The sequence below is a fragment of the Streptomyces sp. NBC_01261 genome, assembly GCF_036226385.1.
GTDB lineage: Bacteria > Actinomycetota > Actinomycetes > Streptomycetales > Streptomycetaceae > Streptomyces.
The window spans coordinates 1-461,373 of record NZ_CP108463.1; the positions used below are offsets into that span (position 1 = coordinate 1).

Annotated in this window: 348 protein-coding genes and 43 pseudogenes (1 of these 391 only partly in view); 176 read left to right on the forward strand and 215 right to left on the reverse strand. The window is 68.5% G+C overall.

From position 1 onward, the window contains the following. Window positions 1-574 precede the first annotated feature (574 nt). From OG226_RS00005 to OG226_RS00015, 3 genes are all read left to right on the forward strand, one after another. A complete protein-coding gene (locus tag OG226_RS00005) occupies window positions 575-3,877 on the forward strand; it encodes a hypothetical protein (protein WP_329347154.1) in 3,303 nt (1,100 codons plus the stop codon). 67 nt (window positions 3,878-3,944) lie between these two features. Then, window positions 3,945-4,199 carry a hypothetical protein gene (locus OG226_RS00010; protein ID WP_329347155.1) on the forward strand — a complete coding sequence of 85 codons (255 nt, stop codon included), beginning with the start codon at window positions 3,945-3,947 and terminating at the stop codon, window positions 4,197-4,199. 125 nt (window positions 4,200-4,324) lie between these two features. After that, window positions 4,325-7,027 carry a hypothetical protein gene (locus OG226_RS00015; RefSeq protein ID WP_329347156.1) on the forward strand — a complete coding sequence of 901 codons (2,703 nt, stop codon included), beginning with the start codon at window positions 4,325-4,327 and terminating at the stop codon, window positions 7,025-7,027. Window positions 7,028-7,432: 405 nt separating this feature from the next. Here the strand turns inward: OG226_RS00015 and OG226_RS00020 are convergent, their stop codons facing one another. Then, a complete protein-coding gene (locus OG226_RS00020) occupies window positions 7,433-8,824 on the reverse strand; it encodes a sporulation protein (protein WP_329347157.1) in 1,392 nt (463 codons plus the stop codon). 299 nt (window positions 8,825-9,123) lie between these two features. On the opposite strand from OG226_RS00020, the gene OG226_RS00025 reads away from it, so the two are divergent. The 7 genes from OG226_RS00025 to OG226_RS00055 all read left to right on the forward strand — a co-directional run bounded on the left by OG226_RS00025 (window position 9,124) and on the right by OG226_RS00055 (window position 21,972). Further along, window positions 9,124-10,245 carry an asparagine synthetase B family protein gene (locus OG226_RS00025; RefSeq protein ID WP_329347158.1) on the forward strand — a complete coding sequence of 374 codons (1,122 nt, stop codon included), beginning with the start codon at window positions 9,124-9,126 and terminating at the stop codon, window positions 10,243-10,245. 1,900 nt (window positions 10,246-12,145) lie between these two features. Continuing rightward, on the forward strand, window positions 12,146-12,910 hold the full coding sequence (locus tag OG226_RS00030; RefSeq protein WP_329347159.1) for a WD40 repeat domain-containing protein: 765 nt from the start codon (window positions 12,146-12,148) through the stop codon (window positions 12,908-12,910). Window positions 12,911-12,959: 49 nt separating this feature from the next. Beyond that, a complete protein-coding gene (locus OG226_RS00035; protein ID WP_329347160.1) occupies window positions 12,960-13,928 on the forward strand; it encodes an AAA family ATPase in 969 nt (322 codons plus the stop codon). Further along, window positions 13,925-15,109, forward strand: a complete 1,185-nt coding sequence (locus OG226_RS00040; protein ID WP_329347161.1) for a DUF58 domain-containing protein — start codon at window positions 13,925-13,927, stop codon at window positions 15,107-15,109. The genes OG226_RS00035 and OG226_RS00040 overlap by 4 nt, the downstream gene beginning before the upstream one ends. Beyond that, window positions 15,088-17,307 (forward strand): DUF3488 and transglutaminase-like domain-containing protein, encoded by a 2,220-nt coding sequence (locus OG226_RS00045; protein ID WP_329347162.1) that lies wholly within the window; start codon window positions 15,088-15,090, stop codon window positions 17,305-17,307. Before OG226_RS00040 ends, OG226_RS00045 begins: the two co-directional genes overlap by 22 nt. Beyond that, window positions 17,304-21,545 (forward strand): nSTAND1 domain-containing NTPase, encoded by a 4,242-nt coding sequence (locus tag OG226_RS00050; protein ID WP_329347163.1) that lies wholly within the window; start codon window positions 17,304-17,306, stop codon window positions 21,543-21,545. The genes OG226_RS00045 and OG226_RS00050 overlap by 4 nt, the downstream gene beginning before the upstream one ends. A 34-nt stretch (window positions 21,546-21,579) precedes the next feature. Further along, window positions 21,580-21,972 carry an effector-associated constant component EACC1 gene (locus OG226_RS00055; protein WP_329347164.1) on the forward strand — a complete coding sequence of 131 codons (393 nt, stop codon included), beginning with the start codon at window positions 21,580-21,582 and terminating at the stop codon, window positions 21,970-21,972. Between the two features lie 102 nt (window positions 21,973-22,074). Here OG226_RS00055 and OG226_RS00060 read toward each other — a convergent pair whose 3' ends face one another. The 10 genes from OG226_RS00060 to OG226_RS00105 form a co-directional block, all read right to left on the reverse strand. After that, on the reverse strand, window positions 22,075-23,325 hold the full coding sequence (locus OG226_RS00060; protein WP_329347165.1) for a DUF2399 domain-containing protein: 1,251 nt from the start codon (window positions 23,323-23,325) through the stop codon (window positions 22,075-22,077). Beyond that, complete coding sequence (locus OG226_RS00065; RefSeq protein ID WP_329347166.1) at window positions 23,322-28,322, reverse strand: SbcC/MukB-like Walker B domain-containing protein; 5,001 nt, start codon at window positions 28,320-28,322, stop codon at window positions 23,322-23,324. Before OG226_RS00065 ends, OG226_RS00060 begins: the two co-directional genes overlap by 4 nt. Then, window positions 28,319-29,653: a DUF2398 family protein gene (locus OG226_RS00070; protein ID WP_329347167.1), complete on the reverse strand. Its 1,335-nt coding sequence runs from the start codon at window positions 29,651-29,653 to the stop codon at window positions 28,319-28,321. The genes OG226_RS00065 and OG226_RS00070 overlap by 4 nt, the downstream gene beginning before the upstream one ends. After that, complete coding sequence (locus OG226_RS00075; RefSeq protein WP_329347168.1) at window positions 29,650-31,212, reverse strand: DUF2397 family protein; 1,563 nt, start codon at window positions 31,210-31,212, stop codon at window positions 29,650-29,652. The genes OG226_RS00070 and OG226_RS00075 overlap by 4 nt, the downstream gene beginning before the upstream one ends. 518 nt (window positions 31,213-31,730) lie before the next feature. Beyond that, a complete protein-coding gene (locus OG226_RS00080; RefSeq protein WP_329347169.1) occupies window positions 31,731-32,519 on the reverse strand; it encodes a carbon-nitrogen hydrolase family protein in 789 nt (262 codons plus the stop codon). A 187-nt stretch (window positions 32,520-32,706) separates the two neighbouring features. Then, on the reverse strand, window positions 32,707-34,956 hold the full coding sequence (locus OG226_RS00085; RefSeq protein ID WP_329347170.1) for a DEAD/DEAH box helicase: 2,250 nt from the start codon (window positions 34,954-34,956) through the stop codon (window positions 32,707-32,709). Between the two features lie 30 nt (window positions 34,957-34,986). Continuing rightward, window positions 34,987-36,318, reverse strand: a complete 1,332-nt coding sequence (locus OG226_RS00090; RefSeq protein ID WP_329347171.1) for an AAA domain-containing protein — start codon at window positions 36,316-36,318, stop codon at window positions 34,987-34,989. Further along, complete coding sequence (locus OG226_RS00095) at window positions 36,315-37,829, reverse strand: hypothetical protein (RefSeq protein ID WP_329347172.1); 1,515 nt, start codon at window positions 37,827-37,829, stop codon at window positions 36,315-36,317. Before OG226_RS00095 ends, OG226_RS00090 begins: the two co-directional genes overlap by 4 nt. After that, window positions 37,826-38,959, reverse strand: coding sequence for a hypothetical protein (locus OG226_RS00100; RefSeq protein ID WP_329347173.1), 1,134 nt, complete (start codon window positions 38,957-38,959; stop codon window positions 37,826-37,828). Before OG226_RS00100 ends, OG226_RS00095 begins: the two co-directional genes overlap by 4 nt. A 32-nt stretch (window positions 38,960-38,991) precedes the next feature. Further along, window positions 38,992-39,852 (reverse strand): hypothetical protein, encoded by an 861-nt coding sequence (locus OG226_RS00105; protein ID WP_329347174.1) that lies wholly within the window; start codon window positions 39,850-39,852, stop codon window positions 38,992-38,994. A 134-nt stretch (window positions 39,853-39,986) separates the two neighbouring features. Here OG226_RS00105 and OG226_RS00110 point away from each other — a divergent pair, with 134 nt between their 5' ends. Continuing rightward, window positions 39,987-41,273 carry an exonuclease SbcCD subunit D gene (locus OG226_RS00110; protein WP_329347175.1) on the forward strand — a complete coding sequence of 429 codons (1,287 nt, stop codon included), beginning with the start codon at window positions 39,987-39,989 and terminating at the stop codon, window positions 41,271-41,273. Further along, on the forward strand, window positions 41,270-44,452 hold the full coding sequence (locus OG226_RS00115; protein ID WP_329347176.1) for an SMC family ATPase: 3,183 nt from the start codon (window positions 41,270-41,272) through the stop codon (window positions 44,450-44,452). Before OG226_RS00110 ends, OG226_RS00115 begins: the two co-directional genes overlap by 4 nt. Window positions 44,453-44,751: 299 nt before the next feature. On the opposite strand, the gene OG226_RS00120 is transcribed toward OG226_RS00115, so the two are convergent. Further along, window positions 44,752-44,967 (reverse strand): hypothetical protein, encoded by a 216-nt coding sequence (locus tag OG226_RS00120; protein WP_329347177.1) that lies wholly within the window; start codon window positions 44,965-44,967, stop codon window positions 44,752-44,754. Window positions 44,968-46,183: 1,216 nt separating this feature from the next. Here OG226_RS00120 and OG226_RS00125 point away from each other — a divergent pair. Beyond that, entirely contained in the window at window positions 46,184-47,974 is a 1,791-nt protein-coding gene (locus OG226_RS00125) for a helix-turn-helix domain-containing protein (protein WP_329347178.1), read from the forward strand. On the opposite strand, the gene OG226_RS00130 is transcribed toward OG226_RS00125, so the two are convergent. Together OG226_RS00130 and OG226_RS00135 are read right to left on the reverse strand one after the other, a co-directional pair. Then, window positions 47,953-50,142 carry a tetratricopeptide repeat protein gene (locus OG226_RS00130; protein WP_329347179.1) on the reverse strand — a complete coding sequence of 730 codons (2,190 nt, stop codon included), beginning with the start codon at window positions 50,140-50,142 and terminating at the stop codon, window positions 47,953-47,955. The genes OG226_RS00125 and OG226_RS00130 overlap by 22 nt on opposite strands. A gap of 41 nt (window positions 50,143-50,183) precedes the next feature. Continuing rightward, entirely contained in the window at window positions 50,184-50,648 is a 465-nt protein-coding gene (locus OG226_RS00135) for a hypothetical protein (protein WP_329347180.1), read from the reverse strand. A 299-nt stretch (window positions 50,649-50,947) separates the two neighbouring features. Between OG226_RS00135 and OG226_RS00140 the strand changes: the two genes are divergently transcribed. Next, window positions 50,948-51,499, forward strand: coding sequence for a hypothetical protein (locus tag OG226_RS00140; RefSeq protein WP_329347181.1), 552 nt, complete (start codon window positions 50,948-50,950; stop codon window positions 51,497-51,499). A gap of 29 nt (window positions 51,500-51,528) precedes the next feature. Beyond that, window positions 51,529-51,921 (forward strand): hypothetical protein, encoded by a 393-nt coding sequence (locus tag OG226_RS00145; protein WP_329347182.1) that lies wholly within the window; start codon window positions 51,529-51,531, stop codon window positions 51,919-51,921. 299 nt (window positions 51,922-52,220) lie between these two features. Here OG226_RS00145 and OG226_RS51420 read toward each other — a convergent pair. The 5 genes and pseudogenes from OG226_RS51420 to OG226_RS00165 form a co-directional block, all read right to left on the reverse strand. Further along, window positions 52,221-52,331 (reverse strand): annotated as a pseudogene (locus tag OG226_RS51420) (sporulation protein); the annotation flags it as partial. A gap of 197 nt (window positions 52,332-52,528) precedes the next feature. After that, a complete protein-coding gene (locus tag OG226_RS00150; RefSeq protein WP_329347183.1) occupies window positions 52,529-53,989 on the reverse strand; it encodes a UvrD-helicase domain-containing protein in 1,461 nt (486 codons plus the stop codon). After that, the gene (locus OG226_RS00155) at window positions 53,986-54,468 is read right to left on the reverse strand and encodes a hypothetical protein (RefSeq protein ID WP_329347184.1); all 483 of its coding nucleotides are present in this window, start codon (window positions 54,466-54,468) and stop codon (window positions 53,986-53,988) included. Before OG226_RS00155 ends, OG226_RS00150 begins: the two co-directional genes overlap by 4 nt. Then, a complete protein-coding gene (locus OG226_RS00160) occupies window positions 54,465-55,337 on the reverse strand; it encodes a DUF6083 domain-containing protein (RefSeq protein WP_329347185.1) in 873 nt (290 codons plus the stop codon). The genes OG226_RS00155 and OG226_RS00160 overlap by 4 nt, the downstream gene beginning before the upstream one ends. Window positions 55,338-55,507: 170 nt before the next feature. Then, the gene (locus OG226_RS00165; RefSeq protein ID WP_328674909.1) at window positions 55,508-55,771 is read right to left on the reverse strand and encodes a helix-turn-helix transcriptional regulator; all 264 of its coding nucleotides are present in this window, start codon (window positions 55,769-55,771) and stop codon (window positions 55,508-55,510) included. A gap of 641 nt (window positions 55,772-56,412) precedes the next feature. On the opposite strand from OG226_RS00165, the gene OG226_RS00170 reads away from it, so the two are divergent. Both OG226_RS00170 and OG226_RS00175 read left to right on the forward strand, forming a co-directional pair. Continuing rightward, a complete protein-coding gene (locus OG226_RS00170; protein WP_329347186.1) occupies window positions 56,413-56,985 on the forward strand; it encodes a hypothetical protein in 573 nt (190 codons plus the stop codon). A 215-nt stretch (window positions 56,986-57,200) separates the two neighbouring features. Further along, window positions 57,201-57,809: a hypothetical protein gene (locus tag OG226_RS00175; RefSeq protein ID WP_329347187.1), complete on the forward strand. Its 609-nt coding sequence runs from the start codon at window positions 57,201-57,203 to the stop codon at window positions 57,807-57,809. Window positions 57,810-58,046: 237 nt separating this feature from the next. Here the strand turns inward: OG226_RS00175 and OG226_RS00180 are convergent, their stop codons facing one another. From OG226_RS00180 to OG226_RS00195, 4 genes are all read right to left on the reverse strand, one after another. Next, on the reverse strand, window positions 58,047-58,769 hold the full coding sequence (locus OG226_RS00180; protein ID WP_329347188.1) for a helix-turn-helix domain containing protein: 723 nt from the start codon (window positions 58,767-58,769) through the stop codon (window positions 58,047-58,049). Beyond that, window positions 58,769-60,886: a hypothetical protein gene (locus OG226_RS00185; protein WP_329347189.1), complete on the reverse strand. Its 2,118-nt coding sequence runs from the start codon at window positions 60,884-60,886 to the stop codon at window positions 58,769-58,771. The genes OG226_RS00180 and OG226_RS00185 overlap by 1 nt, the downstream gene beginning before the upstream one ends. A 25-nt stretch (window positions 60,887-60,911) precedes the next feature. Next, entirely contained in the window at window positions 60,912-61,511 is a 600-nt protein-coding gene (locus tag OG226_RS00190; protein ID WP_329347190.1) for a helix-turn-helix domain-containing protein, read from the reverse strand. Window positions 61,512-61,826: 315 nt separating this feature from the next. Beyond that, window positions 61,827-63,266: a hypothetical protein gene (locus OG226_RS00195; protein WP_329347191.1), complete on the reverse strand. Its 1,440-nt coding sequence runs from the start codon at window positions 63,264-63,266 to the stop codon at window positions 61,827-61,829. A 948-nt stretch (window positions 63,267-64,214) separates the two neighbouring features. On the opposite strand from OG226_RS00195, the gene OG226_RS00200 reads away from it, so the two are divergent. Next, window positions 64,215-64,679, forward strand: a complete 465-nt coding sequence (locus tag OG226_RS00200; RefSeq protein ID WP_329347192.1) for a hypothetical protein — start codon at window positions 64,215-64,217, stop codon at window positions 64,677-64,679. Window positions 64,680-64,730: 51 nt separating this feature from the next. Here OG226_RS00200 and OG226_RS00205 read toward each other — a convergent pair whose 3' ends face one another. Then, the gene (locus OG226_RS00205; protein WP_329347193.1) at window positions 64,731-65,498 is read right to left on the reverse strand and encodes a transposase; all 768 of its coding nucleotides are present in this window, start codon (window positions 65,496-65,498) and stop codon (window positions 64,731-64,733) included. A gap of 55 nt (window positions 65,499-65,553) precedes the next feature. On the opposite strand from OG226_RS00205, the pseudogene OG226_RS00210 reads away from it, so the two are divergent. The 6 genes and pseudogenes from OG226_RS00210 to OG226_RS00235 form a co-directional block, all read left to right on the forward strand. Then, window positions 65,554-65,937, forward strand: a pseudogene (locus OG226_RS00210) (TnsA-like heteromeric transposase endonuclease subunit); the annotation flags it as partial. A 56-nt stretch (window positions 65,938-65,993) separates the two neighbouring features. Further along, window positions 65,994-68,096 carry a transposase gene (locus OG226_RS00215; protein ID WP_329347194.1) on the forward strand — a complete coding sequence of 701 codons (2,103 nt, stop codon included), beginning with the start codon at window positions 65,994-65,996 and terminating at the stop codon, window positions 68,094-68,096. Next, window positions 68,084-69,127 carry an ATP-binding protein gene (locus OG226_RS00220; protein WP_329347195.1) on the forward strand — a complete coding sequence of 348 codons (1,044 nt, stop codon included), beginning with the start codon at window positions 68,084-68,086 and terminating at the stop codon, window positions 69,125-69,127. Before OG226_RS00215 ends, OG226_RS00220 begins: the two co-directional genes overlap by 13 nt. 195 nt (window positions 69,128-69,322) lie before the next feature. After that, a complete protein-coding gene (locus OG226_RS00225) occupies window positions 69,323-70,372 on the forward strand; it encodes a hypothetical protein (RefSeq protein ID WP_329347196.1) in 1,050 nt (349 codons plus the stop codon). Window positions 70,373-70,509: 137 nt separating this feature from the next. Next, complete coding sequence (locus tag OG226_RS00230) at window positions 70,510-71,709, forward strand: endonuclease domain-containing protein (protein WP_329347197.1); 1,200 nt, start codon at window positions 70,510-70,512, stop codon at window positions 71,707-71,709. A 265-nt stretch (window positions 71,710-71,974) separates the two neighbouring features. Continuing rightward, entirely contained in the window at window positions 71,975-74,281 is a 2,307-nt protein-coding gene (locus OG226_RS00235; protein ID WP_329347198.1) for a transposase, read from the forward strand. Between the two features lie 158 nt (window positions 74,282-74,439). Here the strand turns inward: OG226_RS00235 and OG226_RS00240 are convergent, their stop codons facing one another. The 4 genes from OG226_RS00240 to OG226_RS00255 all read right to left on the reverse strand — a co-directional run bounded on the left by OG226_RS00240 (window position 74,440) and on the right by OG226_RS00255 (window position 79,104). Further along, complete coding sequence (locus tag OG226_RS00240) at window positions 74,440-75,300, reverse strand: nucleotidyltransferase domain-containing protein (protein WP_329347199.1); 861 nt, start codon at window positions 75,298-75,300, stop codon at window positions 74,440-74,442. A gap of 125 nt (window positions 75,301-75,425) precedes the next feature. Further along, entirely contained in the window at window positions 75,426-75,851 is a 426-nt protein-coding gene (locus tag OG226_RS00245) for a hypothetical protein (RefSeq protein ID WP_329347200.1), read from the reverse strand. A 33-nt stretch (window positions 75,852-75,884) separates the two neighbouring features. Beyond that, on the reverse strand, window positions 75,885-77,072 hold the full coding sequence (locus OG226_RS00250; protein WP_329347201.1) for a helix-turn-helix domain-containing protein: 1,188 nt from the start codon (window positions 77,070-77,072) through the stop codon (window positions 75,885-75,887). An 889-nt stretch (window positions 77,073-77,961) separates the two neighbouring features. Continuing rightward, window positions 77,962-79,104 carry a hypothetical protein gene (locus OG226_RS00255; RefSeq protein WP_329347202.1) on the reverse strand — a complete coding sequence of 381 codons (1,143 nt, stop codon included), beginning with the start codon at window positions 79,102-79,104 and terminating at the stop codon, window positions 77,962-77,964. Between the two features lie 270 nt (window positions 79,105-79,374). Between OG226_RS00255 and OG226_RS00260 the strand changes: the two genes are divergently transcribed. Then, window positions 79,375-80,517, forward strand: coding sequence for a hypothetical protein (locus tag OG226_RS00260; protein WP_329347203.1), 1,143 nt, complete (start codon window positions 79,375-79,377; stop codon window positions 80,515-80,517). 60 nt (window positions 80,518-80,577) lie between these two features. Here OG226_RS00260 and OG226_RS00265 read toward each other — a convergent pair whose 3' ends face one another. Both OG226_RS00265 and OG226_RS00270 read right to left on the reverse strand, forming a co-directional pair. Next, window positions 80,578-81,876 (reverse strand): hypothetical protein, encoded by a 1,299-nt coding sequence (locus OG226_RS00265; RefSeq protein WP_329347204.1) that lies wholly within the window; start codon window positions 81,874-81,876, stop codon window positions 80,578-80,580. Then, the gene (locus OG226_RS00270) at window positions 81,791-82,945 is read right to left on the reverse strand and encodes a DNA-processing protein DprA (protein WP_329347206.1); all 1,155 of its coding nucleotides are present in this window, start codon (window positions 82,943-82,945) and stop codon (window positions 81,791-81,793) included. Before OG226_RS00270 ends, OG226_RS00265 begins: the two co-directional genes overlap by 86 nt. A gap of 329 nt (window positions 82,946-83,274) precedes the next feature. Here OG226_RS00270 and OG226_RS00275 point away from each other — a divergent pair, with 329 nt between their 5' ends. Then, entirely contained in the window at window positions 83,275-84,309 is a 1,035-nt protein-coding gene (locus tag OG226_RS00275) for a hypothetical protein (protein WP_329347207.1), read from the forward strand. Between the two features lie 686 nt (window positions 84,310-84,995). On the opposite strand, the gene OG226_RS00280 is transcribed toward OG226_RS00275, so the two are convergent. From OG226_RS00280 to OG226_RS00305, 6 genes are all read right to left on the reverse strand, one after another. Next, window positions 84,996-85,736 (reverse strand): hypothetical protein, encoded by a 741-nt coding sequence (locus tag OG226_RS00280; protein ID WP_329347208.1) that lies wholly within the window; start codon window positions 85,734-85,736, stop codon window positions 84,996-84,998. Between the two features lie 142 nt (window positions 85,737-85,878). Continuing rightward, a complete protein-coding gene (locus OG226_RS00285) occupies window positions 85,879-86,616 on the reverse strand; it encodes a hypothetical protein (protein ID WP_329347209.1) in 738 nt (245 codons plus the stop codon). Between the two features lie 327 nt (window positions 86,617-86,943). After that, window positions 86,944-87,663, reverse strand: coding sequence for a hypothetical protein (locus OG226_RS00290; RefSeq protein WP_329347210.1), 720 nt, complete (start codon window positions 87,661-87,663; stop codon window positions 86,944-86,946). A 261-nt stretch (window positions 87,664-87,924) separates the two neighbouring features. Next, complete coding sequence (locus tag OG226_RS00295; protein WP_329347213.1) at window positions 87,925-88,203, reverse strand: hypothetical protein; 279 nt, start codon at window positions 88,201-88,203, stop codon at window positions 87,925-87,927. Beyond that, window positions 88,200-88,943 (reverse strand): HD domain-containing protein, encoded by a 744-nt coding sequence (locus OG226_RS00300; RefSeq protein WP_329347214.1) that lies wholly within the window; start codon window positions 88,941-88,943, stop codon window positions 88,200-88,202. The genes OG226_RS00295 and OG226_RS00300 overlap by 4 nt, the downstream gene beginning before the upstream one ends. Window positions 88,944-89,020: 77 nt before the next feature. Beyond that, a complete protein-coding gene (locus OG226_RS00305; protein ID WP_329347215.1) occupies window positions 89,021-89,353 on the reverse strand; it encodes a PadR family transcriptional regulator in 333 nt (110 codons plus the stop codon). A gap of 985 nt (window positions 89,354-90,338) precedes the next feature. On the opposite strand from OG226_RS00305, the gene OG226_RS00310 reads away from it, so the two are divergent. Together OG226_RS00310 and OG226_RS00315 are read left to right on the forward strand one after the other, a co-directional pair. Beyond that, window positions 90,339-91,847: a DUF2637 domain-containing protein gene (locus tag OG226_RS00310; RefSeq protein ID WP_443066976.1), complete on the forward strand. Its 1,509-nt coding sequence runs from the start codon at window positions 90,339-90,341 to the stop codon at window positions 91,845-91,847. Window positions 91,848-91,971: 124 nt separating this feature from the next. Then, window positions 91,972-92,655 (forward strand): hypothetical protein, encoded by a 684-nt coding sequence (locus OG226_RS00315; RefSeq protein ID WP_329347219.1) that lies wholly within the window; start codon window positions 91,972-91,974, stop codon window positions 92,653-92,655. A gap of 383 nt (window positions 92,656-93,038) precedes the next feature. Here OG226_RS00315 and OG226_RS00320 read toward each other — a convergent pair whose 3' ends face one another. Next, window positions 93,039-93,935 (reverse strand): SDR family oxidoreductase, encoded by an 897-nt coding sequence (locus OG226_RS00320; RefSeq protein WP_329347221.1) that lies wholly within the window; start codon window positions 93,933-93,935, stop codon window positions 93,039-93,041. A 122-nt stretch (window positions 93,936-94,057) separates the two neighbouring features. On the opposite strand from OG226_RS00320, the gene OG226_RS00325 reads away from it, so the two are divergent. Further along, on the forward strand, window positions 94,058-94,645 hold the full coding sequence (locus OG226_RS00325; protein WP_329347223.1) for a TetR/AcrR family transcriptional regulator: 588 nt from the start codon (window positions 94,058-94,060) through the stop codon (window positions 94,643-94,645). Here OG226_RS00325 and OG226_RS00330 read toward each other — a convergent pair whose 3' ends face one another. From OG226_RS00330 to OG226_RS00345, 4 genes and pseudogenes are all read right to left on the reverse strand, one after another. After that, the gene (locus tag OG226_RS00330) at window positions 94,646-95,026 is read right to left on the reverse strand and encodes a transposase (protein WP_329347224.1); all 381 of its coding nucleotides are present in this window, start codon (window positions 95,024-95,026) and stop codon (window positions 94,646-94,648) included. A 50-nt stretch (window positions 95,027-95,076) separates the two neighbouring features. After that, window positions 95,077-95,349 (reverse strand): hypothetical protein, encoded by a 273-nt coding sequence (locus tag OG226_RS00335; protein WP_329347225.1) that lies wholly within the window; start codon window positions 95,347-95,349, stop codon window positions 95,077-95,079. Window positions 95,350-95,606: 257 nt separating this feature from the next. Continuing rightward, window positions 95,607-95,848 (reverse strand): annotated as a pseudogene (locus OG226_RS00340) (ISAzo13-like element transposase-related protein); the annotation flags it as partial. 80 nt (window positions 95,849-95,928) lie between these two features. After that, on the reverse strand, window positions 95,929-96,102 hold the full coding sequence (locus OG226_RS00345) for a hypothetical protein (protein WP_329353744.1): 174 nt from the start codon (window positions 96,100-96,102) through the stop codon (window positions 95,929-95,931). A 12-nt stretch (window positions 96,103-96,114) separates the two neighbouring features. On the opposite strand from OG226_RS00345, the pseudogene OG226_RS51425 reads away from it, so the two are divergent. Continuing rightward, window positions 96,115-96,327 (forward strand): annotated as a pseudogene (locus OG226_RS51425) (hypothetical protein); the annotation flags it as partial. Window positions 96,328-96,413: 86 nt separating this feature from the next. On the opposite strand, the gene OG226_RS00355 reads toward OG226_RS51425, so the two are convergent. The 3 genes and pseudogenes from OG226_RS00355 to istA form a co-directional block, all read right to left on the reverse strand. Beyond that, the gene (locus tag OG226_RS00355; RefSeq protein WP_443066841.1) at window positions 96,414-96,599 is read right to left on the reverse strand and encodes an ATP-binding protein; all 186 of its coding nucleotides are present in this window, start codon (window positions 96,597-96,599) and stop codon (window positions 96,414-96,416) included. 109 nt (window positions 96,600-96,708) lie between these two features. Further along, window positions 96,709-97,242, reverse strand: a pseudogene (locus tag OG226_RS00360) (ATP-binding protein); the annotation flags it as partial. Next, complete coding sequence (istA, locus tag OG226_RS00365; protein WP_329347227.1) at window positions 97,243-98,523, reverse strand: IS21 family transposase; 1,281 nt, start codon at window positions 98,521-98,523, stop codon at window positions 97,243-97,245. 139 nt (window positions 98,524-98,662) lie between these two features. Between istA and OG226_RS00370 the strand changes: the two genes are divergently transcribed. The 4 genes from OG226_RS00370 to OG226_RS00385 all read left to right on the forward strand — a co-directional run bounded on the left by OG226_RS00370 (window position 98,663) and on the right by OG226_RS00385 (window position 105,281). Beyond that, the gene (locus OG226_RS00370) at window positions 98,663-99,715 is read left to right on the forward strand and encodes a hypothetical protein (RefSeq protein ID WP_329347228.1); all 1,053 of its coding nucleotides are present in this window, start codon (window positions 98,663-98,665) and stop codon (window positions 99,713-99,715) included. 217 nt (window positions 99,716-99,932) lie between these two features. Further along, the gene (locus tag OG226_RS00375; protein WP_329347229.1) at window positions 99,933-100,511 is read left to right on the forward strand and encodes a hypothetical protein; all 579 of its coding nucleotides are present in this window, start codon (window positions 99,933-99,935) and stop codon (window positions 100,509-100,511) included. Then, complete coding sequence (locus OG226_RS00380; RefSeq protein ID WP_329347230.1) at window positions 100,508-102,568, forward strand: DEAD/DEAH box helicase family protein; 2,061 nt, start codon at window positions 100,508-100,510, stop codon at window positions 102,566-102,568. The genes OG226_RS00375 and OG226_RS00380 overlap by 4 nt, the downstream gene beginning before the upstream one ends. After that, on the forward strand, window positions 102,558-105,281 hold the full coding sequence (locus tag OG226_RS00385) for a TerD family protein (protein WP_329347231.1): 2,724 nt from the start codon (window positions 102,558-102,560) through the stop codon (window positions 105,279-105,281). The genes OG226_RS00380 and OG226_RS00385 overlap by 11 nt, the downstream gene beginning before the upstream one ends. A 10-nt stretch (window positions 105,282-105,291) precedes the next feature. Here the strand turns inward: OG226_RS00385 and OG226_RS00390 are convergent, their stop codons facing one another. From OG226_RS00390 to OG226_RS00400, 3 genes are all read right to left on the reverse strand, one after another. After that, a complete protein-coding gene (locus tag OG226_RS00390) occupies window positions 105,292-107,301 on the reverse strand; it encodes a hypothetical protein (RefSeq protein WP_329347232.1) in 2,010 nt (669 codons plus the stop codon). A gap of 201 nt (window positions 107,302-107,502) precedes the next feature. Further along, window positions 107,503-108,024, reverse strand: a complete 522-nt coding sequence (locus OG226_RS00395; RefSeq protein WP_329347233.1) for a hypothetical protein — start codon at window positions 108,022-108,024, stop codon at window positions 107,503-107,505. 1,326 nt (window positions 108,025-109,350) lie between these two features. Next, entirely contained in the window at window positions 109,351-109,686 is a 336-nt protein-coding gene (locus OG226_RS00400) for a hypothetical protein (protein WP_329347234.1), read from the reverse strand. Between the two features lie 140 nt (window positions 109,687-109,826). Here OG226_RS00400 and OG226_RS00405 point away from each other — a divergent pair, with 140 nt between their 5' ends. Together OG226_RS00405 and OG226_RS00410 are read left to right on the forward strand one after the other, a co-directional pair. Further along, a complete protein-coding gene (locus OG226_RS00405; RefSeq protein WP_329347235.1) occupies window positions 109,827-110,390 on the forward strand; it encodes a hypothetical protein in 564 nt (187 codons plus the stop codon). Between the two features lie 66 nt (window positions 110,391-110,456). After that, window positions 110,457-110,798: a hypothetical protein gene (locus OG226_RS00410; RefSeq protein ID WP_329347236.1), complete on the forward strand. Its 342-nt coding sequence runs from the start codon at window positions 110,457-110,459 to the stop codon at window positions 110,796-110,798. Window positions 110,799-110,833: 35 nt separating this feature from the next. On the opposite strand, the gene OG226_RS00415 is transcribed toward OG226_RS00410, so the two are convergent. After that, the gene (locus OG226_RS00415) at window positions 110,834-111,379 is read right to left on the reverse strand and encodes a hypothetical protein (RefSeq protein ID WP_329347237.1); all 546 of its coding nucleotides are present in this window, start codon (window positions 111,377-111,379) and stop codon (window positions 110,834-110,836) included. 890 nt (window positions 111,380-112,269) lie between these two features. Here OG226_RS00415 and OG226_RS00420 point away from each other — a divergent pair. After that, window positions 112,270-112,575: a hypothetical protein gene (locus OG226_RS00420; protein ID WP_329347238.1), complete on the forward strand. Its 306-nt coding sequence runs from the start codon at window positions 112,270-112,272 to the stop codon at window positions 112,573-112,575. An 11-nt stretch (window positions 112,576-112,586) separates the two neighbouring features. Then, entirely contained in the window at window positions 112,587-113,570 is a 984-nt protein-coding gene (locus tag OG226_RS00425) for a helix-turn-helix domain-containing protein (RefSeq protein WP_329347239.1), read from the forward strand. A 301-nt stretch (window positions 113,571-113,871) separates the two neighbouring features. On the opposite strand, the gene OG226_RS00430 is transcribed toward OG226_RS00425, so the two are convergent. From OG226_RS00430 to OG226_RS00440, 3 genes are all read right to left on the reverse strand, one after another. Next, window positions 113,872-114,081, reverse strand: coding sequence for a helix-turn-helix domain-containing protein (locus tag OG226_RS00430; protein WP_329347240.1), 210 nt, complete (start codon window positions 114,079-114,081; stop codon window positions 113,872-113,874). Between the two features lie 79 nt (window positions 114,082-114,160). Beyond that, on the reverse strand, window positions 114,161-117,910 hold the full coding sequence (locus tag OG226_RS00435; protein ID WP_329347241.1) for a hypothetical protein: 3,750 nt from the start codon (window positions 117,908-117,910) through the stop codon (window positions 114,161-114,163). A 298-nt stretch (window positions 117,911-118,208) separates the two neighbouring features. Continuing rightward, window positions 118,209-120,956: a hypothetical protein gene (locus tag OG226_RS00440; protein ID WP_329347242.1), complete on the reverse strand. Its 2,748-nt coding sequence runs from the start codon at window positions 120,954-120,956 to the stop codon at window positions 118,209-118,211. Between the two features lie 122 nt (window positions 120,957-121,078). On the opposite strand from OG226_RS00440, the gene OG226_RS00445 reads away from it, so the two are divergent. Continuing rightward, complete coding sequence (locus OG226_RS00445) at window positions 121,079-121,276, forward strand: hypothetical protein (protein WP_329347243.1); 198 nt, start codon at window positions 121,079-121,081, stop codon at window positions 121,274-121,276. A 222-nt stretch (window positions 121,277-121,498) separates the two neighbouring features. Here the strand turns inward: OG226_RS00445 and OG226_RS00450 are convergent, their stop codons facing one another. Then, window positions 121,499-124,129 carry a hypothetical protein gene (locus OG226_RS00450; RefSeq protein WP_329347244.1) on the reverse strand — a complete coding sequence of 877 codons (2,631 nt, stop codon included), beginning with the start codon at window positions 124,127-124,129 and terminating at the stop codon, window positions 121,499-121,501. A 124-nt stretch (window positions 124,130-124,253) separates the two neighbouring features. Here OG226_RS00450 and OG226_RS00455 point away from each other — a divergent pair, with 124 nt between their 5' ends. Then, window positions 124,254-124,451 carry a hypothetical protein gene (locus tag OG226_RS00455; RefSeq protein WP_329347245.1) on the forward strand — a complete coding sequence of 66 codons (198 nt, stop codon included), beginning with the start codon at window positions 124,254-124,256 and terminating at the stop codon, window positions 124,449-124,451. Between the two features lie 508 nt (window positions 124,452-124,959). Further along, entirely contained in the window at window positions 124,960-127,062 is a 2,103-nt protein-coding gene (locus tag OG226_RS00460) for an NACHT domain-containing protein (RefSeq protein WP_329347246.1), read from the forward strand. 1,089 nt (window positions 127,063-128,151) lie between these two features. Here OG226_RS00460 and OG226_RS00465 read toward each other — a convergent pair. After that, on the reverse strand, window positions 128,152-129,114 hold the full coding sequence (locus OG226_RS00465; RefSeq protein WP_329353264.1) for an ATP-dependent DNA ligase: 963 nt from the start codon (window positions 129,112-129,114) through the stop codon (window positions 128,152-128,154). A gap of 257 nt (window positions 129,115-129,371) precedes the next feature. On the opposite strand from OG226_RS00465, the gene OG226_RS00470 reads away from it, so the two are divergent. Continuing rightward, window positions 129,372-130,970 carry an ISL3 family transposase gene (locus OG226_RS00470; protein ID WP_329347247.1) on the forward strand — a complete coding sequence of 533 codons (1,599 nt, stop codon included), beginning with the start codon at window positions 129,372-129,374 and terminating at the stop codon, window positions 130,968-130,970. A gap of 46 nt (window positions 130,971-131,016) precedes the next feature. On the opposite strand, the gene OG226_RS00475 is transcribed toward OG226_RS00470, so the two are convergent. Then, entirely contained in the window at window positions 131,017-131,691 is a 675-nt protein-coding gene (locus OG226_RS00475) for a Type 1 glutamine amidotransferase-like domain-containing protein (protein ID WP_329353265.1), read from the reverse strand. A 220-nt stretch (window positions 131,692-131,911) separates the two neighbouring features. Here OG226_RS00475 and OG226_RS00480 point away from each other — a divergent pair, with 220 nt between their 5' ends. Further along, a complete protein-coding gene (locus tag OG226_RS00480) occupies window positions 131,912-132,526 on the forward strand; it encodes a hypothetical protein (protein ID WP_329347248.1) in 615 nt (204 codons plus the stop codon). A gap of 47 nt (window positions 132,527-132,573) precedes the next feature. Beyond that, window positions 132,574-134,109, forward strand: a complete 1,536-nt coding sequence (locus OG226_RS00485) for an ISKra4 family transposase (protein ID WP_443066842.1) — start codon at window positions 132,574-132,576, stop codon at window positions 134,107-134,109. Window positions 134,110-134,122: 13 nt separating this feature from the next. On the opposite strand, the gene OG226_RS00490 is transcribed toward OG226_RS00485, so the two are convergent. After that, window positions 134,123-134,404: a hypothetical protein gene (locus OG226_RS00490; RefSeq protein ID WP_329347250.1), complete on the reverse strand. Its 282-nt coding sequence runs from the start codon at window positions 134,402-134,404 to the stop codon at window positions 134,123-134,125. 192 nt (window positions 134,405-134,596) lie between these two features. Between OG226_RS00490 and OG226_RS00495 the strand changes: the two genes are divergently transcribed. Continuing rightward, window positions 134,597-135,196 (forward strand): DsbA family protein, encoded by a 600-nt coding sequence (locus OG226_RS00495; protein ID WP_329347251.1) that lies wholly within the window; start codon window positions 134,597-134,599, stop codon window positions 135,194-135,196. A gap of 70 nt (window positions 135,197-135,266) precedes the next feature. On the opposite strand, the gene OG226_RS00500 is transcribed toward OG226_RS00495, so the two are convergent. From OG226_RS00500 to OG226_RS00520, 5 genes are all read right to left on the reverse strand, one after another. Continuing rightward, window positions 135,267-135,761 carry an ABC transporter substrate-binding protein gene (locus OG226_RS00500; RefSeq protein ID WP_329347252.1) on the reverse strand — a complete coding sequence of 165 codons (495 nt, stop codon included), beginning with the start codon at window positions 135,759-135,761 and terminating at the stop codon, window positions 135,267-135,269. A gap of 441 nt (window positions 135,762-136,202) precedes the next feature. Continuing rightward, window positions 136,203-138,227 carry a hypothetical protein gene (locus tag OG226_RS00505; RefSeq protein WP_329347253.1) on the reverse strand — a complete coding sequence of 675 codons (2,025 nt, stop codon included), beginning with the start codon at window positions 138,225-138,227 and terminating at the stop codon, window positions 136,203-136,205. Between the two features lie 350 nt (window positions 138,228-138,577). Further along, window positions 138,578-139,435 carry a hypothetical protein gene (locus OG226_RS00510; protein WP_329347254.1) on the reverse strand — a complete coding sequence of 286 codons (858 nt, stop codon included), beginning with the start codon at window positions 139,433-139,435 and terminating at the stop codon, window positions 138,578-138,580. Between the two features lie 74 nt (window positions 139,436-139,509). Then, the gene (locus tag OG226_RS00515) at window positions 139,510-139,860 is read right to left on the reverse strand and encodes a hypothetical protein (protein WP_329347255.1); all 351 of its coding nucleotides are present in this window, start codon (window positions 139,858-139,860) and stop codon (window positions 139,510-139,512) included. 175 nt (window positions 139,861-140,035) lie between these two features. Next, complete coding sequence (locus tag OG226_RS00520; RefSeq protein WP_329347256.1) at window positions 140,036-140,221, reverse strand: hypothetical protein; 186 nt, start codon at window positions 140,219-140,221, stop codon at window positions 140,036-140,038. A 146-nt stretch (window positions 140,222-140,367) separates the two neighbouring features. On the opposite strand from OG226_RS00520, the gene OG226_RS00525 reads away from it, so the two are divergent. Continuing rightward, window positions 140,368-142,056, forward strand: coding sequence for a hypothetical protein (locus tag OG226_RS00525; RefSeq protein ID WP_329347257.1), 1,689 nt, complete (start codon window positions 140,368-140,370; stop codon window positions 142,054-142,056). Beyond that, the gene (locus tag OG226_RS00530; RefSeq protein ID WP_329347258.1) at window positions 142,056-142,931 is read left to right on the forward strand and encodes a hypothetical protein; all 876 of its coding nucleotides are present in this window, start codon (window positions 142,056-142,058) and stop codon (window positions 142,929-142,931) included. Before OG226_RS00525 ends, OG226_RS00530 begins: the two co-directional genes overlap by 1 nt. Before the next feature lie 127 nt (window positions 142,932-143,058). Here OG226_RS00530 and OG226_RS00535 read toward each other — a convergent pair whose 3' ends face one another. The 3 genes from OG226_RS00535 to OG226_RS00545 form a co-directional block, all read right to left on the reverse strand. Further along, window positions 143,059-144,123, reverse strand: a complete 1,065-nt coding sequence (locus tag OG226_RS00535; RefSeq protein WP_329347259.1) for a hypothetical protein — start codon at window positions 144,121-144,123, stop codon at window positions 143,059-143,061. Between the two features lie 789 nt (window positions 144,124-144,912). Further along, the gene (locus tag OG226_RS00540) at window positions 144,913-145,746 is read right to left on the reverse strand and encodes a hypothetical protein (protein ID WP_329347260.1); all 834 of its coding nucleotides are present in this window, start codon (window positions 145,744-145,746) and stop codon (window positions 144,913-144,915) included. 346 nt (window positions 145,747-146,092) lie between these two features. After that, window positions 146,093-147,316: an IS110 family transposase gene (locus tag OG226_RS00545; protein WP_329347261.1), complete on the reverse strand. Its 1,224-nt coding sequence runs from the start codon at window positions 147,314-147,316 to the stop codon at window positions 146,093-146,095. A 391-nt stretch (window positions 147,317-147,707) separates the two neighbouring features. Here OG226_RS00545 and OG226_RS00550 point away from each other — a divergent pair, with 391 nt between their 5' ends. Together OG226_RS00550 and OG226_RS00555 are read left to right on the forward strand one after the other, a co-directional pair. Next, the gene (locus OG226_RS00550; protein WP_329353268.1) at window positions 147,708-148,082 is read left to right on the forward strand and encodes an SDR family NAD(P)-dependent oxidoreductase; all 375 of its coding nucleotides are present in this window, start codon (window positions 147,708-147,710) and stop codon (window positions 148,080-148,082) included. A 63-nt stretch (window positions 148,083-148,145) separates the two neighbouring features. Further along, window positions 148,146-148,945, forward strand: a protein-coding gene (locus OG226_RS00555) for an IS5 family transposase (protein WP_443066977.1) whose coding sequence is annotated in 2 segments (ribosomal slippage) — window positions 148,146-148,448 and window positions 148,451-148,945 — 798 coding nt in all. Because the reading frame shifts where the segments join, the coding sequence is not laid out codon by codon here. Window positions 148,946-149,159: 214 nt separating this feature from the next. Here OG226_RS00555 and OG226_RS00560 read toward each other — a convergent pair. Beyond that, window positions 149,160-150,983: a S53 family peptidase gene (locus OG226_RS00560; RefSeq protein ID WP_329347263.1), complete on the reverse strand. Its 1,824-nt coding sequence runs from the start codon at window positions 150,981-150,983 to the stop codon at window positions 149,160-149,162. Window positions 150,984-151,692: 709 nt separating this feature from the next. On the opposite strand from OG226_RS00560, the gene OG226_RS00565 reads away from it, so the two are divergent. Continuing rightward, window positions 151,693-152,541, forward strand: a complete 849-nt coding sequence (locus tag OG226_RS00565; protein ID WP_329347264.1) for a PhzF family phenazine biosynthesis protein — start codon at window positions 151,693-151,695, stop codon at window positions 152,539-152,541. Window positions 152,542-152,785: 244 nt separating this feature from the next. Here OG226_RS00565 and OG226_RS00570 read toward each other — a convergent pair whose 3' ends face one another. Next, the gene (locus OG226_RS00570; protein ID WP_329347265.1) at window positions 152,786-153,379 is read right to left on the reverse strand and encodes a TetR/AcrR family transcriptional regulator; all 594 of its coding nucleotides are present in this window, start codon (window positions 153,377-153,379) and stop codon (window positions 152,786-152,788) included. Between the two features lie 88 nt (window positions 153,380-153,467). Here OG226_RS00570 and OG226_RS00575 point away from each other — a divergent pair, with 88 nt between their 5' ends. Together OG226_RS00575 and OG226_RS00580 are read left to right on the forward strand one after the other, a co-directional pair. Beyond that, entirely contained in the window at window positions 153,468-154,490 is a 1,023-nt protein-coding gene (locus OG226_RS00575; protein WP_329347266.1) for an amidohydrolase family protein, read from the forward strand. 162 nt (window positions 154,491-154,652) lie between these two features. Next, window positions 154,653-154,814, forward strand: a pseudogene (locus tag OG226_RS00580) (alpha-hydroxy-acid oxidizing protein); the annotation flags it as partial. 481 nt (window positions 154,815-155,295) lie between these two features. Here the strand turns inward: OG226_RS00580 and OG226_RS00585 are convergent. Next, window positions 155,296-156,222 (reverse strand): LysR family transcriptional regulator, encoded by a 927-nt coding sequence (locus OG226_RS00585; RefSeq protein ID WP_329347267.1) that lies wholly within the window; start codon window positions 156,220-156,222, stop codon window positions 155,296-155,298. Between the two features lie 119 nt (window positions 156,223-156,341). Here OG226_RS00585 and OG226_RS00590 point away from each other — a divergent pair, with 119 nt between their 5' ends. Further along, complete coding sequence (locus OG226_RS00590) at window positions 156,342-157,085, forward strand: SDR family oxidoreductase (protein ID WP_329347268.1); 744 nt, start codon at window positions 156,342-156,344, stop codon at window positions 157,083-157,085. Window positions 157,086-157,138: 53 nt separating this feature from the next. Further along, window positions 157,139-157,558 (forward strand): hypothetical protein, encoded by a 420-nt coding sequence (locus OG226_RS00595; RefSeq protein ID WP_329347269.1) that lies wholly within the window; start codon window positions 157,139-157,141, stop codon window positions 157,556-157,558. Between the two features lie 232 nt (window positions 157,559-157,790). On the opposite strand, the gene OG226_RS00600 is transcribed toward OG226_RS00595, so the two are convergent. Further along, entirely contained in the window at window positions 157,791-158,054 is a 264-nt protein-coding gene (locus OG226_RS00600) for a hypothetical protein (protein ID WP_329347270.1), read from the reverse strand. A gap of 299 nt (window positions 158,055-158,353) precedes the next feature. Here OG226_RS00600 and OG226_RS00605 point away from each other — a divergent pair, with 299 nt between their 5' ends. After that, window positions 158,354-158,725, forward strand: a complete 372-nt coding sequence (locus OG226_RS00605) for a VOC family protein (protein ID WP_329347271.1) — start codon at window positions 158,354-158,356, stop codon at window positions 158,723-158,725. A 139-nt stretch (window positions 158,726-158,864) separates the two neighbouring features. Beyond that, window positions 158,865-160,322 (forward strand): annotated as a pseudogene (locus OG226_RS00610) (NF041680 family putative transposase). 261 nt (window positions 160,323-160,583) lie between these two features. On the opposite strand, the gene OG226_RS00615 reads toward OG226_RS00610, so the two are convergent. The 3 genes from OG226_RS00615 to OG226_RS00625 all read right to left on the reverse strand — a co-directional run bounded on the left by OG226_RS00615 (window position 160,584) and on the right by OG226_RS00625 (window position 164,174). Beyond that, window positions 160,584-161,546 (reverse strand): expansin EXLX1 family cellulose-binding protein, encoded by a 963-nt coding sequence (locus tag OG226_RS00615; RefSeq protein ID WP_329347272.1) that lies wholly within the window; start codon window positions 161,544-161,546, stop codon window positions 160,584-160,586. A gap of 700 nt (window positions 161,547-162,246) precedes the next feature. Continuing rightward, window positions 162,247-162,555, reverse strand: a complete 309-nt coding sequence (locus OG226_RS00620) for an EthD family reductase (protein WP_329347273.1) — start codon at window positions 162,553-162,555, stop codon at window positions 162,247-162,249. Beyond that, a complete protein-coding gene (locus OG226_RS00625; RefSeq protein ID WP_329347274.1) occupies window positions 162,552-164,174 on the reverse strand; it encodes a phytoene desaturase family protein in 1,623 nt (540 codons plus the stop codon). The genes OG226_RS00620 and OG226_RS00625 overlap by 4 nt, the downstream gene beginning before the upstream one ends. A gap of 111 nt (window positions 164,175-164,285) precedes the next feature. Here OG226_RS00625 and OG226_RS00630 point away from each other — a divergent pair, with 111 nt between their 5' ends. Beyond that, the gene (locus tag OG226_RS00630; RefSeq protein ID WP_329347275.1) at window positions 164,286-164,864 is read left to right on the forward strand and encodes a winged helix-turn-helix transcriptional regulator; all 579 of its coding nucleotides are present in this window, start codon (window positions 164,286-164,288) and stop codon (window positions 164,862-164,864) included. Between the two features lie 53 nt (window positions 164,865-164,917). Here OG226_RS00630 and OG226_RS00635 read toward each other — a convergent pair. From OG226_RS00635 to OG226_RS00650, 4 genes and pseudogenes are all read right to left on the reverse strand, one after another. Then, window positions 164,918-165,121: pseudogene (locus OG226_RS00635) on the reverse strand (hypothetical protein); the annotation flags it as partial. A gap of 155 nt (window positions 165,122-165,276) precedes the next feature. Next, complete coding sequence (locus OG226_RS00640; RefSeq protein WP_329347276.1) at window positions 165,277-165,840, reverse strand: MmyB family transcriptional regulator; 564 nt, start codon at window positions 165,838-165,840, stop codon at window positions 165,277-165,279. Between the two features lie 12 nt (window positions 165,841-165,852). Continuing rightward, complete coding sequence (locus OG226_RS00645; protein WP_329347277.1) at window positions 165,853-166,155, reverse strand: helix-turn-helix domain-containing protein; 303 nt, start codon at window positions 166,153-166,155, stop codon at window positions 165,853-165,855. An 11-nt stretch (window positions 166,156-166,166) separates the two neighbouring features. Continuing rightward, entirely contained in the window at window positions 166,167-166,748 is a 582-nt protein-coding gene (locus OG226_RS00650; protein WP_329347278.1) for an ester cyclase, read from the reverse strand. A 116-nt stretch (window positions 166,749-166,864) separates the two neighbouring features. On the opposite strand from OG226_RS00650, the gene OG226_RS00655 reads away from it, so the two are divergent. Next, a complete protein-coding gene (locus tag OG226_RS00655) occupies window positions 166,865-167,488 on the forward strand; it encodes a TetR/AcrR family transcriptional regulator (RefSeq protein ID WP_329347279.1) in 624 nt (207 codons plus the stop codon). A 143-nt stretch (window positions 167,489-167,631) separates the two neighbouring features. Here OG226_RS00655 and OG226_RS00660 read toward each other — a convergent pair. From OG226_RS00660 to OG226_RS00665, 3 genes and pseudogenes are all read right to left on the reverse strand, one after another. Then, window positions 167,632-168,215 (reverse strand): annotated as a pseudogene (locus tag OG226_RS00660) (transposase family protein); the annotation flags it as partial. Between the two features lie 29 nt (window positions 168,216-168,244). After that, window positions 168,245-168,339: pseudogene (locus tag OG226_RS51430) on the reverse strand (IS5/IS1182 family transposase); the annotation flags it as partial. A gap of 247 nt (window positions 168,340-168,586) precedes the next feature. Then, window positions 168,587-169,282, reverse strand: a complete 696-nt coding sequence (locus OG226_RS00665) for a DUF4142 domain-containing protein (protein WP_329353269.1) — start codon at window positions 169,280-169,282, stop codon at window positions 168,587-168,589. 343 nt (window positions 169,283-169,625) lie between these two features. Here OG226_RS00665 and OG226_RS00670 point away from each other — a divergent pair. Then, window positions 169,626-169,728: pseudogene (locus OG226_RS00670) on the forward strand (IS21-like element helper ATPase IstB); the annotation flags it as partial. A 250-nt stretch (window positions 169,729-169,978) separates the two neighbouring features. Here OG226_RS00670 and OG226_RS00675 read toward each other — a convergent pair. From OG226_RS00675 to OG226_RS00690, 4 genes are all read right to left on the reverse strand, one after another. After that, the gene (locus OG226_RS00675) at window positions 169,979-171,313 is read right to left on the reverse strand and encodes a ricin-type beta-trefoil lectin domain protein (protein ID WP_443066843.1); all 1,335 of its coding nucleotides are present in this window, start codon (window positions 171,311-171,313) and stop codon (window positions 169,979-169,981) included. 53 nt (window positions 171,314-171,366) lie between these two features. After that, window positions 171,367-173,349 carry an alpha-L-fucosidase gene (locus OG226_RS00680; protein ID WP_329347280.1) on the reverse strand — a complete coding sequence of 661 codons (1,983 nt, stop codon included), beginning with the start codon at window positions 173,347-173,349 and terminating at the stop codon, window positions 171,367-171,369. 101 nt (window positions 173,350-173,450) lie between these two features. Continuing rightward, the gene (locus OG226_RS00685; RefSeq protein WP_329347281.1) at window positions 173,451-175,859 is read right to left on the reverse strand and encodes a ricin-type beta-trefoil lectin domain protein; all 2,409 of its coding nucleotides are present in this window, start codon (window positions 175,857-175,859) and stop codon (window positions 173,451-173,453) included. Between the two features lie 46 nt (window positions 175,860-175,905). Beyond that, on the reverse strand, window positions 175,906-177,738 hold the full coding sequence (locus OG226_RS00690; RefSeq protein WP_329347282.1) for an RICIN domain-containing protein: 1,833 nt from the start codon (window positions 177,736-177,738) through the stop codon (window positions 175,906-175,908). Between the two features lie 160 nt (window positions 177,739-177,898). On the opposite strand from OG226_RS00690, the gene OG226_RS00695 reads away from it, so the two are divergent. Next, window positions 177,899-179,089 (forward strand): RNA-guided endonuclease InsQ/TnpB family protein, encoded by a 1,191-nt coding sequence (locus tag OG226_RS00695; RefSeq protein ID WP_329347283.1) that lies wholly within the window; start codon window positions 177,899-177,901, stop codon window positions 179,087-179,089. 180 nt (window positions 179,090-179,269) lie between these two features. Here OG226_RS00695 and OG226_RS00700 read toward each other — a convergent pair whose 3' ends face one another. The 9 genes and pseudogenes from OG226_RS00700 to OG226_RS00740 form a co-directional block, all read right to left on the reverse strand. Then, window positions 179,270-180,811: an arabinofuranosidase catalytic domain-containing protein gene (locus tag OG226_RS00700; RefSeq protein WP_329347284.1), complete on the reverse strand. Its 1,542-nt coding sequence runs from the start codon at window positions 180,809-180,811 to the stop codon at window positions 179,270-179,272. A gap of 70 nt (window positions 180,812-180,881) precedes the next feature. After that, complete coding sequence (locus OG226_RS00705; RefSeq protein WP_329347285.1) at window positions 180,882-182,561, reverse strand: glycoside hydrolase family 27 protein; 1,680 nt, start codon at window positions 182,559-182,561, stop codon at window positions 180,882-180,884. 37 nt (window positions 182,562-182,598) lie between these two features. Next, complete coding sequence (locus OG226_RS00710; RefSeq protein WP_329347286.1) at window positions 182,599-184,026, reverse strand: arabinofuranosidase catalytic domain-containing protein; 1,428 nt, start codon at window positions 184,024-184,026, stop codon at window positions 182,599-182,601. A gap of 437 nt (window positions 184,027-184,463) precedes the next feature. Further along, window positions 184,464-185,933, reverse strand: a pseudogene (locus tag OG226_RS00715) (endo-1,4-beta-xylanase); the annotation flags it as partial. A gap of 94 nt (window positions 185,934-186,027) precedes the next feature. Further along, window positions 186,028-187,149: a ricin-type beta-trefoil lectin domain protein gene (locus OG226_RS00720; protein WP_329347287.1), complete on the reverse strand. Its 1,122-nt coding sequence runs from the start codon at window positions 187,147-187,149 to the stop codon at window positions 186,028-186,030. 55 nt (window positions 187,150-187,204) lie between these two features. Next, window positions 187,205-189,655 carry an RICIN domain-containing protein gene (locus OG226_RS00725; protein WP_329347288.1) on the reverse strand — a complete coding sequence of 817 codons (2,451 nt, stop codon included), beginning with the start codon at window positions 189,653-189,655 and terminating at the stop codon, window positions 187,205-187,207. A 115-nt stretch (window positions 189,656-189,770) separates the two neighbouring features. Further along, window positions 189,771-191,366 carry an arabinofuranosidase catalytic domain-containing protein gene (locus tag OG226_RS00730; RefSeq protein ID WP_329347289.1) on the reverse strand — a complete coding sequence of 532 codons (1,596 nt, stop codon included), beginning with the start codon at window positions 191,364-191,366 and terminating at the stop codon, window positions 189,771-189,773. Between the two features lie 1,257 nt (window positions 191,367-192,623). Next, on the reverse strand, window positions 192,624-193,139 hold the full coding sequence (locus OG226_RS00735; protein WP_329353272.1) for an Imm21 family immunity protein: 516 nt from the start codon (window positions 193,137-193,139) through the stop codon (window positions 192,624-192,626). Between the two features lie 645 nt (window positions 193,140-193,784). Beyond that, window positions 193,785-195,002, reverse strand: a complete 1,218-nt coding sequence (locus tag OG226_RS00740) for an RNA-guided endonuclease InsQ/TnpB family protein (protein ID WP_329347290.1) — start codon at window positions 195,000-195,002, stop codon at window positions 193,785-193,787. A 161-nt stretch (window positions 195,003-195,163) separates the two neighbouring features. Between OG226_RS00740 and OG226_RS00745 the strand changes: the two genes are divergently transcribed. From OG226_RS00745 to OG226_RS00765, 4 genes and pseudogenes are all read left to right on the forward strand, one after another. Next, complete coding sequence (locus tag OG226_RS00745; protein ID WP_329347291.1) at window positions 195,164-196,207, forward strand: LacI family DNA-binding transcriptional regulator; 1,044 nt, start codon at window positions 195,164-195,166, stop codon at window positions 196,205-196,207. Between the two features lie 508 nt (window positions 196,208-196,715). Next, a pseudogene (locus OG226_RS51435) lies at window positions 196,716-197,684 on the forward strand (aminotransferase class V-fold PLP-dependent enzyme); the annotation flags it as partial. A gap of 153 nt (window positions 197,685-197,837) precedes the next feature. Further along, a complete protein-coding gene (locus tag OG226_RS00760) occupies window positions 197,838-199,907 on the forward strand; it encodes a galactose-binding domain-containing protein (RefSeq protein ID WP_329353273.1) in 2,070 nt (689 codons plus the stop codon). Between the two features lie 21 nt (window positions 199,908-199,928). Beyond that, window positions 199,929-200,426, forward strand: a complete 498-nt coding sequence (locus tag OG226_RS00765; RefSeq protein WP_329347294.1) for a hypothetical protein — start codon at window positions 199,929-199,931, stop codon at window positions 200,424-200,426. A 26-nt stretch (window positions 200,427-200,452) separates the two neighbouring features. Here the strand turns inward: OG226_RS00765 and OG226_RS00770 are convergent, their stop codons facing one another. Next, complete coding sequence (locus tag OG226_RS00770) at window positions 200,453-201,031, reverse strand: suppressor of fused domain protein (RefSeq protein ID WP_329347295.1); 579 nt, start codon at window positions 201,029-201,031, stop codon at window positions 200,453-200,455. A 92-nt stretch (window positions 201,032-201,123) separates the two neighbouring features. On the opposite strand from OG226_RS00770, the gene OG226_RS00775 reads away from it, so the two are divergent. Both OG226_RS00775 and OG226_RS00780 read left to right on the forward strand, forming a co-directional pair. Then, a complete protein-coding gene (locus OG226_RS00775) occupies window positions 201,124-201,285 on the forward strand; it encodes a hypothetical protein (protein WP_329347296.1) in 162 nt (53 codons plus the stop codon). 198 nt (window positions 201,286-201,483) lie between these two features. Beyond that, window positions 201,484-202,575 carry a hypothetical protein gene (locus OG226_RS00780; RefSeq protein ID WP_329347297.1) on the forward strand — a complete coding sequence of 364 codons (1,092 nt, stop codon included), beginning with the start codon at window positions 201,484-201,486 and terminating at the stop codon, window positions 202,573-202,575. Here the strand turns inward: OG226_RS00780 and OG226_RS00785 are convergent. The 5 genes from OG226_RS00785 to OG226_RS00805 form a co-directional block, all read right to left on the reverse strand. Continuing rightward, entirely contained in the window at window positions 202,545-202,829 is a 285-nt protein-coding gene (locus OG226_RS00785) for a hypothetical protein (protein ID WP_329347298.1), read from the reverse strand. The two genes, OG226_RS00780 and OG226_RS00785, sit on opposite strands and share 31 nt — an antisense overlap. Continuing rightward, window positions 202,795-203,664: an IS30 family transposase gene (locus OG226_RS00790; protein ID WP_329347299.1), complete on the reverse strand. Its 870-nt coding sequence runs from the start codon at window positions 203,662-203,664 to the stop codon at window positions 202,795-202,797. Before OG226_RS00790 ends, OG226_RS00785 begins: the two co-directional genes overlap by 35 nt. Before the next feature lie 268 nt (window positions 203,665-203,932). Then, window positions 203,933-205,054 (reverse strand): NADAR family protein, encoded by a 1,122-nt coding sequence (locus tag OG226_RS00795; RefSeq protein WP_329347300.1) that lies wholly within the window; start codon window positions 205,052-205,054, stop codon window positions 203,933-203,935. A gap of 574 nt (window positions 205,055-205,628) precedes the next feature. Continuing rightward, on the reverse strand, window positions 205,629-206,111 hold the full coding sequence (locus tag OG226_RS00800; protein ID WP_329347301.1) for a hypothetical protein: 483 nt from the start codon (window positions 206,109-206,111) through the stop codon (window positions 205,629-205,631). A 592-nt stretch (window positions 206,112-206,703) separates the two neighbouring features. Then, window positions 206,704-207,264 carry a TetR/AcrR family transcriptional regulator gene (locus OG226_RS00805; RefSeq protein WP_329347302.1) on the reverse strand — a complete coding sequence of 187 codons (561 nt, stop codon included), beginning with the start codon at window positions 207,262-207,264 and terminating at the stop codon, window positions 206,704-206,706. A gap of 105 nt (window positions 207,265-207,369) precedes the next feature. Between OG226_RS00805 and OG226_RS00810 the strand changes: the two genes are divergently transcribed. Further along, window positions 207,370-208,293: an NmrA family NAD(P)-binding protein gene (locus OG226_RS00810; RefSeq protein ID WP_329347303.1), complete on the forward strand. Its 924-nt coding sequence runs from the start codon at window positions 207,370-207,372 to the stop codon at window positions 208,291-208,293. A 227-nt stretch (window positions 208,294-208,520) separates the two neighbouring features. Here OG226_RS00810 and OG226_RS00815 read toward each other — a convergent pair whose 3' ends face one another. The 6 genes and pseudogenes from OG226_RS00815 to OG226_RS00840 form a co-directional block, all read right to left on the reverse strand. Next, window positions 208,521-209,663 carry a peptidase C39 family protein gene (locus OG226_RS00815; protein ID WP_329347304.1) on the reverse strand — a complete coding sequence of 381 codons (1,143 nt, stop codon included), beginning with the start codon at window positions 209,661-209,663 and terminating at the stop codon, window positions 208,521-208,523. Window positions 209,664-209,736: 73 nt separating this feature from the next. Then, window positions 209,737-211,839, reverse strand: coding sequence for an iron ABC transporter permease (locus tag OG226_RS00820; protein WP_329347305.1), 2,103 nt, complete (start codon window positions 211,837-211,839; stop codon window positions 209,737-209,739). Further along, window positions 211,836-212,897 carry an iron-siderophore ABC transporter substrate-binding protein gene (locus OG226_RS00825; protein WP_329347306.1) on the reverse strand — a complete coding sequence of 354 codons (1,062 nt, stop codon included), beginning with the start codon at window positions 212,895-212,897 and terminating at the stop codon, window positions 211,836-211,838. The genes OG226_RS00820 and OG226_RS00825 overlap by 4 nt, the downstream gene beginning before the upstream one ends. A 95-nt stretch (window positions 212,898-212,992) precedes the next feature. After that, window positions 212,993-213,895: an ABC transporter ATP-binding protein gene (locus tag OG226_RS00830; RefSeq protein WP_329347307.1), complete on the reverse strand. Its 903-nt coding sequence runs from the start codon at window positions 213,893-213,895 to the stop codon at window positions 212,993-212,995. Window positions 213,896-214,034: 139 nt separating this feature from the next. Then, complete coding sequence (locus OG226_RS00835) at window positions 214,035-214,916, reverse strand: helix-turn-helix domain-containing protein (RefSeq protein ID WP_329347308.1); 882 nt, start codon at window positions 214,914-214,916, stop codon at window positions 214,035-214,037. Between the two features lie 64 nt (window positions 214,917-214,980). Beyond that, window positions 214,981-215,192: pseudogene (locus tag OG226_RS00840) on the reverse strand (transposase); the annotation flags it as partial. 505 nt (window positions 215,193-215,697) lie between these two features. Between OG226_RS00840 and OG226_RS00845 the strand changes: the two are divergent. The 17 genes and pseudogenes from OG226_RS00845 to OG226_RS00925 all read left to right on the forward strand — a co-directional run bounded on the left by OG226_RS00845 (window position 215,698) and on the right by OG226_RS00925 (window position 233,198). Further along, window positions 215,698-216,735: a hypothetical protein gene (locus OG226_RS00845; protein ID WP_329347309.1), complete on the forward strand. Its 1,038-nt coding sequence runs from the start codon at window positions 215,698-215,700 to the stop codon at window positions 216,733-216,735. A 207-nt stretch (window positions 216,736-216,942) separates the two neighbouring features. Then, window positions 216,943-218,419, forward strand: a pseudogene (locus tag OG226_RS00850) (NF041680 family putative transposase). A gap of 23 nt (window positions 218,420-218,442) precedes the next feature. Continuing rightward, complete coding sequence (locus OG226_RS00855) at window positions 218,443-218,790, forward strand: hypothetical protein (protein WP_329347310.1); 348 nt, start codon at window positions 218,443-218,445, stop codon at window positions 218,788-218,790. 16 nt (window positions 218,791-218,806) lie between these two features. Next, window positions 218,807-218,944 carry a hypothetical protein gene (locus tag OG226_RS00860; protein WP_329347311.1) on the forward strand — a complete coding sequence of 46 codons (138 nt, stop codon included), beginning with the start codon at window positions 218,807-218,809 and terminating at the stop codon, window positions 218,942-218,944. Between the two features lie 137 nt (window positions 218,945-219,081). Next, window positions 219,082-219,471 carry a VOC family protein gene (locus tag OG226_RS00865; protein ID WP_329347312.1) on the forward strand — a complete coding sequence of 130 codons (390 nt, stop codon included), beginning with the start codon at window positions 219,082-219,084 and terminating at the stop codon, window positions 219,469-219,471. Between the two features lie 159 nt (window positions 219,472-219,630). After that, complete coding sequence (locus OG226_RS00870; protein ID WP_329353275.1) at window positions 219,631-220,866, forward strand: IS701 family transposase; 1,236 nt, start codon at window positions 219,631-219,633, stop codon at window positions 220,864-220,866. 464 nt (window positions 220,867-221,330) lie between these two features. After that, on the forward strand, window positions 221,331-221,522 hold the full coding sequence (locus OG226_RS00875) for a hypothetical protein (protein WP_329347313.1): 192 nt from the start codon (window positions 221,331-221,333) through the stop codon (window positions 221,520-221,522). A gap of 92 nt (window positions 221,523-221,614) precedes the next feature. After that, a complete protein-coding gene (locus OG226_RS00880) occupies window positions 221,615-222,343 on the forward strand; it encodes a CHAT domain-containing protein (protein WP_329347314.1) in 729 nt (242 codons plus the stop codon). 1,418 nt (window positions 222,344-223,761) lie between these two features. Further along, window positions 223,762-224,664: pseudogene (locus tag OG226_RS00885) on the forward strand (nitrate- and nitrite sensing domain-containing protein); the annotation flags it as partial. A gap of 168 nt (window positions 224,665-224,832) precedes the next feature. Beyond that, window positions 224,833-224,970: pseudogene (locus tag OG226_RS00890) on the forward strand (cell division protein DivIVA); the annotation flags it as partial. Window positions 224,971-225,885: 915 nt separating this feature from the next. Beyond that, window positions 225,886-226,464, forward strand: coding sequence for a CHAT domain-containing protein (locus tag OG226_RS00895; protein WP_329353277.1), 579 nt, complete (start codon window positions 225,886-225,888; stop codon window positions 226,462-226,464). Window positions 226,465-226,598: 134 nt separating this feature from the next. After that, the gene (locus tag OG226_RS00900) at window positions 226,599-227,786 is read left to right on the forward strand and encodes a hypothetical protein (protein ID WP_329347315.1); all 1,188 of its coding nucleotides are present in this window, start codon (window positions 226,599-226,601) and stop codon (window positions 227,784-227,786) included. Window positions 227,787-227,856: 70 nt separating this feature from the next. Beyond that, on the forward strand, window positions 227,857-229,233 hold the full coding sequence (locus OG226_RS00905) for a hypothetical protein (protein WP_329353745.1): 1,377 nt from the start codon (window positions 227,857-227,859) through the stop codon (window positions 229,231-229,233). Between the two features lie 283 nt (window positions 229,234-229,516). Further along, window positions 229,517-230,353, forward strand: coding sequence for an MmyB family transcriptional regulator (locus OG226_RS00910; protein ID WP_329347316.1), 837 nt, complete (start codon window positions 229,517-229,519; stop codon window positions 230,351-230,353). Between the two features lie 309 nt (window positions 230,354-230,662). Further along, window positions 230,663-230,983, forward strand: a complete 321-nt coding sequence (locus tag OG226_RS00915) for a hypothetical protein (protein ID WP_329347317.1) — start codon at window positions 230,663-230,665, stop codon at window positions 230,981-230,983. A 494-nt stretch (window positions 230,984-231,477) separates the two neighbouring features. Next, window positions 231,478-231,944: pseudogene (locus tag OG226_RS00920) on the forward strand (response regulator transcription factor); the annotation flags it as partial. 1 nt (window position 231,945) lies between these two features. Further along, window positions 231,946-233,198, forward strand: a pseudogene (locus OG226_RS00925) (ATP-binding protein). Between the two features lie 171 nt (window positions 233,199-233,369). Here the strand turns inward: OG226_RS00925 and OG226_RS00930 are convergent. Further along, window positions 233,370-233,540, reverse strand: a pseudogene (locus OG226_RS00930) (citrate/2-methylcitrate synthase); the annotation flags it as partial. 549 nt (window positions 233,541-234,089) lie between these two features. On the opposite strand from OG226_RS00930, the gene OG226_RS00935 reads away from it, so the two are divergent. The 11 genes from OG226_RS00935 (at window position 234,090) to OG226_RS00985 (ending at window position 250,679) form a co-directional block, all read left to right on the forward strand. Beyond that, window positions 234,090-235,145 carry a ketoacyl-ACP synthase III family protein gene (locus OG226_RS00935; RefSeq protein ID WP_329347318.1) on the forward strand — a complete coding sequence of 352 codons (1,056 nt, stop codon included), beginning with the start codon at window positions 234,090-234,092 and terminating at the stop codon, window positions 235,143-235,145. Between the two features lie 10 nt (window positions 235,146-235,155). Further along, window positions 235,156-236,295 carry an acyl-CoA dehydrogenase family protein gene (locus OG226_RS00940; RefSeq protein WP_329347319.1) on the forward strand — a complete coding sequence of 380 codons (1,140 nt, stop codon included), beginning with the start codon at window positions 235,156-235,158 and terminating at the stop codon, window positions 236,293-236,295. Next, complete coding sequence (locus OG226_RS00945; RefSeq protein WP_329347320.1) at window positions 236,292-237,725, forward strand: amino acid adenylation domain-containing protein; 1,434 nt, start codon at window positions 236,292-236,294, stop codon at window positions 237,723-237,725. The genes OG226_RS00940 and OG226_RS00945 overlap by 4 nt, the downstream gene beginning before the upstream one ends. After that, window positions 237,722-238,441 (forward strand): class I SAM-dependent methyltransferase, encoded by a 720-nt coding sequence (locus OG226_RS00950; protein WP_329347321.1) that lies wholly within the window; start codon window positions 237,722-237,724, stop codon window positions 238,439-238,441. The genes OG226_RS00945 and OG226_RS00950 overlap by 4 nt, the downstream gene beginning before the upstream one ends. 19 nt (window positions 238,442-238,460) lie before the next feature. Continuing rightward, window positions 238,461-238,739, forward strand: coding sequence for an acyl carrier protein (locus tag OG226_RS00955; RefSeq protein WP_329347322.1), 279 nt, complete (start codon window positions 238,461-238,463; stop codon window positions 238,737-238,739). A 24-nt stretch (window positions 238,740-238,763) separates the two neighbouring features. Next, window positions 238,764-240,113, forward strand: coding sequence for an NAD(P)/FAD-dependent oxidoreductase (locus tag OG226_RS00960; RefSeq protein ID WP_329347324.1), 1,350 nt, complete (start codon window positions 238,764-238,766; stop codon window positions 240,111-240,113). A 14-nt stretch (window positions 240,114-240,127) separates the two neighbouring features. Beyond that, the gene (locus OG226_RS00965; RefSeq protein WP_329347325.1) at window positions 240,128-240,787 is read left to right on the forward strand and encodes an HAD family hydrolase; all 660 of its coding nucleotides are present in this window, start codon (window positions 240,128-240,130) and stop codon (window positions 240,785-240,787) included. Between the two features lie 136 nt (window positions 240,788-240,923). Then, complete coding sequence (locus OG226_RS00970; RefSeq protein WP_329347326.1) at window positions 240,924-242,048, forward strand: ketoacyl-ACP synthase III family protein; 1,125 nt, start codon at window positions 240,924-240,926, stop codon at window positions 242,046-242,048. Between the two features lie 29 nt (window positions 242,049-242,077). Next, window positions 242,078-248,554, forward strand: a complete 6,477-nt coding sequence (locus OG226_RS00975; protein ID WP_329347327.1) for an SDR family NAD(P)-dependent oxidoreductase — start codon at window positions 242,078-242,080, stop codon at window positions 248,552-248,554. A gap of 96 nt (window positions 248,555-248,650) precedes the next feature. Continuing rightward, entirely contained in the window at window positions 248,651-249,982 is a 1,332-nt protein-coding gene (locus tag OG226_RS00980) for a cation:proton antiporter (RefSeq protein ID WP_329347328.1), read from the forward strand. Between the two features lie 301 nt (window positions 249,983-250,283). Next, on the forward strand, window positions 250,284-250,679 hold the full coding sequence (locus tag OG226_RS00985) for a hypothetical protein (protein ID WP_329347329.1): 396 nt from the start codon (window positions 250,284-250,286) through the stop codon (window positions 250,677-250,679). Between the two features lie 235 nt (window positions 250,680-250,914). Here the strand turns inward: OG226_RS00985 and OG226_RS00990 are convergent, their stop codons facing one another. Continuing rightward, on the reverse strand, window positions 250,915-251,304 hold the full coding sequence (locus OG226_RS00990) for a phosphotransferase (protein WP_329347330.1): 390 nt from the start codon (window positions 251,302-251,304) through the stop codon (window positions 250,915-250,917). Between the two features lie 243 nt (window positions 251,305-251,547). On the opposite strand from OG226_RS00990, the gene OG226_RS00995 reads away from it, so the two are divergent. After that, entirely contained in the window at window positions 251,548-252,810 is a 1,263-nt protein-coding gene (locus OG226_RS00995) for an SMI1/KNR4 family protein (RefSeq protein WP_329347331.1), read from the forward strand. A 137-nt stretch (window positions 252,811-252,947) separates the two neighbouring features. Further along, window positions 252,948-253,121: pseudogene (locus tag OG226_RS01000) on the forward strand (IS1380 family transposase); the annotation flags it as partial. A gap of 562 nt (window positions 253,122-253,683) precedes the next feature. On the opposite strand, the gene OG226_RS01005 reads toward OG226_RS01000, so the two are convergent. Further along, window positions 253,684-253,896 (reverse strand): hypothetical protein, encoded by a 213-nt coding sequence (locus OG226_RS01005; RefSeq protein ID WP_329353279.1) that lies wholly within the window; start codon window positions 253,894-253,896, stop codon window positions 253,684-253,686. A gap of 1,024 nt (window positions 253,897-254,920) precedes the next feature. Next, window positions 254,921-255,664 carry an SDR family oxidoreductase gene (locus tag OG226_RS01010; RefSeq protein WP_329347332.1) on the reverse strand — a complete coding sequence of 248 codons (744 nt, stop codon included), beginning with the start codon at window positions 255,662-255,664 and terminating at the stop codon, window positions 254,921-254,923. A gap of 96 nt (window positions 255,665-255,760) precedes the next feature. Here OG226_RS01010 and OG226_RS01015 point away from each other — a divergent pair, with 96 nt between their 5' ends. Continuing rightward, window positions 255,761-256,348 carry a TetR/AcrR family transcriptional regulator gene (locus OG226_RS01015; RefSeq protein ID WP_329347333.1) on the forward strand — a complete coding sequence of 196 codons (588 nt, stop codon included), beginning with the start codon at window positions 255,761-255,763 and terminating at the stop codon, window positions 256,346-256,348. Window positions 256,349-256,501: 153 nt separating this feature from the next. On the opposite strand, the gene OG226_RS01020 is transcribed toward OG226_RS01015, so the two are convergent. From OG226_RS01020 to OG226_RS01035, 3 genes and pseudogenes are all read right to left on the reverse strand, one after another. Continuing rightward, a complete protein-coding gene (locus OG226_RS01020; protein WP_329347334.1) occupies window positions 256,502-257,089 on the reverse strand; it encodes an SMI1/KNR4 family protein in 588 nt (195 codons plus the stop codon). A gap of 43 nt (window positions 257,090-257,132) precedes the next feature. After that, a pseudogene (locus OG226_RS01030) lies at window positions 257,133-258,743 on the reverse strand (ISL3 family transposase). 528 nt (window positions 258,744-259,271) lie between these two features. Continuing rightward, window positions 259,272-259,808: a TetR/AcrR family transcriptional regulator gene (locus OG226_RS01035; RefSeq protein WP_329347337.1), complete on the reverse strand. Its 537-nt coding sequence runs from the start codon at window positions 259,806-259,808 to the stop codon at window positions 259,272-259,274. Between the two features lie 72 nt (window positions 259,809-259,880). Here OG226_RS01035 and OG226_RS01040 point away from each other — a divergent pair, with 72 nt between their 5' ends. Then, window positions 259,881-260,927 carry an aldo/keto reductase gene (locus OG226_RS01040; protein ID WP_329347338.1) on the forward strand — a complete coding sequence of 349 codons (1,047 nt, stop codon included), beginning with the start codon at window positions 259,881-259,883 and terminating at the stop codon, window positions 260,925-260,927. A gap of 437 nt (window positions 260,928-261,364) precedes the next feature. Here OG226_RS01040 and OG226_RS01045 read toward each other — a convergent pair whose 3' ends face one another. Continuing rightward, the gene (locus OG226_RS01045) at window positions 261,365-263,137 is read right to left on the reverse strand and encodes a tetratricopeptide repeat protein (protein WP_329347339.1); all 1,773 of its coding nucleotides are present in this window, start codon (window positions 263,135-263,137) and stop codon (window positions 261,365-261,367) included. 348 nt (window positions 263,138-263,485) lie between these two features. Between OG226_RS01045 and OG226_RS01050 the strand changes: the two are divergent. Next, window positions 263,486-263,992 (forward strand): annotated as a pseudogene (locus OG226_RS01050) (transposase); the annotation flags it as partial. Here the strand turns inward: OG226_RS01050 and OG226_RS01055 are convergent. Continuing rightward, window positions 263,952-264,476 carry a hypothetical protein gene (locus tag OG226_RS01055; RefSeq protein ID WP_329347340.1) on the reverse strand — a complete coding sequence of 175 codons (525 nt, stop codon included), beginning with the start codon at window positions 264,474-264,476 and terminating at the stop codon, window positions 263,952-263,954. The pseudogene OG226_RS01050 and the gene OG226_RS01055 overlap by 41 nt on opposite strands. 175 nt (window positions 264,477-264,651) lie before the next feature. Here OG226_RS01055 and OG226_RS01060 point away from each other — a divergent pair, with 175 nt between their 5' ends. Together OG226_RS01060 and OG226_RS01065 are read left to right on the forward strand one after the other, a co-directional pair. Further along, on the forward strand, window positions 264,652-264,870 hold the full coding sequence (locus OG226_RS01060; RefSeq protein WP_329353281.1) for a hypothetical protein: 219 nt from the start codon (window positions 264,652-264,654) through the stop codon (window positions 264,868-264,870). Then, window positions 264,816-265,319, forward strand: a complete 504-nt coding sequence (locus OG226_RS01065) for an aldo/keto reductase (protein WP_329347341.1) — start codon at window positions 264,816-264,818, stop codon at window positions 265,317-265,319. The genes OG226_RS01060 and OG226_RS01065 overlap by 55 nt, the downstream gene beginning before the upstream one ends. A 165-nt stretch (window positions 265,320-265,484) precedes the next feature. Here OG226_RS01065 and OG226_RS01070 read toward each other — a convergent pair whose 3' ends face one another. Continuing rightward, entirely contained in the window at window positions 265,485-265,766 is a 282-nt protein-coding gene (locus OG226_RS01070) for a zinc-ribbon domain-containing protein (protein WP_329347342.1), read from the reverse strand. 361 nt (window positions 265,767-266,127) lie between these two features. After that, window positions 266,128-266,865 carry an SDR family oxidoreductase gene (locus tag OG226_RS01075; RefSeq protein ID WP_329353283.1) on the reverse strand — a complete coding sequence of 246 codons (738 nt, stop codon included), beginning with the start codon at window positions 266,863-266,865 and terminating at the stop codon, window positions 266,128-266,130. Between the two features lie 91 nt (window positions 266,866-266,956). Between OG226_RS01075 and OG226_RS01080 the strand changes: the two genes are divergently transcribed. Continuing rightward, complete coding sequence (locus tag OG226_RS01080; RefSeq protein ID WP_329347343.1) at window positions 266,957-267,796, forward strand: LysR family transcriptional regulator; 840 nt, start codon at window positions 266,957-266,959, stop codon at window positions 267,794-267,796. 458 nt (window positions 267,797-268,254) lie between these two features. On the opposite strand, the gene OG226_RS51440 is transcribed toward OG226_RS01080, so the two are convergent. The 7 genes from OG226_RS51440 to OG226_RS01110 all read right to left on the reverse strand — a co-directional run bounded on the left by OG226_RS51440 (window position 268,255) and on the right by OG226_RS01110 (window position 274,713). Beyond that, window positions 268,255-268,746, reverse strand: a complete 492-nt coding sequence (locus tag OG226_RS51440) for an anti-sigma factor antagonist (protein ID WP_443066844.1) — start codon at window positions 268,744-268,746, stop codon at window positions 268,255-268,257. Window positions 268,747-269,087: 341 nt separating this feature from the next. Beyond that, window positions 269,088-269,456, reverse strand: a complete 369-nt coding sequence (locus tag OG226_RS01085) for a hypothetical protein (protein WP_329347344.1) — start codon at window positions 269,454-269,456, stop codon at window positions 269,088-269,090. Window positions 269,457-269,900: 444 nt separating this feature from the next. Next, window positions 269,901-270,083, reverse strand: a complete 183-nt coding sequence (locus OG226_RS01090; RefSeq protein WP_329347345.1) for a hypothetical protein — start codon at window positions 270,081-270,083, stop codon at window positions 269,901-269,903. A gap of 29 nt (window positions 270,084-270,112) precedes the next feature. Continuing rightward, entirely contained in the window at window positions 270,113-270,943 is an 831-nt protein-coding gene (locus tag OG226_RS01095; protein WP_329347346.1) for a methyltransferase domain-containing protein, read from the reverse strand. Further along, the gene (locus tag OG226_RS01100) at window positions 270,940-272,187 is read right to left on the reverse strand and encodes an MFS transporter (protein WP_329347347.1); all 1,248 of its coding nucleotides are present in this window, start codon (window positions 272,185-272,187) and stop codon (window positions 270,940-270,942) included. Before OG226_RS01100 ends, OG226_RS01095 begins: the two co-directional genes overlap by 4 nt. Before the next feature lie 236 nt (window positions 272,188-272,423). Then, window positions 272,424-273,977: a helix-turn-helix domain-containing protein gene (locus OG226_RS01105; protein ID WP_329347348.1), complete on the reverse strand. Its 1,554-nt coding sequence runs from the start codon at window positions 273,975-273,977 to the stop codon at window positions 272,424-272,426. A gap of 139 nt (window positions 273,978-274,116) precedes the next feature. After that, window positions 274,117-274,713, reverse strand: coding sequence for an SMI1/KNR4 family protein (locus OG226_RS01110; protein ID WP_329347349.1), 597 nt, complete (start codon window positions 274,711-274,713; stop codon window positions 274,117-274,119). Here OG226_RS01110 and OG226_RS01115 point away from each other — a divergent pair. After that, a pseudogene (locus OG226_RS01115) lies at window positions 274,604-274,867 on the forward strand (transposase); the annotation flags it as partial. The gene OG226_RS01110 and the pseudogene OG226_RS01115 overlap by 110 nt on opposite strands. Before the next feature lie 354 nt (window positions 274,868-275,221). On the opposite strand, the gene OG226_RS01120 reads toward OG226_RS01115, so the two are convergent. From OG226_RS01120 to OG226_RS01135, 4 genes are all read right to left on the reverse strand, one after another. Further along, a complete protein-coding gene (locus OG226_RS01120) occupies window positions 275,222-275,794 on the reverse strand; it encodes a hypothetical protein (RefSeq protein WP_329347350.1) in 573 nt (190 codons plus the stop codon). Beyond that, entirely contained in the window at window positions 275,794-278,298 is a 2,505-nt protein-coding gene (locus tag OG226_RS01125; protein ID WP_443066978.1) for a DnaB-like helicase C-terminal domain-containing protein, read from the reverse strand. The genes OG226_RS01120 and OG226_RS01125 overlap by 1 nt, the downstream gene beginning before the upstream one ends. A gap of 371 nt (window positions 278,299-278,669) precedes the next feature. After that, on the reverse strand, window positions 278,670-278,942 hold the full coding sequence (locus tag OG226_RS01130) for a hypothetical protein (protein WP_329347352.1): 273 nt from the start codon (window positions 278,940-278,942) through the stop codon (window positions 278,670-278,672). A gap of 138 nt (window positions 278,943-279,080) precedes the next feature. Next, window positions 279,081-279,530: a hypothetical protein gene (locus OG226_RS01135; protein ID WP_329347353.1), complete on the reverse strand. Its 450-nt coding sequence runs from the start codon at window positions 279,528-279,530 to the stop codon at window positions 279,081-279,083. Window positions 279,531-279,813: 283 nt separating this feature from the next. Here OG226_RS01135 and OG226_RS01140 point away from each other — a divergent pair, with 283 nt between their 5' ends. Both OG226_RS01140 and OG226_RS01145 read left to right on the forward strand, forming a co-directional pair. Further along, a complete protein-coding gene (locus OG226_RS01140; protein WP_329347354.1) occupies window positions 279,814-280,311 on the forward strand; it encodes a hypothetical protein in 498 nt (165 codons plus the stop codon). A gap of 314 nt (window positions 280,312-280,625) precedes the next feature. Next, a complete protein-coding gene (locus OG226_RS01145; protein ID WP_329347355.1) occupies window positions 280,626-282,566 on the forward strand; it encodes a tetratricopeptide repeat protein in 1,941 nt (646 codons plus the stop codon). 202 nt (window positions 282,567-282,768) lie between these two features. On the opposite strand, the gene OG226_RS01150 is transcribed toward OG226_RS01145, so the two are convergent. Further along, window positions 282,769-283,236, reverse strand: a complete 468-nt coding sequence (locus OG226_RS01150; RefSeq protein ID WP_329347356.1) for a hypothetical protein — start codon at window positions 283,234-283,236, stop codon at window positions 282,769-282,771. A gap of 107 nt (window positions 283,237-283,343) precedes the next feature. Beyond that, the gene (locus OG226_RS01155) at window positions 283,344-283,520 is read right to left on the reverse strand and encodes a hypothetical protein (RefSeq protein ID WP_329347357.1); all 177 of its coding nucleotides are present in this window, start codon (window positions 283,518-283,520) and stop codon (window positions 283,344-283,346) included. A gap of 115 nt (window positions 283,521-283,635) precedes the next feature. Between OG226_RS01155 and OG226_RS01160 the strand changes: the two genes are divergently transcribed. The 3 genes from OG226_RS01160 to OG226_RS01170 all read left to right on the forward strand — a co-directional run bounded on the left by OG226_RS01160 (window position 283,636) and on the right by OG226_RS01170 (window position 288,387). Beyond that, entirely contained in the window at window positions 283,636-284,943 is a 1,308-nt protein-coding gene (locus OG226_RS01160) for a DUF6348 family protein (protein WP_329347358.1), read from the forward strand. A 598-nt stretch (window positions 284,944-285,541) separates the two neighbouring features. Beyond that, window positions 285,542-287,884: an alpha-L-fucosidase gene (locus OG226_RS01165; RefSeq protein WP_329347359.1), complete on the forward strand. Its 2,343-nt coding sequence runs from the start codon at window positions 285,542-285,544 to the stop codon at window positions 287,882-287,884. Window positions 287,885-287,934: 50 nt separating this feature from the next. After that, a complete protein-coding gene (locus OG226_RS01170; protein WP_329347360.1) occupies window positions 287,935-288,387 on the forward strand; it encodes a hypothetical protein in 453 nt (150 codons plus the stop codon). A 27-nt stretch (window positions 288,388-288,414) separates the two neighbouring features. Here OG226_RS01170 and OG226_RS01175 read toward each other — a convergent pair whose 3' ends face one another. The 4 genes from OG226_RS01175 to OG226_RS01190 all read right to left on the reverse strand — a co-directional run bounded on the left by OG226_RS01175 (window position 288,415) and on the right by OG226_RS01190 (window position 290,835). Beyond that, a complete protein-coding gene (locus OG226_RS01175; RefSeq protein WP_329347361.1) occupies window positions 288,415-289,038 on the reverse strand; it encodes an Rv1733c family protein in 624 nt (207 codons plus the stop codon). Window positions 289,039-289,257: 219 nt separating this feature from the next. Beyond that, on the reverse strand, window positions 289,258-290,091 hold the full coding sequence (locus OG226_RS01180) for a rod shape-determining protein (RefSeq protein ID WP_329347362.1): 834 nt from the start codon (window positions 290,089-290,091) through the stop codon (window positions 289,258-289,260). Then, window positions 290,088-290,462, reverse strand: a complete 375-nt coding sequence (locus OG226_RS01185) for a TraR/DksA family transcriptional regulator (protein WP_329347363.1) — start codon at window positions 290,460-290,462, stop codon at window positions 290,088-290,090. Before OG226_RS01185 ends, OG226_RS01180 begins: the two co-directional genes overlap by 4 nt. A gap of 46 nt (window positions 290,463-290,508) precedes the next feature. Further along, entirely contained in the window at window positions 290,509-290,835 is a 327-nt protein-coding gene (locus tag OG226_RS01190; RefSeq protein ID WP_329347364.1) for a TraR/DksA C4-type zinc finger protein, read from the reverse strand. A gap of 331 nt (window positions 290,836-291,166) precedes the next feature. Between OG226_RS01190 and OG226_RS01195 the strand changes: the two genes are divergently transcribed. From OG226_RS01195 to secD, 4 genes are all read left to right on the forward strand, one after another. Beyond that, window positions 291,167-292,120, forward strand: coding sequence for a HAMP domain-containing sensor histidine kinase (locus OG226_RS01195; RefSeq protein WP_329347365.1), 954 nt, complete (start codon window positions 291,167-291,169; stop codon window positions 292,118-292,120). Beyond that, complete coding sequence (locus OG226_RS01200; RefSeq protein WP_329347366.1) at window positions 292,117-292,782, forward strand: response regulator transcription factor; 666 nt, start codon at window positions 292,117-292,119, stop codon at window positions 292,780-292,782. Before OG226_RS01195 ends, OG226_RS01200 begins: the two co-directional genes overlap by 4 nt. A gap of 104 nt (window positions 292,783-292,886) precedes the next feature. After that, on the forward strand, window positions 292,887-293,306 hold the full coding sequence (locus tag OG226_RS01205; RefSeq protein ID WP_329347367.1) for a hypothetical protein: 420 nt from the start codon (window positions 292,887-292,889) through the stop codon (window positions 293,304-293,306). 45 nt (window positions 293,307-293,351) lie between these two features. Beyond that, entirely contained in the window at window positions 293,352-295,586 is a 2,235-nt protein-coding gene (secD, locus tag OG226_RS01210; protein ID WP_329347368.1) for a protein translocase subunit SecD, read from the forward strand. A 42-nt stretch (window positions 295,587-295,628) separates the two neighbouring features. Here the strand turns inward: secD and OG226_RS01215 are convergent, their stop codons facing one another. The 7 genes from OG226_RS01215 to OG226_RS01245 form a co-directional block, all read right to left on the reverse strand. Then, window positions 295,629-297,275 carry a beta-1,3-glucanase family protein gene (locus OG226_RS01215; RefSeq protein WP_329347370.1) on the reverse strand — a complete coding sequence of 549 codons (1,647 nt, stop codon included), beginning with the start codon at window positions 297,273-297,275 and terminating at the stop codon, window positions 295,629-295,631. 415 nt (window positions 297,276-297,690) lie between these two features. Continuing rightward, the gene (locus OG226_RS01220) at window positions 297,691-298,059 is read right to left on the reverse strand and encodes a DUF6415 family natural product biosynthesis protein (protein WP_329347371.1); all 369 of its coding nucleotides are present in this window, start codon (window positions 298,057-298,059) and stop codon (window positions 297,691-297,693) included. Window positions 298,060-298,468: 409 nt separating this feature from the next. Then, window positions 298,469-300,337, reverse strand: a complete 1,869-nt coding sequence (locus OG226_RS01225; RefSeq protein ID WP_329347373.1) for a leucine-rich repeat domain-containing protein — start codon at window positions 300,335-300,337, stop codon at window positions 298,469-298,471. 956 nt (window positions 300,338-301,293) lie between these two features. Further along, entirely contained in the window at window positions 301,294-301,494 is a 201-nt protein-coding gene (locus OG226_RS01230) for a hypothetical protein (protein ID WP_329347375.1), read from the reverse strand. 403 nt (window positions 301,495-301,897) lie between these two features. Beyond that, complete coding sequence (locus OG226_RS01235) at window positions 301,898-302,083, reverse strand: hypothetical protein (protein ID WP_329347376.1); 186 nt, start codon at window positions 302,081-302,083, stop codon at window positions 301,898-301,900. Next, window positions 302,083-302,316 carry a hypothetical protein gene (locus OG226_RS01240; protein WP_329347378.1) on the reverse strand — a complete coding sequence of 78 codons (234 nt, stop codon included), beginning with the start codon at window positions 302,314-302,316 and terminating at the stop codon, window positions 302,083-302,085. The genes OG226_RS01235 and OG226_RS01240 overlap by 1 nt, the downstream gene beginning before the upstream one ends. Then, window positions 302,316-302,519 (reverse strand): hypothetical protein, encoded by a 204-nt coding sequence (locus OG226_RS01245; RefSeq protein WP_329347380.1) that lies wholly within the window; start codon window positions 302,517-302,519, stop codon window positions 302,316-302,318. The genes OG226_RS01240 and OG226_RS01245 overlap by 1 nt, the downstream gene beginning before the upstream one ends. Window positions 302,520-302,692: 173 nt before the next feature. On the opposite strand from OG226_RS01245, the pseudogene OG226_RS01250 reads away from it, so the two are divergent. Together OG226_RS01250 and OG226_RS01255 are read left to right on the forward strand one after the other, a co-directional pair. Further along, a pseudogene (locus tag OG226_RS01250) lies at window positions 302,693-303,448 on the forward strand (DUF6879 family protein). Window positions 303,449-303,462: 14 nt separating this feature from the next. Next, complete coding sequence (locus OG226_RS01255) at window positions 303,463-304,314, forward strand: helix-turn-helix domain-containing protein (RefSeq protein ID WP_329347381.1); 852 nt, start codon at window positions 303,463-303,465, stop codon at window positions 304,312-304,314. Window position 304,315: 1 nt separating this feature from the next. Here OG226_RS01255 and OG226_RS01260 read toward each other — a convergent pair whose 3' ends face one another. The 4 genes and pseudogenes from OG226_RS01260 to OG226_RS01275 all read right to left on the reverse strand — a co-directional run bounded on the left by OG226_RS01260 (window position 304,316) and on the right by OG226_RS01275 (window position 306,302). Further along, window positions 304,316-304,897 carry a hypothetical protein gene (locus OG226_RS01260; RefSeq protein WP_329347383.1) on the reverse strand — a complete coding sequence of 194 codons (582 nt, stop codon included), beginning with the start codon at window positions 304,895-304,897 and terminating at the stop codon, window positions 304,316-304,318. Between the two features lie 84 nt (window positions 304,898-304,981). Further along, the gene (locus tag OG226_RS01265) at window positions 304,982-305,179 is read right to left on the reverse strand and encodes a hypothetical protein (protein WP_329347385.1); all 198 of its coding nucleotides are present in this window, start codon (window positions 305,177-305,179) and stop codon (window positions 304,982-304,984) included. A gap of 362 nt (window positions 305,180-305,541) precedes the next feature. Then, window positions 305,542-305,751 (reverse strand): annotated as a pseudogene (locus OG226_RS01270) (IS701 family transposase); the annotation flags it as partial. 113 nt (window positions 305,752-305,864) lie between these two features. After that, on the reverse strand, window positions 305,865-306,302 hold the full coding sequence (locus OG226_RS01275; protein ID WP_329347387.1) for a hypothetical protein: 438 nt from the start codon (window positions 306,300-306,302) through the stop codon (window positions 305,865-305,867). 224 nt (window positions 306,303-306,526) lie between these two features. On the opposite strand from OG226_RS01275, the gene OG226_RS01280 reads away from it, so the two are divergent. Then, entirely contained in the window at window positions 306,527-307,357 is an 831-nt protein-coding gene (locus OG226_RS01280; protein ID WP_329347388.1) for a hypothetical protein, read from the forward strand. 270 nt (window positions 307,358-307,627) lie between these two features. Here the strand turns inward: OG226_RS01280 and OG226_RS01285 are convergent, their stop codons facing one another. From OG226_RS01285 to OG226_RS01300, 4 genes are all read right to left on the reverse strand, one after another. Continuing rightward, a complete protein-coding gene (locus tag OG226_RS01285) occupies window positions 307,628-307,819 on the reverse strand; it encodes a hypothetical protein (protein ID WP_329347389.1) in 192 nt (63 codons plus the stop codon). 255 nt (window positions 307,820-308,074) lie between these two features. Next, window positions 308,075-309,085: a LacI family DNA-binding transcriptional regulator gene (locus tag OG226_RS01290; RefSeq protein WP_329347390.1), complete on the reverse strand. Its 1,011-nt coding sequence runs from the start codon at window positions 309,083-309,085 to the stop codon at window positions 308,075-308,077. Between the two features lie 53 nt (window positions 309,086-309,138). Then, window positions 309,139-310,074 (reverse strand): ROK family protein, encoded by a 936-nt coding sequence (locus tag OG226_RS01295; protein WP_329347391.1) that lies wholly within the window; start codon window positions 310,072-310,074, stop codon window positions 309,139-309,141. Next, window positions 310,071-311,792, reverse strand: coding sequence for a class I mannose-6-phosphate isomerase (locus OG226_RS01300; RefSeq protein WP_329347392.1), 1,722 nt, complete (start codon window positions 311,790-311,792; stop codon window positions 310,071-310,073). Before OG226_RS01300 ends, OG226_RS01295 begins: the two co-directional genes overlap by 4 nt. 294 nt (window positions 311,793-312,086) lie before the next feature. Here OG226_RS01300 and OG226_RS01305 point away from each other — a divergent pair, with 294 nt between their 5' ends. The 5 genes from OG226_RS01305 to OG226_RS01325 all read left to right on the forward strand — a co-directional run bounded on the left by OG226_RS01305 (window position 312,087) and on the right by OG226_RS01325 (window position 319,679). After that, complete coding sequence (locus tag OG226_RS01305) at window positions 312,087-313,400, forward strand: ABC transporter substrate-binding protein (protein ID WP_329347394.1); 1,314 nt, start codon at window positions 312,087-312,089, stop codon at window positions 313,398-313,400. Next, window positions 313,397-314,359, forward strand: coding sequence for a carbohydrate ABC transporter permease (locus OG226_RS01310; protein ID WP_443066845.1), 963 nt, complete (start codon window positions 313,397-313,399; stop codon window positions 314,357-314,359). Before OG226_RS01305 ends, OG226_RS01310 begins: the two co-directional genes overlap by 4 nt. A 2-nt stretch (window positions 314,360-314,361) precedes the next feature. After that, window positions 314,362-315,177, forward strand: a complete 816-nt coding sequence (locus OG226_RS01315) for a carbohydrate ABC transporter permease (protein WP_329347396.1) — start codon at window positions 314,362-314,364, stop codon at window positions 315,175-315,177. A 66-nt stretch (window positions 315,178-315,243) separates the two neighbouring features. Next, entirely contained in the window at window positions 315,244-316,407 is a 1,164-nt protein-coding gene (locus OG226_RS01320; RefSeq protein WP_329347397.1) for a glycoside hydrolase family 76 protein, read from the forward strand. Between the two features lie 86 nt (window positions 316,408-316,493). After that, entirely contained in the window at window positions 316,494-319,679 is a 3,186-nt protein-coding gene (locus OG226_RS01325) for a glycoside hydrolase family 38 C-terminal domain-containing protein (protein ID WP_329347399.1), read from the forward strand. 102 nt (window positions 319,680-319,781) lie between these two features. Here the strand turns inward: OG226_RS01325 and OG226_RS01330 are convergent. Next, window positions 319,782-319,853 (reverse strand): annotated as a pseudogene (locus OG226_RS01330) (VOC family protein); the annotation flags it as partial. Window positions 319,854-319,890: 37 nt separating this feature from the next. Between OG226_RS01330 and OG226_RS01335 the strand changes: the two are divergent. After that, window positions 319,891-320,220: pseudogene (locus OG226_RS01335) on the forward strand (SDR family NAD(P)-dependent oxidoreductase); the annotation flags it as partial. A 174-nt stretch (window positions 320,221-320,394) separates the two neighbouring features. Here the strand turns inward: OG226_RS01335 and OG226_RS01340 are convergent. Continuing rightward, the gene (locus tag OG226_RS01340; RefSeq protein WP_329353284.1) at window positions 320,395-320,796 is read right to left on the reverse strand and encodes a winged helix-turn-helix transcriptional regulator; all 402 of its coding nucleotides are present in this window, start codon (window positions 320,794-320,796) and stop codon (window positions 320,395-320,397) included. Window positions 320,797-320,923: 127 nt separating this feature from the next. Between OG226_RS01340 and OG226_RS01345 the strand changes: the two genes are divergently transcribed. Further along, window positions 320,924-321,781, forward strand: coding sequence for an NmrA family NAD(P)-binding protein (locus tag OG226_RS01345; RefSeq protein ID WP_329347401.1), 858 nt, complete (start codon window positions 320,924-320,926; stop codon window positions 321,779-321,781). A 77-nt stretch (window positions 321,782-321,858) separates the two neighbouring features. Continuing rightward, window positions 321,859-322,845, forward strand: a complete 987-nt coding sequence (locus tag OG226_RS01350) for an SMP-30/gluconolactonase/LRE family protein (RefSeq protein WP_329347402.1) — start codon at window positions 321,859-321,861, stop codon at window positions 322,843-322,845. A 167-nt stretch (window positions 322,846-323,012) separates the two neighbouring features. Here OG226_RS01350 and OG226_RS01355 read toward each other — a convergent pair whose 3' ends face one another. From OG226_RS01355 to OG226_RS01370, 3 genes are all read right to left on the reverse strand, one after another. Further along, window positions 323,013-323,789, reverse strand: coding sequence for a helix-turn-helix transcriptional regulator (locus OG226_RS01355; RefSeq protein WP_329347403.1), 777 nt, complete (start codon window positions 323,787-323,789; stop codon window positions 323,013-323,015). Window positions 323,790-324,037: 248 nt separating this feature from the next. After that, window positions 324,038-324,487, reverse strand: coding sequence for a hypothetical protein (locus tag OG226_RS01360; protein WP_329347404.1), 450 nt, complete (start codon window positions 324,485-324,487; stop codon window positions 324,038-324,040). An 899-nt stretch (window positions 324,488-325,386) separates the two neighbouring features. Then, window positions 325,387-327,009: a helix-turn-helix domain-containing protein gene (locus OG226_RS01370; RefSeq protein ID WP_329347405.1), complete on the reverse strand. Its 1,623-nt coding sequence runs from the start codon at window positions 327,007-327,009 to the stop codon at window positions 325,387-325,389. A 257-nt stretch (window positions 327,010-327,266) separates the two neighbouring features. On the opposite strand from OG226_RS01370, the gene OG226_RS01375 reads away from it, so the two are divergent. Further along, window positions 327,267-327,578: a hypothetical protein gene (locus OG226_RS01375; RefSeq protein ID WP_329347406.1), complete on the forward strand. Its 312-nt coding sequence runs from the start codon at window positions 327,267-327,269 to the stop codon at window positions 327,576-327,578. A 250-nt stretch (window positions 327,579-327,828) separates the two neighbouring features. Next, complete coding sequence (locus OG226_RS01380; RefSeq protein WP_329347408.1) at window positions 327,829-328,221, forward strand: Pycsar system effector family protein; 393 nt, start codon at window positions 327,829-327,831, stop codon at window positions 328,219-328,221. 581 nt (window positions 328,222-328,802) lie between these two features. Here the strand turns inward: OG226_RS01380 and OG226_RS01385 are convergent. Then, complete coding sequence (locus tag OG226_RS01385; RefSeq protein ID WP_443066846.1) at window positions 328,803-330,695, reverse strand: arabinofuranosidase catalytic domain-containing protein; 1,893 nt, start codon at window positions 330,693-330,695, stop codon at window positions 328,803-328,805. Between the two features lie 231 nt (window positions 330,696-330,926). Then, window positions 330,927-333,314 (reverse strand): RICIN domain-containing protein, encoded by a 2,388-nt coding sequence (locus OG226_RS01390; protein ID WP_329347410.1) that lies wholly within the window; start codon window positions 333,312-333,314, stop codon window positions 330,927-330,929. 698 nt (window positions 333,315-334,012) lie between these two features. Between OG226_RS01390 and OG226_RS01395 the strand changes: the two genes are divergently transcribed. The 3 genes from OG226_RS01395 to OG226_RS01405 all read left to right on the forward strand — a co-directional run bounded on the left by OG226_RS01395 (window position 334,013) and on the right by OG226_RS01405 (window position 334,708). Beyond that, window positions 334,013-334,243, forward strand: a complete 231-nt coding sequence (locus OG226_RS01395; protein WP_329347412.1) for a hypothetical protein — start codon at window positions 334,013-334,015, stop codon at window positions 334,241-334,243. 71 nt (window positions 334,244-334,314) lie between these two features. After that, a complete protein-coding gene (locus OG226_RS01400) occupies window positions 334,315-334,461 on the forward strand; it encodes a nitrilase-related carbon-nitrogen hydrolase (RefSeq protein ID WP_329347413.1) in 147 nt (48 codons plus the stop codon). Between the two features lie 97 nt (window positions 334,462-334,558). Next, entirely contained in the window at window positions 334,559-334,708 is a 150-nt protein-coding gene (locus OG226_RS01405; RefSeq protein ID WP_329347414.1) for a hypothetical protein, read from the forward strand. Between the two features lie 244 nt (window positions 334,709-334,952). Here the strand turns inward: OG226_RS01405 and OG226_RS01410 are convergent, their stop codons facing one another. Further along, a complete protein-coding gene (locus tag OG226_RS01410) occupies window positions 334,953-335,540 on the reverse strand; it encodes an NADPH-dependent FMN reductase (RefSeq protein WP_329347415.1) in 588 nt (195 codons plus the stop codon). Between the two features lie 86 nt (window positions 335,541-335,626). Between OG226_RS01410 and OG226_RS01415 the strand changes: the two genes are divergently transcribed. The 3 genes and pseudogenes from OG226_RS01415 (at window position 335,627) to OG226_RS01425 (ending at window position 337,734) form a co-directional block, all read left to right on the forward strand. Further along, window positions 335,627-336,115 (forward strand): MarR family winged helix-turn-helix transcriptional regulator, encoded by a 489-nt coding sequence (locus OG226_RS01415; RefSeq protein WP_329347416.1) that lies wholly within the window; start codon window positions 335,627-335,629, stop codon window positions 336,113-336,115. Between the two features lie 325 nt (window positions 336,116-336,440). Further along, window positions 336,441-337,082 (forward strand): hypothetical protein, encoded by a 642-nt coding sequence (locus OG226_RS01420; RefSeq protein ID WP_329347417.1) that lies wholly within the window; start codon window positions 336,441-336,443, stop codon window positions 337,080-337,082. A gap of 165 nt (window positions 337,083-337,247) precedes the next feature. Further along, a pseudogene (locus tag OG226_RS01425) lies at window positions 337,248-337,734 on the forward strand (transposase). A gap of 185 nt (window positions 337,735-337,919) precedes the next feature. Here OG226_RS01425 and OG226_RS01430 read toward each other — a convergent pair. Then, window positions 337,920-338,468, reverse strand: coding sequence for a GNAT family N-acetyltransferase (locus OG226_RS01430; RefSeq protein WP_329347421.1), 549 nt, complete (start codon window positions 338,466-338,468; stop codon window positions 337,920-337,922). 269 nt (window positions 338,469-338,737) lie between these two features. After that, window positions 338,738-339,009, reverse strand: a pseudogene (locus OG226_RS01435) (transposase); the annotation flags it as partial. Window positions 339,010-339,718: 709 nt separating this feature from the next. On the opposite strand from OG226_RS01435, the gene OG226_RS01440 reads away from it, so the two are divergent. The 3 genes and pseudogenes from OG226_RS01440 to OG226_RS01450 all read left to right on the forward strand — a co-directional run bounded on the left by OG226_RS01440 (window position 339,719) and on the right by OG226_RS01450 (window position 342,967). After that, window positions 339,719-340,000: a hypothetical protein gene (locus OG226_RS01440; RefSeq protein WP_329353286.1), complete on the forward strand. Its 282-nt coding sequence runs from the start codon at window positions 339,719-339,721 to the stop codon at window positions 339,998-340,000. Between the two features lie 665 nt (window positions 340,001-340,665). Then, window positions 340,666-341,700, forward strand: coding sequence for a Gfo/Idh/MocA family protein (locus OG226_RS01445; protein WP_329347422.1), 1,035 nt, complete (start codon window positions 340,666-340,668; stop codon window positions 341,698-341,700). Window positions 341,701-341,836: 136 nt separating this feature from the next. Beyond that, window positions 341,837-342,967 (forward strand): annotated as a pseudogene (locus OG226_RS01450) (glycoside hydrolase family 19 protein). A 108-nt stretch (window positions 342,968-343,075) separates the two neighbouring features. Here OG226_RS01450 and OG226_RS01455 read toward each other — a convergent pair. From OG226_RS01455 to OG226_RS01475, 5 genes are all read right to left on the reverse strand, one after another. After that, window positions 343,076-343,969 carry a hypothetical protein gene (locus OG226_RS01455; protein ID WP_329347424.1) on the reverse strand — a complete coding sequence of 298 codons (894 nt, stop codon included), beginning with the start codon at window positions 343,967-343,969 and terminating at the stop codon, window positions 343,076-343,078. 298 nt (window positions 343,970-344,267) lie between these two features. Then, entirely contained in the window at window positions 344,268-344,891 is a 624-nt protein-coding gene (locus OG226_RS01460; protein ID WP_329347425.1) for a GTP-binding protein, read from the reverse strand. Further along, window positions 344,872-345,252 carry a DUF742 domain-containing protein gene (locus OG226_RS01465; RefSeq protein ID WP_329347426.1) on the reverse strand — a complete coding sequence of 127 codons (381 nt, stop codon included), beginning with the start codon at window positions 345,250-345,252 and terminating at the stop codon, window positions 344,872-344,874. The genes OG226_RS01460 and OG226_RS01465 overlap by 20 nt, the downstream gene beginning before the upstream one ends. A gap of 14 nt (window positions 345,253-345,266) precedes the next feature. After that, entirely contained in the window at window positions 345,267-345,698 is a 432-nt protein-coding gene (locus OG226_RS01470; RefSeq protein ID WP_329347428.1) for a roadblock/LC7 domain-containing protein, read from the reverse strand. Next, entirely contained in the window at window positions 345,695-348,166 is a 2,472-nt protein-coding gene (locus OG226_RS01475) for a sensor histidine kinase (RefSeq protein WP_329347429.1), read from the reverse strand. The genes OG226_RS01470 and OG226_RS01475 overlap by 4 nt, the downstream gene beginning before the upstream one ends. Before the next feature lie 455 nt (window positions 348,167-348,621). On the opposite strand from OG226_RS01475, the gene OG226_RS01480 reads away from it, so the two are divergent. Further along, on the forward strand, window positions 348,622-349,266 hold the full coding sequence (locus OG226_RS01480) for a transposase (protein WP_329347430.1): 645 nt from the start codon (window positions 348,622-348,624) through the stop codon (window positions 349,264-349,266). On the opposite strand, the gene OG226_RS01485 is transcribed toward OG226_RS01480, so the two are convergent. Beyond that, complete coding sequence (locus OG226_RS01485; RefSeq protein WP_329347432.1) at window positions 349,235-350,557, reverse strand: alpha/beta hydrolase family protein; 1,323 nt, start codon at window positions 350,555-350,557, stop codon at window positions 349,235-349,237. The genes OG226_RS01480 and OG226_RS01485 overlap by 32 nt on opposite strands. 262 nt (window positions 350,558-350,819) lie before the next feature. Between OG226_RS01485 and OG226_RS51445 the strand changes: the two genes are divergently transcribed. The 7 genes and pseudogenes from OG226_RS51445 to OG226_RS51450 form a co-directional block, all read left to right on the forward strand. Continuing rightward, window positions 350,820-351,638: a ricin-type beta-trefoil lectin domain protein gene (locus OG226_RS51445; protein ID WP_443066847.1), complete on the forward strand. Its 819-nt coding sequence runs from the start codon at window positions 350,820-350,822 to the stop codon at window positions 351,636-351,638. A 149-nt stretch (window positions 351,639-351,787) separates the two neighbouring features. Further along, window positions 351,788-352,864 (forward strand): glycoside hydrolase family 19 protein, encoded by a 1,077-nt coding sequence (locus tag OG226_RS01500; protein WP_329353288.1) that lies wholly within the window; start codon window positions 351,788-351,790, stop codon window positions 352,862-352,864. 176 nt (window positions 352,865-353,040) lie between these two features. Continuing rightward, complete coding sequence (locus OG226_RS01505; protein ID WP_329347434.1) at window positions 353,041-353,226, forward strand: hypothetical protein; 186 nt, start codon at window positions 353,041-353,043, stop codon at window positions 353,224-353,226. Then, window positions 353,223-353,447 carry a hypothetical protein gene (locus OG226_RS01510; RefSeq protein ID WP_329347436.1) on the forward strand — a complete coding sequence of 75 codons (225 nt, stop codon included), beginning with the start codon at window positions 353,223-353,225 and terminating at the stop codon, window positions 353,445-353,447. Before OG226_RS01505 ends, OG226_RS01510 begins: the two co-directional genes overlap by 4 nt. Window positions 353,448-353,646: 199 nt before the next feature. Next, window positions 353,647-354,207, forward strand: coding sequence for a PadR family transcriptional regulator (locus OG226_RS01515; protein ID WP_329347438.1), 561 nt, complete (start codon window positions 353,647-353,649; stop codon window positions 354,205-354,207). 18 nt (window positions 354,208-354,225) lie between these two features. After that, window positions 354,226-355,206 carry an NADPH:quinone reductase gene (locus OG226_RS01520; RefSeq protein ID WP_329347440.1) on the forward strand — a complete coding sequence of 327 codons (981 nt, stop codon included), beginning with the start codon at window positions 354,226-354,228 and terminating at the stop codon, window positions 355,204-355,206. Window positions 355,207-355,380: 174 nt separating this feature from the next. Continuing rightward, a pseudogene (locus tag OG226_RS51450) lies at window positions 355,381-355,497 on the forward strand (MmyB family transcriptional regulator); the annotation flags it as partial. A gap of 369 nt (window positions 355,498-355,866) precedes the next feature. Here the strand turns inward: OG226_RS51450 and OG226_RS01525 are convergent. The 4 genes and pseudogenes from OG226_RS01525 to OG226_RS01540 form a co-directional block, all read right to left on the reverse strand. Next, window positions 355,867-357,102: an acyltransferase family protein gene (locus OG226_RS01525; protein ID WP_329347442.1), complete on the reverse strand. Its 1,236-nt coding sequence runs from the start codon at window positions 357,100-357,102 to the stop codon at window positions 355,867-355,869. Next, on the reverse strand, window positions 357,099-359,297 hold the full coding sequence (locus OG226_RS01530) for a glycosyltransferase (protein ID WP_329347444.1): 2,199 nt from the start codon (window positions 359,295-359,297) through the stop codon (window positions 357,099-357,101). Before OG226_RS01530 ends, OG226_RS01525 begins: the two co-directional genes overlap by 4 nt. A 138-nt stretch (window positions 359,298-359,435) precedes the next feature. Continuing rightward, the gene (locus OG226_RS01535) at window positions 359,436-360,368 is read right to left on the reverse strand and encodes a hypothetical protein (protein ID WP_329347446.1); all 933 of its coding nucleotides are present in this window, start codon (window positions 360,366-360,368) and stop codon (window positions 359,436-359,438) included. A 466-nt stretch (window positions 360,369-360,834) separates the two neighbouring features. Continuing rightward, window positions 360,835-361,231: pseudogene (locus OG226_RS01540) on the reverse strand (endo alpha-1,4 polygalactosaminidase); the annotation flags it as partial. Between the two features lie 263 nt (window positions 361,232-361,494). On the opposite strand from OG226_RS01540, the gene OG226_RS01545 reads away from it, so the two are divergent. After that, window positions 361,495-363,393 (forward strand): glycoside hydrolase family 5 protein, encoded by a 1,899-nt coding sequence (locus OG226_RS01545; protein ID WP_329347447.1) that lies wholly within the window; start codon window positions 361,495-361,497, stop codon window positions 363,391-363,393. 130 nt (window positions 363,394-363,523) lie between these two features. Here OG226_RS01545 and OG226_RS01550 read toward each other — a convergent pair whose 3' ends face one another. The 5 genes from OG226_RS01550 to lanL form a co-directional block, all read right to left on the reverse strand. After that, on the reverse strand, window positions 363,524-364,798 hold the full coding sequence (locus tag OG226_RS01550) for a cytochrome P450 (protein WP_329347449.1): 1,275 nt from the start codon (window positions 364,796-364,798) through the stop codon (window positions 363,524-363,526). Between the two features lie 369 nt (window positions 364,799-365,167). Next, complete coding sequence (locus OG226_RS01555) at window positions 365,168-366,058, reverse strand: ABC transporter permease (RefSeq protein ID WP_329347451.1); 891 nt, start codon at window positions 366,056-366,058, stop codon at window positions 365,168-365,170. Further along, entirely contained in the window at window positions 366,055-367,167 is a 1,113-nt protein-coding gene (locus OG226_RS01560; protein WP_329347453.1) for an ATP-binding cassette domain-containing protein, read from the reverse strand. Before OG226_RS01560 ends, OG226_RS01555 begins: the two co-directional genes overlap by 4 nt. A gap of 104 nt (window positions 367,168-367,271) precedes the next feature. Then, a complete protein-coding gene (locus OG226_RS01565) occupies window positions 367,272-367,427 on the reverse strand; it encodes a VenA family class IV lanthipeptide (protein WP_329347455.1) in 156 nt (51 codons plus the stop codon). A gap of 44 nt (window positions 367,428-367,471) precedes the next feature. After that, a complete protein-coding gene (lanL, locus tag OG226_RS01570; protein WP_329347456.1) occupies window positions 367,472-370,156 on the reverse strand; it encodes a class IV lanthionine synthetase LanL in 2,685 nt (894 codons plus the stop codon). Window positions 370,157-371,000: 844 nt separating this feature from the next. Here lanL and OG226_RS01575 point away from each other — a divergent pair. Continuing rightward, window positions 371,001-373,868, forward strand: a complete 2,868-nt coding sequence (locus OG226_RS01575; protein ID WP_329347458.1) for an ABC transporter substrate-binding protein — start codon at window positions 371,001-371,003, stop codon at window positions 373,866-373,868. A 298-nt stretch (window positions 373,869-374,166) separates the two neighbouring features. On the opposite strand, the pseudogene OG226_RS01580 reads toward OG226_RS01575, so the two are convergent. Then, window positions 374,167-374,724, reverse strand: a pseudogene (locus OG226_RS01580) (IS3 family transposase); the annotation flags it as partial. 128 nt (window positions 374,725-374,852) lie between these two features. Here OG226_RS01580 and OG226_RS01585 point away from each other — a divergent pair. Beyond that, window positions 374,853-375,038 (forward strand): helix-turn-helix domain-containing protein, encoded by a 186-nt coding sequence (locus OG226_RS01585; protein ID WP_329347460.1) that lies wholly within the window; start codon window positions 374,853-374,855, stop codon window positions 375,036-375,038. Beyond that, window positions 375,038-376,377 (forward strand): annotated as a pseudogene (locus tag OG226_RS01590) (tyrosine-type recombinase/integrase). The gene OG226_RS01585 and the pseudogene OG226_RS01590 overlap by 1 nt, the downstream one beginning before the upstream one ends. A 96-nt stretch (window positions 376,378-376,473) precedes the next feature. On the opposite strand, the gene OG226_RS01595 reads toward OG226_RS01590, so the two are convergent. The 5 genes from OG226_RS01595 to OG226_RS01620 all read right to left on the reverse strand — a co-directional run bounded on the left by OG226_RS01595 (window position 376,474) and on the right by OG226_RS01620 (window position 379,543). Then, window positions 376,474-376,944, reverse strand: a complete 471-nt coding sequence (locus OG226_RS01595; RefSeq protein WP_329347461.1) for an SUKH-3 domain-containing protein — start codon at window positions 376,942-376,944, stop codon at window positions 376,474-376,476. 135 nt (window positions 376,945-377,079) lie between these two features. Then, a complete protein-coding gene (locus tag OG226_RS01600; protein ID WP_329347463.1) occupies window positions 377,080-377,889 on the reverse strand; it encodes a transposase family protein in 810 nt (269 codons plus the stop codon). A 151-nt stretch (window positions 377,890-378,040) separates the two neighbouring features. Next, window positions 378,041-378,526: a hypothetical protein gene (locus OG226_RS01605; protein ID WP_329347465.1), complete on the reverse strand. Its 486-nt coding sequence runs from the start codon at window positions 378,524-378,526 to the stop codon at window positions 378,041-378,043. A 298-nt stretch (window positions 378,527-378,824) separates the two neighbouring features. Continuing rightward, window positions 378,825-379,094 (reverse strand): hypothetical protein, encoded by a 270-nt coding sequence (locus OG226_RS01610; protein ID WP_329353746.1) that lies wholly within the window; start codon window positions 379,092-379,094, stop codon window positions 378,825-378,827. A gap of 56 nt (window positions 379,095-379,150) precedes the next feature. Next, on the reverse strand, window positions 379,151-379,543 hold the full coding sequence (locus OG226_RS01620; RefSeq protein ID WP_329353747.1) for a hypothetical protein: 393 nt from the start codon (window positions 379,541-379,543) through the stop codon (window positions 379,151-379,153). On the opposite strand from OG226_RS01620, the pseudogene OG226_RS01625 reads away from it, so the two are divergent. Both OG226_RS01625 and OG226_RS01630 read left to right on the forward strand, forming a co-directional pair. Beyond that, window positions 379,530-380,315, forward strand: a pseudogene (locus OG226_RS01625) (mobilization protein); the annotation flags it as partial. The gene OG226_RS01620 and the pseudogene OG226_RS01625 sit on opposite strands and share 14 nt — an antisense overlap. 484 nt (window positions 380,316-380,799) lie before the next feature. Next, entirely contained in the window at window positions 380,800-382,047 is a 1,248-nt protein-coding gene (locus OG226_RS01630; RefSeq protein ID WP_443066848.1) for a hypothetical protein, read from the forward strand. Between the two features lie 618 nt (window positions 382,048-382,665). On the opposite strand, the gene OG226_RS01635 is transcribed toward OG226_RS01630, so the two are convergent. Both OG226_RS01635 and OG226_RS01640 read right to left on the reverse strand, forming a co-directional pair. After that, a complete protein-coding gene (locus OG226_RS01635; RefSeq protein ID WP_329347468.1) occupies window positions 382,666-383,202 on the reverse strand; it encodes a hypothetical protein in 537 nt (178 codons plus the stop codon). 24 nt (window positions 383,203-383,226) lie between these two features. Next, on the reverse strand, window positions 383,227-383,973 hold the full coding sequence (locus OG226_RS01640; protein WP_329347470.1) for a DUF317 domain-containing protein: 747 nt from the start codon (window positions 383,971-383,973) through the stop codon (window positions 383,227-383,229). Between the two features lie 386 nt (window positions 383,974-384,359). Between OG226_RS01640 and OG226_RS01645 the strand changes: the two genes are divergently transcribed. After that, on the forward strand, window positions 384,360-384,872 hold the full coding sequence (locus tag OG226_RS01645; RefSeq protein ID WP_329347471.1) for a DUF6879 family protein: 513 nt from the start codon (window positions 384,360-384,362) through the stop codon (window positions 384,870-384,872). A 29-nt stretch (window positions 384,873-384,901) separates the two neighbouring features. Here OG226_RS01645 and OG226_RS01650 read toward each other — a convergent pair whose 3' ends face one another. Then, on the reverse strand, window positions 384,902-385,456 hold the full coding sequence (locus tag OG226_RS01650; RefSeq protein ID WP_329347472.1) for a flavoprotein: 555 nt from the start codon (window positions 385,454-385,456) through the stop codon (window positions 384,902-384,904). Next, window positions 385,453-386,724 (reverse strand): helix-turn-helix domain-containing protein, encoded by a 1,272-nt coding sequence (locus tag OG226_RS01655; RefSeq protein ID WP_329347473.1) that lies wholly within the window; start codon window positions 386,722-386,724, stop codon window positions 385,453-385,455. Before OG226_RS01655 ends, OG226_RS01650 begins: the two co-directional genes overlap by 4 nt. A gap of 175 nt (window positions 386,725-386,899) precedes the next feature. Here OG226_RS01655 and OG226_RS01660 point away from each other — a divergent pair, with 175 nt between their 5' ends. From OG226_RS01660 to OG226_RS01690, 7 genes are all read left to right on the forward strand, one after another. Beyond that, window positions 386,900-387,337: an ATP-binding protein gene (locus OG226_RS01660; RefSeq protein ID WP_329347475.1), complete on the forward strand. Its 438-nt coding sequence runs from the start codon at window positions 386,900-386,902 to the stop codon at window positions 387,335-387,337. 41 nt (window positions 387,338-387,378) lie between these two features. Then, window positions 387,379-388,662, forward strand: coding sequence for a UDP-N-acetylglucosamine 1-carboxyvinyltransferase (locus OG226_RS01665; RefSeq protein WP_329353289.1), 1,284 nt, complete (start codon window positions 387,379-387,381; stop codon window positions 388,660-388,662). Then, a complete protein-coding gene (locus tag OG226_RS01670) occupies window positions 388,659-389,885 on the forward strand; it encodes a bifunctional metallophosphatase/5'-nucleotidase (protein WP_329347476.1) in 1,227 nt (408 codons plus the stop codon). The genes OG226_RS01665 and OG226_RS01670 overlap by 4 nt, the downstream gene beginning before the upstream one ends. Next, a complete protein-coding gene (gene dcd / locus OG226_RS01675) occupies window positions 389,882-390,421 on the forward strand; it encodes a dCTP deaminase (protein ID WP_329347477.1) in 540 nt (179 codons plus the stop codon). Before OG226_RS01670 ends, dcd begins: the two co-directional genes overlap by 4 nt. Then, window positions 390,418-390,954: a dCTP deaminase gene (locus OG226_RS01680; protein ID WP_329347479.1), complete on the forward strand. Its 537-nt coding sequence runs from the start codon at window positions 390,418-390,420 to the stop codon at window positions 390,952-390,954. The genes dcd and OG226_RS01680 overlap by 4 nt, the downstream gene beginning before the upstream one ends. Continuing rightward, entirely contained in the window at window positions 390,951-392,048 is a 1,098-nt protein-coding gene (locus tag OG226_RS01685; protein WP_329347481.1) for a glycosyltransferase family 4 protein, read from the forward strand. Before OG226_RS01680 ends, OG226_RS01685 begins: the two co-directional genes overlap by 4 nt. An 87-nt stretch (window positions 392,049-392,135) precedes the next feature. Further along, complete coding sequence (locus OG226_RS01690; RefSeq protein WP_329347482.1) at window positions 392,136-393,188, forward strand: serine hydrolase domain-containing protein; 1,053 nt, start codon at window positions 392,136-392,138, stop codon at window positions 393,186-393,188. A gap of 22 nt (window positions 393,189-393,210) precedes the next feature. Here OG226_RS01690 and OG226_RS01695 read toward each other — a convergent pair. Continuing rightward, a protein-coding gene (locus OG226_RS01695) for an IS5 family transposase (RefSeq protein ID WP_329353290.1) occupies window positions 393,211-394,010 on the reverse strand; the annotation gives its coding sequence in 2 pieces (ribosomal slippage) (window positions 393,211-393,672 and window positions 393,675-394,010; 798 coding nt in all). A gap of 44 nt (window positions 394,011-394,054) precedes the next feature. After that, a pseudogene (locus OG226_RS01700) lies at window positions 394,055-394,444 on the reverse strand (RHS repeat-associated core domain-containing protein); the annotation flags it as partial. A gap of 693 nt (window positions 394,445-395,137) precedes the next feature. Between OG226_RS01700 and OG226_RS01705 the strand changes: the two are divergent. Continuing rightward, on the forward strand, window positions 395,138-395,308 hold the full coding sequence (locus tag OG226_RS01705) for a hypothetical protein (protein WP_329347484.1): 171 nt from the start codon (window positions 395,138-395,140) through the stop codon (window positions 395,306-395,308). A 137-nt stretch (window positions 395,309-395,445) separates the two neighbouring features. Here the strand turns inward: OG226_RS01705 and OG226_RS01710 are convergent, their stop codons facing one another. Beyond that, the gene (locus OG226_RS01710; RefSeq protein ID WP_329347485.1) at window positions 395,446-396,138 is read right to left on the reverse strand and encodes a TetR/AcrR family transcriptional regulator; all 693 of its coding nucleotides are present in this window, start codon (window positions 396,136-396,138) and stop codon (window positions 395,446-395,448) included. A gap of 123 nt (window positions 396,139-396,261) precedes the next feature. Between OG226_RS01710 and OG226_RS01715 the strand changes: the two genes are divergently transcribed. Then, window positions 396,262-397,386 (forward strand): FAD-dependent oxidoreductase, encoded by a 1,125-nt coding sequence (locus OG226_RS01715; protein WP_329347486.1) that lies wholly within the window; start codon window positions 396,262-396,264, stop codon window positions 397,384-397,386. A gap of 147 nt (window positions 397,387-397,533) precedes the next feature. Here the strand turns inward: OG226_RS01715 and OG226_RS01720 are convergent, their stop codons facing one another. The 4 genes and pseudogenes from OG226_RS01720 to OG226_RS51460 all read right to left on the reverse strand — a co-directional run bounded on the left by OG226_RS01720 (window position 397,534) and on the right by OG226_RS51460 (window position 398,571). Beyond that, window positions 397,534-397,845 (reverse strand): integrase core domain-containing protein, encoded by a 312-nt coding sequence (locus OG226_RS01720; RefSeq protein ID WP_443066849.1) that lies wholly within the window; start codon window positions 397,843-397,845, stop codon window positions 397,534-397,536. After that, window positions 397,829-397,996 (reverse strand): annotated as a pseudogene (locus tag OG226_RS01725) (IS30 family transposase); the annotation flags it as partial. The gene OG226_RS01720 and the pseudogene OG226_RS01725, both read right to left, overlap by 17 nt. A 126-nt stretch (window positions 397,997-398,122) precedes the next feature. Further along, window positions 398,123-398,305 (reverse strand): annotated as a pseudogene (locus OG226_RS51455) (IS3 family transposase); the annotation flags it as partial. Between the two features lie 62 nt (window positions 398,306-398,367). Next, window positions 398,368-398,571 carry a transposase gene (locus tag OG226_RS51460; RefSeq protein ID WP_443066850.1) on the reverse strand — a complete coding sequence of 68 codons (204 nt, stop codon included), beginning with the start codon at window positions 398,569-398,571 and terminating at the stop codon, window positions 398,368-398,370. A 424-nt stretch (window positions 398,572-398,995) separates the two neighbouring features. Between OG226_RS51460 and OG226_RS01735 the strand changes: the two genes are divergently transcribed. Continuing rightward, entirely contained in the window at window positions 398,996-399,640 is a 645-nt protein-coding gene (locus OG226_RS01735; RefSeq protein WP_329347488.1) for a hypothetical protein, read from the forward strand. Window positions 399,641-399,743: 103 nt separating this feature from the next. Here OG226_RS01735 and OG226_RS01740 read toward each other — a convergent pair whose 3' ends face one another. Further along, the gene (locus OG226_RS01740; protein WP_329347490.1) at window positions 399,744-399,893 is read right to left on the reverse strand and encodes a hypothetical protein; all 150 of its coding nucleotides are present in this window, start codon (window positions 399,891-399,893) and stop codon (window positions 399,744-399,746) included. 134 nt (window positions 399,894-400,027) lie between these two features. Beyond that, window positions 400,028-400,891 carry an acyl-CoA thioester hydrolase/BAAT C-terminal domain-containing protein gene (locus OG226_RS01745; protein WP_329347492.1) on the reverse strand — a complete coding sequence of 288 codons (864 nt, stop codon included), beginning with the start codon at window positions 400,889-400,891 and terminating at the stop codon, window positions 400,028-400,030. 449 nt (window positions 400,892-401,340) lie between these two features. Here OG226_RS01745 and OG226_RS01750 point away from each other — a divergent pair, with 449 nt between their 5' ends. Both OG226_RS01750 and OG226_RS01755 read left to right on the forward strand, forming a co-directional pair. After that, entirely contained in the window at window positions 401,341-402,549 is a 1,209-nt protein-coding gene (locus tag OG226_RS01750; RefSeq protein WP_329347493.1) for a serine hydrolase domain-containing protein, read from the forward strand. 1,184 nt (window positions 402,550-403,733) lie between these two features. Further along, a complete protein-coding gene (locus tag OG226_RS01755) occupies window positions 403,734-404,060 on the forward strand; it encodes a hypothetical protein (protein ID WP_329347494.1) in 327 nt (108 codons plus the stop codon). A 31-nt stretch (window positions 404,061-404,091) separates the two neighbouring features. On the opposite strand, the gene OG226_RS01760 is transcribed toward OG226_RS01755, so the two are convergent. Continuing rightward, window positions 404,092-404,532: a hypothetical protein gene (locus OG226_RS01760; protein ID WP_329347495.1), complete on the reverse strand. Its 441-nt coding sequence runs from the start codon at window positions 404,530-404,532 to the stop codon at window positions 404,092-404,094. 520 nt (window positions 404,533-405,052) lie between these two features. On the opposite strand from OG226_RS01760, the gene OG226_RS01765 reads away from it, so the two are divergent. Together OG226_RS01765 and OG226_RS01770 are read left to right on the forward strand one after the other, a co-directional pair. After that, window positions 405,053-405,790 (forward strand): dienelactone hydrolase family protein, encoded by a 738-nt coding sequence (locus tag OG226_RS01765; RefSeq protein WP_329347497.1) that lies wholly within the window; start codon window positions 405,053-405,055, stop codon window positions 405,788-405,790. An 87-nt stretch (window positions 405,791-405,877) separates the two neighbouring features. Further along, on the forward strand, window positions 405,878-406,009 hold the full coding sequence (locus tag OG226_RS01770; RefSeq protein ID WP_329347498.1) for a hypothetical protein: 132 nt from the start codon (window positions 405,878-405,880) through the stop codon (window positions 406,007-406,009). A gap of 127 nt (window positions 406,010-406,136) precedes the next feature. On the opposite strand, the gene OG226_RS01775 is transcribed toward OG226_RS01770, so the two are convergent. The 3 genes from OG226_RS01775 to OG226_RS01785 are packed head-to-tail and all read right to left on the reverse strand — an operon-like array spanning window position 406,137 to window position 408,268. Next, window positions 406,137-406,430 carry a DUF1330 domain-containing protein gene (locus tag OG226_RS01775; protein ID WP_329347499.1) on the reverse strand — a complete coding sequence of 98 codons (294 nt, stop codon included), beginning with the start codon at window positions 406,428-406,430 and terminating at the stop codon, window positions 406,137-406,139. 33 nt (window positions 406,431-406,463) lie between these two features. Then, window positions 406,464-407,864, reverse strand: a complete 1,401-nt coding sequence (locus OG226_RS01780; protein WP_329347500.1) for an MFS transporter — start codon at window positions 407,862-407,864, stop codon at window positions 406,464-406,466. 11 nt (window positions 407,865-407,875) lie between these two features. Further along, complete coding sequence (locus OG226_RS01785; protein ID WP_329353291.1) at window positions 407,876-408,268, reverse strand: MarR family winged helix-turn-helix transcriptional regulator; 393 nt, start codon at window positions 408,266-408,268, stop codon at window positions 407,876-407,878. Between the two features lie 512 nt (window positions 408,269-408,780). Between OG226_RS01785 and OG226_RS01790 the strand changes: the two are divergent. Next, window positions 408,781-409,100: pseudogene (locus tag OG226_RS01790) on the forward strand (TIM barrel protein); the annotation flags it as partial. Between the two features lie 449 nt (window positions 409,101-409,549). Here OG226_RS01790 and OG226_RS01795 read toward each other — a convergent pair. The 3 genes from OG226_RS01795 to OG226_RS01805 form a co-directional block, all read right to left on the reverse strand. Further along, window positions 409,550-410,404, reverse strand: a complete 855-nt coding sequence (locus tag OG226_RS01795) for a carbohydrate ABC transporter permease (RefSeq protein WP_329347501.1) — start codon at window positions 410,402-410,404, stop codon at window positions 409,550-409,552. Between the two features lie 43 nt (window positions 410,405-410,447). Further along, on the reverse strand, window positions 410,448-411,425 hold the full coding sequence (locus tag OG226_RS01800) for a carbohydrate ABC transporter permease (protein ID WP_329347502.1): 978 nt from the start codon (window positions 411,423-411,425) through the stop codon (window positions 410,448-410,450). Window positions 411,426-411,508: 83 nt separating this feature from the next. Next, window positions 411,509-412,828: an ABC transporter substrate-binding protein gene (locus OG226_RS01805; RefSeq protein WP_329347503.1), complete on the reverse strand. Its 1,320-nt coding sequence runs from the start codon at window positions 412,826-412,828 to the stop codon at window positions 411,509-411,511. Between the two features lie 285 nt (window positions 412,829-413,113). On the opposite strand from OG226_RS01805, the gene OG226_RS01810 reads away from it, so the two are divergent. Further along, window positions 413,114-415,519: a glycoside hydrolase family 2 protein gene (locus tag OG226_RS01810; protein WP_329347505.1), complete on the forward strand. Its 2,406-nt coding sequence runs from the start codon at window positions 413,114-413,116 to the stop codon at window positions 415,517-415,519. Beyond that, window positions 415,516-416,547 carry a LacI family DNA-binding transcriptional regulator gene (locus tag OG226_RS01815; RefSeq protein ID WP_329347506.1) on the forward strand — a complete coding sequence of 344 codons (1,032 nt, stop codon included), beginning with the start codon at window positions 415,516-415,518 and terminating at the stop codon, window positions 416,545-416,547. The genes OG226_RS01810 and OG226_RS01815 overlap by 4 nt, the downstream gene beginning before the upstream one ends. Before the next feature lie 278 nt (window positions 416,548-416,825). On the opposite strand, the gene OG226_RS01820 is transcribed toward OG226_RS01815, so the two are convergent. Further along, window positions 416,826-418,031 (reverse strand): lactonase family protein, encoded by a 1,206-nt coding sequence (locus OG226_RS01820; RefSeq protein WP_329347507.1) that lies wholly within the window; start codon window positions 418,029-418,031, stop codon window positions 416,826-416,828. Window positions 418,032-418,169: 138 nt separating this feature from the next. Then, window positions 418,170-418,361 carry a hypothetical protein gene (locus tag OG226_RS01825; protein ID WP_329353293.1) on the reverse strand — a complete coding sequence of 64 codons (192 nt, stop codon included), beginning with the start codon at window positions 418,359-418,361 and terminating at the stop codon, window positions 418,170-418,172. On the opposite strand from OG226_RS01825, the pseudogene OG226_RS01830 reads away from it, so the two are divergent. Together OG226_RS01830 and OG226_RS01835 are read left to right on the forward strand one after the other, a co-directional pair. After that, window positions 418,357-418,443 (forward strand): annotated as a pseudogene (locus tag OG226_RS01830) (muconolactone delta-isomerase); the annotation flags it as partial. The gene OG226_RS01825 and the pseudogene OG226_RS01830 sit on opposite strands and share 5 nt — an antisense overlap. A 127-nt stretch (window positions 418,444-418,570) precedes the next feature. Then, window positions 418,571-418,921 (forward strand): hypothetical protein, encoded by a 351-nt coding sequence (locus OG226_RS01835; protein ID WP_329353748.1) that lies wholly within the window; start codon window positions 418,571-418,573, stop codon window positions 418,919-418,921. 65 nt (window positions 418,922-418,986) lie between these two features. Here the strand turns inward: OG226_RS01835 and OG226_RS01840 are convergent, their stop codons facing one another. Both OG226_RS01840 and OG226_RS01845 read right to left on the reverse strand, forming a co-directional pair. Further along, on the reverse strand, window positions 418,987-419,187 hold the full coding sequence (locus OG226_RS01840) for a hypothetical protein (RefSeq protein ID WP_329347509.1): 201 nt from the start codon (window positions 419,185-419,187) through the stop codon (window positions 418,987-418,989). After that, complete coding sequence (locus OG226_RS01845) at window positions 419,184-421,163, reverse strand: hypothetical protein (RefSeq protein ID WP_329347510.1); 1,980 nt, start codon at window positions 421,161-421,163, stop codon at window positions 419,184-419,186. The genes OG226_RS01840 and OG226_RS01845 overlap by 4 nt, the downstream gene beginning before the upstream one ends. Window positions 421,164-422,192: 1,029 nt before the next feature. Here OG226_RS01845 and OG226_RS01850 point away from each other — a divergent pair. Further along, entirely contained in the window at window positions 422,193-423,764 is a 1,572-nt protein-coding gene (locus tag OG226_RS01850; protein ID WP_443066851.1) for an SDR family oxidoreductase, read from the forward strand. 267 nt (window positions 423,765-424,031) lie between these two features. On the opposite strand, the pseudogene OG226_RS01855 reads toward OG226_RS01850, so the two are convergent. Further along, window positions 424,032-424,121: pseudogene (locus OG226_RS01855) on the reverse strand (DUF4383 domain-containing protein); the annotation flags it as partial. 127 nt (window positions 424,122-424,248) lie between these two features. Next, window positions 424,249-424,734, reverse strand: a complete 486-nt coding sequence (locus OG226_RS01860) for a MarR family winged helix-turn-helix transcriptional regulator (protein WP_329347512.1) — start codon at window positions 424,732-424,734, stop codon at window positions 424,249-424,251. A gap of 75 nt (window positions 424,735-424,809) precedes the next feature. Between OG226_RS01860 and OG226_RS01865 the strand changes: the two genes are divergently transcribed. Continuing rightward, complete coding sequence (locus OG226_RS01865) at window positions 424,810-426,921, forward strand: MMPL family transporter (protein ID WP_329347514.1); 2,112 nt, start codon at window positions 424,810-424,812, stop codon at window positions 426,919-426,921. 1,775 nt (window positions 426,922-428,696) lie between these two features. On the opposite strand, the gene OG226_RS01870 is transcribed toward OG226_RS01865, so the two are convergent. After that, entirely contained in the window at window positions 428,697-430,076 is a 1,380-nt protein-coding gene (locus OG226_RS01870; protein WP_329347515.1) for an IS1380 family transposase, read from the reverse strand. Window positions 430,077-430,211: 135 nt separating this feature from the next. Between OG226_RS01870 and OG226_RS01875 the strand changes: the two genes are divergently transcribed. From OG226_RS01875 to OG226_RS01895, 5 genes are all read left to right on the forward strand, one after another. Continuing rightward, window positions 430,212-431,750 (forward strand): transcriptional regulator, encoded by a 1,539-nt coding sequence (locus OG226_RS01875; protein WP_329347516.1) that lies wholly within the window; start codon window positions 430,212-430,214, stop codon window positions 431,748-431,750. Further along, on the forward strand, window positions 431,747-432,319 hold the full coding sequence (locus tag OG226_RS01880; protein ID WP_329347517.1) for a helix-turn-helix domain containing protein: 573 nt from the start codon (window positions 431,747-431,749) through the stop codon (window positions 432,317-432,319). Before OG226_RS01875 ends, OG226_RS01880 begins: the two co-directional genes overlap by 4 nt. 185 nt (window positions 432,320-432,504) lie before the next feature. Next, entirely contained in the window at window positions 432,505-433,218 is a 714-nt protein-coding gene (locus tag OG226_RS01885; protein ID WP_329347519.1) for a ParA family protein, read from the forward strand. A 575-nt stretch (window positions 433,219-433,793) separates the two neighbouring features. Beyond that, a complete protein-coding gene (locus OG226_RS01890; protein ID WP_329347521.1) occupies window positions 433,794-434,051 on the forward strand; it encodes a hypothetical protein in 258 nt (85 codons plus the stop codon). Between the two features lie 124 nt (window positions 434,052-434,175). Continuing rightward, entirely contained in the window at window positions 434,176-434,487 is a 312-nt protein-coding gene (locus OG226_RS01895) for a hypothetical protein (protein WP_329347523.1), read from the forward strand. A gap of 213 nt (window positions 434,488-434,700) precedes the next feature. On the opposite strand, the gene OG226_RS01900 is transcribed toward OG226_RS01895, so the two are convergent. From OG226_RS01900 to OG226_RS01950, 12 genes and pseudogenes are all read right to left on the reverse strand, one after another. After that, the gene (locus OG226_RS01900) at window positions 434,701-435,189 is read right to left on the reverse strand and encodes a hypothetical protein (protein WP_329347525.1); all 489 of its coding nucleotides are present in this window, start codon (window positions 435,187-435,189) and stop codon (window positions 434,701-434,703) included. Window positions 435,190-435,560: 371 nt separating this feature from the next. After that, entirely contained in the window at window positions 435,561-435,974 is a 414-nt protein-coding gene (locus OG226_RS01905) for a hypothetical protein (RefSeq protein WP_329347526.1), read from the reverse strand. Continuing rightward, window positions 435,971-442,975: a polymorphic toxin-type HINT domain-containing protein gene (locus tag OG226_RS01910; protein WP_329347527.1), complete on the reverse strand. Its 7,005-nt coding sequence runs from the start codon at window positions 442,973-442,975 to the stop codon at window positions 435,971-435,973. The genes OG226_RS01905 and OG226_RS01910 overlap by 4 nt, the downstream gene beginning before the upstream one ends. 120 nt (window positions 442,976-443,095) lie before the next feature. Then, entirely contained in the window at window positions 443,096-446,776 is a 3,681-nt protein-coding gene (locus OG226_RS01915; RefSeq protein WP_329347528.1) for a LamG domain-containing protein, read from the reverse strand. 341 nt (window positions 446,777-447,117) lie between these two features. Next, window positions 447,118-447,528, reverse strand: coding sequence for a transposase (locus tag OG226_RS01920; protein ID WP_329347529.1), 411 nt, complete (start codon window positions 447,526-447,528; stop codon window positions 447,118-447,120). A gap of 59 nt (window positions 447,529-447,587) precedes the next feature. Continuing rightward, window positions 447,588-447,845, reverse strand: a complete 258-nt coding sequence (locus tag OG226_RS51465; protein WP_443066979.1) for a hypothetical protein — start codon at window positions 447,843-447,845, stop codon at window positions 447,588-447,590. Between the two features lie 251 nt (window positions 447,846-448,096). After that, entirely contained in the window at window positions 448,097-448,909 is an 813-nt protein-coding gene (locus tag OG226_RS01925) for a hypothetical protein (RefSeq protein ID WP_329347530.1), read from the reverse strand. Window positions 448,910-449,873: 964 nt separating this feature from the next. Further along, window positions 449,874-450,164: pseudogene (locus OG226_RS51470) on the reverse strand (RHS repeat-associated core domain-containing protein); the annotation flags it as partial. A 3-nt stretch (window positions 450,165-450,167) separates the two neighbouring features. Continuing rightward, on the reverse strand, window positions 450,168-450,917 hold the full coding sequence (locus OG226_RS01935) for a transposase family protein (protein WP_329347531.1): 750 nt from the start codon (window positions 450,915-450,917) through the stop codon (window positions 450,168-450,170). A 492-nt stretch (window positions 450,918-451,409) separates the two neighbouring features. Next, window positions 451,410-451,694 (reverse strand): hypothetical protein, encoded by a 285-nt coding sequence (locus OG226_RS01940; RefSeq protein ID WP_329347532.1) that lies wholly within the window; start codon window positions 451,692-451,694, stop codon window positions 451,410-451,412. A gap of 83 nt (window positions 451,695-451,777) precedes the next feature. Then, window positions 451,778-458,197, reverse strand: a complete 6,420-nt coding sequence (locus OG226_RS01945) for an RHS repeat-associated core domain-containing protein (RefSeq protein WP_329347533.1) — start codon at window positions 458,195-458,197, stop codon at window positions 451,778-451,780. Window positions 458,198-458,489: 292 nt separating this feature from the next. Next, window positions 458,490-461,373 carry the 3' portion of a LamG domain-containing protein gene (locus OG226_RS01950; protein WP_329347534.1) on the reverse strand. It continues 752 nt past the right edge of the window, so 2,884 of the gene's 3,636 nt are visible here — the last part of the coding sequence; its start codon lies off the right edge, out of view — the gene reads right to left on this strand; the stop codon is at window positions 458,490-458,492.

A 461,373-nucleotide genomic window follows, 5' to 3' on the forward strand; every position in this document is an offset into this window, starting at 1 on the left:
GCGGCTCTTTAGTTGGCCTGGCGGCCAACTACGGGCCTGACGGCCCGTTAGGTGCCGTCGTCGTGCCTGACGGCACGACTGTGTGTCAGGTATCGGGTTGGCCCTGGCGGGCCAACTTGGTTGGTTTCTGAGGGAGTTGAGCGGGCCTGGCGGCCCGCTTGCAGCAAGAGGCTTGTGTCCCGCCTGCCGGCGGAACCGATGTCATAGCTGGGGGTTGCACAGTTATTTGAGTTGGCTCCGCTCCCCTTGGCGGGGAGCTCTGCTTGGCTTTCATGTCACTTCGGCTTGTGCCTCGTTAGGTTGTCTGTCCTGCCTTTGCAGTTGCCTGTCGGGGATCGGGTTGGCCCTGGCGGGCCAACTTGGTTGGTTTCTGAGGGAGTTGAGCGGGCCTGGCGGCCCGCTTGCAGCAAGAGGCTTGTGTCCCGCCTGCCGGCGGGACCGCACCGTGCTGACTCGCTGAGCGTGCGTCGGCAAGTGCCGTGGTATGCCGCCGTTTTGTCGGCCCGTGCGAGTCTTGGCGTTCGCCTCTGGAGGCTGGCCGTTGTCACGGCCATGGGGCCGTTACGGTGGCCGGGTGACTGCCACGAAGGACTCTGCGGGCGGCGATGCCGACCGCGCCGGTTTCACCGTGTCCGCTGAACTGTCGATGGCCTTGGCTGCTCAAGGGCCTCACGGTGAGCGGGCGTTGAACCTCCTGCGGGATGCTTCGGCGGTCTTGTCCGATCCTGGCCGGTGGAGCGCGCCGTACGAGGTGGCTCAGTCGTGCTGCCGAGGGGCGATCGACAGCATCCTCAATCTGGCCCCGAGGGACATCACAGGTATTGAGGCGGTGACGAAGGCCGTCACCGATGTTGCCAAGTCTGCCGTCGATGCCTGGCGTGCGGGCGGCCAGGTTCCCGAGGGGCTGCTGAACGAACTCGCAGCCGCGGTCGATGTGCTGCGTGCGGAGGAAGGCAATCCGGGCGGTCGGCGTATCCGTCAGATCGGGTACTTGGTGCAGGAGTTGACGCGGCAGGAGATGGGGCTGGCCGAGGTGGAGGCCGTCCGCAAGTCCTGGACCCGGTTCTATCGAGACACCTCTGGTGTCCTGCACGGTTCGGGCGCCACGCCCGAGGAGTCCCGCGAGCGGTTCGAGGGCGTGGTGGCGGCCTTCGAGCAGCTGTTTCTGGGGCTGCCGGAGCGTGCCGAACGGCTGCGCCAGCTGGCGCTGAGCGAGCAGCCGTCGCCGCAGGATGCCGCTGAGATCGCGTCGATGTCGGATCCTCGCGCCGGCGACTACTTCTTCCGCGCGGCAGTGAGCCCGCGCTGGCTTGGTCTGTTGCCGCTGGACCGGCTGCTCCCGGAGGCATCTCGGTGGCCAGCTCTTCCTTACCTGCGGGGGCAGTTGGAGGCCGATGCAGCGCAGGTGTGCGCGTGGGTGGAGCAGCATCTTGCCGTGATCGAGGCGCCTGGCCCGGGAGCGGTCGGCATGGCGGTGGGCCTGGTGGCCGAGGGCGGTATGACGGCGTGTGAGGTGATGCTGCAGATCGCCGACGCGCAGCAGGACCGTCATGTGCTGCTGCGCGTCGGTTACTGGGCCAGGGGTGTTGCGGTGTCGGACCGTACTGGGCCGTGGGTGCGGGTCGTCGAAGCCGTGCTGCGTAAGCCGCCTTTCGGCGTCCATGAGTCGTGGGAGGCGGCGCAGCTGGCGCGCAGCCTGGTCGAGACCGCTCACCCGGAGGGCCGACTGCGCGCTGCTGGGGATCGGTTGGGGGTGATTACCCGGTCCGCTCTTGCCTCTGTGCTCGCCGTGCATCTGGCGCAGGCTCAGGAGTGGGAGCTCAGTTTGGTCAACGACCTGCGGGAGATTGCTCTGGCCGATCCGCCGCGCAGCGTGCTGTTCACGCTGATGCGTGCCGTGCTCGATCTGGCCGGGGACGATACCCGGTTGGGCGTCCCGCTATCCGAACGGTTGCGGGTGCTGGACAACAAGCTGTCAGCCGGTGCTGCGGCCGACCGGCTGCGCGCGGTCGTTCTTTTGGAGAGTTACGGCGATGACCGGGCAGACCCGGCGTCGTCCGGCACCTGGTGGGAGCAGGCCCTCCCGCTGGCGGGTCGGCTTGCGGCTTCCGGATCCCCGCGGGCGGATGTCGCGGACTTCCTCGCGCTGATCGAGGAGGCCTGCCCCGACGAGCACCGGGCCGGGTTGCACGATGTGCTGGCCCGCAGTCTCGGACAGGCGCCGTCCGCGCAGGAGATCGCCGCCTGGAAGGACGCCTATGAGACGGCGTCCGAACCGCTGCCGCCTGCCTGGCACACCGTCTGGGAGCTGTCCCCGGTCCTGACCCAGGACGTGCTCGAGGCCTGGCAGCCGCTGTTGGAGACGCTCGCCGCGCTGACGGGGCAGCCTGTGCCCACGCGCCCGGAACCGGTCATGCGGGTCACCTCCTGGATTGAGAGCCATGGCGGTCTGTCAGCTGAGGCGTTCGCTGCCTGTGCCGTGGAAGAGGGGCCGGCGGCCGCGGCCGGCCGGCTGGTCGCCGCGCCCGTGGAGCGCACCGACGTGGACGCCAGTGGCGCTCGTGCCGGTCTGCTGAGCGCTCTGGTGGCCGAGGATCCGCAGCCGTGGGCCCGCGACCCGGACGGCGTGGCAAGGGCCGTGGCCGGTGACCCGACTGCGCTGGCCGCTTACTTCACCTCCCTGCACCGGGCCGCCCGTGAGGGAAAGCTCGCGGACGGCGAGCTTGCTCCGATCGTCCTAGCTGCCTTCGCTGCCCGCCCGGGTGCCGGGCACGATGGGCCGGGCACAGGGCAGTTGCAGCGGGTGATCTGCAATCTGCTGCACCGGGCGTGGGAGAGCGGTCTGCTGCTGGATGCAGCATCAGGCGAGGCAGATGGTGCCGTCGAGTGGCTGGAGAGCCTGGTCACCGGCTGGGCGCAGCCTCGTACCGATACCCCGCAGCCGCTGCTGACGGCCATCGACCAGCCGGGCGGGGCGGCGCTGCTGTCACTGATCGCCTGGGGCCTTAAGCAGGCTCAGCGCACTGGCCAGGCTCTGGTCGACCCGGTCCGCACTGTGCTGACCGGGCTGCTGGAGGAGGAGCCTGACGACCAGGCCCTGGCGGTCATAGGCTTCTGTCTTGGCCAGCTGGCACACGTCGATGCGGCATGGGCCGAGGAACACGCCGACCGGCTCTACGCGCTCGACGCCCCCTGGCGTGCCGCCGCCGCCTGGCTACGGCACGGACACCCATACGCGGGCGTTCTGGCACGGCTGAACCGTGTGGCGCTGTTGCAGGCAGCCGCCGGCCCGGAGGGCATCCCAGTCCTCGACAAGATCATTCTGGTGTTTCTCGACGGCTCCGAGGCCCTGGGCCCGCCCCCGGCACTGCTGGCAGAGCTCGCAGCGCAGGACGGCGGGCCCCCAGCGGTGTCCGAGATGCTGTCCCGCCTCGCCGGAGCCGTGATTGGCTGCGAGGAAGCAAGCCCGTGGCCCGAGCACGCCGCAGCACTGTGGCGCGGCGCGCTCGAAGCTCAGCTGGTACCCGCTGCTCTCACCGGCACAGGGCGGTTCGCCTACGCCGACCCCCTCGACGACGTCACCTGGCTGGAGCTGACCGCCCGTACCGTGGCCCGGCAGCCGGAGGTGGAGGCGCCCTACGCGGTCGCCGAACGTGCAGCGCGCCACCCCGACTCAGCTGACGCCCTGCGCATCGCCGCGGCACTGCTCAACGCCCCCGTGGACCCGTTCGAGCGGCAGGAGATCCAAGGACACGCCGCCCGGCTGTTCGCCCGCAGCAGCGCGGAGGGCACGGCCGAGCATGAACAGCTGCGGATCGCGCTGATCAATGCCGGTGCGATCGAGGCGGCCTACAAAGACTCCCCTACCGGCCCATGACCGCCCCGGCGCAGGGGAGTTGAGCCCGCCTGACGCTGTGTGCACCCGTCCGGGCTACGGTGTCGGGATGAAGTCGCACATTGTGCAGATCGTGCGGTGGAGCACCGCGCGGCCGCAGCGCGATGACACCGTGTGCAGCGCACACGGCACGAAGACGTGCACCCGGGACCTTGTCGCCGATGCCTTCCTCCGCGACGCGGGCAGCCCGCGCATCCACTGGACCGTGTGCCAGCACTGGCTCGATCATGAGCCCGACGTGGCCGCTTACGAAGCTGGCAGAGAAGACCACGGACCGGATCCTGACCGGACCAACCTGCGGTAAGACCGGGCTGAGCGGAGGGTCTGTCTGCGCTGGTGGCGGCGGCCCGCCACACTGTGCTCATGGGTGCCGACATCCCATCTGCCAGCCGTGTGCCCGTTCGGCATGCCCCACCGACCGAAAGCACCGTGAAGGAGCTGTACGCCACCGCGCTGGCCTGCGGGATCCCGGACTGCGGGGAGCCGCTGTACCGGGAGAACCCAACGACCGGCCAGCGCCTGCTCAACAGCCGGATCGCGCACATCCACGCCCGCAGTGAAGGAGGGCCGCGGTGGGATCCGGAGATGAGCAAGCAGGACAACCGCAGCTTCGGCAACCTCATCCTGCTGTGCGAGCGGCACGCTTCCGAGATCGACGCCACACCCGAGGACTATCCGGCAGATCTCCTGCGCGCCTGGAAGAAGACGCAGATCGAGACGCGCTCCCGCGCGGTGGGCCTGCTGCTGAGCGACGACGAGGCGGCCCAGGTCGCTGCCGTCTCCTTCAGCCTGGACGACCTCGTGGAGCACCTGAGCGCCGTGCTGCCGTTCACGCCGCGCCTTCGCTCTCGCCAGGACGCGCTCGACTTGGCCTCACGCAGCTGCCGGGCGCGCAGCCTCGTACGCCTGCGCAGCACCCCTGTCGACCGTGTGAGTGCCGTCCTGGCCTGGAAGGCAGAGCACGCCGGTCCGGTGGTGACAGTGCCCGAGGGCGCCCTCCGGGTCCTGGCCGCGCCCATGGGGGCGGGCAAGAGTGAGGAAACCGAACGCTGGTGGAGTCAGGGGCTGACCCAGGCGTGGGCCGATTCGGAGATCGACATTCCGCTGTGGCTGGAGGCCCGGGAGATCACCTCCACGCTGGCCCAGGCTGTCCAGGAAACCCTGGGAGGCGACCCGGTGCGCACGTGCCGGGTGGTTCTCGACAACCTCGACGCGGTCAGTCCTCGGCAGGCCGACCAACTTCTGTGTGATGCGCGGCAGTTGGTGCTGGTCTGGCCTCACGTGAGTGTGCTGGCGACCACCCGGCCGGGGGCGGGAAGCGTGGAGGACGGCGAACGTCTGCCCGTGCCGCCCTGGCCGGTGCGACGGGGTCTGGACCTTTTGCGCACCGTGCTCGGCGAGGAACCTCCCAGGATTCTGGAACGGCACGAGACGCGGCAGCTGCTGACCAGTCCCCTGCAGGTTCACGCCCTCGCCAGCCGCCTGCGCGTCGGCGGCGACCCGCACGTCACCGCGCGCGAGTTGCTCTCCGAGCTCGCCACCCACATCCTCCAGCGCGAGCACCCGCAGGCCTCACGGGACGTATGGGAAGCGCTGCCCCGCCTCGCCGCGCGGATCCTGGATCAGCAAGGCCCCGTCCAGGCCAGTTCGTTTGCCCAGCAGCATCTGGTCTGGGAGCTGGAGGAAACCGGCCTCGTCGTCCACGACGACGGTCTGCTGCGCTTCGCGCTCCCCCTGTTCGAGCAGCACTTCGCCGCCCAGGCACTGCGGGAAGGACAGACACCGCTCAGGTCCGCCGCCGCACCCACGTCCTTCCCCCACTGGCGATACGCCATCGCCTTCGCCGTGGCGACGGCGGAGGACGGGGACGCCGAGACACACCTGGACACCCTGGCACGAACCAACCCGGCAGCGGCCTCCTGGGTCCTGGACGAGATCGCGGCGGCCCCCAGAGGCAGAAGCCTCTCCCCGGCCGTGTCGGCACACGAAGCGTCCGACGGCGGCCAGGGCCGCGTGCCGAAGGTGGCGCGCCGGCTGCGGCACGCCACCTTGGGCTGGCTTGCCGGCCTTGAGAGCATCGGCCCTCTTCTCGCCCCGCACGAGCGGGGCAGGCTCGTTCCGTGGGCCGTCCAACTCGACCATGACTGGCTGACCGTCGCGCAGGCACGCCCCGGCGTCCTGGACGAAGACCTCGTTGTGTGGGCCGGTCTCGCGGACATGCCCGCGCCCCTGACGAAGTTTCACGACCTGCGGAGCTTCCCCGCCCCGCACGGACGCCTGGCCTGCTGGGACAAGGCACGTTCCCGGCTGCGCCCCGCCCTGGCCAGCCGGATGCAGCAACGCACCCTGCCCGTTGCGCCTACCTCGCCTCTGGCCACCGAACGCACATGGTTCCTCGCGCGGCAGATCATGGCCAAGGGCCGCCCCTCCCGGGTCGGCCGGCACATCTCTCTCAGCGACTTGCAGCCCGAGCTGGACATCCTGATGGATGAGGTCGCCAACACCGTCTGGGCATCGTGGCAATGGGGCGGCTCCAGTTACAAGATCAACTCTGATGATGTCCGCTGGCTCAGTGCACACGTGGAGCACGTGCAGGGGGACGCACTCGCCGACCCCCGCCCGCCGGGCGACCGGGCGCACGGCTCACACCGCTTTTTCTGGCAGGCCTACTCCCCCGAGCTCACCCGGTCCATCAACGCCGACGTGCTGCGCGACGCGCTCATCGGCTACCGCGACCTGGTCGAGCTCAACTTCCCCCGGTTCGGGGCCGCGCTCGGCCTGTACAGCATCTTCCCCGTCCGCGCCGAAGGCATCGTGACCATGCCCCCCGACGCGTCGCAGCCCCAGCCCGCCACAGTCATGTACGCCCTGCGCCCCGATGCGGCACCTACCCCACACGACCAGCCTGTCGTCGACCTCCATCTCACCGATGAGCCTCATGATTTCACCGACTCTCTCTGGGCGAGGCTGCGCGAGGACCGTTCCTCAGCCTTCCGCCTCCCCGGCATCGTCCATCAAGAGACGCTGCTTCCCTACCATGACCGCCAGGCCACGAACCTCGCATACCGCTGGCTCGCCCAGGACCTGCAGGCGGTCGGCTGGCTGGAGCGCGCAGTGACCTTTCCCCACTGACCGGAGCGCGCAAGCCAGCAATCTGTGCCCCCGAACAGCACCGCCTGGTGACGCCCCTTATTCAAGACTGAGTGACTTCTCGTCCCACGACCAGGGCTGCTCTTCGAGAAAGTCCGTTGATTTGTTCAGCGCTTCCTTATTCCGTATCCGGTGCGAGGCCGGTGGGAAAGAGATTGGCGGCGCCACCCGAGGCGCGCAAGAGGAGCCGGGAGAGTCTGAAGTACTCGGCAAATGGTCGGACCGACGGGTCCTCCCAACCGAGCCGAATCATCACGTAGGCCAGCAGCGCGCCTACGGGCGGGGCCTGCCCGCAGCCGCCGACTCAATGGCCTGCCGCGGGGCTCGCAGCACCGCGCAGGCGGCTGGCGGCAGATCGATCGAGTGCGTCACACCGGCTGGCCGCGTTCAGGCGGCGATGCCGAGTTCGGTGTGGGTGCGGTGGATGAACTCGCGGACGGCCGGCTCGCGCCGCCAGGGGGCGAGGGCGGTATTGAACTCGCGGACGTAGTCCTTGGCACGGGTGGACTGGACGCGGGCGAGGATGTCGACGGACCGGTTGCCGAGTTCGAGGCCGTGGTCGAGGTCGCGGGCCTGGAGGTGGGCGGTTGCGACGATGGCGAGCCGCATACCGACGGAGCGGGTGGAGGCCCCGGTCGGCATCGCGGCGGCCTGCTTGTTCCAGCCGAGGGCGGCCTTGGGGTTCTTCAGGTCCCGGAAGACCTCGGCGGCGTCCGCCGACAAGCGGGAGTGCGCATAGAAGTCGATCCATGCGGGCTCGTCGCCGCTGTCGTCCTTCGCCTGGCCCAGGAGGTCCTCGGAGGCTTCCAGGGCCAGGGAGGCGGCCCGGGGGTCGTTTTTGCGGGCGTGGGCGCGGGCCTCGATCAGCTTGGTGAACGCCAGCACCCTGGGAACGGCTTGGCCCTTGGCCCGGTTGAAGGCGCCCTGGGCCATGTCCACGGCCTCCGACGCGAAGCCCCGCATCAGGGTCTGCATGGCCATGGTGGTCAGCACATAGCAGCCCAGCTGTACATCACCGCCCGCGCGGGCGAGACGGAGGGCCTGAATGAAGTGCCGCTGGGCGGCATCGTGCTGGCCGACGTCGAAGGCCGTCCAGCCGGCGAGCCGGGACAACTCGGCTGTCACGGAGAAGAGTTCACGGCCGATCTCGTCGGAGAACGATCCTTGCAGCAGCGGTCCGGCCTTGTGGTCGAGGCAGTCGGTGACGGAGTTGGCCTTCCAGTTCCCGCCGCCGTATTTGGAGTCCCACCGCCTCGCGCCGTCGGCGGCCTCGCGCAGTTCGTCGAGGTCGGCCCGGCCGACCTGCTGGCCGCTGCTGTGGTCGGCGGTCTCGTCCGCAGGGGTGACGAGCCATCGGGTGACGGGGGTGCTGAAGGCGGAGGCGGCGAAGCCGGATCCGGCCAGGAAGTCGCGGCGGTTCACGGAGCTCCAGAACATGGTGGCGACGCGGACGGCGTCGGCGGGGTCTCGCGGGAAATCCAACCCCACCGACGCGTCGATTGTCTCCGCCTCGCCCATACCGATCTCACCCAGGTTGACCGGCCGGCCGAGCCTCTCGCCGATGGCCTGCGACAACAGCTTCGGGACCGGCCATTTCGGCGTCATCCCACGCCTGCACCAGTTCGCCACCGAGGTATGTGAGTAGTCCGTCTCTATCCCGGCGGCATGGGCAAGCTGGTTGACGCGCAGAGCCAGGGATTTGTGGCTCGCGCCGCTGGCTTCGATGAGCCGGGCCAGGTCCGCATTCGGCGGACGGGTCCGGCGGGTGGTCGATGCCACGACCTCTCCCTTGCCGGTCTCCGGGATCACGGCCGACTCGAACAGACAGCTGAGCACGTAAGTCTGTACTCGCCCGGGGCGAAGAGCCGTACGCGTTCTGCGTGTTGGGTCACCGAGGGTATTGCCTTCCGGGCCCGTGTGAACCGCATCTGCAAGTTGTGAGCCCCCCTGCGAGCCCTCCCCGCACATCTGCCGGGCGGCTGTGATGAGAGCCCAGGCCGCCACCGGAACCGGCACGGATCTCCTTCCGGCGGCGGTCGCCGTTAAGGCGCCACCACTGACTCGGGGGTGAACCAGATATGTGCGGAATCGCAGGCCTGGCCGGAGCCGACGCCGTCTGGCACGAGAGCACAGTCGACGCGATGGGCGCCTCGCAGGCCCACCGCGGACCGGACGGCACCCTGCACACCGCCAGCTCGGACGGGCGGGCGGTGCTGGCCATGAACACGCTGCTGATCGTCGACCCGCAGGCGATGCCCGGCCCTTACTTGGAGCGCGAGTCGGGGGTGCTGCTGGCCTTCAACGGCGAGATCTACAACTACCGGCAGCAGGCCGCCGCTTGGGGCATCCCGCTGGCCGCCGGGGAGAGCGACGCGCACTTCGTGGTGCGGGCCTGGGCGAAGATCGGGCCGTCCTGCCTGGACGGGCTGGACGGCATGTTCGCCCTCGCCGTCTATGACCCACGCGTCGGCAAGCTGTTCCTCGCCCGGGACCGGCTCGGGGAGAAGCCCCCCTACTGGCGCCTGGACGGCGGCCGCCTCGCGTTCGCCTCCGAGATCACCACCCTCACCGGCTACGGCACCGCCCCGCTCGTCCTGCGGCCCGAAATGATCGCGATCGAGACACCGGTCGGCGTCGACACCCCGTTCCAGGGCATCCAACTGCTGGCCCCGGCCACTCTGCTGGCCTTCGACATCGCGAGCGGCTCCCTGGACCAGCACACCTACTGGAACCTTCAGGACCAGCAGCCCTTCACCGGCACCTACAGCGAGGCCCTGGCGAAGTTCTCCGTCGTCCTGGCCGAGCAGGTCCCGCTGCGAGCCCCGGCCTGCGACTTCGCGCTCTTACTCTCGGGCGGCCTCGATTCGTCGGTGCTCGCCTATCTGCTGCGGCCGCCGGTCTGCGTCACCGTCCGCTACCCGGGACAAGACCGGCTCGACGAGTCGCAGATCGCGGCCCGGATCGCATCCGACATCGGGGCCGAGATGGTAGTGGTCGAGCCGGACCACGTCGACTTCACGGGCCGCCCAGCGCCCTCCGGAAGACGTACGACTGGAGCGAACCCGGGCAAGCAAGGCCCGAGGGCTTTTCGAATCCCCTGCCGGCCCCTCGCGTGCACCGGTCACGGCCGTTCAGGGCCCGAAGTCCTCCCGCGATTCAACCGCATCATGCCCCCCTGTGGTCTTGGAGGGGGAGAGTAGGCCATCCGCTGTAGGACCGCGGGCGTGAGTTCGGTCCTTCCGCCCGCTCAACTGCCATCGCCGGATTCTTACCTTTTCCGTTCGACTGACACTGCCCCGCAGACCATCAGGGGAGCCCAAGAGGGCGCCACTCTGATTAACCGGTCGCCACTCAGCCATGAATGAGCAATATCGACACTTTTCTGTCATCTGTCGGTGGTCAGCCGGTCACGGCTATACCTTGCCGACGCAGGCCCGGCCCATGGGTGCGTGGACGGTCTGTGTCCTGCCGCGGGGGCATGTCTCCGTCGCGGTCTGACGGTGCAAGAGGGGTGGGGTCGTGACGAGACACACGATGCTTCTGGGACGGTCACGGCGCAACGCCGTCGTCGCGGGATGCCTGGGTCTGGTGTGTGTCGCGGGACCCGTGGTCCTCCACCAGGTATCCGGCGACTCGGGGCCTCAGTTTGAGGCGGGACAGGCGTGGTTGCTGTCACGCCCAGCGGGACTGCTCACCAAAGTGGACGGAGCGACAGGCCGGCCTCAGGCACAGTTACCTTTACCTGACCGCACGACCGTGGGCCCCGTCGCGGTCGTGCAGCAGGGCAGTAACGTCGTACTGCGTTCCGGGGGCACAGTGTGGAGCGTGGACGACGCCCAGGAACGCTTCCGGGCAAACTCCCGACCCGTGGGCGCCGAGTTGCTCGTCGTGTCGGGTTCCACGGTCTACGGCGTTGAACGGCACGGGAGTTCCCGGACGGCGCCCACTGGCGTCGATGTCGTCTCCTCTCCTGTCATTGATGACACTGTCGATAGGGGAGCGAAGGTGCATCTCGACGGCCCCGTGGTGGCGTCCACCGCCGGAGAGAAGGGTTCTCTGTGGGTCGCTCAGGCCTCGTCCGCGACCCTTTTACACATCGACGGCGGCCGCATCATCCAGCGTGTACATCTGAAGAGCGTCGAAGGCCCCCTCCAACTGACAACCGCGGCGCACACCGCCGTGGTCGCGCTCGACGCCCAGTCCCTGCGGTTGACCGTCCTGGATACGACGGGAACCCGGCGGACTGTGTCACTCGCAGACCGCGTCGAGACCGCCTCCGATGTTGGACTCGGCGTACCCTCAGCCTCGTCGCTAGTGCCCCTCGTCCTCCGCCAGGCCCAGGTGCTCGCCGTTGTGGACACCGGGACAGGCAAAACGGCTACGTTCCACCTTCCGGTAGCCCGCTCCGCCCGACTCGGACGGCCTGTCGCCGCCGGGGCGCGCGTCTACGTTCCCGACGATAGCTCCGGCACCGTGCTCGTGGTGGACACGCGCACCGGCCGGACTGTGCGGACCGTCAAGCTGGCGCATCCTGGCGGGCACGCGCGGATCAGTGTATTCGTGCAGAACGGACTCGTGTGGGGCAACGACGAGGCCGGACCACAAGCCATGGTGGAATGCCAGGGCACGATCCGTGTGCTGACGAAGTATCCGCGCACACCCGCCACGGCACCCACGTACTCCGGCGGACCGGCCGTGCACACCAACTCGTCGCGGAGCCCCAGCCCCACGGTCACACCAAGCCCTGCTCCCTCCATCTCCTCACCCACCGCCAGCGCGCGTCCGTCGCCCTCCCTCTCCCCCACCGGAAGCCCCGCTCCCTCTGCCGGAAACAGTGCGTCAGGTCCGGCCCCGACGCCCTCTCCCGGCGGCTCGGGTCCCACGCTGCTCAAAACACTGGCCATCGCCCCGCAGAATGACTACCGCCTCACCAGCTTGGCGTGGGATCCGGCTTCGGCCCGCCTGATGACCGCACACGGCCCAAGCTCGGGTCAGTTGTGGGATGTCTCCGACCCACGACACCCCCGGCGCATGTACCCCGTGTCCGACAGCGACGCAGGCGACACCCGCGGAACCGTTTACGCCGCACGTGGAAGCCTGTTGTTCGTCGCAGGCCGTCGTTCCGACAACCACTATCAGGATTTCAGCATCTACGCGGCTGGGGACTTTGGCCCTCCCCGGCTGCTGTCCGCCACCACGATCGAGGGCAGCCAGGACCGCGGCATCGGCTCTATCGCCGCCGTCCGACCCGACGGGAAGGCCCTCGCGGCGGAGACCGGCGGTGCCGGGGGCGGCGTCGTCACTCTGTGGGACACATCCAACCCGGTCGCCCCCGAGCGTGCCGCCTGGGTGGAGGGCATCACCGGGCATCTGGTCAAGATCCTGGATATCGGCTTCAGCCCTGACAACCGGACTATGGCCGTCCTCAGCTACCACACCACGACGGATGCGAGCTACTTGCACCTCGTCGACGTCACCGACGTCCAGGCTCCGGCCGTCACCTCGACGGTCCGTGTGGGCAGCGGGATCTCCCCTGTGGTGTTCAACCCGGACGGCCGGTACCTGCTGGCTCCGGGCGAAGGTCCGTCAGCGGCGATACGGACGGTGGGAGGTGGAGTTGTCGGAGAGCTGCCCGCTTCCGTCAAGGTCATTGCTGCCGCGTTCAGCCCGTCCGGCGCGGTGCTGGCCACGGGTGAGGGCAACGGCACTGTGAAGCTGTGGGACACCGCCGCTGGACGTGCACCAACCCTCATCCGCACGCTCACCCGTCGGCCGAACGCCATCCACCAGCTCGCCTTCGACCCGCGCACCGGGCTTCTGGGCGTGGCCGACGCCATGACCGTACAGCTGTGGAAGCTCGGGTGACCCGGCGGATCACCGCGCCACGAGGGCGCACCAGCACTCAGGGGGACGCATGACACTGCCGTACGGCCGAGGTTCCGACGACTGCGGACGTTTCGCCGCGGACTTCGGCATGCTGGCCGATCACATCGGCCGGGTGATCCTCGGCAAGCGCAAGGAGATCGAACTCGCCCTCACCGCCCTGTTCGCCGAGGGCCATCTCCTAATCGACGACTATCCAGGACTCGGTAAGACTTCTTTGGCCCAGGCGATGGCCCGCGCAGTCGAGGGCACCTTCCACCGGATCCAGTTCACCCCGGACATCCTTCCCTCGGACATCACCGGCACCCAGATCCTCGACGAGAGCAGAACCGGGTTCACGTTCCGCCGAGGGCCCGTCTTCGCAAACGTAGTGCTGTGCGACGAAGTCAACCGGGCCTCACCGAAGGCCCAGTCGGCTCTGCTCGAGGTCATGGAGGAGCGGCAGGTCACAGTGGCGGGTATCGCCATGGACGTGCCGCGCCCGTTCATGGTCGTGGCCACGCAGAACCCGGTCGACTTCGCCGGCACGTATCCACTGCCCGAGTCTCAGCTGGACCGATTCCTGATCTGTATGCGCATCGGCTACCCGGACGCCGAGGCCGAGCGGGATGTTCTCAGGCAGGAGAGTTCGGGGCGCTCGGCGCCCACGCTGGAGCGCATCCTGCTCGCTGCCCGGCTTGAGGAAATGATCGAGACAGCCCGGCAGGTGCTGGTGAAGGACGAGCTCTACGACTTCGTGGTGCACATGCTCGGCCGCACCCGCGCCGACGACGCGGTGCGCCTGGGAGCCAGCCCAAGAGCCGGCATCGCGCTGATTCGCGCGGCACGGGTTCGTGCGGCAAGCCTCGCGCGGCATTACGTGATTCCGGCGGACATCGAGGCACTCGCCGTCCCCGTGCTGGCGCACCGTCTCGTCCTCGACCATGCTTCGGAGTTCAGCGGGGTGACGGCGGAGCGGGTCGTGCAGCGCGCAGTCGGGGCGGTCAGGCCGAGCCGATGAGCCTCACCCGAACCGGTGCCGGCGTCCTCGCCACCGCCGTGCTCAGCGGGATCGCCGCCGTGCTCCTGGCCGCGCCAGCACTCGGTGTCGTCGCCGGTGTGGCGGCCCTGGCGTCGCTGGCTGCGGCTGTGCTGGTGGCGACGGCGCCCCAGGCTGCCGTGTCCCTGTGCCTGGACGTGACTGTGGTTCGGCGCGGCGACCACCTCACCGCTCTCGTCGAGACCACGGCGCTGGGTCCGTTCCTGGAGGCGGAGTGGGAGTTGGGAGCCGCTCTGGGGCCCGGCATCGAGGTGATGGGACCGCCCGAGCGGCATGACGGGGGCCGGTGGAGTCTGCCGTTGCGCGCAATGCAACACGGCGTGTTCTCTGTCGTACCGCCGCCACTGGTGCGCACCGACCCGTTCGGGCTGTGCCGGAGTCGGGTGGCGGTGACTTCTGCGGGTCGCCTCCTGGTCCGGCCGGCCGAGGTGCCTCTGGCTAGGACGGCTCTGGCCAGCTTTGCACATGCCGTCTCATCGGGGCGGGGGCCCTCGGGCGACGGCGACGAGTTCGACACCGTGCGCCGGTACGAGCCGGGAGACGACATCCGGCGGATCCACTGGCCCAACAGCGCCCGTACCGGTGAAGTCCTGGTCTGTCTCCATAGCGATTCCCCGGTAAGGGAATTGGTCGTGCTTCAGGACACGGCCGTGTCCTCATTCGAGGACGCGGAGTATTTCGAGCGTGCCGTCGACTTCGCCGCCTCGCTCGTCCGCAGCGCCGGAGAACGGGGCATCGGGGTGCACCTGGTGGCCACACAGGGAGAGCGTGTCTGGTCGCTTCCGGCAGGTGACCGCTCCGCACCGTACGACATCAGTCAGGCGTTCGCTCCGATCGCGTTGGAGGATCCGCCGCCTCACCGCGCGCCTGGGCACGTGAGCCCACTCGACCGCGCCGCCCGCGAGACGCTGGGCCGGGGAACTACCGCAGTTCTGGTCACCGGTGCGCCCTCGACGGACCTGCTGGACGCTCTGACGGCGGTGGTACCGCCCATGAGATTGCGCGTGGTCTGTCTTGGGCCTCAGCGGACACGCACGGAGGTCACCGGCTGGGCACGGGGACGCGGGGTTGTTCTCGTGGACGGCGGGGACGCCCGCGCCGTGGCGGCACAGTGGACAGCGTGGGCCGGAGCTCCCCGGTGAAGGCCGCGTTCGTGCAGTTGGTCTGGCTCACCACTGCCACTGCGGCGGCGGGATTCGTCTTCGGTAACGCCTTCGACTACAGAGATCTGGTGGCACCCGTCCTCGTGGCAGTCACCGTATCGGCCACCGCGGTGGCCGCGCTGCGACGCGTCAGGCCGGCCTGGGGGCCGGAGGCCGATGTGCCTGTCCTCGCCGCAATCGGGCTCGTCGTGGGCACGGCTCTGCTGTTCCACCGGACTGTGCTGACCCAGGGACCGTGGGAGGCGCTGCGCACAGCAACGTCGGCCGCCGGGCATGTGTGGTCCCGGCTGGGAGTCACGCTGCCCGCTTCCGGCAGTCCGGAGGCACTGACCGCGCCCTTCGCTTTGACGTGGGCGGCATCCACCACGGCGGCGGAACTGCGGTTGCGGGCCGCTGTCGGGCCGGCGGCACTCCTGCCGGCGACGGGCGCAATGGCCGTGGCAGTCCTGTTGTGCGCGCCCCAAACCGCAGCGGGTGTCCTGCCTGCGTGCCTGTTCACGGTCGCGGCCGCGTGCGATCTCACGGTGCGCGGGCGGGAAACCGTCCGTCTCGGGTCACGGCACCGCGGCGTCTTCGTCCTGTTGGCCCTCGCCTGTGTGGCGGCGGCGGTCGCCTCGGGCACGGGCTGGCTCGGTGGACGGCTGCCGTACGATTTCGACCGCAGCACCGCCATCGCGCGAACCAGTGGTCTCGATCCTTTGGCGCAGGCCTCTTTGTGGGCTTCACAGCCTGGCCGGACGCTGTTCCACACCACCGGTGACGTCCCCTCGGAATGGGTCGTGTCCCGTCTCGACGTCTACGACGGTGTCCGGTGGTGGCCCTCGGCCCGCTATCTGCCGGCCGCGTCCTTGGCCTATCTGTCCTCTGGCCGGCCTGCGGCGGGGGACGTCGCCATGACGCGGGTCCGCGTGGAGTCGCTGACCGGGCCGTATCTGCCTGTCCCTGCGGATGCGGTCTCCGTGGCCGGGCTGCCCGTTCGAGCCAGTCGTCGCGACGGGACAGTCCTGGTACAGCACGCTCTGACTCGGGGTACCGCTTACCGGGCAGGTGCACTGCGGCATCCTTCCGTGGGCGTGAGCCGCGGGGCACAGGTCCCAGATCACGCGGACGTCTTGCCGGAGAGTCTCCCGGACGCCCTCTTCCCATGGCTCACTGCGGCGACGGCCGGCCTGCCCTCCTCGGCTACCCCGTTCCAGAAGGCTTCGGCGCTCGCCCGTCATCTGCGCACCCATTACGCGTACCGGCCTGCGGAGGGCGGTGGTCAGTCGCTCGGCTCCGTCCAGCGATTCCTGACGACCAAGCAGGGCCCGGCTGCGGCGTTCGCAACCTCGTTCGCCCTGGCCGCACGGGAGTTGGGCATGCCGTGTCGGCTGGTCGTCGGTTTCTCCTCCGGCCACCGGCTCAACAACGGATGGCGAGCCGTCGGCGGCGGCGACGTACAGGTGTGGGCCGAGATCCCCTCACCAGACGGCGGCTGGGCGGCTTTCCATTTCCTCCCACGAGCCACCACGGGTCCCGAAGCCGGGCTGGCACCATCCGCCGAGCGTTCCATCCGTCCCACGCCGACGCCCACTGCGACAGCCGCCATCCAGCCGAGCCGCTCTCCCACCGCGCAGTCCGCCGCCCCAGCGCCTACCGCGACCGGCTCCACGCGTGGCATAGGGGCACCGCGCTTTCCCTACCAGGTCTTTCTTGTCCTTCCCCTCCTGGCCCTGCTCGCCGCCGTCTGGGCGCGCCTGGTCGCGCCACGGCTGCGCCGCCGCAAGGCACGCCTGCATCCCACGGCGGCCGGACGGATCACGGGCGCCTGGGAGACAGCCGCGGACCGGCTGGTACGGCACCGGCTGCTGGGCCGGCGCTCGCCCCGCAGCCCCGACCAACTCATCGCGGGCCTGCCCTCCCAGGCTCGGGACGTGCTGGCCCCGCAGCTCCAGGCCCTCGGCTCCCTGGCCACCCAGGCACGCTACGGAGATCCCGACGAGGAACAAGCGGTGCTGCACCCTGCCTGGCCCCGGCTCGCAGATGCCGACGCCCACCGCGCATGGCAGCTGGAGGCCGAGATCGCCCACCGTTGCCGGACCGTAGCGAGGCGCTCTCGCGCAGACCGCCTGCGCCGATGGCGGCGGCCCGCTCTCGTGCGTGAGACGCCGTCCGGGCCACGAGGAGGACCCTCATGACCAGCTCGAAGGGTGTGCTCGGATCGGGGCGCGCGCAGGCGCTGCTCATCGGCTCCGGAACATACGATCCCGACGGCACCTACGGCCCGGGAGTCAGAGGCTGGCCTCCGGTGAAGTCCGCTCGCCGCGCCGTGGAACGCCTACGTGACATCCTCGTCGAACGCTGCGGCCTGCCTGCGGACAGTGTCAGCGAGCTCTATGACCCCAAGGACTCCCGGCAGGTGCTCGACTACGTCGATGCCGCTGCATCACGCGCCGACGGAGGCCTTCTGCTGCTGTACTTCATCGGCCATGGGGCCCCCGACTTCGATCGCCAAGGCCAAGGCCTACGGCTGATGACGCGTCACTCGGCGCCGCCGACCGCACCAGGCGCCTACTCGTCCAACTCTCAGGTCAGCTTTCACGGCATCCTGGACATCGTCCGCAACGGCAAGGAATCCCGCCCTCAGCCGGCTGCCGTGGTGGCCATCCTCGACTGCTGCATGGCCGACCGGGGGGCAGCGGACATGACGAACCTGAAGTCCTACTTCTTTCTCGCCGCCGCGACCCGGGACCGACAAGCCATGGCCCCGCCCGGCGCCGACTTCCCCCTGTTCACCGGCCGCCTCATCGAACTCCTGGAGAAGGGCGCACCCGAGTTCGGGCCGGACATCAGACTCGCAGATCTGGCAGAGCTACTGTGCCAAACCATGCCGGAAGGGGCACCCATACCCAAAGCCTCCGGGTCTGCCGGGCGTCTCGTGCTGGCTCCCAATCCGCACCCCGAGGCGTTCGACCGAGCCAGACCCCAGAGCACCCGCATGCTGTCCACCGGCCGATGCCCCTATCCGGGGTTGGCGGCCTTCACCGAACAGGAACGGCAGTGGTTTCGCGGCCGCGAGTACGACACTGACGTCCTCGCCGTCAGTCTCACCTCGGTGCAGTCACCCCCTCTTCCCGTCGTTCTCTCCGGAGCCAGCGGGGCGGGCAAGACCTCGTTCGTCCAAGCCTCGCTGCGGCCGCGGCTCGCCACCGTAGCCCCCGAAGGCCCCGCAGGCCGCCGCCGCACCACCCTGCTGCGCCCCGGATCACCACGGCTTGTCCACGACCTGGCACGGCATCTTGCCTCGCTCGTGCCCGGCGCGGACCCCCTCGTGTTCGAGTCACGCCTGCGCGAGAGCGAGGACGGCGCACAGGCCGTGGCCCGCGAGATACAGACCGCGCACGCCACGGCCGATGGCGTACCCGCCGAATTCGTCCTAATCGTCGACCAGTTCGAGAAGATCTACGGTCCCGACATCGAAGCCCCCGAGCGGACGGCCTTCGTTTCGGCCGTCTGTGCCCTGGCCGCGGCCGAGGCCCCCGCCCCCTGGCATCTGCTCAACGACGACCGGGCGGAGAACACCGTCCGAGTCCGTGTGCTGCTCGTCGTGCCGTCGGAATCCTCGGGCCGTCTCGAGGAGTCCGACGACCGCCTGCGTCGTGCCCTCACCACGACGCAGCACATCCTGGCCCCGCTCAGCGAGGACGAGGTGCGCCGAGCAATCATCGAACCCGCGCTGCTGGAAGGCATCGTGCCCGACGAGGACTTCGTGGCCGGCGTGTGTGCCGAGTTCGCCTCCGCGACCGCTCCGCAGTACGGCGACGCCCGCACCAACCTGCCTCCCGCACGGCTCCTGCCGTACCTGGCCCAGGCATTGCGGGCCACCTGGGAACACTCACCGCGCGATCGCCTCACGCTACGGGCCTATCAGGACAGCGGCAGACTTCAGGGCGCCATCAAGGAAACCGCCGAGCAGTGCTTCCTGCAGCTCGACGCCACCGACCGTGACATCGCCCAAGTCCTGCTGCTCCATCTCGTCGCCCACAACGACCAGGAGGTGTCCAGCGAGCTGAAGACCATCCCCCGGGAAACCCTCCTGCTGGAAGTCTCCGACAGCGGCGATCCGCACAGCCGCCTCAGAGCGGAGAAGGTACTCGACCGACTGCGCGAGCGCCGTCTGATCGTCGAGACCGTCGGCGGCATCACCCTCGTGCACCGAGCCCTGGTACACGCCTGGCCCCGCATGGGGCGCTGGATCCGCGACGACCGTACCTGGCTGACGATCCGCGAGCGTATCCAGACCGAGGCCCTCCGCTGGGAAAGAGACGGCCGCGTTGACCGCTCCACCCTCCTGAGCCCCTTCCTCGCCGATGACTTCGCCGCAGCGGCCCGCCGAGGAGGCACAAGCGGGCTCACCCAGCGGGATTGGGACTACCTCAACGTCACAATGGCCTCGCGCGACCAGGAGATACAACAACGACGTCAGGGCAGACAGCGGCAACGGATCACCGCCACGATCGCCGTCCTGGGCTGCATGGCAGCTACTGCGGGAATCTGGTTCGGCATCGGCGAGCACCACTCCTCCGCTTCGGCGCGCCACGAGCGGACAGCCTCCCAGCTGGCAGCGGCCGCGCAAGTGACCGCGGCGCGCCAGCCCGATCTGGCGGCCCGACTCGCTGTTGCTGCCTACCGTGCCGCCCGCACCCCCACCGCCTGGACCGCATTGCTGGAGAACGCGGCACGAGTACGCCCCACTCCGCTCTCGAACGCAGTGACCAGCCACCTGAGCGGCACCCGGCTCACCGTAGGAGCGGGAACAGCCGCCACAGTGACGGCTAGGGGCATCGCCCTCGACGCCACGGCCGACGGGCACCGTGTGGCCGTCCTGCCCGCGAGCATCGGTGTCAGCGAGATCACTTTCGGTCACCGCGGAACGATCTTGGCCGGGGTCGACGCCCATGGATCCGTCAGGATCTGGGACACCGACCGGCCCCGGCATCCGCCCCAGGTTTTCTCCACCGGCGTGCCGAGCGGAGAAGCCGGGGCAGTGACCACCAGCCTGACCTTCAGCGCCGACGACACGTTCCTCGCCGTCACTGCCGGTGAGGAAGAAGACGCAGGGGCCACAACCCCCTTCGCCACCGAAATCTGGCGGATCCCTCACGATGCCCGGCCGACACGGAAGAGGATGTTGCCGGACGACTACGCCGTGTTCACTGGATCGGGCACCACTCTCGCGGAGGCGGACCGGGCCGGCAACTGGCACCTTTCCGACGCCGCCCGTCCCCAGGCTCCCGTCGCGCTACCGCTGGCGCGCAGACCGGCGCGCGCCACCTGCTTCAGCCCTGACGGCAGCGCAGCCGCGCAGGTGGGAGGAGCGCCCCGGCTGTGGCGACTGGCCGACGGTGGCGCCCGTCCCGTCGGCGGCTTCACAGCACAGGGTGGTTCCTGCTCCTTCTCCCCGGACGGAAGAATGCTCGCGATCTTCTCGGCCACTACGGAGATCTGGCGTCTGCGTACGGCCCTGCCACCCGTGCGGGTCACCGTCCTTGACCGTCCCCACGACGAGCTCACTGCGGACGTGGGGCAGTTCGGTCCGGACGGTTCGCTGCTGGCCGTCCCGGGCAACCCGCCGCGGCTGTGGAATGTCTCCGGCCTGTTCCAACCGGGCCTGCTGACCGCGATCCGGCCTGCCACTGCCGCCGGTCCCACCGCGGTCGACTCCTCGGGAACGGTTGTCGCCGTCGCCATGGCGGGCGGGACGGTGGCCGTGTGGCGCCTCGACGGCCATGGCGGCCTCCACCGCCTGCCCGAGGCTCCCGCTCCGGGCAAGGAACGAGCCGTGTCACGACTGGACTTCGCCCCCGGCACGACAAGGCTCAGCATCACCTACCGGGACGGCCAACGCCGCACCTGGGATCTCGGTGGGCCAGCGGCCGAAGAGGTGCCCAATCCTCCCACCCCCGTCCTCTCCGGTCCGGCCGAGGCCTCGGCGGTCCATCGCCGCATACAGGCAGAGGCAGACGGCTCCGCCGTGCGACTCGCCGAAGGAGACGAGGTCGGGCAGGACGATCGCGCCGTGATTCCCGCCGCCAACGGTGGGGAGGTGACCGCTCTGGCGTTCAACGGCGACGGCACCCTGCTGGCTGTCGGAGACGACCAGGGCGACATCGCACTCGTGAAAGTAGGCGACCACGCGACCGTCACCGCGGTGGCCAGCCTGCCGGCGCGCTCCGCCGCCATCACCTCCGTGGCGTTCGGAGCGAAAGACCGGCTCCTCGTCGGCTCGGCGGACGGCACGGTCCTGCTGTCCACGGTGGGCCCGTCCGCTCTCATCGGCCAGATCTGCGCCACCCCGTTCACCGCCCAAGACGCCGCCCATTGGCCCGTGGACCTCGCCAGCAAGGCAAAGACCGCCTGCCCCGACGCCCCCTGAACATGACCGAATCCACCACTTGGAAAGAGGCAACATGGAATTCCTCATCGAGCACATGACCGAAGATTCGGACGACCTGCGGAACCTCCGGGCCGAACTGGACGCGGAACCTTCCGTCGATGGACTCAAAGAGGTCAGCTCGGACGTAGCAGAAGGTGCACTGGGCGGCGAACTCACCGGACTGCTGGTCCAGGTCGCCCCCGAGGCGCTCACCGCCCTTGTCAGCGCGGTAGCCACCTGGGTACAAGCACGGCGCAGCCGCCTGCGCCTCAGTCTCACCCAACAGACCGACGGCACGGTGCAGATAATCGTCGACAGCGACAACAACCACCAGGGGGCAGCCGAAGCCATCGAGGCGTTCGTCGACGCAGCACGCAAAGCCACCGGGACGGAGCCGAATTCACCCGCAGGAGGCGACACGGCCTGACGAATTCCCACTCGTCACTCATGCCGGCAACGGGTGAGCACCATACGTCAGCGTCAGCGACAACCGGCAAAATCCCCCAGCACCGCATCGCCTATCCACCCGCTACGAAGGTGAGCGTGGCGTGCCCGATTCCGGGGGCATCAGGTCAAGGAGGTGCGTGAGCACAGTGTCGTGTTCTTGATAGAGGACGCGCCCTGACGCACGCAGTTGGGCGGCCAGCGCGGGGGCACAACTGCTCGGCAGGAGTCCGAGAGGGACGCTGGATGGCAGGTCGCCTGCCTCCCTGACAAGGGTGGCGTCCATGGCGACGAGTTCTGCTCCGTAGATCTGTTGCACCGCCGCGGCAATGTGCAGGCCGGCGCCGTCCAGGTCGCCTGCGTAGCGGAGTTGCAGTCCCTGGTCTGTTGCAAGTTGGAGGAGGGCGTGGTCGACGGCGCGGAGCTGGCCGCTGGTGCAGGCGATCGGCCGAGTGCTGGCGTGTTCCATCGCCGCTTCCAGGACGGAGGGGTTCTCGACGACGGTGAGGGTCTGCGGGGCCAGCCGGGGCGGGGTGTCGGTGAGGTCGAGGAGGTTGAGGGCGACGGGGGTGGTGGCCTCGTTGAGCCGCCGGTCGATGGGTCCGTCGCCGAGAGCTCGGACGTGGTGGAGCAGAACGGTCGCGGAGAGCCTGTCGGCGAGGATGCCGTGGTCGGCGAGCAAGGCGCGGATGTGGTCGGGACGGGTGGGTTCGGGTCGGCCGGTCAGTTCGGCAACGGCGGAGATGAGGCGTTGCCCGGGCAGGGTGACGGGGTCGAAGTAGTGCGGGTCGCCGGCGTGGTCGTGGGCGAGTTTGGCCAGGGCCCGGGGTGGGGTGTGGGGCAGGTGGCGTGTGAGGGAGGCGAGTGCGTCGATGAGTCGGCGTGTCTCGGGCTCGGTGTTCTGGTCTGTTCCGATGAGGAGTCTGGCTCGCAGCCGGGGCAGGTGGGGCAGGTGGGTGGCCGCATAGTGGTCGAGGTCTTGGCGCAGTGTGTCGACGTCACGGCGGCCTTGCTTGCGGTTGACGACGGGGCGGCCGACTGCGTTTTCGACCAGGGCCTGCAGGTCGTCGGTGGGCAGGCCGAGGGCTTGGAGGAGGGGCTGCAGGGGGACTTTGGTGCCGCGGTCGGTGTGGGGTGCGCTGGTGCGTCCGCGGCGGCGCTGTTCGGAGGTGTCGAGCCAGGATCGCAGGGCGGCCACGGCACCGGGGGTGAGGCCGGGCACGGTGACGGCGACGATGTGTGTGGGCTCGGTGCCGGCGCTGAGGCGGTTGTGGATGGCTTGCCACAGCGGGGCGAGTTCGGGGTCGGCGGCGAGGAGTCTGCGGTCGGCGGTCACGGCGCGTCCTCGGGCTGGGCCGGGGTGAGGTCGAGGGTGAGAGGCTGAGGTTCGCCGTGGCCGTGCCACAGCCAGGGCACGGTGATGCGGCGGCGTCCGCTGGTGAGGACCTGGTGGATCATGGCGCGCTCGGTTTCGCGTTTGATCAAGGGGGTCATGTCTGGGGCGGTGGCCAGGACGTCGAAGTTCCAGGAGCGCAGCAGGGCCAGGACCTTGCGCAGGTTGGCTTCGTCGAAGGCGGCGTCGATTTCGTCGATGGAGAGCAGGCGGGGACCTGTGTAGCCGCTGGTGGAGTACATCGACCATGCGGCTGCCAGGAGGGGCAGCATGGTGGCCAGACGCCGCTCGCCGGTGGAGAGGCCTTCCAGGGGGTTGGAGCGCACGGAGATCTCGCGGAATTTTTCTTTGCCGGCGGCCTCGAAGGAGGAGTGGGTGACGGAGATCGTCCACTCGTACCAGGTGCGGTAGTCGAAGGTGTGGGCGACGCGTTCGGCCCAGGGTTCGCCGGTCTTTTCCTTCATGCGTCGGCGCAGTGCTTCGTACATCGCTTCGAAGGTGTCGTCGGCGGGCGGACGGGCGATGAGTTCCACCATGTGCTGGGCTTCGGGGTCGTTGGGCCGGACGTCCCATGCGACCTGGACGCCGACCTGGGCGACGCCGGTGCGGACGTCCTTGAGGGTGTGGCGGATCTTGTTGACGAGTTCGACGGCTGCCTCGCGGCGCGTCTGGATGTCGCGTTGGAGCCGGGTGAACAGGCTGGTCTTGAGAACCTGCTTGACGTCGGCGCGCAGGTCGTTCTCAAGTTGCGCGGCGGTGGCTTTGAGGTCGTGGACGGTGGTGGAGACGTCTTCGCCGCGCACGGCTGCGGGATCGGCGACGACGGCGCGTCGCCATGGGGTGTCGCCGATGCCCACCACGGTGACCTGGCGGTCGAATCCTGCCAGACCGGCGCTGGCCTTGCGGGCGGCGGTTTCCAGTGTGTTCAGGTCGCGGTCGCGCTGCCGTTCCAGGGCTTGGTGTCGGTCGGTGCCGGCGGACGTGTCGGTGAGCAGGTGTCGGGCCCAGGCCAGGCCTGCGGTGAGGTTGGCCGGGCGGCCGTTGTCGGCGGGCAGGTCGTCGGGAAGGACGGCGAGGCGTTCGTCGGCCAGGCGTCCGAGGCGGCCCAGGCACACGTCCCGGTTGTGTTCGGCGGCCGTCCGGCGTGGAGCCACCATTTCCCGGGCGGTCTGGGCGGAGCTGGCCTGCCTGTCTGCTTCCTGTCGGCGGGTGAGGCACCGCTCTGCGTGTTCTTCGGCCTGGTGGAGTTGTTCGGCGGTGGTGTCCCGGCGGGCGCGCAGTTCTTCGTACTGCGCGCCGTACAGGGTGCGCATTTCAGCGACGTGGGCGGCTTCTTCCTCGGCACGTCGCTGGATCCGGGAGGTTTCCTGCTCAGCTTGGGTGTGGCGGGTGTGGCGCTCGTCGAGCGCCTTGCGGTCGCTGTCCGCCCGTTTGAGCAGGTCGCTCACTCGGTGGGAGGCCGGTGCCCAGGCCTGGACGTGGCCGACGAGTCGGGCGACTGCTTCCCTGCGGTCGTCGAGGTATTTCGTTTCGGTGCGCAGCAGGTCGCCTCCGGGCAGCGTTGCGGCGCGGTTGAGTGCGCGTAGGGCCTGGGTGACGGCCTTGCCTGCGTCTTCGTGACGGGTGGTGGCTTTTACGGCGTCGGCGCGGGCCTGGTTGAGGTGTTGTTCGGCTGTGTCCTCGGCGCTGTGGGCTGCGTCGACGGTCTCGATCTCCTGACGGGGAAAGGCTGTCTGTTCGGTGTCGGCTGCCTGCTGTGCGTCGGCGGCGCGGGTGCGGGCATCGGCACTGGATTGGGCGGTGGCGGCCTGTTCAGCCGCTGTCTCTGCGGCGGCTTGGGCGTCTTCGGCGGCTTGCTGCGCGTTGCTGCGGGCGTGGTCGTGGGTGAGTGCGGCAGTGGCGACGGTGGCGGCGCGGGTGGCTGCTGCGGCTCCGAGTTCGGCGAGTACACGCTCCAGGGCCTGGTCGGCTTGGGCCAGGGCCGTCGCGGTGCGCTGCTGGAGTGTTTGCACAGTGGTGAGCTGGTCGGCAGCGTGGGAGCGGGCTTCGTCGACCTGTGTGGCGGGCGGGAGAGTGTCGCGTTCCTCGGCGGCGTCGGTGATGTCCTGGTGGCAGCGTGCCAGGTGTTCCTCGGCCACTTGGAGGGTGAGACGTGCGGCGGCCAGGTCGTCTTCGATGCGTTTGACCCTCTGGCGGCGGATCTTCTCGCGGGTGGTGCGGCCGATGAAGGCGGACTGGTATCCGGTGGGGGCGCTGGCGGTGAGGACGCCGTGGGCCAGCCGGCCGGCGGCAGGGTCGCTGCCGGGGGTGTCGACGGGGATGGCGGCGAGGATCTCCCGGATCCGGGTGGCCTCGATGGCCGGGTGGTCGTCGACGACCAGCAGGTCGGCCAGGGTGCGGCCCGGGGCCGGGGTGGCAGGGGTGAGGGTGAGGTCGCCGTCGCGCACCTGACCGCCGGGGGTGACCAGGGCATCGAGGAGGCCGGCCACCAGGAGTGCTCCTTCGAGGCGGTCTGCGTCGGCGGCGGGGAGGCCGGGGGCGAAGTCGACGAGTTCGCAGAGGGGGACGCCGTCCTCGGGTGTGCGGGTGCGCCATGAGGGTGACGGAGGCAGGGACGCTGCCTGCTGGGCCACGTGCAGTTTGTCAGTCAGCTCGGTGACGGTGGCGGTGGCGGTGTGGACCTGTCGGGCGGCGGTTTCGGCGTGGCCCTGGAGGCGTGTTGCGACGCGGGCGTGGGCGCGCACCGCTGCCAGGGTGAGGTCGGTGGGGCGCAGAGCGTTCAGGTCGGCTGCGGTTGTGGTGGTGTCGGGCAGGGTGATGTCGTCGGGGGCCAGGTGGACCAGGCTGGCACGCCAGGTGTGGAGGAGGCTCAGCCAGTCACGAATCGTCCGGAGGACGGTCGTGTCGGCTTTGGCGAGGGCCTGCTCGGCTGCATCGAGCTCAGTCCGGGCGCGGCTGCGGGTTTCGTGATGGTCGTGGTGGGCCTGGGTCTGGCGCGCTTCGTCGGCCTGTGTCTCGGTCTGTGCCTGGCGGAGGGCGGCCTGGTGTGCGGCGGCCGCCTTGTCGGCGGTGGTCTGGGCTGCGGTGTGCCGATGGCGGGCCTGCTCTGCGGTGGCGGCTGCGGCGCGGGCGAGGGCGGCGTCGGCGGTCGCCCTCGCCTGGTGGCCGGCCAGGTCGATGCGTGCGCGGGCGCTGGCGGCGGTGGCCGAGAGCCAGGTGATGAGCTGGCCGGTGTCGGTGCGCTCGTCGCTGAGGGCCGGATCGGTCAGCTCCTTCGGGAGCGGGCCGAGGTGCAGTGCGCTGTCCTGCCAGGTGTGGAGCTGGGCGAAGAGTTCGTTCTCGGTGTGCCGGCGTCGGCTCGTGGTCTGGTCGGCTTCCTCTCGGCGGGTGTGCTCCGTGTCGGCGGCGGCGCGTTGTTCGTCTGCGGCGGCGCGCTGGTTGTCCTGTGCGCCCTGGTAGGCGCTGAGGGCCCTGTCGATGGTCTGGATCTGGCGTAGATGGTCTTCCGCCCACGCGAGTGGGTGGCCGCGCAGGGATGCGGTGTCCGGCACGGGTGCGGTGCTGTGGTCGGCTGCGGCAAGGGTGTCGGAGGCTGTCAGGAGGCGTTCGCAGGCGATGTGGGCTCCCACGGCGCTGGCACTGGCGCGTAGGTCGTCGCAGATCCGGCGGAGCTGGGCCTGCGACGCCTCGGCGTCCTTGCGGCTGCCGGTAGCTTTTTCGAGTGCCTCCTCGACGTCGGTCTCAGATGTCTGAGCTCGTTCCTGTGCGGCTTCGGCCTGGGAGGCGAGATCGCGGGCGCGTTCCTCGCGGTGGGGTAGTTCGGCGCCGGCGTGTTCTGTCAGCAGGGTGTCGTCTGCGGTCAGTTGTCCCCGGGCGCGGGCGATGTCGCTCTGGGCGCGGGTGTACTCGCCGGCTGCTTCCCGGGATTCTTCGCGGGCGGTGTCGAGTTGGTCGTTGGCCTTCTTGAGGTCGCGGGCAAGATCGTCGAACTCGGTGTTGGCAGCGGTGAGGGCGGCGGCTTCCATCTGGGCGACGGTGCGCAGGTAGCGGCGGTAGCTGCGGTCGGTTCCTTCCAGGAGTTTGGCTTCCTGGTGGGTGCGGTCGAGTTTGGTCTCGAGTTCGGAGATGCGTTCCATCGCCTCGGCGACCTGGATGAGGTTGTCGGTGTCGAGCGCGGGGAGGGCATCGGTGAGGACTTGCCTCATGCGGGCGAGGGTGATGTTCTCCGCGGTGCGGACGCTGCGCAGGGATCGCAGGACGGCGAGCAGCGCCTCGAACTGGACCTCGTTGAGCGGGGCGAACAGTCGGGTGCGGACGGCTTGGCGGTAGGCGCTCTCGTCCTGTGGGGCGAGTTGGGTGAGAGAGCCGCGCAGTGTTCGGGAGTCGGTGAAGATCTCGCCGTGGCAGGCGGCGAGTTGACCGGCGAGGGCGTCCAGGCGGACGGGTTCGCGGTCGTGTTCCAGCATCAGGTCGGTGCCGACCCGGCCGGGGGTGAGGAAGAACGCTCGATGCAGGTTGCCTGCGGTGGCGCGCAGCCACAGACCTGTTGTCATGTGCCGGGTGGTGTCACTGGCGGGATCGTGTAGGCCGTACTCGAGCCACCAGATGCCGGTGCGGTCCTCGCGGTCGTTGAAGTCGGTGTGCCGGCTGGTGAGGGTGCCTGCGGCTTTGCCGGATACCGACAGGGCGGTCTGGGAGGTATCGGCGTCCAGCAGGACGGTGATCAACATGGAGGCGGTGAGGGACTTGCCGGATCCGTTGGGGCCGACGAGGGCGAGCCAGCCGTCGCAGAAGTACAGCTCTTCGCTTGCCCAGGCCCAGGAGTTGACGATTCCGGCGCGTGTGGGCTGCCAGCGGCCTTCGGCGCCGGGGGTGCCGATGTCTGGAATGCCGGCGCCTGTCAGAACTGGGTCCGGGGTGGTCTGCTCGACGGACTTCATCGGTCGTCTCCTTGGCTGGCCTGCTGCACGGTGTCGAGGGCGGGAGTGGTTCCGGTCGTCCGGTGGGCGGCAGCGTCGGATTCCGGTGAGGCGGTGCCGGGCGGCGGGGTGGGCTGGCGGACGCGGACGCGCCACAGGTGCACTCCGGATGTGGGCAGCCATGTGTCGGGGATGTCCGGCTGCGGGATGAGCAGCCCGACATGAGTGAGTTCGGCGGTGGCGGCCCGGGCCAGTGCGGGCATGCGTGCATAGGAAGCGGCCCAGCGGGGCTGGCGGGCGCGTAGCTGGGTGAACAGTTCTGTGATGTCGGTGAGGGTCAGCGGGGCGCTGGGGTCGTCGCGGTCGGGGAGGGCGGCCAGGAGGGCGAGGGCGGCCTGGCGTTCGGTGCGGCGGCCGTTGGGGAAGTCGAGTCCGGTGGCTTGGCCGCTGGGATCGGTGATCTGCCACCAGTCGCGGCGCACGGTCGCGGACAGTCCGAGGGCGGCGACGACGTTGAGGGCACGTTCGCGTCCGGTCAGAGTGTGCAGGTAGGGGGTGGTGTCGCCAGCGTCGCCGAGGGGGTTGGTGGCAGGGTCGTCGACGAGTCGCCGCATGGCGTTGAGGCGCCGCTGTTCCAGGGTGGGGGCGCTGTCCGGGGTGCGGGTGGTGTGGTCGAGAAGGGATTCCGCGGACAGGGCGGCGGCGTGCTGGTTGGCCGGCAGGCTGTCGAGTTCGAGGAGGGTGGGGGGAAGTGAGGAGAACTTGGCGGCGAGGCGGTCGCGGGAGGCGGTGACGACGAGGTCGCCGTTGTCGTCGGCCAGGGCTCGGTCGAGGTCGGCGTCGACAGTGACAGTGCCTTCGGCGACGAGGATTTTGAGGGCGTCGCCCAGGCTGTAACGGTTGTGGTGTGCTTCTTGCTTGCTGACGCTGCCGGCGGCGACAACGGGAAAGGGCGGCAGGTGTCCGTCCGCGCTGTCGGCGGCACAGACCTGGGCGATGGCTTGCAGGAGCTCACGCACGCTCATCCGGGGGCGGCGCCACAGTTGTTCGCAGGCAAGGCAGACGAGGATCATGACCAGGGTGCCGACGAGCGGCTGCCGGTCCCGTGCCAGTAGAGGACCGCGGTCGCAGGGGACGTCGGTTCGCCGCTTGTGCAGGCGGATCAGACCGGCGACTTCGTGGAACTCCACCGTCCAGCCCAGTTCGCTGCGGAAGTACTCAGCCAGGGCGTGGCGGTGCTGCACGGCCGCCCGGTAGTGCTCGGCGTCCTTCTCGATCGCTAGGCGCCCGGTCGACGCGAGCAGACGGGCGCTCTCTCGTAGATCGGGGTCGAGCAGCAGGGGATCGTTCATGCCACGCTCCGATCGGGATCTGCTGCCTGGGCGGGGGCGGCCCTGGGTACTGCGGGCGTGATGCTCTGTGCTGTGACGGTCAGCCGGAGGTCGGGCCCTGAGAGGCGTCCTTCGGCGAGGTGGACGGTGACAGTGGCGTGGGATTCGCCGGGCCTGACGATGACTTCGAGGCCGGCCTCGTCGACGGTGGCGCATCCGCTTCCGTCCTCGGGACGGTACTGGCTGAGCGCGACCTCGATGGCGTTGAGCAGGATGAGCGCCGCGTCGAACGGCAGTCGGGCGAGGTAGTCGAGGCCAACTTCACCGTCGGTGGCGAGCAGGGCGGCGAGGCGGCGGCGGCGCTGGGCGGCGGCCTGTGCATCCGCGTGCGCGGCCGCCCGGTCGGCGGTGGTGTCGGGCACTTTGCGGGGCCGTCCGGTGGAGGCCCCGTGCCGCTCGTGCTCCCTGAGGGTGACCTCGACCTGGTAGCGGCTGGCGCCTGCCCGGGCGGGAGTGCCGTGGGCGACGTCCTCCTCTCCCGTGCCGGTGACGGCGTGCCAGGACGGCCAGTCGCCGAACGCAGCCGCGTACACGCGGCGGGCCTCGGCGCCGTCCGGCTGCCGGTGCAGGCTGTGGGCCAGGCTGCGGAAGTCGACACCCAGGTCGCTGCCGCGGCGACGGGCCATGTAGCGGCGGTCGATGGCGACCAGCAGGGTGTGTACGGCGCCGCTGGCCGAGTCGATCAGCCTGTGGACGGTGCCGTCAGGCTTGAACCAGGCCTCCAGGTCGGCGAGGCGGCGGACCCGCTCGTCGATCCAGTGTTGCTGGTCGGCGGCGTTCAGCAGTCCGGCGTGCTCGGCGGCGGCTTCCACCGTGCGGGCGAGTCCGGCGGTGCGCAGTTCGGCGAGCGCCGCTTCGACCCGCGGCAGGCCGCGCCCGTACTCGCGGGGGAACTGGCGCAGTGCTTCGACGACGCGGTCGCGGTTCTCGCCGAACACGTCGTCGTCGGTCACGTCGGACTGCACCATTTTCGCGAGTGCCGCGTAGAAGTCGGCTGTCACCCGTTGCAGTTCGTCGATGCGCGTACGTACGTCTTCCAGATCGCCGGGCAGGCGCCCGTGATCGTTCTTGAGGTGGTCGAGGATCTCCCGCAGCGTGTCCGTCACCTGGTCCAGAAGGCGGCTGGGCAGTTGCAGGGCGCGCACCATGTCGACGACGGCGCTGCGGACTGCGGCGACGATGCCCCTCCCGCGTCGCGTCAGCGCCCAGGTCTCCTCGCGTGCGGACAGGCCTTGCAGGGTGCGCAGTGGTGCCGCGTAGTCGCGGAACGGCTCGGCGAACCCCCAGTGCTCCAACTGGTCGAGGCGCTCGCGCAGTTCGGCCTCAGGCAGGGGATCGTGGTACCCGACTGTCTTCAGCTGAGTGGTGATGTCCGACAGCGTCGCCATCGGCCCCCGGGTTGACAGCTCCTCCAAGGCCGCCAGCAGCGCCAGGTACCGCTCCTTCACAAGGCCGTCGGACATCCCGAACACGTGCCAGTCGTCCGGTACGACTTCCTTCCACCACAACCGTGAACGCAACACCAACCCCCTTGAAGACAGCAGGACATGCCAGTGCGGCAGCCTGCTGGAAGCCGCACTGCATTGCCTGGAAAAGCTAGACGCAGCCTCTGACAATCCGGCCGAGGGCTGCAGAATTCAGGGAGAAAGCAGCCGGTTCACCTGACTCGAAAACGTCTCTTCCGGAATCGGCGAGACCTTCCCCAGCTCTCGCACAGAAGAAGGCGTCCACTTCTCCGAATGATCATTCAAAGAGGGCTCTGTACTGGGCAAATGAGAGCCGGGCTGGCTGACCAAGCCGCTTCGCGCAGGGCTGTCACCAGGCCACGAAACCGCCTGGCCAGCCGACCGTCACCTGATAAAAACAAGTCACTTTCGCCAGGAGTTCGCCCATTCCCGCCCCTCAGGAAATCCGAACACGCATACCGCGTCTCAAAATTCGAGGATTTGTTCGATATTCCTGACGGGCCCACCTCCTCGGGCCGCTGACTGAGCGCATCCCGGCGCCACGACGGTTCGCCCCGAGGCAACGGACTTCCTCAGAAGGCAGTCTTCGTGGAGCTGCGGGAATCAACGTGGGCCGGTGCGTGCTCAGCAAGGCTCGCTCGTGCTTTGCGGCGCCAGGGGCGGGCGTAGCGCAGTGCGACGTGGATGTCGTGGTCGGTTGCGTCGAGTTCGATGTCCGTGACGGCCAGAGCGGGGCGGTTGTCGTCGGGGCAGCGTGCGAGCCAGCGCCCTCCGGGTGCCACGATCCCCGAGGGGACGGTGGCGCTGTACTGGGCGGGGATGGCGTAGCCGATCCAGTAGTCGTAGAGGGCGGCGTAGGCCTGGGCGATGACGGCGCGCATGGGGTCGTCGACCATCACCGACAGCAGGAGGCAGTCGATGTCGAGGCGTTCGTACTCCGCGAACAGCTCGGGGAAGTGCGCCTCGATGCACAGTGCTGCCCCGAAGCGGATGCTGTCGATCTCGAAAACCGTGGGGTCGGTGCCCGGCGTGTGCATGTAGGTGGCTTCGGTGTGTGACAGCAGCCGCTTGTCGTAGCGGGTTACGAGCTGTCCGGTGTCGGAGACGACGTAGAGGCTGTTGTGCGGGCGGTTAGGCGGCGTGAGCGGATGGATCGAGCCGAACGCGACCCACAGCCCGAGCTCACCGGCGAGAGCGGCGATCTCCTCCGCCTCCTGGCGCAGGATGTTCCAGTCGACTCGGGTCCAGTCCGATTCAGCGACCGTGTCGGGTCCTGCTGAGGACATCACGTATTTGCCGGGGTAGGTGATCGCCCCTTCCGGGAACTGCACCAGGCGGGCACCGGCCCCGGCTCGCCGCACGGATCAGACTGCGGATCTCCGTTCCGCTCACGCGGAGGTTCTGCGGATCGGTCGGGTCCTGTGGAACGGTGCTGTAAGCCACCGCCAGCCGTAGTGTCCTCGCCACATGCGGACAGTAAAGGGGACGGTGCGCCGCACGCTGCCGCGGCACGACACTTTTCTCCGAATTGCAGGCGCGGCGAGGCGGTTACAACAGGCCGAGTTCGGTGAGCATCGCCTGGCGCTGGGGGCTGAGGCGGGAGCGGCGTCGGCGCAGGTTGCTCAGCCACTGCCCCAGCCGCACGGGTTCGTCCCCGAGGTTCTCGACGTGCCGTTGTGGGACATCGAGGTGTCCCTCCCTGTCCTGGAAGGCCCGTGCGGCGGCCAGCCCGAGCTGGAAGGCCCGCTCGCGTGCTGGCAGCCGGCCGTCCCGGGAGCGAGCGGCAGGCACATCCGGCATGTGGAGTCCGAGTTCCTTCAGGAGGCGGCGTTGCTCCGGGTGGAGGTCGTCGCTGCGGGTGCGCTGGACGGTGAGCCACTCCCCCGCTGGGGCGCCCGCGGCGTGGTGCTCCTGGTGGGCGGCGTGGTAGGCGCGTTGCCAGGTGATCGGCCAGGGCGGGTTCCACCACTGGTCCAGGGCGGTGAGGGCGGCCGTGCGCTCGGCGGTGAGACGGTCGGCACGGGTGCGCTGGGTGGCGAGCCACCGGCCGAGGGGAAAGTCGTCATGGAACTCGTCGACCGGGACGGCGAGATGGCCGTGGCGGGAGGCGTACAGGGCTGCGTGGGCCAGGCCCCGCTCGAATGCCTTCTGACGGGGGTCCCAGATAACACCGAGGCGTTCGAGTGCCTGGCCACGTGCGGGATCGAGGGTGCCGAGGGAGTAGAGGTGGCGTTGCCAGCTCAGCCAGCGGCCCAGGGGGTAGCCGGCGGCGTCCTCGTAGGTCTGGGGGACGTCGAGATGGTGGTGGGTGCGGTGGTAGCTGCGGGCGGCTTTCAGCCCGCGGCGCCACTCGGCGCTCTTGGGGGCCAGGACCCTCAGGGACAGAGCGAGGGCAACTTCTTCGGCCTGGGCGGGACGATCGAAGTGCAGCCATGCCTCAGGATCGTCCGCAGGCATGGTGGGGCGGTGCGTGCGGGGGTCGGCCAGGCGGGCCTCCAGGCGGTCGTCGTGGGCGCGCAGGGCCTGGATGGTGTGCCACAGCGGGGTGTAGGCGTCGGCGCCGAGGAGGTCGTCGGGGTCTTCGCCCGGGGTGAGGTAGACGGGGACGACGAGGGTGGCCTTCTTGCCTGCGCCCGGCTGCTGGCGCAGGGCACGGCCGACGGCCTGGACGGTGTCGACCGGGCTGTTCTTGGGGTCGGCGAAGACGACGGCGTCGATGGCGGGCACATCGATGCCCTCGCCCAGCACGCGTGCGTTGGACAGCACGGCCGGGGCGTGGGGGCCGGCGTGGGAGGCGAACTCCAGGAGGAGGCGGCGACGGACCTGGGGGGCGTGGCGTCCACTGATCCAGTCCGCCCACAACCCTTCGGGGCGCAGGTGGCTGGGCAGGGTGGCGGCGGTGTCGTGCAGGGTGGCGGCAAAAGCGCGGGCGTCGGCGACGCGGTGGTGGAAGGTCAGGACGCGGCGCAATCGGTGGTCGTGGATGGCGCGCAGGGCGGCGACCTGGCGGCCGGCCAGGCGCAGTCCGTCGACGCCTGCGCCGGGTCCGGTGGCGAGCCAGTCGCGCAGGTCTTCGTCGGTGACGACGGGGACGAGGATCTGGTAATCGGCGAGCAGGCCGAGGTCGATGGCGTCGGAGAGGGTGAGCCGGTAGGCGACGGGGCCGAAGAGGGTTTCATCGTCCATGGAGGCCACCGCCTCCGTGTTCTCGTCCGGGCTGTCATCCGGGTCCCAGACGCGGGGGGTGGCTGTCAGGTAGAGGCGCCGGGCGGTGGGGACCTGGTCGTCGTGGTGGACGGCGGCCCAGGCCTTGCCCAGGCGGCCGGCGGTGCGGTGGGCCTCGTCGACGACGACGAGGTCCCAGGGGGGCAGGCAGTGGTTGCTGTGGGCGGCGACCACCGCAGGCAGGGAGGCGTAGGTGGCGTAGACAGTGAGAGGCCCGGGGCCGGTTGTGGCGGTGAGGGCGGTCAGGTCCGCGGGGTCGGTGGTCAGCGGGATGTCGGCGCCGAGCGGCTCGTGGTCGAGGGCCTGACGTGCCGAGCACACCGCCACGGCGGTCCCTTTGCGGCCGGCCAGGTGCCAGGAGTGGATCGTCTGCGACAGCAGGTCCAGTGTCGGCAGCAGCACCAGCACACGGCCGCGTGAAGCGACGCGGGCGGCGGTGCGGGCGGCGATCAGGGTCTTGCCGGTGCCGCAGGCGGCGATCACGCTCGCGCGGGGGTGGCGGGTCAGGGTCTGGGTGGCTGCGGCGACCGCGTCTTTTTGGTGAGGGCGCAGCGTCAGCTCGGTGGGTGCCATGGGCAGGATGCGGCTTCCGGTGCGGGGTGGTCAGGCGGCGGGGACGCGGTGCTGGGAGAGGTGGTCGAGGATGTGCTGGTGGGCTTCCCAGCCGTCGGGGAACTTGGCGGGGACGCCGAGGGCGACGGGCTCATTGGAGGGGTGGCGGTCGAGGAGGTCGGCGATGCCGGCGCGGGCGACCATGATGCAGGCGTGACGGTGGCGTGAGGCCAACACGCACAGGCGGCCGGCTTCGAGGTGGAAGGCGGAGGCGTCGCGGCGGCCGGAGAGGGGGTGCAGGACGATGGTGACGGCGAACTCGCGGCCCTGCAGGCGGTTGGCGGTGTCGGCACGCACTCCTCGGGTGTGGGGGCTGCGGTTGAGGAGTTGCTGGATGTGACGGGCCTGTTCCCGGTGAGCGGTGCCGATGGCGATGTCGGCGGGCTGCAGGCGCCGGCCCATGGGGTATTTCTCGCAGACGGCCTCGATTCCGCGCTCCAGGAGGCGGGAGGCCAGGGCGACGGTGGCGTGGGCGGCTTCGGCGTCGATGCGTGCGGTGTGGCGGGGCGGGAGTTCGTGCAGGGCCCAGCCGGTGCGTGCGGCTTCCTCGACAGTTGGGTCGAAGGGGGTGTGCAAGGCGTCGATGGTGAAGGTGAGGGCGCGGGTGGCGGGGGTTGTGGCGGGCTGGAAGGGGGTGAAGGGGTAGAAGGCCCGGGAGACGATGCCGGCTGCTGAGGCGGGAAGCCGCCAGGAGACGGGCAGGGTGTGGGTGCTGGTGTCGTTGTGGTTCGTCAGGACGGTGACGGCGTTGTTGAGGGGGTCGTGGGGCAGTCCGGTCCACCGGGGGGTGCTGACGATGGAGAACGGGTCGAGTTGCCCGGGGTCGCCGACGAGGAGGGCCCGGTCGAAGAGCTTGGCGATCAGCAGGAGGGCGTCGGAGCGCATCTGGTAGGCCTCGTCGATGATGGCCCACTTCCAGCGGGGGCCCTCTACGTACGCCCATTTCATGGCGGTTGCGATGATCACGTCGCAGGCGAGGGCGTCTTTGATGTCTTTGCTGATGATGGTGTCGGTCAGGGCCAGGACTTCTTCGGGTGCCTCGTAGTTGTGCCCGGCGAGGCGTCCCAGGCGCAGCCGGGGTGCTTCTGGGTCGGCGAGGCTGACGAGGAGGTCGTCGACCTGGTGGTTGGTCTGGGCGATGATGATGCACTGTTCGCCGGCGTCGGCAAGGGCACGGGCTGCGCTCACGACCAGGGTGGATTTTCCTGCGCCTGGGGGCGAGTCGACGACGAGGGGCCGCGTGGTGGTGCCGGTCAGTGCGGTCAGGACGGCGGTGACCGCTTGGCTGGCCAGTTCCGTGGGCGGGATCGGTGGCTGGGTCACGGCTGGGGCTCCTCGGTCTCCTCCAGGACGGCGGCTGGGTGGTTGTGCTGGGGGCCGCCGTGGGTCCAGGGAGTGTTCTCCCGGCTGGGGAACGGTGGCCGGCTGAAGAACTCGGGGGCGAAGGTCAGCTCGAGCAGATCGCCGACGGCGGGGACGGAGTCGGTCCTGGGCTTGTTCACGGTTCCGGTGAGCGTCTTCACTTCGAGCAGGAGATCCGTGCCCTGGCCTTGAGGGGTGATGGCACGCACGGCCATGTGCACGCGCGGGTTGTGGGGTCCGGCGAGCAGGTGCCCGATGTCCAGGCGTACCGGGTCGGTGGTGTGCAGGGTCAGGCGCGGGCGCAGTTTGGGGCTTCGGGCGCCGGGGACGGTGTGGTGGGCGTCGACCTCGGTGACGGTGCCGGCGACGGCTTCTCCGGTGGTGCGCCGCTCGGCCATGAAGTAGGGGTCCTCCAAAGCGCGGTGGGCGTCGAAGGCTCCTTGGGCCAGTTCCATGCGGGCGAGCCGGCGGGCGGCGGAGACGGGATCGTCCTTGATGGGCTGGGGGCGTCCGTCGGCCGCGAGGTAGGTGGTGTAGGCGGTGAAGCGGTCGCGGTCGGCGGCCCAGCGGCGCTGCGCGTCGTGGGTCTGGGGCAGGTTGCGTAGCAGGCCGAGGGCGTGCCAGGCGTCGTCCCAGGTCGGCTTGAGGTAGTTGTGCAGGAGGGTGTGCAGCCGGTCGGTGAGCCTCATCATCGCGGCGGTGTTGCCTTCTTTGGCGGCGTTGTCGTAGGCCGTCAGCAGGGGGTCGAGCTCGAGGCTGTCGAAGGAGGGGTCGGTGGCCGGGCCGGCGGGCCGGTGCAGTTGGCCGTCGGGGCCGGGGACTTGGGGGTTTTCGGCATCGAGTGCGGCGCGCAGGCCTGTGGTGCCGGGGGGTGGGTCGATCCAGGCCAGGAGGGAGGCAAGATGCTCGTCCTCCAGGCGGCTCTGGCCCGTGATCCAGCGGATGGCGAGCAGGTCGGTCAGGGCGAGCAGGAGGGCGGAGCCGGGGTGTTCGGCGTGGTCGGCGAAGAAGGTGAGCCACTGGCCGAGGCGGCCGACACTGCGGGCTGGGTCGCTGTCTTCGGGCGGTTCGGTGAAGCGCAGGGCGCGGCCCAGCCGCCCGACGTAGGGAAGGGACCTGCGGTTGGCGACCAGGAGTTGGGGGGCGTGGGTGTGACGCTCGCGGCCAGGCTTCTTGCCTTTCGCGGGCAGGTGTTCGGTGTTCTGGAAGCCTTCGATGTAGGTGAGGATGTGGCCGGCCAGTTCTTCCAGGAACGCGGTGGGCCGCCCATGGGGCGGTGCGATCAGGAGCTGGGGGCGGCTCGGTTCGTTGCCGAACATGACGGCCAGCAAGGTTGCTTCGGTACCGGAGCGGTTGAGCGGCAGGAAGATCAGTGGCTGCTCGGCAAGGTGGAAGTGGCCGACCATGCTGGCGTCCTGCACTGTTTCGGTCTCGGCTGCCTCAAGGCGCAGCAGGGTGGACAGTCGGCTCATGCGGACTCCCGCAGTTGGGTGCGGACGGCGTGGGCGTGCCGGAGGGCGGCGGCCAGGTCGGCCTGGTCGGCGGCGGGGGTGCGGGTGTTGTCGGCGAGGCGCAGGGCGGTGCCGATGTGGTCGATGCCGCCGAGGTCGTCGCTGATGTCGCTGCCCAGGACGTCGATCGATCCGTCATCGCGGGCTTCGCTTCGGCAGACGTAGGCCAGGTCGCAGAAATGACGGCAGGCAGGGGTGTAGCGGGTGGTGGTGGCTTGCAGGGCGGCGGTGAGTTCTTTGGGGTCGCGGGTGGGCCGCTTGTCCTGATCGAGGGCGAGGTCGAACGTGATGCGGGCCGGTAGTGCGTCGAGGAGCGGCTCGACGCGGGTGAGCCGGTTGAGTTGCCGGGTGAGAGCGGCGATCTTCTTGCGGGCATCGACCACGCTGGCGGTGGGGCGGCGGGTGAAGTTGCGGGGCGTGACGAGGATGACGTCGTGGGCGACTCTGTCGCCGTCGATGCCTTCTTTTGCGAGGAGTTCGCGCAGGGCGAGGACGTAGGCGGCGGCCTGGGTGACGGCGGCGGCCACTTTCGTTCCGCTTGCCTGCTGGTCGACGACGGCGAAGGACTTGATCTCGATGATGTGGAACACGCCGTCGATCTGGAAGGCGACGACGTCGGGCTCGAGGTAGACCGGGTGGCCGGCGACGGTCAGCTGCAGGATGGGGTGGTCCAGCAGCGTACGGGCGGGGCTCGTGGAACGGAGCGCTTCCAGGACGGCATTGCGGGTGTGGATGTAGCGCACTTGGGGGGAGGCATCCTGGGTGCCGACCACCGCGAGGTCGGTGTGGGCGGCTTCGGGCAGCGGCAGATTCAGGACATCACGCAGCAGGCGCAGCAGTTCGGCGCAGCCGTCGGCCTTGACCTGTTGTTCGAAGGTGGCTCCGCTCCTGAGAGCAAGGGAGGACTTGGCGAGCGGGCGGGGTTTGCCCAGATGGACGGCGATGGCGTCCTTGTCGATACCGGCGGCGTCGAGCAGGGCCCGGCGGTTGCAGCCGGGGTTGGCGGTCAGGGCCGCGAGCGTGCGGGCGTCGTGCCCTTTGGCGGAGACGGGGCCGCGCAGCGCGGCGAGCCGGTCGTTGAGCTGACTCACAGATCTTCCTTGCGGGGACAGGGCGCAGGCGGTCAGGGGACGGAGCGCAGGCGGCGGGCGGACTGGAAGGATCCTCCGAACAGCAGTGCCGCGGCGTCGAGTTGGCTGCGGGCCCGGGCGGCGGCCTGGGTGCGGGTGGTGGTGTCGCTGGCGGTGTGGAGGGTGAGTTCGTCCTCGGCGGCACGGCGCAGCAGGGCCAGGTCGAGGGGTGCTCCGGCCGGGCCTGGGTGCGCTATGGGGGGCTGGGCGCCGGGGATGTTCTGGGCGTAGCGCACGAGGAGTTGGCGGACGGGCAGCGGCAGGGTGGCCGCATCGAGGCGTTCGGCGGCGTCCGCGATGTTCAGGGCGCTGGTGAGGAAGTGGACGCGGGCGCTGAGCGGGCCGACGATGCGCTGTTCCAGGGACCAGGTGCTGACGGTGAGCAGGCCGCGCGCAGGTGAGAGCAGGTCGGAGGTGAGCGCCGGGCACAGGTAGTAGGGGCGGGCGCCGGGGGCGCTGCGGTAGGAGCGTTCTTCGTCACGGCGCAGGCTGGTCAGCCGGGAGGGGGCCAGTCCGCCGGCGAAGAAGGCTTCATGGACGGTGCTGATGAGTTTGGGGGCGGCGGGCACGGCGAGCAGGGTCAGGACCTGGTGGACCTGTTCACGTGCGGGCAGCAGGGTTTGCGGCTCTGCGGGAGTCTCCTGCGCCGGAGCGCTGTTCTCGCCACCGTCAAAAGCGTTGCTCTCCTCGCCCTCTTCGGCCTGCTCGAAGAGGGCGTCCCAGGCGCGCTGGGTACGCCGCAGGTCTTCACGGAGCTGTTGGATCTGCTCGCTGTCACGGGCCAGTTGGGCGCGCCGCATGGCCTGCTGCAGCTGTTGCATGCGTTGTTCGAGTGCGTCCAGGTGCTCGTGCATGGCAACCACTCTACCGCATTCCAAGGTTTTCCAGTTTTCTCCTGTGATTGCTGTTGTAGAGTCGTCGGCACTCCGCCAACTGCCGCTGCGCATCAGGCAATCGGGCAGTCCTGCCTTACCGAGGAGAGCCGTTCATGAAAGCCCTGCACACATCCGACTGGCATCTGGGCCGTACTCTGGGGCGCCGCTCCCGGGACGCAGAGTTCGACGCCGTCCTGGCCGAGATCATCGCCATAGCCGAGACGGTGCAGCCGGATCTGATCGTGCACAGCGGCGACCTGTTCGACACCTACCGGCCCGCGCACAAGGACATCCTGCGCGCGATGCGCTGCCTCGACAGCCTCGCGTGCATCGCGCCCACCGTGGTGCTGGGCGGCAACCACGACTCCCCCGAACTCTTCGACCTGCTGGGCTACGTGTGCACGCTGCGGCCGGAAGCCCACCAGGGCCGCCTGCACTTCGTGCACAGCCGGGGCGACACGGAACCGGGTACCGTGCTCGACTTCGGCAGCCGAGACGGACACGAGCGCATCCGTCTGGCCGCTCTGCCATATGTGCATCCCAACCGCTACCTGCACCTGTTCCCAGGTTTCGGGACCACCGCAGGCGCCTATGCGACCGGTCTGCGCGATCTGCAGGAGCAGCTGTTCACCCGGCTCAGCGACGGCTACGACGCCGGCCGTGACGTGCTGCTGTTCACCGCCCACCAGTACGTGGCCGGCGCCGAGCCCGCGAACAGTGAGCGGATGTGGGAGGTGCGCGAGCCCTACGCCACCGCCGCCGACGCCCTGCCGCAGGTCGCCTACTGCGCGCTGGGGCACATTCACAAACCCCAGCCTGTCGGCATCGGGCGGCGCTTGGCCGGCTACGCCGGCAGCCCCCTGCAGATGGATTTCGGCGAGAGCGAGGAGACCAAGAGCGTCACCGTCATCGAGGCAAGCCCCGGCCGGCGCACTCTCACCACTCCGCACACGCTGCACTCCGGACGGCGCCTGGCCCACTTCCGCGGCACCCTCGATGAACTCGGCGCCGCAGCAGCCCAGTACACCGACGCCTACCTCAAGGTGCTCATCCACAGCGACGACCCGATTCCCCGGCTCGGGGAGCGGGTCGCCGAACTGGTGCCGGACGCCGTCCTGGTGGACGTCGATGAAGAGTGCGCGGCCACCCGGGCCACCGTCCTGACGGGCTCCGACGCGGCCGGCGACGGGCAACTCGACGTCACCGCCGCGTTCAGCGCCTATCTCTCCGATACCGGCACCCCCGGGCAGCACGCCGACGAGGTCGTGGCCGCCTTCGCCGACCTGCTGAACACCCCCGACACCGTGCTGCCTCACTCCCCCGCCGAGCATCTGCTCGCCCAAGCCATCGCCGCCCCCTGGACCAGTGCCGCACACAGCGGAACGGAGACGACCCCATGAAGATCGTCCGCCTGACCTTCTCAGGGGTCCGCAGCTACCCCGGCACCTGCGAGATCGACTTCACCGGCAAGACCCTCGTCGGCATCCTCGGCGACACCGGCGCGGGAAAGACCAGCATCCTGGAAGCCATCAGCGTCGCCCTGTACGGCAGGTGTTCCTTCACCGACCAGGTCGCCCAGCTGCGCTCCGACGACTGCCAGGCCATGACCGTCGACCTCGCGTTCCGCGTGGACGGCCGGGAATGGCGGGTGCACCGCGTCTTCCACGCCACCCGCGGCACCCAGGCACGGTTGACGGACCCGGACGGCAGGCACACCGACGGCACACGAGCCGTCGACGCAGTCATCCGGGTGCTCCTGGGAATCGACTACATCACCTTCAAATCCTCCGTCCTGGTCCCGCAAGGACGCTTCGGCGACCTGCTCAACGCGCGCGACGCCGAGCGTGCCCGCATCCTGAAGTCCCTCTTCGGCGTCGACGAACTGCAGCGGGTACGCCAGCTCGCCGACGGAGCCGTCGGCCGGATCAAAGACCTCATCAGCCAGGCCCGGCAGGAAGACGCCCGGCTGCTCACCGACCCGGGCGTGCAGGCCCAGGCGGACCGGGAACGGCACGAACGAGCCGCCCTCGGCGCCACAGACCTCAACGACCGGCTGGCCGAACTGCGTCGGCTGCAGACCGAGGCCGCACAGACGTCGCAGCACGCCCGCCTCAGTGTGAAGGCCGCTGCCGAACTCACCGAGCGGCGCGTGACCGACTACGGCCGCACCACGGCCGCTGTCCGGCAGGCCCAGGACGAACTACTGCAGTTGCACGAGGCCAACGCCGCAGCCGAGAGCGCCGTCCAGGACGGCCTCACGGCTGTAGCTGCCGAGCAGGAGAAGGCCGTCGCAGCGGGCCTGGCCCCCGACACCCTTGCGGCAGCCGCCCAGGTCCTCAGGGACATGCCCGGCAGGCTCAGCGCCCTCGCGGAAGGACAAGCGGCACACGCCCAGTTCCTGGCCGAGCTCACGAACGAGGAAGAAGTCCTGGCCCGGCGCGCCGACGAACTGGAGAACGCCGAGAAAGACATCGTCGAGCTGCGTGGGCAGGCGCAGGACACTGACGCGGATGCTGCTGCTGCCGACGAGGTGCTGCAGGCACTGACGACTGCCGTCCGGCACGCCGGCGAAGCGACCGGCGTGCTGGCCCAGCAGCGCGCCAACCGCACCACCATCAGCAGCAAGCTCAGCGCCCTCATGCAGGCTCCTCCCGGCAGCGACCCTGAGAAGGCGCGGACCGCGGCGGCCGAGGCGCAGGGCGTGCTGGACGGCATCCGGCGCCGGGAGGCCGCACACACGGCGGGCAGTGGGCTGGGCCCCGGGGACGGCTGCACCGTCTGCGCCCGGCCGCTGCCCGAGGACTACCAGCCGCCACAGCCGCAGAACGGCGAAGCTCTGGCCCAGGCCGCGACCACGGCGAAGAAGGCCTCCGCCGCGCTGAGCAGCGCCGAGCAGGAACACGCCCGCCACGCGCACGAGGCTGAAGGGCTTCAGCAGGCCCTGCAGGAACACGAGCAGCAGGTCGAGGAAGCCGCCGCTCAGTTCGGAGCGTCCCTTCCTGCGGTGCGTGAGCAGGCGCTGAAACTCGCCTCGTGCACGGAGCACCCCCAACCGGCGGTGTACGCCGAGGAGTTGGAAGCCACGGTCGCGACAGCTCTTGCCCGCATGGCCGACGGCACACAGCCGACGGCCATCGAGCGGGAGGTCCTGACGGCTAACCTCCTGCAGGTCGCCCGCAGTCGCGTCGTTCAGCTGCAGGAAGCGGCCGACGCCAGCAGGAGTGAGCTGTCACGGGCAGAAGCCCAGCTGGGCGCGGAGCACATCTCGCTGGAAAAAGACACACAGGCCTCAGGCAAGGCCCGCGAGCAGGCCGGAAAACGGACCGAGCGCCTGGCGAACGAGCAGCGCAGCCTGTTGGCAAGCCTGTCCGCAGTGCCCGAGCCCGTACAGGTCGCGCTGCCCCGGCCTCCCCAACTCCCCACGGCCGACCACCTGGCAGCTACGGCCGAGGCGGTGCAACGCGAACAGAGCCGCCAGAAGAATCTGGCCGAACGACAAGAACAACTGCGTACACGCGTGCAGGAGCTGCTTACCGACCGGAGCGAACTGGCCGAACGCCAGCAGTACGAGGTCGCCGACCCCCTGCACCAGCTCGAAGTACGGCTGCAGCGCTGGGCGGACAGCATCAGCAGGGCAGCAGCGCTGGTCGAGGAGTCCGAACGCCCCGTACTGCCACCCTCGGCCACGGCGAACAACCCTGCAGCCGCAGAGGAGCACGCCACAACCCTGGAAAACGCCAGTGCCCTGCTGCTAGCGGCACTGGACGGACACGACACCGCGGCGCGCGCGGCCATGGCGGAGCTGACCGCACGGCTTGCCGCGCATGCCCAAGAGGTGGCGGCCTCCTACCCCGGCATCCCGATGCTGCAGATGACCGATGAGACGGATCCCCTGGACCCCACCCTCCTGGACGGCCTGAGCAGCCAGGCCGGCACACTGCGCAGCGAAGCCGAGCACGCCCTTGATGATGCGGAGAAGGCTGAGTCTCAGATCCCCCACAAGGAACGACTGGCAGACGCTCTGGCCGCGGGCGAACGCCAGCTGGCTGCCTGGCAGACTGTGAGCACCCACATGACGGACGGGAAGTTCCTCGGCCACCTCACCGACCTGCGCACCCGTGCTCTGCTCTCGCACGGCAGTGAGCTGCTGCAGCAACTCTCCGGCGGACGGCTGGGTTTCGCCGACGACTTCGACATCGTCAGCCTCACCAGCCACACCCGCCGCAGCTCACGCACGCTCTCCGGCGGGGAAACCTTCCAGGCTTCGCTCGCCCTCTCCCTCGCGCTGATGGAGATGCACGGCCGAAGCGGCACGCGCATGGAAAGCCTCTTCCTCGACGAAGGTTTCGGCACCCTGGACTCCGCCACCCTGGACAGCGCCCTGCAGGTCCTGCGCGCACACGTCGGCAGCGACACACTGCTGGCCGTGATCAGCCACCTGCGTCCGGTCGCCGAGACGGTGCACGACGTGCTGTGGGTCGAAAAGGACCACCGCGGCTCCCAGGCACGCTGGCTCACCGCTCCCGAACGCGACCGCCTCGTCCGCGACGACCTGCACAATCTCACAGACCCCACATGAGTACGCATCCCATACCTGCCGGGCGGCACAGCATCGGAACCATACGGGATGGAGGCTGGGGAAAGAAGAGGCGTTGACCGGCGGTCGTCTCACCCAAGTATCGTCAAAGTCCGCGACACGGCCCGACGGCCTGCAACCGGTTCCTCCTCCTTAGTTGTGAAACTCCTCTGCCACCTTCGCAGTCCAGGGGTCCACGGGTGCATCGCGCTATCCAGGATCCGGCACTGTCGCGCTCAATGTTCTCAACTACCCCCTTGAACGGGGTACTTACACATTTCCAGAGGGAATTGACGGCCATGTCAACGCTGCCAGACTGCTGCCGCCAGCGATGCACGAGGCGACTGCCCTTCGGCAATCGCCTCGCCGGTCAGCATCTTGCGATCTGCCGTCACGATCCCGGTCCGAACGGCACGGCCGTCTCCACCGATGCGATGGTCACCTTCGTCGACTTCGACATAGCAGTTCCTGGTAATGCATTCGATGACTGCTACTTCATTGAAACAGGCTTGGCCCATTCCCCCCACACCCAGTGCACCACCCGCTACTACTCAAGCACACGAGTTTGAATTCCGACAGGCGCGCACGGGCTCGATTCCGCAGATCACCCATGACTTCCGACACCACATTGAGGCAATGGACTCGCATTATTCGTCGGCGAGATTAAATACCTCAACCATTCAGGCTTCCCTCAGGGGCGCTGATCAAATGTGGCACAGTTCAATTTTCCGCTTTCGAAAGAGCGAGCTACACGGACAGATTCTCGCCAGCCTCACACAATGCGCTATCGGCTTGGCCATTATGCGGACGGAAGGTCGATCGGATCTCTCGCTGCCACCCAGCAAGTCCGTCTTATTTTACGGTGGAAGCTCTCCGCTCAACGTTGGTGGAGTCTCTGAGACTCCACCAACGGAGACTCCACTCTCTCCAGAAACGGAAATTTCAACCAAGATCCCACAAGATCTTCCATGGATCCCCATCTGGCACCAACGTCACAACACGCTGGCGCCAGCCTTCCTCCGGGATCTTCCCGGAGCGATTCGAATCAGCCGCACGAAGCGCAGGCGGACTCCGGGGGCGCATCACACAACGCACGCCCCTTTGCGAGCCCCCTGCGCCCCCACTCCCTCTCACGGAACGTAGCAAGAGGCACTGCGCACGCGCACCGAGAGTAAAGAAGGTGGCAGTTCGGTCTCAAGATCGCCACCGAAAGATAGGCGTCTCCACGCCTTACTTATCGCTGCTCTTCGCGACAGGGGTGGGCATAAACGGGGCTGAGTGACGACAGAGTATTGTCAGCTGAAACCGGTTGACGGCGGGCCGGGCCACACCGCTTCTGCGGTGTGGCCCGGCCCGCCGTCAACCGGAGGGAGGTGCCATGTCTGTCCGAGATCCTCCGGATCCCAAGGACGGAGATCAGCTCTAGGCGCTGCCCCCGCTGCAACGGGGGAACAACAGTGCTGGAGTGATCACCTGACGTGGATCACCTGACGTGGGGCCCCGTGTCACAGACTCAAAAGATGATGCGGGGTTCCACGTCGCTCGGCAGGTCGCTTCCGCTCTGCGCAGGTCTATACCGCCAGCCGCAGCTGCCGCATTGAAGAGGGTACCCATACAGCTTGCACGGCCCTCCTGGTCAGAAGCATCCGTCAGAGGGAAGTTCCCTCTGACGTGACCCGTCCGGCGGATATAAAATGGACCTCGTCGGCGAGAGGGGACGTTGTGGGGCGGGGCATGGCACAGATGTTCAGCGGCCGACGACTGCGGGAGGCGCGCATCGCCGCCCGCGCCGGCCGCGGGATGACGGCCGAGGAGCTTGCCCGTCTCAGCGGGACCAGCAAGTCCCAGATCCTCGCTTATGAGAACGACCTGCGGGTTCCCGAGCCTCCCCGGATCAAGGACCTGGCGTCCGCACTAGGAGTTCCACCTCTCGATCTGGCCGACCAGTCCCTGATGCCTGAATGGACACTGGCTTCATTACGCCGCGCCAGCGGTCTCCGCATTGCAGACGTGTGCAAAGAACTAAGAATAAAGCCACACGTCTACCGGCGTATCGAGTCCACAGGACTCACAGGGCAAGACTGCCATGGCGTCACTCCCCGCCTGGCTGCCATGATGAATGTTCTGGTGCAGGACGTGGAGAACGCTCTCTCCAATGAGCCCCTCTACCATTCCAGAATAACAGAGATTTCTGCACTAATATACGAGCTGGTGCAAAATTTCGTGAGACCCGGAAACTTGAATATGCCCCAGGCCGACGAGACTCTCGTCCGCCAAATAAGTGCCCATCTAGGTCGCCATGCACTGGCCGTTTCGAAGATTCTCGGGCATGAGATCTCCACTCTCAGGGAGACACACAGGCGTGCCATGATCGAAAAGGCGACCGCCCACTATGGCACAACTCATGAAGAGCAGGCGCGCGCCAGTCGGCGAATGAACGCCGAAAACCGAGTCTTAGCCAACGCGGAAACCGTCCTTGCGCAACGTCTGGATGTTTTTTTCCGCTCTCAGCTCTCAGCAGAATCGTGGCATCTGCTGGCGAAACTTCACCTGCGGCAGTCCCGAAAATCTTCCAATCCGACTCTGCTTTGCAGTCCATCCGCTGCTCAGGAGATCGGCGCGTTCGCAGAGGCTGCCGGAAAAGACGAGCGGACAGTCGGCATTACAGCGGAGGGACAGCGGCACTTCATATCCTTCAAGTCATGGTACGACCTGCAGTATCCGTGGATACAAAAAGAGAACGAAGCCTACGAGCAGTCATTGCTGTCGGGCCGGTCAGAGCTGACGACCCAGCTGCAACAGCGGTTCACAGAGGCGGAGACGATTCTGTTCAGTTTCGATGGAGTCCTGTGCCGCCTGTTCACCAGTGACGGCCGTGCCATTACGAGTCACATTGCGCAGGCAGCTCACAACCTACAACTGTTCACCAGCCCTGCAACGCCTGCAGACCCGGTCGCCCTACTCCGGTCAGTAGTCGATCAGGGGTCGGCCCAGCAAATCCGTGAGCTGGACGAGATAGTGGCGGGTTACGAACTGGAAGCAGCACGGCGTGCGGTACCTCTGCCTGGGGTTGTCCAGCTTCTGGAATCGCTCTCCAAAGGGCCGTGGCGTATGGCTGTAGTGACTGACCATGCCAGATCGGCGGTAGAGGCCTTCTTGTCTCCGCTACAGACGGAGCGCTCCACTTGGACCCTGGAAGTGTACGGGCGGCCACGTGATCCCCGGCTGATGAAACCGAACCCGCACGCGGTCGCCCTCGCAGCCAGTCAGTTGGGAGGCACGCGGTCACGAACGCTCCTCATCGGAGAATCCGTGGCGGACGCGCTGGCTGCGCGCGCAGCCGGGGTGAGCTTCATTGGGATCGCGGCCACCCGCGGCAGGGCCCGCATGCTCCGGGATGCTGGTGCAACGCGCCTTGTGGCTACGTTGTCCGAGCTGGCCATAGCTGTGCAGCTGTGCGCATCGGGGTCGGCCGATGCACCAGCCATGACCGGAGGACTCGATTATCCGCCGGTCGATGTCTGACCGGGTGGCGTGCACGAGACAACAGCCGCAGCGACCCGCTGGCTGTGGGGGTGATGCGGGCCAAGAGTGTCCGCCATCGCCTGCTGGACGGCGGTGAGCAGAGAATGTGCCCGTTCCATCTGGCCGCTGTCGCGCATCGCGCATCCGAGCCGGTAGGCGGTGTGCAGTGTCTGAGGGTGCTGAGGGCCCAGTACACGCTGTCGGACGCGGTGGATGCGCTCGTACTCGGCCAGCGCCTCGCCCAGTTGTCCCCGGTCCTGGACTAAGCACGCGAGGTTGTGGCGGGCGGTCAGGGTGCGAGGGTGCTCTTCTCCCATATGCGTACGGCGCCAGGCGAGGACGTGCTGGTACTCAGTGTGCGCGTCATCGAGACGCCCTAAGTCGTGCAGGACGCGCGCCAGTTCATGGCGGGCGGTCAGGGTGTGGGCATGCTCATCACCCTGAGTGTCACGACGTAGGGCGACCACGGCAGTGAGTTCGACCTCCGCATCGTCGAGGCGCCCCAGATCGTGCAGAACGCGCCCGAGTTCGTGGCGAGCGGTCAGCGTGTGGGAATGACGGTCGCCCAGCAGGATCCGGTAGCCGCGTTCCACCTGCCGGTAGGCAGATTCCGCCTGGGCGAGCTCTCCGAGCTCGTGCAGGACGCCGGCAAGGTTGTGGCGTACGGAGAGGGTGTCCTCGTTGTCGTGACTGTGCCGGTGCCGATGGAACTTGAGCAGACGGGAGAACTCATCGCGAGCGGGTCGCAAAAGACCACGGGCCAGAAGGTAGCGGGCGGCGTTCTCCGAGCCTCTCGCAACCGCTGTCTGCAGGGCACCGGGAAGCTCCGACAGGGCTTCTTGCTGGCGGATGAGGAAGAGAGAGTGTGGCGCCAAGAGATGCCAGGTCGGCCAGTTTTCTGGTTCCTCGGGCAGTCCGGCTTGTTGCAGGTCGCAGGCCCGGTGCAGGAGTTCGACGGCCAGTGCTAAGTAGTGCATCTGGCGACTCGCGTCACGGATAAGAGGGTGGACCCTCAGTGCGGAAGGCGTCTCGGAGCCGGCAGTCGTGTGCGGGTCATGGACGGGTGTGTCGGTGGCCATATCGATCAGATGAAGAGCAGAGAGGGCTTTGAGGGTGCGCCACAGAACCCTTCCGTCGATGCCCTGGAAGTCCGGGTGCCCGGCCAGCGTGGCAGGGTGCACCAGAGCAATCGGGATCGGCGCTTCGGCGAAAACCGACAGCAGACCGAGCAGAGGGCGGGCATAGACGCTGCCACGGTGGTGAAGGAGGTCGAGCGAGAGACGCCAGGTGCCAGCGATGGCTTGGGCCGGGTTGAGGGTATCCGCCTGAGGGCCGTCCAGGGCTCGTCTGAGGGCGGCGAAATCGTCGGGTGCGCCAGGTTCACGGAAGGCACGGGGCATGGCATTCACCTCGGCTAGGTAGGCACCCGCCAGCTTGAGAGCCAGAGGCAGCCCTCCCAGACGTCGAGCAAGACTGCGGGCGGCGGAGTGCGTTCCGACGTAGGGGCCGGCATGATCCGTCAAAATGCAGGAGGCGTCGTCATCACTCAGTGGGTGTACAGGGTGAAGTGCGGAGACGGCGCCCCAAAAACTGGGGGTGCCGTCGCTGGTGGTGACAAGGACCAGTCCGCAGGGGCAGGTGTGAGGACGGGCCCAACCCGTGCCAGCGGCAAAGAGTCCGGGGCCGTCGAGGACAGCGGGGTCGTCGGCACCGTCAACGATCATCATCCAGGGGGTTCGGGAACGGTTGAGCGTCTGCCACAGGACATCGACGAGTTCGTGAGCGTGGGTCTGACGGCCGCGCAGTCCCAGACGGCCTGCCAAGGCGCGCAGACTCTCTTCGAGGGGCTCCGGCCTGCGGGCACTAAGCCACCACAGAGAAAGCCGTTCGCCGAGGTGCTGCTGCGCGCGGTGGGCGGCTTCCAGAGCAATGGCCGTCTTCCCGCATCCGTTAAGACCGTGCAGGACGTGTACCCGGCCGTCTGACAAACCGGTGAGATGGACGCGGGTAAGGGAGTCCACAAGTGCCTCTCTCCCTCGCAGCGGCAGTGAAGGGTCACGCAGCCCCAGGGGCGCAGCCAGGGTGAGGGGGTGGCTGGCGGAGGCGCTACGCAGGATGGTCTGCTGAATATCGATGCGGCCGGCGGCCAGCGCCCCGTTCTGCGCCACGATTCGCGCCTGATGCGGAAGATCACTACCCGGAAGCGCCATCAGGGGCGCTGGGGGGGTAAAGGGGAGCCGATGTTCACCCCGCCTTCAACGTTAACGACAGCGCCAGCCACACCGTGATCGGCTCGGATAGTGATGTCGCCGCCGGCCGCTGCTCCCCCGACATGGGCGACCGGGCCGTGAGCATCGTGGACGGTATCGAGGATGGCTGCGAGCTGATGCGCGGCGGTGGTGCGGGCATCCACGTCGGTAATGCCACTCAAGAACGCTTCGAGCCGGGTCTGCCAGACACCTTCCATACGGTTCCGGTCGGAGGGAGCAGCTCCCGTCAGAGCCGCGTGGGTGCGGTCGAGGCGCTCAAGTTCAGCGGTTTCGGCGGCGGAGTCACCGCGCGCGAGCAAGCGGGCCAGCGCCGTTTTAACTGTGTTCCAGGTGTCGGTGCTGGCTGCCTGGACGACGGCGGTACCGCCTGCAGCCGCTAGCGCAGCGATCGCGTCGATGCTCATGTTTCCCCCTCGTCACCAGTGTTCTGCGTACCAGGGCAGCCAGATGGCTGCCCTACCAGGACAACCATTCCTCAAGGAAGCACAGGCCACTCTTAATCTTCGTTGATCGAATCTTCTTTTGAATCATCTGCTTTGGACATGCGTATGTCCCAAGAGCCGCAACTGTCGAGGAGCGTGGGATGGCAGAGAAGTAAACGCGCCAAGGACCCGGCATCGCTACTGTCGTACCCGCAACACGAAGTGACGGTGCCTCCGATTGCCGGCACCGACTGCGGATGCCTCTGAAAGGAGGGGTCTCCTTGATCGGTTCACGGCGCGTCGCCGGCAGGACGGCCGAGCAACAGGAGGTAATGCGTCGCCTGTACAAGCTTCATGTGGGACCGCTACGCCTGTTCCTCCTCCTGGAGTGCGCGCCGCTGACCATCGATCCGCTGGACATCGCCGACAAGGCGTTCTTCCAGGTGTTCGACCAGCAGGGCGAAGGATTCGGCTTCTGTGACCTGCGGAAGGCTGCAGAGGGAATCGTCAGTGCGCTCAGGGAGAGTGGAGCCGCACGCGCATATGCCACGTACCGACTCGAAGATGTCTTCGACCCGTACTTGACTGAAGATCTTGAACCGGTACGTCGGGCGCTCCAGGCCATTGACCGGCTCAGTCTTGCCGAGCGGCGGGCAGTGGAAGCTGAATGCCTTCACCTCTTGACCATGGACGGTCTGACTCAGGCAGTGGGCGGAGCGGCCTCGACAAGAAGGGTGCAAAAAGCAAAAGGGCTCGCCAAGTTGGCTGCGGAAGAAGTCAACCTAGACGTACTGAAGCCCTTTTTCATGCAAATGGGGAGGAACGCACAATGAGTACTACTACGACGAATAGGTTCGCAGTCATGCTCTACCGCCACTACCACACACTGCAGCGGCGGCTGGCAAGCGACGAACACGACCTCGACCAGCGATTCGACGCGATCATGGCGCGTCTGGACGCACAGGACCAGCAGCGTGCCGAACAGCGCAGGCCGTCACGCCGCTCGCGGTTGGCAACTGCTGTCTCTCGCCGCCGGACTCTGGGTGCGGCACGCGGAGCGTTTGCCGGCGGGGCGGCCATCGCCGTGGCGAAAGTTGCCCACGTGACCCAAGGAGCCCTCAGCCTCGTCATCGCCATCGCCGCCGGATCCGCCACAGCTGCCCTGGTCGTTGCACTCACCGACGTTAGGAGCGTCAAAAAGCTCCCCCGCCGCCAACACCGCGAGCGCAACGATGTTCCCGCATCTGCACCCTAAGACGGTGTTCTAGGCAACCTGCATCCCCCGACAAACAGGGAAGACCCGTCGGCAACGACGCTGGCGTCAGCAGATCGGGAGCGATACGCCCCGGAGTTGCCCCCGTCGGGCATGCGCCAATTTGACGTGGCTTCCTCATCAGCCGTCCGCCTCAGCGTGGGTTATGCCTTCGGACGTGGCGCAAGCGGTATCTGGATACGTCTACCCAGACCCATCGGGTGTCCTCGGGGTGATCTCTGCATCCGGGTTGCCGCGGATGGCGGATCGATCGAGTGACGTCACACACCGGCTGGCCAAGTTCAGGCAGAAATGCCGAGTTCGGTGTGGGTGTGGTGGATGAACTCACGGACGTAGTCCTTGGCTCGGGAGGACTGGACGCGGGCGAGGATGTCGACGGACCGGTGGCCGAGTGCGATGTCGCCAGCGGCCTGCCCCAGTTTCAGCTGGCTTCACCAGCCAGCACTGAGTAACCGAGGCGGCCAGCCCCCGCTGCTGACCGGGCCAAGGACACCATCCCAGCTCAACGACGCACTCCCGCGGCGGCCTGCCGAGACGTGTCTGCTCTGCGGAAGACGGACTGGTCGCGCCCGATCGTGCCGTGGCTACGTCATAGCGATCCGTGTGGATGGTCGTGGATCCAGGACAGGCCTCCGAGGTCGAGTCGGGAGCGGGTGCGCGTGACGGCGACATAGGCGAGGCGGGCGTCTGTGTCATGGATAGGTCCGGGTACGGCCCGGCCTTCGGCGTCTTGCTGGTCGGTGTTCTTGGGCGGGGTGAAATCGTCCGCGATCTTCACGCGGGGCCATTCGCGGCCTTTGGCTTTGTGGGCGGTCGATACGGTCACCTGGGCGTGCTGTTCGGGCACGAGCCGGGCGACGGCGGCGAGGATGGCGTCGGTGCCGTGGGTGTCGACGAGGTCAACGAGGGGCTGCAGGTCTCGGCCGGCGGGGTCGTGGGCGGCGTAGTCCTGCAGTTCGCCCCAGGAGGGGAACAGGATCAGTTCGGGGTGGGTGGTGCGGCGGCCGTCTTTCAGGTCGCGGGCGGCCAGGGCCAGGGCGCGCAGGCTGTCTCCTACCTCGACCAGCGCAACGCGGCATCCGGCAGTCATCAGGTCCATGACCTGGGCCATGGCGCCGACGTTGGTACGGCACAGCACCACGTCAGGCCGGGCGAGGGGGCCGAGTTCGGTGGGCACGTCAGGGGTGCCGGTCAGGCGGAGGGGGGCGTCGGCCAGATGCAGCCAGCGGTTGGCCTCCTCGGCGAGTAGGGGGCCGAAACGGAAGGACTGGGACAGGGCCAGCTGGGTGCCGTCGAAGCCGGTCATGACGTCTTTGGCGCCGCGCCAGTGGTAGATGGCCTGGGCAGAATCGCCGACCATGACGAGCTGGGCGTGGTCGCGCTGGCTGAGGAAGACCTGTTCAACGACGGGGTTGGTGTCCTGGGCCTCGTCGAGGAGCAGGAAGTCTGCGTCGATTCTCGGCCGGGTGAGGGCCCAGATCTTCAGGTAGTGGTCGTGCTCGAAGCGGACCGCGCCGTCGTAGGGGTGCTGCAGGTCGGCCCAGGCCTTGTGGGCGAACAGCACGATGTGAGCGGCGAGTTGGGCGTGCAGGTCGGTGTGTTCCAGACCGCGTAGTGGGGGCACGTGGTGGCGGGTGATGGCTTCGTCCGCGGTGTGGCAGAAGCGGGTGACGGTGCGCAGCGTGGCGTTGGAGAGAGCCTTTTGGGTCACCTCGCAGTCACCGATGCGGATGGCTTTGGTGATGTCGAGGGCCTGTCCGGTCTGCCAGGCCGGACGGCGCGGCGCGTTCAGGCGGCGGGTGTAGCGGTGGCCGACGGCCCCGTAAGCCAAGGCGTGCGCGGTCTTGCACTGGACGGTGTTCGGGAAGCGGGCGCCTGCGGCCTGGGCGACGGGCCGGTTGAAGGCGAGATAGCGGCCTCGACGCCGGGTGGCGTGGGCGAGGAGAGCGAGGGTGGTGGTCTTGCCAGTGCCGGCACCGGCCTGCAGGGCAAGGTGGTCGCCGGCCTGGAAGGCGTCGGCTGCTGCCACCTGCTCGTCGGTCGGTTTCATCGTGTGGGCCTCTCGGGAAGCCGGGTGAGTGCATGCCCGACGGCGGACAGCAGGTGCGCGGGGGTGGTGTGGGCCAGGAGTTCGCGTACCGCGCGGTCGAGGCGGTCGGTCTCCTGGTCGGCGTGCTGGGCCAGGGCGCGGTGCAGGGCCAGTTCCACGAAGCGCTCGGGGCTCTGGTGCGCGCGGCAGGCTTCGGCTGTGAGGGCGGTGTGGGTGGCGGCCGGTAAGTCGATGTTGAGGAGCACCTTGTGGTCGGTGTCCGGGTAGTGCGTGGTGATCACGTCGATGGGCAGCCGTGCCCCGAGCTGGTGGCGTAGTCGGCGGGCGGCCTGGTGAGGGGTCTTGGCGTGGACGAGGGTCATGAGGCGGGTGGTGTCGTGGTTGGCGGCGAGCGACAGTACGCGGGCGGCGCCGCGGAGTTCGGCCTGGGCCAGGGGGCGGGTGAGCACGATTTCCAGGGCGTGGTGCGGCATCGTCATCCCCTCCCCTGTCGGCGGGTCTGGGGGTGGGGCAGTCGGGTGTGGATGTGTGTCGCGTGCAGGAGGGGGTCGAAGGGCTGCCATCCGGCCAGGGCGAGTTCGGCGGCACCGGGGGCTGCGGCGTGTGTGGGGCAGCGTTGGGCGCGCCAGCGCAGTTGTTCGCTGTAGGGGAGCTTGCCGAGGTCGTAGACGGCCATCAGGCCGTCGGGGAGGGCGAGTTGGCCGTGCTGTGTTGTGGCCGGCAGCAGTCTCCAGGTCCCGGTCGGGCCGTTGGGGGCAGGGACGGTGTGGGTGCAGCGGTGGCGGTGGCGGGTTTGGGCTACGCAGCGGAGATCGTTGAGGGGGTGTTCGGCGAGGTAGCGGCAGAGCAGGATCTGTACGACGGGGCGGTCGGGTTCACCGGTGTCGGTATCGGTGGCGGTGGTGGGTTGTGTGCTGGTGGCCGGGGCGGGGGTGAAGTTGCCGGTGTCGATCATGCGGCGGGTGCGGACGGCGAGTTGGCGTCGGATCGCTTCGAGGCCCGGGGCGGTGTTGCAGGTGGGGGTGCGACGGGGGCAGAGCAGGGTGTGCGGGATGCGGCACCAGGCGCTGCCGTCGCCGTGCGGGTGGGCGATGCCGCCGCTCAGGTGCCAGCGGGAGGATTCGGGGACGTCGGCGGCGGCCAGTTCGGCCGGGTGGAGGGCGATGGGCCGCTGGTCGGTGCGCTGGTAGAGGTCGATGCGGTTGCCGCACTGGCGGCAGCAGCGGCTCTGGCCGACGCGTAGTAGGCGGCTGGGACTGGTGCCGGCCACCCGCAGGGGTCGGGGGCGGCGGGTGACGCGGGGGCTGCCGTCCCAGTGGCGGCCGGCGGGGGTGGGAGTGGGGCACATGGCGAGGACCGTGCCAGGCGACACGCGGCCCGGGGTGCCGCGGCGGCCGGTATGTCCTCCGGTCGGCCCAGCCGGAGGGAACGGGCGTGCGGGCTAACGGTCTTGTGTTCTATACCTGCTCACCGGTTCGGGTGATTTGCGGCGGGGTCCGTGAAGGGCGCGCCAGCAGGTCAGGAGCCTTGTGCGCCGGGCGGGGTGTGGTCGTCGCAGAGGGGGGCCAGCAGGTGCTCGATGGGTACGTCGAAGGCGTGGGCGAGGGCGTGCCAGGTGGTGACGCTGCCGGTGGTGCGGCCGTGTTCGAGGTCGATGAGGGTGCGGCGGGCCAGGCCGCTGCGCTCGGCGAGTTCGTCGAAGGTCCAGCCGCGTTCGCCCCGCAGGCGCGCCAGCGTGACGCGCAGCGCGGTGAGGTCGGGGTCGGGCGGCAAGATCGTCACTCCACCATCCGACGGTGCAGGACCCTGCCCTGTCAGTGCAGACCTCTGCACTATCTGGCGAGGCGGGAGTGACATTCACAGTGCAGAGATCTGCACTACCGTGCGTTCGTTCCGGCCTCCAACAGCCGGGCACCGACCACCGCGGCAGGAACAGAGGGGAGGACGACCAGCCGATGAGGCTTGCCCGGGCGCATGCGCCAGTGCGGCGCATCTGGACCGTGGAGCTGCGTCCGCAGACAGGCGGCCCGCTGCTGGCCTGCCCTCATCCCCGCTGTGCGGCAGCCACTCCTCTGTCGGCCTCCTCCGCACGGTCCGCCGCGCTGACACACCTGGCTCGTCATGCCCGAGCGGACGTACTGCCCTCGCACCTGCGGACCTGCCAGTGCCGGGCGCGGGGGTGTGTCTGGCACCGTCGCCACCGCGGGTGCGCCGGACCGGTCCTGCTCGCGTTGACCCGGGATCGCAGTGGCCGCACCTGGCGTCTGGCCGACGCCTGCTCCGCCTGTGCCGCGGTGATGAGCGACACGGCCGTCGTACCCGACACGTCGCTCAGGCCCGGGCCCAGATGCCCGGCGTCCCGAGCCCGATCTGCTCCGCCCAGGCCGCTCCACGGGCCGGGTGAGCGCACAAGGGTGCGGGAGATGCTCACCTACCTCGGTGCCGCGCTGCCCCGCTTCACCTCCCCCGCCGCCCGCCTGCTTGCTCTGCAGTGCGCCCTGCGTGCCGACGCCAGCGCTTATGTCCGGCTGCCGGGCGGACTGCTGCGCGGCATGCGGCTGCGCGGCCGCGGGGAACTGTGGGAAGAGCTGGAGCATGCCGGCTGGCTGAGCTGCAGAGCCGGCGGGCATCCGCACATGGAGGCCCAACTACTCGACGCCGCGGTCCTCGCTCAGCGAGCCGGACGCCGTACGCGGGCCCGCGCCGCCCAGTGGGCACTGAGCCCCGCCCCAAGGGCTTTGCCTGACGGGTGGCCGCCGTCCGTGCGACTGACTGCCCTGGCCGTGGCCTCCTGCACGTCGGACGAGGGAGGCAGGACCGACATGGAAGTACTCGCTCGCCTATGCGGGCACTCACCACACCAGATCGAGGAACTCCTCGACCGGCTGGTCGCCGCGCGCATGCTGGCTTCCTGGCAGTACTGCCAGGAGAGTGATGAAGTCTCCTGGCACTTTCCGTCCCCTGCCGAAGTGGGCCGCACAGATGTGCGGCAGTGATCGCGCTCCCCTCTCCCGCCGTGCCGCGCTCGGCGGGAGAGAATGAGACATCACTCGACAGGAGCATCTCGCTCCTCTCGTGCATACATGTTTCTAGACTGTCGCGGTCTGCGAACGGCTCAGTTGTCGTGGACGGACACACTCCACAGCTCTTCGCGGGCTCGGCACCTGCTACTTTCACCGCCACAGCCGCACATCGAAGAAAGGCCCATGTCATGTCTGAAAACCGGGCGCCCGCCACCGAACTGACATCGCAGTACAGCGCCCAGGTGGCAGGCGATCTCGATCGCAACACCAAGGAACAGGAACGTATCGCCGCCGAGATCGAGGCACTGCAGGAGCAGTTGAGTGCCCTGCAGCACGACCACAGTGTGCTGGTGAGCATGCAGCAGGCGCTCGGCGTCGCAAGCCCGGCCCGGCCGGACACCAGCACCTCGCAGTCCGCACCTGAGCGGACCTCTGCCACACCAAAGCCGGCCAAGCCCAAGAAGGCAGGCGCCACAGGCGCAAAGAAGACTGCCTCCAAGAAGCCCGCTGCCAAAGCCTCGCCTGCGGCAGCCTCCGCACCGACCCTCGTCGAACTGATCCGCACTCACCTGGTGGAGCAGGGCGAGCCGCGCTCCGCTGCAGAAATCTCCTCCGCGCTGGGACAAGCCCATCCCGAGCGCAACATCAAGACCACCGTCGTGCGCACCACCCTCGAAGGACTCGTTGCCAAGAGTCACGCTCACCGCGCCAAGCAGGGCTCATCCGTGTTCTATACCGCCGCGTCCGCCCCGGAGCCCACTGTGGTCGAGCCGCAGCCGGAGGCAGCGGCCGGCTGAGCATCCTCGGGCCGCCGCGCACTCCTCCGTCCCGCAACCCGTGGCCCCGGCACCGAATGCCCCAGGCGGGGCACAACGGGCGTGCCTCAGTACGCAGCAGGCAGTACGAGCAGTCGGGTGACAGGGATTGCCTGGGGTCCCGACCCGTAATTTCCGTACTGCTGTGGCCAGGCGGACAGTCACCCAGCGGCGGCGGGATGTAGGCACCTGCGATCCCAGCGATACCGCCCAGACGCATCAGCGCGGGCGCCAGGTGCGGATCTCCAGGTGGATGATGTGCACATCCGGACGGATGCGGCCGGTCTCCACCAGCCATTGATGAACGGCTGCGGTGACGTCTCCGCCCGCGGCGTCGACGCGTTGGGCAAAGCCGGCGGCGTCGTGCCCGCCAGTCTGGGAGGAGCCGTAGGAGCGCTCCTCGGTGTGGTCGGTGCGCTGGATGACGTCGCGGCGGATGCCGGGTGAGTCGGTGCGGCTGCCGGAGGGGTGCACGTAGCCGGTCTTGGCCAGACGGACGGTGAAGGCCAGGCGCAGGCCGTGGCGGGCGGCTTCGGCGATCAGAGGGCGCAGCCGGGAGGAGCCGGAGGCGATCGCCTGGGCGCCGACGCGACCGGTGCCGGAGCCGGTGGGAGTGATCAGGACGGCTTTGCCGCGTACCCGGGCTGTGGCACCGGAGGTGGTGGTGCGGCGGGTGATGTGCCGGCTTGCGATGGAGGCGAGGTCGGGGAGGTCGGTGATGCCGCCTGTCTGGACGGCGGCCAGGACCTGGCGCAAGGCAGGGACGAAGGCTGCGCCTTTGTTCTTTGTGTAGAACTGGGACACCAGGGAGGCGTCGCGGTTGATGATGCGGGCGATGTCGCGCTTGGTGTAGCCGGCTGACTGCAGTTGGTCGGCCAGCTGGGCGGCCTCGTTCAATTCGCGTTGCCCGGTGGGGCGGTTGCGGCGGGGGCGGGGTGGCATCAGGCCTCTCCTGCGCTGGGGGTGAGGGCGGTGCGTCCGGCGTCCCGCAGGGTAAGGAGTTCTGCCTCGGTGGTGGGTGCGGCTACGGGGCCGGTGAGGTGGCCCTTGAGGAGGTAGTCGCCGGGCTGATGGTGATGCGGCCAGGCCTGCGGCTGGGTGAGGTAGAGGGCGTCGGTGCGGAAGGCGACGACGCTGCCGGGTTCGGTGTGCAGGGCTCCGGCGTAGGTGTTGTCGTCGCGGTGGCGCTGGGTAAGGAGGGCAGCGCGGGCGCCGGACCAGATCGCGGCGGCCCATTCGGGGTGGGCGTTGGGGTCCCGGCTGAAGCCGGTGGGCTTCTGCCAGGTGATCTGTTCGTCGTCGAAGCCGATGATTTCGGCGTCCGGCGGGATGTCGCGCTCCAGGGTGCGGGGGGTGGTGCCGGTGACCATGCGGGGGCGCTGGGCGAAGGAGCCGATGCCGTACAGGAGGATGGCGCGCACCGCGCGGGAGGCGAGGTGGGCGGCGCGGGCCTGCTGGGCGTCACCCTGGAAGTGGGCCTGGGCGGAGAGGTTGGTCCAGGTCTCTTTGAGTTTCTTGGCCCAGTCCTCGAGGGGTTTGCCGTCCTCCCACAGGATGCCGTCGAGGATTTCGATCTTCCACGGGGTGAGGGGGTTGGTCAGGGCGGTGTGGATTTCGGGGCCGCCGGCCCAGGTGGTGAAGGTCGCGCCCGGGGTTGCCGGGTAGTGCCAGGCGCGGTCGCCCGGTGCGGGGGCGGGCAGGATGCCGACATGATTCCACGTGTCGGGGACGGTGGCCCGCACCTGCCAGTGGCCGCAGCCGTACAGGGCCCGGGTCTGTTCCTTCTCGCTCCAGGAGGCGAAGGTGGCGGCGGTGATCCGGCGGGGGGTACCGACCGGGGACTTCCAGGTGTGTTTGGCGTAGGCGAAGGTGCGGTCGTACTCGACGAGTTGGGGCAGTTGTTCGGGCACGCGGGGCGGGAGGATGAGTTCGTTGCGGCCCTGGCCGGCGGTGGCGTGCAGCAGGCCGCGCAGTTCCTCGGACAGGACGGGAAAGCCTTCGGCGTGCTGGCCGCGGGTGGGGATGGTGCGGGTCCACAGGTCGCGGCCGGTCTGGGAGGGGGAGCCCATGACGACGGCGTCGGTCCAGTGGCGGCGCAGCGCCTGCCACAGCAGCACGAACGCGTCCCGGACGGTGGCCGGGTCGTCGCCGCCGGTGTCGAACCACTCCCCCACCGAGCGGATTTCGACGTGGCTGTCGCCGTCCTCGCGCTGGTAACGGCCGACAGGATGGCGGGCGTGCACGAAGTGCCCGGCCATCCGGTCCTTGCCTCGGCCGGTGTCGGTGCGCCAGCCCGGCGTGGGGGCGTTCAGCCAGGCCGCGACCGCATCCCGCAGATACGGATAGCGGTCGGCGTCACGGTGCCAGGGGTCACCGGCGGTGATGTAGATGCGCTCCGTACCTTCGGGCAGGATATGGAAGACGGCGGTCAGAATGGCGGCGACCGAAGTGTTGGCCAGGTCGAGGCGGTAGGTCTGGCTGCGGTGCACCAGCACGCCCGTGTCCGTGTCCAGGAAGACCGTGGTGCGGGCCTGCTGGGTGAAGTTCGGCGGAGTGGAGAGCAGGTTCGGGGTGTGGGTGAACCAACTGTTGCCCGCTGCTCCCTCGGGGATCGACGGGAGAGCACGCGGCGCGTCCGGGGCTTGAGGCTTCCCGGAGACGGGGCCCTCGGCAGGGGCCGCCGGCAGCGCGGCGGCCATGGGCGGTGCTGGTGCGGTGGTGGTCATCGCGGGCGCCACCGCACCTGTCCGGGCGGTGAGGTGGGGCGGAGACTCAGCGTCTGCGGTGGCTGGGAGGTCCGGCTCGGGGTGGGACGGGGCGGTTTCAGCCGTAGTGAGGCGGTCGAGGGCCAGCGCAGGGGCCAGGGTGACGATGTGAGCCACGCTCAGTCCGGCCGCCGGAGCGATCCGTTCCGCCTTCGCCTTCGCATAGGAGGCCAGTTGGATGATCAGCTTGTCGCGGTCCGCTTCCTGCTTCGCCAGTACGGCCCGGGTCCTCTTGATCTGGTCCCGCACGGTGCGCAGATCGGCGAGCGCGGCGCTGTAGCTCTGTGCATCCATCGAGCATTCCTTGTCCGGGCCGGGTTCAGTCGACGGTGGCGTGAGTGGAAACGTAGGCGAGGGCTCCGCCCGAGTGGGAGACCAGCCGCGTACCCAGCAGCTGTTCGGCAAGCTGCCGGTCGCCTCCGGTCTGGGAGGTGAGGCAGGTATGTGGGGCGGCCAGGTCGGTGACGTAGCCGGCCAGACGAGCGCCGGGAAAGGCGTGACGGCCCTCGGAGTTCTTCTCCCACCGCTGAAGGCCAGTCAGGACGGCCACCACGTAGCCCGCGAGCGTGACCGGCAGCACTCTCCCGGCCGCAACACTCGCCGGGTCGCACCGCCACCAGCCGCGCAGCGCCTTGAGCAGGTCATCGGGCGAGAGGGCAGCAGCGAAGCCGAGCCAGGAGCGTTCCGGTCCCTGCGTCCGCCGGGCCGCATCGACCCGCAGGACGGCGATTTCCTGGACCGGCAGTCGATCGAGCGGCGCCTGCCGCCGCGTCTGCAGAGCCTGGACGACTTCAAGCGGGACCATGACGCGTACGCCGCGGCGGGACAGGCCCGGCAACAGTCCTGCAGCGATGAGGCGGCGAAACGTGGTGATCGCGCAGCCGAGCTCTTCCGCGGCCTGTCCGGTCGTCAGCAGCACCCCATCCCCACCTAATCCCTGCTCAGATATCTGATTCGGCATGCAGTGTAGTTCGGAAGACGAAAGGGCGTCAAACTCTTGATGGCATGGCGTGGCCAGATGCGCCGGCCCAACCAGCAGAGGACGCGCACACCGGACCATGACCCAGGCCGTCCGCTGCCAGGCAGCACAGGCGTCCTGCGGGCCGCATCGGCTGCGCCCTTTGGCTACACCTCGGCGGCCCGCCGCAACAGCGTCCGACAGTCGGAGAGCCGCCCGAGAACTGCGGTTCGGCAACGGCCACGACCTGATGCTCTCTGGTCTCGTCGGTCCTGGTCAGGTGGAGGAATCGAGTTGGTCGAGCCATGCGCGGGCGGCACTGGCTGCACGGCGGATAGCCTGCTCGTCGGCACCGACCCTGCTGATCACTCCGATCCTGCGGTTAAGGCGTGCGTTCACTTCCCGATGTGTGGCACCTGTCGCTTTGACGAGATCGTTGACCATGGCCGTCAGTCGGACGTGGGGGTTTGGACCGGTATCGACTTCACCGTCATACTGTCGTTCCCACTCGGGTTCCGGGTCATATAGTGACTCGCGTTCCGAGCAGTCGGCGCAAAACTCCAAGACTCCCTCGACCTGCGCTTGCCCGCAGCTGACGCAGACCCAGTTGTCGCAGTTCGCGCACGACATCGAGGCCCCGTCGGAGTCGTGTCCCCAGGCACGTTCCTGCGACGTGCACTGGCCGATGCACGGCCGCGACGCGAAGGAGGGGTTCGCTGCAGGTTCTGGCACGCCGCCGGAGGCCTCGCGAGCAGCCAGTTCTGCCCAGCGGGCTCTGTTTTCCTTTCCACGCCGATTGCGTGCCTGCTCGAGGGCTTCCCTTTCTTCAGGCGTGAGGTGGCCAGCGCACGCGGCTACAGGAGAAGGGAGGTCATCGTAGGCTGGCCATTCGGCGACCTGGCGGCGGCATCGGCGACCAGTGGTCTTGCCATACCGGGTACATTCTGATGCCTGACCCTTGACGAGATCCTCCCGGCCGACGGCGGAGGATGCTTCCTTGGTGTGCGTCTTGGACGCCTGCTCGGAGGCTGCCTCCTTGTCCAGCTCTGCCTGCAGGATTTGCCGCCAGTCGTCACCGATCTCGGGAAGCGCAAGAGCGGCACTGACGCCATCGACCTGCAGGCCATGCCGTCCCGCCACGTGTACGAACACCGGCTGAATGGCTGCGAGGACCTCGTCGGTGAACCGGGGAACGAGATAGGGCGACACAATGAGAACGGCTGCCCACCCCCCGGAGCAGTTGCCCGGTATCAGTTCCACGTTTCCTACATCCGCCAGCAGGGCAGCAGCCTCGCTATTGCCCTGCTCATACATCAAGAACGCCGTTTGACCCAGCACGCGATGCAGAGTGGATACCGCTGACGCGGCTGGCCGGGGTGGCAGGGCAGCAGTGGCGGCAGGTGCATGCGCTGGCACCGCCGTGCTTGCCGGCATGGAATACAGGGGCGCAGGTGGTGTTTGCTCGAGGACCGACTCAACGGCGGCTGGACGGCTGAGAACTTCCTCAAGCACCGCCTCGAGCACGGGCACGGAGTCCGAACTGACGAAGTTGTCCACCGCGCCCTGGTTGACCCAGGCCAGTGTCAGCGTGGCCCCGTCGTAGAAGGACACGTTCGCGTTCTGACTCAACAGAATCCAGGTGAACCGCCGCCGTTTCTTCACTGCTTCCAGCACCTGCGGCCACAGCTCCTGCACGACCACCGTCTCGTCCGCCATATCCGCTCCCCATGTGATGCGCTTTTAGCAGCGTAGAAAGAGGCACTGACAACTAGGTTCATCACAAGGGCAGTTGGCTTGACCTCGGCAACCGTTGCTGACCCGTCATGACATCGCTGCGTGCGACGAGGCAGAAGCCCCCTGATCCACAGCGCCGTCGGTGCCGAGTGGTTCCAGTTGACGGTGCCGGGCACCGGATCGGGTTGATGCACGCGGAGGCCACCGGCGGAGGCACCACGACTCGAGCAGGGCCGGGTTCAGCCGTCAGGCGTGCTGCGGCTGATGTCCCTGCCGCAGACGGCGCGTCGAACACATTTCGAACTTAGAGCGGGCTCACGCTCAGCAAGATTTTTTCGGTCATTTGTTCCCATGCCGTGGCCGGGATGCAACGCGTGTAGCGCGCGGCCGTCTTCCTCTCCTTCCTTGTCGTCAGCTGCGAGCTGAAGGTCGGCCGCGTCTTACTGTTCGCAACGACTATGCGCAGCTTGGAGCGTCGCGCCTGCGGGCACAGTGCGTGGTGGAGTACCTCGTCTTGGAGCAGAAGGCGGGGCAGTGTAGAGCGGGGGTCTGACAATGCATCCGCAACCGACGCAACGGAAATGGCGCGAAGTCTCGGCTACCGCCTGGTACTGAGATTGGACGCCTCAGGCGCGGCCAGACGGTGCGTCAGGATGCGCTCATGAGTCACCCTTCGTCTTGCAGGGAACAGGCGGCGGCGATGCCGCGCGTCCATGCCCTACTTCTGCCTGGCAGCATCGAGCGCTTGGATATGTCCGGCCGGATGCCGCAAACATCGCGGTGATCTGTTCGGAGGTTGCGGTGTCAGGTCTTCTCCCGACCTCGCCTACTTTCGCGGCCTGAGCGCGTCATGACGGCCCGACTAGTCGTCGTAGGCCAGGCCGGTCCTTGCTCAACACGTGTTCCAGGCACCTGTCTTGAGTCCAAGCGGTGCCTTCCGTCCTGTTTCCCTTGCAAACTGGAGAGTTGTTCGTGACCTCCCTGCCTTTCTCGGTGCAGGAGCAGTCTGCCCTCGCACCGCTCCTGAGCGCTGGCCGTCATTCCGCTAACCCGGCGCGCATGATGGCTCGGTTCGTGGATCCGCTCGGAGTCAAGCGTGAGGTGCCGTGGCTGGAAGCTGCCGAAGAGCAGGCACTGGAAGAGTGTCTGCCGATACGGCAGTTTCCAGTACTCAAGGGCCGCCGTACGGCACCGGGTTGGTGGTGGTCAGCGACTGACCGGTGTTTGGTGCCCTATGGATTCAAGGCCATGCGCACGCAGGTCATGATGCTGGACCACGACCCGAGGGTAGTGGCCCTGGCCTGTCGGCCGGTGGAGCTCCTGTGGCATGGCCGGGGCGGGAAAACCATCTCGCATGCGCCGCATCTGATGGCACGTCTAAGGCTTGTCCCGTAAATGATCTTCGGGTCGTCTCGGGCGTGGTTGGCCGCGTGGCGGTCCGCTTGCCTATCCGGTGAGGGCGAGGTTGTGCAGTCGGGCGATGCCGAGCATGGCGTGGTGGACGCCGGCGCCTTTGAGGCGACAGTCGCGGAGGATCTTCCAGGTCTTCATACGGGCGAAGACGTGCTCGACGCGGGCTCGGACCTGCTTGTGGGACTTGTTGTGTGCCTGCTTCCAGTCGGGCAGGTCTTCGCCTTTACGCCGGCGGTGGGGCATGACGAGTCCAGTGCCGGGGTAGCCGCCGTCGGCGATCGTGAGTGTCTTGCCGACGGCGGCTTTGGCGCCGGATTCTTCCCATGCCTTGCAGTCGTTGCGGTTTCCGGCGAGCGGGCGGCCGACCAGGACGACCAGGCGGGTGTCGGCGTCGATGACGACCTGGTGGTTGGTGGAGTACCGGTAGTTCTTGGACTGCGCGGCGATGGAGTGGTCGCGGGTGGGGACCAGGGTGCCGTCCACGATGAGCACGGTGTCCTTGGCGAACCGCTTTCGGGGCTGGAGCGCGAGCATCGGCCCGAGGTGGTCGATGATGCGGTCCGCCGCCGACTTCGACACCCCGAACAGCGGGGCGAGCTGGCGCATCGTCAAGTTCGTCCGCCAGTACGCCGCGACCAGCAGAGTCCGGTCCTCCAACGGAAGGCTCCACGGCCGGCCCTTGCGGACCGCGTCCGCACCTTCACGCCGCAGCACGCTCACCAGCTTCCCGAAACAACGCGGGCTCAGCCCGGTGAACGGGGCTATCCAAGACGGCTCCGACGCCGTGATCACACCAGCCACGCCAAGATCATCTCACCTGTGACCAGCAGTTACGGGACAAGCCTTAGCAGACGGCAGTGGGCTTCTGGTTGATTGTGCAGGCACGTTCGGAGCCGGGCGGCGGCTCGTCCGGCGTGCTGCACACCTCGAGGCTGCGGCCACGGCGGCAGGTTGGCGGTACCGGTTAGTGGGGCCGCCGCCGCGTGTGGTGGAGGCCAACGTGCGTTGGCTGGCCGGCTACCGGCATCCGCGGTGCGCCGGGGGCCGGTTGCCTGAGGTAATCGCATGCTTCCGCGCCCCGTTGTCCCTGATGGAGGGAGTGCATCTGCTGGGCGATCCGATCGCGGTGTGGCCGGTCGTGTTCCATGCGCTGTGGACTGGCGTGCTGAGCGTGCCGCTGGAGCGTGTACTGCACGAGCGCATGGTCGCGGTTGCTACGCGGACGGGGGCAGCACGATGAGCCGACCGATCCTTGCGCTAGGTGACGCCCTACGGCACGGCGGCCGGGAGTGGACCGTGGCCGGGATCGAGGGGGCCATGGCGTCCGGGGCGCGGATCTGGCTGGCCGACAAGAACGGGGACGGCTCCTTGGCCGTGTTCGCTCTGTCCGAGCTGCTGAGGGATCCCGGCTTCGGCCCGATGGCCGGCCCGCGTCTTCGAGTGCCGCAGGTCGGCCTGTTGGCGACGGTACCTGAGGATCAGCAGCTGCGTGCGCTCGATCTGGAGCGGCACGTCCGCGAGGTGGAGACCGGATACCCGACGCCAAGCGGCAAGGGGCTGGTGAAGCCTCAATACGACCCCGCAGTTACGACGCTGGCTCAGCGTGAGCAGGCGAAGGCCGATGAACTGGCCGCACAGGGCTGGCCGCGCGTGAGCCGGGCGACGGTGCGCAGGTGGCGGGCACGCTACCACGCGGACGGAGTGTGGGGGCTGGTCGTCAGGCGGCGTGGCTCGACGCGGCTGGAGCGGGCCGATCCCCGGGTGGTCGACGCGCTGCGTGCCCTGCTGCCTGAGGAAGCTTTGCGTTCGCGCTCGCGAGGGTGGAAGAAGCGGATGCGGCGGGAGACGCAGTGGTGGCTGGATACACGGCATGGTGAGCAATCGGTCGAGGTGCCGGCCATGTCCACGTTCAACAAACTCCTCGACGCTGTGGAGAAGTCCCTCGGGTTGCAGGGGACGGTGGCGCAGCGGCGTGCCCGCGCCGCGCGCCCGACACCGCCGTTCAAGCCGACCCTGGCGCTGCGGCCCGGCGAAATCGTGATGATGGACAGCTCGCCGCTGGATGCGCTGGTGGTCCTGGACGACGGGGTGGTGGGGCGGCTGGAGCTGACCACCGCTGTGGATGTGGCCGTGCGCGGGCTGTGGGGGGTGCTGCGGCCGACTGGGACCAAGCTGACGGATGTAGCGGTGTTGCTGGCGCAGATGATGACGCCGGTGGTGATGCGTCCGGGGTGGGACGCGGCGCTGTCGATGGCCGCGTCGGTGGTGCCGCACGAGCGGCTGACCGCTGTGGATGAGCGGCTGAAGGATGCAGCAGCACGGCCGGTGATCGTGCCCGAGACAGTGGTGGTCGACCAGGGCAAGGTGTTCATCTCCCCCGCCACGCGGGCCGCGTGCGAGAGCCTAGGGATCTCCCTGCAGCCGGTGCCTCCGGCCAATGGACCAGCCAAGGGGCATGTAGAGAGGGGCTTCGGCTCGATCGGCACTGAGTTTTGTCAGTGGCTGCCTGGCTTTACCGGCTCGCGTGTGAGTGAGCGCGGCTCACGTGTGGAGCAGGAGCGGCTGTGGACCGTGTCCGAGCTCCAGGTGCTGTGGGAGGAGTTCCTCGTGCACTGGCACCACCGCCCGCGCGAGGGTTTGCGACACCCGTTGATGCCGAAGAAGGCCCTCACGCCCAATCAGATGTGGGCGGCGCTGCTTCCGGTGGCGGGCTATGTGCCGGTGCCGCTGTCGGCGGACGACTTCGTGGAGTTGCTGCCAGTGCGCTGGCAGCCGATCACGGACGCCGGTGTCCGCTTCGACTACCGCACCTACGACGACCCTTGCCTCAACGGCCATCGCGGGCAGGACTCCGGGGTGGCCTCGGAAAAGGGTCTGTGGGAGGTGCACTACAACCCCTACGACCCCGTCCGGATCTGGGTCCGGTTGCCGGAAGGGTTTCGCGAGGTGGCGTGGATCCACGCCACCTCGGTCGGCCTGCCGTTCACTCACCACGTGTGGGAGCACATCTGCAAGGTGGTCGAACGCACCGGCTCGCGGGAGGAGCACGAAGCCGCACTGGTCTTGGCCCTGGATGGCTTCCTCAAGCGGGCCGCTCGCAAGGAGAAGCTGTCCACCGCGGAGCGGCGGGTGGTAGCGAAGTCCCGTGCCTCGGGTGCGGTGCCGGTGCCCGCAGGAGAGCTCAACGTGCTGGACGTGCCCGCACCGTCGTTCGGGCTGGCCGGCGTGTACGCCGTGCCCGACCTCGACGACGACACCGTGCCCGACGCATACGACGGCGGTGACGAGGGCGAAGACATCTTCGGCCCCCGTGACGATGAGTTGGAGGCCGGCCGGTCCGCTGGCGGCTGTCACATCCTGGGTGACACGGAAGCGGAGGAGGACCCGTGGCTGCCGTAACCAGCGCCGCAGACGACGACTTCTTCGACGACGAGGTTGCTCCTGGTGCGGTCACGAACGGCCTCCTCTGGCAAGCCGAGGTATCCCGCCCGCGTGTGCCCGCGCCCCCAGTGGGCGATCCGTCCTGGAACCGCAAGCGGCTGCTGGACTACCACTCCGAGTTCGTCACTCTCAAGACCCCGTTCATGGAACAAGCGCTGACCCAGCTCAGGCTGACGCTGCTGGTGAACAACCGGCAGCGGGGCACCGCCCGGCGTGGCCTGATCGTGTCCGGGCCTCCCGGGGCGGGAAAGTCGACCACGCTTGCCGAACTTGGCCGGTCCTTCGAGCTGAGCGAACGACGCCGCCTCGGGGGCCGGGAAGGCTACATGCCCGTGGCGTTCGCTTCCATCCCGCCCACCTGCACGCCCAAGAGCCTGGTCCAGGTCCTGGCCCGGTTCGCCGGTATCCCGGTCCACGAGCGGATGACTGAGAACGCCATCACCAACGCCGTGTGCCACGTGCTGTGCGAGCGGCGCACCCGGCTGGTTTTCTTCGACGACGTCCATCTACTCAACACCCGCACCCGGCCCGGGGCTGACACCTCCGACCAGGTCAAAACCCTTGCGGAGCGGGTACCTGCAACGTTCGTGCTGGCCGGTGTCGATGTGGAGCACTCACCGCTGCTAGCCGGCCCGCGCGGCGCTCAGCTCGCCGCCCGCTGCAAGATCCTGCGCACTCCTCCACTGCTCAACGGCACCCCCGTGCAGAAGGCGGCGTGGCGGGAGCTTCTGCAGAGAATGGACGGGGCGCTGCGGCTGGCCCGGCACCGGCCCGGAACGTTGGTCCGTCACGCCGACTACATCCATCTGCTCACCGGCGGTGTGATGTCCAGTCTCTCCCTTCTGGTGCGGGAGGCCGCGATCCGCTCCATCGTCGACGAAAGCCACGCGGTCACGAAGAAGCTGTTGTCGCAGGTGGTGCTCGACGTTCAGGCTACGAACGCGGCACGTGCCACGCGCAGGCAGCGCAAGGGCGGACTAGCCACCTAGCGCGGTGCCGCGGCCTTGGCGCCGCACCATCGCGGGCCGGTCATGTTCAAAGGACCCCAACTGCGGCCCCTGTTTCGGGGCTCTCGATCCTATCTGCCGCAAAGGACCACGCCTGTGCATTCCCCCCATCCAGCACCTGTGCCCTCTCTCCATGCACCAGTCAGCCGGGAGCTGACCGGCTCCTGGATTCGCAGGATGACCGCCGGATTCGGGCTGTCGGCACAGGACTTGCTGCGGGCAGTCCTGGACGGTCCGCACGGTGTTCACGTGACGGGCACACCCAAAACCGGACTGGAACTGTTTCTCAACGTACCCGCACAGGCAGCTATGGCCCAGTTCACCGGCACGCCCCTGTCCCAACTCACCGCCATGCTGCCCAGCCTCGCCGTTTGCCACAGCCGTCTCGAAGATGCCCCGCTCCGGCGGGCCGCCTGGTACACACCCGGCATGGCGTGGGTGGCGGCCTGCCCACCATGTACCGGACGGGCCTGGTTGGCGGGGCCGGGCGTGCAGGTGTACCCGGGAGCTGCCGGGCATATCTGCCGTCGCCACCGGCGCTGGCTTCTCGCGCGCGCCGGGAAACCAGCGGGCATTGCACTGCAGAGCCTGCCCGAGATCCTTGCGGCTCACCAGCGCCATGTCGCTCTCGTACGGACGCATCCGCGCGGCAGGGACGTGGTGGCCTTCGCCGCGGCGGTGGTGTGGTCGTGGCAGGTGCAGCGATGGAGATCGGAGACCATCTGGCAGGACCGGGTGCGCCGACTCGCCGCGGTCACGAGGTGCCCCCCGGCGGCCATCGTGCCTCATGCCCTGCTGGCCTATCCGGAAACGATTGCCGTCGCCCGGCTACTCGGGGACGGCCGCTGGCAGCAGCGCCTGCGCTTGAGCGTCGCAGCTGCAGGCGCTGCTGCCGCCGAGAGGTTGTTTCTCCAGGAGGTTGGCCTCCGCATCGGCAGGCCGTGGCTCGCGGACTGGCTGGGTGCCTGTAGCCGCGCCCGTGGCTGGGAGGCCGCACGAGCGGATCCGCTTCGGCAGTGGCTGCTCACCGTGGCAGACGGCACCAGCGATGACCGCTTGTGGATGGTGGACCAGTCCGTGGCACGGCCCGCCGAGTACAGCGACCGCGCCGCTCTCCTCGACGACGGTCGTACTCGCGCCTTGTCGGAGCAGGCCAGAGCAGCCTTCTTGACCAGCGGGTGGGAACCGCTTCCCTCGCTACGACCAGGGAGAGCACCGTACCTGTGACTCCCCCTGGATCACGGCGGATTCATCCGCTACCAGGTCGGCGCATGCCGCGCAGCATCGCCAGCCGTGGACCGCCACGGGCGGCTCTTTCCCCGCGGTCCCCCGCCTTTTCCTCAACGCGTGCAAGGAGATACATCATGCCGCTCATCAGCCCCGAATACGCGGGCCAGTTACTGAAGGAACTGACGAAAGGCTGCGCCGTTCCTGCAGCCCCGGCAAACATGGCCCGCTACGCTTTCCAGACCAGTGACCACGTGCTCATCGGAGATGTCGCCGTCCGCGGCTACAAACACAAGAACCGGTGGCGGCTGGACGAACGGGACATCCGCAAAGCCGGTGAACGGCTGGCCTCGCTCGCGATCGATCTCGACGATCTGGTCGACGCCCGTCCTCAACCCACCGACCGCGGACGCACGTGGCGTTTGCAGATCATGAACTGGTTCGACCAAGTTGCCTACGAGGACCAGACGGCCAACGGCTGCCACTGCGAAGGTCAACAACCATGCGACCGCACCCGGCCGAACCAGCACGGACTAGGGTGCGGGGCGACCCGGGAACAGGTCGAAGCACGCTACGGCCAGCAGAGTATCGCCTCCACGCGCCCACTGCCGCTATTGACGTGGTCCGGCGCGATCTGGATGGTCCCGCGTGCCTACGCCGCCCTTCTCGACCGGGCGGAGCAAATCGCCACCGAGTTCGCCGAAAAGGCCGCCCGCTGCAGCCGGTGCGGGGCCCAAGGAGACATCTGGGAATGGCGTTCCTCCAGCACTGCCGGCTACACCACCCTGTGTCCCTCATGCACCAGCGCCGCCGCCCGCCAGTACAAAGGCCATCTGCGGGGCAGGCAGTACAAGTCGCTTCCGAAGAACTCGCAACCGGACGCATTCCTGTGCGTCTTGTGCCCCAGCCCGCGGCAGGCCATGTGCTGGGACCACTGCCACGAGCACGGATTCGTCCGTGGTCCGGTGTGCGCCAGCTGCAATACGTACGAAGGCGGCGGCTACCAGTTCATCAACCGCCCGGGCGCGGTACAGCACCTCTTGCGGTGCGACGGCTGCCGTCGTGAAGGTATGGTGCCGCCGCGGCACCAACCCGACGTCGTGCTCCGCACATTCGTGTTCGACCCTCACGACTCGTGTACGCAGCCGCCTCGATATCCGTGGGGTGCGGTGGAGGGAGATGGGTCCATCCGCTTCCGTCTCCATTGCTGGCACCATACGTCCCCCTACCGATGGGAACAGGCCGTGCCCGCTTCCCAAGTCAGGCTCCTGGTGAGTGAGTTCGTGGACAAGACTCTGGCAGCCGAGACCGATACTCCTGACCAGGACTCCGCCTGACGTCCTGTCACAGTCGCTCTGCTCCTCTGGTTCCTACGCTTCCCCGGCCGGGCGGCTACCCCGCGCCGGGGGTCTCCAAGCAGAGCCGGTGCGCTCTTCATACCGGTCACGCACCGTGCCGTCTTGACCAGTCGGTTCCAGGGTCGCCGGGTTGCACCGCAGCGGCCAGGAAGCAAGAGCGAATTGGGCGGAAATCGATGCTGTGGAGGCGGTCCTGCGGGTGACACCCCTTCCAGGGGAAACGACGTGGTCTTTTCTGCACCGGGTGGCGTCCGCCTACCGGCTGCAGGTAACCGACCTGACGGCGTGGTGGCAGTGGGCAAATCCCGTGCATCAAAGGCATGGTGTGCGTCCCGACGGTGAGGTGCTCCTCAATGTAGTGGCGCAGGGGCAGTTGGCCGGTTGGTGCCGTGTGCCGGCAGGCCATCTCGCGCGGGCGTTGCCGTCCTGGACGGCAGGGCCGACGGAGCTGGCTGGCCGTGGCGAGGACGGGCAGGGGTGGGCGAGGTGGCAGTCGGGGGCTTCGGAGTGGGGGCCGGTGGTGTTCGGCTGCAGGTTGTGCGCGGCCCGGCGTGGCAGCGGCGTGGCGCCGGTCTGGGCGTACTGGCCGCAGTGGCGGCGGCTGTGTGCGCGGCATGGCCGGTGGCTGCTGGAGGTGGGCGAAGGCCATCCGGTGGAATTCGTTGATGCCGGGAATCTGGTGATGGAGTTGATCCGGGCGCAGCGTCAGTGGGACCGGGTGGAGCGGATAGGGCAGGCGGCCGACGCGGCGCCTCGTCAGGTGTTCGGGCTAGCGCGCGCGGTGGTGTGCGGGTGGTGGGGGCGGGAGGATTTCTGGGAGCGGGAGACGGTATGGGGGCCGCGCCTAGAGCAGCTGGTGGCGGCTACGCGCCGGTGGTGTCCGGATCCGGCGGGCTGGGGCGTTGAGCAGTGGCGGCTGCTGGTACGGGACGTGGTGGTGTTCCCGGAGGTCGTCGCGGTCGCGGAAGCTCTGGTGGATCCGCGGATGCAGCAGCTGGCTGCCGGAAGCGGTGCGGGTGCCCTGGTGCGCGGCCGGGGTGGCGGTGAGCGGTTTACTGCCGCGTTGGGCGAGCGTCTGGGACGGGTGTGGCTGGGCGAACTGGAAGCGGACGGCCATGGCGGCCCGTTGGCGTCCTGGGCTCGCGCGGCGGTACGCGAGCAGCGCCGTCCGGCGGGATCGCCGCCGCAGCAGGGGCGGTATGGGCTGTGGTGGGTACACAGCGCGCACCGGCCGACGGAAGTAGGAACGGGGCTGCGCCGGCTGTCAGACCCTCTGGGCGCAGGCCCAGGCGCCCGTGAGGGTTCGGGTGCAGCAGGACGTGGCGGACCGGCGGCTCGAGGGTGGCGGGTGGAATTGGCGGTGCCGCGGCGGACCGGACACGGCCGGGGCCTGGAACAGCGGCATGCACAGTTGTTTACCGAAGGACTTGAGCAGGCCCGTCTTCATGTGGAGCGGTTCGGGCATCTGGCCATCGCGCACACCGGCGGCCGAGCGCGGGAAGAGTTCGATCTGGGGCGATGGCTGGCCAACAGGCGTGCCGACGCGACGTCACTGACCGTGGAACAGACGGAACAGCTTCGACGCCTGGATGCATGGTGGAACCCGCCCTGGCCCGTCGACTGGCAGCGTGCCTGGTACCGCGCCCGCGCCCATGTGCACGAGCAGGGGCCGGTGCACGGCGGCGACAACCTGGCCGGGCTGCCCGGCTGGCTTCAGCGGTGGCTGCGCCACCAGATCGCCAGCTACGGGCAGTTACACGATGGCCAGCGGGCGCTGCTGGCTGAGATCGGGTTGTCCACGGGCGAGGTCGAGCTGTTCCACACGTGGTCCGGGCAGCGGCGTCCGGTCGCCGATGGCCTGGCTGTCGCTCATGCCTACACTGCTCGCCACGGCCACCTCGCCGTGTCTCAGCCCACCGTCGTTGACGGTTTCGCGCTGGGGACCTGGCTCAGAAATCAACGCCAGCGGCAGCGCAGCCTCGGCCGGCTCACCCGGCTGGGACACCGCCTGACGGACCTCGATGCATGGTGGAACCCGCCCTGGCCGGTGGCCTGGCAGCGCATGTGGTGGGCCTCCCGCTACCACCTGACCGGGCTCCCGGACGGTGTCGAGTGGTGGCCCGATGCCCCGAACGACGAGCACATCACCGCCTGGCTGCGGGAGCAGAGTGCGCGACGGACACTGTTGTTGCCAGAGCAGCGGCGTCTGGTTGATGAACTGCTTTCGCTGACCGGTGGGATGCCGGTGTGGCGGCCGCGGATCAGTGATGTCGCCTGGCAGTCCCTGTCCAGGCTGCTGCCCGCGCGGTCTCATACCGGGGGCCGTCCCCGTAGCGAACGGCAGATCCTGGAAGGCATCGTCCACATCGCCTGCACCGGACAGGCGTGGACACGGCTTCCCCCATCTCTGGGCTCCTTCCAGGCCTGCCGGCGCCGATTTCTTATCTGGAGCGACGACGGCACCCTCCAGCAGATCTGCTGCGCTGTCCTGTCCGAAGAGGACGCCGCCTGGCAGCAACGGCTGGCCGCCTACCTCGACCCGTCTGAGTGAAGAGGTCCGTAACCGCATGCGCCAGGAGTGTGGTGTGCATCCGGTGGTGGGGTGTTCGCCGACGCGGCGCCGGCCAGGGCATCTGGCAGGAGTCTTGCCGTCCGGTCTGCCGGACGGCACCGTCGGCTGACGCAGGCTCACCCGGGCATGGGCGGCCGTCACAGGTCGGGGAGGGCGGAGCGGTCCTGGACGGTGATGTGGAGGGTGTGCAGGGGCTGGGTCCGGGTGGGGCGGACGACCTCGAACCAGTCGGTGCCCTCCTGCAGGTGGTGGGAGATGCTGCGGTGGTGACTCCAGCCGAAGCCGATGCTGGTCTGCCAGGTGGTGTCGCTGTAGCGGCTGCCGATGACCGGTTCCCCGTGCAGGTAGACGGAGTCGAGGGGGCGGGAGGTGGCTTCGAGGTGGGCGAGGACGGCTGCCGCGGCGCGGCGCAGCGGGCTCGTCTCGCTCCAGCGGGTGAGAGCTTCGAGGGCTGCAGGGTGGGCGGGTTCAGTGTCGGGGAGCTGGAGTTGGCGGATGGTCGCGGCCTTGCGGTCGACGAGGTCGGTGAGATCGATGCGGACCGGGCGCGGGACCCAGCGGTCGATGCCGTCGAAGGCTTCGATCATGTGGTCGCGTGGGGCGCGGCCTGCCTCGGGGTCGGGGGTGATGGCGGCGAGCCGGGTGCGGGCGGCATCGACGGGTTCGCCCCGGGTCCACAGCAAGGTCAGTTCGAACCCTTCCGCTTCGAGGCTCTTGCGTTCACCGAAGTGGATCTGCAGGCCGCGGCTGTTGCCCTTCAGGGCGCGCTTCATCGAGGCGGAGGGGTCGCCGCCGTAGGACAGGGAGTGAAGGAACTCGGAGACGAGACGGTCGTCCCTGCGGTGCTCCACGACCAGGTCGACGTCCGAGGGGTTCAGTGCGCCGCGTGCGTAGGAGCCGAAGACGAGGATCTCGTCGACAAGGTCCAGCGGCCAGCCTCCCCCTTCCAGCCGGTTGAGCATGTCGTTGAGGAGCGTGGTGGCGCGCTCGCGTTTCACGGAAAGCCTCCGCTGGTCGGTTCGGATGACGGCTTTGGGCTTGTGGTTTTCAGCCGGTCTGCCGTGGGTTGGCGGGTGCTCGGGAGATGACTCTGCTGAGAGTTCCGGTATAGGTGGTGCCTAGTTCAGTTACGGTCCCGGGGAAGGGGCCCGGGACCGTGGCGCATGGCGCTGACGTAGTTCTCGGGCAAGAGCACACGGTCGCCGACTTCGAGCGTGCCGGAGCCGCTCCAGCGGTATCCGTAGCCGTCGACGGTGACAGCCTGGTCGCCGCCGACCTCGAAGCGGCGGTTCTTGGCGTCGAGTTCTTCCCGCAGGCTGCGTATCTGGCGCTCAAGGCGTTCGACCTGTGCGGCCTCTACGCGTTGTCCCCACTCTCTTTCTTGAGCACGGCCGGTCTCAAGGCCTTGCTCGTATGCCTCTACAAGGGCTTTTTCGTGGTCGGTGGTGTGCAGTTTGCAGGCGAAGCCCGGACCCGAGAACTGCGCACGGCAGGGAGCGCCGGACTTGGTGGGTCGTCCGCAGGGCCGGTGATGTACCTCTTCGAACACGGGGTTCCTCGCACAGTGTGTGGCGGTGGCGTACTACAGGGTGGTCGGCAGGGAGGTAACCGGCTGGGAGATGGCCTGCGGGATGCAGTCGGGGACGGTGCGGCCCGTCTGGGTGCAGGTCAGGGTGAGGAGTTGGAGGTAGCCGAGGGAGACCGGGCGTCCGGGGAGCTTGCCCGCTGCCTGTTCGAAGCGCTCGAGCGTGGCGGACTTGATGCCCAGGTGCCGGGCGGCGTCGTGGAGGTCGAGTCCCGCGGCTTCACGGGCTTGCCTCAGGAGTGGGGCGTTGTCGTGCCAGAGCTGCGGTGTGGTGTCGGTGGTGTCCCGGGCGACGGCCGCGCGGGCTACGGCGAGGGCGGTGCTGATCCGGTCGTTGCGGGGTCCGAGCAGGAACCGGGCGAGGCGGGCTGCGCCAGCCGTGCGGTCGACGCCTTCGCTCCAGGGCTGGGAGGCCTCCTCGTACACGCGGGCCCGGGCCGTGGCGCAAGCCTCACGCTCGCCGGATTCGGCGCCGGTGGTGCGGTGGCGGTCGCTGGTGCAGGCCCGTGTGCTGTCCTTGGCGAGGTCCATGTCGCGGTCCTCGTCGTCGGCTTCGATACTGCCGATGACGTCCCGGACCTGCTGGCGTTCTTGTGGGGTCAGGACGCTCGCGAGTACTTCCGCGGCCGCCTGGGCCTCAGGCCGTCCCGCGGGCTCGAAGCCGCCGCCCCAGGCGTGGGAGGCGTCTTGTCCCTCCGCCTTCTGGAAGGCCACGTCGATGGCTTCGAAGGTGTGCGGGCTCCAGGCGTGCATCATCAGGATGATTTCCCGCACGGCATGCTGGGCGGCCGGGTCCGTCTCCTGTGCGCTACCGCTGCTGTGGCGGTGCCGGGTTCCGCTCATCCAGTCGGTGAAGGTCTCAGGCCGGCGGGGGTCGGACGGTTGCGCTGCCGTAAACCAGCGCGCTGCCCGCACGACGCAGGCGTGCGCGTGCTGGATGGCGGCGTACCAGCCGAACAGTGCCTCGCGGTAGTCGTCCGCATGACGGTCCTCGGCAAAGGTGCCGGTCTCCGTTCGGCAGTGCTGCGGGCATTCCGCCGCGTTCACCCGGTAGAGAGCGGCGCGGGTTTCGGGGAACGTCAGCAGAGCGATGTCCAGGTGCTCGTATTTGGGGCCGCGGTTGCGGCGCTTTTCGAGCCCCTGGTCGAGGAAGACCTGAAAGCGGGGTTCCTCACGCCAGTTCACCGCGGCCCTGTGCACACGGGAGTCGCTCTGCCACGCTCTGGTCGCGATGACCTCCCGCAAGGCCGAAGCCACGTCCCGCCGCAACGCCGCACCCCATGTAATCAGGACCGGCAGGCACTGAGGATCACTCCCCAGCGCGGACATCACCAGATCGATGTCACCGTGACGGTGAAGATGACGCTGAAACACGAACGCCCCCATCGACGCAGCAGGTCCCATCCCCGGTCCTGGCTTTCCGCACAGAGACGAAGCCCGGTGCTGTCATCCTGCACCAGGGCTCGGACATCCGGCCCTCAAACTGGCGATCTACCCAACTCGGTGTCATACAGAAGGGTTTGCTCGCTGCTGCGCTTGCGGCGGCGGCCCTTCAGCAGATCCACTGAAGCGGGGCGCCGGCCAGGACGTCGTCTTCCCGCAGTGCCTGGCCGCCATCCGGCCAGGGTCCGGGGTGAGCGGAAAACAACGGTCAGGCCGCTGTAAGGACATCCGGGGATGCAACTCCGGGACAGCGGCCTGCAAGTTCAGGGACGGGTGGCTGGCAGGCGCATTCGCCGACGAGAAGGCGCGGCACGCTTCGCATCGCGATCGCACGGACAATGATCAGTCATGATGCCGACCGCATGGGCCTGACGGTCCGTCGGCCCATGCGCGAAGCCGCCGGAGCTGGCGCCCGCCTGCTGGAGGGCACCGACTGGTCCGAGGCCGTCCGCCCCCTGGCATGGGCGGCCCGTGTCAGCCCGGGCAGAACCGTTACGGGAACATGCAGTTCAACCCCGGTGTATCGCTTCCGGCCAATCAGACAACTCGCCGACACGGCGTACCGCAACCAGGGCACCCCACTCCGCCTCCGGGTCGTTGTCGATCCCGGGGTATCGAAAGGCCAGACTGCTCAAGGAGAAGATACGGCCACGCGGGCAGGCTCGTCGTGGGGCAGCATGCCTGCTTCATCGATGAGCGGTACGACAACGCGGTAGAGGTCTTCCCCGGCAGGGTTGACGAGCCCGCTGTGACGCTGTGCCACGGAAAATCCGGCGCCCGAGATCAGGTCTGCGAGCTGCAGCGAGGGGTGGTGTGTGGACTGCCCGCGCCGCAGGTGTCCCAGGTGTACTCCCCTGGAGAGGTGGCGGAACTCGGGATGTCCACGGCCATGTGCTTCCGTCTCGATGTCGTCGAAGTTCGCATCGGACAGGGCTCTTTGGTCGTCTACCAGCATGTTCACCCGCCCCAGTTTCCGGGACCAGTTCGCGGTGATCGCGGCAACGGCCGGAATCAGGGGCTCCAACGCCTGCGGAAGAAAGGCGTCCGGCCCGTGTGCGTCCCGAAGGTATTCGGTGGCTTCCTGCCGGGTGGTGCGCAGCAGCGCCAGGGCTTCGGTGACATTGCGCCGGCGCGAACGGGCCCAGGCTTCCTCCACGACCTCATAGAAATCGTCGACGGTCACCTGCTGCTCCCGGTTCTTGTGGGAGGTGAAGGCAACGGTGGACGACAGCAGCCGGTCGAAGAGCACCGGTCCCAGGGCACGCGGCCCCTCACCGAACAGGCTGCGGGCCATCTTGCGTGCGCGGTCGGCCCTGTAGAGGTTACGGCCCTGCCTGTGGGCTTGTTCCTCAACGAACAGGTCGATCAGCTTGCCCACGACAAAGTAGTGCTTGTCGATCAGATAGACCGATGCCCTCCCATACAGGGCGCCTCCCGGTGAAAGCAGCTCGGACAGAACCAGGCGCCGCTGGCCGTTCTTCGGGCCGGCGAAGGCCTTGGAGAACTTCAGCTCGGGTGCCTGCAGGCGGATGGCGGTGCGGATCTCGTCGACGATGGGCGCCGCGTCGGCGTCGCTGATGGCGACCGATCCGATCGACAGGTAACGGCTGCGCTCCTCACCGTGCAGTTGGTCCCCGTCCCATCCCGATTCGTCGACAGCCACCCACCGTCCCCCTTCCTCAGTGTCCGTGGTGGCACTGGGCTGGTTGTGGCGTGCATAGTTCGGGCCGAGCAGGCCTGTACCGGGATTGGGGTGATGGGAAGGATCAGTCATGGGCTGATGATGCGGTGCACGCTGCCAGCTGGGCAACGTGTTACCGGAGTGCAGAGCCTTCGGGCATGAGGTGGCAGAACGCCGCAGGACGACAGCTGACCTGTCGTCACCGCAGGCTCAACGAGGAGTTGGTATCAGAGTGCCGCACGGAGAGGCACCCGACCACAGCGGTGGCCGTGCCTCACAGGTCATCCCGTGCCGGTTCTGCCGACCGTCCCCATAGGCTCAGCTCAGCACCATGGCATCGCCTGTCCGCGGAGGAGCAGTTTCATGACCCGCTACTGTGTCGTGTTCGACCGGCACGAGCTGATAGCCGCCTGGGGAACCGGTGAAGGCGACCTGGCCGCTAGTGCCGCCGCCTTGCCGTCCGGCGCCGGCACCACCGGGCTCCTGAGTCTGGCCCGCGCTCTGACCCAGTTCTCCAGTGCCGCGTGGCGCACCTACACGCATCCCGCCAGCGCTGCGGGCTCCCTGGAGGCCAACAGCGAGGGATGGCGTCGAGAACAGGAGCGCAAACACTTCAGCGAGGTCGCCGACGCAATCACCCGCCCGAACCTGCCCAGCGGCGGTTCGATGACCGTCTCCTACAGCAGGCTCCTTGAATCCGCGCACCGGGTCGGACGGGCATTGCACCGCCTGGACGATCCGCAGCTGGTGAAGGCCGTGGCCGCCGAACTCGCTGCCGTGGAGAGCGCCGAACTCGGCGACCTCAGCGGCCGCGCCCAGCAGGCGGTTCTCCTCAGCCGTGAGGACGCCTCTCCCGTCCAGGTCGCCGCCTCGAACCATCTTCTGCAGGAAGACCCCTTCGGCCCTGCCGAGCTCTTCGTCGGTGTCGACCCGACTGCGGCCGCCGTCGCAGCGGCGCACTGGCTCGCCGCGGCGGCCGACGTCGCCGCCGAAGCGGCCGGGCTCAACCCCGCCGAGGTGGTTCTCGAGGCCGACAACATCGAGGCTCTCCCCCACGAGACGCCCACGCTGGTCCTCGATCTCATCGGCCAGGGCGCCAGCCCCCATCAGGCTGTCACCGGCCTGGTGCGCCACGCCATGCACGTCGCCGTCGGCCTGCTGCCCGACGCTGCCGCGCTGCGGGAGCAACTCGACGATCTGGAGGGAACGCTTGCCCAATACAAGGGCACAACGGAGGCCGACCTCACCCGCATGCCCCTGCGCCTGACTCCTCTCGACCCTCAGCGCCCCGCACGTGACCTCCTCGAAGACCTTCTTACGGGCATCCACGGCTGCTGGCTCCTCTATGACGAGTACGAGGGTCTTGAGCACGAGGGGGAATCCGGCACAGACGACGTGGAGGAATGGGACGACGAGCAGACCGAGCAGCACCAGGACCGCAGCCGCGAACACTTTGCCCGGCTCGTCCGCGACACCGCGGCCCGCGACCGGGACCGGCTGATCTGACCGGGCCGCGAGCAGACCCGGCGGCCTTGTCGGCCTGTACGGGGCCGGCCGGTGGTGTTGTCAGTCCTGGGAGGAGTCCAGAGCTGCGGCGAGGCGCTGGTAGAGGCGGCCTTCGGCCTGGGGGTCGAAGACGGGGGTCAGTGAGGTCGTGGTGAAGCTGTCAGCGGTAAGGGTGTTGATCCGGTACGGGGCGAGCGTACTGGGGTCTTTGAGGTCGTAGCGGGTGTGCCGGCTGCCGTACTTGCCGACGGTGAGCATGACGATCCGCCGGGTTCCGGCTGCGGTCAGCAGGAGGCGCGCCCATTCCAGGGACATGCCGTGGGTGGTGAAGTCGTCGACGACGACGACGGTTTTCGCGCCGAGCTTGCCGCGGTAGCCGGGGCCCAAGTGCACCGTCTGGGCCTGCGTGGCGATGGAGACGTCCTTAGCCGCCTGGCCCTGGCTGGCCTTCCAGCGCTCCAGGCTGGTGTCCGGGGCGTCGACGGCGCGGACGAGGAGGTCCTCGCGGTAGTAGCCGTGAAAGAGTGCGGCTGCCTTGTCCAGATAGGTCTTCAGCCGTTCGCTGACCTGACCGCTCGTGCTGCTGGGGTAGATGCAGAAGTAGGGACTGGCAGGGATCAGGTCTTCCAGATAGGCGTAGGCGAGGACGAACAGCATGAGGACGCTCCGGGCGTCCGCATCCCCGATCTCCACCGGCCTTTTGTAGGTGAAGACGTCCTGGAGCCTGAAGGTGGTGCCGGGCGAGGTCGAGGGCAGCCGCGCGGAAGCCGGCAGCAGCGAGCGCAGTGACCAGTTGTCCTGATCGGTGCGGTGCGACCAACTCGGGTCGCCCGAAAGGAACATCTCCAGGAACCTGTCCACGTCGCCGGGAGCGTGGGCGACGAGCGAGGTGGTGCCGCCGGGCATCGGGGCGGCCCAGGCGGCGTGCTGGTACATGACGCCGGAGTTGATGGCGGTGCGCCAGTCCAGGGCCGTGCAGCCGACATACAGCAGCTCATACCGCTGCAGGTGCAGGGCGGTGGTGACGGCATCGATCCAGGCCGGTGAGCCGCGGTTCTTGCCGCCGGCTATGTGGGACCGGTCGACCAGCAGGCTCGGGGCGGGATAGCCGAGCTGCTGTATCCGCTCTTTCTGCGCCGGCGAGAGCGGGTCAGTGGACAGGATGCACCACTGCAGTCCCCGCGCGGCAAGGCTGTGCAGCAGCGCGGCCGTCTCGGCGGCCGCGGCATTACCGGGCTTCAGAAGGAGGGTCTTGTAGTCGAAGATGACTGCCTTAGCGGGCATGACCACCGTCTTCCTGGCCCAGCAGATCATCCAGGAACTGCCGTAGCCGTACGAGGTCTTCGGGGGGCAGGGCACGCAGTTCCGCCTCGCGGCCGAGCTGGCGCTCGACCAGGCTCAGGCCGAAGGTGGTGTGTCCGTAGGAGTCGGCCGCGCTGCGGCACAGAGCGTCGAGGGTGCGGCGGCCGGCCGTGGTGAAGATGTCGATGAGCCGCCCGGTGGGCTCGGTGCCGATCAGGTCGGCCAGATCGCCAGCGCCGGGCCAGGTGAAGCCGATGACCGGGCGGCGGTAGGTGGCGGCAAAGCGCACGGTATGGGCGGTGCCGCCGGTGCGCCGTCCCTCGGCGGCGACGACGAGATCCGCGAGACCGGCCTGGAGGCGGTTGCGCTGGACGAACTGGGCCTTGCGGTAGTACTCGCCGGGCAGGTACTCACTGGCGACGGCCCCGCCGGTGCGGACGATGCGGGCGCGGATGTCCGCGGTCTCGGCCGGGAAGATGATGTCGATGCCGTGGCCGAGGAAGGCGACGTTGCGTACTCCGTCGCGCAGGGCGGCCCGGTGCGCGACCGCGTCGACGCCGTTGGCGAGACCGGACACCAGGGTGACCGGGTAGGCGGCCAGGGTGCGCACGGCGGCTTCGGTGGCGCGCACGCCGTCAGGTGTCACGTCCCGGGTGCCGACGACCGCGACGTGCGGGCCCTCGTACAGGGCACTGGGGTCGCCCTCGACGAACAGCCACAACGGTGCGCCCGGGAGCGCAGCGAGCCGGGCCGGCAGCGCGGAGGGGCCGATGATGCTGATGTTGTGCTGGGCGAGTTCGTCGGCCTTGGCCCGGGCCGTTGCCAGCAGGTCGGCACGATGGGTGCTGATCTCGTCTGCGACCTTGCGGGCGGTGGGGACTTTGACGCGGGCGAGCTCGTCGGCCAGGCGGCTGTCGGGAACGTCCCATAGCCGGCCGAGTTGTTCCCGGTGTTCCCGTACCAGCGCGTGCAGTCCCTTGTGTCCCAGGCCGTGGGCGGAACCGAGGGCGAGGAGCGCGACCGCGAAGGGCATGCCGGTGGCGGAGTCATCGGGGACCTGCCACAGCGTGGGCTGCCCGTCGGGAGCGGAACGCCCGCGTTCTCCCTGAGTGCCGTGCTGATCCACCCCAGCACCCTACCTGGCAGACGCCGGGCGGCGCCCGTGCAATGGGCGGCCGCAGGTGTGACTCGTGCCGGGATCGCGGGTTTCGGGTCCTCGTGCACCACCGCTGCCGGATTCTCCCTTCGAACCGGCAGCGGTGGTGCAGGGCGGGGGCCTGTCCCGGCTTGTCCTGCCACCGCAGCGCTCCTCGGACGGCGGCAGGACGGGCTCTTGGGGCCCGGGCATTTTGCAGGGGTGGCCGACGGGTCTTTCATCTTGTGTGCAAAGGGCGTCCGTGAAGCGGCGGACTGCTTAGGGTCGACATGTCCGGGCCGCAGGAGGAAGGCAGATCGTTGGGAAAGAAGTCGAAGGCGCAGCGTCAGCGGGACAACGCGCGGGCGCGTGGCCGCGCGGAGCAGCAGCGGCGCACGGCGGCGGTGGAGGAGTTCACCGAGGAGCATGCCCGGGTGGTGGCGCAGCGTCAGGGCGATCCGCGGTTTGTGCAGCGGCGCAGGGGGGCGGATGGTTCGGTCGAGGTGTCCTGGGCTGCCGGCTCGGAGGTGGATGTGCACATGCGGCAGGCGATGGAGGGGCAACGGGCCGCTTTCGAAGAGAAGTTCGGACGGCCGCCCGGCCCGCACGATCCGGTCTTCTTCGATCCCGACGCTGACGAGCCGCGCCCTTTGACGCAGGAGGGCATCGGCCCGGTGATGGACAAGTTGCTGGAGGCGGCGGACCGTTCGGGCGTGGATCCCGCGTTCGTGCACGCCTGGCGCGAGTGCGGGTATCTGGTGACGGAGGACAACCGGCACACCTTCTCCGCCGCCGAGGTGATGGCCTTCAGCGATGCCGTGCACGCCTACCAGTCGGCGGCACTCGGCGAACAGGAAGCCGCCGGGGCCGAAGCCGTCGCGGGCGAGGATCTTCCCGGTGACGGCCGGACGGCGGCGGTCGCCAGTCTGCGCAACGTGGTGGCCACGATCCTGGCGCGGCGCGATCCGCGCATCGCGCTGCGGGTTGTGATCGGGCTGGAGCGGCTGGCGGAGGAGTCCGGGGACGAGGCCGCCGGGCTGGCGGGAGGCGTGTCGTTCGGGGTGCTGGCGGGATGGCTGGCCGGGGCGCGGGAGTCGGGCCTGTCGCCGGCGCAGGCCAAGGCGGCCACGGCGTGGGTCGATGAGTACCTCGGCGGCCGGGCAGGCGAGACGGCCTCCCGGATGTCGGGGCTGATCGGAGTTCCCGGGGCCGGCGATGTGACCGTGGCGGAGGTGACCGAGGACCTGGGCGACGATCTGCTGCCGGCGATGATCTGGCTGACGTGCGGTGTCGTGGCTGTCGCCGGGGCAGGCAACGCCGACTGGCTGGAGCAGTTCGACCTCGACGTGCCCTGAAGACAGGAGAACGGGCGAGGAGGAGGCCGTGCACGAGAAGGGCCCCGCACTGGATCTGCCGGTGATGCAGATTCCTCGCCTGCCAACGGCCTCGGCCCGGGCCGGCACACCGTACTGCACCGTTTGCACGAGCAGTTGGCCGCCCGACGGCCCGGCTACCGTGCTGTTGGGGTGAAGGCGAAGTTCGAAGGCCCGCGGGTGCAGACCGACACGGGTGAGCAGGCCGCCCGCGCGGCGGCCGCCCGGTTCGTCAGGGCCGCCGCGGCGGAGGCTGCCGCGCTCGGCGCGGGCACGGGGCGCGCGGTGACACGCCGGCCGGGTGGGCCACGGCGGTGTGCGCCGGCTGCCACCGCGCATGGTCCCCGCCCACGAGATCATGATCGCCAACGGTGCTGTCCGGTATTCCGGACGGGGCCCGCACCGTCCCGCAGCGCCTCGCGAGGGCTGACACCACCCCTGCATCGGGCGGCTGCCCTCTCGTGCGAACGCCGGTCCTCCCGGCATCCGGCACGGCGGCGCTCCGCACGAAGGCAACGCACCGTCGCGGTGACAACTCCCGGACTGCCGCCTGTTGTTGGCCACACGGCCCCGCCCCCTGGGAGGGCGGGCCGGCGCCAGGCCGCGGTGTTTAGGTGCCACGGGCGGCGGTGCGTACTGCGAGGCGCGGCCGTTGTTCCTGCCTGGGCCTAGGGCGTCGTGCGCGGTGATCGCAGGACCGGATTCCAGGCGAACCAGCCCAGGCTTTCGGCGCCCAGTTCCCATGGGGCCCCCAGCAGCAGATTCCGGGTTGCTTCAAGGTCCGCGGTGACGGAAGCAGGAGCGGGACCGATACGGGTCATCAAATCCCCCCGTGCGCGCCAGAACTCCTCGTCCTCGCCGCGCAGTCGGCGTATCGCCGCGTCCACGCAGGCAGGCCACTTCGGCATGCCGTAATGGTCGTCGTGGGTCCCGATCCGGGGAGCGCCGGCGAAGACGAGGAAGTCGTCAGGCGGCAGGACCTTCTCGAAGTGCCCGAACATGTCGATGCGCTGTTTCACCTGCTTCTTGATCTCCCCGAGGAACCCCCAGCCGAAGTCCGTCAGGGTCCCCTCGCATCCCGGCCAGATCATGTCCCGGTCCAGGATCAGGTCCTCCAGCTCATAGAGACGGAACTCGTCGTCGGAGCCCAGGACGTCGAACGCCTGCCGGATGAGCCAGGTGTTGCGGGCGAACATCGTCCCGTCGCGCAACGCCTTGCGCCGACTGGTCGGCCGGGAAGCATGCGCGTTCTCGATCGGACCGTTGCGCCACACGGACATGACGAGGCCGTGAGCCGCCGCCCACCGCAGTCCGTCCTGTGCCGCAAAGACGCCCATCTCCTCAAGACGCTGCCGTGCCCAGCCCAGCGCATCCTGAATATCCTCGTCCACCGCTCCGCTCTCCCCCATGACTCGCCAACTCCTCCTCTTCTTCGCGGCGTTCGCGTCATCCGCGCCACTACGCCCCCGGAAGACGCGATCGTACGCGGGCTCCGCCGCCAACCCTCGGTGCCGTCATCTGCCGTAGCCGTGGGGTCCGGCAGGCCCGCTCTCAGGCGGACGGGCGGCGTTGGAAGGCCGTGCCGAGCGCGCGCAGTTCAGCGCGCCGGGCCTGCATGAGTTCCTCCGGCTGGCACAGGGCGGTGTCCAGAAGCCACACCCCGCGGCGGAACGGCTGGAAGCCGATGCTCTCCCACAGCGCGGCAATCTTCTTCTTCGCCTGGCGCCGGTAGGCCTCGGTGACCTGCTCACGGCCTTCGGGGTACTCCCCCATAGCGGGAAATACCGCCACCGCGCAACAGCCCCCGGACAGGCGGCGGACCGCCTCGCCGGCCAGGGCCGGCCCCAGCCCGAAACCTCTCCATTCCTTGTCGAGGCTGACGCGGTCGAGGATCAGCAGATCACCGACGGGGTGGGTGACAGCTTTCTCGAACGCGGCGCTGTAGCCGTCGCGTTGGGAACGGCCAAGGACCGCGGAGACAATGACCTCAAGATCGCCAGACTCGGCGTCCGCCACCTCCCACCGGTTGTCGCCGGTGTAGTCACGCAGCCTCCATAGGATCAGATGCCCGATCTCGGATCCCGCAGCCGGGGCACCATCGCCCCCGTCCTCTTCGTCTTCCCACTCCTCGTCACTCGCCATCCCGTAGGTGACCGTGACATACCAGGATTCCAGGGTGTCCTCGGAGTCGTAGGGCACCGCGGGATGCCCATAGCCGTAATGGAAGTGAAGACGGGCAGGATCACCCGGGAGTTCACTGACCGGCCGTCTGGGCATCGCTAACGTCATGGCAAAGAGACTAGGAGCAGGCACTGACATCCCACCGGGAAACGGTTCGAACAGGACCCTGGACGTGGGCTGGTCTCGTTTGAGCTGGGCGCCTTGGCCCCGCTTCCGGACCGGTTCGGTCGCGTCACCGGTCCCATGGCGTAGCGGGCACGTCAGGCAGGAGGACGCCTCCGCACCCGGGCTACTCGTTCCGTGCCGACCGCGGCACCCCTCAGCGGCGCAGGCGGTAGCGAGCCCACACCCCAGCAACGACAACGCCGGAACGGCCCGGCCCGGGTAAGGTTTGAGGCCCTCGCCTCGCCGTTGTGATGAGGCGCCCCAGCACCGCTACGGCTGTTGAACCCGCTGCCGGGCCGCATCCAGCGCACGACGTTCCTCGAAGGCCCCATCGGCGCTGACGGGAAGACGGCTGTAGCGCTCCGTCGCGACCTGGTCGATGCGCGCAGCGTAGCGGCTCGTGGCGGCCTTGACCGCCTCTGCAGGAGGCAGGAGCCCCTCTGCGGCACGCAGTGCTCGAAACAGCTCTTGAGTGAGCTGAAGAAGCCGGTCGAGTTCATCCCCAGCAGCGGGATACCCCGGCATACTGCCGGACTTAAGGCGCGCAGCGGCGGTCCGGGAGGCCTGCCGCTCCATCGCCACACACACCGCCTGACGGCGCCGCTCCAGGGCCCGGAACGTGGTGCTGGCCGGATCCGCGATGATCTCTTCGGCTGCTTTCACGGCCCGGGCCAGGGGCGGTGCGAAGCGTGTCGCCGCCAGCTCGGCCGCTTCCCGTTCCTTGCGCTCGGCTTCACGGCGCTGCTGCTGCAGTCCCGGCCAGTCGGGGAACTCCTCACGCCCCATGCGCTGTCCGCGCGTTCGGGGTGCCGCCTTCTCCGACTTGGTCAGGCGCCGGTCCCAGTCACCGTGCGCGGTGTAGCTGTAAGCGCTGCAGCCAACCGTTCCCCATCCCCCGAACCCGTAACGACCGTGGCTCCAGCGGTCGTTGACGAAAACGATCGGCTCACCGCAGTGCCGGCACAGTTCCTCCGACACCTCACGTTCCATCCCCACGATGCCCCCTTAACTGCGCGGCTCTCCCCCAAGCCGTGTGAACTGCTCCATCCTGCCAGGCCCCGGACGCACCGGAGCACCGAAGACCGCCACTGCCGGAAGGGGAAGGGACCGGCCGGTCGGGGCCCTGCGCCAGTTGCGGACCCACGACGCGGACTCCCGGACCGGCCGTGGCCGACTGACCGCCGAATCATTCGGTTTGATCACAGGCAACGTCAGAGCCCGCGTTACTGAGGGGACTTGCCGCCTGCGAGGTCAGATGCCGCCGTTTCGGGTGGTCGGGGAGGGCGCGCTGGAGAGCGGGCGGGGGTTTGGTCCGGCGGTGGCTCCGGTGGGGTTTCGCCAGGCCAGGATGAGCTGCCCCAGGCGGCGGGCGGGTGTCTCGCTCGGGAGGAACAGGACGAGCACGAGCAGGATGAAGGCGCCTGCGGTGAGTCCTGCGGCCACCCAGCCGGGTGGGCCTGCGTTCACCATGGCTGCCGCGAAGGCGGCCGCCGCCCCGAGCAGGCCGCCGATGCGGGCTGTCCACCTCATCGTCGTGGCTCCCGGCAGACGGGGCGGCGCAGGGTCATGGACAGGTGGGGCGTGCTGAGCAGCACCCGGAAGGTGAAACAGGCACGGGTGCGGCGGGTGGGCAGGGCGGCCAGTTCCGCTTGCCATTCCTGTCGCCATCGGGCTCGCTGCGCACCGGGCAGCAACAGAGTGAGCAGGGCCAGCAGGCGTGTGGTGACGGCGTAGGGGTTCGGTGCTGGCTGGAGCACGGCCGCGGAAAGATCGTGCAGTTCACGGCTGACGTCGGCCAAGCCCGCCGCGCGGGCCAGGGGGGCGAAGACTTCGATGGTCTCGCGGGCTTTGCCGTACTGCTTGGCCGCGGCGACGAACTCTATGGTGCGCATGTTGTGGAGTCGGTCGGCAAGGCGAATGACCAGCACCGCCTCGCTGTGCGGCCGCTGGACAGACCGCGGCGCGGCGTCCGGCGGGATGGCACGCAGGTCGACGGTGCTGACATCTGCCACCAATTGGGCGACGCACAGGCCGAATTGCCCGGCCAGACGACTCGGCGGACAGAGTGTGTCCTCGATGACGTCGTGCAACAGGGCGGCGCAAACCACGGTCGGCGGCATACCCACATCGGCGACGATCCGGGCAACGGCAAGACAGTGGGTCAGGTACGGGTCGCCGCTGCGGCGGGTCTGCCCCTCGTGCCAGCGGGCGGCCTCCTCGTGGGCGAGCTCGATGGAAGCGAGATCGGCGGCGGGGTGGTGCGCCCTCACGACACCCAATAGGCCTTCAAGGGAAGAACTGTTGTCATGCCGGCTGCCCGGCCGGGCAGCTAACCGGTGCCACGCCCTCATGACACTCCCCCATCGCCGACCGGGTGCACTGCCACCCAGCCCGGCAGCGGCTTTTTGCGGGCACGGTAGACGCGCGCGAGGGCCAGGCGGGCCTCTTCGGCTCCGTACTCGGTGATCCGGTAGAAGCGGCGGCGCGGCCGTCCGGCTTTCTCGTGTATGGCCGGGTCTTCCCAGGTGCTCTCCGCCCAGCCGGCCTCTTCCAGCCGGACGAGGATCGGATAGATCGTGCCCGGCGCCAGTCCCGCCAGTGCGGACAGCTCGAGGCCGTACCACTGCTTGGCGGGATCCACCAGCAAAGCCCGCAGCACCAGTTGGGTCTGCAGGGTCATACGCGGACTACCCATAGCCGTACTCTATATAGCCTATATATGGGATGTCTAGGGAACGTAACGCCCTCGAGGATGAGACCGGAGGTTTCGCCGCGCTGCCGAACCGGCAGCGCGGCCGCGTGAGATGCAGGGGCGTTAGAGCTGTCCGCCTGACCAATGCAGGTCCTGTGGCCGGCGACCTACTCACCACGTTCGCCGCACCAACCGACACGGCGCGGCAGCCCGGCTCCTCCGACCGACTTCAAGCGTCTCGATCTCCGCGAACAACCCACCAACCAGCAGCGGTTGAACCGACCAAGCAAGATCGCCCGACCACCACTCCAACCAGCCACCCGTCCGCTACTACCGGCGCCCCTCCCACACTGAGCAATCAACGCTCACGGAGAGCAGACCAGCTTAACCACTTACGAAGCCGCAGGTCACAGACACAAAGGAACCGACCAGGTCAGCACTGGCCATTGGTCAACCCCGGATGCATCCCGCTCTCCGAACTGAGCAATCCACAGGTCAGCGCTCAAGGATCTGCTCAGCAAAAGAGGACCGGGACAGCCATCGCCCGTGTCCAGCAGGTGAACCGGGCACTGGACTGCTCACTGGAGCCGGACACCGAACAACTCATCAACGACCTCCTCGGCGCACCACACCCCCACCGGACACAGCAGCCATGACCACAACCCAACCCTCACCACCACCCTCACCACCAACCCCCACACCCACCCCTCCCATCAAACCCAACCCCAACCCCAAACCGGGACCGGGACCGGGACCGGGAGCGGGAGCGGGAGCGGGCGCAGGAGCGGGAGCGGGAGCGGGAGCGGGAGCGGGAGCGGGAGCGGGCGCAGGCGCAGGACCAGAACCGGGAGCGGGACCGGGAGCGGACCACGATGCAGCGCAGACCGACGCCCTCCCACCCGGGCCGCACCGTGCCCCGGCCGCCCTCAGCCGCACCCAGCGAGGACTCATCGGCGTGGTCGTCTCCGGTGCGATGGTCATCGCCGGTATCGGCTTCGCCGGTTCGTACGCCGCCGTGCGCGAGCTCGCCCTGAAGAAGGGCTTCGGCACCTTCGCGTATGTCTTCCCGATCGGCATCGACGCGGGCATCTGTGTCCTGCTCGCCCTCGACCTGCTCCTGACCTGGATCCGCATCCCCTTCCCCCTGCTGCGCCAGACGGCATGGCTGCTGACCGCCGCCACCATCGCGTTCAACGGCGCCGCGGCCTGGCCCGACCCGCTCGGCGTCGGCATGCACGCGGTCATCCCGATCCTGTTCGTGGTCTCGGTGGAGGCGGCCCGGCACGCGATCGGCCGCATCGCCGACATCACGGCCGACAAGCACATGGAGGGCGTCCGCCTCACCCGCTGGCTGCTCTCCCCCATCCCCACGTTCCTGCTCTGGCGCCGCATGAAGCTCTGGGAACTCCGTTCCTACGAACAGGCCATCAAACGGGAGCAGGACCGCCTCGTCTACCAGGCCCGCCTCCACACCCGCTACGGCCACGCCTGGCGCCACAAAGCCCCGGTGGAATCGATCATGCCACTGCGCCTGACCCGCTACGGCGTCCCGCTCGCGCAGACGGCCCCCTCGGGCCTCGCCGCGGCGGGCATCGAACCCGTACTGCTGCCCCCCGCCCCGCAGTCGGCCGACGCGGCCGCGAGCAGTCGCACCCCCGAGGCGGCACCGGCCGTACAGAACGACACGGCCCCTGCTGGCGAACAGCATCCAGACCTTGATGACAACGAGCCCCACAAGCAGCCGGAACATGTTCAACACCCGGGGCCGGACGCAAGCCTGTGGTCCGACGATCTGCTGCAAGAGGCCGCCCACGAGGACGACTACGACCCCGGATACGACCTGGAGGAGAATGCCCACGGGGACGAGGAGTGGGAGTGGGATGAAGAACCGCCTGCCCTGCACACCGCTCCGGATGAAGCGGCTTTCAGCTCCATTCCCCCAGCCCTGGGGGCCGCAGAATCACTCCGCCCCGGACGCTCAGCAGACGCCGTGTCTCCACCGCGAAATGCGCAGGCCCCGCGTTCCGGCCAGGAAACAGACCCCAACACGGTGATTCCGCCCGACGAGTTGACGCCTGATAAAAGGACAACACCCCATCCACACAGCCTCACTCCTGTCGACCGCTACTACCTGGCCTGGCAGGACCTCCAGCAACAGCACAAGACAGAGCCAGACGCGACCGAGCTGTCGGCGTATCTCGCCAGCCAGGGGATCCTGGACCGCGAAAACCAGCCCCTCAGAGCAAAGACACTGGCCCGCTACTTCCTTCAGTTCCGGATCTACACCATCTGGGCCCAGCACCGAGCCATCGATGACCATCCAGCCCCCGACCGCGTCGCCAAGGACCTTGCACAGCACGGCATCACCGCCCAGTACAACCACCCCATCCACACGACCGACCTCAAAAAACACCACCACACCTTCGAACACCGCTGGCAAACACTCCACCACCACAAAACGGTCCGAGAGGGCGATTCGTGAGTTTCATGTCTGTTTCGGAAACGGCGAAGCACTTCAATTGGCGAATGAGCGCGTCGGGGCAATGTCCTGACTGGAGGAGTGCGGCTGTGGGGCCTCGTGACATGCTCGGCAGAGGTACGTCACGATGATCGCTATGACCGACGGAATTGCATGGCTTGCTGCTCCCCAGCCGATCGCCTTCGGTGGCTACAGCGTGGTCCTCGCCCGAGGGCTGGATGCCGAAGAGCTGGTATCTCGGCTGACCGCGACAGTGTTCGGGCCGCCGCGCACGCCGCGCAGTCTGGCCCAGCTCACCAGCAAGGACCTGACCGATGTCGTGGAGGACGGCCCCTGGGACCCCTACCCCGTGATAGGTCTGCGTTACGGAGAGATCGGCGAATGGGTCTTTGCGGTCAAGTACGGAGGCTGGCAGGCGGAGTTCGGCCCGCAACCACCTGTATCCCGGGGTGGTGCACACGTCTTCCAGCTGGAATTCGAAGAGGAGAACGGCAAGCCGGTACCACCTCAGTTCTCCTACCTCCACGACGAGCGTCTCATGTGTGCCTTCAATCTCCACCTGGACCGTTCATGGGGATACGACGGCGTGAGCGGTGACACCGAGGTAGCAGTACGCGTCGAGGAAATGCTGGCTGCTGCCGGCCTCCCAAACGCCGGCATGCCCCGCCGCGAAGTGCACCGCACCACACTGGAGATCATCGAACGGCACTTCGGCCTCACCCTGCCCCACAGGCAAATCCTAGAGTCCACACTTCCCGCCGTGGTCCTGGAGATCACAGAACCGGCAAACCCCTCCAAGCGAAGCGGCTAGTCACAGCGCGGTGAGGCTGCGGCAGGATCGCCGGTCGCTTCCTGCCTTCCTGGCGAAGCCGCCAGCATCGGCCCCAGGGCTGATGCGTTCTCAGTCGGCGAGATGAGCTGATCGCCTGCGTACCCGCGGACGCGTGGGACTGTTCGCCCGGTTCGCCAACGACGGGACCCCTGATGTTCAAGGTTGTTGACGCCCTTGATCACGAACAGGGGCCACGTCTGTCGTGCTTGACGATCCGGGAAGTCGGTGTCCGTGACCAGAACCGTGCTGGCCCTTCGTCCGAGCACACGATCCAAGCAAACCCTGTCGGTTCCGTGTCCTCGCCCCTGCATGTCGTCGTTGTCGAGACCGGCACTGCCTGGTGCGTCGGCCTGCCAGGTGCGTCAGGCGCGGAAGTAGGACCCGGCATCCAGGTCCTGGATGAGGCTGGGCCCGCTTGGTGCCCAGCCGAGGAGTTCCTGGGTGCGAGTGCTGGAGGCGGGGATGTCCATGGCGAAGAAGCGGCCAATCCAGCCGAAGTGTTTCTGTGCGTCCTGCGGTGCGATCGAGGTCACGGGAACGTCGAGTCCTCGTCCGATGGCCTGGGCGATCTCCCGTGTGGGGACTCCCTCCTCGCTCACCGCGTGCAGGAGCGTTCCCGCCGGGGCCTTCTCCAGTCCCAGGCGGGTGATCTGCGCGGCATCCGACCGGTGGACCGCCGGCCAGCGGTTCGTGCCGTCGCCGACGTAGCCCGCGACCCCTTTCTCCCGGGCGATCGCGACCAGGGCCGCGATGAACCCGTGGTCGCCGTCGCCGTGCACGGTCGGGGCGAACCGCACGCTGACCGTGTGCACGCCGCGATCGACGTACTCCAGCGCGAGGTTCTCGCTGCCGCCTCGGGGGGACTGCAGGCCGTGGAACGGTGACCTGTCGCCCTCGGTTGTCACCCGGCCCTGCGCCGGGCCGGCGACGCCGGACGCCAGCAGAAACGGACGGCCCGATCCGGTCAGGACGTCGCCGATCGCCTGCACGGCGGCCCGTTCGGCCTGACTGGAGACGGCGGGATTGTCGAAGTCGTGCTTGTTGGCGAGGTGGAGGACGGCGTCAGCACTCGCGGCTCCCTCCCGGATGCTGTCGAGGTCGTCGAGGTCGCCACGACGGACCTGGGCACCCTTCGCGTCGATGGACGCGGCCGAGGCGTCGGAGCGGGCGAGCCCGACCACCTCGTGGCCGGCGGCGAGCAGCTCGTCGACCGTGGCCGAACCGATCCACCCGGATGCTCCGGTGACGAAGACGCGCATGTGAATGATCTCCTTCGATGGCCAAGCCTGGTGAACGAAGCGAGCGATGTCAGTCACTGACGTCAGTGACTGACATCACTGTAGCTGCCATGTCGGCCGCTGTCATCACTAGAGTGGTGACCATGGTGCGATGGGAACCCGGGGCGCGGGAACGACTACAGGCGGCGGCGATGGACCTCTACATCAGTCGCGGCTACGACAGGACGACCGCGGCCGACATCGCCCAGGCCGTCGGCCTCACGGAGCGCACGTTCTTCCGCCACTTCGCCGACAAGCGCGAGGTGCTCTTCAGCGGCCAGGAACTGCTGGAGCAGGCGTTCCTGGACGGCGTGGCCGCGGCTGCGCCGCACGCGTCACCGCTCGAAATGGTCGAGTCCGCCCTGTCGGCCGCGGCGCCGTTCTTCCCCGCCGAGCGCCGCGACCACTCCAGGCGGCGGCGGACGATCATCTCCGGGAATCCCGCGCTGCAGGAACGGGAGCTGCTGAAGCTGGCCGGGCTGGCCACGGCGGTCACTGCCGCCCTCCGATCGCGGGGCGTCCCCGAGGCGACGGCCACGCTCGCCGCGGAATCCGGGGTCACCGTGTTCGGCGTGGCCTTCGGCAAGTGGATCGCCGAGGGTGAGGAGCGGTCGTTCCTCGACATCGAGCGCGAGGTGCTGGGCGAGCTCGTGGCGATGACCGCCGGCGCGACGCGATCAGCGCAGCGATGATCAACCCAGGTGGTGCGACACCAGGGGTGATGCGTTCTCAGGTTGAGAGTCGGAGCACGGCTGCAGCGTGCTGGGGCGTGAGCGGTAGCGGTCGGCTGCGGCGGCGATGTTGGTCCAGCCTGCCTGGCGCATGAGTCCGATGGCGAGGTTGCGCAAGGCTGCCATGACGCGGGGCGCGGTGCCGGTGCGTACTCGCGAGGCGCCCTCGCCGAACATCACATCTCTGACGTGATGCAGGGCCTCAACCGACCAGTGACTCTGGACGAGTTCGGCGAGTCGCGCCGGGCTGGCCTGTTCGGGCGGGAGGCTGGTGATCGCCCAGACGGTCTTCGTCTCGGCCTTCCCGGTCTTGCGGCGGGTGCGGCGGCGCTCGACGTCCACAGCCTGGACGGCGTGCGGGAAGAGCAGGCCGGAACGGACGGTGCAGACCTTCAGACGGCGGACCTCGCGGCGGCACGGCCGAACGACCAGCCCATGTCTCGGGCGACTTCCCGCTGAGCTGCGGCGATCTCCTCCGAGGTCGACCCTGTCACATCGGTGCCCGCGGCCCACTCCAGCCGTGACAGCAAATCGGCCAGAGCCTGCTTCTGAGCGGGGTGGGTGACCGGCACCGAGTCGAGATCCGTGCTCGTCAGCCAGTCGAACAACACGATGGCATCCGCACGCCACAGGCACACCGACACGGTCGGGAGATCCTCTTCCATTCGCCAATAGTGCCTGGCCGACGGCAGTGCCTCGAACAAGTCGCACGACCTCGAAGGGAGGCAATTATGCGGGACTGGTGGGTGTTCAGTTTCGCGAGAGCGTTGACACGCCCGGACAATCTCCTCCAGGGGGATCCCAAGCGCTTCCCCAACACTGCGGTGCCAGCGGGGCGTCGGGAGGCGGCTCTCGCGTTCCCAGCGTTTGAAGTTCTCCGCGTCCAAGAGCTCTCCAAGCGCCTGCGCCGTGAGGAGCACCGCATCCTCACGGGCTGCCCTGCGGGCCGCCATTGGTGCCCGGCGTTCTTGTAGTGGCCGATCAGCTCCTTCTTCTTGCTGTCGACGCTGATCACCGGGTCACCGGCGTCCTTGTGGTCTCGTGCCTGCTCATTCAGGTAGCAGAACTGGGCGTCCCGGTCCGGGTGCTGAGCACCCTCGATGGTCTTGGCGTTGGCCCGCAGGCTGAAGCTTTCTCCCGCAGCAGGCCCGCGACCGTGTCGGCGTCGGAAGGGCAGACGTTGAACCAACAGTCGCGCCACGGGAAGGTGCCGTCGAGCCCGATGTGCAGGGTACCGAGGGTGTTCAGGCGCGGCGGGCCTGGATGAGCTGGTCGACGACCGGGTCGCCTGCCTGGCGGTGGAGAAGGTCGATCGCCTCGACGGTGAAGCCGCGGTCGGTGAGCACGTCCTCCCACAACTGGGGAGTGAGCACCTTCTCCGAACTACCGCTACTCGCCCCTGTACGCCGTGACGTCATGGGCCTCCAAACAGCGCGCCACGCAGGTGTCAGGGTGTTGACTGGGTCAAGCTCCCGGCGAGATCCCAGCAAGTAGCCTGCAGCGCCAGGTGGGTGGTCGAGCGTTCCTGGTCGTGGATCATGCGGGCCTGCCGTCACTGCCGGAATTACGAACGGCTCCCCGAGATGAGCGAATCCTTGATCACCTGGGCGGCCATCACCTTGATGACGAGGCGCCTCACCCGCCGCACGGCCCGTTGTCGGCGGCGGTTGAACGCGGACCCACTCTGGTCGGTTGAATCGTGACCCGTGTGGCTTGTGGTTGGTGGTGTTCAGTCGGTTTCTGTTGTGGCGGTGGGGACGCGTCCGAGTTGCCGTCCGCGCATCCGGTAGGAATCGCCTTTGAGGGAATGGACCTCGGCGTGGTGGACGAGGCGGTCGATCATGGCGGCGGCCACGGTCTCGTCGCCGAAGACCTCTCCCCAGCGTCCGAAGGGCTTGTTGCTCGTGACGATCACGGACGCGCGTTCGTATCGGTTCGAGATGAGCTGGAAGAACAGGTTCGCGGCCTCCGCCTCGAAGGGGGATGTAGCCGACCTCGTCGACCACGATCAGCGGATAGCGGGACAGTTTGGTGAGCTCGGCCTGGAGGTGTCCGGCGTGGTGGGCGGCGGCCAGGCGGTCGACCCATTCGGCGGCTGTGGCGAACGCGACCCGGTGGCCGGCCTGGCAGGCGCGGACCGCGAGTCCGATCGCCAGGTGTGTCTTCCCGGTCCCCGGCGGTCCCAGAAAAACGGCGTTCTCCTTGCCGGCGATGAAGTCCAACGTGCCCAGATGCGCGAGCTGTTGGCGCGTTATGCCGCGCAGATGGGTGACGTCGAGTTCCTCGATCGTCTTGATCGCGGGGAAACGGGCGCCGCGGATGCGGGCCTCGCCGCCGTGGCTCTCACGGGCGGCGACTTCGCGCTGCAGGCAGGCGACCAGGAACTCGGCGTGGGTCCAGGATTCGGTGCGGGCCCGCTCGGCGAGGCGCTCGGCGGCGTCCAGCAGGGCCGGGGCCTTCATCGCGCGGGAGTAGAAGGCCAGGTCGGACGCGGTCTGCTCGCCGGTCCGGCCGCTGCCCGTCTTCGTAGTGACCGGTTTGATGGCGGTGCGGGCCATTCAGGACACCCCGTCCCCGGTCTCGTCGCGGCCGGCGTCGCCCTCGATGAGGGTGAACACCCGGTCGTAGTCGGTCAGTTCGCGTTGCTCGACGTCGACCAGGCGGTCGGCGGCGGCCGTGGCGCGGAGTCGGGCGGCCTGGGCCGCGGTGTGGTGGCGGTACTCACCGCGCAGGGCAGCGGCGGTGCGGGCGTGATCGGGATCGGTGATGGTCTGGTGCTTGGCCCAGCAGCGGGCATGGCGGGCCACGACGGCCCCGCCGGGAGTGAGGATGGCGATGACCTCCTCGATGCTGGTGGTGACCTGGACTTTCTTGCCGATCGCCAGGGGGTGCACGGAGTAGTCGCAGGTGTCGACGCGGATGTAGTGGTCGCGTCCGATGCGGGTGAAGAAGCGCGACCAGCGGGGCGGATCGACGGGCGGGAGGGCGAGCATGCCGGCCCGGTCGGCCTCCCACCGCTCGATGGGACGGGTGCCCAGGGTGCGGTGGATGCGCCGGTTGGCGACGTGCAGCCACCGTTCGAGCTGGGTGTTGAAGTCGCCGGGTCCGCTGAAGGTGCGGCCGGGCAGAAAGCTCGTCTCGAGGTAGCCATTGGCCCTCTCGACCAGCCCCTTCGCTTCTGGATCACGGGGCCGGCAGAGGAAGATCTTGACCGCGAGGAGTCCGGCGAAGGCGGCGAAGTCGACGGTGACCCTGCCCTGGCCGATACCGGCCTCGTTGTCCCAGACCAGCATTTTCGGCACCGCATTCCAGCCGGTCAGCAGCTGCCAGTGACCGTCGATCAGATCGCCTGTCATCCGGCTCGGCAGCATCCGTGCAGCGATGATCCTCGAGTAGCCCGAGACCATCACCAGCACCGGTGGCCGCCCGGACTGGCCATAGCCGAGCGGGATGTCCACCGGCGGGAACCACAGGTCGCACTGAGCCAGTTCGCCGGGCTGATACGTCGTGCGCGAGACCGGATCGACAGGGAGGTAGGCGGGCCGCAGCTCGCGGACGCGGTCCTTGAGAATCGTCATCCCGCGGTCCCAGCCGATCCGCTCCGCGATCACCGTCGCCGGCATCGTCGGGGTCTGTTTCAGCAGCTCACGGATCTGCGGTTCGACCGCGTCGACCGCCGAGCCCTTCAGCGGCCGGGAGTACACCGGCGGCCGGTCCGTGGCCAGCGCCCGTTTCACCGTGTTCTTCGAGATGCCCAGATGCCTTGCGATCGCCCGGATCGGCATCTCCTCGGCCCGGTGCAGCCTGCGGATCTCTGCCCAGTCCTCCACTTGGATCACCCTCTCCTCCCGATCTCCAATCAAGATCAGGTTGGTATGGATGCCACGAAGTGAGTCAGTTTTGATCCGCCGTCAGAGGGTCACCGTTCAGACGACGCCGACAGCCCCTCCCACTGCACGAGCTGTTTTGGAAGCAGCCATGGATGCACGCCTGCTGGGTAATGGTCTCGCCCTTCCCCACCCCCTTCTCGAAACTGCCGCACCCGGTTACCTCACCGACCAGGAGTGGGACCAGAGCAACGACGACTGGTTCGAGGAAGCCTTGGCCTACACCGCACAGCCCTGCCATGGAGCCCGCGGCGCGCTCACCCGGATCAAGCCCCGGCCGGGACAGGCAGCCTTCGACACCCCTCACTACCGGCTGGCCGACTACCTGGAGCAGCACCGCCGCGGAACCCGGTACGGCAGGAACGTTCCCATGGCTCTGTGGGAAGCGGCGTTCCGGCACGCCCGTCCCGAGGATCTGTTCGCCTTCGGCCGCTCTGCGCGCACCATGCATGACACGGACCACCTGAGGTTCCTCCTCAAAGCAGCACAGGCCGGGGACCACGCGGCAGCGTGGGAAGCCGCAGAGACCCTCAACAATTCGGGCCAACTCGCCGAAGCGCTCACCATGTACCAGCTCGCGGCAGACAACGGCGCCTTCGTGACGGCCCGCAGAAAGGCCGCAGGGTTGCTGCATCAGCTCGGGCGCGTCGACGATGCCTTGGAGGAGTACCGCGCGGCAGCCGCCCAAGGCCACCTTCTCTCTGTGTACACCGTCGTCGACGTCATGCTCGGCCAGGGCCAGTCCGCCGCAGCCGCCGTCTGGATCAAACAACTCGCGGAGCAGACGGACCTCGACATCCTCGACACCGCGATCGCCCTGCTCACTCAAACTGGTCAGGACACCGACCTCACGCAATGGCTGCGCCGCCTGGCCGACCTCGGCCGCCCAGGAGCCCTGGGACGCGCAGCCGGCCTGATGCTCAAAGCGGGCCAGGCCGACGAGGCGGTGGCCTGGCTCACTCCCCTGGCCAACGACGGGTACCTGGGAGCTGAGCTGCTCGTGGCCGAGATTCTGGATGAGAGCGGACGGCTCGACGAAGCCGCCACGTGGTATCAGCGGGCCGCCCAGTCCGGGTATCCCAGCGCCCGCAGTGCCCTGATCCGCCTCTCCGCCGGACAGGCCGTGGCGGACGAAGCACGGTGACCGAGCAGCAGAAGCTCTGCACGAGACTCGGAGCAAATCCCCTCACCCCCTGCGCTCATGAGGCGCAAGCGTGCGTAGTGCGTGGTGCCCTGTTGGTGAGGTGTCCGTCCCTGTGACAATGAGCTGTTTCAGGGGTGGGTGGGGCCGCTACACGGCAGGTGGGGCTGCGGGGCCTGTACGCGTATGAGGGGGGAATGTGAAGGCGTGGTTTGAGCGTATGGCGGCGATCCCCGGCATTGCCTTTGCCGGTAGTCCAGGTGTCGTGCGTGAGGCGTTGCCGGGAGCAGGGGTTCGGCCCGATGCGTCGTACGGCTCGCCGATGTGGCCGACCGCCGAGGGCAGTACATCTGCGACGCCAGCCAGTCGGCATGTGCCGTTCGACGCGCACGGGGCCGAGTTGGTCACCTGTGTCTGGGAGGCGTTGGAGCTTCCGGGTGCGGCCATGGACTACCACTTCGTCCTGCAAGGCGCGGTCGATCGACTGTGGAGTGCGCGGCGTGCGGCCCCTGAAGGCCTTGAGTTGCTCGAGGTGTTCGCCCTGCTGGATCTGGAGTTGATGGAGGCCGCCCCGCAGGCAGTGTCCTTCGACGAGACCGCCGATGCTCCGGTGACGTTTGTGCGGGTGACGTCTGTGCCGCGATTGATCGCTCTGCTGGAGCGCGAGGGCGCTATCACGGAAGCGCTCGAGCTGGCACGGCGGCTGGCCCGTTTCGGGCAGGGTGAGGACGTGTCGGTCCGGCTGTCGGAGAAGGCCGGTGCGCTGGTCGCCGAGGCGGCAAGGAGCGGACCGGTATGAGTGCTCGGCTGGAGCGGCTGATCCCCGCCTCCTCCTATCTGGAGGAGGCGTTCTTACGGTGGGTGCTCACACCGGCCGTGGATGCGTCGATCGTTTCGCGGGTGCACAGCCAGCACCCGGTCACCGTGAACGAGCGTGCCTACCGGCTGGATTACCTGGTCGCGGGTGAGTCGTTGCGGTTGGCCGTCGAGCTGGACGGGTTCGCCTTCCACAGTGACCGGGCCGCGTTCACCTACGACCGGCTGCGGCAGAACGATCTGGCCGCCACGGGCCTGACGGTGCTGCGCTTCTCCTACGATGCGGTCCGCGTGGACACTGCGCGCTGTGTGGCCCAGTTGCAGGCGCTGCTGCGACAGGATCCGCTCCTGGCGCCGCTGGTGACTGCCGTGCCGCGTATCGAGATCCCGGACATGGCCGGCGACCCGATGCGGGCGGCCGATCCGCCCCGCTGTGCCGAACTGCCGTCGGGCGGGGCGTACTTCGCCGGTGTGCGCGCCCAGGTGGACCGGGCGCCGCTGCGGGCGTGCCAGGACGAGGCGTTGGCCGCGTTGGCGAACTACTACGCCTGCGGCGGCCAGCACGCAGCTGCGGTGATGGCGGTGGGGTCGGGCAAGACAGCCCTGGGGGTGGCGGCCGCGCTGTCGTTCAGCAGCCGGCGGGCGCTGGTGGTGACCCCGGGCTCGGTCATCCGGGGGACTTTCGCCAAGGCCCTCGATCCGGGGATGCCGGGTAACGTCCTGTACGGACTGGCGGGCGGACCGCTGTTGCCCGGTGCCCGCCCGCCAGCCACGCTCGTCCTGGACGCGGACGACGGGCAGATCAGCCAGGTCAGCCGTGAGCGGCTGCTGGACGCGGACATCCTGGTCACGAACTTCCATGCGCTGGGCACGGGCGACAGGGACGGGGACCTGCTGGCCAAGCTGGAGCCGGACGACATCGACTTCATCGTCGTCGATGAGGCGCACATCGCGGCCAGCGCCTCCTACCAGCGATTGTTCGCCCACTTCCAGGGTGCGCGCACCCTACTGATGTCGGCGTGCTTCCAGCGTTTGGACGGCAAGCCGATCGACGCCGATGTCGTCTACCGCTACCGGCTGGTGGACTCCGTCGCGGACGGGTCGGCGAAGAACCTGCGGGTGCACCGGTTCGCTCCCGAGGTGGCGTCGACGGTGTATGAGGCGGTGTGGCCGGACGGGCGGCGCGAGCAGATCGTGGGCCGTGATGCTTTGCTGGCCATGCTGGGCGACGAGCGGAAGATGGCACGCATCACCGCGCAGTCCGAGGCGCCGATCCGCCAGGTGATGGCCGTGACGCGGGCGTGTCTGGATGTCCAGGCCAAGCTGCTTGCGCCCGTCAAGCCGAGGGTGCTGTTCGCGGCGATGGGCCAGGCGCATGCTGAGCAGATCGCGAGGATCGCCGAGGAGTACGGGATCCCCTGCGCCACGCTGCACCACAGCATGCCCCCCTCCGCGATCGCCTCCACCCGGCGGCGCTTCGAGTCCGACGCCGGGGATTTGCAGGGCATCGTGCAGCTGCGGATGCTCGGCCAGGGCTACGACTTCCCGCCGATCACCGTGGTCGTGCCGCTGCGCCCCTATGGCAGCTTCGGCGAGTTCTACCAGTTCGTCGGCCGTGGTGTCCGCGTCCTGCGCCAGACCTCGGTGTCTGCCGACCGGCAGTACCTGGACGTGGTCTGCCATGCCGAACTTGGCCTGGAGGAGCATCTGGAGGCCATGTGCGCGGACAACGACATGGATCCCGCTGTGCTCCTGGATGTCCCGCTGATCGACGCCACCACCCTGGAAGGGGATCTCACCGGCGGCGGCGCGGAGGGGGCCGGTGGAGGGTTGGGCGGGGTGGACGCGTTCGTGCTGTACGAGCGGGGACGCGTCGAGCAGCGCGTGGTGCACGGGCTGGATCGTGTGGAGGCACGAAGGAGCGAGCGGGAGATGCAGCTGATGGCCCAGCGCTACGCCGTCTATGCGCAGAGCACTGCTGCGCCGGTGCCGTTTGAGCAGTTCGTCGAGTACATGCGGAGGCTGACCGGTGGCCAGTGACCCGACACGCTGGTGGCAGCCGGCTGTGGAATGTAGTCCCGGGCAGGCACTCGCCCTGGAGCGGGCGGCCGGACAAGAGCAACGGTTCGCCGATATCGACGCCTTGGCGGCCGGACTGCTGGCCACAGGGCTCGCCGGACGGCCGGTGGCCACCGTGGTCCCCGGCCGAGGACGCCAGACGCCGGACACCGCCAAGGTGACTGCCCTCACCCGGGAAGAAGAAGTCTTCTGCGCCAACGCCTTCGGGGCCCAGGAGCAGCAGCGGCTCGGCGCGTGGTACCTGCCGCAGAAACTCTCGGTCAAGGCGGGGGCAGTCAACCTGCCGTATCTGCTGCGTGAACGCCCCGGCCACGCTCTGACGCTGGCCGCCGATGACACCGCCCGCCTCACCGCTGTGGAGGGCTGGGACACGGTGCTGCTGTGGGCGCTGCTGGTGCCGCTGTTCGACGCACTGCTTCAGCCCATCCGACTGCGAGCGGCAGGAGAGATCTTCCCTCGCACAGAACAGCAGCGGTTCTGGGCAGTCATCGAGGAGCGTTACCGGCTGCTGGGCGTCGACGAGAGTGCGCTGGAAGCCTTCCGCTTCGGCGGCGGCTGGCACCAACTGGACCGTGCGGGACAGCAGCAGGCCCGCCTGGATTTGCTGGACACCCTTGCCGCCGCCGACCTCGTGCAGCTTGCTGCACGTCACCGGATCCAGCGGTTGCAAGAGCTGATGGCTGGTTTCGCCAAGAAGGCCAAGACGGGAACGGCCCTGGCGCGCCGGGTGCTGACCAAAGAGCTGCAGCCGGTCGTCTCCGCGTACTTCGGGGGCGACTGGCTGGCTGTGCTGGATTACCTTCAGGCTCCCCCGCACCCGGATGAGGAGATCATCACCGCTCTGCCCGAGCCGCGTCTGTACGTCGGCATGACCGCGCAGACGGCCGGCATGGCTGCCGAGGCGGGGATCGCGGAGGACGAGGTCCATGCGATGCTCGCGGCCTTCCTCGGCGGCGGCAGTGCCGTGTCCCCGGTGGAGGAGCGGGCTGCGGCCCTGCGCGACTGGTGGGCGGGCTTCGACCAGGCGCATGCCGTCCAGTCACGGGGAATGCCGTCGTTGTGGGGCCTGGTCGATCAGGACCTGATGATGCTGTCCAGGACCGAGCAGGGGTTCACCCCCCAGTTGTACCGGCAGCGTCTGCCCGCCGATGTCCTCGAACGGGTGGGGCGGCTGTGGGAGAGGGTGACGCTCCAGCGGTACCCCGGCAGCATCGTCAGCAACCCGCGCCCGCACCAGACCATGGCCCAAGCCCTCGGTCCCGCGGGCGAGTTCTGGCACGGCGTGGCCTTGACCGCGTGGTTTGTGTGTGAAGGTCCCTACTCGCGTACCTCCTTGGACCGTGTCGACCGCTACTACAGCAGGCCGCTGGCCGCGCTGCGCGCGGCTGGATGCCCGGTGGACGCCGTCTTCTTCCGCGAGCTGCAAGCCGCTGAAGAGTTGCTGGGGCCAGAGGAGGAGATCACCGACAGCGAGGACAGTACGGTCGAGACCTCGTACGGGCAGGTGACGTTCACCTCCAGCATGAGTCACGGCGCCCGCCGGGACGGTTTCGAGCGAGTGCGGGATCTCATCACCCGGCACCGACGGGCCTGGGCCGAGCAGTATCTCGGTGCCTTCGTGGAGAGCCGCTGGCGCTCCGAGTTGGAGGAGGTCGCCCACCAGCATCACCGCGTCGTCGCCGCCAAGGGGCGTCCCCCCACGCTGGCCCAGTTCGCCCGGTTCGCCACCACGGCAGCCAACCACTGGACGGGCGGCGACCTGGGAGCGCTGTACACAGCCATCGGCGAGCCGGCATCTTCCCCGCAGGAGCGGCCCGCCCGCCTGCTGGCCGGCGACGGCTACGACTTCGCCCGCCGGGTATATCAGGAGCTAGGCGGCAAGCCCGTCGACCACAACACCTGGGTGAACAACCCGGAGGAAACCCAACGGCAGTGGCAGCTCAGCCGCCTGGCCACCGAAAGCCTGCGCTACCTCCAGTTACAGGAGGCACTCGGGCGGCCGCCGACCGCCAAGGAGTTCGGCGCCCAGCGGCTGACCTGGCCCTGGCCTGGCGAAGAAACCGAAGGCTGGCCCGTTCTCCAGCATGTTCTCGCCATGCTCACCCGCACCAGTCCACCCTCGGCCATGCCCCACTCCCCCACCGACCCGCCGCCTCTCACCGAGGAGAACGGCACGCGGCGCCTGCTGGCGAAGGGAACCAACACAGTTGTACACACCGAGCCGACCACGGTCCGCATCACCGCCACCGGCGCACCCGTTGATGTGTCCGCTGTTCTTCTCACCCGCAACGGCAAGGTACGCAGCGACCACGACCTCGTCTTCTACAACCACCCCAGCCAGGACGGGGTCAGCGTCGGCGGGGGCACCGTCACCGCCGACCTGGGCCTCGTCCCTGACGACGTCGTAACGATCGCCGTCATCGTCAGCATTGACCTCGAAGCGCAACCCGTCGCGGTGTTCGACCAGTACACCCTCTGGCAAGCAGGCATCACCCAGGCGTCCGGAGCCCAGCTGTCCTTCGCCCCGGGACCCTTCTCCTCGGGTGAGACCGTCACCATCGCGGTGGAGCTCTACCGCCACACAACCGGATGGAAGGCCCGTGCCGTCGGGCAGGGCTACGACACCGGTCTGGCGGGCCTGGCGACCGACTACGGCATCACCATCGACACCTGACGGGGAAGAGCTATGGGCGGTTCCAGCAGTCAACTCCCGGTCCTGTGACGGAGTCGAGGTTGAGCGGATGGCAAGAGGGCGCTTGGTCCAGGTGGTCAGCCAGGTCGTCTTTACGGTCGGCCAGTTCGCCAATGACGTCCAGGGCATCGGTTTCTGCCACACCCTGGGTGTACTGGATCTTGTGCCAGTTGCCCAGGAACTCCAGCAGCATGTCGACGACCCCCCGTGCGGCATGTGCGGTCATGGCGTCCGCTGGGGCCGTGAACTGCCCGCGGTGGATAGCACTGTTACGTGTGGCGTAGAGCCACTCGAGCAGTGCGTGAAGGACGTCCTGCTGGTCTTTGAGCCAGCCGGCGAGAAGCTTGGGGTCGGCCAGGCGGGCACGCCATAGTGTCAGGGCGTCCTGAGCGTAGCCTCCGGCCTGCCGGCCCAGAGCGTCGATCGCCGCTTGTGCGTCCAGTACATCGCGCACGGTCTGGGGACGCGGGGGCAGGAGGACGTCGAGCCAGCCGTTGACGTCGAGCATCCAACTGCTGAGGTTGAGCGGCTGGTCGTTGTCACCGCCGCCCAGCAGGACTCTGCGGAGTACGGCAGCATGAGAGGTCACTGTCTGTTCCAGCGCACGCACCGCTTGTTCCTGAGACACCACTTGCTCACGTGTCTGACGTGCCCGCTCGGTCAGTAGTGTGTGTGCTGCGCGTGCCGCGAGTTGGGCGTGCTCCTGCGTGTGCCTCATCGCCCGTTCCAGTTTGGCCAGGGCACGCCTGTCGTGGGACAGGCGCATCTGCGCGGAGCGCAGGTGGTTAAGCGCCGAGTCCGTGACCGTCTGGTAGAGGCCGATGAGTTGCTGGCGGATGGAATGCAGGGCGCAGGCCTTTGCAACCAGTTCGAGTTGTGTGGACTCAACTCCTAGAGAGTCGATGGCGCTCCAGGCAAGCACGGAGCTGGCCATCGGAGCGTCGAGCCGGGCAGCAAGATGCGCGCTGCGCAGGGCCGGGCGCAGAGAGACGGGCCAGTGGGTGGTGAGTGGGCGCGCAATGGATACCGAGGCGCTGGTGAGGTTGTGCTGTTCCAGGCGGGTATCGGCGGCGGCGGTGACGGCCCGACGGCCCACAGTCAGGTCGACCAGCCGCTGTCCGGCGGCGTACTGGTCGAGGGCTTCACTGATCTGCCGCCGCGCCCTGGCGACGGCGGTGGCCGGGTCGCCGGCTGTCACGGGAAGGTCGACCATGACCGCAGGGCCCGTGATGGCCGCAGCATAGGCGGTGAGTTCTTTGGCTCCCACGGTGATGGGGTGGGAGGCATGGAGCGGGCTTTGCCGGGCTCCGGAAAGGAGCTGGTCCAGATGCTCGAGTTGGTGTGCCCCTTCGACGACAACCGCAACGCGGTAGGTACGCGGGGCCGGCCACAGTACTGCCGTGATCGAGGCAGCGTCGTGGACAGCCCTGGATCCCTTCCGGATCAGGTCAACGTGCAGGGAGCGGGGATCTCGTCCCTCCAAGGTGATGAGCGCAGCAACCTCTCCCCTGGCTCGCGCCAACACGTCGGGGGGTAGAACAGGGCCGTCCCACAGGGAGGTCACCCAGGTACGGATGTGGGCGGCAATGGGGCCGATATGAGCGTGGACCTGCGGAGCGTACGTGGCGGCGGTGGCCTTGCTGGTCGTGCCAGTGAGCAGAGCGGGGAGCGAGGCGAGCAAGTCGTGGGCCTGTGTCGCCTGCTGGCCACCACCCAGCACCTGGTGGACCGGAAGCCCTGCGTCCACAGTGGAGGCAGCCGTTTTCAGGCACCGTTTGAGGAGTCCGAGTTGCGGCTGTCCGCCGGCTGCGTGGCCGTCCAGGGCTTGGTGCGCTCGAGTCAGGGCAACAACGGTGCTGTTGGCGGTGGAGACATGCTCACTGAGGTAGGCGCCTGGTTCGAGGCAACGCAGGAGTCCCTCGAGAAAGCTCCTTTGCTGATGAGGCAGCTGCCTGCGATCGAAGTTGTCCCTGATCTGCTTGTCCCACACCGAGTAACGCACGTGGGCACCCTACGTTCCAACTACCCGCGGGACAGCAACGAGACGCCTGAGCAGGGCCCCAGCGCCAAGCTCCGGCACCAAGGGCGAGGCCTGAAGCCTGAGGCCGAGCGTGCGCCGGACACAGCATCCTCAGTGCGGAAGAACGCGTGCCGCGCCGACGGAGTTGACAGAGCGGCATCAGCAGACTGACCAGGCTTGGGCCTACAGGACGGTGCTGAGGCGTTCGATCAGGACCCGTGCGGTCTCCTCGCCCCCGGTCACAGCCCCGGCTGTGACCGCACCTGTGGCGATCGGCGCAAGGTAGCCCTTGAGCGCGGCCACAGCGCGCCGGATCACGCCACGGTCCGGCTCAGGCTGTACGACCTCGTTGAGTACCTCCTCGCCGACCGCCGAGGCATCTTCCAGGTCCTCGTCCGACACGCCAAGGGTCGGGAGCTGCCTCAACGTGTCCACTACGGCCTGGGCGATGGCCTCGAAGCCCGGGGCGATCGGCTTGCTCTGATCCTGGCTCTGGTTCACGGAGTTGTTGCCCCAGGCCAGTTGGGAACCGCGGACGTCGCCATGGATGACCGGGCCGTTGAAGACGTTCGTGTCACCGAAGGACACATCGGGGTCGGCCTGCACCCTGGCAGTGACCGGGTACTTATCCATCTCTCGCTGGATCTCCCCCATCATCTGCCGGATACCCTGCCTGTTGATCTTGAATCCGCTGCTTCGAGCCACGAGGTATCTCCCTTGCCGATCGTGCTCCACTCCAAGTGTCGCAGGGGTCACTGACAGCAAGGCGCGCTCCGTCGCCCGCCCAAGCCCCCAGCAGCGCAAGGCACTGCCCTCCCAGCCGCACTACCAGCAGGCCCTGAATCCCGACACACGATGACGGAGCGGAGAAAGGGCTGACAGACACCCTCACACCCCGCCTCACAGCGCGCTGCGCCTCACCCTTACCAGAATCACGCCATGGACATGACAATCCCGACGGGCTCGATCACATCCTCCAAGTTCAAATAACTTACCTACAGGGTTGCAACATATTCCGTTTGAAATACCGCACCCCAGGTCAGAGTTCTGATGATGTTGCAACTTGACAGGTAAGTGACAGTCGGCGGCGACCGGTGCGGCCGGCCCATCGGCTACCAGGCCGGCTGCCGCGGCACCGCATGCCGCCACGCCCACCGCCCGCTCACCACACCCCAGCCCCCACTCCCCCACCAGCAGCCGTAGACCGACCCCGCCCACCCCGGGACGGCCCCGGGCCACGACCGGTCCGGCCCGGCGCGCCGTACGCCCGAGCCGAGCGCGGCCGGCTCCTCGCGGCCCCTGCCGCCCACGGTCCCCCCCGACGCCCTCTCCCCCGGTCACCGCACGAGAGGAGCACCGCGCTTCGAATTCCCCCAGAATTCACCTCCGAATTTAGTTCTCTATTTCTCTTCACGTGAACTCGAATAACCCGCTGTGTGGAATATCGTGCACGGATGTTCAGAGGTCCGGTCGAGAGTCGGTGTCAGTGGAAAGTGTGCGACCTGTGAGCTCAGGGCGTACGGAGCGGATCATGGCGTGATCTGAGCGCTGGAGCGCGTACGCGGGGGCGCGCGAGCCCACCGGGCACCACCCCGTCGGCGGGCGCCGAGGGCGGGTTATGTAACGCGCAGGGTGTAACGGCGGATTGTGTACCGGCGGAAAATGTAACGGCCGGAAGTATGTAACGGCGGCCCGCCACCTCCCGTCCCGCGGCCGGGGTGTTGAGCATTGCAATATTCAATACCCCGACTGCGAGACGGCGTCCGCGCGCTCGCGCCCCTGGTACCGCTACCCCTCAACTCCCCATGTCTGTAGGGGTGTTCAGTCCTGGCCGGGCCCGCCGGCTCGGCACTCCCCCCGCACTGCCCGCCAGCGTCGGCCCTTCGGCGTACACGGCGTCCCGGGGTTCCTCGCCGCCCGCCGTGCCGGCCACCACGGTCTGCTCGACGATCCAACCGCCCGCGGCGGGACTCCGACCGCGGGCAACCCCGCCTCCGCCCACCCGGCACGGCGAGACGTGTGAAGCGGGCCCTACCCGCGCCGGGCGAGCACGAGATCACCCTCCGCCGACCGCTCCACCCGGGCCGCGACACGGGCGACGAACTCGTCCGGTGAGGCACCCGACTCCCGCGCCAGCATCTCGATCCGCTCCCAGTCGTCGCCGTCGAAAGTGATCGTCCGCCTGACCGGTGGCCTGCTGCTCAGGCTTCTCCCGCTCTCGATCCTCGGTACCGGGATCGTAGGCCGGGCCCGCCGGTGCCCCAACTCCCCTCGCACGACCAGCAGCAGCGCGTCCCTGCCGTCCGGGCGGCCGGCGGCCAGGGCCGGCACGTGATCGGCGCGCACCCGCATCAGCCGAAGCCGCACCGCCTCCTCGACGGCCGCGTACCGGCACTCCGTGCAGGCCCGTACGCCGCGCCCGGGCGCCGTGACGTGCGGGCGCCGCCGTCGTTGACCACGCGGAGCCCTGCGCCGCTCCCCCGCCGATCCTGCCGCTGGAACTGCCCGTGCCGGTCCTCGACGCCCCGCCCGCCCTCGCCCCCAGGCCCGCGCTGAGCCCCGCCACCGACCGCCGCCCCGTCGAACAGGCCGTCGTCCGGGACGCGTTGAGCGGTGAGCCGCCCGAGACCCTGGTGGTCACCGACATCCCCCAGCCCGACGGCCTGCTCGTGTACCCCGCCTGGACCGACGGCGGCGACGTCCTCGGCGACCGGATCGACCGCACCGCGCTCGCCCGCGGGGTGGACGGCTGGTCCTGGATCGAAATCCTCCACCGCCACGTCCGCACCACCCACCGCGGCCGGATCACGATCCGCGCCTACCCGCTGCGCCGCGTCCTCGACGACGTAGAGCGCGGCTACCGCGGCGACGAGACCCACCGCGCGGCCCTCGCCCGCCTCCTGGCCGACGACGCCGCCCGCGACGGCCGGCCCCCGCTGCCGGCACCGGGCAACCCCTCCTGGGTCGGCGTCGGCCCCCGGCTGTGGCACGGACACCACCACGGCGCCATCGGCGGGCAGCGTGGCCGCCGGGACGCCGCGCCCGGATCGCCCGTCGGGCAGCGCGGCTGACGGCCCATCGAGCACGATCGTCGGGCGGCGCCGAGCGGCCCGCGACAAGGACGGAGGAGGCACACGGTGCCCGCGGTGTTCACCACGATGACCCCCGGCGATCCGGCGAGCGAGGCGGTCGCCCGGCTCCTGCACGGCGCCACCCTGTCCGACGCGGTCCGGCTCACGCCCGAGGAAGAGGAGCGCTGCCAGCTGGGGTTCACCTCGGCGTTGTGCAGCAGCCGCTCCCAGATCCGGGAGCCCCAGGTCCTGGCCGGGGGCCAGCCACTTCGTCGGCCGGTGGGCGAGCAGGAAGAGAGACAGGAGGATCTGCACGGCACCGTCGTACGACCGTTCAGACCGGGTGACACCGGGACCGTCCAGCAACGTCGTCAACTCCAGCCGCCTGGCTGCCCCGGCCGGGTGTGACCGTCGAGGAGAGCGGACGTCGGCGCGCGGTCCGGTCAGGGCCGGTACTGGAAGGCGGAGTTGAGGTAGGCGAGCACCCGGGCGCGGGCCGGCGCCTCCAGCGGGGCCAGTGTCACGATGCAGCCCGTAAGCTCCCCCGCCTCCGTCCTGGTCATCGACCGGGGAACAGGGAGCACCCATCCTGTCTCCTCGGGTCCCGCGAACTCCTGCCGCGTCTCGTCGGGCCACGCTCCCTCGGTGCGCCGCGCCGCGCCGCGCGCGGCGGCGCGCTCCTGGTCGAGGCCGGGCCGCCCGACGACGTCGAGGTAGGCCTGGACGCTCACGCGGGAGTCCTCGCCGAGGGCGGCGTTCAGTTCGGCGAGCACGCGCACCCGGGATTCCCCGCCCAAGGCCGACAGCCCCCTGACGGACGCCGCGAGCTTCCTGACCTCGGCCTCGGCCGGCGGCAGCGCGGCCGCGGTGTCCTGGACAGCCGCTGCGGCCTCGGGCTGCCGTGCCGCGACCACGCTGTCGAAGAATTCGTCCAGCGGCGGGACGGGTCGGGCCTTGCGGAGGGGGCGCTTGGTGGCGTTGCGAACCATGACCGGCACTCTAGGCCCCACCCCTGACAACCGACCGCCGCCGGCCGGGGCGATGCTGCGGAACAGCGGCGAGCAGCAGGGCCCCACCCTGATAGAGGGGCCGGCCGTTGGCCGGCGGGGGCGTGGCCCCCTGTCGGGGGCCGCGTGGGGGTGGGGGTGGGGTCCCTTTCGGGACCCTGGTCGGTCGGGTGCGGGGGCGGGGCCGTTGGCCCCGTTGGCCGGGCCGGGTTGGGCGGGCGGCGTCGTACGGAGCCGGCGGGCCATTGCTGTCCGGTGTGGTCGTGTGGCGGACCGGCTGGTGGGGCTGTCCCCGGTCGTGGTCGGCCGGTGACGCGAGAGGGACCGGTCTCCGTGGTCGGGGGCCGGTCCCTCTCGTCCGCGTGCACGCGTCACCGTGTCCTGCGGGGTGTCCCTGTCGCGTCGGTTTGCGGCCAGTAGCGGGTCAGGGGACCCGGGGGTCGGTGCTGCGTCGGGGCCCGGACCGACTGGTCCGGGCCCCGACGCGGCGCCGACGACCGGGTTGTGACGCAGCATCACTGCCGAGCGGCCGAGCGGCAAGGCAGGCTGGAACACACGCGGACCGTCCTGACGAGGCGTCATCGCGAGCGTGCTGGTCATGGGGACGCGACCGGCCGCACAGAGTGCGCGTACGCCGGGGACGTACCTGGAACACAAGCGGACCAGTAAACGGACATCGCGCCTCTATGGGATTTTCTGGGTGAGCGGGGCGGGGGCGGGCCGTGCCATTCTCTTCGGCACCGGAGGACGGCAGCCGTCAACTGCCGTCGGTGTCACCGGTTTTGCGGCCAGTAGCAACCACCCGCCCCGCCGCCGGATCCCGTTCGTGGACCGGCGGCGCGCGGCGACCCGTCAGGGAGGATCCCCCCGTCATGTCCACGCACCGCCCCGGCGCGCCCGCGCCCCGGCCCCTCGCGCCCCGGTCCGTGCCGGAGCCCCCGCGCGCCCCGGCGCGTACGCTCACCGCCGCGCAGATCTGCGGCATCAGCCTCTTCCCGCTCCTGGGCACCGGCCTCACCCTGGCCGGCACGCCCGTCAGCGACGTCCTCACCCTGCTCGCCGGGTGCGGGACGATCGGCGCGGCCACCATCGCCGCCGCCGGCGGCGGACGCCGCCTGCTCACCTCGCTCGCCTCCGCCGCCGCCCACGCGGCCGCCGGCACCGAGACCAGCAGGTAGGGGCCGCCGCGATGACATCCCCCTCGCACGCCGCCCACCGTCCCGGACGGCGCCACACCGACCTCGTCCGCGCCCTGACCTGGCTCAAAGAGGACTCCGGGCTCACCTTCGACGAGCTCGCCGCCCGCACCACCGTCTCCGCGAGCGCCCTCAAGCGCGCCGCCGGCCTGCACACCGCCGTCGCCCCCGAGCACGTCGTGATCGCCTTCGTCCGCGCCTGCGGCGCGGACGCCGACCAGGAGCCGGTGGTCCTGAAGCTGTGGCGGGCCGCCCGTGCCGAACAGCGCGGCATCCTCGCCACCCTGCACGCCCCCGCCGTGACCGCCATCCGCACCGGAGCCGACCTCACCGCGGCCCTCGCCGCCGCCTACGAACGCGCCGGCGCACCCGCCCTCCGCGTCCTCCAGGAACGCGCCACCACCGACGACACCGACGGCGCCCTGCTCCTCCCCCGCACCAGCGCCTGGCGCATCACCCGCCGCGAAGGCCGGCCCACCGCCTGGACCCAGTGCGCCGCCTTCCTGCGCGGCTGCGGCATCCACCCCCGTCACATGCCCGCCTGGCACGACGCCTGGACCCGCACCCAGACCCCCACGCCCGCCGCCCACCGCCCGCACGCCCCCCTCGGCCCCCTCCTGCTGACCGAGCGGGTGCACCTGGCCACGTCCCCCACCAGCAAGCGGACCTACCTGGCCCCGCCCACCGGCGGCAACTGGACCGCCCCGCTGCCCCGCGCCGACCGAGCCTGCCTTCCCGGCGAACAGCGGGCCCTCACCCGCTTCTTCGAGGGCCTGGCCCCCGCCGAGCGGTACACCGTCCTCGCCGCCGGCCTCACCCGCCTCCTCACCACCCGCGCCCGCCGTAACGGCACCGCTCCCGACACCGCCGTCGACGCCATCGCCGTCAGCGACGACGGGACCCTCCACCTGATCCAGGCCAAGCACTACGGAGACACCGCCCCGCCCGCCCCCGCCCTGCAGGCCCAGGCCGCATAGGCACCCGCCGGCCCACGAACAGCGCCGTCCTCGGACCGGATCCCGGCGGGCACCCGTCGTACGGCGACAGCCGCCGGACCCGGTGCGGGACTGCCCCGAACAGCGGCCCCGGCGCCGGGCAGTTGTACCGCGTCCGCCCCGCCCTCCCCAGGTGAGGCAGGGCGGGACGGCACGATCGTCTCCGCGCGGTCCGGACGGCGCCATCCAGAAACGTCCGGAACCGTCCAGCGACGCCCTCAACAGGAGCAGCACCCTGGCGTCGTACGCCGTCGCGGGGGGCGTATCCGGGTGACGTCACGCGTCAACGCGCTGTCCGGCTCCGGCTGTTCGGGCCGCCGCGCGAGCGCATGATGGTGCCGGCCTCGGTGAGCAGGCGGTGGACGAAGCCGTAGGAACGGCCGCAGCCCTGGGCGAGGGTCCGGACCGAGGCTCCCTTGTCGTACGCCCTCTTCAGCTCGGCGCCGATCTTCTGCCGGGCCGGCCCCTTGATGTGGACCCGGATTCCCAGCATGTCGCCTCCCTTCAGGCCCGTGCTCGTGACCGGCCGCGGCCGGCGCCGCGGTGGGCCGGGTGCCGGTGCCGGGCGCGACTCACCGGCGGGCGGCGGCGCCGAGGTCGCCGGCGTTGACCAGCACTGTCCTCAACTCCCCTACCCCGCGCGGGCGTTCGCCGGGGGGCAGGGCGGTTGCGGCGTCCAGCAGGACGCGGGCGTGGCGTCGTACGGCCGTCTCCTGCCACGTCCCGGGTGCGTGCGTGACCAGCAGCGCGGCCAGGAGCAGGGCGTCGGGACGGTCGGGGTTGGCCGCGGCGCGCTCGGCGACGAGATCGGCATCCGTCAGGGGCGGGGCGTGTTCGGCGCTCGCCCGCATCAACTCCAGCCACACCGCCTCCTCGACGGCCGCGTCCGCAAAGGCGCCCGCACCGGCCAGCGCACCCGCCGGGAGGCCAGCCGCGAGCGCGGCCCGCCACAGCGCCACCGCCGCCTCCACCCGGCCGGCGGCGGCAGGCGGGAGAGGGACGCCGTCGACCGCGCGCGGAGCACGGCCGCCGACCGCCTCCAGCAGCCGGGAGACCGCGGCGGCGCCCTCGTCGGTGCCGCCGGCCAACTCGGCCCACAGGGCGGCCGGATCGCCCAGGACGGCCGGGTCGTCCAGGAGGGCGTGCGCGAGGTGCCCGTCGGCTCCGGGCGCCTCCGCGCGCAGCGCGGCCAGGAGTTCGGCGCGGTCCAGGGCGGCGAGCAGCGGCCGGTCGTACGGTCCCCAGCGCAGCCACGAGGCGGCCGGCGAGGGCCGGCCGGGCTCGATCCCGAACAGGGCGGTGCGGTGGGCGGCCGTGAACGCGGGCGCGTACCGGTGCAGGGCCGGTAGGCGCACCCCGACCGCGGTGGCCACCGCCTCCTGGCCGCCGTGCGCGGCGAGGACGGCGGCGACCGTGTCCAGGACGTCCCCGGGTATGTCGCCGGCGGGACGGGCCCGGTGGACGGCGTACTCCAACAGCGCGCCCAGCGCCCGGACTTCCGGATCCGACCCCACCAGCACCGGCGCCGTCGCCTCCCCTGCGGCTGCCGGAGCAGCGGCGCCCGGGCCGCCGGCCGGGGCCGGAGCGGAAGTGGTGGTGTCGTCCTGGGTCTCAGCGGCGGGGGCGGGGGCGCCGGCGGGGCGGGTGAGCGGGGCGAGCTGTGTCTGCACGTACGCCACGGCGTCCTTCTCCAGGTCACCGGGTAGGCCGTCGGCGCGCCAGGCGGCGGTGAGCAGGTCGGCCAGCGCCTGGTCGGCGAAGAACGCTCCGGCGTGCCGGCGCCGTACGCCGTCGAAGCCGACGGTGGGGGCGATATCGCCGAGGTCGAGGCCGCGGCGCAGGCCGAGCGCAGCGGCGACGGCCGCCGCCAGCGCACCGTCCGGGAAAGCGCCGCTCCGGTCGGCGTGGGCGGCGGCCGCGGCGAGGTAGAACGCGGCGAGCTCCGGCAGCTTGATGGCGTCCAGGACGGCGGGCACGTCGCTCGTCCAGGCGGCCGGATCGGCGGCGACGAGGCGGTGCAGCACCATCGCGTACCCGTCGTCGCCGGCGTCCTCGGCGCCGGCCAGCGCGGTCGCGGCCGCCACCGGCCCTTGTCCGGCCAGCTCTTCCTCGCCCAGGACGGTGGTGGCTGTCACCGGCTCCAGCACGGCGCCGGCCCGCGGGTCCGCCGGGCCCTCGGGCTTGAGGCGTTCCACCGCGTCCAGCACCGGCTCCCAGCCCGCCAGCACCACCGCCGTCAGGACGGGCGACCAGTCCCACACCCGCAGCCACGAAGCGAGCGGCTCGACAGTCCCCTCGACCTTCTCGGCGCCGTCGGGCACCGCCTCCGCGACCATGTCGGCCGACGGCGGCGTGCCGAGCGCAGTACGGACGTCCTGCTCCAGCCGCGCGGCATCCTCCGGCGGGCAGGCGCGCAGCACGAGCTCGACGAGGCGGGCCGTCTCCGGCGCGGGCTCTTCGGCCACCAGCCGGGGGACGAGCTCGATCGCCTCCTGCCACCACTCGCTGTCCCCCGCCCCGCCGGCTCCCGCCGCGGCATCCGCCGGCGGCTGGTGGGCCAGATGCTCGGCGAGGAGACGGTCGTGCAGCCGGGCGTCGACGGCGGCCACCCGCCGCAGCGCGCGGGTGCGCACGGCCAGGTCCACACCGGCGTCCGCGTCCGCCGCGGCGACATCGAGCACGGCGCGCGCCAGCCGCGGCCCGCCGAACGCCGCGGTGTCACCCACGTGCACCCGGTCCAGGTCGGCGTGGAAAACGACCGTCCGGGCCGCCTCGGCGGTCAACTCGACATCCAGTGCGAGGAGTTTGGCCAGGACCACCCGCACAGCGGCGACGTTGCGGTGCGCGGGGCCGGGGCGGCCGGCCGGGTAGGCGGTGCGCGCCAACTCCCGTACCAGCATGGCGACGTCGTGGTCGGGCAGACGGGAGGCGCCCTCCAGGGCGAGCAGCTCGCGCATCTCCTCCTCGGCCACCACCCAGTCCGCACCCGCACCATCACCCACCGCGCCCTCGACGCCCTCGTCGACGCCGTCGAGGAGTCCGGCGGCCCGCATCTGGGCCTTCACCCGCCCGGCGACCGCGTCGAGTGCCAGGCGGCCGGTGTGCTCGTCCTCGACCGCGCCGGCCAGCAGTCCCTCCACCACGCCGATCCACTGGCCCGTCCGCTCGGCGCGCGGGACCGCGCGGGCCCACTGCGCGGCCAGGCGCAGCGTCGCCCCCACCGCCGGGCCGCCCCCGTCCCGGACCACCGGGCCGGCCAGCACGGCCCGGAGCTGGGCGGCGTCGACGGCGTCCCAGCGACGTACGGCCACGCCCAGCAGCGCGTCCAGGGCAAGACGGCCGGCGGCGGCGATCTGCTGGGCCCGCAGGACACCGGGGGCACCCTTGCCGGCGGGCTCGCTGAGCCAGGCGCGGGCGGCGGCGGGATCAGTGGCGGCCACATGGGCGAGGAACGGGGCGGCCGGCCACCGTCCGCCGGCCGTCTCGTCCGGCATCAGCAGGTGCGGCGCATGCTCCTGCAGCACGCCCAGCCACACGGGCGCCGGCGTGGAGCGGAAGAAGAAGTCGCTCGCGCGCGGGTCCGCCCAGCCGGCGAGCTCCTTCGCCTCGCCGGCACCCGGGTGGTCGAGGGCGACCAGCTCCAGCACACGGGCCGCGCGGTCCGGGAGCGGCACCAGCAGGTTTCGGGCCGCGCCGAGGACGTCCGCGTACAGGACGGCGGCCTCGCCCGCGTGAGCCGCACGACCGTGCAGGATCCCCGAAGCCACCGAGTACACGGTCCCCCACACATCCAGCGCCGTCTCCTGCGCCGCACCAAGCTCCACCCCCATCAGCCGCTCCACGATGCCCCGCGCCCGCGCCTGGTGATACCGGCCCGGACTGCTGAGCTCGTCCCGCAGCACGTCCGCAGCCGCCGTCACCCGCTCCCACACCGCACCCGCCCCGGCGGGTGCGGCACCGGCCGGGTCGGCGTCGGTGCCGGCCGACCCCACGACCTCGACGGAGTCGACCGCGGCCAGCAGGCCCTCCGACGCAGCTTTCAGTCCCACCGTGACCGGGGCACCGGGCAGGCCCAGCAGCGCGTCCGCCGCGGACCGCACACACGCCGCGGCCACCTCGGACGGCCGTACGAACTCGTCCCCGGCCAGGACCCGGTGGGCGTCCCGCAGCAACCCCAACGCCCGTACCCCCGCCTCCCCCTGCGCCGTCAGGGCGTCTGCGAGGACGGCGTCGACCTCCGGCAGCACGCTCGCGCCCACCGGCGCCACCACGTCATCGGCCACGGGCAACGCGTCCACACCGACCGGCTGTTCATCACTCACCCGTGCACCGTAGAACCCAACCGACAACACCCGACGGCAGAACCCAAAAAAGACGAGGAAGCCCCGCCCGCGGGCCTCGTCCGGTTTTCCGAGGTGGTCAGCAGGCCGAGTATCGCGTGTTCCTGCCAGTGGGCGCGCCAGCGCCCGGCTTGGTCGCGATCGGCGAACTGCCCAAGCCCCTGGAGGGTCGGCGGAGTCAGCTCGATGATAAGCGGCGGGGCAACCGGAACCGCCGGAAGGATCACACCCCAAATGCGAACTCGCAGCTCGGTGCTGGTGGGTCGTCCCTTCAGAGGAGCTACACCCGTTCCCATTGGGCCGTCGGCGTCCCGTCCGGTTCCAGGCCGTTCGGCCACAGGCTGGTGAGCACGTTCCGCATCACCATCAGGCTGAGCAGGGGGGCGGTGTCGCCGCGGTCGGCTGCTTGGCGGGCCAGGTCCTCGGCGCCCTGCCGGTCCCCGGCCGTCTCCCGCAGCATCGCCAGGCTGTACAGAGGGATGGTGATGCCGCGGTTTGCGGCCTGGCGGGCCAGGTCTTCGGCGTACTCCAGGTCCCCGGCCTTCTCCCGCAGTTCGGCCAGGCGGGCCAGGGCGTTGCTGTCGCCGTGGTGGACGGCCTCCCGGAGGAGAGCTTCGGCGCCCTGCCGGTCCCCAGCCTGCTCCCGCATCACGGCCACGTGGTGCAGGGCGCTGCTGTCGCCGTGGTCGGCTGCTTGGCGGGCCAGGTCCTCGGCACCCTGCCGGTCCCCGGCCATCTCCCGCAGCATCGCCAGGCTGCGCACGGGAATGGTGTCCCCGTGATTGATGGCTTGACGGACCAGGTCTTCGGCGCCTTCCCGGTCCCCGGCCTTCTCCCGCATCACGGCCAGGTGATACACGGCACTACTGTCACCTTGGTGGGCTGCGAGGCGGAGGAGAGCTTCTGCGCCCTCCCGGTCCCCGGTCTGCCCCCGCAGCTCGGCCAGACGACACAGAAGGCGGATGCGGAACTGGCCGGTAGCTAGGTGGGCCACGTCTTCGGCGCCCTCCAGGTCTCCACCCTCCACCCTCACCTCGGCTAGGCGGTACAAGGCGTTGGTGTTGCCGTGGTGGGCAGCCTGTCGTGCCAGGTCTTCGGCGCCCTGCCGGTCCCCGGATTCCTCTCGCAGCTCGGCCAGGCGGCACAGGGCGTGAGTGTCGCCGTCGTCTGCGGCTTCCCGGAGAAGAGCTTCCGCGTCCTGCCGGTCCCCGGCCTTCGCCACCAATTCGGCGAGACGATACAAGGCGTGAGTGTCGCCTTGGTCGGCGGCCTGCCGGAGAAGAGTTTCGGCGCCCTGCCGGTCCCCAACCTGCTCCCGCAGCTCGGCCAGGCGGTACAAGGCGTTGGTGTTGCCGTGGTCGGCGGCCTGCCGGAGAAGAGATTCAGGGCCCTGCCGACCATCGTCCTTTGCCCGCAGCACGGCCAGGCGGTAAAGGGTCTTGGTGCTGCCGAGGATGGCGGCCTGGCGGGCGAGGTCTTCGGCGCCCTCTTGGTCCCCGGCTCTCTCTCGCAACTCGGCGAGGTGGTGCAGAGCGTCGGTGTCGCCATGGTCGGCGGCGCGCTGGCGGAGGTGGTGGGCCCATCGCAGGCGCCAGCGTCCCTCAGCCGCCTGGGTGAGGCTGTTCAGGTCGTCGGGGTGGGTGAGGTGGGCGTGGGCGGCGTGCCAGAAGGAGGCGGGTGGGCACAAGTGGCGGCGGGATTCGCGGCCGTGTTGTTCGAGGTAGTCGGCGAGCCGGAACTGTGGGCCAGCCGTCTGCAGGGGCACAGTTCCGGCGTCGAGGGTGGGGGTGGGTGGGTGGCGTGGGGGTCGGGCGGCAGTGCGGCCCAGGGGGGCTTGTTTGCCGTGGACCAGTTGGGCGAGTTCGGCGTATGCCTGTTCTGCCCAGTCGTCGGTGAGTTGGTCGTAGTCGGTGTCGGTGAGGTAGTCGGTGGCGGCGTCGGTGAGGAATGTCTGCGGGATGTGGAGGCCGGCGCCGAGGCGGCGTGCGTCCATCGCCGCTTCCAGTACTGCTTTGGCGGCCGGGCTGGCGTGCTCGTAACGGTTGAGGAGTTCGGGGGCGCCAGCCAGGTCCTGGGTCACCCGTCCGTCGATGCGGGCGCGGGTAAGCGCGTCGCCCAGCAGCTGGTCGCCACCCTCAGCAAGGGCCCTGGCCGCAGCCAGGTCCCGGGCGTCGAAGGCGTCGGGGACGGTCAGAGTGCGGCCAGCGAGTAGTTCCCGCACCCGGCTGTGCGGATCCTCTGCTCCCGGTGTGGGCAGGGCCGTGTACGGGTGGGCGTACTGGGGCCAGAGCGTGCCCAGCACGAGGACGGGCCCGCGCTCCGGGTTGACCAGCAGGTGGTGGACGGCTGCTGCGATCCGCTCACCCACCGCCCGGTCACCGAGGTAGTGCTGGGCCTCGTTTAGCCACACTACGGTGCGGGGTTGAACACGGTGCAGGTCCTCCAGGGCGGCCTGTCCGCGGGTCGGGTCGAAGGGATGCCACAACCGCCATCCCTGGTTGGCGAGGGGCTGGACGGCCTCCCAGCAGGCCCTGGTCTTCCCTGTCGACGAGGTGCCCACCAGGACCACGATCCGACTGTGACCGGCCGCAGCATCACGCACCGCATCAGCCAGTACCCGGTCATGCTCGCGGGACACGTACCCGGGCAGCACCCGGACCGCCGGGGTGCCCGAGCCCGAAGCGGCCCTGCCGGGGCCGGCAGGATGAACTTCGAGGGCGTGCGGCTCCCACTCTCCGATCGGCCGCCCCGGCCCGCCCGCGGGGATAGTGCCCGACGTCTCGGCCGCAGTCCGCTGCAACTCCAGCAGTTCCCGCACGGGCAGCTTCAGCGCGCGAGCCATCGCGGTCACCGTCGGCGTGGACGGGGCAGGCTTTTTGGCCGAGAGCGCCTCCGACACCGTGGTGCGCCCCAGCCCCGATAGGCCGGCGAGGTCCGTCTGGTTCAGCCGGGCTCGGGCCATCCCGGCGACCAGCAGCTTGCGTAGTTCGGCCAGTGCCCGGTTCTGGCCGTTCTGCTCGACGTGCACGTGCTCGCCCCCGAACCGTGATGTATTCGCCGGTGTCCATCTTCGGCCCGGCGAACCACTTCGCACACCGTTTCCACGACCTTCGTCCACGCCAACGCCCCACCGTGTATCGGGAGTCTGCCGTGACCGTCACTGTCGTCCTTCTAGCCACCGCACTCGTGATCGTCATCGCGGTGCTGGCCCCGGCCGGCGCGGGCACCCTCGCACGGATGGACGGCGCCACGTATCCTGCCGCCCTCACCCGCGCCGCCGTCACCTTCGCCGCGGTCATCACCCTGGCCGCCGCCGTGACCGCAGCCCTCGCCGACCTCTTCACCTGAACCAGCCCTTCCACCCGGGCCGACAACCGATCGGGAGGATCATTACGAGCCCGCCGCTCTCCTTCAGTCCACAGGGCGCAAGTGACGGCCTTCAGGCGAGAACAAAGGCTCTACGACGGCCGTTTCGGCGTTGGGGAGCATGTACGGCCAGAAGGCCGGAGCTGACGCTCCCCCTCGAAATCGATCATCAACCGTCGCCGAGGAGGCCGCAGGAATACCGCCCTATGTCCATGGAGGCGTTGGTGTGCCATCTGGGTCCAGCCCGCACGGCCAATACTCACGATCGCGACCACCCAGGTATCGCGCACCCGCGTCTGCGGCCCGCCGAGCCAATTCCTCGGCACCTACCGGGTCCCCGGCCTTCTCACGGATCTTGGCCAAGGATGCCAAAGCATCTCCATCGCCGGTGTCAGCTGCCAGCCGGTACAAGGCCTCGGCGCGCTCCAGGTCTTCCTCTTCCTCACGCCACTGGGCCCATTGGAACAGGCCGCCGGGGTCACCTACGTCAACAGCCTGCCGGTAGATGCTCTCGATGCCCTCCGAGTCGCCCGCTTTCTTGCGTATTTCAGCGAGCCTGCGGAACGTGTAGAACTTACCGGCGTGGGCTGCCGTGTGGGCAAGCGTCTCTGCGCCGTCCCGGTCTCCGGTTTTCTCTCTCATCTCGGCCAGGCCGCACAGAGCCTGGGTGTCGTCGATGGGGGCGGCCCTCCGGGCAAGTGCCTCAGCGCCATCCGTGTCCCCGCTCTTCTCCCGCTTCACAACGAGGCGGCGTGCGGCGTAGGGCTCGCCAGCGCTGACGGCCTTGAGTGTCCAGGCTTCCGCGTGCCCCCGGTCCCCGGCTTCCTCGCGCAACTCGCCAAGACGGACCAGGGCAGTGGCATCGCCTGTGGCGGCGGCCTGCTGGTAGAGCGTCTCGGCGCCCTCCGGATTCCCGATCCTCTCCCGCCATTGGGCCCAGGAGAAGAGCTTGCTGGTGTCGCCGGCCTCGACGGCTTGCTGGTAGTACGGCTCGGGGTCCTTGGTCACCACCACCTCGCCATCCACCCTTGTCAAGGCCGAGACCACCGTCCACTCGTGATCCAGGCCCTCCTTTATCCGTTCTGCTTCGTCGGCGAGCTCCCAAAAGCCGGCCTCGTCCCCGGCACGCTCCCGCATAGCAGCCAGCGATTTAAGCCCGTTGGTATTGCCTAAGGCCGCGGCCCGTCGGGCAAAGGCCTCGGCTTCCTCTCGGTCCCCTGCCCGCTCCCGCGCATCGGCCAGGAAGCACATGGCAGGAGCATTACCCTCGTCAGCGGCCTGCCGGAACAGAGGCTCGGCAGCCTCCCATGCCTCAACCTCCCAACGAATCGTGGCCAAGTGGATGAATAGGCCCTCAACGCCGGCGTCGGCGGCCTTCCGGTACAGGTGGAACGCCCACTGAAGGCGGTAGCGATCGCGGGCTGCCCTGGCGAGGCGGACGGAGTCACCCGGGTCGGCAAGGTGAGTGTGGGCGTGCCAGAAAGATGCCGGCGGACACAGATGCCGCCGGGTGGTACGACCGTGCTGTTCGAGGTAGTCGGCCAGTCGGAACATCGGCCCGGCCGTCGGGTGAGGTGTGGTGACGGATGACGGGGCTCCGGGCGGACGGCCCTGGCGTCGGGGGGCGGTGCGGCACAAGGGGGCCTGCTTGCCGTGGACCACGCGGGCGAGTTCGGCGAAGGCCGCCTCGGACCAGTCCGGAGTGAGGTGGTCCAGTTCGGTGTCCGTGAGGTAGTCGACGGCTGCGTCGGTGAGGAACGCCTGCGGCAGCAGCGGGCCGACCCCGAGACGGCACGCGTCCATCGCCACTTCCAGTAAGGCCCGGGCAGCCGGAGTGCTGTGCTGGTAGCGGTGCACGAGCGCGGGGCCACCGCCGAGGTCCTGGGTGACACGTCCGTGGGTCCGGGTGCGCTGGAGGGCGTCGGCGAGATACCGGTCACCGTTCTCTGCGAGAGCGGTGGCGGCGGCGAGCGCGTTCGTATCAAAGGAGTCCGGGACGGAGACCATGCGTCCGGCGAGCAGTTCGCGTACCCGGCTGTGCGGATCAGGCCCGCGCGGAGCCGGGAGGGCGGTGTACTGGTCCGCGTACTCGGACCAGAGCGTGCCCAGGACCAGGACAGGTCCGCGCTCGGGCTCGATGAGCAGGGCGTGCAGGGCAGCTGCGACCCGTTCGCCGGTCTGCGGGTCACCGAGGTAGTGCTGGGCCTCGTTCAGCCACACCACCGTACGCGGCCGGACACGGTGCAGGTCCTCGATCGCCGCCTCGGCCCGGGTCGGGTCGAACGGGTGCCACAGCCGCCACCCCGCCCCGCCGAGCGACTGGACCGCTTCCCAACAGGCCCTGGTCTTCCCGGTGGAGGAGGTGCCCACCAGCACCACCATGCGGCTGCGGCCCTGCACCGCATCCTCCACTGCGAGTTGCAGGAACCGGTCGTGCTCCCTGGTCACATAGCCGGGCAGCAGCCGCGGCTCCGACGGCACACCGCCAATGGGGCCGACCGGGTGGACCTCCAGGCTGTGCGGATCCCACTCACCGATCGGCCGGCCCGGCCCTGCGGCGTCCACGGCGCCGCCTGCGACTTCTTCAACCGCAAGCCGCCGCAGTTCCAGCAACTCTCCCGGCGGCAGCTTCAACGCACGCGCGAGTGCCGTCACCGTCCCCGCCGAAGGCACCGGCCCTCCGCCGATGAACGCCTCCGACACCGTCGTACGCCCCAACCCGGCCCGGACGGCAAGATCCGACTTGTTCAACCGAATACGCGCCAGCCCGGCGCTCAACCTCGCACGGAGATCAGTGAGTGCCGGACTGCTGCCGTTCTGCTCGTCACTCTGCACGTACTCGTCCCCCGTAGTCCTGCCGTGTCCGCCGCTGTTCATCTTCCTCGCGGCGAACCCCGGCGAACACCGATTCCGCGACCTTCGGGCACGTCAACACCCCACCATCTACAGGGAGCCTGTCGTGTCGGTCGCCATCGTTCTGCTCACCATCGCTCTGATCCTCGTGGTCGCACTGCTGGCCGCCGCTGGCGCCGCCATGCTCGCCCGTCTCAACGGCGCTACCTACCCCGCGGCCTTCCAACAGGCCGCCCTTGTGTTCGCCGCCGTGATCAGCCTCGCTGCGGCCGTCACTGCCGCGCTCGCCTCCCTACGCTCATGACACACCACACACCGGTACCGAGCGGCCCATGTCCGGAACCACACCCAGCAACGAACAACGAGCGCAACCAGTCGACGCCGCTCCCACCCCACACTCATCGACGCCGGCGGCCGGACAAGTCCACAGCGACACCGGCAGGACTCGGTGAGGCGGAACCGGCAGCCGCCCCACCCGACACCGCCTCCCCGGCGGCAACTGGCGCGGCTGGGAACTCGGCGTCGATCGCGGACCGCAGGCCTTCCGCCGCGGATCATGCCGAGGTGATCGCACAGCTGGTCACCGGCAGAGCGGTACGGTCGCGGCGACCACTCCGCCGCCCTGGGCTGTCCGTCTGCTGCAGGGATCTGCACAACTCCACGGTTGGGCGTGTTAGGTCCTCCAACGGGACTTACCTGTTGGTGGAGGCGTAGCTGCGCTCTCCAGCCTTGGAATCAGGTGACTGGGCCTGTTTGGTCACGAGTGGGAGAAGTCGGCCGTGCTGCGGGGGAACGGTAGTGATGATCGGGGTATGGCAGGGCTCGGGGGGCGCCGTCGGCGGCGCAGGTGGCAGCTGATCGGGGCCGGGTGCGCCCTGGTGATCGTGTGGAGCACCGTGTACGCGGTCGTCCAGATCGCCCACGGCGGTCTGCAGCCCGGCGACACAACTGGTGTACTGAGCCTCCCCTTGGGCGTGATTGGGCTCGTCGCCGCGGTTGTGGCACTCCGGAAACCGATCGAGGGCAACGACGCCGAACTCGCCCGCGGCCAGGCCGCCACACTGGGTGACCATGTCGAGGCCAGGGAGAGCGCAGTGTGGCGGCAACTGCTGGGCGACGACAACCGGCGCATCAACCTCACCTACGCCCTGCACCCGACTACGGTCCGCCCTGCCACGGCGCCAGCCGCCGGCAGACTGGCCGCCCACGACCCCCCGGGCCCGGTGACACTGCCAGACATCGTCACCTACTACCGTGCCACCCGGCCGACGCGCTTGGTCATCACCGGTGCCGCTGGGGCCGGCAAGACCGTCCTGGCCTTGGAACTGCTGCTGGCCCTCTGCAAAGGCCGCGCCGCCGACGACCCGATCCCGGTCCGTATCCCGCTGTCCCGCTGGGACACCGAACGCCAGTCCTTGCCCGATCTTCTGCAGCAGCGGCTCGTCGAGGCCCACGACTGGCCCAAGGCCCTGGCCGCTGGCCTGATCGACCACGGCATGGTGCTGCCGGTCCTGGATGGCCTGGACGAGATGGACGCCCCACTCCCCGACGGCTCCCCCGACCCCGCCGCGCCCCGCGCGACGGCTGCAATCCGCGCCCTCAACGCCTATCAGCAGGGCCGTGACTCCGGTCCTCTGATCCTGACCTGCCGTACCCGGCACTACGATTCCCTGGCCACACACACCGAGGTCCTGGACGCCGCCCGCATCGCCATCGCCCCCGTCGGCGCCGACGATGCCCGCGCCTACCTGGCCGACCGCGCCCTCCATACGGCCCGCTGGCTGCCCCTGCTCGACCACCTCACCGCCCGTCCCGGCGGGCTCCTTGCAACTGTGCTGTCCACCCCTTGGCGGCTCTGCCTGGCCGCGACCGTGTACCGCAACGACGGCGACCCCGCGGAACTCCTCGCCCTCCCCGACGCAGATGCCCTGGACCACCACCTCCTGGCCCGCTACATCCCTGCCGCCATCCAGACCATCCCCAACCCGCGCGGCTACACATCCCACGACGTCCACCGCTGGCTCCACCACCTCTCCACCCACCTCGACCCCGTCGGCACCCTCCACACGACAGCCCCCGCGGGCGCGGAGGCCACCGACCTCGTCCTGCACGATCTATGGCCCCTCGCCGGGCGCGGTCGCGTACGCACAACCGACGCCATCCTCACAGGGCTCATCAGCCTTGCCGCCTTTGCCGCAGTTCCCGTTGCCGCCCTCATGGGCCTTCCACTCGCCCAAGCAGTCCTGCCAATGCCGATACGGACAATGACAGCCGGAGATATTGGCCTACTTAGCTTTTTTGTTGTCGCATCCGGAGCTGCAGCCGTCGCAACTGCCAGACCTAAGAGTCTGGGTAACTCGCTCTACACATCCCGAGGGCGTAGGACTATCGGGGTGTGGCTCGGGCTCGGGCTCGTATTAGGGGTTGGATTCGGGATATCGGCGTGGTCTGTGGAGGGGCGGAAGGTCGGGCTCATGGTTGGATTTTCCGCAGGGCTCGGGTGGAGCCTTTTCATGGGGCTTATGGGGGCGCTTTTCATCTCCGGCTTCCCGGGTGAACCGAGACTGAGCCTCGGTGGCCGAGCCCTCATCAGGAGTGACGCCTTGGTGGGGCTGGCTTTCGCCCTCGCGGGCGGATTCCTCGGCCCGGTCTCCCCGGGGATTGTGCTCGCGCCGACGGGTGGGCTCATGCTCGGGCTCACATTTGGCGCACAGGCTTCCCGACGATATCTGGTGTTCCTGCTCCGCTCGCGGCGCCGTCTGCCGTTCCGCCTCGCTCTGTTCCTGGACTGGACGGTTACTGCAGGACTCATGCGCTACAGCGGACCCGCCTACCAGTACCGTCACCGCGAACTCCAGCACTGGTTACGCCAACACCCTCGCCCCCCAACCACGCCCTGCTCACACAGCTCCTGACGGCCACACGAAAGACAAGCTGGACTGGGCATTCGAATGGGAGGTCGTCACGATGCCCCTCCCGAACAGAGCCGTCCTCACCTGGCCCACGGCGGCGTGGTGTTCGTCCCCAGCACGCACGGCCGTTGCGGCGGTACGCGTGCGGTGCTCACGGGTGAGACTCCGGAGCCTCACCCGGCCCCCAGCCGCCGATAACTGGTGCGATGGCGTCTCTCTGACCGACCCCGTCCGAAACGGCGAGGATGTTCCCCGGTTCGACCTTCGCCAGACGACGGCACCCCTTAGCGCTCCGTGGGCAGAACGCCGACGGTCAGCGGCCATAGCGCAGGCCCCAGTAAGCTCCAGGTGCGGGGTCGTGCCGGCCCGCCGCCGGTACGGCCCCGCACCATGCCTGCCCTATGCGAGCGCAAGCGTGACGGATCTCCGCGACCTCAACATCAGTGACAACGCCGGAGGCCGTCGATCCACCGGCTGGCCCCATCGCGGACTGTCCAGACGGTAGGGAGCACGGTATCGACCGCCGCACGGGCCACATGGGCCTGTCCGTGATAACCGACCTCCGTTGAAAGGCCGCACGGCTGGGACCTCATCTGATGGCCGTTGTGGTGAGGACGCCCTGGTCTTGGTCGACGAGCAGGGCGAGGTCCTCCCCGACTCCGGGCGATGCGGACCTGCGGGTCCGTTCCCGGGGGCTACGAAAGCTCGGCCAGCGGAACGGCGCTCGACGCAGAACGCCAGCAACCGGCTGCGTGGCGGCAACGTGGGCAGGACCGTACGCCAGACCTCTCGTACTGGCCCACCGAGTCGCGTCTGCGCGCCTCCCATCGCGTCAGCCGACGCGCCGCAGCAGGGCGACGACCGTCGCGTCGTCCCGGTATCCCTCACCATGCTCCTAGGCGCGGCGACTAACACCTCTGCCAGCGCCTGAGGGTCTCCACCGTGCATCCGACACAGCCGGGCCGCCGTTTCCTAGCCGAGCTAGTCGAAGCCTCCGTCGTAGACGAGCAGGACCAGGCGGACCTCCTCGGGAATCGCCGCCTCACGAGACGTCGCCGCTCCCGCCTGCGCCAACCGAGACGGGACCAGGGGTCACGCGCTGCCCTCCGGCGCGAGGTCTGGGCGCAGCCGGTGCCACGAGGGATGACGCAGGTAGCCCGCTCGCGTGCGGGAGGTGTATTTGACCTCGCCGACCAGGCGCGGCAGTACCCAGTGCGCGCCCGCGATCCGGGGCATCGGGGTGAAGGGGCAGGAGGCGACCGCGGCGACGGACAACAGACCGGCCAGAGCTGCCCGTTCACGCTCGCTCCACCCGGTGCCGACGCTGCCGATATAGCGCAGCCGGCCTTCGGTCCGCTCCCCGAGCAGGAGCGCCCCGGGCAGGCCTGCCAGATGGCCCCGCCCCGGCACCCACCCTCCGATGACGGCGTCGACAGTGAGCACATTCCTGATCTTGATCCACGAGCGGGATCGCACCCCCGGCTCATACCGCGAGGCCAGGCGCTTGCACACGATCCCTTCCAGCCCCGAGGCCCGGGTCAGGTCGAGGGCCTCCGCGCTGCGTCCGACCGCCGCGCCCGGCACCGACCAGCGCGGCCCGTCCAGCCCCAGCGAGCGCAGTACCTGCCGTCGTTCCGCATACGGCTGTGCCAGCAGACTCTGCCCGCCGAGGAACATCACATCGAACAGCACTAGGTGCGCCGGGGTCAGCTCTGCGGCCCGCTCGACAGCCCGGACCGGCGCCCTGGTGAGCCCCATCCGGGACTGCAACCGCTCGAAATCCGCCCGTCCCTCCTCATCAAGCGCGACGATCTCGCCGTCGAGGACCGCTGGCGTCCCCCCGAGCGCGCCACCCACATCTCGCAGCTCCGGGTACGCCGAGGTGATGACCTCGCCGGACCGGGAGCGCACCTGGACCGTGCCGTCTCCCGGCAGATACACGACCGCCCGCTGGCCGTCCTGCTTGGTCTCCACCGCCCACCGATCGTCGCCACCGGGCAGCGGCAGCCGACCCGGTGTCGCGAGCATGGGCGTGATCCGGGGCAGCGGGGCCATGGCCGAACCCTTCACCGCCCGCAGCACCAGACACACGCGGGCGGACGAGATTTCCACCGTATGCAGTCGCGCAGGACAGCCACCCGGCCCACAGCAGCGCAAGGTTCGGTGGACACCTGGCTGTGCCAGTTGCTAGGGGCTCTGGTCCACTTCTTGTGGGCGCGCACGCAGGGTGACTATTGATCTTCGTGTGATGCCGGTTGAGTTCGCCCGAAAATCGCCCGGCTGGGCGGTGGTGTGGTCGACAGTCCTTCGCCGTGAACGAAGTGCTGCCGCAGCTGGATGAGCTGTTGTTCTCCTCGGTCGAGGGTGTGTTGGTGGAGTCGGTCGAGGTGACAGACACGGTCGTCCGGGTCGTAGCTCGGACGACTGTCAAACGGGCGGCCTGCCCGGGGTGCGGATGTTGGTCGGGGCGAATACATGGCTCCTACCTGCGATTTCCTCGTGACCTGCCGACAGCAGGCAAGCTCGTCGTGGTGTCGTTACGTGTGCGGCGGTTCGTCTGCGCGGAGGACTGCTGCTCGCGCAAGACCTTCGCCGAGCAAGTCCCAGGGCTCACTCGCCGGTTCGGGAGAAGGACTGAGCGGCTGCGATCGACGCTGGTATCGGTCGGTCTCGCACTCGCAGGCCGGGCTGGCGCCCGTATGACGGATGCTTTCAAGGTCCCAGTCAGTAGAAACACCCTGCTGAGACTGATCGCCTCGCTTCCGGACCCCGCCACCGCCACACCCCGCGTGGTCGGCGTCGACGAATACGCCCAGCGCAAGGGCCGGATCTACGGAACCGTGCTCGTCGACGTCGAAACACGTCGTCCGATCGACCTCCTGCCCGACCGGGAGGCGGACACGCTCGCAGCCTGGCTCGCCGAGCGGCCCGGCATCGAGATCATCTGCCGTGACCGCGCTCCGTTCTTCGCCGAAGGAGCCACCCGCGGCGCTGCGCAAGCCCTCCAGATCGCTGATCGGTGGCATCTCTGGCACAACCTCGGAGAGGCCGCTGAGAAGTGCGTCTACCGGCACCGGGGCTGCTTGCGTCCCATGCCGGCGCAGCCGGAGGAACCTCGGGAGGAAGCGGAGCCGGCCGCGATATCGCCCTGGCCGACAGGGCACCGGTTCGCCGAACGCACCCGCGCCAAGCACGCGGCCATCCACGCTCTCCTTGCCGCCGGCCACAGCAAGCGATCCGTCGCCCGGCAGCTCGGCATGACCCTCAACACCATCCTGCGCTTCTCCCGCGCCACGACTCCGGAAGAGATGTTCACCGGTCAGTGGCAAAGCCGTGCGACCAGGCTCGACGACTACAAGCCCTACCTCGATCAACGCTGGCAGGAAGGCTGCACCAACGCCTGGAAGCTATGGGAGGAGATCAAGGAACGGGGCTATCCCCGCGGGTACGCCAGCGTCCGGGACTACGTCAGCAGGACTCTTCGCGGCAAGCCCCAACCGGTCGACCCCCGGCCGCCATCGGCCCGCGCCGTCACTCGCTGGATCCTCACCCACCCCGACGCGCTGTCCGAAGGCTACCGACTGCAGCTCAAAGCCGCCTTGGCCAACTGCCCCGAACTGACCGCACTCGCCGAGCACGTGCGCTCATTCGCTCACATGCTCGCCCACCTGCAAGGTCACCGACTATCCGAATGGATCGAAGCGGCCAGCGCCACCACCGAACTGCCCAGCCTCCGCCACTTCGCTCAGCACCTCATCCGCGACCTCGACGCCGTCACTGCCGGTCTCACCCTCCCCTGGAACTCCGGCGTCGTGGAGGGTCATGTCAATCGGATCAAGATGCTCAAGCGGCAGATGTTCGGCCGCGCGGGATTCGAACTCCTCCGCAAGCGAGTTCTCCTCACTCCATGAATCGCCGCCCCAGCACTGCACCACGAACTCGCCCCGGAACAACGCCTCATGAGGTCGGGTTGAACAACTTCCAGTGGCCCTCGGAGACCACCTCGATGGCGCCGTCGGACACCTTGATGGCGGTCTGCTCGTCAGTCGCGTACGCCGGACCCGCGATCTGGGCCGCCCATCGTTCTGCCGCGGCCATGGTGTTTTCCGGACAAGCCGGATGATCCAGGTGCGGGAAGATCGAAAAATCAACCAGGCCCAGCGTGCTGTCGCCTCCGGTGGGTGGCTTCCAGCCCACGAAGTCCTGCCCGATGCGCGGGGTCATCACCATGCTCCCGGCGCTGAGTCCCACGTAGACCGTGTCGGGCAGCGACGGCAGGAGCCCAGCCAGCCCGGATTCCCGCATCCAGTGGCACAGGTACAGCGCGTCGCCGCCATTGACCAGCAGGACGTCTGCCTCCCGGACCCAGGAGACCCAGCGCGCTGTGTCGATGCTGGGCAGCGCGGTGAGTTCCAGCACGCCCACCGACTTCCACCCCAACTCGGTCATGGGGCTGGGGGATCGTCCGCTGATGAATCGCCAGGGCCCATCCGGATCGGCGTCGGGGGCTCCGTACCCTGCGGTGGGGATGCAGAGGGCGTTGGACTCGGCGATCGGCTTATCCAGCAGGTCGACCAACGCGTCCTGGATGCTCGCGTTCTTGATACCGGAGTCGGTGAGGAGAAGCTTCATCATGTCCTTCCCGAGTTATGAATAGATCCCAGGTCAGGAGTCATCCTTAATGAGTCCAAAACCTTCAGGGAAGCCCTCCAAGAACTCGCGGCGCGATGGATCGGACTCCTCTGCAGTCATCGAATCGAGTAGGTCGATGAAGTCGCTTGGGTGCGGCTCTTTCTTAGTGAGCTGGTGATGCCGTGCGCCGTTGCCGTGCGTGCGCGGACGGCGGATCGTCGTGTCCCAGGACGTGGTCTTGGAGGCGGCGATGGTGTCGTGGCTGGAGGAGATCGAGCGGCGGGAGGCGGCTGCCCGGGCCGAGATCAGTGAACTTCGCTCGCGGATGGAGGAGTTGGCTGGTCGTCTTGCCGAGCGGGAGGCTGTGCTGTCCCGGCTGGAGATCACACGGGAGACGATGACGGAGATCCTGTCCGGCGAGGGGGCGGTGACGGTGTCCGTGGACGAGGCTGCGGAGGAAGTCCCGCTGCCGGTGGACCGGAGCGGGGCGGGATCGCCGGTCGGGGTGCGGCTGGTGCCGCAGTGGGAGCCGGGGGTTGAAGCGGATGTGCTGCCGCGCTCGTACCGGGACGTCGTCGAGGTGATGCAGGACGCGGTGCATCCGATGCGGGCGCATCATCTGTGCGCCGCGCTGGGGTTGCCGACGGACAAGAACAAGGTGGAGGGGTTCCGTTCGAAGCTGAAACGGCTGGTGGAGCGGGGCTGGCTGGCCGAGGACGAGCCGGGCCTGTTCGCGTGGGGTGGTGCGCGGAGGGCGGGCGCGGGTGCGCCGGAGCGGGAAGCCGCGGCCGGCGAGCGGCGTCGCGCCGGTGTGGGGCCGGGCTCTCGTCCCTAGCGTCGATGGTGCCAACCAGATCGCCACTGTCCGAAGACGAGAGCCCGATGAACGCAGCGTACGAAACGGCCGCGGCGGCTGACCCCTTTGCCCGCGTGTTTTCTTCCCTCACTTCCCTGGCCACCCGCCTCTCCAGCCCCGAAGCACTCACCGCGACGCATGAACAGGCCGAGGCCGACGTCGAAGCGGGCTCCCGGGAGCTGGGGCGACTGCTCCTGCAGGCCCATCTCGAGTGGCGGGCCCGCCACGAGGAGGACCACCTGTTGGCCCTCGGTCCGCAGGAGCGGGCTGCGCTCGCCGGCGGCCGGAGCAGGCTGGAGAAGGGCCACCGGCGGCAACTGGCCACCGTGCTGGGGCCGGTGACCGTGACCCGATGCGCCCTGCGCGGCGCGGGCATGACCAACCTCTACCCCGCCGACGCCATGCTGGGCCTGCCCCACGGGCGGCACAGTCTGGGACTGCGCCGCCTCGCGGTCCTCGAAGCGGCCCGCGGTTCATACGACACCGCGCTGGAAGCGATCGACCGCAGCTGCGGGGGCCGGGTGGTGGGCAAACGCCAGGTGGAGGATCTGGTGCGGGCCGCGGCCGTGGACGTCGCCGCGTTCTATACGGCCCGCACTCCCCACCCGGCCCCGGCCGGGACGCTGCTGGTGATCAGTGTCGACCAGAAGGGAATCGTGATGCGCCCGGGCCACCTGCGCGAGGCCACCGCGAAGGCCGCCGCCAGGGCCCGGCACACCTTCCGCACCCGGCTGTCGACCGGGGAGAAGTCCTGCCGCAAAAGGATGGCCACCCTCGCCGTCGTCCACGACGCGGAACCCGCAGTCCGCCGCCCGCACGACATCATCGCCCCGCCCGGCGGCCGCACCGGACACCGCACCGTCCGCAAAGGACCCATCGCACGGGCGAAATGGCTCACCGCCTCCGTCCGGGAGGACGCCGAAACGGTCATCGCCGCCGCGTTCGACCAGGCCGAAGCCCGCGACCCCGAACACCACCGGACCTGGGTCGTACTGATTGACGGCGCCACCCACCAGCGGGAGTTGATCCAGGCCGAGGCCGCCCGGCGCGGCGTCACGATCCACATCGTCCTCGACATCGTCCACGTGATCGAGAAGCTGTGGGCGGCCTCGCGGTGTTTCCACACCGCCACCGATCCCGTGGCCGAGGACTGGGTCGGCATCAAGGCCGCCCGGATACTGGCCGGCGACGCCCCCGGCGCCGCCCGTGACATCCGCACCGAAGCCGACCGCCACCACCTCAGCGACGACCATCGCGCCGCCGCTGACAAAGCGTGCCGATACCTCGAGAACAACGCCGACTTCGTCCACTACGACCAGGCCCTGGCAGCGGGCTGGCCGATCGCCAGCGGCGCCGTCGAAGGAGCAGCCCGCCACTTGATCGCCGACAGACTCGACATCACCGGCAGCAGGTGGACCGTCCCCGGCGCCGAAGCCGTCCTCACCCTCCGCACCGTCATCAGCAACGGCGACTTCCCCGACTACTGGATCTTCCACGCGCGGAAAGAGCACGAACGGCTCCATCCCTTACCCGACCAGCACATCTACGCACTTCAAGCCTGACGCGGGAACTCACTCAGACAGAGCCGCACCCAATTCGCTTCACCGTGTGCTTCTGCTTCGGCGGCGCGTCGAGGTCCGCCTGAAGCATCCCGTCGATCAGCGGCTTGTACGGGTCAAGCCGGGTCGGACGCGGCGCCTGCTTCTTGCGGGGCTCGGGCCAGTTCGAGTCCAGGGCCTTGCGGATCGTCCGCCAGGTCACCCCGTACTTGCGCTCCAGAGCGCGCATCGACAGACCGGCACGGTGGTCACGGCGGATCGCCGCGTACAGCTCGACCTTGCTCGTCGATATGTGCATTCGAACCCCCAGCGGGAGAAGCACACCGATCGTCCCACTGCAAGGCTCCAAGTGCCGTCAAAACTGGGCAACATCACCCTCCGCGACACGAAGCCGCCTCCCGTACCGGACGACAAACGCCTCCCCTACTCACCGACATAGCCAGGCGGGCAACCAACGGCGGCCAAAACCGACTACCCCCGGTTGGGCGACGTGCCCGAGCAGGTGGAATCGGACGGCACGAGCATTCTGGTGGGCGACCCACAGGCGCAGGTGACCGTGCACCTCTACGAAGACCCGCGCTGCCCGTACTGCAGGGAATTCGAGACCACGGGCGGCGGCCCGGTCCTGACCAAATGGGTTCTGCGGCACAAGGTCAAGGTCGAGTACACGATGGCGTCATTCCTGGACCCGCGGCTGGGCGGAAACGGGTCGACGAAGGCGGTCAACGCCCTGCGCGCGGCGCTGGCGAGGGGAAAGTTCGCCGAGTACCACACCGTCCTCTACCAGAACCAGCCCTCCGAGGAGGTGGACGGCTTCACCACCGCGCGCCTGCTGCAACTGGCCAGCAAGGTGAAGGGGCTGCGGAACCCCTCCTTCGACACCGCCGTGAAGTCCATGAAGTACCAGGCCTTCGTGGACTCCGCAGAGAAGGTGTTCGCCGCCGCTGGACATTACAACGGGCACGCCGGGCCCGGCACACCTACCGCCGAAGTCAACGGGTACCGCATCCCCGTCAAATACAGCGGGCTCCTCTACAAGGCCGACCTCTTCGACCAGTACCTCGCAAAGGTGATCAGCGCAGCGACATGAGGGACGGACGATCCGCCGGAGGCTTCGGGTCCCGACCGAGCAGGCAGGGCGACAGACCGGCTGCCGCAGATCATTTCTGCCCAACCATCGCACTCATTTCGCGGACCGCCGCATCGATGCCCTGACTCTTCACGATGGCCGTCAGCTGCGGCCGCAACCTGCCGAGGAAGGACACACCCTCCACCCCGACATTCCCAACCCTGAGTCCATTGCCAGGCACTTCGAACACCCAAAAGGTGATCTCCGTCGCCTCCTCATCGACCAGCGCGGAAGTCATCACCCTGAACTTGCCGCTGTCGTGAGGATCCGTATCTGTGATGACCAGGTCCGCGTCCGCCAGGGGCAGGTCAGCAACGCGCGCGGCAACGTGGTCAGTCATGGCATCCAGAACAGCTTCGCTCTGTTCGTCACTCAGCTGCTCCCACCCTGGGCCCACCGCGATCGGCGCCAACTCCCGCCAGTCCAAGACAGACGCGATGAACGCAGCTCGGGCCGACTCCGGCACTCGGGCAAAGTCGGTGAGGAATGTGCTGATGAATGCCGAGGCGGCTTCTGCGGTGGGCACAGAGGGAAACGTAGTCCCCTGAGACTGCCGTTGGAACATCACCCTGAAGACCCCGGGGCCACCTCAAGCCGGAACGACCACGTCGCGAGCCATGTAGTGGAACCAGCTCAGGCAGGAGAAGTGAGGTCGCCCCAAGCCGTCAATGCCAGAGCATGACCGCACGGCTCGATGACCTCACCACCGACGAACGCCAGGAGCCGCAGTAGCAGGCCCGATCGGCTGCCAAAGCCCAAAGAAGTCAACCGTCCTGACGGCCTGTCGTCGGGGCGGTCGCATCCGTAGAATGAAACCAGTAGGGCCGGAGCACATCAGGTGCAGCGATTCACCATCGCGCCGGCCCACCGGGAGAGATCGGGGTTCGAGTCCCCGAACGTCCATCGTGGCGTACTCGTTCAATTGGCAGGACACTCCCTTCCTTCCCGCCTTCAGCCGGATCGCCGGTCAGGCACGGTCCCATCCGGTGGAGGTTGGGCTCGTCAACCGGCTCACGTTCCATCCCGCTCGCGTGCCGCCTTCCAGTTTCTCGACCACATCCTGCTGACGGTCAGCCAGGTGCTCGATGACCTCGACGGCCGTCCGCTCGGGCTGTTCCGGTGTGGGTGTGGCCGCGTGCTGGTACCAGTTGCCGAGGAATTCCAGCGTCAGGTCGACCAGGGCGCGCCCGGCGTGGACGTCCAGAAGATCGGTGGCGGAGGCAAACCGGCCGTCGTGCAGGGCGGTGTTGCGGATCGCATAAAGCCAGTCGAGGCTCTTCTCGAATCGCCCAGCGGTCTCCTTGATCCATTCGGCGAGAGAGCAGGGGTCGGCCAGCAGGGCACGCCAGGTCCGCAGCCGAGCGGCGGTATCCCCGCCGAGGCGGTCGGTGAGAGCGGCCAGGGCGTCGGCGGCTGCGCGCAGCGCAGGGTCCGCGTCAGCGGACGACGCGAACGTGTCGAGCCAGCGGTCCGGATCACGCAGCAGCCCGTCATGCCCGACCCCGGTCCAGGCGTCCACCACCGCGCAGCACGCCTCGGCCTCCGAAGCACGCTCCAACACTGCACGCTGGCCGAGCTCTGTATCACGGGCCGCTGCCGCCTTCTCTCCCAGCAACGCTGCATGCACACCCTCAACGGCCTTGGCAGCGGCCTCCAGTCGGTCGGCTGCGCGCTGCGCCGCCTGATGGGCCGTACGCGCGGCGGACACTTCGGCCACCGCTGCAGTGCGCGTTCGCTGATGCAGGTCGATCACTTGCTGGCGGGCGGCCTGAAGGCTCAACGCACGCGCCAACTCGCCGGTGTTTCCCTTCTTGCCGGACTTCACGTCCAGCGCCTCCAAGGCTGCCCAACACAACCCGGCCGCCGTCGTGGGCGCCTCGGTGACCCGGGCGATGTGCCCGGTGCGCAGGCTTTCACGCAGCGCGGGCGGCCAGCCGATGGTCAACGGGCGCACCGGCCCCGACCCCAGGACGGGTACTGCGGCCCTCAGCACCCGGCCCGAGTCCGGGTCATGAGCGAGCGTCTCGGGCCGAAGCCGGATCTCCGCGACCCGCTGGCCCGCCACGTACTGATCGAGCATCTCCGATGCCCGCCGCCGGCCCAGGAGCGCGGCACCCCCCAGGTCACGGGCGCGGACCGTGAAGGTCAGCAGCACATGGCCGCCTGCCTGGTCCCCCGACCATGTGCGGCGCGCGGCGGACGCGGCCTCGGCCAGGTCGGCGAGCTCGTTAAGGTCGGCCGTGGCGTGCCCCCAGCCGGTCACTAGCTCACCGGGCAGGTCCCCCACCGCAGCCGCCGAGTTCATGAGCGTGGCCAGCGACTCCAGCCGGGAGGTGCCCTCGACCACCACAGCCACGCGGAAGTCACGCACCGCCGGCAGCAGCACCTTCAACAACCGGCCGGCACCGAGCGAGCCTCGGCTCAGCGCGGTGCGCACGTCGTCACTCAGCAGGTGGTGCTGACGGCCCTCCATGACGCACAGAGCCGCCATCTCCAGCGCGAGCTGCTCCCTAGGGCCAGCCGCCGCTGTCCCGCACCAGGCCGCCGCGAACCCGTCGGTGACGGCGGTGTGCACCTCGGCGACCCGGCCCGCCAAGAGAGCGGCCTGCGCCGCAGGATCCGTGGCACTCTTCAACCCCGCCGAGCCGCCCTGCTCAATGGCCGTCAGCGCGTTCACCGCACCGTCGACCCGCCCCGGCGGGAAATGCGACGCGAACGCCTCAAGGGTCTTCCGCGCGTCGATGACCAAGTCGAGCGCCTGCTCCGGGTACGGCTGTGGCTTCGACCGGCCCGGCCGTGCCCGGGACTCCAGGGCGGAGTACGCCCGGGCCAGCGTGGCGACCACGGTCGGGGCACCGGTGACGTGCTGGGTCAGGACCGCCTCGGGATCACTCGCCGCCAGCACGGCCTCCAACAAGGCCCGTTGGCCGTCGCTGAGCCCGGCCCTCTGGCACAGTCGGATCAGGTCGGCTTCCGCACGCACCAGAGACATGACCCGACTCTAGCGGCGCACTCGGAAAGAGAGGGCCTCCTCAACCCGAACTCCCGCACGCAGGACACAACTTGCCCGCCACCTCAACGCCCCGCGGCTCAATTCAGGCACGGGGAAGCTGCGTCCCCGCCCCAGAAACCGACACCCGCAGGCCGTCAGAAACGCGAGCCTGCTATCGCGGCCGACCCGCTCCGCGAACGTGGGGTCAGGGTCGGCGGCGGCCTGGTCGTCAAGGAGGGCGTGGCCGACCATGCGTCCGTCACGCGCGTAGGGGGTTGGTGTTGCGGCGGCGGGTCTTTGTCGAGGGCCTGGGGGCGGGCGGCTGCCACGGCCGCCCGACCCCAGCTGGTTCAGCTCGCGTCGCTGCCGGAGGCCGGCAAGACCGGCGCGCGGCCGGTGTCGTGGTCGTGTCGCGCGAGGCGGAGGTAGCGGCCGAGCACCTCACCGTGGCTCTCGGCGAACACGGCGAAGGTGAACGCGTCGGCGCGGTCGCCGTGGTCGAGATGCTCGCTCAGCGCGGCTCGTTCCTGGTGGGCCAGGTGGAGGAAGTCCGCCAGGGTCAGCTCCCGCAGCGGCCGGCGAGGCTGGTAAGGCTGACGCGCAGGCTGCGCCTCGGGGAAGGCGGCCCTGGTTGTGCTCAGCGCCACGATGAGGGCCACTCCGATCTGAGTGACGTACGCCTTCGTGATCGTGTCGTACATGTCGTCACGCTCGTCCCGTCCAAGGTGCTCGCCCAGGCCTGCGTGGTTGTCGGCGGCGGAGGCGAGCAGTTCGGCGAGAGTGAGGTCGCCGGCGCGGTGGTCAGCGGAGCTGGCCGGTGCCGGTGTGGTGTCCGGCCGTGCGGTGGCCTTGCGCCGGTCGTCGATCCAGTCGCAGACCTGCGCGGCAAACAGGGCTGCGTCCGTCTCGGCGTCGAGCGGGGTGCCGGAGCCTGCGAAGAGGGTGTCGATGTAGTTGCCCTCGGGGTCGTGGAGGTGCGCCGACCAGGGCTCGGTGTGCTCGCCGGCGGGGCGGTCCGCGTGCTCGCCGGCGTACATCAGGAGGTGTGCCGTGGTGTAGGCGGAATCCTCGTCGTCGGGGGCATCCGGGTCGGCTGTCGTGATCAGGAACGTCGCTCCCCCCTCGTCGCCGAGGTACGCGCGCCGGCCGCGCCGCGCCAGTTCGGCGATAAGGAGGTCGCCTTCGGTGGCCGTGGACTTCGTCGTCATGTAGGTGTCCCTTTCGGTGCCTTCGGTTGAGGCCCGGGACGGCCGTTTGCCACGTCGGCCGCCCCGGGGAACGGTCAGAACGGGAGCGGCTCCAGCACGCTGGACGCCTCGACGGCTTCGACGCCGGCCGGGCTGAACTTCAGCGTCTGGAAGGTGGTGGTGACGCCGTTGTCGTGCCCGGTGCGGATGCGGAGCGTCGCTTCCCCGAACTTCAGGGCGAGGTCGGCCAGGTCGACGATCCGGTCCAGGGGGTTGCCGAAGTGGCCCGTGCCGATGACGCCGTATCCGCGGTAGGTCACGTCGGCGACCGCCCACGTGTGACTGCCGCGGTACTCGAACCGGATGTCGAGGTTGGCACTGCCGATTCCGCCGTCCGTCACCGCGGCGACGATCGGCAGGGGGGCGGAATTGAAACGACGCAGCATCAAATGCCTCCGTGCAGACGAAAGGTGGGGGTGTTGGCCAACCTCCGACCAGCACTAGAAATATACAGCACTTTCATCACCGATGGGAATGGGGCGCGCCCATCCCCTCTCCTCCGGGGGCCTCGCCCCCAGTGCGATGTCCGGGTATGAGGCTGCGAGGCCGCCGGGCGTGGGATCAGCCGGTGAGCGTGACGTCGGGGGTGTCGATCGGGCGGCGGATCGGGATCGGCACCCCCTTCCTCCCCTTGAGAGCAAACTTGGCCAGGTCCCGCACCGGCCGGAAGAAGGTGCCCAGCCGGCCGTGACGCGCCGCCAGCGGGTCTCGAAGGAATTGCAAGGAATTGCGCTGCTTATCGACCACACCGACATGGGCGACCCCGCAGCGACTCCCGACGCGGCAGCTGGCGACACGCAAAAGGGCGCAGTGGCCTGCCGCGCGACGACAGGCCACGAGATCTAACCTGGATGTACCGCTCCATGGCGATCCCGCCAACGGAGGGAGTGGACATGGAACGCGCTGTGGTCCTGATCGGGGTACGTCAGTCAGGGAATCTGACCGAACTGAAGGCGGTCGGCGCGGGGATTGAAGCCATGCGCTCCTGGGCCGTCGGTCAGGGCATTCCCGCCGAACTCATCAAGACGTTCTCCGACCTCGACGGCCAGCCAGTGCGCATGCACGACATCTTCCAGGCCGTGCGCGCCTACGCGGACCGAGGCACTGTAAGGCAACTAGTCGTGTACTTCTGCGGGCACGGGATCTCCAACAGCAACAGCGAGTACTGGCTTCTGTCGGAAGCGCCGGAGAATGGGAACGAGGCGGTCAACGTTGAACTCAGCAGGCGGATAGCCGAGAACTTCGTCGGGATACCCCATATCGTTCTCGTCGGCGACGCCTGCCGCACCCGGCCCGGTTTCCTCCATGGACAGGTGACCGGCCAGTCCCTGTTCCCCGTTGGCGCCCCGCGGTCGAGTTCAACTGCCGTGGACCTCTTCTACGCCTGCCGGCCCGGCGAGGCCGCGAGCGAGATCGAAGATCTGAACGCGTCGGCGGGTAGCGGCTACCGGGCCGTCTACACCGAGGTCCTCTCCAGGGCGCTGCAGGGGCATTACCCAACGGTCGTGGAACGCGCCCCAGACGCCGCATCACCCATCTCTCTGGTCCGGCCAGTTCGGCTCAAGGACAACTTGCCGGGCCTTGTCGCCGACCGGATTGACGAGTTGGGTGCGCTCGATCAGGTCACACAGTGGCCGTCGAGCATTGTCTCCTCCCCTGCGGACTCCTGGCTGTCGCGATTCGAGACACCGCCCGACAGCCCGCCCACTCCCGTGCCTACCCCTCCTCCGGGACCGATCGGAGAAGGAGGCTCCGGCGACGGGGACGAGCACCAAGCGAGACAAGGCAGGTGGCGCCTGCGCCATGACTCCGCTCTGTCGCCCGCTGGGTGGGACCCTGCCGTCGTCGCGACGGTCGCGGCAGCTGCACGCCTTGAGAGGCGCAGGCCGGAAAGCAGCGCGGTCCGGGCAACGAGCGCGACCTTGCGGGTGGTCGGTTCGCGGCTGAGGGCCGCGTACGCGATCCCGTATAAGCCGCAATTGACCAAGTCAGAGGTCCGAATGCCCTCTCATTTCATGAATCCGACCGCCGCGATCGTCGTGATGGCCGGTGGGAGCAACGCTGTAATTCCCATGTTTCCCGGCCTCTTGGGGCAGCTCACTCTGGAGCAGGACCGGATCGCCGACCTGTGGTACGTCTCGCACGGGACGCCTGAGGACCCGCGGTACACAGAGTTCCGAGCGCATGTGGCGGCCGCCTCGCGGTTCGGGATCCCCTGGTGGGAGGGCAACTCATCTGATGCTCTCCTTCGCCAATTCGCGGATCACGGGGCGAGCGATCCCTCCCTCGCCGTGTACCTCGCCTACGCCTTGGCCGACATGGGGCAGCGCGACGCTGTCCGCACACTGATCGAGATTCATCCGCATGTCACTCGATTCCTGCCCGATCCGTGGCTCGTCCTGGGTGAGCGGCCACCGTTTACCCAAGTCCCGCCCCTGCCTCTACTCGCCCGCGGCTGGGCACAGTTGGACCCTCCGGGCCCTCAGCAGGGACTGCCAGTCCCGCAGCCGTCCCACTGGACGCTGTTCGCGCGGGCAGACCTTCCCCGTCTACGTCGTGATCAATCGCTAAGGAGCAGATGATGCGCAACCTAGTTCTGATCCACGGGCGTTCTCAGCAGAAGAAGGACCCTGAGACGCTCAAGAAGCAGTGGGTGAAGGCCCTGCACGACGGGCTCCACGAGGCCGGCCGAAGCGAGACGATCCCCGACAACAAGATCAGCTTCCCGTACTACGGCGACACTCTTTTCCCCCTGTCAAAAGACCCGAACGCCCAGGCTCCGGACGTCATCATCAAAGGCTCCGAGGACGACTCACTGGAGCAGGAGTTCGTCAACGAATTCCTGCACGACGTCGTAGAGCATCTGGGCATCTCGGAGGACGCCATCAGGGCCGCCTCGACAGATCCCAATGTCATCCGACACGACGTCCAGAACTGGCCCTGGGTGCTCGCCGTGCTGCGGGTCGTGGACGGGATAGAAGGCCTTGGCTCGCTGAGCCTCGCCCTGATCACCCGAGACGCCTACCGGTACCTCGACAGGCTCGGCATCCAGCGGCGCGTCGACGGCGGGGTAGCGAAGGCGTTTCCCCGTGACAAAGAAACCGTCGTCGTGGCGCACTCGCTCGGCTCGATCATCGCCTACAAACTCCTCGCCGAGAGGGGCAAGGAGCTGGGCCTGCAGGTGCCCACCCTCATCACCGTTGGCTCCCCCCTCGCGGTGAAAGCGGTGGCCGCCAAACTGAGCCCCGTCGCATGGCCTGATTGCGTTGGTTCCTGGTTCAACGCCTACGACCCCGTCGACGCCGTGTCCCTGTTCCCCCTCATGCCAGAACGGTTCAACGTCACTCCCATCGCGAACGTCAAGGTCAACAACCCCACCCCCAATCACCACGGCATCACCGGCTATCTCGGAGATCCCACCGTGGCGGCACGCATCCTTGACGCAGTGATCTCATGAGCCGTCGAAGCCCGAGGGCGGCGCCTATCACTCGCAGCTTCACCGCGCTGGGTGGTCGGGGATAGCCGCTGGTTCGTGCACACCGACGAAGACGGACTGCTCCGCAGGGAACAGACCGCAAGCCGCTTCATCCGTGCAGGGCAGGACCGGCCGGGTGAACCGCCTTGGGCTGCCGAGAGCTGTGCCGGCCATCAGTGAGCGCGGCGAGCAGTTCGGCGGGCTCAGGCTGCTGGTCCTCGCACAGGTAGCGGATGCCGTCGCCTGCGGGCGGGGTGCCGGTCTCCTTGCCGATCGGGTGGCGCCGGCTGACAGCGGTGCGCCAGCCGTAGCGTTCGTCCCACACCAACGCGGGCGTCCCCGGGCCGCTCAGCAACACGCCTGCGGCCAGGACGTCGCCCTCCAGCCGCTGCACCTGGACGTCCTGCTGCTCGGCCGAACCTGCGCCGACCAGGATGTCGGCGACGCGCTGCAGGTATGGCTGGACCTGGCGGGCGCGGAGTTCGGTGGCGGCGCTGGTGAGGGCCGTGCGGTGCACCGCGGTGGGGTAGCCGAGACGCACGGCGGCATCCTCGAGGGTCAGCTCCGGCTCGGACTCCATCAGGTCGGCGATCCGTTCTCCCCGTAGCCGGGGCAGTGCGCGAGCGGCCGCCGCGTAGGACAGACCAAGGTGCTCCTGGACGTCGGCGAGGGTGGTCCCGGGGTCCTCGTCGAGCAGAGCACCGACCCGGGCGGAGATCTCGTCGCGCGGGATCATGTCGCCGCTGCCCTTGGGCCGGCCCTTGGGTGCCGCGTCCGTGGTGGCGCTCTTCGCCGTACGGAAGGCCCTCACGATGCCGCGCGGGCAGTGCTCCACGCCCTTGATCTTGGTCAGGTGGGGGCTGATCTGGGGGTGGGTCTTGTAGTCGTCCCAGGTCTTGGGGGTGATCCCGAGTTCGGCCGCTGCCTCGTTGCGGTCGAGGAGGTCCTGGTCGTCATCCTCGGTCGGCCGAGCGGGGACGGGGCGGCCGGCCAGGTGGGCAGCTGTCTGCTCGCTGTCCCATAGCTTCACTCGCGCGCCCTCTGAGCTGATCAGGGGCGGGAAGTCCTCGGCGGTGAAGGGCTGCTTGTTTCGGAAGGTGCCGATGCTGATGCCCATCGCCTTGGCGAGCTCTTCGCTGTTCTGGGCGTACTTCTGGCGTCCGGCGCGGATCATCGTTCTCTCCTGGTCGGTAGGGCAGGGCGCCGGCGGCGGCGTTCCGAGCGGGGCAGCTGGGTATTGGGTGCGGGTCGGGGCGAGGGCAGAGGTGGTTACCTTCCGCTGGGCTTCGAGAGTGCGGACGTCAGCCTGGTAGCGGTGGCCGTCGTCGCCCGTCCGCGTGTCCTGGGCCTCTGCCAGGGCCTCGAGCAGCTCCGGCTGGTCCAGGAGGTGGCTGTCCAGGTCTACGGCGAGGCGGGCGCCAAGGTCCTCACGGACTCGATCGCCGCATCCACAGACGATCCCGGAGGCGGCGAGGAGCAAGAAACCTGTGGGGGCGAGCCGGTGTCCCCACGCGCGAGGTGTAACACGGCGCGCGGCCGTGGACGGTGCGGCATTGGAGTAACTCCTTGACGACGGTGACGACTTCGGTCCGGGGTGTGTTTGCCACAACACACCCAACGAAAGAAAGTTACCGGACTTCCGTCATCGCGGGCAAGGAGGCGTCTCCCGGACCTGCCGCGCCGCTACACTCGAAGACACGACCATGTCCGTGCGGGTCACTTCGTGCCCTGGACGGTGTGTGTCTTCGGTTGGCCGGTGCCCTTGCCACCCGCTTCGGCGGATTGGGCGCCGGCCGCTTTCTTTTCCGCGCACGCCAGTCAACTGCCCTGTGATGCGGGTGCCCCGCCGACGGGGGGACGGCGGGGCAGAACCAGTGTCGCAGGCCGGACGCCGCCCAGGGCGGCTTTCGCCGCACCGAGTCTTCCCACGGGGCCCACTCCGACCACTCGTTCACCCGTTCTGCTACTGACCGAGGATGCCGACGATCCGGGCGCGCTGCTGCTCCTCCTCGGCCACGACCTGGGCGAGGATCTCCCGGTCGATGTACGGGTCGACGGCCTCCAGGACCAGGCGCTTGAGTTCGGCCGGTTCCAGTGCCTCGACCTCCCACTGGACGGGGCGGTCGAGGTCGAACCCGTGGCGGCGGGCGAAGCCGGGCCAGCGCGGATCGGCTCTCTTTCCTTCGGCAGGCGGCAGCTGGTACTCGCGGACTTGTCCATCCGTCAGCAGCACCCGCTCCACCCGCCCCCAGCAGCCGGTGCGCTCCACCCAGTCACGTTCGATGTCGGACCCGCTGGCGTCGAAGTCGCCGATGTAGACCAGAGCAGCCGGTCGGGGATCGCTGCGCACGCGGTCGCGGACGACGTCGGCGTAGGACTGGCTGCCGAAACCTCGCACGACGAGCACCGGGATGCCGTACTCGGCGAGCCATCCGGTCAGCAGCTGGCGCAGCGTGTCCTTTTCTGCGGCCACGTACAGCGCCCACTCCTGCCCGCGGGTTCGGTCGAGGCGGAACCACTCGGGCATGTCCGCCATGAACGCGTCGGCGTCTTGCCAGGCCGGCGGGACGTGGACTTCGCGGATCGTGTCGATGAGGTCCGGGAATAGCCCGTCGCGCCGGGCCTGGGCCAGCCGGGAGGAGAGCCTGCGGTAGGTGGGAGCGGTGTTCGGGACAAGTCCTGCGGAAACCAGCCGGTACATCACCTGCCGTACGGTGACGCCGCCGTCGTAGCCGTCGACGATGTCGCGGGCCCGGTCGATGATGTCCTGCCACTTGATGCGTGCCATCCGGTACATGTACCAACTCCTGCTGCCCAGTGGTCAACTCCGTTTCCCAGAGTGCTGGTTACGAGCTCACTGCCGAATTCGCTCCGAGGCCGTGTCGGCGGAGTACCCGTGTCCCGCGTGTCCGGGCGACGGGCCCTTGGGCCCGCCGCGGGGGGTGCCCCTATCTGTTTCGTCAACCCTGGTGGGGTCGGCTTGTAGGGGTTGATCCTGGTTTTCGGGAAGGTCCCGCGAAGCGGGATGTTCCCGGTGGATCGGGTGGCTGATGGGCAGCCCGGTAACCGGCAGGGCCGCAGTGGCCGTGCCGGTGCGTGGGCGTGGGCGTGATGGGGCCTGGAGGGTAGGGGCGGTGGAGTCGTCAGGCAGCGAGGTCGACGTCGCCCGGGGTGCGTGCTTCGTAAAGAGCCCCGGTGCGGATCATCGCGTGGATGACGTTCACGCGCTGGCGGGCCAGGCGGAGGATCGCCTGGGTGTGGGTCTTGCCGCGTGCGCGTTGACGGTCGTAGTAGATCCGGGAGGACGGGTCGGCTTTGCAGCCGATCGCCGCGAACGCGGCCTGGAACAGGGCGCGTTTGAGGAGCCGGTTGCCGCGGTGGGGTGCGTGCTCGCCGCGGATCGAGGTGCCGGAGGACTTCGTGGCCGGGGCGAGCCCGGCGTAGGAGGCGAGGTGTCCGGAGCTGGGAAAGCCGGTGCCGTCACCGATCGCGACGATCACGGCAGCCGTGGTCCTGACGCCCAGGCCGGGCAGCGACGTCAGGAGGTGGAAAAGAGGGAGGGCCTCCAGCAGGGCGGCGATCTCCTGCTCGGCCTGGCGGCGCCGGGTGTGGGCGGCGGCGAGCTGAGCGGCCAGGCCGGGCACGATCAGCGCGGATGCCTCGGTGCCGGGAACGACGAGGGTCTGCTCGGCGAGCGCGTCGAAGATCTCGGTGGTGAGGTGGTGGGCCTTGCGCGAGCCGTGTGCCTTGAGCAGGGCCTCGCAGCGGGACCGGCCCAGTTTCTTCAGCCTGGCCGGGGAGCCGTGGCGCTGGAGGAGGGCCTGGATGTAGGGGTAGGCCAGGCGGGGGCCGAGGACGCGTTCGAGGGAGGGGTGGATCTGGGAGAGCAGGCCGCGCAGCCGGTTGGTGGTGCGGTTGACCTCGCCGGCCAGGTCGTTGTCGTAACCGGTGAGCATCGTCAGCTCGGCCAGCACCTCGTCGTCGCGGTCCACCGCCCGCAGGGTGTGCGGCATGGTGCGGGCGGTCTCGGCGATCACGAACGCGTCGCGGGCATCGGTCTTGGCCTCGCCAGGGTGCAGGTCGGCGGCCCGCCGCATCGACAGCCCGGGCAGGTAGGCCACTCGACAGCCCGCCGCGCGGGCCACCGTCAGCGGCAGCGCACCGATGTTGGCGACCTGGTCCACGATCACCAGAACGGTGCCGAACTTCGCCACCAGCCTGGTGAACAGCTCCAGCAGTCTCGGCTCGGTGTTGGGCAGCCGCTTGTCGTGCACGGTTCTGCCGTCCTGGGTCCGGCCGTGGGCGTGGTGGAACTCCTTGCCCAGGTCCAGACCGAGGAAGAGATCTATCGCGGTCGTGTCGACCATCCGCGTGTGCCCCTCGCCACTCGTCTCCTGAAACTCCCGGCCGTCCCTGCGGCACCACACGCCGGCAACCACGTTACGCAGACATGCCGCCCGTGAAGCGGCCCGGCATTGCGCCGGACCAAGCGGTCGTCAGGCCCCTCATCAGCGGTCAAGCGGTGCCCCGAAGCCCGGCGGCAACACCCCCCAGGTCATCGCCTTCGACAGGGGGCACACAGCCATACCGGACCCGGGGGCCAGGCGCCCCATTGCGGGGCCACGAGAAAAGTAACGGGGCGGGCTCCGGCCCACCCCCACTCCCACCCTGCGGGGCCCGCCCCCGCCTTCAGGAAAGGGATCTCGCCCGTGAACGACGTACAGGGGAACTTTGCCGCTGTCCGCACGGACCGTCGTGGTGGCGGGCGCGAACGGCGGCGTCGGAGAGGGAATGACTCTCGCGCTGCTGCGCCAGGGAGCCATCGTCGTAGCTACCGGCCGCAGCGAGCAACGACTGACCGGCCTCGCGGCTTACGCCAAGGACGCCGGTCCGGGCACCTTGATCACCCACACGGTCGATGTCGGTGACGCGGACAGCGAGTCGGTGTGCGCCCAACTGTCCGCGTACGGCGCGCTGGACGGTGCCGTCATCGCTACCGGCGACTGGGGCAGCCCGGAGCGCACCGGCATCCTCAAGACATCCGACACCGAGTGGCGGTCGATGATCGCGTCGAACCCGACGAGTCGTCGTGGCTCTCCTTACTGGCTCCGACAAGAGCTGCTGATCATGTGACTGTGGGCTGGTCTGCTCGTTGGTCTGGTCGTGGAGAAACGTCGGTCCCGGTCGCGGCCGTGGATCGTGTCGGATGAACTGTGCTCCCTCATCGAACCGTTGCTGCCCGTGCCGGCGCCGAAGCTGGTCGAGGGCAGACCTCGAGTGCCGGACCGGCAAGCACGGTGCGGGATCCTCTTCGTCCTGCACACAGGCATCCAAGGGGAGTACCTGCCTCAGGAGCTGGGCTTCGGATCCGGGATGACGTGCCGGCTGCGCCTAACCGCCTGGAACGAGGCCGGCGTCTGGGACCGACTGCACGTGCTGCTGCTGGAGAAGCTACGGTCGAAGGACCAGCTGGACTGGTCCCGGGCGGTGATCGACTCCTCCCACGTCAGGGCCCCTCGCCGGGGCCCGAAAGCGGACCCGGCCCGGCCGGTCGAGCACGTCCGGGCAGCAGGCACCACCTCACCGTCGACGGGCAGGGCATCCCGCTCGCGGTGTCACTGACCGGCGGGAACCACAACGACGCCACCCAGCTCCCGCCACCGCTCGACAAGATCCCGCCCGTCACGGGCCGCGTCGGCAGGCCGCGCAGGCGCCCCGACGCGCTGCTGGCCGACCGCGGCTACGACCACGACAAGTACCGGCGCCTGCTCTGGGCCCACGGGATCCGACCGGTGATCACGAAGCGCCGCGAGCCCCACGGCACCGGCCCGGGCACCTTCCGCAACGTCGTCGAGCGCATGATCGCCTGCCTTCAGGGCTTTCGCCGCTTGCGCATCCGCCGGGAACGACGCGACGACATCCACGAAGCGTTCCTCGGACTCGCCGTCCGCCTGATCACCCTCGCCACGTCCAACGGCTTTGTTAGGCGCAGTTAATGCGCTCAGAAGATCCGGGCCGACTGGCCCATCCCGACAAAGCGAGTCTGGTGGAGGCTTTGTAGGAGCCGGCTTCACGGACGGAGAGCATCCAGTGCTGGCCAGCGACGACGCGGTGGTAACCACGACTGCGCTCTTGCCGCGTGAAGTGCAGGGGCTCGCCCGTGTGGTCGATGTGATGGACATTGCTCGATCGGGGCGGGAACCCAGTGGCTCAGCCGCCGGAATGGATCCAGTGGCCGCGGCGCAGGGCGGCGATGAAGGCGGCTCCGTTCGGGGTGCCGATGCCGGTCATGGTGTCGTAGCCCTTGGCGGTCACCTGCTCGGTGTCGGGGCGTTTCTGGGCGTCGAAGATGTCGACGTTCGCGCTGCTGGAGGCGTCGTCGGGCGCGATGTACGCGGCCCGGTCGCGCTGCGGCGTGGACGTGCTGGTCGGCAGGGCGTCGTGAAACGCCTGGGCTCGGGCCCGGCGGTAGAGCAGCGGATTGATGAAGCCGTAAGGCGACTTCTGCCCCTGCTGGGCGTCGGCGACGAGACCCGCGACCAGCGGGGTTGCCAGGCTGGTGCCGGCGCTCGACACGGTGCGGTAGCGCCCTGGGTTCCCGTGGCTGTCCGTGTCGGTGTAGCCGGTCAGCATGCCGGTGTCGGGGTCGGCGTCGGCGGCGATGTCGGGCACGGTCCGGCCGAGCACCGTCTTGTGGGCCACCTTGACCCGTGCCATCGACGCCGGGACGACACCCTTCTGGTACGACGGCTGCCGGTAGACGTCGCTGACGCCCCCGCCGCCTCCGCTGACGCCGAGGTCGCTCCACGTGCCGCCGTCCAGCGAGCCGAAGTCGTCGGACCAGCCGGTCTCGAACACGCGGTTCTTCGCGGCCCCGATGCCCAGGGTGGTGCCGCCGACCGCCACCGCGTACGGGTCGGAGTCGGTGACGGTGAGGCCCGGGGTGTCGCCGGAGGCGAAGTACATGCCGACCCCCTCGGCTGCGGCCCGCACGTCGATGGCGTGCACGATCCACGGCGACACCACGCCCAGCGGGATCTGCCACGAGTTCGACGCGATGGAGGCCAAGGGGCGGTGGCCGTCCCCGGTCAGCACGGCCGAAGCCGCGTTCAGGAACGCCTGGTCCTCGTCGCAGCCGTCGCCCACCACCATCACCTGGTTCGCACCCGGCGCCATCGCGTAGACGGCCTCGGAGTCCATCTCCGCCTCGACGTCGACAGTGGCCGACTGCGCCGCACGGTCCGTCACCGCCGAGGACGCTTGACAGGCCCCGGCCTGCACCTGCCGGAACTGGGAGCGCCTCGGCAGCGGCAGGTGGTTGCTGCGGGCGTACGCGGTCAGCGTCCGGAACATCGCAGTCGGCTCGGTACTCTCGGTCAGCGCCACGGTCTGGCCTCTGCCGGTGTCCCGCCACGTCGCCCCGTAGGCAGCGCGGAGCTGCGCGGCGGAGTACCCGCACACCGGCAGCGAGACCCGGGTCAGCCCCTTGTAAGCGGGGTGCAGGGCATGCGCGTGCTGCGCCCAGTATCGGGAGCACGTAGCCGTCTTGGCCGCCGCGCGGCTCGGGAGGGTCGGCGTCGTGGTGCTCCGTGATGTGCCGGCCGCGCTGCTCAGCCCCGTCACACCCAGCACGAGGGAGGCCAGCGGGGCGGGCACCGACACCTCCCTGTCGTTCGACGTGAACACTGCCGACCGGCCGGGCGGCCCGCTTGCGGCAGCCCGGGCCCGGTACCGGCCGATCCGCACCTGAAAGGCTGACTCGACCGCCGAGACCGGTCCCCTCGCCGACACGTAGTCGCGGCCGGCGTCGACCTGAACCCCTGTTAGTCCTCTGCCGGTGAGCCACGCCGCCACCGCTCCGGCCTGCGCGGCGGAGGGGCCAAACCTGGCGGTGTAGGCGTCCGGGCTCAGGTAGCGGTGAAAGTCGGGGCTGCCCGGCGTGGCCACCGCGTCCGCGGCCGCGGCAGCGCGCGTCACGTCCGGGTTGAGCCACACCTGGACCGTCAGCCGCTGCGACGCGGGCGCGGCTCCCATTCGCGTGGCTGTGCCCACCGCGGCGGGTACCGACCCGGGCACCATGTCGGCCGACGCCGCCCGCGCGGAACCCGATGCCCCCGCACCCCCGCTGACAGCCACCATGGCCGCACAGACTGCCATCACGGCCCCCGTGCGAAGAATCCCGCTCATTGATACTTCCGCCCGTCTGCAAGCACAACGGCTCCATAGCCGCCGCTTCCCGCGCGTATGACGCAGGCCGCGAACGCCCGGTTGCGGACTGAACGCAAAGCCGTCCCATCCGGCGAAGCGCGTGGGCCGTATGCATGCCGACCTCGGCGCCAGGGACTGCGGGCGCGGCGGCTAGAGGGTTTGGTCCCTGGCCGATGAACAGTCCAGGAGATACTGGAGGCCCCTCGCGCGTCCTACGAGGAGCACTGGACACTGTGCCGCGCCGTTCTAGGGTCCGTCTTCAAACGGATCTTGCCCAGAGCAGGAATGATGCGAGTCTGACCGCTGCCTCGTAGGAGGTGGCGGTCTTGTCGTATCTGGTCGGTGCGCCACGAGGCGCCATGGAATCGAGTGAGGTGAGAGACCTTCACCGCCGGGTTGTCGCAGCAATCCGGCTGAAGCTGGGGGCAGTTCGGCTCAGGGGATGCCGAGCCGAGCGGTAAGCAGTTCCGACAACGTCGGGACGGGCTGGCACTGCCAGACAGCCCGGGTCCTGCAGCTGCTTGAATGGCCCTTGATGACTATCCCACGCACACGCTCGTTCATACAGGTCGACGTGTTTTCCACAAGCCCCTACTCCGGCAACCCGGTCGCAGTCGTCCTGGACGGGACCGACCTGACCGACGAGGAGATGCAGCGCCTCGCGCGCTGGACGAACCTGTCCGAGACCACGTTCGTACTGCCCCCCACCGTCCCCGAGGCTGACTACCGGCTGCGGATCTTCACTCCCCAGGGTGAGGTGCCGTTCGCCGGACACCCCACCCTCGGCTCCGCGCGCGCGTGGCTCGACGGCGGCGGCACACCCCGGCACGCCGAACGCATCGTGCAGGAGTGCGCCGTAGGACTGGTCACCGTGCGCCGCGGTGAGGACACTATGTCTTTTGCCGCCCCGCCTCGTGTGCGTGAGGGGGCGCTCGACGACGATGATCTGCACCGGATCGTGGCCGCATTCGGCGTCACGCGGGACCGGGTCGTGGCCCACCAGTGGGTCGACAACGGGCCCGGCTGGGCCGTGGTTCAACTACCCACAGCCGAGGAGGTATTGGCCCTCGAACCTGACTTCTCCCTCATCCCGACCGCTATGGTCGGCGCGATCGGGGCCTACCCCGACGGGCACCGGCACCGTTACGAGATGCGCACCTTCGCCCCTGGCATTGGCGTGCCCGAGGACCCCGCGTGCGGCAGCATGAACGCCGGTGTCGGGCAGTGGCTCACCTCCACCGGCACCGCGCCCTCCTCCTACCGGGTCTCCCAGGGCACGCGCCTCGGGCGGGCCGCGAGCATCGAGATCACCGCCGATACGGACGGCACCGTATGGGTCAGCGGCGCCGCCGTCGTGTGCGTCCGCGGCACCATCGCGCTCTGACCGCCCCACCGCCCGCGCTCCCGCAGCAGGTACCGGAGCGCGGGCAGCTATGTGCTGTTTCCACTGCGCACGCAGCCCCTCGACCTTCGGCTTGTCGGTGCTCAACCCAGCCGCGGCAGCCGCCTGGCCCGCTCGCAACGGATGCCCGGCACCGGCCAGCACCTCAACAAGGTCCTGGTACGCCTTCGGCAGCACCACCACCGCGGTACGCGGGCGCCGCGACGCGGTGTGGTGCTCGGTACCGTCAGGACCGGTCCACAAGGTTTTCGTCCCTGGTGATGCCAGCGATCAGCCAGTCGAGGCCGCACGTGAACGTCTCGCGGGCTGTCCCCATGTCTGCGCCGTGCAGCAGACCCGTCTCGCCCTCGGTCTGCTGCACGAAAGCGGCAAAGCCCAGGGCATGCACCAGCAGGACTGGCGTCGCGGTGGCCGCGACCCGCGACGACACCGCGGCGTCGAGCAGGAGTCGCTCGATGTGCTCGCGAATGGCGCTGGCCGTGGGTCCCGGTGAGGTACGGCGGTCGAGGTAGAGCAGGGCGAGCGCCGGACGGGCACAGATCGCGTCGAACACGGCGAGCAGCAAGCTGCGGAGCGCCTCCGCCGGTGCGGCGGCGTCGGGTGGGACCTCGACGCAGGCGAGGGTGTCGTCGATCAGAGCATCGAGCAGGGCAGCTTTGTTGTCGACCCACCGGTAGACCGCGTTCGGTGCGACGTCAAGCCGTTCGGCGAGTGAGCGGATGGTCAGGCCGTCCAGTCCACGCTCGGCGAGCAGATGATGTGCGGCGTCGAGCACTTGGCGCCGTGACAGGCCGGCGCGCTGTCCAGTGGTTCGTGGCATGACGCCAGCATATCTCGAAGGTGGACACCGTGCACCTCAGGTGTACGGTGTCCACCAGGGGTACTGCCCGATGAGATGAGAGGTTGCCATGCGGAAAATCATCGCTTTGGAGGAGCATCTGGCAACTCCGCGGATCGCGGACGCCTGGAAGGAAGCCCCGGACGCCGAACGGGACGGCTACACGCAGTTCACGAAAGTCGGGAAGGGAGCCGGTGCGCCGGGTGAGCGGCTTCTGGACCTCGGGGCCGGCCGCTTGGCCGACATGGACGACCAAGGCATCGACCTGCAGGTCCTGTCAGTGACCACACCTGGGGTGCAGAACCTGACACCGGACGTGGCGGTGCCGCTTGCCCGGGAGGCCAACGACGCGATCGCCGCAGCGGTCCGGTCGCATCCGGACAGGTTCGAGGGATTCGCGACGCTCCCGACCCCCGACCCCGCCGCGGCTGCCGAGGAGCTCGACCGCGCGGTCACGCGCCTCGGATTCTCCGGAGCGATGCTCCTGGGCCGAACAGGGGCAAAAAACATCGACCACCCCGACTTCGAGCCGATCTGGGCCACCGCGGCGCGGCTGCGCGCACCGATCTACCTCCACCCCCAGATGCCCGTCCCCGCCGTGCGCGACGCCTACTACTCCGGCATCGACCCGATCACCGACTTCCTGCTCGGTGGCCCCGGCATCGGCTGGCACTACGAGACCGGGGTGCAGCTGCTCCGCCTGATCCTCTCCGGCACCTTCGACCGGCACCCGCACCTGCAGCTCATCATCGGGCACTGGGGCGAAGTAGTGCTGTTCTACACCGAACGCCTCGCCAAGATGCAGCAGTGGAAGCAGCTCAGCCTCGATCGTCCCCTCATCGACTACTTCCGCTCCAACGTCTCCTACACCGGAAGCGGTGATCTCAGCGACCGCTACCTACGCTGGACCATCGACGTCGTCGGCGTCGAACGCATCATGTATGCCACCGACTACCCGTTCGTCGACACCGGAGCCGGCCAGGCCCGCCGCTTCCTGGAGAACGCGAACCTCACCGACACCGAACGCAACGCGATCGCACACGGCAACTGGGAACGACTTACCGCCCACCTCCCCGCCCCCGCGCGCCCGTGACGTGACACAACCGGCTCCGGCCTGCCCACCAGCCGTCCGCGGTGGGTCAAGCCGGCCGGCGCCCTGGCCAAGGAGGTCGTGGATCTTGTTCCAGCGTTCACGGGTGGTCTGCTCGCATGCCGCACCGGGGCCTGGGCGGGCTGATGGTGGCCCAGCAGCCGGGGCCTCCCTGCCCTGGAGGCACGGCCCGCTGTCGTCGAGGCCGCTGACGGGCTGCCGGTCCTGTTCGACTCCGGCATCCGCAGCGGAGCCGACATCGTCCAGGTCATCGCCCTCGATGCCACCGCCGTCGGCATCGGTCGACCCTACGCCCTCGTCCTCGCCCCAACGAGGCCGTATGAAGACACGGCAGCCACTACTTCGATGACCCGGGCTCATCTCTCATTTTCGGACCAGAGGCCTACGCAGTGGGGCGGGTGGGACTCGAAGCCACGGCGGACGGATTACGAGTCCATTGGAGATCTTGGCGACCCTTGCGGATCAACGCTCATGTCTGACGTTTTCCCAGTTCAGACGTGCTGATCAGTGTCCGTCCCGTGCGGTCCTTGTCGATGTGTTCCTGTCCTTGCGGCCCCTCAATGACCCCTGGGATCGACGAGTTGGCCGCTCACCCCAGAAGCAGTCGGGCCCGCGCAGTTCAGCAAAGGGGACAGAACCCTCGCACAGCGGATTCCTCTTCCCCGCCAACTGGACTCTTCGGCAGCCGGTTCACCCCCACGTACAGGCAGAGGACGCGCGTATCGTGCGCGGATCCGGGCTCCGTCACGCATAAGCCACCAGCCCGGCGGACCCGGTCTGCCAGCCGTCATCCTTTCGGCGGGCAAGGGACCCGCTGGTCATGGACGTGTGGCGGCATGACGCACGCATGCTCGGCAAGGGTGTCGAGGAACGCGGTGGTCAGTGGGTCCGGATGGGACCGGGTGTAGGCGGTCAGGGTGCGGCGTACGGGCGGGTCGGGGCGGAGCAGACGGCCGGCGAAATGGGGCGGGACGACGTTGGCGGGGACCAGCGCGGGGCCCAGGCCGGCCGCGGCCAGCAGGGGTGCGGCGGCGGTCTGTTCGGTGCGTACCGCCGTATGCGGGCGGAATCCGGCGGCAGCGCAGGTCCGGTCGAGGATCTCGGCGAGGCCGTTGCCTGCGGCGTAGTGCACCCAGCTGCGATCGGCGAGGGTCTCGAGCCGAACGCGGGTCGCGCCCTGCTCGGCGGCCGGGTCGTCGGCGGAAACGACCACGACGAACTCCTCGGTGCCCAACTCGCGCAGCAGACCGTCCCAGCTCGGCGGTCGTGGACCGACCGCGAGGTCGGCGTGTCCGGCGGTCATCGTGTCGTGGAGTTCCGCGGCGTGCCGGTGCTCCAGCAGGCGTACCTGAATCTGCGGGTGGGTCTCGTGCCAGACGTTCAGGACCGGCGGCAGGACGCCGAGGGTGACCGAGTACACGGCCGCGAGCTGGAGCTCGCCGGCTTCCAGCCCGGCCGCACGACGGGCCGCGGAGCGGGCCCGGCCCGCGTCGGCGAGGGCGGCGCGGGCGTGAGGCAGCATCGCGCGGCCCATCGGGGTCAGCCGGACCGAGCGCGGGAGGCGTTCCAGGAGGGGGCCTCCGCTGTCCCGTTCCAGGGCGCGGACCTGGTGGGAGAGAGCGGGCTGGGAGACATGCAGAAGCTCGGCGGCGCGGGTGAAGGACCCGGTGTCCACGACGGTCACCAGGTATTCCAGCTGCCTCAACGTTGCCATACACCCAGGTTATGCCAGAGGTAGAAAGTATGTCTTGGACGTATCAATGAGGCGTGGCGCAAGGTCGACATGACAGAGCCGTACGCACCGGCGTGCGGCGTGAGTGAAGAGATGCCTCCATGTCTGCCTCCCCTCCCCGCTCCGTTTCCCCGTCTCTCGAAGGCCGGCGCATCGTTGTCCTCGGCGCCGGCTCCCGCATGGGCCGGGCCCTGGCCGCGCGGACGTCGGCCGCCGGGGCCGAGCTGCTCCTCGCGGGTCCGGACACCGGCAAGCTCAGAGTGACGGCCGACGAATTGCCAGGAGCAGCCAGGGTGCTGGCGCTCGATCTCGCGGACGAGGCCTCGATCGCCGCGTTCGCGACCGAGGCCGGCGCCTTCGACCACCTGGTCTCGACGGCGGCGATGCCGGCCAACGGGCCGGTCGCCGAACTCGAACTCTCAGCGGTGCAGCGGGCGTTCGCCGCCAAGGTGATCGGCCCGCTGCTGCTCGCCAAGCACCTGGCCGGTCAGGTGCGTGAGGGCGGCTCGTTCACCTTCTTCTCCGGTGTGGCGGCGTGGCGACCCGCACCGGGCCGGGTGGTGATGGCCACCACGAACGGCGCGCTGGCCTTCCTCGTCGAAGCCCTGGCAGTGGAACTCGCCCCGCTACGGGTGAACGCCGTCTCCCCCGGCATCATCGACTCCGGAGCCTGGGACGCCATGGGCGACGGGAAGGAGGCGTTCCTGCGCCAGACCGCCGAGAGCAACCCCGCCCGCCGCGTCGGCACCCCCGACGATGTCATCCAGGCGGTGCTGTTCACGCTCACCAACCCCTACGTCACCGGCACCGTGCTGCACGTCGACGGCGGCGGACGCCTCGCCTGAGCCGACCCGATGGCCCCACACACGAACGGAGCGACACATTGAGTACCCAAGACGTGAGCGGTCTTCCACTCGCCGGAGACCTGATCGCCGACGGCTTCCAGGGCTGGCCTCCGCACCTGCGCCAGGAATTCCAGCGCAACGCATTCAACGGGCACGTCGGCCAGACGCTGCTGAGCGAGACCGACCGGGTGCGCGTGTGGGAGATCCGCCTCGCCCCGGGCGAGCGCGTGCCTGCCCACCGGCACGTCCTGGACTACTTCTGGACCGCGGTCGCAGGCGGCCGCAGCCGCCAGCACACCGACGACGGCACCACCCGGGAGATCGCATACCAGCCGGGCGACACCCGGCACCTCTCCTTCCGATCCGGCCAGTACCTCCTCCACGACCTGGAGAACACGGGTCCCACGACCTTGATCTTCGCCACCGTCGAATTCAAGGACGGCCCCAACGCCCCGCTGCCCTTGCACAGTTGACGGACGGGGCCAGGACACGGTCACCAGCGCCGCAAATTCGACATGGCCGACACCGAAGACGTCGGCGAACGCGTCCACTCCCTCGGGTGCCACGGCACGAAGCCGCTCGTCGAGTCCAGCACCGTACATCACCGGCTCCACCCGAAGGAGGTGAGCCCGTCACGGTCGGACTCGCCCGCGACGGGCATGACGCGCACTCCCGCGCGGCGGAGCGACCGACCGCGCCGAGCTTTCAGGTCCGCTGTTTCGGCAGCTCCGGCACGGGCTCTGCCTCTCGCTCCCGCTGCTCGGACTTGAAGTAGACGCGGACGAACGCCAGAAGGCCCGCGATGCCCGCTGTGACGCAGGTCGGCTCCCCGACTCTGGTAGCCGCCTTCATGACGAGGTCACCGTCGCCGGCTGCGATGCCCGCGATCTGTCCGAACGTGACGATCGTCCCACCGAGCAGGAAGACGAGCAGCGAGAGGCGAGAGGCTACAGAGAGGACTCTGTTCACGACGGCTCCGGTTCCCGGGCGTTGGGCAGGAGAGCGGGTCTGCGACCCGGTGGGCTGAAGGGGGACGGCCCAGCGGTTCACGGCACCCACAGAATCCCTGCGGCGATGAGGACCCCGAACAGGATGGACGGTACGAGGTAGTAGGCCATGATGGGCCCGAAGATCCGCACCGGGTTGATCTCGGCGATACCGCTCGCGACTTAGCTTGTTCTTTATGGTCTGAGCTGGTTTCGTTCTTTAACCTTGGGCCGGGCCCCTGCCGTTTGGCCCGTTCATGGGCCAGTGGCAGAGTGAGCCGGATGATCGGACGCCTGTACACCGTTGTCATCGACTGTCCCGACCCGGATGAGCTCGCCGGTTTCTACGAGAAGCTGCTGTCGCTCTCGCGGCAGGCGGACACCGGCGACTTTGTCGTGCTCCAGAACGCGGCGGAGGCCCCGGTGGTCGCCTTCCAGCGGGTAGACGACTTTCGCGCGCCGCAGCGGACGAATTCCGCGCGTCCTCAGCAAATGCACATCGACGTGATGGTCGCGGACCTCGATACGGCTGAGGCTCAGGTACTCGCCCTCGGTGCGACGCTGCTAGATGGTTCGGACAAGCCGATCGGTTACCGCGTCTACGAGGACCCCGTCGGCCATCCCTTCTGCCTGATCACTCCCGAGGGAGCCTGACCTTGCTCTTTAGGGCCCAGCGTCGAAATGGCCGTCGAACTTGGTCGCTCACCCGGGTATTCGCCGGACTCTGAGGCGGCCTTCGTCAGATCATGTGCCTCGACCAAGGACGCACGTGACCTCGACGAAGGCCGTGAGGGTGAGTTTGCTGCCTGACCATGCTCAGGGGGAAGCGTTCGCGAAAGCGTCACGCTTCCGGGAGGACTTATTCGACTGCCTGACCGCGCGCGGGGACGAACTGTTTGACCTCGCCGACGCGCTGTTGTGCGCCGACGGGCCGGTCACCTCGCCGGTGGACCTGACGATGGTGCCCGAGCACCGGCGTGGGCACAGCGCTTTGTACGGAGCTCTCAACTGGGGCCGGATCGACGTCGAGAGGCTGCGGACCTTGCTCGCCGGACTGCCGTTACCCCGGTTCGAGGGCGGGCGCCTGGTGCTGGCGGTCGACGTGTCGCCGTGGCTGCGCTCGGACGCGCCGTGCTCGGCAGACCGGCTGTTCTGCCACGTCTACGGCCGGGCGAAGTCCGCCTCCCCGTTCATCCCGGGTCGGCCGTACTCCTTCGTCGCCGTCCTCGAACCGGGAGCCACCTCATGAACGTCGATCCTGGACGTGGTCCGGCTCGGACCCGAAGACGACGCCACCGCCGTCACCGCCACCCAACTCCGCGCCGTGGCCCAACGGCTCATCTCAGCCGGCCAGGGGGCGCCCGGCGACCCGGACATCACGATCGTCATGCACGCGGGTTACGACGTCACCCGCCTGGCCTGGGTCCTGCGGGATCTTCCTGTCGAGCTGGTCGGGCGGATCCGCAGTGACCGGGTGATGCGGCTGCCGAAGCCCTTGCTCAAGGAGTACACCCTGGCCTATCCCCAGGGTGGGCGACCGCCGAAGCACGGCAAGGAGTTCCGCTTCGCCAAACCCGAGACCTGGCCCGAGGCTGCGATCACCACCATCACCGACACCACCAACTACGGCAAGGCCGAAGCCCAAGCGTGGGAGCGGGTCCACCCGAGGTTGACCCACCGCTCGGCCTGGCTGGAGCACGACGGTGAACTCCCCGTCGTCGAGGGCACCTTGGGCCGCTTGAAGGTCGAGCACCTCTCCAAGGAACGGGAAGCACCGCCGGTTTGGCAGTGGTCCTCCAAGACCGGCGCCGCCCCGGCAGACGTGGACCTGTGGTGGCAGGTGTTCCTCAGGAGATTCGATCTTGAGCACACCTTCAGGTTCGGAAAGCAGACTCTCGGCTGGACCACCCCGAAGGTCCGTACTCCCAAGGCCGCGGACCGGTGTATCTGGCTCGTGGTCGTCGCCCACACCCAACTCGGCCTCGCCCGGCCTCTGGCCGCCGGCCTCCATCGGCCCGGGGAGAAGCCGACCAGGCCCGAACGCCTCACCCAGGCCCGAGTCCGCCGAGGGTTCAGGAACATCCGAGCCCACCTGCTCTGTCCGGCCCGCGTTCCCCAACCTCGCGGCGCTGGTCCCGCACGACCGCCCGGGACCAAGAACCGCCATCCCGCACCCCGCTACGACGTTGGTAAAACCGTCAAACGCCCCGAGACCCTCAAGGCCATCGGCAGACCTGGCCGATCTTGGTAGATAAAGAACAAGCTGAGCCGGTGGTTCTTTCTCCCACCGCCGGGTGAAGGTCGGCTACGTCAACCCCTTCGCACTGAGCGCCGCCTTCAAACGCCTGCGCGGCATCACCTCGACCGAGCGCCGCGCCACCACACCAACGCCGGGACCCCGGCGATGTTCTGACCTCCGCCCCGCGCGCTCCACATCGAGCCATGAGCCCTGGTCTCCGCCACCTGCCGCCCCGGAGCGTTCCGTTCACGCGGGAGCGGCAGGGCGTTCGGGTCAGTGTCGGGCGAACTGGGCCCGTGTGCGCTGCACGACGTCCGGCCGCACCGCGATCCCGTTGACGGTGAGTTGTTGTCCGTAGATGTCGGTGAGCCTGATGGCGCCACCACACCCGCTGCCGTCGGGAGAGAGGAAGTAGTTGTAGTCGGTACGGGCCAGTTGGCGCCAACCGCCGCCGCTGCGGACCTCCAGCCGGGCCAGCGGGTTGCGGTGGCCGATCGCCTGGATACCGCACCAGTAGGGGCTGGACCCGGTCTTGTAACGGATCGAGATCGTGCCCGCCGTGTCGGGGCTCAGCAGGCTCCAGGTGATCGCGAGCCGGCCGGTCGAGACGGGGGCCAGTTCGGCGAAGGCCTGTTCGCTGAGGTCGAGTTGCCCAGGCGCACAGGGCAGCGGGCATTCGTTGGTGATCCGGACCGTGACGGAGGCGCCGTTCGCCGCGTGGACGCGTATGTACGCCCCGCAGGTTCTGGACGTCTCGTAGTCGGTGGTGTTCATCGCCGCGATCATCATGTCGCTGCTCGGCCCGTACGAGCAGGCGCCGTCCCCTACCCCGGCCTTGTAGACCGTGGCGACACCCTGGTACGTGGACTTGGGCCTGATTCGCCCGGCCGGCGAGGTCGTGACGGGAGCCTTCCGCGGGGAGGCCGATGCCCGCGCCGCCGACCTGGACGCGGAAGCCTTCGGCGTGGTCGGACCGGCAGACGGTGTCACGGAGCTCGTGGAGGTCGCGGACGGGGACGTTGAGGACAGCTTGCGCCCCGGCGAGGCCGCCGGGAGAGTCTCCTGGGAGTTGGCGACGGCCGTGGCCGCCGGCCCCGCGTCCTCCTTGCGGTCCGGTTGCCTCGTCATGACCAGGCAGACGAGAAGTCCCGTGACGATCAGTCCCGTGGTGGCGCCCACCATCAGTCGGCGTCTGTGCCTGCGCTGCCGCGCCGCCTGACGTGTTGTCTCTTGCATGTCCATCCGTTCGGAAGAGCGAGTCGGTGTTGCACTGCTCAGTGGTCACAGGTGGTGGAAAGGTTGCCGCCGATTTTTCGGCGGGTCGGGTACCGACGCATGAGCAGCCGGACAGGAGTGCTGGGCACGGTCTTTGTGGTTCCCGTGCTTCCGCCCTTGGATCCTCAGATGGGAGCACAGCCTGCTGCGGGCGCGGGTCGGTGCCTCTGCGGGTTGGTGATGCCAGGTGAGCCAAGGTGAGCGGGCAGCCTGGTGGGACTGTGCCGTTTCGGACGGCCCCTGGCTCCGGTGGAGGATCCGCTCGCCGTCGACGCGCTCCTGGTGACCGGCCTGCCGCTCCCATCCCGCGCTGTCACCGCCAAGGACTCCTCCGCACGCATCAGCCGAATTCCAACGCCGGGGCCCGGGCGATGAGACAGGGAAACCGGCACCGGCGGCGGACGCTTGGACCTCAGAGACTCCATACCGTCCGGCCGTCGGCGTGTGTGCCAGGCGTCGGAGGACTTTCCGGTGATGGCAGCCGCAGGGGCTGCTGCCTGTGGCTGCGTCATGTCCTGAGCGAGCAACTCTGCGGCCTCGGGCTGCACTTGATTCACGGGCCGCCGCTTGCTTCGAGGTCGGGCCGCCCCATCGGGATACCGCGTGCCGGGAGTGCGCCGCTCCCGGGACCACGCTCACCGCGAACGGATGACCGTGGCAGCTACTCGTCGAGCGCGGCGATGAACATCCGGGAGCCGGGTGGAGCGATCTGCCGGTAGTCGCGGCCCGTAGCCCGTCCCTCGTCGGATCCGAGCGCGGCTTCCAGGGACTCCATGTCCGTGAAATACAGCTCCGCGACTCGATGGAACGTCGACTCACCGCCGTCGGCGGCTCCGGAAACGCGTGCGGACTCCCATCGCTGGAGGCCTGGAACCGCCTCCACGAGGGGCGCGTGGACACCCAGGTAATGTTCGTCGAAGGCGTCGCCGTCGACGGGCTGCGTGTACAGCACCATCAGTTTCACGGTCATGCGCTGTCTCCGGCGGACATGAGGTTCCTCGTGGAGAGGTCGGCGAGCGGATCGCGTTCGAGCACGGCGGATGCCGCGACGAGTCCGCCCATCACCGCGCCGCTGACGCCGGCCGCGGCGATGTCCTGGCCGCTGAGGAACAGGCCGGGCACCGTGGTGTGGGCGCTCAGACCCCGCTGCGCAAAGCGTTCGGGAGTGTGCGCCAGCGACATGAAGTCACCGTGGGTCCGGCCCAGGAAGTGATTGAAGCTGAGCGGCGTGGCCAGCTCCATGTGATCGATCTTGCCTTCCGCCTTGGGATAGAACCGCAGGACCTGGTCGAGCAGTTCCTGGCTCAGTCGTTGCTTGAGCTGCTCGTACTCCCCTCCGCGACGCATCCAGGCGCTGTCCGCGAAGGGCTCGAACAGGGACCATGTCGTCACCCCGGCGATGTCGACCGTGCTCCGCCCGGGGTAGCGGTCGTTCCAGAGCGGATCCTTGGCCGAAGCAGCGGTCAGGAAGTACGCCGGCATCGGACGGTGCAGGGGATCCGCCTCATAGGCGGCGAACTGGGCGTCGATACCCGGTCCCTGGTGTGCCCAGATGTTGGACGCCTGCAGGCCGAGCCGGTCGGCCGGCTCCTTGAGCCCGATGTTGAGGACGACCCAGGTGAGCGAGGGTCCGATCGCCCGGCACGCCCGAACGAGGCCGTCGTCGCGTTTCGCTTCGGCGGGCAGCAGTCGGGTGAGGGTGTTGAGGGCGCCGGCATCGCTGATCACTACCGGCGCGTGGAACCCGCGGCCGTCGGCCATCGTGACACCACCGGCCCGTCCCCCGTCGTCGAGCAGCACGGAGGTGACTTCGGCGGCGATGAGGACCTCTCCGCCCGCGTCCCGGATCACCTCACTGATCGTCTCGGCCAGTCGGCCCGATCCGCCGACCGGGAAGTTGGCGCCGTCGATGTAGTGCCGGATGAGCATGGCGTGCATACCGAACGAGGCGCGCCCCGGTGTCAGTGAGTAGTCGCCGTAGTGACCGCACAGGACGGTCTTGAGCTCCTCGTTGTCGGTGAGTTCCGAAACGACTTCCGTCGCCGTGCGGTCGGAGAAGGCGCGAAACGGTGCGCACATCGCCTCGTAGAGCTCGTCGGCGGCCGGCTGCGGCAGACTGCGCTGCGCGAAGAAGTTCTTGGCCGTCCGGTTAGCCGAGAAGACCAGGTCCACGTAACGGCTGATCGCCTCGGCGTCGTCCGGGAAGTACCGGGTCATGCGCTCCTTGAACCGCTCGACGCCCGACGGGAACTCGTACTCGCGGTCGCCGACGACGATCCGGTTGTAGACGTCTGGCATCGGGGCCCACTCGAGCTTGCCGCCGGTGATGTGGTCGAAGATCCGGCGCAGCCCGCTGTTGGGACGGTGCACCTCGCCCATGTAGTGCAGTCCGGCGTCCCACTCGTACCCGGCCCGGCGGAAGGTCTGGGTGGCTCCGCCGGCCGTCGAATGCCGCTCCAGTACCAGAACCCGTTGTCCGGCCCGGGCGAGGAAGCCGGCGGTGGTGAGGCCACCGATCCCGGACCCGATGACGATCGCGTCCCATGACGTACCGGCATTGCTCCGGTGGTAACTCTGTCCGACGCTCACGCGCGCCCCCCTCCTCGACTGAGTCCGCATAACCGTACTCAGGCCTGGGGTGCGTGTAAAGTGCAGGCGTGTGAGGGGCCCACAGGCAGGCGCCGACCTGGGGAGACGGACGTGGCTGACGCATCAGACGGACAAGACCTGCCGGGCGATCCAACCCCGTGGAACCGTGATTCCTGGGACATCGAGCCCGACTCGATCGCCCTCGCCCTGGAGATCCTGAACCCCCGCGCGGCCGGCAAGATCATGAAGGAAGCCTTCTACGGCACGCGGCGCTTCGAGGACTTCCAGCGTCGTTGCGAGCTGAGCCGGACCGTTCTCTCGACGCGACTGCGTGACCTCGTGGCCATCGGCGTGCTCGAGAAACGCCCCTACCGCGAGCCCGGCGCCCGCGAGCGGGAGGAGTACCGGCTCACCGACAAAGGACTCAGCCTCGCTCCCACCCTGGTCGCCCTCAACGCCTGGGCCGAACACTGGCTTGCCGACGCGCCCGGGCCCACGGTCACGCTGATCCACCGCGACTGCGGGGCGCCGGTCCACTCGGTCATCACCTGCACCTCCGGCCACGAAATCGCCGCCGTCCGCGACATCACCGCGACGCCCGGCCCCGGAGCCAGGCCCGCCCGGCCCGCCCGGCCCGCCCGGCCCGCCCGGCCCGCAGCAGCGGATGCCCCGGCCCCTGACGGGCCGTGACATCCGCATCGCTTTACTGCCTGCGGCAGTTCGGACCACACGCTGACGATCCGCCACTGCTCCCGAGCGGCGTTGGTGTACGTGTACTGGTTGATATTGGCCTCGTCAGCGGTGGAAGCACCGTCCACATCGAGTGAAAGACCGCTGAGCGCCTGACGTGTGCCGACCAACATCGACACCGCCACACTCGCGGCACCGCGCAGGGCCCGCGTCACCGCCCGAGAGGTCACCTGGTTTTGGGCCGCCGGGATCCGCATGCTGCGCGGCCATGCCGACTCGTGGGCCCTCGGCCGACCGACCTTCGCGTCCTCCAGCTCGGAATGGCGCACTCACGTGCGCCGGGTCTGCGGGTTCACTCCGAACTCGACCGACAGATGCGGCAGGCGGCAGGCGGCAGCCCAGAGTGCAATCCTCAGGCGCGGCCGGAGATATCCGGATCTGGATGTACCAGCTCTCTCCTTGTCACATGACAGGCCGCACGCAGAGCGTCCATCTTCTCCCCGTCAGCGGTCTCGGCCGCGGTCGTACACGTGAGGATCCTGAGGTTGGTGCCGGCAGGCATCAGAACGTCGATGTCGATGGTGATCTCACCCACCCTTGGATGCTCTATGGTCCCGCGGCCGCCGGCCCAGGGGGCCGCCGTGCCGTTGAACCACAGTCGGGCGAACGCCGGTTCCCGTAGAAGCAGGCCTTCGACGAGTGAGGTGAGGTGTGCATCACGGGGATGGGCGGCCGCTGTCATACGCAGGTCGGCGACGAGGTCCTCCTCCTCGGCGTCGCTGCCTCTCCACCTCCGAACGGGCCACGCCACATCCGGGTCCCGCCCTCGCCCGGCTCTCGTCTGGAACATCCCAGCGACGAGATTGTGCGCCTCCCATTCGTACGTGCGGGGATCGCCGACCGCAGCCGTCCACATCCTGTTCCAGCCGATGACTGTCCAGTCAGCGGCGAAGACCCCGGCGGGGAACGCTCCCAACTGATGTACCAGTCAACGCACGCTCATGGGTGTCCGCCTGGAGATGGTCCCGGCGGAGGGCGATGCCAGGTTGGCACAGCGGAACAGATGGTCACGCTCGGACGGGTCGAGACGCAGTGCGCGTGCCAGGGCGGTGACCACTTGGGCCGAGGGATTGCGCGCGCGGCCCTGTTCCAGCAGCACCAGGTAGTCGACCGATATGCCTGCCAGACGGGCCAGTTCTTCGCGGCGCAGTCCGGGGATGCGCCGCTCCCCGCCCGCCTCCAGCCCGCTGTCCTGCGGCGACATGCGCTCGCGCCAGCCGCGCAGCGTCATGCCGAGATGGTTCACTGCGCCGTCCCCGTGCCCTCTGCATCCTGCGCGGCCTCCGCCGCACGCGTTGAGACGGCTGCCGCCGCGCGCCGGTCGCGGCCGGTGAGCTTCCAGCCGGCGAGCCGCGCCATCAGGGCAGGGGTCGGCGGGAAGACACCGAGCTGGCCGAGCATGGTCATGTCGTCGCGGACGGCCTCATGCCCGATCACCTTCGCGTCGCGCACGGTCAGTACATGGATCTGCTCGTAGTCCAGCTCGCGTCCGGTCGGCGGCATGACCCTCTCCAGCGTCCCGTCGCGGAAGAGCACGAACGGCCCGGTGTGCCGCCCCTGCATACGCACCCGGACGAACACCTGTCCGCGCTCGTCATCGACGCCCGTGTCAAGAACGGGGAAGCGCAGGTCGGTGAACGCCGAGCGCATCCAGGCGCCGGAGGCGAGCACCCCGGCCGGTCCGGGGATGGCGCAGGCGGCGGGAGAGTTGACTGCCTCCCGATTGTGGAAGTCGGCGTGGACGACCTCCGCGGCAAGTGCCGGGTCGCCGGTCTCTATGACCCTGAAGAGGGAGTGCGCGCTGTCGGTGGCGTTGCTGCCCATGGGAACTCCGCGGTTGTGGGTCGGCGGACGAGTCGCCTCGCCGAATTGGCTCCAACAGGAACCTATTGAATAGGACGATAGTATATCCAGGAGGTCCGGCAGGTATAGTGACGGCCATGCCGACCAAGCGCGCCTACGCCTCACCGCTGCGGGAGAAGGCGGCGGCGCAAACGCGGGAGGTGATCCTGCGGGCCGCGACGGAGCTGTTCGGCCAACGCGGCTACGCGCTGGTGACGGTCGCGGACATCGCCGCCGCGGCGGGCGTGTCGCCGAAGACCGTATTTGCCAGCGTCGGCAGCAAGCGCGAGATCATGGACCGCATCATCGACGCGGCCGTGATCGCGGGTCGCTGCGACGAGGCGATGGAGCAGTTGCGGCAACTGTGCACGCCGCGCGAGGTCCTCGCAGCGCTGGCGGCGGGCACCCGCTTCGGCAGTGAGTCACAGTTCACCGTGCACGAGGCGATCCGGCTGGCGCTGCCCGTGCACGAGGACGGCACGGCACTGTGGGAGCGGGCCACCGGCGGCTCCCGTGCGGCGATGAGCGACGCGGCACACCACCTGCACACCCTCACACCGCGCCCGCGCTACACGGCGGCGGAGACCGGCGACCTGCTCTGGCTCTGGTTCGGCCCGCACGGCTGGCGCACCCTTGTCGTCGATGCCGGGTGGTCCTGGGACAACGCCGAAACCGCGATCAGCGAGACAGCCGTCGCGGCACTCTACGGCGGCGAGTGCTGAACTGTGGCCCGCAGGGGACACTGCCCGGCCAGGAATGAGTCCCGCCGCGGCCCCCGTGAGGCGACATCCGCAGTCGCGTGCAGAGTCGGCCCTTCGAACTCCACCATCCGTCTGGAGGTGCCGATCGGGAGCCGGTGGACTCGTCAGCGGGCTCGGGCCAATGGTTCTTCAGGCCGGCGAGGAAGTTCTCGGCCAAGTGTGTGGATGGCTCGGACGATGGTGCCGATGCTCCGGGTTGAACATCGGGCTCGCCGTAACAGCCGCCAGGACTTCAGCTGTGCGAAGGCTCGTTCTCCCGGAGCTCGCAGCCGGGCATGGTCACGGTTGAACTGCTGGTAGTGCTCGGGCTGTTCGTTGTGGTGATGGCAGGGGGTGCGGAAAGTGGCACCGGCACCCTCGTAGGCCCGGTCGGCCAGGACCAGGATCTGCCGGGTGAGGCAGGCTTGGACGATGCTGTGGGCGCGGGGTCGCGGTCAGGTCGTGCGTGCGTGCGGCCCGGTGTCGCGCGTGAGAACCACAGTGGGGTGCCGTCCGGGCATGCGACGACCTGGACATTCATGCCGTGCTGCTTGTACTTCTGCGAGTGGTACGGCTGGTCCGCGGCGATACGGTCGGTGGGGATGAGCGTGCCGTCGACGATGACGAAGTCTCCTCCGCCCAGCCCGACGAGGGCCTCGTGCAGACACGGCGCCCAGGAGGCCAGGACTTCGAGTGTCTCGTCGACGTAACACGCCTTCGTGTGTAGATGAGCCAGGAGACATGCTCGACCAGCTCGTATGGGACATCGAGCATGGAAGGATACGGAACCAACAAAGCCCCCCGGCCGTCGGCGTGTTCAGTGAGATCACCACGCCAACGACGAGGGGCTTCGCCACGTCACCGCATCCGACCAGCCCATTTCATTCCCACGACACAGGATGAAAGAGGTTCACTCTCAAAATGACCTCTCACAGTTCAGACTCTTTGTACGGACCCGGGTCATGCGTCGCCATAACCCGCACAACCAGCTTGAAATGCCCCAAGAAGATCCGGTCATGATGCTGTTACAGGCTCTCAGCTATTCGGCGAGGGCGAACTGGGAGCTGCCCCAGCCACGACTCAGGTGATTGCATCGATGTCTACCGGAGTGGAAGTAGCGCTTGGCGGCGGGGTGAGGACCACCATCGGCTGACCGAGGGTCGGAGGCGGTGGGGTCAGGTCGGACGAAGGCAGATTAGGCGGAGTGGTCTGCCGCAAGAGGGTCTGGTCGAAGTTAACCAGACCCGTCCTTTCCATAACTGTGATGTGATCAAGTACGGTGTCGTTGGCTTGGTCGGCCAGGGCGCGAACGAGCGTATTCTTCGTGGTAGATCGAATTTTCGCAACCGTGTTGAAGATCGATCCGTGTGTCATGCGCAGGATGTTGGCAAAGTCCGAATCAAACTGCTCACGGGTGTCCGCTGTCAGTGCGGAAACAAATCCTTGCTGCTGAGGGCTCGCAACATTGGGCAGCATAATGTTCAACATTGGTGCTATCTTGCGGCAGGTGGAGTCCAATGCGGAATGACCGTCGATGAGGTGCCGACTCGCAGTGATAAGGGCCGCTGTGTTGCCTTTCTGCAGGCCGAGCTGGCCGACAGGGTATTCCCACAGCCCGGCCGCGCGGACCTTCACAACAAAGTCCCGGTCCGACTCGGTCAGAGGTCCCCACGGCGTCTCGGCAATGATGCTGTCGTGCGAGGCGGGGACAGCACTGGCACCCGACGAACCCGGGTAGACGAGGGCCGCGGCCGCAAGACTCACGGCGCCGCCGATAATGAACGCCCCCGTCATATTCCACGAGAAACGCACTGTACCTCCTGCAAGTCGTAGATCCGTCCACGGACGGGTGTACTCAGCGATACGCGCATAGCACGCACGTGACTCGACGACTTGGGCAAAAAATTGGCGGATTCTGGCTGACGTTGGTGCCGTGCTCTGACGGCGTGTGCCTGCTGGCCAGATTCAGTGAGCCTCCTCACCTCGATTTTTCGTGGCTTCTGGCGAGCAGGCCAGTGGCCCGACTGACGTATCGGGTGGGCGCGGAGTTCACTGCTGCGGAGACGTGGTCCTGCTCGCAGGGAAGGAAAAGCTACTGGTGAGACTGGGGTGGGTCAGCACCGGGCGCCTCCGCGCGGCCATCGTCGATCGCCTGATGTTCAACGGCACGATCATCGAGACCGGCACCGACTCTCCTGCGCCTCGCCACCACCCGGGCCTGAGTCGAACGGGGCGGGCGGTCCGGAGCCTCCACCGATCCCGGACCACTTCACAAAGCCCGTCTCCCGGATCACCCGCAGCCGCGACCACTCTCCCGCTCGGCCTCCCACCGCGCCGTCAACTCCGCGATCTGCAACGCAAGCTCCTCCACCCGCATCCGGGCAGCCGCCTCCCGGGCCTCCGACTCCCCGGACTATGTGCCCATCCAAGTCGGGGCCAGGCCCGCACGGTGTCGTGTCTGGCCCCGGTGTGTCAGTTCTGCAGGCGCCAGTGCTGGTTCGCGCCGCCTGTGCAACTCCACAGCTGCATCTTCGTCCCGTTGACAGTCCCCTGGCCGTTGGCGTCCAGACAGAGCCCCGACTGGGCTGCGGTGATCGTGCCGTCCGGATACATGTTCCATTGCTGGTCCGACTGCCCGCTGCAGTCCCAGATCGCCGCCGGGGTGCCATTGCCCTGGCCGGAGGCGCCCAGGCACTTGTTGCCGTAGACCATCAGCTGCTTTCCGGCGGTGTAGGTCCACTGTTGGTTGGAGCCGCCGTTGCAGTCCCACAGTTGTGCCTGCGTGCCGTTGGCCGTGGTGGAGTTGTTGATGTCGAGGCAGCGTCCCGACTGCTGGCCGACGACCTCCTGGTTGCCGGTGGGCGGTGGCGGCGGGTTCGAGCCGAACTGTGTGAAGAACTGCCACACCGCTGCCGACGTCCAGGTGTGCCAGCCGTCACCGGTGGAACCGTCTATGGGACCGGGGTCGTGGCCCGCTCCGTCGAACGCCGCCCAGACCACCGGGTATCCGGACTTGCATCCGGAGTAGGTGGTGATGATGTGCGTCAGGCTTCCGTAGGCCGGCTCGGGCGGGTTCTGCTGGGTGCAGCCGTTGGCCCGGACGAAGGTGTCGCGCAGTTCTCGTCCCGACGAGATCGGCAGCACGTTGTCCCTCAGGCCGTGCAGACCCATGTAGGCGATGGGCTGAGTTCCGCCGTTGCACCCGCTGAGGTTCGCGCCCGAGTAGACCGCGACCGCGCGGAAGACCGTCGCCCGCGAGCAGGCGAGGGCGTACGACATGGCTCCGCCGTAGCTGAAGCCTGCGGAGAACAACTGCGCGGTGTCGACGCACAGACCTGCTTCGATCTGGCTGACCATGGCGTCGACGAAGGCCACGTCCTGGCCGCCGGGGTTGGCCCAGCCGTTGCCGTTGCCCTGAGGGGCGACGAAGATCGTGCTGTTGTTAGCGTTGTCCGCCAGGCGCCGCAGGCCGTAGTAGGACCAGTTGTACCCGTCCGTTCCGCCCGAGTCGACGTCGTTTGCCGTACCGCCGCGCCAGTGGAAACCGAAGACCAGCCGGTAGGGGTGGTTACTGTCGTAGCCGGCCGGAACCCGCAGGATGTAACTGCGCGTCTGGCCGCCGCTCTGCAGCGTGTGTGTACCGCTCGTCAGCGTTGGGGCCTTGCCACAGCCGGCGGTCGCCGCGGCGGCGTCGGTGCTCGTGGCCGACACCGGCGCGCCGAGGACGCTGCTGAACGAGGTGCCTGCAGTTGTCAGGACGAGAAGTACCGCAGTGGCGATGGACATTAGGAGGGGTATGCGTTTCATACACTCCTTCTTCCGAAGTCGAGCGATGGGCGGGGAACGTCGGTCGACCGGGTTCAGACCCCGGTGATGGTCCATTCGTTGTTGGTGCTGGAGTTGGGTGTCCACATCACCGCCGTCGAGCCGACTGTGGTGCTGCCGCTGCCGTCAAGGGCGGTGCCGGTGCCCCGGTTGATGATCTGGTAGCGGTTGCCGCCGACACTGTTGAGCGACCACTGCTGGTTGTTGCCGCCGTTCCACGCCTCCTGGCGGGCGGGAGCGCCATTGGCGGCGTTGCCCCAGCTGTCGGCGACCATGCCGTTGGTGCGGTTCACGATGCGGGAGTAGCCGTTGCCGAGGTCGATGAGCTGCCACTGCAGGTTGGTGCTCCCGTCGGAGTTCCACTGCTTGAGGTTGGAGCCGGGCGCGACGTTGCCCCCGCTGTCGAGCAGCAGTCCGCTGGTCGCGTTGGCGATCTTGACCCAGGTGGTGGCGCCGCCCGGTGCGCCCAGGACGGGGATCTCACCGGAGAAGGTGAGCTTGACCGTGTACGCCAGGGCGCTGAACGGCGGGTTGGACGAGGGCATGGTGAGGTGCAGGCCGGCGGCGTCCTGGGCCGGTGCGGGCAGGTCGATATAGGTGCCGGCGGTGTTGTTGAGCAGTCTGGCGCTGGTCAGGCTGCTGAGGTTGATCTGAAGGGAGTTCAGCGTCGTGATGGTCATGGTGCCGCCCTGCCAGCCCAGCGTGGTGGCGTAGAGCACTTTGTTGTCCCGTCTGCGGGTGAAGCGGACGTCCTGCGGCTTGCCGGCCACCGGTCCGCTGAACGAGCCTCCGCCCATCTTGGTGGGGCCCTCGCCGTAACTGCTCCAGGAGCGGGTGGCGTAGACGGCCTCTCCGAAGCGGCCGAGCCAGTCACCCATGGCGAGCAGGATCGACTGCTGCCCCGAGGGGATGGTGCCGTCGGCCATCGGGGCGATGTTCAGCAGCATGTTGCCGCCCTTGCTGACCCGATCGATCAGCGAGTGGAGCAGTGCCTGCGTCGAGTAGTAGCCGATGCCCACCGTGTAGCACCAACTGGAGGAGGAGATGCTGTCGTCGGTCAGCCAGTAGGGGGTGAGCAGGTCTGCCGGGCCGCCGCGCTCGAAGTCGTAGACCTCACCCTTGTTGTCGAGGCCGTCCTTGTAGGTCGCGACCACGTCCTTGTTCCACGACACGGACTGGTTGTAGTAGTGCGCGAGGAACTGGAGCCGGTAGGACTCCTGCACCAGGCCGAGGTCGAAGTCCTGCCAGACCAGGTCCGGCTGGTAGCCGTCGATGACCTCGGTCAGCTTGTCGTACCAGAGCTGGTTCTCCGCGGCCGAGCCCTGCTGGCCGTAGAGGATGCGCAGCGTCGGGTCCGACTGGGACGGCACATGGTCGTAGTAGCCGTTGAAGTGATACGCGTGGTGCAGCGAGGCCATGAACTTCAGGCCCTGTCCGCGGATGGCCTGCGCGTGCAGTCCCAGGAGGTCGAGTCCGGGGCCGTGCTGGACCGAGTTCCACGGGTTGGAGCGGCTGTTCCACATGGAGAAGCCGTCGTGGTGTTCGGCGACCGGGCCGGCGAACTTCGCGCCTGCGGCCTTGAAGAGCTGGGCCCAGGCGTTCGGGTCCCAGTTGCCGCCCTGGGAGGGAAGCTTCGGGGCGAACTGCACGTAGTTGCCGGCCTTGTCGCGGGCGCCGTCGATGAAGTTGTTGTACGGCCATACCGAGGGGTCGCCGTAGGTGGTCTTGTGGTGGTTGTTCTCGGCCGAGCCGCCGATGTACATGTTGCGCGGATACCACTCGTTCCCGAAGGCGGGAACGCTGAAGACGCCCCAGTGGTAGTAGATGCCGAACTTGGCGTCCTGGAACCAGGCCGGGGCCGGGGGGTGTTGGTCCACGGAGGGCCAACTCGCGGTGTAGCTTCCGGGGCCGTCGGTCGCGGCGGCCTCGGGGGCGAACCGAAGGAGGCCGTAGGCCGTGGCCGCGCCGGCCGCCGCGAGCAGGCTGCGTCGGCTGACCGGGAGGGAGGAGGAGGGCATGCGGGGGCCTCTCGGGGGGATGGGCAGAGGTGAGTCTCAGGAATCCGGGATCCGCGGGATCGACCGCGGCTGGGCGGCGGACACGCCGGCCGGTCACCGGGTCAACTGCGCGTCCACTTCTGGTTGCTGCCGCCGTTGCAGGTCCACAGCTCCAGCAGGGTGCCGTTGGCCGTTCCCGCGCCGGAGGCGTCCAGGCACAGGCCGGACTGGACACCGGTGATCGTGCCGTCGGCGTTGATCGTCCACTGCTGGTTGCTGCCGCCACCGCAGGTGAAGATGTCCACCTTGGTGCCGGGGCTGGTGCCCTGGCCCGCGGCGTCCAGGCAGGAACTGCCGTAGACGCGCAGCTCCCCGGCCGAGGTGCTCGTCCACTGCTGGTTGCTGCCGCCGTTGCAGTCCCACAACTGCACCTGGGTGCCGGACGTCTGCGACTGGTTCGGCACGTCCACGCACCGGCCGGAGCCGACCCCGGTGACCGCGGCGGTCGTGCCGCCGGATCCGCCGCTGCCGGGCGTGATGGACAGGTTGTCGAACTGCGCCGTCTCGCTCTGGCCCGTCGCGTAGCCGATCTGGCCGCCGGCCCAGGTGTTGTCGTTCACGGAACCGACGGTGGAGCCGTCGATGACGGCGGTGATGCTGTTGCCGGAGAAGGTGAGGCCCAGGGTGTGCCACCGGTTGGTGCCCAGCGCCGTGGTCGTGCCGCGGGCCAGGGTGGAGACGTTGCCGTTGGTGTTGGAGTTCAGGACCGACCAGGCTCCGGTGTCACTCACCCGCAGGTGGTAGGCGTTCAGTCCGCCGGTGCTGCTGTAGTCCTGTGCGCCCGCGCGGCCGATCAGCTCGGCGTATCCGGACTGTTCGAGCAGCACGTCGGAGGAGACGGTGTAGTTGCTCCAGCCCACCTCTCCGAGCAGGGCGTGCGGATCGGACGGCGCGTCCCAGGTGATCGGCTTCTGCGGACTCATCTGGCGTACGCACTTGCCGCTACGGCCGCCGCCGCAGCCGACCGTCTCGAAGGCGCCCTGCCAGTCCATCAGGTACTTGGCCTCGATGCCGGTGGCGTAGCTGTCGAAGGAGTCGCTGTACGGCAGGTTCAGCGTGCCCCGGCCGGGACCGGCGGCGGTGCCCTTGCCCTGTCCGGTCGTGGTGGTCAGGGTGTACACGCGGCCGGGCTGCACGGTCAGGCTGAACGCGCCGCCGGACGGGGTGATGTCCGAAGCGCGCACGAAGTAGTCGGACGTGTTGTTGGATCTGACGTCGGTCGACCAGACGTGGACGGTCTTGGTGGACGACAGTCCTCCGCTGACGGTGAAGTTCAGCGTCTGGGCGCTGCCGGCGTCCATCGTCTCGATGACCGTGGAGTAGTCGGAGTTGTTCGTGGACTTCAGCGACACATAGCTGCCGTTGTTGCGGTTGCCGCCGATATAGCCGCTGGAGTCGTCGAGGTAGTGCCAGCCCGGGGCGGTGAACTGACTCGTCTGCGCCATCACCCAGGCGTTCTTGCCGATGGCGTAGTAGCCGGACCACGGCTGCGGGGCCAGGGCGAGACCCATGGTGGGGTACGGAATGTTCGGTGTGACCGAGGCGACCACAGGCCAGTTGAGATACGCGGTCATCCGGCCGTCGATGTATCCGCGGTTGATGCCGCGGGCCACGGCCTGCGCTCCCGCGTTGTAGTCGTCGGAGCCGTTCTCGCTCGCCCACAGTTGTTTGCCGGTCGAGGTGGCGGACGACGGCACCGTGCAACTGGTCTGGGAGGACCGGTAGCCGCACGGGTAGTGCGTACCGATGATGTCCACCGACGCGCGGAACGCCGCGTTGGAGTTGATGTCGTTGGCCACCCCCCAGTCCGAGTCGGCCGCGACGATCTTGACGCTGCCGTAGCCGTTGGAGTTGAGCGCGCTGCGCAGTTGCTCGTACCAGGAGACGTTGTAGCCGCGCTCGTTCCACCCGCCGAGGTAGTCGATGCTCAACCCGTGCTGTTTGGCACAACCGAGCCACGAGACCAGGTAGTTGACCATGTCGGTGGACCAGAAGTTGCCGCCGCCGATCCAGCCGGGCGCGCCCCAGGCGAGCCCGTACAGCTTGATGTCCGGGTTGCGCGCCTTGGCCTGCTCCATCAGCCACCACTCGTAGCCCCGGTCGCAGTTGAGGTCGGACCGGGTGTGCTGGTGGCTCGGCTCGGCGCCCGAGGTGGAGTTGGTGTCACCGCCGATCTCGGCTTTGAGGACCTGCAGGGCGGCGCCGTAGCCGGGCTTGAACAGGTAGTCCAGGACCTGGCCTCGTTGGGGCTCGGGATAGTCGATCAGGAGTCTGCTGTTGCCGCCCCCGCCGCTGATCGCGCCGACGCCGTCGAACGTACGGCCGCCCGAGGCGCCGTTGATCGTGATCGAGGTGGCGGCCCGGGCCGGCGTGGCCGTCGTGCCCACGATGCCGCCGGCGGCCAGAACGAGGCCCGTGAGCAGGGCTGTGGGGACGCGCAGGCGCCGCAACAGCCGACTGAGTGCAGACACAGTGGTTCCTTCCGCAGGTCGAGGGGTGTCCGGGGCGGAGCTCTGGTCAGCGCGGCACGAAGTCCTGGTTGGTGCCGGGCGCGTTCTTGCACGGCCACTGGTCCAGTTGCTGACCCAGGCTGCTGCCGCCGCCGTAGACGTCCAGGCACAGGGCGCTGTTCTTGTTCTGGAAGGCGTAGGAGCCGTCGGACTGCCGCACGGGCAGCCAGAGGCCGGCTGCCGCCGTGCCGGGGGCCTGCTGGACGATGTCCGGGGTGCCCGCCGCCGTGGAGCTGCCGGCCACGGCCACGTCCAGGCCCGAGTTCTGGGCCCGCAGTTCGCCGTAGCCGCCCGAGGCCGGCACGAACTGGAACTGCTGGTTGCTCTGCCCGGTGCAGGTCCACTGGTCGATCGCGGCGCCCGCGCCGGCGGAGTTGCCGTACACGTCAAGGCACAGGCTGTTCTGGGCGACCGCGAGGTGGTGGTACCCGCTCGGGAAGCCGCCGCCGTCGGCCGAGGCGGGTGTCAGGTAGACGGCGAACGCGTCGTGCGAGGCCCGGAACGTGAACGGCACGGTGATCGAGCCGCCCGAGGCGCTGACGTTCTGGTCGTACACGACCTGTGGTGCGGCCAGCGGCGCCTGGTCCGGGATGCGGTGCACGGTGACGTTCACGCTGCCGGCGTTCGCCAGCCACGGCACGGACACCAGCCCGTTGAAGGTCACGGACGCGGTGCCGCTGTTCCCGTTCGCGTCGCCGATGATCGCCACCACGCGCCTGTTGGCGGGGTCCTCGGAGGCCGAGATCGCGGTCGAGCCGACCTGTCCGGAGGTGTCCACGAGGGTGCCGGTCATGTCGGCGTAGTCCCGAAGCGCCCACCAGTTGCCGGTCGGCTGCCAACCGCCCCCGCTCTGGGTCAGGACTCCTGTCAGGTTCGGGGTGACGCAGCACACCCAGTTGCCACGCATCGCGTTCGTGTACCCGGACTGCGCGAACCGCGCCAGGTACCAGGCCGTCACCCCGGCGGTCTGCCGGTCGGCGGGCTGGTACTCGTTCGCGGACAGCGGCAGCGCACCGATGCCCGCCGTGGTCAGGGCACTGTTGAGGGACTGCGAGACAGTGACGGGGTCGTCGACATCGCCCTCGTCGTGGTTGGTGATCATGTCCGGCACCGTCCCGGCCGCCTTCACATGCGCGAGCCAGGTCCGCCATTCACCCGGGTTGCTCTGCGGCGTGAACGCGAGTGAGGGCCCCACGATCTGCGCCGAGGGGGCGAGGCGCCGGATCTCCCGGTAGGCGGTGTCCCACATCTGGAAGTACTGGGCGCTGTTCACACCGCGGGTCCAGAAGACGGAGATGTCCGGCTCGTTCCAGATGTCGTAGGAGAACTTCAGTCCCGAGGCCTGGAGCGCTCCCACCGTGGAGTCGATGAAGCTGACCCAGTTCGAGCAGTTGCCGTTGTCGCAGGGGTAGACCGTGTTCGACGGCTGGCCGCCGTTGGCGCCGTAGATGTCGCTGACCAGCACCTGGTACTGCGCGTGGTACGGCGGCTGGGTGAGCCGTTTCGCCTGCGCGACGATCGAGTCGAGGTCGGCCCGGGTGGCCGCGCCGTACTGGTAGCTGTCCTTGATCCAGCCACCGGAGAACCAGCCGCCGCCGCGGAACGCGTTGATCCCCAGCGGCTGAAGGAACTGGTCCACGGGCTGGCTGCCGTCCTGGCTGATGCCGTAGAGGAACCCCTCCCCCACGCCGGTCGACAGCCCTCGCGTCGATGCCAGGTTCACACTCAGCGATTCGTTCGATGCGGCCTGGGCCTCGGCCGTCGACAGCAGGCTCAGCACCAGCGCCAGGACGACGCCGGCTGCCATGGCCAGACGGCCGGCCCTCGCTCTCGTCCTCATCGGGGTTCTCCTTCGTGGATACTCCCGGCTTCAGCCGGGGGAGGAAGCGAAGCTCCTGCGGAGCAGGGCAGGGAAAGCCGGTTCGCCGTCAGGCGGACCGGCGTCCACCGTCTACCGGCCGACACCCGCCATTCCCAAGGGAGTTGGTACGTTGTGAGGTATGGCGCGGCAGGTCAAGCGGGCGTTCAAGTACCGCTTTTACCCCACGGACGGGCAGGCGGCGGAGTTGTCGCGTACGTTCGGCTGCGTCCGTCTCGTCTACAACAAGGCACTGGAGGAGCGCACCCGGGCCTGGTACGGCGAGCAGCGCCGCATCTCCTACATCCAGTCGTCGGCCGCGCTGACCCAGTGGAAGAAGACCGAGGAGCTGGCCTTCCTGGCGGAGGTGTCCTCGGTTCCGCTCCAGCAGGCGCTGCGTCATCTTCAGGCGGCGTTTGGGAACTTCTTCGCCAAGCGTGCGAAGTACCCGCGTTTCAAGTCCCGGAAGAAGTCGCGAGCGTCGGCCGAGTACACCCGCTCCGCCTTCACGTGGCGCAAGGGACAGCTGACGTTGGCGAAGATGGCCGACCCTTTGGACATTCGTTGGTCGCGTCCGCTGCCCGAGGGGGCGGAGCCGACCACGGTGAGCGTGTCCCGCGACGCGGCGGGCCGCTGGTTCGCGTCCCTGCTGTGCGAGGACACCATCGCCCCGGCCGCCGCGACCACAGCGGCAGTCGGACTGGACGCCGGGATCACCTCCCTGGTGACCCTGTCCACCGGGGAGAAGGTCTCCAACCCCAAGCATGAGAAGCGTGACCGCGTGCGGCTGGCCCGAGCGCAGCGGGAACTGTCGCGCAAGGCGAAGGGCTCGGCGAACCGGGAGAAGGCCCGCCGCAAGGTCGCCCGCGTGCACGCGCGGATCACCGACCGGCGCCGCGACTTCCTGCACAAGCTGTCGACTCGTCTCGTCCGTGAGAACCAAACGGTCGTGATCGAGGACCTCACCGTCCGCAACCTGCTGAAGAACCACACGCTCGCGCGCGCCATCAGTGACGCGTCGTGGACGGAACTGCGCTTCATGCTGGAGTACAAGTGTGCCTGGTACGGGCGTGAACTCGTCGTGATCGACCGCTGGTTCCCCAGCAGCAAGCTGTGCGGAACCTGCGGCACGGTCGTAGCGAAGATGCCGCTGAACGTTCGCGCGTGGACGTGTGATTGCGGTGCCGTGCATGACCGCGACATCAACGCGGCACGCAACATCAAGGCGGCCGGGCTGGCCGTCTCTGCCTGTGGAGCTGGTGTAAGACCTCAAGGGAGTTCTCCCGGCGGGCAGTCGGCGTTGAAACAGGAACCCCTACAGCGCGAGCCGTAGGAATCCCCCTCCTCCAGGAGGGGGAGGAAGTCAATCGATCCTCCTGCGGTTCGGCGCCGCCGCGCTGCGGCGCACGCGTGATGGACAGGGCCGGCTTCTGGAAGCGGTGCGGTGCGGTGACAATCCGGGGCGGCGGTCGGTCACCGCCCCGGCGCTGCGTGGTGCGGTCTCCTTACGGCGTCAGCTCGGCGACCACTGCTGGTTGGATCCGCCGTTGCAGGTCCACAGTTCGACGGGGGTGCCGTTGGCCGTGGCGGCACCGGTGACGTCCAGGCACAGGCCGGACTGGGCGGAGGTGACGGTGCCGTTGGCGTTGAGGTTCCACTGCTGGTTGGTCTGGCCGTTGCAGGTCCAGGTGACGACCTTGGTGCCGGGGCTGGTGCCCTTGTTGTAGGCGTCCAGGCACAGCTGGCTGCTGCCCGAGTAGACGGTGAGCTGGTGGGAGGCGGTCTGGGACCAGGTCTGGTGCGTCGCGCCGGTGCAGTCCCGGATCTGCGTCTGCGTACCCGGCGTCGTGGACGCACCCGGTACCTCCAGACACTTGCCCGCACCCACCGCGTGCAGCGCGGTCACCGTGCCGCCACCGCCTCCCGACCCGTAGCCGGCGGCGGTGACGGCTGCCTGCACGGCGTTCTCGGTGGCGTCGGAGGGATAGCCCGCCGTCATCGCGCCTTCGAAGAACTCCCCCACCCCATTGGGACTGTTGTCGCCCCCGGTGCCGAGCAGGACCGAACTGTCGACCTTCATCGGCGAGTAGCCGTTGGGCAGCGGGCCGGAGAACGCCGTGGTCAGGCCGCCGCTAACACCGTTGCCGTATTTGAGAGTGAAGTTGGTGGTGCCGTTGTTCTTCAGCCATGCGCTGACGAACGGGTAGTGCACGCCGGAGTTGTTCGGGTCTTTGTTGGAGCCGGTGTTGGTGTGGAACATGCCGTTCTCCAGGTCGGCCTCGACCCACGGGCCGCTGCCGGCGCATCCGCCGAACCAGCAGGCGGTGCCCCAGTAGATGGCGTTCATGGTGGCGTTGCCGGTGTCGGTGTGGGAGTTCTCACCACTGCCGTAGTCGAAGCAGCACCACTGGCTCGTGTAGTTCGACGACGTCACCATGTAGATGCCTTCGGGCTGGGACCCGGTGGGCACTCCGCTCGCGTGGTCGAGCCGGTAGCCGACGCCAGGGGTGACCTTGACCCCGAAGACCTGGTGGCCTGCCGCGGTCACCGGCAGCGCCATGGCGTCCGCACCGACGTCGGATCCGTTCGGGCCGGGGCCCTTCCAGTAGCCGCCCCAGGAGATCGGCATGTCGTTGTGCTTGGTGGTCTGGTCGTAGATCTTGGTGATCGTGCACGAGGTGCCCGCGCAGAACGACACCTGGGACGCCGCGTCGGCATATCCGCCCGCGCTGAGCACTCCGATGTCGCGGTAGCCGTGGTCGGAGGCCCTCTGGATCTGGTACAGCGGCCCGTCGTACGACGCGAAGAGCGCCCTGGTGGTGGCGTGCGCCGTCACACACGGCGTGCCGCCCGCGGCGTAGAGGTCGCACGGAAGCGAGGCGTCGGCCGCTGCGGTGTTCACCGTGTGGGCCGCCGAGCGGACGGTGGCGTCCGACCCGGTCCACGGGGACGTGGCGAACGCCGGTGTGCCCAACGCGGCCACGACCATCGCCAGGACGACCAGGAGCACGGCCGGGAATCCCCTGCGCCGGCGATCGGTCGCTGATCCGATCATGGAGACCTCCTCTGTGGCGGTGCCGCCGCACGGCGGCACCGAAGCTGCCGGTGGCCGAGGGGAAGGGGAGTCATCCCAGCGTCCACCGCTGGCTGCTGCCGCCGTTGCAGGTCCCCAGCTGGGCGAGGGCGCCGTCGGCCGTGGCCCCTCCCGTGACGTCCAGGCACAGGCCGGACTGGACGCCGGTGATCGTGCCGTTGGCGTTCAGCAGCCACTGCTGGTTGCTCTGGCCGTTGCACGACCAGGTCTCCACCTTCGTCCCCGGCGAGGTCTGGTTGTTGTAGGCGTCGAGGCACATCTGGCTGCTACCGGAGTAGACGGTGAGCTGGTTGGACGTGGAGTGCGTCCATGTCTGGTTGGCCCCGGCGTTGCAGCTCCAGATCTCCACCTGGGTGCCGGCGGTCTTGGCCGAGCCGGGTACGTCCAGACACTTGCCCGCACCCACCGCGTGCAGCGCACCGGTCACACTGGTGCCGCCGCCGCTGGTGCCGCCGGCGACCCGGTACATCACCGTTCCGTGCGCGGGCACCGAGGCGCTGATCGTTCCCGAAGTGGTCGAGGAAGCCCCCGACCACAGATCCGTCAGGGCATAGCTGGATGCCCCGGTCTTCCCGATCGCGGCCGCGGTGGTGGAGATGGTCGCCGTCGAGCCCGTCTCGTTGAACAGCGCCACCGATACGTCCCCGTTGGCCAGAAGCTTGGCCAGCACGTCCAGGCCGCCCGAGGACGACACCATGGTGCCCTGCTTGCCCAGGGAGTCCTGGTCGACCGCGATCACCCGGGAGTTGGTCAGCGTGGACACGGTGTCCGCACTGGCGGAGGGGATGTTCGTGCCCGCGATCAGCGGCGCGGCCATCTGCGCCCACAGACTGAACTCGCTGCGGCTCTCGGTGGACGTCATCGAGCCGTTTCCGACCTCCAGCATGTCGGGGTCGTTCCAGTGGCCGGGGCCGGCGTAGGAGGCGAGTCCCACGTTGCTGTGGAAGATCGACAGCATGCTGGAGAAGTTCGCGCTGACGTCCCCGGTGGTGCGCCAGCTGTTGCCGACGCCCGCGCCCCAGGTCCACACGTTCTCCTGGCCCCAGTTGCACAGGCTGTACAGGATCGGCCGGTTGGTGGCAGCCAGGGCGTCCCGCATCGCGGTGTACCGGGTCTGCCCGGGCACCCCGTTGTTGTTGCAGTTGTCGTACTTCAGATAGTCCACGCCCCACGACGCGAACGACTGCGCGTCCGTGGTCTCGTGCCCGAGGCTGCCCGGATACCCGGCGCAGGTCGCGGTGCCCGCGTCCTCGTAGATCCCCAGCTTCAGCCCCAGCGAGTGCACGTAGTCCGCGGTGCCCTTGATGCCGTCGGGGAACTTGGCCGGGTCCGGCACCAGACGGCCGCCGGAATCACGGTTGTGGGTCATCCAGCAGTCGTCGATGTTGACGTACGAGTAGCCCGCCGCCTGCATGCCGTTGGTGTGCATCGCCTGCGCGGTGGAATTGATCAGCGACTCGGAGACGTTGCAGCCGTACGCGTTCCAGTCGTTGAAGCCCATCTGCGGGGTCAGCGCGAGCCCGTTGCCGAGCGCGGCGGGCTGCTCCGTACCGACGGAGAGCGCGGCGGCGGGTTGTGCCGTACCGGCACAGAGCAGAGGAGCACCCGCGGTGAACAGCGCGGTCGAGAAGGCGAGGGCCAGTGTTCTGCGCAGGGACAGCAGCGACGGCAGGGGCCACAGACTCTTGGCTCTCGCGGTGGTCGTGGGCATAAGTCATCGACTCCTGGGCCGAGTTGGGAGCGGAGGGTCAGCGGTAGCCGGCGGCGGTGATGTTGGCCTGCACCGCGTTGTCGGTTGCGTCGGAGGGATAGCCGGCGACCATGGCTCCCTCGTAGAAGGTGCCGGCGCTCAGGTTGGCGCCGCCGGCGGGCTTGCAGCAGTCGCCGCCACTGCCCAGGACGATGGCCCCTTGCTTCTTCATGGGGCTGTATCTGCCGGGAAGCCCGCCGTCCCACAGGGTGGTCAGGCTCCCTGACTGGGCGTTGCCGCCTTTGAGGGCGAACCTCGACGTGCCGTTGTTCTTCAGCATCGCGGTGACGAACTTGCCGGGAAGAGCCCGCTGGTTGGTGTTCCAGGACTGGCTGCCGCCGGAGTACAGGCCCCATTCGAGATCGGCCTGCACCCAGGGACCGCTTCCCGAGCAGCCGCCGAACCAGCACTCGGTGCCGAAGTTGATCGCGTCCATCGCCCCCGCGGCGTCGGCCTTCCGTGTCGTCTCGCTGTTGCCGTAGTCGAAGCAGCAGCCGTTGTTGACGTGGGTGCCGCTGGTGACCATGTACGCCCCTTCGGGTGCGCTGCCGGTCGGCACGCCCGTCAGGTGGCCGTCGCGCCAATAGCTGTTCCCGGGGTTGACGTACAGCGAGTACGCCTTGGTACCCCCGGCGGTCAGCGACTCGGAGGTCGCCTTCGCGGGGCTGCTCTGGCTCGAGCCGGGGACCTGGGCCGATCCCTGGTACCACAGGTCGTTGCCGTGTCCGGACTGGTCGCGGACGGCCGTGATCACGCATGAGGTGCCGGCGCAGAACGAGTCCTGCGCGGCGGCGTCGGCGAAACCGCCGGCCGCCAGCACACCGATGTCCCTGGTCGCGTTGTCCGAGGAGCGCCTGACCTGGTAGAGAGAGCCGTTGTACGACCCGTAGAGCGCCCGCACGGTGCTGTGTGCGGCCACGCACGGCGTGCCCCCCGCGGCGTAGATGTCGCACGGGCCCGTCCCGTTGGGCGGGGGCGGAGGTGTGGACGTGGTCCACTTCTGGTTGCTCTGGCCGTTGCAGGTCCACAGGATGACCGCGGTGCCGTTGGCCGTGCCCGCCGCGCTCACGTCCAGGCAGAATCCTGAGGCGACACCGGTGAGGGACCCGTCGGAGTTCTGTCGCCACACCTGGGTCGGCCGCCCGTCGCACGGCCGGATGACCACCGGGGCTCCGGGAGCCGTCCGGCTGTCGTAGGCGTCCACGCACCGGGTGCCGTTCATCGTCCTCAGCTCACCCGCCGCCGTGGACTCGAACGCCTGGTTGGCCTGGTTGTTGCAGTCCCAGATCTCCAGCGCCGTGTCCGATGTGTCGACGTTGCCCTTGACGTCCAGGCACCGCCCCGACGCCGGGCTCACCAGGGCCGCCGCGGACGCCGGCGCCGACCAGGTCGGCGCTGACGCCAGCAGCATGGCCAGCAGAGCCATCACGCATACGGCGGCCGCCGCCGGTAAGCGGGGTGCGCGAGCCGCGGTACTGCAGAGCGGAGTGGATGAAGGCTGCATTCTGTGTCCTTGGATATGCGGGGGGACGCGGACGGAGAGTGCCGTGCCTGTCCGAACGGGGTCGGAAGAGGAGTCGACCGCTCCCGTCAGGGCGCCCGAGGGGCACTCACAGGGAACACTCAGACATCCCATGTCGCATAGTGATCCCACAGCCATATCACCGTGTCAATAGACATTTCCGAGCGACAAGAACCCGATCCATCCCATTTATTGGTCCTGGTCAGGCCGCCATGAGGGCACGCCGAAACCCGCGTCCGGCGACGGTCGCCGTGCCGGACGCGGGGTTTCGTTCCCAGGGCTCCCGACCTGGACTTCGCAGCAGGTCCGGGGCAGGAGCGCGCTGGGCGCCGATCACCTCACCGGAGGTTCCAGTGCTGGTTCGCACCGCCGTTGGAGTCCCAGATCTGGACCGGGGCCCCGTTGCCGTTCTGCCCGCTGGGGATCTCCAGCGCCCGGCCGGAAGCGACGTTGGTCAGGGTGTACGAACCGTCGCCGTTCTGGCTCGCCCGCCAGTGCTGGTTGGCGCCGCCGTTGGAGTCCCAGATCTCCATCCGCGTGCCATTGCCCGTCTGGCCGCCCGGCTCGTCCAGCACACGCCCGCTGGCGATGTTCGTCAGTGTGTAGGAACCGTCGCTGTTCTGATTCGCCCGCCACTGCTGATTCGCGGCAGTGCCATTGGCATCCCAGACCTGCAGGAGTGTGCCGTTGCCCGTCTGGCCGCCCGGCACGTCCAACATCCGGCCCGCAGCGCCGTCGCTCAGCGAATAAACCGTACCCGAGACGATACCCCCCGGGTTCCCCGTACTGCCGCCCAGCGCGGACAGGACCGAGTCGTAGGCCGGCTTCTTGTTGCCGTTGTTGTCGAACAGCAGCGGGTTCTCCCCCGTCCGCCACGAGTCGCTGTCCCTGATCCCCCACGTGGTGATGCCGGTGCAGCGGGCGACGTTCATGCACGCCCTGACCGTGTTGGCGTAGGCGGTGGGGGAAGCCTGGGCGATGTCGAGTTCGGTGATCTGGACGTCGACGCCGAGAGCGGCGAAGTTGGACAGGGTGGTCTGGAAGCTCGACGGCGGGCCGCCGGCGCCGAAGTGGGACTGGAGGCCGACGCAGTCGATGGGCACGCCGCGCGCCTTGAAGTCCTTGACCATCGCGTAGACGCCCTGGGTCTTGGCGTCGGTCCAGTTCTCGATGTTGTAGTCGTTGTAGCAGAGCTTGGCCGAGGAGTCGGCTGCCCGGGCGGTGCGGAACGCCTCCTCGATGAAGCCGTTGCCGAGCACGTTCTGGAACACCGAACTGCGGTGCTGGCCGCTGCCGCCGTCGGCGAAGGCCTCGTTGACCACGTCCCAGGCGTAGATCTTGCCCTTGAAGTGGTTCATCTCCGTGGTGATGTGGTTGTTCATCACGCTGCGCAGGGTATTCGCGTCGCCGATGGAGCTGACCCAGCCGGGCAGTTGGGAGTGCCAGACCAGGGTGTGGCCGCGCATCCGCTGTCCGTGTGCGGTGGCGTGGTTGACGATCTGGTCGCCGGGGCCGAAGTTGAAGTTGCCGCGGGAGGGCTCGGTGGTGTCCCACTTCATCTCGTTCTCCGGGGTGATCATGTTGAATTCCCGGTCGAGGATCGTGGAATACGTCGAGTCGCCGAGCTTCCCGGCGGCCACGGCGGTTCCGAAATAGCGTCCGCTGCCGGCCGCGGCCGAGCCCAGTGTGCCGGAAGCCGCATGTGCGGCGGGGGCCACGGTCGCGGCCAGGACCAGTACGGTGCCGACCGTCAGACCGGAGGCCGAGACCAGGGCCTTGCGGAGACGGGGCTCTTCGTTGAGCCATGACATGAACGATCATTCTCCTTGTGCGGGGACGGGGGATTCCGATCAGGGGGAAACACCGAACGCGAGACGCTGCTGCGGTGGTACCGAGTCCTGCGGCTCAGGAGACCGGCAGAGCGCTCCACTGCTGGTTGGCACCGCCGTTGCAGTCCCACAGGACCAGTTGCGTACCGTCGGTGGTGGACGCGCCGGGGTCGTCGAGGCAGCGGCCGGAGACCGGGTTGCGGTAGCCGCCGCTGTACACCTGCCATTGCTGGTTGGCACCGCCGTTGCAGTCCCAGATCTCGACCTTTGTGCCATCGGTGGTGCCGAGGCCGGTGGCGTCGAGGCACTTGCCGAGCGCCCGCAGGGTGCCGTCCGAGTGCGCGGACCACTGCTGCGCGTCGGAGTTGTTGCAGGACAAGATGTCCGCGGCGGTCCCGTTGGCGCTGTTGCCGCCGTTGACGTCCAGGCACTTCCCCGCGATCCCGGAGCGCACCTGTCCGCCCGCGGAAACCGGCGGCTTGATCCAGCCTGCCGCGTCCGCGGCCTGGACACCGACGTTGAAGGCGTCCGCCATCTTGCGGAAGCCGTTGTCGTTGGGGTGCAGGGAGTCGGACAGGTCCGCGCTGGTCAACGCGCTCATGTCCACCAGGCGTACGTGCTTGCCGGCGCTCTGCTCGGCCTGGACGATGCCGGGGAGCCTGGCGTTGAACGCGGGCCGGTTGGCCTCCTCGGTGCCGCTCGTGGAGACGATCACGGTGCCGACGAGGACGGTCGCGTCGGGGGCGTCGCGGGTGATTTGATCGATGAGCGCGCGGAGCCGGTCGGGGGCGGTCGGAACCTGGTAGTTGCCGTTCAGGTCGTTGGTGCCGATCTCCAGGGTGACCACGTTCGGGCGGTAGCGGGCCAGCACGGAGTCCGCGATGCCCGCGATCTGGTCGATCCGCCAGCCGGAGTGGCCTTCGTTGTCCGGGTCGGACATGGTGCCGTTGCGGCCCGAACCGACGAAGTCCAGGGCGTGCCCCTCGGCCGCCAACTGGCTTCCCAGGAAGCCCCGGTAGCTGTTCCCGGACGGGCTGCCGACGCCCCAGGTGATCGAGTCCCCCAGCGGCATCAGCCGCACGGTGGCGGGCGATGCGGCGGACGACAGTGTGCCGGTGGCGGCCGCCGCGGGTAACGCGGCGGTCATACCCAGCGCGCCGGTCAGCGCTGCGGCCAGGGCTGCCGAGTGCTTCTTCATAGGCGTTCCTCACTGGTGCGGGACAGTGGGTGGGGTGAACGAGCCGGCGAGCCGGTCAGCGGGGTGTGAAGTCCTGGTTGGTGCCGGGGCTGTTCTTGCAGGGCCACTGGTCGAGCTGTTGGCCGAGATTGTTGCCGCCGCCGTAGACGTCCAGGCACAGGCCGCTGTTCTGGTTCTGGAAGGCGTACGAACCGTCGGACTGCCGGATCGGCAGCCACAGGCTGCTGGACCCTCCGCCGGGGGCCTGCTGCACGATGTCGGGTGTACCGGCGGCCGTGGAGCCGCCCGAAACCGCCACGACCTGCCCGGAGTTCTGCGCCTGCAACTGTCCGTAGCCGCCCGAGCCCGGCACGAACTGGAACTGCTGGTTGCTCTGCCCGTGGCAGGTCCACTGGTCGACCGTGGCGCCGGCGCTGCCGGAGTTGCCGTACACGTCCACGCACAGGCTGTTGCTGCCGATCACCAGCCGGTGGTAGCCGGCGGGGAAGCCGCCGTCGCCGCCCGCGGGCTGGACGCCTGCCTGCTGGATGACCTGCTGCGCGCCCGTCGGCCAGTTGGTGCCGCTGACCTGGACGTTGCCGGTGAGGACGTTGTTGTGCGGAGGACCGGTGGCGACGTACGTGTTGCCGCCGTCGTACCAGTTGCCGGAGAAGGTGCTGTCGTCGGTGTGGTTGTTCGCGTTGGCATTGGTGAGCGCCCAGTTGCCGGCGTCCTGCACCACGTTGTTCGACACGGTCAGATAGCGGGAGCCCTCGTCGAGATACAGCGCGGTGGTGCGGTGGTTGTCGTACATGTAGTTGTAGGAGATCACCGAGCCGGGGTTCGCGGACAGGTTGTAGATGCTGCCGCCGTCGAACATCGCGTTCTTGGTGTCGAAGATCAGGTTGTAGGAGACGGTGTTGTTCTTCAGCGTCGTGGGAGTGCTGTAGATCGGCTGGTAGTTGTACGTGCCCCGGTTGACGTAGTCCTGGCTGCCGCCCGGGTCGTTGGCGCCCCAGCCCCAACCGATGTCGATTCCGTCGTAGGGCAGGTGGTCGCACTGGTTGTGGGTGATCGTCGCCTTGGTGACGTAGGTCGACAGGATCGCCGCGGTCTCTTTGTAGTCGATGCCCACTGCGCTGACCCGGTTGTTGCTGATGACGATGTTCTGGTTGGTCATCTGCGGGTTGCTCGGGTGGTGTGCGTCCGGCTGGATCCCGCCGACCTGGATGCCGCTGCCGGCGAGATCGGTGAACGTGTCGCCGGTGACGGTGACCCCGTTGGCGCCGAGTCCGGTGCCGGAGGCCGTGGCGACGCCGTCGTTGCCCACGCCGAGTCCGGCCTGCCCGAGTTCGGAGAACGTGTCGCCGGAGAACGTGATGCCGGTGGCGGCGGAGACCTGTACGGCCGCGGGCATCTGCGCCCAGTGGTTACGGGTGGCCTCGAACTGTGTGCACCCCGACTTGCAGGTGTTCAGCCAGTTGGCGGGCATCGCGTAGGCACCGGTGATGTGTGCGCCGCTCTGCTGGTCCGCGTAGCCGTCGGGTCCGCTCGGGCCGAGCCAGGAGGTTCCCGTGAACCGGATGCCGGTGAACGCCAGGCCGGTCGCCGGCGAGCCGTAGCTGCCGCTGATGCCGAGCAGGCTCTGCAGCCGGGGCAGTTCGACGTCGAGGCTGCTCGGGTTCTGTCCCTGCTGGGCCCGGTAGTAGAGGTCGCCGGTGGACGAGTCGAGATACCACTGGCCGGCCTGCTTCAGGAACGCGTAGTTGTTCTCCAGGTACATCGTCCCGCCGGCGAACGGCGCGTTGACGGTGTCGTAGCCCCAGGAGTTGTTGTTCCACGCGGGCTGCTGCATGGTGATGCTTCTGCCGCTGATCGACTGCACCGGCGCATAGCGGTCGGTGAAGGAGTTGAGGCTCTCGACTTCCATGTGGTTCTGGTCCGAGAGACCGGCCAGGTAGTCGAGGGAGGAGTCGGTGACGGTCAGGCCGGTCTGCGTGAAGGTGAATGCGGAGCGGGGCACCTGGATCGCCGCTCGCGGTGCCTCCTTGCCGTTCACGTACAACTGACGTGTGTTCACGCCGCTGCCGACGTGGACCGACCAGATGTCATTACTCTGATCATGAACCTGCCAACCCGATACCTGTTGGGCGCCGGTCACGACCGGCTGCTGCCCGGACACGGCCTGGTAGTTGATGGTGTGGCCGTTCTGGCCGCCGTCGCCGGAGCCGAAGGTCAGCGGCTTGGACAGTCGGTAGGTGCCACCGGCCAGGTAGACCACCACGTCCGAATCGGCCGAGAGCCGGTGCGCGGGCTGCCGCGCCTGGTCGACGGTGGCGAACGGCTGCTGGGCGCTGCCGTCCCCGCCGGAGGCCGCCCCCGGCGCCACGTACAGGGCGGCGGGCGCCGCTCGGGACTCGGCCGGTACGGCGCTCGCGGCCCCGGCCGTGGCCACGCTCCCGGCGAGCAGGGCGAGCAGACCTACGGGGACGGCCCAGAGGCGGCGGAGCACTCTGGCTCTGGACATCGTCATCCTCCTGTGGTGACGCGTGTGCCCGGGGATGTCACGCGGTTGCCTGTGTTACGGGGCCGTGCGCGCCCGTGGCCGACCCTGAGCCGGCCACGGGCTGCAGAGGTTCAGGTCAGCTGAGACGCCACTGCTGGTTCGATCCGCCGTTGCACGACCAGAGTTCGGCCAGAGCGCCGTTGGCCGTGGAGGCGCCGGTGACGTCGAGGCAGAGCCCGGACTGTGTGCCAGTGACGGTGCCGTCGGCGTTCACCTGCCACTGCTGGTTGGCCCCGCCGTTGCACGGCCAGGTCACCACCTTCGTACCGGCGGAGGTCTGGTTGTTGTACGCGTCCAGGCACAGCTGGCTGCTGCCGCTGTAGACGGTCAACTGGTTGGAGGACGTGCGGGTCCAGGTCTGGGCGGCGCCACCGCTGCAGTCCCAGATCTGCAGCTGGGTACCGGCCGTGGTCGACGCATTCGGCACGTCCAGGCACTTGCCCGCGCCCACCGCGTGCAGCGCACCGGTGCCCGACCCGCCGGAGGAGTTGCTGTATCCGGCCGCCGTGATGTTGGCCTGCACCGCGTTCTCGGTGGCGTCCGACGGGTAGCCGGAGGTCATCACACCTTCGTAGAAGGTGCCTTGGGCGCCCTTGCTGTTGTCGCCGCCGATGCCCAGGATGATGGCGCCCTGCTTCCGCATCGGGTTGTAGCCCGCGACGTTGGGACGCACCCCGTCGTAGAAGGTGGACAGGCCGCCCGACTGCGCGTTGCCGCCGCGGATCGCCCAGTGGTTCGGGCCTCCCTTCACGATGGCGGTCGTGTACCGGTAGTTGATGGTCGGGTCGTTCGCGTTGTAGTGCTGGTTGACTCCGGAGAACAGGCCGTTCTCCAGATCGGCCATGACCCAGGGGCCGTTGCCCGCACCGTAGCCCCAGACCTTGATGTTGCCGAAGTAGATGGCCTCCATGGTGCCGTTGCCATCGTCGTTGCTGTCCGTCTCGGCGTTGCCGTAGTCGAAGCAGCAGCCGCCGTTGTAGTGCGTGCCGTCGAAGATCGCGTACATGCCCTCGGGGTTGTCCCCGGTCGCGATGCCGTTGGTGTGGTTGTTGCGGTACCCCGTGCCGGGCGCCACGAAGACGCCGTAAGCCTTGTGACCACCCACCATGGTGGGCGCGGCGGTCGCGTTCGCGAGGTTGTCAGGACCGCCCGCGGCACCGCCCCCGGGCGCCTGGGTGAGGTTGTTGCCGCGGCCCGACTGGTCGTAGATGATCGTGATCAGGCAGGTCGTGCCCGAGCAGAACGAGTCCTGCGCGGCGGCGTCAGCGTATCCGCCGGCACTCAGCAGGCCGATGTCCCGGGTGGTGTTGTCCGAGGCACGCCGGACCTGGTAAAGCGGCCCGCTGTACGCGGCGTACAGCGCACGCGTCGTGCTGTGCGCCGCCACGCAGGGCGTGCCGCCTGCCGCGTAGATGTCGCACGGGCCGGACGTGGCGGCCCGTGCGGTGCCGGACGTGGCCGTGGCGCCGACCAGCGCGCCGGCGACGAGCACAGTTGCGGCCCCCGCCCGGGCGAGCACTCTCGCCCGAGAGCTGCGGGAGCGCTCCCACGAAGGGACGAATGCCTGGTCAGGCACGTTTTCCGCCCTGCCTCGGCGTAGTACCGCCGCGAGCAGCCGTCGGACACCACCATGTCCTGACAGGGGGCGGCGTCTTACACGTGTGGTTCCCATCTCATCTCCCTACCGTGCCGGCGCAACCGAGTCGGGTTGTGTGTGGGTGGCGCCAGTGAACCGGAAGCGCTTGCATGCCGTTTGTGCCGTGGGATTGCAGAGAGGTATCGGGGGGAGACGGTGCTCCCGCCTCACAGGGCTGTCAAGGGAGGCCGAGTCTTCTGCTCCGAACCTTGTCGCGGAATCGATTCGATGGCTGATTCCTGCGGACCGGAACGGATCGGCACGCCCGAGCAGGCCCCATGCAGCGGCAGCCAGGTGGGGGCTTGACCTCCCGCCGCGCACGTGCGGTCGGTCACTTCGGTGTGGCCCGCGGTCCGGCCCGGCATACCTGGGCGACCCGCCATTACGTCGGTGAACAGGGACGCAGCCACCAAACCCGGCCGATGGGCGGCCGGTTCGCCGAACACCGGCCGAAGCGGTGAGGCCTCGATCCGCGCGTCGGCGCCCATTCGCCTCGCGCACGCCATTGACCCCGCATGCCTCCGGTCGTAGTCTCCCGTCGAAGCGCTTGCATGGAATCGATTCGCTCCGTGCTTTTTCAGTGCTGCTGAGATGTGAATCCCAGGTCCCTCGGGCATCTTTGAGCGAGGCCCGTGGCGGGGCCGCACTCGTGTCGAGCCCGGTTCAGGAGGGTCCTGACCCCGCGGGTCCCGATGGTGACGTCGAAACCGAGGGTGTCGAGCTGGGCGGTCAGCCGCCTGGCGTTGCTCACGGCTGAATCGCCTTGCGGCCAGCGCAGCCTTCAGGCGCTTCGAACCGGGCCGGCTGTGTCCGCCCCTGCGCTTGCCGCCCGAAGCGTGATGTCCCGGACACTCCACCACCGCATGCCGTCGCGGATGTGGTGCGGTGGATCATCGGCCATCCCGAGAACCAGAACGAGCAGGCCCGGCAGGACCTCAAGGACATCTGCGACCGGTGCCCGGAGATCGCACAGACCTGCCGACCGGCCCGAGGGTTCACAACCATTCTGCGGCGCCGGGAAGGACACCGGCTCAGGGACTGGCTCCCCCAGGTCGACGACTGCGACATCAAGGCACGACGCACCTTCGCACTCGGCCTGTGCAAGGGCCTGACCGCCGTCGCCGCCGGGCGCACCCTGGCCTGGTGTTCCGGTGCCGTCGAGAGCAACGTCACGCGCGTCAAGCTCCTCAAACGCCAACACTGTGGCCGGGCCGGCTTCGCCCTCCTCAGACGCCGCATCCTCCTCGCCCACCAACCACGCCCACCAACCACGCCCTGCCCCTCGCCGCGGTCTCACGGTCTTTCGGGCAGCAACTGGACCACACCGACCCAAGGGAATTCGCCTGTTGTGTTAACCGCACGGACTCGCCACCGGCCAGCAGGCAGCGGAACAGGAGCCTGGTCCGGCTGGCCGCCGTCGGGGTACTCCTCATCGAGTTCGGCCCCCGGCGTGGTGGAGTCCATGAGAACGGCGGGCCCATCCCTCTCCCAGACGCCGACGTCGTCCCACTCGATGTCGCGATCGGCGAGGACGGTGTCGGCAGCCGCAAGAAGCTCGGACTCTGAGTCGGCAGCGAGCCAGCGGACAAAGACCCGTTGCTCGGGCAGGTACCGGCTGGTGGCGGGCTCATCCGCAAGGACCAGAGCCCGGGCACCACTGCCGCCGACATCAAGCATTCCGGCCCAGCCCTCGACCTCGCAGGCGCGGTCGTAGTCCTCCGAAATGCCCGCTTCCTCGCCCCAGTTCTCCGAACAGCCACCCCATTCGGCCAGCACGGACACGGGCACGACGATCAGCGGGCCGCCCAGCGACTAAACCCAGCCTGAAGAATTTCGTGTTGAACCAGGAACGGCGCGCGAAGAGTGATCCATGCCGTGAGTGTGCCCTCGGCCACTGACAACGCGCCGCCGAGAACCCGCCCCAAGACCGCCTGTTTCACGGGAAGTGCCGAAGAGCCAGTCTGCCGCGTCCGCTGACACCCGCGCACAGAAATCACACCACCCACCGGCCAGAAACCGTTACGCGCCCCGGAGTCTCATCCCGCCACGGTGCCGGCGCACAGCGCCGTCATGGGTACTTTCCAGTACTACGTCAGACACGGAACGCCGACGGTTCCCGGCGGCTCAACGCCGTTCCCCACGAACTCATCGCGCTCTGACCTCCTTCGCCCGCCCGGATCCCGCTGCGGCGCACACGCCTCCAGGGCACCAGCCCCGGCACCCGGCGCCAAGGTCATCACCTGACCCTGCAACGGTCACAGCAACCACCGATGGTCGTCGCCGAGTTGATCCCGCGAGCGCCCTTCCGCGACGCCCAATCCTCCCCCGCATCCGGCCACTTCGGCACCACCGGGCGGGTCCGCGACCAGCCCCTGCCTCAGGAGCGAAACATTTCGCGCGCGGTACCCTTGCGGTCTGTGGGTGAGTTCTTGGGAGCTGATTGACTTCCCCCACCTAAAGGCGGGGGATTCCAGCGGTCGCCCACTGGGGTTCCTGTTTCACCGACGACTGCCCCGTCCGGGAGGACTCCCGTTGAGGTCTTACACCGTCTCCACAGGCAGACGCCGCCGGCCCGGCGGCCACGATGTTGCGGGCCGCGTTGATGTCGCGGTCACGCACCGCACCGCAGGCGCGCGTCCACGCGCGGACGTTCAGCGGCATCCTCGCTACGACCGTCCCGCAGACCCCGCAGACCCCGCAGAGCTCGCTGCTGGGCAAGCGCCGGTCGATCACGACGAGTTCGCGCCCGTACCAGGCGCACTTGTACTCCAGCATCGACCGGAGTTGCGTCCACGACGCGTCCGAGATGGCGCGCGCCAACGTGTGGTTCTTCAGCAGGTTGCGGACGGTGAGGTTCTCGATCACGACCGTTTGGTTCTCACGGACGAGACGAGTCGACGGCTTGTCCAGGTGGTCGCGGCGCCGGTCGGCGATCCGCGCATGGACCTCGGCGACCCGCTTGCGGGCCTTCTCCCGGTTCGCCGAGCCCTTCGTCTTCCGGGACAGTTCCCGCTGCGCCCTGGCGCGACGGCCGCGGTCACGGCGCTCGTGCCGGGGGTTGGTGACCTTCCCACCGGTGGACAGGGCCACCAGGGAAGCGACGCCGGCGTCGATGCCGACCGTATTCTCCGTGGCCGCAGCCGGGGCAATGCGGTCGTCGCACAACACCGACACGAACCAGCGGCCCGCACCGTCACGGGACACGGTCACCGTCGTCGGTACCGAACCCTCCGGGAGCGGACGCGACCAGCGGATGTCCGGAAAACCGGCCACCTTCGCCAGAGTCGGACGGCCCTCGCACCACGTGAAGGCGGAGCGGGTGTACTCGGCCGACGCGCAGGATTTCTTCCGGGACTTGAAGCGTGGGTACTTCGCGCGCTTGGCGAAGAAGTTCCCGAACGCCGTGCGGAGGTGGCGTCGCGCCTGCTGGAGCGGGACCGAGGACACCTCCGTCAGGAAGGCGAGTTCCTCGGTTTTCTTCCACTGGGTCAGCGCGACCGCCGACTGGACGTAGGAGATGCGGCGCTGCTCGCTGTACCAGGCCCGGGTGCGCTCTTCCAGCGCCTTGTTGTAGACCAGGCGGACACAGCCGAACGTGCGCGACAGCTCGGCCGCCTGCCTGTCCGTGGGGTAACAGCGGTACTCGAACGCCCGCTTCACCTGCTGCGTCATGCCTCACGTTCTATCAACTCCCGTGTGAGTGGCGGGTGTCGGCCGGTAGAGGGCACACACCGGTCCGCCCTGGGTGCGCACCGGCTTTCCCTGCCCTGCTTCGCAGGAGCTTCGTTTCCTCCCCCGGCTAAAGCCGGGGGCATCCACGAAGGAGAGCCCCGATGAACATCGGGGAGATCGCCCGGCGCGCGGGCGTGTCACGGAGCACGGTGTCGTACGCGCTGAGCGGCAAACGTCCCGTCTCGACCAGCACCCGCAGACGTATCCAAGACGTGATCGACGAGTTGGGCTACCGGCCCAACGCGGCCGCGAGGGCCCTCAAGGAGGGGCGGACCCGGACGATCGGTCTCGTCATCCCGCCCGCCGGCAACCGGCTCACGCACATGCAGCTGGACTTCGTCGCCAGCGTGGTCGACGCCGCCGCCCGGGTCGACCTGGATGTGCTGCTGTCCCCTTCCGGCGGGGATCACGACCGTTCCTTCGAGCGGTTGGTTTCGGAGAGCCGCGTGGACGGTGTGATTCTCATGGAGATCCGCCTGGAGGACCCTCGTGTCGGTCGGCTGCATGACGCCGGGCTGCCCTTCGTCGGCATCGGGCACACGGCCGGCGACCAGCAGATGTCCTGGATCGACGTCGACTACGCCGGCTTGATCCAGCACTGTGTGCGCCACCTCGCCGATCTGGGGCACCGCCGGGTTGCTCTGGTCACCCGTTCCCCGGAACTCATCGCGGCGGGTTACGGCCCCGCCCGCAGGGCCAGGGAGGGCTTCGAGAAGGCCTTGGCGGAACGCGGTCTTGAGGGCATCGAAGTGCCTTGTGGGGACGATGCCCGTTCCGGCCAGGAATGCATGACGGCGCTTCTGCAGAGCCATCCGGACCTCACAGCTGTCACCACCATCAACGAGGCCGCCCTGCCCGGCATCCAGAGGGCGCTGTGGGACACCGGCCTGGAAGTGCCGTACGACTTCTCCATCACCGGAGTGGCGGCCAGGACCTGGGCCGAGGACTTCCGTCCGCCGCTCACGGCGGCGGACGTGCCTGCCCTGGAGATGGGTGAGAAGGCCGTGTCCCTGCTGGTGGGGCGCATCACCGCGCCGGACACCCCGCCTCAGCACATCTTGCTGGCACCCCCGGTCTCGCTGCGGTCCAGCACGGCCGCCGCGCCCACCGGCCGCCAGGCGCGCGTCAACGGCGCGGCGCGCTGAGCCGGGCGGCTACGGCAGACCCCTGCAGACCGTCGCGCACGAGCTCAACCACCGGCCGCGCAGAACGCTCGGCCGGGAAACCACGGCCGACCACCTGAACCGAGGTCACCCGCCACGAGCGCCCGGGTGTTCGAGGCGACTTCTGCCTGGTCCCGGACCACTACCTCGTAGCGTTCCCGCGCGAGCCCGGTGCCTTCCCGGCAACGACGCCGCCGGAACCCGCGGGCTGATCGAGGTTCTGCCGCCGGCCCGGCACCTGGACCACGAGCAGGTCGTCGCCGCCCTTCCGCGTCGGCGCGCTGACCACCGACCCGGAGGAAGCCGTCGCCGTCGGCTACGAAACCCTCGTGCAGCAGGCGATGGGCCCGTTCGAGCAGGCGTGGCCCCACCGGCTCGCGACCGCTCAGAGGTGGCCGACGTCGCCGTCACCGCGGCCGACGACGGCACACAGTTTCGGCACCTGGTCGGCGAGGACGTCGAGACCTCGGCCCGGATGCGGTGCGAGACCGACCCCGCACTGGTGCCGAACGCCTGCGCCTGCGCCTGCGCCTGCGTGGTGTACAACGCGTTCGCCCGCCGCCGTGTCGGAGAGATCGTCGTCACCGACCACGGCTACGATGCGGTCACCATGGGAGCCGAGCGGCTGGCACGCCGCCGGGGCGGCCGGATACCCACGGCACGGGTGCCGCTCGGCGCCGACGAGGACATGGCATACGAGGCCGTGGGCGCCGAGATGGGCGAGGCCACCGACCTCATCGTGGTCGACCAGGTCACCTCGGCGACCGCCCTCCGGCCACCTCTCGAGCGCATCGGCGCGGAAGCGCTCCGCCGAGGCGTGCCGATGCTCGCCGACGGCGCGCACGCGCCGGGCCTGCTCGCCGCGCCGCTCGCTGACGCGACGTTCGATCTCTGGACCGGCAACCTCCACAAGTGGGGTTGTGCCCCGCGCGGCACCCCGGCCCTGGTCGCCCACGGGCCCCTGCGGGACCTGATCCACCCGCTGATCGACTCCTGGGGTGACCAGGACCCGTACCCCGACCGCTTCGCCCAGCAAGGCACGCTCGACGCCACCTCCTAGCTGGCCGCGCCGACGTCCCTCGCCTTGGTCGAGCACGCCTGGGGCTGAACCGCGGCCCGCCTCTGCACGGACCGGCCGGCGGACCGTGCCGACCATGTCATCGGCGCCGCCCTCGAACGGCTGGCCGGTGAGAGCAGCCGACCCGACGTCGGTATGCCCGTCCCCGGCATGCGCTTGGTGCGGCTGCCCGACGGCCTCGGGCGCACCCGGATCGACGCCGACGCGCTGCGCGACCGGGTGGCCCGCGAACTCGCTGTCGAGGCGGCCTTCACCAGCTTCGACGGCATCGGTTACCTGCGCGTGTCCGCCCACGTCTACAACACCCCTGCCGACTACGAGTACTTGGCCGAGCAATGCGTCCCCGTACCGGGTGTCTGGGCCCGGGAGTCCCGCCGCTGAGACGGCAGTTCGGGAGTTCCGCCGCGGAAAGATCAGCCAAGGCGTTCCGGACGCTTGACTCGGCAGGCATGCGGCCCGATCCTCATCCCAGATATTGCGCGGGTCATGACAACCTCAACGGTCGGTCAACCGCGTCTTCCCGCCGACCGAGGGATGTGTGCCTTGACGCCGCTTCGACACTCGTACCGCAGACGCAGGCACACCACCATGCTGTCGCTGCTGCTTCTGGTACTGGCCATGGCCCTCGGGCCCAGCCCGAGTTCGGCTGCCGGCAACGACTGGTGGATCCCGACCGCCCGCCCCGCCCCGGACGTTCAGATCAACGTCACCGGCGAGCCCTTCACCGGCACCAACTCGGCAGGAGAGGTACAGGGGTTCGTCGACGCGCACAACCACCTCTTCGGCAACGAGGCCTTCGGCGGCCGGCTGATCTGCGGCAAGGTCTTCTCCGAGGCCGGTGTCGCCGACGCCCTGAAGGACTGCCCCGAGCACTACCCCGACGGCACCCTCGCGATCTTCGACTACATCACCCACGGGGGCGACGGCAAGCACGACCCGGTCGGCTGGCCGACCTTCAAGGACTGGCCCGCCTACGACTCGATGACCCACCAGGCCGACTACTACGCCTGGGTGGAGCGGGCCTGGCGCGGCGGACAGCGCGTGCTCGTCAACGACCTCGTCACCAACGGCATGATCTGCTCCATCTACCCCTTCAAGGACCGCAGTTGTGACGAGATGACCTCGATCCGGCTGCAGGCGAAGATGACCTACGCGCTCCAGGCGTACATCGACAAGATGTACGGCGGCACCGGCAAGGGCTGGTTCCGGATCGTCACCGACAGTGCGCAGGCGCGGCAGGTCATCGAGGAGGGCAAACTCGCCGTCGTCCTCGGGGTCGAGACCTCCGAACCCTTCGGATGCAAGCAGATCCTCGACATCCCGCAGTGCAGCAAGCAGGACATCGACAAGGGCCTCGACGCGCTCTACGCCCTCGGCGTCCGCTCCATGTTCCTCTGCCACAAGTTCGACAACGCGCTGTGCGGCGTCCGCTTCGACTCCGGCGGCCTCGGAACGGCCATCAACGTCGGCCAGTTCCTGTCCACCGGCACCTTCTGGCAGACCGAGAAGTGCACCGGCCCGCAGCACGACAACCCCATCGGGAGCGCCACCTCGGAGGCGGAGTCGGATCTGCCGGCCGGCGTGGACGTCCCCTCGTACGACTCGAACGCGCAGTGCAACAAGCGAGGCCTCACCGAACTCGGCGAGTACGCCGTGCGCGGCATGATGAAACGCAAGATGATGCTGGAGATCGACCACATGGGTGTCAAGGCCGTCGGCCAGGCGCTGGACATCCTGGAGTCTGCGTCCTACCCCGGCGTGATCTCCTCGCACAGCTGGATGGACCTGAACTGGACCGAACGGGTCTACGCCCTCGGCGGCTTCGTCGCCCAGTACATGCACGGCTCCGAGGGCTTCGTCGCGGAAGCCGCCCGGACCAAGGCACTGCGCGACAAGTACGGCGTGGGCTACGGCTACGGCACCGACTTCAACGGCATCGGCGACCATCCCGCCCCGCGGGGCGCGGACGCCGCGAACAAGGTGACGTACCCCTTCAAGAGCGTCGACGGCGGCTCCGTCATCGACAGGCAGACCTCCGGCGAGCGCACCTTCGACATCAACACCGACGGCGCGGCCCACGCCGGGATGATCCCCGACTGGATCGAGGACATCCGGCAGGTCGGCGGCCAGGACGTGGTGAACGACCTGTTCCGGGGCGCCGAGTCCTACCTGGACACCTGGCGGGCCACCGAACAGCACCAAGCCTCGGTGAACCTTGCCAAGGGGCAGCCCTCGACGGCCAGTTCGTCCGAGTCGAACCCGTTCACCAGCTACCAGCCGGGCCGAGCCGTCGACGGCGACGACGCCACCCGCTGGGCCAGCGACTGGAGCGACGACCAGTGGTGGCAGGTGGACCTGGGCTCCACCCACCTGGTCTCCCGGGTGACCTTGGACTGGGAGCGCGCGTACGGGAAGGCGTATCGCATCGAGATCTCCACCGACGGCACGAACTGGCAGACCGCCTGGTCCACCACGAGCGCCGACGGCGGCCTGGACACGGCCCGGTTCACCGGGACTCCGGCCCGCTACGTCCGGGTCCACGGCCTCGATCGCGGGACGGACTGGGGGTACTCGCTGTACGAGGTTGGGGTCCACAGCGCCTGAGCCGGGGCCGACGGACGCGACGTGTTCGCCTGGCTGTTGAGCGCCGTGGTGACCGGGCTGGGCATGGCCGGCGTCTTCTCTCTCGTTCTCCTCTACGCGCAACCCGTCAGCCGCATCGTCCGCCTCACCATCAACGACATCACTGACGACGAGACCACCGTCACCGTCCAGCTGGGAGACCCGCCGTCACCGCTACCGGAGCCCGTCGCCGACCTGATGCGGGCCTACATCCAGTCCCGGCAACACTTGCCCTACGCCAGCAGCAGGAGCTCACAGTGGCTCTTCCCCGGCCGTCAGCCCGGACAGCCGATGAACCCGGTCAGCCTGCAAGTCCATCTGCGTGAGATCGGCGTCCCTCCACAGCGCGGCAGGACCTCCGCGATCCGTCAGCTCGTCCCCCAAGCCCCGGCCCCCGTCATCGCGAGAGCACTCGGCTACCACGACAAGACCGCCACCCGCCTGGTGACCGAAGCTGGCGGAACCTGGAGCCGATACGCTCCTGGTGATCACTCGCGGTGACCGTCGGGAGCGGTTCGGTCGTTGTCTCACACGACCGATGCCCGGAAAGGATCAGTGGGAACGATCTCCGCCTCGTCGAAGAGCTGCTCCAACGCCTCATGACCCTGATGCCTGCGGAACTCGATTTCGGCGGCCGTCACAGGCAAGGTCCACAGGATGCGGGCCTGCCCCCCGGGCAGCGGACAGTGTTCAAGGTCAGGTCCGTGGAGATAGGGCAGGCTGATCAGCAGGTGGTCGCAGTTCGAGCCCGGCACCCATGGGTCACCGATCGGCATACTGTGCTCCAGGTCGAGCTGATGCCCACCGCAGTGGTAGTACGTGATCATGGCCATGAGGTCGATGAACTGCTGGTCGCGGATGTGGGCGGTCATGACGAACTCAAGCCCGTGACCGTCCTTCTCCGTCGCGGCCCAGCACCCGGCGGTCACATAGGCCCAGCTATCGCTGCGTGGACCGGGGCCGACAACGAGAACCCGCAGGTCGGGCAGGACCTCGCGACGTTCCGGCCCCAGGTCGCAGACGACGACCTCAACGGAATGCCCCTCGAAGAACGCACGGACATGTGACTCAACGGCCTCCACGGCCAGCAGCCTCGCATCACTCACCGCGCGATCATGCCAGACCCAATCAACCGGCCCGACTTCTCACCCAGCGTCATGGTCCGTGGGCCTCAACCGCGAATACGCGACACCTCAACATGCGGGCCTACCAGTCCCATGGCCGGATCCGCACCGGCCACACCTCGGAGAACATGGCCACCCTGCGCAGCTTCGCTATCAACCAGCTCCGCACCGCCGGCCCACCAGCATCGCCGCCGGACTCCGCACGACAGCCCTCCGACCCCGCGAACGACCACTGACCATCCTCGGACTCAACTGACCTGCACCGATTCATGATCAAAGGACTTTGCAATCACCCTGCCGCCGAAGCCCTACCGGGGGCACAGGAACCAATTTCTCCACGCCCTATTGTCTGAGAGGGCTGGCTCACCCACAGTGAGTCCGGGCAGACGAGTACCACGGCATCATCACCATGGGGGAAACACCACGTGATAAAAGTGACGTTCGAATCCGCAGCCAACTCGCAAGAGGAATTCCCCACCCTGAAAATGCGCATCAACGAGGTAAGCCAGACGCGGGATGCCACTAAGGTGCACATCGAGGACGGGCAGACCGGCGCCAAAGGACAACGTGCGCACGTGACGTCGAACATCGTCTTCCTCAACGCGTTACAGGATCTGATGCTCGATAAGACCTGGGTTGAGGCATGGTCCGAACTGCACAGCCTCTGGGTATTCAGCAAGAACCTTCTGCAGCAATGGTACGGCCAGGCCCTCATCGCACCCACCCACCCGGCAGGAAAAAAACACAAGGATTATCTCGAAAAATGGATCGCCGACGTGATCGATGAAATCCTGCCCAACTTCGAGCGGGGCGGAATCAAACTCGACCAGGCGTGGTACGTCGTTCCGACGACCGGCAAGGTGCAGGAGAAGCGAGCAGGCCGGATCTATTTCGACCACCTGCCGAAGGCGGCCGAGTACGACACCGCCAAGTTCGACGCCCCCCTCCGGTGGAAGCCCAATCTCCATACCGACTGGGTCGCAGACCTCGACCAGCAGCTGGAGGCGTGGCTGCGGTTCCGCGGTGAATTCCCCTGGACATCGGTGGACGCGGACTCCTACGTCACCTCGGACCGGGCAGGACTGACCGCGCTCGACACGACGATCGACGCCGTGGTGGGCGTCGATCCCACCGGTAAGGAGGCGAAGGCCATCGCCGAGGCGATAATCATGACGTTCGACTTCTTCCCCGACAGCTTCACCACGACCCGCACCATCCATCACGCGGCTGCCCTGGCAGCCCGGCATGTTGTGGAGCACTTCCGCTACCGTCCGAAGATCCAGACCGCCTGGCGGAAGAAGATCAGCGACGCCTTCCTCGTCGTCTGGAAGGAGAAGGTTGCAGAGGAGATCAGGGAGCAGAACACCGCCCTCCCCACGAAGCGACAGAAGACGGATTCGACCACAGCGAAGGCCACGGCCGCCGGACGGCCGACCAATGCCCTGGACACCCTCATCGTGAACTGGGCTACCGCAAAGACTTCGTACGGCACGTACTACACGGCGTTCGCCACAGCCCTCAACTGACCTCCGGCCTCCAGCGCCCGCCACAGCACGGCCGCATCCACATCGCAGCCGGTCTCCTCGATGACCCCCAGCTCCTCCATGACCACCTTCGAGACCCTGGCCGTGATCCGTGCCGCCCTCTCCAGCTGCGGCAGTGCCGAGAGCAGCTGCTTGTCCGTGGACCGCTTCGCGGTACTGATCAACCGAGTGGCCGTCATAATCCCGAACAGGTCCAGCGCGTCATCGATCGCCTTCGCCTCTAGGTGGCGCATCACCGCGACCACCGTGGACGTGCTCGGTGAGTGCGTTGACGACGCTGACGGCGTCCTTGCCGGGCACACGGACGAGCATCACGTAGCGCGAGTGGCGTTCGACCAGCGTGGCGATGTGGCTGTTCTTCGCCCCCGTGATCAGATCGCCCTCCCAGTGACCGGGAACGGCGCGGTCGGCGGCCTCGGCGGGACGCTCGCGGATAGAGATGGCGTCACGGATCTGTCCGCGAGCCTGGCCGGCGGTGGTGGCCTTCTTCGACCGGCGCATCGTGCGCCGCCCGCGCAGATGGGCGATGAGCTCCTTCTTCAGCACGCCGCGGGCCTGGATGAACAGGCTGCGGTAGATGGTCTCGTGGGACACGTACATACCGTCCTCCCGTCCGAAGCGGTCGACAAGCCAGCCCCATATCTGCTGCGGCGACCAGTCGGCGGCCAGCTTGTCCGCGACCATGTCCCGCAGGGCCCAATTGCGTTGCAGTAGACAGGACTTGGGGCGGCGGGCGCTATCCCAGGCCCGCTCGTCGGCGACCGCGGCCCGGTACTTCGCCTGGCCGCCGTGCCGGCCCACCTCCCGACTGACCGTCGAGGGCGCCCGCTCCAGCCGGACCGCAATCGTCCGGAAAGATTCATTGCGGGCCAGACCGCGGGAGATCTCCTCCCGCTCGGCCAGACTCAGCACGGTCTTCGCCCGGGTGCGCTCGGCGGGTACAAAGCCGCCGTTCGCTTTCACCACACCATGGATCGAGCCGGGTACCTTGCCCAGCGCGCGGCCGATCTCGCTGAGTGACTGCCCCTCCTTCCACCGCTGCCAGACTTCCCGCTTCTGTGCGTCCGACATCCCCGGACGACCGATCCTCGCCACCCTGCAACACCTCCGGCACCCGTTCTACCTGCAATGTTGCAGCGACCGGTTGAACCCAAGGTTCCTTCCTTCGGGACCTGCAAAGAGCCGGCCGCGCGGCGGCGACGGCCCGTTCTTACGGGATGGACTTGCTGCACTGGTTCCGATTCCTTCTCTGCACCGAGTCAAGCGGGAGTTGGTGGTTGCTGAAGTGGTAGCTCCGCATCGAGCAGTCGCAGCTCGGATTCGAGCGGCGGGTGGCCCTTCACAGCGCTGCGATTCCCGCCCGCTGTGCCTGCAGCTCCGAGCGGACGAGTTCCAGGAGGCGGCCTGCCCAGTTGCGGCCGCGTCCGGCGTTGTCCCCCCAGAAGCCCGAGTCGGCGTCGTCGTAGATCACGGTGGCGTCGTTCGTGGTCAGCAGGATCTCAGCCAGGTCGGGGTGCTGATCGTACTTCGCGCGCAGTAGGGCCGCCATTACCGCGGTGCGGGCGTGCTGCCAGCCCTCACGCTGTGCTGCCGCGGTCGCGGACTTGCGTGCGGTGGCATGGGTCTCTGCCGTGGCGATCACGGTCCGGACCTCGGGGTCAGCGACTGACAGCGCCCAGTAGGCGTGGGCGGCAGATGGGTAGCTAACCTCGCCGACGACGATCGGGGCCGGGTAGTCGTTGCGCAAGCCCCGGAATCCCGGGGCATCGACCGGTATGCTCGGATACGTGTGGTGCAGCTTGATCGCCGGGGCGAAGGAGGTCACTGGCCCGTCTGCCGGGACGCGTGCGGCCCGTTCAGCGGCCCATCGCGCCCGTTCCTCGAAGTAGGCGACGGCCCTGTCGTAGTCCTCCTGCATGATCGGCCCATCGGCCGGGATGTACGTTTCGCCGCCGGGTCCCGCCACCAACACCCGCAGCGGCCAGTCTTTGCTGTCCATGTCGCCCAGTGCGTAGCGGCGCTGCGAGATCGGGATGGCCAGGAAGGCGTTGCGGGCTGCAGCGCGGTTTCCCTCGGTCCGGTCGGCGAGGAAGGTGTCGACGGCGACGAGGCACCGGCCCGTCGAATCCGGGCGCCCGTTGAGTTGGTCGATGGTGGCTCGTATCTCGGCGACCAGCAGGTCGGGGGTGAGGTAACTGTGGGGCTCGCTGAAGGTCCAGCTGGCCAGTTCGAACGCGGATGCCTTGGCGCCGTCCGGCAGGGTGGTGGCTACCCAGCCGCTGCGGAGCTTGTTCTGGAACTCCTCAAGGGTGACCAGTTCCCAGCAGTCGATGAGGCCGTCGGCGTAGATGAACAGGTCGGTGAGGAAGTGCGTATCGCCGTTGCGGATGAAGGCGTGGCGCCATGTGCCGGGTATGCGAACGCCGTCCACCGTGCGGTGAGTGGTCTTGTTGCCGATCATCCGGCGATTGTGCCGCAGCTGCCGCTGCGGGGTCGGGGAATTTCCGCACGGTCGAAGTCCCTCACCCGATTGCTTGACGGGTGGTGGGCAGGCAGGGACTTGGCGGCTTCATCGGGCTGCAGCTCATCCCACTTGGTCGCAGCACCTGCTGGCATCACAGAGTGCCGAAGGCCGGTGCGTGACCATTGGCAGAACCATGTGCCGGGCGAACGTGGGCGGCTGCCGGATTGCACCACGCGGGGGCCAGAAGAACCGTGTGATGTGCTGGACGATCACGTACTTCTGCATGACTCGCGACCCGCTCCCCCGGGACGGCCGACTTCTGCCGACGCTCAGTAGTAGGACGCGCAGGAGCAGGACACGGTTGTGGTGAAGTGCCGTCCCGGGGTGCCAGAAGCTGCCGATCCTCGCTTCTGGTGACAGAAAGGCTGCCGGACGAGCACGTGCAACGGGTCGCTACACACGAGGCAGTTCTCGGCGCGTTCTGGACGATCTCCACATCGTTGTTCACGGCGTCCCGGAGCACGATCTTCGGATTCGCGCCCACGACCGCGAAGATCAGGTTCTTGAAGGTTCAGCGGGGCCCGTTCTTGAAGCGTTGTTCGTATTCGATCTCCTGCAGTTCCTCCGGGGCCTCACGGGTCGGCGCGAGAAAGCTCTTCGATGCACTCGCGGCGAGCCTGCCAGCCGTCTCCGCCGGACATGTCGTTCTTGCGCCAGGAGTCGTAGAACCCGCTGTGTGCCGGAACGGCAACTGCGGAGGCTTGAGCCCCAGGCGGCTGAGGACTGCGCGATGTGCCTTGACGGCGAGGACGACCTCTTCGTCGTTCATGCCCTCGTCGTGGCTGGTACCCATGGCGACGAAGTCTTCGTGCAGCAGCCGGGGCAGAGCCACAGCCACTTCCAGGTCCGGCTCGGCGGGCAGCGGACCGAAGCGCAGCAACTCCATCAGTTCGAGATCGAGTTCCCAGAGCTGACACATCCAGTGGCCGGGCCGACGCTCGGTCCGGCTCATCGCGTCGTCGGGCTCGGTGCGGAGGAAATCGTCTGCGTGCACGCCTCCGCCTCCCTATATTGCCAGCGGTGTGGCCTTCTCCGCTCCCACTGACAACGCGCGTCAGTTCCTGCCGATGGACCCGATACGACTTTCGGGTCGCTGCCGCTTCGCCGATCCTCATGCGGCAGGGTCTTACGCGAGCAGGTCCGCGATCTCGCGGGTGCGGCGCCCGACGCCGGTTGTGGGCGAGGCGACGGACTTCGGAGTTCGCGTACGGCATCGCGCTCTTGACGGCTGTCGTCACGGCGCGTGGCCGCACGCTTCAGATGCCTTGCCGACCTTTGCTCGATGTATGGATGGAGCCGGCAGGCGGTCGCCTCCCGCGAGCGTCGCTGCTGGTCCACTTTTCAGCCGTCGCCGACACAAGGTCTGGTCGGTGCCGTTTGGTGTGGCCAACCGCCACGGGCCGGCTTGATGGACCGCTTCCGCATGAGTCCGATGGAAGCAAAAAGACCATGGACCATCTGTGGTTCTGGTCTCTCCCTCTTCGCGGCGGATGCGGTCGGTGTCGATTCGTTCGCTTGCCGTCAGGTGGTCCGCGGTCACCGGTCGGTCCCCCACCACCAGGGGTGTGACGGTCGTATGTGAGTGCTCAGGTGCCGTCGCCGAGGCCTGCGACGGCGAGCCGGAAGGCGCGGTCCGCCGGCATCGCCGGGTCGGTGTAATTCTCGGTGGCCAGGGCGATTCCGACGATCAGTACGAGCAGATCGTCGATGGTGATGTCGGCCCGGACAGTCTGGTCGTCGATGGCCTTGCGCAACAGCAAGGCGCCCGCCGCGCCGATGGCTGACGCACAGGAGTCCTGGGTGGTCTCGTCCTGGAGGGGTTGGTAGGACAGGACGTCCGCCAGGCCACGCGCGGCCAGTGAGTAGGCGAGCAGCTCGCCCAGCCATTCCACCAGCGCGGAGCGGCTGTCGTGCTCGCCGCAGAGCGTCTGGGCGCGATCGCACAGGTCATGGATGCGCTGTTTGAAGACGGCTTCGAGGAGGGCTTTGCGGGTGGGGAAATGGCGCCTCACAGTGGCTGATCCGACGCCTGCAGTGCGGGCGATCTGCTCCAGGGACGCCTGGGCTCCTTGGGTTGCCACCTCGGCCTCGGCCACGGCGAGGATGTGCGTGTAGTTGCGGCGGGCGTCCGAGCGCTGGCCGGTCATGATCTCCCCAACATTGATTAGCGGCGGGCCCCGCCGTATTCTACCGAACACGAAACGGCGGGGCCCGCCGTTTATGGTGTGCGTGACCGCCGAGGAGCTGTACACATGACTACTGCCGCAAAGCCGGTTCTCGTCACCGGTGCCACTGGCCGCCAAGGCGGTGCCGCCGTCCGCGCCCTGGTCGCGCAGGGAACACCGGTGCGCGCACTGGTGCGCGACCCGAGCACGCCGCGTTCTCGGGTCGTCGAGGAACTCGGCGCCGACCTGTTCGTGGGCGATCTCACCGAACCTGCAACCCTTGAGGCGGCCGTGGACGGCGTACGAGCCGTCTTCTCTGTGCAGATGCCCGCTTACACCGAGCAGGGGTTCGACTTCGCCGGCGAGGTCAGTCAGGCCGACAACCTCATGACGACCGCGCGGACTGCCGGTGTCGAACAGTTCGTCCAGTCCTCCACCAGCGGCGTAGGGCAACATGTCGAGGCCCCGGGCTGGGCCGAAGGACGGTGGGCGATGTTGGAGGCGCCACTCGGCACGAAGGCTGCGATCCAGGACCGGCTGCGCGAACTCCACTTTCCCTACTGGACATTGCTCAAGCCGTCGTTCTTCATGGAGAACTTCGAGCCGTCCCTGCGCTTCTACTTCCCCCGCGGCGTCGAAGGGGGCCTGGTCACCGTCCTGAAACCGGGCACGCATCTGGCACTCGTAGCGGCCAAGGACGTGGGCCGGGCTGCGGCGGCTGCCATATCCGCCCCCGCCGAGTTCCACCGAGTGGAACTCGAGTTGACCAGCGACTACCTGACCATGACCGAAATCGCCGAGATCCTCTCGCACGCCATCGGGGTCCCGCTGACAGCCCCGGACATGACCGAGGAACAGGCCCGCGCCGCCGGAATGGGAGACATGGGCGCCACACACGAGTTCATGGAGGTTGTCGGCCAGCCCGCCCGGCCCGAGTTCGCCCGTGCGCTGGGCATCGACCTGACCAGCTTCGAAGACTGGGCGCAAGAGCATCTGCGGACCACCGCCTGAGGGGGAGCGGATGTCTGCCGCATCTGTGCAGGTGGGCGGACCGAACGCCCGCCCAGCGAGAGTGCAGGGATCCGCACTGCGGTGTGGGCGATCCCGCATAGCCGCCGTGAGACCGCCGCCAAGGACCAGCGGGCATCGGAGGCGTCGCTCCGGATCTCCGTGACGTGCTGAACGCACCCACCAGAGACCTACCCTTCCCGCCCCCCATCGCTCCCCTTCGCCCCCTGTCACTCCTCGTCGTCCCCGTCGACCGGCTCGGTCGGGGAGCCGGGGCCTCCGCGCGGAGTGTCGCCGATGAGCACGGCGCCGTGGAAGCCGTCCGGCGCTACGTCCGACATCGTGTCGAGGGACTCGTCGGGGACGGGCAACAGGTGGGCGTCGACCCAGGTGTCCCCCGTCGCCGCAGCGGCCCACGGGTCCTCGATGACGACGGCGCCGGGCACGGTGCCGTGGCAGAGCACCCAGTGCGGTACCTCGAAGCCGTGCATCCCGGCGAGCGAGATCAGCAAGAGCACCCGCTCCCCTCGCCCGATGGCGCTCCGGATGCCGGCCGGGGGCAAGGGATGTTGAACAATCGGTACGCCGATCCGTATCGCGTCCGTACGGGACATGCTCTGGAGGTCGGCACGCCACTCCTTCTCGGTCTCCGGGAAGTTGTCGAGCAGGACGGGCCGGTCCACGTCGAGGTGGACCACCACGGAGGACGACGGCCATGCCCGGCGCACGGCGACACCCAGTCCGACAGGTTCGCACGAGGGGAAGTTCGTCGCGTCGCGCCACAGCGTCAATTCCGCGCGCCGGTCGAGCGATTCCGCCGAGCCCAGGCCCGCGTGCGCCTGCGCGACCAGCGCGGTCACGGCACCGCAGGAGAAGTGCGTGGTCTGCCGGTAGTACGGCGGCTCGGTCACCTCGGCGCCTGCGTGCAGCCAGCGGACGTAACCGGACGCGGGCCCCACCTCATCTTCCGCGCCCTCCACGAGGGGAGGACGCAGGAGGGTGAAACCGGCGGCGGCGGCATCCTCGGGACGTGCCGTCCAGCCTTCCCATTTGACCTGTACGAGGGCTCGGTCGCGGGCGTGGTCCACGACGGCCGCGACAGTTGCCGGTATGTCGCCGACGGCGTCGACGATCTTCAGGTAGGCCGTGTGCGGGCGGGCCGTGACCAGCGCGGCACCGATCCAGTTCGCACCGTCACCGTCCTCGTCGTCCCCGACGGCCACGATGTGGGCGCCGTGAGCCGAGCGGTCGACCGACTGCCAGCGCTCCAGCACCTCATGGTGCCCGAGCCGCCACAACGGGCGGGGCAGAGCTCCGGGTTCGAACGGCACGACCGTGCGCTCGGCGCGCGCTTCCTGCTGGGACGAGGGCATTCCGGTACTCCTGGTGGGTGAGGGGCGACGAGGGGCAGGTGGAGGCGAACGGGCTTTGCGCACGCCCCTGTTGTCATGCGCGGGATTTCCTGAGCACCCAGATGAAGTACGGGCCACCGACCAGGGCGACCATGAGGCCCGCCGGTACCTGGGCCGGTGCGACGACCGTCCGCCCGAGGGTGTCGGCCACACACACGAGTACTCCGCCGAGCAGCATCGCGACCGGGATCGAGCGACCGTGCCGTGCGCCCACCAGTGACCGGGCGAGGTGCGGGGCGACGAGCCCGACGAAACCGACTACGCCGACGGCGACCACGCTGAGCGCGGCGAGGACGGCGGCGATCGCCAGCGCCGCGAAGCGGGTGCGTTCCACCCTGACGCCGACGATGCGCGGGGTGTCCTCGTCGGCGGCGAGCAGATCGAGCCTGCCGCGTATCGCGATCAGCACCGGGAGCGCAAGCGCGAGGGCCACCGCCACGGGTAGGACATCGGGGAACTCACGGCCGTAGGTCGTACCAGAGAGCCAGGTGAAGAGCTGGGGTGTGTTGTACGGGTCGGCGCGCAGCAGCAGGAACGTGGTGACGGAGCTGATGCCGTATCCGCATCCGATGCCGATCAGTACGAACCGGTCGGGCAGGAAGCCGCCACGCCAGGACAGCAGGGTGATCAGCGCGAAGGTGGCGAGGGCCGCCGCGATGGCGACCACGACGAGCACGGGCCGTCCGCCGGGCATGCCGGACGTGACGACGGCTGCCGCGCCCAGTCCGGCGCCCGCCGTGATGCCGAGCACGCCCGGTTCGGCCAGCGGGTTGCGGACCGCGCCCTGCACGACGCATCCGGCCAGTCCGAGCGCCGCGCCGGCGAGCACCGCGGCGGTCACCCGCGGGACCCGGTCGTCGAGCGCCTGGCCGATCAGGTCCGGGGCGGCACCGCGCAGCCACAGGCCGATGTCACCGGTCCGCAGCCAGATGCTGCCCGCCAGTGCGCCCACGAGGACCGCCACGAACAGCAGCGCGACCGCGCCGGTCACGACGAGGAGGAAACCGCGGCGCGAGCGTACGGCAACCCGTACGTGTGGCGGTTGCCGGAGTTCGCCGGTGTCGCGCAGGCGTAGCGCGAGGACCACGATCACGACGGAGCCGAGCAGCGCGGTCGGTACACCGGTGGGGATGGAGGCGGCGCCGTTCGCACCCTGGATCGCGCGGAGGGTCGCGTCGGCGAGGAGGATGAGCAGCGCGCCGAGCAGCCCGGCCGCCGGGATGAGGAGGAGATGCCGACGCAGCGCCCGGGCGTGCCCGGCGATCAGGCGGGCCAGGACGGGGGCGCCGAGACCCACGAAGGAGATCGGGCCCGCCAGGGTGACCGCCGTGGCGGTCAGCACCACCGCGCAGACCACGGCACTCACGCGAGTCGTCCGGATCGGCACGCCGAGGGTGGCCGCGGTGTCGTCGCCGAGGTTCATCACGTCGAGCCGCCGGGACAGTGCCAGCGCGACGCACAGCACCACGGCCATGACGGGGAAGGCGCGGAGCGACGCGTCGATGTTCATCTGCGCGAGCGAACCGCTCCCCCAGGCGAAGAGACCGATCGTGTTCTGCTTGAACAGGATGAGGAGCATCCCGCTCACCGCGTCCAGTGCCATCGCCATCGCCGATCCGGCGAGGATGAGACGGGCACCCGAAGTACCGGCGGCCCGTCCCGCGAGGAGCAGCACGAGACCCGCCGCGACGAGTCCGCCGGCGAAGGCGACGGCACCCGACGCCCACAGCGGGACGGAGATGCCGAAGGCCGCGACGAGCGTGAGCGTGACGTAGGAGCCGGAGGTGACCGCGAGGGTGTCGGGCGAGGCGAGCGCGTTGTGCGTGACGGACTGGAGCAGTGTGCCGGCCGAGCCGAGGGCGAAGCCCACGGCCACGCCCGCGAGCAGGCGCGGGAGGCGCGAGCCGGTGAGGATCTCACCGACCGGCGCCCCGCCGCTGGTCTGTCGCTCCCCGGCGAGGTAGCGCACCAGGTCGCCGACGCCGACGCCCGACGTCCCTTGCGTCAGATGCCACATGCCGACCAGGACGGTCAGCAGGAACAGCACGGCCAGGACGACCACCCCGGTGGGGCCGCCCCCGCGCGGCAACGCTTCGCCCGGCGGCGCCGCCACCGTCTCCCCTGTCGTTGTGCTCACTTGTCGAGTACGTCGACGTACGCGTCGATGGCCTGCTCGCAGGAGAGCGGGCCGCCCGCGCCCCACACCCCGGACGGGAACGCGTGCGCGCGTCCCTCCTTCACGGAAGGCATGCTCTTCCAGAGCGGGTTCTTCTTCAGCGCGGCGACGTAGCCGTCGGCGCCCTCGTCGGCGGAGTAGAAGAGGTTGGCGTCGCCCACCGAGGTCAGTCCCTCGACGTCGGTCTGTGCGAGACCGTAGGAGGGGTCGACGCCGCCGTCACCGTGGGCCTTGTTGATGGTGTCGGTCCAGGCGGGGGTCATTCCGAGTTCCTCACCTATCTGGGTGAAGAGGGCTCCCTTGCTGTAGGGGCGGACGACGAGGTTGCCGCTCTCCAGCCAGCCGTCGAAGAACAGGAATTTCTTCGTCGGCAGGTCGGCGTCGGCGACCTTCTGCTTCGCGGCCGCGAGGTGCTGGTCGAACTGCTTGAGCACCTGGTCGGCACGTTCGGTGCGTCCGGTCGCCTCGGCGATCATGCTGAACACGTTCTTCATGTTCCCGAGCGGGTCCTTCGGGTCGGCGCCCTTGGTGGCCATCACCGGAACGCCCCGCTTCTGGAGCTTCACGAGGGTTTCGTCGTTCGCCTTGAACGCCTCGACGACGATGAGATCGGGCTTCGTGGCGTACAGGCTGTCGAGGTCGGGCTCCCCACGGGTACCGATGTCGGTCACGCCGCTGGGCAGCTTCTCGGCGCTGACGTAGGTGCCGTATCCCTTCTTGTCGGAGACGGCGGTGGGGGTGACGCACAGGGTCAGCGCGTCTTCGACCTGCTGCCACTCCAGGACGGCGATGCGCTTCGCGGGCTTGGCGAGCGTCACCTTCCGGCCGACGCCGTCGGTGAAGGAGACCGGCTTCGTCGAGGTGGTCGTGGTGTCGTCGGCACAGCTCTTCGACGCGGGCGAGGCACTGGCACTGGTGTCCGCCTCGACCTTGTCGACATCGGTCGTGCCGCAGGCCGATACCGAGAGGACGAAGAGCCCCACGGAGGCCGACGCCGCCAGACGGTGGGCACGGTTCATGAACAAGCCTCTTTCTTGATGTCCCGCGGTGTCCCTGCGGGTGTTCCTACGAGTGGGCGCGGCGACGGAGGCGCCGCTGCGGACGGGGTGCCGTTTCAGACGGGGTGGCGGCCGATCGGGTCGATGCGGAGCCGGCCGGTGCGCGGGTCGACGCCGACCTCCACACCGATGTCGTAGACCTCACGAATGTTCTCGGCGGTGAGGACGTCGACGGGTTTGCCCATCGCGTGCACACGGCCCGCGCGCATCAGGACGAGCGTGTCCGCGACGCGGGACGCCTGGTCGAGGTCGTGGAGGACGATCCCGACCGCGATGCCGTGGTCCTCCACGAGATCGCGTACCAGGTCGAGCGTCTCGACCTGGTAGCGCAGGTCCAGGTGGTTGGTCGGTTCATCCAGCAGTACGACGCCGGTGTCCTGGGCGAGACAGGAGGCGAGCCAGACCCGCTGCATCTCGCCGCCGGACAGTTCGCCGACCGGCCGGTCGGCCATGTCCCGTACGCCGGTGACGCCCATGGCGCGGTCGACGGCTGCACGGTCCTCGGCGCTCGGCCCGGCGAAGCCGCGCCGGTACGGGTGGCGGCCGAACGCGACGACCTCCGTGACCGTGAGTCCCGGGGGCGCGGGTCGCGACTGGGAGAACAGGGTGACCTCGCGGGCGAACTGACGGGCGCTCAGCAGCGCCGCGTCGCGCACACGCGGTCCGTCGGTGTCCGAACAGGGCCGGTCTTCGGCTCCGTCGTCGGCTCCGTGACCGAGGGTGACCCGGCCGGCGTCGACCTTGTGCAGCCTGGAGAGTGCGCGCAGGAGCGTGGACTTCCCGCTGCCGTTCGGCCCCACCAGGGCGGTCGCGCGGCCGGGTTCCAGGCCGATGGAGACACCGTGGACGACCGGCTTGCCGCCGTACCGCAGCACGAGGTCGTGCCCGTTGAGGGTGGCGACAGGGGCGGCCAGGTCGGTGGCGACGCGGTCGGCGGGCCGGAAAAGGCTGGTGAACATCGATGGATCCGGACGGTCGGAGGAGCAGGGACTACGGCACCCTCGACCGGCGGGCACGGTAAACGCCGCCAACGGTCCGCACTCGAACTAAGGGTTACCTAACTCCGCGAAGCTTATGTTTCGGCCGCCCCGTCGACAATCAGGAGTTGTGGACAGGCGATACGGGATTCCGGACACTCTCGTGGACGGCGTCGCCCGTGTCGAAGAACGCGCCCGGTGTGGTGCCCATGACCCGCCGGAAGGCGACTATGAAGGAACTGGGCTGTGCGTAGCCGAGCGTCTCGGAGACCGTCATCACGTCGAGGCCCTCGGAGAGCAGCACCAGTGCCCGGTGCACCCGCAGCATCTGCCGCCACTGCGCGAAGGACAGCCCCGTCGCGGTGCGGAACGCGCGGGTGACGGTGCGCTCGCTCATGCCGAGCCACCGCGCCCACTCCTCCAGCGAACGGGTGTCCGCGGGATCGTCCAGCAACGCCTCGGCGATGGCGTCGATGCGGGCGTCACCGGGCAGATGCAGGGCGAACTGCCGCTCGGCGGGGCGGATCACGTCGAACACGACCGACTCCGCCCGCGCCCTGGCCGCCGCGTCCAGATCCGTGCGGTACAGGTGTGTCAGCAAGGACTCCAGCAACGGTGTGATCGCGATCGCCGTCGGCTCAGCGGACGCGAACGCGAACGACGTCGACTCGGGAGCGAAGAAGGCATGATGGAATTCCGCACCCGCCGTGGCCCGCCCCCCGTGCACCACTCCGGCGGGCATCCACAGCCCCTGTCCCGTGAACACGGTGAAGACACGGTTTTCCACCCGGGAGGTCAGCGTCCCCCCGCGCACCCAGACCATCTCATGCAGGGGATGCGAGTGCGGCGCCCACTCCGTGGGGACCGGGGGCACGTGGAACCCCGCCGCGATGGCGAACGGCTCGACCGTCACCTGCGGAAAGGCATCGGACGGATGTACAACAGTGCCCGCCTCGCGCCGCCACGTCCCGACGCTCACTTCACCACGGGACGACCGGACCATGCGGGGAGTCTATCGAGCCTGCGTCAGTCGCAGGCGCGGTGCGGGTAGGAGTGGCGCAGGGGCACAGAAGACTGTTGAGCTGGTCGAAGGCGCCTCCGGCCTGCCATCGGGCGAAGCAGGCGTAGATGGTGTTCCAGGGCGGGTAGTCGTGCGGGACGTGATGCCAAGGGGTCCCGGTGGGTTCACGTAGCGGATCGCGTCCGGGAAGCCGCGCAGGTCGGTGTCGGGCGAGCGGCCGATGTCCAGTCCGGGGCCGCGGCGTTCAGCCTGCAAGGCCCCGGCGCGTGTGTCGGCACTCGAAGCACACGGCGCAAATACCAGCGCCTCGGCATGAACAGGAGCAGGCGGGCCAAGATGCCCCACTCGATCAGCGCTGCTGCAACTTACTGATCGTCAGAATGTGACGGGCGGGCCGAGTGGGGTGAGTCCTCAAGGCGTTGAAGGATCTGCGTGGGCTCGCCGTTCCCGACCAGGCCGGTGAGGACCTGGATCATGTTGCGGATACCGACGTCGCGGACGATGAGCCCGTCCGAGCACCGGAAACAGCGATCTCCCAGAGCATTGACCTCCGAGTCAGTCCTGAACGCAGCCAGTAGTTCACTCGCGGATACCTCGTTCACCTCATCCCCCCGTGACACTTTCCCACGTTCCCCCGAAGTAGGAACTAATTTCGCGAGCCTGGATTTCTCCTAAACTTGCCGTTTAACGTTCCGCTTCGAACAGGCGAACCGGGGGGTGGCATGATCGGCTCCGGTTCGACTTGGCTGTGAGGTGGTGTGACGTGGGCGATTGGCGGACTGATCCGACGTTCGCAATTTGCCGGGCGTTGGCGGGCGGGGCGGATCTGTCCTCTTTCGCGGGCGGGCCGTTCGACGTGCGGGCGGCGGTGGCCGACATCCGGCCCGAGACCAAGGACGGATTTCTGCTCGGCCAAGTCCCCTGGGAGCGCTTCCCGCAGGGTGAACACGTCAGGGAGGCCGTTCACCTGCTGCACACCGGCGGCTCCCGTCGTTCCGGAGCGGGCGTGGTGAGCGGCATGTGTGCCAACGACATGCGGGCCGCCGCCGTTCTCGCCGTACCGTTCCTGATCCGCATCGCCGCCGACACCCGCCACCCCTGTCGTGCCGACGCTCTCGCCGTGGCCGCCTGCCCGGCCCGTGCCCTCCACTTCGGCGTCGCCTCCCGCGAGGAACTGCTGCTCCACCGCGCCGACTTCCAGGACGGCGATCTGCACGACGACTACGACGACTACGGCGTTGAGGTGACCGGCTACCCTGCTGGCTGGTCGGTCGCCGCTGCCCGGGTCGCGATCACCGCCGACACCACCCTCCTGTACCCCCTTCTCGGCGACCCCGACCCGTCGATACGTATGGACGCCGCCTACACACTGGCCACCGCCGCAGACCCCGACCGCGCCGTCCGTTCCTCCTTCCGTGCTCGGCTCGCCACTGAGCAAGATCCGAAAGTCAGCGCCGCCCTGGTCCTCGCCACCGCCGAAGCCACCCGCACCCACCCCCACGCGCCGACCACCACATGGATGCGGGAACAGTGGCGGGACCAAACACAAGCACCCGAGGTCCGCCTGGCCGCCGCGATCGGCTGGCTCTGCCTCACCGACGAACCCGCCCCCGACGACTTGCGGACCGCCGTCGACGACCTCGCCACCGACGAACGCGCCCACACCATGGACGACTTGCGCTGGATGGCCAACGCCGGGGGGTCCCACGAGACCGGACTGCAACGCTGCGTCCGAACGATGCTCCACCCCGACCAGCCCGATCCCGAGGATCGCGATGACCTGTGGGCCTCGCTCCGCTGACCCTGAGGACAAGCCACCAGCGCTCAATCTTCGTTCATGGACTCGGCGAGGCATAAAGAAACTCACTGGATGTCTCGCGGTTGTCTGCCTGGTCTCGAACGTAGTTCACGCGTGCGTGAGGTTTGCCCAGATCAGGGCACGTGGGAACGGCCTCCGCTGATGCTGTGCTCCGTCACAGGTACACCGCTCAGCAGGAAGGCCGTAAGGATGAGCTTGTTGTGTGTGAGGGTCCCGCAGGATGCGATCGCGCAACTGTCATGCTTCCGGGCTGACTTCTACGACTCCTTGACCAGTCGTGCGGATGCGCTGTTCGAGCTGACGGACTCCCTGCTGTGCGCGGACGGGCCCGTGAAGACGCTGGTCGGACTCGCTCTTGAGCCCGAACACCGGCGCGGGCACGGCGCGTTGTACGGCGGTCTCAACCGGGGCCGTATCGGGGTCGACCGGCTGCGGCGGGTGCTGGCCTCGGTGACGTTGCCGCGGGCGGCCGACGGACGGCTGGTCCTGGCTGTGGACGTCTCGCCGTGGCTGCGGCCGGACGCCGCCACCAGCGATGCCCGCTCCTGCTGTCACACCTACGGCCGCGGCGAGGACAAGCACCTGATGATCCCGGGCTGGCCGTACTCGTGGATCGTCGCCCTGGAGACGGGCCGCTCCTCCTGGACCGCGCCCCTGGACGCCGTACGGCTGCGGCCGGGCGACGACCTCGCGGCCGTGACCGCCGCCCAGGTGCGGGACCTGGTCAAGCGTCTGGTCGAGGCGGGCCCGTGGAACGTGGGCGACCCGCTCGTCCGAATCGTGTTCGACGCCGGCTACGACGTGATGCGTCTGGCCTGGGCTGCTGTCCGACCTGCCCGTCGAACTCCTCGGGCGCCTGCGCTCAGACCGGGTCATGCGCCGTCCGGCGCCCTCCCGCGAGGAGTACTACCGGGCCCATCCCCGCGGCGGCCACCCGCCCCGGCACGGCAGCGAGTTCATCTTCAAGGACCCCAAAACCTGGGACAACCCCGACGCGGAGACGAAGACCCTCACCACGCGCTACGGCACCGCCCACGCCCAGAGCTGGGAACGACTCCACCCCGAACTGCAACAACGCGCCGCCTGGCGGAACCACCCCGGCAAACTCCCCGTCATCGAAGGCACCGTCATCCGCCTCCAAGTCGACCACCTGCCCAGCGGAGGCGACCCCAAGCCCCTGTGGCTGTGGTGGTCACAGCCCACCGCCGCCCCGGCGGACACCGACCAGGTCTGGCAGGCGTTCCTCAGAGGATTCGACATCGAGCACTTCTTCAGAATGATCAAACAGAACCTCGGCTGGACCGCCCCAAAACTGCGCGACCCCGAAGCCGCGGACAACTGGACCTGGTTGGTCATCGCTGCCTACACCCAGCTCCGTCTCGCCCGCCCCCTGGCCGTCGACCTGGGACGCCCCTGGGAACGCACCGTCCCCTCGAACAGGCTCACCCCTGCCCGAGTACGCCGCGGGTTCCGACACCTGCGCACCAAGATCCCAACGCCGGCCCGAGTGCCGAAACCCACCCGGCCCGGCCCGGGACGCCCGATCGGCTCGAAGAACCGCCGCCCCGCCCCTCTCTACGACATCGGCCTCGAACTCGCCACCGGCCAGCCCTACCGCCGGCCCACCCACCACAAGACAGGCACAAAACCGCGCCGCAGCAGTTGAACCAGCCACCCGAACTCATCACCATGAAACCGACGATGTTGGATAGCGGCATGGCGAGACGCAAGAAGGAGCAGCAGCCTCCCCTCGGCATTCCGAAGGGGATCGTCCTGCTGGAAGCGCCCGACGGCTGGCGCTACACCATCCTCACCGAGGACGGCGGAATGCTCTGCGGCCGCCTGAACGTAGCGCCACACACCGCCCCACAGGACGCACGCGCTGCGGCAGAAGCAGTGGCGAAGGGTCTCGCTCGCGACTTTCACCGCACGGACGTCGAGGTGAACTGGGACCCGCCCCAAGACCCAGGGAGCTGGAACGCAGAAATCACCATCGGCGTCAGAAACGAACTCTCCTCGCCGGACGCCGGAGGATAAACGGCAAGCTAAAATCATGTGTCTGTTCGTGACGATCCTGCCCGCCGAGGTACTGCCTCTGCTGTACCCGGGCACGCAGCCGGGTACCTTCGGAATTGCGCTGCTTCAGGTGGGGAGCAACAGCATCGTCGCCCGCCTAATACTCCAGCTGTAGATCGCGATCTTGTTGTCCTGTGCCATCGCGCCTTGAGCGGATGCCGCCGAAGTCTGACTGCAGGGCGACTCGCTCATCGAAGTCTGATTTCCGCTGGTCACAGCCACTGCTGAGCGCCCGTCTGAGAGGATCGGGGCATGGCGGACACATCTATGCAGATCAATGCCCTCATCGTCGATGCCACAGACCCCGAGCTGCTCGCTGCCTTCTGGTCCGAACTACTCGGCAGACCGGTCGTGGGACGTATGGGCCCATACGTGTGGCTGCGGCGGGAGAACGGCCTGGGTCTGGGTTTTCAGCGAACTGCCGAACCCAAGTCGAGCAAAAACCGGACGCACTTCGACGTCACCTCTCCCGATCCCGCCGCCGAGCAGCAACGGATCGAGATGCTCGGCGGGCACAAGCTGGAGCAGTACGCCGGAGGTGGGTTCCTGGTGATGGCGGACCCCGAGGGCAATGAGTTCTGCATCATCCCTGAGGGCCCCTTCGAGCTCGACGACGAGGGGCGCGCGAACTACCTCGGCTGATGGTCGAACGTCGATGGCACAGGACCCTTGCTGGTCGGGGCCAATCTGTGAACGGGTACGGCCGCCGTTGATCATCGGTGTGTGAAGACAGAAGATCAGACGGCGGCCGCGGGCCACAGCATAGATTCCGGCCGCTGGCAGAAGACGTTCGAGGTCCTGATGGGCCGTATCGCTGGACGGTTCGCCCGGGTGGAACCACGGCGCCGGGCACGGGCGTTCGTGCTCGGATTGCTGTCTGACCTGCCACGCAAGAACTCCTGGACGCTCGCCGAGCACGTCGGGGACGCAAACCCGTACGGCTTGCAGCACCTGCTGTCGAGGGCCAAGTGGGACGCTGACGCGGTACGCGACGACATCCGCGGCTTCGTCGTCGGGCAACTGCACGACACCGCGGCGGTGCTGGTCGTCGACGAGACCGGTGACCTCAAGAAGGGCACCGCCACGGTCGGTGTGCAGCGCCAGTACACCGGGACCGCAGGACGCATCGAGAACAGCCAGGTCGCCGTCTATCTCGCCTACTCCACCCGGCGCGGACACGCGGCGATCGACCGGGAACTGTACGTCCCCCGTTCCTGGACCGAGGACACCGCCCGCTGCAAGGCCGCCGGGATACCCGACACTGTCGGCTTTGCCACGAAGCCCGCACTCGCCGCTCGCATGATCGGCCGCGCCCTGGACGCCGGCGTCCCCGCGTCCTGGGTAGCCGGCGACGAGGTCTACGGGGGCAACCCGCACCTGCGGACCGCACTGGAGCAACGGCAAGTCGGTTACGTACTCGCCGTTGCCCGTGACCACCAGATCGCCACCCACGCAGGCAAGTTCCGCGCCGACACCCTGGTGAAGAGGCTGCCGAGGCGGCCCTGGCAGAAACTCTCCGCCGGAGCCGGAACCAAGGGCCACCGCTTTTACGACTGGGCCCTGGCAGACATCGCCGACGACCGGCCCCGCCACCACCAGCTGCTCGTGCGCCGCAACCGGCGGACCGGTGAACTCGCCTTCTACCGCTGCTATTCAGCCACCCACGTATCGCTGTCCACCCTGGTGCAGGTCGCCGGACGCAGATGGACGGTTGAGGAGACCTTCCAGTCCGGCAAGGGCCTCGCCGGACTGGACGAACACCAGGTCAGACGCTGGACGTCCTGGCACCGCTGGGTCACTCTCGCGATGCTCGCCCATGCTTTCCTCGCTGTCGTCCGCGCCGACGAACACGCCCGCCATCCCGGACCGGACGAGCTGATACCGCTCACCTGCAACGAGATCCAGCGCCTATTCAACGCGCTTGTCGTCCCGCTCGTCCACGACACGGCCCACCGGCTCCTCTGGTCCCATTGGCGACGTCGCCACCAGGCCCGATCCCAGACCAGCCACTACCACCGACAAGCCGCTCAGGCATGAAGATCGCGATCTACAACTGGAGTACTAGCTACCGGCGAGAAGGATGACCACCCGGAACGGCGTCGGCTGAAGCTGAGCTCGCCGAGCAGGTACCGCCGGGGCGCGAGGTACCGCTGCAGGTCCAAGTCACCTGCGGTAGCGGCCAGGCAGGTGCACTCCTCCGGGAGTTCGAGATAGCGGCCGAGGGGGCTCGGCTGTTGATCACGGTGCACGCGCCGGGGCTTCTGGCGCTGGGTGACTTGCAGCAGGAAGTGCGGGTCGAGGCAGGGCGGGACTCTGATGTGCTCCGCTTTGGCCTACGTACCCACCGGCCTGGGTTACATGCGGTCACGGTGCGTGCGTTCAGAGGGGGGTCATTTCTCGGGGAGTTGCAGCTGTAGATCTCGGTCGAGGCGGACGTACCCGCCCGTGACGGAGGGCCGCGCACGGCGCCGCTGGACTCACTCGCCTTCGACCCGGGCGAGGTGACGCTACAAGTACTCAAAGCCGCCGACGGTTACAGCTTCCAGTTGTTCAGCGAGACCAGCTACGCCCCGGCGTTCCAGCTGAAGGCCGGCGACCCCCGGCAGGCCACGGAGAACATCTACCGGGAACTGCGCAGGTTCGCTTCGGCGGCCGGCGTCGGCGCGGATGCCCAACAGGTCGCAGACGTCTAAAAAACCTGGGAGTAGCCCTTTGGCGAGCTGCTGTACCCGACGCGGTGCGGGGACAGTTCTGGCGGGAAGTCCACAAGGTTCGCGCTTTCACCGTGCTTGGTGAGCACGACGTAGTGCGGTGGGAGTTGTTGTATCCGCTCGACGGAACACAGCAGGGCGACGGCTTCCTCGCTGAATGGCTTCCCGTGGTACGTCGTGTCCACGGTCAGGAGCGGGTTCGGCAACTCCTCCTGTCCCAAGCCACCTTCGTCGTACCACCCGGATCGCCACCCGAGGCGGAGCGGGAGGTCACCGCTCTGCGTACCCGGTTCGGTCCCGCGATGGGCGACGGCGGCATCCTGACCCGGGGCGCGGAGGTCCCGAGCCGCCTCGATGAAGGGCTGGACGGACTGTTGCACTTCGCCTGCCACAACGCGTTCACCGAGGCCGGTTCCCAGGTCACCATGGCTGACGGCCCCTTCGACCCACTGGACCTCGCCACCGCACAGGGATCCCGTGCCTGGAGCGCCACGTGCCCGCTGGTGTTCGTCAACGCCTGCCGCAGCGCCGGCCAGATCGACTGGTACAGCGCCTCCCCGGGCTGGGCACCACAGTTCCTCGAAGCGGGCGCCGGGGCGTTCATCGGCACCTTGTGGCCCGTGCGTTCGGACTCCGCACTGGCCTATGCGGACGCCTTCTACACCCACCTGGTCACCAGCAGACTCCCACTGGGGGACGCGTCGATGAAGGCCCACCAGGCCATCCGCAACCACGATGGCGACCCCACATGGCTCGCCTACGCCGTGTACGGGAGTCCCGCCGCTCGCGCCACCCCGGTGTGACCACGGCCCCGGACGTGGTGGCGCGGAGTGAGCGGGTGCGCAAGAAGACCCGCGGCGACGGCAGAAACAGAAGACCAACTGAGAGTGAGACCGAGCACCGACCACTCCGGAGCCGGAGAGGCGAGCATCGCGGGGCGGTTCTGTGCCCAGCCCCGGACAACGAACTTGTCCTCGGTGAACGCGCCGAGCGCGAGTAGACAGGTGTGGTTTGCGTAGCGATTGGTCGGAGCGCCGCGTAGCGAAGTGCTTCCCGAACTAGCATCGTGGCTCGACAAAGTTCAGGTGGGTCACTGTTCACCCACGGCGCCTGGTGTGGCTTGGATGGTTGGGCAGGTTCAAGCGAACTGATCGACGCGAAGGCAAATTGGGCCAGAGTAGAGCGTGTTCGGGGGAGGTGGCCCATGTCGGTGATACGTCGACGCTGGTGGCAGGTCGGAAGGATCTCGGCCCAACATGACGTCCCTGGCCTTGGCGAGGCCATCCGCACGCCAGTTCCGGCCGGGAGCCCGCATCTCGTCGCGGTCGTCAGCGCGCAAGGCAAAACCGGAAAGTCCACGACGGTCGTCGGCCTGGGCGCTGTGCTTGCTTCCGAGCGGGACGACCAGATCATCGCGGTGGATGCCAACGACGGCATGCTGGGGCGTTTCGCCCCCGCCCTCAACACCCAGGTGACTCTGCGGGACTTGGCCGCTCGCCTCGCCGAAGGCGGTTTTGACATAAGGGAGTTCACCTCCCGTGCGCCCTCCGGCCTGGAGATTCTTGCGGGCGCCGCGGCCACCACCGCACCGAGCGAGCCACTCGACGGGGTGTCCTACAGCACCCTCCTCACTGCCCTCAACCTGTATGGCGTCGTCCTCACCGACTGCGCCACCGGAGCGGATGGTCTCACAACGTTTGTCGCCCTGACGGGGGCTGACCAGCAAGTCTTCGTCAGCAGCCTGTCCGAGTCCAGTATTGCCGCCACCGCTCGCGCACTGGCCACGTATCGCTACCTTGCCGATCACACTCACGTGGTCCTGACCGGTGTGCGCGACCGCGACACCATGCTCGATGCCCGGGACGCTGCCGAGCACCTTGGCGGATACTGCCGCAGCGTTGTCATCGTGCCGTTCGACGAGCGGCTCGCGGACCCTGGCCGCGTGGACCTGGAGAGCATGCAGGAGGCAACCCGGGACGCGTACCGCGAACTGGCGGCGGCCGTCGCGGAAGGCTTCTCTCAGACAAAGCGTCAGCATCCCGGTAGCCAGGGCGCCGATTCCCGCGCCGGTCCGTCAGCCCCAGACCTCGGCGCGGGCAGCTTCCCCAGTGCCGGTGTGCCGGGCGGCGGCGCCCGTTTGCCTGGACGTGACCAGCTCAGTGCCGGTCAGGCGCCGCAGGCCGCGCTGCCATCGCCCGATGGCGGGCGTACTGAACTGGGGGGCGGCAACCCGCCGCCCAGCGTGCCGCGTCGGAGCTACGAGCACGCTGAGCCGCCGGTGCCGCGCGACGCCCCGCGCGGTCACGAACAGAAGGTCCCCGCCGCCACGTCGGAGATGCCGGCGATCCCCCGGCTCGACGCGCCGGAGGGTCCGGAGGCCATCTCGGAGTTCCCCCGCCAGGACTTCAACGCTCCGCGTCCGGGTGCGAACACCTTCCAGAACAGCGGGCAGTTCCCTCATCCGGGCACGAACGGGCAGCAGGGCACGGGCCAGTTCGCCGCCCCGTGGGCGTTCGACGCCAGCCCCACAGGCCAGTTCGCGACGCCGGGGTACGACAACGACTCCACCGGCTCGCATAACCTGCCTGGCCGTCAGAAACCCGCGCACACGGGGCAGTTCGAGCGCCCGCAGCCCAACGGGAACGGCGATGATGCCGACGACTCCGGCGGCCCGCGCCCGCCCGCCCCGCAGCGTCCCACCCGCCAGGGGCCCGAGGCGCTGCCGCCTGCCACGGGCCCCGGTGACGGCCGTACACCGCTGTACGACATGCTGGAGACCAACTGGTTCCACGGCCAGCAGGCGGAGCAACAGAGCGACGGCTCCACTCCTGCACTGCAACCGCAGGCACCGGCAGCCCCTCAGCATCCCACGGGCGCTGTCGGGTCCACCTCGCCGAATGACGACCTCGTCCGTCCGGCAGAGCGTGTCAGGGAGTCGGCCGCGGGCGTCGTCACCACCTCCGGCCTGCCGCGACGGGTGCCCAAGGCGAACCTCTCCCCGGGCACGGCTCGACAGCAACAGCAACAAACCGGTCCGCAGGTCTCCCGTGCGCCTGACGACATACGCGGCCGACTGACCAATCTCCGTCGGGGCATCGCACAGAGACAGAATGCAGCAACCGACGTGAACGACCAGGGTTTGCCTGCTCTGGCGGAGGCCCGCCAGAGCACGGAAGATGATGTGTTCGACAGCGCGGGATCGGGTTCAGAGCGCCCAGGGAATGAGCTTGAGTCCCTCCCGCGCCCAAATCCGTCCATCTCACCCGGAGCACCTTCGTCCGCTCCACACGGACTTCCGTCCTATGGCGGCCAGCAGCAGAATTCCCCCGCGATGCCCCAGCCAATGGCTCTTGTCCGCCCGCAGCGCCCGTCACCCATGGGCCAGAAACCGTCGCCGATGCGTGGTTTCTTGATCGATGAGGATGACGACGAGTTGGCGCCTACCGCCCCGACAACGGGAGCCGATGCGCTCTCCGAACCGCACCACCTGATCGCCGAACTGGCGGAGCAAGCCGCCCCGGACCGCGAGGTCCCGCTTCACGTACAGATCACGCGAGAGCCCGGCCAAGGGCAAGGCAGTGTCGTCATACGCTCGTTCCACGTGCCCAAGGAGGGTGCGCAACTGACGATAACCGTCACCGCGCAGGGCCTGCGCGCACTGGGGGACCTCACGCAGGAACTCATGGTGTACCCGGGCCGGGACTCCGATGTCCTGTACTTCGGCCTGCGCACGATGGCTTCGGGCCTTCACCACGTGACGGTCCGCGCCTTTCACAAGGGCACGTATCTAGGGGCGGTGCACCTCCAGATCTCGGTGACTGAGGGTGGGGTGACCAGGGACGGGCCGCTACGACGTGCGGTGTTGCCTGGCATAGCCTTCGAACCGGGAGAGGCCACGCTGCAGGTACACCGCGCCGAGGACGGCTCGTTCAGTTTTCAACTGCTGAGCGAGACCTGCTACCCCCCTGAGCTGTTCCGATACCGCGGTGGCGACCCAGGCGAGGCGACCGAGCAAATCTACGACCAGCTACGCGAGGCGGCCAGCCGGGCCGGACGTGCTTCGCCCTCCGACGCGGCCGGGCTGCGAAAGCGTCTGAAGAACGAGGGCGTGCAGTTGTGGTCATCGGCCGTTCCGGAGGCCATACAAAGGCAGTTCTGGGAACAGGCCGACCGCATCACTTCCTTCACCGTGCTGGGCGAGCACGACTTTGTGCCCTGGGAGCTTCTCTACCCGCTCGACGCAGATCACGACAACGGCTTCCTTGCCGAGTGGCTGCCCGTTGTGCGCCGCGTCTTCCGCCAGGACCGCGTCCATCAGATCAACCTTCCAGGTGCCGCCTTCGTCATGCCGCCGGGTTCACCAGCGGAGGCGCAACTTGAGATAAACGAACTGCGCGATCTGCTCGGGCCGGAAGTGGCGAACGCGGGAGACTTCACCAACCGTGAGGCACTCACCAGCTTGATCGAAGGCGGTCACGCCGGCCTGTTGCATTTTGCCTGCCATAACGCCTTCTCCCGCTCTGGATCCCGGGTTCACATGGCTGACGGCCACTTCACGCCCCGCGACCTCGCGACTGCTGCGCAAACCCGCAGCCTGCGTGCCCACCAACCGCTCGTGTTCTTCAATGCCTGTCGCAGCGCAGGTGAGATTCCCTGGTTCAGTGACACCCTCGGCTGGGCCCAGAAATTCCTGACGGCCGGGGCCGGCGCATTCATCGGCACGCTTTGGCCAGTTCGGTCCGACTCGGCCATGCAGTTCGCAAAGACTTTCTACGGACAACTCCTCGACGCCGGACAACCCCTGGGACAGGCTTCGCTCGCTGCCCGCCAGGCCATCAGAGACCTCGACGGCGACCCGACCTGGCTCGCATACGCGGTCTACGGGAGCCCCGCAGCCACGGCAGCGACCCGAGGGGTTTCCTGATCAACGAGCGGTGGCGCCTAGGTGGGCGGGCCGTAGTCCGCAAAGTCGGTGTTTCCTGCCCGGCGCGATCCGCGCCCACTGGCCCAACAGCTTGCGTCAGGGCAAGCCAGCTATCCACGAAGGAGCCACTGCTCATGAATGACCCGGTCTTCGTCATCCACGGTGTCGCCAACCGCGACCGCGATGACTTCACTACTGCCGTCGAAACCCTCCAGGCCGCCACGGGGACGTCCATGGTGCCGGTGTACTGGGGTGATCTCGGAGCCGAGGACCGCTTCATCACCGCGGCCCTGCCCACCCGGGACGCGGCATCCGCGCCCAACCTCGGGCCCAACAACGTGCTACGCAACGAAACACCCGACGCCCTTCCGCTCCATCTCTTCGCCAACCAACCGCGCACGGCCGACCAGTTGGAGATCATCGACGCTGTACTGCGCGACGAACTGGATACCGACTCCGGTCCCCTGCGTGACGGCCTGGGGTCGGGTGGCCCCACTCCGGACGACATCATGGACTGCCTCGCTGCGGAGTGGCAGGACACCCGCTGGCTCAGCCACATCGACGACCTGGCCTTGCTCACCGAGACCGGCCGCGCCCTGGCCCAGATGCTCCTGGACATGGACATTCAGGACTACGATGCGTACAGAAACGACGGTCTACGCAGCGAGCCTGGTCCCCCGGGGCGCCTGCGCCACGTGGTCCGGCGACGGCTCCGCGACCTCGACCGGGTTGCGGGCGCGGCGATCGGCGCCGTAGCAGGGCGCCTCAACGACGCCGTCCGCACGCGCTTCGGACCTGGCACCACTCGTTTCCTGGGCGACGTGCTCGTCTACCAACGGCACCGCGATGCGATTCACGCCCGTGTCAGGGCCCAGGTGGATGAGGTCGACCCGAAGCTGGGCCGCAGTCCGGAGCACCCCGTACGAGTAGTCGCCCACAGCCTTGGTGGCGTCATCGCCGTGGACATGGCCACCGCACATGAGCCTCTGTGGACCAACCAGTTGGTCACCTTCGGGTCCCAAGCGGCTTTCTTCCATATCTGCGACCCACGTGGTGGGCAACTCCTCCCCTACTCCGGAGATTCGCCGGTCCAACTGCCCACGTCACTCAGCCATTGGACCAACCTCTGGGAACCGTTGGACATGCTGGCGTTCGCGGCCTCCCAGGTGTTCCGGCTCAGCGACGGCAGCAGCCCGATCGACCGACCTGTGCCGCACTCCGCCAGTACCGGTCTGTGGACTCACTCCGTTTACTGGGACCTACCCGATGTCGCCGCGACCATTGCTGAGGTCATGAACGGTGTTTCGGCAACTGCCGACTAACGCTGTGCCCGTTCGAAGCACGAATACGGTACGGCAAGCTCCCTGCCGCGGACACACGGAAAGGCGAAGCATGACTGACGACAAGGACGCGGCGGCCGGAGGCGCGGGCCCATTCTTGCGGCAGTACGCGCCGACAGGCAGGTATCGGCATGTGGGCGCTGACCGGGCCTCAGTGCTCTTCTATCGCAACGGCGGCTACAGCGTAGTCACCATCTCGGGGACTCAACACGTCGACAAGCGGCCGCTGGCCCGGCCCTACACAGTCTGCGAGATCGCACTCGGAACCTTCCTGACAACGATCCGGATGGAGCTACCAGCCGCTGGCGCCACTGCCTTCTTCAAGGCCGAGGTGGACATCCAGTGGGCGGTGACCGATCCCTATCTAGTCGCCGTCGAGGTCGTCACGGATGTCGGCAAGCGGCTCACCACGCCGGTGCTGGAGCGGCTGCGCGAGGTCACCTCAACCTACGGGGCCGCTGAGGCCGAGCGGGCCAACCGGGCCGTTTTGCGAGAGTGTGCCGACGACCGCTGGGACGACCTGGGTGCCGAACTCGGCCTCCGCGTTCAGCTGAACGTCCGGCTGGAGGTGGACAGCCGGACGGTCGAACTCAGGGACAACCGCGGGACCACACAGGGCCAGGCCGAGCAACTGATCCGCGGGCGTGAGGATGCGCCTTGGCTCATTCGGCAGTCTCTAGAAGGGGAGCAGCTCGGCTACTTGCTGAACGCCTACGACGAGGGGGCTAGGGACTTCCTGGAAAAGGTCCGCCAAGAGGGCCGAAGCGACGAGAAGGAGCGTGTCGACCACCTCTACGCCAAGGCATTGAGAGGCGACCTGTCGTCCGCCGACCTGGGGGCCCAGGTCCTCAGTCTCCTCACCGAGGACGGCCACCGCCCTGATCAAGGCCCCACAGGCTCGGTGCCTGTCCATCGCGACCCCAGTCGGCCGGAGTCTGCCCGTGAGGGTACGGCAGTTCAGGACACGGTGTCCCTCGCCGAGATCGAGTGGTGCGGAGACCTGATCGTCGCGGCGTTGTCTGCCCGAGAGCACCGGCTACGAGACCGCACTCGCAGCCTGACCACCACAGCGATGGTGTCCGCCAAAGCGGAACAGGCTCACGCTGGGTGTGGGGTATGTCGCGGTGACACGTCAGGTGCGCGGAGCCAGGCCGAGGCAGCGGCTCTCGATCGCCAGGAGGCGATCGACGGCTCAGCCAGGGGCCCCCGCCGGCCCCCTACGCGATCGCCCACGGCGAGGTCATGCTCAAGGACAGCGCGGCGGACGACACAGGGACCCGACCGTGAGCCCTGCCGGTCGCGCCCCCTCGGTCGCGACCGACAGGATGATCAACTCAGCCGCACGGCACCTCGTACTTGGTCCACTTCCCGTGGACCTGTACCTCGATATAGCACTTCTTGGCGGTGTCGTTGGCCGCCGACGCCGTGACGCCGCCGCCTACGGTCATCCCGATCACCGCGACGAGTACGCCGATCGCGGAAGCCATTCGCTGTTTGCGGGTGCGTGCACTGTGGGGCATGGTGCTCGTCCTTTCGGCAAGGCTCCGCCGGGCCAGCCGGCGGCGCGGTGTGTGCCCCCCGGTGACAGGGGCGCGGTACGAGGATGCGACGACCGGGATGCCCGAGGGAGGTCACACCATGCCCTGGCGGGATCACGCGGCGAGACTCGCGCCTACTGGCAGGCGCCGAGATCGGCGACAAAGATGCCTGCCATGGACACCTTCGACGCCCTACGCGACTTCCTCATCTCCCGCCGGGCCCGACTGCGCCCCCAGGACGTGGGGTTACCCGACCATGGAGTCAGACGGGTGAGGGGACTGCGCCGCGAGGAGGTCGCCACGCTCGCGGCCGTCAGCGTCGAACACTACATACGGCTCGAACGCGGACAGGCGTCCCGGGTGTCGGACGCCGTGCTGGACGCCGTGGCCGAGGCGCTCCGGCTGAGCACGGGCGAGCGTCGCTACCTGCGTAGTCTGGCGAGGCCGAACACGGGCTCCGACCACGAGGGCTCCCGCAGTGTACGGCCCAGTGTGCAGCACATCCTCGACTCGATGGCTGACACTCCCGCCTATGTCGTGGGCAGGCGAGGCTCGATACTCGCGTGGAACCGCCTGGCGGCGGCCGTCTTCGCCGACTTCGACGGCATCCCCTCCGCACAGCGCACCGTCGGACGGCTCGTCTTCACGGATCCGCGCGCCCGGTGGCTGTACGTCGACTGGGAGGCGAAGGCCCGCGAGGCAGTGTCGTACCTGCGGACCGAAACCGGCAAGAGGCCCCGGGACCCGGAGCTCATCCAGGAGATCGATGAACTCGCTTACTACAGCGAGGACTTCCGCCGGCTCTGGTCGGAACAGCACGTCTTGGAGACCACGCACTCGACCGTCGTTCTGCGCTGCCACCCTCCCCACCAACAGCTGGAGTTCTCCTGGGAGGGGCTCCAACTGACCAGCGACCCGGACGAGATAGTGCTCGTGTACACGACCACCCCCGGGTCGCCGTCCTCCACAGCCCTGCTGGAGATGTCCCGCGCAAGCCGAGGCGGTCGGTGACCTTGTCGGCAGTGTCGACCTGCTGCCGCAGTACACAGGGCTCAGGAAGCGTCGCCGACCGGCTTTTCAGACGCCCTCTACTGACCTTTTCGGATTGGCATCGGGTGGTCTGAGAAAGCCTCCCCATACCGGTCGATGGGTGTGGTCAGTCGAACTGGGTTCTGGATCGGGTGATCGCGGCGGCGTCGGCGCCTTCCGCTGCGACGAGCGCGGCCAGCACCCGGTCGGCTTCCTCCCGCAGTCGTCGGGGGCTCGTAATCCTCGTCGTGATTTGGGGTATGCGGTGTGGCACCCGACGGAAGGATTCTCATGACCACCTACGTGATCACCGTGCCCGGCACCTTCACCGCTGGCGTCGACGACGCGGCAAGGCAGCGGCTGGGGCGGGCGCTGCGGCCCGCGGATCCGCATGGCACCAAAATGGGCAGCGCCGAAGACCTGGACGTGCTCGCCGTCAACGACGACAACACCTTCGCCCTCCGGGTCACCGTGCAGGCGGACACCAACGCCGACGCGGAGCGCGAAGCGCGGAGGCTCGCGGACACCGCGCTGCGGGACGCCGGACTCGACGCGGACGCCGTGCCGCTCGGCCCCGCAGTGATCACCGGCATCGACTCCGAGATCGCCTAACCTGTAGGAGACTGTCCAACCCTGCCCTTGCCGAATACCCTATCCACGCAGGTGGGATCAGGTTTAGGCGTCGGCCGAGGCCGATCGAGTCGCCGGTGTCGCACGGCGCCGGTTGGCGCGGCATGATGATCGGTCCTGCTGCTGAGACTGGCGTACCTGGGCGTGACGAACTCTGCGCCACGAGACCGGCGTTCTGGAACGGCAGCCGAACGGGCAGCAGGTCCGGTTCCACGCGAGCGACCGGGCGTTTTTGGCGTCGCTCCTCCATGGCCTGCCACCCGCATGCGGTTGCGGGTGGGCCGGGCACGGTACTGCGCTGGCACCGCAACGTCGTGGCCGCCGGGTGCACCTTCGCAAACGTGGTGGTGGTGCCCTGGTCGCACCGTTGTTGTCCAGCCCGCCGGTCTTCCCACGCAGCGCCTCCGTGATCCAGGTGTTGCGACGACTACTTGAATCGGCGCGCAGCCGGTGGGAGATCTACCGTGGGCTCCACGATCTCCGGCTTGGAGGCCGGCGCCGACGACTACGTGGTCAAGCCTGTCGACACCGCGGAACTGGTGGCCCGGATACGGTCCTTGCTTCGGCGAGCCACTTTCAGCCCCTCCGCCCGAGCCGCGTCGTACGGGCCCCGACCGAACCGGCGGGCTGTTCGACGCGGCCGGACGATTCCGTTCGACCGCGCGAGGCGGCCCCTCTCGTTTTCGGCGACCTGACGATTGACACCGTCGGCCTCGAAGTGCGTCAGGCGCGCGAACTGTTGCCGCTCGCCCCCACGGAGTTGCGGCTCCTTCTGGAGTTCGCCGCGAATCCCGGAGTCGTTCTGGACCGACACACGCTGCTGCGTGATGTATGGGACGGCGACAGCCGCGTGGTCGACCTCTGTGTCCAGAGGCTCCGCCGGAAGATCGGAGCCGAACGGATCCAGACTGTCCGCGAATTCGGCTTCAAGCTGCCACGTTGAGGTGGATGCTCCGCGATATCTTCTGAACTGGCGCTCGTTGCGCTGGAAGATTGCTCCGCTTGTTTCGATGGCCTGCTGTGCCATCGCGCTGACTGTTGGGGTGCTGGTCCATGACGGTACCTTGGCCCGGTCGATGAACGACGGCCGACCCAAGGCCCTTACGCAGTTGCCCGGGACCTGAGCGACCACGAGCGGGACCCGAGTGCGCCCAACTCGCTGCGCGTGCCGTCCGAGGACGTACCCGTCGAGCTGCTGCGGCGGCTTCGTGACCGGCAGGACTCAGCAGACGGCTACGCCACCTGGTACGACGGACACGGCGCCGGAGACCACCCCTCGATGTGGGCAGCTCGGATGTACCGGGGCGACCCTGCCGCGGTGGAGATCGACATGACACCCGATCTGCTCACACGGCGGGCCCTGGACCGGCACATGTGGAAGTACTCACTGGTCGCACCGGCCGTCGTCGTACCGTTGTCGGTGCTTGCCGCGGAATTGCCCCACCGAAGGCTGCGGAGGGTGGCGCGGACCGCACGCCGCATCGCGGCCGGTGACCTGTCCGCCAGAACGGCAGGCCGCCGCGGCAAAGACGAGATCGCCGCGATCTCGTCCACCGTCGACGCGATGGCCGACAGCCTCCACGGACAGCTGACGGCCGAACAGCGTTTCACCGCCGACGTGGCCCACGAACTTCGCACGCCGCTGATGGGCCTGGTGACGGCGAGCGATCTGCTCCCCGAAGGGGAAGCCACGGAGCTGGTCAGGAACCGGTTGGCGTTCCCGCCCACCCTGGTGGAGAACCTGTTGGAGATCTCCCGGCTCGACTCGGGAGCGGAACAGGCCGGTCTCAGGCCTGTTCCGCTCGTCGAGGTGATCAGGGAGTCGCTGGCCCGCACCGGACTGGAGACCCGGCTCACCACGCACAGCGCCGTGCTGGCCGAGGCCGACCCGCGCCGGCTCGACAGGATCGTTACGAACCTGGTCGTCAACGCGCACCGGCACGGCCGCGTACCCGTCGAGGTCGAGGTGGCAGGGAGCCATGTGACGGTACGGGACCACGGACCGGGTTTCCCCCGTGCACTGCTGGCCGACGGGCCCCGCCGGTTTCGGACAGGAGCGTCGGAACGCGGCCGAGGTCATCGCCTCGGGCTGACCATCGCCCTCGGCCAAGCCAAGGTCATCGGGGCTTCGCTGTCCTTCTCCAACGCACCCGATGGTGGAGCGATAGTCACACTCCGCCTGCCGCCTCCCGGCTGACGGATCAGTGAGGATCGCGATAACGCCAGCGGTTCACCCCCGCGTCGGCGGGGAGCACTGACGGGTCTCGGGGGCCGGGCCGAGGACGGCGGTTCACCCCCGCACCCGCGGGGATGGTCCCTGGTTCCCCCGCTGGCCCTGCTGGCACTGCCTCGTCGAGCCACGGCTCGGCGCGCCGATCGCGTCGGTGATCGCGCTGTACACGTCGGAGAGCGCCGAGGTGAGCACCCGGGCGCGGAATGTCGGGGCGTTGAAGCCGTGTTCGGCGTACAGCACCAGGGAGATCTCGAAGCAGCGGGCCACCTCGGGGGCTGGTACGGCGCCGAAGCACATGTGGAAGAACTGACCGTTGCGGAACCGGAGTCGGCGCACGCCTGACCCGCAGCGCGCAGCGGACGACGGGCCTCGATCGTGTCATCGACCGCCCCGGGTCCCGTGTTCGGGCAGGAGCGACGTGCGTCCGGGGCTACGCCCCGGCTGCAGGCATCAGCGTTCCCTCCTTTCTCTGCCTCCTCCTCCGCGTCTTGACACACACGGAAATGGGGGGCAGCCTTACTTGAGGAATTTCACTCCGCCGCCTCACCCAGGCGGTATCCAAGGGTTTGGCGCATGAGCGATTCGACGCTCAGAAGAGACCGTCCACTTCCTTCGAACAGCACGGCGCGCCTCCCAGGAAGCTGACCGCTCAAAGGGATTTCTCCCGTAATGGGACAGTTCCTTCACGAACCCTTCCCCTCGCCACTCCCCCTCCTTCTCTTTTCCCACATCGGAAGATCCGCGCCCACTCCCGCGAAATGGGAAAACGTTGTCACGATGGATGGGGACAGGCGACTTTGTCGCGTCTCCTAGCAATTCGCCACGACAGACGCACGAGAGATTCCGGGGTCGTTCATGAAAGTGTCCGATGTGCTGATCAGCGGTCTGGGGTCCTATCTTCCCGACCGGGTTCCCATCGGATGGGCGGTCGAGCGGGACCTGATCGACCGGACCGCGGCGGAGCAGTACGGGATCACCAGTGTCACCGTCGCCGGCGAGGTGCCGGCGCCGGAGCTGGCGGTGCGGGCATGCCGCGAGGCCCTCGAACGGGCCGGGCAGAGTGCCGCCTCCCTCAGCCTGCTGCTCTACGTCAGCGTCTGGTACCAGGGGCCGCACGGCTGGTGTCCGCAGTACTACGTGCAGCGCCACACGGGCGCCGGCCAGGCGACCGCGGCCGAGATCAGGCAGGGCTGCATGGGCATGTTCTCCGCGCTGGAACTCGCGGCGGGGCACCTCATGGCCTCGCCCGAACACGAGGCCGCGCTGCTCACTTCCGGTGACAACTTCACCTCCGACCTGCTGGAACGCTGGCGTTTCAGTCCGCATTTCGTCATGGGCGACGCCGGCTCCGCCGTGGTGCTGAGCCGCCGTGCGGGCTTCGCCCGGCTCAAGTCCGTCAACGCCGTCACCCTCCCCGAGTACGAGGCCATGCACCGCGGACCCGAGCCGCTGTTCCCGCCCGGAGCCGGCCGGCCCGGCAGGCTCGACTTCGGCGATTCCAAGGACCGCTGGCTGGACGGACCGGACCGGGACCCGGCGGGTCCGCTGAAGCTCGTGGCGGCGCAGGACGAGCTCGTCAGCCGCACGCTCGACGAAGCCGGCATCACGATGGACGACATCTCCCGCGTCGCCTATGCGAACGGTTCTCGGGAACGCGTCGAGGGCCGCGCGATGATTCCGCTGGGTCTGCCGATGTCCCTTTCGACATGGGAACAGGGGCGTACCGTCGGCCATATAGGCGCCAGTGACCAGATGGTGGCCCTGGAACAGCTTCTGCTCTCCGGCGAACTGCGCGGCGGGGACCATTTCCTGATGCTCGGAGTGGGGCCCGGACTGAATATCGCTTGCGCGGTGATCGAGATCACCGAGACCCCGCACTGGTCCACTGCCCCGTCGGCCATCGTTTCATGAAAGGCGACTCATGGATTTCAGCCTGAGCGCTGAACAACGGGAACGAATCGATCGAATCAAGGTGGCCGCGCAAAGACTTTCCGCCCCGGAGATCGTCGACGGATTACCAGGATCACACAGGGACACCTGGAAGAATCTGGGCACTGTCGGGTTATTGGGTGCGGCCGTCCCGGAAGAACACGGCGGCAAAGGATTAGGCGCTCTCGACACGGCCCTGCTGTACGAGGGGGCGAGCGACGGCGGTGCGGACACCGGACTGCTGTTCGCCGCCGCGGCCCATCTGTTCGCCTGTGTCATGCCGGTGCTGGAGTTCGCGCTCCCGCAGACGCGCAAGACCTTGCTGCCCGCGCTGTGTTCGGGCGAGCTGACGGCGGGCAACGCCATGACGGAGCCGGACGCCGGATCGGACGTCTCCCGGCTCGCTACCACGGCCACCCGGGTCGACGGCGGGTATCTCCTCAACGGCGTCAAAAGCTTCGTCAGCAACGGCCCGGTCGCCGACGTCTACGTCACCTACGCGACGACAGACCCGGAGGGCGGCTACTTCAGCACCACCGCGTTCGCCGTGGACCGCGACTCCCCCGGGCTGCTCGCGGGAGAGCCATTACGGAAATCCGCCCTGGTCTCCTGCCAGGCCGGTGAAGTGCGGTTCGCCCGCTGCTTCGTACCGGACGACCGGGTCCTGGGCAGACCGGGCCAGGGGCAGGTGGTGTTCCGGACGTCGATGCGGTGGGAGCGTTCCTGTCTCTTCGCGATCTACCTGGGCCAGCAGGAACGGCTCATCCGACGGTGTCTCCAACACGTCCGGGAGCGGCGGCAGTTCGGGAAACGGCTGGCCGACCTCCAGCCCGTCGCGGACCGGCTGGCGGACATGCGGCTGCGACTGGAGAGCGGACGGCTCCTGCTCTACCGCGCCTGCGTCGAGATCGACGCCGACCAGGACCCCGACCTGTGGGTCGCGTTGGCGAAGCTGGCGGTCTCCGAGGCCGCTGTCGCCACCTCGCTGGACACCGCCCAACTCTTCGGAGGCCGCGCCTTCCTGACGGAATACGGGATCGAGGAGGAGGTGCGCGACGCCGCCCCCGCCACCACCTTCTCCGGCACCTCGGCCATCCAACGGCAGCTCATAGCCCGGGAGATGGGACTGTGAGCCTCTACCGCCCGGTGGCCGACGCTGCCGCCCGCGCTCCGGACGCCCTCGCGGTCCGCGACCTCACCAACAGCCTGAGCTACGGCGAGCTGGACACGCGCGCCGACTGCTGTCTCGCCGCCCTGCGCGCCCACGGGGTCCGGCCCGGCGACCGCGTCCTGGTGTGGACGGACAAGACGGTCGCATCGGTGGCCGTGGCGCAGGCGGTTCTGCGGTGCGGCGCGATCCACGTCCCGGTGCCACGCGGCAACCCGGCACGGCGGGTCGCCCAGATCGCGGCGGACGCCCGCCCGGCCCTCGTCGTCACCGACCACGACGAGCACATCGCCGGCGCCGTCCACGTTCCCTGCGGGGACCTCTTCCTGGAGCGGGCGAACGGCCCGGCCGCGGCCCCCCATCCGGTCCGGCCTGCCGACCCGGCGTACATCCTCTACACCTCGGGGTCCACGGGAGGGCCCAAGGGCGTCTGCGTGAGCCACGGCGGCGCGCTCGCCTTCGTCGACTGGGCCTGCGGGGAGCTGCGCCTGACGGCGGCCGACCGGCTGGCGAACCACGCCTCTTTCGGCTTCGACCTGTCCGTCTTCGACCTCTACGCAGCCTTCCGGGCCGGCGCCTCGGTGCACCTCGTCGGAGAAACCCTCGCGCGGGCCGCGGAGCCGCTGGTCGACTTCCTGCTGGAGAGCCGGATCACCGTCTGGTACTCGGTGCCGTCCGCCCTGGTCCTCATGGCCGAGTACGGCGAGTTGCTGGAGCGCGGGCCGGGAGCGCTGCGCGCCTGTGTCTTCGCCGGTGAACGCTTTCCACTGAAGGCGCTCAAAGACCTGCGACGCGCCTGGCCGGACGTCCGCATGCTCAACTGGTACGGCCCGACGGAGACCAACGTGTGCACCTCGTACGAGGTGACGGACGCGGATCTCGCCCGCACCACGGACATCCCGATCGGGTCACCCGTCGCGGGGGACGCGGTGTCGTTGGAGGCCGGTGAGATCGTGGTCGACGGCCCGACCGTCATGCTCGGCTACTGGGGCGGCCGTCCGCAGAGCGGGCCGTACCGTACGGGTGATCTCGGCCGGTACGACGCGGAGGGCCGACTGGAGTACCGGGGCCGGGTCGACGACATGGCGAAGGTCCGCGGCCACCGGGTGGAGCCGGCCGAGGTGAGCGGCGTGCTGGTGGCGCACGAGGCGGTGCGGGACGCGGTGGTGCTCGTGGTGGGCAACGGACTCGACGCCCGGCTGCACGCCGTGGTGGTCCCCGAGCCCGGATGCGCGCCCGAGTTCGCGCAGCTGCGACGGCACTGCTCCGACTTCCTGCCGCCGTACATGTCCATCGACGCGCTGCATACGGTCAGCGGGTTTCCCCGCACCGCGAACGGCAAGGTCGACCGCGCCGTGCTCCGCAGCGTGGTGGCTCGGGGAGCGGCCGTATGACGGGCGCGGTCTGGGACGCCTTCTGGTCGGCGCTGCCCACCGAGCCCGGCGCCGCCCTCTGGGACTCCTCGCCCCGGCTGACCGCGGCCCGGCATCTGCCGCTGTTCCAGGATCACGCCGATCTCTCGCTGCCCCTGATCGATCTCGGGTGCGGCAGCGGACGGCAGACGCAGTGGCTGGCGGGTCACGTCGGGCAGGTCGTCGGACTGGACATCGCGGATGCGGCCGTGGACTTGGCCGCCGCCACGCACCCGGCGCCCAACGTCATCTACCGCCGTGCCGACCTGCTCGACACGGACACCGTGACGGCCCTGCGCGCGGAGTTCGGCGACGCCAACGTCTACATGCGCGGGGTGCTGCACCAGCTCACCCCGGACGACCGGGCGGGCATGCTGGCGACGATCCGGCTGCTGCTCGGCGGGCGGGGCATCCTGTTCGCCCAGGAGCTGACCGAGCGCACCGGCTGGTATGTGGCCGAACTCCTCGCCCAGGGAGCCCAGTTGCCCAAGACGGCCGGACTGGCGGCCCACTTCGACTTCGGCGCCCGTATCGCCCCCGCCCACGACGGGCGGCTGCGGCTGCTGTTGGAGGAAAACGGATTCGATGTCCTCGCCGACGACGACATCGCTCTGCACACCACGGAGCGCACCTGTGACGGGCAGCCGCTGGAGCTGCCGACGAGGTACGTCGTGGCGCGTGCGTCGGCACGGCTCTGACACCCGGAGGAACCGCAACATGACGGACCTTGACCGCGTGACGCTGCTCGAAGGCCTGCTCCGCTATGTGACAGACGAACTCGCGACGGGTGTGCCGTCCGACCAGATCACCGCCGCCAGCCCGCTGCTGGAGATGGGGATCCTGGACTCGGTGCGCACCGCTCGTCTGCTGTCGCACATCCGCACCGCGTACGGCGTGCGGGTGCCACCGGTGCACATGACCGGTGAGCACTTCCGCTCGCTGGAGTCGATCACCGACCTGATCCTGCTGCTCCGTTCGCAGACCGCCTCGCTCTGAAACCTCGCGCTGACAGGAGCACGGATGACGTACGACTACGACATCGGCATCATCGGCGGCGGCCCGGCCGGTTCCACCGCCGCCTCCTATCTGGCCAGGGCGGGGCTGTCGGTCGCCGTCTTCGACAGCGAGTTCTTCCCCCGCGAGCACGTGGGTGAGTCCCTGGTGCCGGCGACCACACCCGTGCTGCTGGAGATCGGCGCCATGGACAAGATCGAGGCGGCGGGTTTCCCCCGCAAGTACGGCGCCGCCTGGACCTCGGCGAACGCGGACGACGTGGACCCGCTCGGCTTCCAGGTCCACGACCACGGTCTCGGGGCCGCCGACGTGCTGTTCAACGAACGCGACCAGTTGGGCGTGGACCGCGACTACACCTTCCACGTCGACCGCGGCCGGTTCGACCACATCCTGCTCAAGCACGCGGAGAGTCTGGGGGCGAAGGTGTTCTCCGGGGTACGGGTGCGGGGCGTGGACTTCGCGGACGGCGCGCGGCCCGTGCTGCGGGTCGGGCTGGGCGGGACGACCGCCGAGGTGCCCGTGCGGATGGTCGTGGACGCCAGCGGACGCGGCACCCTGCTGGGGCGACAGTTGAAGGTCAAGGTGCCCGATCCGGTGTTCAACCAGTACGCCGTGCACAGTTGGTTCGAGGGACTGGACCGGGAGGCCCTGTCGAACGACGCGAACCAGGCCGAGTACATCTTCATCCACTTCCTGCCGCTCAGTGACACCTGGGTGTGGCAGATCCCCATCACCGACACGATCACCTCGGTCGGCGTCGTCACCCAGAAGGCGCGGTTCCGGGAGGGCAAGGACGATCTCGAAGGGTTCTTCTGGGACTCGGTGGCCAGCAGGCCGCTGCTGCACGACGCGCTGAAGAAGGCCGAGCGGGTCCGGCCTTTCAAAGCCGAGGGCGACTACAGCTACGGCATGACCAAGGTGTGCGACGACGGGATGGTGATGATCGGCGACGCCGCACGGTTCGTCGACCCGATCTTCTCCAGCGGGGTCAGCGTCGCGATGAACAGCGCCCGGCTGGCCTGCGCCGACATCATCGCCGCCGCCGAGGCCGGCGACTTCAAGGCCGCCCGGTTCGACACCTACGTGACCAAGTTGCGGCGCGGTGTGTCGAGTTGGTACGAGTTCATCTCCATCTACTACCGCCTCAACATCCTGTTCACCGCCTTCGTCCAGGATCCCCGCTACCGCATCGACGTCCTGAAACTGCTCCAGGGCGACGTCTACGACGAGCAGGAGCCGGCCGCTCTGACAGCGATGCGTGACTTCATCGCCGCCGTGGAGGCCGACCCCGACCATCTCTGGCACCCGCTGCTGGGAAAGATGAAAGTGTCCCTCAGCTCCCGGGCCCTGTTCTGACCGCGCCCTGGGCGGTGCTGTTCGACATGGACGGAACCCTCGTCGACACCGAGGCCCTCCTGCTGGACGCGCTGTCGGAGGTGCTCGCCGCGTCCGGGGTACCGGAGACGGCCCTGCGGCCGGAGGAGCTGCGGGGCCGTGACGTCGCCGCGAACCTGGCCCGGCTGACCGGCCTCATGCGGACGCCGATGCCCGAGCGGGACCTGTACGCCCGCGTCAGTGCCCGCATGCTCGACCGGTTGCGGCCCGGGATCACCCCGCTGCCCGGCGCCGTCGCGCTGCTCGGGGAGCTGCGGCGGGCCCGCGTTCCGTGTGCGTTGGTGTCGTCCTCGTACCGGGCGATGGTCGACGCCGTGCTGCCCTCGCTGGGCCCGGCCGGGTTCGCGGTGACCGTGGCGGGTGACGAGGTGCGGCACCCGAAACCGCACCCGGAGGCGTATCTCACCGCCGCCGCCCGACTCGGCCTCGCGCCGGGTCGGTGCGCCGTCGTCGAGGACTCGTCCACCGGGCTCCGGTCGGGACGGGCCGCGGGCTGCGTCACGGTCGCGGTCGCGCCGACGGCGGAACCGGTCGCTCTCGCCGTACCGGGCCTGACCGGGCTGACCGTGGCACGACTCGCGCGCCTGGTGGGCTCGGAGACCGCGCCGCGCACCGGTCAGTGGGCCGCCGGATGAGGAGGGACGCCCTCGAACCGAGGCGCACGGGGCGGCGGGCTCAGCGCGGTGTCCGCCGCCCGGCCAGAGCTTCCCGGCACGACGTACGACCAGGAGCCGCAGCCGCCGCTCCCGTCCGATCCGTACACAGCAGAAGGTGGTGCATCGCCGTGAACAGAGCCCGGCCCCCGCGCTCGGAGCGGGCCGCGTCCCGCAGGCACGCCGCCAGGAGGCCCGCGTGAAGCCGGCCGGCATGTTCCTGGCCGGGCTCGGCTGCTGGCAGCCCGACGCCTTCCCCGCGTCCGAGGCGGTCGCCGCGGGTCTGTACGACGCCACGGTCTTCGCGGAGAGCGGGCTGCGCAGTGTGCTGGTCGCCGGGCCGGAGTCACCACCCGAGATGGCCGTGCGCGCCGCGCGCACCGCGCTGGGCCACTCCGCCGGCGGGGTCGCCGCGATCGGCACGGTGCTGCACGGCTCGACGTTCTACCAAGGCCCCGAGATGTGGTCACCGACCGCCTTCGTCATGCGGGAGCTGGGCATCGCGGGGGCCACCGGCACCGAGATCCGCAACGGGTGCAACAGCATGCTCACCGGTCTCGAACTGGCCGCCGGGCTGCTGCCGTTGCAGTCCGACCGCCGGCCGGACATCCTCCTGACCACGGCGGACAACTTCAACTCGCCGCTGTTCAACCGGTGGGACAGCGGGCCGATGGGGGTGATCGCCGCCGACGCGGCCAGTTCCGTCGTGATCAGCTCGCGGGGTGGCTTCGCCCGTGTCGACGCGGTCGTCTCCCGGGTCTATCCGGATTTCGAGGCGATGGCGCGCGGCGACGAACCTCTGTTCCCGCCCACCGGTTCCACGGGCCGGCGTATCGACACGGTGGAGCGCGCCCAGCAGTTCAACGAGCGGGTGCGCGAGGTCGGCGGGATGAGTGTCGCCGACGGCATAGCGAAGGCCTGTTCCCAGACGGCGCAGGCCGCGCTGGACGACGCCGGAGTCAAGGCCGCCGATCTGCGCTGGGTGCTGGTGCCCAACGGTGACGAGGCGACCACCCGCAACTGCGTCATGGAGCCGCTCGGCCTGGACGTCGCCCAGTCGCAGTGGGAGTTCGGCTGCGGGATCGGACACGCCTCGTCCAGCGACCAGTTCATCGCCCTGGACCATCTGCTGCGCACCGGACGCCTCGACGCGGGCGACCACGTGCTCCTGTTCGGCGGCGCCCCGGGCTGGTCGGCCGCGGCCGCGGTTCTCACCCTCACCGAACTGCCGTCCTGGATCTAGGAATTGACGACGCCGACAGGAGGTGCCGCGTGACGGCGCAGCAGGACCCGGCCGCTCCCCAGCCGATCGCCATCGTAGGGATGGCATGCGAGTTCCCCGGCGCCGACGGCGTCGCCGCGTTCTGGCGGATGCAGCTCGCCGGCGTGGACGCCACGTCGGACGTCCCGCCCGACCGCTTCCCCATCGACGCCTTCCACAACCCGCGACCCCGCACCCCCGGACGGATCGTGAGCCGCCGGGGCGGCTTCCTGCCCGACATCCGGGGCTTCGACGCGGCCTACTTCGGGATCTCCGGGCGCGAGGCGAGTCACATGGATCCGCAGCAGCGACTGCTCCTGCACACCGCCGCGGCGGCCGTGCAGGACGCCGGGCTGACGCTGGACCGGCTCGCGGGCAGCCCGACCGCGGTCGTCGTCGGGCAGCGGACCGCCGAGTACTGGGATCTGCTGCGGGCGGCCGGGGCGCTGGACATCTACGCCAACACCGGCACGTCACGCAGCGTCCTGTCCGGCCGTCTGTCGTTCTTCTTCGACCTGCGCGGCCCGAGCACCTCCGTCGACACGGCCTGCTCGTCCTCGCTGGTGGCCGTGCACCAGGCGTGCGCCGCGCTGCGCGCCGGGGAGGCGACCCTCGCCCTGGCCGCCGGCGTCAACCTGGTGCTCACTCCGGAGGAGAGCATCACGTTCTCCCAGGCGGACATGTTGTCCGCGGACGGCCGGTGCAAGTTCGGCGCCGCCGATGCCGACGGCTTCGTGCGCAGCGACGGTGTCGGTGTCGTCGTCCTGAAGACACTCGCTCGGGCCGAGGCGGACGGCGACCGGATCCACGCGGTCATCCACGGCTCGGCCGTCGATAACGAGGGCCGCAGCAGCGGGTATCTGATGACGCCCTCGCAGACCGGCCAGATCGACACGATGCGGCACGCCTGCGCGCGCGGCGGCGTGGACCCGCGCGCCGTCGGCTTCGTGGAGGCGCACGGCACCGGCACCCCCACCGGCGACCCGATCGAACTGCGCTCCCTGGACACGGTCTACGGCACCGGCGCGGGCCGCACGGCCGCGGACCCCCTGCTGGTCGGTTCCGTGAAGACGAACATCGGGCACACCGAGGCGGCGGCCGGGATCGCAGCGCTCATCAGGGCGGCCCTGTGCGTGGCGCACGGCGTCGTCCCGCCCGCTCTGCACAGCGGCCGGCTGACCGACGCCGTGAACTGGGACAGCATGGCGCTGGAGATTCCACAGGCCGCCCGCGAATGGGGCGGGGAAAACGCCGTACGGTACGCGGCCGTCAGCTCGTTCGGCATCTCCGGCACCAACGCTCACGTCGTCCTCGGCGAGCACCGCCCCGCGCCCGTGACACCGCGGACCGACGCATCCGGTCCGCACCTGCTCGCCCTGTCCGCCCGGACACCCACAGCGCTGCGCCAACTCGCCGCCACCTACGGCGACTTCCTCGGACCCGATGGGGAGGGCCGCCGGCATACGCTGCGCGACCTCAGTTTCAGCACCCTGGCCCGCAGCACCCATCACCGGCACCGCATGACCGTACTGGCCGCCGAACACGACCAGGTCGTACGGCAGTTGCGCGACGGCCGACCGATCGTCGCCGCCAGGGCCGCCGCGCGCTGGAAGACCGTCTTCGTGTTTCCCGGGCAGGGCTCGCAGTGGTCCGGGATGGGGCGCGGTCTGCTGCGCACCTCGGCCGTGTTCCGGGAGGCCGTCGAGGAGTGCGACCGGCACGTCCGGGCCGAACGTGGCTGGTCCGTGATCGAGCAGCTGACCTCCGGCGACGAGGCGGCCTGGCCCATCGACATCGTGCAGCCGCTGCTGTGGGCGGTCGAGGTCGGTCTCGCCGCGCTGTGGCGGTCGTGGGGAGTCACGCCCGATGTCGTGATTGGCCACAGCATGGGCGAGGTCGCCGCCGCCTGCGCCGCGGGCGCGCTCACCCTCGCCGACGGCGCCGCGGTGATCTGTCGTCGCAGCGCGCTGCTCAGGACGATCGCCGGCACCGGAACCATGGCCGCGGTGGACCTGCCCGCCGACGAACTGCGCCGGGAACTCGCCGGCGTACCGGGCGTGGACGTCGCGGTGAGCAACGGCCCGCGGCGCACCATCGTCTCGGGCAGCACCCCGGCGGTGGAGAAGCTGCTTGAGGCGCTGACGCGGCGGGAGGTGCTCACCCGGATCGTCAAGGTGGACGTGGCCTCGCACAGCACCCACGTCGATCCCCTGCTGGACACCCTGCGCACCGCACTGGAGTCGGTCCGCCCGCGCGCGGGCGCGACTCCGCTGCGCTCGACGGTGACCGGAGACCTGCTGACCGGTGCGGAACTGGACGCCGACTACTGGGTGCGCAACCTCCGCGACGAGGTCCGCTTCCACGCGGCCGTCGACGCCGAGACCGCCGACTGCGAGGCGGCGGCCGTCATCGAGATCAGCCCGCACCCGATCCTCGGCGGGGCGGTGAAGGAGTGCCTGCCCACACAGCGCACCGACGACCAGGTGGTGTCGTCGCTGCTGCGCGGCACCGATGAGCGGACCACCCTGCTGACCGCGGTCGGGCAGCTCCACCAGGCCGGGTGTCCGATACGTCTCGACGCGCTGTTCGACGACCCGGCCGCGTACGTGACACTGCCCGCCCACCCCTGGCAGCGCACCGAGTTCTGGTTCGGACCGCCCGCCGCGACGAACACGGCGGACATCCGGGCCGGGCACCCCCTCCTTGGCACGCACACGGTCCTGGACGACGGTGCCCACCGCTGGGAGGGTCCGGTCGACCTGGACCGCAGCGCCTACCTCCTGGATCACCAGGTGCAGGGGATGGTCATCCTGCCCGGCACCGCCTACCTGGAACTGGCGGTGGCCGCCGCCGAGGCCGTCGGAGCCGAGGCAGCCGTCACGGACGTCCGCTACGAGAAGGCGCTCTTCCTCACCCCGGACGCTCCGCCGACGCTGCGGGTGACGCTCCGACCGGACGGCCCGGCCTGGGCGTTCGACGTCTCCACCGCCGACGGCACCGGGTGGACCCGGCACGCGCACGCCCGGGTCGAGAAGATCTCCGAGGGCACCCGCCTGCTCGACGTCCCCGAGGAGACACCCCGACGCATCGCGGAACGCGCCCCCGACCATCTCGCCGGCGCCGAGTTCTACCGTCGGTTCGCGGCCCGCGGCAACGACTGGCACGGCGTGTTCCGGGGCATCGGCCGGGTGTGGTGCGGCGAGGGAGAGGCACTCGCCGAGATCACCGTTCCGCCGGGCCTGTCCGAGCTGTCCGGCGGTGGGCGCCACCACGCCCATCCGGCGGTTCTCGACGCCTGCGGGCAGGTCCTCGCCGCGACTCTGCCCGACACCTGCGAACCCGGCGACCAGTACGCGTTCGTCCTGGGTTCCCTGGACGCCTTCCGCCTCCACGGACCTCTCACCGGGACTCTGCACAGCCACGTGGTACGACGAGACCTGACGGCCGAGTCCTTCAGCGGTGACATCTCCGTCCGGAACGAACAGGGCACACTGCTGGCCGAGTTCCGCGGTCTGCGCATCCGCTGGCTGGTACGGCAGGAGGACCCCGGCCCGCTCACCGACTGGCTCTACCGGCCCCGCTGGCTTCCTGCGCCCCCGCCCACGCCCGCTCCTGAACCGGCCGCGGGCGCCTGGCTGGTCTTCGAGGACGAGGAGTTCGGGCCCCGGCTTGCCCCGGCGCAGGGCGCCCGGATCGCCGTACGCCCCGGAGAGCGGTACGGGCGCGACGACGACGGGACCTACCGCATCGACCCGTCCCGTCTCGACGACTACGCCCGGCTGGTGTGCGAGGCCGGACGCGACCGGCCCGGAGGTATCGCGGCCGTCGTGCATCTGTGGAGCCTGCGGACGTCACGGCCGGTCGGGGAAGTTCCGCTGGGCCTGGGGAGCGCACTGCTGCTGGAACGGGCGCTGTCCACGGCCCGGTGGGAGGGGCCCCTCCCCCGGCTCGTCCTCGTGACCCGGGGCGCGGAGACGGTGGTGGACACGGACGGAGCACCGGACCCGGAACAGTCCGCCGTGTGGGGCTTCGGACGCACGACGGCGAGCGAACTGTCCACCGTCCCGCACACCCTGATCGACTTGGACCCGGCGCGGGGCGCGGAGCAGACCGAGGCGCTGGCCCAGGAGATCACGGTCGGCAACCGGGACGAGGACCAGATCGCGCTGCGCGCGGACAGACGCCACGTCCTGCGCCTGCACCGCTTGGCGCCGACACCCTGCCCCGACGAGGTCACCGAGCTGGTGCCGGGCCGCAGCCATGACGCACACCCGGTGCGTGCGGTGCCCACGACGCGACAGCCGACCACCGACGAGGTGCGGATCGCCGCGGCTTACAGCGCGGTCGGCTTCCGCGACGTCCTCCGGGCGGCCGGGTCTCGCTCCGCGCACGACGACGGCCTGACGGGCCGGGAGACGTCCGGCACGGTGACGGCCGTCGGCGCCTCGGTCAGAGGCGTGTCCGTGGGCGACCGGGTGGTGGCCATCACCCAACAGGGACAGGCCACAGAGGTCTTCGCCGATCGTCGGCTGACCCACCGGCTGCCCAGCTCCCTGGGCCTCGCCGAGGCCGCCACCGTGCCGATCCCCTACCTGACGGCTTGGTACGGCCTGGTCGAACTTGCGGCGTTGCGTGCGGGCGAGAAGGTCCTCATCCACTCGGCCACGACGGGCGTAGGCCTCGCCGCGCTCCAAGTGGCGCGGTGGCGCGGCGCCGAGATCCACGCGACCGCCGGCAGCGACCGGCGACGAGCCCTGCTACGAGCGATGGGCGTGGCCCATGTGGCCGACTCCCGGGGCGACTTCGCGGGTCCCCTGCTGGCCAGGACGCACGGCACGGGCATGGACGTCATCCTCAACTCGCTGACGGGCTCGGCCGTCGACCAGAACCTGAGCATGCTCGCCCCGTACGGGCGCTACGTGGAGTTGGCCGAACAGAATCCGCCGGCGGACCGTCCGACGGACCCGCGCGGGCTGCCGCACGGCTCCTCCGTCCAGGTGCTCGACATCGACGCCTTCTGCCGCGAGTGTCCCGAACGGGCGGGAGCGCTGCTCGACCGGGTCCTGCGGTTGGTAGCGGCAGGTGAACTCCCGCCACTGCCGGCCGAGTTGTACCCGCTGGACGCGATCGGTGCGGCGTTCGACGACATGCGCGCGGCCCGGCACACCGGCCGGGTGCTCGTGGACCTGGGGCCACCTCAGGTCGACCTGCCGATACCCCGGGCGAAGGCACCCGCACCCACACGGCTGCGGCCGGACGCCACCTATCTGGTGACCGGCGGCGCCGGCGGCATCGGCTCCGAGGTGTCCCGCTGGCTCGTCGTGCGCGGCGCCCGGCACCTGCTGCTCACCGGCCGCTCCCTGCCGGGTACGGCGTCCACGTCGGGAGGCGATGCCGCCGCCCTGCTGGAGGAACTGCGCGGTCAGGGTGTCGAGGTGCAGTACGCACCGGTGGACGCGGCGGACGAACGGTCGATGCGGCGTCTGGTCGAACATCGCCGCAGCACCGGCCACCCGGCGGTGCGGGGCGTCTTCCACACGGCCGGCGTGTTCATGTACAAGCCGATCGGCGAGACCACTCTGCGGGATCTGGAGGCCGTGCTGCGCCCCAAGCTGGAGGGCGGCCGGGTCCTCGACCGGATCTTCGAGGACGGCCTCGATCACTTCGTACTGTTCTCCTCCGGAAACGCGCTTCTGGCTTCACCCCACGTCGCCGCGGCGGCATCCGCCAACGCGGGCCTCGACGCCCTCGCCCGTGCACGCCGCAGCCAGGGCCGTGCGGCACTGTCGGTCAACTGGGGCTTCTGGAGCGACCGGGGCATGGCCGCGAGGGCGGGCGCGCGACTCGGACGGAACCTGATCCCCCGCGGCATGACCGGTTTCACGTCCACGGCCGGACTCGCGGCCCTGGACCATCTCTTGGCCACCGGTAGCGGGGACACGCTGGTCATGCCGGTGGACTGGGCGGAGTGGCGAGCCACTTATCCGGCGGCGGCCGCGTCCCCGTTCCTGCGGGATGTGGTGGATGGGGCGGGGGCACGCCCTGTAGCTGTCGCCCAGCCCACTCCATCGCGTGCGCACAGGACGACGCCCACCGCACCGGCACTCGCCGACCGGCCGACCGCTCCGACGCCGACGCCGACGCCGACGCCGCAGGATGGAGCGGCCACCGCTGGCGGGACGAACGGTGCGACGCGGACCGCCGGTCCGGACGACACCACACACCGGACACCGAATGCGTCGATGCCGACCGCCGACCGGTCGGCACTGTTCAGGGACGGGATAGCCGCCATCCTGCGCGTCGACGCCGACCACCTCGACCCGGAGCTGGACCTGACCAGCCAGGGCCTCGACTCACTGATGGCGGCTCAGCTACGGCAGGAAGTGCAGCGCTCACACGGCGTGCTGCTGCCGGTCGGCAAGATCCTCAGCCGCACAACACTCCGGGAACTGACGGATCACCTGCTCGCCGCTGCCCCGCCGGAGTGAGTGCGGCGCATCGACCCCGCCGACGCACCGTACGAGCCCTCTGCGCACAGGGTATTTGCCGATGCGCCGAACAGCGAAACGAGGAAAAGAGAACCGGTGGACACCGACTCACTCGTCACGCACGTCCTCGCGGCCCTGGCGCTGGTGATCACAGCCTCCTGGGCCTTGGGTGCACTGGCGCGCCGACTCCGACAGCCCCCGGTCATAGGGCAGTTGCTCGCGGGAATAGCACTTGGCCCGAGCCTGCTGGGATTGACACCGCACGGCATCCACGCGGCATTGTTCCCGGAGGAGATCAAGCCGGTCCTGACGGCAATGGCCCAAGTAGCCCTGGCACTCTTCCTGTTCGCCGTCGGCTACGAACTCGACCTCGGTCAGCTCCGTCAGCGCCGCGCGGTGACCACCGTCTCGCTGAGCGGCTTCGCCCTGCCGATGGTGATGGGAGCCGGCCTCGTCGTACTCCTCCCCGGGGCGTTCCGTTCCGTCAACGGCGGCCGACCGGTCGACGCGAACTTCACCCTCTACATGGCGGTCGCCCTCTCGATCACGGCGGTGCCCGTACTGGCCAGCATCATCAGGGACCAAGGGCTCGCCGGCAGCGGGCCCGCCACCATCGCGATGGCTGCCGCCGGCGTCATCGACGTGTTGAGCTGGCCCATCCTCGCGGTCTGCCTGATCGGTGGCGGACAGGATTCCCTGGGTGAGTGGCTCACCAGGACGGGGCTGCTGATGGCCTACGTACTGGTGATGGTCTTCGCCGTACGACGGCTGCTGGTGTGGTGGATGAACCGGCCGGGCTCCGTACTGACCGATCCCGTGCCCGTCGCCACCGCGCTGACCCTGGCCTCGGCGTGGGCGACCAACGCCCTCGGGCTGCATGTGATCTTCGGCGCGCTGCTGGCCGGTGTCGTCATGCCCCGTCAGCGCGACGGAATTCCCGACAGCCGGGTGCTGCGCCCGCTTCAGGAGACCGGAAGCCTGCTGCTGCCCGTGTTCTTCACAGTCTCGGGGTTGTCGGTCCAGCTCAGCGGACTCCGCCTCTCCGACGTGTTGTTGCTTCTCGCACTGTGCCCCGCCGCGGTGGCCGGCAAGGTGGCGGCCGGGTCTCTGTCGGCCCGGCGCGGTGCCCGACTGCCGTGGCGGGACTCGGTGTTGGTCGGGGTACTGCTCAACACACGGGGCCTCACGGAACTCATCGTCCTGAACGTGGGGTTGCAGGCCGGACTGATCGGGCCGCGCCTGTACGCGCTGCTCATCATCATGGCCCTCGTCACGACGGCGGCCACGGGACCGCTGATCCGCGCCCTGCGCCGACCGACCACTGCCGCCGAGGGGGCGGCGGCCGAACCCCGCGCCGCCAACGGGAGCACTCCGAACGCCCAGCCGGGGACCGGCACCGAGGCGACTCCGCGGCCGAGGAATTCGTAGAAGGCGTTGGCCACCTGCTCGACCGTCACACCCGCGCCTCGGTTCCTCGCGACCCGCACGACGTCCTGGCGGAACTCTTCCGGATACGGCTTTGGCACAGCGACATCCGTCCCACCTGCCCCACAGGGCAAGCCAGCCCAGATGGCCGACGCGGCCGTTCAGATGAGCAGGGTAGTTCGAACCAGGGCGCGTTCTTCAAGCCCGCGTCCGGGTGGTCCCTGCGCCAGTGGAGGCAGTTCGGTGACGCGGCGGTGGACGCGGACCATCTCGGTGTGGTCCCCGCGCCGGCGGAGGTAGTTCGATGACCCCGGCCGACGGCTGCCCGTGGGCGTCGTGGGCCACCGACCGGCGCGGCGGGTCAGAACGAACCGGGCTCGATGATCTCCTCACCCTCGTCATGAGGGGGCTCGAACCGGGCGTAGAAGTCGTCCAGCGCCTCCGGGGTGACGGTCAGCGCATTGCCGTCCTCGCGCTGGTTGCGCTCCTCCAGGCGCCGCAGCAGCTCTTCCCGGGGGACCGGAAAGACAGCATCTTCGGGCGGCCGACCGCCTCGACGACGAGCTTCTTCCACTCCTCGCGGTCCGAGCACAGCCACAGCCCGTGGTCCAGCAGCGTCCGGGTGTGTCCAATCAACGTGCTGTTCGCGATGCTCCGCGACGGCACATTCTACGAACCCAGAACCCCACGCGTCGCTTGACGAAAGACATAGAGGCACCCCCCAGGCGGCGCGGCTCGGAGACCACATCGACCAGGTCGCCCTCGCCAGCCAGCTCGGCGCATGCTCGCGGTAGCGCGCTCATGGGCGCCCTCCTGTCGTTGTGCGGTCCACACGGTGCGCGGTTGGAGGGGTGGCCGTGCAGGAGTTCTCGCAAGCCCCGGCGCCTCCCGCACGGCGTGCAGGTGCTGGTCGATCAGGGACCGCAGTTTGGGTGTCAGTTGCGGGTGGTCGCCGCGGGAAGCGGACTGGAGCAGTTCGGCGCAGACAACAAGGAGGGCAACGCGGCCGGCGGCGCCGTCGAGGAACGCGGCGAGTTCGCGGCGGATGCGTAGCGCGGTGTCGGGGCGAGCTGGGCGTAGGCGCAGAGCGTGGCCGCGTCGTAGCCGCGGGGTGCGATGCCCCAGCCCTCCCAGTCGAGGATGGTGGCGCGGGCGGTGAGGTTGGCGGCGTGGAAGTCGCCGTGCACGCACGTCCACTCGGTGATCTGCGGCGCCGGTAGTCCGGTGCACTGGGGGACGGCGCGGGCGATGTACTCCTGCCGTACGGCGGTGCGGTCGGTGGGGGTGGCGGCGATCGACGTGGACGTCGCGTACGGAACCGTCATGTTCCTGGAGAGAGGACAGCTGCGCGGTCTTCGCCACCGAATCGGGGACGTCCATCTCACCGGCTGACCGACGGCGACCTGAGCCGTCCGGTGCTGGTGGGTCGACGGCCCGGCCGCGATGTCAGTGGGTGTCTCTAGCATGGACGATGCCAGGGTGTTGGGCCGAGCGTGCTGAACAGGCCCAAGGCCCCGGCGCGTTCAGCGACCATACGGGCATCGGGACATCAGAACGTCAGGAGTGCTGTGCGATCAATCTTCGGGGATTCCGCCGCAGACCCGGAAACCGGGACAGTCGCGGAGCGGCTCAGGACCGTCGAACAGTGGGGCTCCTTCCTGGCTGAGTACGGTGCCGACGTTCTGCGGGTTTCGGCCGAGGGCGAGTTGTTCAACGTCAGCGACGAGCAGCGGGCCGCCGGGTGGCTGGGCTACGAGGGCGCTGACGTGCAGCGGATCGCGGCTCTGGAGGGCCGGCTCGGCACCCGGCTCCCGCCCAGCTATCGCTCGTTCTTGGGCGCCTCCGACGGCTGGTCGCGCCTCGGCCCGTTCATGTACGAGATGCGTACGACCGGCGCCCTCGACTGGCTCGACGACGATGACGCCGACATGTACATGGACACCTATGACGATGAGCAGGACGACACGAGCGAGCGCGTCAGGGCCCCCGTCCTGCTCATCGCGGACGAAGGCGACGCCCAGTCCTGGCTGCTGGACTCCGGGGACGTGTCGCAGGACGGGGAGTGGGCCGCGTACACCTGGTCGAGTTGGCAACCGGGTCTGAGCGACCGGTACGGGTCATTCGCCGAGTTGGTCGCGGCGGAGCGCAACTCGTTCGAGGAACTCAAGGGCTACGAAGGCCGCGCCGTCCGTCCAGATGGGGCCGAGCAGCTAGTGGCCGAGGGTCGCGCACAGGCCCTGCGGGGCGAGGCCGAGAGGGCGGTGGCCACCTTCGAGCAGGCCGCCGTCAAAGGGTCAGGGGCCGGTGCCTACCTGGCTGTCATACTGGGCGCCTTCCTCGACCTGGCCTACGCGCACCACCATGTCCGCAACGGCATCCTCGGGAGCCCGCATGTCATCGAGGCGGTCGGCCTCGAGCAGGTACGTGCGGAGGCCGTGCCGCTGTATCTGCGTCGCACGGTGGAAGAGTACGGACCCGGGAGGGACTTCTCGTCGGCGCTAGTGCCAGAGCTCCGTATGTCCGAGGGCAAGCCCGTCACGGACTGGATCCCCCACGCCGCCGCGTCCACCCCGCCGACGCTTCCCGAATCCCCCGTCTTCCAGGAGGCCCTGGACACGGCCCGGACGATCGCCCGGTCCGGCGCCACCGACGACGCCTGGACCGTCATCGAGACCGCTCTGCCCCACTGGCACTCCGAGTCGCCGCACCGCATAGCCCCGGTCATGCTCCTTACCGACCCGGCCTTCCGTGAGGTGATCACCGCACCCCGGGCCCGTCTCGTCGTCACCACGCCGCGAGGCGAGGCGCGCGAGCGGCAGCAGCCCGGGTGACGACGAGAGGGCTTCAGCATCGCGCTTCGCGAGATGGGTGTCTGATACTTGATCAAATAAGCCGGGAGCGTCTCTGCCCTGGGACGGTGGGATGTTTCAAGGGTCCTGTTCGTCGTCAGGAAAGCTGCACTACTCCGGTGCAGAAGCGTACCGATTCGTACCCACGTGTCCGCGTCGAGGATGGCGGCCGGGCGGTAGCCTCACAGGCCGAGAGCGTGCTGCTGGTCGAGACCGTCCGCAAGGCCGCTGTGGACACCGCGATATCAGCGGCGCTGACGCCGTGGCGCAAGCCGCGGGAAGTGCACGGTCCACGGCTGCACGAAGTGCGCGACGTCGTATCCCGCCCCTGACCCCACGGCATCATCGGCTTGCCGGCTCCCGGCCGACTCCGACGTGCGCCGCCGGACACCACCCTGTGCGTGACGGACAGCCGTCACGGGGTGACGTCTACGACAACGGCCGTCCTCGCGCGTCAGGCGGATGTTTCCCTCCGCAGCCGCCACGCCCGGGTACGGCACTTCGGCGAGCAGTACACAGAATCCGTCCGCTTACGGACGGAGACGGACACCCCGTACACCGGACAGCGCCCCTGCCCCCCACACCATCCCGCCTCCGGCCAGTTCCGCGTTCAGGGAGGAGACGGCCCGGCGGTAGGTGTCGTTGTACCGCTTCACCCGCCGCCGATGCCGGCCCCGGCACGTCGCACCGCAATACCGGCGCCTCGGCCCCGCATCCCGCGGCAACGGCATCCGGCACTCCCCGCAGCGGCGCATCTTCCTTCTCACCCCGACAGCCTCCCGCCCCCGCGCCCGCGGCGCGGAAGAAACCGCCGGACTCCCGCCTCTTGGATTCGGGTGCAGCTGATGAGGACCGTCAGTGGCTCGACTGGGCAATGCCGTCGGCGAGCTGCCCCACCACGTTCAAGATCCCCTGCCCGAAAGCGGTCGGAGCGGCCAGCACGCCGAACACCAACACGATGAGCACGGTCAGCTGCTCATCCGTCCGCTTCCTCGCCTGGGTACGGCGCCGAAGTCTCAGCACGATGATGACCGCCAGAAGCACAGCCACATTGATCGACAGCACCATGAGAGCCCCCTCCTCCGAATACACCTCGTTCAGAGGTAGCCAGCACGGGCAGTAGAGGCAGCTCAGCGACCGGCAGATGACAACAGACACACGCAGTTCGGCCGGATCCGCAGGGTTGCGCAGAACGCCGTGACTGCTTTCGACCTTGAACGGTCCGACCAGCGAATCTCCCTGATGGTCGAACCTGATCACAGGTCAGCCCATCCGGCCGGTGCGCGTGGATGGCGGCCCACCCCGATGCCAGGACGCAAACGGGAGTGCGGGACGCGGTGAGGAAACCGATTCCTGTACGGGGTGAACAGCCGCTCACACCTCAGCCTGGATGTATTCGCGTCCTGCGACGGGAAGGGGCCTGCGCCCTTGAGCAGCCCCGGTCTGCGCTTATGCGTCCGGGGAGTGTGTGCTGGTGTCCCGGCACGGCTTCCGCCTGTGACACTCGCTTGAGGAATTCGATCAGCGGGGCGTCACTGCATGCTGCGGCTGGTACTTCGCTGCTGTACGGCGACCTGCTCCACCTCATTGGTCCTGCTGCCGTTGCCTACGACGCAACCCCACGGCGCCAAGGACGGCGCCGCAGAAAGTGCCGCCTACTGTCATGGGGAGGTTGGAAGCGAAGGTCCTCAGAGGGGATGTTCAAGGAAGGCCCGGAAGAACGCGATTCCGATCAGGTCGACGGTCAGTGTGGTCGCCCACAAGATCAGTACGAGCAACCATGTACTCCGGGTACTCAGTCAAGAAGTCATGGGCTCATCATGCGTCCGACATGCCGCAGACCGCAGTCGCCCCCGCTGGCAAGTCGCACACGACCCGCCCCGAAAGACGGCCGGTTGAGCACCTGTTCTCCTCAAGCACGACCCGCCCCGGCTTCCATCCCGTCCACCGTCGACCCACACACCGTGGAGCGGGCGTGGTTGCTGGCGACCGGCGACTGGCCCACCCAAGTCTCGATTGTCGGACGTCCGGCCAGACAGGGGCGTTGTGCAAGCGGCCGGCGGCCGTCTCACTTGACCGGGGACGGCAAGTGTCACGCCTGGACGGTGGGGCGAACGTTGATCTCGCCGATCTCGACGTCGCTGGGCTGCTCGATGGCGAAGGCCACCGCGCGGGCGACCGCCGCCGGAGAGATGCCCACCGCGTCCATGTTCTTGCGCGTCTGCTCGCGGATGTCCGGATCTGCCATGGAGTCGGCGAGATCGGTGCGGATGTATCCCGGTGAGATGGCTGTCGTGCGCACTACCCCGTCGGTGGACTCCCTGCGCAGCCCCTCGTGTACGGTGCGCACCGCGTTCTTGGTCGCGGCGTAGACAGCCATCGAGGGGGACACGCCGGACAGGCCGGCCACGGAGACGATGCTCACCAGGTGGCCCGAGCCTTGCTCGCGGAAGGCGGGCAGCGCGGCGGCGATGCCGTTGAGCGTGCCGCGAAGGTTGACGTCGATCATGGCCGACCAACTCTCGGTGTCGAGGTCGGTCAGCGGGCTGATCGGGGCGATGCCGGCGTTGTTCACCAGGACGTCGATACGGCCGTACTGGCCGATGGTGGTGGCGACCAGGCGCTGCAGGTCCTCGGCCTTGGTGACGTCGACGACACATGTGGCGGCACGACCCCCCTGGTCCCGGATGTCGTGCGCTATGGCGTCGATGCGCTCGCTGCGGCGCGCTGCGAGGACGACCGCAGCGCCGCGCTGGGCGAGCAGCCGGGCTGTGGCTTCGCCGATACCGCCGCTCGCTCCGGTGATGGCGACGATCTTGCCGTGAAGAGAGAGCACTGCTGCCTCCAGGTAAAGTGGACACGTGTCCGGCGCGTGGTCCACCCTACCGGACACGTGTCCACTTGTTAGCGGCGGAACACCAGGAGAGGCCCTATGAGCGCGCCAGGACACCGTCCGGATGCGGTGCAGAACCGGACCCGCATCGTCGAGGCCGCCCGCGCAGCCCTCGCCGAGTCCCACCACGTCCACCTCAACGAGATCGCCAAGCGCGCCGGTGTGGGCCAGGGAACGCTCTACCGGAACTTCCCCAACCGCGAAGCGCTCCTCGCCGAGGTCTACCGGCGCGACGTGGAAGAACTCGTGACCGCCGCCCCCGCTCTGCTGGCGGAACACGAGCCCGTGGAAGCCCTGCGTCACTGGCTCGACCGAGTGATCGACTACGCCGAGATCAAGTACGGCGTCCTGGCAGCGCTCGAGCCGGCGGCGTGGCAAGGCCTTGTCGCCCACAGCCACAACCCCATCGAAAGCGCCCTCAACCACCTGCTGGACGCCGGGAAAGCAGCCGGTTCTCTCCGCACGGATGTGGACGCCCGGGGGGTCCTCCTGCTCATCGCCTACCTCGGCCGACTGGACCGAGACGAATGGGAACCAACAGCACGGCCGCTGATGAACGTCATCCTCGAAGGCCTTTGCCGACGGGACGTGGACCGGCGAGGGCAGCAGACCCCGAAGACATCCTGAACAACAACCACAGCATCACCAAATAGCAGAGGCAAGACGTCGGCTCCGCCATCGAGCAGTGTCAGTTCTCACCGATATTCCGCTGCTCGGTGATCGACAAATGCTGCCCGAACTCGGGTTCTGGCGCACTTTCCGTGGAGTGGTTACGGAGAGTCAGACTTTCGGGGCCATGCGATGACGGTCTGGATGGGCACAGAGTCGAGGCGAAGTGAGTTCGAGGGCCCGGTTGTCGCGTCCGGCGCTCATGTGGTTGAGCCAGCGTTCGTACCAGTCGAGGAAGTCGGTGGCGGAGGAGACGTTGGGGCCCCAAAACCCGTCGCTATTGCGAATCAGCATGCGACCGGTGAGAGGACCGGTCACTGCGATGAGGCATACGTCGGTGCAACCCATCTCGATAACGTGGAGGAAGAGGTCGCCTTCGTGATCCCCCGGTCCTGCGTCGTCAAATCCGCGGGGTGTTCCTGGCTCTCCGCGAGGATTCATGACCAGCAGGGAACATTGATCCAGCGGCATGAGGCCGTAGAACGGCGCCGCGCCCGAGCCGCTGATGTGCGTGAGGAACTGCCGATAGGCGCCGGGCAGGGCGATGTCGTGCTCGGCCTCAAACGCGGTGACGCGTGTTTCCGCCAGCTTCGGACCAAGGCAGAACTGGTGTTGCTCTTCACCGAAGGAGTGGCTGCGCAGTGGTTGGAACGGGATCGCTGCCAGCTTGCGACGCAGGCGGGGTATGCGGGGATCCATGGTGCATCTTCTCTTGTCCCAGTCACCCTATGGGTGGGTGTGGTCAGCTGGCCAGGAGAACTCTTTTCCGCAGGAGAGCGAAGCCGGCCCGGCCGAACATCTGCCGCTTGAGCATCTTGATCCGGTTGCCGTGTCCTTCAACGACGCCGGAACTCCAGGGCAAAGTGAGGCCGGCCATGACGGCGTCGCGGTCACGGTCGATGCCGGCGGCAAGGGAGTAAAGCCTGGGGAAGTCGTCGCGCCTGACAGCGTCGAGCCACTGCGGAAGCCGTTCGCCCTGGCGCTCGGTGAGCATCTGAGCGAAGGACCTGACGTGACCGGCAAGGGCGTCGGATTCGGGGCAGTTGACCAGGACCGTCTTGAGCCGGAGTTGTTCGATCTCGGTGAGGGATTCCGGGCGGCTGAGAATCCAATTGGTCACCAGGCGGGGCGCCGGTGGCTGTGCGGTGATCGGTCCGGGTGAGGTGCGCTTCCTCCTGATGTAGGCGCTGACGATGCCGTAGCTGCCTTCGTAGCCGAGCGGGACGATCTCCTCTCAGAGCTTCCAGGCATTGGTTGCGCCCTCGTTCCAGCGTTCGTCGAGGTAGGGCTTGTAGTCGTCCAAAGCGGAGGTCCGGTTGTATTGCCATTGCCCGTGGAAGGGGTCTTCGGGCCTGGCGGCGTCGGCGAGGCTTTTGACGGTGCGGTGGGTCATGCGGAGCTGGCGGCCGATGGAGCGGCGGCTGTGGCTGGCGTCCAGCATCGCGTGGACGGTGGCGTGCCTGGCCCGGATGCGGTTGGCGAACCGGTCGCTCTTCCAAGGCGACGTCATGGTCTCTTCAGACGGTGTGGGCTCGTCGCGATCTTCACCGTCACCGGCCGGTTCGGGAACCAGGACACGCAGGCACTGGCGGTGACGGGCTACGGCCCGTTCGGCGGCCTCACTGAGGTTGTGCCACAGGTGCCAACGGTCGGCAACCTGAGTCGCCTGGGGTGCTCCGGCCGTGGCGCCTTCGGCGAAGAACGGAGCCCGATCCCGGCAGACCACCTCGATGCCGGGCCGTTTGGCCAGCCAATTGGCCAGGCTGGACGCCTCCCGGTCAGGCAGCAGGTCCACTGGTCGTCGGGTTTCGACATCGACCAGAACCGTGCCGTAGACGCGGCCCTTGCGCGTGGCGTACCCATCGACGCCGACCACTCGCGGGGCAGGCGCCTCCGGCTCGGGCAACGCATCGAGCAGTCGCAGGACCGTGCTGCGGCTGACGGACACCCCGAAGACGCTTGCCATCCTGGCGCCCGCCCGGCCAGCGAGCGCGAGACCAACCGCAGCAAGCGTCGAGCGCAGCCGCTCAGTCCAGCGGCTGTATCTCCGGGTCAGCCCCGGCATTTGCTCGACAAAGGTCCGCCGTCCGCACGAAGCATCCCGGCAGAAGAACCTGCGGACCCGCAGACATAGGACAACCTGCCGTCCCGCGCTGGGCACATAGGCGGGAAACGGCAGGTAAGAGCTGTGTATCCGGCTCGAACCGTTCCCGCAATCCGGGCACGCGGCCCTGGACGCCGCGCTACAAACCTCGATACGTACCGTCTCGTCGTTCACGTCCACCGACAGCACCGTCACGTCTGCGACCGACGGGAACAACAACTCTTCCAGCCGGACCACTGTTTCTTCCACGGCGCCGAACTGTCGCCCACGCGAGCACCACCACTGATCATTTTCAGGCAACTTCCCGGAGGCCTCCGCGCGCGTCAGACGTCACTCACCGTGCGCACTTCACGGAAGTTGAGCCAGAACCCACTCCCACCTACGAAGCCACACCGCCTGTCCGCTCTCATCCAATCGAGTCGTTTATTCAGCGAACCCAGTCGTTTCGCCTTCCGTCGCAGCGAACCTAGTCGTGCGGGTGATCGCGCTGGGGGTGCTGGGTGGCTGTACCGGTTGGGGTGGATCTTGCGGGGCCGGCCCCCAGAGGGTGAGGCCCCTCCAGCAGGGCTGTCCCGCCTCATTTGATCTGGGCTGAGTCCAGGGCGGCGATCTGCGACGACCAGATCGTCCGAGACGCGTGCCTGTGGCAGATCTCAGGTGTTCTGGTCCCCTGCCCACGAATGCCAGCCGCCGTCTCGGTTGACCTGGTCCGGCGGCTGCCCTTGCAGATCGTGGCCGGGGCCGCCTCGTCTCCGTTGGGTCCATTCGAGCCCTTGACTATCCGTTGATAATCGACATCAATGCTGCGGTGAAGGGCGTGGGGTCCAGGTCGCCGCGGATGGCCAGTTGCTGGTTGTAGCTGATACAGAGGGCGACGAACCCTTCGGCGATCTGTCCGGCCTGCCCACGCCGACGGTCGGGTACCAGCTCGGCGACCGCGGCCCGCATGGCGGCGAGCTGTTGTTGAACAACGGCCGCCAGCGGCGGCGACACTGCGGCTTCGGCGTAGATCTGGGCGACCAGTCGAGCATGGCCGGTGTCACGCGCCAGAGCGCGTACGTGTTCGAGGAAACCCTCGACGGCCTCGGCAGTGAGCGTCCTCGGCAGGGCTTCGGTCCCCTGCTCGCAGACGGCGACGACGATCTCGTCCTTGCTGGCGAAGTACCGGTAGATAGCCCCGTTGGAGAGCCCGGACTCGGTGACGATGTCGGCCATGGACGTGCGGGCGAAGCCGTGGCTGGCGAACCGGGCGCGGGCGGCGTCCACGATCTGCTGACGGCGGGCGTCAAGGTGCGCTTGGCTGACCCTGGGCATAAAAAGAGTGACCCCTCGTTTTATTTGGTACGGTAGGGGAGCTTACCGCACCATCGACTTTCAGGAGCTGTCATGCGTTACCAGACGCTCGGCCGACTGACCGGACTGCGAGTGTCGGAGTACGCGCTCGGGACGGCGAACTTCGGGACATCGGACGCCAGCGCCGGTCCCGAGGGCTCGCGGCGGATCTTCGAGGCCTTCGTCGCCGCCGGCGGCACTACGTTTGACACGTCCAACCTCTACCAGGACGGACAGGCCGAAACCGTGCTCGGTGGGCTGCTCGGCGGCCAACGGGACGACTTCGTGGTGATCACCAAGTACAGCGGGACGCGGCAGGACCAGCCCCGCCCCGGCACGACCGGAAACAGCCGCAAGACCATGATCCGCTCTCTGGAGGCGAGTCTGCGCCGCCTGAACACCGACTACGTAGACGTCTTCATGCCGCACTTCCCCGACGGAACCACCCCGGTCGAGGAGATCCTGGCCGGATTCGACGACCTCATCCGCTCCGGCAAGATCCTCCACGGCGGACTCTCCAACTTCCCAGCCTGGCGCGTCTCCGGCGCCGCGGTCCGGGCGGACTTGTGTAACCTGGCCCCGCTGGTCGGCATTCAGACCGAATACAGCCTGGCCGAACGATCCGCCGAGCGGGAACTTCTGCCGATGGCGCAGGCCCACGGCCTGGGCGCGTTCCTATACTCCCCGCTGGCCGGAGGACTGCTCACCGGCAAGTACCGGCAGGGCGAACAGGGCCGGTTGACTGCTCGCGGCGACGCAATCGAGGGCACCGCACAGCGCACCGCCGTCGTCGACGCCGTACTGGCGATCGCCGACGAGGTCGACGCCAGCGCGGTCCAGGTCTCCCTGGCCTGGCTGCGCCGCCGGGCCGCCTTGGCCCACACCGCCCTGATCCCGATCGTCGGCCCCCGCTCCCTGACGCACCTGGAGGAATACCTCAGGTCTCTCCACCTCGAACTCAGCGAGCAGCACTACCAGCTTCTGGACCAGGTCGGTGCAGTCCGGATGGGAACCCCGCACGAGGACGTCGCGACTGCCCTGAACCACGGCTTCGACGGCGACCGCTCGCTACTCGACCCTCCCGCCGTGCCCGTCATCTGATCCGCACGGCTCGTACTTCACCGCTGTCCGGACAGCATCACGGGGTACGACCATCACAGATCGGATGAGATTAGCCAGATCAGAGGAGACTCACCCCACCCTGAAAGGTGAAAACCGGGCACGGTAGGCCACACACGCCGGGAGCCGGCCGAGTACCACCCGAGACAAGTGAGACACCATCAGGTCCGGTGAGACCGGACCAGACGGACCAGATCAACCGGGACGGCGAGCGAATCGGACCAGATCACCTGAGGCCTGGAGCTCCTCCACCCGCACCCGGGCGGCAGCCTCCCGAACCTCCAGCAACCCCATGACCGACGCCACCAGACACCTCCGCATGGTCGAGAACGAACCGATCACCCGAACGCTCCCACGACGACACTGGAACCATGCCTGACCAGCAGAAAATCAGTGATCACATCCGGAAAGACGGCTTCTCACCCGACCGGGCCGAGGTGCTTGAGGATCTGCTCGGCCCAGCGTGAGTGGCGGGCATGGTGGAAGGCGACGGCCTGTTCGTACGCGGCGCGGGCGCCGCTGCCGTCGCCGGTCTCCAGGAGGAGGCGGCCGAGGCTGACGGCGGCGCGGGGCGCCTCGTCCCTGTCGCCGGAGTCGATCGCCAACTGGTATGCGGCACGGGCGCCTTGGACGTCGTCTGCCTCATGCAGGAGCAGTCCGAGTGCGACCGCCGCTTTCGGCGCCGCATGGCTTCCGGGGTACGAGCAGGCCGTCCTGAACGCCTCCCGGGCCCCCGGGTGATCTCCCGCAAACTTGAGGAGGTCGCCGAGACGCAGCGCCGCCCACGGCACACGCTCCTCGTCCCCGGAGTCGACGACGGCCTGGTACGCAACGCAGGCCGCGGCGTAATCGCCGTTCTTCACATGCAGCCGGGCAAGGGCGAGGTGCGCCGGGTTCGCCACCTTCGGGTCGTCGGAGTCGGTGGCTCGCTGATACGCGGCTTGTGCCCCGGCCAGGTCGCCCGCGTCCTTCCTGATCTCCCCGAGCAGGTACGACGCCCCCGGGGCGGCCACGGGATGCCCGGAGTCGACGGCACGCTGGAACACGGCCCGCGCGCCGTCCAGGTCGCCCTCCTGGTAGAGGGTCCCTCCGAGGCTGAACGTCGCGCGCGGCACGATGCCGGCGTCCCCGCAGTCGATCGCGGTCTGGAACGCGGCTCGCGCGCCGGGCAGGTCGCCCTCGGAGTCGAGCAGGATGCCGAGGATGTAGGCCGCCCGTGCCCGTTGATCAGCGTGATCCGAGTCCATCGCCGACCGGTAGCAGACGCGGGCACCGGCGGAATCTCCCCGCTTCGCGAGCAGGTTGCCGAGGTGGATCGAGGCAGACGGCGCGTGCCGCGGGTGGCCGGAGTCGATGGCGTGCCGGAAGGCCGCGCGCGCTCCGTCGACGTCACCGGATTTCTGCAGGACGCTGCCGAGCCGGACAGCGGCCCATGGCGCCTCGTCCTCGTGGCCGGAGTCGACAGCGATCTGGAACGCGTCACGTGCGCCGTCCAGGTCGCCGGCCTTCGAGAGCAGGAGTCCGAGGCGGCCAGCGGCCTGCGGAGCCCATTTCGGGTGACCGGAGCGGGCGGCCCGGCGCCAGGCGGAGGACGCCGCCTCGGCGTCGCCGGCCTCGCTCAGCATGACGCCGAGGTCGAACGCCGCCGCCGGAGCATGCTCCTTGTGCCCGGAGTCGACGGCGGTCCGGAAGGCTGCGCGAGCGCCCTCGACGTCACCCGCATCCTTGAGCAGTCGGCCAAGCCAGTGCGCCGCCGACGGGACGCACGATGTGCGGCCCGTGCCGACGGCCAGCTCCAAGGCGGCCCGCGCACCGGCGGTATCACCCGCGTTCAGCAGTACCAGGCCCAGATTCAGCAGCCCGTACGGAGCAGCGTCCTTGCGCCCGGAGTCGATGGCGACCTGAAGCACGGCACGCGCACCCTCGACGTCACCGAGCCCTGCCAGTAAGGGGCCGAGGCTGACCGCCGCGAGCGGTGCGTACTTCGCGTGCCCGGAGGCCACGGCACGGGTGTAGGCGGTCCGGGCGCTTTCTATGTCCCCGGCCTTCTGCAAGCGCCAGCCGAGCCGGACCGCGTACACCGGCGGCAGGTCCGGGGTGTGCGGGTCCCTCAACTCCGCGGTGCTCTCCCGCACGGCCGCACGCACCCTGCCGAGCAGCTTGCCCGGCTTCCGCCACATCGGATCAGGCACGACTCCCCCTCGCACCGCCCGCCGAGTCCCCCTGCGCGCACCATAACGCGCCACGCCCGAACTGAGGATGGCCGTGCGTACTGATCTGAACCGTACGAGCGGGGACGGGACGCGACCTACCTCACGTGTCTTTCCCAGGGGGTAGTTGCCTACGTGTCGGCGACGCCCTGGACCTCTTCGCAGACCGACGCCCCCGCCATGACCTGGCCATCGCTACGAACCCGCCCCCGGCCGGACGACTGATCGACTACGAGGAGATCCGCCGCCCGCTCCACCAGACCCTCTGGCACCTCCAGCACCACCCCGCCATGATCGCGGCACAGTCCATCCGGCACAGAACCCACCCAACCGTGGCCGAAACGGATGAGGGGCTATGACGGCGGGAAGAAGATCAACGGCAGGCGCCGGCACGTCATCACGGACAGCCTCGACCTCTTGCTGATGGTCTGGGTGACCGCCGCGAATGTCACCGACCGCCAGGCCGCCCGCGCCATGCTGCCCGTGCTACGGACACGGTTCAGGGAGATCACTCTGGTGTGGGCCGACGGCGGCTACACCGGCCGCCTTGTGACCTGGGCGAAGGAAAAACTCCAGCTCACCCTGCAGATCATCAAGCGCAGTGACGACATGACCGGGTTCGTGGTGCTGCCGAGACGGTGGGTGGTGGAGCGCAGTCCGGGGTGGCTGATGCGCTCGCGCCGCCTGGTGCGCGACTTCGAGGCGCTGCCCGCTTCCAGCGAGGCGTTCATCCACATCTCGGCGAGCATGCTCATGGCCCACCACCTGGCCCGCACTCCCGCCGTGAACAGGCCGCTCAGCTCTCCGCAGCAGGCGCAGCCGACGCTCGCGGCATGAACCGGCCCGACGGCGACGCCCTCAGCCACTCCCGCTCGACCAGCCGTTTCGCCCTCGACCGCACTCCCCCGATCTTGGCCGGCACCAGCTCCAGCCCCAGCCGGGCCGCCAGCTCCTTCGCCGACACCCCCTCGCCGTCGCCCGGTTCACCCTGAAGCAGCTCAACGATCCGCCGGTACTCCGGCGCGAGCCCCTCCACCGTCATCTCCTCCCGGCGTCGCACCACCGTCGCCCCGGTAACCGGCACCCTGTCCACATGGGCCGGCGGTGCCGGAACCTGCACCTCCAAGCGGGGCGGATCTGCCGCATTGTCACCCGCGGCCAGGGCCTCGGCCAGCTCCACCCGAGCGATCACCCGACGCTCCAACACCACCTCGGCCACACCGAGTTCGGCCAGGATCCGGTCCGCTTCCGCCTGGAGTTCCTCCACGGCCGCCCGGGCAGCAGTCTCTCGTTCCTCCAGCAAGCCCATCACCGATGCCACCGGCTACATCCCCATCGCCGAGAACGAACTGAACGTCCGAACCCTCCCTCGGCGACACCAACACCATGCCCGATCAGCGGAAACTCAGCGATCACGACCGGAAACACAACGGCCTCTAACGTCGCTGCGACAGGTCACCGCCGACGCCTACGGCCCCCACACCGCCGAACAGCTGATCCGCAACCCCCTCTCCCCCTACCCGCAACACCTGCTGATCGCCACGAAAGTCGGGCTGGTGCGTCCCGGACCCGGCCAGTCGATGCCCCTCGGCAGCCCCTACTACCTGCGGGCCTGCGTGGAAGCCAGCCTGCGCCGACTACGTATCGAACGGCTGGAGCTGTGCCTACCTGCACCGACCCCGAGGCCTCACTCGACGACCAACTCGCCGTCCTGAAGGCTCTCCAGGACAAGGGCAGGATCGGGCACATCGGCCTGTCCAAGGTCACCCCCGAAGTCATCCGCCTCGTAGGCAAGACTCTGCCTGTCGCCACCGACCGCTTCGACGACGCGGTGGACATGTGCGGCGAACTCGGCATCCCCTACGTCGCCTACCGACCCCTCGACGCGGGCTTCCTCGCTTGTACGAACGGGCCCGCCGCACCCCTGCAATGGCTCCTCGACCGCGGCAGCCACATCGCCCCCATCCCCAGCACCAGCCAGCCACCTCACGCAGATCGCATCAGCCGTACACGGGGTATCGCGGTGGTGACGCCCGCCACCACCGCGATACCCGTGCAGCACAGCGCCGACTACGGGGACTGGAGGCCACCGATCGCCGGCCTCACACTCCTGACATGCACCAAGCCGGCCCGCACCGTGACACGAAGGCGCCCCGGACCGTGAAAGGTCCGGGGCGTCAGAAGGCTCGGAAAGCCCCCTGGCGGGCAGAGGGCGCGGCGGGAATCCGGGCGCGCCACCGACCTTCGGCGGACCACGATGGAACGGCGCGCGATGACTCCGCTCACCGTCGCGGGACGACTCGGGGCGTGAGTGATGGCGTCTGCCGGGTCACTGCTGGTAGGGCTGCTGCTGTGGCTGCCCATATGCGTGGCCGCTCACCGCCTGGGTCTGCAACTGCTCCGCCTGCTCCTTCGTGATCTTCTGTTCCAGTCCGCAGAAGGTGCACTGAGTCGTGTACTTCGTCGACAACGGAAACAGCGGCACGAAGAACAGCGTGAACTTGGTGATGCGCTTCCTGAGCGTGTGTGCTGCGGGATTGCGGCAGTTGCCGCACACCAGCGTCAGTATCACGAGCTGGTACAGGTATCCCTTGGTGCCGAAAATGATCATTTCGTTGGTCTCTCCCCGGACGGTGCCACCTGATGCGGTGGCACCGGGCGGCGAATGCGGTCGCAGGGCACAGTGTCTTACACCGTGACGCGCCAGGAGGACGACTACTCATCCTGCGCAGGTACCCGCAGTGCCCGTCGCACGCGACAGCGGTCGGCCAACTCGTGCGCTCCTTCCGCTGCTTGAAGCAGCCGTGGCCGCCGTGCCGCAGTTCGACGATCGTGACCTGGCCGGTGGGCGAGAGGCATCACGGCGTCGACCCGCTGAGCGCGGACGACGCCCGGGCCTCCAACCACTCCGCCTATCAGAGGCGGTGACTGCGGTGGCCGAGGTCGCCGTTGAGCACGAAATCCTCAGAGCTTCACCACGGCACGACTCCGTTGTCGTCGAACATCTGGCCAGTGGGCCCGTCGTCGGGAAGAGCGGCCAACCTGACGGCGATCGCCGCGCCCTGCTCAGGGGTCTGCGTACCGCTGAACCCGTTGAGGTCGGTGGCCACGTAGCCGGGGCAGGCGTTGTTGATCAGAATGGTGGTGCCGCTCAGCTCCTTGGTGTACTGGATGGTGACGGCGTTGAGGAAGGTCTTCGTCGGCGCGTAGGCCCCGCTGATCCCTCCGAGGTCGACACCGGGCGTGGTCTGTAGGGCCAGCGAGCCGACATGACTGGACTGGTTGACGATCCGCGGGTGCGCCGAGCGGCGCAGCAGCGGCAGCATCGCGTTGGTGACCCGGATGACGCCGATGACGTTGGTCTCCACCAGGCGCCGCACGGTCTCCAGGCCGATGGTGGTCGGCTCCTCCGGCCAACCGCCCGCCACGCCCGCATTGTTGACCAGGACGTCAAGGCGTCCCGCCCGCTCCTCGATCAGCTGCACCGCGGCAGTCACGCTTCCGTCGTCGGTCACATCCAGGGGCACGCCGAACGCGTCAGCACCCGCCGCGCGCAGTTTCGCCACGGCATCCGTCCCGCGCCGCTCGTCCCGGGCGCCGACACCGACACTCCAGCCCAGCGCGCACAGCCCGGCCGCGATCTCGTACCCGATTCCCTTGTTCGCGCCGGTGACCAGCGCGATCATCTTCTCGCTCATGACACCGAGCATGGCCGCGCTGCGACCGTGCACCAACACCCCCTCGGTAGCGCATCAATACCCGGGCGACATAGATCGACCATCCTCGAAGTACGGTGTGTGCATGGAGATACGCGAGCTGCGGTACTTCGTCGCCCTCGCCGAGGAACTCCACTTCGGCAGGGCTGCCCAGCGTCTGGAGATGGCCCAGCCGCCCCTGTCCCGAGCGATCGCCCGGCTCGAACGGCAGCTGGGAGTCACCCTGCTGGAGCGCACCACCCGCAAGGTCACGCTCACCGAGGCCGGCGCCGTGCTGCTGTCCGAGGGCCGCACGATCCTCAGCGCGGTGACCGCGGCCGAGCGGCGTACCCAGCAGGCCGCGCACAACCGCCCCCGCCTCGTCCTCGCCGTCAAATCCGGCACCGCCGACGAGCTGCTGGCCAAACTGCTCGACGCCTACCGCGCGGAACCCGGCGCGGCCACCGTCGAGTTGCTGCTCTGCGAAGCGCACCAGCACCAGACATTGCTGCAGAACGGGCAAGCCGACGTGGCGCTCCTGCACCTGCCGTTCGACTCCACGGCCGGACTCGACACCGAAACCCTGTACACCGAGGGACAGGTGGCGATCCTTCCCACCTCTCACCCTCTTGCCGGCCGCTCCCAGCTCCAGGTGGCCGAGGTCACAGCACTGCCGGAACTCCCGGTGGCACGCTGGCCCGATCCCGGCGGCACCTACCCGGAGGGACCAGGGGCAGAGGTACGCAACCTGACACAGCTCTTCCAGCTGATCGCACTCGGCCGCACCACCGCGATCATGCCCGAGTCCGCCGGCACCGACCTGCGCCGGGATCTCACCGCCGTACCGGTCCTCGACGCACCACCCGTGACAACGGTAATCGCCTGGCCGTCACAGAGCCGACTTCGCGCAGTCGCCGACCTGATCCGCATAGCAACAGGTCTTTGACCGACTGCTCTGCGTCCGCTCTCGCAGAAAGCGGCCGACTGTCCGGATCGGTGGCCGGAGCCCCCGTCCAACGACCCGACACTGCGGGCGCGGAAACAGGCTCGGCCCTGCCCTCGACGGACTTTAACCACCCCTAACGTTGTGAGCGGAGTGGTAAGCGCTCTGGAACAGGCGCCCCGATGGTGGGAAACTTGAAGGCCGCCGCCGCGTGCGGATGGGCACGGGCGGCGGCCGGGAGTGCGAGTACGGCGCCGGGTTCCCCTTCCACCGCCGTCTCGCACCTGACCGCCCTCATCAGCCACCCGGGGTGCGCGGGAGTACATCCCGGACTCAAAAAAGGCTGAGAGGGCGAAGGGCTGGAGCTGTGTAGTCGGCGATGCGGCTCCAGCCACTCACAGTGGTCAGTGTGACCCGGGGGCAGGGGGCCGAAAGATATGGGCCAATGAAGGTAAGAGGCCTTACCCGGGGACGCTACACCAGGCTGGGGTGATGGCGGCAGGACGTGATTCAGCCGATCTCGGCTGGGGAGATCGGTCCGCAATTTTGTGCAACGCGTAGGCGTCACACGGGAATTCTCTGTTCCCTGAGGGCCGTTGGTGGATTCGCGGTCCGTGATTCAGGGCGTCTTCCAGGGTGGCGAGGGGCTCGAAGATCGTGTGCAGTCCGACGGCTTCGAGTATGCGCAGGTGCCAGGAACGGACACAGATCAGCGCCAGGCGGCCATCCCGCTCAAGGACCCTGCTGCGTGTCCGGCACAGCGGACCGAGAGTGCAGCAGTCGATGAACTCGGCCGGTCGCAGATCTATGATCACGCGGACACCGTGCCGGGCGGTCACGACGTCGGTATGCGCCCTGATCTCCGGGACACTGCTCAGGTCGATGACACCGCGAAGCTCGATGACGATGACACCCCGGTGAAGGTAGCTTCGCGCCGACCGGCCGGAAGGCATTCCGGCAGTGAGCTACTCGACCGGGGTGTCCTGGATGCCGCCGACAACTGCACTACGAACAGAAGAGACCCTGGCGCTCGTCATGCACCCCAAGCACAAAACCGTCGACCGGGGCCTGTCTGTGACGGGCCCCGGTCGACGCTATGTGCCGTGTGGTCGTGCCGGAACATGCCATACGACGCGGGTGAGCAGGATCGTGCGCGCGTCCTGGGAGCACGGAACAAGGACGGCCCTGTGGGCGATCATCGCGATTGACGTCGTAGTGCGACTACCGGCATTGAAGCCTTTCCGGCGGACCAGGTGCGCGGCCCGGAACGGCACCGTAGGTACGATGGATCCGATCAGGCCGTCACTGAATAGGTCGAGGAACACTTCGAGTAGTCGCCCTTCACCACACACACCCACATGGTGTAGGTGTTGCCCTCGGTGAGATTGCCGGTAGCCGTGACGCTGTAGATGGCGTCGTGGCCACGTGTGCTCGCGACCCGGCCCGTGCTGAGGTGAGCCTCGATCCCGTAGCCGTCTCCCAGGATGTCCGTGGCGGTCAGGGCGTCTCCCGGCCGGCTTCCGCTGGGGTCGGCCCACCACTCGGCGGTGCCCGCCGCCTCCGACCAGGTGTTGTTGTTGACGACGATCACAGCGTCGTCCGAGTTGTCGATCCGATTGAAGCTGAAGCTGTCCTCGGCGAGCGCCCCAAGTCTTGTCTTCACTCGTGGCTGCATGTAGTACCTCTCCCCTAGTTATGGATGTAAAGCTGCCGCAGGTATTTTCCCGTAGGAAAAAATAGGCATGGCCGCAGTTATACGGCAGCTCTTCACGCTCATTGCGCCACTGGCTGTGACGGCTATGCACTGCCCGTCCTGCGCATACGCGGGAGCCACTCAGAAACGAATTGAACGTCTCGTGCCACTCCCCTGTGGCGGCACGGTACGGTCCCTGAGTTGTCGTCGCCTAATAGCAGGTTCTAATGGCAGGAGATCACCTTTCTGGACTCGACCGATTTCTCGGATGAGTGCCTTTGAGTGGCAAGCGGCCACCTCAGCAGCTTCACGCCATCCCGAAGCCTCAACAGGCCGGCGCAACGCCCCTCGATGACGTCGATGGTGCAGGCGGGGTGCCGGCGAACCGGGCTCCCTCCGTATGCCCCGTCCGGTTCATTCCTCAGGTCGGATCGCGAGGCCCCGGTACCCGGGGCCCAGACCCCGCCGCCGTGTCCGCCGGTCACCCGCGCGCGCCGGTACCGGAACCTCGGTCAGGCCCGGAAGCCGGCACGCGTCGGCGGTCGCGGCCGTGACCACGGCGAGGGCCTGGGCGAGTTCCGGCCCGATCTCGGGCATGTCGACGGCATCGAGCGCGTCCTCAGTGCCTAGGCACTGAGGGTGAGGGTGGCGATGTAGGAGGTCGCCGTGTCGGAGGGGGCGGTGTCGGTGAGTCGCCAGCCGGTTCCGGCGGCGAGCACAGCGAGTTCGTGGGGGGCCAGGCACAGGTAGTGGAACCAGGAGGTAGTCACGTCGCGGTAGCGGATGCGCAGGGTGCGTTGACCGGCGATGCGGCCTGCGCGCAGGTTGCGCTGGTTGTAGGGCAGATGCTGCGGGGCCTGCGAGTCGGTGATGTTGTGGCCCTGGCCGATGATGACGGCACCGGGAGCGGCCATCGCGGCCAGGACGCGCAGGAACCAGGGCGCCCGTTCCCGGCTTTCCAGCAGGCCCAGGTTGGCGCCCAGCAGCAGGAAGTTGTCGTAACGCGCCCCGGAACCGGAGTGTTCGTCGACCGTGCCGTGGGCGAGGGACTGAACGCCTCGCTGCCGGCACACCTCCAACGCGCCAGGTGAGACGTCGAGCGCGGTGACGTCATGACCGCGGTCCAGGAGGGCGCGCGCGGCGCGTCCGCCACCGGCACCGATGTCCAGGACCCGGCGGCCCTTGACCAGGTCCAGCGCTTGGCGGTCCTCGTCGGGCCACTGGTCGATCGGTGCGATCCAGGAGGCGACGGGAGCCGATTGCACGAAGCCGTCGTCGCGTTCGATGATCTGCAGGACCGGGGCGGCAGCCGGGTGTGCGGCAGTCCGGCGGGCGGCGAGCAGCATGTCCCCGATCGCGTCACCGGTGCGGGGGCCCGGTCGGTGTTCGGGGGCATGGGTGTTGCGGGGCTGGCCGGATTCACGGTCGGTGGCAGGCGTGACGGCGGGGGTGTTCATCGTATCTCCTTGGTCGGAATGGGCGGAACGGCGACCGTCCCGTCGGAGTGGGTGAGCGGCCGGAACGTGGCCAGCAGCATCAGCAGGGTCCCGGCCGCGCACCATGCGCCGATGACGGTTGGGGTGGGCAAGCGTTCGCTGAGTGCGCCGACGGTCAAGATCGCGGCCCCCTGGGCGAGTTGGACGCCGCTGTTCATCACGCCGAATGCCCGGGCCCGGTATTGGTGGGCGAGCGCTTGATTGAACAAGGTCTGGGCGGCAGGCAGCAGCAGCGACATGGCTACCCCGGAGAGAGCGACCACGAGCACTACCGCGATCAGTGGCGGGTCGAGCAGCGCGGGAACCAGAACCAGCGGTGCCAGGACGGCCAGCGGACGCATCAGCCGCATCCGGGCGCGGGGAGACAACAGACGGTTCAGGACCAGGCCGCCGATGGCTAAGCCGAGCGGGCTGGCGGCCATGATCAGGCCCTGGGTCCTGCCGCCGCCGCCGAGGTCGGATGCCCAGGCAGCGGCCAGGCCCTCCGGGACGATCACGAAGGTGACCACGCCGAAAGTGATGACTGCGATCGCGCGCAGCAGCCGGTCACCGAACACCACCCCGTACCCTTGGCCGGTCTCACGCCACAGACCGGTGCGGCGGGCGGCCGTCAGCGTCGCGGGACGTTTGCGGACGTAGAGGCGTAGCAACAGCGCCGACCCGGCGAAGGTGAGGGCGTTCAGCGCCAGAGCCGCCCGTGAGCTGTGTCCAGCGATCACTCCGCCGACCGTGTACCCGGCGACCTGGGCGGCGTACAGGACGGCATTGTTGAGGGCCAGGGCCAGCGGATACCGGTCACCGGTCAGGATCTGTGGGAGCTGGGCCGAGCGCGCGGCCTCGAATGGCGGCGCCGCCAGCGCGCTGGCCAGCAGCAGCAGGAACAGGACCGGGACCGGCATGCCCACCATCGTGACCAGCCCGACCAGTGCCGCCCGGACCAGATCACAGGAGATCATCACCGAGCGTGCGGGGTACCGTTCAGCGACTGCGGCGAGCACGGGGCCCGCGACCAGCCACGGCAGATACCCAAGGGCGAACGCGGCGGCCGAGGCCAGCGCCGAACCGGTCCGCTCGAACACCAGCAGACTGACCGCGGCCTTGCACAGATAGTCCCCGGTCCAGGACAGCGCACTCGCGGCGAGCACCGCACGGTATTCCCCCACCGCCAACAGCACCCGATAGCCCACTGGCCGGTCGGCTGTCATCAGACGACTTCCCCTCCCCCGCCGCAAGACACCCTGTGCAAGGCGGCGGCCCGCGACCGAAGCCGAACGGGCCGCACGCCGACAGGCCACGGCCCCTAGGCCCAGGTGAGGTCGCTGCTCATAACGCACCTCCTCCGATTCGAGTGATCGGGTCCCCCGTTGTTTCGTGGGATCAATCTAGGAGTGGTGCAAGTGGTGCGGTATCGCGTCGGTGCACGGTTGCGCGCCGCCGGCTGTCACACGTGCACGGTTGCCGGGTGGTGGGAAGGCTGTGGGCGGCCTGGAGCGGGGATGGGTGTTTCACCCATCGCCATGTGGGCCAGGACCACTTCGTAGAGTTCGCTTCCTGCGGAGAGCAGGCATCGTTGCAGCAGGGGTTCTGCGCTGCGGATGTGCTGGCGCACAGTCTGGACGTGCAGGCCGAGACGGTGGGCGGCTTGCTCGGTGCTGGCTCCACAGGTGATCCAGGCGCGAAGGGTGCCCCGTAGGTCCCGGTCGTCGTCGGTCAGGCGTCGCAGCAGGTCCTCTGCCCAGAGGCGGACTTCCGCTCCGGCGAGCATGCGTTCCAGGCCGGGTGGTTCCCCCGTCCCGGGCAGCGGGCCGGGGCCGGCGGGGGGAGCGGCGGCGTCGGCTCGGGCGTGCAGGGCAAGATGGAGTGCGGCCCTGGTGCTGAGGTCCGACAGGTCCAGGTCAAGGAGTTCGGCCGCCCGGTCCATGCGTGCCCGGACGGTGTTGCGGCTCACTCCGAGGATCTTCGCGGCGTTGACGGCGGTGAACTGCAGGCCCAGGCGTACGGTGGCGAGCAGTTCGCCCTGGGTGTGGTGGGGGAGCATGTCCAGGGGGTGCAGCAGCGCGGCGGCCCAGCGGTCGGCTGCGGCGGGGTCCATGAGTTGCGCCGGATGGGTCCGTGTGGCGTACATGGCGGCCCGTGCCGGCTGGAAATGTGCGACCGCCAGCGCGCTGAGAGCTTCTGCGTAGGCTGCGGCGGTGTGGGCGAGCGGGTGGCGGGTGCTGCCGCCGAGGAACACGCCGGGCCGCCGGGCGGCCAGCTGACGCAGGGCGGTACGGACGTCGTCGGTGTCCGCCCGTTGCGGCGCGACGATGATCAGGTGCTGGTCGTCCGCGGGGCAGCGGACGACCAGCAGCCGTCCTGGCACCGCGGCCTCGCAGTCCCGGGCGAGCCCGTCGCGGCCTTCGGGTCGGCCTTCGAGGACGTAGACGCGGCAGGCGTCGGTGTCGAGCAGCCCGGGGCACAGGCCCGCGGCGGCGCGGCTCGCCGAGGCGGTCTCGCCGACCATCAGCAGTTGGAGCACCGCGAGCCGCAGACCGAACGCGGCCTGTTCCAGCCGCTGGTGCTCCTGTGCCAGCGCGCTCTCGCGCAGTACCAGGTCGAGCACGCCGCCGGTACAGGTGAGGACGGCGGCAGCCTGCGCGTCGAAGGGCTGGGCGCGCTCCACCGCGAGGACCGGATACGGGCGCCGGTCTCCCACCGCGACCAGACGCACGTATCGGCCGTCCTGTTCCACGGCGGCGGCGGCTATTCTGCCCGAGGCGATATCCGCCACCAGTTCCCCGCCCAGCCGCACCGGCTCCCCGCTGATCCATCTGCCTTCGCCGTCCGTCAGCGCCACGGCACCGCCGAGGACCTCCCCGAGCCAGCCTGCCAACCGGCTCACATCACGGGCGCCAGGACGCAGCTGCTCCAGGAGCTGCACACCCCACGCCGGGACCGCCCGCCCCGGCCGCCCACCCTGCCCGTCGGCACAGGATCCGTCCTCGGGCGTACTCACCGATGAACCGGCCGTCACCACTGTGTCTCCCCGCTCTCGCAGTCTCCGCAGTCCGCCACCCGGAAGGCACGCGGCTGTCCCGGCCGGCGGCCGGTTCTCCATGGCGGCGTCCCGGGCTCATGGTCGTGGGCCTGCCGCGTTACAGCTGATACCAGTCGTCGCCGGCTCGGAGCGAACGGCCGAGGTAGTCCTGCAGGTTGTTGGCGACCCATCGACGACTGTCGCTCTCGTGCTCCCAGACGAAGATGTCGGGACGCTCGGGCTTCTGGACGAAGGCGAACTGGTCGCCGCCTCCGTTGTCTCCGAAGAAGAAGAGAGCGTCGAACGTCATGTAGAGCTGCGCGAACGTCTGGTCGGACCAGAAGAGCAGGTTCCTCTCGCAGATCTGATCGACGGGCCAGACGGTGTCCACGTGAGTGGGTCCGATTACTCCGTTGCTTTCGAGGAGCAATTGCCGAAGCTCTGCCGGCAGCGTTCGCCTGAGTCGCGTCTCCGCCACGACGAGATCGGATGCCTGGGCCGGTTCCCGGAAGCCGACGCCGGGAAAAGCCGCTGTCGCTGCCTGTCTCCACATGATCCGGAGCTTAGACGGTGTCCTACATGGTGAGTTGGCAGTTGTGTTGGATATGGGGAGTGGACGGTGGGGATGGATCGTTCCGGACGGCCTGTGGGAAATCGCGAGGCCGTTGCTGCCGCCGGCACGGGCAAGGCCGCAGGGTGGCGGGGTGGCAAACATCGATGATGAGGCGGTCTTCGCCGCGATCGTCTACGTCCTGGTCAGCGGCTGCGCATGGCGGGCGTTGCCGCCGTGCTTCGGGGCGTCGAAGTCGACCGTGCACCGCCGCTTCGCCATCTGGTCCCGGGCCGGGGTCTGGGGCCGACTGCACCAGCTACAAACGGCTCCTCAAACTGACCATGTAGGACACCGTCTTAGATGCACCCGAACTTCCATGGTGGAAGCGCCGAATCGAACTCTGCCCCACTTGGCCGACGGCCCTACCACTGCCGGGTGCTGCTACTTCTCACCCACATTCCGACGCCCCTTGAGGGCGAACCGAGACCAGGACTCGGCGACATTCGCTCTCCGCTCGCACCTACGCAGCCAACCGAGAGCCTGGCGCAGAAGGCCTTACAGGTTCCGGATCTTCAGTTGAGCCATATACCTTTCGTCCCCGTGACGTCTCTGGTCGACTGGTGACGGTGGATCGAGCCGCCGCAGGTCTTCGCATGGCTCGTGCGCTCTGCTACCTGACTTCGACGGAGTACGAGGCACCGGGGAACTCCCATCCGTCGGTGCCTTCGCCGATGTCCTCCACAATGACGTCGTCGACGAAGTGGTCCTCGAACTCGTCGTCGGTGAGTTCGCCGGCAAGCCAGCGCTCCTCGATCTCGTCCCAGTTGCCCCGGGTGCCGTCGATGCGCAGGGGCGCGGCGTCCCGGGTACCGCGCGTGCGTTCGTCACTCCCGGTCCTGACGACGCCGCTGATCTCGTACTGGCCCCGCTTGATGTGGTCCGGGATCGGGTCGGCGGGGAGGATCGCGACGTTCTCGTAGGCGGTGTGGATGAGGTCGCGGTAGCTGTGGCGGACGTTGTACTCGGGATCGGACAGCCAGTTGACGAGGGTCTTGACGGTCACGTCGAGTCCGGCGTCTTCCAGTGCCTGGTGGCCCCGCTGGGTTCCGGTGAGCTGGCTGAGCTGGGCGTGCCAGTGCTTGGCGGTGTACGACGACAGCCGGTGCCGGGGGGTGACCTGGGAGCGCAGAAGGTCGTTGAGAGCGGCGCCCAGGGAGTCACCGTGGCCTGTGGGGCCGGCCATCAGTCGTCACCTTCCGGGATGATCTCGCCGGACTGGACGAACTTGCGCTTCACTTCACCGAAGCCAGTGCCGATCCGGTACGTGTCGGGCGGCGTGTCGGGCGGAGTCCAGAAGATGGCCTGGTCGACGCTGCGCAACGCGACGAGTGTGTGTCCTTCCAAGACGGCCTTGAACGCGACCGTCCAGTGGCGGACGGCTGCCTCGGCGACCATGCTCATGCGCCAGTCCGGCCGCCAGAACGGGGACTTCTGTTCCTCGCGCTTGGGCCACAGCAGGCGCAGCGCGATAGACAGTCGGGTCTTGTACGCCGTGTAGGGCTCCCCGCCGACCTGGACGAGTTCGGTACGCGCCTTCCGGGTGGCCTCGTAGAACGGCTTGAACAGCGACTCATTGGCCTTCCCCGTCCAGGAGTCGTGGATGGTCGGCATTTGGGCGATGTGCCGATCGCGGACGAGTCTTTCGAGCAACTTGATGTGCGGGGTCGTCGCCCACACCCGGCCCTCTTTGTCAGGCAGCGTGGCGATCCGCCCCAGTGGGTGCGGCATGTCGGTGCGGTCCCACTTGGGGAGGTCGATGAGGTAGATGCCGGCGCTGGCCTTGTCGAACGCATCGAGCGGGCCGGTGTGCAGGAGCTTGTTCGGGGCGAGGGGAACAGCCGAACAGGCGGATGGGAAGCTGCCGTTGCGGTCGATCAGGCACAGGATGCCGTCACCGAAGGAGGCGGGCGGCACGTCGAGCTTGTAGCGGCGCACGCGCTTCCCGTTCGGCCGGACGTAGGGAACCCGGGTAGTCGTGATGTCGGGGTGAAACCAGCGGGGCTCGCCATCCATGTGCTCGCTGATCAGCGGCCACGGCCCGCTCTCCCGCTCCTCGGTGCGGATGACACGGATCGGGTGCATCTTCGAACGGTCGATCGAGGCCTTGAGGATCTTCAGTCCGGGGAAAGGCGCGCTGTCCGGCTCGTCCACCTCATCCCCCGGCTGAAGTTCCACTGCTCCTTCTGCGTCATCTTCATCGTCCGAGCCGGGCCCGCTGCTGCCCGCGGTGGATTGAACGGCGACGTCGGACTGCTCGGTGGCGTCGGCAGGCGCGGTGGTGTTGTAGGCGTTCAGCGCGACGGCGAGGCGACGTCCCTCGTCGGTGTCCGGCAGTTGGGGCGGCGCCGCAGCGAGCTCGGCGAGCGACGGCCCGAGGTCGTCAAGGGCCTCACGGTTGCCGTTCCTGAGCGCGGTGCGAAGCGCGGCCAGTACATGGGTGACGGCGGCGGGCAGTCCCTGCCGGGCGCCAGACGTGTAAGGAAGCGCCGCTTCGGCCAACTCCCGTCCCACGGCACTGCCCAGAGACCGCGCGGGTTCTTCACCGGTGGCAGGGACGGCGGGGGCGGTGCCGGCGTCGAGGAAGCGGGCGTGCAGCAGATCGGGGCTCAGGCACGCCGAGCCGATCGTGCCGAGGTCGCGCTCGGCGACCGTCACCTGGACCTTGGCAGGGTCCTCGGTCGGCGTGAACGTCAACGTGACGTCGGCGTCCAGGAGTCCCAGCAGGGTGGGATCGTCGCTGTCCACGATGGCGAGGACCGGCACGTGCAGGGTGCGCGCGATGGAGGCCAGGACCTGAGAGGCGTCCGGGAGACGGTCCCCGGACAACGGCAGGCGGGCGCTGCGGGCGGCCTGGAGGCGGTCCACGACCACGAGGGCCAGGCCCTCCATGTGCGGGGCGGTCTCCGCGATGTCCGCGGCGGTCAGATCGCTGCCGTCGTCAATCATCAGCAGGTCGCCCGCCTGGACCAACTGGTGGGCGACCTCATTCTCGTGCTCGGTGAGACGCCCCTGCTTCAGACGCGGGTAGTCACCCCCGGTCTCCGCCGAGACGATCCGGCGGAAGATGTCGTCCCGATTCGGTCCCGACGCCGCGTACAGGACCGTACGACGGTCCACGAGCGCGGTCTGCCGCGCAGCAGCGAGTCCCAAAAGGCTTCCGCCGACGTTCGGGGCAGCCGCCACGAGGGTCAGCCGGCCCGGCTGCAGACCGCCCGTCGCGGCGTCCAGCCCGGGTAGTCCGAACGTGGGGCCTCCGGTGAGGCCGGAGGTGAGGACGGACATGGCGTCGCCGAGCGTGGCGAGCCTGCGCGGCGTAGTGCCGCGGTCCTGGTCGGCTTGGCTGTTCACCGCACCTCCTGCGGTCGCCGCGCCGGGGTGCGCGGCCGGGTCGGTCGAGAGGGCACTTGAGGCGGGGTCGGCGGGGAGTAGTACCGCGACTGGTGTTCTGTTGCGCCGGAGCACCTGCGGATGGCCCTGAGCCGCCAGCGTGATGAGATCACCGAAATCCCTCTGTGCCGCACTCAGTACGTGGGTCGGGAACACGCCGGGCTGTCGGGCTGCCGGAAACCGGGCCAGCGGTACGAGCAGGGCGTGATCATCCCGCTTGTGGATCAGCGTCGAGACCCCGTCTATCTCGGCACGCTTCACCAGGGTGAAGAGTTCCGTGCGGGCCTCGGTCGCGGTCATCGCGGTCTCGGCCGACGGCTTCTGACTCTGGCTCACTCACCCTCCCAGGACGCTGAACTAACTGCCATTCTATCAAAATCCACTAAGATATTTCGAAAGAGTCACACATCTGTGCCTAGTATTCACTCACTTGTGAGATCGGCTGACGAGAGGTGACCGGGTGAAGCGCTTGCCGGCGAGCGGCGACGTACAGCCGCACGATAGGGCGGAGGCCGGGGCTCCAGCCTCCGCCCACTGACGACCAGACGGTTCTCAGCCGCGTGCCACCGACTCCTGCTCGTCAGGTATCTCCTTGTACGCGAGATGTCGACCTCGGAGTGGGCCTTGCTCAGAGTGCCGTTCAGTCCGCCCGCAAGGTCCATCGACCTGCCTCACAAATCGCTGAAACGCTCGATAGCCTCGTCGAGCGGCTCACCCCGGTAGTCGGTCATCAAATGTCCCCGGTCTTCGAGATCCCACAGGGAGGCTCGCAGGACTTCGATGGCAGTCCGTAACTCTCTGAAGGTACGGGCGAGGTAGCTGAAGATGCGATACACCTCAGCGGGCACGTAATCCCCCGGGTCTGCGGGGGGGACGATGAATTCGACGAGGGAGAGTGCCGCGTTCTCTCCGAACTGCTCAATGTTCGAGGTGTTCTCGCTCATGTGGATCCGGGCCTACGTCCAGGATGAGGTCAATGGCGGTCGGTGAACTGGATGAGGGCGTGTACGGCCGGTTTGCGGTACGGGGCGGCCTCCGCCTTGGCCGGGAGCAGCGACCCGTGCGCCACGGCCGGTCGCCTCCTACGTACGATTGTCGGCCTGGGGGCGGGCGTCGGCGTCAGTGCCGTGGTCCGCCGCGGGCGGGGTACGGACGACGGTGAGATCCGCCAGGCCCCCTGGCCGCGCAACACCAGGTCCAGGTGCTTGGGCCCGTAGTGCGTCCACAGCTCCAGCGCGGCCCTCAAGGAGCGCTGCGCGGTCCTCGCGCATCCTCTCGACCGTGGTCGCCAACAACCGTGCGTCGCCTGCGTGCAGTCGGGCGTGCTGGGCGAGGAGGTAGATGGCCCGCAGGGGCATGATGGCGAGACGGTCCGTATCCGGCTCCTGGATCACGTGCAGGTTGTAGACGGCCCCGGCGGTCACCGCGAGCGCGATCGGGACCTCGACGTCGAGGAACTTGGCCGCCAGGGACGCCCGGCATGGCGCGCACCCTTCGATGCACGCGCCGATCAGCGCGGCCGCGATCCGCATGTCCAGCGCGCTCGCAACTCCCCAGCGGCTGGGGACGGATGGCTGGAGATCTGTGGTGGAGGGGCCGCTGTCGTGGTGACGGAGGGTATACCCAGACCGCCGACCGGGCCGTCCCACCGTGTGGCCGATCTCAAGTGGCGACGATGTCCTGGCTCTGCTGACCGACGGGCGGCTGAGCAAGCACCCAGACCGAGCGCCAGACTCTGTTTACCGATTCTTCGGCCAGGCCATGTCCAGGCGGTCCAGGTATGCGGTAGACCGGGCAAGGGTACGGTCTGATGCAGTGTCAGCGACAGGGCTTGCCGGGGGGATGATGACGGGCATAGAGATAGCGGTCGGCTACATGTTCGCTTGGGCGGTCCGGAAGAGCCGCAGGGTCGCCGACCGTGCTGACGGGGAAGTCAACCGCGGGCTGGACGCCGCGATGGACAAGCTCCACACCCTGGTCAGCCAGAAACTGGGCGGAGATGCCGCGGTGCAGAAGCTGGCCGAAGAAGCCGACACCGGTCAGAACGAGCCGAGTGACCGCACCCGGCAACGGGTACAACTCGCGCTGGAGGACGCCGCGGAGCAGGATCCCGACTTCGCCGAGGCACTGCATCACGCGGTGAGGGAACTACAGGCCCTGTCCCGCCCGGACGGCGGACCGTCGACTGGTGACGGCGGGCAGGTCATCGGCGGGAACGTGACCATCCGGGCCGACCAGGGATCCGTGGCCGCCTGGAGTACGGGGAATGTGGCCTTGGGAAACCCTCCTCAGCCGGATTCGCACCAGGTCTGAGCGAACCCGGCGTCACCCCAGCCACACCGATCCAAGGCAACAGCCCGGGCATCTTCGCCACTCACGGCGGCATCGCCGTCGGTCAGATCAACCACAACGCCGCGCTCCGCCAACCGGCCGCCTGGCCGCACCAGGTCGGGCTGATCCCAACCCGCGCCTTGTCCTTCCAGAACCGGACCGAGGCCCAGCAGTTGCGGTCAGCGGTAGAGGCCGGGGGCACTGCGGTTCTGAGCCAGGTCCTGACGGGGATGGGTGGTGTCGGTAAGACGCAGCTGGCTGCCGACTACGCTCGCGCCGCATGGGATTTGGGCGAGGTGGACTTACTGGTGTGGATAGGTGCGGGCACCCGTCAGTCGATCGTGGCCGGGTATGCGCGGGCGGGTATCGAGGTACTGGGTGCAGACTCCGACGAGCCGGAGCAGGCCGCCCGGGTGTTTCTGGCGTGGCTGGAACCTAAGGCCGGCCAGGACCCGTGCCGGTGGCTGGTGGTTCTGGACGACCTTGCCGACCCGGCCGACCTGAGCGGCGGATTGTGGCCGCCGAACGGATACGGCCGCACTCTGGTCACCACCCGCCGTCGCGAGGCGGCCCTGACAGGACAGGGACGGCACATGGTGAACGTGGGCACGTTCATGCCCCGGGAAGGGGACGCCTATCTCACCGGTGTACTCGCCGCTCATGGCCGCGGAGAACCCGCCGACGAGATCGCTGCCCTGGCAGCCGACCTGGGTCACTTGCCGCTTGCCCTCGCTCAGGCCGCCGCGTACCTCATCGACGCTGCCATCACCTGCGCCGACTACCGCCGCCTGCTGGCCGACCGGCGCAGGAAGCTGGCCGACCTGCTGCCCGAGCCCGATGCGCTGCCCGACGCCCAGACAGCCACGGTGCAGGCCACCTGGTCGCTGTCGATCGAACACGCCGACCGACTCCGTCCTGGCCTCGCCCGTCCCATGCTTCAACTCAGCGCGATGCTGAATCCCAACGGGATTCCCGTCGACGTACTGACGAGCGACCCAGCTCTCTCATATCTCGCTGGGCACCGTCCCTCCGGTGACACCGGTGAATGTCAGGGCCAACAGGCCGACGTCACGGTCGACGAGGCCATCAGCGTACTACGGGCGCTGCACCGGCTCAGCCTGATCGACCACAGCCCGGATACGCCGCACGAAGCCGTCCGGGTGCACCAAGTGGTCCAGCGCGTCGTCCGAGACGCGCTCGCGCTGGACGAGCGCGATGGCCTCGCCCGTACAGCCGCTGACGCTCTGGCCGCCGTGTGGCCCGTCGTCGAAAATGATGCTCTCCTCGCCCAGGCGTTGCGTACCAACGCGGACGCCCTCACCACCCAGGCGCGGGATGCTCTCTGGCAGCCCGTCGCGCATGAGGTGCACTTCCGTTCAGGGCGCAGCCTGGGCGAGTCCGGCCAGGCCATCGCCGCCACCCAGCACTTTCGCCACCTCACCCTGCAATCCGGGCAGCATTTCGGCTCGGATCACCCCGACACCCTCAACTTCCGCAGCCAGTACGCCTACTGGCAGGGTGAGATGGGCGACGCGGCCGGCGCGGCAGCGGCCTTCGCCGAGCTCCTCACCGACCAGCTGCGGGTACTGGGAGCGGACCACCCCGACACCCTCACCACACGCAACGAACTCGCCTACTCACGGGGGGAGGCAGGGGACGCGGCCGGCGCGGCAGGGGCCTTCGCCGAACTCCTCACCGACCGGCTACGGATCCTGGGACCAGACCACATCGACACCCTCGCCACCCGAAGTCGACTCGCCTACTGGCGAGGGGAAGCAGGCGACGCCGCCGCCGCTGCGACCGCGTTCGCCCAGCTCCTCACCGACCGGCTGCGGCTGCTGGGAGCGAACCACCCCCGCACCCTCAACACTCGCAGCCAGCTTGCCCGGTGGCAGGGGGAGGCAGGGGACGCGGCCGGCGCGGCAGCGGGCTTCGCCGAACTCCTCACCGACCGGCTACGGATCCTGGGACCGGACCACCCCCGCACCCTCACCACCCGGCACAATCTCGCCCACTGGCAGGGAGAGAAGGGCGACGCGGCCGAGGCCGCCACGGCCTTCGCCGAGCTCCTCACCGACCAGCTGCGGGTACTGGGAGCAGACCACCCCGACACCCTCACCACACGCAACGAACTCGCCTACTGGCGTGAGGAGGCAGAGGACACCTCGCAGTCCCCGTCACCCAGTCAACGGCGCCGCCACCGGTCGCCCAGCCCCCCATTCCGCGGCACCCGATAGGCCCGCGCGGAACGTCAGGGCGGGTCCTGAGCGAAGTGTGTGCCGCCAGGCAGCACATCGTCGTGGTCGCGGAGACGAGTCGGCGCCACCTCGGAGCGATACCTCGAAGGCCCGGGTGGCTATGGCGGGCGTCGGCGACTCTGGCACAGATCCTGTGGAGTCCTCGCAGAGCGTCACCCGGCAGGTCGATTCGCGGCTGTGCTCACACCTGTTCCTGGTAGACCCTGATCTCCGAGCGATGGACATTGCGGACGATCGTCCAGAATTCGTGAAGCCTGAGGCCATCAACCCAACAGTCGAGTTCCTCGTCGGTGTCGTGGAAGAACCAGGACTCGAAGTGCCCCAGCGCCCGAAGTTGAGGGACGGGTTCGTACCGAAGTTCGCAGTGGAGCTGGATGTAATGATCATGCTCGCCTGAGGCATCGTTGACCTCGAACTGCCGGGCAAAGTCCAGCGTGAAGGCAGGCGGCCCGTCGAAGGCGTGGGTCCCGTACTGGCAGAGCAGGCCATCTACGTCGGGTGTGTTCGCGGTGTCGAAGCGTTGCGATCCGAAGCGCACGAACCCCAGCCACACCTCGTCCAAGTCCAGCTCGGCGAGAAGCTGTTGTCCAGGGCTCAGTTCCTGTCGAAGTCGCTCCTGGGCCTGCTCTACGGACAGTCTCCTGGACATTCCTGTCCTTCTCGGCATCAAGGGAATCTGACGTCTCGCGGCGATCCTCTCAGTCCGTCACAGTCGCTGGCGTGACCTGGGTCGGCTGCAGAGCCTGTGATGAGACGCTATGGGAGCAGGATCATCTTGCGGAAGAGTTCGAATCCGGCACAGCCGTAGAGCTGCCTCTTGATCTTCTTGATGCGGTTCACAGCATCTCCTGTGCCGCCGGAGCTCCGGTACACGGCGAGTCCGGCGATCACGGCTTCGAGATCAGTAGTGAGTCCGTGAGCGAAGCCGGTCATCCTTGGCAGCCGTGCGGGGGCACGATCTCGAACACCTCCGCATCCCAGGTGCCCGGGACCTCCGGGCCCCAGGTCCGAGCTCTGTCCGGTCGGCCGGGCTCAGTACCATTCACGGGTGTCCTGGATACGACGTCATACGCGCAAAGAGGAGCCGTCGGCGAAGCGGCTGCCCGACCTGGAGTTCCTCGCCCTGGTCAGGGCCGGGCTCGAAGAGTTCGCGCCCGGAGTGACACAGGGCGCCCAGCTCAAGGGCAACTCGTTGATCAGCCCGCATGGTTGGGCCGTGGCCGTGGCCCCGCCACACCACGGCGGCGGTCACCACTACGACCTCGTTGCCCTGCCGGACGTCAGCCTCCAGCCTGACGTGCCGTGCTTCGTGGACTGCGTCGTGTCGATGTCCGCCGATCCGCAGGACGCGGCGAACACATGGGTGCAGACGGCGGGCGCATGCCTGCTGGAACTGCTCGACCGCCGCGAGCACTTCGCGGACCACGCGGGCACCGGCGACGAGTGCGGCGTGCCCGGCTGGCACATGATCACGTCAGGTGCGGTCGGTCTCGGAAGCGACGTCGACGAGAACCGGCGGCTGCAGGGTGCGCTGCTGGCATCGAACGTCCTGCACAAGGTTGCGGGCTCGTTCACGGCGGACCTGGAATCGCCTTTCTTCAACGGCGTCAAGGTCTTCTACGGTGGTCGTGCAGGCGCGATGGAGGCCGAGATCCGCGTCAACGGTGAGCGCCACGAGGCCGCTTCGGCAGCGATGACGGCGCTCGGACTGCCAGAGCCCGCCACATTCACGGCAGTGCGGTTCTACGCGCTGCTGCTTCCGGTACCAGCGGGCGGCGACGAGCCCAGCTACCCGACGGCCCGGCTCTCTCTCGCTCCCACCTCGGTGCAAGCCAATGCCCACTCCCACGGCGCCGCCTGCGGCTGCGGCGGCCGCCTCGACCCGGAGCACCCCGGCTTCGACCTGGCCCTGCCCCACCTGGTCGCCGAGCTCTCAGAGGAAGAGCGCAGGCACCGCGTGAAGTCCGACACGGGCGCGATCATCATCGCGGAGGGCGTCGGCAACTTCCTCAAGGTCCGCCTCCCGATCCGTCTGGACGATGGACGCACGGTGGTCTACCTCGCCTGGATCTACCTCCAGGCAGCCGTGCTCGACGACTTCGTACAGCGGGTACGCGACGACAACCTGGCCGACCACCGCTTCGAGGGCCTGCTGTGCAACGCCATCGGCCCCTGGGGCCAGGACGTCCTGCGCTCCCCCGTCGTCCTCGGCGGCCAACGGATCAACGAGGACGGCTCGGTCCGCCACAGCGAGGTTCTGGAGTCCAGCGACCCCCTGCTCAGCAAGGTACTGACGGAAACCTGGCCCGCTGCCTTCGTCCTCGGCGACCGCAATCCCCATTCACCGTCAAACTGAGGTGCCGGCAGGGAAAGCGGGCCCCAGGACGGCCTCACGACGGTGGCTGTCGGACGCGCTCGACCCGGATCGGGGCGGAGACCGAGACGCCCGTAACCGCCCATAGCAGCGCACCGGTCCGCAGCCCGCACATGAGCCCACCTCCCAGACAGGACATGCCAGGGTCGCAGCCACAGCGGCCCGTTCGCCGCCAGTCACCACCAGGCCCACAGCGCTCTCGGCCCCATTACCGGGTCCGCCGAAGACTGCTCCGCATCTGTCTGGTCTTTGGGGATGAGGCAAGGGCGCTGGATGTGCTCTCCGGTATAGCGGCGCGCACGATCAACGATCTGAACCGCATCGCCTGGCCGTCGATGAGCCGTGCCAAGGACCGGGAACGGGTGGACGGAGTGGGTACCGCGGACGGTTCAAGGGGCCGCCCCGCTCAGGCCGCGCGATGGTGTGGCTGAGATCCACCAGCAACTGGCCGAACAGGACACACAGCCGAACGACCCCACTTTTCATCCTATGAATTTCCCCAACTCCTCCGTCTGTCCGCACAGTTGACAGCGTCTCACCTCTCCTCAATCATCAGACATCCGATGAATTGGAGCCGCTCATGGGTACGTATCCGAGACGTCAGGTCCTGGGCACCGCGGCCGGAGTCGCCGCAGCAGCAGCCCTTCCCCTCACCTCAGCCACCGCCGCACACGCCGGCGAAGCACTTACCGAGCACGCCGGGCCGTGGGTTCCCGTCCCCGAGCCGGTCCCTGTCCCGCTCGACGGCCTCTACGACAACGACGGCATCGACACCTCCTCCGCACGCGGCGGTGACTTCGACGGCTCGGGCTACACCTTCCCGGGCGAGGAACTCCCCACCGGCCGCGTCGAGGTCGACGGCATCCCCTTCCTCTTCCCCTCCTCGGCCGCGGGCGCCAAGAACAACATCGTCGCAATGGGCCAGCGCATCGAACTGCCCCACGGCCGCTACCTGTCGGCCGTCTTCCTCACCTCGGGCAGCTACGGCAACGCCTCCGGCAGCGCCACCGTCCACTACACCGACGGCTCCACCAGCACTGCCGGCCTCGGCGGCGCCGACTGGTACGCGGCCGGCGGCTCGCTCTCCGCCCCGTACCGCTACCAGCCGGACGGCACCAAGGACCAGCACGGCGTCGGCATCGGCACCTCGGAGGTCTGGCTCGACCCGCAGCGCGAGGCGGTCGCCCTCACCCTCCCGGTCACCAACCCGGCCCAGGCGGGCAGGACTTCCCTGCACGTCTTCGCCCTCTCGCTCCAACCCGCCGCCCAGGGACGGGCGTTGGCCCTGCGCGACGCCCACTCCACGAACTCGCTGCTGGAGTCGTCCGGCGCCCAGAGCGTCGAGGCGACGGTCGTGAACGCCGGCACGGTCGCGATCCTCGCAGGCGACGGAGTGTCCGTGCGCGTCGATGCCCAGGGTGCCCGTACGGTCGAGCCCGCCCGCGTCCGGCGCCTGGACCCCGGCGAGCAGGCCCGCGTCCGCGTCGGCATCCGCAGCGGCGCCACACCCGGCACCGTGCGGGACGGCACGGTGACCGTGACCGGACGCGGATCCCAAGCCGCGGTGTCCCACCAGCAGTTGACCCTCGGTGTCACCGACTACCGGCCTACCGAGACCTCCCTCGCCGGCCATCAGGCGCCGTACTGGTTCCAGGGCGCCAAGTTCGGCATCTTCATCCACTGGGGCGTCTACTCGGTGCCCGCCTGGGCCCCCGTCGGCCAGCAGTACGCCGAGTGGTACTGGGACCAGATGCAGGACCCGAACAACCCGACGTACGCCTACCACCGGGACACCTACGGCGAGGACTTCGCCTACGACGACTTCATCCCGCGCTTCACCGCCGAGAAGTTCGATCCGCGCGCCTGGGTGGAACTGTTCCGCGACGCGGGCGCGCAGTACCACGTGCTCACCTCGAAGCACCACGAGGGCTTCGCTCTGTGGGACACCAAGGTCTCCGACCGCAACGCCGTGAAGATGGGGCCGAAGAGGGACCTGGTCAGAGAACTCTTCGACGCCTCACGCCGCTACACGCCCGAACTCCACCGGGGGCTCTACTTCTCGATGCCGGAGTGGTTCAACCCCGACACCCCGTGGATGGGCCACGCCCCGCGCAATCCGTACACCCTTCAGCCGGTGCCGTACACCGGATACACCGCGGGCAAAGACTATGTGACGCAGTACCAGGCCCCGCAGATGCTGGAACTGATCCATGGCTACGACCCCGAACTCATCTGGTGCGACATCGGCGGTGCCAACGACAGCCTCCATGTCCTCGCCGAGTACTTCAACCACGCCAAGAACCGCCGCCGTCCGGTCGACGTGACCATCAACGACCGTTCGGGGATCGCCTTCCACGACTTCACCACGCCCGAGTACACGACGTACGAGAACACGGTCGTCGCCAAGTGGGAGTCCAGCCGCGGCCTCGACCCGTTCAGCTACGGCTACAACCGGGCGACCCCCGACGACGGCTACATGACGGCCGAGCAGGTCGTACGGAACCTCGTCGACATCGTGTCGAAGAACGGCAACTTCCTGCTCGACATAGGCCCACGGGCCGACGGCACGATCCCCGAGATCATGCAGACCCGGCTGCGCGAGACGGGCCGCTGGCTGCGCGTCAACGGCGAGGCGATCTACGACACGACGTACTGGTCGAGGATGGCGCAGCTCGGCGAGGATCTACGGTTCACGGTCCGCCCGGACGAGGCCTTCTACATCCACTCCCTGGCCAAGCCGAGCGCCAGACTCACCGTCGAAGCACCGATCCCGATCCGCAGCGGCGACAAGGTGACGATGCTCGGCCACGGCCGCCCGCTGACCTGGACCCTCAGCAACGGGGCACTGGTGATCGACGTCCCCGAAGCAGCACGCAAGGCGGGGCAGCATGCCTGGGTGTTCAAAGTGCACTGGCGCGCCTGAGACCACCCGGCGGACGTCCTGAGCTGCGCGGGCAGTTCAGGACGTTCCCCGTGTCCGGCCTCGACGACACCGCGACCAGGGGCGGCACCGCGGCAGAGGAGGTGGACACGGCCGCCGGACAGCCCGACGCTGAACCTGAAACTGTCGCCACATACGCCGGGTCCGGCAGGAAAGGTCTCGGTCTGCTGCGGATGCGCGGCGAGGCGATCGTGCTGCACGCGATGCGCCGGCCCGACGAGATCCGCGACCCGTCCGAGCTTGCGCCGGCGGCAACCAAGCCCGCCGACAACGAGATCTCCCAGGCGGAGCACCTGATCGACCGGATGACCCGCGACGACCTCGAAAGCCCCGACTTCACCAACCACCGCACCGACGCGGTCGCCAAGCTCGTCGAGGCGAGGTTGGACGGCCGCGAACTGCCCAAGACGCCCGAACCGGCCACCTCGCCTCGGACGACCGACCATGCAGGACACGGTCCAAATGGGCCGGAGGCCACGCCGTAGTGACGCATCGCGGGCCGCGGGGCCGCGTCAGGGGAAGGTGGTCCAGCGCGGGGCGGTCTCGGCCCAGGCCGTGTCCCACCGGGCGAGGTTGTGCCGCTCCAGCCGGCGGTCGGCCACGCCGTACACGGCGGCGCCGATCAGCGGGACGGTCAGGGCGGCGACGAGCGCCCAGCCCATGGAGTGGTTGCGGATCTGCTCCGGGGTGAGCGGCGGGCCGGTGACCTCTCCCGCGGCGTTCACCCAGACTCGGACGGTGCTGCCCGCGGGGAGAGCGGGACGGACGTGCGCCTGTGCGGTGCGGGATCGTCCCTGGGCATCGGTGAAGCGGACGGTGACAGGGTACCGGGCCTTCTTCGCCTCGTCCGAGCCCGGTTCCGGGTGGCGCGGGGCGTCCCGGACGAGCACGGCGGGGACGGGGTGCCGGGTCGCGATCTGGTGGCGGGCGGACTTCTCGTAGTGGCGGTACGCGGTGTCGCCGGCCAGGAATATGGTGGTGGGGATGCCCGCCAGGACCATCAGGAACAGGCCGGCCGCGACCCATGCCTGCACGAGATCGGTGCGGCGGCGCAGGGGGTTGCGCCGCCATCGCCACAACAGGACACGGGCAAGATCTTCGTGGGGCGGTTCCCCTGGGAGTACCGCGCGGGCCACGGTGCTTCTCCTTCCATACGAACCGGGTGAATTCCATACGGCCCCTACGACCGTGCTCACTTCGCCGGATGTTCACGGCAGGACCGGGCCGTGTTCGAGGCGTGAGTGTCCGGCTCGACTCGGATCATGCCGGGCGCCCCACTCCCCCTCCCCCGCCTTGGGCCGGGCACCCGCGCACACCTGATCCACGCGACCCGCCCCCGGTGGACGACGACGCCCTCAGACAGACCGTGGCAGCACGCCTGTGACGTCGCTGACCGTGGTGGTGGAGGGGTGGGTGTGGACGGCCTGGAGGAGCCTCGCGGCGCCTCGGACCGCCGCGGTCTGCGGGGCGGGCACCGGCTGGACGGGAGTGTGCAGCCTGCGGGCGAGACGGTACGTGATCTCGGGACGCAGAGCTCCCCCGCCGACCAGCAGCGCACCCCGCCGCAGCGCGTCGAGCGCCTGCGAACCGGGGCCCTCCTCCAGCATCGTGGTCACCATCGCGACGACCGCGTCCGCGATCTGCGCGGGTGGGGTGAGGCGGTCCAGGTCGCTGGTGCCCAGCGCGGTATGGCGGGCGTCGACGACCGCTCCGTCGGCCAGGAGCGCGACCTCGGTGAGATGGGCGCCGAGGTCCACGACGAGCAGCGGGCGGGTCAGGTCGGCGTCCACGGCCACGGCCACGGCGCGCGCGGTGGATACGGTCAGCACCGTGCGCGGGCGCAGGATCTCGACCGCGGTGCGGGCCTCGGTCCGGTAGGCGACCGCGCCCAGTACGGGCGTGGTCAGGATGACCACAGGACGGCCGAAGCGGGGCAGGCGGTGGCCGAGCATCCGGTTGAGCATCCGGGCCGTGCCGGGGGTGTCGACGATGCAGCCGCGTTGGATGGGATACACGGAGCCGACGCCCGGGAAGGTCACCGTGGGCATGTCGATGATCGTCCGCCGCCCGGAGAGCCAGGCACGGGTACGGGCGCTGCCCAGGTCGAGGGCGATGCCACAGCAGCGCCGGCACCAGGGCCACGGACGATGACGGGCGGACGTGGGGCGGGGGCCCAGCGGAGTTGTCACCGGCCGTCCTCCAGGTCTTGTTGGCAGCGGGCGCAGTAACGGGCCTGCGGGACGATCATGAGTCGTACGAGGGCGACGGGTCCGCGGCACAGGTGGCAGGTTCCGTAGGTGTCCTGGTCCATCCGCGTCAGGGCGGCCTCGACTTCGGCGAGGACCATCCGGGCGGAGGCGGCGAGCGTGACACGGACCTCGGTCTGGGATGCGGCCCGACGCTCGGGTGCCGCGGCGGCTCGGGTCGTGGCGGCCGCCGAGAGCTGCCGCAACTGCTCCTGGCGGAACAGGCGTTGCTCGTGCAGGTTCTCGCGCAGTGCGGCCAGGTCCTCGGTGGAGAAGTTGCTGCCGCGGTCGTCGCTCGTCTGCTGGTTCAGCATGTGACCCCTAGGGCAGGGCGGGAGACGGAAGGCGGAGGGGCGGTCGTCAGCCGGCATCCCGCTGACAGGGGACGCACCAGCTCGTGTACGGCAGGATCTCCAGGCGCTCGACGGGTATCGCCCGGGAGCAGCCTCGGCAGCTGCCGTAGGTTCCGTCCTGGACGCGGCCGAACGCGGCCTCGATCTCGGCGAGAACCCGCCGGATGGTGTCCTTCTGCGCGGACATCAGCTGTTCTCCCGCGTCGGGCCCCGCCTCGTCGACGGCCTGCAACTGCGTGAGACGGGAGGCGCGTTCGTGTTCCAGCCGCTGGCGAGCCTCATGGTCCGTCAGCCGCTCGGGGCGGGTCTCGGTCCGGGGTGTGTCGAGCGACATGGCGGGTCCTTCTTTCGACGGGGCGCGTAGCGCTGCTGAATGGTCGGGTCGAGGGCCGGAAGGCACCGCGGGTGCTCCGGTGCCTCCAGCGTGGTCGGTGGCCGGTGTGAAACCCATCGGGCGCGATGACCATCTACGGCCGGGCCCAGGGCCCATCGCGGCATGGGCAGGCCAAGGTCGCCAAATGGGTACTGGACCCCATCGACGTGGCGTACGGCAGCGGGCAGATTGGGAAGCGGGCCGGTCAGGGCCCATGGAGGCGCGTCCGCTCGGGGCGCGCGGTGACCGACACTGGAGACAACGCCGTGTCAAAGAGAGAGGCGTCATCCCGGTGTCACTGTTCTGGCGGATCTTCGCCCTCAACGCGGTAGTGCTGGGCAGCGCCACCGCGCTGTTGCTGTGGGCTCCGGTGACGGTGTCCGTGCCGGTGGTGCTGACCGAGGCGGTGATCCTCGTGGCCGGCCTGGTCGTCATGCTGGTCGCGAACGCGGCGATGCTGCGGATCGGTCTGGCCCCGCTCGACCGGCTCACCCGGCTGATGACCACGGTGGATCTGCTGCGCCCGGGGCAACGGCTGCCGGCCCAGGGTCACGGCGAGACGGCCGAGCTGATCCGCGGCTTCAACGCCATGATCGAGCGCCTCGAACACGAACGGGCCACCAGCAACGCCCGCGTCCTGACCGCGCAGGAAGCCGAGCGCCGTCGTATCGCCCAGGAACTGCACGACGAGGTCGGCCAGACGATGACCGCGGTCCTGCTGGCCCTGGAGCGGGTGGCCGCCGAGGCCGAGGAGCCCCTGCAAGGCGAACTGCGGCAGGTGCAGGAGATCACCCGGGGCAGTCTGGACGAGGTGCGCCGTCTGGCGCGCCGACTGCGGCCGGGGGTGCTGGAGGATCTCGGCCTGGTCAGCGCGCTGACCTCGCTGACCACGGAGTTCTCCACCCACGCGGGACTGCGCGTCGTCCGCGGTTTCTGTTCCGGTCTCCCCGAACTGGATCAGCAGACCGAACTCGTCCTGTACCGCGTCGCCCAGGAGGCGCTGACGAACGCGGCCCGCCATGCCGAGGCCGACCAGGTCGAGGTGAGCCTGGCCCACACCGACGAAACGGTGGTGCTGGCCGTCGTCGACGACGGCCGCGGCACCGGCGTGGCCCGCGAAGGCGCGGGCATCCGCGGAATGCGGGAGCGGGCCCTGCTGATCGGGGCCACGCTGGACGTCACCTCCCAGCCCCGGGCCGGTACGCGGATCCGGCTGACCGTGCCCGTACCCAGGAAGCAGCCATGACCACGCCCGACGCCCCCGCGATCCGCGTTCTCCTCGCCGACGACCACGCGCTGGTACGTCGCGGAGTGCGCCTCATCCTCGACCGGGAACCGGACCTTGAGGTGGTCGCCGAGGCCGGCGACGGCGCGGAGGCCATCGAGCTGGCCCGTACCCACGAGGTGGACCTGGCGGTACTGGACATCGCGATGCCGCGGATGACGGGTCTGCAGGCCGCCCGCGAACTCGTCGCCCTGAAGCCCGGAGTGCGGGTGCTGATGCTGACGATGCACGACAACGAGCAGTACTTCTTCCAGGCGTTGAAGGCCGGGGCCAGCGGATATGTGCTGAAGTCCGTGGCCGACCGCGACCTGGTGGCCGCCTGCCGGGCCTCCATGCGTGACGAGCCCTTCCTGTATCCGGGCGCGGTCACCGCCCTGATCCGCCACTATCTCGACCGGGTCCGCCACGGCGAGGAAGTGCCCGACCAGCTGCTGACCGCGCGCGAGGAGGAGGTCCTCAAGCTGGTGGCCGAGGGCCACTCGTCCAAGGAGATCGCCGAGATGCTCTTCATCAGCATCAAGACCGTCCATCGGCACCGGGCGAACCTGCTGTCCAAGCTCGGTCTGCGTGACCGGCTGGAGCTCACCCGCTACGCCATCCGCGTCGGCCTCATCGAGGCCTGACCCGCTGACCGCCTCAAGGCACGGGCCGCCCACTCCCCGGCCGGTGCCTTGAGGCCTCCGAGCTCTCCCGGCCGACCGCCACCGACATGCGAAGGGGACGGGGCATGGCACGCTTCACGCCCAGCGCCCCGTGCTGCGGGGGCCCGTTCCGGGCCGTGGTGCGGGTCGTCCTGCTCGCCGTCCTCACCACACTGCTCGCCGCACCGTGCCCTCATCCCCTTGACGGCACGGTGCGCGCTGCCGTCGCGACCGTGTCGGCCCACAGCCGCCCCTGCACGGAGGACGCGGACGCCGCTGTGTCCACCACCGCGGCCCGGAGTCAGCGCGAGACGACCGGTGAGCGTCCTTCACCACCGCTCTCCGTCCCCGTCACGTCGCACGTCACGGGAACGGACCTGCTCCAGTCCTCGCGGACCGGGCCGACCGTGCCGCACCCGGCGTCCTCCGACCGGCCGACGAACCGCCACAGGACACGCGCGCCCCCTCGCTCTCCGGCACCCGAACCTCTTCCTTCCTTCCCCTGACCGCGGTCGCAGTGCCGGCCGCGGCATGTCTGCCGGAGGCCCGCCGTGAAACGATCCCGGCGCACCAGAGCGCTGATCGCCCTCGCTGCCGTCGCACTGTCCCTGTACGTCGCGCTCACCGTGCCCGTCCACCTCGGACTCGATCTCCGGGGCGGTACCCAGTTCGTGCTGGAAACCCGGCCGACGACCGCCGCCGGCGGCGACAGCGACAGCGAGGCCACGGAACGCACGATGGAGGTGTTGCGCGGCCGTGTCGACGCGCTCGGAGTCGCCGAACCCACCATCACGCGCTCCGGCAGCAACCGGATCGTCGTCGAGCTTCCCGGCGTGCAGGACCCGCGGAAGGCGGCGGACGTCCTCGGCCGCACCGCCCAGCTCACCTTCCACCAGGTTCTCGGCACGGCGTCGGATGCCGGCGCCACGCCTGAACCGACGCCCGGACGGCCCCACCAGCTCGTGCTGGCCGACGAGTCGGGGCAGTCCCTGCGTCTTCGGGCTGCCTCTCTGACCGGCGACGCCGTCGACAAGGCCGCCGCCCGCTTCGACCAGCAAGGCGGCGCCGGGTGGCATGTCACCGTCGACTTCAAGGGACCGGGCCAGGACCGGTGGGCCCGCCTGACCGGTGAGGCCGCCTGCCAGCAGGCCGGGAACCCGGCCCGCCGGGTCGCTATCGTCCTCGACAACAAGATCATCTCATCGCCGCAGGTCGACCCGTCCGTCGCCTGCGGCTCCGGCATCGGCGGCGGCTCCACCCAGATCAACGGAACGTTCGACGACGAGGAGACCCGAGAGCTGGCGCTGCTCATCAACGGCGGCGCCCTGCCCGTGCCGGTCGAGACGATCGAGCAACGCACCGTCGGTCCCACGCTCGGCGCGGAGGCCATCACCGCCAGCGTCTGGGCCGCCGTCGTCGGCACCGCCCTGACCTCGTTGTTCATCATCGCCGTGTACCGGCTCGTGGGCGTCCTGGCCACCGTGGCACTGGGCTGCTACGGCCTCGTCTCCTACGCCGCCCTCGCGGCCCTCGGCGCCACCCTCACCCTGCCCGGCCTGGCCGGGTTCGTCCTGGCCATCGGCATGGCGGTCGACGCCAACGTGCTCGTCTTCGAGCGTGCTCGCGAGGAGTACGCCGCTCGCTCCCGCCCCACCCCACGGGCGTCCCTGACAGCGGGGTTCCGCGGGGCGTTCAGCGCGATCGCCGACTCCAACGTCACCACCCTCATCGCGGCCGGACTGCTGTTCCTCCTCGCCTCGGGTCCCGTCCGCGGGTTCGGTGTGACGCTGGGTATCGGTGTCCTCGCCTCCATGCTCAGCGCCCTCGTCATCACCCGCGTCCTCGCCGACTACGCCGTGGCCCGTCGCGGTGTGCGCCGCCGCCCCCGGATCACCGGCATCGCGCACACCGGCGCCATCCGCGACCGGATCACCCGCGCGGATCCGCACCTGATGCGTCATCCGCGCCGATGGCTGGCCGTCTCCGCCGCGGCCCTCGTCCTGGCCGCCTCCGGCATCGCCCTGCGCGGTCTCGACCTCGGGGTCGAGTTCACCGGAGGACGCCTCGTCGAATACGCCACGGCCGCCTCCGTCGACTCCGACCGGGCCCGGAACGCCCTCGCCGACGCCGGGTTCACCCGCGCCGTCGTGCAGACCTCCGGCGAGAACCAACTCAGCGTCCGTACCCACCACCTCAGCGACGCCGAGGCAGCCTCGCTCACCGAAACCGTCGCCGCCCTCACCGGCAGGGCCGACCTGCTCCGTGACGAAGCCATCGGCCCGAGCCTCGGCAAGGAGCTGCGCCAGGGTGGGCTCATCGCCCTGGCTGTCGCCCTCGTCGCGCAGCTCGGCTATCTCGCGGCGCGCTTCCGCTGGCTCCTGGGAAGCTCCGCGGTGACCGCCCTCGTCCACGACGTCGTGATCCTCGTCGGCGTCTTCGCCTGGCTCGACAAACCCATCGACGGGGTCTTCCTCGCCGCGCTCCTGACGGTCATCGGGTACTCCGTCAACGACTCCGTCGTCCTCCTCGACCGGATCAGGGAACTCCGCCGCCGCGACCGCGAAGCACCCTTCAGCCGCATCGCCGACCAAGCACTGCTCCAGACCCTGCCGCGTACCGTCAACACAGGCATGGGCGCCGCGTTCATCCTCACCGCACTGGCCGTCCTTGGCGGCGACAGCCTGACGGACTTCGCCCTCGCTCTCCTCATCGGCCTCGCGGTCGGCACCTACTCCTCCATGTTCACCGCCACGCCGCTGGCCGTGGAACTGCACAGGCGCGCATAGGAGTTCGCCCTCGGTGGTCCCGATCCGCGGGGAGGCCTGGGATCAGCTGGTGAAGGTGAACCAGTTGATGTTGGTGAAATCGGAGGTGCTGCCCGCGAAGACCAGGTAGACGTCGTGGACGCCGGTTGCGGAGGCGACGACGTTCGCGGGCACCGTCTGCCAGTTCTGCCAGCCGCCGTTGTTGCCGAAGTCGATCTCGGCGATCTTCGTGCCGCCGGTGCTGTCCAGACGTACCTGGATGGCGCCGCTGATCCCGGCGGCCGCGCCCGACGCCAGCCGGGCCTTGAACTGGCCAGGGGAAGCCGAACCGAAGTCCACGGACGAGAACTTGAGCCAGTCGCCGTTCGAGATGTACCCCACGTCGCTGCCGCCGCCGGTGTCGGAGCAGCTCTCCGTGGTGGTCCCGCTCTGCGCCGAGTAGGACTCGGCCTGAATGGTGCCGTACGCGCTGACGGTGCCCGAGCCCGGACCTCCCGGTCCGCTGCCGGAACCGGCTCCGAGAGTGATGGTCCACGAGGTGGGCGCACCGTCCTGGATGTGCCCGTCCACGGGGGCCGAGCCGGTGGCGCCGACGTCGTCGTAGGGGAAGGCGTAGCCGATGCTGGCGTACTGGTGGACGAGACGTGCGTAGTGGTTGGTGATCGCGTCCTGGTAGTACTGGGACGGTGTCACGCCGTCCGGCTGGTTGTTCCCGCCGGAGACCAGCAGTGAGCTTCGGTTGAGCGCGGCGGCGAGCCGCGCGGCGATCGCGCCGCGGGCGTCCGAGCCGGAGTTGTAGAGCGGGCCGGACGCGCAGCCGAAGATGTCGACCGCGCTCGGCTTGGTGAACGGTACGCCGTTGGTGTTGAGGCCGGAGAAGACGATGGCGCCGCCGGAGACGGTTCCGGTGTAGGAGCCGATGCCGCCCTGTCCGTTGACGGTCAGCGCGGTGGAGGCGTAGCGGCTCCAGACCCGGTTGAGGTAGTCGTCCCAGTAGCCGCCGAAGTCGACCGGCGAGTGCGAGGGAGCCATGACGCGCAGGACCGCGCCCGAGGAGTCGGTGACCACCAGCCTGTCCCAGGGGGCTCCGTCGGAGGCGTGCTGGGCCTGGAGGCCGGAGGCGATGGAGGCGAGGGCTCCGGAGGGCAGCGGGCTGACCGACTGGCTGCCCCCGCTCCCGGTGCTGGCCATCGAGACCGGCAGCGCGACCATGTCGACGTAGGAGATGTTGGCGTAGAGGTTGGCGCTGTTGAAGGTGAACTCGCAGAACGTCCAGTTGGTGGCCCAGTTGGGGTCGGAGCTGACCAGGGCGGGCTGCACCACGCCGGGTACGGTGCCCGGGTTGACGAAGAACTGGAGCTTCTGGCCGACCGAGAACCAGACCCGGCCGCCTATGACGTAGTCGTTCAGGTTGACCGTGGTCCCCGCCGAACCGGAGGCGCCAAGCGGGATGGAGTAGTCGGCGATGGGGGTCACGGGGGACGACGGGTTGGGCAGCCTGTTCAGGGCGCCGTTCGCCGAGACGAAGACCGGCCAGCCGCTGCTGTCGGAGCCGGAGATATAGGCGTAGACGTTGTCGTGGCCGGAGTTGTTGGCCAGTTTCACGGGGAGGGAGACCGCCGCCGCCGTGGCGGTGGGCGAGAAGGGGCTGAGCACAGCCGCGGCGGTGGCGGCACCGGCCGCGGTCAGCAGGGAGCGTCGGGAAACCACAGGTCCTCCCAGGGACTTGACCGTCCGTCAGCAGTGCGACGGTTGTGGGGTGTTGGGTCGTGTGGGGTTCTGTGCGGGGGTGACGCTATTGGACCGGACCAATACGGTCAAGGGTTCCGGAGGCCTGGAATCCGCGCGGTCCGCGCCTATTTTCAGGAAGCCGGCGCGAACGGCCACTCACACAGCCACGAAACGCCCGTCGGCTACAAGCCGCCCTGGGGAAAAGGGAGTTGCGGTCTGCTACGACATCGGTCACGACGTCGGAGCCCGACGGCAGCGGGCGGATGTGTGAACTCGACGCCCAGAGCCGGGGATTGAGGATCACGGCGGACTGGGGACTCCCCCGGCCCCCGCCTCCGGCATCCCCCGCTGCGGCGCGTGCAGAGGCCCGATGTCTGTTACGCGAACGTCAGGTTCAGCGTTTTCCGCCGTCCGGGTCGAGGGCGTCGTGATGGTTGCACAGGGCGTCCAGGATGCGGGCGAGCCTCAAGGCGAGGGCGAGTTGCCCGGCAGGCGAGGTCCGGTCAGGAATCGCCAGCTTGCGCCTCGCCTCCCGTGCGCAGGCGAGCGCCAGGCAGGCAGCGAGATCACTGCTCTGTGACTGGCGTGCGGCGATGGTCTCGACTTCGGGGATCATCACCTGGAGATGGCCGCGCAGTTGAGCCACAAGAAGAGCGAGCTCGCCGGTGGACGGCGGCCGGGACAGTCCCAGCACAAGCCGCGAAGTCACACGCATCGTCTCGACGTCTGCCGGATCATGCTCCTCATCGAGCAGAACGGGCATACCACCTGGGGTCATGCCGTCACTTCCGTCCGGGGCTCCGGAACGGATGCACTTCGGCGCGGATTTTTTTGGCGACCGCTGCCAACACCTCGGCGACTGCAGGGGATTCACCCGCCGGTCGGGGAACTCCACCGGCCGGCCCGCCCGGCGTGTCTCCTCCACCAGCGTGCGGAGTATGTCGGCGATGGGCGGGCCGGGCACGGCGGTGCGGTCTCGGTTGAGCAGGTCGAGCGGGTGCCGCAGGCCTGTGATGACCCTGCGACCGGTGCCCGTAACTCTCGATGACTCGCTCGCCAAGGCGACGCCCCTCCACTCCCCCGTAGAGCGCCACCAGCTCAATCGCCGTCACATACGCCGGGAAGCTGCCTCCGGGTGTCAGCCCGTCAGCTGTTGCCACTGTCGGTGACGGTCAGCGCTGGTCGATCGCGACCCCGCGTGCCGCGAGTTCGGTCAGGACGGGATCGCGTCGGCCTTGCAGTATCTGTCCGTTCATCTGCAGTGACTTGTTGAGCCGTCGCAACGACTTCATGTCGAGCAGTGGGCCCAGCTCGGTGAGGGAGTGGTGGCCGCCGAAGAGGAGTTCGGAGAGGTCGGGCAGGCCGACCAGCGCACCGATGTCCGTCACTTCGTCCAGGTAACCCATGCGCAGGGACTGGAGCGACGTGAGGCCGGCCAGGGGCGAAAGGTCCCTCCAGGGCAGGCGGGAGAGGTAGAGCCGGGTCAGGGAGCGAAGAACGGGGAGGTCGATCAGCTGCGGGGCCTGTTCCACGCTCAGTGCGCGCAGTTCGGGGCAGGCTTCGAGGATGCCCAGGGAGTCGAGCCTCGTGACCCTTTCGAGGGTCAGGTCGGCGACCGGGGTGCCGGCCAGCCCGCTGATGTCCGTGAGCGCACGGCAGTCCCACACACCGACCTTGGTGAGCGCGGTCAGGCCGTCGAGGCGGCCGAGGTCGGTGAGCGAGGGAAGACTGGTGAACCCCACTTCCTGCAGAGCCGGCAGATCGCCCGGGTCACCGGGGCTGCACAGGCTGTCGGTATGGCTGACGGACAGTTCCTCCAGCGCGTCATGGGAGTCGAGGCCAGTGAGGTCCAGCAGGCCGTGACACTTGTCGAGACCGAGTCCACGGAGGCCGCGGAGGGACGCGAACGGGGTGAGGTCCCGGATCAGGCCCAGCCCGTCCAGGTGAAGCCGGAACGCGGTGGTGAGGTCGGCCAGGGACGCGAAGTCCCCAAGCGCGGGGCAGTTCTCGAAGGTGATCTTTTCCAGGGAGGGCAGAGCCCCGACTCCCGCGAGGGAGGCCAGCCGTTCGCTTCTCACGATCCGCAACTCCGTCAGGTGCGTCAGCGAGGAGAGTCCCCGCAGGTCGGAGAGGTCCGGACAGCCCGATATCTCCAGCGTCGTCAGACGAGGGTGCTGGCCGAAACCACGGACGGAATGGAAACGGGGGCAATCCTCGACGACCAGTTCGGAGAGGTCCCCTGCCGCAGCGACGCCGGTCAGGTCACGAAGCTGCTTGCAGCTGACGAGGCGTAGAACCTCCAGCGCGGGCACGGTCGTCAGGCCGGTCAGATCACGGATGGCCGTCCAGCCGAGATCCAGGTGGGTGAGGCGGGTGAGGCCGGACAGCTGCGCCGGGGATCTGAAGGACCGACAGCCGCGCAGGTTCAGGTGCTCAAGAAGGGGCAACGCGGCTGCGAAGTCGGTCACCGAGCTGACCCGGGTCATGCTCAGGTCGAGGTGGCGCAGACGGCTCAGGGACAGAAGCGGCTCGACATCGGACACCGGACGGCAGCGGTGCAGGCTCAGCCAGGTGAGCTGGGTGAGACCGCTGAGCGGGCCGAGGTCCTCGACTCCCGCACAGCCGTTCAGGTCGAGGTGACGCAACCCGGTGAGCGCGCCGAGTTCCGTGAGGTCGGTTATCTCCTTGCAGCGATCCACCGTGAGCGCGCGCAGCATGGTGAGGTGCCGCAGGCCCGACAGCGAGGTCACGCGCTTCACTGTCAACTCCGTGCGGCCCTCCCGGAGGAAGGCTGGCGCCAGGAGGGCCGCGGCGAAGCCGTCCGGATCGCCGGCCGTCGGCCACAGCCGCAACAGCGTCTCCACGGCGAGGTCCGCGACCGGCGCGAAACGCGCCGCCAACTGCAGCGCGGCGCCGTCGTCGGTGACCTGCACCAACTCTCGCACCGCCTTGCGGGCCTGAGCCGGCTTCGCTTTTTCGAGCATGCCGGCGTAGGTCGTCACGCGTTCGTCCGGGCTTCCGCCGCCGATGATCGAAGTCATACGCGGAACCCTACAATCCGCCTCTGACAACCCCTCGACGCTGAATCCCCATGCCGGTTGTGCGGCCGCCAGGCAGGCGGCACGCCCACACCTCTTCCCGGGGGTACCGCTCCTTCCGAGATCCCCTTCCGCCTGGCCATCGCCGCCTGAGCCCGCGGACGGCCCTCCTGTCACACAGAGACGCCCTGCCGGGCGCGAGTACCGGCAGGGCGTCCAAGGAGAGCGACGGAGACCCCACGACGGGCCTACGCCGCTGCGGGTGGCTCCTGGTCCTGCTGTACGTGGGACGCGGCAGCTCCGTCAGCTGCGCCGAAGACGGCTGTTCCCTGGCTTTGGTTATCTCGTCACCAGCGCGTTTGAATCGTTGCCATGCTGCGCGCGCCCTGCTGGCGGAGTCGATCACGTCCGGGACCTGATCCAGCAGACCCTTCACGGAGAAGAGAAAGATTGCGGCCACGCCCACGACGGCGAGAGCGATTGCCCCGTCCAACTTCTCGGTACCTTTCGGATGGGTGACCGAGCGGGGGCTCATGCGCAGGGCATTCGTCAGCTCGGCCACTGCTTGAGTGGCTCGAACTGAGAAGCCCTGCGTCCGACGTATCGCCGGGTATCTCAGGAGGCCGGGCTAACACCCGACCGCAATCAAGTATGCATGTCCGCGACAAAATTGATCACCAATGTCAACGGCAGTCCGACGTCGGATGAACCGGGGTCATGCCGCCTTGCTGCCACAAGGCACCCGGTCCTGACGGGCAACACAGCTTCCGCAGTGCGAACACGGAAGCGACATGAAGATGATCTTGCCGAGCACCCACAGGAGTTCGCAGCTCCACCGTGGACACTACACCGAGAGTACCGCACGCCCTCTGAAGTATGCCCCGTCACTGGACAATTGGACGTTGAGCTGCCGAAACAGCGTTGCCCCGCCTCTCAGAACGAGGCGGGGCGGCGATGGTCTAGGCGGCAGGGGGCGGCTCCCGGTCGTCCGCCGAGGGCGGCAGCTCGGGCCTCTTGAAGCGGTGCCACTCGGCGCGCACGTTCCCGGCGGACTTGATCACGTCCGGAAGCTGGTCGAGCACGCCCTTCAGGACGTAGATCGCCATGGTGACCACGCCAGCGATGGCGAGAATGATGACGATGAGGGTGGTGCTGTCCACCGATCCTTACCTTCCCTGTCATGGGTCGGATCGGGTGCGCAGGCAGCCTCGATCCGAACCCTACGGTTCGGGTCGAGACACCCACGCTGACGCAGACGCGAATGTTCTCGGTCGGGCCTACTCTTCGGCCCATATCAACCATCGGCTTCTTTTGCTGCCCCCAGGCTCATCAGTGCAACTGTCCTGCGTCTAGGCGACGTTCGGATCCATCGCCAAGCCAGCGCTACTGACGCCACCCGCGCACCATGTTCGAACACGGCTGCGGACTGGATGGGTTGCGCCAACAACCCACCACGGCCAGATTAGCGCACATGGTCATGATCTTCGCCACGATGCAACTGAGCCCCACCCCGGTTGAGTTGGGGTGGGGCTCAGGCGCTGGTTGGACGTATGTGAGGGGGCGTCACCGGGTGGGGGCGTAGCGGTGGTGGGGGCAGGTGCAGCGGGGGACGAGGAGGATGCCGCCCCCGTTCGGGAGGGGGACGTCCTCGGTCTGCCGGCACTCGTCGTGCAGGCCCGCGTAGCCCGGTTGGTGGGCGACCGCGCACTCGGCGGACATGGTCGAGGTGTCCACGCTGTCCGCGTTCATCAGAGGATGCCGCCGCTACTCTCGGAGTTCAGCGCGCGGTTCCGCTCCTGCATGGCGTGGAGGCGCTCGTCGTTCGTGGCCAGGCGGACGAGCGCGGGGTCGGCGTCCCACTCGCGTCCACCAGTCACCGGCCGCAGCTGTACGTACGGGCCCTCGTGCCCCATGACGTAGCCCAGTTCGCCTCTCTCTGGGTCGTAGACCAGGGCGCCCGTCGGCTGCTGTTCCTGCGCCATCACTCAAGCCCTCCCCGCCGAAGTGCGATTGCCAGGCGGTCGGCCACATCGGCACGGATGCGCCCCAGTTCGACGAGCTTCAGGTCGGATGACGCTGCGTCGACCCTCAGGGAGGGGAAGACGATCCCGACCTCCGTGAGCGCTGCTCTCAGGGACTCCACTGCTGCGTACGGGTCGACGTCCCACACTTCCTTCGTAGCCATGAACGGGACGCTAAGGACGAGGAGTTGCAGCGCACCATGGTGTTTTCTTGAGTTTTCTCGTACCCGCTCTTGCTTCGCTCGCTTTTTCTCACGAAGGTGGCAGAACCCCGTAGCCCGAGGCGTGCAGCCTGGTGATGCTGGGGTGATCAGCCTCCGGCGGAAGGACTCTGGTCATGGCCCGACGACTGCGCTTCAACGGCACCGGCAGTGGCGAAGGAAGCTGCCCCGCGATTCACGAAGACCTCGACTCGGGTGAGGTCATCGTGCACGGGCCGCGCCTCACCGACCCTGCCGCCCTCGCCCAGCTCCAGCACATCGACGAGGACGAGATCCCGATCGTGATGCCGCGCAACACGCTGATCGACTTCGGCCCGAAGGAGCGCGAGACCGAGCCGCGCGTCTTCACGCCGGAACAGTTCGCCCGGCTCTTCGACAACTTCCAGCACAGCGCCTGGCACCTGGAGATGCGCGGTCGCTACGCGGTCGACGAGGTCACCGACACCTACGCCCAGTTCGTGCGGGGCGAGGCGCCGACCTGGGACCTGAGCACGCCGTGGAGCCTGGGCATCCGCGCGAAGACCGAGGACGGCGCCAGCGTCGGACGGGTCCGGATCGTCGACGACCCGCCCACCCCAGGGCAGTTGTACCTGCTGGCCCACGCGGAGAAGAACGCGGCGCTGGGCGAGGACATCCGCAACATGTGGCGGTCGGACGCCCAGCGCGTCAACCTCCCGGACGAGGACTTCTGGATCTTCGACTCCCACATCGTCGCCGTCTGCATCTTCGACGATGATGACAACCTCACGGGCGCCGAGCTGATCACGTAGCCCGCACGCGTGAACCAGTACAACCGACTGCGGGACGTCGCCCAGCACTACGCCGTCCCGTACAGGCAGTTCGCGGCTCAGGTGGCCGTGAAGGAGGCGTAAGCAGGTGTGTGCCGGTGAGTACGGACTATCAGCAGGCCCGCGAGGCGCTCGGGATACGGCTCCGGGAACTTCGGCTCTCGGCTTCTGACGGCCGGCTCACCGGCACGGCCCTGGCTCGCAGGCTCGGCTGGTCCAACTCCAAGGTCTCGAAGCTGGAGTTGGGCAGGCAGACGGCTACCCCGGAGGACCTGCGTGCGTGGGCGGCGGCGTGCGGCCAGCCCGCCCTGTACGAGGAACTACGGGCCAGGCTGGCGGGGTTCGAGTCGCACATCCGCTCCTGGCGCAGGCAACTGGTCGGCGGTCACAAGCCCGTCCAGGACGCCCACAACGAGGCACAGGCCGGTTCGAAGGTGCTGCGCGCCTGGGAGTCGTCGTGGGTCGTCGGCGTCCTCCAGACCCCCGACTACGCGCGAGCCGTACTGACCCGCTCCGCCGAACGGCACAAGTCCCCGCTCGACATCGAGGCCGCCGTGCGCGCCCGGATGAAGCGGCAGGAGCTGCTGTACAGCGGGGGCCGGAAGTACCACGTCATCTTGTGGGAACCGGTGCTGCGCTCGCTGGTCTGCCCGCCCTCGGTGCTCATCGCCCAGCTCGACCGCCTCGCGGGCGTCATCGGCATGGACACCGTGGAGCTGGGCATCGTCCCGCTCACTGCGTCGCTGAAGACGCCGCCCGGTCTGGGCTTCTGGATCTACGACGACCGCCAGGTGGTCACCGAGACCTGGCACGCCGAGATGTGGCTCGACGACTCCGACTCCATCGCCCTCTACCTGCGCATCTGGAACTCTCTCCGTGAGTCCGCGGTCTACGACACCGACGCCCATAACGTCATCAACTCGGCGAGGCGAGCCCTCAATCCCCGTTGACCTACCGGGGGAGTTCCTGGTTCGCCCCTCGGGTGACGCGGCTGACGACCGGCTCAAAGATCGCCGTAGCTCGCATAACCTTCACCAACTCGTCGTACGCCTCGTCGGCCTTGGCCGAGAGCTTCTCAACGTTCGGCCATCGCTTGGTCGTTTCGCGTACGGCCTCCGCGCGTTCCTGCTCTTCATGTCCGGGTCCGGTGCGCTTGTTCCAGTGCTGCCACTGGATGAACTCCACAAACCAGTCCCGGAACGTCTCGAACGCCGCCTGGTGGGCATCCTTCATAGTCAGTGATCCGTATAGCTCAAGGTTGGCTTGGATCTTCGCCACGTCGGCGCCGTCCACTGCCTTCGCCATGGAGTCCATGACGTCGCTGTCCGGACTGCGCATCGCGTCCCTCCGTGCCTGCGCGACAGGCCGTTCGTACTTCAGGGACTCTTCGATGACGGCAACTTGCCGCTCCCAGAGTTTGTGCTCCCGTTCTCGCTGCCGTGTCACGCGCTGAACCACTACGGCCACGATCGTCGTACTGAGCGAGCCGAAACCCGCCCCGATGAGGGTGGTTATCACAGGTGCGATCTGCATAGCGGCAGACGATAAACCTTGGGTGGCGTGTCTTGGGGGCGAAGCCCCGGAGTGCGCAGTTGGCACCCCGGGGCTTCAGCGCGTTCACAACACCTTGAGGGCCTTCAGCACCGCCAGGCACAGCAAGAGGCAACCCGCGAAGGAGCCCCCGGCGTACAGGACAGCCTGACCCGCAGGAGTACCAGGGGAGTGGCTGATGAAGCCAGCGACCATGGCCACGATGGTGGAGACCAGGGCGCAGATGACGACGATCAGCACCTTGACACCGAGAGAGAGGTTCAACGACCCGATTACCTTTCCGGTGACCGGGTGGGGACGAACCTCAGCCGATCACCACGTCACATACGTGTGATCTTGCTGAGGCCCACCGACGTGGGGGCTCATTGGGGTTGGCCTGGCCAAAGCCCTCGGTAGCCGTTCTCCCATTTGTGCTTCAGTGCATGTCGACTGACGGCCGCAAACGGTCCGCATACCTGAGGCGTCGGCCCCAGGCTCGTTAGGCACTGTGTGGTAGGAGCACTGCACTGCCCCCTGCGATGGGCAACTCTAGCGGAGCCAGGGGCGTTTGATGGGTCGAAGTGCGCCAGGGGGAGGTACCTACGGAGGAACCGCGCTGGCGGGTGCGGCCCCACGCCCCGCCCGGCCACGAAATCGCGTCTTTCGTCTCGGACTTCGTCGGCGTCCCAAGACGCTCGACTGAGCAGGTGCTGCATACCGGCCGGAGTGGCGTCACCGGCATGTTCGGCGATCGTCCAACAGTTCTCCCGCGGCAGCTCCGCAAGCAGGCACAGTACGAACGCCCGTGCTCGGCGCTGCGGATCCACCCGAGCGAACCGCCCTGCGATCCGCGCCATCAGGTCCTCGAACACCGGTTGCCACCGGGCAGGATCTACGCTGTGGCCCACGGTCGGCGGCTGATCTTCGTTTGTCCGCACAACCAACGATGATCAATGGTGGCCGCGTCCTTCTACGCCGACCAGCAGTACAGGCTCTGCGGCTTCCGGCCGATGGCGCAGAGCAGGTCAGCCAGACCACTCAAGATCCACAAGGCAATACCCTCGTCGAAGACCTCGCCGTCCGCCGACCGCTCCGCGACCCACACTCGGCTGACCTCGACAAGCCGTTGCTCATCAGCAACGGTCAGGGCGTCCTGGAGAGCCCGGGAGGCCGCAAGGACCACCGGGCCTTCACCTTCACCAGGATCGGCGACGACTTTGGGAACGTCAGCGGCGACGAGGTCTTCGAAAGTCTGACCGGTGAAGATGCTCTCCCACTCGATCAGCGCCCCTTCGGCGTCGAAGTTCCCGAACGTCAGCGACTCAAAGAAGTCGTCGGGTCCGACGTCTACGACGGCGGCTGCAGCAGCGTGGTCCGGCGCCACGAAGAACTTGATAATGGTGCTCACCGGTGCATAGTGCCTGCTCGACAGGTGCCAGCGCACCTGTCAGATGCAGCCGACCAGGCCGACAAGCTCCTCCACCCAGCGCCAAGATCAAGATCTACAGTTGAAGTACTAGAAGGTCCCAGGTGCCACTTGCGACTCTCTGATTGGGTTCCGGTGCGGCATGTAGCCCTCAGTTTTGTTAAACCCATGACGGATTTCATGATCCGCTGACACTATCTCGGGCTATGTCGTTACCGCAGGTGATCTTATCCGCCAAGTTCCACCCGAATGTGTGCACGAATGGGCCGCTGGACTGGAATCCCATCGGGTCGGCGGGGGCGTTCAGCGCCTTCTGCGGCATCCTCGCGGGCTTCGTCTTTTCCGGCGTTGTCATGGTTATCGGGCAGCAGAACCCGATGGGCGGAGACGGCCACGCCTCGCGGGGTCTGCGCCTGCTGATGCCCAGCTTCTTCGGTCTGGCTGTCACCTCCTATCTATACTCAGTAGTCACGGGTGAACTCGTCTGCAGGCGTGCTCTGGTAGAGCAGCTGTTCGTCGGGGGCGTTCTCGCAGCCAACGCCGTGGTAGTTATCGCTGCTCTGGCATGGCTATTTCTGGCGTATGGCCGAAATTCTGACGGTGAAGTGCGATTCCTGCGCGGTCTCGTCCTCGTCTCCGCGATTTTTGCCATGTTCATGCTAGCGACTTCGTCCGTGGGCTTCCATAACGCATGGACTGACCGCAAGGCGGCGGGGTGGGCCGACTGGATGGTGTGGGGCTCTTTCGTGGCACTGCTAGGGGGTACGGTCGTCTCTTGGCGCAAGCCGGTTCCTCCGGTACCCGCAGCGAATATATTGGGCTGGCCGTACGACATTCTCAACAAGCGAGTAAATTTCAGTGCGTGGCTGAACTTGTTGACCAGCGCGGGTCTCGCGGGGTTCAGTGGCTACTTCGTGGGTACCCCTTATGACAAGCTGAACTACCCTCGGTGGGAGATATACGCCATGAGCGAGGGGGCTCTTATCGTTCCTGCCGTAGTAATCATGGGCGTGCTGTGGGCGTTGCCAAGAGAATGATTTGAATCGCCGCTCCAGGAGATGGCCTCGCGATTGTGTCTGCGGCCTGCGACGTGCTTTTCTTGCTTCCGGCGAAATGGCATTGCGCCCATTCGGGAGGGAAAAACGCGAGCAAACCGCCGCAATCAATTCAAGTGAAGACTGGGCGAGGTCCGGCGAAGTCGACGGGCAATGGCTCGTCATTGAGCACTCGGCGCTGACCGGGCCATCCGGCCAGCGGCGGGTCAACGTCGCACAGATCAGCGAGGTGCACTACAAGGCGCCCCGCCCCTACCAGATCAACGGGTGGTTCGGTGTGAGATCGTCGGCGACACCAACAATGCGGTGGTGCGGGGCAACAGGGACAGTGTCGTCCAGACAGCGCACCAGTGTCCGCCCGAACCGCGGGTCACCGAGGCCGTCGAGGCGTTGAACCGCCTGCCGGACGACGGGGTGGTCCTCGACATTGACGGGGAACTGCATCGGCTGCCTTCCTGTTCATGGTTGATCGTCGGCTGTCGCCTGTCGTCGGCGAACCGACTCCTGAACCCACACGGACGGAACGCCGGCATCTGTGACAGACGGGCATGCACGGGCACCGAAAGGTGCGTGAGCGGGACTCGACGGGACCGACGGCGCCGGAGCGGGTACCAAACGGCAGGTGCCGGACGCCTCCCGAGGCTGTCGCCCAAGCAACTGATCAGCACTCGGACTTCAGGTCCGTCGACGCCGCCGGCGTCAACTCCGCTGCGGGCCGTACCGGATGACCCGGGTCGGGATCGTGATCCGCCGGGAAGCGGGAGGCTCCGAGTCCTTGCGGCTCAGGCGGTCGACGAGCAGCCGTGCTGCCTGCCGGCCGATCTCGTCGGCGTCGTAGGAGACGAGGGTCAGGGGGAGGCCGAGGATGTCGGAGAAGTCGAAGTCGTCGAAGCCCGCCACGGGGAGAGTGGTGCCGGCCTTGTACAGGGCTCGGATCGCTCCCTGGCTGATGCGGTTGTTCGTGCAGAACAGCGCGGTGGGACCATGGGCGAGATCGAGGAGTTCGAGCGCCGCCCGCTCGGCCGCTGCGGCGTCGTCAAGACCCTGCCGTATCAAGGAGTTGTCGGGCTCCACGCCGGATTCTTCGTGCGCCGCCCAGAAGCCACGCAGCCGTTCCGCCCCCGTGTACAACGCCGGTGGATTGCCGAGGAAGGCGATGCGGGTGTGGCCCTCCGCCAACAGGCACGCCGTGGCCTCACGGGCGCCGTGGAAGTCCTCCACCAGCACACAGTCGGTGTCGAGGCCCGCCGGCGGCCTGGCGGCGAGGACGACGGGGACGTGACGCATGGCCGCGGCGAGGTGCTGCTGCCGACTGCCGGCAGGGACGACGATCAGCCCCTCGACCCGTTGGTCGATGAGACCGTCGACCAGCCCCGGCTCACGATCCGCCCGCTCACCCGTGTTGCTGAGCAGCATCCGGAAACCGTGCTCGGTGAGGACCTCCTGGACTCCGAGCGCCAGACGTGAATAGAACGGGTTGGCAAGGTTGGTGACGACGAGACCGATCATCCCGCTGCCGCCGAGCCGCAGGCTGCGCGCGGTCTCGTTGCGCCGGTAGCCCAGGCGGTCGACCGCGGCGAAGACACGCTCGCGGGTGGCTTCGGAGACCCCGGGATCGTCCTTGAGCACCCGCGAGACCGTCATGGCGCTGACCTGCGCGAGTTTTCCGACGTCGTGCATGGTCGGGCCGCCGCCTCGGCGAGCGGTCATGCCCCTGTCCCTTCCTGCGTCTCCTGTGCCGGCGTCCCGGACCCGGTCAATCCTCAAAGCGCCGCGCTCCGCGTGTCCCGTGCCCAGCGGGCGGCCCCGATCAGCGGTGCCTCGGCCGGCTGCCTGGCGGGCAGCACGTGCACGGTGGCCCCGCCTGCCGGAACCAGCCTTACGGAGAACGCGGGGTGGATCAAGTCCCACGACTGGGCCATGGAACCACCGATCACCACCGCGGTGGCCTCGAAGCGGTCGATCCATGGGGCCAGGGCCTGACCGAGGGTTCCGAAAGCGTAGCGGAAAGCCTCTGTGGCGGCCGGGTTGCCCGCCTTGACCAGCGCGGCGATCTCGTGGACGTCGGGGAGCTCCCGGTCTTCCGCCACGGATGCGAGGCGGCCGTAGCGGTCGCGGATGGCGCGGCGTGAGACGAGGTCCTCCAGTGGCCGGCCGTGCACGGTCAACCGGTGCACGTGACCGCCGGGGGGAATGTCCGTGCCGTCGTGCACAGGAAGGCCGTCACGCAGGAACGAGGAGCCCACACCGGTACCCAGTGTCAGGCACACCACGCGTTCGTACCCCGCGGCGGCGCCCGCGTGGTACTCGCCGATGGCGAAGGCGTCGGCGTCGTTGAGGAAGCGCAGGTGTTCGGCCCGGTCGGCCAGCCGCCTGCGCAGGCCGGCCCCGACGTCGACGCCGGAGAGGGCCTCGAACTTTCCGATCCCGGTGAAGCGGCCTATCCCGGTGTCGTAGTCGAAGGGACCGGGTATGGCCACGCCCCAGCACGGTCCGTGCTCGGCGGGCAGTTCCAGGGCGGTCCGGGCGATGGTGTCCAGGACGTTGTCGGCGGTGGCGTCGGAGCCCAGGGGCCTGCGCAGCACCGAGGACGGCAGGGGGCTGTCGGTGACGGGGTCGACCAGGGCGGCGGTGACGTGCGTTCCGCCGATGTCGAGCACGGGGACGGGCGTACCGGCCGGGCGCGCGGCGCCGGTCACGGCTCGACCACCAGGGCCTTGACCACGTGTACTTCGTCGTCGCCCACCGGGCGGATGCGGTAGGGGCCTGCCGCGGCGGGCACGGTGATGGTCTCCGCGAAGGCCAGGAAGTGCTCGCCCGCGTCGCGGGTTTCGAGGACGGCGCCCTGGCCGGCGGCGATGTTGAGGATGTGGAAGCGGCCGGCGGTGTCGTCGTCCATGCCGGCTTCCGGGGCCATGACCAGGCGGTGCACCGCGTAGAACATCTCCGGCAGTGCGCCGATGACCTCCTCGCGCCAGCCCTCACCGGCACGCAGGGTGCGCGGCTGCTGGATCAGGTCCTTCGTCACGTCCTCTCCGCGCCGGGAGGTGTCCAGGTTGGCGAAGCCGTGTGCGTAGGGCAGCGGCCTGGACGCGCCGGCGGCGTCCTTGCGGAGCCAGTCGTAGAAGCGCAGGGAGTAGAGGTACGGCGTCGCGCTCACCTCCAGCACCAGGTTGCCCGCCCCGGAGGCGTGCGGGGTGCCCGCGGGGATCATGAACAGCTGGCCGACGGTGGCGGGGTGGCTCTGGACGTGGTCCCCGACCGGCATGGGGATGCCCTCGGCGATGGCATCCTCGACCTGGCGGCGCATGACGTCGAGGTCCGCGTGCTCGGTGAGGCCGAGCAGCACCTGGGCGCCGGGCTCGCCGGCGGTGACGTAGTACGTCTCGTGCTGGGTGTAGGGCCAGCCGAAGACCTCTCGCATGTACTGCTCCCGCGGGTGGCAGTGCAGGGAGAGGTTGCCGCCGCCGATCGTGTCGAGGTAGTCGAACCGGATCGGGAAGGAGGTGCCGAAGGTGCGGTGGACGTCCTCGCCGAGCATGGCCTCCGGGTGGAGGACGCACAGGAGTTGGAAGGGGACCTCGACCTGCGGACCGCTCTTGTCGCCGATGAGGACTCCTGCCTCGGGGGCGATGAGTTCGTAGCCGAGGGCGGTGTTGCCTGCCTGCGGGGCGAAGCCGAGCTCGCTCGCCGCCCATTGGCCGCCCCAGGGCGTGGAGTTGAAGTACGGACGGGTGCGCACCGGGCCACGGACCAGCTGTTCCAGGGTCGCGCGCAGGGCCAAGCCGTCCAGTGAGGCCGGAAGTCCCGGGTCCTGTACGTCGATCCACCGGTCGATTCGTGTCGCGTGCGCGTCGCGGTGCCGGTCCAGGACGGGCCAGTCGGTGTAGAACAACCGCACCAGGTCGCCGGGTTCGCCTGCGCGGGCCAGATTGGCGCCCACCGGCAGGTCCCCCTGTGCCACGGCGGCCTCGGCGTACCGTTTCGGCAGGTCCGCGAACCACAGCAGATCCGGGCCGCACAGTCCCGCGCCCGGACCGAACACCACCACCACGCCGTCGCCCGCGGGCCTTTCGGGCCGGGGAACGGAGTCGAAGAGGTCGGCGACCCGCGCCTCGGACAAAGCAGTGAAGAAGGGGTCGTCGGCAGGCACGGGCCGGGCGGTGATCCGCTCGGCGGCCGCCGGTGCGTAGTGGCGGCGCACGTCCACCAGCTCCACCTCGCGCCCCGTCGAACGGAGGGCCGCCGACAGGCCCTCGGTCAGCGCGTCCCAGTCCAGGGCGGCGGGACCGTCGACCGACAGCACGAGCGGGCCGGCCGGCAACGCGGCGACCGCGACCGGCCAGCCCGCTTCCACCTGCCCGTCCACGGGCTCGTAGCTCGGGCGGGGATCGTACGAACGAGACGTGGACGGCACATCTTCTCCTCGCTGGGCTTCAATGACTGAGTTAACGATAACAATCACTGACTGAAGTCGTCCACCACCTCACACTTGACGAATCTCAACTCCATTTACCATATCTGACCTGCAGCTACGCCAGGATGTCAGTTCGGATTCAAGTTCAGATCCGGACGAGGCCTTGATGTTGGCAAGATGTTGTCGTTAACTTCCCGGCAACACGTGTCCGGCGATGCGGCCGTTTCCTCGCCCTGCGTGCGCTCACTGGTTCACATCCGGCCATGCAGGTGGCCCGTTCGGTGAAGGTGATCAATGACAACATCGGGCACGCCCTGCCGTGCGGCCACTCCGCTCGCCCGGCGCCGCTTCCTCACCGGGGTGACCGCGGGCGCGGCCACCCTGGCGGTGGAGGGTTGCGCTCGCGGCAGCAGCACGTCCCCCGAACCGGGGACCACGAGCATCTCCAACGACAACGCGACCTGGGACGAGGGCTACCGCTCGGCCGGACACGCGCTCAAGAAGATCACCGGCTATGCGCTACGGCCCCTGTCGAACCCCTCGGTGACCTCGTACCAGCAGGTCGTCCAGATGACCATGCAGACCTCCAAGGCCACTGATCTCGTCAAGTGGGCGTCCGGCTACCAGCTCAAGCGCCTGGCACGCGCCGGTGGGCTCACCGACCTCTCGCACGTATGGGACACGTACGCGGCAAAAGGGTGGGTACGTGGTGCGACGCGCGAGACGGTGTCCTACCACGGCAAGGTCTACGGCGTTCCCCTGTACGAGTCGTACTACGTGCTCTTCTACAGCAGGCCGGTGTTCCGGAAACTGGGGCTGTCGGTGCCGGGAAGCTGGGCCGAGCTGCTGCACTGCGCGGAGGTACTCAAGCGGAACAGGATCACGCCGTTCCTGGCCAGCCAGGTCGGCGGATGGCCCGCGATCGAGTGGTTCCAGGAGTTCGTCACGAAGGTCGATCCGCGCTTCTACCAGAAGCTGGTGGCCGGCCAGGCCTCCTATCTCGACGCCCCGGCACGCCAGGCGATGGGCCTCTGGCACGACTTCATGCGCAAGGGCTGGATGACGTCGCCCGACTTCGACCAGGCCCGCGGGCCCGGCGCGATCAAAGCGGGCACCGTGGGCATGTTCCTGCACGGCACCTGGCAGGCGCAGGGGATGAGCGCCGCCGGCATGAAACCGGGCGTGGACTACGGCGCTTTCATCCTCCCCTCCGTGCGAAGCGCCACGCCGAAGAGCGTGATCACCGAGTCAGGTGTCTTCACCGTCCCCGCCCGTGCCTCCTCGCACACGGCGGCCATGTCCAACGTCGGCGCCTGGCTCGCCCCGCCGGTGCAGCGGGTGTGGAGCGACTTCCTTCAGGACAGCTCCGCCAACCCCACGGTCCGCTCGGCCAATCCGGTCGTGGCCCAACTGCAGCAGGACATCATCCGGGAGCACCGCCTCCCACTGATCAGGTACTGGGAAGCCAGCCCACCCAGTCTCATTCAGGGCAACACCGACGACCTGGGCGGCTTCATGGCCGGGCAGACGTCGCCGACCACCACGCTGCGCCGGATGCAGGAACGTGCGCAGGACGAATGGGCGGCTTGGAGGCGTGACGAGGCATGAGCACCTTCTCGACCCAGCAACGAACGCACATCGCCGGTGAACGACCTCCGGCGACACCCGCGGATGACGACCGCCTCCTTCCAACGCCGCACACCTGGCGCAAACGGCGCGAGCGCCTGACGGCAGGTGCGTTCATGGCACCCGCGGTGCTGCTGGTCGCCGCCTTTCTGCTCGCCCCCTTCGTGTGGACGATCTACCGCAGCTTCTTCAGTGACTCCAGGACCTCGCCGTTCAGCTGGTTCGACAACTACTCGCTGTTCGCCTCCGATCCGGCTCTGGCCCGCTCGATCCAGAACACCCTGATGTGGGTGGTGGGCACGGTCCTCCTGCCCTTCGTGCTCGGGCTCGCCATCGCGTGCCTGACCAACGCCACCCGCTGGTCACGCCTGGCACGGCTGTGCGTCGTGCTCCCCTACGCGCTGTCGGGCTCCGCGGTGGCGGTGGTGTGGAATTTCATGCTCACCACCGACGGCGCCGTCAACCAGGTTCTGACAACGTTGCATCTGGGTTCCCTGGCGCACGGCTGGCTGCTGACCTGGCCCGGCAACACCGTCGTGATGATCCTGGCCAACGCGTGGCAGGCCACGGGCGTGGCCGTCATCCTCTTCCTCGTCGGCCTGCAGTCCATCCCGCCGGAGACCGTCGAGGCCGGAGCGCTGGACGGCGCGGGGAGCTGGCAGCAGTTCCGTTACATCGTCCTACCGCAGCTCAGGCCCGTGTCGATCATCGTGATCGGCATGAGTCTCGTCAACGGTCTCAAGTCGTTCGACCTGATCTGGGTGCTCACCCAGGGAGGCCCCGGACGAGCCACGGAGACCCTCGCGGTGTCCATGTACAACGAGACCTTCCTGGACATGCGGCCCGGCGCGGGGGCGGCGATCGCAGTCGTCCTCACCGTGATCGTGCTGGCGGCTTCCTGGCTCTACCTGCGCCGGCAGCTGGACGTGAAAGGCGAATGACCATGTCTCTAGGCCGAGTTCTGCGCAACGGCACCGTCGTGGTGCTCGCCGCACTGTGGCTGGTCCCGACGTGGCTCCTGGTGGTCAACGCACTGGTGCCGGCGGATGAGTACACCGGCGGCCCGCACTGGCTGCCCAGCAGCTTCGGGCTGTTCGACAACATGTCCCAGGCCTGGGACAAGGCCCAGCTCGGTCCCGCGCTGGGCAACAGCCTCCTGTACGCCGTCGTCAGCGCACTGGCCGCCGTCGTGCTGGCTTCGTGCGCCGCGTTCGCGACCATCGTCATGCCCGTGAAACGGCAGGCGCTGTGGTTCTGGCTGATCTACTCCGGCACGCTGCTGCCGCTTCAGGTCTTCATCCGGCCGCTGTTCCTGTCCTACGCCAAGTCGTCGCTGTACGACACCCAGATCGGGCTCGTGCTGATCTACACAGCGATCGCGGTCCCCTTCGCGTTCTTCGTCATGCGCAACTACGCCCTCACCCTGCCGCGAGAGGTCATAGAGGCCGCGAGAGTCGACGGTGCCTCCTGGTGGCGGCTGTTCTGGCAGATCCATGTCCCGCTGTCCCGATCCGCCATGATCGCCGTCTTCGTCTTCCAGTTCGTGGCCGTCTGGAACGACCTGATGTTCGGCATCACACTCACCACGAGCCGCAACATCAGGCCCATCATGGCCGCCCTCGCCGATCTGCAGGGCAACTACTCCAACGTCGGGCCCCCGGTCGTTCTCGCCGGCGCCCTGCTGGTCTCCCTGCCGACCCTCGTGCTGTTCTTCTCCGCCCAGCGCTTCTTCATCAGCAGCCTCAAGATCCACCGCTGACCCGTGCACGTTCCCCGCTCGCCACGAAGGGCAACCATGCTGAGATCGCTGCTTCGCCGTGCAACCGTGACCGCCGCCTGCGCAGGCCTGCTCTGGACCGCCGTCCCCGCACACGCCCAGCCCACCGGATCCTCGCGCTCCCACCCCGTGTCCCCTGCCGCCTGGGCCGACCGCGCCACCGAGGCGTACGACGCCCTCCAGGCCCACCTCTACCAAGGCGAGGACCAGCACGGCCTCTACCTGGAACGCACCCCCCGCCAGGCGTCGGACCCCGATCACTCCTATCTGTGGCCGATGCGGGAGGCCGCGGCAGCCACGGTCGACATGCGGCGACTCCCGCGCACCGGCTCCGCGCACCGCACGGAGGCGGCCGAGCGCTTCGACACCATCGAGCTGTACTTCGCCCCCGGCGAGCGACCCGGCTACCACTCCTACCTGCCCGCTCCGCTGGGACCGGGCGGTGACGTGTACTACGACGACAACGCTGTCATCGCCCTGAGCGAACTGGACCAGTACGAGAGCACCGGCGACCGCACCTACCTGGCCCGCGCCGAGCAGGTCGTGCCAGTCGTCACCCGGGCCTGGGACACCGACACCACGAAGGCCTGCCCCGGCGGAATGGACTGGTTCGACGCGCCGGCCAACACCATCCGCGCCACCAACGTCACCTCTCTGTCCGCACAGCTCGCCGCCAGGCTCTACGAGCACACGCACAAGCGCGCCTACCTCGACAAGGCGAAGCAGTGGTACGGGTGGGTCCACTCGTGCATGCGCCAGGCCCCGGGCCTGTACGTCAACGACCGCGGGGACGACGGCAGCACGGACCCGACCCTGTGGACCTACAACTCCGGTTCCATGATCGGGGCGGCCACCGCCCTCTACCGTGGCACCGGCAACACCGACTACCTGCACAACGCCGTCGAGGACGCCCACGCCTCCCTGGCGTACTGGACCCAGGACGACCGCCTGCACAACCAGCCGGCGATCTTCAACGCCTTCTACTTCAAGGACCTTCTCGCCCTGGACGCCGTCCGGCCCGACCCCGCCTACCGCAAGGCGATCAGTACCTACGCGGACAACACCTACGCCGACAACCGGGACACCGCCACCGGCCTGTTCCACTTCCAGCCCTCGGGCGGCGGCGACTACGACCCCGCCGTGCCGGCCGAGACCCTCGAACAGTCCGCCATGGTCCAGATATTCGCCACCCTGGTCGGCCACGACCGCTGAGCCCCCCGGCACCCGACCCGCCCCCGCTCGTGACATCGCGCCCGACAGCGCATCACCCGCCCTCGACCCGAAGGACACCACGCACCATGTCCAAGCCAGCACTGACCCGGCCCTCCTGGTGGGACTCCGACATCGCGCGCGACATCCTGCGCGACCGTGTGGTCACCACCAGCACCGGCATCGGCGACATGCAGGTGCAGTTGTCGGGCGAACCACTGCTGCGTCATGACGGCAAGGGCGGGCTGCTCCAGTCCATCCGGCTGCGCATCCGCCCCGGCGCCCGCTCGAACGACGGGCCGCCACGCGTCACCCGGGTTCGCGTCACCACGAGCGGGGGCACGCCCGTGCACCACGAGATCCTGCACGGCCCCGGTGCCGACACCCGCATCCTGGTACCGAAGGTCGACGCGCCCACCGCGCTCCTGATCGAGCTGCCCGACCTCGAAGAGGGCACCCTGCTCCCCTTCGAGGCAGGCCCGCAGCGTCACTGGACGCTCCATCTGGTGCAGCACTCCCACCTCGACATCGGTTACACCGACCCCCAGGGGCGGGTCATGGCCGAGCACCGCGCCTACCTCGACTCGCTCCTCGAACTGTGCGACGACACCGACGGCCGGCCCGAGGCCGCCCGCTTCAGGTGGGCCGTGGAGGGCTTCCACTCCTTCGAGGACTGGCAGGCCAACCGGCCCCACCGGCAGGTCGAACGCTTCCTGGACCGGGTACGCGAGGGCCGCATCGAACTCACGGCGATGCCGTTCAACCTCCACACCGAAACGTGCTCCACCGACGAGCTGCACGAACTCCTGCGCCCCGCGACGGACCTACGCCGCCGTCACGGCATCGACATCGCCACGGCGATGCAGACCGACGTGCCCGGCCAGGTCGTGGGCCTGCCCGACGTCCTTGCGGACCACGGCATCCGCTACCTCTCCGTGGCGCACAACTGGGCCGGACGCGCCGTACCGCACCATGTCGGCGGAGAACACCTGCCCCGGCTGTTCCGGTGGCAGGCCCCGAGCGGCAACAGCGTCCTGGTCTGGCGCACGGACACACCGCACGGCCTGGCGTACATGGAGGGCTCGATCCTCGGCTTCGACGAGTCCTACGCCCGCGTCGACGACCTCCTGCCGGCCTACCTCGGCGCCCTGGCCCGCTTCCCCTACCCCCACGAAGGCCGAGGGATCCCCGGCTTCCCCGCCCTCGACCGCACCGCCACCGCCGACCCCTACCCCTGGGACGTGCTGCACCTCCGAGTGCTAGGCAAGTTCGCCGACAACGGCCCGCCCCGCCGGATCATCTCCGACACGGTGCACCGCTGGAACGAGCAGTGGGCCTTCCCCCGACTGCGCGCCTCCCGGAACCAGGACTTCTTCGAGGACGCCGAGAAGCGCGTAGGCGACCGGCTGGAGACCCACCGGGGCGACTGGAGCGACTGGTGGGTCGACGGGGTCGGCGCCGGAGCCGTCCCGCTCGCGGCCACGCGACGCGGTCAGGCCGCCGTCGCCGAGGCGCAGACCGTGGCCGGGTACGCCCAGCTCATGGGCGTACCCGGCGGCCGGGCCGTCACCGAGGCGGCTCCTGCCGTCTACCGGGCGGCCTCGCTGTTCAACGAGCACACGTGGGGTGCGGGTGACCCCTGGACACACGGCGACCACGGCCACGGCTCCGGCGAGACCCAGTGGCACTGGAAGTACTCCCAGGCGCTGCGCGCCCACGACGACGCGGAGACTCTCCTGGACTCCGCGGCCGCTCTGCTCGGTGAGGCCCTCGCGTCCCACTCGGACGCGCTGGCCTCGTACTACGCCGTCAACACCTGTAGCTGGTCCCGCACGGAGACCGCACGGATCTTCCTGCCCGAGAGCACGGTGGCGCTCGACGATGCCGTCCAGGTCCTCGACGCCAGGACGGGAACGCCCCTGCCGTTCGTGGAGGAGGAACAGCGCAACGACCGGCACCGGGCAGCCGGCCGATTCCTGCACGTGCCCGTGACGGACGTGCCGGGCTGCGGAACCGTACGCCTGGACATCCTCCCCGCCACCGCCGACGCGGAGGACGAGGAGACCGAGGAGACCGAGGAGACTCTGCCCGCGGATCCGACCGTCCTGGAGAACGAACACCTGCGCGTCACGATCAACCTGCGCGAAGCCTGCATCGGGTCCATCGTCGACAGACACACCGGCCGCGAACTGGTCCGCCAGGACGCCGTCATCGGCTTCAACGGCTATGTGTACGACGAGTACGCGACGGCCGGCGCGTTCAACCACCAGTCCAGCAAGACCGTCGCCGACGACTCGATGCATCTGCTCGCCTCCCGCACCACGGCACCGCCGGCGGCGCTCGTGGACCGCACGACGGACGCCACCGGCCACACGCTGGTCTACGAGTGCGCACCGGCCGGCGCCCGCAGGCTCCGCGTACGGGTGCATCTCCCCCATGACGCGGCACGCATCGACGTGGAGAACCGCATCGACAAGACCGCGACGCTGACCAAGGAGAGCGCGTTCTTCGCCTTCCCCTTCGCCTTGGACGACCCTGCCGTACGTATGGAGGCGACCGGGGGCGTCACGGGTACGGGGCGTGCGACCGTGCCTGGCTCCGCCACGCACATGCGAGCCGTCCGGCGCTGGATCAGCCTGAGTGACGGCCGGCATCACGCCACGCTGACCACGACGGACGCGCCCCTCGTCCAGCACGGCGGGATCGCCATCCCCTACGCCCCCTACCCCCCGTCACTGCCGCGGACGGAACCGGCCACCGTCTTCTCCTGGGTGCACAACAACATCTGGGACACGAACTTCCCGGCCCAGCAGGCCTTCGACCACGTCTTCCGCTACAGCGTCGCCTTCGCCGCCGCGGCGGGTCCCGCTGCCTCCGCCGCACCGGAGTCCGCAGGTCCAGGAGAGGAACTGGCCATGCGCACCGCGGCAGTGACCGGTCACCCGCTCGTGGCGGTCCGCGCCCGGGCCGAGTCCCGGCGCGAACTCCCGCCCCAGGTGCGGTTCCTGACCGTGGAGGACCCACGGGTACGCCTCGTGGGCCTCACCGTCCCGCACGAGGACGCCGTCATGGTCCGCTTGCAGTCCTACGCCGAGACCGGAGTGACCTGCCGCTTGAACATCCCGTTCCCCTTCACTCAGGCACGCGGGACCACCTACCTCGGGCTCGCGCCGCAGGAACTCGATCCGGAACCCGCGGGCACCGTCTCGATCGACGTGCCCGCACTCGGAACGGCTGCCGTCATCTTCCGGCTGGCTCCGTCGACGGATACGTGATCGCGTTCCTGCTCACCGTCCGCCCCGTCGAGACGATCGAGGTCTCCTCGGCAGCGCGGAGGTAGGGGTGTGGGACGGGTGCGGGTGCCCCCGGGCCTGGTTCTGCGGTGCCAGGGTGCGTACGACGTCGAACTCGTTGCCCTCCGGATCTGCCATGACGACAGCGGATCCTGGTACAGCCTGTGCCTGTATCCGGCCGGACGCCGGTGCCATGCCGAACAACACGAACTCCACCGAGAGCACACCTATCGGCCTGCTCACCGGCAAGGTCCTGCTCATCAGCGGCGCCAGCCTCGGCATCGGGGCGGCCGCGGCCCGGCTCTTCGCCTCCGAGGGCACGGCCGTCGTACTCGCCGCCCATAGCACGGACGCCCTGAATCGCGTCGTGAAGGAGATCCGTGCCGACGGCGGCGTGGCCGACGCCGTCGCGCTGGACCTCGCCGACACCGCGAGCATCCGCGCCGCCGTCGACCGCATCGAGGAACTGCACGGGCGGCTCGACGGCGCTTTCAACAACGGCGCGTTCAGCCAACAGAGGGGGTGCTCACGAGTGGGTCCGCACGGTGATCGTTTCCCCGGCGGGCCGGGGACAGCCACCGAATGCTCGGACCGGGTGGGGACGACGGTGCGTGCCGAACATCGACGGCGGGTGTGCGGAGCAGGGAGTGTCGGCCGCCGCCCTTTCCCCTTCATGGGCACAGAGATCGTCACGGTACTAGCGCTTTCCCGGGCGGCCGTCGTACTCCTCGCGGGCGGCGAGGACTTCCTCGATGTGTCCCACCGACCACTCCGTGAGCGCCTTCAGGGGACCCCGCAGCGTCTGGCCGAGCGGGGTCAACTCGTACTCCACGCGGGTCGGCACCTCGGGGTACACCGTCCGCAGGACCAGTCCGTCGCGTTCGAGGGTGCGCAGCGTCTGGGTGAGCATCTTCTCGCTCACTCCCGCCAGCCGCTGCCGCAGTCGGGTGAACCGGCACGCCCCGTGCCTGCCGAGTTCGCCGAGCACGAGAACCGACCACTTGCTGCCGATCTGGTCGAGCACGTCACGCGAAGGGCAGCCACGCGCGTACGGGTCCCATGACGGTATGGGCTCGGTCACATCCTCGGCGGTCGTCACACTGCTCACCTCGTTGCTTTCCTTCGGGTTGCCACCTTACCGAGAAGTGGCTCCTTACCAAAAGAGAGTGACCAGTTCAGGGTATGTCTCGTGCCGCGGGAGGTCCGCGGTAGGAAGGGACGAGCCCATGTCAATCGTGATCACCGGAGCCTCCGGTCAGCTCGGCGCGCTCACCGTCGAAGCACTGCTGGCGCGCGGGGTACCGGCCGCCGACATCGTCGCGACCGGTAGGGACATCGCCACGCTCAAGGGCTTCGCCGACCGCGGCGTCGTGGTGCGCCGGGCCGACTTCGCGGAGCCGGACAGTCTCGCGGCAGCCTTCGAGGGCGCGGACAAGCTGCTGCTGGTCTCGACCACGACCGTGGACGAGCGGGTCGCCAACCACCGCCGCGCCATCGACGCCGCAGTGGCGGCAGACGTGTCGCTGGTGGCGTACACGAGCATGTCGCACGCGGACAGGGCCACCACGATCCTCGCCTCCACCCATCGCGCCACGGAGGAGTACCTCCGGGAGCGCGCCATCCCCAGCGTGATGCTGCGCAACAGCTGGTACCTGGAGAACTACACCGCCCAACTCCCCCAGGTACTGCGCGACGGAGCAGTTGTCGGGGCGGCCGGCGAGGGCAGGATCAGCGCCGCGTCCCGCGCCGACTACGCCGACGCCGCCGCGGTCGTACTGACCACCAGCGGCCATGCGGGCGAGGTGTACGAGCTGGGCGGCGACAAGGCGTTCACCCTGACCGAGCTCGCCGCAACAATCTCGGCCGTCAGCGGGAAGCAGATCACGTACACCGCCCTCCCGGCCGACGGACTCGCCCAGGTACTGACCCGTGCCGGCCTGCCCGCCGGGCTGGCGCACGTCCTCGTCGACGCCGACCTCGGCATGAGTCGCGGCGAGTTGTTCACCGCTTCCGGTGACCTGCGGCGCCTGATCGGACGGCCGACCACGCCGCCGGCCGACGCGATCGCCGACGCACTGCGCTGACAGGCGCCTACGGCCACCGACTCGCTTTTCCCACTTGCCCACGTCCCTCCCGGTCACCCGAGGAAAGGTCCTTAACGATGTCCACCCGCACCACCGCGCACGCCACTTGGCAGCGCACGCTCCTGACCCTCAGCGCGGCGTCCGCCGCCCTGGCCGCCCTCACGCCTCCCGCCACCGCCGCGCCCGCCCACGACCGCAAGGACAACGACCACACGATCACGGTCGACGGCAGCCGGGCCTTCCCCGAGAGCGTCGCGGTCGACCACCACTACGTCTACACCGCCAGCATCGCCGACGGCGCCGTCTACCGCGGACGCCTGGGGGCGAAGACCCTTGAACCCTTCCTGCCGGGCGGCCAAGGGGGCCGTACCCAGGCCGCCGGGATCAAGACCACCGGCAACCGCCTGCTGGTCGCCGGCGCTTTCACCGGCCGCTTCTTCGTCTACACGAACACCGGGAAGCTCGTTTCTTCCTACACCGTCCCCGACACAGGCACGTCCACCCTCGTCAACGACGAGACCGTCGCCCCCGACGGGGACGTCTACATCACCGATTCCTTCCGCGCCGTCGTCTACCGGATTCGGGCCGCCGAGGTGAACGCCCCCGCCACCGGCGCCCATCGGACCCTGGAGGTGGCCTACCGACTGCCGGACTACGTGGTCGGCCAGTCCAACGGCAACGGCATCGTCACCACCCCCGACGGCAAGTCGCTGATCATCGGCTACTGGTACAGCGGCGCGCTCTACCGGCTCACCCTCGCCACCGGCGAGATCCGCAGGATCGCCGCACCGGCCCTGCCGAGCGCCGATGGGCTGGCACGGCGAGGGAACACCCTGTACATCGCCCGTTCCGTGAACAACGAGGTCGACGCCGTGCGGCTGTCCGGCGACGGCACCCGGACCGCCGTACTCTCCGCCCGCACCTACCCCGGGGCGGACACCACCACCGGTGTCGCCGTGAACGGGAACCGGCTGCTGGTGACCAACTCCCAGATGGACACCTTCCTTTACGGCGATCCGCTGACCAGCCCGGCCTTCACCCTCGACAGCCTGCCGCTGCGCTGACCCCGCGCCATCGGTTCGGTGCCGCGCTCGCGGCGGGTGGGCCTTCGCCTACGCCGTCGCCTGGCCACCGGCAAGCTGACCAAAGCCGGCTGACGGTCCGCTCACGTCGGCGCCCCGGAGGTGTCGGTGTGGGCGGTGACCCGTCCGCGGCTCGCGACGTCCGGTCCCTAGGCTGCGGATGAACGGGCGCCCACCGAGGTCCGGGGCACGCTCCAGCTGGCGAGCAGGGCCAGGGCCTGGGCGGAGGAGGAGCCGAGTTCGGCGGTGTACAGGCACACGGTCTGGTCCGGGTCGTTCGAGAGGCTCAGCGCTTCGTGGTGCAGGGTCAACTCGCCGACCACCGCGTGGTGGAACAGCTGGGTCCCGTATCCGCAGTCGTCCAGTTGGTGGCTCGCCCACCAGGCCTTGGACTCCGGCACTTTGGCGCCGATCTCGCCGATGAGGTCGTTGAGGCGAGTGTCGTCGGGGTGACGTCCCGACGACATCCGGAGGTTGGCCACGATGGTCCGTGCCATGGCCCCCCAGTCGTCGTACAGCTTCCGCGCGTCCGGGGAGAGGAGAACGAAGCGCGCGAAGTTGCGCTCCCGGGTCGGCAACGCGTCGAAATCCGTGATGAGCGCCCGGACCAGGTGGTTCGAGGCCAGGACGTCGAGCCGGTGGTTGACGATGAAGGCCGGTGCGAGGGCCCCCAGTACCTCCAGCATCTGATGCGCTTCCGGCCGCACCCGCTCGACACGTGCCCGGTTCCGCGAAGGCTGTGCGCCGCGCGGGCGGGCGAGGTGGAAGAGGTGGTCGCGCTCGACCGGGCCCAGCCGCAGCGCGCGAGCCACGCCGGCCAGCACGCTCTCGGAGACGTTGGGGTGCCGCCCCTGTTCGAGGCGGGTGTAGTAGTCGGTGCTCACACCGGCCGGCCGGGCCACCTCTTCACGCCGCAGACCCGGCACCCGGCGGGGCCGGCGGTACGTTCACCCAGGCCGTGCCCGGGGTCGTGGGCGAGGGTTGCTGGGCACGGGCGGGTGCCGCCGTGGCGAACAAAGCGGCACCCGGACCAACCAAGCCGTCACGAGGTCGAATCCGCCTCGCGGCCCGTGTGAAGGGAAGGATGACATGAACGACTCCCTCGTTCGGGCGGGGCCGAAGAGGAACACGTCGAGGCCGGCCACCGTTGGAGGGGCCGGCCACGACACGTGTGTCAGCAGTTGCGGACGGACCAGACGGGGCTCCAGTCCTGGTCACCCACCTGCGGCGGGGAGAAGGCGCGCAGCACGTTCCCGTTGGCGTCGTAGAGGTAGGAAGTGACCGACCCGGTCTGCTTGTTGAGGTAGTAGCCGTTGCCGGACCAGTTGGACAGGGAGTACCGGTTGCAGGTGTAGAGGTAGAAGATCTTCCACTTGGACACGGTCGGATCCCACACTTCGAGGCAGAGGTTCCCCGGGCCGCAGGTGAACGTCTGGTCGTCCGTGCGGTAGCTGACGGTGGTGGCCGGAGAGATCGTCGGGGAGACGGCGGCCGCGGCCTGTGCATGGTTACCGGTACGAGGGCCGGAGGCGGTTGCCGCCTGTGCCGGACCGGTGGCGAGGACGGCCATCAGCATGCAGAACACCATGCCGATGATGCCGAGCAGCGAGCGCTTCACGCGCATGGATGAAACCTCCGTGGAGACGGCAGCGGGTCATCTGGGACAGCGGCACGGAACGTGCCATGACGGCGACGATCGCCTATCGCGCGAGCCCGACGGAAGCCCTTCGAACCTCCTCGAAAGGCCGCTGTCACCGGGCATGGCCGCATCACGCCCACCGACGGCCAACTGCCCCAGGCCGCAAGCCCGTTGAGGCGTGACCGGCCCACAGGACGGCAACGGTACGGCCCACCCCGCACCCGCGGGGTGGACCCCGTCCGGAGTGCGACAACCGCACGGATGGAAAGCTGCCCGCCCCGGGCGCCCCAGCACTCGACGAGGTCTCCACCGAGTTCATGGAGAACCCCGGAAGTCCTGTTCGTGCTGCGAACCGGTGTCCCTTGACGGGACGCCACGGCGGAGACCATGAGCCTGCATGCAGCCCTGCCGACCGAACTGCGCCGCGCCGGTCTGCTGGACCTGGACGACTGTTCCGTATATGGGTCGGGTCACACGTCCGGGCGCTCAAAGGGCGGACCATGTCGGCCTCACACATCGATCGCGCCCGCACCGGCTCCAAGCACCACTTGATCGTCGACCGCCACGGAACCCCGCTCACCGGCGGCAATCGGCACGACGCCACCCAGCTCCCGCCCCTGCTGGACGCAGTCCGTCCCGCCGATCCGGGGTCCGGGGGGACGTTCCCACAACAGGCCACGGCGTCTGTATGCCGACCGGGGCTACGATTTCGACAAATACGCCCGTCTCCGGCAGTGGTGGCGGGTTTCGCGCTCCTCCTCAACTGACTGGCGTCGTCGGTGCTTCAGGCCCGCAACGGCCGAAGTGCCGCCGACGTAGGGCCGACTGGCCTGCGCCCTGCTGCGCCGCCGCGATCATGTGAGCGTCCGATCCGGCGCCTTGGTTCACCGCTGGGCGCTGTCACGGACGTGATGTTCCAGATTGGTCCACCAGCCCGAAAGGTCTCGGGCCGGCATGCCCCGAGTCTCGGGCTCGGCCACCAGCCGGGTAAGGAGCTCAAGTTCGTCTCCCATGGCGAAGGCATACACGAGGCGCTTGAGCACCTCGCGCTGGTCGGTCGTGCCGTGCGCGGCGTGGACGTGCTGGTGGAACACGGCACGCCAGTAGGTTTCCGGGCTGCGGCCCCCGATGTGTCCCAGTGCGTGGACCGCCGCCAGCGCGACCGCCCGGGGAACGCCCCGTGCAAGCGTGAGGCCCGCGACGACGGCTCGCTGCTCGGGTCCTCCGAGAACGCGCAGGGCGTGCAGTATCGGGATGGCTCGGTCCCCGGTGCGCAGGACCCCGACCCGGCGCAGGTCGGCGGCCAGCGCGGACGCGATCTGAGGTCCGTAAGGGCTGGCACGCAGCATCATCGCCGTGTAGAGCCGGACGTCGGCCACCGGGTGGTGGAGGAGATCGTCGATCAGAGTGCCCAGGATGGTTGCTGCCGGTCCACGTCCTGGCTCGTCGAGCCGGCCCAGGACACGGGAGACGGTGATCACGGCGGTGGCCGGGTCGGTCAGCGAGCCGTGCGTCACGATGGCGTTGAGGGCGAGACCCCCGTCGGATGCCGAGGTGGTGAGGCGGGCCCGGTGAGCGGCGGACAACGGCAATCGGTGCAGGAGTACCGCTGCGGCTTCTGCTGCGGAAGGCGGCAGGGAGAGGTGCGGACCGGTCAGGACGCCGTCCACGACGTCCACCAGGGTCCGTGTCTGCTCGGTGGTGAAGTGGTGCTTGCGGGTCTTGCGCGCGGCGGCGAGCAGGGCCCCGTAGCGGGTGTCGGCGGTCGTGGGGTCTGTGAGCTGGCGCAGTACGGCCCTGCCGGCGTCCGGATGCGGGCTGCCGTCCAGCGCGCACACCGTCTCGATCAGCCCGACGTGTTCGGGTTGCTGCGCGACGTCAGCGCACACGGCGATGGCCTCGGGTCCCCACAGCGGATCGGCCAGCAGCCTGCTGAGGGCTTCGAAGCGGCGCATCCAGGCAGCGCCGCCCGCTACCACGGTCTCCTCCAGCAACCGCTGCACGACCGCGTGACGGACGCGGCCCGGAAAGATCTGTCCGCCTTCGTAGGCGGCCCATCGGGTCAGGTCGTCCCAGTCGGTGCCGGTGAGGACTCCTCCGTCCAGGATCCGGGCAAGCAGGTCCTCCACACGAGGCCCGGGGCTTGGGGAAGGGTTGTTGCTGCGATCCGCCCGCAAGAACGCCGCCGCCGTCGTACCTCCCTCGTGGCGGGCTACGGTCTGGATCGGCGCCAGCAGGTGGCAGGCGCTCAGACCGAGCACGTCCTCGTAGCGGCGGACGGCTGAGGCTGACACCGGGACCAGGCCGTTCTCCCAGCGCGACAGGGAACTGGGAGAGATACCGGTGGCGTGCCGGGGGTCCTCGCAATAGGCGCGGGCGAAGCCCGCCAGCCGCCGCAGCGCCGGATCGGCATGGCACAGCCGGTGGGACCGCAACAGCCAGCCGGCCCGCACCTGCCATGGAGTCCAGCCGATGACCGCAGGCACGGCCGGGACCATACGCGTCATGTTCGCCCCCACCTGTGCCGGCCCAAAGTCACTCCACTTTGGACCCGCTGTCCCCGTGGCCGCGAGACCGATTCCGGACACGGCGGACACGCCGGGCATCACGAAGAGACCCGAAGAATGCGCCGTAGCAGAGAGAAGGAGCGGCTGCAACCGCTGTTGCACGGGCGTCGGTGGCCTGGAACACGGCGGCCAGTAGGTGGGCGGCCCGCCTACAAAGGAACTACACGATAAACCCGCCCAGAGGGACAGAGGTCAACATGGTGAAGCTCCCCCGCATCCGCCGGGCTGTGGCAGCTGCCGCAGCCATCGCCGCCTTGAGCGGTACAGGAGTGGCCCTCGCCTCCCCCGCTCTGGCCAGCGGCGCCTCCACAAGCGGTGCGTCCGTGTACTCGGACCAGTGGAAGAACGGCTACCGCGGGTACGTATCCGGGGGCGTGATCCTGATCTGCTGGGCCGACGGTGCGTGGTCCAACGGGACCAACCGCTGGTTCGCTGTCTACTACGGCGCCGGCTCGGGATATATCAACGCCAACCTCGTGGGCGGTCAGTACACCGTGAAGGCGTGCTGACGCACCGTGCATGACGGTCCATCAGCAGGCGGCAGCACGCGTCGGGGGTAGGCGTGCTGCCGCCGCCCCCTCGGGCCCGCGGGGGAACTGCGCGCCGCTCTCAACGACTGAGTACTGATCCTGATGCCCTCATGACGACGAGAAGCGGGCCGAAGGCGGAGGCGTCGTAGAGCACACCTCAGTTGCTTCAAGTTCATGGAGAGGCCGGATGTCGCAACAGCCACCAGACCGCACTGTGCAAAATCTGAGCATGGCCGACAAGATGCTGGGCCGGGAACTCGTGCGGCATGACACGAAGGCCAGTCTGCTCATCGCAGTCGACGGTGGCATCTTGGCACTGGTCGCGGCAATCACTCATAGCGAAGACCTGGGTTGGGACGTATGCCTGCCGGCGACATTCGGGCTCGCCGTCTTCAGGCCGGCCTTAGGCGGCCATGCCGGAGAAGGATGGGAACTATGGTCGGATTTAGACCGCGACAACCTCATGGTTCACATGAGGACGGATCGGAGCCCGGAGCGTGTTCTCTTCCTCTCGCGGATAGTCCGCCGCAAGTTCCGGCAACTGCGGCTCGCCGTTGACCTCCTGATTGCCGGGTTGCTCCTCTTGGCCGTCGCCACGTCCATCGCAGCGGTGAGGCGTTGAGGTAAGTCGCGACAACGCGGCACTCGCATCGCCTCCGCTCCCACTGGCTTCGTCACCAAGGTGCTCGGCTGTCCGCTCTTGTCCAGGTACACGGGCGTCGGTCACTCCACATTCCTGAACCCGGGAGTGTGCTGTCCGTGACACTGATGAACGCGGTGTCGCCGTCCTTCGGCGTGGCGTTCAGCACGGGCGATGAGCGCGTGTTCTTCGTACGGCTCTGGTGCAACAGCGTGTAGAGCGTTCCGTCAGGTGGGGCTCCGTCCGGGGCTGTCCGGGTGGTGTGTGATCTACGAACCCGCCGAGGCCGACGCCGACCACCGGCGTCGGCACAACGTCCGCCGCCGATAGGGGCCTGGAGCTCTCAGAGGACTGACGTGTGCCGATGCTCGCAGTCGGCGTCGAGAGCGATCGTTTGATCACCGTGGATGTTCGTGGTCCAAGCCCCTGCGGGGATCACCTCCCACCATGTCGAGGGCCATCAGCTCCATTCAGGACCGAGAGCCCCGTAGGTCGCTGGGGTCATGAACCACTGATCGGATGCAGGGCCTTCGAGCCCCTCCACTTCTGGCAGGCTCGCACGCTCAGCCCAGTGTGAACTTCTGGGCCGCGGTGCCGTTGCAGGTCGCGATCTGCAGCCGGGTCCCGTTGGCCGTCGCGCCGCTCGGCGAGTCGAGACAGCGGCCCGACTGCGGATTGAGCAGCGAACCGTCAGCCTGCTGAACCCACTTCTGGCCACCCACACCGTTACAGTCCCACAGCTCGACCTTCGTCCCGTCCGCCGTACCGTTGCCAACGATGTCAAGGCACCTGCCGAGCGTCGACAGCGAGCTGTCGGAGCGGTGGTACCAGTGTTGGTCGATCGCCCAGGACTGGCAGTCCCAGAGCTGTACGGCCGCGCCGTTACCACCGGTGTCGTCGGCGTCGACGTCAACGCATTTGCCGCCGGGGCCGGTTGCCGGGCCGCCGCCGTTCACCGCGAACTTCTGGGCGGCGGTGCCGTTGCAGGTCGCGATCTGCAGCCGGGTCCCGTTGGCCGTCGCGCCACTCGGCGAGTCCAGGCAGCGGCCCGACTGCGGATTGAGCAGCGAACCGTCGGCCTGCTGAACCCACTTCTGGCCACCCACACCGTTACAGTCCCACAGCTCGACCTTCGTCCCGTCCGCCGTACCGTTGCCAACGATGTCAAGGCACCTGCCGATGGTGCTGAGCGAGCCGTCGGCGTTGTGCTGCCAGTGCTGGTCCTCGGCGTAGGTCTGGCAGTCCCAGAGCTGTACGGCGGTGCCGTTGCCACCGGTGTCGTCCGCTGCGGCGTCGACGCACTTGCCACCGGGTCCGGCGATCGTCCCCTGGGGGCCGTTGGGTATGTCCGTCTCACCGGAGTAGCCGACGGAGACGATGTTGGCCTGCACTGCGTTCTCGGCGGCGTCCGTCGGATAGCCGGCGACCATGACCCCCTCGAAGAAGGTGCCACGGTTGCGGTTGCTGTTGTCGCCGCCGGTGCCCAGGATGATGCCACCCTCCTGCTGCATGGGCCGGTAGCCGGCACGGGTGGGCAGGGCTCCGTCCCACCAGGTCGACAGCGCGCCGGACTGCGAGTTGCCGCCCTTGAGCGCGTATCTGGTCTGGCCGTTGTTCTTCAGCACAGCCGTCACGTAGGCGCTGTTGTTGCCCAGGTTGGCGGTGTTGGAGCCGTTGTTCCCCTGGAACATGCCGTTCTCCATGTCGGCCTCGACCCAGGGCCCCGAGCCGGTGCACGGGGCGAAGTAGCACGTCGTCGCGATGCTCACGGCATCCATGTGGCCGTTGCCGGTGTCGGCCGGTGTGCTCTCCGCGTTTCCGTAGTCGAAGCAGCAGTCGGAGCCCACGTGCGTGCCGCTGGCCACCATGTAGGCGCCCTCGGGCTGGCCGTTGACCGCGACGCCAGAGGCCACACCGGTGTAGCGGTAGCCCACGCCCGGCGAGATCCAGATGCCGTACACCTTGTGCCCGCCCGCGGTCACCGCGATCTCGCCGGCGTCAGCCCCACGGTCCACGCCGCCCGCTGTGCCTGCCGGGCCGGGGGTGAGGTCGTTGTGCCGCGACGTCTGGTCGTAGACCTTCGAGATACGGCAGGTCGTGTTCTGGCAGAAGGTGTCCTGCCGGCCTGCGTCGGCGTAGCCGCCCTGGGCCAGCAGGCCGATGTCCGCCGTGCCTCCGTCGGAGGCCCGGGTGACCTGGTACAGCGGGCCGTTGTACGACGACAGCAGGGCGCGCGTGGTGCTGTGCGCGGCGACGCAGGGGGTGCCGGCGGCTCCGTAGATGTCGCACGGCAGTGAGCCCGCCGCCTGTGACGTCGTGGGAAGGCCCACGACGAACGCGAGGACGAGCCCGAGAGTGGTGGCCGCCGTGGCCAGACATCTTGCCGCCCTTTGGGCCACTCGGGGACCTCGCCTTAAATCCGTCCAGCCAATCAAGCGACAAAGCGATGCGTGCATGAGAATCCATCCCGAGTTCGGTTTCGCGTGCAATGCGTCAATGGTCGGCACGGAAGTTACGCAGCCTGTTGATACTCGTCAATATTTGTTTCATTGCTTAAGAACTCCTTTGTCAAACGGTTCGAATGTGGTCGTTTTCATCGCGTCGAAGTCGAGCACCCGTCACTACACCCAGCGCGTCACCGTGACCAGCACCTCTGGGACGCCCTGGGAAGGTGATCCATCACCTGCTCACGCCAGCCGCCACAGGTGGTCGTCAGTCCCGTTGTCGTCGAACTGCACCACCTGCGCGCTGTTCTGAGTGGACATCCCGTCAACGCCCAGAACCTTTCCGCTGTGCCGGTTGCGCACCAGGAACCAGCCGTCATTCTTGTCGACGAGACTCCACAGGTGGTCGTCGGTCCCGTTGTCCTCGTACTGGACGACGTGCGCGCTGTTCTCGGTCGACATTCCGTCGACACCCAGGACCTTGCCGCTCTGGCCGTTGCGCACCAAGTACCAGCCGTCACCCTTGTCGACGAGTTGCCACGCGTGGTCCCCGGTACCGGTGTTGTCGAACTGCACGACCCTCGCGCTGTTCGCCGTTGACATGCCGTCAACGGCCAGCACCTTCCCACTGTGCTTGTTGAGGATGCGCCGGTACGGCGGCTCCGGCAGCCACGTCCTGCCGTCCGGGGACGCTGTCGGGAACGACGTGATCCGCAACCGGGCCGCGCCCATCGGGACGAGCGTGACGTGCTCCACGGCACCGGTTGCCCGCGCCGGGCTCTGCTGGAGCGGGGCGACCACGTGTTCGTCGTCGGCGATCCACTCCGGGACGCGGCGCGCCTGCGCGGTGAGTGTGAGCGGGGTGGTGTCGTGGGTGAAGGGATTCGCCGCGACCGGACCACCGGCGCGGCTCAGTGCGAAGGTCGTGTCAGGTACGAAGCCGTAGTTCCAAGGCGTCGTGGCGTGGACCGCGTACTCGGGGAAGGTGTCGTCGCCCGCGTAGCGAACGTACTGCTCGCCTATGCGCAGCCCGTAGACCAGCGGTCCGCGGTTCACGCTGACGGCGCCGTGGTTGGTGGACCAGGTGCGGACGGCGGTACGTTGCGGGAGGGTAAGGGTGACACGGTCGCCGTCATTCCAGGTCCGCTGCACACGGACGAACGCGGGTCCGTCCTTGGCCGGGACCGGCTGCCCGTTGACTCGCAGTTGAGGGCCCACGCACCAGCCCGGCACCCGTAGCAGCAGCGGGAACGAGACCGGCTGTGGCGTGGACAGGGTCAGGGTGACGGTCTCGTCGAAGGGGTAGTCCGTGTCTTCGGTGATGGTGATTTCGGTGCCGGAGGCGACAGCGGCGCGGACGCTGCTCGGCGCGTACATCGCGGCGGCGAGTCCGCCGTCCGAGGTGGCCAGCCACAACTCCTCGCTGAAGTAGGGCCATCCCATTCCGTAGTTGTGGGGGCAACAGCGGTACTGGTCGACGCCGAGCTGGTACGACTGCATGGCGAAGCCGTTCTGGAACTGGCCCTGGGACTTGGGCGCGTTGTCCAGGTCCACGCTGTTGGCACTGGTGATGTAGTGAACGGCTCTGCCGTTGGGGTCCAAGGCGGCCGGCAGCATGTTGAATGCCAACTCCTCGCAGCGGTCCGCCCATACGGGGTCGCCAGTGATGCGGGTCAGCAACTCGTGGCTGGCCATGAACTCGACGATGCCGCAGGTCTCGAACCCCTGCCGCGGATCTCCGAAGCCCGGTCTGATGTTCTCGTCACCGGCGATCCCACCCCCAGGGAACTGGCCGTATCCGCCCAGGACTTGATCGTAGGTGCGGTAAGTGGCCAGGGTCAGGTCAGCGGAGCCCGAGCGCTGCGCGTACTGCGCCGGTTCGCGGAAGCCCTGTGCGATGTTGACGTTGTGCGCCGTGGGGAGGGAGCTGGTCCAGTCGGCACCCCACGCGTGCATCTTGTCGACGAGATCGAGCAGGAATGCCTCGCCCGTGCGGCGGTACAGCCACACAGCAATGTCCATTCCGTCGCCCCAGCGCAGCGAGACCCAACTCGTGTCGAACGCCCCCCGCCCCTGGGCGTTCATGAAGCGGAGGAACCGGACGAGGAAGGGCACGATCCGCTGATCACCCGTGTGTTCCTCGTACGTACGCAGCGCCTGGAGCAGTGGGAGGAACGGCCAGAAGTCGGGGCCTCCGTTCAGGGAGGTCCGCAGTGACCGCGGCCCGAAGAAGCCGTCGTCCTGCTCCGTGGCGAGGACCGCGTCGAACCAGCGTCGGGCCTGATCAAGTGCGGCGGCGTCACTGGTGGCGATGGCGAGGGGGACGTATCCCCGCAGCCAGTACGGGAGTTCCTCCCATCCGTCGCGGTCGGGGTGTGTCCAACCACTGGTCGTGGGGTCGAGGAAGTGGGAGCGCGTGGCGTACTGGCCGCACAAGCCCGCCAGTTGCAGGCGCAGCTGGCCGGCGAGCCAGCCTCGCGGGGTGATGCTTCCGGGCCGCAGCCGGGTCAGGGTATCGGCGGCGAGGCCGCCGGCCGCGGCAGCCGGCACTGCCGGGAGCGCACCCCCCAAGGCCAAGGAACCGACAGCGAGACCGCCGGTCTGCAGGAAGTGGCGTCGAGCGAGCGGCATACGGCTTCTCCTGTGGGGGGCGCGGGTGGGGGGAAGATCTGACTTCCGGGCGCTGGTGTGCCGGTCGCCCGTCGTTGGGGTGGTGGAGCGCCGTGCAAGTTCGTGTCGGCGCCATCGGAAGTTCAGAGGCTGTCGGTCGGAGTCTCATCGTTGTCTCCTACGGGGTCGACAACGTTGTCATTAATCCCGACAGCACGCCGACGGGTACGCAGCATCGTGGCGGGCCAGCGCATCCGGCGGCCCGGCGGGTGGAGGTCGGGACCTCGTTGAAAGCCAAGACCTTCGAACCTGAAGTCGTGGGCTTGGCGCTCTATCAACACGACTGACCTAGAGGACTGTTCGCGACCCGAGTCAACCTCGACTGGACCATCGGCGGCCGCCTCCACGTGCGCGCCCACCGCGCATCCCGCGGAAAGGAACGGAGGGCAGTGTCGACCGATGGGACTTCATACGCACGAATCCTCCTTGGCTCAGGAAGGGCGGCGGCTCATCGCACTCACTTCGTACAACGTCGCAAAGAGCGGCAGTTGACATCAGAGCACGACTTCCGAGTCCTGGCCAGGAGCATGACAAAACCGCGCGCGAAGCAGCCGTCGGGACGCCCTCCACGTACCGGCGGCCCGTCCCGGAGCGGCACAGGCCGCCGGGAGAGCCCTGGCACGCGGGCGCACCAGCTCGTGCATGCCGAAGGCATCGCCTTGCACGACCCACGTACCGCGCCCTCGATCCCGGCCGAGGCCGCCGTGCGACCCCTGCGCGAGGTCACGGAGAAGCACTGCGCCGTCCTCCTTGACGAGCCGTCCCGCATCGCGACCGCACATGGCCTCGCCGTGATCGCCGGCGGCTACGAGGGCAGCATCGCCGCCCTCCCCCACAACACCATCGTCGCCGTCTCCTCCGAGGGTGAACTCCGCGGCCGCTACCGGTAGATGCACCTCTGCGACGCCTTCGACCACCGGGAGTCCCGCGAGGTCCAGCGCGGTGGGGACGGGCCCTTCTGGTGCGCATCGGCGAGTTCGACGTCGGGCTGTTCAACTGCTACGACATCCGCTTCCCCGAGTGCGCCCGGCCCCTGGTGGAGATGGGTGCCGATCTCCTATCGGTGTCGGCCGCCTCGGTGCGCGGCCCACGGAAGGAGGACCGCTGAACGAGGATCACTGGACAACTCTGTTGCGCAGCAGGGCGGTCGAGCACAACTGCCGCCCGGTGGCCTCCTCTCTCTCACCGCGCCCGACTCCATCGGGATGAGCGTGGCCGTCGATCCGCGGGGCGTCGTGCGCGGCGAGGAGGAGCACGCCCTGTTCGTGATCGACGCCGACGAGCACCGCATCGACCGCGCCCGTACCGTCCTGCCGGCGCTCCGCAACCGCCGCATCATCAGCGGACCAAGGTGATCACCACGACGGGCAGAGCGTCGGTCAAGCCTGCGCGGAGCCAGCTGCGCTCGGCATCACGGCCGTGCACACCGACCGTGCCTCGTCCGTGCTGGAACACTCCGTATCGGCCGGTCCGGTGCGGTGCGGTCCCGTCCAGTGCGGTCCCGTCCGGTCCGAAGAACGGTAGCGGGTCGTCGGCCGCGTACGGATGGGATCGGTTGATGTTGGAACTCATCGGCGCCGTTGGATCACGAACTGGGCCTCATGCGGCCGTGGGCGCCTGCGTCTTGGCCTGGCGTATCCCGCGCAGGGCACCGGACCAGGCGATCACCTGGTCGAGCATGCTGCCCACGGCGGTGTCGAGGCCTTCCTGGGGGACGAAGGTGCCGGTGTGGAACGAGGGGTGTGTCGAGATGGTGGGCTGGGCGCGGACCGTGGCCACCTGGAGTTCGGCGAGGACGAGCCGCAGAGCCTCGGCGGCGCGGGCTCCGGCGACCCAGCCGCCGTAGCTGATGATCCCGGCGGCCTTGTCGTTCCACTCCCGGTAGACGTAGTCCAGGGCGTTCTTGAGGGCGCCGGGGTAGGAGTGGTTGTACTCGGGGACGAGGAAGACGTAGCCGTCGAAACTGTCGATGAGTGCGCCCCAGGTGCGGGTGTGGTCGTGCTGGTACTGCTGGAAGTCCGGGTTGCCGGGCTCGTCGAGGTTGCCGAGGTCGTGGTCTGCGAGGTCGATGAGTTCGTAGTCGGCGCCGCCGTGGGCACGGGCGGCCTCCAGTGCCCAGGCGGCGATCTGGTCGCCGCGGCGTCCGGGGCGGGTGCTGCCGAGGATGACTGCGATGCGGAGCGTCATGGCCTTCCTTCCGAGAGTTGTCACGTCAACTCTAGATTGCAAAGAGTTGATGTGACAACTCTGCTGGTCGCGGTATCCTCAGCGACATGACGGAGACTCAATCGCTGGAATCCGAGGAGTGGGGGTTCTGGGATACCTGGATGCGTGCGCAGCGCTTGCTCACCAGGGAACTGGAGCGCGGCCTGCAGCATGACTGCGACATCTCGAAGGCCGAGTTCAGCGTGCTGGTGACGTTGTGGCAGGCCGCCGATCGCGAGATGCGTGTCGGCGAGCTCTCCGAGTCGCTCGACTGGGACAAGAGCCGCGTCTCACATCAGCTGACGCGCATGGAGAAACGCGGCTTCGTCAAACGAACCCAGTACGGAGCCGACGGTCGCCGCGCGGGGATCGGGCTGACCGCCGAGGGACGCCGCGCCGCACAGAGTGCCGTCCTCGTGCACGGCGGCAACATCCGCCGCCACTTCCTCGACTCACTGAGCCCCGAGGAGGCATCAGTCATCAGGGCATGGAGCGAGCGAACACTCGACCGCCTGGAGCCACACCGCGGCGAGACCGCCAGCGACGGCGGGTCCTAGACCGCGCCTTGCTCGGCGGGCCCCGGCCGTACGCCGGTGGACTCTCACCTTCATGGAGTCCACCGAGACCACCCGCTCGATGGGGTCACACAGGCGCCGCCGGCAGCCATCACCGTCGTCGGCTCGGGCGACCGGATCCGCGGTCGGCGCACCCCTCGCGACCTGGCTCAAACTTTTGGCGTGTTCATGGCGATACAGACAGTGTATCGGCGTCTGATACTGCGGTCTGGACCAGCCAAACATGCGGCTGGCATACGACAGAGGCGTGGCGAACTCTGCCGTCGCGCCCAGAATTCCGAGGAGACTCTCGATGAAGGGTTTACGGATGACCGGACGTCTGAGATTGTCGGCGCGCGTCATCGTGGCCGCCGCGATCATGGTCGCCGGTCTCTCCAGCACAGCGGCCTATGCGACGGAGGCCGCCCCGCTCAGCGCCGCTCCGCAACTGGGCATCCAGTTCAACGCCGACGGCGACCCGGGTCAGTGCGGCGGGCAGACCGGGGAGCAGTGGGCCCCCTCACCTGACTGGACGCAGGCCATCCGCTTCGACACCGACGACCGTGGCGGCGGCTGCCAACTGGCCTTCGGCGTCTACGACCCCGACAGCACCCTCACGGGCTCCACCGTCAGCTACTCGCTCCAGCCCAGCGCCGGCGGCGACGCCGGTCAATGCGGGAGCTACCAGGACACCTACGCGGCGCCGATCCTGCCGATCCCGGTGTTCGGACAGTCCGTCAGGCTCGACACCGACGGCCGGCCCGGCTGGTGCAACCTCACCTTCAGCGTGACAGGCAGGATCGTCCTCGACGTCCAGTTCTACCCGGACGGCGACGCGGGTCAATGCCCCGACGCCCTGCCCGCCGGACAGTACCGCTCGGCCTTCGTGGGCACCCCGGTCACCGTCAAGATCGACGCCGACGGCCGTGCCGGCGGCTGCCAGTTCCTGCTGCGCCTTCGGCACTTCTAGAGTCCGTCCTCCAACTGATCGCGCCCAAAGCATGAATGACGCGAGACTGACCGCTGCCTCGTAGGAGGTGGCGGTCTTGTCGTGTCCGGTTCTGCTCCCAACACGCCCCCGGGCGCCGCCTTTTGACCACTGGTGGAGCCGACCGCGATCGGCTACTTCACCAACATGACTCCGCACGGCCCCTTTCCCAGCGACCTGTCGGACGCGCGCTGGACTCCCAGACCAGCAAAACTTCCGCCAATGTGCCCCGCGCCGAGCAAGGGACCGGTGCCGGGAAACTGATCACCGGGCGCAAGCGCCACCTCGGCTGCGACACCTTCGGTCTGCTGCTGACCGTGCTGGTCACCGCCGCGAGCGACTCGGACACCGCAGCCGGCGTGCCCCTGTTGTCCCGCATCGCGACCGCCCACCCGTACATCACGAAGGCGTGGGTGAACGCGGGCTACCGGACCACCGCCATCGGCCACGGGGCCCGCCTCCGCATCGACGTCCACCCCGCCCAACGCCCGCCCGGCGCCCGCGGGTTCACGATCATCCCGAGACGGTGGACCATCGAGCGCAGCATCGGCTGGCTCCTATTCACCTCGCGATGATCGATCTCATGGCCCGCAGACTCACCGACGAAGCCACCCTCAACTGGCGCGGAACCTGACCCGGGAGCAATTCGGCTACAAGGCCATGCGGGTAGGTAAAGAACAAGCTGAGAGAGTGTTTGGAATCTCGCAAAAGAGAAGCCTAGAGGCTTAGCAATTTTCAGGAGCGCTGCACCTTCCCAAAAATGCCGTCGGACCCACAGGTGTCTGCGGGTCCGACGATAAGGTCGAGACAAAGCCTCTCTCAGAAGAGATAGCCGAGGAGGTCGACAACTCCTTCATCCCATGACTTATCCGAAAGCATCTTCACCATCATTTCACCAAGAGGCTTTTCCGTCACCCCGAGAGTTTCGTGATCGTTAATCATGAGCCATTTCGCATGATTAGATACTTTTCGGTATCCATTGGCAAGATAGACGCGCGGGTCGTCTGCGAAGAGGAGGAGCGCGTCGACCCTGGAGGAGCGTGCCACGGATTCAATTTGGGTCAACATGCCACTAGCGATTCCTTTTGAGCGCGTCAATGAAGTCACGCAAAGGTCTATTATCCCGAAAATCCGCAACGGCACATCGCCGTTCCTGATCATTCGGTGATCAATGCCCACTTGAGCGACTAGGGCGCCTCGCTCCCAAGCGAGACATCTAAGATGAGGCAGCTGCTTAAAGTAGGCGCGTGATGGATATTCCGGGAAGCAGGATTCAAGAAGCTCGCGAAGTTCTTCCTGAGTGCTTGAATTAATCTCATGTTCCGGTTTTATTTCTACTTTCATTACTGTACTGTCAGTCAGGTCCATAGGGCGACGGTACCAGCATTCGGTTGGGGCAACGTCAAGATTTCTTCGACCGGTTCCTCCGCGGCTCTTTGCGGCTGAGCCTTCGGGTCATGAGGGTACGGAGTGCGCAGGTCAAGTGGGCTTCTGAGTGCTCCCGGAAGCGTTCGCAGTCGCGGACGTTGCATCGGTCTTTCATGATCCAGCTTAAGTTTCGTACAACTCTCCAGCGGCGAGGCAGAACGACGGATCCTTTCGCTCCGCGAGGGCGGGAGACCGTTTCAGACCGTGTACTACGTTGCGGCGAGACCGAGGAAGGCCAAGTAGTTGCGGGGATGGCGCTCATAGCGGGGACTGAGTCTGCGGTAGCCGGACAGCCACGACATCGTCCGCTCGATCACCCACCTGCAGCGCCCAACCGTTCGTTGGACTCGATGCCTTTGCGCGCGATCCGAACTCCGATGCGCTTGCCGCGCAGCCATTTCCGCAGGCTGGCGTGGTCGTAGGTTTTGTCTGCGTGGAGGCACTGGGGTTTGAAGTAGCGGCCTAGTTAGGGGTCGTGTCTCCATGCGTTGTTCCTGGGGTCTATTCCGGTCACTCGCAGGATCGGAAGGCTCAGGGATGCTGGGTGTAGCTGCGTGTCTCCAGCCCGGTGGTGGCTTCAAAGGATTGGCCGCCCGACTTCCCGTGACGACTCGACCATTCATTGGGATGCACGACAAAATCTCGCTTGGTAAGGACACGCTGGCGAGGTCGTCTCCTAGGACGGCTAAGGAACGACTTCGGAGGCGGCCGTGCCCCAACTGAGCCGGCGTGGACGCCGGCAGCTGTGGAAGCGTGGGGTCAACGACGAGAGTGCATTGCTCAAACTGTTCAGCGATGTGCTGGAGTTGGGCGATCACCAAGTTCTCCACACAGCCGATCCACTCCAGGGACCAGCGAGTTCTGAGCAGGCTCGGAAATCGTGAAGTCTTCGGCCCGCCAGGAGGCCAGAGTCCTGCCGGTGGGGAAGTTCGCCGAGTGGCGTCGCAGGCGGCGGATGGCGGCATCGCGGCCGGTGACCTCCTCGGCGATCAGCAGCCGCAACACCTCGGTGGGGGGCCTGGCGTCGCGCGAGGGCGGTGACCAGCACACCGGGGGCGGCTTTGGGCGTGTAGGGCAGGCGCATCAGCCTGTCCAACTCCCCCGGCAGGGCACGGACATGGGGAAACGTCACGGTCGTATAGCCCTTCGCTGGTCGAGGCGGGCGCCGATAGCCTCGGCGCGTGATCAATATGGCGGTGCGCGGTGACAGCGGAGACGTCGTGGCCCGAGCTAAGGCCGGGGTGGAGTGGACCGATGCCTTCGCGGACCTGGAGTCGGCTGACTTCCCGATGCTCTGGGCGCTGACTCCGTATGGGGACGCGGTGTTCAACCAGCGGCAGATGCCGCTGCTGCTGGCGGAACTCGACCGGCTTCCCGCGCCCTGCGGTGGTGACTGGGTCGCGCAGGCCCGCGAGTTGGGCCAGGTCGTCCAGCGAGGGCAGCACCTTTATCTGTGGTTTCTCGGTGACTGACCGCGTCCGGCCGGCCGATCGTCAACTGCCTTGAGGGGGAAGCCCCTTGAGGTCAGTGCTGGGAGCGTCCAGAAGTAGGACGAGGGCCTGGTTGGTGAGGTGGATGCGGCGTTCCAGGACGAGGGGGCGACCATGTCTGCAGGCAGGGCGCCGTTGTGAGTGAACCGGTTCCACAGCCAGGCGCGTGAGTCGGCACGGGTGGGATCGATGCAGAGTTCGTCGCGCAGGTCCGTACACCAGGCGTCGAAGGCTGGGACACCTGGCGCGGATGGGGTCGGCGGAGTTGTCCACGATGGCGTGCCCCTGCCCGGTACGTGAGTCGGAACGGCCCACAGGGTCGGAACGGACCGTCCCCGCAAGCTGGTTGAATCCACCGGCAGCCCCAAGCCACCGCCGGTCTTGGGGGTGACGGCACAGCACGGACGAGCAGCCTCCGCTGACTGAGATTCGTTACGGAGTGACCGTTCAGGAGGCCGCGCCTCGCGGTACTTTGCCGACCACTGCGTCGAAGATCTGCTGCGACCTTGTCCACCTCGGCGCCGTTGAACTCTCCGATGACGCCGCTCGGACGGTCGTACTCGAACGCGACCTCACGACATGTCGGTCCATCGCGGCTCGTGGGCCCGCCGCCATGCGGGCCCACGCGGTACGCAACACTCACGCGCATGACCACCCCCCTGCGTGTCGGCCTCCTCGGAGCAGCGGCCATTGCGCCGAGTGCGCTCATCAAGCCCGCGAACCGGCATCCCCGAGTCACGGTGACCGCTGTCGCGGCCCGCAGCCGGCAACGTGCCGAGGCTTTCGCCCGCAAGCACGACGTTCCCGTAGTGCACCCCAACTACGAGGCTCTGCTTGCCGATCCGCAGATCGACGCCGTCTACGTGCCGTTGCCGAACGCCTTGCACGCGGAATGGACGCTCAAGGCCATTGAGGCCGGCAAACACATCCTGTGCGAGAAGCCGTTCACCGCCAACCGCGCCGAGGCCGAACGGGTCGCCGATGCCGCTGACGCCGCCCACACACGCGGCGGCCTGGTGGTGATGGAGGCCTTCCACTACCGTCACCACGCCCTGGCCACGCGCATGCAGGCGATCGTCCAGAGCGGGGAGTTGGGCGAACTGCGCCACGTCGAGGCGGAGGTGTGTTTCCCACTCCCCCGCTTCGGCGACATCCGCTACGACTACGACCTGGCAGGCGGCGCCACCATGGACGCGGGCTGCTACAGCGTGCACGTGGCACGGCTCCTCGGTGGTGAGACCCCGGCGGTGACGGCCGCACGCATGCTGACGCTGCGCAAGGACCGTCGGGTCGACCGCGCCATGGAGGCCCATCTCGCCTTTCCCGGTGGAGCGTCCGGGCATCTCCGCGCATCCATGTGGTCGCGGCGAGTGTTGTCGATCCGGGCACGAGCGCTCGGTTCGAAGGGCGAGTTGATGGTCACCAACTTCCTGATGCCGCAGCTCTACCACCGGTTGACGATCCGCAGCCTGCCCGACACCGGCCCGCGCACACTTCGGCGCGAGCGGGTGGCCCGGCAACCGTCCAGCTACGCCTGCCAGTTGTCCGCATTCGCCTCGGCGGTCCTCGACGGCGGCCCGGTGCTCGCCTCAGCCAGGGACGCCGTCGTGACCATGAGCATCATCGACGACATCTACCGCGCGGCCGGTCTGCCACCGCGCGGCGAGTCGGAGTCGGCGTGAGCCGCAGTGATGCCCAACGCTTGACGAGCTTGGTATAGACTTTTACGTTACGGGCGTCAAGTTCCGCTTGTGCGCTGCCAGTTGGGTCTCCGACTGGCATGCGCGCAGTCCGGCACGAAAGGCAGCTACCCCACCTATGGCCGCTCGTCGTACCACTCCGCTCCTCGTCCTGCGAAGCCTCTCCCTCGGTGCACTGCTCACCCTGTTCTCCACCGCGCTGGCCGCCACGCCGGCAGCGGCGGCCATCGGACAGATCACAGGTCTCGCCAACAAGTGCCTCGATGTCGCCGGCGCGAGCCCCGTCGACGGCACCGCAGTCCAGCTCTACGAGTGAAACGGAACCGGCGCTCAGCAGTGGGATGTCAACGCGGACGGAATCATTCGCGCTCTGGGCAAGTGCCTGGACGTCACCGGCAACTCGACCGCCGACGGCGCCAAACTCCAGTTGTGGACCTGCACTAGCGGGTAGAACCAGCGGTGGACCGTGACAGCCGCCCACGACATCGTCGATCCGGCGGCGAACAAATGCCTTGACGTCAGCGACAATTCGTCGGCCAACGGCGCCCGGGCCCAGATCTGGACGTGCACGGGCGCGGCGAACCAGAAATGGAACGCCCCCGCCAGCGGCGGTGGCGGCACCACCCCCTCCGGCTTCGTGGTGAGCGAAGCCCAGTTCAACCAGATCTTCCCCAGCCGCAACTCCTTCTACAGCTACAGCGGCCTCACCGCCGCCCTCTCCGCCTAACCCGGCTTCGCCAACACCGGCTCCGACACCACCAAGAAGCAGGAAGCCGCCGCCTTCCTCACCAACGTCAGCCACGAGACCGGCGGGCTGGTGTACGTGGTCGAGCAGAAAACCGCCAACTACCCCACCTACTGCGACTGGAGCCAGTCCTACGGCTGCCCCGTCGGGCAGGCCGCCTACTACGGCCGCGGCCCCATCCAGCTGTCCTGGAACTTCAACTAAAAAGCCGCCGGCGACGCCCTGGGCATCGACCTCCTCAACAACCCCTGGCTCGTCCAGAACGACTCGGCCATCGCTTGGAAGACCGGACTGTGGTACTGGAACACCCAGACCGGCCCCGGCACCACGACCCCCCACAACGCGATGGTGAACGGCGCCGGCTTCGGCCAGACCATCCGCTTCATCAACGGCTCCCTGGAATGCGACGGCCGCAACCCCGCACAGGTCCAAAGCCGCGTGGATGCCTACAACCGCATCACCTCCATCCTCGGAGTCACGCCCGGCGCCAACCTCTACTGCTGACAGACCCAACGGGACCTCAGCGCCGCACGGTGGCCTTCACCTCGACGGTCACCGTGCCGGCCGCCGGATGTGTGCGTCCCTCCAGGACGGGCACGGACCTGGCGTTGATCATGAGGTCCACGGTCGGCGCGTAGGCGTCGGTGTACTTCCCCGGCTGGTGCTTGGGGTGGCCGACGCCGTCGTGGGCCGCCACTTGTCCGCTCTGCGGGGACCACTGGGTGTTGAAGTAGTTGTGGTTGGCGCCATGCACACCGAACTCGTGGGTGTCGGTCTTCCCCACGGCGGTCGCATCCTGTGCGAAGGAGAACGCCTCCTCACCGATATGTTCTCGGTCAGGACGTTGTACGCGGGGGCGAGCGCGAATAGGGCCTTGCTCCGCACCCCCGCCGGCCAGGCACGGCGATGACTGTCGGCGGCCTGCCAGGTGACCCCCGCGTCTGCGCGTGAGTGCCTCAGGGTGCCGGCCTCGCGCATGTCGACGTGGTGGGCGAAGTCGACGTCGACAGACCTGCCGGTGCCGATGTTCTGGAAGTGTCCGGCCAGTTGGCCGGTGGAGGTGAGGCACTGCCAGAGGGCGAGGTGCCTGTTGATGAGGTCGGCGCGCGCCGACGCGTTCTCGTCCCCCGAGCCCGCGGATGCGTTCATTCCGTTGGCTCGGATCGAGACGACGACGAAGCCCTGTGCGGCGCACTGTTCGCCGAGGTGGTCGTACCCGCGATCGGTCGCGATGGGCTTGACCCCGGGTAGGCACGGCCGGCTGAACGACCGTTGGCTCGCCTGGGCGTACGCGTCCCAGTCCCGGGCCTGTTCGGCTGCGGTGCGCGCGGTCTCCGCGGCGGCGTCGGCGCAGGTTTCGTGCCAGCCGTGCAGGGCGACGAGCAGCGGGTGCGGGGTGCCATTGAGGTTCTTCGGGTAGTGGACCGTGGCGGCCAGTTCGACTGGTTCCGCGGTGCCGGGGAGCTCGTACGCGCGCTCACCGAGGTTGTACGTGACGGGACCCACGGAGTACGCACTCCCCCTCCATCGCAGCGCCACACGGCCTCCCGGACTGCGGCGTCAGCGGCCTCAGAGCCGTCCAGGCGAGTCACCCACCCCGCGATGGTCCAGTCGGTCGAGGCTTCGCTCAGCGGCGTCGAGCACCTGCTCGGCAGCCGCTTGAGCCTGTGACGTGGGCTGGGCAGTGAGTAGCTCGGCGGTGACGGGCAGCCGGTCCGCCAGTTCCCCAGCGTGTAGGCACTGTCGCCGCAGGCCAGTTGCTGCATCTCGTGCAGCAACCCGGCCGACATGTGCGGTCAGCGCACTAGAGGGACGCGGCGGACTGTCCTGCCATCAGGTGTTCGACGAGCGCCAACAGCACATCGCGGCTGTCCGCCCGGTCGCGGGCATCACAGAGCACCAGCGGCACATGGGGGTCGAGAGCGAGTGCTGTACGGATCTCCTCTGTGGTCCTGTCCCGGATGCCGTGGAAGCAGTTGATGCCGACGACGAAGGGGATTCCTCGGCTTTCGAAGAAGTCGATCGAGGCGAAGCTCGCCTTCAGTCGCCGGGTGTCGACCAGGACCACCGCGCCCATCGCCCCATTGACCAGGTCGTTCCACATGAACCAGAAGCGTTCCTGCCCGGGGGTACCGAAGAGGTAGACCACGAGCTCGCCGCTGATGGTGATCCGCCCGAAGTCGAGTGCGACGGTGGTCGTGACCTTGCTGTCAAGACCTTCCAGGTCGTCGACACCGACGCTGGCCCGGGTCAGGTACTCCTCGGTGTGCAGCGGCGCGACCTCGCTCACCGAGCCGACCAGCGTCGTCTTCCCGACGCCGAATCCGCCGGCAACCAGAATCTTCACCGCCAAGGGGGCGGTGTCCGTACGGTCCGCCCTACGTTCCGAGGCACGGCCGGTCGCGTGCTCAGAGCTTGCGTAGTCCATCTCTCACCGCCTCAAGAATAGCCATGCCAGAAACTTCGCCCTGCTGGGTGAACGGCCGTGGCGAACGGGCCCACAGCCGCCCTGCGTCGACCAGATCGCCGATGAGGATCTTGGTCAGCGCCACCGGGAGGCCCAGTTCGGCGGAGACTTCCACGACCGCTTTGGAGTCCTGGCACATCGCGAGGATCGTGCGGTGCTCCGGTTGCATCCTGGGCACGGCGGGCGTTGCCCGCGTGGTGTCCTCGGGCACTGTTGTGACCAGGGTGATCAGTGTCAGATCCGCCCGCTCGGGGCTCGTACGCCCGCTCGTAATGGTGTAGGGACGGACCAGTTGCTCGTCGGCGTCATCGTCGTCGAACACCTCAGTCCAGTGTTTCATCCGGCTCTGCCCGCGTCATCGGCCGGCGGAGTACGCGCGTCGGCGCGCAGGCGCTGGCCGACCTGCTGAACCAAGGTGTGCATCGCGACGCTCATCAGCTCGGCGTCGACTTCCTGGGCGGCGATCACCGCCAGATGGGTACCGCGCCCGGCGGAGACGACGAACAGCCACAGGCCGGCCATCTCGACGATGACCTGGTGTACCGGGCCGCCGCCGAAGAGTTGCCCGGCGCCGCGCGCCAGGCTCTGCTGGCCGGTGGCGATCGCGGCGAGCCGCTCCGAGTCGGAGCGTTCGATGGTCTGCGAACGACTCATCACCAAGCCGTCGTCCGTGAGCAAGATGGCGTGCCTGGTGCCCGTCACCTGGTCGACCAGGCCGTCCAGAAGCCAGTCCAGGTCCACGTTGGTGGCCGTCGTTCGCTGCGTCATTCTCGATCATCCGTCCTAGAAGAGCCGGGCAATTCAGGCGAGGGGGGCTCTTCACTGTTGCCGTCGCTGTGGGCGTCGCCATCGCTGTTGCCATAGCCGAAGCCGCGGCCTGTGTCTGAACCGCTGCTGTCACCAGCATCGTCGTCGAAGCCTCCACGGAGGCCAGCGCTGCCGGAATCGTTGCCGAATCCACCTGCGGTGTTGCCGTCTGAGCTGTTCGCGCGCCGACTCAGCCGGGACTGCCGCTGGAACGCGCCGATCGTGGCGCCTGACCGGCCGGGCTGGTCGGGGATGGTCCAGGGCGCCGGATCATCCGGAATCTCAAGCTCCGCCGGGATCTGGAGTTCGGGCGCCAGGCTGGACTGACGGACCCGCTGGGGAAGAGGGTCCGCGTTGGCCGGCGTGGGCGGGGATTCATGGGTCTCGTCGGAGGACCGGAGACCGGAGGCCGTGATGTGGGCCATCGCGTGTCCCCTGGCGCGGACGGGCAGTTGCCCGTCCTTGTACGGCGCCTGTCGACTGATACCGGCGTCGTGCGGGTGGGGTTTCGGACCGGTCGGAAGCGGCGGGCCTTCTGGGGGCAGGGTGACCGGCGTGGGCGCCGTGTCGGGCTGCTCCACTACTACTTGTTCCGGCAGCAGCACGATCACCCGGGTACCGCCGAAGGCGGACGGCCGCAGCTCCACCCGCAGGCCCAGGCCCGCCGACAGCCGGGCGACCACGTACAGACCGAGCCGTACGTCATCGGCCTGGGTCATCACATCGAGTTGCGGAGGCGCCTCCATCAAAGCGTTGGCGGCGGCGTACTGCTCGGGTTCCATGCCCAGGCCGCGGTCCTCGATCTCGACCGCGATGCCCCGACTGACCACAACGGCCCGTACCTCGACCGGAGTTGGCGGTTTCGAGAAGACGGCGGCGTTCTCCATCAGCTCCGCCAATATGTGCGCGAGCGGGCTCACCGCCCGCTCGGACACCCAGGGATCGCCCTCCACGTCGATGGAAATCCGGTCGTAGTCCTTCACCTCGCCCTGCGCGGCACGCAGCACGTCCATCAGCTGGACCGGCTTGCGCCAGCGGCGCTGCGGCTGGCCGCCGCCGAGGATGACCAGGTTCTCCTCGTAGCGGCGGAGCCGGGCGGTGAGGTGGTCCAGGGCGAACAGACCGTCCAACAACTCGGGGTCCTCGTGGGTGCGTTCCAGCTCGTCCAGCTTGCGCAGTTGGAGGCCGATGAGGAGCTGAGTGCGGCGGGCGATCCGCTGGAGCAGGCGCTCGAAGCCACGGTGCTGTTCGGCCTGGCGCACGGCCGTGGACACGGCGCTGCGGCTGGCGGCGTTCAGGGCCCGCCCGAGTTCGCCGAGCTCATCGGAGGTCGGCTCGACCAGCCGGACCTCGCGGTCCACGTCGACGTTCTCGCCGCGCTCCAACCGGGCCACCACGTCTGGCAGTCGCTGCTGCAGTTCCACGGCTTCTTCGCGCAGGCCGTGGATCCGTCGGCGCAGCATGACGGTCAGGCGCCAGCTGGTGACGATGACCAGGATCACGGCGAGGAGTCCGATGGCGCTGACGATGACGAGGTTCTGCCGGAGCCGGCTGACGCTGTCGGCGGAGACCCTGTCGACGTTCGCGGCCCGTACATCGACCAGGCTCCGCAGCAGCGGGTAGTTGGCGTCCACCGAACCGCGCCATTGAGCGTGGATCTGTCCGAGTACCAACTCGCCTGGCGAGTGGTGGGGACCGGCGACGATGATCTGCTTCTCCAGGTCCTGCTGAGTCGCCCATGACCTGGCGTTCGCCAGCTTTTTGTAGGTGTCGCGTTCGTCATGGGTGAGGCTGAGGGCGACGCGATGGAGCAGGTAGCTCTGAGCGCCGACGGCATCGACGAACACGTCGTACTCGGCGACGCTCAGGTGCCCGATCTGCCAGTCGCGGCCGAGCAGGGCGTCCTCGCGCCCGATCATGTCGATGGCGCCGTAGAGATCGACACTCGTGTGCGCCAGGAGAGTCACGTCGGCGTTGCTGGTGCGACCCAGCGCGGTGAAGACGGTGATCAGGGAGTCGACGGTGCCGTTGTAGTAGTCGAATGCCGCTTTCTCGTCGACTGACCCGGTGTCAACTGACTTGCGCTGTACGGAGATCCGGTCGAGGTTGTGCGTAGTGTCGGCCAGGGCCGCGCTGAGTCCCTGTTGCCCGCGCGAGGTGTTCTCGGCCGCCACTGGACGGAAGTCCGCTATCGCCTTGTCAGTCGTTCTGCGCGCGGCGACCAGTTGGCCACGGGTGGCGTTGCCGGGGGCGGCCTGTGTCTCCGCGGTAAGCCGTCGCTCCTTTTGAAGGGACTGGAAGAGAACGAACGAAGGCCCGCTCAACGAGGCGGTGAGGTCCCCCTGGGTTCTCTCCGCCTGCCAGCGGGTGGCCAGTTGGTACGTGCTCAGACCCCACAGGGGTGCGAGTGCGAGGCTCGGTACGAGCACAAGAATGATCAGAACAGTACGCAGGGGAAGCCGACGGGGACCGCTTCCTGACCCGACTGCCGCTGAGGCAAGGTCGGTTGGCGTCGAAACAGCAGCCGAGGGCTGGTCCTCTACGGCCATGATTCTCGTTCGTCTGCCCCCGAACCTTCCCAATCCGGTCACTTTGGCGACACTCCCCCCACCATTCGGCGCGTCTATGAGGAAAAATCGCCAAATCCCGGCGACTGGACGGCTGATAGTAGCCAGATTCCATCGCAGCCTGTAGGCCTTTCGTAGCACTCTGCGGAACTGGCGTCCCACGGATCCCTTCCAGCCGCGTGCGCACGGTTCGTCGAGGGTGACCCGCAGGGGGGGTTGGGGTCCTGCAGATGCTGCCGGACACCGTTCACCGGATCCTGCCGAAGATCGTTGGCCACAGGACTTCAGGCTTGGGTGGTCAGTCGGGGCAGCGGATCGTGTCGGATGAACTGTGGTCGCTCATCGAGTCGTTGCTGCCCGAGCCGGATCCGAAGCTGGTGGAGGACCGGCCTCGGGTGCCGGACCGTCAGGTGCTGTGCGGGATCCTGTTCGTGCTGGACACCGGCATCCAGTGGGAGTACGCGCCGCAGGCGCTGGGTTTCGGTTCCGGGATGACGTACTGGCGGCGCCTGGCCGCGTGGAACGAGGCCGGGGTCTGGGAGGCACTGCACCTGGTGCTGCCGAAGAAGCCGCGGGCGGCGAAGAAGCTGGACTGGTCGCGGGCGGTGATCGACTCCTCCCACATGCGGGCCGCTCGGCGGGGCCCAGCCCGGGCGACCGCGCACGGCCGGGCAGCGAGCACCATGCCCAGACCTACGGCCAGAGCATCCCGCTCGCCGTGTCACCGACCGGCGAATACCGCAACGACGTCACCCAGTTGCTGCCCCTGCTCGACTAGGTCCCGGCTCTGGCCGGTGTCGTCGGTCGGCCCCGACACCGGCCCGACGCGCCCCGGGCCGACCGTGGCCACGACCACGACAAGTACCGGCGCCTGCTCTGGTCCCGCGGCATCCGCCCGCGCACCCACCGAGGCCAACCACCGTCCACCGCCTACCGGCTCCCCGCGCCTCTCCCCTTCCTGAAGACCAGCTCCGGATACCGCGGACCGGGTCCTTCCAGGAGGGGCGCCGGACGGTCGCGCAGATGCAGGCCGAAGAAGGCGAGCAGGACCTCGCGCTGCACGGCGAGCGAGCGGTGCCATTCCAGGGGGCCGATGAAGGCGGCGACCTGCTCGGGAGTCGCCCCGAGCCGCGCCGCGGCCTGCGGGAGCAGAGTTTCGTAGTCGGTGAAGGAGAAGTGCTCGGACCCGGTCAGGCGGACGAAACGGCGCCAGCCGCGCAGCCGGGGCCAGGTCTCCAGCCAGGTGGTGTCGTCGTCGTGGTCCGCTCCGAACAGCAGGAAGGGGCCGTCGAGTCCGCGCGTGACGACGTCTCCGAACAGGCTCCCGTCGAGGTTCGCCCCGGCCTTGATCGCCACTCCCCCGGACATCGCCTCCGCTGCGGTCGCGCCACCGAGCGAGTGACCGAACATGCCCGTCCGCGACAGGTCCATGATGTCCCGCAGCCCGGCGGGGAGGACGGAAGCGCCCCGCCCGACCGCCCGTCCCAACTCCGCCAGGGTGTACCGGACATCGGCCACTCGCACCCGGACGGCCTTGCGGACGATGCGCTCCTCCTCGTCCGGCGGCAGGGTCGGGGAGAGTTCGGGCATCGCGTACGTCTCGACGCGCCCTCCCGGGAATTCCACCTGCCCGGCGTCATAGGTGTGATCGATGGTGACGACCACGTAGCCGTGGGCCGCCAGGTCCTCGACCAGGGACAGACTGGAGCTGCGGTGCTGTCCGTGGCCGTGCGAGTAGAGGATCACCGGCCTTCGTCCACCGGCCCTGCGCGCGGGGGCATCCGGTGCCGCGTGGGTGTTCGGGAGGACGACGTACCCGGCAGGCAGCAGGCCCGAACTCTGGAAGTGACGGGCCGCCCCAGGCGCCATCCACGGCGCGCGGCGACGACTGTCCGTCCGCTCGGCCGGATACCAGACCTGGACCATGAACTCCCGTACAGACTTGGACGGCACCCACGGATCACGCCGGGAACGGTCCACCAGCCGCAGGGTGTGGGTGCCGATCGAGTGCCGGCCCGTCGGCGCGGGCAGTACGAGGCGCTCCGGCGGGGTCTGCGGCGCCGCACCGGGCGAGGCCGGGCGGCGTGCGGGCGACGCGACGGCGGACGACGCGCCGGCCACGGTCCCGACTGCCGCGAGAGCTCCGCCCAGGACCATCAACTTCCGCCGCGTCAAGGCGTGTTGCGATGCCGACCGCCCGTCTCCGTGCTCCTGGTTCCGATGTGTGGTCATGAGCTGCTGCTGCGTGGTCATGATCAGAGTCTTGACGCCGGTCGGCCCTGTCGCCGATGCCATCTGTCACGACTATCCATGACAACTGTCATGACGGATCTTCCGCACGACGGATCCATCCGACGGAAACGACGCCGGCCAACAATGTCATGCTCACACCTTGACCAAATTGGTCTAGACTTTTACTTTCGAGTGGTCAATCCCCTTCGGAACGCGCCGAGTTGAGGCCTGCACCCTCTCCCGCTCGCGCCGACGAACCGCTCGAAAGGGCCCCGGCACCCCCATGACCGCTCGCCCCCACCTCTCTCGCATCGCGCTACGCGGCACCCCCGCCCTCGCCCTGCTGGCCCTGCTGATCGGCCTCCTCACCGCGGCACCCGCGGCCGCGGCGACCGGGTCCATCACCGGCCTCGCCGGCAAATGCCTCGACGTCGCCGGAGCCGCCTCCGCCGACGGCACACCGGTTCAGCTCTACGACTGCAACGGCACCGGCGCCCAACAGTGGACGGTCGGCACGGACAACACCGTCCGCGCCCTGGGCAAATGCCTCGACGTCACCGGCAACTCGACCGCCGACGGCGCCAAGATCCAGCTGTGGACCTGCACCGGCGGCGCCAACCAGCGCTGGATCGTCACCACCGCGAACGACATCGTCAACCCGGCCGCCAACAAGTGCCTCGACGTCTCCGACAACTCCTCGGCCAACGGGACACGCATCCAGATCTGGACCTGCACCGGCGGCGCCAACCAGAAGTGGAACGCCCCCGCCCAACAGTCCGGGGAGCAGTGCTGGGCCACGCACTACGGCCCTGAGCCCGCCGGTGCCCTGACGGCCAGCGGTGAGGTCTTCGACAACAACGCGGACACGGCGGCCACTTCGCTCTCGCGCCAGCCCCAACTGCCCTTCGGTACGCGTGTCCAGGTCACCAATGTCGCCAACGGCCGCTCCCTGACCGTACGCATCAATGACCGCGGGACGTTCGCCCAGACCCCGCAGGAACCGAAGTGCCTCGATCTGACCGACGGCGCCTTCACCCGTCTCGGAGGCGTCCTCGACCCGGACGCCGGACACATCGTCGTCACCCAGACGGTTCTGGGCTGACGGCCGCGACACGCCCGGCTCGCGAGCCGGCCACCCCAGGCCGATCCCCCTCGGCCACCTCTCAACCACAGGAGCGAATCCCCATGGTCACCCCCCACTTCATACCGAGTCTCCGCAGACTCACGGCACTGAGCAGACTGACCCTCGTCATGCTGCTCGCCGCGGTTCTGTGTGCCTTGTTCACCGTCTCCCCCGCCCGCGCGGCGGACGGCCGGATCACCGGCCTCGCCGGCAAGTGCGTCGACGTCGCCGGGGCGAACTCCGCCAACGGAACCGCCGTTCAGCTCTACGACTGCAACGGCACCAGCGCCCAGACCTGGTCCAACCCCGGTGACGGAACCCTGCGCGCGCTCGGCAAGTGTCTGGACGTGGCCTCCGGCGGCACGGCCGACGGCACAGCGGTCCAGCTCTACGACTGCAACGGCAGCGCCGCCCAGAAGTGGGCCGTCAGCTCGGCGAACGACATCGTCAACCCGCAGGCCAACAAGTGCCTCGACGTCACCGGCAACAACTCGGCCAACAGCACTCGGCTGCAGATCTGGACCTGCACCGGCGCCGCCAACCAGAAGTGGAGCGCCCCCGCGAGCGGTGGCGGGACCACACCTTCCGGCTTCGTCGTCAGTGAAGCCCAGTTCAACCAGATGTTCCCGAGCCGGAACGGCTTCTACACCTACCAGGGCCTGACCGCCGCCCTGTCCGCCTACCCCGGCTTCGCCAAGACCGGCTCCGACACGGTCAAGAAGCAGGAGGCCGCCGCCTTCCTCGCCAACGTCAACCACGAGACCGGCGGCCTGGTCTACGTCGTCGAGCAGAACACCGCCAACTACCCCCACTACTGCGACACCTCCCAGCCCTACGGCTGCCCCGCCGGGCAGGCCGCCTACTACGGCCGCGGCCCCATCCAGCTGTCCTGGAACTTCAACTACAAAGCCGCCGGCGACGCCCTGGGCATCGACCTCCTCAACAACCCCTACCTGGTGCAGAACGACTCGGCCGTCGCCTGGAAGACCGGCCTGTGGTACTGGAACACCCAGTCCGGCCCGGGCACGATGACCCCGCACAACGCGATGGTCAACGGCGCTGGCTTCGGCCAGACCATCCGCTCCATCAACGGCTCCCTGGAATGCGACGGACGCAACCCGGCCCAGGTCCAGAGCCGCGTCGACGCCTACAACCGCTTCACCTCCATCCTCGGCGTCACCCCCGGCAGCAACCTCTACTGCTGACACCCGTCCTCCAACACGCCTGATACGAGGGCCGGTTCATCCGCGAACCGGCCCTCGCACCGCACCCGCCGACACGCTCCGGAAGGTGCAACCGCTCCACTGCGAACCGGGCGTCTCCCACCCCGGAATGCCTCAAGGCCACGAATGACGGCACCTCTGGCACTGGAATTGGTGTCATGACTGTCATCACGCTGCGCATTCCCGACGCCATGGACAAACAACTCCGGGACGCCGCCGCCGGCGCCTCGTCCCTGAACGACTACATCGTGCGCGCCGTACGACGCCAGATGACCCTCGACGCCGCACGCACACTCGCCTCCACAGCGCCCCTCGACCTGGCGGGCGAAGGCGACGCCCTGTGACCATCCGCAAGGGCGACGTCTGGGACGTCGACACCGGCAAAGGCACCCGCACCATTCTCGTCGTCAGCCTCGACGGACTCGCCGACGCCTACGGTGCCGTCGCCGTCAATCCCCTCCAGCTCTCCACGCTCCGCTTCCAGACCGGCACACCGCACGGGAACATCGGCCCCGAACAGCAGGAACTCGTCGACAACGCCCTCCGCGCGGTCCTCGACCTGTAAGCCCTGCGTGGAGGACAGGCAAGGCCCAACCGCTCGGACAGCCTTCCCTGCCGGGCAGACCGGCCTGGATCGCGACGACGTCGCCGTGCAACACGGCCCGACCCTCGGTGGCCGACTGCCGTGCACCACACCACGGACTCGAACTGGCATCGAATCGATGCACACATCGATTCGATGTGGCTTGTGAGAGACTCGCAGCATGCTGGAACTGGCGATATTGGGCTTCCTGGACGAGGGCTCCCTGCCCGGACACGAACTGCGGCGCAGGGTTTCGCAGTTGACCGGGTACACGCGGCCGGTCAGCGACGGCAGTCTCTATCCGGCGATCAACCGTCTCGTCAAGGCGGACCTGGTGGAGCGGCGCGCAGACCTGGCCGCCGGCGCGGCGCGGTACGTGTTGAGCCTGACCGGCGCCGGCCGCACCGAACTGCTGAAGCGGCTGCGCAAGCCGGCCGACCACGAGATCACGGACTTCACCCGCTTCTTCACCATCCTGGCGTTTCTCTCGCAGCTGCCCGACGTGTCCGAACAGCACGCGGTACTGCGCAGACGCCTGGAGTTCCTGGAGGAGCCGGCGAGTTTCTTCTCCGACGCCGACGGGCCCCTGCGGGCCGAGGCCGTGGCCGACCCCTATCGGCGGGGCATGCTGCTCACCGCCCGCGCCATCAGCAGCTCCGAACGCGCCTGGCTGCACTCGGTTCTGGACGGCACCGAGCCCACCGAACCCCCTATCTTCCCGCTCGACGAACCCGCGAGCTGACCGGCCACGGAGGTATCCATGCTTGCGTCCTGGTACGACGAACAAGGCCTCGCCACCGACGTCCTGCACGTCGGCGAACTGCCCGACCCCATCCCCGGCCCCGGCGAGATCCGCGTCCGCGTCACCGTCTCGGGCGTCAACCCCGGCGACACCAAGAAGCGGCACGGCTGGCTCGGCTCCTCGATGCCCCACCCCCGGGTGATCCCGCACAGCGACGCCGCCGGGGTCGTCGACGCCGTCGGCGAAGGGATCGACGCCCGCCGGGTGGGGCAGCGGGTGTGGGTGTACGGCGCCCAGTCCTACCGCCCCTTCGGCACCGCCGCCCAGTACACCGTCGTACCCGCGGAGTTGTCCGTCCCTCTGCCCGACCACCTCAGCGACGAACTCGGAGCCTGCCTGGGCATCCCCGGGATCACCGCCCACCGGGCCGTGTTCAGCGACGGCCCCGTCGACGGACAGGTCGTGCTCGTGCACGGCGTGCTCGGCGGTGTCGGCTCCCTGGCCGCGCAGCTCGCCCGGTGGGGCGGCGCGACGGTGATCGGCACCGTGCGGCGCGGCAGCGACCTGGACCGTGTCGACCCTGCCGTGGTCTCCCACGCCGTGACGCTCGACGGGGACGACCCCGTCACCGCGATCCGCGCGTACGCCCCCGCCGGCGTGCACCGGGTCGTCGAAGTGGCCCTGTCCGACAACGCGGACCTGGACAACGCCGTCGTCGCGAACGGCGCGGTGATCGCCGCCTACGCCACTCGGGACGACCGGCCCCAACTTCCCTTCTGGCCGCTGCTGTTCAACAACGTCATGCTCCGCATGCTCGGCAGCGACGACTTCCCCGAGCCGGCGAAACGGCAGGCGGCCCGCGACCTCACCGCCGCGGCCGCGGTCGGCATGCTGACCGTCACCGTCGGCGACCTGTACCCGCTGGAGAAGATCGCCCAGGCCCACGACCGTGTCGACGCCGGCGGCCGGGGCCGCGTACTGGTGACCCTCCCCGACTGAACTCCGCCGACCCCGATCCGGGCTGACCGGCGTCGCGTCTCAGCCTCCCCGCGTGGTCCCCTCGCTCACCCGCCCGCCGGACGTGTGGGTCCAACTCGGGACGCCACCCCGACGAACCCCAACTCGCCCAGCTGATCGGGGAGTTGTCCGTGCACAGCGAAGGCCTTCCGGCGGATGCGGGCCGACCATGACATCCTCGCCTACACCGTCGGCACCAAGCGCTTCCACCACCCGCTGGTGGGCGACCTCACCCTCGACTGCATCGTCCTGGCCGTCGAGGGTGACCCCGACCAGATGCTCACCGTCCTCACCCCCGAACCCGCGTCACCCTCCGCGAAGGCCCTCGACATACTCGCCACCAGCGCCCAAGGCCGAAGCCTCCGTACGGCGGACCGTCGAGCACTTCGGACGACTGGACACCCTCGTCAACAACGCCGGACGGATACTCCTGGGCCCGGCCGTCGGCGCGGACGCCGAGGAGTGGGACCGAATATCGGAGTCAACGTCCCGGGCCTCCTCCACACCACCCACGACCCCGCCAAGCTCGCCCGTACCCTGCTCACCATCGCCGACCAGGACAAGCCGCTGCCGCGCTTCGTCACCGACGCCGACGCCCGCGCACCGCCGAAAACGATGGCCGTACGGCCGGAACGGGCCGTGTCAGCCGACCCTGCCGTGCCTGCTCGTCCCGTTGGGCCACAGTCGTGGACGGCGTTTCGCGGCGATGTCCTCGACCCACCCGACAGCCAGGACGACCAACCCGATGAGAGGCCAGACGAGCAGGAACATGAGGACGTTGTACGACGTGTCGAGTGCCGACGACGCCTGGTCGCTCTGCATGAACGGCAGGTCGTACGCCTGGTCGATGATGGGCACGGTCGCCGCGATCAGCAGGTTGTGCCAGAGGTAGATGGTGACGGCCCGGTTGTTGGAGAGCGTCACGAACTTGTCCCACCTGCGCAGCCGACCGGGGAGTTCCTGCCAGGACGGGGAGTACCGGAGCAGGATCACCACGAACCCGAAGGACCAGCAGGCCTGGGCGAACGGGATGTCGTTGAGGTCCCAGCCGTCGGGCCCCAGGTGTCCCGAGGCCCACCACAGGCCGAGAGCCATGACCAGGGTCGAGACGGAGACGCCGAGGTAGCGCGGGACCTTCGCGAGCAGGCCGTCGTGATGGGCGAAGCCCAGGATCCAGCAACTGCCGTAGACCGCGAAGTCCGTGACCGCGTTGCCGGTCTCCCCCGGGACGGTGATCAGCCCGGTACCGACGATCGCCGTGAGCGCGAGGGGCGCGAACAGGGTGGGCCACGGGAAACGCCGGAACGCCCACAGCAGCAGCGGGGAGGCGAACACGAACCACAGGTAGGCGCGCAGGTACCACAGCGGACCCACCGCCTGTACGGCCCAGGTGTTCTCCAGGAGGCCGGACTGGGAGCCCAGGCTCCAGGGGAAGGGTGGGGCGCCGATCGGCACGAGGTAGTTGAGCAGTTCCAGCAGACCCCAACTCCCGCTGTGGTCGGGGTCCTTCACCGGGTTCCAGCCGCCCGCGAACATCATGGCCAGCACCACCGCGCCGAACACCCACAGCGGCGGTAGCAGTCTGCGCACCCGGCTCTTGATCACGCCGAGGGGAGGCCGGCTGAGGGACCGTGCCATCAGCGAGCCGGCCAGGGCGAACATCACGCCCATCGACGGGAACACCACGCTCAGCCAGGCCCAGCCGAAGAGGTGGTAGACGACGACCCGGACGAGGGCGATCGAGCGGAGGAGGTCGAGGTAGCGGTCACGGCCGGGCTTCTTCGCCGGGGACGTGACGGCTGCGGGCTCGGTGCTCGGGTGGTAGGGAATCCCGTATGCCGGTTCCGGGCTCGTGCCCGCCGGGTGTCCGTGGCTCATCCGACAGGGTTCCGATCGTGGGTGCTGTGGGCGCGCTGTCTCGGGATCGAGTCGCCCGGTGCTTCGACGGCTCCGGTGCGGCGCAGTTTCTGCCAGCGCAGGCGGCCTCCGGTGAGCGCGGTGATCCAGGACTGGAGCAGCACGACGTACATGAGTTGGCGGTAGAGGATCTGTTGCAGGGGCAGCGAGAGGAGATGGGTCATGCGTTCGCGGTCGAGGCGGAAGGCGTACGCGGCGCAGATGACCTGGATGGCGAGGACGCCGAGCCAGGCCACGATCGTCTTCTCGGTCGGGCCGAACACCAGGCCGTAGAGCAGGAACACGTCGATCAGCGGGGCCAGCAGTGGAGCCAGCACCATGAAGAGGGCGACCAGCGGGAGGCCGACGCGGCCGAAGCGGCCGGACGGGCCCCGGTCCAGCAGGGCGCCCCGGTGCTTCCAGATCGCCTGCATCGTGCCGTAGGACCACCGGTAGCGCTGCGACCAGAGCTGCTGGACCGTCTCCGGTGCCTCGGTCCAGGCCCGCGCCTTCTCGGCGTAGACCACCCGCCAGCCGTCCCGGTGCATCGCCATCGTGATGTCGGTGTCCTCGGCGAGCGTGTCGTCGCTCATGCCGCCGACCCGCTCCAGCGCGCTTCTCCTGAAGGCCCCCACGGCGCCCGGGATCGTCGGCATGCAGCGGAGCATGTCGTACATGCGGCGGTCGAGGTTGAAGCCCATCACGTACTCGATGTGCTGCCAGGCACCGATGAGGGAATCCCGGTTGCCGACCTTGGCGTTGCCCGCGACCGCGCCGACGCGCGGGTCGCCGAAGGGCTGGACCAGCTCCCGTACGGTGGCCGGTTCGAAGACCGTGTCGCCGTCCATCATGACGATGAGGTCGTGACTGGCGTTCGCCAGGCCGCGGTTGAGGGCGGCCGGTTTGCCCGCGTTGAGTTGCCGGATCACCCGTACGTCGGGCAGGCCCATGGCTTCCACGATCCGGGCGGTGCCGTCGGTGGAGCCGTCGTCGATGACGACGACCTCGATGGGGTGCTCGCCGGTCATGAGCGAACGGACCGTGTTCTCAATGCACTTCGCCTCGTTGTACGCCGGGACGAGGACCGAGACCGGTTCGGTGACCGGCGGGCCCCAGGCGAAGCCCCGGCGGCGCACCCGGCGGGCGTGTGCGGCGGACAGCAGCAGCATCAGGACGAACCGCGTGATCACCAGGGAACCGACCACCGCGAGGGCGACCACCAGGATGTCCGTGGCGTCGTCGGAGATCTGGACCAGGAAGACCCAGGCCTTGCCCTTCCAGAGATCGAGGTCGCTGACCGGGGTCAGGGCGCTGGGTGCGCCGAGCGCGTCCGTCAGGTTGTCGAACGTGTAGCCCCGCGACTGGAGTTGGGGCAGGAAGATGTTGAGCGCCTGCACGGTCTGGTGGCGGTCGCCGCCCGAGTCGTGCATCAGGACGATCGCGCCCTTGCCGCCGCGCGGGGTCGCGTTGCTGATGATCTTCGCGACGCCCGGCTTCTGCCAGTCCTCGCTGTCCGTGTTGTTGACGACGGTCAGGTAGCCGCGGCTGCCGATGTACTGGGTGACCGGCCAGGCCTTGTTGTCCATGGCATCGGCGAAGGAGGAGTACGGGGGCCGGAAAAGTGAGGTCCGGATACCGGCCGCACCGGTGATCGCGAGCTGGTTCTGGGACAGCTCCCAGTCGATCCGCTTCTTGGACTGGAAGGAGAGGTCGGGGTGGTTGAAGGTGTGCAGGCCCACCTCGTGGCCCTCGTCCACCATCCGCCTGACGAGTTCGGGGTAGCGCGAGGCCATCGTGCCGGTGACGAAGAAGACGGCGTGCGCGTTGTGCTTCTTGAGCACGTCCAGGACCTTCGGCGTCCAGGTCGGGTCCGGTCCGTCGTCGAAGGTGAGGACGATGCGGTGGTCGGGCACCTGGTGACTGGTCTCGCGGCCGCTGCGGGTGTCGATGACCGGGCCGCCGTCCAGGATCTTGTCCGGCACCTTGTCGGTCGCGGCCTCGGGCTGGATGCGGTGGTCGGCGAAGATCTCGCTGTGCACGTAGCCGTGGAGCATCATCATCGCCAGGAGGGCGACGAGAAGCAGCAGGGGAAGCAACAGCCGCAGGGGCACGCGGCGTTGCGGGGAGCCGGCAGCGGTGGTGCCTGCGGCTCGTCGTCGGCTGATGAGGGATGGCATCGAGGGGTGGGCTCTCCAGGAGCGGAAGCGAAGCAGGCGGAGGAAGCAGCGGAGGTGTGGGGAGGAGGGGAAGCAGAGGGAGTCGGGGAGGCAAGGAGGCGGAGGAAACGTTTCAGCAGATCCAGTCGGCGCCCAGGGTCATGTCGGCGAGGTGTCGGTCTCTGCGGAGGACGACGGGGAGGGGATCGTCGACGCGTCGGTGCCGTCCGTGGCGCTCGGAGCCGGGCTGGCCGACGAGTTGCCCGTGGGGGCGGTGCCCGGTGCGCTCACCGTGACCCCCGGCTCAGTGGCCGACGCGCTCGGCGACGCGCCGGAACTCGACGTTGCGCCGCTGGGCTGTGCGCCCGAGGCCGTCGGAGTGCCGGTGCCGGTCGGCGACGCGTCGGCCGCGGTGCCGACGGAGGGGGTGATGGCGTTCTGGCCGACCGTCGCGGAGGCGGACGGCGACGCCGACCGCGAGGGCTCCGGGGAGGTGGCGACCTCTCCGGCGGAACCGTCACCCTGCTGGCCCGGCACCGGCAGCCAAGGGGCCGTCGAGTTGCCCGAGAGCAGCGTCGCGCCGATCACTCCGGCGTAGAGGGCACAGGCGGCACCGAAGCCGATGCCGACGCGGCGCAACCGGCGGCTACGACGGCCGGACTCGTCGACGAAGACCGGCGTGTCAGACAGCTGCCGGGAGACGGTCCCGCCGAGGTCGCCCGGCGCGTCGGGGCATGGCGGCAGGTGCGCACGGTCCAACTGGATGGTGACCTCGTGCGGGTCGTGTACGCGCTCCGGGCCGCGAGTGTCCGGTCGCCTGCCGGACCCGGGTCGGTGGGGCGCCACCCCCGGGCCGTCGCCGTCGCCGTCACCAGCGCCGCTGCCACTGTCGTCGCCGTCGCCTGTCGACGCGTAGGCGACCTCTGTCGTACGGAATGCCCGATGCTCGCCCGAGTCGACGAGCTGTCGACTGGCACCGGTCTGCCAAGTGACCTCTGCGGTTCGGGGCGTTCGGCCGGCGAAGGCGGCTCCGTCGGGCGGGTCGACACGTCGATGCCGATCCGGTTGGGCGTCTTCTCGCCAGTTCTTCACGTACGCACTTCCCCCACAGAAGTGTCATGAGTGCGCGAGCGACCTGGGCCAGCGCCGAACGGGCCGGTTCATTGCCCAGCCTGAGCGCACCCTCTGACAGGTCTTGCCCGGATCGAGAAGATAACTCATGTGAGGGAAGTGTGTGCCATCGTGCCCAAATCGTGGACGTTGAACAATCAATTACGTCTGGATTTGATCGCTCCGTAAATGGCAAGAACATCGTTTTACGCATCTAACCGCCCATAGGGTCCGGTTCTGGTCGGCGAATGTTCCACCACGCCTTGCCCCTTGCCGCAGGACCGCCGACCGATCAGCAGGATGGCGCTCCGGCGGCGCCATCGGCAGTGCGGGAGCGCACCGACGCCTGGACAGGAATCGGGCCGTGACGTCCGGCGACCGCGCCTCACCGAAGGAGACACCGGACCGACTCGGCCCTGCCGATCAGCCGGCCCTTGACGGACGGCCGTCAGTAGCGGTCGCAGGTCTCGCGGACGTAGCCGTCGTGGCCAGCACCGGTCGCCCCAACCCGCACAGGCCTTCCTCATGTCCTTCTCGGTGTACTCGACGACGATGACGTGGTCACCGAACGCGTCGACGTAGGCCCCGCATTCGTCGTACTGTCCGCACTCCTCCACCACCGCGAAGTCCAGGCCGACCCGCTTGCGGTCCTTGGCGAGTTCGAGGGTGTTCTTCTGCGCGATGGCGAGGTGCCGGGCGTGCGCGTGGCGGGCGAGCAGGGTCTGGAAGGCCTCCGCGTCGGCCGCGGTGACCAGTCCGTGCGGGGCGCGGGTGTAGTTGTCGTAGTTGTCCGGCTCGGCCACGTCGAATCCCTTGTCGGCGCACGAGCCGATCCAGTCGTCCACCCCGTTGGGACGTCAGGAGCGACCGTGACACCCGCACACCTTGGAAGCCGTACGGCGCGAAGGCCGCCCTCGGCGATGCCGAAATAGCCGACGGCGGGTCCGGCGCATGCGCCCGGTCATCCGACATCACCACGATCAGGACCAAGCCCAGGCTCCCGAGCCGGTCGACGAGTTCACAGGGCGCGGGTAGTCTCCCTCGGGCCACCACTCCCCCACATTCCTCAGACGCCGCCATCTGTCGGTATCGGCACGGAGGGCACCTCATGAGCCAACTTGTCCGGTACCTGACATTACTTGTCCTGGGTGCTTCCCTCCTGTTCCCGATCACCGGAGCGGCCTCGGCGACTCCGGTGCACGGCAACGCGCCCGCCGTCCAGGGCTCCTGGCAGCCACCCCTCTCCACCCGTGGGCGCTACATCGTCGACGCGAACGGCGACCGCTTCCGGCTGAAGTCCGCCAACTGGGACGGCGCGCAGGGCTCTTGGACGGGCAGCGGCAGCGAGGCCGACAGCGCCAACCACCACGCCGGCCAGAACTCCTACGGCATCCCCCTGGGCCTGGACCGCGTACCCCTGGCCCAACTGATGGCCGACTTCCATGAGTTGGGCATCAACAGCATCCGGCTGCCGTTCTCCAACGCGATGATCCACGACACCACAGCCGTACCGGACGCCGCCGTGGCGGCCAACCCGCAGCTGCGCGGCCGGACACCGCTCCAGGTGTTCGACGCCGTGGTCTCCGCGCTGACCTCGGCCGGCTTCGCCGTCATCCTGAACAACCACACCAACACGTCCCGTTGGTGCTGCGGAGTCGACGGCAACGAGCGATGGAACAGCAGCCAGTCGACCCAACAGTGGGCGGACGACTGGGTGTTCATGGCCCGCCGCTACGCCGCCGACCCCCGTGTCGTGGGAGCCGACCTCTACAACGAGGTACGCCGTGACATCTTGAACGACCCGAACTGGGGAGGTGGCGACGACCACGACTGGTACGCCGCCGCTCAACTCGCCGCCGACCGTATCCTCACCGAGGCCAACCCGAACCTGCTCATCGTCATCGAGGGCATCAACTGGACCGGTCTGCCCATCGACGGATTCGCCCACGGCCGCCCCCTGCTCACCCCCGCCCGCACGCTGTCGCACACCCTGGTGGCCGCCCACAAACTCGTCTACTCGGCCCACTTCTACGGCTACACCGGCCCCCACCACAGCGGTGCCACCGGCATCGGCGAGACCAGTGACCCCCGTTACCAGGATCTCAGCCGCGACGCGTTGTACCAGGCCCTGTACGACGAGGCGTTCTTCGTGTCCCAGGACGACGGCAAGCACTACACCGCCCCCGTGTGGATCAGCGAGTTCGGCATCGGAGCGGGCGAGACCGGCACCGCCGCGCGCACCTGGTTCGGCAACGTGACCGACTACTTCGCCGACCACGACGCCGACTTCGCCTACTGGCCCCTGGTCGGCTGGCAGGGCCACGACGACTGGGCCCTGCTGCGCTACGACCCGGACGGCACCCGACACGGCCTCCTGGACGACGCGGACTGGCGCGCCGCCGGGTGGCAGCGACTCATGTCCGCCTCCTCGCTCAGCGGTCCCGTCAGCCCGGTACCCGACTGGCAGATGCTCGCCACCGACCACGGCGACTACGTCGAGTCCGTACGGGTGCGCGCCACCGGCGACTGGGACCCGGGAGCCTCCAAGGCGGCCTGCCCGGACGGCCTGCGGCTGACCGGTCTCGGGCACACCTCGGGCCGGGGCCTGTGCACGGACGTCAGCACGGGCGACCTGCGTGCCGCAACCGGCGCCCAGACGGTCGTCACCGACGAACGCAACGTCCCGCAGGGCGGCGACTGGGCCTCCGGATACACCAAACTCCAGTGCGCCCAGGGCCAGTTCCTCATCGGCTACAGCCACCGGGGGGTGCGGACGTCGGCAGCCCTGTGCGCTCCCGCCGGTGCCGCACTGGCGGGTACCGAACGCACGGTGTGGTTCGACCGGTCCGACAACCGGCCCAACAGCGCCGGCGGCGGAGACTTCGCCGTCAGCGACTACAAGGGCCAGTGCGCGGACGACGAGTACGCCGCGGGCATCGCCTACACCACCCGCATCGGCAGCTCGCCGGGCCCCGCGGCCCTGCTCTGCCGCCAACTGGCCCACTGACCTTGGTCGTTGACCTCACTCCCGTTTCGGGCGGACGAGTTCACGAAGGTTTCGCTTCGATGCTCCGAGGCGAACAGCCGCACCCGGCAGGCGAGTTGTGGATGCCGTCGAGCCGCCTGGTCGGCTGCCGTCACGCGGTCGGCAGGAAGCGGGCCCTGAGGTGCGCGGGAGCCAGTCGGTCGACGAACTCCAGTGTCACCGATGCCGCGTTCGGTGACTCGATGGTGAAGCGGTGTGCCAGCCAGGAGGTGGTCAGCGTCAGTTGACGCATGGTCAGCGCGGCGCCCAGGCACACTCGTGGTCCGGCACCGAAGGGGAGGTAGGCCGGTCCGGGGGCCGCTTGCCCGTCCAGCCATCGGGTCGGGTCGAACTCGTCCGGCCGGGACCACCAACGGGGGTCCCGGTGAATCAGGTAGGGATTGAGCAGTACGTCGTCGCCGGGGCTGAGCGACCACTCGCCCAGCGTGGTCGCCGTGGCGGCGGTACGGGTCATCAGCCACGCGGGCGGATACAGCCGGAGCGTCTCCCGGACCACGGCCTCGGCCAGCGGGGTGCCGCCGCCCGCCGGTCCGTCGGCCTCGTCGCGGAGATCGAGCACGAGCCGGGGGCGGCGGGCGAGTTCCCACACGACGGAGGCAAGGGCGGCCGCGGGGACGCCGTGGCCGCCCATGAGAACGCTGTGCAACGTCGACACCACGGTGTCCACGGGCGGGGCCGGTTCGGCTGCGAGAAGAAATCCGAGCAGGTCGTCGCAGGGCATGTCGGCCATCGACGCACGCCGCTCCCGGACCATCCCGGTCAGCCTTTCGGTCAGGCGCCGGTAGGTGCGGAAGTAGCGGCGATGGCGGGGCAGCGGCAGCCACGCGGGATACTCGTGGGACGCCTCCGCGAAGGCCTGAGTGGCACGGACGGTCTCGTGCAGCAGCTCGGCGATACCGGCCCGGTCCGCACCGAAGCAGTACTCGGCGATCGTCCGGGCGGTGAGCGTCCGCATCGTGGTGAGTACGTCGACATCCTGACCGGCCCCGTCGGCGATGACCGCGTCGAGGACCTTGGCGGTCAGGTCGTCGGTCGTGGCCGCCGCCGTCCGGTTGAGGCCCGGCCACACCGCCCGGCGTTCGGGTATCCAGGAGGTGGCGTGTTCGGCGGCCTGGTCGAGATCCCGCCGCATGTCGAACGGCGCCAGCTCGGTCACGAACGTGTCGCCGGTGCCGGTGAGCACCTCGTGGGCGAGTGCGGGATCGATCACGAACAGTGTGTGGTCGTCGTAGGAGAAGACGTCACCGTACTCACGGTGGCAGCGACGCAGGAATCCGATCCGGTCGGCCTCGTACTCGCGGGTGTTGCCCGTCAGCCAGTGCCCGCGTGGGCCCGGCGGCCGTCCGAGCTTCTCTCGGTACGCCATGCGCCCTCCCCCGGTGAATCGCGGGACCCCTCGTGAAGGGTCCCGCGATCGGCGTTCGCGCTGAACAGGTCGGGCTATCGGGCGTGGTAGGGCCAGTAGATGTAGCGTCCGCTGACCCGCTTCCGGCCCACCAGGTGAGCCATCAGGCGTCGTGTCCGTTTCATGAACACCTCACTGCCATCAGAGCGAATATTCGTTCGATCGTGCCACGGTCTCTTGCATCGGGCAATATCACGTCCGGGGCTTTCGCAGGCACGACAGATGACATGACGTCGCGTCAGATACCTTGCAGGACGAGGGAGTTGTTCGCGGAGCGATCAGAGCGTGCGGCTCGCAAGTCCCGAACTCCCCCTCCCCCGCGTCTGGTTGTCATTCGGGGCGGCTGAAGAGGTGGGCCGCCCAGAGCAGGGCCGTGACACCGATGGCGAGCAGAAGCGCGCCTTCCAGGAGCAGGGGAGGTTGCCGGCCGAACCACTCGATCCCCGCGCTGCCCGCCCGGTCCGGTACCCGTAGCGCGATGCAACGGCGGAGCAGGTCCACTCCGTACGCGAGCGGATTGACGGCGGTCAGTGCGTGCGCCCAGCCCGGCAGATTCGCCAGCGGGAAGAAGCCGCCGGAGAGGAACAGCAGCGGCATCATCACCAGGCCGAGCAACATGTGGAAGTTCTCGGGCCGACTGAGGCTTACGGCCAGCAGCAGGAGCAGGGCCGTGATGGTGAAGGAGGCCAGGATCATGCCGCCCAGAAGCAGCGTCAGAAGGAGCGGGTCGTAGGGCAGGCCGACGGCACCACCGAGGGCGAGGAGGACGGCGCCCTGGACCGTGGCGACGATGGTGCCGCCCGCGCAACTGCCGAGCAGGAGGGTGGACCGGCTGACCGGGGCCATCAGGAGTTCGCGCAGATAACCGCTCTGCCGGTCGGTGATCAGGCGGATGCCGACCACGATGGCCGGCGCCTGCACCGTCATCACGAGCACGCCCGGGAAGAGGTAGGTCTGGTATCCGACACCCAGTGAGGAGTTGGGGATCAGGGCGGCCAGTCCACCTCCCAGGACGAAGAGGTAGAGCACCGGCTGGAGCAGCATCAGGGCGGTGTGGGTGCGCTGGGCCGACAGGCGCAGCAGATCGCGGTGGACCAGGGCGTGGACCGCCCGTAGTTCGTGGCGCAGTACGGTCCCGCGCTCACGGCCGATGCCGCCGGAGGCGCCCGGCTCATCAGGGGTGTCGGAGGCGTCCGGGGCCGGGAGAGCGGATGCGGTCATGGGGCCTCCTCCTCGATGGTCGGCGTCGTTCCGTCCGGATCCGGGGCGGCCGGTGCCGGGTGGGGTCCCGGGGTGTGGATGCTGCGGCCGGTGTGGTGGAAGAAGACGTCGTCGAGCGTCGGCGGGGTCGCGGACGCGGCGTGCACCGCGATGCCGTGGGCTTCCAGCGCCGAGCAGAGACGGGGAATCCAGGCGCTGCCGTCGGGCACCCGCAGGGACACCCCTTCTGTGTCCAGGGTGACGGCGCCCGGCGGCGCGGTCCGGACCACGACCTGTCGTGCCGCCGTGTCGTCGCCGGTGCGCAGCGTGACACGGTCGTCCCCGATCTCCGCCTTGAGCGCGAGGGGCGTGCCCTGGGCCACGAGCCGGCCGTGGTCGATGATGCCGATGCGGTCGCAGTTCTCCGCCTCCTCCAGGTAGTGGGTGGTGACGAACAGCGTGTTGCCGTGCCGGTCGCGCAGGGCGCGCAGGTGCTCCCAGACCTGGGCGCGGGCGTGCGGGTCGAGACCGGTGGTCGGCTCGTCGAGGAACAGCACCTGAGGCGCGTGCAGCAGGCCGCGGGCCAACTCCAGGCGCCGGCGCATGCCTCCGGACAGGGTGCGTACCGGCGAGCGGTGCCGGTCTGCCAGTCCGACCGTCTCCAGGGTCTCGGCGGCGCGCAGCCGGGCGCGGCGGCGGCTCAGTCCGTAGAGGCGGGCGTGGATGTACAGGTTCTGTTCCGCCGTCAGGTCCGGGTCCAGGGCGCTGTGCTGGAAGAGCATCCCGACCCGCCGTCGTACCAGGTTCGGTTGAGTCCGTACGTCGACACCCGCCACCGTGGCCTGTCCGGCGGTGGGGCGGGCGAGGGCACACAGCAGGGCGATGGTGGTGGACTTTCCCGCGCCGTTGGGGCCGAGGAAGGCGTAGGTCTCGCCCCAGAGGACGTCCAGGTCCAGGCCTCGGACGGCGTGGGTGGTGGTGCCGTGCGGGCCCTCGTAGCTCTTGACCAGACCGCGTGTACGGATGGCGTACACCGGCTGGTCGGCGGACCGGGCGGCGTCGGGGTTCGTGCGGGCGGCGGTCAGCAGCGGGGCGGGAGTGGGAGCGGCGTCCTCGGCAGGTGGCTGCATATCGGGTCCTCGCTTACGGGGGGTCTTCCGCAGGCCTGCCGGCCGCAGCGGCCTTGGCTCCGGCCGGCGGCTGCCCGAGGCAACCACCGGCCGGAGGGTCTTGGCTATGCGCAGCTGACGCCCACGCAGACGGTCTGCAGGATCGTCAGCAGGCCGACGCACGCACAGGTGCCGGAGAACGATGCTCCGTCGAAGTCGACCGGGTCGGTCTCCGGAAGGGCGTGCAGGTGGGCAAGCAGTTCGAGGGCCTGGTTCTCCATGACATTCTCCTTCTGTGAGCGGTGGCGACAGGGATTTCTGTCGCTCAACCCGGCTGCTGGACGGACCAGAGCCGGGAGTCTGTGTGGAGGGTCCGCAGGAGGAACGCGAGGATTCCCGCGGAGCCGTCGCTCCAGCTCGTCGAGACGTCCCCGTACTCGTTGGGGAAGACGACGTGGCTGTCGCGGTGGGCGCGTTCGGCGACGAGGAGACGGGCCAGGTCCTCGGCCATCGCGCGGTAGGCCGGATCACCGGTGGCGTCGGCCATGTCGAGGAGGAAGTCGCCGTTGCCCGCCAGCCCGTGGCACTGGGTAAGGGCGGCACGGGAGGCGCGCTCGACTACGGCGTGGGTGGCGCCGCGAGCGAGATCGTCGAGCCGCTTGTCCCCGGTGCGCTGCCAGAGGCGGACCAGGAAGGATCCGACGCCAGCCGAACCGTGGCACCAGTAGGGGGCTGTCGGCAGATCCGTGGCCTGGGCGGGCCACTGGGCCGCCGCGCCGACCAGCACGGCGTGGGCCACAAGGTGTTCTCCCGCCGCCACGGCCAGTTCCCTGTGCCGCGGGTTGCCGGAGATCGCGGCGGCGGTGAGCAGGAAGCTGCCGATGCCGGATGTTCCGTGTGCGAAGCCCAGGTAGCGTTTGCCGGCCTCTTCGGACACGGCTTCCGCGGGGACGGGCCAGCTCACGCCGCCGGACGGTTCTGGCTCCGCGGCGGCGACCAGCCGGTCGGCCGCGTCGACGACCAGTTCGGCCAGGCGTGGGTCGTCGGTACAGTGCCACAGGTGGGCGGCGGCGAGTCCGCTGCCTGCCGAGCCGTGGGTGATGTCGTGGCTGGGTGTCGATTCCAGCGGGGCCAGCGCCAGGGCGACCGCGTGGTCCGTGAGCATACGGTCGTCCACGGCTCGTCCGGCGTCGTACAGCGCCCAGGCGATTCCCCGGCCGCCGAAGTGCAGTCCCGGGCGGATGGAGCGCAGGTCGGTGCGGGCGGCGATCCAGTTGCCCGCGGTGGAGATCAGCTCCGGCAGCCGGGGATCGCCGGTGCGCTCGAAGTACCAGGTCAGGACAGCCAGTACACCGGCCGCGCCCTGCTGGACGGTGCAGGGGTCGGTCTCCCCGGCCAGGACGGACACGGGCCACAGCCGGTCGGCGGCCGGGTTCATCGCGTCGACGAGGTGGTTCACCATCCCGGCGACCGCGCTCTCGACATCGGCCTGTGTCGCGACCTTCGGCTCGGCCGTCCGTGCCGCCGCGCCGGCACGGTGCCCCGGCGGCACCGGGTCCCTGCCCAGGAGAGCCGCGCGTGCCCTGGCGGAGTCCCAGCGCTCGCCGGGATCGTCCTTCATCAGCCCGCGCATCATCTCCGCGAGGTCGTCCGGCAGGCGCAGAGTCCCGGCGCAGGTGGTCAGCCAGTCGGCGAAGCGCTGCTCGTCGGACCGGTCGGCCGGCTCCTCGGGCAGCAGGTTCGGTACCTTCCCACAGAGCACGAAGCACACCGTGGCGCCGAGGCTGTAGTAGTCGGCCGTCGGGGAGACAGGAGCTCCCACCAGGCGCTCCGGGGCACTGAACCCGGGCGTCCCCACCTTCGTCGGGAGCGCGACATCGCCCTCCAGGACGGCGAGCTCCAGGTCGATGAGGCGCAGTTCTCCGTCGGGGCGGACCATGACGTTCCCGGGCGTGAAATCCCGCAGTACACAGCCGTGGGCGTGGGCCTCCGAGACCAGGTCCACCAGACGTCGGACCTGGACCAGCGCGTCCGCTCGGTAGCGTTTGCTGCCGACGTCACGGAAGCGCTCGGCGACCCAGACACGCAGGGGCACGCCCGGCACTTCCTCCTGGGCGAGGAACAGGTGTCCGCCCGTCTCGAACATCGCGAGCGGCTCGGGTGCCAGGCCCGTGTGCTTGAGCTTCTCCAGCGTCCTGGCCTCGGCCCGCAGCCAGTCGCGGACGTCGGAGCCGGACGCGTCGCCCTCGACGTGCGGCCGGGCCTCCTTGATCACCACCGGTCCGCCCGTGGTGACGTCGGTACCCCGGTAGACGCCCCCTTTGTTGGTGTGCCGGATCGCCTCCCGTACCGAGAACCGGCCGCCGAGCAGCACCGGGCTCCGCTGCGCCTTCTCCTTCTGCGGTGGAAGGGGTAACGATGCCGGAAAGGGGCTGACCGCCCAAGCGGGCGGGGCATACTGCCCGGTGCGCTTGTCCTCCACGGGATTGCCGTCCGGGTCCTCGATGAACCACACCAGCAGCCCTTGGTCCGACAGCCGCCGCCGGCCCACGAAAGCGCCGTAGCGATAATGCACCAGACTGTGGGGTGCGTACGGCTGGTCCGACAGAATCCGGGGGCCGATCAGCCCGGCCGTGGCCCGGTGCAGCGCCAGCGCCAATCGGGCCGCGTCGCTGTCGGAAGACGGGTATACGGTGATGAACTTGCCGGCGCTTCCCCGTGGTGTGGCACGGGAATTGAGCGCGCTCACCTGTTCGAGCGAGCGGACGAACTTGAATGCCGCGTCTTCGAGCAGCAGTACGTCCAATGCCCTTACGAGGACTTCCGGTGCGGAAGCGGCCGTCGCGGAGACATGTAGTTTCCAGCCTTGCCGACGTCGAATTCCGGACTGGAGAGTAAGGCGGCACCACATCTCTTCCGCGTCGGTCGTCCAACGCGCGTCCGTACCTGTGGCCTGCAATGCTCGGTGGAGCAGACTTTCGAGGTCGACTTCGGTTGCATGGCTCGTCATACGTGCCCCCCTCAACGACGAGAACCGCTGATTGAAATATTCCTTCAGTAGTAATAAATGCACAATGAGCCGCAGCGGGCGTGCGGCGTCACCGTGGGGGCAGGTGGCGTAGTCCGGCGCATATAGACGGCGCATATGCTTCGACGTAACAGATAATGCGTCACCCGTTCGATAATATCGCCCCCCATTTTCACGAAGAAACAAGCAGCCCAAGTCCATTCAGTCTGAATTTGTCGTTTATTGCCGTAATCCCATGCATCCGGTGAGATTTTCGGCTCGTTTGGTGATCCGCCCCGGGCTGCCACAAGGGTGGCTCAGCTCGGCAGGTTTCCCCCGCACCGCAAAGCACACTGGCCACTCCCAAGTCGGCAAGGTGCCGCTGCCCACCCCCGAAGAGCGCGCCGGACTGCGTCGACCGCGCGTATGCCTCTTACCGGACCGAGAACGGCCGCCCGCGACGGGGGACCGACCGGTCGAAGGCCCGTCGGGCACCGGGATCGTATGTCCCGACGGTCGCCGTGCCCCCCGAAACCGTGCCCGCCCGGAACACCGTCACGGCCACGACTTCTGTCGGAGCCGGTCCCGATCCGGTCACTCCGACGCGCCGTCGCCGACTCCGTGCCGAGTGCTCCGCCACCGGTCGCTCGCCGATCCGATCAATCGGGAATCCCGTTCACACGTATCCCTCGAAGAAATCGGATATCCAACCGCCACTCCTACAAGAACAGTTGACGACCAACAGTCATGGTCACTCAATAGATGACCAATAGCCGAATACTCGCCTGGACCCTCTCCTTCCGTCTCTAAGCTGCCCGTCCCTTGCCTGGATGCCCGGAGGTCCTGAATGCTGCACCGGTGGCCTGACGACGAGCAGAATCTCGTCCTGCCCAGTGGATTCGACGAAATCGTGCGTGTGGTCGACCTCTATGCGGCCGACCGGCAGAGCGGGATACCGCGGCTACGGCGGTCGGCGAACCGTCGGCTCCCCGCGCTGCTGTTCTCACGCTCGCCCGAGGAGCCGAACACCCCGTCCTCGGGCGACGCACCGCCCGTGGGCACCTCCGACCCGAGCGCCCTCGTCCGGGCCTACCGGAAGCGGCTGGTACGCCCGGGGCCCCGGGAGGCGGGCCATCTGACGAGCCTTGTTCCGCACGCCCTGGTCGACGAGGCGCGGCTGGCCTGCGAGCCCGTGCCGGACGACGGTTCGGCGGCGGAGGACCCGCATCTCGTCCTGCTGGACAAGGTGGCGCGCCAACTGCACGCCACGATGCCGGACGGCGCGGGAGCATTACGCCTGGGCGAGTTCGATGTCTGTCTGTCGGTGCTGCGCTGCCAGCTCCCGACCGAGCCGGCGGACGAGCGCACGGCCGTACGGAACCTGCTGTACGGCAAGCACGCCTGGGCCTTCGGCCTGGGCGCGGAGGTCACCCGCCTCGGTGAGGATCTCGGTCCCAAGAAGGCCGCCGCCCTGCTCCGGGCGGCGGCCGTGCCGGTGGCACTGCTGTGGCGCCGCTGGTACGGCCTACGGCTGGACCGGGGCCCCCGGCGCCGCTGGGTGGCCGGCATGCTCGGCGAGACCGGGCGCAGCTTCCTCGGTGCGGCGGTGGCCCTGCGCGAGGCGCACCTGCGCGCGCGAGCCGTGGCCACGGGCGAGGCACGGCATCCGGCAGCGGGAGCCGCCGCGGCCCGCGACGCGGCGGCGGTCCGGCAGATCCTGCTGACCGCACTGGTCCGCGACCTGGCGAAGGCATCCCGGCCCCCGTTCTGGAGCCGGCGCAGGCCACGGCGCCCGTGGTCGTTCGTCGTACTGCTGCCGGACGTGGGTGCCGAGGGAACACCCAGCCGGAAGTTCCTCGACACCTTCGCCGCCGTCGCCGAGGACAACCCGGCCTGCCCGCTGCTGGTGCTGGGCGCCGCGACCGCGGACATCCCCCCGTACGTCGTCCCGCACGCCCAGCAGCAGGGTGTCCCGGACCCGGCCCGCGAGATCGCCGCGCTGTACGCGTCCGGAGCCGCCGGACGGCCGGAGCAGACCGTTCACGCGTTCGCGCTGTCCAGCACTCCCGACGGCGGCAGCGCCGCCGACCGGCTGGCCGTGCGCCCCACCGTCCGGGTGGCGGGCGGCCGGCACCAGGGCTGGCCCCGCCCCCTCGCCGCCGTCACCGCCCTGTTGCTGGCAGCGGGCGTCGGCTGGTACACCCTGCTGCCCACGGCGCCCCCTGCTTCCGGCGACGACGGCAAGGCCGCCGCCCCGGTGGCGTCCTGCCAACGTGTCAGGACCGGCGAGATCGTCGGCCTGACCGACGGCAACGACGGCTGCGACCTCGCGCACGGCCTGTACGCCTCCCAGCTACGGGCCCTGGAACACACCGTCGGCGAGCAGAACGCGCAGGTCGACCTGTCCAAGCCGTACCGCACTCTCGTCTTCTTCGCGCCGCTGAGCGTGGGATCGCAGTCCCGCCGCACCGTGCCGACGGGCCTGCAGATCCTGCGCGGGGCGCTGCTCGCGCAGAAGGAGGTCAACTCCCTCAACCTCAAGCACCAGGTACAGGTGCGCCTGCTGGTGGCGAACGCCGGCGAGTACTTCCACTACGGCTCGCTCCACGGCCTCAACACCAAGAACCTCAGCCGCACCGATGTGTCACGCATGATCGCTGACCGCGTCGCGCGGGACCACATCGCCGCCGTCTTCGGTCTCACCCAGAGCCGTCCCGAATCCCTCCAGGCCGCCATCGAACTGGGCACCCGGGGCATCCCCGTCCTCGGCACGGGTGTCACCGGCCAGCCCATGGTCGAGGACTCCCCCGTGTCGTACTTCCAGCTCTCGCCACCCGACGAACGTATGGCCCAGATCCTGGCGTCGTTCGCGAGCCGGTCCCCCCGGTTGCACGCCCTGACGAAACCCGCACCCGGCCGCCCGGCTCCGACCGCGATCATCGTCTTCGACCCCGACGACACCTATTTCAGCGCCGACCTCAAGGAGAAGTTCAGTTCCGACTACGCCGCGGACGGCTCCGTGCGCCTGGTCCCCTACCGGGAGTCCGACGGCGGCAGCCAGACACCCGCCGTCGCCGCCAACGTCTGCACGCTCGTCCGCCAGACCAACGGCTTCGTCCTCTACACCGGCCGGTCCAGCGTCATGCACGACCTCTTCTACTACCTCCAGGCCGACAAGAACTGCCGTACACGCGGAGGCCGGGTGGCGGTACTGGCCGAGAGCCCGGCCCCGGACCTCGTCCTCCACCCGGAGCTGATGCCGCAGAACTACGACTCGCTCACGCTGTTCTACAGCCAGTTTAGCCTGCCCGACCCGGGCGGCCCCTTCACGCGAGGCTTCCGCAAGGGGTTCGGCGTCGCCACCGACAGCGACGCGGCGGCGGGCTATGACGCCTTGAAGATCCTCTTCGGGATCATGACCGAGATCTCCGGAACCGACCCGGATTTCAGGCCCGGTTCAGTCGTCACCTTCCTCCAGTCGCCCGGCGTCAAGGACTACGTCGGCGAGTCCGGCATCATGACGCTGGGCAACGGCGACAAGTACCCGCGCGACAAGGAGGTCCACATCCGGGAGATCACCTCGGCGGGCGCCACGGTCACCGATCTGACGTGCGGCGCGGTGTCCGCGAGTGCGGATGCGGTGACCCGGTGGGGCCCGTCCGGCCGTTTCCCCTGCCCGCCGGAGTCGGAACCGGGTCTCGGTTCCTCCTCGTGACGGGTGGGGCACTGCGGAGGTGATGGTCTACGAGCGCGGCGCGATGTCGATCGCACGCACGAGGGGCGTGACCGAGATACGCACCGAAGGGGCCACGGGATGATCTTGAAGCCCTGATCCACTCCGCTGTATGTGCGGCGACATGCAGCGAGGTCGCGTTCGGCGACGTGCCGGGCGACCGAGTCGACGCCGGGGCGGGCGCACCGCTCCAGGGAGCGGACGGAGGCGTAGCGGGAGCGGGTCGGCAGCCTCGGGGGCGAGGTGCCGTCGGGGCTTGACCCGGGATCATGTACACGGGCTATGCGGCTGGGGTCAGGGTAGTTGATGTTGAGTCGAGTGCTGTCTCGTAGGCGATGGGGCTGCGTTGCCCGAGGCGGCGGGAGTACCGGCGTCGGGTGTTGTAGCGGTTGAGCCAGCAGAACGCGTCGAGGCGGGCTTCGCGTTCGCTGGACCAGTGCCTGCGGCCCTGGAGCGTCTCGCGTTTGAACGTCGCGTTGCAGGACTCGGCGAGTGTGTTGTCCGCGCTGGAGCCGCTCGCGCTCATGGACCGGCGGACGCCGACCTGGCGGCAGGCGTCGGCGAAGGTCCGGCTGGTGTACTGGGCCCCGTTGTCGCTGTGCAGGATCGCCCCGGCGAGGCTGCCGCGGGTCCGTTCGGCGGGGGCCAGGGCGTCGGTGACCAGGTCGGTGCGCATGTGGTGCGCGATCGCCCAGCCGGCCAGGCGTCGTGAGGCGAGGTCGATGACGGTGGCCGAATACAAGAACTTCCCGCCCTCCAGCGGGAGATAGGTGATGTCGCCGACGTACTTCGTGTTCGGCTCGCTTGCGGTGAAGTCGCGGCCGATCAGGTCGCCGACCTACTGGCCGCCACGCCGAGCCCTCGACCCGAGCACCCGAGCCGTCCCCGGCAGGCGCGGCGCTCCAGTGACCGGGCCGCTCACTCCACTGGTCTGTCGACCGCCGCTGTCGAGGCGGTGGCGGTCGCGTGAACGCCGACGTCGAACTCCTCACCGTCCCCGAGGTCATGGCCCGCCTCAAGATAAGCCGCTCCACCGTCTACGACCTCATCCGCACCCGCCAACTCGCCTCCATCACCCTCGGCCGCGCCCGCCGCATCCCCGCCCACGCCCTGACCGCCCTCGTCCACCACCAACTCGCAGAGGCAGCCTGATGACCAGCTCCGAAACCAACCCCGCCCCCAGCACCAGTTCTCGCAGGGTCCGCGCCAACGGCGACGGCACCGTCTACTAGCGCAAGGACGGCCGCTGGGAAGCCGCCGGCTACGTCCTAGCCCCCGGCGACACCCGCAAGCGAGTCCGCGTCTACGGCACTACCCGCAAGGACGCCCTAGCCAAGCTCACCGAGAAGATCGCCACCAGCAACCGCGGCGTCCCCATCCCCTCTGCACAGGGCAGCCTCGCAGCGTTCCTCACCTACTGACTGGAGAACGTCGCCGTCCACCAACTCCGAGAGAACACCCACACCCGCTACACCGCCTGCGTCAACCGGTACCTCATCCCCGGCCTGGGCAAGAAGAAGCTCGCCAAGCTCGCCGCCAAGGACATCCGCACCTGGCTGAACGAAGTCCGCACCGTCTGCCAGTGCTGCGCGCGCGGCATCGACGCCGGCCGCAAGCCGGACGCGCAGGCCGACCGCCGCCCCCGCTGCTGCGCCATCGGGAAGTGCTGCCGCAAGCGGCTCTCCCCGCTGACGCTCGCCTACATCCAGTCCGTGCTGAAGTCAGCCCTGGAGCACGCGGTGCGCGAGGAAGAGATCCCGCGCAACGTCGCCCGCAATGTCCGCACCGGCACACCCCGGCCCCGCCGCTTCGAACCCCTCACCGCCGACGAAGCCCGCACCTTCCTCGCCGCCGCGCAGGGGCACCGCCTGCACGCTCTTCTCGAACTCGCCCTCCGCACCGGGCTCCGCAAGGGCGAACTCCTCGCCTGCGCTGGGAAGACCTCGACCTGTCCAGCGGAACCGCGAGCATCCGCCGCACCCTCCAGCGCACCAGCACCGGCGGCCTGACCAACCTTCCCACCAAGACCCTCAACTCCGAACGCCGCATCGCCCTGCCCACTCCCTGCCTGCGCTCACTGCACGACCACCGCGACCAGCAGGCCCAGGAGCGGGAGAAGGCCTGCGGAAGCTGGAAGGAGAGCGGTCACGTCTTCACCCGGCCCTACGGCCACCCGATCGAACCCGCCACCCTCACCCGACACTTCAAGGCACTCCTCCGCCGAGCAGGACTCCGTCAGATCCGATTCCACGACCTCCGCCACTCGACCGCGACCCTCCTCCTGGAACAGGGCGTCGAACTCGTCGTCATCAAGGAAATCCTCGGCCACGCCCACATCGGCGTCACCGCCACCGTCTACGCCCACGTCCGGTTCCGCCTCCAGCGCGACGCCATCGACCTCCTCGGGCGCGCCCTTCGCAACCCCGCCGAGGCCACCACCCGGCCCGGCGACGGCGACGACCCGACACTTTGTGCAGTCTCCGTCCGCTGACGTTGCTGTCAGCTACTGCCGTCAGACGCCGCAGAGGCCCCGCGGGAAGTAACTCCAGCGGGGCCTCTGCTAGCCATTCATGAAACTGGCCAGGGTCTATAGTTCCCAGGCCCCTACCAGCTGCGGCCTGGATCCATCGGCGAGCTTCGCGAAGAATTCGTCGGCACAGTCCGAATATGCGAATACCGAAGAGTCCATTCCGGCAAAGAACTTGCCAGAAGGTGACATGTAGACAGTGAAGTGAAACCCATTAATTCCCAATGGGCACAGCGAATCACCGGCCACCCCCGAGCACAGGGTCGCAATTCTCGCATCGCGCTCGGTGCATACACGCATCGGATCGAATTCGGTCCAGCAGAATATGTCTTTGCCGTCCATTTTGATGCTTGGCAGATGCTCGATCCGCAGGCGCCAGAACGCCTCTAGGAACCCATACGCCGCAGTTGGCACATCGAAGCCAGCATGTCTCATCTCATCGATAAGGCCAGAGATGTCAACCGCGCGCTCCGGGCTCCAGCCTGCCGCTTCAGCCAGGCTGCGACCTCGACCACGGATAGCGAAGTCCATACTCACCCTCTCGATAGGTCGGTAGCGCCCCGCCGCACAAGCGCGGTCTGACAGGATAGGCATGCCGCCTCTGGTGCGCCAGTAGAGCTTCTGACCGTCAGAAATTCGATGTCACTGAGGTTTTCTCAACGGTGATCATTTCCAGATTCCGTTGAGGACGAGGGCCGCTCGGGCGATGTCGCCGATTCGACTGGGGCTGAGCGTCACGTACTGCAGGGTGCGCCAACGCTGCTTGAGCTCGGCTGCAGTGCGTTCTCCAAGGGCCCGGACGTGCCGCAGCAGGGCGTTGAACATGCGGGTATCGACGTGAAGTGCCTGTTCAGACTTGCCTCTTGGGCGTCGGACCGGGATGCGGATGCCGATGCCCGCGCCGATGTAGCCCTTGTCCGCCAGCGTCGGCAAGCCCTCGGTCGCCGCCTTGTAGAGGGCCGGCAGGGCATGCATACGGGCGGCGGTGATGTCCGGTGTGGAGCCGGGTTCGACGTCGGAAACCCACAGCGGGGTGCCGTCCGGGGCGGACAGGAACTGGATGTTGCCGCCGAACGCCTTGTGCTTCTGGCTGAACCACAGGTCGTTGCCGTTCTCGCGAACGCCGGCGAGCCGGTCCGACTCGATCAGTGTGCCGTCCAGGATCACGTGCGCCATGCCCTCGCGCTGGCAGCGGGTCAGGACCTCGTGCAGGTCGGGGGCCTGGTCGGCGAGGACGGTGATGCCCTCGTGCAGGTAGCGGTAGCCGGTGGCCTGGGAGACACCCGCGTCGCGGGCCAGGCAGTGCACGCACCCGCGCTCGCGGAACCAGCGCAGCACCAGCACCGCCTGCCGGAACGGGCCCAGCGCCCGCGACCTGCGCGGCGTGCCGATCCGGTGGCGGTGGGCGGCGAGCAGGCGGGCGAGGTACTCGACGATGTGGCGCGGGACGTCGAGCGTGGCAGCATAGGTGACCAACGTGAGGCCTCTGGTTGAGCGGAAATGATCTTGTAGTGAGACCTGTCCTACCAGGGGCATCACGTCTACTCGCCGCCGGGTGATGCCCAGACGACCCGTCAGAACCATCCGGGATCAAGCCGCTTCACACAGATCAATTCGTTGAGAAACCTCACTGGGCGGTTTGAGCTGATCCCGGCAGGGAGAGCGGTCCTGCACTGATCGCACCCTGGTGCGAAACGTTGAGCTGTCGGAACACCCGCGTTGCGGCTCCCACCCACTGCGGGACCGGCACGCCTGCTGCAGTCGCCTGCCGGGCGGTCTCCTCAGCCACAGCAGTGCTGAGGTCTCGGTACCAGATCAACTTGTCAGACAGCGATGCGGCAAGGTCGGGCTGATCCACCACCTTCCGGGCCAGAACCCGGTCAACCCTGACCAGGAATTCGAGAAACACGCCCAGGTGCTGGTGCTCATTGAGCAACCCGAATGTCTCCCCGGCATAGTAATCGGCGTCTCCGGGATACCAGAACCCACCAGCAAGGGCCGCCGCAGTGACGGTGCCGTCCTCCAATTTGCGCCTGGTCTTCGAGACCGAGACCCGATGTTCCATGAAGGAAGCCGACAGGAACTCTTCCACGAGGGCCTGGGTCAGCGCCATGCGCTGAGTCTGACGAGTCGTCCATAATGAGACGATAAATCCCGCTATCCCACCGAGTAGCGCTCCCAGGAGCGTCGAAAGAAACGCCGCCACGTCAGCCTCCTTACTGAAGCGAGAAGGGGGCGAGCGAGCCTACAGCCGGTGCGTGTGGAGTGACGTGGACTCCCTCGCTGTCGCACTGTACGGGAGGACCGACGATCGGTTGAAGGTCTCGCCGCAACTGGCCCCCTGGCGGCCCGCGGCGGGCTTGGAGCGACAGCGTCGGCGCAGAACGGCTACTGCCACCGGCCACACCGGCTCAGGTTGCGGAGGCCTCCGCACGCAGGAACTCCAGGGCGGTCTCGGTGTTCCGCGACAGCTTGAACACGCTGTCCAGCACCAACCGCTCCTCGGCCCACGAAGCGAACACCTTCCGCCGCTGCTCGACCTCGTCCCACGTCGGTTCCCGGGAGCCCTCGATCCCCCGGGACCGGCCCTCCACCCGCACCAGGAACACCCTGATCAGAGACCTGCGCGCACTCGGCGAGCGCACCGCCGCCGAACTGAAGGAACGCTGGCGCGCCCTCAAGCACGTCACCCTCAGCCCCAGCCGCATCGGCGACATCGCCCGAGCCGCACTCGTACTCAACAGCCAATGGAAAAGATCACCGCTGAGAAAACCTCACTGAGTTGCAGCGGGCGCCCGAACGTTTCCTCGAAGTCTGCCGCATGATTGGCAAACAGGGCATTGCATGCGCGCATCTCCGCACAGTTTGCCGCGTCTCCCCCGAACATCTGCCCGCCGTCGGCGGCGGCCTCCTCAATCTCAGGTTCAAGGAAGGCAGGGCGAGAGGAGGCTCCGGAGTTGCCAATTTCCGTGATGTTCGTACCCCTGATGTTCGCAACAGCAGTCATTGTTGCGTCCTGAGGCACGTTCTTCGCGGCTGCACGGGCAGCGGCTCCCATATCTGGCCCACAGGAGTTGTGCACCAAGATCGGGACGCCACCCGCCACAACATAGTACGCGGTGCTGATCATCGACAGCGGTGAGGACTGACAGGTGGCGGCGCACATCGCGGCGGCCGGGGAGGTCCTGGACGCGCTCGCCAAGACCTCCGCCGCCCACACCCGCGCCGAACTGCGCCAGGCCGCCGCCCTATTCGAGCGGGCCACCCGCTCCCACGTAAAAGCCGAACACGGGCACGACCGTGCCCTACGCCAGGCCGCCCGCGACCTCATCTACAACGGGCCGGCACTCGGCCGCGGGGAAGACGGCGCCACCACCGCGATGGCGATCGACATGCTGTTCTTCCTCGTCACCGCAGCCGCCCACTGGCACGCCAGGAAGGAACACGCCCAGCAAGCCGCCGCAGCCCACCAGGCCGCAGAGCACCTGCGCAACGCTTACCGGGCCGCCGCCAGCGTCCCGTTGAGCGTGCTGTACCAGCGAGGTCTGCACCTGTCCCAGCCGCTGCGTCAGAGGCAGGCCACCCATCTACAGGTGGCCGTGCCCGAGTTGGCCGAGCAGATCCCGGCCGAGCCAGGCTGGCACGCCCTGGCAGCCACCCTCGCCGACACCGAGAGTGCCGGCCACGACCCGGCCACGCTGCTGGAGGAAGCTGCCGGACGACGGGAGTTGGGCACCGCCGGCTCGATCAGCGACGTACTGGTGTGGCGGCTACGCCGCATGGCCGACCTGCCCGCCGACGCCACCACGATGCCCAATCACTCCACCAGTGCGGCCAAGCGAAGCGGGCGCGCGGCATCACCCGCCCCAAGTCAAGACAACCGGCCCCGCCAGACACGGTGATTCAGCACATACGCCGGTGCCCTCTGCCAAGAGGCAGAGGGCACCGGAAAGTCGAGCAGTCAGGAGGCGGCCTGGACCTTGGTAACCGCCCTCTCCAGGTTGGCGTCCACAAGTCCCGACGGGCCGGAGACGATCACCAACACGTTGCCTGTACGGATCGCCGTCTGCTTGACGACGGCACGTTGCCCGCCGAGGGAGTAGGCGAGCGGTTAGCTCCACTGCTCGTCACCCAGATCAGGCGCGGCCGTCTTCTGCGTACTCATGTCGATGACGGTGCTGTCAGACACCATCTGGTACGTGGGGCAGGAGGCCATCACATCGAAGGTCTGCCAACCCCGGGGAAGCGATGACACACTCATCATGACAGGTCAGAGGGTGTTTGCGTAGGACTAACGGCACAGGCCACCAGGCTTGTTCGGCCCTCTCCGAGACACCCAGAATCTCCGCTATGAATCACTCGGGGAAAGTCGATCAGGACGACATCTTGCGGGCACGGAACATACTGCTCGCGTCGGGACGCCGCACTCCACGCGAGGAAGTCGACGCCTACCGGGTACTCGCCCAGGTCGGCCCCGCCGCCTACCTGCCCCGCCTGGCCAAAGCCCTGCAACGCCTGAGCTACGACACCAGCTCCGGCAAACGGCATCCAGCCTGTCTCGCGCTGCGCGAGGAGGCGGTGGCCGCGGCACGGGCCATCGATCCGGCCGAACCTGCCCGTGCGGATCTTCTGTACGAGGCACTCGACACCTGCCAGAGAGAGCTGTACACCCTGGGCCGGCGCGCCGAAGGGCTCGCCATGCGCGCCGAGATGCTCGCCATAGGCCGTGCTCAGGCCGAACTATCCGGAAACCCTGCGATCAAGGGGCTGAGTGACTGGGCTGCCGGTCTCTCCGAGGAAGGCCGCTATGCCGAGGCTGCCGATGCCCTGACCGAGTGGGTCGCGGCGATCCTGCCCAACGGGCCCGGTGAGGGGGCGCTCGCCTGGTCACTCCTGGAGTGGATCGCCGCGCTCCATGACGCCGGTCGGTCCGGCGAAGCACTCGCCGCGTTCGAGACACTCGTCAGCATGCAAGCGGTCGAGGCCGCGAACGACCGCGGCCCGACGGCCTGCCATCTCTACTCGCTGATCGGGTACGCACAGATGCTCGACGCCTGCGGCCGAGGCGAGCAGGCGACCCCCGTACGGCAGGAGGCACTCGCCTTGCTGACGGAGTTGGACGCCTCCGGTGAGCGCAAGTCCTGGAGTGGCTATCAGGCGTCCTATTGGGCGGTGCTGCTTTCCTTCTCCGGCGCCGACAGCGAGCGGCCGACGTCCGGTGGACCACGTCCGCCTTCGGGGGCGACGCCCATGCGGTGGTCCCCCGATGCCAAGCAGCGCTACTTCGACAGCCGTATCGCTCTGCGTGAGGAGGTCGACACCCTTGCTCCACGAGCCACCGAAGATCCGGACCAGCACCTGGCCGAACTGGTCCGGCTGCACCGGGTCCTCACCGTCCGCTCCGCCGTCTACTGGGAGGACCGCACTCATCTGTTCGCGGAGCGAGTGCGCCCCCTGTTCGATGACGGAGTGGGCCTGGCCCGCCAGCTGACCCAGCACAACCTGGCAGACGGAACCCCAACACTGGCCAAGATCCTGATAGATCGATCGACGTTCCACACCGCCGCCCGCGAGTACGGGCCCGCCCTCGATGACTTCCGCCGAGCCCTGAGCTACCTGGGGGAGGCCAACTAACGTGAGCCATCCGACGTCCGCATCAGGACTCATGCACACGAGCAGCTCGCGCCAGGCCGAGGAAGACTGGCCATCATTCCGCAACATCCAATAGCCGGGGTTACCAATACGACGCCCTTCGACAGCGTCGTGGCGCTGCCGCTGCACAGCTCCTCGGACATATCTCGGAGCCGCCACCACCGGAGTAGGCGAAGGACGCCCTCGCCTTGCGGAAGAAGTCGAGGCCGGCACCGGTCGCCGCGTCGGCGCCGAGCCTCTCCAGCGCCGGGCAGCCGATCACGGCTACGGCGTCCTGCGTTGCGCGGCGCGGCGGCGTGCGGGGGTAGCCCTCGCCCAAGTCACCCTTGTTCAGGAGCCGCTTGGTCAGAGCGGCCAAGGACAACAGCACTGATAACGAGGCATTCCCGGACAGCGCGGTCGCAGAGGACGCCACGTGGTTGGAAGGAACACCGCTGGTCGAGCAGCCCCCAACGGGAAAGACAGCGAGGGCGCTCAGGAAGAGGACGGGTGTGACGTGAAAGCGCATGTGAACCCCTAAGTGGCCTACGGAAAGGACGGGTTGACCAGGCCGGTCCTCCGGGCACCGGCAGCGGCAAGAGGCAAAGGGGTTGCGGAATTTCAGTGGCCGAGGTAACGCAGACCCTCTTCGAGCGTGGGGTGGAACCGGTCGACCGGACCGGAGTTGCGGTTGTACCAAGCCGCGTCCAGACCCAACTCCTTCGTCTCGTGGCCAGCCCGGCAGCGCAACCACACCGAGTCGCCACAAAGGCACAAGACGATCCAATCCCGGTACGAGCCACACCCCGGGCACGTACGGACCTCACCGCCGACGACGAGGGGCTGCTTCCAGCGCATCATCAACCCGGTCACTTCATGCCGCGAGGGAACCCGCAGATCCGGTGGCAGGAAGTCACCCACCACCGATTCCTCCGCAGCCCGAGCGGGTGCCGTCGGATCGGGGCGATACGGCGACTGTGCGGCCTGCAACTGCAACAACAGCGCGTGGCCCGCGCGTTGAGCTTCACGGAATGCCCGGTCCTCGCGAGCACGTCGAAAAAACAAGATCCTCTTTCTTCCTGTTGACTGAGGGGCGCAGAGGCCGTGTCCCACACGTACGACCGGCACCTCGCGGAAATGGGCGACGAGCAGCACCACCGCAGACGCCCAGCACTTGACGCGTCAGCAGCGACGGATGGTCAGCCGACCCTCGGCACTCTTGGGCAACACCCGGCGTGGCACCGGGGCCGGCGAGGCAAGCGAGGAAGCGAAAGCAGCGACCAGGTCATGCGGGACGCTGGCACTGAAGCTGGCGCACCACAGGTACGGGACCCCAACAACGGGCTCTGCCCACGCCTGCCAACCGAACAGATCAGGGCATGGGTCGGCGTCCTGGATGAACGGGGGCACTGGTTCCAGGGAGACACTGGAGGAGAGTCCGGGATCGATAGCAGTCGTACGAGGGCGATCCACGTCGCGGACCCAGCCTTGGGCGCCGAGCGCGTCGATCACCACCTCGGCCCCGTCGAAGGCGACGTCCGGCGCCTCACGAGCGTCGATTGCCAAGAGGAGATCGGCGAGCGCCTCGTACGGGACGCCCGTGGTGAAGTACGCGTTCCACTCCGCCATCGCGGAGTCGGCATGCCGGCGGGCACTCAACTGCCAAGCAATAGACAGCCCGCCCAGCTTGAACGGATAGGCAGCGAGGAGCCACTCCGCACCGCGGAGCCCGTCCGGACTCACGTACAGCAGGGTGTCGCGGGCAGTAGGCCACATGTGCCAGCCAAGGTCGGCCAGGGTGTCACCGATCCGCTCGGCGAGCACGCCGTCGTCACCGGCCAAGTGGCGCGGGCTGACCCAGTAGACCGGATCTGGCGAGTCGGGAGGGGACAGTTCGCCGGGATGGTGCGGGAGCAGGGGCGCCTCCATGGCCATGGGCTCGGAACGGCTCTCCGAGCAAGGTGTTGTACGTTGACATGCTCTGCCGCAGGACTCCAGTCCCTTCGGGATCTTCCGTGTCTGCCTCCGGCGAACTGGTGAATCAGGGCCGCCAGCTATCGGATCCGGCCATCCCTGAGCGCCCCAGCCAACTCACTGCTCGTCGCCCCGGCTTCGGCTACGTAAGGTCAACTTCCAGGCACATCTGGGAAGTTTCGGCAAGTTCCTAGTTCCACGGCACAGCCGCGGGCAAGCTCTGGCACAGAGAGCGAAGTCGGAGAACATCGAGCGCCTCAGGCAGATGGACATCCCCGACCACGAGTAGGTAGCGGAGATCCGCCAGTGCGTCGTGCAGTTCTTCCTGGAGGTGAAGAAGGTTGACGAGGACCCCGACGTTTGAGGAGCTGTTCCGCGACTGCCAGCGGACGGCCGTCCATCTGGAGATGCGCGACGCCTACATGAAGTCGGACCCGGCCTTCATCGACTGGAAGGCCGGCATCACGCTCGACCCGGCCGAGCGCTGGAGCGACTGGCACGCCATCGTCACGGAGGCGACCTCGCGAAGCGTCGAGATCCGCCGGGCCCGCGTCGTCTCGACTCCCGTCAGTGAGTACATCCGCTTCGAGTACGACGTGACGGACGGACTCAACATCGCCGCTGGCGAAGACGTCCGCTGGCTCTCCCGGCGAAACGCCACGGGCCTCGCGCTCCCAGGCAACGACTTCTGGCTCTTCGACTCCAACCTCGTCCTCGTCAACCCCTTCGACGGCGAAGGCGAGAACATGGAGGTGGAACTCACCGACGACCCAGCGGTCGCGAAGCTGTGCGAGTCTGCCTTTGAGGCCGTGTGGGCGCGGGCAACACCCCACGCAGAGTTCCAGTTGGCCTGACGCACCAACGACGCCTGCAGCGCCGCCGATCAGGTCCGTGCCGACAGCTTGGGGGCCAGGAGGTCCAGCGCCTCCTCCCATTGGAAGCGGTCGGCGCCACCGCCCGCTTTGGGCTTGTGCGGTTCGTACGAACCGACCAGCACTCCCATCCCCCGCAGCCGTGCCAGGCTCTGCTCGTACGCGGGGTGGGCGGCCTGTGCCGCATTCAGGTACGGCAGAACGGCGGTGGGGATGCCCATGCCGTACGCCTCGCACAGGATGCCCAGCGCGAGGGTGTCGGAGATGCCCGCTGCCCATTTGTTGACCGTGTTGAACGTGGCCGGCGCAACGGCGATCGCATCCGCGGGTGGCAGAGGCCGGGCCTCGCCGGGCGTGCGCCAGGCGGAGCGGATCGGGTAGCCGGTCTGGGTCTCGATCGCCTCGGTGTCGAGGAAGCCCAGGCCCTGCGGGGTGGCGACGACACCGACGTCCCAATGCCGCTCCTGCGCTGCGGTGATCAGTTTGCCGACGTCGCCGGCGATACCGCACGCGCAGACGACGACGTACAGGAAGGGCTTCTTGTCCGGGGCGTTCGGCTCGGTCACGCGGGGACTCCCAGTTGGCGGCTGAAGTGGTGCAGTTCGGGCAGCGTACGACGGCGGTCGCGGGCGGCCATGTCGGCGACCAGGTCGCGCACGGCGGGGCGGCGGACGTCCTGGGCGGCGCAGGTCTCGGCGATCCGCAGTGCCTGGTAGCCGTCGGAGAGGCGGCCCTGCTGGCTGTAGGCGCGGGCCGTTTCCACCCACAGGGCCGCCCGGCGTTCGGGGACGGGGATGTGCCGGCGCATGAGGGGCCGGGCCGCTTGCAGGGCGAGGCCCGCGTCGCCGAAAGCCACCAGGGAGCTGAGCTCGTGGAGGGCGACGTTGGTGGGGCTGAAGTTGGCCCAGGCGTCGGGACGATCGAGGGAAACGTACCGGGCCACTTCTTTGGCCTCGGCGAGAAACTCCTCGGTTGCCGCGCGGTCGCCTCCGCCGCTGGCCGCGGTCACCCCGCGCAGCAACAGCAGCCCGACTGCGGCAAGGTATTTCGGGGAGCGACGGTCGTAGGAGCCGACGAGTTGGTCGGCCGTGTGCCGGACGAGGGTGACGGCCTGGGCAGTGTGCTTCTCGCGGGCCAGGACGTGGGCCTGCACGCGGACGCTGGAGGCGAGGACCACCGGGTCGCCGGAGCGTTCGGCCTCGGCCATCGCGCGGCCGACCGCCAGCCAGGCGTTGCCCTGGTCATGTTGTTTGAGCAACAGGCTGGTCGAAGTCTGGTACGCGGTGGCCAGAAGCGCGGACAACGTGTCGCTGTCCGCCGCGCCACTGGAGGCGAGCCGCAGGTTGGCGATCAGCCCGGGCAGGGTCCGTTCGAGTTCCGTGTAGTCGCAGATGTAGAAGAGCCTGCGGGCCGCGCTGACCTGCTCACGGAGGACTGCCGTGGCCAAGGGAGCGCCGGTGCTCGCCGGGTACAGGCCCGGCAGGAGCGCTTGTACGAGGTCGTCGTGGGCGGCGGCCGAAGTGGCCGGGGTCGCGAGTGCGGCGATGCTCGCGGCAAGAAAAGTGCGGCGGTGCATGTCTTCGGTTTCGGTGTCGGCGGTAGAGGGATCAGGGGCCGCAGCAAGACCCAACTGCTGGGGCGGAATCTTGAGTTCCTGAGCAACAGCGCGCAGGACGCGAATGTCCTCCGTGCCTCGTCCGCTCTCCAGGCGGCTCACCTTGGACTGGTGGTAGCCCAGCACGGCAGCGACGTCCTTCTGCGAGCGCCGCTGTAACACCCGTGCCTGACGGATCACTTCGCCGATCCGTCTCACTTCGCCATGTCCTTCGGGCATCTGCCACGGCCCCTTCCGCCGTCGCCGATCCTGCCTGCCCAACCGAGCGTAGATCAGGCGCACTTCATCGTCATGCAGCTCCTGCATAACCGATGCAGCGCCGGCACCTGGGCTAACCACCCACCGCCACGGGCTGGTTGCGTGATGTGGCCGCACCTACCCCGGGAGGCTGCTCATGGCAGCGCACCAGCTCACCCTGTCTGTACCCACCACACCAACTGCGGTCACCGACGCCCGGCACCAGGCGATGACCGCGATAACAAGCTGGGAGGCGGAGCTGGACGACGAGCTGATGCACACCGTCGAGCTGCTGATCAGTGAGCTGGTCACCAACGCGGTCTGCCACGCCGGCCCCGGCCAGATCTCGATGACCGTGCGGCTCGTCGAAGGCGTCCTGCGCGTCGAGGTCTGCGACTCCAGCCCCGCGCTGCCCCAGCTCAGTTTCCCGGACGAGTGCAGCGAGAACGGCCGGGGTCTGTTCCTCGTCGCAGCTCTGGCCGACCGGTACGGCGCCGAGCCGACGCCCACGGGCAAACGGTGCTGGGCCGAGATCGACCTGTCCACCGGCTCGAACCAGAAAGACGCCATCTCCCTTCCCCTGCAGAGGAGTTGACCTTGACAACCACCGCCTCCACCCCGACCCGGGCCGCAGAGGTGATCGCTGTACGCCCCGGACCTCCGCTCGCCGGCACCGTCACCGTCGACGGCTCCAAGAACGCCGCCCTGCCGTTGCTGGCCGCCGTGGCAGCGCTCGGTCGCCCGGTGCGGCTGACCAACGTCCCGGCCAACACAGACGTGCAGATCATGCTCGCGCTGCTGCAGCAGGCAGGTTGGCACGTGGCGCAGCCTGTAGGCGAGCCGACCGCTGCGGTGATCCTGCCGACCGAGAGTCGACGCACGCACGCCGAGCTTCCCCAAGCCGCCCACATCCGTGCCTCCTACTACCTGGTGCCTGCCCTACTCGCCCGCCACGGGGAGGCCCGGTTGCCATGGCCGGGAGGCTGTCGAATCGGCGCACGTGGGATGGACCTGCACTTCACGGTGTACGAGGCGTTCGGCGACCGAACAGCAGTCGACGAGTCCGGCTACCGCGTCGAAGCTGTCACGCCGCGCACCGGCACCGTTTCACTGGTGTTGCCGTTCCGCTCGCGCGGGGCGACCGTGGCCGCCGTACTCCGGGCAGTCACGACCAGCCGCCCGTTACGGCTGGGCTCGCCCAACCTCTCCCCGGAGATCCTGTGCGTGCTCGACGCCCTGGAGACAGTGGGCTGGGAGACCCGGACGAGCGAGCACCTCCTCACCCTCACGCCACCGTCCTCAGCCCTGATCGACGGCATCGCCTGGGAAGTTCCCGGCGACAAGATCGAGGCAGGCACACTGGCGTGCGCGATCGCGGCAACCCGCGGTACAGCCCGCATCGAGGGCGTGCACGGCAGGGACGTAAACCCGCTCATCGCTGCCCTGCGACGGCTGGGCATCCCTGCCGGCGCCGACGCCGGCATTCTCTCCGTCCGTGCCCGAGACGCGCGACCGACGAGTCGTGGTCTGCGGGCCATCGCGTCCCTCAGCCCCGGCGGGCTGGACGCCGACTTCGAACCACCCCTGATGGCACTCGCCCTCAGCCTTCCCGGCACCCACCTGTTCGCCGACGCCATAAACCCCGGCCGCCACAGCAACCTGCTGCCCCAACTTGCCCGCCTCGGAGCCGACTTCGAGGAGCTCTCCCCCACCGAGTGCCGCCTGACCGGACCCCAACAGCTCACTGGGACAGGCGTGGAGGCCACCGACATCCGTACCGGCTCCGCTCTCATGGTCGCCGGCCTCACCGCCCAAGGCGTCACCACCGTCGGCGGCCTCGACCAGCTCCGCCGCGGTCACGCCGACCTGCCCGGCAAGCTACGCGCCCTCGGTGCCGACATCTGCGAGGTCACCCCATGACCCGTCATCGCACCGTGCGACAGATCGTGGCCACCACGGACGTGCACTCCTCCTTCGCCAACGCCGCCCCCTTCCTGACTCACCTCCATGCGCTCCGCCCCACGTCACTCGTCGTGGACTGCGGAGACTTCTTCGAGGGCAGCGGCTACTACCGCCTCGCCCACGGCACCGTCGAACGCGACATCCTGCTCAAGCTCTACGACGTACTCGCACCCGGCAACCACGGCTGGCCCCACCACTTCGAACCCGACCTGCACCGACTCACCGTCTGCGCCAACGCCGTCGACACCACAGGCCAAGCGCTCTTCCGCCGCCTGCACACCACCCGCATCGCAGGACGACACATCGCGATCACGGCCGTGATCGGGCAGCAGGCGTTCAACGCCATCCCTGCCGAGCATCGAGCCGATCACCGCGTGACCGAACCCGTCCAAGCCCTGCGCGAGGTGATGCTCACCCACCACCACGAGGTCGACGACTGGATCCTGCTCAGCCACTCCGGCTTCGACGAGGACCTCAAGCTGGCAGCCGCCTGCCCCTTCCTCGACGTGGTCTTCGCCGGGCACTGCCACAGCAACCAGTACGGCCCTGTCCGCGTCGCCGACACCCTCATCGTCAAGGGCCGGGAACTCGCCGACGGGTACGCCATCGCCACACCCGTCGGACAAGGCTGGGACGCCGGCACCACTCGCTTCCCGGACCGGGCTCCGGCCCGTATCCCGGCCGAACTAGCGCCGCTGGAAGCAAAGATCGGCGGACTCAGGCAGCAACTGACCGCCGTCCTCGGACCCGTGACCAAGGCATATCGGCACCGGACTCCCGATCGCCACGACCTGCTCGTCGGCCTCGCAGCACGCCTGCGCACAGGACTCGGCATCGACGCGGTCATCCTCAACGAAACGGTGCTGCGTCCCGCCCCGCTCGGCGACACCTTCACCCTGGGCGACCTGCTCGCTATCGAGCCCTTCGACAACCAACTGGTCCACGTGAACATCCCGGAGGACTTCCGCAAGAACCTTGATGGCCTGCTGGCCCATCTCACCGAACAGGCTGGCCCGCTCGTCACCGCACCGGATCCCCTGCCGGACGGCATCACCAGCGTATTGACCACCGACTACCTCGCCGGCACCTGCCTCGCAGGCCGCGCCCACGCCGCAGGGCTGCTGCTCAGCCAAGCCGTCAAGCACGTCCTCACCGCGCCGGCCCAGGGAGGCACTCGATGATTCTCACGGGCCCCGAGATCACCGCAGCCGCCCAGGACGGCCGCCTTCACATCGCCCCCTTCGTCCCCGACCAGGTCAACCCGAACAGCTACAACGTCCGCCTCGGCCCCACTCTGCTCACCTACACCGCCGACGTCCTGGACGCCCATCAGCCCAACCCCACCCGTGAGTTAACGATCGGCCCGGACGGATACGTCCTCCAGCCCGGCGAGTTGTACCTGGGTCACACCCTCGAAGAGGTCGGCTCCGACACGATCGTCCCGCTGCTGTTCGGCCGTTCCTCGGTCGGGCGACTCGGCCTGTTCGTCGAGATCACCGCCCCCATCGGAGACATCGGCTTCCACGGCCAGTGGACCCTGATGCTCACACCGATCCGCCCCCTGCGCATCTATGCGGGCATGAGGATCGGACAGATCATGTTCTTCGCTTCCGTCGGCCCGATCGCCCTGTACCGCGGCAAGTACCAGGCGGCGGCCGGGCCACAGCCCTCCGGCTACTGGCGCGACGTGACAAAACTTCGGACGGTGGCCTCGTGATCCTCACCGGACCCGGCATCGCCGCCGCCCGAGCCGCGGGCGAGATCACCATCGAGCCGTACGACCCAGCCCGCCTCTCCCCCAACGCCTACGACTGGCGCCTCGGCGACACCCTGCGCATCTGCGACGCCAACCTGGACGCGGCGACCCCCACCCCGTATTCCGAGACCACAATCCCCACGTCCGGGCTGGTACTTCAACCCGGAGTGCTCTACCTCGGCGTCACCCACGAACGAACCGGATCAGAGACGTACGCCCAGTTCCTCAACGGCGACCGCACCATCGGCGCGCTCGGCATCTGGGTCCACGTCTCCGCCCCACTCGGCCACCAAGGCCACGCCATCCACTGGACCTTGGAGATCCGCGCCGCCAGACCCGTCCGGGTCCGTCCCCGGATGACCTTCGGCAAGCTCGTCTTCCTCCACTGCCTCGGCACACCGGCCAGCTACCAACTGCACGGCCTCAAATACACCGCGACCGCAGGCATCGACATCTCCCGCCTCTACGAAGAGCTCGCCGGAGGTACGACATGAGCCCGCTGATCGCGACCGCCCTCGACCTGCCCTTCGGCAGCGCCGGCGGAAGTGTCGAGCTCTTCCTCGACCTCTATACCGGCGAGAACCCTCTCATCCCTGCCCGCGCTTTCATGCTCGCCCCGCAACCTCGTCCGCCACGTCTGCCTGCGGGACTGGAGTTGCTGGACGTGCCGGGCAAGTGCCTGTCCGGGCCGCCGTTCGCCCTGTACGTCAACGCACTGCGCAGGGCTTTGTCCCAGCTCATCGACCCGGCGGACATCGATGTGCTCCACCTCCAGCACCTCACCTTCGGCGGCACACCGGCCCTGATCCGCGCGCTGCCCACCCGCCCACGCATCGCACTCGTCCACGGCACCGACCTGCTCTTCGCCGAAGCCCGCAACGACCAACTCCGAGTCCTGCGAGAGAGCACCCGCGCCGCCGACGCCATCGTCGTCCCCACCGGCGCCATGGCTGATCGACTGCTGAAGCTCGTACCGACCACCAATCGCCGGAAGATCACGAACATTCCGTGGGGCATCCCCGACCACCTGCTGACCAACCCGCCACCCCGTCCCGGGCGACGTCCAGCCGGACATTTACGGCTGCTCTACGCCGGACGCCTCACCTCCGAAAAGGGCATGGAGACCCTCCTGCGCGCATTGCCCGCGATCGAGGCAGTCGAACTGAGCATCGCCGCACCGCCCCACCAGTTCCGCACCTTGACCCCGCTCCTGCGCCTGCTCAAGGTCCACGTCCGATATCTCGGCTGGCTGAACCGCCCCCAACTGTGGAACACCTTCGCCGACCACGACGCCCTCGTCATGCCGTCGACCACGCTCGAAGCCATGGGGCTCGTCGCCCTCGAAGCCCAAGCCTGCGGACTGCCGGTCATCTACCAGCCCGTCCCCGGACTGAGCGACGTCCTTGCCGTGAGTGGCCACAGCACCGACTTCACCAACCCGGCGGTCCTTGCTCATGACCTCACCCGGCTCCGCACCACACCTGGCCTGCTCCCGGCACTCCAGGCCGCAGGCCGCGCGAACGCGGCTCGCTTTCCCCTCACCGCTACTGCAGCCGCCCTCACCGACCTGGGCAAACAGCTCATCTGACTTGCTCGCGCCGCAGTCAGATCCGTACCGGCGCCTTACTACGCTGGCCCACGGGACATCACACGGCCCACGATCGATCGGGAGACCATGGCGCTCGACCTCGACACTGACCGCATCCACCAGCTCCTCCATGACGGGGTCCGCGACAGGGTCTACCCCGGTGCTGTCTGGGCGATGGGCAACAGCCTCGGGATCCTGGCCAGCGGCACCGCAGGCGTCCTGGATCCCGAACGACCCAGCGAGCCGATGCTGCACGACACGGTCTTCGACGTCGCCAGCCTCACCAAGATCCTCGCTGTGTGGTCGACCATCGGCTGTCTCGTCGAGGACGGAAAGCTCCAACTCGACACGCCGCTGGGCGACTTCTGGTCCGAGGTGAGTGGACGCCCTCTGGGGCAGGTGACCGCACGCCACCTGCTCACCCACACCGCCGGCGCGCCTCTCCGGGCCAACCTCAGGAACCTCTACGGCACCGATCCCCAGGACGTCCGCGATGGCGTCCTGCGCGAAGCCCTGCACCGGCCGCCCGGCGAGGCCGTTGAGTACACCGACCGCGCCGCCCTCATCCTGAGCTATCTCGCCGAGTACCTCGCCGGCCAGAACCTCGACGTACTCGCAGCCGACCGCGTGTGGCAACCCCTTGGCATGGCGGAGACCCGCTTCGGGCCGTTGCCGGCTGGTGTCGCTGCCCGCTGTGCACCAACCGAACTCGACGACAACACGAAAACCCATCTCAAGGGGTCTGCACACGACTTCTCCGCACGCTTGCTGGGCGGAGTGTGCGGTATCGCGGGCACGTTCTCCGTCCTCGACGACCTTGCCGCATTCTTGCGCTACCTCTTGGCCCCGGCCCGAGTGAGCCAGTCACCCGGATTCGGGCCGGACTGGGTCAAGGAATCCCTGCGGCTCCACACAGGTGAACTCACCCCGCCCCGTGGCCTGTTCTGGCACCCGGCCCCGGGCACCACAGCCCAGACCGACGACGTCTGGGTCCACTACGGCTTCACGGGAACAGGCATGTGGATCTCCCCTGGCAAGGACCGTTGGGCAGCTCTACTCACCAACAAGCTCTACTTCACCCGTGACCGCGAGCCACTCACACAGGTACGCAATGCATTCCGCTCACATGTCTTCACCTGAGCCGGGCCCTTTAGAAGTCATCTCATTTGGTGAGTCTGCGGTAGCAGATCAAGGTGCAGGCGATGCTGGTGAAAGCGAGGAAGTGATCGGCTTTGCGTTCGTAGCGGCGGTGCAGGCGTCGGCATCCGGCGAGCCAGGACATGGTGCGTTCGATGGTCCAACGGTGGCGGCCGAGTCGCTGCGAGGTCTCGATGCCCTTGCGGGCGATGCGGTGCCGGATACTCCGGCTGGATAACCAACGTCGCAGGTGGTTGTAGTCGTAGCCCTTGTCGGCGTGGAGTTTGTGGGGCCTGCGCCGTCGGCGTCCTCGGCGGGAGCGGATCGGCGGTATGCCTTTCACCAGGGGGATCAGTGCCTGGCTGTCGTGCGTGTTGGCGCCCGAAATGCCGATGGACAGGGGCAGGCCGGTCCGCTCGGTGATCAAGTGGATCTTTGACCCGTACTTACCCCGGTCTACAGGATTCGGGCCCGTCAGCTCCCCCTTTTCAAGGCCCGCATGTTCACCGAGTCGATCGCGCAGCGGGACCAGTCCAACTCGCCGCGGGAGCCGCGCTCGTCGAGGACCAGGCGGTGGAGCTTGGCCCACACCCGGGCCTTCGTCCACTCGGAGAAGCGTCGGTGAGCCGTCGCGCCTGACGGCCCGAACGACGCAGTCGGCAACTGCTGCCACGTGCAGCCGGAGGTCGCCACGAAGACGATTGCGGCCAGTACTTCCCGGTCGCCGTGCCGACGCCGGCCACCGCCCTGAGGCCGCGACGGCGCCTCCGGAACCACCCGCTGGAACAGTTCCCACAACTCGTCCGGCACCAGCCGCTCAACGATCGTTGCCACGACTGGCAGCTTACTCAGCCAAATGAGATGACTTCTTAGGACGCCTTCTGTGTGGAACTACTTCCGCCGTTGCTGCCGGTGCCACCGCCACCGCCCGAGGTTCCACCCGTGTACTCCGGGCACTGCGGATTGATGAGGCTCGGGCACGCGACCGCCGGCTTCACGGCCTCATGGGGCCGGCCGTTGCCGGGTGTTCCGTCAGGGCGGGTCGGGCAGGCGGGTTCACCCGGCTTGCCGCAGAGCAGGCCCATGCCGCTCGGGTCCGCGTGGCTCACGGGGTTCTGTGAGCCGTAGGTGTAGGCGTTGAGGGGCTGCGGGATATCGACCTGGAGAAGCGGGTCGACGCTGATGAACTGGCCGACGGCCGGGTCGTATTCGTGTGCGCCGATGTGGGTGAGGCCGGTGTCGGTGTCGGCGGTCTTGCCGAGGAATGCCTTGTCGTCGGGCCAAGTCGTCGTGCCGCTGCCCCTGTTGGTGCCGAACGGGGGGGCAGGTAGCGCTTGGTCAGCGACTGAGTGTCAGCGATGATCGCCACCGTGTCGGTGTTGTGCTGGTCACCCGCGAGGTAGGTGGTCTTCTCCGTGCCGGACTGGTTGCTTCGCAATGCGACGGTGGAACCGGCGTGCGTGTAATAGCGGTTGGCCCACTTCTTGCCCGCCTGGAGGTGCACCTCAGTGGCGCCCAGGTACAGGACCGTCTCCCCGTTGGCGGCGGCGTTCCGGCGGATGCGCAGGGCACCGTCGGCCACGTAGACGTAGTCCGTGGCGCGCGCCGCACCGGTCGGGTCTTTGGTCAGGCGGGAGAGTTTGCCCTCCCTGTCCCACTGGAGATCCTGTGCAGTGCTGCCGTCTGGGCGCTTGGTCGTGTTGCCGCTCGCGCCGTACGTGTACTGGGCAGTGGCGCCGGTGCAGGAACCGGTAGTTGTGGCGAGGAGGGTGTGGGGCTGGGTGTGGATCCGCCCTTGGAGCAGTAGTTCGTGGTGGTCGAGCCGCTGATGGCGTGGGCGGTCTCGGTCGCCCGCCAGCCCGCGGTGTCGTAGGTGTAACTCGTGCAGTAGGGAGCGGCGGCGCCGAGGTTGCACATCCCCGACCTGCGTACCAGCCGTATCCCGGCCCAGCTTGAAGCGGGCACCCGGTGATCCCTGGCCCGCACCGAACCAAGGGCGGCGCCTCCAGCTCGTCGCCGAGTTGCCCGCCCTGCCCGGACCGTTCGGTGCCTGGACCGACAACGACGACCAGGAGCACGAGGAACCGAAGACCGGCCCGGACGGCGCGGAGCCGTGGTGCTGACCAGAGCCGATGGCCGCGGGAGGAACGAACCTTCAGTGGCCAGGGCCGTGCGCCGATCGTTCGGGGTGAAGGGACTTCCGTGTACGAGATGCGACTTGTAGTCGTCTCGGCACCATGTGGACACCACACGCCGCTGGTCAACCGGTTACGGGCCGTAGATTCTTCATGAGCAGGCCGAGGGTGAACTCGAAGCGGTCGGGGCCGGTACCGGAGATCAACTCGGCGGCATGGCGTCGGGTCTGCGGGAATTCCTCGGCCGGCAATCCCGTGAAGAGGTCCAGCAACTCCTCGTGGCTGAGCACCCATTCCGGGTCCTGGTGCCGGCGCCGTTGCCGGACCAGCGACTGTTCCAGGGCGTAGGCGCTGACGTAGAGGGACAGCGCGTCGCGGGCCCATCCGGCCGTCCTCGGTTCGATGCCGCCCGCGAGCAGGATCGCCAGGATTCCTTCGCCGACCCGCAGCGTTTCCAGGCTGGTCGGCACCATGGCCAGCGCGGCGCGCGAGACTCCGGGGTATTTCAGGTACAGGTCGCGGATCTGTGTGTACACCCCGAGCAGTTGGTCGCGCCAGGCGGCCGGGTCCGGTTCGGGGAGCGTGACCTCGGCGTAGAGCCTGCCGATCAGCAGGTCGTCGATGTCGTCCTTGTTGACGATGTGCGCGTACAGCGACGACGGACCGGTGCCGAGCACGGCGGCGACCCGGCGGATGGTCAGCGCGTCGTACCCCTCGGTGGCGACGACTTCCAGGGCGGCGTCGGTGATCCGCTCGACGGTGATCGGCTTCTTGCGGGCCGCGCGGCGTTGGCGGGGATCGCGGGGATCGGCTGACATGCCGACCACCTTACCTTGACACGAACTTAGTTCGTTCAGTAGAACTTAGATCGTCAGAACGAACTACGTTCGTCAGTAAGGGCGAACCTGGTTCGTGGCGGGTCGAATTTCCGGAGGTGTGTGATGCGAGTTTCCGTAGTCGGAGCCGGTCTAGGAGGTCTCGCTCTCGCGCAGGGTCTGCGCGGTGCCGGGATCGAGGCCGACGTGTTCGAGCGCGACCCGGGGATCATCGCCCGGTTCCAGGGCTACCGGCTCATGCTGAACCCGGTCGGTTTCCAGGCGGTGCGCGACTGCCTGCCGACGCGCTGGCACCCGCTGCTGGACGAGATCGTCATAGACGCCTCCGCCGAGCAGCTGATCCTGGACCCGCTGCTGAACGAGATCGGCAGGCTCGGCTCGGGCCGCACCGGCATCGTGGTCGACCGGCAGGTGCTGCGCCACCTGCTCCTGACGGGCCTCACCGTGCACACCGATGCCGCGCTGACCGGCTACGACGTGCTGGCCGACGGCACTGTCCGAGCCCGGTTCGCCCACCGCGACCCGGCCACCGCCGACCTGCTCGTCGGCGCGGACGGCGTCACCTCCGCGGTTCGCGGGGTGCTGTCGCCGCGGACCACTCCGACCGACACCGGCGTCCGGTTCGTCATCGGCCGCACCCCGCTGACCGACGAGTTCGCCGGCCTGTCCAAGGCGTACGGCTCGAAGATCGCGGGCGACGGCGTCAGCCTCCTGCTCGGCGCGATGCGCTTCCGTACCCCTCCGAAGCAGGCCGCCGAGCGACTGGCCCCCGACGTCACGCTGCCCGACATCGGCGACTACGTGCGCTGGGCCATGATCCTGCCGTCGGACGGCTCGCTGGAGGAGCCGACCGCGCAGGACGCCGTGCTGTCCAGGATGGACGGCTGGCACCCGGAGCTGCGCGCGCTGATCGAGCAGGCCGACCCGGACAACAGCACGCTGCTGTCCATCCGCGTGGTCAAGCCCGCTGAGCGCTGGGCGTCCGGCCCGGTCACGCTGCTCGGCGACGCGATCCACGCCACCTCCCCGACCGGCGGTAACGGCGCCAACACCGCGCTGCGCGATGCCGACCTGCTGCGCCGCTGCCTGATCGAGGTCGAGGAGGGCCGCCAGGATCTGCTCGGCGCGGTCGGTGACTACGAGCGGCAGATGTTCGAGTACGGCGCCGAGGCCGTGCGCAGCAGTCTCGAAAAGCTGCCCGCGTTCGCCCCCGAAGCGAAACTGCTCTGAGGCCGAAGCTCATCTTGTGCGAACGACCGGACCCGCCGCTCGTGGACATACTGATCCCCGCCACTGGTTGGAGCGCAAGAACGAAGGCCTCCTCGTCGGCGACGTGCAGCAGGACGGGCCTTGACCCGGGATCGTGGACACCGGTTGTCATGCGGCGGTGGTCAGCGTGACTGATCGTTGTTCGAAGGAGTTCGGGCTGATCCGGCCGATGCTGGAGTGTCTACTTCTGGTGTTGTAGCGGGTGGCCCATCGGAAGACCGCGAGGCGGGCTGCGCGGGCTCCTGGCCAGTGTTTCCATCCTTGGACCGTCTCGCGTTTCATGGTCGCGTTGAACGACTCGGCCGCGGCGTTGTCCGCGCTCGTGCCCACCGCGCCACGCGATCTGATCACGCCGAGGTCGGTGCAGACCTGGGCGAACTCCTTCGAGGAGTACTGGGCGAGTTCAACGAGTCGTTGCAACACCGGGCTGTTGCAGCGAGCGCATCTGCTCTTCGAAGACCTCGGCGGGTGTCCGCCGGCCGAGGGTCTTGCGGGGCCGGTTGTTGACCGCCATGGCGACGGCTTCAAGGTCCGTGGACGACCACCGGGAGAGCTCGGTGCCCTTCGCGGTGAAGTCGCGCCGCAGCAGGTCGGGAACCGGTGTCGCCGACGGCTCGGGGACGGTGGTGCGGGCCTTCTTGCGCAGGTGGAAGCCGACGACGTCCCGCGCACGCATGACCCGGGCTACGCGTTTGTGGTTGACCTGTACTCCAGTGTCGCGAGGCTCGGCGGTGACCCGCGGGGCGCCGTAAGTCCCGTCGGACTCGACGTGGACGGCGGTGATCCGCTCGGCGAGGTCGGTATCCGCCCGGACACGTTCGGCCCGCGCGTCCGCGCCGGCCAGCCACCGGTAGAACCCGGACCGCGAGAGATACAGCATCCGGCACAGCCGCTTGACGCCGAAGGCGCCACGATGATCGTCAACGAACTGGAAGCGGCTGCTCACCAGCTGGTCTCCGCCGCAGAATACTTCGCGGCCCTCCGCAGGATCTCCCGCTCGGGCGCGAGTTCCTTCACTCGCGCCCGCAGCTGCCGGTTCTCCTTCTCGATCGCGTTGGCCTCGCCGGTGCCGGGCCGGGCGGCCTGCTCGGCGTCCCGCACCCAGGTGCGGAGCGTCTCGTGGTTGACGCCCAGGTCCTTGGCCACCGAGGCGTAGGTGCCACCGGGCGTGGCCGGTACAGCGCGACGGCATCGGCCCGGAATTCAGGCGAGTACTTCGACGTCCCCGACGGGAACTCCTGTCCTTCGGATCTTCTCGATCCAATGATCAGGGTGTCCACGATCAAGGGTGAAGTCCCAGGGACGAGACAGTCTGGCAACTGCCTCACTGCGCATGTGCCCGTCCTGCGCCGGAGCCACAAAGCCACCACACAGTGCGCTCCTGACCTCCGCGTCGAACAGCGGACACCACACGAGAGGAACGACTGGTTCCGTCTATCCGTAGTATCTCTACAGCACAACAATCTGCGGCGGTGCCAGCGTCCGCAGCCAAGACAGCACAAAGGGAGTACTTCCCGGTTCGAGGCCGTGAGCCTGGAACGCTGCCGCACACCAGAGAAAGGCCAGCATCATGTCGGAGAGCACGACTGCCACCACGGGCCTGACATCCCAATACATCGCCCAAGTGGCCGGAGACCTCGAAAGCAATCTCAAGGAGCAGGAACGCATCGGCGCGGAAATCGCCGCCCTGCAAAAGCAGTTGGCTGCCCTGCAGCAGGACCACAGTGTGCTGGTGAACATGCAGCAGGCGCTCGGCGTTACGCATGAACCGGAAGAACCGTCGGCCACATCCGAGAGCGCTACGGTTCCCTCTCCCCAGCAAAAGGCAGCAGCCGCGTCCCCCAAGAAGCGACGGGCACGGAAATCCGCAGCCTCTCAGGGCAGCACGTCGGCCGAGGAGCCGGCTGCGCACAAGCCCACGTCCAAGGCCGTCACCACGAAGGCACAGCCCACCCTGGTGGAACTCATCCGGCGTCACCTCGCCGAGCAGAGCGAGCCACGCTCCGCCGCGGAGATCTCCACCGCACTCAGCGAGGCCCATCCCGAGCGAGGCATCAAGACCAAAGTCGTGCGCGTCACCATCGAGGGCCTCGTGGCCAGGAGCCAGGCCCAGCGCGCCAAGCAAGGCGCCTCCGTCTTCTACACTGCGCCCGACAAGACCGCGGCAGTGGTCACGCCCACGACCGAGGAACAGCCCGCAGCCACCGACCACTGAAGCCACGGGGCATCGACTGCGCACCATCCCCTTCGTACGGCCAAGCGCAAGCCTCGATCGCCGGGTGGAGTTCGGCGAGGATCAACGCCGCACGCTTCGGTACTCAGGTGTCATTCCTCCATGCCGTCCGACACCCGTCGATCTCCTCCTGGAGCCGAAGGAGCGCCTGCTCGTCGAACCCCTCGTTCATCCGCAGGAGGATCACAAACCGCGTGGCCGCCTCGTCCAGGCGACTGACGAGGTCTGTCTCCATGTGTGCCTCCGTCTCGGGCAGTTCGCGGCGCGGTGGGAACCGGTGCCGGCCGACAGTCGACCGGGCCCGCATCGTGCCGGACGTGGCCTCGGTCTTTCGGGATGCAGCTTCCTGACCAGCGACGCCCGGCAGGGTCAGAAGCCGCGGATGGCTGCCATCACGCGCGGCCAGGCAACCGCTCCCAGCGCCGCGCCGGCCTCCGGGGTGCCACCGTGGTCAAAGCGAGTGGATGGAGGCGGCGCCACCTCTGCCGGGAAGATGATGCGGTGGCCTGCGTCTATCCGGGTGATCACCATCGCGTCCCGCCCGGACGCCGTGCGCCGGTCAGCGAGTTCCTGGACGAACCGCAAGGACGGCCACATCCTGTCCGCGCCCCCCGCGATCAGCACCAGATCGGCGTCGGCCTTCTCAATCGGGATAGCTGCGGCGTCGAGGCGGTCCTCGCCTGCTGTGAGACTGGATTCATACCAGTCGAGCACAGCAACCCGTCCCTCTGAAGGCTCCGCCGGGACCCAGGAATCGACATAGGGGACGAAGGGCAGGGGCCGCCCCTGCCAAGTCCAACTTGATCGATACGGGCGATCCCGCCCGTCGAGTCCAGGGCCGACGTTGGCCCAGACAACCGACGAGGGAGCCAGCGCGATCACAGCATCCGCGCAGTCCGAGAGCGTGGACACCAGCAACGCCGCCTCGGCGCTCTTCGAAAGCCCCAGGATGCTGACCCGTTCAGCACCACGCTCACGCAGCAGCTCTGTCGCCTCAACAAGAATCTCCAGCGGAACCTCGCAGATGCCCGGCGGCTGCCCGGGCCCGCCGAACCACCGAACCGTCGCCGCGGTCACACCGGCACGGGCGAAGAGCCGACACCGTTCACGCTCGATCCGGCCGCTCGATCCAGACAGCACAAGGACACCCGCATTGCTGCCACCCACGAGCGGCTCAGCGATGAAACCCGTCCAGGGCGCGGTCAGTTCGAACTCAACGATCTCGACGGCCATGCCGGCAACCTAGCCGAGGCCACGACGAGAGGATCAGCAACCCCAAGCGCATGGCGGGAACTTGAAAGACAGGAACTCATCCACCGCAACGGTGCCGGTGGCCACCGTGAAGTGCCCTGCCTTCGTGGAGATCCGCAGAACCCGGTGAGCGGCCTGGGCCGGGGCCAGCAGTGTCTTCGCCTCCCCGGTCTCGTAGTTGGGGGTGGTACCGACCTCGCCTTCGGCTATCCTCCGAAGGATTCTCCAGGGCTGTGCAGGGCCCGCCGGAGCTGGCTTCGACCCAGAAGCCGGGCAGCAACTCGCCGGGTGGAGTCCCGTGTTCTCCTCCCCGTCCTCCGATCGTGCGCGCCGGCTGTCCCGGATTCTCGAAGGAGCATGAATTGCGCGTGAATGTGCGTATTCGACGGCGCCCGCGCCTGACAGGGTTTCACGCAGTAGCAACACTTGCGGTGTCCGCGGCCCTCGTCGTGCCCCTCGCTGCGACCCCGTCGAGTGCGAACACGGTCCGCGAGAGTGCGGCCGTCGGCCCGCGGACGCTCGCGGCGGTCCGACAGGACGGCACTGCGCAGACACGCGCTCACCTGCGGGAGTTGGCGCGGAAGTTGGTGGAGGAAGGGGTCCCTGGGGTGATCGTGCGGGTGGACGACGGTCACGGCAGGCCCATCGAGATCTCCGAGCAGGCCGCCTGGACGACGAAGGACCATCGGCTCACAGCGGACGACGAGGTGCGAGAAGCGTCCAACACCAAGACGGTGATGGCCACCCTCGTCCTGCAACTGGTCGCTGAACACAGACTCGCCCTCACCGACCCGGTCGACAAGTGGCTGCCCGGCCAGGTGCGCAACGGCAGAGCGATCACCCTGCGCATGCTGCTCAACCACACCAGTGGGTTGTTCGACTACACCGAGGACCCCGCCCTCGCACCGGCCCTTACCGGCCGGGACTCCCACGTATGGACGTCGACGGAAATCCTCCGCCTGGTGAGCAGACACCCGGCACTGTTCCAGCCCGGCACCGAATGGTCGTACAGCAACACCAACTACATCGCGATCGGCGCCGTCCTGGAGAAGGCCACCGGTAAGAACCTCGCAACGCTGGTGCGCGACCGGATCGCCCGACCCCTGGCGCTCCGGCACACCTTCTACGCCACCGGATCCGCCTGGCACGACCGGCACGCGCACGGCTACGAACCCGACGCCGCCCACATGCCACCGGACGTCCCCGACGAGTTCCGGACCTACGCCGGACCGCGGCACGACGACCACGTGGACGTCACCGGCGACTACGTCACGGCCGACGGAGCGGATGCCGCGATCGTGTCCACCGCCGGTGACTGGTCCCGCTTCTACAGCGCGTTGATGTCGGGCCGCCTGCTGCCCGCCGCCCAACTGGCCCAGATGCGCACCACCGTGCCCGAGGACGGTCCCGGGGACCCGGACGGACTCGGCTACGGGTTGGGCATCGAGACGGCGAAGACCGACTGCGGCACCGTCTGGGACCACGTCGGCATCGTCCCGGGCTACGCGACCTACAACGTCACCGACTCCACCGGCCACCGCACGGCCGCCTTCTTCTTTGCCACGTCCACTCTCACCAAACAGGCGCACCAGACCGGCGCAGCCCTGATGGACGAAGTCAACTGCGCCATCTTCGACTGACCAGCGCGTCTCTGCGGGAGCCGCCTCCGGATAACGACGTGAAACGCTTGACTCAGCTGTTTCAACTTGGGTGATTGGGCCGCGAGTTGGCGTGGCGGTGGTGTCCGTGAACAGGTGAAGCTCCTGACAGACGGGCTGTCGACCAAGGTCAACCTGTCCTCCTGGATGTGGTCACCAGCGGCGGACAGATCGTGCTGACGTCTGCGGGCCTGCGTGGTCCGGGGACCCAGGCGTTTGAGGCCTTGTGCGTGATTGACCGTGAGCAAGGCGGCGCCGATGCCCTCGCAGCCGACGGCATCGGGTTCTTGTCGTTGCTGACGGCCGGAGATTTGCGGCCAGCTGCCACCTGCCCGGCGGGCGGTCCAGTCCGGGGCGTGGATCTCGGTGATGGCAAGGCGGGCTGCTGCTCGATCCGAGAAAGGGGGCGCTGCGGCCTCGTTGGAGTTGCGCGCCGCCTTCCAGGACCCGACAGCGGTCACAGCCAAGGCCGCGATCGTGTCGATGGTGGTCATGAAGCAAGACGGTATCCGTACCCCGAGCATGCAGCTGGCTCCTCGCGGCGCCAGCTGCGCGCCGGGCCCTGTTGTCGGCGTACACCCGTCTCTGTTCAGGACGGTGCAACCGAAGGTGCTCAGCTCCGTGGTGCGGGATGAAGGTGCTCGGTGTTATCGGGAGGCGATACGGGCGGGGTAACAGCCGACTGGGCCCCCAGGCACCTGGCTGGCCACTGCGCTCCCGTCACGGCCGCACTCGCCCGCGTCCTCGACCATCCTCCCGTGCCCGCGCCATACCGTCGCAGCGGCAGGACGGCGGGCCTGGCTTCGTCAGCCAAGAAGACAGGCTCTGGATTGCCATGGCGTGCGACGCGGTGGGCATGTGCGTGTGTACCTGCCTGGACACTTCGACGTGTACGCCGACACCCGTGGCCGTTGCCGTCGCCTGCGACGAAGAAGTGCCGTCGTTCACCCCGCAGAAGGCAGGCGCACCCTGTGGACATGAGCGGAAACAGACCCGCAGGTCCGCCACCGGGACCGACGTCGGATCACACGCCGTCCCCCGCCGTCCGTGCCTCATCCCTCCGAGGACGGATCACTCACGCCGCGGTCGCCCTGGGTGGACTGCTGATGGGACTCCTCATCGGTATCGTCGGGTCTGGAGGGGGCAAGGAATCACCTTCCGCAACGGTGACCGCCACCGCGACGGGCGCAGACGTACAGGCGGGTGCCGCTTCCCCCAGCGCCACTGCCGGGCCGCAGCAGGAGGCCGCGCCCAAGGGAGGGATTCCCGGCGATGGAACCTTCCTGGTGGGCAAAGACATCCAGGCCGGTACTTACCGCAGCGAGGGCAAGAACACGTACGGCTGCTACTGGGCACGCTTGAGCGACACGACCGGCGAGAGCAGCGCCATCATCGCCAACGGCAGCGCCCAGGGCCCGGCCATCGTCAAGATCGCAGCAGGTGACAAGGCGTTCCAGACCACCGACTGCAAGCCCTGGAAGAAGATCGGCTAATCACCAGCCAACGGAGCTCCGGCCACCGGGGTCAGCGGCGGCCGGTGGCCAGGATGACGAGGAACTGGCCGCCGCCCGGCTCGATATCGGCGGTCACCGGCAGCCCCGGTACCAGACGGGAGAACCGGTCCACCAGCCAATCCGCCGCCTCTTGGGCGTCCCGCCTGGTCGGACAACGGCCCACCATCTCGCGGCCCCCCTTGCGCTCCAGCCTCCCCGCGACGGTGATCAGCGGCGCGGGTTCGACCACGTACAGACCGTCCGGCCAGGCGATGACCACCTTGACCGCGCCCTTACGGGTGTTGCACCCACGGTGCGCGAGCCGCTCGGCGACCTTGGCCTTCCGGTCGGCGGTCCGGCTGTCGACGCTGGGCCCCCGCGGGTCGTTCACCGACTCGCCGGGGTCGACCGGTTCGTCACACACCCAGCAGCGCCAGCCATCGCGCTCGGCCACATCATCAAGGAGACTCACCCGAGCAAACTAGCCTGCCCGGCGACCACTCCGCACACCAGGTGCTCAAGGAACAGGACGGCCTGTCACACCCGGCACCGGCACCACGCCCAGATTCCCCGACTGCCCGCTCCACGACGGCGGCAGCCAGGCCGGCTATTGAACTGACGGCCCGGCCACACGGGTTCGGCGGCCTTCACCCTGAGCGTGGCGGCGCAGCAGGGCGGCCGGCGGAATCCGGGTCCAGGGGCAAGGCCGGCTTCACCGCTCAGATGAACCGGTCTTGCAACGACTGCAGCCACCAGACCTCATGGGCGTGATCCGATCACTGCGACCCAGCTCAGTACTTTCCTTGAATCCCATCCAACCCGCGCGGCTCGCCTCAGAAGGCCCTCAAGGTGAAAGCGACCTCTGAGCACCCATCGTCAGACCGGTGAGAGGTCTTGTGAGCCCTCGCCGTATTGCAGGGGATGTCCGCGCTGCTCTGCCGGGGGCAGAACAGCGGCCGGACCGGGTTCGGCGATCACTACAGTCCAGTCTCATGACGACGATTACGACGCGTACGGTCGAGTACCCGGCCGACGGACTGACGATGATCGGACACCTCGCGCTCCCGGCCGGTCTCGACCGCCGGCCCGCAGTACTGCTCGGACCCGAGGGCATGGGTGTCAGCGACGTCGAACGCCGCCGGGCCGACGCCCTCGCCGAGCTGGGATACATAGCGCTGGCCTTCGACCTCCACGGCGGGCGCTATTTGAGCGACCCCGAGGAGATGCTGGCCCGCTGCCTGCCGCTGCTCGCCGATCCCGACCGGATGCGGAACATCGGCCACGCGGCGCTCGACGTGCTGCGCACCGAACCGCGGACCGACCCCGACCGGATCGCCGCCATCGGCTACGGCACCGGCGGCGCCGTCGGGCTCGAACTCGGACGCGACGGCGTCAACCTGCGCGCCATCGGGACAGTCAACGCCACGACCACGGGCCGCCCCGGCGAGGCAGCACGCATCCGCTGCCCGGTGTGGGCCGGGGTCGGATCGGAAGACCCGATCATGCCGCCCGCGCAACGGAACGCGTTCACCACCGAGATGCAGGCCGCAGGCGTCGACTGGCGCCTCACGGTCTACGGCGGCGCCTCGCACGCCTTCCACCACCCGCCGGTCGACCACCCCACGGTCCCCGGCGTCGGCCACCACCCACAACACGCGCAACGAGCCTGGCGCGACATCGTCGACCTGCTCGCCGAATGCCTGCCCATGACGGAAGAACCACGGGCATGACCCACGCAGACATGCCGGCACCAGGCTTGCTCGGCGTCGGGCCTGGGACGCCTCAAGCAGCGTGGACGGGTTCGTCAGATCGGGGCCATGGATGCGTTGGGCTGGACGGCGGGCCGGGTGAGCCTCCGCGTCATAAGCGTGATCGAGGCGAGCCCCGCCCGCGCCGCCAACCTGCTCCGCGCCCTGCTCGTCCTGACGAACCTCGAACTTGACCGCTGACAGACGATCAAGACCGAGGACAGTCGCCCGCGACCAGCACGAGCACCCATGGACCCCGCCGCACCAGCAGCCGCACCAGCGAAAGCCAAGATGGTGGATCTTCAGTGAAGATCCGGCTGGACCTCGGTCAGTCGATGCCTTCGACGATGCGGAAGTCGCGCTCGACGCCGTCGGAGAGGGCGACCAGCGCCTCCTGGTAGGCCGCGCTCTCGTGCGCCGCGACGGCCTGCTCGAAGCTGTCGAACTCGATCAGGACGGTGCGCTCGGCGATTCCGGCGCCATGCGCCACGACCCGACCGCCACGGACGAGGACCCGACCGCCCCCGGCCTCGACGGCCGGAGCGGCCAGCTTGCTGTAGGCAGCCAGCTTCTCAGGGTCTGAAATGGTGCGGTAGGCGCTGACCCAGTAGCCCTTGGGCATGGAACCTCCAGTGTTGGGATGAGTGCATCTGACTTACGGGTTGGTCTCGGACGAGCGCCGGCGGGCGAGAGCGAGGCTTGTCAGCGTCGTGATCGCCATGGCGCCGATGCCCACCAGCGCCGCGGTGGTGTAGGCGCTGTCGTCGGGGAAGAGGCGGCCGGGGCCGGTGCCCGCGGCGAGGATCAGGCCGCCGATGGCGCTGCCCAGGGAGTACCCGACGCTGCGGACGACGTAGTTGAAGCTCATGGCGCTCGACGTCTCGCTCTTGGGGGTGACGGCCAGGATGACGCCGGGCATCGCGGCCGAGAAGCCGCCGACGCCGAAGCCGAGCACGCCCATCGCCGCGAACAGTTCGGCCAGGTCCGACCGGGCCGCCGCGAACAGCGCGAACCCGCCGCCGACCACGACGGCGCTGCCGGCCAGGAGCAGGGGGTCGGCGATCCGCGTCCGGACCCGCGGCGTGAGCTTGCCGGCGACGAACCCCAGCACCGAGAACGGGATGAGGACCAGCCCGGCGACGAAGGTCGTCAGCCCGAAACCGTAGCCGGCGCCGTGCGGCGTCTGCGCGTACCGGGTGATGAGCGTGAGCAGGAGGTACATGCCTATCCCGCCGGTGAACATGGCGAGGTTCGCCCCGGCGACCGCCGGGTGCCGCACCGCCCGCACATCGACCAGGGGCGTCGTGCTGCGCACCTCGATCACGGCCCAGCCGCGGAGCAGCACCACCGCGACGACGGCGAGGCCCGCCGCCACGGCGAGGTGCCGGCTCCACAGATTCCGTTCACTCGCGAGGAACAGCACCAGGAGCAGCGCGGCGGCCAGGACGACCGCGCCTGCCACGTCCACATGGGCGGAGCGGCCTTCGGGGGCTTCGGGCATGGAGCGCCACGCGGTCAGGAGAGCGGCGGCGGTGACGACCAGGCCGAGGCCGTAGGCGGCCCGCAGTCCGCCGAGCTCGGCGAGCAGTGCGGCCAGCGGGTAGCCGACACCTGCCCCGATGATCGAGACCACCGAGATCAGGGCGATCACGGCCGCGCTGCGCTCCTCGGGGAGGTGGTCCCGGGCCACGCCCATCATCAGCGCCGTCAGCCCGAGCCCGACGCCCTGGGCCGCCCTGCCGGCCAGCAGCCACGCGAACGGCAGCGGCAGCGGCAGCGGCAGCACGGTGAGCGCGCTGCCGGAGACGACGACCGCCAGCGTGGTGAGGATCGTGGCCCGCCGGTGCGGGCCGGCTCCGAGCCGGCCCAGAACCGGCGTGGCGACGGCGCCGCTGAGCAGCGCGACGGTCAGCGTCCACTGCGCGCTGCCGAGCGAGACATGGAACGAGGTCGCCACGCTGGTGATGAGCGGCGTTCCGAGGCTGGCGACCGCCGCCACGACCAGAGCGATGAACGTCAGGGCGGGGACCAGCAGCCGCGTCTCGGAACGCGCCACCGGGAACGCCTTCACCGCGACCCCGCCGACCGGCTGCCCGGTCGCTGCTTCGGCCCTTCGCGGTCCTGGCTTTCGAGCTCTGCCAGATGCTTCAGCGCCGGAAGGGCCGCCACCAGAGCCTCGACCTCGTCGCCGGTGAGCTCGCCGATCAACCGCGCGTAAGCGTGGACGCCCGCGTGGCGCCGCGTCTGGACATAGGAGGCGCCGGCCTCGGTCAGGCACACCAGGGTGACCCGCTTGTCGGTCGCGTCGCCCCGCCGCTCGACCAGGCCGGACTCCTCCATCACCCGGACCAGGGTGGTCATCGCGGGCTGGGTGACGCCCTCGACCGCGGCCAGATCGGTGATGCGCCGTGGGCCGGTCCGGTCCAGGGTGGCCAGGGTGGCGGCGGACGTCAGGCTCATGTCCCGGGGCAGGCGTCTCGCGGCCCTGGTGGCCAGACCGTAGAGGGCGGTCCCGATGGCGGCGGACGCGCCAGGAGCGGTGTCTTGACGACTCACACTCGAAAGCATAGTGCTTTTATATTCATCGTCTATGGAAATGGTCGACTCCGCTGTGGTGGCGCCACGGAAAGTGGCCCCCGGATCTCAAGATTCCCGACAGAGTCACGGAGAGCCCCTTCGACAGAGGTGGAACCGCCGAATCGAAGTGGCCACCTACCCCGAAGTCATCGTGCTCACTGGCCTGTTGGACACCCCGCACTGGCGCGACCACCCCCAACCGTCTGCAGAGGCAGCACGCAGTTTTGGCGTTGCTCAGACCCAGCTCGGTCGGGACTGGTCCGGAATGCCCAGCTCAGGAACCACCGGTCTCACCATGATCGATGAGACGCGAACCCGGCGCCGTGCTCAGCTCGCCCGGAAGCCAGGGCCTCCACGCCTGGAGTCGCAACCCAGCCCGGCACCCCTCAGGTCAGGGCTCCGACCCAACGACGGACATCGCCGCGATGATGCGCTACGCAGGCGACAGCTCCAGCACGTGCACATCGCCGACTCCTTCAACCACAAGGGGTCCAGCGGTCTGCGCTACATCCTCAACCCGCCGGGCACCACCGCCCGCATTCACCAGCACCTCGACATCGACCAGGGCGAAGTCGACTGGAACGCCTTCTTCGGCACCCTGCGCGAACTCGCCTTCGACGGCGTGGCCACCGCCTGCGTCTTCGCCTGGGAGGAACGCGCCCGCGACTCGTCCGCGTTCATGCTCGACCGCATCACCAAGGAACTCGCCGGGTGAACGACCGCCCCATCTGGCCGACTTGAGATGCGCTCCGGATGTCCGGAGGCGGGAGTACAAATCCCGTGCAGTGCGCGGGCGCAGCGCTTGTCCCGCCGGGACATAAGGGCCGTGCAGGCTTACCAGGGCTCTCCTTCGTGGATACCCCCGGCTTCAGCCGGGGGATCGTCGTCCCGCAGCACCCATGTGGCGGGCTGAGCGGTCATGTCGGCGATGCCGGTGTCCTCTCAGCCCCGGCGACCACACGAGAACTGCTGCTGATGCCACGGAGCGCAGGTGCCGCGGAAGTCGCGTGAGTGGATCGAGGACTTCACCCGCGTCTCGCCGCCGTACCGGGCCTCCGGAAGGCGAGGCGAGCCATCGGCTCTCCGCGAGGTCGCGACTCTCAGGAATAGAGCGGTCAAGCCGTCGACGAAGCGGACAGCAGTGGCTGGGTGGGCGGTTCCGGCCTACTTCGTGGCGCCCCGCGCGAACCCGTTGTAGATGTAGCGCTGGAGGAAGAGAAAGGCGACGAACGTGGGCACGATGACGAGGATCGCGCCCGCCGAGATGTCCTCCCAGTGAGCTCCGAAGGGGCCCTTGAAGCGGAACAGGGCCGTCGAGATGGTGCCCAGGTTCTCTGAGGGCATGTAGAGGAAGGGGATGTAGAAGTCGTTGTAGACCGTGATGCCCTTGATGATGACGACGGTGGCGATCGCCGGTTTGAGCAGCGGAAAGATGATCCGCCAGTAGATGGTGAGCGCGTTCGCGCCATCGAGCCGGGCGGCCTCGTCGAGGGATACGGGGATGGAGCGGATGAACTGCAGGAAGATGTAGATGGAGACGATGTCGGTGCCCATGTAGAGCACGATCGGCGCCCATCGGGTGTCGAAGATGCCGAAGCTGTTGACCACCTGGAACGTGGCCACCTGCGTGGTCACGCCCGGCACCAGGGTGGCGACCAGGAAGAGGCCCACGACCAGCTTCCTGCCGCGGAAGGTGAAGCGATCGATGGCGTACGCGGTCATCGACCCGATGATCACGGTGCCGGCAATGGAGAACAGCAGGATGAAGGCGGTGTTCCCGAACGCCGTCAGCATGTGGCCGTCACGGAAGGCCGTGACGTAGTTGGACCAGTTCAGCCAGTCGCCGGGGAGCCGGAACGCGCCGCCTCCTTCCGTCACTTCCTTCGACGTCTTCAGCGAGGTCAGGAACACGACGGCCAGCGGGACGAGGACCACCAGCGAGGCGAGGACCAGGGACAGATAGATGAGGACCGAGCCGATACCCCGGGGGCGACGGCCGTCCACCGCATGGGTGGTCACTGGTCCACCATCCTTTCTGTGGGCGTCGGTTGGGCGCTCGTGGTCATACGAGGTCCACCTTCTCTTCGGGTACGAGGCGGCGCTGGATCCAGGTGACCAGCAGGATGATCACGAGCAGGACGACGGCCGCTGCGGAGGCCAGCCCGACCTTGTTGAACTGGAAGGCGAGCTTCACCGTCTGGATGACGAAGGTCGTGGTTCCGGTGGCGCCGCCGGTCATGATGTAGGGGATCTCGAACACTGACAGCGAGCCGGACACGGCGAGGATCACGCTCAGGCTGATCACGGGCCGGATGCTCGGCGCGATCAGGTACCGGAACTGGTGCCACCGGGTGGCGCCGTCGAGCTGGGCCGCCTCGTACAGCTCGCCGGGGATGGACTGGATCGCGCCGAGGAAGAGCACGAAGTTCAGGCCGGTGAAGCGCCACACGGACACACCCGCCAGGGAGATGTTCGCGGAGGTCGGTTCGCCGAGCCAGACATGGTCGCTGCCCGCGCCGAACCAGGACATCACCGAGTCGAGGGTGCCGCCGTCCTGGAAGAAGTACAGGAAGACGAACCCGATGGCGACGCCGTTGATGAGGTACGGGAAGAACAGGATTCCCTTGAAGACGTTGCGCAGGCGCAGGTTGAAGCTGAGGACGGTCGCGAAGTACAGGGCGATGACGATCTGCACGGCGGACGCGACCAGGTAGTAGAGGCTGACGAAGAACACCCGGAACAGCTCGGGGCGGGTGAACAGTTCGGTGTAGTTGGATATCCCGGTGACGTGGATCTCCGGGCTGACGCCGTCCCAGTCGGTGAAGCTGTAATAGATCATGTTCGCCACGGGCACGTAGGTGAACGTGATCAGCAGGACCAGCGGGACCAGCAGGAACAGCCAGGGGGTGACGCTGCTCAGCGGGCCGCGGCCGGGACGGGACCCCCTCGTCACCGTCCGGCGTACCGGACCGCCGGCCGTGCGGGCGGCGGTGTTCCCCTTGCCCACGCGGGCCGTGGGCGTGTGTGTGGTGTGGGTCATGTCGGCCTTCCGGTCGTCCACGGATGCGGTCGGCGTGGGCCCGGCGGGGAGGCGCGGTCACCGGGCCCGTGCGCCGATCTCCGTCAGGAGCCCGCGGTCTTCCGCGCCTTGCTCCACTTCTTGTCGAGGTCGGCGAAGTAGTCCTTCAGACCGCCGCTCTGGACTCCGCGGGCCATGTCCACCAGCTTCTGCCGGTAGTCGGGCTTGGACAGGCCGATCTCGGCGGTGTTGTCGATGGTGTTGACCTGGGCGCTCTTGGCCTCGGACCGTTCGAGAAGGGTGACACCGTTGTCCTCGAAGGGCTTCAGGGTGTCCGGCAGGGCGCCCGACCTGGCCGTCGGGATCGAGCCCTCGTTCTGCGCGAAGCCGGACTTCTCGGTGAACCAGTCGATCCACGCCCGTGCGGCGGCCTTGTGCGTGGAGTGGATGCTCACCGCCTGCTGGTAGTCGGAGGAGAGGATCGCGCAGAACTTGCCGTCCTTCTGCGCGGGGAACGGCATGAAACCGATGTCGTCGGGGTTCTTCCCCGCCGTCTTGGCCGCGTCCTGCATCTGGGTGATGGCCCAGGAGCCGAGCTGCATGGTCGCTATCTCGCCGCGGGCGATCAGCCCCTTGGAGTTCTCCCAGTTGGTGGTGGTGGGGTCCTTCTCGGAGAGCTTGTCGTGGACGGTGTCGTAGAGCAGCGTGTCGATGACGTTGAGGTCGCTGCCGTCGGCCCAGGGAGCGGTGGAGGTCGCGAGTTTGTCGTTGGCCCGCGCGTCACAGCTGACGGAGCCGATGCTGGCGGTGCCGGCGGTCAGCGGCCACTGGTCCTTGAAGTTCGTGTAGTACGGCACCGCGTCGGTCTTCGCCTTGATGGCCTTGAGGTCGGCCACGAACTCCCGCGTGCTGGTGGGCCAGGAGGTGATGCCGGCCTTCTTCCAGACGTCCTTGTTGTAGACGAACCCGTTGGCGTTGCCCACCAGGGCCAGGCCGTACACCTTGCCGCCGACGTTCGTGTTGCCGGTGAAGCGGTACCCCTTGCTCAGCTGGGCGTTGCTGCCGAGCGAGGCGAAGAACGAGGGGTAGTCCTTCTTGGCGATCGCGTTCGGGATCATCAGCACGTCACCGTAGTTGTCGGTGTTCATGCGGATCTTGACCTCGCCCTCGTAGTCGGTGATGCCCTCGAACTTCACCGTCACCTTGGGATAGATCTTGTTGAACGCGGCTGCGTACTTTTTCATCGTGCCGTTCTGCACCAGGTCCGTGCGGTGCGTCAGGACCGTGATGGTGCCGGACACGCTGCCCAGGTCCGTCGCCTCGGCGGCGGACTCGCCCTTAGGCGCCGCCGCCCCGGTGCACGCCGTCGCAGTGAGCGCCGTCACGGCTATCAGCGCGGCGACCGCCAGCGTCTTCCTCCCCATTTACCCCAGCTCCTTCCACATCGCGGCTCAGGCTCGCCTTTGGGCTGTCGCACTATGGCACCGGGCTAATGAACCGGTAAAGCTCACTGTTCTCTCGCGATACCCAATCGTTACACTAGGGCTTCCAAATACACCGAACCAAGCAGCGTATAAGCGCAGAAAATGTATCAAATCATCGGACGCAAGCAGAGCTATACCGGTTTATGGACATCATTCGTGCGGGCAGCTAGGTTGGCGTGCGCCGTAACCGGAAACGACCTTGCGTCACGTGAGGGGAGCCGAACAATGAAGGACGTCACCCTGCTCAACGACGGGTGGGGGCTGCGCCACGAGGACGCGGTGCTGCCTGCCCGGGTGCCGGGCTGCGTGCACACCGATCTGCTGGCAGCGGGACTCATCCCGGACCCTTTCATCGGCACCAATGAGCACGAGGTGGCCTGGGTCGGCGACCGGGCCTGGACCTACACCGCCCGGATCCCGGCCGATACCGCACACGAGCGCACCGACCTGGTCTTCGACGGCCTGGACACCGCCACCGAGATCACCCTGGACGGGGAGCCGCTCGGCCGGACCCGCAACATGCACCGCACCCACCGGTTCGACGTCACCGGCCGCGACGGAGAGCTCCAGGTGCACTTCACCCCGGCTCGCGAGGAGGCCGACACGGTACGCAAGTCGGTCGGCGACCGGCCCAACGTCTATCCCGCACCGTCCCAGTACATCCGCAAGATGGCGTGCAGCTTCGGCTGGGACTGGGGCCCCACCGTGGTCACCGCCGGAATGTGGCGGCCCGTCCGCCTGGAGCACTGGTCGACCGCCCGGATCTCCCAGGTCCGGCCCCTGGTCACGGTCGCCGGGACGCGGGGGCGGGTCGAGGTCCACCTCGCGGTGGAACGCACCGCCGGGGGCACCGGGCGCGCCCTGACCGCGCGGGCGTCGGTGGCCGGGGTGGACACCGAGGTCACCGTCGAGGACGGCCACGCGCTGCTCTGCCTGGACGTGCCCGACCCGCGGCTGTGGTGGCCGCGCGGACACGGCGAACAGCCGCTGTACGACCTGACGCTCACCCTCTCGGACGGCGACACCGCGCTGGACACCTGGCGGCGCCGGATCGGCTTCCGCACGATCGAACTGGACCGCACCGCCGACGAGCACGGCACCGGCTTCACCCTGGTCGTCAACGGGGTGCGTCTCTTCGCGCGCGGTGTGAACTGGATCCCCGACGACGTCCTGCCCTCCCGCATCACCCCGGAGCGCTACCGGCGCCGCCTCACCCAGGCCGCGGACGCGAACATCGACCTCGTCCGCATCTGGGGCGGCGGCATCTACGAGGACGAGGCCTTCTACGACGTGTGCGACGAACTCGGGCTGATGGTGTGGCAGGACTTCCTGTTCGCCTGTTCCGCCTACCCCGAGGAGCAGCCACTGCGCGGCGAGGTGGAGGCCGAGGCGCGGGAGAACGTCGTACGCCTGATGCCTCACCCGTCGCTGGTGCTGTGGAACGGCAACAACGAGAACCTCTGGGGCTTCCGCGACTGGGGCTGGGAACCCGGACTCGCCGGTGACTCCTGGGGCGAGGGGTACTACCTCGGCATGCTGCCGCGTGTAGTCGCCGAACTGGACCCCACCCGGCCGTACACGGCGGGCAGCCCCTGGTCCGGTTCCTGGGACCACCACCCCAACGACCCTGCGCACGGCACCCACCACTCCTGGGAGGTGTGGAACCGCCGGGACTTCGCCGAGTACCTCGACAGCGTGCCCCGGTTCGTCGCCGAGTTCGGCTGGCAGGCGCCGCCGGCCCTGGCCACCCTGCGCCGCGCGCTGCCCGGCGAGGACCTCGCCCCCGACTCCCCCGGCATGCTGCACCACCAGAAGGCCGAGGACGGCAACGGCAAACTCGACCGCGGTGTCGAGCGCCACTTCGTGCTGCCCGAGGGCACCGGGGCCGACTTCGACCGCTGGCACTACCTGACCCAGCTCGTCCAGGCCCGGGCCGTCGCCGCGGGCATCGAGCACTGGCGCTCCCACTGGCCGCGGTGCGCGGGCACCGTCGTATGGCAGCTGAACGACTGCTGGCCGGTCAGCTCCTGGGCCGCCATCGACGGAGACGGTCGGCTCAAGCCGCTCTACCACGAGCTGCGGCGCCTGTACGCCGACCGGCTGCTCACCCTCCAGCCCGCCTCGCAGGGCGTCGTGCTCGGCCTGGTCAACCAGTCGGCCACCCCCTGGCGGGCCGAGGTCACCGTACGCCGGACCACCGCCGACGGAACGGTGAAGGCCCGGGTGCCGCTCACCGTGGAGGTGGCGGCGCGTGACGCGGTACGGGCACCGCTGCCCGTGGCCGCACTCGGCCTCCCTGAAGACGGGGAGTTCCTGGTCGCCGACGTGGACGGGCTGCGCGCCGTGCACTTCCCCGTGCCGGACCGTGAATTCCCCTATCCGCGTCCGCAGTTCGACGTACGAGTGGAGCCGGTCACCGGCGACCCCGATACAGTCGACGTCGTGGTCACAGCACACACCCTCGTACGAGACCTCCTCCTGCAGCCCGACCGCCTCGCCCCCGACGCGGTGGCCGACACGGGTCTCGTCACCCTGCTCCCCGGCGAGCAGACCACGATCCGGGTCGCCGGCTGGCCCGAGCCCGACGCCGGACCGGCCCGCGCCGCGCTCTTCTGCGTGGAACCGGCGTGAGCGCACCGACCCAACGCATCACCATCAAGGACGTCGCGGCCCGGGCCGGGGTGTCGAAGGGCGCCGTGTCGCTCGCCTTCAACGGCAAGCCCGGAGTGTCCGACGCCACCCGCGACCGCATCTTCCAGGCAGCCCAGGAGCTGGGCTGGGCTCCCAACGCGCGGGCTCGCGGCCTGTCGTCCGGCACCAGGGTGGACACCATCGGCCTCGCGATCTGCCGGCCGGCCCGGTTGCTCGGCCTGGAACCCTTCTACATGGAGTTCATCTCCGGGGTCGAGAGCGTGCTGGCGAAGCGCTCCTGCTCACTCCTGCTGCACCTGGTGCGGGACGTGGACGAGGAGATCGCACTCCAGCAGCGTTGGTGGCAGGGCCAGCAGATCGGCGGTTCGATCCTGGTCGACTTCCGCGAGAACGACCCCCGCGTGCCGGCACTGCGGGCCATCGGGCTCCCCGCGGTGGCGGTCGGCCACCCGTCGCTGACGGGCGGCTTCACCTCGGTGTGGACGGACGACGCCACCGCGGCCACGGAGGCAGTGCGGTATCTGGCGGCCCTCGGCCATCGACGCATCGCCCGCGTCGGCGGCCCCTCCGGACTCGGCCACAGTGCCATCCGATCGAAGGCGTTCACCGAAGCGACGCGCGAACTGGGCATCGCCGACGACCTTCAGATCGCCACGGGTTTCGAGGGCGAGGAGGGGGCCCGCGCCACCCGCTCACTGCTGCTCATGACCGAGCGGCCGACGGCCATCCTCTACGACAACGACATCATGGCCGTCGCCGGGACCGCCGTCGCCGCGGAACTGGGCCTCTCGGTGCCGCGCGACCTCTCCCTGCTCGCCTGGGACGACTCCCAGCTGTGCCAGCTCACCCACCCACCGCTGTCCGCGATGAGCCACGACGTGCACGGCTTCGGCGCCGACGTGGCGGAAACCCTCTTCGCGCTGATCGACGGCGAGGAACCCGTCTCCCACCAGGTCGCGACCCCCTCGCTCACCCCGCGCGGCTCGACGGCGCCGCCGCTGCGGTAGGCCCGGAGCTGGAACTGCTGGTCATCGTTGACATCCGCCGACAGGCAGAGGTCCGTCGTGGTCGAGCCATGCCGCCCGGCGATCCAGCCGGGGATGAAGCAGGTCCCATGCTTGCGCAGTGGCCTCGCCTAGAGGTCTGGGCCCGGCCTCCCCCATGATGAAACGAAGCACAAGTACGTCCGCGCACTACAGCACTGCCGAAGCGCGCCCGCCCGATACACGACGTCCCGGGCGCGCTCGTCGCGTGCCCGGGACGTTCCGCCGCGATGGCCGCTTTCTTACACCGCGGCGATGCCCTCCATGCCGGAGGCGGCGAAGGCGGGCAGTCCTGTGACCGTCGTGATCTTGGTGAGGGCGCCGGTGCGCCCGACACGGAAACCGTCGACAGTGCCCGAGGTCGCGTTCTGGACGTAGACGAACTTGTCGGCGGCGACAGCGAGGTCGATGACGCCCTGCGACATTCCGGACGGCGCGGCGGCGATGCCCGCCTCGTTGGTCAGGGCGAGTCGGCCGTGCGCGTCCTGGCGGTAGCCGCTGACGGTGGAGTTGCCGGTGTTGCCGCCGTAGAAGAAGTCACCGGCCCGCTCCAGCCAGCACAGGACCATCTGTCCGTTCGGCAGGGACGCCTGTACGGTCTTCAACTCGCCGTCGTGGCGCACCTTGTAGGTGGTGACGGTGGACTTGGCGGCCTCGGCGACCAGCATGCGGCCGGACTTGTCGAAGGCGATGGCGAACGGCACCATGCCCGCCGACTTGTTCACGGCCGGCTTGTCCGCCGGGAGGCCGTTCTTCCCCACGGGGAAGACCTCGATGGTGTTCGCCGACTTGGTGGTGACGACCAGGTCCCGGCCGTCCGGCGTGAACGCGACCTGGCCCGGCGAACTGCTGAACAGCGGTACCTTCTCGTTCTTCAGCGCCAGACTGCGGTTCGAACCGCTCAGCGGTTTCAGCCCCTTGGAGGTGATCCGGAAGCCCTGGACGCTTCCCGCGCCGCCCGCGTTCATGACGTAGGCGAGATTCCCCGATACCGTGACGGCGGACGGGAAGTCGCCTCCCGTGGACACTGTTTGACGATCCGTCAGTTTCTGGCCGTGCACGGCGAAGGACGTCAGGGTGCCGCTGCCCGCGTTGACCGCCAGGAGCCGGCCGGACCGGTGGTCGTAGACGAGCGACCCCTGCGAGGCGAGCGAGTCGGTGGGCGCGTCGGTCTGGTCGCCGCCCTTGCCGCCGGTCGCGTACTTCCCCGCGGCGGTCAACTTCCCGTCGTCGCCCCGTCGGAAGACGCGGACGGTGTTCCCGGCCAGTTCGTTGCCCTGGATGAGGACGGCGTGGTCGGCCTTTGAGGTGGCGCGCGGGGTCGGCGAAACCTGCGCGGCGGAGGCTCCGTTGACCACGACCACGGCCGCCGCGACAGCCACCGCCCCTCCACTCAGGACGGTCAGCCTGTTCTGCAGCTTCGACCTGCGTTTGTTGTGCTTGCTCATGTGCGGCTCCTCTGACCCGGGGGGTGTGTGGGACCAGAGTTGCCGCTGTGCAGGGGCGTATGAAGGCGTTCGGGCACCGCGTCAGAGTCTCGTAAGGTCCGGTCCCGCGAGGCGACCTCCTCGCCAACTCCTTCTGCTTCAAAGGAGGTTCTTGCACGGCGCTCCCGCCTGAGCGACCAGTACGACGCTCTCGGGCCTGCCGAGGCTACCGATGTCGCGCAAGGGGCTTTGGTCGGCCGCCACGAAGTCGGCGGTCTTGCCAGCATCCAGGGAGCCTTGTCGGTCGTCGACCCCGAGGAGCCGGGGCGCGGTGAGCGTGCCCGAGGTGATCGACCCGGCGCTCCGAACATCGACCGTCGCCGCAGAGAAGGAGTACGCACAGAAGCTCCAACACTCCGGCGAATGGCTGCACTTGTGGCGCTGCGCCGGTCAGTACTCCAACCTCAGCGTCTTCGACGTCACCGACAACGACCACCAACCGTGGCCATCCGGGCCAGGAGGCCATCGGCCTTCGCCACGTCGACCATCCCGCCCCACGCGTGCGCCGCGAAGTGCCCTACGCGTTCTGCGCGGACTACGTTCCCCGGACGCCCGCGGCCAGGGCCGCCCTGCTCACCCTCCTGCGCGACACGGACGCCGAAGCGCGGCTCAGGGCGTGTGAGGCGGGCATGCGGGGCGAGGCTGCGGCGGCACTGGCCAGTTCCCCCGACCGTACGCTCGCCCTCAGCGACGCCCAGGCCGCGTCACTCGGCGAGGACAACCACATCGTGCGTCTGGAGGCAGCCTACGGTCTCGCCCTGCGGGACGACCCGCGCACCGCCGAGGCAATCGAACGGATAGGGCCACTCGGTGACGGCTTCGAACACGACCATCGGGCCGACGAGTTCTGACGGTGGAGGTGGCGCAAGGACAACCCGGCCCGCGAGTGACGATGTCCTGCAGAACAGGCCGCGGTTCACTGACCTGCAAAGGCGCCAACTGGATTGGCAACACCGGCGGTCCTCGTTCTCCTCCAGATCGCAACTGCCCTCCTGTCGCCGGAGACCTGAGGCCGCAGACCGACGAGTGCGCCGAAATGGCCGTTGGCAATCAGGGACAAGAACTTCGCCCGCGTGATGCTCACCCGGCTGGTCGCAATGCGGCTGGTGTCGATCACGTTCCGGGAGTACCGACGGCGTTCAGCCCTTCGCCGGTGGCGAGGCGGGCCCGGACGGTGATGCGTGGGTTGTGGGGGGCGGGTACGGCGAGGGTGCGGGCCTGCTTCGTGGCTGTCACGTCTCCGCTCACCGTTAGGCGTGTGACGGCGCGGCTGCCTGCGGCCAGTGCATACCAATGGCCGTTCGGGGAGCGCCAGCCGTCGGCGGCCACGATGTGCTGGCCGAACCGGCTGCAGGCCGCGGTCGCGCGGGCCCGGGTGATGATCCGGGCCGGTGCGCCGGGTGCGTATGCGTTCGTGCGGAAGGAGACCGTCACGTCGCCGGGTCCGCGCCAGGTGTCGGCGCGGGCGCAGGTCCACACGGCGTGGCCGCCGCCGTCGGGCAGGTCCTGTTCGGCGAAGTCCCAGGTGTTGACGGCGCGTACGCCGGTGTCGCGCAGCAGCTGCAGGGAGCAGGCCTGGTGGGCCCAGGCCAGCAGGGCCTGGGGGCCGGTGGCCTCGCGGGGCTGGCGGGCGGGTGGTGTGCCGTGTCCGGGCAGGGGGGTGTAGGTGAGGTGGACCGGGGACAGGTCGCCCAGGGGGGCGAGCAGGAACGCGTGGTGTTCGGCGATGCGTTGCGAGGAACGCAGTTGCAGGACCGGCCGGCTGTCGCAGTCCCCTGTCGCGGGCCCGGTTGCGACCGGGTCCGTGACGCCGTCCTTCGAGACGTGCAGCGCGCGGGCGGGGACATCGGGGCGCAGCAGGTCGCGGGTCTGTGTCTCGGCGATCCAGGGGGCCAGCAGGTAGCGGGCGGTGCTGCCTGCCGGGGTGAGGGTGAGGGCCGCCGCCGTGGTGACGTCCGCGTCGTCGGCGCGGGCGACGCTGAGCTGCGTGTCCCGCGCCGCGGAGCGGGTCTCGCTGTAGCGGGCGAGACGCTGTCCGTCGTAGAGCAGCACCACGGCGCGATCGTTGACGTCCCCGGCGTACAGCAGTTGCGGTGCGTTCGCCGGCGGGGTCGTGGTCGTGGCGGGGGCGAGGTGGAGGTGTGTACGGGCCTGCGGGTGCGTCCATGCGGACAGGGCGCGGTCGAGCAGATTCTGGTCGTGGACGCGGAGGCCGCGGGCCGGCCATGCGGTGAAGTCGACCCGCGAGGTGTTGTCCCACACTCCGGCGGCCGTGCGCACCAGGTCCCCCGGACCCGGCATGCTGTGTGCCGCGGGCGCCTGGGTGGCCTCCCGGTGTGCCGTGCCGTCACCGGCCACGGCCAGGGTCACCAGCGTCACGAGTCCGACTGCGGCCGTCCCCAGGATCAGGCGGGTTCGCCGGGTGCGGCGCAGGAGATCGGTGGGGCCGGCCTGGAGGGCGCAGGCGTCGAACTCCTGTGACGCGAGCAGGGCGGCGGGGGGCCTGCGCGCGTCCTCCTCCAGGAGGTCCGCGGTGCGCAGGGCGGCGGCCGCGTCCGGTGTGTCCGCCGACTCCAGCAGGGCGAGGACGGTGTCGGGTGGCAGGCCGTGGATGGTACGCAGCAGGAAGGCCGCGCGGGCGGCGGCGGGCGCCGCGGACAGCCGCTGCGCCAGGGCGAGTTCGTCCGCCCCGCCCGAACGCGGGAACAACCGCAGCCCCCAGACCATGGGCAGCCGGGGCCGCAGAGCTCCCGGGTGGACGAAGCGTGCGGGCCACATCCGCGGACGCCGCCCGTACGTCAGCGCGGCGCGCAGCACTTCCACCAGTAGGCGGCGTTCGACGGTCTCCCCGCTGCGGGACTCCTGGCGCGGCAGGGGGACGGCATGTGCGGTGTGTGCCGTTCCCGCGCGGCGCAGCGTCCGCTGGACGAGGGAGTGCGCCACGAGTACCCGCCGGTGCCGGCCGAGTGAGGCGGGAAGGACGAGATGCGCCAGGCGGACGAGGTCGCCGTACTGCTCGACGAGGACGGATTCGGCCTCTCGTACCCGGGACCTGACGCCCCCGGCGCGGGGCCGGAGCGAGCGAAGTTGCATGGAGCGGGACGCTTTCCGGGAGGGGACGTAGCGATGTGCCGTTGCGTCAAACGAGTGAATCCCGGGCCGGTCACTGCCGGGGGGGGCGTACGGCGGCGTTCCGCGCGGTCACGCGGTTCGCGCGCGCTGTGAGCAACCGGGCCGTCTGCGTCGGCGAGTTGTTGTGCGGCCTGGGTCCGCCGACCTGATCGCAGCCTCGGTACCACGGGGGGCAAGCCTCAGCGAGAGTTCTTCCAGCGGGTGAGGGCGGACGTGGCGCAGACCGCCCCGGGCGCCGTCCTTCTACGTCGGTGACCACTCGGCCGGCGCCGAGTCCGGGTACTACGCCTGGCGGGACCGTCCGCCGTCGAACCGCCTGGTGGTCAAGCACGCCTGGCCGACCGAGGCCACCGCGGGCATCCACACCGCCTCCCGCGGCACCTACGGCTCCCGCCGGGTCCACACCGAACTTGGTCCGGGCCTGCACATCCATGTCAGCCACGGCACCCGTGGCGCTGCTGATGCAGCGCGCCGGTCTGCACAGCCTGCCCGGCAGCCGGCGACCCGCGCCAAGCGCTCGACTCCACCCAACTCGGGGCAGTCCGGAGCCCTCACCGATCCCGAAGCGCTTCATCTCCGGACGTGCCGTGGGGCTTACGCCTGATACCCACGGATGTTTTCGGACGTACGGTGCATCCGTAGGCCGGTGTCCGCACGAAGAGGTTGTAGAGGCGGCCGACGCCGAACCGGACGATGCATGGCCCGGACACCACGCCTGTGGGCAGGTACTCGGCTGTGGTGCGGCAGGGCAGCGGGCGGGCCCGTCCGTGGCGCGAGGCCGTCCCCGGTTATACGGAAAGACACTCGTGTATGCGGAAAGGCACTCGTGGGTATCGCGTGTGGCGCCGTGGCCGAGGGGCGACGGAACCGGGCGGCGCGGGCTTCATCGGCCCGTCCGGCCGCGACGCCCCGAGGGGCACGGTCACCTCGTTGCGGAGATGATCGGACGACGAGGCAACAGCGTCGGAGCAAGCGTGTGGAGGCAAGAGCGTGAGCGCGGACGGACAGCGGAACGCGACCGACGCCGCGGACGGACATGGCGGGCGCGGGCCCGAGCGGCTGCACTGCCTGGTCACCGGAGCGTCCGGCTATATCGGCGGACGCCTGGTACCGGAGTTGCTGGAGGCCGGCCACCGGGTACGCTGTCTGGCCCGTTCGCCGGACAGTCTCCGTGACCATCCCTGGACCGGCGACGCAGAGACGGTTCGCGGGGACGTCACGGACCCCGAGTCGGTCGCCTCAGCCATGCTCGGAATCGATGTCGCCTACTACCTGGTGCACGCCCTCGGGTCCGGCGCCGGGTTCGAGGACACCGACCGCCGTGCCGCGCACGTCTTCGCCGAACAGGCGAGGGCCGCCGGTGTACGACGGATCGTCTATCTCGGCGGACTCACCCCGAAGGGCGTGCCGGAAAGCTCGCTGTCCCCCCACCTGCGTTCCCGGGCCGAGGTAGGACGGATCTTCCTGGAGGCGCCGGTGCCCGCCACCGTACTGCGGGCAGCCGTGGTCATCGGCTCCGGATCGGCCTCCTTCGAGATGCTCCGCTACCTCACCGAGCGACTGCCGGTGATGGTCACCCCGAGCTGGGTGGACACCCGCACTCAGCCCATCGGGGTGCGGGACGTGCTGCGTTACCTCGTCGGCTCCGCGGCCATGCCGGACGAGGTCAACCGGACGTTCGACATCGGCGGGCCGGATGTCCTCACCTACCGCGAGATGATGCGCCGCTACGCCCTCGTCGCCGGACTGCGCCGACGGCTCATCGTGCCCGTTCCGATCCTGACGCCCAGGCTGTCCAGCCACTGGGTCGGTCTGATCACGCCCGTGCCCGCCTCCATCGCCCGACCCCTCACGGAGTCCCTGCGCCACGAGGTCATCTGCCACGAGCACGACATCACCCGTTACCTGCCCGCCGAGCCGGGTAGGCCACTGCCCTTCGACCAGGCGCTCGCCTTGGCGCTCCAGCGTGTACGGGAGGCGCAGGTGGTCACCCGCTGGTCGTCGGCCTCCGTGCCGGGCGCGCCCAGCGACCCGCTGCCCACGGACCCGGACTGGGCGGGCGGCAGCCTCTACGAGGACGAACGGCAGGTGTCGGTCGACGCGTCGGGGCAGGCATTGTGGCGGGTGATCGAGGGCATCGGCGGCGACAACGGCTGGTACTCCTTCCCGCTGGCCTGGGCGGTCCGGGGCTGGATGGACCGGTTCGTCGGCGGGGTCGGCCTGCGCCGCGGCCGGCGTGACGCCGAACACCTGCGGGTCGGCGACTCGCTGGACTTCTGGCGGGTCGAGGAGATCGAGCGCGGGCGGCTGCTGCGGTTGCGGGCGGAGATGCGGCTGCCGGGCCTGGCCTGGCTGGAGATGTACTCCGAGACGGACAGCGAGGGCCGCACCCGTTACCGTCAGCGTGCCCTGTTCCACCCCCGCGGTCTGCTCGGCCACGTCTACTGGTGGTCCGTCTCCCCCTTCCACGCGGTCGTCTTCGGCGGCATGGCCCGCAACATCACCCGAGCCGCCGCCAAGGACACGACCGGGCACAAGCGTGCCCCTCTCCGGAGAAGTTGAGGACTCGTACCGTGGCGCCGGCGAGTCCTACCGGTCAGACGACTCCGCCGAGGTCGTATGCGGCGACGTGAGGCGGGGCGAGCACATCCGCCTGCGGAGGGATGCGGCTGACGGTACCCAGTTCGCCGGTCGGGGCCCGTCGGTCCACCCGGCCGCGTGGATGCAGGCGGTGTGGTGCGGTGGGATCCGCTCCGGGCGTACGCCGGCGCCGCTGTCGAGCACACTGCCTCGGCTTTCGGGCACCGGGGCTGGAAGGGACAGCCCGTGAGCGAGCAGGACGAGGCTGCACAAGGCGGCACCGTAGCGGTAGACGGTCGCCAGGTGGTGATCGACGGCAAGTTCGTCTCGTAGCTTCATGCATGCTTTTCAAGCCGGATGGCCGACTTGAGTGCATTACGCCGCTCTTCCCACGCGGCCACTCGATCGGCGACACCTCCCGACACAACGGAGCCGGGCAGACCGGAGGGCGTGCGGGAGCAGCCGTTCAGCGGCTCAGATGGGCGAGTTCCTGGTTCATCTCGGCGAGGAAGCGGACGACGACCGCCAGTTCGTCGGTGGTGAAGCGCTCGCACGCGGCTGCGGTGCTGTGGGCCAGCGGCCGGAAGTACTCACTGGCGACGCGTCGGCCCGCCGCCGCGTAGCGCAGGTGCACCACACGGCGGTCGTCGACCGCCCGGACACGCTGGATGTGACCGGCCTTCTCCAGCCGGTCGATGCACGCGGTCACCGCACCGGACGTGAGGCTGAGCCGCTCGCGCAGCCGGCCGGGCGTCATGGGCCCGTCGTCCGCGTCGGTGTCGAGGATCGCGATCAGAGCCAGCACGTCGGTGAGATGCAGCCCCTGCGCCTGGGCGAACTTGTGGGCGATGCGATTGAACTCGGCGTTCATTCCGCGCAGGAGCACAGCGAAGGACTGCAATCCCGTCGGGTCGTCTCCGGGCAGGGGTGACGAGGAGTTGTTGACGGGCATGGCCCCAGTATATGTTCTCTCAATCATTGAGATACTTGATGATTGACTTAATTCGGCAGCAGCCTGAGGATACTCATGGGAACCACACCGCGCCGGGCCCGGTGGCTCGTACCGCTCGTCCTGCTCTTCATCTGGCTGGGCGCGGGCGCAACGCTCGGTCCGTACGCCGGGAAACTGGGCGAGGTGGCCACCAACGACCAGGCCGCGTTTCTGCCGCAGAGCGCCGAGTCCACCCGGGCACTCAAGGCCCGTGAGGCGTTCGACCAGTCCGAGACCCTCCCGGCCATCGTGGTCTGGACGGCGCACGGCAACCGGATCACCAAGGCGCAGCAGACCGCCGCCACCCGCGCGGTCGGCGCACTCGCCGGAGAGCCTGGAGTGGTCGGCCGTCCCTCCCCCGCCCTCCTCTCCGACGACGGACAGGCCATGCAGGCCGTCGTACAGCTGAAGTCCGACCTCGGGAAGAAGCTTCCGGATGTCCTCGGCACGGTGCGTGAGGCGGTCCGAGGTGTGCCGACAGCCACCACGCAGATCGCGGGCCCGGCGGCGAGCCAGACAGATCTGTCCGACGCCTTCGGGGGCATCGACGGACTGCTGCTGGGGGTGGCGCTCGGCGCCGTGCTGGTGATCCTGCTGCTCGTCTACCGCAGCGTCCTGCTGCCGTTCCTGATCATCCTCGGAGCGGTGTTCGCCCTGGGCGTGGCCTGCGCCGTCGTCTACGCGCTCGCGGACCGGGGCATCGTCCGGGTCGACGGGCAGGTGCAGGGAATTCTGTCCATCCTGGTGATCGGCGCCGCCACCGACTACGCGCTCCTGCTGACCGCCCGTTTCCGCGAGGAACTCGCCGTGCGCGAGGACCGGACCGCCGCCGCGGTGGCCGCGGTACGACGCTCGTTCGGCGCGATCACGGCGAGCGGCGCCACCGTGGCACTCGGCCTGCTGGCCCTCCTCGCCAGCGACCTCACGAACAACCGCGCCCTCGGCCCGGTCGGCGCCATCGGCATCGCCTGCGCCGTGCTCTCCGCACTCACCTTCCTGCCGGCCGTACTGGCGCTGCTGGGCCGCACCGCCTTCTGGCCTTCCCTGCCCAAGGCGTCGGACGCGTCCGTGGAAGGGCACGGTGGATGGGGGCGGGTCGGCGCGGCCGTGGACGCCCGACCGCGTCGGACCTGGGTGGTGACCGCTCTCGTCCTGGCAGTCTTCGCTGCCTTCTCGCCCGCCCTGTCCGCCAAGGGTGTCCCCCTCGACGAGATCTTCGTGAACGACGCGCCCTCGGTCGCCGCCCAGAAAACGCTCGGAGCGCACTTTCCCGGCGGATCCGGCAACCCTGCCGTCATCATCGCCGACGCCGACCGGAGAGCACTGGTGACTGCCGCGGCCAGAAAGACCAAGGGCGTGGCATCAGTCGGCGCCGTCTCCGCCTCGGGACGGCCCGACGCCGGCGCGCCGCTCGTCGTCGACGGCCGGGTGCGGATCGACGCCGTCTTGGAAGCCGCGGCCGACAGCGACGCCGCCAAGGAGACCGTCGCCCGGCTGCGCACGAACCTGCACGCCCTGTCCGGGGCCGACGCCCTGGTCGGCGGGTACACCGCACAGCAGTACGACACCCAGCAGACCGCCGCCCGCGACCGCACCGTCATCGTGCCCATCGTGCTCGGCATCATCCTGCTGATCCTGATGCTCCTGCTGCGCTCGCTGCTGGTACCGCTGCTGCTGGTGGCCACCGTCGGGCTCAACTTCCTGGCGACGCTCGGGGTTTCGGCGCTCGTCTTCGAGCACGTTCTCGGCTTCAGCGGCACGGACGCCTCGGTGCCGCTGTACGGGTTCGTGTTCCTGGTGGCACTCGGCGTCGACTACAACATCTTCCTGATGTCCCGGGTACGGGAGGAGACCCTCGCACACGGCACCCGGCGAGGCGTACTGCGTGGTCTGACCACCACCGGCGGAGTGATCACCTCGGCAGGCGTGGTGCTAGCCGCGACGTTCGGGGCCCTCCTGGTCATCCCGCTCGCCTTCCTGGTCCAGATCGCGTTCATCGTGGCCTTCGGCGTCCTCCTGGACACTTTCGTGGTCCGTTCGCTCCTGGTGCCCGCCCTCGTGATCGACATCGGACCCCGGGCGTGGTGGCCGAGTTCCCTGGCCCGAGACACCACCGGGCACGGGACTGGACCGAAGCCTCCGGCGTGACGACGGCGCTGTCCGTCGTACCGCCGCGCCGTCGTCACCGGAGCATCGCGATGCCGGGCGATGCACCAACCCCGGATCCGGCCGACAGTACTCCGAACTCATTGGCAGAGCGGTCACCTCCGGACGTTCCGGGAAGGGGACCTGTGCCTGATACCCACGGATGTTCTCGGACGTACGGTGCATCCGCCAGCCTGTGCCCGTCCGAAAAGGTTGGCGAGGCCACCGACACCGAACCGGACGATGCAGGGCCCGGACACCGTGCCTGTGGACAGGTAGTCGGCCGTGGCGCCGCAGGCAGCGGACCGTGTCCGTCGGCCCGCGGCGCCCCGACGGGCACGGTCACCCCGTAGCGGAGATGGGGCCTTACCCCGTGAAGGTGGGCACGCGGTTATTGATCACGCGGCGAGCGTGAGTTTAGCGGTGTGGTGTCGGTGTTCGTATTCGTTGGGGCCGAGGTGGCCGTTGGCCGAGTGCCGGCGGCGGGTGTCGTAGCGGGCCAGCCAGGGAAATATCCTCTTTCTCCAGGTGCCGACGTCGCCGTAGTCGCGAGCGCCCTGGAGGGTCGCGCGCTTCAGGGACGCGGGAAAATCTCGCAGGCCGCGTTGTCGGCGCTGGTGCCGACCGTGCCCATCGACCGGGTGACCCCGAGCTGGTCGCAGGTATGCCTTGCACTACTTCTCCAAACGCGGGAACGCCCCCAAGTCGCACCCAAGACAGCACAGAGATGGGCAGGCCTCGGCAGTCGAACAGGGAGATCCCGACCACCACCGCCGCACCAAGTCCGTGCGGCATACAAGCGCCTATGTCCAGTCTCGACAGATTTCACCGCCGCACGCGGGGGTTCAATCCGCCGCGTCCAACGACACACGAGAGGGCGCTATCGGTAGCTGTCTCGACATGCTGCGCGAGCGATGTCACCCATCCTGGCCCGAGCACGGCTCGCCAGAGAAGGCGCCATCGGTGCTCAAGTTCAGCCAGAGCAGGTCAGCAAGAGGACGCCGCATACATGTACTTCAGCGTGCAGCCGGTGCCGGGATGTCCACTACAGATCGACACCGGACCGCATGTGACGCCCGGAATGCCAAATACGTCGCACGCGCAGTGGACAGGGACGACCATACTTGCAGCCCGAATTCGCCCCCGATTCGACCCGGACAGTTTGTTCAGCGAGAACACATGCCCTCTGAACTGCGAAAATAAAGAGCGGCAGACGAGTCAGGCTGTACGCCGAGTATTCCTGACGCACCCTTCTGATCTGCGCTTTCGAGGATCGTATCGGTTGTGACCTGCTAGGACGGGTTGCAGAGGCGATCGGAGGCAGTCAGAGGAAATCGCTCGGATTCGACCCCGGTTCGACCCGGGCCACTCAGAGGCAGTCAGAGGCAGCGACCTCCGCAACTGGCCCTCCAGAGGCCCGAGTTAACGGGTCCGGATCATGGGTGGCGACTCTGGCGAGACCTCTGATTTGTCTTCGGTCGAGCCGTGATGGGAACGCCTGCCTTCCATCGGAGCCAGGTGTACGAAAGCCTCCAGGACCGGAAATCCTGGAGGCCTCGCTGGCGCCGATTGGAGGTCGGTACCGGACTCCACCCGTGGTTTTAGCCTCGATCATTCATGAGTCCTCGTCGGTTCGTTGACGGGGGCTCTGTGCTTGCGTGGTGCGGAATTTCGTGGGCTGGGGCAGGTTGGTGGCCCGGCTGTCGCGTCGGGTGGGCGCCGGGGTTCCACGGCTCCGGGATGTTGCTTTGGTTCGTCGGGATGGTCGTAGTCGCTGGTCAGCCGGGGTTCGGCAGGGCTCCGAGTCGCTGGATCGCGCGGGTGATCACATCCCTCCAGGGCCATCGGGCTGTGAAGCGGAGCCAGCGGCAGCGGCCGGTGGTGACCAGCTGGGCGGCGGCGGAGAACAGCCGCAGGCGAAGCCGTTTGGGCTCCCAGCGGCGGGTTTCTGCAATCAAGGCGAGCATCGGCATCCAGGCGAGGAGGTCGAGTGCGATCTGGACGATCTCCAGCCAGATCTGGTTCTGGGCGGTGTCGTGCAGGGGCAGGTTGCGCAGTCCGGTGGCGCGGGCGTTTCGGATGCGGTCTTCGCAGCGGGCCCGTCTGCGATGGCGTAGTTCGAGGTCGGCGAGTTGGCCGCCTTTGGTGTTGGTCGCGAAGCAGGTCAGCCGCAGTCCGTCGAGGTCGGTGAAGCGCAACTGGGCGCCGGGGTGCGGGCGTTCCTTGCGGACGATCAGCCGCATCCCCTTCGGCCAGGCGCTCAGGTCGGGCATGTCGGTGATCTCCGCGACCCAGGCGCCGGGCCGCTCGGTGCCGCCCGCGTCGTAGGCCGGCGTCCATGCCCTCTTCGGGATCTTCAGTACGGCCTGGTGGAGGGCGTCGGTGATGGTCATTCCGACGGAATACGACAGCCACCGGCCCCGGCGGGAGAGCCAGTCGAGGAAGGTGTGGGTGCCGCCGGCGGAGTCGGTGCGGATCAAGGTCTGGCGGCCCCGCCGCAGGTGTTCCGGCAGTTGGGCCAGGGCGAGTTGGGCCGTTTCGATGTGGTCGGTGGCGGTGTTGGAGCCGGCGTTGCCTGGCCGCAGCAGCGCGGCCACCGGTTCCCCGGAACCGGTCTCGCCGTGGTCGACGAACGCGACGAGCGGGTGATGGCCGAAGGTCTTCTTCCACGTTGGGGTGGCATCCTGCTTCTCGGAGTGCGCCAGGACGAGGACGCCGTCGATGTCCACGACCACGCTGCCACCGGCGGACGGACCATCCGCACCGGCCAACTCCCAGACCCGCGACCGTACTTCGGCCCGCGCCGACCGGATCGTGGTGAGAGCCTTCGGGCCGGCTGCAGCGAGAGCGTCGACGAGACGGGAGACCGTCGGATCGGAGGCCACGGGGCCGAACACGTCGGGCTCGGCCCGCAGCATGCCGACGTCGGCCAGACAGTCCCCGCCGAGCGCGACGGCCAGGGCCACATCCAGCAGGATCTTCCCCGGATCGTGCACTGCCCGCGGCTTGCGCCACGGTGCCAGTGCAGCCGATATCGCGGTGTCCAGCCCGGACTTGCGGACCGTCTCGACCAGCAGCACCGCCCCGGCCTGCGAGACCACCCCACGGCCGCCGCCCTCGACACGAACACGCGGATACGACCCGCTACGCTTCTTCACCTGGAGAGTGCTTCTTTCCTCGCAGCTGACAGGACCCTCGACAAGTCCCATCGTTGCAGGTCAGCAGCACTCTCCGCTTATTTGATCAAGACCCGGACAGGCCCACTCGCGAAAGCGCGAGGTTAGCGGGCCTGGGTGGCGTCTCTGTCCTTGCGGGACGGCTCCACAGTGGCACACAGCACCCACCACACCGACTCACACCCACGGCTTCCTCACCTGCACGAGCGACTGGGCCTTCACCGGCTGCCCCGGTCTGCGGCTGACCTGATCCTGCTCGGCGACCTCACCGGCCGCTACGCGGCAGGCAGTTACAGCAGGCTCAGCTCCGATCGCCGGACCCTTGTCCTGCGTGAGGACCGCCAGGGTGCGGCCGAGCACGGTCACCGGATCACCGCCGCCATCGCCTGCCACGTGGCCCGCGCCGGCGGAAGCATGGACGAGCTGGCGCAGTTGCTGCTGCACCCCGAGCACGAGGGTGGCCGGCACGCACGGCACATCACTGTCCGCTCGGGTCAGTCGCGGGCTCTGGACTACATACGCCGGGTGTGGGCCAGCGCGTCAGATGCCGTCAGCGGCACGAGAGTGCTGGAGTCGCGCCACCGTGCGCACGAGGTCCTCGCCGCGCTGCGCGACAGGATCGAGACAACGCCCTGGCGCGGGGAACGGGGGCGGACCGCGCTGCGGGTACTACGGGCCCATCTGGACTTCGCCGAGATCGCGGGCGGCCCTCTGCACCAGGCCAGCGAGCGGCAGACCGCGGAGGGGGCAGGGATCTCGCGGACGACCCTCCGGGTCGTCTATGAGACCGTCCTCAAACCGCGAGGCTGGCTCCGACGCCTGCGAATAGGACATGGCCGCGAGGGCTCGACCTGGTACCTCGACGACGGCAGGACCGCCCACGACGGCATTCCCGCTCCGCGATCTCGTTTCCGGACCACTCAGTACCCCCCCGACCCGGCACTTGAGGACTGGCCCAGCCCTGAGACAGATCTGTCGGCCGACATCGACTCCAGCGTCATCGGCCGTCTGATGGGCCACGACGCCTTCGCCCACCACGGTCTGGGCAGCGCCGCACTCTTGATCATCGGCGCGCTGCATGCCCGCCCGGCGCAGACAGCCAGCGAACTTGTCGGCTCGTCCTCGGTCTCCCGCGCCACGTCCTACCGCACTCTGCGACGCCTGGCCAACCTCGGCCTCGTCCACCACATCGGTGAGACCTGGACCCTCGCACCCGGCGCCTTGGAGGGCTTCGGGAGCAGTACTCCGGCGTCCGTGGACGCCGAGTGTGCCGAGCCGGCGCAGGGGTGGGATTCGCTTGCGCAGCGGCATGGAACCACGGGCGTCACGGCCCGGCGTAAGGCGCTTCACGCTACGGAGCGCGCGGCGTATCGCAAGGTGCTGGAGCGGCTGTCGGAGCACCGCAGCAAGGCTGTGGTGATCGTCCGCGAAGGGCGCCAGATCCTTGTCCCGGCACCCTGGCCCGATGAGGTCACATCCACCTTGCAGGCCAGGGACGGATGCGTCCTGGATCCGGTCACCGGACGGCCCACCCCTGACTGGCGGATCGCGACCGACGGTCGGCTGATCCTCATCACGCCTGCCGACCAGCGCAGTTACGACGAACTGGCTGCCGCTCATGCCGAAGCCCTCAGCGAATGGGAGTCCGCAGCATGAACCCACACCCCCCGAACACACCCCCGGACGGTGAACCACCGACTCCGCAGTCCCTGCGTCAACGGTACGAGTCCGGTTCCACCGTCGAGGAACTCATGGCTGCCAGCGGCCTGTCGTACGGCACTCTTCTCAACCGGCTGCGCGAGGCCGGGACCGTGATGCGCACCTCGTGGCAGACCCGCCGGATGCGAGCGGACCCAGAAGCGCGCCGACGTCTCGCGGCCCGTCTGCGAACCCTCTACGAGGAGCACGGAGCGACCCTCACCGAACTCGCCGCAGCGGCGGGTGAGTCGAGAGTCGTTGCCCGGCGCCTGCTCATCGAGGCCGGCGGCACCGTGCGCACCACGAAGCAGACGGTGCAGATCCGTTCTGCGGCGCGTGCCGCCAGGCAGCAGAAGCTCGCTCTGTCTCTGCGGGCGCGCTACGAAGCTGGCGCCACCGTGCCCGCACTCGCCAAGGAGTGCAGCTACTCCGTCGCCACCGTCTACCGGCTTCTGCTCCAAGCAGACACCCGTATGCGTCCCCAGCACGACCACGGTCCGGCTCGCGCTCCACGGAAGCCGTCATGAGCACCCCCGGCATCACCGGTGCCGGTCGACATATCGGACAGGTCAAGAACCCGACCCGCCATCCCAAACACAGCACTTGTGCTCGGGCGCCCCCGCCGTCGGACGACAGCCATAGCCCGACGTCAGCTCCGGCCGCCGAAATGCGCGGAACAACACCCCTTCCAGATACAGGAGATCAAAGACACGTGAACGAGAACACCCGTCACAAGACCGTGGCCGCGGCCACCGGACGCGTCTGGGACGCGTTCGTCATCGTGGTCGGCATGCTCAAGGGCGGGACTGCCAAGACCACCTCCGCATGGTTCATCGCCCTCTACTACGCCGTCGTCCTCGGCCTGCCCACCCTGCTTCTCGACGCCGACGCGTCCAGCCAGTCCGCCTACGACTGGTTCAAAGTCGCCCAGGCCGCCGGCTTCGAGATCACCGGCAACCTGCTGGTCGAGCGGTACCCGTTCGACGACATCGCCGAGTACATCCGTACCAAGCGCGCCGAGTTCGGCGCGATCGTGGTCGACGCCGGCGGCGGCAGCGCGAAGCTGTTCCACGAGGCCGTCACCGAAGCGAACCTCCTGCTCATCCCCGTCGCCCCCACCAAGATCGAACGCCGCAAGCTCGTCGCCACCTTCGACGAGGCCGAACGCGCCGCCGCCCGCAACCAGCGGGACGTCACCGCCCACGTGGTCATGGTGAAGGCCGACGACCGCACCAGCCTCCCCCGAAACGCCCGGGACAAGCTCCTGGAGCCCGCCCACGGTGAGGGCATCGGCCCCGACCGCGACGAACCCTTCCCGCTCGCCGACACCGCCATCCACTCCTGGGTCCACTACATGGAGGCCTTCGGCGAGATCCCCACCGAACTCAGCGAATACACCAAGCTGATGAAGGAGCTGACGGCATGACAGACCGCATGAAGCCCCCGGCCCGCCGCACGAGCGGTCGCGCCCTGGGCGGAGCCAACAAGGCGACGCCGCCGCCCCCTCCCCCAGCCGCCGAACTCACACCCGAGCAATTCGCCGCCGAACAGGCCGCCGACCACGGCGGAGACCGTTCCGCAGCCAGCAAGCCGCAGACTCAACCCGCACCTTCCGTGGTCTCCAACAGAGGGGCGGCGCAGGCTTCCGCCCAACCGACCATTGAGATCGCGCCGAGCGACCCCGTACGGGAGCCAGCCGTCAGTCAGCCGACTCGCCCCGCCATCGGCGCCTCCGAGGCGGAGATGGCATCCGCTGCGGAGCAGGTGGAGCGGCAGGCGCCTAGCATAGTCCCGGCCGTCGGCCTGCCTGCAGCATCTGCGGTTCAAGCTATGCCTCTGTCCGAACCTGTTGCACAGTACGGGCCGTCTCCCGTCACGTCGGCGACTCCTGATCCGACGACCGCCGCCGAGGTCGCCCTTCGCTCGACAGCGCCTCCGACACCAGGGGGTGCAGCGTTCCCGATCAGGACCGATGTTCCAGAGGCTCACCAGAAACAAGGCGTGCGATCGCAGACAGCGCCCAGCGAGGGAACACCATGGGCGCTCGGTCCCGGCCGGCCGAAGGACATTCCTGAGACGGCCGCTGTCCTCAATCAACGCATCATCGCTCGCGAGAGTCTCGACTCGTCGGTCCCCGCCGTGCTGAAGCTGAAGAAGCGGATCAAGCGCTTCGCACTGGACAACGAACTCGACCACCTGCCCATCGGTGACATCGTCTCGGTCGCGCTGGACGAGTGGCTCACCACACGCGGCTTCTGAACCCGACAGCAGTGCATAGGGTGGCCGCTCCCGCACCGGGCGCGGCCTCCCCTTCTGCCAGCTATTCCGATAACCCAATAGGCGGATAGCTATCCGCCTAGCCGGACCGACCGGAGCGGCTCACGTGCCTGATCACTCCCCCTACGCCCGTCGACTGCGTGAGATCGCTGACGCACTCGACGCCGAGTTCCAGCCAACCGACGATGCTCTTGGGCCGCACCCGGACACCCTGAACGTCATCAAAGACCGGCACACCAAACGCGGGCAACTCAACCACGCCGTCCCTGAAGCACTTCAGTTCCAGCGTCGTATCCGCCGTTGCAACGCCGACACCGACATCCCTCACGGTGACATCGTCGCTCTCGCCCTCGACACCTGGCTCCGCGCAAAGGGCTATCCGCCCGACCTCCAACGGTCAGAGACAGAAGTCCGTTGACTCGCCTTCTCATCCTCCTGAAGACATCGAGACGCCCGTTCCTCACTGTGTGCCCGAGCGTTCACCCGCCCGGCGAATAGGCTGCGAGCCTCGTCAACTGAGAACGCACCAGCCCTGGCAGGGCAGTGGGTGTCGGACGAGCGCCGGCAGTTCCGCGACAGCATCCGGATGAGGGCGACCGAACGGCACTTCAACAGGATCGTGTTACGAGCTCTACGACTCCGATCCCTCCAGGCCAACCGCTCTCTTCAAGACCTGCACATGAGGATTTCCGGCGAGCGACGGATATTCGGATACGACTCTCCCCAACTCTCTACGGATGAACTCGCCTCCAGCCGCAACAAATTCATCGACCGTGCAGACCACTGCACATTCCAGATAGCTAGGGATCACACGAAGGGATCCAAAGTTTCGATCCAGCTCGAAATCTATGGACTCATCATTCTCTGTAAAATCGATCCTACCAAGCCCTTGACCGCCTTGAGAAAAGAGCATCACCTGCTCAAGGCAATACATTGCATCAAATAGCGGCACCCACCCCCATGGCGGGCCGATATCGACGCCAGCATGTGTCAGACGCAAGGCCCCCAAGAAGTAGTACCACCTCAGGTCAGCTCGCGACACCGCCGCCAAGTCATCGCCGCACAGATTCTCTCGCCCATGACCCGAATACTCCGTACTCGAATCAAAAGATATCTCCATTTTCACTCACTTCACCGGGAAGGCGTTCCGGACATAATTCAGATCAGGGTCGTAGTAAACGCGGAGCGAGCTGCCGCCCTTCTGTGCGTCATTACCGCCACTGCTGGTCGTTCCGATGCTGCTCGTGCTGGCCGCAACGCCGGTAAGTTACGGACCTGTCGGCTCCCTTGACATGGCAACAGGGCTCCTGCGTCGGCTGGTTTCTGCCAAGAAGTCCGTCGACCCTGGAGGCCCTGTTGTCTTCGGCAGGGTCGCCAACCTCCCCGACGACCCATCCACCACAGCCGTCGTCCGCTGACGTTGCCGTCAAATCGTTGAAGGGCCCCACCGAAACACAACTCGGTGGGGCCCTTCAGGCCGATCGACTCATCTCAATGGAGATCGCTACCGGCGCCGCCCAGTCGGTCGTCCACAGCCACGCGAACTTCGCTCCAGGGGTCGTGCCGAAGGGATTCCAATGTCTCCCTCGACGTATTCCTGTGCTGCGCAACCCTCATTCTGATCGATTCGTCCACATCGTGAGCCAGGCGCTCAAGAAGGTCCGGTGAAAGTTTCCGCTTCATGGCCACCATGAAACGGACACGAGCATCAGGGTCGTCGATCAGCATTTCCAGAACAGCCAACGGCACCGTCTTGTTCTGGACAACTGCCACCCGTTCTTCCGGATATCGATCGACGACCTCCATCCATACCTGCGCAGGCATCTCCTCAACTGCCGCCCTGCGGTATTCCTGTGGATCTGAGCTGTTGCGCAGCCGTACGAACTCGTCGGCGGTCTCAATCATCCCTTGACGCCTCGCAATTTGCTGTTCGGTATAAATTTCCCCGTATCGCCCTTCCACTTGTCCGGCATGTAGTCGCCGTATTCATCGGCATCCGAAATCCATTCAAGACCCTTACTGGTCTCCCGATAGACCTTGAACGCCGATTTACCGTGGCCTGTCACGTCCGGAGTCCACCAGGTACCATCCGAGGCACTCTTATAGAAGGTGGTCTTGAACGGACCTCCCTTTAGGAGTTTCGTCGAGCCTTCTGTGGTCAACTGCCAAAGCCCTCGGCCAGTAACATCACAGTTGTTGTTATGAACGAGCACCGGCGTCTCGCCTGCCAGCACATAGTACGTGTGGAGTTGCTGGACGGTGAGGTTCCAGCGGTTGGCGGTGCCGGGTGTGGGGCGGGCGGCGACGACATAGGCGTGGTGATCGGTGGCCGTGTTGAGAGCGTCGCCCTTGTGGAGTTCGCCGGCCGATACCCAGATGTGGAGGGTGTCGTCCCAGAAGGGGTGGTTGGCGGTGGTGTGGAGGGTGGCGGTGTGGCCGTCCTCGGTGCGGATCGTGAGGTCGAGCAGGTCGTTGTCGTGGTTGATCCACACGTGCTGGACCGTGTGTGCGCCTTGGCGTTTGCCGGTCTTGGGGTCTGCGGCCTGGACCCGGTCGCCCGTCTTGATCTTGCCGATGGGTTTGGTCTTTCCCCCGTCCATGAGTACCGGCGTCTCCGGAGAGAAACTGCAGGTTGCTGCTGCTTCTCCCAGCCCGGCCCCTTCACCGGCACCCATCGCCATGACCGCTTCGTTGCCCAGCTCTTGCGTCCGTTCCCAGACTCGGGCGTCACTATCACATTGGGCTGCATGGGAAAGGCAGTAGGTGGCAGCAATCCTCTTTGCCCCGGCCACATCGTCATGGTGAGCGAGGTAGTACTCGTACGCGTGGTTACAGGCAAGACGGCCGTAACATACAATTTGAGACTTACCGGAGATGCTGGTCTGAGGGAACCAGTATCCGCCTGCCGTACTGGCCAGTTTGTTGCTTCCGAACTGGTAGTACGAGCTCCCCAAGCGTGTTGCATCGTTTGACGAAAGCGTTGTCCCGCTGATCCATTCGCTATCGCCCGTGACGTTCCCTTGACTGTCCGAGGAGGAGGTTCCGCTGTTTCCCTTGGAATCTTTCTTGTGAGGCTTGGTTTTGTTCATGCTTTTGATGTTGTCCAAGGAGCAGCTGCTGTTCGGGCCGCAGCTTTCGAGCCCCGTTGGATCGGAGAGGGTGACGGGGCTGTTGTCGGCGTAGGTGTAGCCGTTGAGCGACTGGGCGTCGCCGGTGTCGAGGACGGGGTCGACGCTGAGGAAGCGGCCGGTGGTGGAGTCGTATTCGCGGGCGCCGATGTAGGTGAGGCCGCTGGTGGGGTCGGTGGTTTTGTCGAGGAGGGTCTTGTCGTCGGCCCAGACACCGGTGCCACCGGTGCGTGCGGCGCCGAACGGGGTCAAGTAACGCTTGGTGACCGCCTGGGTGGTCGCGTCGACAGAGAGGCTGTTGGTGCCGTGCTGGTCGCCGGCGAGCCAGCTGAGGGTCTGGGTGCCGGTCTTGTTGGTGCGCAGGGCGATGGTCTGGCCGCCCGAGCTGTAGTACCGCTGCGCCCAGTACTTGGCGGTCGATGTCGAGGTGTCGAGGTGCACCTCGGTGCCGTCGTCCAGGTAGAGGACGCTCTCCCCACTCGCGTTGCGGCGGATCAGCAGGGTGCCGTCGGCGTCGTAGACATGGCTGGTGGTGCTCTTCGTGGTGCCGGTGCTGGACTTCTCGGTGAGGGTGTCGAGTTGGCCCTCGGGGGTCCAGGTGAGGCTCTGGGTGTCGGTGCCGTTGGGGCGGGTCGTGGTGTTGCCGGTCGCGTCGTAGACGTAGGTGGCGGTGACTCCCGTGCACGGGGACAGCGTGGTGGCGGTCAGCGCGTGGGGATGGGTGGCGCTGCTGTAGCAGTAGTTCTTGGTGCTGCTGCCGGCTGACGTGTGGGTCGTCTCGGTGGAACGCAGGCCGCTGTCCGTGTAGCTGTACGAGGTCCAGTAGGGCGATGCGCCGCCGAGGTTCGTGGTGGTGCGGCCGGTTGCGGAGCAGTCGGCCGTGGCGGGGGTCCATGCCTCGGTCAGGCGTTGGTGGCCGTCGTAGGTGAAGCACTGGTCATCGGCCTTGCCCGTGCCGCCGAGGGTGGTGGGGTCGGTGATGGAAGTGACGTTGCCCGCGTCGTCGTAGCCGTAATTCAGTTCCTGCAGTTCGTAGTTGTGGGTCTGGTCGGTTACGGCCGACTGCTTGAGGCGGTCGGTGCCTTCCTCCCAGATGTTGGTGATGTAGGCCTTCTTCGTGCCGGCGGCCGAGGAGGTGCCGAGGGTGAGCTGGTCGGTCTGACCGATGGCGGAGTAGCCGGCCCCTAGGAGATAACCGCTGGCGCCGCTGACCGCGGTGGGCAGGCCGACCGCGTTGTAGTCGGTGCTGACGGTTTCCGCGGACAGGCCGCCGGCCGCGGGTTCGGAGATGTACTGCTGGGTTCCGCTGAGGTTGTAGTGCGTCGAGAAGCTCAAGGTGGCCGCGACCGCTCCCGAGCTGACCAGCGCATCGGTGGACGGCAGGACGAGTTGCGTGGTCGTGGGCCGGTCCAGGCTGTCGTAGGCGGTGACCTTCTTGGTGTAGGCCGTCCCGGACACTCCGCCCACATAGCGGGTCGATGAGTCCAACTGGCCCTTGAGCAGGGTGTCGTAGGCCCAGTGGGCGAGTTTGTTGGCGTCGGTCTTGGACGTCTGCCACTCGTCGGTCTTGCGGCCGAGTACGTCGTAGCCGTAGAGGAGCGTGGAGTTGCGGGAATCGGTGGTGGTCGCGATCTGGTCCAGGTCGGTGTACGAGGTGGTGGTCATCCCCTCGTCCGGGTCCGTGGCCGTGACCTGGCGGCCGAACAGGTCATAGGTGTAGGACCACTTGGCGTTGTCCGGCCCGGTGACGGTGTCGGGCTTGCTGTCGCGGGTGTAGTTGTACTTCGTCTTGGTGAAGGCGGCGCCGACACCCGCGCCGTAGTCGGTGTCGGCCGGGTCGGTGCCGGAGTAGTCGCGGCGTTCCGTGGTGCGGCCGAAGACGTCGGTGATAGTGCGCACCGCGGATCCACCGGTCAGGGCGGTGGTGGCGGTGGAGTCACCGGTGTAGCTGGTGGTCGTGGACCATTTCTTGACGCCGTAGACGTACAGCGTGCTGGTGGTCGGACGCTCGGCTCCGTCGAAGACAGTGTCGGTCTGCTTGGGCGCCCCGCCGTAGACGGCCTGCGCGTATGCGCCGGAGGGCGTGGTGGAGGAGTCGAAGACGTCGGCGTACGTCTCGTAGGCCAGGCCTCGACTGTCGTAGCGGGTGTCGGTCAGCAGCCGGCCCCCGTTCGCCGTCGGGGACTGGGTCTGAAGTGGCCGCAGCAGCGAGTCGTAGATCGTGTAGCTGGTGTTGTAGACGCCATCGCCGCGGATGGACGAGGTGGAGACCCACGGTGTGGCGCTGTTGGTGACCGAGTAGGCATACGTGTAGTTGGGACCGTACGCGTCGGCGCGGGAGCAGTTGGGCAGCCAGACGGCCGTCACTCGGCCCAGGGCGTCATAAGTGGACTCGGTCAACTTGCTATTGACGTCATAGGACATCACGACGGAGCCGCGGGCGTAGTCGAGATATGTGTAGCTCTTCTGGCTCTTGGGATTGGTGATCGTGATCTTGGTGACCGGCCCGGTGGTGGCCGGGGTGTAGGCCGTGGTGGTGAAGTCGCCTGTCGCGTCGGTCGCGGTCAGAGTGCGGCCCAGAGTGTCGTACGTGCCTTTGGAGACCGTCTGCCAGGAGGTCGGGTACCGCTCGCCGCTGGTGACCGTCGCCGGATAGGCGGAGGCGCGTCCGGTCCACGTGGCATCGCCCAGGGTTGGTGTCTGCGAAGCCGTCCAAGCCGTCGCGGTGGTGCTGTCGTAGACCGTGGCCGTGTCGGAAAGCACGTCCCCGCGGCTGGTGGACGAGGTGGGAAGGCTCAGGTCGGTCTCGGCGGTGGTGCAGGCGCGGCCGACCACCCGGGTACGGGAGACCAGGGAGTTGATGCCGAGGCTGTCGTTGCGGGCGTACCAGGTCCGGGTGCAGGTCTCGTCACCCGTGACGGCCGTGTCGCCCGCGTCGTAGACGGCGGTGGGCATGCCGTAGCTGTCGTACGTGGTCGTCGCACTGCTGGTTCGCCAGGCGGAGGATGCCGTCAGGTAGGTCGAGGTCTGGGTCTTGTACGTGCGGATGAAGTAGGCCTCGATGTTGGCGTACGACTTCTGCTGGCTGGCGGTCAGTTGGGACCAGGGGTCATTGACCGTGACCGACACGGGAGTAGTGCCGTTGTAGGTGATCTGCTCACGGGTGAAGCCCGAGAAGCGGTCGTAGTCGGTCTGGTCCGGCACGGTCAGGCCCGTGAAGCCGACGCCCGGGACGGACACGGAGCGGGTCGTGCCGTCCTTCTGTCTGTCGCCGTCCATGCCCTGGAGGTAGACGGACACGGTCTTGGACTGGGTGGTGCCGGCCGCGCCCTTGACGGACGTGACCGTGCGGTAGCCGCGCCAGTCGGACCAGGTGCGTTCGTCGGTCGGGGTCAGCGGGTCGTTGGAGTAGTGCCACGCCGGGCCGGAGTAGCTGTAGTGGTTCTCCGTCGTCTGGCCGTACCCGGTGGGGTCGGAGGTGATGACGTCCAGCACGCGGTACTTGTTGAACCAGTCCAGGGTGGCCTCGGTGGCGCCGTTCTTGTGCCAGTAGGTCGGGTAGCAGCTCATCGTGTCGTTGTCCTCGGACGACGGCATGTTCGAGCCCGCCACGCACTCCGGGTCGGACAGCGTCACGCTGGTGATCGCGCCGGTCTCGGAGACGATGCCCGTGATGCGGGGCCGGTTCAGCGGCAGGATGTTGTCGGAGGACGAGTCGACCCGGTTGGGCCTCATCTGGTAGGTGAACGTCACCGGGTCCAGGGTGATGGCGGTGCCGTTCTTGCCGGTGTGCCGGACGCTCGCCAAGGTAAGGGTCTTGTCGGCACCCTTCCCGATGTCTCCGGGGTCCAGGAACTGTTGGGTGAGCGCCCAGGAGTCAACTGCCGTGTAGGCACTCGTGGTTGCCGACCAGGCGAGGGTGTTGACGCCGGTCAGCCGCTTACGGGTGAAGAACGACGGGCCGCTCGCGTTGCAGTCCGCGCCGGACGCGCAGACCGAGTCGAACGGCACGTCGGGCCAGTTGGACGCCGTCGATGACGTCAGCGAGGAGCAGTCGGACGCGGTGCACCGCTCGGTGTAGTCGAAGGTGACCTCGTTCGAGGCGGTGCCGGTGAACAGGGTGTCCTTATTCTGGCCGTAGAGGATCTTGTCGAGGTGACCGCCCCTCGTGTACTGGGCGGTGCCGGTGGTCGCGCCGTTCTTGGCGTAGTAGTTGGTCTCGGAGGTGTACCAGTACGACATCGCGTTGCCGTGCGGGTCGACGACGTAGTCCAGGTTCCAGCGCCAGGCCTGGTTCAATGCGCGGCCCGCGAAGGAGGTTCCGTGGGAGTATCCGGGCTCGCCGGAGTCGTCCCCGAACACCGGTACCGTCCATACGGAGTTGGTGCGCTGGGTGTCCGCGCCGGGCAGCTTGTTCTGGCCGAAGACGTACTTCGTGCCCGCGCCCGTGGTGACCGTCCAGTACTCGCCAGCGCCGTCGATACCGGAGTCTCCCTCGTCGCCGTTGTCGGCACCGGTGGAGTGGGTGACCGTGGAGGCGTCGTCGTCCTTGAGCCGCCAGACACCCTTGGTGTCGTCCTTGACCAGCTCGGTGGACTTGCCGTTCAGCACCAGCGAGGCGTTGTCGTACTTCCAGCACTCGTCGTACTTGCCGTCCTGGCCGTCGTCGTCGCACGAGCCGTAGGACCGCTCGACGTAGGAGGACCCGACATCCTCGAAGCCCTCACCGACCTGCGTCCCCTGGTTGTTCGTCGACGACGTCCTGCCATCGATGCTTCCCGAGTCGTAGGACAGCGAAAGATCGGGGGCCGGGCCGGCGGCGGACGGCGGAGTGCTCAGGGGGTACGACCAGGTGAACGCTCCCGATGCGCTGCCCGCCTCCCAACTGGCCGACGCCGAAAGCTTGCTGGCCGCGTAGTTGCCGGAACCGGAGGCCGATTCCCCGGTGGCGGCGGTCGCGGCCAGCACGGTCGCCGAGGCGGTCGTGACGGCGGCCGACAGGGAGGTCCGCGATGTCCGGCCCGCGTCGCCGGCATCGCCCGCCTCTCCGAGACCGACCTTGGCCGTCAATGTCTGCCCGCCGGCGTCATTGCGTGAGCCGAGCGGTATCTGGGTCCGGCAGACGGCCTTCCGCGGAGTGGTCAGGGCGCAGGCAGGGATTTGGACCAGGCGCAGGCGGCCCGACCAGTCGCCGCCGTAGGCCGCCGCGAACGACGAGTAGTCGACGGTCAGTTGGGCTGAACCCGGCTCCGTGGCCGCCGCGGTCAACAGTACGCCCTTGATGCCGGCGTCCTTCGCCTGCTGCTGTCCGAGGACCCGCACCTGGACCTGGCCGGTCGCGGTGTCGGTCCCCTTGACCGGGGCGACCGTGACCGGGAGTCCCCCGGCTGTCAGCTTCGTCTTCGTGCCGTGCCCGGGAATCCGTCCGGTCGTGGTGGCCGCGGTGGGCCAGGCGATGTGCTGTGGTGTCCGTGCTCGCTTGGCCTGGGCCGCGTTGGCGGCCTTGGTTCTCGCGATCCGGGCGCGGGCCTGCTTCGCGCCCGGATCGGAGTTCGTCCGCACCTTGTCGACCCGTTGCTTGGGCACAACCGGCTTGCCCAGACCGGCACTTGCGGCCTGGGCCATGGGCGCTGCGAGCCCGGCCGAGGCCATCAGTGCCATGGACAGCGTCGCAACCACCGGGGTCCGGCCGCGTTGTGCGTTCCGTCCCCGTGCCTGGGCACGCCGTGGCGTCAGCACACCGCGGATCAGGGCGCTGCGGATCCAGCGGGCTTTCATGACGGGACCTCCATGCAATCAAGCCGGGTGGGACGACGTGTGCCGGGTATGCGTCACGGGACCGCTGCGCGGGCCACCCATGCACGCCAAATCGTTTGGAAACAACGGGACTTGAGTGGATCAGTCCCCAACGGTGTCGATGATCTGCTGCTGGTCGGCCATGGCACCGGCCCAGAGCCTGATGTCGGTGATCTTTCCTGGCAGATAGTGGGCCCACGCCCCGCCGACGTATCCCTCACCGGCCGCGAAGTCGTCGGATCCTGCTACCGCCGTGTAGGAATGGGTGGTGTCGGCGTCGTTCTCGTCCGGGCCGAGATAGAAGTGGATGGTGCCGGACGGGGCGTCGTACGTGCCGGTCATCCGTACTGGGCTGCCGAGTTCGACGTTCTCGTCGGAGACAACGCCGGTGAAACTGTTGTCGCTGTTCAGCCGGCCGAAGTACCACTTGCCGACCGGTATCTTTGCGCCGGTGTCCTGATCGGTGTCGAACCTGTTCAGTTGGTACCAGAAGCCCCACGCGGATCCGTCCGCGCCCCGTTGGCCGACGACCTGAGCCTTGTAGCCGGCAGCCTTGGTCAACAGGGCGTCGCTGTCCACATCGACCAAGGTGGTGGCGGTGAACGAGGCTGTGTCGTCCAGCACCGGCCCCGGAGCGGTGGCCGCGCCGTCCGTTCCGTTCAGGACGATTCCCTCGCCGTCGAGGGAGGCCCCACCGGACAGCGTGAGGGTGCGGCCGTATCCGGAGGTGGAGTCCGCCAGTGTCGTGCCGGTGGCACCATCGGGGTTCCAGGCTCCCATCAGCTCCGTACTCGCCTTGCCGTCGGAGTCCAGGAGCCGGTCCTCGGTGGCGATCCCGTTCTCCTCCTGTGTCAAGTCCCGCTGCCAGACCGCCACTTCATCGATCCGGCCGCGCCAGTAGTTCACATAGCTGGGCGTGCCCACACTGAAATTGGCCCGGCCGAACTGCAGGGTGCCGTCGGAGGCCGTGGCGTCCGAGGTGATGGGCAGCGCCACCGGCGAGCCCTGCAAACGGCCGTTGACGTACAGGGAGAGGGTGCGCGCAGTAGAGTTGTAGACGCCGGTCAGGTGTGTCCACGTCTTCAGCGGGACTCCGGCCGCGTCGGCGTTCGCGCCCAGGTACTTGCGGACACCGCCCTCGTACCAGTTCCACAGGAACACCCACCGTTGGGCGCCCGGCGAGTAGTACAGCGCGAACCCGGAGCCGTCGCTGCCGGTTTCCGACAGGACCGTAGGGTAGTCGGAGGTGTCCGCCACGTAGGCCCAGGCCGAGACCGTGAACGACGACTGGGTGTTGACCACCGGAGCGGCGGTGGCCGCGTACCCGGAATGGCGTGTGGCGTCAGAGGTGTCGTTCAGCCACAGGGACCGGTCTCCGTCACCTCTGCGGGCCAGCGACGACCAGCCGGATCCGGTTGTGTACAGGGTTGCCGCGTGCCGCGTGCCTTCCGTCGCCGTGTCCGTGGCGGTGGTCGCGCCGGAGCCCGGCGCCGCGTCGTCGAAGTGCCAGCGGCCGATCGCCGGTTTGCCCTCAGCGACGTTGAACTTCACGATCGCCGCCGGACCCCAACGCCCGGCACTGTCCTCCGCCTTCACCTGCAGTTGCTGCGTGCCCGCCACCTGGGGCGTGATCCCCGCGGTGGGAGTGTTCCCGGAGACCGGCTTCGACCAGGCGGTGGAACTGGCCAGCTTGTACTCATAGGCGGCGTTCGTGTCTCCGGAGGCCGGGGAGAAGGCGAACTGCCCCTGCACGCCCGGGCCGCCCCCTGGAGTGCACGCGTTGGCGGTGCACACGGAGTAGGGGCTTCCGCTCGCGAAGGTCACCGTGGGTTCCTTCGGGCCGGTGGTGTCCACCTTGAAGTAGCACCAGTCCTGGGTGGTCACCGTGCTGTGCGACTCCAGATAGCTGTCACCACTGTCGTAGTACGAGCGGCTGAACACCGCGAACCGGTACAGAGTCCCCTCGGTCAGCGCGATCGGCGACGGGTAGGTGAGCACGACGCCGTTGCCGACGTAGCCGCTGGTGGGCCGCACCGGCTCGGTCGCCACCGACCAGGTGCCGGCACTGCTCTGCTGCTGGATGTAGAAATGCGCGCGGAGGCTCGCCCCACTACCACCGCCTGTCGTGGTCCACACCCTCGCGGTCAGGCTGGGGGTGGGACTGCCGATCACATCGGGAGTGGTGGAATCGTTCTCACAAGTAACGCCACCACTTTGTACGATGCCGGCCTTGGTCGGCACAGCGGGAAGCCCCACATAGGTCACCGACAGCACCGCGTCGTCCCGGAACCGCTTCCAGGCGCTGGTGTCCGTCTCGTCCCGGGCCTTCACCAACAGCGTCAGCCGGGAGAACTTGCCTGCCGCGAAGTTCCCGACCGTGGTCGTCAGGCTCGAACCGGTGAACTCGATCGGAGCCGGCGGCTGCGAGGGATCGCACAGCGAGCTCCGGCCGGCGGCGACGTCGTGGCTCGCCATCGTCCCCAGGTTGTTAGGGCGGGTGGCCCAGGTGGTGGACGACGAGATGTTACTGGTGCGCTCCAGGTCGACCCAGCGCGGATCGCACGTGAACGACCAGCTCTCGGTGGCCCTGAACGTCGCGGACAGCACTTTCTTGCCCGCCAGACCGCTCGGCGAGAACTGGAAGTACAGCCGCTCGGTGTAGCCGGGACCGCAGTAGTACCCGTTCCACGAGGAGCAGTGGCCCGTGCCCTTTCCCTCGTTGTTGCTGCCGTTGCTCCAGTTGAAGTCGGAGACACCGTCCGAGCGCAGATAGGTGTGGGCCGTCTGGTCCAGGCCGACACTGGGGTCGATGTAGACCGGGAACGCGCCGCTGTCGGTGTTGCCGAGCAGGGTCGCGTCCGGAACCACGGTCAGCGAGTCCGAACTGACCTGCACCGGGAGAACTGCTGATGCGTCGCCGTCGCCCGGCCCCGCGGTTCCGTCGTCCTTCGTGCCGGTGGACGGATCCGTGGTTGCCGACGGGGACGGGCTGACAGTCGAAGTGACGGCCGCCGTCCGCTCCAGCTGCGTGACTGCCCCGGCGGTAGCCGTATCTCCTTGTGAGTCCCACATCAGTGCGGGGGGAGCAGCGAACACCGGGCGCGCATCATCGTCCACGGCGGTCATCCCGCCACCGCTCGTCGGCGCGACAGTCAGCCCGTCGGACTGGAGCGAGAAGGCGACCTTCTTCAGCATCGGGTCGGCGGCCGCCTCTGGGGTCTTCACGATCAGCAGTTCGCGGAAGCCCTCGGTCGTCGCCGTCATCCGCAGGTCCACGCCGGGAAGGACATCGGCGTAGACCGCGTTCGCTCCGTCCAGCGTCGGCTTCGGCAGCGTCCCCGGCCACCCCAGCCGCAACGACTTGCCGCTCCTGGTGATGTCCACGAGCCCCGAGCCTTCGCCGCCGCCGGAGAACGCCAGGTCCACCACCGCCGCCTTCGGGCCGACGCTCCCGCCCGCCCGAACTGCCAGGGTCGCGTCAGGCTCCGTCCACGAACCGTCGCTCTGCCGCACCCGCACCGGCACGGTCGACTGATCCTGCGTGAACGTCGTGCCGTCCGGATTGGCGTACGTCGTCTCGTACTCCGTGCGATCGGCGGTGACCTCGACCGGAGAACCGTCCGCCGCGGCCTTCTGCGATGCGGCAGCCTCGGCAGACAGAGATGCCGGAGTGGTGGAACCGTCAGACTGACCAGCAGCCACCGCCGGATTCATGGCTGCCGCCGCGACGGGCTGCATCACCAGAACCACTGCGGCCAACAACGCCGTACGCACCAACCGCACACGTCTTCCCCCGCGCTCCCCCACAACCCACCCCTAGGTTCTTGACTCACCAATCACAAACACTTGGCGATCGAGAAGCCTGGCAGGGCCACTTCAGCCGATGCGTAAGGAATCTTCCAAGGTCGAGCAATTAGATACCAATTCGCAGGCAAAGGTTCCGTTCGTTCACTTCAATGCAAGCTAAGAAACCCCAACAAGAGGTGTTTGGTGCCGCGTTCGAGAGGTGATCTACCCAGCGTCGTGCGCGACTCCGTGAGCGCGAGCCTCAACACGACGAGGTAAATCCTGGATCGTGTCCCTTGTCGTGCAACACCGTGACTCTGTTGGCGATCTTGTGGGGGTCAGCTGAGGGTGGTGCAGAGGGCGTGGAAGTGACTGGGTGCCCGCCGGGAGCGGGTCGGTTCGGCGATCCAGTCGGCGATGCGGGTGACATTGCAGGCCAGTACGGTCAGGATGTGCCCGATGTGCGTTTTCGGCAGGCCTCGGTAGCGTGTTCGGCGCAGGCCGTGGGCGCGGACGTTCTGGGAGAGGGTGGCTTCGATGCCGACGCGGATCGCGTACCGGCGTTGCCAGTCCTCGGTGCGCTGATCGAGACGGTTGTGCTGCTGGATCTCATGCAGTTCGCGGGTGGGCAGCAGCGCGAGTGAGCGCGGACCACTGACCGCGTCCGCGCACTGGGGACGCACCGGGCAGGCCAGACAAGTGGCCTTGCCGAACGTGACCTGGATGTAGTCGTGGCCGCTGATACGCAAGGGCCCGCCACTCGCGACTGACGGCGCCTTGGGGACATGTGGCCTGGCAGCGACCCCAGTCAATGGCGAAGGCGGCCTTGTCGAACCCGGCTCCGCGGGCCTTGACCCAGAGCGCCCAGGTCAAGGCCGTTGCCGAGATGGATGTCGACGCCGCCCAGAACGGCTCCGGCAACCAGCATCGACAGCTGAAGAGAGGACCACCGGACCGTATCCGCTTGACCGGCCAGAGAGGCTGCGTCCGCGGAACGAAACATGGACGGCAGACCGCCATCGGTCAAGATCAGCTCGCTCGGCCCCCCAGACATGCTCACGATCATGACGATCGCGAGGGGGGCGCGCAAGGACTTCGAGGCAACGGGCCCAGCAAACGCAGAGATCCGCCTGGTAGTGCGCTTCCTCAGCCTGTTGGGCTCATCCGCGGGGCGCGAGCGCCAACGAGGATGTCGGTGGCGTCACGTACGCCCGCACAACCTTGGTGCGTCGTCGTGCACCGTCGCGCTCAAGCCTGGGCACCTCCGCGACTGTGTCCTGCTCGCCGAACACTCGCCCATCCTCGGCCCGAGATGACTCAGTGTGCCCATGCTGCGTCTCGTGGGACGAAACGAACATTGGGATGGGCCGGGTCCGCGTGGGGTTCACCACCCGGCAGCACAGGAGCAAGCACCTCGAAGACCCGCTCCATCACCCGGTCCGTGTATCCGGACGACGTCTCCGAGGCCTGAAGAAGCACCCCGCCCCCCTCCAGGGGAACCACGCGATAAAAGGCCCCCGACGCCTCCATCGCCTCCTGACCGCCCAGTCGGGTCGCCAGCTCCTGAGGACATACCGTCACCCATGCGTACCCACGCAGGAAATCCCGGTCCCCGGGGAGGGATTCGTCGAGATCGCGCATTAGGGCGACCTCAACGTTTGACCAATCCGAAAAGACATCGTGCTCAATGCGAGCGAACGCCGGATTCAGGTCGTGGAGCGCAGACACGAGGAAATCAACAAGTGCTGTGCAGAACTCCGCATCTGCCAAATTCAATGATCCCGCCCGGAGAGCGACGACGAACTTCGACCACTCTCCCTCTACCGGAAAATAGGAACACTGCACGCGGCCGAGGACATCTTCACCATAGAATTCCGTAACAGCCCACTCCGGACTTTTCTTCAGCTCCTCATTCAGTCGGCTGCGATTGCTGCCCAGATGAGGCATGCGGATACTGCGGCTGCCCTCGGATTGCTGGACGGACGTCCTGGTGTAGACGCCAGAAGACTCTTCCTGCTGGACGAGTTCACCAAGAAGCCCAGACAGCGCCCTCTCGTACCAGGCAACCACCGCTTTTCCCCGCTCGGCCGTGCCGAGCGGGTCGAGGGTCACCTCGATGTACACGTCCATCCGCTTCTCATCCTTCTCGCGTAGGTTCGCCCACTTCTCCGGAGCCACCGCCCACGATACGTGGTGGCGCATGGACAGACGCCGTTCAGCACATGCCGCCCAATAGGCAGCTCGGCCCCTTGGACAAGACGTTCCCCGCACCGGCCACCGCTGCCCAGATAGTGCCCGCGACCGCTGCGGCAAGGCCGTATCCCTTGGCGTCGGGCGCATAGGCCCCGGCCGGCGAAGACGGACCATATGTCCCGGTAGCCGAGGGAGTGGGCTCAGACGTCGGGGTACGAGTCGGCTCTCCTACAGGCGCATCGGTACTGCTGGGGCCGGGACTGGGCTGCGGAGTCGGGTCGTCATCGTCGTCGTTGAGGCCGTAATACCTCATTCCCGGGTAGTCGTTCCTGGACCACACTGCGCCCCTATACCTGGTCCACGTAAATTCCTTCCTGGCGATCAAAGGACCCGTTTGGACGGCTCGCCCATCTCCTTGGCTCCGCAAGTACTTCCTCAGCTTGCTCACATAGTTGTTGAGTTGCCTCGGTCCGTCCACGTAGGCGTACGTATCGTCTTTGTCCTTCCCCGGCCTGGGCTTGACCTCCCAGATGTAGACCCGGTCCTTGGCCCAGAGAATGACGTCCGCTTCACCGTCCGAACCGTCCGTCTTCTTTCGATGACCTTCCGGAATTTTATTGGTTGACTGCGAGCCATCACCGATATCCACGGTGACGTACCCGTCGATGTTGTGGGCTGTCGCCCACTCAGCAGCTGCCTGTCCGGTCTTGCAAACCGCAACATCGTGCGGGTTCTTCATCGCCCCCACGGCCGCGCCAGTGCAGGCTGTCGCCACGTTGGACTGTCCTCCGTTGCGGACGACCGTCGTACCCTGCTTGTCCTTCCCCTTGTCGTCGGTCTTGGCGTCCGCCCCGCCGCCCCCACCCTTGTTCATGGACTCGATATTGTCCGCGCTGCAGCTGGGGTTGGCAGGACCACAGCTTTCGAGGCCGGTGGGGTCGCTTCGTGTGACCGGGTTGTTGTTGGCGTAGGCGTACCCGTTCATCTGGAGCGGGTCGGCGAGGTTGAAGACAGGGTCGGCGGAGACGAATCGGCCGGTGTTCTGGTCGTATTCGCGGGCGCCGAGGTGGGTGAGGCCGGTGTTGGTGTCGTCGATGCCGACGCCGAGGTAGGTGTGCTGGTTCGGCCAGCTGGTCGGCTTGGTTCCGCGGGTCTCGCCGTAGGGCTTGAAGGCTCGGCGGGTGACTGAGCGTTTTCAGCGTTGCCGCTCCAGGGCGAGGACGGCGGCGGCGATTGACGTCATTCGATTCGGGCTGCACCGGGATCTGCGGAAGATGCGCCATGACTTCAGGCGTGCGATGCCTCGTTCGACCGGTGCCCGGGCTGCGGACAGTGCACGGTTGACGGTCTGTTGAGTGGGCGTGAGGTCGCGGCCCGGCGAGCGTCTGAGGGCTGTCGTCACCCATGGTCCGGCGCCCATGTAGGCACGGTCGGCGAGGACCGGGATGCCCTGGCGCTCACAGATCCTGATGATCCGGTGGTTGCGGGCCGCGGTGAGATCGTGCACGCGGCCGGGCAGAGCGGGCGAGATCCACAGCAGCCGCCCGGCCGGGTCGGTCACGACCTGCACGTTCACTCCGTGGCGTCGGTGTTTGTGGGAGAAGTCAGCCCGGCTGTCGCCGACCCGGTCGCACTCCGCGAGGGTGCCGTCGAGGAGGACGTAGTCGGGGTCGGCCGCACGCAGGGCGCGCAGCAGGCCGGGCGCGCGGCCGGCGAGCAGGTCGATGACAGCTGTCGTGTAGGCGTGGGCGGTGCCGACGGAAATGCCGAAGCCGGCAGCGAGTTGGGCGAGGGTGTCGTGCCGGCGCAGGTACACCAGGCCGACCAGCGCACGCTGGTGCGGCGGGAGCTTGCAGCGGCGGTCACCCTCGCGAGTGACGATGAGCATCGTGACCCACTCGACCAGGGCATGCGGCAGGTCGAGTGCGGCAGAATACGGAACCAACGCGGCTCCTGTGCCTGTGGGTTGAGACTTCGAACACCTCCCCCAACGGCACGGGAGCCTCGTGCGTTGCGCACCCCGTCGGCGTCACCCGATCAGTGGCCACTCTGAAACAGCTCAGTGTCTTGCCCGCTACACTCCCACCGCTCGACGTTTCCCCAGGTCAAGCCACGAAGTACTGCTGGAGTACTAGTACTACAGCCGGACTTCGCCACGGCCGTCACCGAAGATACGCGCGCCGACAGGCGGCACGCCGACATCCTGCCAGGTGAGCGCCGTACGAGACCCTCCACAAACTGACACTCCATCAGCCCGACCGGCTTCCCAGAACGGCCCTGACCTGCAAAAACGCAGAAGTCCGGCTGTGGTACTAAGGCGGGCGGGAAAGCCTTGCGCCCGGCGCGGCCATCCTCCGGGGAGAGGAAGTCCGCGCCGGGTCCGGCGGATATTACGGGATGGCCTCGGCGTTCACCCGGGTCACCCGCACTGGCTGAATCAGGCGGCCGGATCCTGGGCCACGATCGCGTCGCGTGTCACCTCGAAGGCAGCCTCCGCTTCCGGGTCACGCTCCATCATGCGCTCCCAGAAATCTCCTGCGATCCAATCCTTCGGCCCTATGCTCAGCCCGCCTCGCGGATGGATCTCCACGCTCCATTGAGAAGGGATGCCGCCAGAGACCTGCTCAAAGTACTTTCCGCTGTACAGGCCGGCAAGGTCGCCTGGCGAGTGCTCGATTCGCAGAGAGGAAGAACCGTCACTCCGTACATGCAGTTCGAGCACTACGTATTCCCTCCCCGGAATGAAGTGGTATCTGCCGTCGACCGGGTTGGGAGGAGATTCCGGGGCGCCAAGATAGCGAACTCTCACCTTCTCCGCCCTCCGCCCAGCTTCACCTTGTAGTCGTAGTAGTACATCTCTCCACTCACTTCATTTCTATAGAAATGGATGTCGAAAGTTCCCTCGCCTCCAGGGATGTTGAGCCGCGGAGTGGCGTATTTACCCCACTGCTCACTACCGCCGTGCGCCTCGAAGTACTCTTGCAGATGGGTGTTCCCCATCTGGGTGCCCTCCTGGATTTTCGGGGAACGCGCGATGGTCTCCGCAGTGAGGTCACCGTCCTTGGTGAACATCTTGGCGGCAGCGGCTGCATCGACCTCGTACTCTAGCTGTTTCGCAAGCCGGGCCCCGTTGGCGGCATTTGCCGCGCCCCCATATATGCTGCCAGATGGCAAGCTTCCGCCTGCGGCGCCGCCTGTTCCTATTTCGGCTACCACTTCGGCGCAACCACCAGGATTGACCAGGCATGCTGCGCTGATCTCTGGTCCGACAGCCACAGCGGCCGGCGCTGCGACTACGGCCGCCGCCACAGCCATGACGACTCCCAGCACGACCTTCTGCCAGGTTGCAAGCTTGCCGGTGTCGGGAAGGTCGTTGGCGTTCGGGTCGTAGTTGGGATTCGTTCCCATCGCCCAGCAGGACTTGCACTGCCATCCTTCCTTTTCCTGGGGCTTCGGGTCGGGTCCCTTCTTGAAGACCACTGTCGCCGACTTGACGCCCCCGACCGTGCGGACGGTGACGGTCATGCTGCCGCTACCGGTGCCGCCGCCTGCCTTCTGATACTGGAACGTCTGGGTGTATTGCTTTGAGCTGACGTACACCCAGGTCCCGTTCGGGCCCATGACCATGTTGTCGTGGTAACTGCCGCCCTTGCCGTCGCTGCACCCCCGGTCGCAATCGGTGATCGGCCGGAGGCCGGTGGGGTCGGACTTGGTGACAGGGGTGTTGTTGGCGTAGGCGTATCCGTTCAGGGACTCGTGGTCGTCGGAGGCCAGGACGGGGTCGACGGACAGGAAGCGTCCCGTGGCCGGGTCGTACTCGCGGGCGCCGACGTGGGTGAGTCCGGTGTCCGTGTCGGCGGGTTTGCCGAGGAAGCCCTTGTCGTCGGGCCAGGCCGACGGGGCTGCACCGCGTGCTTCGCCGAAGGGCTTGGTGTAGCGGCGGGTGACGGCCTGGGTGGTGGCGTCCACCGTCATTGAGGCGGTGCCGTGGTGGTCGTCGACCATCCAGGACAGGCCGGCCTCGGTGCGGACGGCGGTGGCATCGCCGGCGGGGTAGTAGCGCTGAGCGGTGAACTTCTTGGCGGCTGTGTCGTAGTGGAGTTCCTGACCGGCCAGGTAGAGCACGGTCTTGGCCGGGCCGCGGCGGATCAGGAGTTCGCCGTTGGCGTCGTAGAGGTAGTCGGTGGTCTTGGTGCCTTCGGTGAGGCGGGTGAGTTCTCCTTCGATGTCCCAGACGAGGCTCTGCGCGGTGCCGGTGAGGCCATAGCGCTTGGTGGTGTTGCCCTGCTCGTCGTAGGCGTACGGCTTCGCGGTGCCGCCGTTGACCGTGACCGAGGTCAGGGTGTGAGGCTGGCCAGCGCCGGAGGAGCTGACTGCGGGGTAGCCGTACGTGGTGGCGGTGTTACCGGTGGCCTTGTGCTCGGTCTGGGTATCGCGTAGGCCGCCAGGCTTGTAAGCCCAGCTGCTCCAGTACGGCGCAGGTCCACCCAGGGCGGTCGCCGAGCGGGCGATCGCGCAGTCGTTGGAGGTCGGGGTCCAGGCTTCGGTCAGGCGGCGGTAGCCGTCATAGGCGAAGCACTGGGTGTCCTTGCCCGACGCCTTGTCGGTGACCGACTTGACGTTGCCGGAGGTGTCGTAGACGTAGTCGACGTCGCTGGTGTTCCCGGTGTTGGTCTGGTCGACCGTGTGGGTGTTGGACAGGCGGCGGGTGCCATCTTCGTACTGGTTGAGGATCTGAAACTGCTTGGCGCCGGTGGAGGTGCCCAGGCGGGTTTCCTCGATCTCACCGTACGGGGAGTAGCCGATGTTCTGGACGTAGTCGGTCATGCCGTCGGTGCCGGTGAGCATGCCGAGGTCGTTATAGCTGTTGGTGACGGTCTCGGCGGGCAGGCCGGCCACCGCGGGCATGGAGGTGTTCTGGACAGTGCCGTCGATGTTGTAGACCGTGGAGCTGGTGAAGGTCTGGGGCGCGCCGGCGGTGACGAGGGGGTCGGTGGCGGCGATGACGGTCTTGGTGCCCTTGGGACGGCCGAGGGCGTCGTAGCCGGTGACAACCTGGGAGTAGATCTTGCCAGTGGTGCCGCCGACATAGCGGATCGAAGCGGTCGGCTGGCCCTTGGCCAGTGAGTCGTAGGTGAACTTGGTCAGCTGGTGGGCGTTGTCCTTCGCTCCGTCCCAGGTGCCGATGTTGCGGTTGAGCTCGTCGTAGTCGGTGATCAGAGTGCGGGAGGCGCCGTCGAGAGTGGTCGTGACCGTCAGCGGCTGATCGGCATCGTTGTAGCTGGTGTCGACCTTCCCCTTGTCGGGGTCGGTTGAGGTGGTCTTACGGCCGCGCAGGTCGTAGTCGTACGTCCAGACCGCGCCGTCCGGGCCGGTCACCTTTTTGAGCTGGCCGCCGGGGGTGTACTCGTACAGCGTGCGGGTGTAGTCGCTGCCGGTCGGGACGGGGCTGCCGTATTCGCGGCGTTCGGTGGTCCGGCCGCGGGCGTCGGTGATGGTCAGGGTGCCGGTGCCGCCTTCGGCGGCGGTGGTGGCGGTGCGGTCGCCCTGGTTGTCGGTCTTGGTGCGCCACTTCTCCTGGCCGTAGACCCGGAAGATCGATTCAGTGGCGCGGCCGGCGGCGTCGAAGACTGTCTCGGTGGAGGCGGGGACGGAGCCGGTGAAGGTGTTGGCCAGGGTGCCCGAGGGGGCGTTGTCGTCGTGGATCTGGCTGTTGGCCATGTAGGCCAGGCCGCGGTCGTCGTAGAGGGTTTCGGAGATCACCCGGCCGCCGCTCGGCGCGGGGGTCTGCTTCTGGCGGGAGCGCAGCAGGCCGTCGAAGATTTCGTAGGAGCTGTTGTAGGTCTGTCCGTCGGCCTTGAGGGCGTCGGTGCGGACCCAGGTCTCCTTGTCGTTGTTGATGCTGTAGGCGTAGCCGATGCTGGCAGCGTCGCCCAGCGTGCGGGAGCGGTCCGGCTTCCAGACCGACTTCAGACGGCCGAGTGCGTCGAGAGACCACTCCGTGACATTGCCGTTGGCGTCAGTTGTCTTGGTGGCCGTGCCCCAGGCAGGGTCCACCTCGGTGGCGGTGCTGTACAGCTTGGGGTCGGTGGTGGTCTTGGACGTCAGCGGGCCATAGCCGGTGTCGTCGGGGATGTAGGTGGTTTTGACGGTTTGGTTGAGGGCGTTGGTCGCTGTGAGCGGGCGGCCCAGTTTGTCGTAGGTGGTGCCAGAAACCTGCTGGTAGACGGGCTTCTTGTCGGCGTCGTAGCTCGCGACCCGGTAGGAGGAGGTGATTTCGCCCTTGGTGGGGGCCACACCGACCGTCTGGCCGTCGTAGGCCGTGGTGATGTCGGAGATGACGTCGTCGGGGACCACCGGGGTGGTCGCGCAGGCTACCGAGTAGGTCTCGGTGCGCGAGACCGTGTTCACGAGCCAGGCAGAGGTGTTGCGGGCGTAGCTGGTCTTCACGCACGACTCGTCGCCGGTCTTGGCGGCGTCGCCGCTGTCCTCGACGGTCATCGGTACGCCGTAGACGGGGTCGTACGTGGTTTTCTGCTTGACCGTGCGGGTGCCGGTGGAGGTCTTGGTGCGCGTGGTTGTCTCGCCGGCCTGGACGATCCGGGACTCGGTGGTGCCCCAGCTGTAGGCGTGGCTGCCGGTCTTGTACGAAAGGGGAGTGTTGATGGTGCCGCTGACTTCTTCGGTGCCGTTGTAGACGATGGTCTCGCGCACGAAGCCGGCGTACTGGCGGGTGTCGTCGATGGCCGTGCCGGTGGAGTCGGTGACCTTCTCCACCCGGGCGGTGCCGTCGAGTTCCTTCTCGCCGTTGAGGCCGCGCATGAAGAGCGTGGACTTCTTGGAGCGCGGGCCCCCGTCGGTGTCGCCGGAGGTCTCCACGACCTTGCCGTAGCCGCGCCACTGGGACCATGTGCGGTTGGACGGTTTGGTCAGGCCCTCGTCGTCGGCGTAGGCCCAGCCGGCGCCGCCCTGGTAGTCGTAGTATTTCTCGCCGGTGTCACCGTGGCCGTAGGGGTCGTCCTGGAAGACGGAAGTGACGACGTACTTGTGGAACCAGTCGGTAACCGGGGTCGCCCCGGACTGGGACCACTTGACCGGATAACAGCGGCGGGTGTTCTTGTCGACGTCCGCCGGCATGCTGGTGCCCCAGATGCAGTCGGGGTCGGAGTAGTTGACCGTGAGGGTGGAGCCGGTCTCGGACTTGATGGTGCGTACGCGCCACTTGATGTAGCGCAGGGTGTCAGGGCCGCTGCCCTCGACGTGGTTGGACAGCTGCATGCCGCCGAAGACGATCGCCGGCATGGCGGCCGTGGTGGTGTTGGCCTTGCCGGTGTTCTGGATGGACTTCAGCCACAGGCTCGCCGAGGAGGCGTCACCTGTGTCGGGGAAGCTGTGGTCCAGGTGCCAGGTGTCGACGTCCCGCTGGGTGGTGCCGCTGCCGGTCCACACGGAGGTGGTGATGTCAGTGAGGCGTTTGCGGGTGAAGAAGGCCGGGCCGATCTGGGTGGTGCACTTGGTGCTCGCCGCGCAGATCATGTCGAAGGGCACGTCGGGCCAGTTGGCCTTGGTGTCCTTGGTCAGGCTGGAGCAGCCGCCCGAGACGACGCAGCGCTCGGCGTAGTCGAAGCTGACCTGCTGGGCGGCGGGCTTGTTGTAGATCAGGTCGCTGCGCAGGCCGTAGTCGATACGGTCGAGGTAGCCGCCCCGGGTGTAACCGGTGCCGTTGACGGCGGTGTCGGCGTTCTTGGAGTAGTAGTTCGTCTCCGGGGTGTACCAGTACGTGGAGGCGTTGCCGTGGGTGTCCACGACGTAGTCCAGGTTCCAGCGCCACGCCTGATTGCAGAAGGAGTCGGCAAAGCCGGTGGACTTGTAGCAGGGCTCACCGGAGTCGTCGCCGAAGACCGGCACGGTCCATACGGAGTTGGTGACCGGATCGTCGGCTGCGGTGCCGTTGTCGCTCCAGCCGGGCATCCGGTGCTTGCCGAAGAAGTACTGGTTGCCGGAGGCGTCCGTGACCTTCCAGTACTCGGTGTTGTCGTCGCCATTGCCGGTGGCTCCGGTCAGGTGCTCGACACGGGTGCCGTCCTCGTTCTTCAGCTTCCAGGTGCCGCCAGATGCCTGGGACAGGGCTGCGGTGTCGCAGGCGGCCTTGTCTGCGCAGGTGTTGACCAGTTCCACCGCCTTGCCGTTGAGGACAAGGGTGGCGTTGGCATACTTCCAGCACAGGTCGCCCTTGCCGGACTGGCCGTCGTCCCTACAGGGGGCGTACTTGCGCTCGATGAAGGACTCGGTCATCGAGAAGCCTTCGCCGATCACCGAGGTCTGGTTGTTCTCCCCGGCCGTGCGGCCGTCCACCGAGGCGGAGTTGTAGGAGATCGACAGGCTGGGGGCCGGGCCAGCCGTTGCCGGAGGAACCCGCAGCGGGTAGTTCCAGGTGAAGTCACCCGTGCTGCCGCCGGCTTCCCAGGTCGCGGTGGGGGACAGCGGGGTGGAGGCGTAGTCGCCCCCGCCGCCGGAGCTGTCGGCAGCCGCTGCCAGGAGCATCGGGGTGCCGGCTTTCAGCGTGCTGGCGGGGAGGGTGCCGGTCAGGGTCTGGGACTTGGTGTCGTTGTCCGCGCCCGTCACTGGGGTCTGGGTGCGGCACGCCTTCTTCTGCGGAGTGGTCAGCGCACACGCCGGGAGAGTCACCAGGTGCAGACGGGGGCCGAAGTTGCCGCCGTAGACATCGTTGAAGGAGGAGTAGTCCAGGGAGACCCGGAGCCGGTCACTGTCGCCGGTGAAGCCCTCGGATGCGGCTCCGGCGGGGTCCACGGTGAGGAGGACGCCGTTGACACCCGCCTTCTTCGCGGCCGACTCGGACTGGACGCCGAGCGCCACCTTTTCCGCCGGACCGGTGGCCTTCGTGCTTTTCCCGGTCTTCGCCGACTTGGCTGCCGGGGCAGCGGGCTGCTGGGTCAGCGTCATGCCGAGCCCGCCGACCGTGACGGCGGCCCTGCCGGTCGCCGCGACCGCGGCGGTGGCCTTCCCGGGCTTCGGCCAGGCGGCCTTCTGCAGCCGCTCACGGGTCTCGCGGGACGCCGACGCGGCTTTGTCCTTGGGCGCTTTGGACGTGCCGGGCTTGAGCACGCCCACCTTGTCGGTCTTCGCCTCGAGCCGGTCCTCCAGCGGCTTACGGACAGTCTGGGACTGGGCCTGCGCGGCGAAGTCGTAACCCGGGGGAGCCACGACTTGCGGCAGGAGAGCGAGAGAGGTGACGAGTGCGCCACGGCCCAGCCAGCGGCGTATGACCGCCCCTGGCAAGCGTGTGCGAAAGGGTGTTGAAGGCACGGCGATGTCCCGTTTTCGGAAAGGGAAATGGGCAGGAGGCGCTCGGGCGGCGGTGTCGGTGCCCGAGACGCCGGATCTCGATGACGTGTCCGCGCAGACATGCGCAGCGTTGAGGGCGGAACGAAGAAAGAGCGGAAGAAAACAGGGTGGGACAGGGCGGGCAACTGGCCCGCCCTGTCCCACCTTGCTCCTAGTGCTGCTCGGTGTTGCGCCGGTTGGCGATGGCGTCGGTGGAGGTGGCTCCGGCCCAGACACGGACGCTGTCGATGCTTCCGGGGAAGAAGCGCGCGGCGGCGCCGTTGATCTTCGCCCGGCCGATCTCGAACGCGCCGCCACCCTGCCAGGGGGCGGAGTACGGCACGCCGTCCTCGTCGCCCATCAGGGCGCTGTCGACGTAGAGCTTGAGCGCGCCGAGCTTGGAGGTGTCATCGGGATCGGCTGCCGACTGAGCGTCGTAGACGACCGTCAGCATGACCGGGACACCCAGCTGGGCTGTGGTGAAAGCGGTGGACTCGCTCTTGGTCCAGGCCGCTCCGGTGCCGTCCTTGTCGGGGCGGCCAAACGTCCACCGTCCCTGGGTGCTGCCGGCCGGCTGCTCGTACCAGACGCCCCAGGCGGACTGGCTCGTTCCCGACTGGCCGAACACCTGCACCGCGTACGACTTGCTGGTGTCGGCGAGCTTGGCGGGGTCCAGCGTCACCCAGGCGGTTGCGGTGAACGAACCGGCGTCGTCCACGACCGGTCCGGTGGCGGTGGCGTACGCGCTGGTGCCGTTGAGGGTCATCGCCTGCGTGGTCGTCACCTCCTCGCCGATGTCCGGGTCGCCGGTGGTGAACTGGGTGAGCGCGGCGCCGTTGAGGGTGAGGTTGCGGCCGAAGCCGCTGGTGTCCTTCACCGTGGTGCCGGTCGCGTTGGCCATGTCCGTGGCGTCCCACTTGGCTACGAGCGCGGGGACCGGGTCGCCGGCGGTGCCGTCGCTCAGATCTTCGTCCTCCAGCCAGGCGTCATGGGCGAGTTCGGTGTCCGCGAGCGCGCGGGACCAGACCTTGACCTCGTCGATGGTGCCGGCGAAGTTCTCCTTGCCGGTCCCTGAAGCCACCAGGCGGCCGACCTGTAGTCCGCCGGACGCCTTCCAAGGGGTCACGGGGAACGGTGTCGGCTCGCCCTGCGGGACGCCGTTGACGTAGAGCTGGATCGTCTGCGCCGCCGCGTCGTAGACACCGGCGAGATGGGTCCAGGCGTTCAGGACCGGCGGTTTGCTTCCGATCGAGCGGGTGAGCACCGGAGTGGCGACGTCGGTCTGGTGCCGGTTGAAGACCCAGGCGTTGTAGGCCGTGGAGTAGTACAGCTGGAACCCGGAGGCGTTCGTGCCAGCCTGGGACAGGACGGTGTAGTTGACGTCCTTCTTCGTCAGACGAGCCCAGGCCGACACGGTGAAGGACTTGGTGGTGTCCAGCACCGCACCGGAGGTGGAGAGGTAGGCGGTCGTGCCGTTCAGCTTCGCCGCGCCGGGACCGCTGCGGGCCAGGGTGTCCCAGGTGGTTCCCGAGGAGGTCAGGGGGTGCTGGGTGGCGGTGGTGGAGTCGGTGAGGCCGTTGTCCACATGCCAGATTCCGGAGGGCTGTTCAGCGCCCTTCACCTGGAAGCTGTAGTAGCCAGTGTTCGAGCTGTGGCTTGCCGCGTCGAAGCCCCAGACCTGGATGGTGTTCTCACCGGCCTGGTTCGGCGTGATCGTCTGGGTGGTGGCCGTGCCCTTAGCGACGGGGATCGGAGCAGAGACCGCGCCGCTGTTCAGCTTCCACTTGTAGCTGACGACGTCCGACTGGATTCCGGCCGTGGTGGGGTTGGTGTCGCCGGGGGTGAAAGTGAACTTGCCCGGTGTGCCCACCCCACCTGAAGCCGGATCGGTCTCGGCCGACGGGTAGGCGCCGTCCGCGCTGGTCACCACCGGAGGCGGCGGCCAATCGGTGTCGACCCGGAAGTAGCACCAGGACGACCAGGACGAGTCCAGGACACCCGTGACGCCCCGGTCCGTCTTGTAGTACGCCTGCGTCTTGACCCGCATCCGGTAGTCCGCCTGCGGCGGCAGCGCACTGGAAGACGCGTTGCGCGACGCGTTGTCCGCTACCCAGGCGCCGTCCGGCGAGGCCGCGTACCAGGCACGGCTGGAGCCGTCGGCCTTCCACACCTCGAACAGGGCCCGCAGCTGGGAGTTGGAGCCGTCCGCCGACTGCACGGTCGCCAGCATCTTCGGCGTGGTGACGCTGGTGGCGAAGGGCAGCGAAGATGCGTTGCAGGCACGCCCGGTGGTGCCCTGCTGCACGCCGTAGGAGGTCGGCTTGCCCGGGTAGGACACGTAGGTCACCGACAGCTTCGCGTCGTTGCGGAACCGCGCCCACGCGCCGGCGTCCGACTCGTCGTGCGCGGTCAGCGAGAAGGTGATCTGTGGATCCTTGTTGGCGGCAGCGGAGGCCAGCGTGGTCGTCAGGTTCTCGTTGGGTTCGTCGGCCACGTTGTCGCTGAAGCGCACCCAGTTCGCCGGCTGCGACGGACTGCACAGGCTGCCCCGCCCGTAGGCCACGTTCCGGTCGCCCATCAGGTCGTCCGCTGTGGGGCGGGTCGACCACGTGGTGCTGGAGGAGATGCCCTTGGTGACATGGCTCAGGTCGTACCAGTGCGGGTCGCAGCTGAACGTCCAGAGCTGGTAGGCCTCCATCGTCGCGTCGAGAACCTTCTTGCCGTGGATCGACGAGAGCGGGTACTCGAAGTACATGCGCTGGGTGTACGGGGTGTTGGAGCAGAGATAGCCGACGTAGTTCGAGCAGCGGCCCACCCCCTTGTCCCCGTCGAACTCCCAGTACTTGGTGCCGTTGGAGGCCAGCGCCGTCCAGTCACCCAGCGCGATGCCCTTGGTCGGCGGGTCGATGTAGAGAGGGAAGACAGTGTCCTTGCCGTGGAGCAGCGCCGGATCGGGCGTGATCTCCAGGGTGGAACCGACGACCTTGAGCGGGAGTTCGGCCGCCGTGTCACCGCTGCCCGGTCCCTCCGAAGGAGCCGGCTCGCCGCCGGCAGCA

Excerpts from the sequence above, each read along its gene's own strand:
- OG226_RS00195 (WP_329347191.1), bottom strand. The coding sequence starts at position 63,266 with ATGGCGGACGAGACGGTGGTCGTGCAGGAGCTGTGGCCGCAGGTGCTG.
- OG226_RS01260 (WP_329347383.1), bottom strand. The coding sequence starts at position 304,897 with ATGCAGATCGCACCTGTGATAACCACCCTCATCGGGGCGGGTTTCGGC.
- OG226_RS01225 (WP_329347373.1), bottom strand. The coding sequence starts at position 300,337 with ATGACTTCGATCATCGGCGGCGGAAGCCCGGACGAACGCGTGACGACC.
- OG226_RS00525 (WP_329347257.1), top strand. The coding sequence starts at position 140,368 with ATGGAACGCGCTGTGGTCCTGATCGGGGTACGTCAGTCAGGGAATCTG.
- OG226_RS00985 (WP_329347329.1), top strand. The coding sequence starts at position 250,284 with ATGACCCCGGCCGACGGCTGCCCGTGGGCGTCGTGGGCCACCGACCGG.
- OG226_RS51465 (WP_443066979.1), bottom strand. The coding sequence starts at position 447,845 with ATGATCGTGAGCATGTCTGGGGGGCCGAGCGAGCTGATCTTGACCGAT.
- OG226_RS00310 (WP_443066976.1), top strand. The coding sequence starts at position 90,339 with ATGGTCATCGCCGGTATCGGCTTCGCCGGTTCGTACGCCGCCGTGCGC.
- OG226_RS00425 (WP_329347239.1), top strand. The coding sequence starts at position 112,587 with ATGACATCCCCCTCGCACGCCGCCCACCGTCCCGGACGGCGCCACACC.
- OG226_RS00565 (WP_329347264.1), top strand. The coding sequence starts at position 151,693 with ATGACTATCCCACGCACACGCTCGTTCATACAGGTCGACGTGTTTTCC.
- OG226_RS01190 (WP_329347364.1), bottom strand. The coding sequence starts at position 290,835 with ATGTCGCTCGACACACCCCGGACCGAGACCCGCCCCGAGCGGCTGACG.
- OG226_RS01135 (WP_329347353.1), bottom strand. The coding sequence starts at position 279,530 with ATGCGGATCGCGGCCGCGCTGATCGGCGCGTGCATCGAAGGGTGCGCG.
- OG226_RS00510 (WP_329347254.1), bottom strand. The coding sequence starts at position 139,435 with ATGACGACGAAGTCCACGGCCACCGAAGGCGACCTCCTTATCGCCGAA.
- OG226_RS00055 (WP_329347164.1), top strand. The coding sequence starts at position 21,580 with ATGGAATTCCTCATCGAGCACATGACCGAAGATTCGGACGACCTGCGG.
- OG226_RS00150 (WP_329347183.1), bottom strand. The coding sequence starts at position 53,989 with ATGAAACCGACCGACGAGCAGGTGGCAGCAGCCGACGCCTTCCAGGCC.
- OG226_RS01500 (WP_329353288.1), top strand. The coding sequence starts at position 351,788 with ATGCTGCTCGCCGCGGTTCTGTGTGCCTTGTTCACCGTCTCCCCCGCC.
- OG226_RS01015 (WP_329347333.1), top strand. The coding sequence starts at position 255,761 with ATGAGCGCGCCAGGACACCGTCCGGATGCGGTGCAGAACCGGACCCGC.
- OG226_RS01420 (WP_329347417.1), top strand. The coding sequence starts at position 336,441 with ATGACCGGACGTCTGAGATTGTCGGCGCGCGTCATCGTGGCCGCCGCG.
- OG226_RS01165 (WP_329347359.1), top strand. The coding sequence starts at position 285,542 with ATGGGTACGTATCCGAGACGTCAGGTCCTGGGCACCGCGGCCGGAGTC.
- OG226_RS00320 (WP_329347221.1), bottom strand. The coding sequence starts at position 93,935 with ATGCGCGTCTTCGTCACCGGAGCATCCGGGTGGATCGGTTCGGCCACG.
- OG226_RS00485 (WP_443066842.1), top strand. The coding sequence starts at position 132,574 with ATGAACGCAGCGTACGAAACGGCCGCGGCGGCTGACCCCTTTGCCCGC.
- OG226_RS00050 (WP_329347163.1), top strand. The coding sequence starts at position 17,304 with ATGACCAGCTCGAAGGGTGTGCTCGGATCGGGGCGCGCGCAGGCGCTG.
- OG226_RS00515 (WP_329347255.1), bottom strand. The coding sequence starts at position 139,860 with ATGCTGCGTCGTTTCAATTCCGCCCCCCTGCCGATCGTCGCCGCGGTG.
- OG226_RS00730 (WP_329347289.1), bottom strand. The coding sequence starts at position 191,366 with ATGGGAACCACACGTGTAAGACGCCGCCCCCTGTCAGGACATGGTGGT.
- OG226_RS01315 (WP_329347396.1), top strand. The coding sequence starts at position 314,362 with ATGTCTCTAGGCCGAGTTCTGCGCAACGGCACCGTCGTGGTGCTCGCC.
- OG226_RS00940 (WP_329347319.1), top strand. The coding sequence starts at position 235,156 with ATGGATTTCAGCCTGAGCGCTGAACAACGGGAACGAATCGATCGAATC.
- OG226_RS00645 (WP_329347277.1), bottom strand. The coding sequence starts at position 166,155 with ATGACGCTGCGCGGCTGGCGCGAGCGCATGTCGCCGCAGGACAGCGGG.
- OG226_RS00650 (WP_329347278.1), bottom strand. The coding sequence starts at position 166,748 with ATGGGCAGCAACGCCACCGACAGCGCGCACTCCCTCTTCAGGGTCATA.
- OG226_RS00325 (WP_329347223.1), top strand. The coding sequence starts at position 94,058 with ATGGTGCGATGGGAACCCGGGGCGCGGGAACGACTACAGGCGGCGGCG.
- OG226_RS01655 (WP_329347473.1), bottom strand. The coding sequence starts at position 386,724 with ATGCCCGAAGGACATGGCGAAGTGAGACGGATCGGCGAAGTGATCCGT.
- OG226_RS51445 (WP_443066847.1), top strand. The coding sequence starts at position 350,820 with ATGACCGCTCGCCCCCACCTCTCTCGCATCGCGCTACGCGGCACCCCC.
- OG226_RS00040 (WP_329347161.1), top strand. The coding sequence starts at position 13,925 with ATGAGCCTCACCCGAACCGGTGCCGGCGTCCTCGCCACCGCCGTGCTC.
- OG226_RS00815 (WP_329347304.1), bottom strand. The coding sequence starts at position 209,663 with ATGCCCTCGTCCCAGCAGGAAGCGCGCGCCGAGCGCACGGTCGTGCCG.
- OG226_RS00535 (WP_329347259.1), bottom strand. The coding sequence starts at position 144,123 with ATGATCCGCGCCGGACGCCAGAAGTACGCCCAGAACAGCGAAGAGCTC.
- OG226_RS00290 (WP_329347210.1), bottom strand. The coding sequence starts at position 87,663 with ATGGAACGTGAGGTGTCGGAGGAACTGTGCCGGCACTGCGGTGAGCCG.
- OG226_RS00145 (WP_329347182.1), top strand. The coding sequence starts at position 51,529 with ATGCTCTACCGCCACTACCACACACTGCAGCGGCGGCTGGCAAGCGAC.
- OG226_RS00790 (WP_329347299.1), bottom strand. The coding sequence starts at position 203,664 with ATGTCGGACGCACAGAAGCGGGAAGTCTGGCAGCGGTGGAAGGAGGGG.
- OG226_RS00720 (WP_329347287.1), bottom strand. The coding sequence starts at position 187,149 with ATGAAGAAGCACTCGGCAGCCCTGGCCGCAGCGCTGACCGGCGCGCTG.
- OG226_RS00085 (WP_329347170.1), bottom strand. The coding sequence starts at position 34,956 with ATGGCACCCACCGAGCTGACGCTGCGCCCTCACCAAAAAGACGCGGTC.
- OG226_RS01005 (WP_329353279.1), bottom strand. The coding sequence starts at position 253,896 with ATGGTGCTGTCGATCAATGTGGCTGTGCTTCTGGCGGTCATCATCGTG.
- OG226_RS00710 (WP_329347286.1), bottom strand. The coding sequence starts at position 184,026 with ATGGCTCTGCTGGCCATGCTGCTGGCGTCAGCGCCGACCTGGTCGGCG.
- OG226_RS00155 (WP_329347184.1), bottom strand. The coding sequence starts at position 54,468 with ATGACGATGCCGCACCACGCCCTGGAAATCGTGCTCACCCGCCCCCTG.
- OG226_RS01220 (WP_329347371.1), bottom strand. The coding sequence starts at position 298,059 with ATGCCCGTTCTGCTCGATGAGGAGCATGATCCGGCAGACGTCGAGACG.
- OG226_RS01640 (WP_329347470.1), bottom strand. The coding sequence starts at position 383,973 with ATGGAGGCGCCCCTGCTCCCGCACCATCCCGGCGAACTGTCCCCTCCC.
- OG226_RS00950 (WP_329347321.1), top strand. The coding sequence starts at position 237,722 with ATGACGGGCGCGGTCTGGGACGCCTTCTGGTCGGCGCTGCCCACCGAG.
- OG226_RS00865 (WP_329347312.1), top strand. The coding sequence starts at position 219,082 with ATGGCGGACACATCTATGCAGATCAATGCCCTCATCGTCGATGCCACA.
- OG226_RS01285 (WP_329347389.1), bottom strand. The coding sequence starts at position 307,819 with ATGCAGTTCCCCGTCAATGTCGAGGACCACCCCGTCGTCCGGCAGGCG.
- OG226_RS01775 (WP_329347499.1), bottom strand. The coding sequence starts at position 406,430 with ATGCCCAAGGGCTACTGGGTCAGCGCCTACCGCACCATTTCAGACCCT.
- OG226_RS01415 (WP_329347416.1), top strand. The coding sequence starts at position 335,627 with ATGACGGAGACTCAATCGCTGGAATCCGAGGAGTGGGGGTTCTGGGAT.
- OG226_RS01925 (WP_329347530.1), bottom strand. The coding sequence starts at position 448,909 with ATGGACGTGTACATCGAGGTGACCCTCGACCCGCTCGGCACGGCCGAG.
- OG226_RS00170 (WP_329347186.1), top strand. The coding sequence starts at position 56,413 with ATGCTCACCTACCTCGGTGCCGCGCTGCCCCGCTTCACCTCCCCCGCC.
- OG226_RS01345 (WP_329347401.1), top strand. The coding sequence starts at position 320,924 with ATGTCAATCGTGATCACCGGAGCCTCCGGTCAGCTCGGCGCGCTCACC.
- OG226_RS00855 (WP_329347310.1), top strand. The coding sequence starts at position 218,443 with ATGAAACCGACGATGTTGGATAGCGGCATGGCGAGACGCAAGAAGGAG.
- OG226_RS01530 (WP_329347444.1), bottom strand. The coding sequence starts at position 359,297 with ATGCCATCCCTCATCAGCCGACGACGAGCCGCAGGCACCACCGCTGCC.
- OG226_RS00345 (WP_329353744.1), bottom strand. The coding sequence starts at position 96,102 with ATGACGTCACGGCGTACAGGGGCGAGTAGCGGTAGTTCGGAGAAGGTG.
- OG226_RS00700 (WP_329347284.1), bottom strand. The coding sequence starts at position 180,811 with ATGATCGGATCAGCGACCGATCGCCGGCGCAGGGGATTCCCGGCCGTG.
- OG226_RS01075 (WP_329353283.1), bottom strand. The coding sequence starts at position 266,865 with ATGCTCGGTGTCATGAGCGAGAAGATGATCGCGCTGGTCACCGGCGCG.
- OG226_RS01555 (WP_329347451.1), bottom strand. The coding sequence starts at position 366,058 with ATGACCGCATCCGCTCTCCCGGCCCCGGACGCCTCCGACACCCCTGAT.
- OG226_RS00895 (WP_329353277.1), top strand. The coding sequence starts at position 225,886 with ATGCCGCCGGGTTCACCAGCGGAGGCGCAACTTGAGATAAACGAACTG.
- OG226_RS01545 (WP_329347447.1), top strand. The coding sequence starts at position 361,495 with ATGAGCCAACTTGTCCGGTACCTGACATTACTTGTCCTGGGTGCTTCC.
- dcd (WP_329347477.1), top strand. The coding sequence starts at position 389,882 with ATGATTCTCACGGGCCCCGAGATCACCGCAGCCGCCCAGGACGGCCGC.
- OG226_RS01150 (WP_329347356.1), bottom strand. The coding sequence starts at position 283,236 with ATGTCCAGGAGACTGTCCGTAGAGCAGGCCCAGGAGCGACTTCGACAG.
- OG226_RS00905 (WP_329353745.1), top strand. The coding sequence starts at position 227,857 with ATGACTGACGACAAGGACGCGGCGGCCGGAGGCGCGGGCCCATTCTTG.
- OG226_RS01360 (WP_329347404.1), bottom strand. The coding sequence starts at position 324,487 with ATGCGCGTGAAGCGCTCGCTGCTCGGCATCATCGGCATGGTGTTCTGC.
- OG226_RS01715 (WP_329347486.1), top strand. The coding sequence starts at position 396,262 with ATGCGAGTTTCCGTAGTCGGAGCCGGTCTAGGAGGTCTCGCTCTCGCG.
- OG226_RS01120 (WP_329347350.1), bottom strand. The coding sequence starts at position 275,794 with ATGGCCGGCCCCACAGGCCACGGTGACTCCCTGGGCGCCGCTCTCAAC.
- OG226_RS01040 (WP_329347338.1), top strand. The coding sequence starts at position 259,881 with ATGCGTTACCAGACGCTCGGCCGACTGACCGGACTGCGAGTGTCGGAG.
- OG226_RS00955 (WP_329347322.1), top strand. The coding sequence starts at position 238,461 with ATGACGGACCTTGACCGCGTGACGCTGCTCGAAGGCCTGCTCCGCTAT.
- OG226_RS00180 (WP_329347188.1), bottom strand. The coding sequence starts at position 58,769 with ATGCCACCCCGCCCCCGCCGCAACCGCCCCACCGGGCAACGCGAATTG.
- OG226_RS01280 (WP_329347388.1), top strand. The coding sequence starts at position 306,527 with ATGTCGTTACCGCAGGTGATCTTATCCGCCAAGTTCCACCCGAATGTG.
- OG226_RS01620 (WP_329353747.1), bottom strand. The coding sequence starts at position 379,543 with ATGATCAGCACCGCGTACTATGTTGTGGCGGGTGGCGTCCCGATCTTG.
- OG226_RS01370 (WP_329347405.1), bottom strand. The coding sequence starts at position 327,009 with ATGACGCGTATGGTCCCGGCCGTGCCTGCGGTCATCGGCTGGACTCCA.
- OG226_RS01350 (WP_329347402.1), top strand. The coding sequence starts at position 321,859 with ATGTCCACCCGCACCACCGCGCACGCCACTTGGCAGCGCACGCTCCTG.
- OG226_RS01080 (WP_329347343.1), top strand. The coding sequence starts at position 266,957 with ATGGAGATACGCGAGCTGCGGTACTTCGTCGCCCTCGCCGAGGAACTC.
- OG226_RS01745 (WP_329347492.1), bottom strand. The coding sequence starts at position 400,891 with ATGGCCGTCGAGATCGTTGAGTTCGAACTGACCGCGCCCTGGACGGGT.
- OG226_RS01860 (WP_329347512.1), bottom strand. The coding sequence starts at position 424,734 with ATGCCCGTCAACAACTCCTCGTCACCCCTGCCCGGAGACGACCCGACG.
- OG226_RS01810 (WP_329347505.1), top strand. The coding sequence starts at position 413,114 with ATGAAGGACGTCACCCTGCTCAACGACGGGTGGGGGCTGCGCCACGAG.
- OG226_RS01385 (WP_443066846.1), bottom strand. The coding sequence starts at position 330,695 with ATGCACGCATCGCTTTGTCGCTTGATTGGCTGGACGGATTTAAGGCGA.
- OG226_RS00260 (WP_329347203.1), top strand. The coding sequence starts at position 79,375 with ATGACCCGCTACTGTGTCGTGTTCGACCGGCACGAGCTGATAGCCGCC.
- OG226_RS01800 (WP_329347502.1), bottom strand. The coding sequence starts at position 411,425 with ATGACCCACACCACACACACGCCCACGGCCCGCGTGGGCAAGGGGAAC.
- OG226_RS00295 (WP_329347213.1), bottom strand. The coding sequence starts at position 88,203 with ATGAGGTGGACAGCCCGCATCGGCGGCCTGCTCGGGGCGGCGGCCGCC.
- OG226_RS00560 (WP_329347263.1), bottom strand. The coding sequence starts at position 150,983 with ATGGGAGCCGCGCCCGCGTCGCAGCGGCTGACGGTCCAGGTGTGGCTC.
- OG226_RS00655 (WP_329347279.1), top strand. The coding sequence starts at position 166,865 with ATGCCGACCAAGCGCGCCTACGCCTCACCGCTGCGGGAGAAGGCGGCG.
- OG226_RS00305 (WP_329347215.1), bottom strand. The coding sequence starts at position 89,353 with ATGACCCTGCAGACCCAACTGGTGCTGCGGGCTTTGCTGGTGGATCCC.
- OG226_RS00620 (WP_329347273.1), bottom strand. The coding sequence starts at position 162,555 with ATGACCGTGAAACTGATGGTGCTGTACACGCAGCCCGTCGACGGCGAC.
- OG226_RS00590 (WP_329347268.1), top strand. The coding sequence starts at position 156,342 with ATGTCTGCCTCCCCTCCCCGCTCCGTTTCCCCGTCTCTCGAAGGCCGG.
- OG226_RS00010 (WP_329347155.1), top strand. The coding sequence starts at position 3,945 with ATGAAGTCGCACATTGTGCAGATCGTGCGGTGGAGCACCGCGCGGCCG.
- OG226_RS01565 (WP_329347455.1), bottom strand. The coding sequence starts at position 367,427 with ATGGAGAACCAGGCCCTCGAACTGCTTGCCCACCTGCACGCCCTTCCG.
- OG226_RS00575 (WP_329347266.1), top strand. The coding sequence starts at position 153,468 with ATGCGGAAAATCATCGCTTTGGAGGAGCATCTGGCAACTCCGCGGATC.
- OG226_RS51440 (WP_443066844.1), bottom strand. The coding sequence starts at position 268,746 with ATGCCTTCCGGCCGGTCGGCGCGAAGCTACCTTCACCGGGGTGTCATC.
- OG226_RS01240 (WP_329347378.1), bottom strand. The coding sequence starts at position 302,316 with ATGGCGCAGGAACAGCAGCCGACGGGCGCCCTGGTCTACGACCCAGAG.
- OG226_RS01430 (WP_329347421.1), bottom strand. The coding sequence starts at position 338,468 with ATGGACCTGACTGACAGTACAGTAATGAAAGTAGAAATAAAACCGGAA.
- OG226_RS01070 (WP_329347342.1), bottom strand. The coding sequence starts at position 265,766 with ATGATCATTTTCGGCACCAAGGGATACCTGTACCAGCTCGTGATACTG.
- OG226_RS00990 (WP_329347330.1), bottom strand. The coding sequence starts at position 251,304 with ATGACGGTTCCGTACGCGACGTCCACGTCGATCGCCGCCACCCCCACC.
- OG226_RS00740 (WP_329347290.1), bottom strand. The coding sequence starts at position 195,002 with ATGACGCAGCAGGTGAAGCGGGCGTTCGAGTACCGCTGTTACCCCACG.
- OG226_RS00900 (WP_329347315.1), top strand. The coding sequence starts at position 226,599 with ATGAATGACCCGGTCTTCGTCATCCACGGTGTCGCCAACCGCGACCGC.
- OG226_RS00530 (WP_329347258.1), top strand. The coding sequence starts at position 142,056 with ATGCGCAACCTAGTTCTGATCCACGGGCGTTCTCAGCAGAAGAAGGAC.
- OG226_RS00805 (WP_329347302.1), bottom strand. The coding sequence starts at position 207,264 with ATGACCGGCCAGCGCTCGGACGCCCGCCGCAACTACACGCACATCCTC.
- OG226_RS01100 (WP_329347347.1), bottom strand. The coding sequence starts at position 272,187 with ATGACAGCCGACCGGCCAGTGGGCTATCGGGTGCTGTTGGCGGTGGGG.
- OG226_RS01405 (WP_329347414.1), top strand. The coding sequence starts at position 334,559 with ATGAGCGTGGCCGTCGATCCGCGGGGCGTCGTGCGCGGCGAGGAGGAG.
- OG226_RS00225 (WP_329347196.1), top strand. The coding sequence starts at position 69,323 with ATGACCGCCGGATTCGGGCTGTCGGCACAGGACTTGCTGCGGGCAGTC.
- OG226_RS00135 (WP_329347180.1), bottom strand. The coding sequence starts at position 50,648 with ATGAGCATCGACGCGATCGCTGCGCTAGCGGCTGCAGGCGGTACCGCC.
- OG226_RS00460 (WP_329347246.1), top strand. The coding sequence starts at position 124,960 with ATGGCAGGGCTCGGGGGGCGCCGTCGGCGGCGCAGGTGGCAGCTGATC.
- OG226_RS00115 (WP_329347176.1), top strand. The coding sequence starts at position 41,270 with ATGAAGATCGTCCGCCTGACCTTCTCAGGGGTCCGCAGCTACCCCGGC.
- lanL (WP_329347456.1), bottom strand. The coding sequence starts at position 370,156 with ATGACGAGCCATGCAACCGAAGTCGACCTCGAAAGTCTGCTCCACCGA.
- OG226_RS00160 (WP_329347185.1), bottom strand. The coding sequence starts at position 55,337 with ATGTGCCCCACTCCCACCCCCGCCGGCCGCCACTGGGACGGCAGCCCC.
- OG226_RS01445 (WP_329347422.1), top strand. The coding sequence starts at position 340,666 with ATGACCACCCCCCTGCGTGTCGGCCTCCTCGGAGCAGCGGCCATTGCG.
- OG226_RS00035 (WP_329347160.1), top strand. The coding sequence starts at position 12,960 with ATGACACTGCCGTACGGCCGAGGTTCCGACGACTGCGGACGTTTCGCC.
- OG226_RS01670 (WP_329347476.1), top strand. The coding sequence starts at position 388,659 with ATGACCCGTCATCGCACCGTGCGACAGATCGTGGCCACCACGGACGTG.
- OG226_RS01410 (WP_329347415.1), bottom strand. The coding sequence starts at position 335,540 with ATGACGCTCCGCATCGCAGTCATCCTCGGCAGCACCCGCCCCGGACGC.
- OG226_RS01575 (WP_329347458.1), top strand. The coding sequence starts at position 371,001 with ATGCTGCACCGGTGGCCTGACGACGAGCAGAATCTCGTCCTGCCCAGT.
- OG226_RS00465 (WP_329353264.1), bottom strand. The coding sequence starts at position 129,114 with ATGGCCCCGCTGCCCCGGATCACGCCCATGCTCGCGACACCGGGTCGG.
- OG226_RS00185 (WP_329347189.1), bottom strand. The coding sequence starts at position 60,886 with ATGGATGCACAGAGCTACAGCGCCGCGCTCGCCGATCTGCGCACCGTG.
- OG226_RS01305 (WP_329347394.1), top strand. The coding sequence starts at position 312,087 with ATGACAACATCGGGCACGCCCTGCCGTGCGGCCACTCCGCTCGCCCGG.
- OG226_RS01685 (WP_329347481.1), top strand. The coding sequence starts at position 390,951 with ATGAGCCCGCTGATCGCGACCGCCCTCGACCTGCCCTTCGGCAGCGCC.
- OG226_RS00475 (WP_329353265.1), bottom strand. The coding sequence starts at position 131,691 with ATGAAGCTTCTCCTCACCGACTCCGGTATCAAGAACGCGAGCATCCAG.
- OG226_RS00810 (WP_329347303.1), top strand. The coding sequence starts at position 207,370 with ATGACTACTGCCGCAAAGCCGGTTCTCGTCACCGGTGCCACTGGCCGC.
- OG226_RS01205 (WP_329347367.1), top strand. The coding sequence starts at position 292,887 with ATGGCACGCTTCACGCCCAGCGCCCCGTGCTGCGGGGGCCCGTTCCGG.
- OG226_RS00285 (WP_329347209.1), bottom strand. The coding sequence starts at position 86,616 with ATGACGTTAGCGATGCCCAGACGGCCGGTCAGTGAACTCCCGGGTGAT.
- OG226_RS00280 (WP_329347208.1), bottom strand. The coding sequence starts at position 85,736 with ATGGGGGAGAGCGGAGCGGTGGACGAGGATATTCAGGATGCGCTGGGC.
- OG226_RS00775 (WP_329347296.1), top strand. The coding sequence starts at position 201,124 with ATGCGGGCCTACCAGTCCCATGGCCGGATCCGCACCGGCCACACCTCG.
- OG226_RS00025 (WP_329347158.1), top strand. The coding sequence starts at position 9,124 with ATGTGCGGAATCGCAGGCCTGGCCGGAGCCGACGCCGTCTGGCACGAG.
- OG226_RS00795 (WP_329347300.1), bottom strand. The coding sequence starts at position 205,054 with ATGATCGGCAACAAGACCACTCACCGCACGGTGGACGGCGTTCGCATA.
- OG226_RS01155 (WP_329347357.1), bottom strand. The coding sequence starts at position 283,520 with ATGACCGGCTTCGCTCACGGACTCACTACTGATCTCGAAGCCGTGATC.
- OG226_RS00110 (WP_329347175.1), top strand. The coding sequence starts at position 39,987 with ATGAAAGCCCTGCACACATCCGACTGGCATCTGGGCCGTACTCTGGGG.
- OG226_RS00070 (WP_329347167.1), bottom strand. The coding sequence starts at position 29,653 with ATGAACGATCCCCTGCTGCTCGACCCCGATCTACGAGAGAGCGCCCGT.
- OG226_RS01235 (WP_329347376.1), bottom strand. The coding sequence starts at position 302,083 with ATGAACGCGGACAGCGTGGACACCTCGACCATGTCCGCCGAGTGCGCG.
- OG226_RS01805 (WP_329347503.1), bottom strand. The coding sequence starts at position 412,828 with ATGGGGAGGAAGACGCTGGCGGTCGCCGCGCTGATAGCCGTGACGGCG.
- OG226_RS00255 (WP_329347202.1), bottom strand. The coding sequence starts at position 79,104 with ATGACTGATCCTTCCCATCACCCCAATCCCGGTACAGGCCTGCTCGGC.
- OG226_RS00705 (WP_329347285.1), bottom strand. The coding sequence starts at position 182,561 with ATGCCCACGACCACCGCGAGAGCCAAGAGTCTGTGGCCCCTGCCGTCG.
- OG226_RS01440 (WP_329353286.1), top strand. The coding sequence starts at position 339,719 with ATGGCGGTGCGCGGTGACAGCGGAGACGTCGTGGCCCGAGCTAAGGCC.
- OG226_RS01735 (WP_329347488.1), top strand. The coding sequence starts at position 398,996 with ATGTCGGAGAGCACGACTGCCACCACGGGCCTGACATCCCAATACATC.
- OG226_RS00490 (WP_329347250.1), bottom strand. The coding sequence starts at position 134,404 with ATGCACATATCGACGAGCAAGGTCGAGCTGTACGCGGCGATCCGCCGT.
- OG226_RS01125 (WP_443066978.1), bottom strand. The coding sequence starts at position 278,298 with ATGACCGCGACCGAGGCCCGCACGGAACTCTTCACCCTGGTGAAGCGT.
- OG226_RS00415 (WP_329347237.1), bottom strand. The coding sequence starts at position 111,379 with ATGGTTCGCAACGCCACCAAGCGCCCCCTCCGCAAGGCCCGACCCGTC.
- OG226_RS00835 (WP_329347308.1), bottom strand. The coding sequence starts at position 214,916 with ATGGTCCGGTCGTCCCGTGGTGAAGTGAGCGTCGGGACGTGGCGGCGC.
- OG226_RS00230 (WP_329347197.1), top strand. The coding sequence starts at position 70,510 with ATGCCGCTCATCAGCCCCGAATACGCGGGCCAGTTACTGAAGGAACTG.
- OG226_RS01595 (WP_329347461.1), bottom strand. The coding sequence starts at position 376,944 with ATGGACTTCGCTATCCGTGGTCGAGGTCGCAGCCTGGCTGAAGCGGCA.
- OG226_RS01185 (WP_329347363.1), bottom strand. The coding sequence starts at position 290,462 with ATGCTGAACCAGCAGACGAGCGACGACCGCGGCAGCAACTTCTCCACC.
- OG226_RS01525 (WP_329347442.1), bottom strand. The coding sequence starts at position 357,102 with ATGAGCCACGGACACCCGGCGGGCACGAGCCCGGAACCGGCATACGGG.
- OG226_RS00675 (WP_443066843.1), bottom strand. The coding sequence starts at position 171,313 with ATGAAACGCATACCCCTCCTAATGTCCATCGCCACTGCGGTACTTCTC.
- OG226_RS01325 (WP_329347399.1), top strand. The coding sequence starts at position 316,494 with ATGTCCAAGCCAGCACTGACCCGGCCCTCCTGGTGGGACTCCGACATC.
- OG226_RS00690 (WP_329347282.1), bottom strand. The coding sequence starts at position 177,738 with ATGAGGACGAGAGCGAGGGCCGGCCGTCTGGCCATGGCAGCCGGCGTC.
- OG226_RS01460 (WP_329347425.1), bottom strand. The coding sequence starts at position 344,891 with ATGGACTACGCAAGCTCTGAGCACGCGACCGGCCGTGCCTCGGAACGT.
- OG226_RS01770 (WP_329347498.1), top strand. The coding sequence starts at position 405,878 with ATGGATGCGTTGGGCTGGACGGCGGGCCGGGTGAGCCTCCGCGTCATA.
- OG226_RS01880 (WP_329347517.1), top strand. The coding sequence starts at position 431,747 with ATGAACCCACACCCCCCGAACACACCCCCGGACGGTGAACCACCGACT.
- OG226_RS00430 (WP_329347240.1), bottom strand. The coding sequence starts at position 114,081 with ATGCTGGGAATCCGGGTCCACATCAAGGGGCCGGCCCGGCAGAAGATC.
- OG226_RS01865 (WP_329347514.1), top strand. The coding sequence starts at position 424,810 with ATGGGAACCACACCGCGCCGGGCCCGGTGGCTCGTACCGCTCGTCCTG.
- OG226_RS00095 (WP_329347172.1), bottom strand. The coding sequence starts at position 37,829 with ATGAGCCGACTGTCCACCCTGCTGCGCCTTGAGGCAGCCGAGACCGAA.
- OG226_RS01090 (WP_329347345.1), bottom strand. The coding sequence starts at position 270,083 with ATGCCCGAGATCGGGCCGGAACTCGCCCAGGCCCTCGCCGTGGTCACG.
- OG226_RS01900 (WP_329347525.1), bottom strand. The coding sequence starts at position 435,189 with ATGGAGATATCTTTTGATTCGAGTACGGAGTATTCGGGTCATGGGCGA.
- OG226_RS01130 (WP_329347352.1), bottom strand. The coding sequence starts at position 278,942 with ATGAGCGAGAACACCTCGAACATTGAGCAGTTCGGAGAGAACGCGGCA.
- OG226_RS01110 (WP_329347349.1), bottom strand. The coding sequence starts at position 274,713 with ATGTTTGCCACCCCGCCACCCTGCGGCCTTGCCCGTGCCGGCGGCAGC.
- OG226_RS01550 (WP_329347449.1), bottom strand. The coding sequence starts at position 364,798 with ATGGCGTACCGAGAGAAGCTCGGACGGCCGCCGGGCCCACGCGGGCAC.
- OG226_RS01905 (WP_329347526.1), bottom strand. The coding sequence starts at position 435,974 with ATGATTGAGACCGCCGACGAGTTCGTACGGCTGCGCAACAGCTCAGAT.
- OG226_RS00125 (WP_329347178.1), top strand. The coding sequence starts at position 46,184 with ATGGCACAGATGTTCAGCGGCCGACGACTGCGGGAGGCGCGCATCGCC.
- OG226_RS00745 (WP_329347291.1), top strand. The coding sequence starts at position 195,164 with ATGAACATCGGGGAGATCGCCCGGCGCGCGGGCGTGTCACGGAGCACG.
- OG226_RS01200 (WP_329347366.1), top strand. The coding sequence starts at position 292,117 with ATGACCACGCCCGACGCCCCCGCGATCCGCGTTCTCCTCGCCGACGAC.
- OG226_RS01485 (WP_329347432.1), bottom strand. The coding sequence starts at position 350,557 with ATGACCACGCAGCAGCAGCTCATGACCACACATCGGAACCAGGAGCAC.
- OG226_RS01910 (WP_329347527.1), bottom strand. The coding sequence starts at position 442,975 with ATGAAAGCCCGCTGGATCCGCAGCGCCCTGATCCGCGGTGTGCTGACG.
- OG226_RS00585 (WP_329347267.1), bottom strand. The coding sequence starts at position 156,222 with ATGGCAACGTTGAGGCAGCTGGAATACCTGGTGACCGTCGTGGACACC.
- OG226_RS00375 (WP_329347229.1), top strand. The coding sequence starts at position 99,933 with ATGGCGGCGATCCCCGGCATTGCCTTTGCCGGTAGTCCAGGTGTCGTG.
- OG226_RS00105 (WP_329347174.1), bottom strand. The coding sequence starts at position 39,852 with ATGCACGAGCACCTGGACGCACTCGAACAACGCATGCAACAGCTGCAG.
- OG226_RS00545 (WP_329347261.1), bottom strand. The coding sequence starts at position 147,316 with ATGGTCGACACGACCGCGATAGATCTCTTCCTCGGTCTGGACCTGGGC.
- OG226_RS01515 (WP_329347438.1), top strand. The coding sequence starts at position 353,647 with ATGCTGGAACTGGCGATATTGGGCTTCCTGGACGAGGGCTCCCTGCCC.
- OG226_RS00065 (WP_329347166.1), bottom strand. The coding sequence starts at position 28,322 with ATGAAGTCCGTCGAGCAGACCACCCCGGACCCAGTTCTGACAGGCGCC.
- OG226_RS00315 (WP_329347219.1), top strand. The coding sequence starts at position 91,972 with ATGATCGCTATGACCGACGGAATTGCATGGCTTGCTGCTCCCCAGCCG.
- OG226_RS00615 (WP_329347272.1), bottom strand. The coding sequence starts at position 161,546 with ATGCAAGAGACAACACGTCAGGCGGCGCGGCAGCGCAGGCACAGACGC.
- OG226_RS01020 (WP_329347334.1), bottom strand. The coding sequence starts at position 257,089 with ATGGATCCCCGCATACCCCGCCTGCGTCGCAAGCTGGCAGCGATCCCG.
- OG226_RS01390 (WP_329347410.1), bottom strand. The coding sequence starts at position 333,314 with ATGCCGCTCGCTCGACGCCACTTCCTGCAGACCGGCGGTCTCGCTGTC.
- OG226_RS01845 (WP_329347510.1), bottom strand. The coding sequence starts at position 421,163 with ATGCAACTTCGCTCGCTCCGGCCCCGCGCCGGGGGCGTCAGGTCCCGG.
- OG226_RS00725 (WP_329347288.1), bottom strand. The coding sequence starts at position 189,655 with ATGTCCAGAGCCAGAGTGCTCCGCCGCCTCTGGGCCGTCCCCGTAGGT.
- OG226_RS00120 (WP_329347177.1), bottom strand. The coding sequence starts at position 44,967 with ATGGGCCAAGCCTGTTTCAATGAAGTAGCAGTCATCGAATGCATTACC.
- OG226_RS01560 (WP_329347453.1), bottom strand. The coding sequence starts at position 367,167 with ATGCAGCCACCTGCCGAGGACGCCGCTCCCACTCCCGCCCCGCTGCTG.
- OG226_RS00680 (WP_329347280.1), bottom strand. The coding sequence starts at position 173,349 with ATGCCCTCCTCCTCCCTCCCGGTCAGCCGACGCAGCCTGCTCGCGGCG.
- OG226_RS00960 (WP_329347324.1), top strand. The coding sequence starts at position 238,764 with ATGACGTACGACTACGACATCGGCATCATCGGCGGCGGCCCGGCCGGT.
- OG226_RS01660 (WP_329347475.1), top strand. The coding sequence starts at position 386,900 with ATGGCAGCGCACCAGCTCACCCTGTCTGTACCCACCACACCAACTGCG.
- OG226_RS01380 (WP_329347408.1), top strand. The coding sequence starts at position 327,829 with ATGGCCGACAAGATGCTGGGCCGGGAACTCGTGCGGCATGACACGAAG.
- OG226_RS00830 (WP_329347307.1), bottom strand. The coding sequence starts at position 213,895 with ATGTTCACCAGCCTTTTCCGGCCCGCCGACCGCGTCGCCACCGACCTG.
- OG226_RS00505 (WP_329347253.1), bottom strand. The coding sequence starts at position 138,227 with ATGTCTCTGGTGCGTGCGGAAGCCGACCTGATCCGACTGTGCCAGAGG.
- OG226_RS00570 (WP_329347265.1), bottom strand. The coding sequence starts at position 153,379 with ATGCCACGAACCACTGGACAGCGCGCCGGCCTGTCACGGCGCCAAGTG.
- OG226_RS01375 (WP_329347406.1), top strand. The coding sequence starts at position 327,267 with ATGGTGAAGCTCCCCCGCATCCGCCGGGCTGTGGCAGCTGCCGCAGCC.
- OG226_RS01710 (WP_329347485.1), bottom strand. The coding sequence starts at position 396,138 with ATGTCAGCCGATCCCCGCGATCCCCGCCAACGCCGCGCGGCCCGCAAG.
- OG226_RS00695 (WP_329347283.1), top strand. The coding sequence starts at position 177,899 with ATGGCGCGGCAGGTCAAGCGGGCGTTCAAGTACCGCTTTTACCCCACG.
- OG226_RS00175 (WP_329347187.1), top strand. The coding sequence starts at position 57,201 with ATGTCTGAAAACCGGGCGCCCGCCACCGAACTGACATCGCAGTACAGC.
- OG226_RS01765 (WP_329347497.1), top strand. The coding sequence starts at position 405,053 with ATGACGACGATTACGACGCGTACGGTCGAGTACCCGGCCGACGGACTG.
- OG226_RS00860 (WP_329347311.1), top strand. The coding sequence starts at position 218,807 with ATGTGTCTGTTCGTGACGATCCTGCCCGCCGAGGTACTGCCTCTGCTG.
- OG226_RS00540 (WP_329347260.1), bottom strand. The coding sequence starts at position 145,746 with ATGTACCGGATGGCACGCATCAAGTGGCAGGACATCATCGACCGGGCC.
- OG226_RS00825 (WP_329347306.1), bottom strand. The coding sequence starts at position 212,897 with ATGAACCGTGCCCACCGTCTGGCGGCGTCGGCCTCCGTGGGGCTCTTC.
- OG226_RS00335 (WP_329347225.1), bottom strand. The coding sequence starts at position 95,349 with ATGGAAGAGGATCTCCCGACCGTGTCGGTGTGCCTGTGGCGTGCGGAT.
- OG226_RS00760 (WP_329353273.1), top strand. The coding sequence starts at position 197,838 with ATGTGTGCCTTGACGCCGCTTCGACACTCGTACCGCAGACGCAGGCAC.
- OG226_RS01690 (WP_329347482.1), top strand. The coding sequence starts at position 392,136 with ATGGCGCTCGACCTCGACACTGACCGCATCCACCAGCTCCTCCATGAC.
- OG226_RS01245 (WP_329347380.1), bottom strand. The coding sequence starts at position 302,519 with ATGGCTACGAAGGAAGTGTGGGACGTCGACCCGTACGCAGCAGTGGAG.
- OG226_RS01470 (WP_329347428.1), bottom strand. The coding sequence starts at position 345,698 with ATGACGCAGCGAACGACGGCCACCAACGTGGACCTGGACTGGCTTCTG.
- OG226_RS01505 (WP_329347434.1), top strand. The coding sequence starts at position 353,041 with ATGACTGTCATCACGCTGCGCATTCCCGACGCCATGGACAAACAACTC.
- OG226_RS00420 (WP_329347238.1), top strand. The coding sequence starts at position 112,270 with ATGTCCACGCACCGCCCCGGCGCGCCCGCGCCCCGGCCCCTCGCGCCC.
- OG226_RS00605 (WP_329347271.1), top strand. The coding sequence starts at position 158,354 with ATGATCGGACGCCTGTACACCGTTGTCATCGACTGTCCCGACCCGGAT.
- OG226_RS01035 (WP_329347337.1), bottom strand. The coding sequence starts at position 259,808 with ATGCCCAGGGTCAGCCAAGCGCACCTTGACGCCCGCCGTCAGCAGATC.
- OG226_RS00870 (WP_329353275.1), top strand. The coding sequence starts at position 219,631 with ATGGGCCGTATCGCTGGACGGTTCGCCCGGGTGGAACCACGGCGCCGG.
- OG226_RS00370 (WP_329347228.1), top strand. The coding sequence starts at position 98,663 with ATGGATGCACGCCTGCTGGGTAATGGTCTCGCCCTTCCCCACCCCCTT.
- OG226_RS01820 (WP_329347507.1), bottom strand. The coding sequence starts at position 418,031 with ATGAGCAAGCACAACAAACGCAGGTCGAAGCTGCAGAACAGGCTGACC.
- OG226_RS01740 (WP_329347490.1), bottom strand. The coding sequence starts at position 399,893 with ATGGAGACAGACCTCGTCAGTCGCCTGGACGAGGCGGCCACGCGGTTT.
- OG226_RS00915 (WP_329347317.1), top strand. The coding sequence starts at position 230,663 with ATGACCACCTACGTGATCACCGTGCCCGGCACCTTCACCGCTGGCGTC.
- OG226_RS01520 (WP_329347440.1), top strand. The coding sequence starts at position 354,226 with ATGCTTGCGTCCTGGTACGACGAACAAGGCCTCGCCACCGACGTCCTG.
- OG226_RS00380 (WP_329347230.1), top strand. The coding sequence starts at position 100,508 with ATGAGTGCTCGGCTGGAGCGGCTGATCCCCGCCTCCTCCTATCTGGAG.
- OG226_RS01785 (WP_329353291.1), bottom strand. The coding sequence starts at position 408,268 with ATGAGCCTGACGTCCGCCGCCACCCTGGCCACCCTGGACCGGACCGGC.
- OG226_RS00935 (WP_329347318.1), top strand. The coding sequence starts at position 234,090 with ATGAAAGTGTCCGATGTGCTGATCAGCGGTCTGGGGTCCTATCTTCCC.
- OG226_RS00910 (WP_329347316.1), top strand. The coding sequence starts at position 229,517 with ATGGACACCTTCGACGCCCTACGCGACTTCCTCATCTCCCGCCGGGCC.
- OG226_RS01605 (WP_329347465.1), bottom strand. The coding sequence starts at position 378,526 with ATGGCGCTGACCCAGGCCCTCGTGGAAGAGTTCCTGTCGGCTTCCTTC.
- OG226_RS01095 (WP_329347346.1), bottom strand. The coding sequence starts at position 270,943 with ATGAACACCCCCGCCGTCACGCCTGCCACCGACCGTGAATCCGGCCAG.
- OG226_RS01310 (WP_443066845.1), top strand. The coding sequence starts at position 313,397 with ATGAGCACCTTCTCGACCCAGCAACGAACGCACATCGCCGGTGAACGA.
- OG226_RS01290 (WP_329347390.1), bottom strand. The coding sequence starts at position 309,085 with ATGACCGCTCGCCGAGGCGGCGGCCCGACCATGCACGACGTCGGAAAA.